This window comes from Streptomyces sp. NPDC003720 (assembly GCF_042875075.1).
GTDB lineage: Bacteria > Actinomycetota > Actinomycetes > Streptomycetales > Streptomycetaceae > Streptomyces.
This window is the reverse complement of the sequence record NZ_JBIANZ010000005.1, coordinates 1-454,966: the sequence shown is the minus strand read 5'-3', so window position 1 is coordinate 454,966 and position 454,966 is coordinate 1. Positions and strand designations below refer to the sequence as shown.

380 protein-coding genes, 4 tRNA genes, 13 pseudogenes and 1 riboswitch are annotated in these 454,966 nt (G+C 72.9%); of the genes and pseudogenes, 164 read left to right on the top strand and 233 right to left on the bottom strand.

The window, feature by feature from the left end; translation table 11 throughout:
* The first annotated feature begins 116 nt into the window (after positions 1-116).
* The gene (locus tag ACFYU0_RS16620) at positions 117-761 is read left to right on the top strand and encodes a peptide deformylase (RefSeq protein WP_389301612.1); all 645 of its coding nucleotides are present in this window, start codon (positions 117-119) and stop codon (positions 759-761) included.
* Between the two features lie 17 nt (positions 762-778).
* Here the strand turns inward: ACFYU0_RS16620 and ACFYU0_RS16615 are convergent, their stop codons facing one another.
* The gene (locus tag ACFYU0_RS16615) at positions 779-2,209 is read right to left on the bottom strand and encodes an NAD(P)/FAD-dependent oxidoreductase (protein ID WP_351667861.1); all 1,431 of its coding nucleotides are present in this window, start codon (positions 2,207-2,209) and stop codon (positions 779-781) included.
* 151 nt (positions 2,210-2,360) lie between these two features.
* Between ACFYU0_RS16615 and trxA the strand changes: the two genes are divergently transcribed.
* On the top strand, positions 2,361-2,735 hold the full coding sequence (gene trxA, locus ACFYU0_RS16610; RefSeq protein WP_351667863.1) for a thioredoxin: 375 nt from the start codon (positions 2,361-2,363) through the stop codon (positions 2,733-2,735).
* 79 nt (positions 2,736-2,814) lie between these two features.
* On the opposite strand, the gene ACFYU0_RS16605 is transcribed toward trxA, so the two are convergent.
* On the bottom strand, positions 2,815-3,861 hold the full coding sequence (locus tag ACFYU0_RS16605) for a LacI family DNA-binding transcriptional regulator (RefSeq protein ID WP_389301607.1): 1,047 nt from the start codon (positions 3,859-3,861) through the stop codon (positions 2,815-2,817).
* 199 nt (positions 3,862-4,060) lie between these two features.
* On the opposite strand from ACFYU0_RS16605, the gene ACFYU0_RS16600 reads away from it, so the two are divergent.
* Positions 4,061-4,723: a TetR/AcrR family transcriptional regulator C-terminal domain-containing protein gene (locus ACFYU0_RS16600; RefSeq protein WP_351667867.1), complete on the top strand. Its 663-nt coding sequence runs from the start codon at positions 4,061-4,063 to the stop codon at positions 4,721-4,723.
* A gap of 24 nt (positions 4,724-4,747) precedes the next feature.
* The gene (locus ACFYU0_RS16595) at positions 4,748-5,887 is read left to right on the top strand and encodes an FAD-dependent oxidoreductase (RefSeq protein WP_389301604.1); all 1,140 of its coding nucleotides are present in this window, start codon (positions 4,748-4,750) and stop codon (positions 5,885-5,887) included.
* Positions 5,888-5,925: 38 nt separating this feature from the next.
* On the opposite strand, the gene ACFYU0_RS16590 is transcribed toward ACFYU0_RS16595, so the two are convergent.
* On the bottom strand, positions 5,926-6,606 hold the full coding sequence (locus tag ACFYU0_RS16590; protein WP_351667871.1) for a helix-turn-helix domain-containing protein: 681 nt from the start codon (positions 6,604-6,606) through the stop codon (positions 5,926-5,928).
* A 105-nt stretch (positions 6,607-6,711) separates the two neighbouring features.
* On the opposite strand from ACFYU0_RS16590, the gene ACFYU0_RS16585 reads away from it, so the two are divergent.
* From ACFYU0_RS16585 to ACFYU0_RS16565, 5 genes are all read left to right on the top strand, one after another.
* Positions 6,712-7,275 carry an NAD(P)H-dependent oxidoreductase gene (locus ACFYU0_RS16585; protein ID WP_351667873.1) on the top strand — a complete coding sequence of 188 codons (564 nt, stop codon included), beginning with the start codon at positions 6,712-6,714 and terminating at the stop codon, positions 7,273-7,275.
* A gap of 179 nt (positions 7,276-7,454) precedes the next feature.
* Positions 7,455-8,438: an alpha/beta hydrolase gene (locus tag ACFYU0_RS16580; RefSeq protein ID WP_351667875.1), complete on the top strand. Its 984-nt coding sequence runs from the start codon at positions 7,455-7,457 to the stop codon at positions 8,436-8,438.
* A 136-nt stretch (positions 8,439-8,574) separates the two neighbouring features.
* Positions 8,575-9,996, top strand: coding sequence for an amidase (locus ACFYU0_RS16575; RefSeq protein WP_351667877.1), 1,422 nt, complete (start codon positions 8,575-8,577; stop codon positions 9,994-9,996).
* Between the two features lie 91 nt (positions 9,997-10,087).
* The gene (locus tag ACFYU0_RS16570) at positions 10,088-10,306 is read left to right on the top strand and encodes a hypothetical protein (protein ID WP_351667879.1); all 219 of its coding nucleotides are present in this window, start codon (positions 10,088-10,090) and stop codon (positions 10,304-10,306) included.
* Between the two features lie 133 nt (positions 10,307-10,439).
* Positions 10,440-11,927 carry an SPFH domain-containing protein gene (locus ACFYU0_RS16565; protein ID WP_389301598.1) on the top strand — a complete coding sequence of 496 codons (1,488 nt, stop codon included), beginning with the start codon at positions 10,440-10,442 and terminating at the stop codon, positions 11,925-11,927.
* An 81-nt stretch (positions 11,928-12,008) separates the two neighbouring features.
* On the opposite strand, the gene ACFYU0_RS16560 is transcribed toward ACFYU0_RS16565, so the two are convergent.
* A complete protein-coding gene (locus tag ACFYU0_RS16560; protein ID WP_351667883.1) occupies positions 12,009-12,437 on the bottom strand; it encodes a hypothetical protein in 429 nt (142 codons plus the stop codon).
* Positions 12,434-13,129, bottom strand: coding sequence for a helix-turn-helix transcriptional regulator (locus ACFYU0_RS16555; protein WP_389301595.1), 696 nt, complete (start codon positions 13,127-13,129; stop codon positions 12,434-12,436). Before ACFYU0_RS16555 ends, ACFYU0_RS16560 begins: the two co-directional genes overlap by 4 nt.
* 97 nt (positions 13,130-13,226) lie before the next feature.
* Between ACFYU0_RS16555 and ACFYU0_RS16550 the strand changes: the two genes are divergently transcribed.
* Both ACFYU0_RS16550 and ACFYU0_RS16545 read left to right on the top strand, forming a co-directional pair.
* The gene (locus tag ACFYU0_RS16550) at positions 13,227-13,640 is read left to right on the top strand and encodes a hypothetical protein (RefSeq protein WP_351667887.1); all 414 of its coding nucleotides are present in this window, start codon (positions 13,227-13,229) and stop codon (positions 13,638-13,640) included.
* A gap of 146 nt (positions 13,641-13,786) precedes the next feature.
* Positions 13,787-14,233, top strand: a complete 447-nt coding sequence (locus ACFYU0_RS16545; protein ID WP_389301591.1) for a type II toxin-antitoxin system PemK/MazF family toxin — start codon at positions 13,787-13,789, stop codon at positions 14,231-14,233.
* Between the two features lie 97 nt (positions 14,234-14,330).
* Here ACFYU0_RS16545 and ACFYU0_RS16540 read toward each other — a convergent pair whose 3' ends face one another.
* Positions 14,331-15,179 (bottom strand): TIGR02452 family protein, encoded by an 849-nt coding sequence (locus tag ACFYU0_RS16540; RefSeq protein ID WP_389301588.1) that lies wholly within the window; start codon positions 15,177-15,179, stop codon positions 14,331-14,333.
* Positions 15,180-15,454: 275 nt separating this feature from the next.
* Here ACFYU0_RS16540 and egtA point away from each other — a divergent pair, with 275 nt between their 5' ends.
* From egtA to egtD, 4 genes are read left to right on the top strand one after another with little or no spacing between them, the layout of a single operon-like run.
* Positions 15,455-16,771 (top strand): ergothioneine biosynthesis glutamate--cysteine ligase EgtA, encoded by a 1,317-nt coding sequence (gene egtA / locus ACFYU0_RS16535; protein ID WP_351667891.1) that lies wholly within the window; start codon positions 15,455-15,457, stop codon positions 16,769-16,771.
* The gene (gene egtB, locus ACFYU0_RS16530) at positions 16,768-18,105 is read left to right on the top strand and encodes an ergothioneine biosynthesis protein EgtB (RefSeq protein ID WP_389301585.1); all 1,338 of its coding nucleotides are present in this window, start codon (positions 16,768-16,770) and stop codon (positions 18,103-18,105) included. Before egtA ends, egtB begins: the two co-directional genes overlap by 4 nt.
* Positions 18,105-18,884 (top strand): ergothioneine biosynthesis protein EgtC, encoded by a 780-nt coding sequence (egtC, locus tag ACFYU0_RS16525; protein WP_389301582.1) that lies wholly within the window; start codon positions 18,105-18,107, stop codon positions 18,882-18,884. The genes egtB and egtC overlap by 1 nt, the downstream gene beginning before the upstream one ends.
* On the top strand, positions 18,881-19,843 hold the full coding sequence (gene egtD / locus ACFYU0_RS16520; RefSeq protein ID WP_389301579.1) for an L-histidine N(alpha)-methyltransferase: 963 nt from the start codon (positions 18,881-18,883) through the stop codon (positions 19,841-19,843). Before egtC ends, egtD begins: the two co-directional genes overlap by 4 nt.
* Before the next feature lies 1 nt (position 19,844).
* On the opposite strand, the gene ACFYU0_RS16515 is transcribed toward egtD, so the two are convergent.
* The gene (locus tag ACFYU0_RS16515) at positions 19,845-21,098 is read right to left on the bottom strand and encodes an extracellular solute-binding protein (protein ID WP_351667899.1); all 1,254 of its coding nucleotides are present in this window, start codon (positions 21,096-21,098) and stop codon (positions 19,845-19,847) included.
* 262 nt (positions 21,099-21,360) lie between these two features.
* On the opposite strand from ACFYU0_RS16515, the gene ACFYU0_RS16510 reads away from it, so the two are divergent.
* Entirely contained in the window at positions 21,361-21,579 is a 219-nt protein-coding gene (locus ACFYU0_RS16510) for a dodecin (protein WP_351667901.1), read from the top strand.
* Between the two features lie 33 nt (positions 21,580-21,612).
* On the opposite strand, the gene ACFYU0_RS16505 is transcribed toward ACFYU0_RS16510, so the two are convergent.
* Positions 21,613-22,104 carry a hypothetical protein gene (locus tag ACFYU0_RS16505; protein WP_351667903.1) on the bottom strand — a complete coding sequence of 164 codons (492 nt, stop codon included), beginning with the start codon at positions 22,102-22,104 and terminating at the stop codon, positions 21,613-21,615.
* Between the two features lie 60 nt (positions 22,105-22,164).
* On the opposite strand from ACFYU0_RS16505, the gene ACFYU0_RS16500 reads away from it, so the two are divergent.
* Both ACFYU0_RS16500 and ACFYU0_RS16495 read left to right on the top strand, forming a co-directional pair.
* Positions 22,165-22,560 carry a (2Fe-2S) ferredoxin domain-containing protein gene (locus tag ACFYU0_RS16500; protein WP_389301574.1) on the top strand — a complete coding sequence of 132 codons (396 nt, stop codon included), beginning with the start codon at positions 22,165-22,167 and terminating at the stop codon, positions 22,558-22,560.
* 45 nt (positions 22,561-22,605) lie between these two features.
* Positions 22,606-23,610: an MsnO8 family LLM class oxidoreductase gene (locus ACFYU0_RS16495; RefSeq protein WP_389301571.1), complete on the top strand. Its 1,005-nt coding sequence runs from the start codon at positions 22,606-22,608 to the stop codon at positions 23,608-23,610.
* A gap of 4 nt (positions 23,611-23,614) precedes the next feature.
* Here the strand turns inward: ACFYU0_RS16495 and ACFYU0_RS16490 are convergent, their stop codons facing one another.
* On the bottom strand, positions 23,615-26,092 hold the full coding sequence (locus tag ACFYU0_RS16490; RefSeq protein WP_351667909.1) for an ATP-dependent Clp protease ATP-binding subunit: 2,478 nt from the start codon (positions 26,090-26,092) through the stop codon (positions 23,615-23,617).
* A 147-nt stretch (positions 26,093-26,239) separates the two neighbouring features.
* Between ACFYU0_RS16490 and ACFYU0_RS16485 the strand changes: the two genes are divergently transcribed.
* Positions 26,240-26,428 (top strand): antitoxin, encoded by a 189-nt coding sequence (locus ACFYU0_RS16485; RefSeq protein ID WP_351667911.1) that lies wholly within the window; start codon positions 26,240-26,242, stop codon positions 26,426-26,428.
* 27 nt (positions 26,429-26,455) lie between these two features.
* A pseudogene (locus ACFYU0_RS16480) lies at positions 26,456-28,800 on the top strand (ATP-binding cassette domain-containing protein).
* A 45-nt stretch (positions 28,801-28,845) separates the two neighbouring features.
* Here ACFYU0_RS16480 and ACFYU0_RS16475 read toward each other — a convergent pair.
* The 7 genes and pseudogenes from ACFYU0_RS16475 to ACFYU0_RS16445 all read right to left on the bottom strand — a co-directional run bounded on the left by ACFYU0_RS16475 (position 28,846) and on the right by ACFYU0_RS16445 (position 35,285).
* Positions 28,846-29,439, bottom strand: a complete 594-nt coding sequence (locus ACFYU0_RS16475; RefSeq protein WP_389301567.1) for a hypothetical protein — start codon at positions 29,437-29,439, stop codon at positions 28,846-28,848.
* Between the two features lie 29 nt (positions 29,440-29,468).
* A complete protein-coding gene (locus ACFYU0_RS16470) occupies positions 29,469-30,032 on the bottom strand; it encodes a hypothetical protein (RefSeq protein WP_389301929.1) in 564 nt (187 codons plus the stop codon).
* Between the two features lie 120 nt (positions 30,033-30,152).
* Positions 30,153-30,908 (bottom strand): annotated as a pseudogene (locus ACFYU0_RS16465) (lysophospholipid acyltransferase family protein); the annotation flags it as partial.
* Positions 30,908-31,678, bottom strand: a complete 771-nt coding sequence (locus ACFYU0_RS16460; RefSeq protein WP_389301565.1) for a GNAT family N-acetyltransferase — start codon at positions 31,676-31,678, stop codon at positions 30,908-30,910. The pseudogene ACFYU0_RS16465 and the gene ACFYU0_RS16460, both read right to left, overlap by 1 nt.
* Positions 31,679-31,916: 238 nt before the next feature.
* The gene (locus ACFYU0_RS16455) at positions 31,917-32,666 is read right to left on the bottom strand and encodes a succinate dehydrogenase/fumarate reductase iron-sulfur subunit (protein ID WP_351667923.1); all 750 of its coding nucleotides are present in this window, start codon (positions 32,664-32,666) and stop codon (positions 31,917-31,919) included.
* Positions 32,663-34,612: a fumarate reductase/succinate dehydrogenase flavoprotein subunit gene (locus ACFYU0_RS16450; protein WP_389301561.1), complete on the bottom strand. Its 1,950-nt coding sequence runs from the start codon at positions 34,610-34,612 to the stop codon at positions 32,663-32,665. The genes ACFYU0_RS16455 and ACFYU0_RS16450 overlap by 4 nt, the downstream gene beginning before the upstream one ends.
* A gap of 1 nt (position 34,613) precedes the next feature.
* Entirely contained in the window at positions 34,614-35,285 is a 672-nt protein-coding gene (locus ACFYU0_RS16445; protein WP_351668131.1) for a succinate dehydrogenase, read from the bottom strand.
* 121 nt (positions 35,286-35,406) lie between these two features.
* Between ACFYU0_RS16445 and ACFYU0_RS16440 the strand changes: the two genes are divergently transcribed.
* Positions 35,407-36,291 carry a LysR substrate-binding domain-containing protein gene (locus ACFYU0_RS16440; RefSeq protein WP_351667927.1) on the top strand — a complete coding sequence of 295 codons (885 nt, stop codon included), beginning with the start codon at positions 35,407-35,409 and terminating at the stop codon, positions 36,289-36,291.
* Between the two features lie 30 nt (positions 36,292-36,321).
* On the opposite strand, the gene ACFYU0_RS16435 is transcribed toward ACFYU0_RS16440, so the two are convergent.
* Complete coding sequence (locus tag ACFYU0_RS16435) at positions 36,322-40,164, bottom strand: CHAT domain-containing protein (protein WP_389301556.1); 3,843 nt, start codon at positions 40,162-40,164, stop codon at positions 36,322-36,324.
* 119 nt (positions 40,165-40,283) lie between these two features.
* On the opposite strand from ACFYU0_RS16435, the gene ACFYU0_RS16430 reads away from it, so the two are divergent.
* Both ACFYU0_RS16430 and ACFYU0_RS16425 read left to right on the top strand, forming a co-directional pair.
* Positions 40,284-40,679 (top strand): hypothetical protein, encoded by a 396-nt coding sequence (locus ACFYU0_RS16430; protein ID WP_351667931.1) that lies wholly within the window; start codon positions 40,284-40,286, stop codon positions 40,677-40,679.
* A complete protein-coding gene (locus ACFYU0_RS16425) occupies positions 40,676-41,593 on the top strand; it encodes a hypothetical protein (RefSeq protein WP_389301553.1) in 918 nt (305 codons plus the stop codon). Before ACFYU0_RS16430 ends, ACFYU0_RS16425 begins: the two co-directional genes overlap by 4 nt.
* A 130-nt stretch (positions 41,594-41,723) precedes the next feature.
* Here ACFYU0_RS16425 and ACFYU0_RS16420 read toward each other — a convergent pair whose 3' ends face one another.
* The 4 genes from ACFYU0_RS16420 to ACFYU0_RS16405 form a co-directional block, all read right to left on the bottom strand.
* Entirely contained in the window at positions 41,724-42,872 is a 1,149-nt protein-coding gene (locus tag ACFYU0_RS16420; RefSeq protein ID WP_389301550.1) for a tetratricopeptide repeat protein, read from the bottom strand.
* A 90-nt stretch (positions 42,873-42,962) separates the two neighbouring features.
* Positions 42,963-45,107: a putative bifunctional diguanylate cyclase/phosphodiesterase gene (locus ACFYU0_RS16415; RefSeq protein WP_389301548.1), complete on the bottom strand. Its 2,145-nt coding sequence runs from the start codon at positions 45,105-45,107 to the stop codon at positions 42,963-42,965.
* Entirely contained in the window at positions 45,104-45,916 is an 813-nt protein-coding gene (locus ACFYU0_RS16410; protein WP_389301545.1) for an SAM-dependent methyltransferase, read from the bottom strand. The genes ACFYU0_RS16415 and ACFYU0_RS16410 overlap by 4 nt, the downstream gene beginning before the upstream one ends.
* A gap of 279 nt (positions 45,917-46,195) precedes the next feature.
* The gene (locus tag ACFYU0_RS16405) at positions 46,196-47,158 is read right to left on the bottom strand and encodes an SCO0930 family lipoprotein (protein WP_351667941.1); all 963 of its coding nucleotides are present in this window, start codon (positions 47,156-47,158) and stop codon (positions 46,196-46,198) included.
* A 765-nt stretch (positions 47,159-47,923) separates the two neighbouring features.
* On the opposite strand from ACFYU0_RS16405, the gene ACFYU0_RS16400 reads away from it, so the two are divergent.
* Positions 47,924-48,052 (top strand): hypothetical protein, encoded by a 129-nt coding sequence (locus ACFYU0_RS16400; protein ID WP_351667943.1) that lies wholly within the window; start codon positions 47,924-47,926, stop codon positions 48,050-48,052.
* Positions 48,053-48,082: 30 nt separating this feature from the next.
* The gene (locus ACFYU0_RS16395) at positions 48,083-48,847 is read left to right on the top strand and encodes a hypothetical protein (protein WP_389301540.1); all 765 of its coding nucleotides are present in this window, start codon (positions 48,083-48,085) and stop codon (positions 48,845-48,847) included.
* Positions 48,848-48,961: 114 nt separating this feature from the next.
* Here ACFYU0_RS16395 and ACFYU0_RS16390 read toward each other — a convergent pair whose 3' ends face one another.
* Positions 48,962-49,729, bottom strand: a complete 768-nt coding sequence (locus ACFYU0_RS16390) for a hypothetical protein (RefSeq protein ID WP_389301537.1) — start codon at positions 49,727-49,729, stop codon at positions 48,962-48,964.
* Positions 49,730-50,061: 332 nt separating this feature from the next.
* Between ACFYU0_RS16390 and ACFYU0_RS16385 the strand changes: the two genes are divergently transcribed.
* Positions 50,062-50,745, top strand: coding sequence for a class F sortase (locus tag ACFYU0_RS16385; RefSeq protein WP_389301534.1), 684 nt, complete (start codon positions 50,062-50,064; stop codon positions 50,743-50,745).
* A gap of 27 nt (positions 50,746-50,772) precedes the next feature.
* Here ACFYU0_RS16385 and ACFYU0_RS16380 read toward each other — a convergent pair whose 3' ends face one another.
* A complete protein-coding gene (locus ACFYU0_RS16380) occupies positions 50,773-51,606 on the bottom strand; it encodes a polysaccharide deacetylase family protein (RefSeq protein ID WP_351667948.1) in 834 nt (277 codons plus the stop codon).
* Positions 51,607-51,710: 104 nt separating this feature from the next.
* Complete coding sequence (gene lysX, locus ACFYU0_RS16375; RefSeq protein WP_389301531.1) at positions 51,711-55,001, bottom strand: bifunctional lysylphosphatidylglycerol synthetase/lysine--tRNA ligase LysX; 3,291 nt, start codon at positions 54,999-55,001, stop codon at positions 51,711-51,713.
* 131 nt (positions 55,002-55,132) lie between these two features.
* Between lysX and ACFYU0_RS16370 the strand changes: the two genes are divergently transcribed.
* On the top strand, positions 55,133-55,603 hold the full coding sequence (locus ACFYU0_RS16370; RefSeq protein WP_199212949.1) for a universal stress protein: 471 nt from the start codon (positions 55,133-55,135) through the stop codon (positions 55,601-55,603).
* A 296-nt stretch (positions 55,604-55,899) separates the two neighbouring features.
* The gene (locus ACFYU0_RS16365; RefSeq protein ID WP_389301528.1) at positions 55,900-57,324 is read left to right on the top strand and encodes an amino acid permease; all 1,425 of its coding nucleotides are present in this window, start codon (positions 55,900-55,902) and stop codon (positions 57,322-57,324) included.
* Here the strand turns inward: ACFYU0_RS16365 and ACFYU0_RS16360 are convergent, their stop codons facing one another.
* The gene (locus tag ACFYU0_RS16360; protein ID WP_389301525.1) at positions 57,325-58,476 is read right to left on the bottom strand and encodes a CapA family protein; all 1,152 of its coding nucleotides are present in this window, start codon (positions 58,474-58,476) and stop codon (positions 57,325-57,327) included. It lies immediately after the preceding gene.
* 237 nt (positions 58,477-58,713) lie between these two features.
* Between ACFYU0_RS16360 and ACFYU0_RS16355 the strand changes: the two genes are divergently transcribed.
* From ACFYU0_RS16355 to ACFYU0_RS16345, 3 genes are all read left to right on the top strand, one after another.
* The gene (locus ACFYU0_RS16355) at positions 58,714-59,262 is read left to right on the top strand and encodes a sigma-70 family RNA polymerase sigma factor (RefSeq protein WP_351667956.1); all 549 of its coding nucleotides are present in this window, start codon (positions 58,714-58,716) and stop codon (positions 59,260-59,262) included.
* 155 nt (positions 59,263-59,417) lie between these two features.
* Positions 59,418-59,939, top strand: coding sequence for a hypothetical protein (locus tag ACFYU0_RS16350; protein ID WP_351667957.1), 522 nt, complete (start codon positions 59,418-59,420; stop codon positions 59,937-59,939).
* Between the two features lie 205 nt (positions 59,940-60,144).
* Positions 60,145-60,801: a zf-HC2 domain-containing protein gene (locus ACFYU0_RS16345; protein WP_351667959.1), complete on the top strand. Its 657-nt coding sequence runs from the start codon at positions 60,145-60,147 to the stop codon at positions 60,799-60,801.
* An 85-nt stretch (positions 60,802-60,886) separates the two neighbouring features.
* On the opposite strand, the gene ACFYU0_RS16340 is transcribed toward ACFYU0_RS16345, so the two are convergent.
* Together ACFYU0_RS16340 and ACFYU0_RS16335 are read right to left on the bottom strand one after the other, a co-directional pair.
* Positions 60,887-61,750, bottom strand: coding sequence for an Fpg/Nei family DNA glycosylase (locus ACFYU0_RS16340; RefSeq protein ID WP_389301519.1), 864 nt, complete (start codon positions 61,748-61,750; stop codon positions 60,887-60,889).
* Positions 61,751-61,790: 40 nt separating this feature from the next.
* Positions 61,791-63,902 (bottom strand): SpoIIE family protein phosphatase, encoded by a 2,112-nt coding sequence (locus ACFYU0_RS16335; protein WP_351667963.1) that lies wholly within the window; start codon positions 63,900-63,902, stop codon positions 61,791-61,793.
* A gap of 168 nt (positions 63,903-64,070) precedes the next feature.
* Here ACFYU0_RS16335 and ACFYU0_RS16330 point away from each other — a divergent pair, with 168 nt between their 5' ends.
* Positions 64,071-65,492 (top strand): lipase maturation factor family protein, encoded by a 1,422-nt coding sequence (locus ACFYU0_RS16330; RefSeq protein ID WP_389301516.1) that lies wholly within the window; start codon positions 64,071-64,073, stop codon positions 65,490-65,492.
* A gap of 37 nt (positions 65,493-65,529) precedes the next feature.
* Here ACFYU0_RS16330 and ACFYU0_RS16325 read toward each other — a convergent pair whose 3' ends face one another.
* From ACFYU0_RS16325 to ACFYU0_RS16300, 6 genes are read right to left on the bottom strand one after another with little or no spacing between them, the layout of a single operon-like run.
* Positions 65,530-68,547, bottom strand: a complete 3,018-nt coding sequence (locus tag ACFYU0_RS16325; RefSeq protein WP_389301513.1) for an alpha-mannosidase — start codon at positions 68,545-68,547, stop codon at positions 65,530-65,532.
* Between the two features lie 45 nt (positions 68,548-68,592).
* Entirely contained in the window at positions 68,593-70,647 is a 2,055-nt protein-coding gene (locus ACFYU0_RS16320) for an endo-beta-N-acetylglucosaminidase (protein ID WP_389301510.1), read from the bottom strand.
* Positions 70,644-71,900 (bottom strand): glycosyl hydrolase, encoded by a 1,257-nt coding sequence (locus ACFYU0_RS16315; RefSeq protein ID WP_389301507.1) that lies wholly within the window; start codon positions 71,898-71,900, stop codon positions 70,644-70,646. Before ACFYU0_RS16315 ends, ACFYU0_RS16320 begins: the two co-directional genes overlap by 4 nt.
* 50 nt (positions 71,901-71,950) lie before the next feature.
* The gene (locus ACFYU0_RS16310; RefSeq protein WP_389301504.1) at positions 71,951-72,865 is read right to left on the bottom strand and encodes a carbohydrate ABC transporter permease; all 915 of its coding nucleotides are present in this window, start codon (positions 72,863-72,865) and stop codon (positions 71,951-71,953) included.
* On the bottom strand, positions 72,862-73,758 hold the full coding sequence (locus ACFYU0_RS16305; RefSeq protein WP_351667975.1) for a sugar ABC transporter permease: 897 nt from the start codon (positions 73,756-73,758) through the stop codon (positions 72,862-72,864). The genes ACFYU0_RS16310 and ACFYU0_RS16305 overlap by 4 nt, the downstream gene beginning before the upstream one ends.
* Positions 73,759-73,763: 5 nt before the next feature.
* The gene (locus tag ACFYU0_RS16300; RefSeq protein WP_351667977.1) at positions 73,764-75,053 is read right to left on the bottom strand and encodes an extracellular solute-binding protein; all 1,290 of its coding nucleotides are present in this window, start codon (positions 75,051-75,053) and stop codon (positions 73,764-73,766) included.
* A 274-nt stretch (positions 75,054-75,327) separates the two neighbouring features.
* Between ACFYU0_RS16300 and ACFYU0_RS16295 the strand changes: the two genes are divergently transcribed.
* Together ACFYU0_RS16295 and ACFYU0_RS16290 are read left to right on the top strand one after the other, a co-directional pair.
* Positions 75,328-76,338 (top strand): LacI family DNA-binding transcriptional regulator, encoded by a 1,011-nt coding sequence (locus ACFYU0_RS16295; protein ID WP_389301500.1) that lies wholly within the window; start codon positions 75,328-75,330, stop codon positions 76,336-76,338.
* A 179-nt stretch (positions 76,339-76,517) separates the two neighbouring features.
* Complete coding sequence (locus tag ACFYU0_RS16290) at positions 76,518-77,879, top strand: amidase family protein (RefSeq protein WP_351667981.1); 1,362 nt, start codon at positions 76,518-76,520, stop codon at positions 77,877-77,879.
* 99 nt (positions 77,880-77,978) lie between these two features.
* Here ACFYU0_RS16290 and ACFYU0_RS16285 read toward each other — a convergent pair whose 3' ends face one another.
* From ACFYU0_RS16285 to ACFYU0_RS16255, 7 genes are all read right to left on the bottom strand, one after another.
* On the bottom strand, positions 77,979-78,152 hold the full coding sequence (locus tag ACFYU0_RS16285; protein WP_351667983.1) for a hypothetical protein: 174 nt from the start codon (positions 78,150-78,152) through the stop codon (positions 77,979-77,981).
* Positions 78,153-78,524: 372 nt separating this feature from the next.
* Positions 78,525-80,054 (bottom strand): SDR family NAD(P)-dependent oxidoreductase, encoded by a 1,530-nt coding sequence (locus tag ACFYU0_RS16280; protein ID WP_389301496.1) that lies wholly within the window; start codon positions 80,052-80,054, stop codon positions 78,525-78,527.
* Between the two features lie 248 nt (positions 80,055-80,302).
* Positions 80,303-81,646 carry a wax ester/triacylglycerol synthase family O-acyltransferase gene (locus tag ACFYU0_RS16275; protein WP_389301493.1) on the bottom strand — a complete coding sequence of 448 codons (1,344 nt, stop codon included), beginning with the start codon at positions 81,644-81,646 and terminating at the stop codon, positions 80,303-80,305.
* Between the two features lie 157 nt (positions 81,647-81,803).
* Positions 81,804-84,125 (bottom strand): GH92 family glycosyl hydrolase, encoded by a 2,322-nt coding sequence (locus ACFYU0_RS16270; RefSeq protein WP_389301491.1) that lies wholly within the window; start codon positions 84,123-84,125, stop codon positions 81,804-81,806.
* Positions 84,126-84,251: 126 nt separating this feature from the next.
* Positions 84,252-85,472 (bottom strand): glucose-1-phosphate adenylyltransferase, encoded by a 1,221-nt coding sequence (gene glgC, locus ACFYU0_RS16265; RefSeq protein WP_351667991.1) that lies wholly within the window; start codon positions 85,470-85,472, stop codon positions 84,252-84,254.
* A 51-nt stretch (positions 85,473-85,523) separates the two neighbouring features.
* Positions 85,524-86,675: a glycogen synthase gene (gene glgA / locus ACFYU0_RS16260; protein ID WP_389301487.1), complete on the bottom strand. Its 1,152-nt coding sequence runs from the start codon at positions 86,673-86,675 to the stop codon at positions 85,524-85,526.
* A 41-nt stretch (positions 86,676-86,716) separates the two neighbouring features.
* The gene (locus tag ACFYU0_RS16255) at positions 86,717-87,466 is read right to left on the bottom strand and encodes a (2Fe-2S)-binding protein (protein WP_389301926.1); all 750 of its coding nucleotides are present in this window, start codon (positions 87,464-87,466) and stop codon (positions 86,717-86,719) included.
* Positions 87,467-87,696: 230 nt separating this feature from the next.
* Here ACFYU0_RS16255 and ACFYU0_RS16250 point away from each other — a divergent pair, with 230 nt between their 5' ends.
* Positions 87,697-88,806, top strand: coding sequence for a DMT family transporter (locus ACFYU0_RS16250; protein ID WP_389301484.1), 1,110 nt, complete (start codon positions 87,697-87,699; stop codon positions 88,804-88,806).
* Here ACFYU0_RS16250 and ACFYU0_RS16245 read toward each other — a convergent pair.
* Positions 88,796-90,091, bottom strand: coding sequence for a transglycosylase family protein (locus ACFYU0_RS16245; RefSeq protein WP_389301482.1), 1,296 nt, complete (start codon positions 90,089-90,091; stop codon positions 88,796-88,798). The two genes, ACFYU0_RS16250 and ACFYU0_RS16245, sit on opposite strands and share 11 nt — an antisense overlap.
* 272 nt (positions 90,092-90,363) lie before the next feature.
* Here ACFYU0_RS16245 and gndA point away from each other — a divergent pair, with 272 nt between their 5' ends.
* Complete coding sequence (gndA, locus tag ACFYU0_RS16240; RefSeq protein ID WP_389301479.1) at positions 90,364-91,803, top strand: NADP-dependent phosphogluconate dehydrogenase; 1,440 nt, start codon at positions 90,364-90,366, stop codon at positions 91,801-91,803.
* Between the two features lie 553 nt (positions 91,804-92,356).
* On the opposite strand, the pseudogene ACFYU0_RS16235 reads toward gndA, so the two are convergent.
* The 14 genes and pseudogenes from ACFYU0_RS16235 to ACFYU0_RS16170 all read right to left on the bottom strand — a co-directional run bounded on the left by ACFYU0_RS16235 (position 92,357) and on the right by ACFYU0_RS16170 (position 103,891).
* Positions 92,357-92,994 (bottom strand): annotated as a pseudogene (locus ACFYU0_RS16235) (aspartate/glutamate racemase family protein).
* 7 nt (positions 92,995-93,001) lie between these two features.
* Positions 93,002-93,346, bottom strand: coding sequence for a GNAT family N-acetyltransferase (locus ACFYU0_RS16230; RefSeq protein ID WP_351668005.1), 345 nt, complete (start codon positions 93,344-93,346; stop codon positions 93,002-93,004).
* Between the two features lie 31 nt (positions 93,347-93,377).
* Complete coding sequence (panD, locus tag ACFYU0_RS16225; RefSeq protein ID WP_351668007.1) at positions 93,378-93,797, bottom strand: aspartate 1-decarboxylase; 420 nt, start codon at positions 93,795-93,797, stop codon at positions 93,378-93,380.
* 297 nt (positions 93,798-94,094) lie between these two features.
* Positions 94,095-94,637 (bottom strand): DUF1360 domain-containing protein, encoded by a 543-nt coding sequence (locus tag ACFYU0_RS16220; RefSeq protein WP_389301475.1) that lies wholly within the window; start codon positions 94,635-94,637, stop codon positions 94,095-94,097.
* Entirely contained in the window at positions 94,621-95,595 is a 975-nt protein-coding gene (locus ACFYU0_RS16215; protein ID WP_389301472.1) for a Rieske 2Fe-2S domain-containing protein, read from the bottom strand. Before ACFYU0_RS16215 ends, ACFYU0_RS16220 begins: the two co-directional genes overlap by 17 nt.
* 74 nt (positions 95,596-95,669) lie before the next feature.
* Positions 95,670-95,777 (bottom strand): annotated as a pseudogene (locus ACFYU0_RS16210) (hemerythrin domain-containing protein); the annotation flags it as partial.
* A 354-nt stretch (positions 95,778-96,131) separates the two neighbouring features.
* Complete coding sequence (locus ACFYU0_RS16205; protein ID WP_389301469.1) at positions 96,132-96,545, bottom strand: hypothetical protein; 414 nt, start codon at positions 96,543-96,545, stop codon at positions 96,132-96,134.
* Positions 96,546-96,591: 46 nt separating this feature from the next.
* Positions 96,592-96,972, bottom strand: coding sequence for a protease inhibitor I42 family protein (locus ACFYU0_RS16200; protein ID WP_389301467.1), 381 nt, complete (start codon positions 96,970-96,972; stop codon positions 96,592-96,594).
* Between the two features lie 106 nt (positions 96,973-97,078).
* Complete coding sequence (locus ACFYU0_RS16195; RefSeq protein WP_389301464.1) at positions 97,079-98,662, bottom strand: peptidoglycan-binding protein; 1,584 nt, start codon at positions 98,660-98,662, stop codon at positions 97,079-97,081.
* An 11-nt stretch (positions 98,663-98,673) separates the two neighbouring features.
* Positions 98,674-99,045 carry a hypothetical protein gene (locus ACFYU0_RS16190; protein ID WP_389301461.1) on the bottom strand — a complete coding sequence of 124 codons (372 nt, stop codon included), beginning with the start codon at positions 99,043-99,045 and terminating at the stop codon, positions 98,674-98,676.
* A gap of 108 nt (positions 99,046-99,153) precedes the next feature.
* Entirely contained in the window at positions 99,154-99,396 is a 243-nt protein-coding gene (locus ACFYU0_RS16185; protein WP_351668021.1) for a DUF5302 domain-containing protein, read from the bottom strand.
* A 102-nt stretch (positions 99,397-99,498) separates the two neighbouring features.
* Positions 99,499-100,911: a DEAD/DEAH box helicase gene (locus tag ACFYU0_RS16180; RefSeq protein ID WP_389301457.1), complete on the bottom strand. Its 1,413-nt coding sequence runs from the start codon at positions 100,909-100,911 to the stop codon at positions 99,499-99,501.
* Positions 100,912-101,139: 228 nt separating this feature from the next.
* Positions 101,140-102,615, bottom strand: a complete 1,476-nt coding sequence (locus ACFYU0_RS16175) for a PHB depolymerase family esterase (protein ID WP_389301454.1) — start codon at positions 102,613-102,615, stop codon at positions 101,140-101,142.
* A gap of 265 nt (positions 102,616-102,880) precedes the next feature.
* Positions 102,881-103,891: a VWA domain-containing protein gene (locus tag ACFYU0_RS16170; protein ID WP_389301923.1), complete on the bottom strand. Its 1,011-nt coding sequence runs from the start codon at positions 103,889-103,891 to the stop codon at positions 102,881-102,883.
* Positions 103,892-103,966: 75 nt separating this feature from the next.
* Here ACFYU0_RS16170 and ACFYU0_RS16165 point away from each other — a divergent pair, with 75 nt between their 5' ends.
* Positions 103,967-104,677: a LysR substrate-binding domain-containing protein gene (locus ACFYU0_RS16165; protein WP_389301451.1), complete on the top strand. Its 711-nt coding sequence runs from the start codon at positions 103,967-103,969 to the stop codon at positions 104,675-104,677.
* A gap of 42 nt (positions 104,678-104,719) precedes the next feature.
* Here ACFYU0_RS16165 and ACFYU0_RS16160 read toward each other — a convergent pair whose 3' ends face one another.
* From ACFYU0_RS16160 to ACFYU0_RS16150, 3 genes are all read right to left on the bottom strand, one after another.
* Positions 104,720-106,240, bottom strand: coding sequence for a catalase (locus ACFYU0_RS16160; RefSeq protein ID WP_389301448.1), 1,521 nt, complete (start codon positions 106,238-106,240; stop codon positions 104,720-104,722).
* Between the two features lie 440 nt (positions 106,241-106,680).
* A complete protein-coding gene (locus ACFYU0_RS16155; RefSeq protein WP_351668043.1) occupies positions 106,681-108,066 on the bottom strand; it encodes an APC family permease in 1,386 nt (461 codons plus the stop codon).
* Positions 108,063-108,980, bottom strand: a complete 918-nt coding sequence (locus ACFYU0_RS16150; protein WP_389301444.1) for a carbon-nitrogen hydrolase family protein — start codon at positions 108,978-108,980, stop codon at positions 108,063-108,065. The genes ACFYU0_RS16155 and ACFYU0_RS16150 overlap by 4 nt, the downstream gene beginning before the upstream one ends.
* A 123-nt stretch (positions 108,981-109,103) precedes the next feature.
* Between ACFYU0_RS16150 and ACFYU0_RS16145 the strand changes: the two genes are divergently transcribed.
* Positions 109,104-109,715 carry a TetR/AcrR family transcriptional regulator gene (locus ACFYU0_RS16145; RefSeq protein WP_351668047.1) on the top strand — a complete coding sequence of 204 codons (612 nt, stop codon included), beginning with the start codon at positions 109,104-109,106 and terminating at the stop codon, positions 109,713-109,715.
* Positions 109,716-109,814: 99 nt separating this feature from the next.
* On the opposite strand, the gene ACFYU0_RS16140 is transcribed toward ACFYU0_RS16145, so the two are convergent.
* The 3 genes from ACFYU0_RS16140 to ssuE form a co-directional block, all read right to left on the bottom strand.
* Positions 109,815-110,006: an antitoxin gene (locus tag ACFYU0_RS16140; RefSeq protein WP_351668049.1), complete on the bottom strand. Its 192-nt coding sequence runs from the start codon at positions 110,004-110,006 to the stop codon at positions 109,815-109,817.
* A 223-nt stretch (positions 110,007-110,229) separates the two neighbouring features.
* Positions 110,230-111,390, bottom strand: coding sequence for an LLM class flavin-dependent oxidoreductase (locus tag ACFYU0_RS16135; protein WP_389301440.1), 1,161 nt, complete (start codon positions 111,388-111,390; stop codon positions 110,230-110,232).
* A 53-nt stretch (positions 111,391-111,443) separates the two neighbouring features.
* Positions 111,444-112,001 carry an NADPH-dependent FMN reductase gene (gene ssuE / locus ACFYU0_RS16130; RefSeq protein ID WP_389301437.1) on the bottom strand — a complete coding sequence of 186 codons (558 nt, stop codon included), beginning with the start codon at positions 111,999-112,001 and terminating at the stop codon, positions 111,444-111,446.
* Positions 112,002-112,606: 605 nt separating this feature from the next.
* Here ssuE and ACFYU0_RS16125 point away from each other — a divergent pair.
* The 4 genes and pseudogenes from ACFYU0_RS16125 to ACFYU0_RS16110 all read left to right on the top strand — a co-directional run.
* A complete protein-coding gene (locus ACFYU0_RS16125) occupies positions 112,607-113,839 on the top strand; it encodes an acyl-CoA dehydrogenase family protein (protein WP_389301434.1) in 1,233 nt (410 codons plus the stop codon).
* 404 nt (positions 113,840-114,243) lie between these two features.
* Positions 114,244-115,350 (top strand): aliphatic sulfonate ABC transporter substrate-binding protein, encoded by a 1,107-nt coding sequence (locus tag ACFYU0_RS16120; protein ID WP_389301431.1) that lies wholly within the window; start codon positions 114,244-114,246, stop codon positions 115,348-115,350.
* A 275-nt stretch (positions 115,351-115,625) separates the two neighbouring features.
* Positions 115,626-115,826: a hypothetical protein gene (locus ACFYU0_RS16115; protein ID WP_389301428.1), complete on the top strand. Its 201-nt coding sequence runs from the start codon at positions 115,626-115,628 to the stop codon at positions 115,824-115,826.
* A 48-nt stretch (positions 115,827-115,874) separates the two neighbouring features.
* Positions 115,875-116,231 (top strand): annotated as a pseudogene (locus ACFYU0_RS16110) (GNAT family N-acetyltransferase); the annotation flags it as partial.
* Positions 116,232-116,300: 69 nt separating this feature from the next.
* Here the strand turns inward: ACFYU0_RS16110 and ACFYU0_RS16105 are convergent.
* Positions 116,301-116,723 (bottom strand): arsenate reductase ArsC, encoded by a 423-nt coding sequence (locus ACFYU0_RS16105; protein WP_389301427.1) that lies wholly within the window; start codon positions 116,721-116,723, stop codon positions 116,301-116,303.
* A 126-nt stretch (positions 116,724-116,849) separates the two neighbouring features.
* Between ACFYU0_RS16105 and ACFYU0_RS16100 the strand changes: the two genes are divergently transcribed.
* The gene (locus ACFYU0_RS16100; RefSeq protein WP_389301425.1) at positions 116,850-117,158 is read left to right on the top strand and encodes an ArsR/SmtB family transcription factor; all 309 of its coding nucleotides are present in this window, start codon (positions 116,850-116,852) and stop codon (positions 117,156-117,158) included.
* Positions 117,155-118,252 carry an ACR3 family arsenite efflux transporter gene (arsB, locus tag ACFYU0_RS16095; RefSeq protein WP_389301422.1) on the top strand — a complete coding sequence of 366 codons (1,098 nt, stop codon included), beginning with the start codon at positions 117,155-117,157 and terminating at the stop codon, positions 118,250-118,252. Before ACFYU0_RS16100 ends, arsB begins: the two co-directional genes overlap by 4 nt.
* A 66-nt stretch (positions 118,253-118,318) precedes the next feature.
* On the opposite strand, the gene ACFYU0_RS16090 is transcribed toward arsB, so the two are convergent.
* A complete protein-coding gene (locus ACFYU0_RS16090; RefSeq protein ID WP_389301421.1) occupies positions 118,319-118,690 on the bottom strand; it encodes an ArsR/SmtB family transcription factor in 372 nt (123 codons plus the stop codon).
* A gap of 243 nt (positions 118,691-118,933) precedes the next feature.
* Between ACFYU0_RS16090 and ACFYU0_RS16085 the strand changes: the two genes are divergently transcribed.
* From ACFYU0_RS16085 to ACFYU0_RS16065, 5 genes are all read left to right on the top strand, one after another.
* On the top strand, positions 118,934-120,319 hold the full coding sequence (locus ACFYU0_RS16085; RefSeq protein WP_389301419.1) for an NAD(P)-binding domain-containing protein: 1,386 nt from the start codon (positions 118,934-118,936) through the stop codon (positions 120,317-120,319).
* A gap of 232 nt (positions 120,320-120,551) precedes the next feature.
* Complete coding sequence (locus ACFYU0_RS16080; RefSeq protein ID WP_389301416.1) at positions 120,552-121,910, top strand: rhodanese-like domain-containing protein; 1,359 nt, start codon at positions 120,552-120,554, stop codon at positions 121,908-121,910.
* Positions 121,911-121,955: 45 nt separating this feature from the next.
* The gene (locus ACFYU0_RS16075; protein ID WP_389301413.1) at positions 121,956-122,321 is read left to right on the top strand and encodes a rhodanese-like domain-containing protein; all 366 of its coding nucleotides are present in this window, start codon (positions 121,956-121,958) and stop codon (positions 122,319-122,321) included.
* Positions 122,318-123,061 carry a sulfite exporter TauE/SafE family protein gene (locus ACFYU0_RS16070; RefSeq protein WP_389301410.1) on the top strand — a complete coding sequence of 248 codons (744 nt, stop codon included), beginning with the start codon at positions 122,318-122,320 and terminating at the stop codon, positions 123,059-123,061. Before ACFYU0_RS16075 ends, ACFYU0_RS16070 begins: the two co-directional genes overlap by 4 nt.
* Before the next feature lie 97 nt (positions 123,062-123,158).
* On the top strand, positions 123,159-123,734 hold the full coding sequence (locus tag ACFYU0_RS16065; protein WP_389301407.1) for a rhodanese-like domain-containing protein: 576 nt from the start codon (positions 123,159-123,161) through the stop codon (positions 123,732-123,734).
* Positions 123,735-123,862: 128 nt separating this feature from the next.
* On the opposite strand, the gene ACFYU0_RS16060 is transcribed toward ACFYU0_RS16065, so the two are convergent.
* The 3 genes from ACFYU0_RS16060 to ACFYU0_RS16050 form a co-directional block, all read right to left on the bottom strand.
* Positions 123,863-126,508, bottom strand: coding sequence for a glycosyl hydrolase (locus ACFYU0_RS16060; protein WP_389301406.1), 2,646 nt, complete (start codon positions 126,506-126,508; stop codon positions 123,863-123,865).
* Positions 126,509-126,651: 143 nt separating this feature from the next.
* A complete protein-coding gene (locus ACFYU0_RS16055) occupies positions 126,652-127,485 on the bottom strand; it encodes a sterol desaturase family protein (RefSeq protein WP_351668081.1) in 834 nt (277 codons plus the stop codon).
* 1 nt (position 127,486) lies between these two features.
* Positions 127,487-128,200, bottom strand: coding sequence for a GntR family transcriptional regulator (locus ACFYU0_RS16050; protein WP_351668083.1), 714 nt, complete (start codon positions 128,198-128,200; stop codon positions 127,487-127,489).
* 169 nt (positions 128,201-128,369) lie between these two features.
* Between ACFYU0_RS16050 and ACFYU0_RS16045 the strand changes: the two genes are divergently transcribed.
* The 3 genes from ACFYU0_RS16045 to ACFYU0_RS16035 all read left to right on the top strand — a co-directional run bounded on the left by ACFYU0_RS16045 (position 128,370) and on the right by ACFYU0_RS16035 (position 130,896).
* Positions 128,370-128,927, top strand: coding sequence for a DUF2243 domain-containing protein (locus ACFYU0_RS16045; RefSeq protein ID WP_351668085.1), 558 nt, complete (start codon positions 128,370-128,372; stop codon positions 128,925-128,927).
* Positions 128,928-128,935: 8 nt separating this feature from the next.
* A complete protein-coding gene (locus tag ACFYU0_RS16040; protein WP_389301920.1) occupies positions 128,936-129,766 on the top strand; it encodes a cytochrome c oxidase assembly protein in 831 nt (276 codons plus the stop codon).
* 62 nt (positions 129,767-129,828) lie between these two features.
* Entirely contained in the window at positions 129,829-130,896 is a 1,068-nt protein-coding gene (locus ACFYU0_RS16035) for a MerR family transcriptional regulator (RefSeq protein ID WP_351668089.1), read from the top strand.
* A 363-nt stretch (positions 130,897-131,259) separates the two neighbouring features.
* On the opposite strand, the gene ACFYU0_RS16030 is transcribed toward ACFYU0_RS16035, so the two are convergent.
* The 15 genes from ACFYU0_RS16030 to ACFYU0_RS15960 all read right to left on the bottom strand — a co-directional run bounded on the left by ACFYU0_RS16030 (position 131,260) and on the right by ACFYU0_RS15960 (position 151,293).
* Positions 131,260-132,864: a glycoside hydrolase family 13 protein gene (locus tag ACFYU0_RS16030; RefSeq protein WP_389301401.1), complete on the bottom strand. Its 1,605-nt coding sequence runs from the start codon at positions 132,862-132,864 to the stop codon at positions 131,260-131,262.
* 120 nt (positions 132,865-132,984) lie between these two features.
* Positions 132,985-133,860, bottom strand: a complete 876-nt coding sequence (locus ACFYU0_RS16025) for a carbohydrate ABC transporter permease (RefSeq protein ID WP_389301398.1) — start codon at positions 133,858-133,860, stop codon at positions 132,985-132,987.
* Positions 133,861-133,874: 14 nt separating this feature from the next.
* Complete coding sequence (locus tag ACFYU0_RS16020; protein WP_351668095.1) at positions 133,875-134,834, bottom strand: sugar ABC transporter permease; 960 nt, start codon at positions 134,832-134,834, stop codon at positions 133,875-133,877.
* 125 nt (positions 134,835-134,959) lie between these two features.
* Complete coding sequence (locus ACFYU0_RS16015; protein WP_389301395.1) at positions 134,960-136,375, bottom strand: extracellular solute-binding protein; 1,416 nt, start codon at positions 136,373-136,375, stop codon at positions 134,960-134,962.
* Between the two features lie 371 nt (positions 136,376-136,746).
* A complete protein-coding gene (locus ACFYU0_RS16010) occupies positions 136,747-137,757 on the bottom strand; it encodes a LacI family DNA-binding transcriptional regulator (RefSeq protein WP_351668099.1) in 1,011 nt (336 codons plus the stop codon).
* Positions 137,758-137,860: 103 nt separating this feature from the next.
* A complete protein-coding gene (locus ACFYU0_RS16005; protein ID WP_389301393.1) occupies positions 137,861-138,433 on the bottom strand; it encodes a DUF6817 domain-containing protein in 573 nt (190 codons plus the stop codon).
* Positions 138,434-138,451: 18 nt separating this feature from the next.
* A complete protein-coding gene (locus ACFYU0_RS16000; protein ID WP_389301390.1) occupies positions 138,452-139,636 on the bottom strand; it encodes a sensor histidine kinase in 1,185 nt (394 codons plus the stop codon).
* A complete protein-coding gene (locus ACFYU0_RS15995) occupies positions 139,633-141,396 on the bottom strand; it encodes a cation acetate symporter (protein ID WP_389301387.1) in 1,764 nt (587 codons plus the stop codon). The genes ACFYU0_RS16000 and ACFYU0_RS15995 overlap by 4 nt, the downstream gene beginning before the upstream one ends.
* A complete protein-coding gene (locus tag ACFYU0_RS15990; protein WP_389301384.1) occupies positions 141,393-141,764 on the bottom strand; it encodes a hypothetical protein in 372 nt (123 codons plus the stop codon). The genes ACFYU0_RS15995 and ACFYU0_RS15990 overlap by 4 nt, the downstream gene beginning before the upstream one ends.
* Positions 141,765-141,902: 138 nt before the next feature.
* Entirely contained in the window at positions 141,903-142,754 is an 852-nt protein-coding gene (locus tag ACFYU0_RS15985) for a LytTR family DNA-binding domain-containing protein (protein ID WP_351668107.1), read from the bottom strand.
* Positions 142,755-142,881: 127 nt separating this feature from the next.
* Positions 142,882-145,254, bottom strand: coding sequence for a glycoside hydrolase family 65 protein (locus ACFYU0_RS15980; RefSeq protein WP_389301917.1), 2,373 nt, complete (start codon positions 145,252-145,254; stop codon positions 142,882-142,884).
* Between the two features lie 35 nt (positions 145,255-145,289).
* A complete protein-coding gene (locus ACFYU0_RS15975; protein ID WP_389301382.1) occupies positions 145,290-147,674 on the bottom strand; it encodes a xanthine dehydrogenase family protein molybdopterin-binding subunit in 2,385 nt (794 codons plus the stop codon).
* A 34-nt stretch (positions 147,675-147,708) separates the two neighbouring features.
* Entirely contained in the window at positions 147,709-148,704 is a 996-nt protein-coding gene (locus ACFYU0_RS15970; RefSeq protein WP_351668111.1) for a xanthine dehydrogenase family protein subunit M, read from the bottom strand.
* Positions 148,701-149,240, bottom strand: a complete 540-nt coding sequence (locus tag ACFYU0_RS15965) for a 2Fe-2S iron-sulfur cluster-binding protein (RefSeq protein ID WP_351668113.1) — start codon at positions 149,238-149,240, stop codon at positions 148,701-148,703. Before ACFYU0_RS15965 ends, ACFYU0_RS15970 begins: the two co-directional genes overlap by 4 nt.
* 175 nt (positions 149,241-149,415) lie before the next feature.
* Positions 149,416-151,293, bottom strand: a complete 1,878-nt coding sequence (locus ACFYU0_RS15960) for an ABC transporter ATP-binding protein (protein ID WP_351668137.1) — start codon at positions 151,291-151,293, stop codon at positions 149,416-149,418.
* Positions 151,294-151,479: 186 nt separating this feature from the next.
* Between ACFYU0_RS15960 and ACFYU0_RS15955 the strand changes: the two genes are divergently transcribed.
* From ACFYU0_RS15955 to ACFYU0_RS15940, 4 genes are all read left to right on the top strand, one after another.
* Complete coding sequence (locus tag ACFYU0_RS15955; RefSeq protein WP_389301379.1) at positions 151,480-152,475, top strand: YbhN family protein; 996 nt, start codon at positions 151,480-151,482, stop codon at positions 152,473-152,475.
* 56 nt (positions 152,476-152,531) lie between these two features.
* A complete protein-coding gene (locus ACFYU0_RS15950) occupies positions 152,532-153,296 on the top strand; it encodes a crotonase/enoyl-CoA hydratase family protein (protein WP_389301376.1) in 765 nt (254 codons plus the stop codon).
* A 465-nt stretch (positions 153,297-153,761) separates the two neighbouring features.
* Positions 153,762-154,847, top strand: coding sequence for a mechanosensitive ion channel family protein (locus tag ACFYU0_RS15945; protein WP_389301373.1), 1,086 nt, complete (start codon positions 153,762-153,764; stop codon positions 154,845-154,847).
* A 37-nt stretch (positions 154,848-154,884) separates the two neighbouring features.
* Positions 154,885-155,298, top strand: a complete 414-nt coding sequence (locus ACFYU0_RS15940; protein WP_351668121.1) for a DUF4186 domain-containing protein — start codon at positions 154,885-154,887, stop codon at positions 155,296-155,298.
* On the opposite strand, the gene ACFYU0_RS15935 is transcribed toward ACFYU0_RS15940, so the two are convergent.
* Positions 155,299-156,855, bottom strand: a complete 1,557-nt coding sequence (locus ACFYU0_RS15935; RefSeq protein ID WP_389301370.1) for a M1 family metallopeptidase — start codon at positions 156,853-156,855, stop codon at positions 155,299-155,301.
* 234 nt (positions 156,856-157,089) lie between these two features.
* Between ACFYU0_RS15935 and ACFYU0_RS15930 the strand changes: the two genes are divergently transcribed.
* The 3 genes from ACFYU0_RS15930 to ACFYU0_RS15920 all read left to right on the top strand — a co-directional run bounded on the left by ACFYU0_RS15930 (position 157,090) and on the right by ACFYU0_RS15920 (position 161,634).
* A complete protein-coding gene (locus ACFYU0_RS15930) occupies positions 157,090-159,309 on the top strand; it encodes an NADP-dependent isocitrate dehydrogenase (protein ID WP_351668125.1) in 2,220 nt (739 codons plus the stop codon).
* Positions 159,310-159,511: 202 nt separating this feature from the next.
* On the top strand, positions 159,512-160,303 hold the full coding sequence (locus ACFYU0_RS15925; protein WP_389301366.1) for an N-formylglutamate amidohydrolase: 792 nt from the start codon (positions 159,512-159,514) through the stop codon (positions 160,301-160,303).
* Between the two features lie 89 nt (positions 160,304-160,392).
* On the top strand, positions 160,393-161,634 hold the full coding sequence (locus tag ACFYU0_RS15920; RefSeq protein WP_389301363.1) for a cytochrome P450: 1,242 nt from the start codon (positions 160,393-160,395) through the stop codon (positions 161,632-161,634).
* 200 nt (positions 161,635-161,834) lie between these two features.
* Here the strand turns inward: ACFYU0_RS15920 and ACFYU0_RS15915 are convergent, their stop codons facing one another.
* The 3 genes from ACFYU0_RS15915 to ACFYU0_RS15905 are packed head-to-tail and all read right to left on the bottom strand — an operon-like array spanning position 161,835 to position 164,391.
* The gene (locus tag ACFYU0_RS15915; RefSeq protein ID WP_351668408.1) at positions 161,835-162,335 is read right to left on the bottom strand and encodes a hypothetical protein; all 501 of its coding nucleotides are present in this window, start codon (positions 162,333-162,335) and stop codon (positions 161,835-161,837) included.
* Complete coding sequence (locus ACFYU0_RS15910; protein WP_351668407.1) at positions 162,332-162,970, bottom strand: sigma-70 family RNA polymerase sigma factor; 639 nt, start codon at positions 162,968-162,970, stop codon at positions 162,332-162,334. Before ACFYU0_RS15910 ends, ACFYU0_RS15915 begins: the two co-directional genes overlap by 4 nt.
* Complete coding sequence (locus tag ACFYU0_RS15905; RefSeq protein ID WP_389301359.1) at positions 162,967-164,391, bottom strand: S8/S53 family peptidase; 1,425 nt, start codon at positions 164,389-164,391, stop codon at positions 162,967-162,969. The genes ACFYU0_RS15910 and ACFYU0_RS15905 overlap by 4 nt, the downstream gene beginning before the upstream one ends.
* Positions 164,392-164,536: 145 nt before the next feature.
* Here ACFYU0_RS15905 and ACFYU0_RS15900 point away from each other — a divergent pair, with 145 nt between their 5' ends.
* Positions 164,537-167,149, top strand: a complete 2,613-nt coding sequence (locus ACFYU0_RS15900; RefSeq protein WP_389301358.1) for a CHAT domain-containing protein — start codon at positions 164,537-164,539, stop codon at positions 167,147-167,149.
* A gap of 310 nt (positions 167,150-167,459) precedes the next feature.
* Here ACFYU0_RS15900 and ACFYU0_RS15895 read toward each other — a convergent pair whose 3' ends face one another.
* The 3 genes from ACFYU0_RS15895 to ACFYU0_RS15885 all read right to left on the bottom strand — a co-directional run bounded on the left by ACFYU0_RS15895 (position 167,460) and on the right by ACFYU0_RS15885 (position 170,596).
* Positions 167,460-169,244 carry a LuxR C-terminal-related transcriptional regulator gene (locus ACFYU0_RS15895; protein ID WP_389301357.1) on the bottom strand — a complete coding sequence of 595 codons (1,785 nt, stop codon included), beginning with the start codon at positions 169,242-169,244 and terminating at the stop codon, positions 167,460-167,462.
* Positions 169,245-169,470: 226 nt separating this feature from the next.
* Positions 169,471-170,268, bottom strand: coding sequence for a glutathione S-transferase C-terminal domain-containing protein (locus ACFYU0_RS15890; protein WP_389301354.1), 798 nt, complete (start codon positions 170,266-170,268; stop codon positions 169,471-169,473).
* A 184-nt stretch (positions 170,269-170,452) separates the two neighbouring features.
* Entirely contained in the window at positions 170,453-170,596 is a 144-nt protein-coding gene (locus ACFYU0_RS15885) for a hypothetical protein (protein ID WP_389301352.1), read from the bottom strand.
* Between the two features lie 182 nt (positions 170,597-170,778).
* Between ACFYU0_RS15885 and ACFYU0_RS15880 the strand changes: the two genes are divergently transcribed.
* Complete coding sequence (locus ACFYU0_RS15880) at positions 170,779-171,639, top strand: hypothetical protein (protein ID WP_389301350.1); 861 nt, start codon at positions 170,779-170,781, stop codon at positions 171,637-171,639.
* 440 nt (positions 171,640-172,079) lie between these two features.
* Here the strand turns inward: ACFYU0_RS15880 and ACFYU0_RS15875 are convergent.
* A tRNA-Pro gene (locus tag ACFYU0_RS15875) sits at positions 172,080-172,153 on the bottom strand.
* Between the two features lie 199 nt (positions 172,154-172,352).
* On the opposite strand from ACFYU0_RS15875, the gene ACFYU0_RS15870 reads away from it, so the two are divergent.
* The 3 genes from ACFYU0_RS15870 (at position 172,353) to ACFYU0_RS15860 (ending at position 175,050) form a co-directional block, all read left to right on the top strand.
* Positions 172,353-172,697, top strand: coding sequence for a cupin domain-containing protein (locus ACFYU0_RS15870; RefSeq protein ID WP_351668400.1), 345 nt, complete (start codon positions 172,353-172,355; stop codon positions 172,695-172,697).
* A gap of 104 nt (positions 172,698-172,801) precedes the next feature.
* Entirely contained in the window at positions 172,802-173,974 is a 1,173-nt protein-coding gene (locus tag ACFYU0_RS15865; RefSeq protein WP_389301346.1) for a Gfo/Idh/MocA family protein, read from the top strand.
* A gap of 71 nt (positions 173,975-174,045) precedes the next feature.
* A complete protein-coding gene (locus ACFYU0_RS15860; protein ID WP_389301343.1) occupies positions 174,046-175,050 on the top strand; it encodes a Gfo/Idh/MocA family oxidoreductase in 1,005 nt (334 codons plus the stop codon).
* A gap of 43 nt (positions 175,051-175,093) precedes the next feature.
* On the opposite strand, the gene ACFYU0_RS15855 is transcribed toward ACFYU0_RS15860, so the two are convergent.
* The 4 genes from ACFYU0_RS15855 to ACFYU0_RS15840 form a co-directional block, all read right to left on the bottom strand.
* Positions 175,094-175,342 carry a hypothetical protein gene (locus ACFYU0_RS15855; protein WP_351668420.1) on the bottom strand — a complete coding sequence of 83 codons (249 nt, stop codon included), beginning with the start codon at positions 175,340-175,342 and terminating at the stop codon, positions 175,094-175,096.
* A gap of 83 nt (positions 175,343-175,425) precedes the next feature.
* Entirely contained in the window at positions 175,426-176,337 is a 912-nt protein-coding gene (locus ACFYU0_RS15850; RefSeq protein WP_389301340.1) for an ATP-binding cassette domain-containing protein, read from the bottom strand.
* 6 nt (positions 176,338-176,343) lie between these two features.
* A complete protein-coding gene (locus ACFYU0_RS15845; RefSeq protein ID WP_389301337.1) occupies positions 176,344-177,420 on the bottom strand; it encodes an ABC transporter permease in 1,077 nt (358 codons plus the stop codon).
* Entirely contained in the window at positions 177,420-178,439 is a 1,020-nt protein-coding gene (locus ACFYU0_RS15840; protein ID WP_389301334.1) for a sugar ABC transporter substrate-binding protein, read from the bottom strand. Before ACFYU0_RS15840 ends, ACFYU0_RS15845 begins: the two co-directional genes overlap by 1 nt.
* Before the next feature lie 299 nt (positions 178,440-178,738).
* On the opposite strand from ACFYU0_RS15840, the gene ACFYU0_RS15835 reads away from it, so the two are divergent.
* The 4 genes from ACFYU0_RS15835 (at position 178,739) to ACFYU0_RS15820 (ending at position 183,484) form a co-directional block, all read left to right on the top strand.
* Positions 178,739-180,049, top strand: coding sequence for an ABC transporter substrate-binding protein (locus tag ACFYU0_RS15835; RefSeq protein ID WP_351668391.1), 1,311 nt, complete (start codon positions 178,739-178,741; stop codon positions 180,047-180,049).
* 8 nt (positions 180,050-180,057) lie between these two features.
* The gene (locus tag ACFYU0_RS15830) at positions 180,058-181,038 is read left to right on the top strand and encodes a sugar ABC transporter permease (RefSeq protein WP_351668390.1); all 981 of its coding nucleotides are present in this window, start codon (positions 180,058-180,060) and stop codon (positions 181,036-181,038) included.
* The gene (locus ACFYU0_RS15825) at positions 181,035-181,922 is read left to right on the top strand and encodes a carbohydrate ABC transporter permease (protein WP_351668389.1); all 888 of its coding nucleotides are present in this window, start codon (positions 181,035-181,037) and stop codon (positions 181,920-181,922) included. The genes ACFYU0_RS15830 and ACFYU0_RS15825 overlap by 4 nt, the downstream gene beginning before the upstream one ends.
* Positions 181,923-182,086: 164 nt before the next feature.
* Positions 182,087-183,484 (top strand): amino acid permease, encoded by a 1,398-nt coding sequence (locus tag ACFYU0_RS15820; RefSeq protein ID WP_389301329.1) that lies wholly within the window; start codon positions 182,087-182,089, stop codon positions 183,482-183,484.
* Positions 183,485-183,572: 88 nt separating this feature from the next.
* On the opposite strand, the gene ACFYU0_RS15815 is transcribed toward ACFYU0_RS15820, so the two are convergent.
* Positions 183,573-183,646, bottom strand: a tRNA-Pro gene (locus ACFYU0_RS15815).
* 104 nt (positions 183,647-183,750) lie between these two features.
* On the opposite strand from ACFYU0_RS15815, the gene ACFYU0_RS15810 reads away from it, so the two are divergent.
* Both ACFYU0_RS15810 and cobF read left to right on the top strand, forming a co-directional pair.
* Complete coding sequence (locus ACFYU0_RS15810; RefSeq protein ID WP_389301326.1) at positions 183,751-184,260, top strand: DUF309 domain-containing protein; 510 nt, start codon at positions 183,751-183,753, stop codon at positions 184,258-184,260.
* A 66-nt stretch (positions 184,261-184,326) separates the two neighbouring features.
* Positions 184,327-185,100 carry a precorrin-6A synthase (deacetylating) gene (gene cobF, locus ACFYU0_RS15805; RefSeq protein ID WP_351668383.1) on the top strand — a complete coding sequence of 258 codons (774 nt, stop codon included), beginning with the start codon at positions 184,327-184,329 and terminating at the stop codon, positions 185,098-185,100.
* Here cobF and ACFYU0_RS15800 read toward each other — a convergent pair.
* Positions 185,057-185,833: a cobalt-precorrin-6A reductase gene (locus tag ACFYU0_RS15800; protein WP_389301323.1), complete on the bottom strand. Its 777-nt coding sequence runs from the start codon at positions 185,831-185,833 to the stop codon at positions 185,057-185,059. The two genes, cobF and ACFYU0_RS15800, sit on opposite strands and share 44 nt — an antisense overlap.
* A 61-nt stretch (positions 185,834-185,894) precedes the next feature.
* On the opposite strand from ACFYU0_RS15800, the gene ACFYU0_RS15795 reads away from it, so the two are divergent.
* Complete coding sequence (locus tag ACFYU0_RS15795; RefSeq protein ID WP_351668379.1) at positions 185,895-186,680, top strand: TIGR01458 family HAD-type hydrolase; 786 nt, start codon at positions 185,895-185,897, stop codon at positions 186,678-186,680.
* Here ACFYU0_RS15795 and ACFYU0_RS15790 read toward each other — a convergent pair.
* The 3 genes from ACFYU0_RS15790 to ACFYU0_RS15780 form a co-directional block, all read right to left on the bottom strand.
* A complete protein-coding gene (locus tag ACFYU0_RS15790; RefSeq protein ID WP_351668377.1) occupies positions 186,666-187,436 on the bottom strand; it encodes a sulfite exporter TauE/SafE family protein in 771 nt (256 codons plus the stop codon). The two genes, ACFYU0_RS15795 and ACFYU0_RS15790, sit on opposite strands and share 15 nt — an antisense overlap.
* Positions 187,437-187,544: 108 nt before the next feature.
* Positions 187,545-189,056: a long-chain fatty acid--CoA ligase gene (locus ACFYU0_RS15785; RefSeq protein WP_389301320.1), complete on the bottom strand. Its 1,512-nt coding sequence runs from the start codon at positions 189,054-189,056 to the stop codon at positions 187,545-187,547.
* 80 nt (positions 189,057-189,136) lie between these two features.
* Positions 189,137-190,324: a thiolase family protein gene (locus tag ACFYU0_RS15780; RefSeq protein WP_351668373.1), complete on the bottom strand. Its 1,188-nt coding sequence runs from the start codon at positions 190,322-190,324 to the stop codon at positions 189,137-189,139.
* A 159-nt stretch (positions 190,325-190,483) separates the two neighbouring features.
* On the opposite strand from ACFYU0_RS15780, the gene ACFYU0_RS15775 reads away from it, so the two are divergent.
* The 5 genes from ACFYU0_RS15775 to ACFYU0_RS15755 all read left to right on the top strand — a co-directional run bounded on the left by ACFYU0_RS15775 (position 190,484) and on the right by ACFYU0_RS15755 (position 193,859).
* On the top strand, positions 190,484-191,281 hold the full coding sequence (locus tag ACFYU0_RS15775) for an alpha/beta fold hydrolase (protein WP_389301316.1): 798 nt from the start codon (positions 190,484-190,486) through the stop codon (positions 191,279-191,281).
* Between the two features lie 143 nt (positions 191,282-191,424).
* On the top strand, positions 191,425-191,910 hold the full coding sequence (locus tag ACFYU0_RS15770; protein ID WP_351668369.1) for a DNA starvation/stationary phase protection protein: 486 nt from the start codon (positions 191,425-191,427) through the stop codon (positions 191,908-191,910).
* Between the two features lie 82 nt (positions 191,911-191,992).
* Complete coding sequence (locus ACFYU0_RS15765; RefSeq protein ID WP_389301314.1) at positions 191,993-192,337, top strand: DUF3140 domain-containing protein; 345 nt, start codon at positions 191,993-191,995, stop codon at positions 192,335-192,337.
* 8 nt (positions 192,338-192,345) lie between these two features.
* Positions 192,346-192,993 carry an endonuclease gene (locus ACFYU0_RS15760; RefSeq protein ID WP_389301312.1) on the top strand — a complete coding sequence of 216 codons (648 nt, stop codon included), beginning with the start codon at positions 192,346-192,348 and terminating at the stop codon, positions 192,991-192,993.
* Positions 192,994-193,058: 65 nt separating this feature from the next.
* A complete protein-coding gene (locus ACFYU0_RS15755) occupies positions 193,059-193,859 on the top strand; it encodes an SAM-dependent methyltransferase (protein ID WP_389301310.1) in 801 nt (266 codons plus the stop codon).
* A gap of 1 nt (position 193,860) precedes the next feature.
* On the opposite strand, the gene ACFYU0_RS15750 is transcribed toward ACFYU0_RS15755, so the two are convergent.
* Positions 193,861-194,730: a Cof-type HAD-IIB family hydrolase gene (locus tag ACFYU0_RS15750; RefSeq protein WP_351668361.1), complete on the bottom strand. Its 870-nt coding sequence runs from the start codon at positions 194,728-194,730 to the stop codon at positions 193,861-193,863.
* A gap of 161 nt (positions 194,731-194,891) precedes the next feature.
* Here ACFYU0_RS15750 and ACFYU0_RS15745 point away from each other — a divergent pair, with 161 nt between their 5' ends.
* The 6 genes from ACFYU0_RS15745 to ACFYU0_RS15720 all read left to right on the top strand — a co-directional run bounded on the left by ACFYU0_RS15745 (position 194,892) and on the right by ACFYU0_RS15720 (position 201,746).
* Entirely contained in the window at positions 194,892-195,701 is an 810-nt protein-coding gene (locus tag ACFYU0_RS15745) for an SAM-dependent methyltransferase (protein WP_389301308.1), read from the top strand.
* 75 nt (positions 195,702-195,776) lie between these two features.
* Entirely contained in the window at positions 195,777-197,180 is a 1,404-nt protein-coding gene (locus ACFYU0_RS15740; protein ID WP_389301305.1) for a glutamine synthetase family protein, read from the top strand.
* Positions 197,181-197,182: 2 nt separating this feature from the next.
* Entirely contained in the window at positions 197,183-198,358 is a 1,176-nt protein-coding gene (locus tag ACFYU0_RS15735; protein ID WP_389301302.1) for an amidohydrolase family protein, read from the top strand.
* Positions 198,359-198,374: 16 nt separating this feature from the next.
* Positions 198,375-198,902 (top strand): NUDIX hydrolase family protein, encoded by a 528-nt coding sequence (locus ACFYU0_RS15730; RefSeq protein WP_351668418.1) that lies wholly within the window; start codon positions 198,375-198,377, stop codon positions 198,900-198,902.
* 245 nt (positions 198,903-199,147) lie between these two features.
* Positions 199,148-200,482 carry a GAF domain-containing SpoIIE family protein phosphatase gene (locus ACFYU0_RS15725; RefSeq protein ID WP_351668353.1) on the top strand — a complete coding sequence of 445 codons (1,335 nt, stop codon included), beginning with the start codon at positions 199,148-199,150 and terminating at the stop codon, positions 200,480-200,482.
* A 91-nt stretch (positions 200,483-200,573) separates the two neighbouring features.
* Positions 200,574-201,746, top strand: a complete 1,173-nt coding sequence (locus ACFYU0_RS15720) for an MASE1 domain-containing protein (protein ID WP_389301298.1) — start codon at positions 200,574-200,576, stop codon at positions 201,744-201,746.
* A gap of 29 nt (positions 201,747-201,775) precedes the next feature.
* On the opposite strand, the gene ACFYU0_RS15715 is transcribed toward ACFYU0_RS15720, so the two are convergent.
* The 15 genes from ACFYU0_RS15715 to ACFYU0_RS15645 all read right to left on the bottom strand — a co-directional run bounded on the left by ACFYU0_RS15715 (position 201,776) and on the right by ACFYU0_RS15645 (position 215,515).
* A tRNA-Pro gene (locus ACFYU0_RS15715) sits at positions 201,776-201,852 on the bottom strand.
* Positions 201,853-201,993: 141 nt separating this feature from the next.
* Positions 201,994-203,292 carry an MFS transporter gene (locus tag ACFYU0_RS15710; protein ID WP_389301295.1) on the bottom strand — a complete coding sequence of 433 codons (1,299 nt, stop codon included), beginning with the start codon at positions 203,290-203,292 and terminating at the stop codon, positions 201,994-201,996.
* Between the two features lie 106 nt (positions 203,293-203,398).
* The gene (locus ACFYU0_RS15705; protein ID WP_351668347.1) at positions 203,399-203,758 is read right to left on the bottom strand and encodes an MmcQ/YjbR family DNA-binding protein; all 360 of its coding nucleotides are present in this window, start codon (positions 203,756-203,758) and stop codon (positions 203,399-203,401) included.
* 30 nt (positions 203,759-203,788) lie between these two features.
* Positions 203,789-204,319 carry a GNAT family N-acetyltransferase gene (locus tag ACFYU0_RS15700; RefSeq protein ID WP_389301292.1) on the bottom strand — a complete coding sequence of 177 codons (531 nt, stop codon included), beginning with the start codon at positions 204,317-204,319 and terminating at the stop codon, positions 203,789-203,791.
* Positions 204,316-204,888, bottom strand: a complete 573-nt coding sequence (locus ACFYU0_RS15695) for a helix-turn-helix domain-containing protein (RefSeq protein ID WP_389301289.1) — start codon at positions 204,886-204,888, stop codon at positions 204,316-204,318. The genes ACFYU0_RS15700 and ACFYU0_RS15695 overlap by 4 nt, the downstream gene beginning before the upstream one ends.
* Positions 204,889-204,923: 35 nt before the next feature.
* Positions 204,924-205,835, bottom strand: a complete 912-nt coding sequence (locus ACFYU0_RS15690) for a LysR family transcriptional regulator (protein WP_351668341.1) — start codon at positions 205,833-205,835, stop codon at positions 204,924-204,926.
* Positions 205,836-205,866: 31 nt separating this feature from the next.
* Positions 205,867-207,060 (bottom strand): glycine C-acetyltransferase, encoded by a 1,194-nt coding sequence (locus tag ACFYU0_RS15685; RefSeq protein ID WP_389301286.1) that lies wholly within the window; start codon positions 207,058-207,060, stop codon positions 205,867-205,869.
* Positions 207,061-207,096: 36 nt separating this feature from the next.
* Positions 207,097-208,125, bottom strand: a complete 1,029-nt coding sequence (gene tdh, locus ACFYU0_RS15680) for an L-threonine 3-dehydrogenase (RefSeq protein ID WP_389301283.1) — start codon at positions 208,123-208,125, stop codon at positions 207,097-207,099.
* 200 nt (positions 208,126-208,325) lie between these two features.
* The gene (locus ACFYU0_RS15675) at positions 208,326-208,901 is read right to left on the bottom strand and encodes a GAF domain-containing protein (RefSeq protein ID WP_389301280.1); all 576 of its coding nucleotides are present in this window, start codon (positions 208,899-208,901) and stop codon (positions 208,326-208,328) included.
* A 61-nt stretch (positions 208,902-208,962) separates the two neighbouring features.
* Entirely contained in the window at positions 208,963-209,562 is a 600-nt protein-coding gene (locus ACFYU0_RS15670) for an ATP/GTP-binding protein (RefSeq protein WP_351668333.1), read from the bottom strand.
* Entirely contained in the window at positions 209,540-209,911 is a 372-nt protein-coding gene (locus tag ACFYU0_RS15665; RefSeq protein ID WP_351668331.1) for a DUF742 domain-containing protein, read from the bottom strand. Before ACFYU0_RS15665 ends, ACFYU0_RS15670 begins: the two co-directional genes overlap by 23 nt.
* Positions 209,912-209,913: 2 nt before the next feature.
* Positions 209,914-210,348 carry a roadblock/LC7 domain-containing protein gene (locus ACFYU0_RS15660; RefSeq protein WP_351668329.1) on the bottom strand — a complete coding sequence of 145 codons (435 nt, stop codon included), beginning with the start codon at positions 210,346-210,348 and terminating at the stop codon, positions 209,914-209,916.
* Positions 210,349-210,446: 98 nt separating this feature from the next.
* The gene (locus ACFYU0_RS15655) at positions 210,447-212,423 is read right to left on the bottom strand and encodes a sensor histidine kinase (protein ID WP_389301276.1); all 1,977 of its coding nucleotides are present in this window, start codon (positions 212,421-212,423) and stop codon (positions 210,447-210,449) included.
* Between the two features lie 382 nt (positions 212,424-212,805).
* Positions 212,806-214,242: a polysaccharide pyruvyl transferase family protein gene (locus tag ACFYU0_RS15650; protein WP_389301273.1), complete on the bottom strand. Its 1,437-nt coding sequence runs from the start codon at positions 214,240-214,242 to the stop codon at positions 212,806-212,808.
* A gap of 79 nt (positions 214,243-214,321) precedes the next feature.
* The gene (locus ACFYU0_RS15645) at positions 214,322-215,515 is read right to left on the bottom strand and encodes an MBL fold metallo-hydrolase (RefSeq protein WP_351668323.1); all 1,194 of its coding nucleotides are present in this window, start codon (positions 215,513-215,515) and stop codon (positions 214,322-214,324) included.
* Between the two features lie 182 nt (positions 215,516-215,697).
* Here ACFYU0_RS15645 and ACFYU0_RS15640 point away from each other — a divergent pair, with 182 nt between their 5' ends.
* Both ACFYU0_RS15640 and ACFYU0_RS15635 read left to right on the top strand, forming a co-directional pair.
* On the top strand, positions 215,698-216,879 hold the full coding sequence (locus ACFYU0_RS15640) for a Glu/Leu/Phe/Val dehydrogenase dimerization domain-containing protein (protein ID WP_389301271.1): 1,182 nt from the start codon (positions 215,698-215,700) through the stop codon (positions 216,877-216,879).
* 64 nt (positions 216,880-216,943) lie between these two features.
* Positions 216,944-217,534 (top strand): TetR/AcrR family transcriptional regulator, encoded by a 591-nt coding sequence (locus tag ACFYU0_RS15635; protein WP_351668319.1) that lies wholly within the window; start codon positions 216,944-216,946, stop codon positions 217,532-217,534.
* Positions 217,535-217,687: 153 nt separating this feature from the next.
* Here the strand turns inward: ACFYU0_RS15635 and ACFYU0_RS15630 are convergent, their stop codons facing one another.
* The 3 genes from ACFYU0_RS15630 to ACFYU0_RS15620 all read right to left on the bottom strand — a co-directional run bounded on the left by ACFYU0_RS15630 (position 217,688) and on the right by ACFYU0_RS15620 (position 222,232).
* On the bottom strand, positions 217,688-218,473 hold the full coding sequence (locus tag ACFYU0_RS15630) for an SGNH/GDSL hydrolase family protein (protein ID WP_351668416.1): 786 nt from the start codon (positions 218,471-218,473) through the stop codon (positions 217,688-217,690).
* 253 nt (positions 218,474-218,726) lie between these two features.
* Positions 218,727-219,671, bottom strand: a complete 945-nt coding sequence (locus ACFYU0_RS15625; RefSeq protein ID WP_389301269.1) for a peptidoglycan DD-metalloendopeptidase family protein — start codon at positions 219,669-219,671, stop codon at positions 218,727-218,729.
* A 4-nt stretch (positions 219,672-219,675) separates the two neighbouring features.
* Positions 219,676-219,872, bottom strand: a riboswitch (cyclic di-AMP (ydaO/yuaA leader).
* A gap of 269 nt (positions 219,873-220,141) precedes the next feature.
* Positions 220,142-222,232, bottom strand: a complete 2,091-nt coding sequence (locus ACFYU0_RS15620) for an alpha-galactosidase (protein WP_389301266.1) — start codon at positions 222,230-222,232, stop codon at positions 220,142-220,144.
* 172 nt (positions 222,233-222,404) lie between these two features.
* On the opposite strand from ACFYU0_RS15620, the gene ACFYU0_RS15615 reads away from it, so the two are divergent.
* Positions 222,405-223,202, top strand: a complete 798-nt coding sequence (locus ACFYU0_RS15615; RefSeq protein WP_389301263.1) for a tyrosine-protein phosphatase — start codon at positions 222,405-222,407, stop codon at positions 223,200-223,202.
* A 6-nt stretch (positions 223,203-223,208) separates the two neighbouring features.
* On the opposite strand, the gene ACFYU0_RS15610 is transcribed toward ACFYU0_RS15615, so the two are convergent.
* From ACFYU0_RS15610 to ACFYU0_RS15515, 20 genes are all read right to left on the bottom strand, one after another.
* Entirely contained in the window at positions 223,209-223,331 is a 123-nt protein-coding gene (locus ACFYU0_RS15610; RefSeq protein WP_351668311.1) for a DUF6126 family protein, read from the bottom strand.
* The gene (locus tag ACFYU0_RS15605; RefSeq protein WP_351668309.1) at positions 223,328-223,954 is read right to left on the bottom strand and encodes an XRE family transcriptional regulator; all 627 of its coding nucleotides are present in this window, start codon (positions 223,952-223,954) and stop codon (positions 223,328-223,330) included. Before ACFYU0_RS15605 ends, ACFYU0_RS15610 begins: the two co-directional genes overlap by 4 nt.
* Positions 223,955-224,028: 74 nt before the next feature.
* A complete protein-coding gene (locus tag ACFYU0_RS15600; protein WP_389301260.1) occupies positions 224,029-225,414 on the bottom strand; it encodes an aspartate aminotransferase family protein in 1,386 nt (461 codons plus the stop codon).
* Positions 225,411-227,318: a 1-deoxy-D-xylulose-5-phosphate synthase gene (gene dxs / locus ACFYU0_RS15595; RefSeq protein WP_389301258.1), complete on the bottom strand. Its 1,908-nt coding sequence runs from the start codon at positions 227,316-227,318 to the stop codon at positions 225,411-225,413. The genes ACFYU0_RS15600 and dxs overlap by 4 nt, the downstream gene beginning before the upstream one ends.
* A gap of 35 nt (positions 227,319-227,353) precedes the next feature.
* Positions 227,354-228,487, bottom strand: coding sequence for a flavodoxin-dependent (E)-4-hydroxy-3-methylbut-2-enyl-diphosphate synthase (gene ispG / locus ACFYU0_RS15590; protein WP_389301255.1), 1,134 nt, complete (start codon positions 228,485-228,487; stop codon positions 227,354-227,356).
* 4 nt (positions 228,488-228,491) lie between these two features.
* Positions 228,492-229,514, bottom strand: coding sequence for an adenosyl-hopene transferase HpnH (hpnH, locus tag ACFYU0_RS15585; RefSeq protein ID WP_351668301.1), 1,023 nt, complete (start codon positions 229,512-229,514; stop codon positions 228,492-228,494).
* A gap of 5 nt (positions 229,515-229,519) precedes the next feature.
* Positions 229,520-230,161 (bottom strand): 1-hydroxy-2-methyl-2-butenyl 4-diphosphate reductase, encoded by a 642-nt coding sequence (locus ACFYU0_RS15580; RefSeq protein WP_389301251.1) that lies wholly within the window; start codon positions 230,159-230,161, stop codon positions 229,520-229,522.
* Between the two features lies 1 nt (position 230,162).
* Positions 230,163-232,214 carry a squalene--hopene cyclase gene (gene shc / locus ACFYU0_RS15575; protein ID WP_389301249.1) on the bottom strand — a complete coding sequence of 684 codons (2,052 nt, stop codon included), beginning with the start codon at positions 232,212-232,214 and terminating at the stop codon, positions 230,163-230,165.
* Between the two features lie 114 nt (positions 232,215-232,328).
* Positions 232,329-233,462 carry a polyprenyl synthetase family protein gene (locus ACFYU0_RS15570; protein WP_351668295.1) on the bottom strand — a complete coding sequence of 378 codons (1,134 nt, stop codon included), beginning with the start codon at positions 233,460-233,462 and terminating at the stop codon, positions 232,329-232,331.
* Positions 233,462-234,898 (bottom strand): hydroxysqualene dehydroxylase HpnE, encoded by a 1,437-nt coding sequence (gene hpnE / locus ACFYU0_RS15565; RefSeq protein WP_351668293.1) that lies wholly within the window; start codon positions 234,896-234,898, stop codon positions 233,462-233,464. The genes ACFYU0_RS15570 and hpnE overlap by 1 nt, the downstream gene beginning before the upstream one ends.
* Positions 234,895-235,035, bottom strand: a complete 141-nt coding sequence (locus tag ACFYU0_RS15560) for a DUF6380 family protein (RefSeq protein ID WP_351668291.1) — start codon at positions 235,033-235,035, stop codon at positions 234,895-234,897. The genes hpnE and ACFYU0_RS15560 overlap by 4 nt, the downstream gene beginning before the upstream one ends.
* A complete protein-coding gene (hpnD, locus tag ACFYU0_RS15555) occupies positions 235,035-235,985 on the bottom strand; it encodes a presqualene diphosphate synthase HpnD (protein WP_351668288.1) in 951 nt (316 codons plus the stop codon). Before hpnD ends, ACFYU0_RS15560 begins: the two co-directional genes overlap by 1 nt.
* Positions 235,982-236,878 carry a squalene synthase HpnC gene (gene hpnC / locus ACFYU0_RS15550; RefSeq protein WP_389301242.1) on the bottom strand — a complete coding sequence of 299 codons (897 nt, stop codon included), beginning with the start codon at positions 236,876-236,878 and terminating at the stop codon, positions 235,982-235,984. Before hpnC ends, hpnD begins: the two co-directional genes overlap by 4 nt.
* Before the next feature lie 358 nt (positions 236,879-237,236).
* A complete protein-coding gene (locus ACFYU0_RS15545) occupies positions 237,237-238,037 on the bottom strand; it encodes an ABC transporter ATP-binding protein (RefSeq protein ID WP_389301240.1) in 801 nt (266 codons plus the stop codon).
* Entirely contained in the window at positions 238,030-238,959 is a 930-nt protein-coding gene (locus tag ACFYU0_RS15540) for an ABC transporter permease (RefSeq protein ID WP_351668282.1), read from the bottom strand. The genes ACFYU0_RS15545 and ACFYU0_RS15540 overlap by 8 nt, the downstream gene beginning before the upstream one ends.
* 95 nt (positions 238,960-239,054) lie before the next feature.
* Complete coding sequence (locus tag ACFYU0_RS15535) at positions 239,055-239,927, bottom strand: glycosyltransferase (RefSeq protein ID WP_351668280.1); 873 nt, start codon at positions 239,925-239,927, stop codon at positions 239,055-239,057.
* 5 nt (positions 239,928-239,932) lie between these two features.
* On the bottom strand, positions 239,933-240,712 hold the full coding sequence (locus tag ACFYU0_RS15530; RefSeq protein ID WP_351668278.1) for a CDP-alcohol phosphatidyltransferase family protein: 780 nt from the start codon (positions 240,710-240,712) through the stop codon (positions 239,933-239,935).
* A complete protein-coding gene (locus ACFYU0_RS15525; protein ID WP_351668276.1) occupies positions 240,690-241,751 on the bottom strand; it encodes an iron-containing alcohol dehydrogenase family protein in 1,062 nt (353 codons plus the stop codon). Before ACFYU0_RS15525 ends, ACFYU0_RS15530 begins: the two co-directional genes overlap by 23 nt.
* Positions 241,739-242,491 (bottom strand): sugar phosphate nucleotidyltransferase, encoded by a 753-nt coding sequence (locus tag ACFYU0_RS15520; RefSeq protein ID WP_389301235.1) that lies wholly within the window; start codon positions 242,489-242,491, stop codon positions 241,739-241,741. Before ACFYU0_RS15520 ends, ACFYU0_RS15525 begins: the two co-directional genes overlap by 13 nt.
* On the bottom strand, positions 242,488-244,275 hold the full coding sequence (locus tag ACFYU0_RS15515; protein WP_389301232.1) for a DUF5941 domain-containing protein: 1,788 nt from the start codon (positions 244,273-244,275) through the stop codon (positions 242,488-242,490). Before ACFYU0_RS15515 ends, ACFYU0_RS15520 begins: the two co-directional genes overlap by 4 nt.
* A gap of 278 nt (positions 244,276-244,553) precedes the next feature.
* Here ACFYU0_RS15515 and galE point away from each other — a divergent pair, with 278 nt between their 5' ends.
* The 3 genes from galE to idi all read left to right on the top strand — a co-directional run bounded on the left by galE (position 244,554) and on the right by idi (position 247,416).
* Positions 244,554-245,525, top strand: a complete 972-nt coding sequence (gene galE / locus ACFYU0_RS15510; protein WP_351668270.1) for a UDP-glucose 4-epimerase GalE — start codon at positions 244,554-244,556, stop codon at positions 245,523-245,525.
* Between the two features lie 157 nt (positions 245,526-245,682).
* Positions 245,683-246,624, top strand: a complete 942-nt coding sequence (locus ACFYU0_RS15505) for a cation diffusion facilitator family transporter (protein WP_351668268.1) — start codon at positions 245,683-245,685, stop codon at positions 246,622-246,624.
* 198 nt (positions 246,625-246,822) lie between these two features.
* Complete coding sequence (idi, locus tag ACFYU0_RS15500; RefSeq protein ID WP_351668267.1) at positions 246,823-247,416, top strand: isopentenyl-diphosphate Delta-isomerase; 594 nt, start codon at positions 246,823-246,825, stop codon at positions 247,414-247,416.
* A gap of 3 nt (positions 247,417-247,419) precedes the next feature.
* Here the strand turns inward: idi and ACFYU0_RS15495 are convergent, their stop codons facing one another.
* On the bottom strand, positions 247,420-247,917 hold the full coding sequence (locus ACFYU0_RS15495; protein WP_351668414.1) for an ATP-binding protein: 498 nt from the start codon (positions 247,915-247,917) through the stop codon (positions 247,420-247,422).
* 288 nt (positions 247,918-248,205) lie between these two features.
* Here ACFYU0_RS15495 and ACFYU0_RS15490 point away from each other — a divergent pair, with 288 nt between their 5' ends.
* Complete coding sequence (locus ACFYU0_RS15490; protein ID WP_389301228.1) at positions 248,206-248,955, top strand: enoyl-CoA hydratase/isomerase family protein; 750 nt, start codon at positions 248,206-248,208, stop codon at positions 248,953-248,955.
* Here ACFYU0_RS15490 and ACFYU0_RS15485 read toward each other — a convergent pair.
* Both ACFYU0_RS15485 and ACFYU0_RS15480 read right to left on the bottom strand, forming a co-directional pair.
* The gene (locus tag ACFYU0_RS15485; protein WP_351668264.1) at positions 248,942-249,577 is read right to left on the bottom strand and encodes a DJ-1/PfpI family protein; all 636 of its coding nucleotides are present in this window, start codon (positions 249,575-249,577) and stop codon (positions 248,942-248,944) included. The two genes, ACFYU0_RS15490 and ACFYU0_RS15485, sit on opposite strands and share 14 nt — an antisense overlap.
* Positions 249,578-249,588: 11 nt before the next feature.
* Positions 249,589-250,549 (bottom strand): annotated as a pseudogene (locus ACFYU0_RS15480) (GlxA family transcriptional regulator).
* Between the two features lie 150 nt (positions 250,550-250,699).
* Between ACFYU0_RS15480 and ACFYU0_RS15475 the strand changes: the two are divergent.
* Both ACFYU0_RS15475 and ACFYU0_RS15470 read left to right on the top strand, forming a co-directional pair.
* The gene (locus ACFYU0_RS15475) at positions 250,700-250,831 is read left to right on the top strand and encodes an LPFR motif small protein (protein ID WP_351668260.1); all 132 of its coding nucleotides are present in this window, start codon (positions 250,700-250,702) and stop codon (positions 250,829-250,831) included.
* Between the two features lie 102 nt (positions 250,832-250,933).
* Complete coding sequence (locus tag ACFYU0_RS15470; protein WP_389301226.1) at positions 250,934-253,354, top strand: Tex family protein; 2,421 nt, start codon at positions 250,934-250,936, stop codon at positions 253,352-253,354.
* 46 nt (positions 253,355-253,400) lie between these two features.
* Here the strand turns inward: ACFYU0_RS15470 and ACFYU0_RS15465 are convergent, their stop codons facing one another.
* Together ACFYU0_RS15465 and ACFYU0_RS15460 are read right to left on the bottom strand one after the other, a co-directional pair.
* A complete protein-coding gene (locus ACFYU0_RS15465; RefSeq protein WP_389301223.1) occupies positions 253,401-255,041 on the bottom strand; it encodes an ABC-F family ATP-binding cassette domain-containing protein in 1,641 nt (546 codons plus the stop codon).
* Between the two features lie 61 nt (positions 255,042-255,102).
* Entirely contained in the window at positions 255,103-256,128 is a 1,026-nt protein-coding gene (locus ACFYU0_RS15460) for an oxidoreductase (RefSeq protein WP_389301220.1), read from the bottom strand.
* A gap of 90 nt (positions 256,129-256,218) precedes the next feature.
* Here ACFYU0_RS15460 and ACFYU0_RS15455 point away from each other — a divergent pair, with 90 nt between their 5' ends.
* Entirely contained in the window at positions 256,219-257,130 is a 912-nt protein-coding gene (locus tag ACFYU0_RS15455) for an FAD-dependent oxidoreductase (protein ID WP_389301912.1), read from the top strand.
* A 65-nt stretch (positions 257,131-257,195) separates the two neighbouring features.
* Positions 257,196-257,555 (top strand): annotated as a pseudogene (locus ACFYU0_RS15450) (thioesterase family protein); the annotation flags it as partial.
* A 61-nt stretch (positions 257,556-257,616) separates the two neighbouring features.
* Here ACFYU0_RS15450 and ACFYU0_RS15445 read toward each other — a convergent pair.
* The gene (locus ACFYU0_RS15445) at positions 257,617-259,566 is read right to left on the bottom strand and encodes a Xaa-Pro dipeptidyl-peptidase (RefSeq protein WP_389301217.1); all 1,950 of its coding nucleotides are present in this window, start codon (positions 259,564-259,566) and stop codon (positions 257,617-257,619) included.
* A 172-nt stretch (positions 259,567-259,738) separates the two neighbouring features.
* Here ACFYU0_RS15445 and ACFYU0_RS15440 point away from each other — a divergent pair, with 172 nt between their 5' ends.
* The gene (locus tag ACFYU0_RS15440; RefSeq protein WP_389301215.1) at positions 259,739-261,232 is read left to right on the top strand and encodes a M1 family metallopeptidase; all 1,494 of its coding nucleotides are present in this window, start codon (positions 259,739-259,741) and stop codon (positions 261,230-261,232) included.
* A 12-nt stretch (positions 261,233-261,244) separates the two neighbouring features.
* Here the strand turns inward: ACFYU0_RS15440 and ACFYU0_RS15435 are convergent, their stop codons facing one another.
* Positions 261,245-262,189 carry a PfkB family carbohydrate kinase gene (locus tag ACFYU0_RS15435; RefSeq protein WP_389301213.1) on the bottom strand — a complete coding sequence of 315 codons (945 nt, stop codon included), beginning with the start codon at positions 262,187-262,189 and terminating at the stop codon, positions 261,245-261,247.
* A gap of 133 nt (positions 262,190-262,322) precedes the next feature.
* Positions 262,323-263,789, bottom strand: coding sequence for an amino acid permease (locus tag ACFYU0_RS15430; protein ID WP_389301211.1), 1,467 nt, complete (start codon positions 263,787-263,789; stop codon positions 262,323-262,325).
* A gap of 210 nt (positions 263,790-263,999) precedes the next feature.
* On the opposite strand from ACFYU0_RS15430, the gene ACFYU0_RS15425 reads away from it, so the two are divergent.
* Positions 264,000-264,710 (top strand): MerR family transcriptional regulator, encoded by a 711-nt coding sequence (locus ACFYU0_RS15425; protein WP_389301209.1) that lies wholly within the window; start codon positions 264,000-264,002, stop codon positions 264,708-264,710.
* Here ACFYU0_RS15425 and ACFYU0_RS15420 read toward each other — a convergent pair.
* The 3 genes from ACFYU0_RS15420 to ACFYU0_RS15410 form a co-directional block, all read right to left on the bottom strand.
* Positions 264,705-266,885, bottom strand: coding sequence for a 3-hydroxyacyl-CoA dehydrogenase NAD-binding domain-containing protein (locus ACFYU0_RS15420; RefSeq protein ID WP_389301206.1), 2,181 nt, complete (start codon positions 266,883-266,885; stop codon positions 264,705-264,707). The genes ACFYU0_RS15425 and ACFYU0_RS15420 overlap by 6 nt on opposite strands.
* Before the next feature lie 42 nt (positions 266,886-266,927).
* Positions 266,928-268,142 carry an acetyl-CoA C-acetyltransferase gene (locus ACFYU0_RS15415; protein ID WP_389301203.1) on the bottom strand — a complete coding sequence of 405 codons (1,215 nt, stop codon included), beginning with the start codon at positions 268,140-268,142 and terminating at the stop codon, positions 266,928-266,930.
* Between the two features lie 83 nt (positions 268,143-268,225).
* Complete coding sequence (locus ACFYU0_RS15410; protein ID WP_351668236.1) at positions 268,226-269,377, bottom strand: CaiB/BaiF CoA-transferase family protein; 1,152 nt, start codon at positions 269,375-269,377, stop codon at positions 268,226-268,228.
* A 205-nt stretch (positions 269,378-269,582) separates the two neighbouring features.
* On the opposite strand from ACFYU0_RS15410, the gene ACFYU0_RS15405 reads away from it, so the two are divergent.
* On the top strand, positions 269,583-270,761 hold the full coding sequence (locus ACFYU0_RS15405) for a saccharopine dehydrogenase family protein (RefSeq protein ID WP_389301200.1): 1,179 nt from the start codon (positions 269,583-269,585) through the stop codon (positions 270,759-270,761).
* Positions 270,762-270,799: 38 nt separating this feature from the next.
* Here the strand turns inward: ACFYU0_RS15405 and mmpA are convergent, their stop codons facing one another.
* Positions 270,800-270,946, bottom strand: coding sequence for a morphogenic membrane protein MmpA (mmpA, locus tag ACFYU0_RS15400; RefSeq protein ID WP_389301198.1), 147 nt, complete (start codon positions 270,944-270,946; stop codon positions 270,800-270,802).
* 48 nt (positions 270,947-270,994) lie between these two features.
* A complete protein-coding gene (locus ACFYU0_RS15395) occupies positions 270,995-271,696 on the bottom strand; it encodes an endonuclease V (protein ID WP_389301196.1) in 702 nt (233 codons plus the stop codon).
* A gap of 60 nt (positions 271,697-271,756) precedes the next feature.
* Here ACFYU0_RS15395 and ACFYU0_RS15390 point away from each other — a divergent pair, with 60 nt between their 5' ends.
* Positions 271,757-272,053, top strand: coding sequence for a YciI family protein (locus tag ACFYU0_RS15390; protein WP_351668228.1), 297 nt, complete (start codon positions 271,757-271,759; stop codon positions 272,051-272,053).
* A gap of 10 nt (positions 272,054-272,063) precedes the next feature.
* Here ACFYU0_RS15390 and ACFYU0_RS15385 read toward each other — a convergent pair whose 3' ends face one another.
* Together ACFYU0_RS15385 and ACFYU0_RS15380 are read right to left on the bottom strand one after the other, a co-directional pair.
* Positions 272,064-272,402 (bottom strand): plasmid stabilization protein, encoded by a 339-nt coding sequence (locus ACFYU0_RS15385; protein ID WP_351668226.1) that lies wholly within the window; start codon positions 272,400-272,402, stop codon positions 272,064-272,066.
* Positions 272,403-272,472: 70 nt separating this feature from the next.
* On the bottom strand, positions 272,473-273,570 hold the full coding sequence (locus tag ACFYU0_RS15380) for a WD40/YVTN/BNR-like repeat-containing protein (RefSeq protein WP_389301193.1): 1,098 nt from the start codon (positions 273,568-273,570) through the stop codon (positions 272,473-272,475).
* A 215-nt stretch (positions 273,571-273,785) separates the two neighbouring features.
* Here ACFYU0_RS15380 and ACFYU0_RS15375 point away from each other — a divergent pair, with 215 nt between their 5' ends.
* From ACFYU0_RS15375 to ACFYU0_RS15360, 4 genes are all read left to right on the top strand, one after another.
* Positions 273,786-274,199 (top strand): SsgA family sporulation/cell division regulator, encoded by a 414-nt coding sequence (locus ACFYU0_RS15375; RefSeq protein ID WP_351668222.1) that lies wholly within the window; start codon positions 273,786-273,788, stop codon positions 274,197-274,199.
* A gap of 290 nt (positions 274,200-274,489) precedes the next feature.
* Complete coding sequence (locus ACFYU0_RS15370; protein WP_389301191.1) at positions 274,490-276,169, top strand: ABC-F family ATP-binding cassette domain-containing protein; 1,680 nt, start codon at positions 274,490-274,492, stop codon at positions 276,167-276,169.
* Between the two features lie 92 nt (positions 276,170-276,261).
* On the top strand, positions 276,262-277,038 hold the full coding sequence (ddaH, locus tag ACFYU0_RS15365; protein ID WP_351668218.1) for a dimethylargininase: 777 nt from the start codon (positions 276,262-276,264) through the stop codon (positions 277,036-277,038).
* A gap of 231 nt (positions 277,039-277,269) precedes the next feature.
* Entirely contained in the window at positions 277,270-278,244 is a 975-nt protein-coding gene (locus tag ACFYU0_RS15360) for an acyl-ACP desaturase (protein WP_351668216.1), read from the top strand.
* Between the two features lie 19 nt (positions 278,245-278,263).
* On the opposite strand, the gene ACFYU0_RS15355 is transcribed toward ACFYU0_RS15360, so the two are convergent.
* Positions 278,264-278,509 carry a WhiB family transcriptional regulator gene (locus tag ACFYU0_RS15355; RefSeq protein WP_351668214.1) on the bottom strand — a complete coding sequence of 82 codons (246 nt, stop codon included), beginning with the start codon at positions 278,507-278,509 and terminating at the stop codon, positions 278,264-278,266.
* Between the two features lie 315 nt (positions 278,510-278,824).
* On the opposite strand from ACFYU0_RS15355, the gene ACFYU0_RS15350 reads away from it, so the two are divergent.
* Positions 278,825-279,616 carry a VOC family protein gene (locus tag ACFYU0_RS15350; protein WP_389301186.1) on the top strand — a complete coding sequence of 264 codons (792 nt, stop codon included), beginning with the start codon at positions 278,825-278,827 and terminating at the stop codon, positions 279,614-279,616.
* A 63-nt stretch (positions 279,617-279,679) separates the two neighbouring features.
* On the opposite strand, the gene ACFYU0_RS15345 is transcribed toward ACFYU0_RS15350, so the two are convergent.
* Both ACFYU0_RS15345 and ligD read right to left on the bottom strand, forming a co-directional pair.
* Positions 279,680-280,726, bottom strand: a complete 1,047-nt coding sequence (locus ACFYU0_RS15345) for a LacI family DNA-binding transcriptional regulator (protein WP_351668210.1) — start codon at positions 280,724-280,726, stop codon at positions 279,680-279,682.
* Positions 280,727-280,835: 109 nt separating this feature from the next.
* On the bottom strand, positions 280,836-281,855 hold the full coding sequence (ligD, locus tag ACFYU0_RS15340) for a non-homologous end-joining DNA ligase (protein WP_351668208.1): 1,020 nt from the start codon (positions 281,853-281,855) through the stop codon (positions 280,836-280,838).
* A 74-nt stretch (positions 281,856-281,929) separates the two neighbouring features.
* On the opposite strand from ligD, the gene ACFYU0_RS15335 reads away from it, so the two are divergent.
* A complete protein-coding gene (locus tag ACFYU0_RS15335) occupies positions 281,930-283,009 on the top strand; it encodes an ATP-dependent DNA ligase (protein ID WP_389301181.1) in 1,080 nt (359 codons plus the stop codon).
* A gap of 13 nt (positions 283,010-283,022) precedes the next feature.
* Here the strand turns inward: ACFYU0_RS15335 and ACFYU0_RS15330 are convergent, their stop codons facing one another.
* Positions 283,023-284,213: a zinc-dependent alcohol dehydrogenase gene (locus ACFYU0_RS15330; RefSeq protein ID WP_351668204.1), complete on the bottom strand. Its 1,191-nt coding sequence runs from the start codon at positions 284,211-284,213 to the stop codon at positions 283,023-283,025.
* Positions 284,214-284,457: 244 nt separating this feature from the next.
* Between ACFYU0_RS15330 and ACFYU0_RS15325 the strand changes: the two genes are divergently transcribed.
* Complete coding sequence (locus ACFYU0_RS15325; RefSeq protein WP_389301909.1) at positions 284,458-285,456, top strand: DUF3048 domain-containing protein; 999 nt, start codon at positions 284,458-284,460, stop codon at positions 285,454-285,456.
* Positions 285,457-285,465: 9 nt separating this feature from the next.
* Here ACFYU0_RS15325 and ACFYU0_RS15320 read toward each other — a convergent pair whose 3' ends face one another.
* Positions 285,466-285,933, bottom strand: coding sequence for a MarR family transcriptional regulator (locus ACFYU0_RS15320; RefSeq protein WP_351668202.1), 468 nt, complete (start codon positions 285,931-285,933; stop codon positions 285,466-285,468).
* Between the two features lie 183 nt (positions 285,934-286,116).
* Here ACFYU0_RS15320 and ACFYU0_RS15315 point away from each other — a divergent pair, with 183 nt between their 5' ends.
* Genes ACFYU0_RS15315 through pcaD form a run of 6 tightly spaced genes read left to right on the top strand, consistent with a single transcriptional unit; the run spans position 286,117 to position 291,428 of the window.
* Entirely contained in the window at positions 286,117-286,872 is a 756-nt protein-coding gene (locus tag ACFYU0_RS15315; RefSeq protein WP_389301176.1) for a CoA transferase subunit A, read from the top strand.
* The gene (locus tag ACFYU0_RS15310; RefSeq protein ID WP_351668198.1) at positions 286,872-287,516 is read left to right on the top strand and encodes a CoA transferase subunit B; all 645 of its coding nucleotides are present in this window, start codon (positions 286,872-286,874) and stop codon (positions 287,514-287,516) included. The genes ACFYU0_RS15315 and ACFYU0_RS15310 overlap by 1 nt, the downstream gene beginning before the upstream one ends.
* 54 nt (positions 287,517-287,570) lie before the next feature.
* Positions 287,571-288,344: a protocatechuate 3,4-dioxygenase subunit beta gene (pcaH, locus tag ACFYU0_RS15305; RefSeq protein WP_351668196.1), complete on the top strand. Its 774-nt coding sequence runs from the start codon at positions 287,571-287,573 to the stop codon at positions 288,342-288,344.
* Between the two features lie 8 nt (positions 288,345-288,352).
* Entirely contained in the window at positions 288,353-288,955 is a 603-nt protein-coding gene (gene pcaG / locus ACFYU0_RS15300; protein ID WP_389301171.1) for a protocatechuate 3,4-dioxygenase subunit alpha, read from the top strand.
* Entirely contained in the window at positions 288,952-290,310 is a 1,359-nt protein-coding gene (gene pcaB / locus ACFYU0_RS15295) for a 3-carboxy-cis,cis-muconate cycloisomerase (protein WP_389301168.1), read from the top strand. Before pcaG ends, pcaB begins: the two co-directional genes overlap by 4 nt.
* Positions 290,307-291,428 carry a 3-oxoadipate enol-lactonase gene (pcaD, locus tag ACFYU0_RS15290; protein ID WP_389301166.1) on the top strand — a complete coding sequence of 374 codons (1,122 nt, stop codon included), beginning with the start codon at positions 290,307-290,309 and terminating at the stop codon, positions 291,426-291,428. The genes pcaB and pcaD overlap by 4 nt, the downstream gene beginning before the upstream one ends.
* A 102-nt stretch (positions 291,429-291,530) precedes the next feature.
* Here pcaD and ACFYU0_RS15285 read toward each other — a convergent pair whose 3' ends face one another.
* On the bottom strand, positions 291,531-294,209 hold the full coding sequence (locus ACFYU0_RS15285; protein WP_389301165.1) for an ATP-binding protein: 2,679 nt from the start codon (positions 294,207-294,209) through the stop codon (positions 291,531-291,533).
* A 181-nt stretch (positions 294,210-294,390) separates the two neighbouring features.
* Between ACFYU0_RS15285 and ACFYU0_RS15280 the strand changes: the two genes are divergently transcribed.
* The 3 genes from ACFYU0_RS15280 (at position 294,391) to ACFYU0_RS15270 (ending at position 298,018) form a co-directional block, all read left to right on the top strand.
* Entirely contained in the window at positions 294,391-295,707 is a 1,317-nt protein-coding gene (locus ACFYU0_RS15280; protein ID WP_389301162.1) for an MFS transporter, read from the top strand.
* Positions 295,708-295,710: 3 nt separating this feature from the next.
* Complete coding sequence (locus ACFYU0_RS15275) at positions 295,711-296,862, top strand: anhydro-N-acetylmuramic acid kinase (RefSeq protein ID WP_389301159.1); 1,152 nt, start codon at positions 295,711-295,713, stop codon at positions 296,860-296,862.
* A 118-nt stretch (positions 296,863-296,980) separates the two neighbouring features.
* The gene (locus tag ACFYU0_RS15270) at positions 296,981-298,018 is read left to right on the top strand and encodes a DUF2510 domain-containing protein (RefSeq protein WP_389301158.1); all 1,038 of its coding nucleotides are present in this window, start codon (positions 296,981-296,983) and stop codon (positions 298,016-298,018) included.
* A 118-nt stretch (positions 298,019-298,136) separates the two neighbouring features.
* Here ACFYU0_RS15270 and ACFYU0_RS15265 read toward each other — a convergent pair whose 3' ends face one another.
* Positions 298,137-298,781: a TetR/AcrR family transcriptional regulator C-terminal ligand-binding domain-containing protein gene (locus ACFYU0_RS15265; protein ID WP_351668180.1), complete on the bottom strand. Its 645-nt coding sequence runs from the start codon at positions 298,779-298,781 to the stop codon at positions 298,137-298,139.
* 201 nt (positions 298,782-298,982) lie between these two features.
* Here ACFYU0_RS15265 and ACFYU0_RS15260 point away from each other — a divergent pair, with 201 nt between their 5' ends.
* Both ACFYU0_RS15260 and ACFYU0_RS15255 read left to right on the top strand, forming a co-directional pair.
* Positions 298,983-299,783 (top strand): phosphatase PAP2 family protein, encoded by an 801-nt coding sequence (locus ACFYU0_RS15260; RefSeq protein ID WP_351668178.1) that lies wholly within the window; start codon positions 298,983-298,985, stop codon positions 299,781-299,783.
* The gene (locus ACFYU0_RS15255; protein ID WP_389301154.1) at positions 299,780-300,736 is read left to right on the top strand and encodes a hypothetical protein; all 957 of its coding nucleotides are present in this window, start codon (positions 299,780-299,782) and stop codon (positions 300,734-300,736) included. Before ACFYU0_RS15260 ends, ACFYU0_RS15255 begins: the two co-directional genes overlap by 4 nt.
* A gap of 90 nt (positions 300,737-300,826) precedes the next feature.
* Here ACFYU0_RS15255 and ACFYU0_RS15250 read toward each other — a convergent pair whose 3' ends face one another.
* From ACFYU0_RS15250 to ACFYU0_RS15235, 4 genes are all read right to left on the bottom strand, one after another.
* Positions 300,827-301,675, bottom strand: a complete 849-nt coding sequence (locus ACFYU0_RS15250) for a phospholipid scramblase-related protein (protein ID WP_351668174.1) — start codon at positions 301,673-301,675, stop codon at positions 300,827-300,829.
* A gap of 66 nt (positions 301,676-301,741) precedes the next feature.
* Complete coding sequence (locus ACFYU0_RS15245) at positions 301,742-303,790, bottom strand: phosphocholine-specific phospholipase C (protein WP_389301153.1); 2,049 nt, start codon at positions 303,788-303,790, stop codon at positions 301,742-301,744.
* A gap of 210 nt (positions 303,791-304,000) precedes the next feature.
* Positions 304,001-306,145, bottom strand: coding sequence for a discoidin domain-containing protein (locus ACFYU0_RS15240; protein ID WP_389301150.1), 2,145 nt, complete (start codon positions 306,143-306,145; stop codon positions 304,001-304,003).
* 356 nt (positions 306,146-306,501) lie between these two features.
* Positions 306,502-307,173: a hypothetical protein gene (locus tag ACFYU0_RS15235; protein ID WP_351668169.1), complete on the bottom strand. Its 672-nt coding sequence runs from the start codon at positions 307,171-307,173 to the stop codon at positions 306,502-306,504.
* Positions 307,174-307,416: 243 nt separating this feature from the next.
* On the opposite strand from ACFYU0_RS15235, the gene ACFYU0_RS15230 reads away from it, so the two are divergent.
* Complete coding sequence (locus tag ACFYU0_RS15230; protein WP_351668168.1) at positions 307,417-308,073, top strand: helix-turn-helix transcriptional regulator; 657 nt, start codon at positions 307,417-307,419, stop codon at positions 308,071-308,073.
* A gap of 350 nt (positions 308,074-308,423) precedes the next feature.
* Complete coding sequence (locus ACFYU0_RS15225; protein ID WP_351668166.1) at positions 308,424-308,651, top strand: hypothetical protein; 228 nt, start codon at positions 308,424-308,426, stop codon at positions 308,649-308,651.
* Between the two features lie 25 nt (positions 308,652-308,676).
* On the opposite strand, the gene ACFYU0_RS15220 is transcribed toward ACFYU0_RS15225, so the two are convergent.
* Together ACFYU0_RS15220 and ACFYU0_RS15215 are read right to left on the bottom strand one after the other, a co-directional pair.
* Entirely contained in the window at positions 308,677-309,354 is a 678-nt protein-coding gene (locus ACFYU0_RS15220) for a 4'-phosphopantetheinyl transferase (protein WP_389301146.1), read from the bottom strand.
* Positions 309,302-310,207, bottom strand: coding sequence for a metallophosphoesterase (locus ACFYU0_RS15215; RefSeq protein ID WP_351668161.1), 906 nt, complete (start codon positions 310,205-310,207; stop codon positions 309,302-309,304). The genes ACFYU0_RS15220 and ACFYU0_RS15215 overlap by 53 nt, the downstream gene beginning before the upstream one ends.
* A gap of 266 nt (positions 310,208-310,473) precedes the next feature.
* Between ACFYU0_RS15215 and ACFYU0_RS15210 the strand changes: the two genes are divergently transcribed.
* The gene (locus ACFYU0_RS15210) at positions 310,474-311,601 is read left to right on the top strand and encodes an ATP-grasp domain-containing protein (RefSeq protein ID WP_351668159.1); all 1,128 of its coding nucleotides are present in this window, start codon (positions 310,474-310,476) and stop codon (positions 311,599-311,601) included.
* A gap of 135 nt (positions 311,602-311,736) precedes the next feature.
* The gene (locus tag ACFYU0_RS15205; RefSeq protein ID WP_351668157.1) at positions 311,737-313,422 is read left to right on the top strand and encodes a carbohydrate binding domain-containing protein; all 1,686 of its coding nucleotides are present in this window, start codon (positions 311,737-311,739) and stop codon (positions 313,420-313,422) included.
* 279 nt (positions 313,423-313,701) lie between these two features.
* Here the strand turns inward: ACFYU0_RS15205 and ACFYU0_RS15200 are convergent, their stop codons facing one another.
* Entirely contained in the window at positions 313,702-315,039 is a 1,338-nt protein-coding gene (locus ACFYU0_RS15200; RefSeq protein WP_389301141.1) for a 6-phospho-beta-glucosidase, read from the bottom strand.
* Between the two features lie 310 nt (positions 315,040-315,349).
* On the opposite strand from ACFYU0_RS15200, the gene ACFYU0_RS15195 reads away from it, so the two are divergent.
* Positions 315,350-316,753 (top strand): glycoside hydrolase family 16 protein, encoded by a 1,404-nt coding sequence (locus ACFYU0_RS15195; protein WP_389301138.1) that lies wholly within the window; start codon positions 315,350-315,352, stop codon positions 316,751-316,753.
* A 58-nt stretch (positions 316,754-316,811) separates the two neighbouring features.
* Here ACFYU0_RS15195 and ACFYU0_RS15190 read toward each other — a convergent pair whose 3' ends face one another.
* On the bottom strand, positions 316,812-317,540 hold the full coding sequence (locus ACFYU0_RS15190; RefSeq protein WP_389301135.1) for a type 1 glutamine amidotransferase: 729 nt from the start codon (positions 317,538-317,540) through the stop codon (positions 316,812-316,814).
* Between the two features lie 96 nt (positions 317,541-317,636).
* Complete coding sequence (locus ACFYU0_RS15185; protein WP_389301132.1) at positions 317,637-318,542, bottom strand: helix-turn-helix domain-containing protein; 906 nt, start codon at positions 318,540-318,542, stop codon at positions 317,637-317,639.
* A gap of 146 nt (positions 318,543-318,688) precedes the next feature.
* Here ACFYU0_RS15185 and tkt point away from each other — a divergent pair, with 146 nt between their 5' ends.
* From tkt to ACFYU0_RS15150, 7 genes are all read left to right on the top strand, one after another.
* Positions 318,689-320,764: a transketolase gene (tkt, locus tag ACFYU0_RS15180; protein WP_389301129.1), complete on the top strand. Its 2,076-nt coding sequence runs from the start codon at positions 318,689-318,691 to the stop codon at positions 320,762-320,764.
* Between the two features lie 28 nt (positions 320,765-320,792).
* Positions 320,793-321,926 (top strand): transaldolase, encoded by a 1,134-nt coding sequence (tal, locus tag ACFYU0_RS15175; RefSeq protein WP_389301126.1) that lies wholly within the window; start codon positions 320,793-320,795, stop codon positions 321,924-321,926.
* On the top strand, positions 321,926-323,521 hold the full coding sequence (zwf, locus tag ACFYU0_RS15170; protein ID WP_389301124.1) for a glucose-6-phosphate dehydrogenase: 1,596 nt from the start codon (positions 321,926-321,928) through the stop codon (positions 323,519-323,521). Before tal ends, zwf begins: the two co-directional genes overlap by 1 nt.
* Positions 323,518-324,444, top strand: coding sequence for a glucose-6-phosphate dehydrogenase assembly protein OpcA (gene opcA, locus ACFYU0_RS15165; protein WP_351668143.1), 927 nt, complete (start codon positions 323,518-323,520; stop codon positions 324,442-324,444). The genes zwf and opcA overlap by 4 nt, the downstream gene beginning before the upstream one ends.
* Before the next feature lies 1 nt (position 324,445).
* On the top strand, positions 324,446-326,095 hold the full coding sequence (pgi, locus tag ACFYU0_RS15160; RefSeq protein WP_389301121.1) for a glucose-6-phosphate isomerase: 1,650 nt from the start codon (positions 324,446-324,448) through the stop codon (positions 326,093-326,095).
* 7 nt (positions 326,096-326,102) lie between these two features.
* The gene (gene gnd / locus ACFYU0_RS15155) at positions 326,103-326,987 is read left to right on the top strand and encodes a phosphogluconate dehydrogenase (NAD(+)-dependent, decarboxylating) (protein ID WP_389301119.1); all 885 of its coding nucleotides are present in this window, start codon (positions 326,103-326,105) and stop codon (positions 326,985-326,987) included.
* A gap of 249 nt (positions 326,988-327,236) precedes the next feature.
* Entirely contained in the window at positions 327,237-327,902 is a 666-nt protein-coding gene (locus ACFYU0_RS15150) for a TetR/AcrR family transcriptional regulator (protein ID WP_389301116.1), read from the top strand.
* A 318-nt stretch (positions 327,903-328,220) separates the two neighbouring features.
* Here the strand turns inward: ACFYU0_RS15150 and ACFYU0_RS15145 are convergent, their stop codons facing one another.
* Complete coding sequence (locus ACFYU0_RS15145; RefSeq protein ID WP_351668878.1) at positions 328,221-328,817, bottom strand: TetR/AcrR family transcriptional regulator; 597 nt, start codon at positions 328,815-328,817, stop codon at positions 328,221-328,223.
* A gap of 129 nt (positions 328,818-328,946) precedes the next feature.
* Here ACFYU0_RS15145 and ACFYU0_RS15140 point away from each other — a divergent pair, with 129 nt between their 5' ends.
* Positions 328,947-329,837, top strand: coding sequence for an NAD(P)-dependent oxidoreductase (locus ACFYU0_RS15140; protein WP_389301114.1), 891 nt, complete (start codon positions 328,947-328,949; stop codon positions 329,835-329,837).
* Position 329,838: 1 nt separating this feature from the next.
* Here ACFYU0_RS15140 and ACFYU0_RS15135 read toward each other — a convergent pair whose 3' ends face one another.
* Positions 329,839-330,279, bottom strand: a complete 441-nt coding sequence (locus ACFYU0_RS15135) for a PPOX class F420-dependent oxidoreductase (protein WP_351668882.1) — start codon at positions 330,277-330,279, stop codon at positions 329,839-329,841.
* 236 nt (positions 330,280-330,515) lie between these two features.
* Between ACFYU0_RS15135 and ACFYU0_RS15130 the strand changes: the two genes are divergently transcribed.
* The 4 genes from ACFYU0_RS15130 to ACFYU0_RS15115 all read left to right on the top strand — a co-directional run bounded on the left by ACFYU0_RS15130 (position 330,516) and on the right by ACFYU0_RS15115 (position 334,099).
* The gene (locus tag ACFYU0_RS15130) at positions 330,516-331,739 is read left to right on the top strand and encodes a serine hydrolase domain-containing protein (RefSeq protein WP_389301112.1); all 1,224 of its coding nucleotides are present in this window, start codon (positions 330,516-330,518) and stop codon (positions 331,737-331,739) included.
* A 23-nt stretch (positions 331,740-331,762) separates the two neighbouring features.
* Entirely contained in the window at positions 331,763-332,368 is a 606-nt protein-coding gene (locus tag ACFYU0_RS15125) for a hypothetical protein (RefSeq protein WP_389301110.1), read from the top strand.
* 149 nt (positions 332,369-332,517) lie between these two features.
* The gene (locus ACFYU0_RS15120; RefSeq protein WP_389301108.1) at positions 332,518-333,168 is read left to right on the top strand and encodes an RNA polymerase sigma factor; all 651 of its coding nucleotides are present in this window, start codon (positions 332,518-332,520) and stop codon (positions 333,166-333,168) included.
* On the top strand, positions 333,161-334,099 hold the full coding sequence (locus tag ACFYU0_RS15115; protein WP_389301106.1) for a CU044_5270 family protein: 939 nt from the start codon (positions 333,161-333,163) through the stop codon (positions 334,097-334,099). Before ACFYU0_RS15120 ends, ACFYU0_RS15115 begins: the two co-directional genes overlap by 8 nt.
* A 79-nt stretch (positions 334,100-334,178) precedes the next feature.
* Here the strand turns inward: ACFYU0_RS15115 and ribA are convergent, their stop codons facing one another.
* Entirely contained in the window at positions 334,179-334,838 is a 660-nt protein-coding gene (ribA, locus tag ACFYU0_RS15110) for a GTP cyclohydrolase II (RefSeq protein ID WP_351668892.1), read from the bottom strand.
* 37 nt (positions 334,839-334,875) lie between these two features.
* On the opposite strand from ribA, the gene ACFYU0_RS15105 reads away from it, so the two are divergent.
* Positions 334,876-335,652 carry a creatininase family protein gene (locus ACFYU0_RS15105; RefSeq protein ID WP_351668894.1) on the top strand — a complete coding sequence of 259 codons (777 nt, stop codon included), beginning with the start codon at positions 334,876-334,878 and terminating at the stop codon, positions 335,650-335,652.
* Positions 335,653-335,705: 53 nt separating this feature from the next.
* Here ACFYU0_RS15105 and ACFYU0_RS15100 read toward each other — a convergent pair.
* From ACFYU0_RS15100 to ACFYU0_RS15080, 5 genes and pseudogenes are all read right to left on the bottom strand, one after another.
* Positions 335,706-336,770, bottom strand: a pseudogene (locus tag ACFYU0_RS15100) (YbhN family protein); the annotation flags it as partial.
* Positions 336,767-337,804: a class I SAM-dependent methyltransferase gene (locus tag ACFYU0_RS15095; protein ID WP_389301103.1), complete on the bottom strand. Its 1,038-nt coding sequence runs from the start codon at positions 337,802-337,804 to the stop codon at positions 336,767-336,769. The gene ACFYU0_RS15095 and the pseudogene ACFYU0_RS15100, both read right to left, overlap by 4 nt.
* Complete coding sequence (locus tag ACFYU0_RS15090) at positions 337,801-339,018, bottom strand: glycosyltransferase family 4 protein (RefSeq protein ID WP_389301906.1); 1,218 nt, start codon at positions 339,016-339,018, stop codon at positions 337,801-337,803. Before ACFYU0_RS15090 ends, ACFYU0_RS15095 begins: the two co-directional genes overlap by 4 nt.
* Before the next feature lie 32 nt (positions 339,019-339,050).
* Positions 339,051-339,449 (bottom strand): 6-carboxytetrahydropterin synthase, encoded by a 399-nt coding sequence (locus tag ACFYU0_RS15085; protein ID WP_351668898.1) that lies wholly within the window; start codon positions 339,447-339,449, stop codon positions 339,051-339,053.
* Positions 339,450-339,551: 102 nt separating this feature from the next.
* Positions 339,552-340,577 (bottom strand): dehydrogenase, encoded by a 1,026-nt coding sequence (locus ACFYU0_RS15080; protein WP_389301101.1) that lies wholly within the window; start codon positions 340,575-340,577, stop codon positions 339,552-339,554.
* A gap of 107 nt (positions 340,578-340,684) precedes the next feature.
* Here ACFYU0_RS15080 and ACFYU0_RS15075 point away from each other — a divergent pair, with 107 nt between their 5' ends.
* Positions 340,685-341,500, top strand: coding sequence for a CDP-alcohol phosphatidyltransferase family protein (locus ACFYU0_RS15075; RefSeq protein WP_389301098.1), 816 nt, complete (start codon positions 340,685-340,687; stop codon positions 341,498-341,500).
* A 43-nt stretch (positions 341,501-341,543) separates the two neighbouring features.
* On the opposite strand, the gene ACFYU0_RS15070 is transcribed toward ACFYU0_RS15075, so the two are convergent.
* Complete coding sequence (locus tag ACFYU0_RS15070; protein WP_351668904.1) at positions 341,544-342,227, bottom strand: ABC transporter ATP-binding protein; 684 nt, start codon at positions 342,225-342,227, stop codon at positions 341,544-341,546.
* Positions 342,224-343,312 (bottom strand): ABC transporter permease, encoded by a 1,089-nt coding sequence (locus ACFYU0_RS15065; RefSeq protein WP_389301096.1) that lies wholly within the window; start codon positions 343,310-343,312, stop codon positions 342,224-342,226. Before ACFYU0_RS15065 ends, ACFYU0_RS15070 begins: the two co-directional genes overlap by 4 nt.
* 182 nt (positions 343,313-343,494) lie before the next feature.
* Here ACFYU0_RS15065 and ACFYU0_RS15060 point away from each other — a divergent pair, with 182 nt between their 5' ends.
* Both ACFYU0_RS15060 and ACFYU0_RS15055 read left to right on the top strand, forming a co-directional pair.
* A complete protein-coding gene (locus ACFYU0_RS15060) occupies positions 343,495-344,760 on the top strand; it encodes a sensor histidine kinase (RefSeq protein WP_389301094.1) in 1,266 nt (421 codons plus the stop codon).
* Between the two features lie 68 nt (positions 344,761-344,828).
* Complete coding sequence (locus ACFYU0_RS15055) at positions 344,829-345,467, top strand: response regulator (protein ID WP_389301903.1); 639 nt, start codon at positions 344,829-344,831, stop codon at positions 345,465-345,467.
* 11 nt (positions 345,468-345,478) lie between these two features.
* Here the strand turns inward: ACFYU0_RS15055 and ACFYU0_RS15050 are convergent, their stop codons facing one another.
* From ACFYU0_RS15050 to ACFYU0_RS15015, 8 genes are all read right to left on the bottom strand, one after another.
* Positions 345,479-346,207 carry a YcnI family protein gene (locus tag ACFYU0_RS15050; RefSeq protein WP_389301900.1) on the bottom strand — a complete coding sequence of 243 codons (729 nt, stop codon included), beginning with the start codon at positions 346,205-346,207 and terminating at the stop codon, positions 345,479-345,481.
* 67 nt (positions 346,208-346,274) lie between these two features.
* Complete coding sequence (locus ACFYU0_RS15045) at positions 346,275-346,883, bottom strand: hypothetical protein (RefSeq protein ID WP_389301092.1); 609 nt, start codon at positions 346,881-346,883, stop codon at positions 346,275-346,277.
* A gap of 1,049 nt (positions 346,884-347,932) precedes the next feature.
* Entirely contained in the window at positions 347,933-350,026 is a 2,094-nt protein-coding gene (locus ACFYU0_RS15040) for an Hsp70 family protein (RefSeq protein ID WP_389301090.1), read from the bottom strand.
* The gene (locus ACFYU0_RS15035; protein WP_389301087.1) at positions 350,023-350,664 is read right to left on the bottom strand and encodes a hypothetical protein; all 642 of its coding nucleotides are present in this window, start codon (positions 350,662-350,664) and stop codon (positions 350,023-350,025) included. Before ACFYU0_RS15035 ends, ACFYU0_RS15040 begins: the two co-directional genes overlap by 4 nt.
* A 55-nt stretch (positions 350,665-350,719) precedes the next feature.
* Positions 350,720-352,447 (bottom strand): hypothetical protein, encoded by a 1,728-nt coding sequence (locus ACFYU0_RS15030; RefSeq protein ID WP_389301084.1) that lies wholly within the window; start codon positions 352,445-352,447, stop codon positions 350,720-350,722.
* Between the two features lie 176 nt (positions 352,448-352,623).
* Positions 352,624-353,046 carry a hypothetical protein gene (locus ACFYU0_RS15025; RefSeq protein WP_389301082.1) on the bottom strand — a complete coding sequence of 141 codons (423 nt, stop codon included), beginning with the start codon at positions 353,044-353,046 and terminating at the stop codon, positions 352,624-352,626.
* Between the two features lie 85 nt (positions 353,047-353,131).
* Entirely contained in the window at positions 353,132-353,449 is a 318-nt protein-coding gene (locus tag ACFYU0_RS15020; RefSeq protein ID WP_389301079.1) for a hypothetical protein, read from the bottom strand.
* 151 nt (positions 353,450-353,600) lie between these two features.
* Positions 353,601-354,152: a hypothetical protein gene (locus ACFYU0_RS15015; protein WP_389301076.1), complete on the bottom strand. Its 552-nt coding sequence runs from the start codon at positions 354,150-354,152 to the stop codon at positions 353,601-353,603.
* A 216-nt stretch (positions 354,153-354,368) separates the two neighbouring features.
* Here ACFYU0_RS15015 and ACFYU0_RS15010 point away from each other — a divergent pair, with 216 nt between their 5' ends.
* The 4 genes from ACFYU0_RS15010 to ACFYU0_RS14995 all read left to right on the top strand — a co-directional run bounded on the left by ACFYU0_RS15010 (position 354,369) and on the right by ACFYU0_RS14995 (position 366,098).
* Positions 354,369-356,504, top strand: coding sequence for an N-6 DNA methylase (locus ACFYU0_RS15010; protein ID WP_389301897.1), 2,136 nt, complete (start codon positions 354,369-354,371; stop codon positions 356,502-356,504).
* Positions 356,505-356,700: 196 nt separating this feature from the next.
* The gene (locus ACFYU0_RS15005) at positions 356,701-357,984 is read left to right on the top strand and encodes a serine/threonine-protein kinase (RefSeq protein ID WP_389301074.1); all 1,284 of its coding nucleotides are present in this window, start codon (positions 356,701-356,703) and stop codon (positions 357,982-357,984) included.
* 121 nt (positions 357,985-358,105) lie between these two features.
* Positions 358,106-361,009: a DEAD/DEAH box helicase gene (locus ACFYU0_RS15000; protein WP_389301072.1), complete on the top strand. Its 2,904-nt coding sequence runs from the start codon at positions 358,106-358,108 to the stop codon at positions 361,007-361,009.
* Positions 361,010-361,034: 25 nt separating this feature from the next.
* Positions 361,035-366,098: a class I SAM-dependent DNA methyltransferase gene (locus tag ACFYU0_RS14995; protein ID WP_389301069.1), complete on the top strand. Its 5,064-nt coding sequence runs from the start codon at positions 361,035-361,037 to the stop codon at positions 366,096-366,098.
* Positions 366,099-366,199: 101 nt separating this feature from the next.
* On the opposite strand, the gene ACFYU0_RS14990 is transcribed toward ACFYU0_RS14995, so the two are convergent.
* Both ACFYU0_RS14990 and ACFYU0_RS14985 read right to left on the bottom strand, forming a co-directional pair.
* Complete coding sequence (locus tag ACFYU0_RS14990) at positions 366,200-366,403, bottom strand: DUF397 domain-containing protein (protein ID WP_389301067.1); 204 nt, start codon at positions 366,401-366,403, stop codon at positions 366,200-366,202.
* Positions 366,400-367,218, bottom strand: a complete 819-nt coding sequence (locus ACFYU0_RS14985; RefSeq protein ID WP_389301065.1) for a Scr1 family TA system antitoxin-like transcriptional regulator — start codon at positions 367,216-367,218, stop codon at positions 366,400-366,402. The genes ACFYU0_RS14990 and ACFYU0_RS14985 overlap by 4 nt, the downstream gene beginning before the upstream one ends.
* Positions 367,219-367,570: 352 nt before the next feature.
* Between ACFYU0_RS14985 and ACFYU0_RS14980 the strand changes: the two genes are divergently transcribed.
* From ACFYU0_RS14980 to ACFYU0_RS14970, 3 genes are all read left to right on the top strand, one after another.
* The gene (locus tag ACFYU0_RS14980; RefSeq protein WP_389301062.1) at positions 367,571-369,157 is read left to right on the top strand and encodes a CBS domain-containing protein; all 1,587 of its coding nucleotides are present in this window, start codon (positions 367,571-367,573) and stop codon (positions 369,155-369,157) included.
* Between the two features lie 327 nt (positions 369,158-369,484).
* Complete coding sequence (locus tag ACFYU0_RS14975; protein WP_389301058.1) at positions 369,485-370,621, top strand: hypothetical protein; 1,137 nt, start codon at positions 369,485-369,487, stop codon at positions 370,619-370,621.
* A gap of 121 nt (positions 370,622-370,742) precedes the next feature.
* Positions 370,743-371,201 carry an ATP-binding protein gene (locus ACFYU0_RS14970; protein ID WP_389301055.1) on the top strand — a complete coding sequence of 153 codons (459 nt, stop codon included), beginning with the start codon at positions 370,743-370,745 and terminating at the stop codon, positions 371,199-371,201.
* Positions 371,202-371,243: 42 nt separating this feature from the next.
* On the opposite strand, the gene ACFYU0_RS14965 is transcribed toward ACFYU0_RS14970, so the two are convergent.
* Both ACFYU0_RS14965 and ACFYU0_RS14960 read right to left on the bottom strand, forming a co-directional pair.
* Positions 371,244-371,738: a hypothetical protein gene (locus tag ACFYU0_RS14965; RefSeq protein ID WP_389301053.1), complete on the bottom strand. Its 495-nt coding sequence runs from the start codon at positions 371,736-371,738 to the stop codon at positions 371,244-371,246.
* Between the two features lie 26 nt (positions 371,739-371,764).
* Complete coding sequence (locus tag ACFYU0_RS14960) at positions 371,765-376,453, bottom strand: DUF6531 domain-containing protein (protein WP_389301051.1); 4,689 nt, start codon at positions 376,451-376,453, stop codon at positions 371,765-371,767.
* Positions 376,454-377,155: 702 nt separating this feature from the next.
* On the opposite strand from ACFYU0_RS14960, the gene ACFYU0_RS14955 reads away from it, so the two are divergent.
* Together ACFYU0_RS14955 and ACFYU0_RS14950 are read left to right on the top strand one after the other, a co-directional pair.
* A complete protein-coding gene (locus ACFYU0_RS14955) occupies positions 377,156-384,067 on the top strand; it encodes a DEAD/DEAH box helicase (RefSeq protein ID WP_389301049.1) in 6,912 nt (2,303 codons plus the stop codon).
* A complete protein-coding gene (locus ACFYU0_RS14950) occupies positions 384,064-386,340 on the top strand; it encodes a UvrD-helicase domain-containing protein (protein ID WP_389301046.1) in 2,277 nt (758 codons plus the stop codon). The genes ACFYU0_RS14955 and ACFYU0_RS14950 overlap by 4 nt, the downstream gene beginning before the upstream one ends.
* A 33-nt stretch (positions 386,341-386,373) precedes the next feature.
* Here ACFYU0_RS14950 and ACFYU0_RS14945 read toward each other — a convergent pair whose 3' ends face one another.
* Positions 386,374-387,318, bottom strand: coding sequence for a serine/threonine-protein kinase (locus tag ACFYU0_RS14945; RefSeq protein ID WP_389301044.1), 945 nt, complete (start codon positions 387,316-387,318; stop codon positions 386,374-386,376).
* Positions 387,319-388,163: 845 nt separating this feature from the next.
* On the opposite strand from ACFYU0_RS14945, the gene ACFYU0_RS14940 reads away from it, so the two are divergent.
* Complete coding sequence (locus tag ACFYU0_RS14940) at positions 388,164-389,078, top strand: YceI family protein (RefSeq protein WP_389301041.1); 915 nt, start codon at positions 388,164-388,166, stop codon at positions 389,076-389,078.
* A gap of 1,094 nt (positions 389,079-390,172) precedes the next feature.
* On the opposite strand, the gene ACFYU0_RS14935 is transcribed toward ACFYU0_RS14940, so the two are convergent.
* Both ACFYU0_RS14935 and ACFYU0_RS14930 read right to left on the bottom strand, forming a co-directional pair.
* Positions 390,173-390,298 carry a hypothetical protein gene (locus ACFYU0_RS14935; RefSeq protein ID WP_351668917.1) on the bottom strand — a complete coding sequence of 42 codons (126 nt, stop codon included), beginning with the start codon at positions 390,296-390,298 and terminating at the stop codon, positions 390,173-390,175.
* Positions 390,299-390,353: 55 nt separating this feature from the next.
* Positions 390,354-393,662: an RHS repeat-associated core domain-containing protein gene (locus ACFYU0_RS14930; RefSeq protein ID WP_389301038.1), complete on the bottom strand. Its 3,309-nt coding sequence runs from the start codon at positions 393,660-393,662 to the stop codon at positions 390,354-390,356.
* A gap of 965 nt (positions 393,663-394,627) precedes the next feature.
* Here ACFYU0_RS14930 and ACFYU0_RS14925 point away from each other — a divergent pair.
* Positions 394,628-394,843 (top strand): hypothetical protein, encoded by a 216-nt coding sequence (locus tag ACFYU0_RS14925; protein WP_389301036.1) that lies wholly within the window; start codon positions 394,628-394,630, stop codon positions 394,841-394,843.
* A gap of 101 nt (positions 394,844-394,944) precedes the next feature.
* Here ACFYU0_RS14925 and ACFYU0_RS14920 read toward each other — a convergent pair whose 3' ends face one another.
* The 13 genes from ACFYU0_RS14920 to ACFYU0_RS14860 all read right to left on the bottom strand — a co-directional run bounded on the left by ACFYU0_RS14920 (position 394,945) and on the right by ACFYU0_RS14860 (position 408,620).
* Entirely contained in the window at positions 394,945-395,790 is an 846-nt protein-coding gene (locus tag ACFYU0_RS14920; RefSeq protein ID WP_389301033.1) for a hypothetical protein, read from the bottom strand.
* A gap of 21 nt (positions 395,791-395,811) precedes the next feature.
* Positions 395,812-396,009 (bottom strand): hypothetical protein, encoded by a 198-nt coding sequence (locus ACFYU0_RS14915; protein ID WP_389301030.1) that lies wholly within the window; start codon positions 396,007-396,009, stop codon positions 395,812-395,814.
* 58 nt (positions 396,010-396,067) lie between these two features.
* A complete protein-coding gene (locus tag ACFYU0_RS14910; RefSeq protein WP_389301027.1) occupies positions 396,068-396,211 on the bottom strand; it encodes a hypothetical protein in 144 nt (47 codons plus the stop codon).
* 41 nt (positions 396,212-396,252) lie between these two features.
* A complete protein-coding gene (locus tag ACFYU0_RS14905; RefSeq protein ID WP_389301024.1) occupies positions 396,253-396,594 on the bottom strand; it encodes a hypothetical protein in 342 nt (113 codons plus the stop codon).
* 146 nt (positions 396,595-396,740) lie between these two features.
* On the bottom strand, positions 396,741-397,277 hold the full coding sequence (locus ACFYU0_RS14900; RefSeq protein ID WP_389301021.1) for a hypothetical protein: 537 nt from the start codon (positions 397,275-397,277) through the stop codon (positions 396,741-396,743).
* On the bottom strand, positions 397,274-399,526 hold the full coding sequence (locus ACFYU0_RS14895) for a hypothetical protein (RefSeq protein ID WP_389301019.1): 2,253 nt from the start codon (positions 399,524-399,526) through the stop codon (positions 397,274-397,276). Before ACFYU0_RS14895 ends, ACFYU0_RS14900 begins: the two co-directional genes overlap by 4 nt.
* Before the next feature lie 67 nt (positions 399,527-399,593).
* Positions 399,594-400,148 (bottom strand): hypothetical protein, encoded by a 555-nt coding sequence (locus ACFYU0_RS14890; RefSeq protein WP_389301016.1) that lies wholly within the window; start codon positions 400,146-400,148, stop codon positions 399,594-399,596.
* Between the two features lie 247 nt (positions 400,149-400,395).
* Positions 400,396-401,640: an Ig-like domain-containing protein gene (locus ACFYU0_RS14885; RefSeq protein WP_389301014.1), complete on the bottom strand. Its 1,245-nt coding sequence runs from the start codon at positions 401,638-401,640 to the stop codon at positions 400,396-400,398.
* A gap of 277 nt (positions 401,641-401,917) precedes the next feature.
* Positions 401,918-403,795, bottom strand: a complete 1,878-nt coding sequence (locus ACFYU0_RS14880) for a discoidin domain-containing protein (protein WP_389301011.1) — start codon at positions 403,793-403,795, stop codon at positions 401,918-401,920.
* Positions 403,796-404,048: 253 nt separating this feature from the next.
* Complete coding sequence (locus ACFYU0_RS14875; protein ID WP_389301008.1) at positions 404,049-405,446, bottom strand: GH1 family beta-glucosidase; 1,398 nt, start codon at positions 405,444-405,446, stop codon at positions 404,049-404,051.
* Positions 405,443-406,318 (bottom strand): carbohydrate ABC transporter permease, encoded by an 876-nt coding sequence (locus tag ACFYU0_RS14870; RefSeq protein WP_351668927.1) that lies wholly within the window; start codon positions 406,316-406,318, stop codon positions 405,443-405,445. The genes ACFYU0_RS14875 and ACFYU0_RS14870 overlap by 4 nt, the downstream gene beginning before the upstream one ends.
* The gene (locus ACFYU0_RS14865) at positions 406,311-407,297 is read right to left on the bottom strand and encodes a sugar ABC transporter permease (RefSeq protein WP_351668928.1); all 987 of its coding nucleotides are present in this window, start codon (positions 407,295-407,297) and stop codon (positions 406,311-406,313) included. The genes ACFYU0_RS14870 and ACFYU0_RS14865 overlap by 8 nt, the downstream gene beginning before the upstream one ends.
* Positions 407,298-407,303: 6 nt before the next feature.
* Positions 407,304-408,620 (bottom strand): ABC transporter substrate-binding protein, encoded by a 1,317-nt coding sequence (locus ACFYU0_RS14860; RefSeq protein WP_389301005.1) that lies wholly within the window; start codon positions 408,618-408,620, stop codon positions 407,304-407,306.
* A 195-nt stretch (positions 408,621-408,815) separates the two neighbouring features.
* Here ACFYU0_RS14860 and ACFYU0_RS14855 point away from each other — a divergent pair, with 195 nt between their 5' ends.
* A complete protein-coding gene (locus ACFYU0_RS14855; protein WP_389301002.1) occupies positions 408,816-410,105 on the top strand; it encodes an ROK family protein in 1,290 nt (429 codons plus the stop codon).
* A 97-nt stretch (positions 410,106-410,202) separates the two neighbouring features.
* On the opposite strand, the gene ACFYU0_RS14850 is transcribed toward ACFYU0_RS14855, so the two are convergent.
* The 6 genes and pseudogenes from ACFYU0_RS14850 to ACFYU0_RS14825 all read right to left on the bottom strand — a co-directional run bounded on the left by ACFYU0_RS14850 (position 410,203) and on the right by ACFYU0_RS14825 (position 417,688).
* Positions 410,203-411,036, bottom strand: a complete 834-nt coding sequence (locus tag ACFYU0_RS14850; protein ID WP_351668931.1) for a class II glutamine amidotransferase — start codon at positions 411,034-411,036, stop codon at positions 410,203-410,205.
* Positions 411,037-411,593: 557 nt separating this feature from the next.
* Positions 411,594-413,651: an elongation factor G gene (gene fusA, locus ACFYU0_RS14845; protein WP_389300998.1), complete on the bottom strand. Its 2,058-nt coding sequence runs from the start codon at positions 413,649-413,651 to the stop codon at positions 411,594-411,596.
* A gap of 614 nt (positions 413,652-414,265) precedes the next feature.
* Positions 414,266-415,090: pseudogene (locus ACFYU0_RS14840) on the bottom strand (SAM-dependent methyltransferase); the annotation flags it as partial.
* A 143-nt stretch (positions 415,091-415,233) separates the two neighbouring features.
* The gene (locus ACFYU0_RS14835) at positions 415,234-416,025 is read right to left on the bottom strand and encodes an ABC transporter permease (protein WP_389300995.1); all 792 of its coding nucleotides are present in this window, start codon (positions 416,023-416,025) and stop codon (positions 415,234-415,236) included.
* Entirely contained in the window at positions 416,022-416,984 is a 963-nt protein-coding gene (locus ACFYU0_RS14830; protein WP_389300993.1) for an ATP-binding cassette domain-containing protein, read from the bottom strand. The genes ACFYU0_RS14835 and ACFYU0_RS14830 overlap by 4 nt, the downstream gene beginning before the upstream one ends.
* Positions 416,985-417,016: 32 nt before the next feature.
* The gene (locus tag ACFYU0_RS14825) at positions 417,017-417,688 is read right to left on the bottom strand and encodes a DUF4097 family beta strand repeat-containing protein (protein WP_389300990.1); all 672 of its coding nucleotides are present in this window, start codon (positions 417,686-417,688) and stop codon (positions 417,017-417,019) included.
* Positions 417,689-417,935: 247 nt separating this feature from the next.
* On the opposite strand from ACFYU0_RS14825, the gene ACFYU0_RS14820 reads away from it, so the two are divergent.
* Complete coding sequence (locus ACFYU0_RS14820; RefSeq protein ID WP_389300988.1) at positions 417,936-418,685, top strand: helix-turn-helix domain-containing protein; 750 nt, start codon at positions 417,936-417,938, stop codon at positions 418,683-418,685.
* 75 nt (positions 418,686-418,760) lie between these two features.
* Here the strand turns inward: ACFYU0_RS14820 and ACFYU0_RS14815 are convergent, their stop codons facing one another.
* The 8 genes and pseudogenes from ACFYU0_RS14815 to ACFYU0_RS14780 all read right to left on the bottom strand — a co-directional run bounded on the left by ACFYU0_RS14815 (position 418,761) and on the right by ACFYU0_RS14780 (position 425,581).
* Positions 418,761-419,366 carry a class I SAM-dependent methyltransferase gene (locus ACFYU0_RS14815; protein ID WP_389300986.1) on the bottom strand — a complete coding sequence of 202 codons (606 nt, stop codon included), beginning with the start codon at positions 419,364-419,366 and terminating at the stop codon, positions 418,761-418,763.
* A gap of 138 nt (positions 419,367-419,504) precedes the next feature.
* Positions 419,505-419,589 (bottom strand) — tRNA-Leu (locus ACFYU0_RS14810).
* A gap of 175 nt (positions 419,590-419,764) precedes the next feature.
* Entirely contained in the window at positions 419,765-421,306 is a 1,542-nt protein-coding gene (locus tag ACFYU0_RS14805) for an aldehyde dehydrogenase family protein (RefSeq protein WP_389300983.1), read from the bottom strand.
* Positions 421,307-421,557: 251 nt separating this feature from the next.
* Positions 421,558-422,159: pseudogene (locus tag ACFYU0_RS14800) on the bottom strand (succinate--CoA ligase subunit alpha); the annotation flags it as partial.
* A 78-nt stretch (positions 422,160-422,237) separates the two neighbouring features.
* A complete protein-coding gene (locus tag ACFYU0_RS14795) occupies positions 422,238-422,915 on the bottom strand; it encodes a GntR family transcriptional regulator (protein ID WP_389301893.1) in 678 nt (225 codons plus the stop codon).
* Positions 422,916-423,060: 145 nt separating this feature from the next.
* Entirely contained in the window at positions 423,061-424,008 is a 948-nt protein-coding gene (locus ACFYU0_RS14790) for a beta-ketoacyl-ACP synthase III (protein WP_351668941.1), read from the bottom strand.
* A 138-nt stretch (positions 424,009-424,146) separates the two neighbouring features.
* The gene (locus tag ACFYU0_RS14785) at positions 424,147-424,275 is read right to left on the bottom strand and encodes a hypothetical protein (protein ID WP_351668942.1); all 129 of its coding nucleotides are present in this window, start codon (positions 424,273-424,275) and stop codon (positions 424,147-424,149) included.
* Positions 424,250-425,581, bottom strand: coding sequence for an OFA family MFS transporter (locus ACFYU0_RS14780; RefSeq protein ID WP_389300979.1), 1,332 nt, complete (start codon positions 425,579-425,581; stop codon positions 424,250-424,252). The genes ACFYU0_RS14785 and ACFYU0_RS14780 overlap by 26 nt, the downstream gene beginning before the upstream one ends.
* Before the next feature lie 121 nt (positions 425,582-425,702).
* Here ACFYU0_RS14780 and ACFYU0_RS14775 point away from each other — a divergent pair.
* From ACFYU0_RS14775 to fdhD, 3 genes and pseudogenes are all read left to right on the top strand, one after another.
* Positions 425,703-425,825 (top strand): annotated as a pseudogene (locus ACFYU0_RS14775) (oxidoreductase); the annotation flags it as partial.
* Positions 425,826-425,830: 5 nt separating this feature from the next.
* Positions 425,831-426,211, top strand: a pseudogene (locus ACFYU0_RS14770) (4Fe-4S dicluster domain-containing protein); the annotation flags it as partial.
* Positions 426,212-426,218: 7 nt separating this feature from the next.
* The gene (gene fdhD / locus ACFYU0_RS14765; RefSeq protein WP_351668944.1) at positions 426,219-427,067 is read left to right on the top strand and encodes a formate dehydrogenase accessory sulfurtransferase FdhD; all 849 of its coding nucleotides are present in this window, start codon (positions 426,219-426,221) and stop codon (positions 427,065-427,067) included.
* A gap of 114 nt (positions 427,068-427,181) precedes the next feature.
* On the opposite strand, the gene ACFYU0_RS14760 is transcribed toward fdhD, so the two are convergent.
* Positions 427,182-427,709 (bottom strand): isochorismatase family protein, encoded by a 528-nt coding sequence (locus tag ACFYU0_RS14760; protein WP_389300975.1) that lies wholly within the window; start codon positions 427,707-427,709, stop codon positions 427,182-427,184.
* 19 nt (positions 427,710-427,728) lie between these two features.
* Positions 427,729-428,166: a MarR family winged helix-turn-helix transcriptional regulator gene (locus ACFYU0_RS14755; protein ID WP_351668946.1), complete on the bottom strand. Its 438-nt coding sequence runs from the start codon at positions 428,164-428,166 to the stop codon at positions 427,729-427,731.
* A gap of 124 nt (positions 428,167-428,290) precedes the next feature.
* Here ACFYU0_RS14755 and ACFYU0_RS14750 point away from each other — a divergent pair, with 124 nt between their 5' ends.
* Entirely contained in the window at positions 428,291-429,208 is a 918-nt protein-coding gene (locus ACFYU0_RS14750; protein WP_389300972.1) for a zinc-binding alcohol dehydrogenase family protein, read from the top strand.
* Positions 429,209-429,374: 166 nt separating this feature from the next.
* Here ACFYU0_RS14750 and ACFYU0_RS14745 read toward each other — a convergent pair whose 3' ends face one another.
* A complete protein-coding gene (locus ACFYU0_RS14745) occupies positions 429,375-430,406 on the bottom strand; it encodes a bile acid:sodium symporter family protein (protein ID WP_389300970.1) in 1,032 nt (343 codons plus the stop codon).
* A 140-nt stretch (positions 430,407-430,546) separates the two neighbouring features.
* Here ACFYU0_RS14745 and ACFYU0_RS14740 point away from each other — a divergent pair, with 140 nt between their 5' ends.
* The 3 genes from ACFYU0_RS14740 to ACFYU0_RS14730 all read left to right on the top strand — a co-directional run bounded on the left by ACFYU0_RS14740 (position 430,547) and on the right by ACFYU0_RS14730 (position 434,530).
* Positions 430,547-431,425: a LysR substrate-binding domain-containing protein gene (locus ACFYU0_RS14740; RefSeq protein ID WP_389300968.1), complete on the top strand. Its 879-nt coding sequence runs from the start codon at positions 430,547-430,549 to the stop codon at positions 431,423-431,425.
* Between the two features lie 314 nt (positions 431,426-431,739).
* Entirely contained in the window at positions 431,740-433,566 is a 1,827-nt protein-coding gene (locus ACFYU0_RS14735; protein WP_351668951.1) for an AMP-binding protein, read from the top strand.
* A 127-nt stretch (positions 433,567-433,693) separates the two neighbouring features.
* Positions 433,694-434,530, top strand: coding sequence for an aldo/keto reductase (locus ACFYU0_RS14730; RefSeq protein ID WP_389300965.1), 837 nt, complete (start codon positions 433,694-433,696; stop codon positions 434,528-434,530).
* A gap of 72 nt (positions 434,531-434,602) precedes the next feature.
* On the opposite strand, the gene ACFYU0_RS14725 is transcribed toward ACFYU0_RS14730, so the two are convergent.
* Positions 434,603-435,214 carry a hypothetical protein gene (locus ACFYU0_RS14725; RefSeq protein ID WP_389300962.1) on the bottom strand — a complete coding sequence of 204 codons (612 nt, stop codon included), beginning with the start codon at positions 435,212-435,214 and terminating at the stop codon, positions 434,603-434,605.
* A 187-nt stretch (positions 435,215-435,401) separates the two neighbouring features.
* Here ACFYU0_RS14725 and ACFYU0_RS14720 point away from each other — a divergent pair, with 187 nt between their 5' ends.
* A complete protein-coding gene (locus tag ACFYU0_RS14720) occupies positions 435,402-436,118 on the top strand; it encodes a glycoside hydrolase family 75 protein (protein ID WP_389300960.1) in 717 nt (238 codons plus the stop codon).
* Positions 436,119-436,233: 115 nt separating this feature from the next.
* On the opposite strand, the gene ACFYU0_RS14715 is transcribed toward ACFYU0_RS14720, so the two are convergent.
* The 3 genes from ACFYU0_RS14715 to ACFYU0_RS14705 form a co-directional block, all read right to left on the bottom strand.
* Entirely contained in the window at positions 436,234-437,130 is an 897-nt protein-coding gene (locus tag ACFYU0_RS14715) for a class I SAM-dependent methyltransferase (protein WP_389300957.1), read from the bottom strand.
* 146 nt (positions 437,131-437,276) lie between these two features.
* Positions 437,277-439,061 carry a glycoside hydrolase family 6 protein gene (locus tag ACFYU0_RS14710; RefSeq protein ID WP_389300954.1) on the bottom strand — a complete coding sequence of 595 codons (1,785 nt, stop codon included), beginning with the start codon at positions 439,059-439,061 and terminating at the stop codon, positions 437,277-437,279.
* 29 nt (positions 439,062-439,090) lie between these two features.
* The gene (locus ACFYU0_RS14705; protein ID WP_389300953.1) at positions 439,091-440,581 is read right to left on the bottom strand and encodes a cellulase family glycosylhydrolase; all 1,491 of its coding nucleotides are present in this window, start codon (positions 440,579-440,581) and stop codon (positions 439,091-439,093) included.
* A 264-nt stretch (positions 440,582-440,845) separates the two neighbouring features.
* Here ACFYU0_RS14705 and ACFYU0_RS14700 point away from each other — a divergent pair, with 264 nt between their 5' ends.
* From ACFYU0_RS14700 to ACFYU0_RS14690, 3 genes and pseudogenes are all read left to right on the top strand, one after another.
* Positions 440,846-443,761, top strand: coding sequence for a glycoside hydrolase family 48 protein (locus ACFYU0_RS14700; RefSeq protein ID WP_389300949.1), 2,916 nt, complete (start codon positions 440,846-440,848; stop codon positions 443,759-443,761).
* 141 nt (positions 443,762-443,902) lie between these two features.
* Positions 443,903-444,136: pseudogene (locus tag ACFYU0_RS14695) on the top strand (hypothetical protein); the annotation flags it as partial.
* Positions 444,137-444,278: 142 nt separating this feature from the next.
* Positions 444,279-445,013 carry a ferritin-like domain-containing protein gene (locus tag ACFYU0_RS14690; protein ID WP_389300946.1) on the top strand — a complete coding sequence of 245 codons (735 nt, stop codon included), beginning with the start codon at positions 444,279-444,281 and terminating at the stop codon, positions 445,011-445,013.
* Between the two features lie 17 nt (positions 445,014-445,030).
* Here the strand turns inward: ACFYU0_RS14690 and ACFYU0_RS14685 are convergent, their stop codons facing one another.
* Positions 445,031-445,780, bottom strand: coding sequence for a class I SAM-dependent methyltransferase (locus tag ACFYU0_RS14685; RefSeq protein ID WP_389300943.1), 750 nt, complete (start codon positions 445,778-445,780; stop codon positions 445,031-445,033).
* A 3-nt stretch (positions 445,781-445,783) separates the two neighbouring features.
* Positions 445,784-446,089 (bottom strand): 4a-hydroxytetrahydrobiopterin dehydratase, encoded by a 306-nt coding sequence (locus tag ACFYU0_RS14680; RefSeq protein ID WP_389300941.1) that lies wholly within the window; start codon positions 446,087-446,089, stop codon positions 445,784-445,786.
* A 200-nt stretch (positions 446,090-446,289) separates the two neighbouring features.
* On the opposite strand from ACFYU0_RS14680, the gene ACFYU0_RS14675 reads away from it, so the two are divergent.
* Positions 446,290-447,123, top strand: a complete 834-nt coding sequence (locus tag ACFYU0_RS14675; RefSeq protein ID WP_389300939.1) for a helix-turn-helix domain-containing protein — start codon at positions 446,290-446,292, stop codon at positions 447,121-447,123.
* Between the two features lie 97 nt (positions 447,124-447,220).
* On the top strand, positions 447,221-448,084 hold the full coding sequence (locus tag ACFYU0_RS14670; RefSeq protein WP_389300937.1) for a helix-turn-helix domain-containing protein: 864 nt from the start codon (positions 447,221-447,223) through the stop codon (positions 448,082-448,084).
* A gap of 22 nt (positions 448,085-448,106) precedes the next feature.
* Here the strand turns inward: ACFYU0_RS14670 and dnaK are convergent, their stop codons facing one another.
* From dnaK to ACFYU0_RS14650, 4 genes are all read right to left on the bottom strand, one after another.
* Positions 448,107-449,996: a molecular chaperone DnaK gene (gene dnaK, locus ACFYU0_RS14665; RefSeq protein ID WP_351668977.1), complete on the bottom strand. Its 1,890-nt coding sequence runs from the start codon at positions 449,994-449,996 to the stop codon at positions 448,107-448,109.
* Between the two features lie 176 nt (positions 449,997-450,172).
* Positions 450,173-450,598 (bottom strand): OsmC family peroxiredoxin, encoded by a 426-nt coding sequence (locus tag ACFYU0_RS14660; RefSeq protein ID WP_199212717.1) that lies wholly within the window; start codon positions 450,596-450,598, stop codon positions 450,173-450,175.
* Positions 450,599-450,687: 89 nt separating this feature from the next.
* Positions 450,688-452,826 carry a phage holin family protein gene (locus tag ACFYU0_RS14655; RefSeq protein WP_389300933.1) on the bottom strand — a complete coding sequence of 713 codons (2,139 nt, stop codon included), beginning with the start codon at positions 452,824-452,826 and terminating at the stop codon, positions 450,688-450,690.
* Positions 452,827-452,946: 120 nt separating this feature from the next.
* The gene (locus tag ACFYU0_RS14650; protein ID WP_389300930.1) at positions 452,947-453,378 is read right to left on the bottom strand and encodes a hypothetical protein; all 432 of its coding nucleotides are present in this window, start codon (positions 453,376-453,378) and stop codon (positions 452,947-452,949) included.
* 85 nt (positions 453,379-453,463) lie between these two features.
* Here ACFYU0_RS14650 and ACFYU0_RS14645 point away from each other — a divergent pair, with 85 nt between their 5' ends.
* Both ACFYU0_RS14645 and ACFYU0_RS14640 read left to right on the top strand, forming a co-directional pair.
* Positions 453,464-454,237 carry an MBL fold metallo-hydrolase gene (locus tag ACFYU0_RS14645; RefSeq protein ID WP_351669087.1) on the top strand — a complete coding sequence of 258 codons (774 nt, stop codon included), beginning with the start codon at positions 453,464-453,466 and terminating at the stop codon, positions 454,235-454,237.
* Entirely contained in the window at positions 454,234-454,878 is a 645-nt protein-coding gene (locus ACFYU0_RS14640) for a DedA family protein (RefSeq protein ID WP_389300928.1), read from the top strand. Before ACFYU0_RS14645 ends, ACFYU0_RS14640 begins: the two co-directional genes overlap by 4 nt.
* Positions 454,879-454,966: the final 88 nt, after the last annotated feature.

The following is a 454,966-nucleotide window of genomic DNA, read 5'->3' as shown; positions in this document are numbered from 1 at the left end:
GACTTCGCGGACACGGCCTAGGAGGGCGGCCCGCGACGACGCCGGGCGGCGGCACGAAGCGGACAGGGTCGGCGATCGCGGCCGGCGCCGGTACGGCGACGTGGCATTCTGACGCGATGGCACCTTCCAGTGATCAGGCACCGCTCGCCGAGCGGGTCGAGGAACTCCTCGCCGCCGGCGGCCCCTTGCCCATCGTCGCGGCCGGCCGGCCGGTCCTCAGGCGCGGCACCGAGGTCTACGACGGCCAGCTCGGCCCCGCCCTGCTGGCCCGGTTCGTCGAGGCGATGCGGCTGACCATGCACGCGGCGCCCGGCGTGGGCCTGGCCGCCCCGCAGGTCGGGATTCCGCTGCGGATCGCGGTCGTCGAGGACCCCGCGCCGGTGCCGGAGGAGGTGGCGCGGATCCGGGGCCGGGTGCCGCAGCCGTTCCGCGTCCTGGTCAACCCGTCGTACGAACCGGTGGGCGATGCCCGTGCCGCGTTCTTCGAGGGCTGCCTGAGCGTGCCGGGCTGGCAGGCCGTGGTGGCCCGGCACGCCGAGGTGCGGCTGCGCGGCGAGGACGAGCACGGCTCCGCGCTGGACGAGGTGTTCACCGGGTGGCCCGCCCGGATCGTCCAGCACGAGACGGACCACCTCGACGGCGTCCTCTACCTCGACCGGGCGCAGCCGCGCTCGCTGTCCACGAACGAGGCGGTGGCGGCCCTGTGGGCGCAGCCGGCACCGCGGGCGGCGGCCGAGGCGCTCGGCTTCGAACTGCCGTAACCCGCCCCGCCCGCCGTTCAGTTGTCCCGGTAGGCCTCCAGCAGCCGCAGCCACACCTCGCTCAGCGTCGGGTACGACGGGACGGCGTGCCAGAGCCGGCCGACCGGGACCCGGCCGGCGACCGCGACGGTCGCGGAGTGGATGAGCTCGCCGACGCCGGGGCCGACGAAGGTGACCCCGCGCAGGATCTCCTCCTCCAGATCGACGACCATGCGGGCGCGGCCCTTGTAGCCGTCGCCGTACAGGCCGGCGCCGGCCACCGAGGAGAACTCGACGTCGACGGCGCGGACGCGGTGGCCCGCCTGCTCGGCCTCGGCCAGCGAGAGCCCGACGGCGGCGGCCTCCGGGTCGGTGAAGACGACCTGGGGCACGGCGTGGTGGTCGGCGGTGGCCGCGTGCGCGCCCCAGGGCTCGTCCGGCGGCTCCGTGCCCGTGGCCCGCGCGGCGATCGCGGCGCCCGCGATCCGGGCCTGGTACTTGCCCTGGTGGGTCAGCAGCGCACGGTGGTTGACGTCGCCGACCGCGTACAGCCAGTCGGTGCCGGTGACCCGGAGGCTGTCGTCCACGTCGAGCCAGGAGCCGGGTTCCAGGCCTACGGTGTCCAGGCCGATGTCCTCGGTCCGCGGGGCGCGCCCGGTGGCGAAGAGGATCTCGTCCGCCTCGATGCGGTCCCCGGCGCCGGTGACGGCCACCACGGTGCCGTTCTCGCGGGAGACGGACTCGACCGAGGCACCGGTCCGCACGTCCACGCCCGCCCCGGCGAGCGCGTCGGCGACCAGTTCCCCGGCGAACGGCTCCATCCGGCTCAGCAGGCCCTTGCCCCGCACCAGCAGGGTGACCCGGGAGCCGAGGGCCTGCCAGGCGGTGGCCATCTCGGTGGCGACGACCCCGCCGCCGACGACGATCAGCCGGTCCGGAGCCGCCTTGGCGCTGGTGGCCTCGCGGCTGGTCCACGGCTTGACCTCGGCCAGGCCCGGCAGGCCGGGCAGCCGGGCGCTGGTGCCGGTGCAGACGGCGACGGCGTGCCGGGCGGTGAGCGTGGTGACGGTGCCGTCGGGGCCCGTCACCGTGACCGTGCGGGGGCCGGCCAGCCGGCCCCGGCCGCGGTACAGGTCGGCGCCGGTGCCCTCCAGCCAGCGGATCTGTCCGTCGTCCTGCCAGTGCGAGGTGTAGTCGTCCCGCCGGGCGAGGACCGCGGGGGTGTCGAGTGGGCCCTGGACCGCCTGCTCCAGGCCGGGCAGGCGTCGCGCGTCCGCCTGGGCGATGACCGGCCTGAGCAGCGCCTTGCTGGGCATGCACGCCCAGTAGGAGCATTCGCCGCCGACCAGCTCGCTCTCCACGACCGCGGTGGTGAGGCCGGCCGCGCGGGTGCGGTCGGCGACGTTCTCCCCCACGGGCCCGGCCCCGAGCACCACGACGTCGTACGCGATGGATTCCGTTTCCGTCATGGGGTCAGTCTGGTGGGTGGTTGGCACCAGGGCCACACGGGTAGGCGCGCGGGACAGCCGCGGGTCCGCCCGGAACACTCGTGGAATAGGCGGCCGCGCCGGCGTGTTTCCGCCGACGGCACACCCCACACCAGGAAGAGGGAACCAGGCCATGAGCAGCACTGTGGAGCTGACCAAGGAGAACTTCGACCAGACCGTCACCGAGAACGAGTTCGTCCTCATCGACTTCTGGGCGTCCTGGTGCGGGCCGTGCCGTCAGTTCGCACCGGTGTACGAGAAGGCCGCCGAGGAGAACCCGGACCTGGTCTTCGGCAAGGTCGACACCGAGGCGCAGCCCGAGCTGGCGCAGGCCTTCGGCATCCAGTCGATCCCGACGCTGATGATCGTCCGGGACCAGGTCGCCGTCTTCGCCCAGCCGGGCGCCCTGCCGGAGGCCGCCCTCACGGACGTCATCGGGCAGGCCCGCAAGCTGGACATGGACGAGGTCCGCAAGAGCATCGCGGCCCAGGAGCAGCAGGGCGAGTAGTCCCGGCTCCAGGTCCTGCTGCGGCCCGTGGCGCGTCTCGCGCCGCGGGCCGCACGCGTGTGCGAGGGGTGCGGCGGGGTCAGCCGGACTCGCGGGGGACCAGGCTCGCGCCGAGCACCCTGCGCACCTCGGGCTCGCCGCCGGGTTCGCGGACCGCGCGGTCGACGAGTTCCGCCAGCTCCCGGCCGGAGGGCAGCTCGACGCGGACGGTGCTGAGCCGCGGACGCAGCAGCCGGCCGAGCATCAGGTCGTCGGCGCCGACCACGGCCACGTCCTCGGGAATGCGGACGCCCTCGTCCTGGAGGGCGCGCATCAGCAGCATCGCGTACTCGTCGTTGTAGGCGAACACCGCGTCGAGACCCGACTCGCGCCACCCTGCGGCCAGCCGGGCGGCCGCCTGCTCCGTGTAGGCGAGCGGCAGCGCGGTCACGGTCGCGTCCGTGCCGCGCAGCGCCTGGCGGACGCCGGCGAGCCGGGGCCGGGAGAACATCTCCAGGCCGGGTTCCTCGGGGACGATCACCCCGATCCGGCGGCGCCCGCGCGCGTGCAGACGGACGCCGGCGCAATGGCCGACGGCCTCGTGGTCCATGAGCAGGGCGTGGGCGCCCTCGACCCGCTCGGGGCCGAGGGTCACCACGGCCCGGGCGCCGGAACGCCTGAGCACGGCGACGCCCCGCGGGCCGAGCCCCACGCCGGGCACCAGGACGGCGACGGGACGCAACTCGGCCCAGGCGCGGGCCGCTTCGTCGCCCTGGAGGCCGACGGTGCCGTACTGGACGACGGTGTAGTCGAGGCGGCCGAGGGCGGTCTGGAGTTCGGCGAGGAAACGGCTGTAGAGGGGGCCGGCCGGGATCGCCGGGGCGGGCATGAGCACCATGCGGCTGTGTCCGGCCCGCAGGCTGCGGGCGGCCGCGTGGGGTACGTAGCCCAGTTCCCGGGCGGCCTCGTGGACGCGGCGGCGCGTCGGCTCGCTGATCCGTACGGCACTGGTGTTGTTGAGGACGTAGGAGACGGTCGCGCGCGAGACGCCCGCCAGCCGGGCCACGTCGGCACTCGTCGGAACGGAGTGCGGCGCGGGCGCCGCGGACGGCGGCGTGTTCGGTATCTGCACCATGACAGACCGCATCTTGGCAGAGGGGCGGGGGCGGGGTGCGGGCGGGGGAACGTCGTTCATTCTTCGACCAGTTGGCGGGACGGCGGGCACGCCGGGGCGGGCGCGTCGGGGCGGGCGCGTCGGCGGCCCGGCGAAGGCGGAGCGGCGAGCAAGCGACGAACACGTTCGCTACGAACTTGTTCGCAACGAACATGTTCGTTAGCCTGGCGGCATGACTGGAACCCCCCGCTCCCGCCGTGAACGCCCCGCCAAACCGGCGCTCAGCCGGGAGGGCATCGTCGCGGCCGCGCTCGCGGTCCTGCGGGCCGAAGGGCTGCGCAAGGTGACCATGCGGCGGCTGGCCCAGGAGCTCGACACCGGACCCGCCTCGCTGTACGTCTACGTCCGCAACACCGACGAGCTGCACGCGGCCGTCCTCGACGAGCTGCTCGGCACCGTCGGTCCCGCCCCGGCCGGGGGCGACTGGCGGGAGCGGCTGGAGCGGGTGCTCACCGACTGCACTCTGATGCTCCTGGACCATCCGGACCTGGCCCGCTCGGCGCTGACCGCACGGCCGAGCGGCCCGCACTACCTGAACCTGATCGAGACGCTGCTCGCCCTGCTCGCCGAGGGCGGGGTCCCGCGCGACCGGGCCGCCTGGGGCGTGGACCTGCTCCTGCAGCACGCCACCGCGACCGCCGCCGAGCACGCCGGGGAGAAGTCCCCAGGCGACTGGCAGGCACTGGACAGCGCGCTGCGCGGGGCGTCGGAGGAGACCCATCCGCACATCGCCGCCTCCGCCGGGGAGCTGCTGTCCGGCGCCCCGCGGGCCCGTATGTCCTGGGCCTTCCGGGCGCTGATCGACGGCATCGAGCGCACCGCCGTACCCGACTGACACCCCGCTCCCGAGGAGACCTCCATGACCACCGCCCACCACCCCGTCACCGTCGTCGGCGCCGGACTCGGCGGCCTCGCGCTCGCCCGGGTGCTGCACGTGCACGGCGTCGAGGCGGCCGTCCTCGACGCGGACGCCTCACCGGCCGCGCGCACGCAGGGCGGCATGCTCGACATCCACGACGACTCCGGACAGGAGGCGCTGCGCGCGGCCGGGCTGCACGACGCCTTCATGGCCCGGGTGCACCCCGGCGGCCAGGCGCTGCGCGTCCTCGACCAGGAGGGCACCGTCCACCTGGAGGAGTCCGACGACGGCACCGGCGCACGCCCCGAGATCGACCGCGGCGAGCTGCGCGACCTGCTGCTGGCCTCCCTGCCGGCCGGTACCGTCCGCTGGGGCGCGAAGGTGACCGGCGCCCGCCCGCTCGGCGACGGCCGGCACGAGGTGGCGCTCGCGGACGGCGGCACGTTCACCACCGGTCTGCTGGTCGGCGCGGACGGCGCCTGGTCCCGCGTCCGCCCCCTGCTGTCCCCCGCCCGGCCCGCGTACACCGGGGTGTCGTTCGTCGAGGCGGACCTGCTGGACGCCGACGCCCGGCATCCCGGGGCCGCCGCGGTGGTCGGCGGCGGCATGCTGTTCGCGCTGGGCGCGGGCCGGGGCTTCCTCGGGCACCGCGAGAGCGACGGCAGCCTGCACGTATACGCGGCCGTCGAGGCGCCGGAGGACTGGCTCGACGGGATCGACTTCGGCGACACCGAGGCGGCGAAGACGGCGGTGCTGAAGGAGTTCGGCGGCTGGCACGAGAGCCTGCGCGCACTGGTGGCGGAGGCGGACGGGGCGCTGGTGCCACGGCGGATCCACGCCCTGCCGGCCGGTCACCGCTGGGCCCGGACGCCCGGGGTCACCCTGCTCGGGGACGCGGCGCACCTGATGTCGCCGTTCGCCGGCGAGGGCGCCAACCTCGCGCTGCTCGACGGCGCCGAGCTGGGCCTCGCCGTAGCCGCGCACCCCGGGGACACCGAGGCCGCGCTCGCCGCCTACGAGGAGCGGATGTTCCCGCGGGCCGCGGCGTCGGCGGCGGAGTCGGCGCGCGGCGGCGCGGCGCTGTTCCGGGCCGACGCGCCGCACGGGCTGCTGCGGATGTTCGCCGGCCACGACGCCTGATCCCGCCCCGGCCGGGAGTGCCCGGCCGGGACCGCGCGTCAGGCGGGCCGCTCCGTGCCCGTCACCCGGGCCACGAGGTCGAGCCAGCCGGCCTCCAGCCGCTCCATCGGCATCCCGCACTGCCGGGTCAGATGGTGGATCTGGGCGGGGTCGAGGTAGGCCAGCAGCGTCAGGCAGAGCAGATCGCAGTCGGCGCCCGGCACGAGCTGCCGCAGCAGCATCGTGACGTGCGTGCGCAGCGCCTGGACGGCGGGGTGGGAGAAACGGCGGCACGGTTCCGGCTGGGCGGCGAGCTGGAGGTCGAGCTGCTCCGCCGAGCGGTAGAGGACCGCCACGCCGAACGCCCGCAGCCGGTCGAGGGGCGGTGCGCCGGGGCCGAGCGGCGGGGGCCCGGACAGGAAATCGCCCTGGAGCTGCCGGCCCGAGTGGTCGAGCAGGGCCGTCAGCAGCCCGGTGCGGTCGCCGAAGCGGCGGAACACCGTGCCCTTGCCCACCTGGGCCGCGGCCGCCACGGCCTCCATCGTCACCCCGGCCACCCCGTGCTCGGCGATCAGCCGGGCGGCCGCCTCCAGCAGCCGGGCCCGGTTGCGGGCGGCGTCGGCGCGCAGGCAGGGCTCGCCGGGACCCGGCTCGACCTCAAGCAGTTGAGGCGTGTCGTAGGGCTCCTGGGGCTGCGGGAAGGGGGGCAGGGCGGCGGACATGAAGACAGCGTAAAGCATCGGGAACAAAACTGGACCGCGGTCCGGTTAGCCTGATAGAAAAGCTAAGCGGACCTCGGTCCGGATCCTAACGGCGATGTCTCAGCCCCCTTTGGAGTAACCCCCATGTCTGTTCGCATCCTCGCCCTCGTCGGCAGCCTCCGCGCCGGTTCGCACAACCGCCAGCTCGCCGAGGCGGCCGTCAAGCTCGCCCCCGAGGGCGCCGAGGTCGTGCTCTACGAGGGCCTGGCCGAGGTCCCCTTCTACAACGAGGACATCGACGTCGAGGGCGACGTCCCGGCGCCCGCCGCCGCGCTGCGCGAGGCCGCCGGCGCAGCCGACGCCTTCCTCTTCTTCTCCCCCGAGTACAACGGCACCATCCCGGCCGTCCTGAAGAACGCCATCGACTGGCTGTCCCGCCCGTACGGCGCCGGCGCCTTCATCGGCAAGCCCGTCGCCGTGGTCGGCACCGCCTTCGGCCAGTACGGCGGCGTGTGGGCGCAGGACGACACCCGCAAGGCCGTGGGCATCGCCGGCGGCAAGGTGATCGAGGACATCAAGCTGTCCATCCCCGGCTCCGTGACCCGCTTCGCCGAGACCCACCCGGTCGACGACGCCGAGGTCGCCGCGCAGCTCACCGAGGTCGTCGCCCGCCTGCACGGCAACGTGGGCGAGGTCGCGGCCGCCTGAGCCGGACGCACCCGCGAAGGGGCCGGAACCGCCGGGTTCCGGCCCCTTCGGCATGCCCGGACGCCCCGGGAGGGGGACCCGCCGTCCGGTGGACATCCAGGACTCGAAACAGGCGCACGGGTCATACGTGTCGCAGGGGCGCGCAGCACGCGTCCCGCAGAGTCAGGTGAGGAGAAGTCATGCCCCCGCGCCACTCCCCGTCCCCGCCGCCGTTCGATCCGGAGCTGGCCGCCGTGCTGGAGCCGGCCGGCGACGCGGTCCCGCCCGGCCTCACACCGGACGAGATCCCCACGGCCCGGCGGGGCGCGAGCAAGGAGCTGGCCGAGCTGTTCGACGTCACGATGGACGGCGCCTTCGAGGTGGAGGAGCGGCCGGTGCCGGGTCCCGGCGGCGCGCCGGACGTCTCGCTGCTCATCTGCCGCCCCGCCGCCGCCCCGGCCGGCCCGCTGCCGGTGATCTACCACGTGCACGGCGGCGGCATGATCCTCGGTCACAACCGGGCCGGGGTGGAGGCCCCGCTGAACTGGGCGCGGGAACTGGGCGCCGTCGTCGTCTCGGTCGAGTACCGCCTCGCGCCCGAGAACCCGCACCCGGCGCCGGTCGAGGACGTGTACGCGGGCCTGCTCTGGACGGCCGGGCACGCCAAGGAGATCGGCGGCGACCCGGACCGGATCGTGATCGCCGGGGCCAGCGCGGGCGGCGGGCTGACCGCCGCGCTCGCCCTGCTGCTGCGCGACCGCCGGGGCCCGGCCGTCATCGGCCAGCTCCTGATGTACCCGATGCTCGACGACCGCAACGACACCGTCTCCAGCCACCAGATGGCGGGCGTCGGCGTCTGGGACCGCACCGCCAACGACACCGCCTGGACGGCGCTGCTCGGCGACCGCCGCGGTGGCCCCGACGTCTCCCCCTACGCCGCACCCGCCCGCGCGGCGGACCTGTCCGGCCTGCCCCCGGCCTTCCTCGACGTCGGCTCCGCCGAGACCTTCCGCGACGAGGTCGTCGACTACGCCTCCCGCATCTGGGCCTGCGGCGGCGTGGCCGAACTCCACGTCTGGCCCGGCGGCTTCCACGGCTTCGACGGAGTCGCCCCGCGGGCTTCCCTGTCCCGGGCGGCGCGGGCGGCCCGGCTCGCGTGGCTGCGCAGACTGCTGGCCGGATGAGGACGCGCACGCCGTGCGCGTCCCGCGCACCCGGACTTGACCGGATGTCACCTGTGCGAAAGCTGTACGACCGCCCCCATGCCGAGGTTACCGTTCGGTAGACATCGTGCCCGGAGGCTCCCGGAGGTGCCCCGCAATGACGCCCGACCGTGCCGCAGGACTCGTGGAGTCGGCCCGCGCGCTCGCCGCCGGGGAGGTGACCTCACGTGCGCTGGTGGAACTGGCCCTGGCCCGGATCGAGGCCACCCAGCCGACCCTGAACGCCTTCCGGGTGGTGCGCGCCGAGGCCGCGCTCGCCGAAGCGGAAGCCGCCGACCGGGAGTTGGCGGCCGGAGTACGCCGCCCGCTGCTCGGGGTGCCGGTGGCGGTCAAGGACGACATGGACGTGGCGGGCGAGCCGACGGCGTTCGGCTGCCGGGGCACGTTCCCGCCGGCTGCGGCGGACGGGGAGGCGGTACGGCGGCTGCGGGCGGCCGGGGCGGTGATCGTCGGCAAGACCAACACCTGTGAGCTGGGGCAGTGGCCGTTCACCGAGGGGCCCGCCTTCGGGGAGACCCGCAACCCGTGGCACACCGGCCACACTCCGGGCGGCTCCTCAGGCGGTTCGGCGGCCGCGGTCGCCGCCGGACTGGTCCCGGCCGCGCTCGGCTCGGACGGCGCGGGATCGGTGCGGATCCCGGCCTCCTGGACCCATCTGATCGGGATCAAGCCACAGCGCGGGCGGATCTCGACCTGGCCGCGCGCCGAGGCCTTCCACGGCATCACGGTGAACGGCACGCTGGCCCGCACGGTCGCCGACGCGGCCCTGCTGCTGGACGCGGCCGGCGGCAACCATCCCCGGGACCCGCACCGGCCGCCGGCGCTCACGGTGTCCGAGGCGGTCGGCCGCGACCCCGGCCGGCTGCGCGTCGCCCTGTCGCTGAAGCCGCCGTTCACCGCCGTGCCCGCGCGGCTGCGCCCCGACGTCCGGGCCCGGGTCCTCGAACTCGCCGACCGGCTGGCCGGCTTGGGGCACACCGTGGAGGAGGCCGACCCGCCCTACGGGCAGATCGGGCTGGCCTTCGTACCGCGGGCCACCGCCGGTATCGCCGACTACGTCCGCGAGGCTCCCGACCTGGCGCTGCTCGATCCGCGCACCCGGGGCGCGGCCCGGCTGGGCAGGCTGCTCGGCGGGGCCCCGCTGCGGGCCGCACGGCGCGCGGAGGCGGTCCTGCACCGGCGGATCGGCGCCTTCTTCGACGCGTACGACGTACTGCTCGCCCCGACGACGGCCGCTCCCCCGCCCGCGATCGGCGCACTGTCCGGCCTCGGCGGGCTGGCCACCGACCGCGCCATGATCGCCGCCTGTCCGTACGCCTGGCCGTGGAACGTCCTCGGCTGGCCGGGGGTCAACGTGCCCGCCGGGTTCGTGGGCGACGGCCTGCCCGTGGGCGCCCAATTGCTCGGGCCCGCCGCCAGCGAGCCGCTGCTGGTGTCCCTGGCCGCCCAGCTGGAGTCGGAGCTGCGCTGGCACGAGCGGTGGCCGCCGGTGCCGGAGCCGGACGCGCGGGTGGCCTGACCGATCGGCGAGCGCGGGCGGACGGGCCCCGGACTTCCCGGAGCCCGAACTTCCAGGCGGCGGGCGCCCGTTCCGCCCGTACTCTGTGGCCATGGACGATGCGTCGATGGTCGGGCTCATGGGACGGGTGACGGGGACGATCGGGCCCGGTCTGGTCGGCGAGGTGATCGTCCGGGTGCGCGGCGGCGCCGAGCACTTCCTCGCGTACGCCGCCGACGGCACGGGCCGCATGGAGCGCGGCACGGTGGTGATGGTGGTGGAGTACCTGCCGCCGAGGACGGTGTACGTCACCGCCGCGTACGACAGTTGAGCGTAGCGCGCCCCAGGTGAGGGGCTTGTGCGTCAAGATTGCGACAAGGATGCCCCGATGCCTTCTCGGTGCGTCGCGACGGGCGCACACTCCCTTCGTTCGGTGCCGAAAGGGCACCATGCAAAGGGGGCGAATGCCGATGGTCGTCGGCGTCGTTGCGGGAGCGGTCGTCGTTGCCGTTCTCGTGCTGATCGGTCTGTTCAAGATGATGTGGCGGGTCGCCGAGCCGAACGAGGCGCTCATCATCTCCGGGTCCAAGCACCGTACCGAGGGACTCGAGGAGGGCATGGGATTCCGCATCGTCACGGGGCGGGGCACGCTGGTGCTGCCCGGTGTGCAGGCGGTGCGCAAGCTCTCCCTGGACCTGAACGAGACCGAGTTGCAGGTGGACTGCGTGACCCACCAGGGCATCCCGCTGAAGGTGCGGGGCGTGGTCATCTTCAAGGTGGGCGACGACTTCGTGTCGATCGCGAACGCCGCCCGCCGTTTCCTGGACCAGCAGCGGCTGATGTCGGAGCGGGTGCACAACGTCTTCGCCGGTCATCTGCGGTCCATCGTGGGCGGGTTGACGGTCGAGGACATGATCCGCGACCGGGAGAAGCTGACCGGGCAGACCCGGGCGGCGTGCGGTACGGAGATGGAGAAGCTGGGTCTGATCGTCGACTCGCTGCAGATCCACGAGATCGAGGACCCGACCGGGTACATCCAGAACCTGGCCATGCCGCACGCGGCGGCCGTGCAGCGGGACGCGCGCATCGCGCAGGCCGAGGCGAACCGGCTGGCCACCGAGGCGGAGCAGCAGTCGTTCGCGCGGATGGCGGAGGCCACCCGGGACAGCGAGATCCTGCAGGCCGGCTACCAGGCCGAGCGGGACAAGGCGGGGGCGAAGGCCCAGCAGGCCGGACCGCTCGCCGCGGCCGCCGCCCGGCAGGAGGTCGTCGTCCAGGAGACCCGGGTCGCCGAGCTCGAGGCGCACCGGCGTGAGCAGCAGCTCCAGGCGGACGTCCGCAAGCCGGCCGACGCCCGGGCCTACGAGAAGCGGACGCTGGCCGAGGCCGAGCGCGACGCCCGGATCTCGGCGGCCCAGGCCAAGGCGAAGGAGACGGAACTCGCGGCGGCCGCCGAGGCCACCCGGGTCAAGGCGGCCGCGGGCGCCGAGGCCGAGGCCACCAAGACCCGGGGCGCGGCCTCCGCCGCGGCCACCCGGGCCACCGGTGAGGCGGAGGCCGCCGCCGCTCAGGCCAGGGGTCTGGCGGACGCGGAGGCGACCAAGGCGAAGGGCCTCGCCGAGGCGGAGGCCATCAAGGCGCGGGCCGCCGCCCTGGCCGAGAACCAGGAGGCCGTCGTCGCGCAGCAGCTCGCGGAGAACTGGCCGGAGATCGTCCAGGCGGGCGCGTCCGCGTTCGGCAACGTGGACAACATGGTGCTGCTCAACGGCGCCGACGGCATGGCCGAGCTGTTCGCCAAGGCGCTCACCATGGGCGGCACCGGACTCGGCCTGGCCCGCCAGCTGCTCTCGTCGATGAACCACAACGGGACCGGCGCGCCGGGCGCTTCACCGTCGCTCAACGGGGCGGTGCCGCCCGCACCGCAGAAGGTGCCGGTGGAGCAGGAGGGTTAGCGGTCCGCTCCGGAGCCGCCGGACGGCCGGGGTCCCCAGCGGGGGCCCCGGCCGCCGCGCGTCGGCCCCCGTCGCCGGCCGTCATCCGCGCAGCAGCGCGATGCCCAGCGCGAACAGCGTCGCGACCTTCGCCAGTTCCAGCGCCACGTACCAGAGGTGGCCGCGGGAGCGGGGCAGGTCCTCGCCCGCGAGCACCCGGTCGGACCTGCGGTTCAGGCGCGGCCGTACGACGGCGAGCTGGGCGGCGAGCAGCACGGCGACGGCCGCGGTCAGCCCCACGGTCCCGGCCGCCGCGCCGCCCACGGCGACGGCGACGGCCACCACGACGGCGAGAGCGGTCTCGACGGCGTTCAGGGCCCGGAAGACGAGCCGGCCTATGCCCAGGCCGATGGGTATGGTCACGCCCGGTGCGCGGAACTTCAGCGGCGCCTCCAGGAAGGAGATCGCCAGCACCATTCCGAGCCAGACGAAGACCACCGCGCTCGCGGTGGCGGCCGACGCGCTGTTCATCGGGGGGCTGCCTCTTTCTGCTCTGCGGCGGCCGTCCCGCCCAGGTGGGCGAGGCAGGAGTCGGGTTCGGCGAAGGGTTCCAGGCCGGTCGCGGTCAGCGGCGCGCCGAGCCCGGCCAACGCGCCCCGCATCAGGCCGAGATGGAGCGGGCACACCAACCGGCCGTACTCCTCGGCGAGTTCCAGGAAGGGGCAGTGCCGCAACCGGATCCGGGCCGGCGGCCCGTCCGGTCCGGGCGTTCCCTCCGCGGTCGGGGCGAAGCCCAGGTCGTCCAGCAGGCCGACGAGCCGGGCCGCCGAGCGCGCGGCGGTCGGCCGCTCGAAGGGCGGCGGCGGCTCCACCAGGGACCGGCCCCAGGCGCGGCCGGTATCCTCCGCCTCCGCGCGCGCCTCGGCGGGATCGGCGGACGCCCAGCGGCTGAGCAGCATCCGGGCCAGCAGCGGGTAGCCGCGCACGCCGCCGCGGTCCATGCCGGGCCGCACGCGGTAGGCGGCACGGGGCCGGCCGGGCCCGGAGGACGCCTCGGTGCCGCTCTCCACCAGCCCGTCGGCCACCAGCGCGTCCAGGTGGAAACGCACGGTGTTGGGGTGGACGCCCATCCGCTCGGCGACCGCTGCCACCCCGAGCGGCGCGGGGGCGGCCCGCAGCACGTCCAGCACCTCCCGGCGGCGCGGGCTCTGCCGTGCGGTCATGGCCGTTCACCCACTTCCACCTGCGTGTATTTTTCACAAGACCTACGTGGAGTAATTGTAGGATGGGCTGCGGAGAGCGATAGAGCGAGGGGTGCGCATGACGCCGTCGTCCGAGAGCGGGACCGGCTGGGACGCGGGTCCGGACCCGCGCGTCCTGTGCGACGCCGGCGCCCTGGCCGCCGATCCGCCGGTTCCGTCGGGGGTGCTGTGGAAGCTGGCCGAGGGCGGACGCCAGCTCGACGCCAACGTCGTACGGCTGGCCCCGGGCTCGCGCGTCGACACGCACACCGAGCCGAACCTGGACGTGCTGGTCCTGGTCGTCTCGGGGGACGGCGTGCTCGGCAAAGGCGCCCGGGACGAGCCGGAGCCGCTCACCGAGGGCGCCCTGCTGTGGCTGCCGCACGGCTCCACGCGCAGCATCACCGCCGGCGCCTCGGGCCTCGCCTGCCTGACCGTGCACCGCCGCCGGCCCGGCATGCAGATCCAGTCGCGCGGCGGCGCGCCCGTGTGACGGGCGGGAGGCGGCCGGCCATGTCCTCCGCCGCGGCCCGGGCGCGGAACAGGCCCGTCGCGCAACGCCGTTCGCCGCGACCCGCCGTCCGCCCCGCGCTGACCCGCGCTCCCGACGTGCCCACGTCAGGCCCTAGGGTGCTCTCCGTGAGCACGCCTACCGATGAGAACGTCCCGGGCCGCTTCGGCCCCCATGCCACCACCGAGGCCGACCCGCGCGGGGCCGGCCGGGTGCGCACCGAGTACTCCCCCGCCCACGACGGCGACCCCGACCCGGGTGAGATCGTGTGGACCTGGGTGCCGTTCGAGGAGAACGACGGCCGCGGCAAGGACCGGCCGGTGCTGGTGGTCGCCCGGGAGGCGGCGGGCACCTTCCTCGCCGTCCAGTTGTCCAGCAAGCGGCACGACGGGGACCGCGAGTGGGTGGCCATCGGCAGCGGCCCCTGGGACCGGTCGGGCCGCGACTCGTGGGTGGACGTGGACCGCGTGCTGAGGCTGCACGAGGACGGCATGCGCCGGGAGGCATGCGCGCTGGACCGGATGCGCTTCGATCTGGTCCGGCAGCGGCTGCACGAACGGTACGGCTGGACCTGACGGCCGCCGGCCGGCGGCCTCGCGGCCCCGGCCCGCGCCGCGACCGCCCCCGGCCGGTGGCCCTGCGGTTCCCGGTCGGCGACCGGCCGGACGGCCCCTAGCCGGTGACCGGGCGCGCGCGCTCGGAGGACTCGGCGAAACGTCGGGCGAAGGCCTCCCGGACGGCCGCCCCCGGCGTGCGGTCCAGGATGCCGAACACCACGTGCTCGAACCTCCGCGCGAACCGCCCACCGGGCCCGAGCAGCGCCCGGAAGGCCTCGGCGACCTGCGCCGGGTCGTTCTGGAACACGCCGCAGCCCCAGGCGCCCAGCACCAGCCGCCGGTAGCCCTGGGCGGCGGCGGTCTCCAGGACCCGCTCGGCCCGCCGGGCGAGGGTGGCCGGGAGTTCAGCGGCCCGCCCGGGGGCGGTACGCCGCACGACACCCGCGTTGGGAGCGGCCGCCGTGAGGAAGCCCGCGAGGTACGGCCGCTCCAGCAGCGCGCCCCGGTCGTCGCGGAACACCGGCACGGCCGGGGAGTGAATCACCCGATCGGTGTAGAACGGGTCACGGTGCGCGCGGTGGTGGTCGTAGAAGGCGCGGGCCTCCAGTAGGCAGGTGTACAGCGCCGAGGCGCGGCACAGGGCTTCCTCCTGGGCCTGGGCGCCGTTCAGGTAGCCGCCGCCGGGATTGCGGGCCGAGGCGAAGTTCAGGACGGCGACCGGCGCGCCGGCCAGCCGGCGGGCGGCCTCGGTGCTGCTCTCCCCCGTGACCTCCAGGACGGGCTCCGTGTCCAGGACCGCGGGCACCGGTACCGGTACCGGTTCGGGTCCGTACAGCCGGGTGCCCGCCCGGGCGGCCTCGACGGCGGCCGCCAGCGGTACCTCCCGGCCGTCGGGCGCGCGGTACGAACCCGCCGCCACGATGCGTTCGGTCTCCGCGGCCACACCGCGCAGGCGCGCGCTCATGGCGCCACCCCCGTGGGCGCCACGAGCGCGGCCGGCGCTCTCTCCCCCGTCGTGCTCATGCACGCATCCTGGGTGATGCTGGGATGCGGTGCAACGGAGTTTCCCGGGGGCCGGAACGGCCGGGGAACCCGGAAAGGAACGGAGGTTACCGATCCGGAACGTCCCGATGGGCACCCTTGTGCGAATCGACTCAAGGGTCTTGGGTGGACGGGTGCCTGTCCGTGCCCGGCGTGGGCCGGACCGGTGGCATGGTGGAATCTCAGGAGGATCCCGACATGTCCGACTCGAAGAGCGATTGCGGCGACTGTACGGAGCGCCGCGACGCCGTCACCGAAGCCGAGGTGGAAGCCCTGGTCAGGGGCATCTGCTTCAAGACCGGACCGCCCCGCACCCTCGGGGTCGAAGTGGAATGGCTCGTACACGAGCTGCGGCGGCCGCAGCTCCCGGTCCCACCCGAACGACTCGAAGCGGCGTACGCCACCCTGCGGAGCGTGCCGCTGCGTTCGCCGCTCACCATCGAGCCCGGCGGCCAGCTGGAGCTGAGTTCTCCGCCCGCCGCCTCCCTGATGGAGTGCGTGGACACCGTCTCCGCCGACCTGGAGGCCGTGCGCGCCGTCCTCGCGCAGGACGGACTCGGACTCCTCGGCGTGGGCCACGACCCCTGGCGCGCACCCCGCCGGTTCCTGCGCGAACCGCGCTACGACGCCATGGAGGCCTGTCTCGACCGCACCGGCACGGCCGGCCGGCACATGATGTGCGCCTCGGCCTCCGTCCAGGTGTGCGTGGACGCCGGGCACGACGACCCGGGCGTCCTCGGTCTCGGACAGCGCTGGTGGCTGGCCCACCAGCTCGGCGCGGTCCTGGTGGCCGCGTTCGCCAACTCCCCCCTGGTCGGCCGGCGGCCCACCGGCTGGCGGTCCACCCGTCAGCTGCACTGGACGGAGATCGGCGCGGGCCGCGCGGGCGCTCCCCCGCCCGACGCGGAACCGAGGGGCGCCTGGGCCCGGCACGTGCTGGACTCCCCGGTGATGTGCGTCCGCCGCGACAGCGGCCCGTGGGACGTGCCCGACGGCCTCACCTTCCGCGAGTGGACCCGCTCGCGGGACCGCCGGCCGCCCACCCGGGCGGATCTCGACTACCACCTGACCACCCTGTTCCCGCCGGTCCGGCCGCGCGGCCACCTGGAGCTGCGCATGATCGACGCGCAGCCGGGCGACGACGGCTGGATCGTGCCGCTCGCGGTGACCGCGGCTCTGTTCGACGACCCGGAGGCCGCCGAGAGCGCGCACCAGGCGGTCAAACCGCTGGCCGAGCGGGCCATGAACCTGCCGGCCCCGCACAATCCGCTGTGGATCGACGCGGCCCGGCACGGGCTCACCGATCCGGAGCTGTGCGACGCCGCCGTCGCCTGTTTCTCGGCGGCGCTCCTGGCCCTGCCCCGGATGGGCGCCGCGCCCGCGGTCGTCGACGCCGTCGCCGCGTATCTGGACCGCTACGTCGCGCGGGGCCGCTGCCCGGCCGACGACCTGCTCGACCGTCTGCGCGGCGCCGGCCGCCGCGCGGCCGACGGGAGGAAGGACATCCGCACATGACCGCCCCCGAGACCGAGACCACGGCCGCCGAGGCGGACACCGAGGCGCTGCGCGAGCGCGCGGTCGCCTCGCTCACCGCCGCCCGCGCCCGCACCGAGCTGCTGACCGACTGCGTCGAGGAACCGGACCTCACCGCCCAGCACTCCCCGCTGATGTCGCCCCTGGTGTGGGACCTCGCCCACATCGGCAACCAGGAGGAGCTGTGGCTGCTGCGGGCGGTCGGCGGCCGGGAGGCGCTGCGGCCCGAGATCGACGGCCTGTACGACGCCTTCGAGCACTCGCGCGCCGAACGCCCCTCGCTGCCGCTGCTGCCGCCCGCCGAGGCCCGCGGATACGCGTCCGACGTACGCGGTCGCGCCCTGGACCTGCTGGGGGCCGCGGACTTCCACGGCAGCCGGCTGACCGAGGCCGGCTTCGCCTTCGGCATGATCGCGCAGCACGAACAGCAGCACGACGAGACCATGCTGATCACCCATCAGCTCCGCACCGGTCCTCCGGTCCTGACCGCGCCCGATCCCGGACCGGCCCCGCTGTTCACCGGTCCGGCCGAAGTCCTGGTGCCCGGCGGCCCGTTCACCATGGGCACCTCCGCCGAGCCCTGGGCGCTGGACAACGAGCGCCCCGCGCACCCGGTGGACGTGGCGCCCTTCTGGATCGACACGACCCCGGTGACGAACGCGGCGTACCAGGCGTTCATCGAGGACGGCGGCTACCGCACCGAGCGCTGGTGGACCCCGGAGGGCTGGGCGCACATCCGGCAGCACGGCGTCACCGCTCCGCTGTTCTGGCGGCGCGACGGCGGCCAGTGGCTGCGGCGGCGCTTCGGCGTCACCGAGGCGGTGCCGGCCGACGAGCCCGTGCTGCACGTGTGCTGGTACGAGGCGGACGCCTACGCCCGCTGGGCCGGGCGCCGGCTGCCGACCGAGGCGGAATGGGAGAAGGCCGCCCGCTTCGACCCGGCCACCGGCCGCTCCCGGCGCTACCCGTGGGGCGACGCCGACCCGGCCCCCGAGCACGCCAACCTGGGCCAGCGCCATCTCCGGCCGGCCCCCGCCGGCAGCTATCCGGACGGCGAGTCCCCGCTCGGCGTACGGCAGTTGATCGGCGACGTGTGGGAGTGGACGTCGAGCGACTTCCTGCCCTACCCGGGGTTCACCGCGTTCCCGTACAAGGAGTACTCGGAGGTGTTCTTCGGCGCCGAGTACAAGGTGCTGCGCGGCGGCTCGTTCGCCGTGGACCAGGTGGCCTGCCGGGGCACGTTCCGCAACTGGGACTACCCGATCCGGCGGCAGATCTTCTCCGGGTTCCGGACCGCGCGTACGGAGGCCGTCTGATGTGCCGGCACCTGGCCTACCTCGGGCCGGAACAGCCGCTCGGCCGGCTCCTGACGGAGCCCGCGCACAGCCTGTACCGGCAGTCGTGGGAGCCCCGCCGGCAGCGGTACGGCACCGTCAACGCCGACGGTTTCGGGGTGGGCTGGTACGCCCCGGACGATCCCGCGCCGGCCCGCTACCGGCGGGCCGGGCCGATCTGGGCCGACCTGTCCTTCGCCGACCTGGCCCGGGTGGTGCGCTCCGGCGCGGTGCTCGCCGCCGTGCGCGACGCCACCCTCGCGGGCGCGGACGCCGAGGCCGCGGCCGCGCCGTTCGCCGCCGGACGCTGGCTGTTCAGCCACAACGGCGCGATTGCCGGCTGGCCCGACTCGGCGGCGCCCCTGGTCTCCGGACTGCCGCCGGTCGAACTGCTGTCGCTGCAGGCGCGCACCGACTCGGCGTTCGTCTGGGCGCTGGTGCTGCACCGGCTGCGCTCCGGCGACGAGCCCGCCGAGGCCCTCGGCGGCACCGTCCGCCGGTTCGCCGCGGCGGCCCCCGCGTCCCGCCTCAATCTGCTGCTCACCGACGGCGAGACCATCGCCGCCACCGCCTGGGGCGACAGGCTCTGGTACCGCACGGAACCCGGCCGGGGGACGGTCGTCGCGTCGGAGCCCTACGACGACGACCCGCTCTGGCAGGAGGTCCCCGACCGCACCGTGCTCACCGCGAACCGCGCCGGCGTGCTCCTCGCCCCACTCGAGGATCCGGCGCCGGCAACCCAGAAGGAGCCCTGCCGTTGAGTCCCCTGCACGTCACCCGCACACTCCCCGAGGACGCGACCGGCGCCGCGCTGCGCGCCGACGTCCGGCACGGCCTCACCGCCACCCCCAAGACGCTGCCGCCGAAGTGGTTCTACGACGCCCTGGGCAGCGAGCTGTTCGAGCGGATCACCGGTCTGCCCGAGTACTACCCCACGCGTGCCGAGCGCGCGATCCTCGTCGCCCGCAGCGGTGAGATCGCCGCGGCGAGCGGCGCCCGGACCCTGATCGAACTGGGTTCCGGGTCCTCGGAGAAGACCCGGCACCTCATCGACGCGCTCACCTCGCTGGAGGCGTACGTCCCGGTCGACGTCAGCGAGAGCGCCCTCGCCCAGGCCGGGCGGGCGCTCGTCGCGGAGCTGCCCGGACTCGACGTGCACGCGCTGATCGCCGACTTCACCGCCCCGCTGGAACTGCCCGCGACGCCCGGACCCCGGCTCGTGGCCTTCCTCGGGGGCACCATCGGCAACCTGCTGCCCGCCGAACGGGCTGAGTTCCTCGCCCTCGTGCGCTCCCAGCTCGCCCCGGGCGACGGCCTGCTGCTCGGCACGGACCTGGTCAAGGACGAGCGGGTGCTGGTCCGGGCGTACGACGACGCGGCCGGGGTGACGGCCGCGTTCAACAAGAACGTCCTGGCCGTCGTCAACCGTGAACTGGGCGCGGACTTCGATCCGGACGCCTTCGAGCACGTGGCCGTGTGGGACCCGGATCAGGAGTGGATCGAGATGCGGCTGCGCTCGCGCGCCGCGCAGACCGTCAAGGTGCCCGCCCTCGACCTGGCCGTGGACTTCGCGGCGGGCGAGGAGATGCGCACCGAGGTGTCGGCGAAGTTCCGCCGGGCCGGCATCGGCGCCGAACTGGCGGCCGCCGGTCTCGAGCTGACCCACTGGTGGACGGATGCCGAGGACCGGTTCGCGCTGTCGCTGAGCGTGGTGCGGTAGGTCAGCCCAGACTGGTGGCCAGGGCCTCGGTGATCTCGCGGTCGGCCCGGCGGGCCTCGCTCGCCGGGTCGGCGCCGCCGAGCACCCGGGTCATGTACCCCTTGATCGGGTTGTCGGCCTCGACCGCGGCCCACTGCGGGGTGTTGGGGGTCGCCCGGCCGTGCGCGGCGCCCGCCGCCATGGCGGCGACCCCCTCCTCGCCGGCCACCGCGTCCGCCAGGGTGGTCTTGTTGGGGACGTAGTTCATGGTGCGTGCGAGTTCGGTGTCCCACTTGGCGCCGGTGAGCGCGCCGACGACGGCGGTGGCGGCGAACTGGTCGCCGGTGTTGCGCGGTACGACGAGGTCGGAGCCGCCGGTGAAGACGACACCAGGCCGGGCGGCGGTCCGGCCGGGCACCGGGAAGAAGCCGAGCTTGCCCTTCAGGCCGGGGTTCTGCCGCACGATCGACTGCGCGAGCCCCGGCACCCCGATGATCTGGGCGACCTTGCCGCCCGCGAACACCCCGGCCTGGGGCGGGTGTTCCTCGTCGGCGTCCACGGGCCCGTCGCCGAGTGCCTGGAGCCGGCGGTAGAAGTCCATGCCGCGCAGCGCGGCGGGGGTGTCCAGGGTGCCCCGCCAGTCGTAGTCCTTCTTCTCGGCGAGTTCGCCGCCCTCGTCCCAGATGAAGCCGGAGAGGGTGTACCAGTCCTGTCCGGCGAGGTAGATGCCCTGGTTCCCGGCCGCGTCGAGCTTCCGGGTGGCGGCGAGCCATTCGTCGCGGGTCTTCGGCGGGGCCGTGACGCCGGCCCGCTCGAAGAGGTCCTTGCGGTAGATGACCACCCGGTTGGCCGCGTACCAGGGCACGCCGTACTGGTTGTTGCCGTCCTTTCCGGGTTCGGCGAGGCCGGGCAGCCAGTGCTCCTTGCCCCAGTCGCGCATCGACTCCAGGGTCAGGTCGGTCAGCCGGCCGTCCTCGACGTAGAGCGGGACCTGGGTGTTGCCCACCTCGATGACGTCGGGGCCGTCCTTCCCGTCGCCCCTGAGCGCCTTGCGGACCTTCTCCACGATGCCGGTCCACTCCTGGATGCGGATGTCGAGCCGCAGGTCGTCGTGGGTGCGTTCGAAGTCCTCGGTGAAGCGCCGGAGGAAGTCCTCGGAGGCGCTGTCCTTCATCAGCCACACGGTGACGGTCTGCCGGTCGTGTCCGGGCAGGACGCCGCAGGCGCTGACGAGGGAGCCGGTGACGCAGAGGAGGGCGAGCAGACGACGTCTCACGGGGGGTCCTGTTCTGTCTGGCCGGGGGCGGTTGCGGACAGGGGAGGGGGCCCGACGTGGGGGACGAACGCACGCGTTCGCACGGGTGTGCTGGATTTTGGTATGGACCAATGCGTAGGTCAAGCGCCCCCGGTCGTCCGGTGGCGACGCCTCGCGCGCCGGGCGGGGATACGGCACGGTGGAGTACGGCGTGGCACACCGGCCGCGCCGGACGTGAGGCACGCCGCCGCGCGGCTCCTCACGGCGGAGAGGAGCCCCCCGTATGTCGAACCACACCTACCGGGTCACCGAGATCGTCGGCACCTCGCACGAGGGCCTCGACCAGGCCATCCGCAACGCCATCTCGCGCGCCGACCAGACCCTGCGCAACCTCGACTGGTTCGAGGTGACCCAGGTCCGCGGCCAGATCGAGAACGGGCAGGTCGAGCACTACCAGGTGGGCCTGAAGGTGGGCTTCCGCATCGAGGACACCGCCGAGTAGCCGGCCGGTCCCCCGGACGCCCCGCGCGGCCCCTCAGGTACGGCCCTCGCGCTCCTGGGCGTCCTCCAGCGCCGCCGACCGGTCGGCCCAGCGGGCCCGCACGACGGTGAACCCGGCGCGCTCGGCGTCGTCGCAGACCAGCTCGTCGTCGTCGACGAGGACCCGGACCGTACGGTCCCGGGCGAGCCGGCGCAGGATCTCCAGCTTGGTGAACCGGGCGGGCCTGCGGTCGGTGTCGCCGCGCATGTGCACGCGGCCCTCGGGGAGTCCGTGGGCCGCGAGCCAGGCCAGGGTGTCGCGCCGGCACCGCTCGGGCCGTCCGGTGAGGTACACGATCTCGCACTCGCGGGCCGTCTCCAGCGCGAGCGTCACTCCCTCGGCGAGCGGCGGGTCCGCGGGCGCGGCGCCGAAGAAGCCGTTCCAGTCGCGCGGGCGGTTCTCCAGGAAGTGCTGGCGGTGGGCGGTGTCGGCCAGGGTGTTGTCGAGGTCGAACACGGCGACGGGGCGCGCGCTGCTGTCTGTCACCCGGTCACCTTAGCCACCCCGGCGTCAACTGCCGTGGACCGAGGGCCGCATGCTTCTCCCATGCCGTCCGCGCCCCGCCTCCCCTCCCGTCCCTTCACTGTCGTCGTCTGCCGGGGCTGCTGCTGCGGCGATCCGGTCAAGCAGCCGGGCACCGATCCGGGCGGCCAGCTCGACCGGTTGCGGGCGGCCGCCGCCGAGGGCGGCTTCGAGGTGCGCACGAGCGACTGCCTCGGGCCGTGCGACCAGGCGAACGTGCTGGTCGTGCGGCCGTCCACGGAGGGCCGGCGGGCCGGCGGCAGACCGGTGTGGATCGGCTTCGCCCTGGACGACGACTGCACGGCCGAGGTCGCCCAGTGGGCCCGGGCGGGCGGTCCCGGCGCGGCCGAGCCCCCGCTGACCCTGGAGTTGCAGACGATCCGCGCGCCACGCGGCGCGCGGTCCCGGTCGGGGCGGTGAGCGCCGGACCGGGAATCCTGGCGTCCCGGCGGTGTTGAACCCTGCGTGAGCGCAGTGATCGCCCGGACCCGGTTCTCCGTCCTCGACCGCTCCCGTACCCGCGCGGGACGTCCGCCCGCCGAGGCGCTGCGGGACACCGTCGCGCTGGCGCGGGAGGCGGAGGCGCTCGGCTACCACCGCTTCTGGGTCTCGGAGCACCACGGCGTGCCAGGGGTCGCGGGCTCCGCGCCGACCGTGCTCGCCGCCGCGGTGGCCGCCGCGACGCGCACCGTCCGGGTCGGCACCGGCGGGGTGATGCTGCCCAACCACCGGCCCCTGGTCGTGGCCGAGCAGTTCGGCGTGCTGGAGTCGCTGTTCCCGGGCCGGATCGACATGGGGCTCGGCCGGTCCGTCGGCTTCACGGACGGCGTCCGCCGGGCGCTCGGCCGGGACAAGGACGCCGCCGGGGACTTCGCGGCCCAGCTCGACGAGCTCCTCGGCTGGTTCGCCGGGACCTCGCCCACCGGGGTGCGCGCCCGCCCGGCCGAGGGCCTGAAGGTGCCGCCGTTCGTGCTGGCCATGGGCGAGGGCGCCCGGATCGCGGCCCGCGCCGGGCTGCCGATGGTCATCGGGGACCTGCGGCGGCGCGAGCCGATGATGCGCGGTATCGACGAGTACCGCTCGCTGTTCCGCCCCTCGCCCTGGGCGTCCGAGCCGTACGTGGTGATCTCCGGGACCGTCGCGGTCGCCGGGACCGCCGAGGAGGCGCGGCGGCTCCTCGTCCCGGAGGCGTGGTCCGCGGCCTACTCGCGGACCCACGGCACCTTCCCGCCGCTGGCCCCGGCCGAGGAGACCGAGGGGCGCGCGATGACCGCGAAGGAACGGGACCGCTACGAGTCCGCGCTCGCCGGGCACCTGGCCGGCACCGCCGACCAGGTCGCCGCCGAGCTGGAGACCGTGCTGAAGGAGACAGGCGCCGCCGAGGTCCTCGTCACCACCAGCACATACGACCGTGCCGCGCTGCTGGACTCCTACCGGCGGCTCGCCGCCCTGTTCGCGCCCGGCCGCTGAGGGTTCAGTCCTCCGCCGCCGCAGGCCGTTGCGCGCGGATCTCCACCGAGCCGTCGGCCGCGTCCACCACCGCCCGGTCGCCCGCGTTCAGCCCGCCGGAGAGCAGCAGGTCGGCGAGGCGGTCGTCCACCTCGCGCTGGATGGTGCGGCGCAGCGGGCGGGCGCCGAAGTCCGGCTGGTACCCGAGGTTCGCCAGCAGCTCCGCGGCCGCGTCGGTGACCTCCATGGTGACGCCCTGGGCGTGCAGCCGGCGCCGAGTGTGCTCCAGCAGCAGGTCCACGACCTGGCGCAGCTCGGTGCGGTCCAGGCCGCGGAAGACGATGATCTCGTCGATGCGGTTGAGGAACTCGGGCCGGAAGTGCTGCTGGAGCACCGGCATGACGGCCTCACGGACCTTCGCGTAGTCCTCGGTGCCGGCGGACAGGATGCGGTCGGCGCCGATGTTCGACGTCATGATGACCACGGTGTTCTTGAAGTCGACGGTGCGGCCCTGGGAGTCGGTGAGCCGGCCGTCGTCCAGGAGCTGCAGCAGGGTGTTGAAGACGTCGGGGTGCGCCTTCTCCACCTCGTCCAGCAGCAGCACGGCGTACGGCTGCCTGCGCACGGCCTCGGTGAGCTGGCCGGCCTCCTCGTGGCCGACGTATCCGGGCGGGGCGCCGACCAGCCGGGAGACCGTGTGCCGCTCCTGGAACTCGCTCATGTCGAGGCGGATCATGCGGCCCTCGTCGCCGAACAGGGCCGCGGCGAGGGCGCGGGCCAGCTCGGTCTTGCCGACGCCGGTCGGGCCGAGGAAGAGGAAGCTGCCGACGGGCCGGTCGGGGTCGCTCATGCCGGCCCGGGCCCGCCGTACCGCGCGGGCGACCGCGGTGATCGCCTCGTCCTGGCCGACGACCCGCTCGTGCAGGTGCTCCTCCAGCTTCATCAGCCGCTCCCGCTCCTCCTCGGTGAGCTGGGCGACCGGGATGCCGGTGGTGCGTGAGACGACCTGGGCGATGTCCTCCGCGGTGACCTTCGGGGCCTGTTCCGCCGCCTTGTCGGCGCCGGCCAGCTCGGCCTCCGTCTCCTTGATCCGGTCCCGCAGGTCCCTGGCCCGCTCGTACTCCTCGTCGGCGACGGCCTGGTCCTTCTCCCGGTTCAGGGCCGCGAGCCGGTCCTCGGCCTCCCGGGTGTCGGCGAGCGGGGTCCTCGCGCGCAGCCGGACCCGGGCTGAGGCCTGGTCCATGAGGTCGATGGCCTTGTCGGGCAGGAAGCGGGAGGTGATGTACCGGTCGGACAGCTCGGCCGCGGCGACCACCGCCTCGTCGGTGATGCGCACCTGGTGGTGCGCCTCGTAGCGGTCGCGCAGCCCGCGCAGGATCTCGATGGTGTCGTCGACGCTCGGCTCGCCGACCAGGATGGGCGCGAAACGGCGTTCCAGCGCCGCGTCCTTCTCGATGTGCCTGCGGTACTCGTCCACGGTGGTGGCGCCGATCAGGTGCAACTCCCCGCGTGCCAGGGCCGGTTTCAGCATGTTGCCGGCGTCCATGGCGCCCTCGCCTCCGCCGCCGGCCCCGACGACGGTGTGCAGCTCGTCCAGGAACAGCACCAGCTCGTCGCCGTGTTGACGGACCTCGTCGAGGAGCTTCTTCAGCCGTTCCTCGAACTCGCCCCGGTACTTGGTGCCGGCCACCATGCCGGCCAGGTCCAGCGAGACCAGCCGCTTGCCGGCGAGGGTCTTCGGCACGTCACCGGCGACGATGCGCTGCGCGATGCCCTCGACCACCGCGGTCTTGCCGACGCCGGGGTCGCCGATCAGGACCGGGTTGTTCTTGCTGCGCCGGGAGAGCACCTCGATGGTCTGCTCGACCTCCTCGTCCCGTCCGATCACCGGGTCGAGGCGGCCGTCGCGGGCGTCCTCGGTGAGGTCGCGGCCGTATTCGTCGACGGTGGGCGTGCTGCTCGGCTCCTTGCGCTCGGCCGCGTTCTCGGCGGGCACCCGGGCGGGTTCCCAGCCGCCCTCGCCGAGGACCTGCCCGGCCGCCGACTCCGGGTTGGCGGCGAGGGCGCGCAGCAGGTGCTCGGGCCCGATGTAGGAGGCGCCCTCGGAGCGGGAGATGCGGTAGGCGTCGAGCAGGGCGCGTTTGGCGGCCGGGGTGAGGGTGGCGGGCTCGCTCTTCACGTCCGCGGCGGGGGCGGCGAGCCGCTCGCGGATGCGGTCGGGGTCGGCGCCGGCGGCGGTGAGCAGCCGCCTGGTGGAGTCGTGCTCGGTGGCGGCGGCCAGCAGATGACGGGCGTCGAGTTCGTCGCTGCCCTCGGCGGCGGCGATGTCCCTGGCCGACGCCACCAGGTCGCGCGCCCGCTCGGACAGCAGGCTGCCGATGTCGACGCGCTGCGGCCGGCGGGCGGACGCGGCCGGTCCGCCGGTCCCGCCGAAGAAGCGGGACATCAGTTCGTCGAACTCCTCGAACGGACTGCGTCCGAAACCGAAACCGGGGGTGCTCATGGGCGGCCCTTTCTGCGACGGGCAGACATATGCCCCCAAAATCGCATATATGCTTCGAGTACGCACGGCACGGAGAGGCCCCGAGATGCGGCGTCGGGCCGGTCCGGTCAGGCTTGGGGGGAAGCCTCGACGACAAGGAGCGCTGACATGTCCTTCATGGACAAGATCAAGGGGATGCTCAAGGGCCACGAGGACATGGCCAACAAGGGCGTCGACAAGGGTGGCGACTACATCGACCAGCGGACCGGCAACAAGTACCAGTCCCAGGTCGACACCGGCCAGGACAAGCTGCGGGACGAGTTCGGCAAGCCGCAGGACAGGCCGCCGCAGACCTGACGAACGGGGCGGACTAACATCGCCCCGATGCACAGCCCCCATGATCCCTTCGTCCGCGTCCGCGGTGCCCGCGAGCACAATCTCAAGGGTGTCGACGTGGACATCCCCCGGGACGTGCTGGCCGTGTTCACCGGCGTGTCCGGCTCGGGCAAGTCGTCCCTGGCGTTCGGCACCGTCTATGCCGAGGCGCAGCGGCGCTACTTCGAGTCGGTCGCGCCGTACGCACGGCGGCTGATCCACCAGGTCGGGGCGCCCCGGGTCGCCGAGATCACCGGGCTGCCGCCGGCGGTCTCGCTGCAGCAGCGCCGCTCGGCCCCGTCCTCGCGCTCGTCCGTGGGGACGGTCACCAACCTGTCCAACTCCCTGCGCATGCTGTTCTCACGCGCCGGGAAGTACCCGCCCGGCGCCGAGCGGCTCGACTCCGACGCCTTCTCGCCGAACACGGCGGCGGGCGCCTGCCCGGAGTGCCACGGCCTCGGCCGGGTGCACCGGACCACCGAGGAACTACTGGTCCCCGACCCCTCGCTGTCCGTCCGCGAGGGCGCGATCGCCGCCTGGCCGGGCGCCTGGCAGGGCAAGAACCTGCGCGACATCCTCGACGCCCTCGGCTACGACGTCGACCGGCCCTGGCGTGAGCTGCCCGCCGCCGACCGGGAGTGGATCCTCTTCACCGACGAGCAGCCGGTCGTCACCGTCCACCCGGTGCGGGACGCGGACCGGATCCAGCGTCCGTACCAGGGCACGTACAGCAGTGCCCGCCGGTACGTCATGAAGACGTTCTCCGACACCGGGTCCGCGACCCTGCGGGCCAAGGCGGAGCGGTTCCTGGCCAGTGCCCCCTGCCCGGCGTGCGGGGGCAGCAGGCTGCGGCCCGAGGCGCTGGCGGTGACCTTCGCCGGCCGCACCATCGCCGAACTGGCGGCCCTGCCGCTGGCCGACCTCGCCGGGCTGCCGCACGACGGCGCCGAGAGCGCCCGCGTGCTCACCGAGGACCTGGACGCACGGATCGCGCCGGTCGTCGAGCTGGGCCTCGGCTACCTCAGCCTGGACCGGGCCACGCCCACCCTGTCCGCGGGCGAGCTGCAGCGGCTCCGGCTGGCCACCCAGCTCCGCTCGGGTCTGTTCGGGGTGGTGTACGTGCTGGACGAGCCCTCGGCCGGGCTGCACCCGGCGGACACCGAGGCGCTGATCACGGTGCTGGAGCGGCTCAAGGCGGCCGGGAACTCGGTCTTCGTGGTGGAGCACCACCTGGAGGTGGTACGGCGCGCCGACTGGCTCGTCGACGTCGGCCCCGGCGCGGGCGAGCACGGCGGGCGGGTGCTGTACAGCGGCCCGGTGGCGGGCCTCGCCTCGGTGGCCGGCTCGGCGACGGCCCGCCATCTGTTCGCCGGAGAGCCGGGTCCGGCGCGCACCGTCCGCGAGCCGCGCGGCTGGCTGACGCTGGGTCCGGTGACCCGGCACAACCTGCGCGGGGTGACGGCCGCCTTCCCGCTCGGCGCGTTCACCGCCGTCACCGGCGTCTCCGGTTCGGGGAAGACCACGCTCGTCGGCGAGTTCACGGAGGAGGCGGACGCCGTGGGCAGGCTGGTCCGGGTGGACCAGAAGCCGATCGGGCGCACCCCGCGCTCCAACCTGGCCACGTACACCGGTCTGTTCGACGTCGTGCGCAAGGTGTTCGCCGCAACCGAGGAGGCGCGGGCCCGCGGGTACGGGGTGGGCCGGTTCTCGTTCAACGTGGCCGGGGGGCGCTGCGAGACCTGCCAGGGCGAGGGGTTCGTCAGCGTCGAGCTGCTGTTCCTGCCGAGCACGTACGCGCCCTGCCCGGACTGCGCGGGCGCGCGCTACAACCCGGAGACGCTCCGGGTGGAGTACCGGGGGCGGAACATCGCCGAGGTGCTGGACCTGACGGTGGAGAGCGGGCGGATTTCTTCGCGGACGTCCCGGCCGCCGCCCGCAGTCTCGGCACGCTGCTCGACGTGGGCCTCGGCTATCTGCGCCTGGGGCAGCCGGCCACGGAGCTGTCCGGCGGGGAGGCCCAGCGGATCAAGCTGGCGAGCGAGCTGCAGCGCGGCCGCCGCGCCCACACGCTGTACCTGCTGGACGAGCCGACGACCGGGCTGCACCCGGCAGACGCCGAGGTGCTGATGGGCCGGCTGCACGGGCTCGTGGACGCCGGACACACGGTGGTCGTGGTCGAGCACGACATGACGGTCGTCGCGGGCGCCGACTGGGTGGTCGACATGGGGCCGGGCGGCGGCGACCGGGGCGGGCGCGTCGTGGCGGCCGGCACCCCGGCCGAGGTGGCCCGGGCCGAGGGCAGTGCGACGGCGGCCCATCTGGCCCGGGCGCTGAGCGGGGACGCCGGCCGCTGAGCAGCGGGGCGCGGGCGCCGCTGCCCGGCGGCCGGCCGCCGGACGTCAGGTGCTGAGCAGCCGGTTGAAGAAGGAGCGGTAGCGGCGCAACGCCCCGCGCAGTTCCTCGGTGTCCACCCGTTCGCCCTGGCTCCACTGCCCTTCCAGGTCCTTCTTGTGCTGGTCGAAGGTGGTGGCGAGGGTCCGCATGACGTCCGCGACCAGGGCGTCGGCGTCGTGCACGGCCTCCCTGGGGTCGTCGACGAACTTTCCCTGGATGGTCTGCCAGCGGTCGCGGAAGCCCTGCTCCTCGCCGTCGGTCAGCAGTTGCGGGCTCTCGTCGTCGGACGCGCCGGGGGCGCGGGCGGCCTCGGCGGCCGCGCCGGCCCCGCGGGCGGCGGCCGTGTCGCCGGAGGGCTCGGCCGTGGCCCCGGCCGCCTCGGACCCGCCCGGCGCGGGGGCGCCGGTGTCGTGGTCCGCGGCCCCGGTGTCGCCGCCCGTGGGCTCCGTCCCGGTCCGCGTCGTGCCCTCACCCGGGTAGATCGGGGCTCGCGAGGCGGTCGCCCCGCGCTCGTCCTCGGTGGGGGTCCCGGCCGGCTGGGCCAGATCACCGGTGGACAGGCCGCCCGTCGTGCGGCGCGTTTCCTCGTTGCTGTGCACGGTGTTCCTCCATACGGATGGTGCGGGCGTCAGGTCCGGGCGTGGGCCCGGCCGCCGCCGTCGGAGAGCAGCTCGTCGAACAGGGCGCGGTAGTGCACCATGGCACTCCGCAGTTGCTCGGTCGTCGCCTGGCGCTGCGTGCTGAGGGACTCCACCTCGTGCGCGGCGCGGTAGTGCTCGAGGGTGCGGCCGTGCTCCACCGAGAGGTCCCTCGTCTGCTGCTCGAAACCCTCGGTCGGATATCCCCGCTCACGCATCAGCGACGTCACCAGGCGGTCCGCGTCGTGCACCGCGTCCTGCGGCCGGTCCACGAACTCCTGCTGGACGTCGTTCCACTCCCGCGAGTAGCGGTCGCGCGAGACCGGGGGCAGCGGCCTGATCTCCAGGGAGTCGTGGCGCCGCTCGCGGTCCCTGAGTTCCCGTTCGGCGGTGCGCCGGCTGCCGGATCCCTCGACCGTGCGTTCATACTCCGGGCCGAAGCGCTTGCGGAGGCGGTCGCGCCTCATCCGCGACACCGCCATGGCGATCAGTGCGATCAGTGCGAGCACCACGACGATCGGGATGATGATCGCCAGCAGCGTTCCCGTGGACATGGCCAGAAGCGTTCCCGTGTACATGGACACACGCTCCTCGGAAGTAGTGGTGTACGCGTCCCGGGTTCCCTTTAGCCGGAAATGTACCCATTCTGTGTTACTCCCAGCCGGCCACTCCCCGGCCGCCCGGGCGAGCGTCCGCCGGTCGTGGTGGCGGCCGGCCGGGATGAGCGGGCGCACCTCCACCTCGGCCACCAGGCCACGCGCGGAGGCGACCCGCCACAGCGAGGCGAACAGCGTGTCGTCGCCGACGAACGCGGCCGCCGTGGCCGCCCCTTCACCGGCGCCGCGATAGCTCAGGCGCACCGGCTGCACGGGCGCCCGGGCGTCGAGCGCGGCCTGGAAGACGGCCCGGCGGAAGTGCCCCCGGGCGCGCCCGCACCAGGTGCTGCCCTCCGGGAACACCGCGACGGCGGCGCCGCCTCGCAGTGCCGTGCCGATCCGGGCGACGGTCTCCGGCAGGGCGCGCAGCCGGTCCCGCTCGATGAACAGGGTCCCGCCCCGCGCGGCGAGCCTGCCCGCCACGGGCCAGCGCCGGATCTCGGACTTGGCGAGCATCCGGGCCGGACGCACCGCCGCGAGCAGCGGGACGTCCAGCCAGGAGACGTGGTTGGCGACCAGGAGGACGCCGCCCTCGGCGGGCGCGGCGCCGGTGAGCCGGATCCGGACGCCCGCGGCCCGTACGACCGCCCGGCACCAGCGCCTGACCCAGCCGGCCGGGAGCCGGCCGCCGAGCGGGCACAGCGCGATGCCCGCCAGCACCAGGGCGGTGACCGCGGCCAGCCGCAGCACGGCCCGGGGCACGGCCACGGAGGGTCCGGCCGGTTCCAGGCACGCGGCCGGGGTGCAGGGCGCGGTGGGCAGCCAGGCGCTCATCAGGCCGGCACGAGGGAGAGGAAGTGCCGCAGGTAGCGCGGGTTCACCCGGCGCATCGACAGCAGCACGTACAGGTCGGCGACCCCGAAGTCCGGGTCGTGCGCGGGCTCCCCGCACACCCAGGCGCCGAGCCGCAGGTAGCCGCGCAGCAGGGCGGGCAGTTCACCGCGACCGGCCGGCGCCGCGGCGGACGGCGCCCACGGCAGCAGCGGACGCACCCGGTACTCCTCGGGCGCCAGGTGCTTGGCGCGCACCCGCTCCCAGGTGGCGGCGGCCTGGGCGCCGCCGTCGGCGAGCGGTACGGAGCAGCAGCCCGCCAGCCACTCGTGGCCCCGGTCGGTCATGTACCGGGCTATCCCGGCCCAGATGAGGCCGATGACCGTGCCGTCGCGGTGGGCGGGGTGCACACAGGAGCGGCCGACCTCCACCAGCCCGGGCTTCAGACCGTCGAGCGCGGTCAGGTCGAACTCGCCCTCGGAGTAGAGCCGTCCGGCGACCGCGGCCCGTTCCGGCGGCAGCAGCCGGTAGGTGCCGACGACCTGGCCGGTGACCGTGTCGTGGACGAGCAGGTGGTCGCAGTACGCGTCGAACGGGTCGACGTCGAGGCCCGGTTGCGGGGTGGTCAGCAGGGCGCCGAGCTCCCCGGCGAACACGTCGTGCCGCAGCCGCTGGGCGGCGCGGACGTCGTCCTCGTCGCGGGCGAGGGTGACGGTGTAGCGGGCGGGGGCCGCGGGCTGTGAAGGACGGTCGAGCGTGGTGACGCCGGTCATGGCTCACTCCCTGGTCACGGGCCGGGGTCGGCAGCAGGGCAGTCCGGCGCTTCCGGGCTGCCGCTCCTGTTCTTCCGATGCCGGTTGGCGTGCGTGTGACCGGTGGCGGGAGCGCGGGTGTGGGGTTGCTGAACGGCGCGGGAGGGCGCGGGGCCGGAAAACCAGACGGGGCCGGGATGAGCACCGTCCCCGGCCCCGCCCGTCCGCCCCTGTGCGGCGAACGTCCCTGCGGTCCCCGCTACCGCTTGGCCGCCTTGCGGGTGGCGCGCAGCCACTCCTTGTTCATGCCGGTGATGGACATCAGCGGGATGCCCTTGGGGCAGGCCGTCGCGCACTCACCGGTCAGCGTGCAGCCGCCGAAGCCCTCGGCGTCCATCTGCGCCACCATGTCCAGCACCCGGGTCTCCCGCTCGGGCGCGCCCTGCGGCAGGACGCCCAGGTGATTGACCTTGGCGGAGGTGAACAGCATCGCCGCGCCGTTGGGGCACGCGGCCACGCAGGCCCCGCAGCCGATGCACTCCGCGTGCTCGAAGGCGAGGTCGGCGTCCGGCTTGGGCACCGGGGTGGCGTGGGCCTCCGGCGCCGAGCCCGTCGGGACCGTGACGTAGCCGCCGGCCTGGATGATCCGGTCGAACGCGGACCGGTCGACGACCAGGTCCTTGACGACCGGGAAGGCCGAGGCCCGCCAGGGCTCGACGTCGATCACGTCGCCGTCCTCGAAGGACCGCATGTGCAACTGGCAGGTGGTGGTGCGCTCCGGGCCGTGCGCGTCGCCGTTGATGACGAGCGAGCACGCGCCGCAGATGCCCTCGCGGCAGTCGTGGTCGAAGGCGACCGGGTCCTCGCCCTTGAGGATGAGCTCCTCGTTGAGGGTGTCGAGCATCTCCAGGAAGGACATGTCCGGGGAGATGCCGTCCACCTCGTACGTGGACATCGCGCCGTCGGCGTCGGCGTTCTTCTGCCGCCAGACGCGCAGGGTGAGCTTCATGCGTAGCTCCGCTGGGTGGGGTGGACGTACTCGAAGACCAGGTCTTCCTTGTGCAGGACGGGAGCCGAGCCGGTGCCCGTGAACTCCCAGGCGGCCGCGTAGCCGAACTCGTCGTCCCGGCGGGCCGCCTCGCCGTCGGGGGTCTGCGACTCCTCGCGGAAGTGGCCGCCGCAGGACTCGGCGCGGTGCAGCGCGTCGAGGCACATCAGCTCGGCGAGCTCCAGGTAGTCGACGATCCGGTTGGCCTTCTCCAGCGACTGGTTGAACTCCTCGCCGGAGCCGGGCACCTTGATGCGCCGCCAGAACTCGTCGCGGATCTGCGGGATGCGCTCCAGGGCCTTGCGCAGACCGGAGTCGGTGCGCGCCATGCCGCAGAACTCCCACATCAGTTCGCCGAGTTCGCGGTGGAAGGAGTCGGGGGTGCGGTCGCCGTCGACGGCCAGGAGCAGGTTGAGCCGGTCCTCCGTCTCGGCCAGCACCTCCAGCACGGCGGGGTGGTCGCCGGTCACCGGGTCCTGGTGGGGGTTGCGCGCCAGGTAGTCGTTGATGGTGGCCGGGAGCACGAAGTAGCCGTCGGCCAGGCCCTGCATCAGCGCGGAGGCGCCGAGCCGGTTCGCGCCGTGGTCGGAGAAGTTGGCCTCGCCGACGGCGAACAGGCCGGGGACGGTGGTCTGCAGGTCGTAGTCGACCCACAGGCCACCCATCGTGTAGTGCACGGCCGGGTAGATGCGCATCGGCACCTCGTACGGATCCTCGTCGGTGATCCGCTGGTACATGTCGAAGAGGTTGCCGTACTTGGCCTCGACGGCCTTGCGGCCCATCCGCCGGATCGCGTCCGCGAAGTCCAGGTAGACACCCTGTCCTCCGGGGCCCACTCCCCTGCCCTCGTCGCAGACGTTCTTCGCGGCGCGGGAGGCGATGTCGCGCGGGACCAGGTTGCCGAAGGACGGGTAGATGCGCTCCAGGTAGTAGTCGCGCTCGTCCTCGGGAATCCGGTTCGGGGGACGGTCGTCGCCCTTGGCCTTCGGCACCCAGATCCGGCCGTCGTTGCGCAGCGACTCGCTCATCAGCGTCAGCTTGGACTGGTGGTCGCCGGTGCGCGGGATGCAGGTGGGGTGGATCTGGGTGAAGCAGGGGTTGGCGAAGTGGGCGCCGCGCCGGTGGGCCCGCCAGATCGCGGTGGCGTTGGAGTTCATGGCGTTCGTCGACAGGTAGAAGACGTTGCCGTAGCCGCCGCTCGCCAGGACGACGGCGTCCGCGAAGTACGTGGAGATCTCCCCGGTGATCAGGTCCCGGGCGACGATGCCCCGGGCCCGTCCGTCGACGACGACCAGGTCGAGCATCTCGGTGCGCGGGTGCATCTCCACGTTGCCGGCGGCGATCTGCCGGGACAGCGCCTGGTAGGCGCCCAGCAGCAGTTGCTGGCCCGTCTGGCCGCGGGCGTAGAAGGTCCGGGACACCTGGACGCCGCCGAACGAGCGGGTGTCCAGCAGGCCGCCGTACTCGCGGGCGAACGGCACGCCCTGGGCCACGCACTGGTCGATGATCTCGACGGAGACCTGGGCGAGGCGGTGCACGTTGGACTCGCGGGCCCGGAAGTCGCCACCCTTGACGGTGTCGTAGAACAGGCGGTGGACCGAGTCGCCGTCGTTGCGGTAGTTCTTCGCCGCGTTGATGCCTCCCTGCGCGGCGATGGAGTGGGCGCGGCGCGGGGAGTCCTGGTAGCAGAACTGGACGACGTGGTAGCCCTGTTCGGCGAGCGTGGCGCCCGCGGAGCCGCCGGCGAGGCCGGTGCCCACGACGATGACCGTGTGCTTGCGCCGGTTGGCGGGGTTGACCAGCCTGGCCTCGAAGCGGCGCTTGTCCCAGCGCTCGTGGATCGGGCCGGCGGGCGCCTTGGTGTCGACGGCCGGTTCGCCTGTCGTGTAGTTCAGGTAGTCGGTCATGTCAGCTCACCACTCCGGTCATGACACCCACGGGTACGGCGATGAAGCCGGCCGTGAGCAGCAGCGCGAGGACGTTCGCGAGGGTCTTCAGGGCGCGGTCGCGGGAGCGGCTGCCGACGCCGAGGGTCTGGGCCGCGCTCCAGAAGCCGTGCCGGACGTGCAGGCCGAGCGCGAGCATCGCGACGATGTAGACGATGTTGCCGTACCAGGTGGAGAAGGTGTCCACGACGTTCTGGTACGGGTGCCCCTGCTGGAAGCCGCCGGAGTGCACGGTGCCGGTGGTCAGGTCCAGCAGGTGCCAGACGATGAACAGGCCGAGGATGATCCCGCCCCAGCGCATCGTGCGGGTGGCGTAGCTCGCCCGCGGCCTGCTGTGCACGTACTTCACGGGCCGCGCCCCGATGTCCCGGCGGCTGAGCTGGTAGGCGGAGGTGGCGTGGGCGGCGACGGCGACGACCAGGACGATCCGGATCAGCCAGAGCGTCCACTCGTAGTGCATGAAGGGTTCGCCGACGGTGCGCAGCCAGTGGGCGTAGTGGTTGAACTCGCCCGCCCCGAAGAAGATCTTCAGGTTCCCGATCATGTGCGCGACCAGGTAGAGCAGCATGACCAGGCCGCTGACGGCCATGACCGTCTTCTTGCCGACCGTGCTGTCCCACATCGTGCGCGCCATGGACGGCCGTCGGTCCGTCCGCGTTGCCAGAGCCATGTTGAGAAACGCTAGGGCCGGAGGGCCCGATCGGTCCAAGACATGGTCCGCCTTGATTCCATAGGCGACGGCTATCCTGGAGTCCATGCAGTTCCAGCAGCTCCAGTACTTCGTGGCCGTCGCCGAGACCCGGCACTTCACCCGGGCCGCCGAACTGGTGCACGTGGCCCAGCCCTCGCTGTCCCAGCAGATCAAGGCGCTGGAGCGTGAGCTGGGCGCGGACCTGTTCGTGCGCGCCCGGGGCAACATCGCGCTGACCGACGCCGGCGAGGCGCTGCTGCCGCTGGCCCGGCGGATCCTCGCCGACGCGGACACGGCCCGGCACGAGGTGCAGGAGCTGGTGCAGCTGCGCCGGGGGCGGGTGCGGCTGGGCGCTACGCCCAGCGTGTGCACCGGGCTGCTGCCGGACGTGCTGCGCGCCTTCCACGACCGGTATCCCGGGATTCAGCTCCTGATCGAGGAGGGCGGCTCCCACGACCTGGTGCGGCAGCTCGCCCGAGGCGCCCTCGACCTCGCCCTGGTGGTGCTGCCGCTGCCCACGCCGTCGCCCGCCCTGACCACGGTGGAGCTGCTGCGGGAGGACCTGGTGGTGGTCTCCTCGCCGGACGCGCGGGCGCCCGGCCGGGGCGGGCGGGTCGTGGACATCGCCGGCCTGGAGGGCGAGCGTCTGGTGATGTTCCGGCACGGGTACGACCTGCGGGAGCTGACCGTCGCGGCGTGCCGCTCCGCCGGGTTCGAGCCGGAGTTCGCCGTGGAGGGCGGCGAGATGGACGCGGTGCTGGGATTCGTACGGGCCGGGCTGGGGGTGGCGGTGGTGCCGCGGATGGTCGCCACCCGGGCCGGACAGGGGCTGCGGGTCACCCCGCTGGCGCGTCCGGGGCTGCACCGGACCATCGCGCTGGCCCACCGCAGCGACGTGGCCCCGCCCCGGGCGGCTCGGGAGCTCCAGCGGATGCTGCTGGAGCGGTGAGGCCTCCCCCGGCACCCGTCCCCCGCGCGCTCAGGCGCCGGAGTGCAGATAGGCCGCCCAGCGGGTCGGGGTGGCCGGGTAGGCGTCGCGGACGGTGAGCTGCGCCCGGTTGAGCGCGGCGGCCGAGGCCGCGGTGTCCGGCGGGGTGCTGCCGTCCGCGGTGAGGGCGGCGTACAGCTCCCGGGCCATCCGGGGGGTGTCCGGGGCGTGCCACAGGGTGCCGATGACGCCCCGGAACCCGGCCAGCTGGAAGGCCGCCGCCAGATGCATCGGCTCGTCGGGCAGCCGGGGGTGCGCCTGGGCCGTGCTGCAGGCGGAGAGGACGGCCAGCGCGCCGTGCTCCAGTGGGGTGCCCTGGATCTGGTCGGCCGTGAGGGTCCCGTGACCGAGGTGCAGGCCGCCGCCGCGCAGCAGGCCGAGGGATGAGTCGTTGTCCCCGTGGCACGCGAAGTGGACCAGGGTGTGCTCGTGCAGCGCTGCGGTCACGGTCCTCAGGTCGGCCTCCGCGCCGAGCAGCAGCCGCGCGCCGGGAAGCGCGGCGAGGACGATGCGGGCCTCCCGCTCGGCCTGGGGCAGCGGCGGGCCGTGCCGGCTGTTCGGCACGGCGACGACGAGGGAGCTCGGTCCCGGTCCGCCGGGCGGTGTGCCGGGCGCGCGCCGCAGGGAGTGGGCCAGCGCCCCCAGGGTGGGGGTGTAGGAGGGGATCACCTGGTCGATGACGGTGGGCCGGGCGCCGGGCGCGCGGTCCCGGGCGCGGGCCTCGGCCTCGGCGCCCGTGCGCGGGTGGCGGCCCGCCGCGTGCAGCGGGAGCCGCACCACCGGTCCCACCGGGCACCACCAGAGCCGCGGCTTCGGGCGACCCGGTACGGCGGTGTCCAGCAGGTCCAGGACGGGCGAGGTCACCTCGTCCCACAACCAGCCCAGGACGTCGTGCAGTTCGCGCTGCGCGGCCTCGCGGCGGTCGGGCCCGGCGGCCGGGTCCACCGCGTCCCGCAGGGCCGTCGTCAGCGCGGCGGCGTGCGCGTGCGCCGCCGTGTCGGTCAGGCCCGGCAGCGCGATGTGCCGCACCGGGTCCGCGGGGTCGGCGGGGACGAGCAGGGCGTCCCCCCTCGCGCGGTGGGCCAGGACGAGCACGACGGTGGCTCCGGCGGTGGCGGCGCGCAGGGCGGCCAGTGACCGCCGGCCGGTCAGCTCGGCGAACCGCGGGTCCGCGGCCAGGACCTCGACGATGCGCTCGCGTTCGGCGGCGAGTCTGCGGGTCTGCGCCGCGTAGCCGGGGCGGGGGTCCCAGCTGCGGGTCGCGTCCGTGGTGGTGCGGCCGAAGCGGTGCTGGGTGACCGCGTTCAGGTCGATCCTGCCGACGTTCGCGAAGAAGTCGGCCTTGGCGAGGCTCCGGTCGATCTCCACGAGGCGCGCGGCGGCCTTCGCGTCGATCCTGCGCAGTTCGGCCCGGTGCCGCCAGGAGGTGATCGCCTGCCCGTAGAGGATCGCCCGGCCGTTCTCCAGCAGTTCGACCGCGTGTCCGGGGCGGCCGGCCTCGATGGCAGCGATCGCGGCCTGCACGGCCAGTTCGGGCGCCCGGCCGGCGATGCCCTTGCGGACCGGTCCGGCGTAGGCGCGCCGGGCCAGGCCCGGGACCTCGGCGAGTGCGGCTTCCAGTACGCGCAGGGCGTGCTCGGGGTCGCCCGTGGCCCGGGCGAGACGAGCGCACTGCTCCCGGGCCTCGAACAGCAGAGTGGTCGACAGCCGCGCGTCCGCCACCACCGCGTCCCAGGCGGCGAGTGCTTCGGCGCGCAGCTCGGCGTCCGGCCGCACCTCCGCCTCCGCCTCCGCCTCCGTCAGGTCGTACAGGGCGGTCGCGGCGCGGGCGAACAGGATGAGGCGCTCGCTGTGGAACCAGTCGTCGGCCGGGGTGCGGGCCGCGGCGTCCCGGGCCAGGCCGACGGCGTCCTCCAGGGTCGCCCGCTCGCCCGTCTCCCGGTACCGCATGTGCAGCACCTGGCCGATGGAGCTGGTGAAGCGGGGCAGGTCGGGGTGGTCCGCGGGGAGCCGGGACAGGCCGTCCCGGTAAAGCCGTTCGGCCTCGGTCAGCCGGGCGACCCCGCGCTCCCCGCGGCTGCGCCCGAGCATGTGGTGATCGGCCAGGTTCAGCAGCAGCTCGTGTTTGCGCGGGTGGTCCTCGGCCAGCGCGTCGGCGGCCTCGCGCGCGAAGGCGAGTGCCTCGTCGGTCAGTTCCGCGTCCTCCTCGTAGGCGCCCAGCTCACGCAGGGCACTCGCCAGGTTGGACATGCGGAACGGCCGGAAGGAGTCCGTGACCGGGGTCAGGGACAGCGCCCGCCTGCGCAGTGCCACCGACTCCGTCAGGAGGGTGCCGTCCGCCAGCACGTTCGCCGCCCGGACGAACAGCTTCGCCAGCCGCTCCAGCAGGAGGGGCGTGTCCGACTGGTCGGGCTGGAGCGCGGATCGCGCCCGCCGGGCGTGCGCCAGCGCCTCCTCGACGAGCCGTTCGTCGGGCTCGGGTGACGCTTCGGCGGCGAGGTAGAGGGTGGTCTCGGCGAGCACGGTCAGCGCCCGCCCGGCGAGCCGGTGCTCCGGCGGCAGGGCGTCGGCCGCCCGGACGGCCCACATGCGCGCCTGGACGGGTGACGCCTCGTGGCCGCCCTCCAGCCAGACGTGCATCTCGGTCTGCGCGGCCAGCAGCAGGGCCGCGGCCCGGTCCACGTCATGGCCCGGCACCGCCGCGACCAGGGCGAGCGCCGCCGTCCGCCGCTGGGGCCACGGGGCGTCCGCGTCCTCGGCGGTGCCCCACCAGGCACGGTGGCGCTGCTCGGTCTCGGGTGCGTACGCCACCGGAGGCTCGTTCAGGACTGCGGCGACCGCGCGCGTGCCGAGCCGGGGTACCGCCTTCGACTCCAACCGCGCGAGCCACTCGCGGTGTTCCGGGCCCCGGCGGTCGTCCGGGTGGGTGGCCCGCACCAGGTCGCGGGCCGCCGTCAGCGCCTCGGTGAGGGTCTGCGGCGAGCCGGTCGCCTCGTACCACCGGGTCAGCGTGGTCACCAGGTGGCGCGCGGGGTGCAGTTGCACGGGGGTGCGCTGCCCGGCCGCCTCGACGGCCCGGCGCAGGTCGCCCACGGCACGCTCGAGCCCGGAGGGGTCGGTGTCGGGGTCGTACCGGAAGGCCGCGCAACGGGCCTTCAGCACCAGCCGGCCGGCGAGATGCGGATCGTGTCTCGCGTGATGCCGGGCGGTGGCCTCGGCGGCCATGCCGGCGGCCAGCTCGGCCTCGGCCGGCCAGCTGGGGTGGGCGCCGAGTTCGCCGGCGAGCAGGAACAGGTGGGCGTGGTCGGTGAGCAGCGCGGCGCACTCACGCGCCGACGCGCCCTTCTCCTCGAGCCAGCGCCGCTGGAGGTCCCGGGCGGTGTGGAAGGCGGAGTATTCGTGCTGCTCCTCGAACCTGGCCATGAGGAACAGGAGTTGGTCGATGCGGGCCGGGCCGAGCGTGCCCCGCTCCGCCTCTTCGCCGTCCGGCGTCCTTCCGGGCCCGCGCCGCGGCCATCGCCGGCCACGGCGCCGCGCACCCGGCTTTCGCATGCTCTCGCGCAGCGCGTCGGGCAGCGGGGGGAGCCCCTCCGGTTCGTGCTCCAGCATGCCGGCCAGCAGGAGCGCGGCGCGGTACTCCAACAGACCGTGTACGCCCGGCAGATGGAGGTAGCGGAACCAGCGCAGCAGGGCCAGGCGGCCGGTGTCCGCCGGGTCCGCGCCGGGCGGCGGGGGAATCTCGGCGGGAGGCAGCGGCGGCAGGTCCCGGCCGTCGCCGGTGCGCAGGTACAGCTCCAGACCGTCCACCACCTCACCCCCCGGTACACCGGCCAACGAGCCTCCTCCCCCGAGGGTTCCCCGCCGTCGCGTGTCCACCACGGTCGGTGACGGGTACGTTGAACCCCGCCGGCCACGGAAACGGCCGTGGCGCGGGGGAGTTCGAGGAGCCGTCGATGGACGAGATCGCGGAGCGGCTGGCGCGGCTGTGCGTACAGGCGGGGGACGGCGGGCTGCGCGAGCGGGCCGAACGCTACGGGGTGGGCGGCGCGCTGACCCGGCTGGGCGAGGCCGCCCGGTCCGGCAGCCGCACACCCGAGGTCGCGGAGGATCTGGACGCCCTGGACGACGCCTTCGCCCGGCACGGCATCGACGGGCTCACGGTGGGGCCGCGTGCCCTGCCGCCGCTGCGGGGCGGACGCGCCCACCCCGTGGTGACCGTCTGGGGCTGCCCGGCCGGGGCGGCCTGCTCGCGGCTGGAACCGCAGGAGCGCCGCGACGGGGCGCGCACCCCGCCGCCCTCGTGCGGGCTGACCGGCGTCCCCCTGGTCTCCCGGAAGACCCGGCTGTGATCACGGTCCTCGCCGAGCTGGGCAAGCAGGTGGCGGGCCGCTGGGCGGCGCTGCTCGTGCTGCCGGGCGCCTTCTACGTGTCCACCGCGGCCGTCGCGGTGCTGCTCGGCCACGGGCACGCGCTCGACCCCGGGGTGCTGACCGTCTGGCTGGACTCGGTCGCCGCCGCTCCGGCCAGCGGCCGCTTCGGTACGGTGCTGATCGGCGCCGCGGGCTTCACCGCCGCGTCGGCCGCAGCGGGACTGGCCGCCTCGGCGGCCGCGCAGCTCGTCGAGCGGGTGTGGTGGGCGTCCGGCGAGGAGCCGCCGCTGCGGGCCCTGGCCGCCTCGCGCGGACGGCGCTGGCGGCTGGCCGAGGAGCGGGTGACCGCCGCGCTGCGGGAGTTCACGGCGTCCGGCGGCACTCCGCGCACGGCGCGGGCCCTGCGGGCGGCGATCGCCCGCCGCGACGCGATCTGCCCGGAACCCTCGTCCCGGCCGACCTGGATGGGGGATCGCCTGTACGCCGTGGACGAGCGGGTGCACGACTCGTACCACCTGGATCTGACGGCCGCCTGGCCGCGGCTGTGGCTGCTGGTTCCGGGCGAGGCGCGAGCCGAACTCGCCGAGGCCCGGGCCGGGGTCGGCGCGAGCGCGCGCCTCATGGGATGGGGGCTGCTGTACCTGCCGCTCGCCTTGGTGTGGTGGCCCGCCGCCGTGCTCGCCGCGGGGGTGCTGGTCGCCGCCCGCCACCGGGCCCGGCTCGCCGTCGCGGTGCAGGCCGACCTCGTGGAGGCGACGGTCGACCTCTACGGCCGCGAACTGGTGCTGCGGCTGGGGATCGACTGCCCGGGCCGGCTCGGCCCCGAGGAGGGCGGCGCGGCGACCACCCTGCTGCGCAAGGACCGCACGGACCTGTCGCGCTTCGACGGGTGAGGCGCCGGGTCACCGGTCCGCCCGGCCGGTGACCCGCGCCGCTCGGCGTGGCGGACGGCGTGCGGCCCCGCCGGCGCACCGGTACGGGAAGCGGCCTCCGGTCGCCTGGTACGGGCCCGCGCCGGCGCCCTCACGCCTGGGCCGGCGACGGTGGCGGAACGGCGTCCAGTCCGATGCTCGTGGACACGGTGACGTGCGGCGCCGAGGTCAGGCGTACCGAGAAGCCGCCCCGGGAGCCGAGGCGGCCCCGGCGGCCGGCCGGCTCGGGCGCCGGGTGGTGCGGGGTCGACCGCATCACCCGGTCGTGCCGGGCGCGGTCGCGCGCGGACATCAGCCTGCGGTCGACCGTCAGCGACGGCGGCAGGCTCAGCCGGGGCCACCGGGAGTGGTGCACGAGGACCCGCACCCTCAGCCGCCCCTCCCCCAGTTCCCGGTCCGCCTCGGACAGGTGCTCGCCCAGCGCGCCCAGCGCGTCGGCGACCTGGTCCGCCGCGGTCCGCAGGTCCTCGGCGGGGTCGTACGGTTCGAGGAGGTCCCTCGGGGCGACCACGGCGCACCGGATGCCCAGGTCGTCGTCGCGCAGCTCACGCCCGGCGCCGAGGTCCGTGCGGGCGGTCCCGTGCAGGCTGAGCGTCATTTCGGCGCCGTAGCGGCTCGCGGTCATCGCCACCGGGAACAGAGCCGTGTAGCGCAGCAGCCGGGCGCAGCCGATGAGCACCCGGCCGACCGGCCACATCGCGGACGCGCCCAGGACCCGGACGACCTCGTCGTGCCGGCCGAGCCGGCGCAGGACGTCGGCGTAGTCCCGCCGGATCGACAGTGCCGTGTCGTCCTCGGGGCCGAAGGTGTACTCGCAGGCCTCCACGAACGCCGGGTACTCGTCGGCCGCCGCGGCCAGGTCGCCCTTCCTCACCAGCACGCTGAGGAAGTTGTTCGCGGCGTTGAGGGTCAGCGGGTGCGCGGGCCCGAACTGGGCGGCGCGCTCCGCGTGCACCTGGTCGAATAGGTTCAGCGCCTCGTCCCAGCGGCACAGGTCCCGCATCACCAGGGCGAAGTTGTTCAGGCAGGTCAGGGTGATCAGGTGCGAGGGGCCGAAGCGCCGGGCGAAGCAGTCCCAGGCCAGCGCGTACTGCTCCACCGCCTCGAGCAGCTCCCCGGACTCGTGCAACGCCCCCGCCAGATCGTGCCGGGCCGTCGTGGTCTCCAGTGCCCGCAGCCCCTGGCTCGCCTCCAACGCGGCCACGTACTCCCGCAGTTCGGCCACCGAGCGATCCGCCATCCGGTCCTCCGTCCTCGGGCACGGTGAACGACGCGACGGCGGGCGCCGACGCGGCCCGCCCGTCGTATGCGTACCCCGGCGGAGCCGCCGTCAGCCGGTCGCGTCCACGAGCGCCAGTTCGTGCAGCCTCTCCGGCGGGCCCGGCCGGGCGTAGTACCAGCCCTGGGCCGTGTCGCAGCCGAGTATGCGCAGTTGCTCGGCCTGGGCCCCGGTCTCCACGCCCTCGACGGTGACCGCGAGGTCGAGGCTGTGGGCCAGGGAGACGATGCCCTCCACGATCTTCAGGTCGACCGGGTCGGCCGGGAACTGCTGCATGCCCCGGGTGAAGGAGCGGTCCAGTTTCAGGACGCTCACCGGCAGCCGGCGCAGGTTGGCGAGGTTGGAGTAGCCGGTGCCGAAGTCGTCCAGGGCGATGTCGACGCCCATCTCGGCGAGCCGGCGCAGCGGTTTGAGCAGGGCGTCGTCGGCGCCGATCAGGGCCGACTCGGTGACCTCCAGGCAGAGGGCGTCCGGGGTGACGCCCGCCCGTTCGAGGATGTCCACCGTGTCCTGGACCAGGCCGGGATGGCCGAGCTGGCACGGGGAGAGGTTGACGTTGATGCGCAGCGGGCTCGCGGCGTCCTGGCCGGCGTACCGTTCGCGCCATTCGCGGGCCTGGCGGATGGACTGCTCCAGCACCCAGCGGCCGAGCGGCACGATCAGGCCGGTGTGCTCGGCGAGCGGGATGAACCGGTCGGGGCCGAGCACGCCGTGCTGCGGGTGCAGCCAGCGCACCAGGGCCTCGGCGCCGCGGACGCTGCCGTCGCCGAGGTGGACCAGCGGCTGGTACTCGATGAAGAACTCGCCGCGCTCCAGGGCCGTCGGCAGGGCGGTGGTGAGGCCGTGCCGGGTGATGGCGCGGGCGTCCGCCTCCGGGTCGGCCAGTTCGGAACGGTTGCCGCCCGCCGACTTGGCCCGGTACATGGTGATGTCCGCGCTGCGCAGCACCTCCGCCGCGGTGCGCTCGCCGGCCGGGCCCTCCACGATGCCGAGGCTGCCGCGCACCAGCAGGTCGCGGCCGTCGATGCTGATGGGGGTGACCAGGGCGCTCATGATGCGCTCGGCGAGTTCGTCGACCTCGCGCTGGGTGTCGGTGCCGGTGGTCAGCGCCACGAACTCGTCGCCGCCGAGCCGGGCGACCATCTCGCCGGGCGCGGTGGCGCAGGACTGCAGCCGGTCGGCGACCTCCACCAGCAGCCGGTCTCCGGCCGCGTGGCCGAGGCTGTCGTTGATGGTCTTGAAGCCGTCCAGGTCGAGGTAGCACAGGCCGAAGCGCTGACCTTCGCCGGCGCCGAGGGCCTTCTCCAGGCGCTCGAAGAACAGCGTGCGGTTGGGCAGTCCGGTGAGGGCGTCGTGCGTGGCCTCGTAGCGCAGCCGGAGGTTGAGCAGGCGGCGCTCGGTGGTGTCCTCCATGAGGGCGAGCTGGTACTGCGGATTGCCGTCGGCGTCCCGGAGCAGGGAGACCGTCAGGTTGGTCCACAGGGCAGTTCCGTCGGGGCGGTTGAAGGCCTTCTCGACGTGGTAGTGCTCGCGTTCGCCGCGGACCAGCTCCTCGTAGAGCTTCCAGGTCTGCGGCGCGTCCTCCGGATGGGTCCACTCCAGCACCCGGCGGCCGCGCAGGCCCGGCTCGGTGAGGCCGAACATGCGCAGCAGCGCCTTGTTGACCTGCAGGATGTTGCCGTCCAGGTCGGCGATGCTGATGCCTATGGCCGCGCCCTCGAACACGGCTCGGAACCGGGCCTCGCTGGCGTGCAGCGCCTGGGCCACCACGCCCTGGGCCCGCAGCGCGGCCTGGGCGATGGCCTCCTGCTCGGCGAGGGTGCGCTCGCGCAGCGCCTGCGCGTATCCGGCGGCCATCGCGTGCTGCAACCGGGAGGAGCGGGCGCGCAGTTCGTCCTGCGGGCTGTCGTCGCCGCAGTAGAGCACCAGGTAGGCGTCGACGCAGTCCAGGGTGCGGGCGAGCGTCTCGGGGTCGGTGCAGTGCGCCTCGACCAGCGCGGCGCCGACCGCCTTCGCCTCGTCGGCGGCGAAACCGCGGGTGTGCAGCAGGTCCCGCAGCCGGCCCGCGAGGGGCAGGAGGAGCTGCTCGAACTCCGCGCGGGTCAGCGAGGTGGAGGTGACCGGGAAGACCGCCCTGCTCCAGATCGTCGCGAACCGGCGCAGTCTGTCCTCCGGTCCGTCCGGCTCCGCGCTCACGCCTTGCGCCCCACGCCGGCGTACCCGGAGAAGGCGTACGGATCCTCGTCCTCCGGCGCCGACTCCGGCCGCCAGCGCGGCATCTGCACCACTCCGGGTTCCACCATGTCGTACCCCTCGAAGAACCGCGCGATGTCGTCGGGCGAGCGCATGATCAGCGGGTTGCGGATGTCCTTGTACACGTCCACCGTGCCCTCGGCCCGCTCCGCCGTCAGCGGAATCCCCTCGTAGGAGGCATGGGTGAGGATCAGCAGGCTGCCGGGCGCGAGCGCGTCGCGCAGCTCGGCCACCGCACCGTAGGGGTCGTCCGCGTCTTCCACGAAGTGAAGTATCGCAACGAGAAGCAGGGCCACTGGCCGATTCAGGTCGATGAGGCGGCTCAGTTGGGGGCTCGCAAGGATCTCCTGCGGCTTGCGCAGGTCGGCGGCGATCACGTCCGTGCCGTCGTCGCCCTGGAGCACGGCCTGGCTGTGCGCCACCGCGACCGGGTCGTGGTCGACGTACATCACCCGTGCGTCCGGCGCCGCCGACCTGGCCACCTCGTGCACGTTGCCGTACGTCGGGATGCCGGAGCCGATGTCGAGGAACTGGGTGATGCCCTCGCCCGCCGCGAAGCGCACCGCGCGGCGCATGAACGCCCGGTTGGCCTGCATGATCTTCGGCAGCCCCGGCATGAACTCCATCGCCCTGCGGGCCGCTTCCCGGTCGACCTCGAAGTTGTGCGATCCGCCCAGGTAGAAGTCGTACATACGCGAAACGCTCGGCACCGAGATGTCGATGCTCCGGGGTGCCCAGGCGGGACGCTCCATGTATCTCTCCCAGGGATGGCTGACGGGGAAGGCGATCCGGTGTTCGAGCAGAGGCTACTGATCGCCCGCCAACGGAGCGACCCGAACCGGAAATTGACCATCCGTTCCCGGTCACTGCCTGCGGCAAGTGCCCGAACGACCCCGCTGTGTCACGACGCTCCGGCCGACTCCGGAATTCGCACAGCACACGAACGGTCCGCCCCCTCCGTGCGGTGCGGAGGGGGCGGACCTTCGGTCACGCGCCGGTGGGCGGGGCGATCGACCCTGGGGAGGTGATCCTTACTTGCCCGGCGCGCCGACCGGCTTGCCGTCGGGCGAGACGGCGTACCACGTGCCGCCCACGCCCTGACCGTTGGTGTCTCCGGGAGCCTTGTCGCCGGAGAAGGTGTAGATGGGCCAGCAGTTGACCGACATCTGCTTGACGCCGTCGGGCCGGGTGAAGGGCATGAGCCCCTTCTTCTTCACGCCCTCGGTGTCGTCGGCGTTCACCGGGCCGACGGCCGGCCACTTCTCCAGGCAGGCGCCGGTGCAGTTGGAGACGGACTTCGGCCAGGCCTGGTCCTTCAGGAAGCGGTAGACCGTCATGCCGTTCTTGTCCACGACGATGTCGCCCAGTTTGGGGTCCTTGTGCACGGACAGCCCGGGCAGGTCGGTCACCTTGGCCTTCTTGCCGTTGGGGGCGAGTGCGAACCACTTGCCGCCGACGCCCTGGCCGTTGACGTCGCCGGAGTTGACGTCCTTGGCGTAGCGGTAGGCGGGCCAGCCACCCACGGTGAGCTGCTTGCTGCCGTCGGCCCGGGTGACCTCGCCGAGCAGCGCCTTGTCGATGCCGGCGCCGGCGGTGGCGTCGTCCGCTGGCACCGGCGGCCAGGTGGTGGCGCAGTCGCCGGAGCAGTTCGACTTGGGCGGGTTGGCCGTGTCCTTGTCGAACCGGTAAAGGGTGAGACCGGAGCCGTCCGTCAGCACGTTGCCCAGGTCGGGGTTGGCGGCCACGGTCAGCTTGCCTGCGGGGGCCGCCGGACTCGGGGAGGCGGAGCTCTGGTTGCCGTCGGCGCCGTACCCGTTGCCGGCGCCCGTGCCCGTACCGGCCGGGCTTCCGTAGTCGCCGGCCGCCGCCGTGGCGCCCACGTTCTGGGCCGCCGACGCGGGGGTCGTGGTGTTGTCCTGACCGCACGCCGTCGTCAGTGCCAGCACCGAAGCGGCCGTAGCCACCAGTGAGGCGGTCCGCCAGGAGGTCCTCATCGTCAACTCCCATATTTCGCCTGGATGTCGCAGCGCTCTGCTGCGCCGCCGCACGGCCATGGGTACGCGGCGCGGGGGCGGGAGCGTTCAATCCGGGCGCGAATTTCTTTCCGCCCGCTGTGACACGGCCGCCGGAAGAGCGGAGACAAAGCCGTTCGAACAGGCCGGTCGACGCCTTTCGTCCCGTCAAACCATTCATGGCGTTTTGTCATCCCTTCGGATCAATCCACGGGCACCGCAGACTACGGCCCCGCTCCGCGCCTCATGATCTTCGTCGTGCAAGGACCCGAAGCGACCCGATGCGCGCCCGTCACACGGGTGTTGGCCCTGGTGGCACTGACCTGGACCCTGGTGGGCTGCCCGGTGGGGACCGCGACGGCCGACGCCTGTGCGTACGCCTCGACGGGCCCGGACGGCACGGTGGCGGTGGCCGTGGCGGGCGGCGGCCCGTGGCCCCCCTTCCCGCCGTGTCCGGAACCGAAGCCCCCGTGTCCGCCGACCCCCGCCCCGACGCCCACACCCACACCCACACCCACCCCGACGCCGACCCCCACCCCGACGCCGACCCCGCCGCCGAAGCCCACGCCCGAGCCGACGCCGACACCGGTGCCCGACCCCCCGCCGAAGCCACGGCCACCCGTCAGGCCCGCCCCGGCGGCGCCCGCGCCCCGGCCCAGGGCCAGGCCCACTCCCCCGCCCGCCCCGCCGCCGGCGCCGAAGCCCGCCCCGTCCGCCGAGCCCGCCCCGCGGCCCTCCGCGACCCCGGTGAGCTACCCGGCGTACCGCCCGCGGCCGGTGCACCACACGGCCCCCGCCCGGACCTCACCGGTCACCTACGTCCTGCTCATCACCGTGCCCGCGATCGTCGCCGTCGCGGCGCTGCGCCCGCGCTGACGCGCCGGCCGCTCACCTCTGGAGGCACCGTTGTCGGATTGGCTTGTTCTCGTCCTCGCCATGCTGGGGGCCTGTGCCGTCGTGGTCGTCATCACCCTCGTACGGCACAGAAGGGCGCCCGAGGACGAGGACCCCAGCGAGACCCCGGACGTCATCGAGTACATGACGATGTGGATCGGCGTGGTGTACGCCATCGTCCTGGGCCTGGCCATCGCGGGCGTGTGGGAGGCGCGCAGCGCCGCCCAGGACCACGTGCAGGCGGAGGCCCAGGCGCTGCACGAGATCTCCGAGCGGGTCCGGGTCTACCCGCCCGAGGTCCGCGACCGCATCCGGAACGACGTCGACGCGTACGCCCGCTACGTGGTGACCACCGAGTGGCGGTCGATGACCGAGCGCGGCGAGGTCACCGGGCGCGGCGGCGAGCTGCTGGCTCGGGTCCGCCACGGCCTGACCGACTACCGGCCGGGGAACGACTACGAGGCGCAGGCGTACCAGCCGGCGCTGGACCAGATGGCGGCGGCCGACCAGGCGCGCAACGCGCGCGCCGACTCGACCGGCCCGACCATGCCGCCCGTGGTCTGGTGGGGGCTGCTCAGCGGGGCGGTGATCACCATCGGCATGGTCTTCGCCCTGCAGATCCGGCGCACCGCGCGGGAGCTGGTGCTGGCCGGGCTGTTCTCCGCGACCATCGCCTTCATGCTGTTCCTGATCTGGGACTTCGACGCGCCCTACAGCCGGGGCATCGCGGCCACCGCCGAGCCGTTCCTCACCCTGATCCCGGGCGCCGGGAACTAGCTCCTCCGCGCGGAGCGGGCCGCCGACCGACTTCGCCCCGGTCCCGTGACGGGACCGGGGCGAGGCGGTGGTCGTCCGGGGGCCGGGCTCCGGCGGGGCGGGAGCCGAGGCCGGTCAGACGCGCTTGCCGGGACGGCGGCGCAGCCAGAGCGTGCCGCCCCCGAACACGGTGGCGGCGGCCACCAGTCCGCCGCCGATGGCGATGTCGGTCGGCGTGGCGCCGGTGGAGACGCCGCCGCCGAGTCCCGCCCGGACGCCCCCGGAGGGCCAGTTGGGCCTGTTGCCGTTGAGGCCGCCCGCGTTGTTGAGGTCGCCGCGGCAGTTCCGGTCGTCGAAGGGCCTGTTGCCGTTGTTGGGCAGCCTGCCCGGGTTGTTGAGCTCGCCGCGGCAGTTCCCGTTGAAGGGCCCGTTGCCGTTGTTGTCGCCCCTGCCGTTTCCGTTGTTGAAGTCGCCTCGGCCGTTGCCGTTGTTGAAATCGCCCCGGCCGTTGCCGATGTGGCCGTTGACGTGGCCACTGAAGTTGCCGTTGAAGTTGCCGTTCAGGTTGCCGTTGAAGTTCCCGTTGCCGGGGAAGTTGCCGTTCCCCGGGAAGTTCCCGTTGCCGGGGAAGTTTCCGTGCTCGGGGAAGTTCCCGTTGCCGAAGAAGTTCCCGTTGCCGGGGAAGTTGCCGTTGCCGAAGAAGTTGCCGTTCCCCGGGAGGACGCCGTTGAAGTTTCCGTTTCCGGTTCCGGGGACCACCACCGCCCCGGTGTTCCCGGTTCCGGTGCCGTCCGACGGGCCGCCCCCGGCGCCCATGCCGTCCGCGACGGCCACGGGGGCGGTGGCGAGCCCGAGTACGGCGACCGCAGCGCACGCGGCCCCCAGGGCACGTTTGTTTCGCATGTGATCCTCCGCGGGAGGCACCCCGGGTCCGGTTCCCGGGCGATCGGCGAGAAAGCACCTCCCGACAAGACCCTCAGCCGCCCGGAACACGCCCGCACATCGAGAATGGTCCGTTCTGGTGAGCGGACACGCCGAATAAAAACCACACAATCAGATATTCACGCAGGTCACGGCCCATCAGAAAAATCCTTTCCGCTGCAACTCGGATGGCGCACCGACAGGGCTCCGGACCACCCGTTCGCCCGTCGTCCCGTCGCCCGCCCCTCGCGCGGGACTTAGCGTTTTCCCATGCGCGGAGACGTGGTGACCGCCGCGTCGAGAGGGGATGGCGAATGTCTGCGTCCGAGCTGGCCGAGCTGGCCGAAGAGGAGGAGCGGCGGCGCAAGCGCGCCCCCTGGGGCGTGATAGCGCTGGTTCTGCTGACCGGTCTGGCGCTCATCCGCAACGGCTCGGGTGAGTTCGACGTCGGACCGCCGCAGCCCGCGTCGGCGGCGGCCGCGGACAGCCGTGCCACGCCGGAGCAGGACCCGGCGGCGGTGCCGGCCCCCGTCACGCCGCTGGCGTTCTCCCCGGTCGAGCAGGTCCGGATCCCGGCGATCCACGTGGACGCACCCGTCCAGCCCGTGGGCCTGGACACCCAGGGCTGGGTCGGCGCCCCGCCGCCGGACGACCCCAACCTGGCGGGCTGGTTCACCGGGGCCGTGTCCCCCGGGGAGAAGGGCACCGCGGTGATCGTCGGGCACGTCGACAACCAGCAGGGCCCCGCCGTATTCTACGGACTCGGGGCCCTGAAGAAGGGCAACCGGATCGAGGTCCGGCGCCAGGACGGGAAGACCCCCGTGTTCGAGATCTACGGCGTGGAGGTCTTCGCGAAGAGCAGCTTCCCCGGCAGCCGGGTGTACGGCTCGAAGGGCGCCCCGGAGCTGCGGGTGATCACCTGCGGCGGCGGTTTCACCAAGCAGCACGGCTACGACGGCAACGTCGTCGTCTTCGCCCGCCTGGTCGCGGTCGAGTGAACCGCCGCCGGGCGGGCGGACGCCGCCTCAGGTGACGCGCCGGGGCGGCACGGTGAGGTGGTAGCCGGAGTCGAGGAGATGGGGCAGGTACTCGCGGATCGCCTTGACGCTCTGCGAACGGTCGCCCCCGGCGTCGTGGGAGAGCACCACGACGCCGGGGGCGGCGCCCTCCTCCACCCGGTCGACGATGGTTGCGGTGCCGGGCGTCTCCCAGTCGGTGGTGTCGACCGTCCAGGCCATCGGCTCCATCCCCAGGTCGGAGCCGATCTGGAAGGCGGCCCGGTTCCAGGCGCCGTAGGGTGCGCGGAACCACTGGGGGCGCTCGCCGTAGCTGTCCTCGATGACGTCGCTGGTCCGCGCCATCTCGGAGCGGATCTCCTTGCGGTTGAGGCTGGTCAGCAAGGGGTGCGTCCAGGTGTGGTTGCCGACGACGTGCCCCTCGTCGGCCATCCGGGCCAGCAGCTCCCGGTTGTCCACGACGCACTCCCCGCAGACGAAGAACATCGCCCGTACGTCGTACTTGGCCAGGGTGTCCAGGATGTGCGGGGTGTAGGCCGGGTTGGGGCCGTCGTCGAACGTCAGCATCATCTGCCGGCCACGTCCGGAGATGCGCAGGATGGGCTCGTGCCGGACCTTGGGTTTGCGGGGCGCGGCGCGCGGCGGGCCGTACCCGGTGAGCGGCTGGAGCCGGAAGGCCGAGGACTTGAGCTGCTGGCGGGCCTGCGGTCCGGCGACGGGGGCGGCGGTGCGGGCCGGCTCCTCGCCGCCGGCCAGGACGATTCCCGCGGTGCCCGCGGCGCCCAGCGCGGCGGTCCCGGCGAGCAGCATGCGGCGCCGTGTGAACAACTGATCCTTCTGCATGACTCATCAGTCGCCCGGCACCCCGCCGCCGCACCACAACGGCACCGGTGCGGCGGCGGTAATGCACCCGTACGGCGCAACGCCGGACGCCGCGCCGACGATCCTCAGGAGGGCCGCCGGCCGCGGCGCACCAGGGGGAACGGCAGGGTCTCGCGGATCGTGAGGCCGGTGAGGAACATGACGAGCCGGTCGACGCCGATGCCGAGGCCTCCGGTGGGCGGCATCGCGTACTCGAGGGCGTCCAGGAAGTCCTCGTCGAGTTCCATCGCCTCGGGGTCGCCGCCGGCGGCGAGCAGGGACTGCGCGGTGAGCCGGCGGCGCTGTTCGACCGGGTCGGTCAGCTCGGAGTAGGCGGTGCCCAGTTCGGTGCCGAAGGCCACCAGGTCCCAGCGTTCGGCGAGCCGGGGATCGGTGCGGTGCTGCCGGGTGAGCGGGGAGACCTCGGTCGGGAAGTCCTTGTAGAAGGTGGGCAGCAGGGTGCGTTCCTCGACGAGCCGCTCGTACATCTCCAGGACGACGTCCCCCGGCCCGTCGTCGGCGGTGTACGGCACTCCGGCGCGGTCGCACAGCCGGTGCAGCCGCAGGAGTTCGGTGCCGGGGCCGATCTCCTCGTCCAGCGCCTCGGAGAGCGCGCCGTACACCGTCCGGACCGGCCAGTCCCCGGAGATGTCGTACTCCCGGCCGTCCCGGTGCGCGACCGGGGCGCCGAAGGCGGCGGTCGCGGCGCCCTGGACCAGTTCCCGGGTCAGGTCGAGCATCACGTCGTAGTCGGCGTGCGCCTGATAGGCCTCCAGCATCGTGAACTCGGGGTTGTGCTTGTAGGAGACGCCCTCGTTGCGGAAGGTGCGGCCCAGTTCGAAGACCTTCTCCACACCGCCCACGCACAGCCGCTTCAGGTACAGCTCGGGGGCGATGCGCAGGTACAGGTCGAGGTCGTAGGCGTTGATGTGGGTGGTGAAGGGGCGGGCGTTGGCGCCGCCGTGGATCTGCTGCAGCATCGGCGTCTCGACCTCGAGGTAGCCGCGGTCCAGCAGGCCCTGGCGCAAGCCCTGTACGGCGGCGGAGCGGGCGCGCACCACCCGGCGGGAGTCGGGGCTGGTGAGCAGGTCGAGGTGCCGTCGGCGGACCCTGGCCTCGGGGTCGGTGAGGCCGTGGCGTTTGTCGGGCAGCGGGTGCAGACACTTCCCGGTGAGCTGCCAGGAGCGCACGAAGACGGTGGGCTCGCCCTTGTCGCTGCGTTCCGCGTGCCCGGTGGCGGTGATGTGGTCGCCGATGTCGGTGTCGGCCCGGAAGCGGCCGAGGGCGGGCCCGCAGCGGTCGCGGGTGAGGGCGAGTTGGTGGTCCCCGGACCAGTCGCGCAGCACCGCGAAGAGGATGCCGCCGAAGTCGCGGACCAGCATGACGCGGCCGGCGACCGTCACGTCCTGCCCTTGCGGGACGTCGGCGAGGGCGTGCGTGGGCCGGGGCGTGCCGACCGGGTACGGGTCGGTGCCGGTGGCGCGCAGCCGGTCGAGGGTCCGGTGCCGGACGCGGACCTGGTCGGGCAGGCCCGCGTCCGGGGCGGCGGCTGCGGTCTCGTCCCCTCCGGCGAGGCCGAGCGCCGTGGTGGACGGCGGCCCCTCGGTGGTGGCGGGCCGCCGTCCCGGCATCGAGTGCCCCTTTCGGCGGAGTTTGCGCAAGGACGGCACGGAGACGAATCCTTCGGCGATGCCGGAGGCGAGGCCGATGCGGGCGAGGGAGGCGGCGTCGCCGTAGCAGATGAAGCGGGGGTACCACTGCGGGTGGTACTTGGCGTTGGAGCGGTACAGCGCCTCCAGTTGCCACCACCGGGAGAAGAACAGCAGCAGCCGGCGCCAGAGCCGCAGGACCGGTCCGGCGCCGATGCGGGCGCCCTCCTCGAAGACGGACCGGAAGACGGCGAAGTTGAGGGAGATGCGGTGCACTCCCAGTTTGGGGGCGGCCGCGCAGAGTTCGGTGACCATGAACTCCATCACTCCGTTGGGCGCCGCGCGGTCACGGCGCATCAGGTCCAGGGAGACGCCGTCGCGGCCCCAGGGCACGAAGGAGAGCAGCGCCAGGAGCCGGCCGTCGTCGCCGAGGGCCTCCACCAGCAGGCAGTCGCCGTCGGCGGCGTCGCCGAGCCGGTCCAGGGCCATGGAGAAGCCGCGCTCGGTCTCGGTGTCCCGCCAGGCGTCGGCCTTCGCGACGATCTCCTCGGTCTCCCGCTCGGTGAGCTGGGCGTGGCGGCGGACCCGGCAGGTGGCGCCGGTGCGGCGGACGCGGTGCACGGCCTGCCGGGTGACGCGCATGTCCCGGCCGTCCAGGTCGAACCCGGGGACGTGCAGGATCGCCTCGTCGCCGAGCTGGAGGGCGCCGAGCCCGGCCCGGGCGTAGGCGCGGGCGCCGTCCTCGGAGGCGCCCATCACGGCGGGCGCCCAGGCGTGCCGGCGGGCCACGTCCAGCCAGGCGGCGATGGCGTGCGGCCAGGCCTCGGGGTCGCCGACCGGGTCGCCGCTGGCCAGGCACACGCCCACCTCGACGCGGTAGGTGACGGCGGCCTTGCCGCTGGCGGAGAAGACGACGGCCTTGTCGCGGCGGGTGGCGAAGTAGCCGAGCGAGTCCCGGTCGCCGTAGGCCTTCAGCAGCGCCCGGAGACGGTCCTCCTCGTCGCCGTGCAGGGCCGCCTCCAGGCGCTGCGAACGGAACAGCGTGGCCGCCGCGTTCAGCAGGGCGAGCGCGCCGAGCAGACCGAGCACGAAGGTGACGCGGCGCGGCGGGCGGCCGTCGTAGGCGCTGTTGGAGACCAGCCCGCCGCACACCCGGTCCGCGGCCCAGGCCAGGTGCTGGCCCTGCGGAAGGGTGCCGGGGAACAGCGAGACCAGGCCCCAGCCGAGCAGGATCGCCACCGCGAGGCCGCCCAGCAGCACGCCCAGCGCCCGCCACACGGCGCCGCGGCGGGAGGCGGCGCAGAACTCCCCCCGGGCCGCCACCAGCACGAGCAGCAGCAGGGCGCACAGCACCAGGGACGGCAGCGACTGGCGGTACAGGCCGAGGGCCAGACCGAGGGCGTCGCTGAGCACCAGCAGGCCCAGATAGACGACGACCAGCCACCAGGCGACCTTCTTGCGGGCGGCGGTGGCGCCGGCCAGCAGGAACAGGAAGACGGCGTAGGCGAGGTTGGCGCTGATCGGGACCAGGAGCAGGTCGAGAGTCCGCACGACCGGGCGCAGGACGCGGCGCAGCGGGGCGACGAACGCGAGCAGGGCGCACAGCAGGCCGAGCGCGGCGAAGAAGGCCGCGAAGACCTCGGGCACCCGCCCGAGGTGCCGGCCGGCGGGCGGGCGGCCCGGCTCCCCGGCAGCCCTCCGTGCGGCCGGCCCGGCGGTGGCAGTCATGGTTCCGACTGTAGGAAGACCCCGGTCGGGCCGCCCGTCGAGCGAGCGTCCGGAGCGCGGGCCGCGGGGCGCCGGCCGGCCCCCTGAGCCCGTGCTTCGGCCGGAGGGGGTGCTTCCGATAGCCTCGGGCCGTGACGGAACAGCACGAACAGCACGCGCACCAGTTCGAGCGGGGTACCGACGGGCCGAAGGTCATCGTGGTCGGGGTGGACGGCTCCGACTCCTCGCTGCGCGCCGCCGCGTACGCGGGCGGTCTGGCCCGCCGGCAGCGCGCGCTGCTGGCCGTCGTGTACGTGCAGCCGGTGCTCGCGGCCGGGGCCGCGCTCGGGGCGCCCGTCGCGGAGACGACCGACGAGATCGCCGAGGACCTGGTCGCCTACATCCGGGAGGCGGCCGAGCGGGTCCGGGGGATATTCGACATCCGGTGGGAGTTCCACACCTTCCGCGGCGACCCCTACAACGGCCTGGTGAAGGCCGCCGACGAACTCAAGGCCGACGCGGTGGTGGTGGGCGCCTCGGAGCAGGCCGGGCACCGCATCATCGGCTCGGTGGCGGTGCGGCTGGTGAAGGCCGGACGCTGGCCGGTCACGGTCGTCCCGTAGCGGGTCCCCGCCACGCCGGCGGCCCCGGGGCGGCCGGTGAGCGTCGCCGGGCCCCGGAAGGCGGTCGGGGCGGCCGGTGACGGACCGGCCGGCCGGGTGCGGGCGGGCGCGGTCGTCCGGGGTGCGCTCCGGGCGGCGAGCTCGGGGCCGTCGAGGCCGCGGGCGGGCGGCGCCGCGAATCGGAGCCCGGCCCGCACCGGGCTGGACCGCGCGTGCGTGGCGTCTTCCGTAAGGAGCGCCGCTGAGCCATCATGATCGGCCGTCAGCCGTTTGCCGTCGGCGAAGAGGTGGAACGTATGGCCAAGCTCCGAATGGGCGAAGGAATTCTCCGCCGCAAACCCATCGAGCACATCGAGGAGACCGAGGTCGGCGAGGGCGGCGGGCTCGAGCGGTCGCTCGGCCTGTGGCAGCTCACCGCCATCGGAGTGGGCGGCATCATCGGCGCCGGCATCTTCACGCTGGCCGGAACGGTGGCCAACGAGACGGCCGGGCCCGCGGTCCTGGTGTCGTTCCTCATCGCCGGTGTCGCGAGCGCCTGCGCCGCCCTGTCGTACGCCGAGTTCGCGGGGATGATCCCCAAGGCGGGTTCGGCGTACACCTACGGGTACGCGGTGCTCGGCGAGTTCGCCGGCTGGTTCATCGGCTGGGACCTGCTGCTGGAGTACACGGCCATCGTGGCGGTGGTCGCCATCGGCATCTCCGGCTACTTCAGCTTCCTGGTCGAGCAGATGGGCGCCGATCTGCCCTCCTGGATGCTGGGCGCGCCGGGGACCGGCAGCGGGCACCGGGTGGACCTGTTCGCCGCCGTGCTGTGTCTGCTGATCGCGTGGCTGCTCACCCTGGGCATCCGCAGCGCGGCCCGGTTCGAGACCTTCGTCGTGGCGCTGAAGGTGCTGGTGGTGCTGCTGGTGATCGGGGTGGGCGTGTTCCACATCACCACGGCGAACTACCATCCGTTCTTCCCGTTCGGCATCAGCGGTGCCTTCACGGGAGCGGCGACCGTGTTCTTCGCGGTGTTCGGCTACGACGCCATGTCGACCGCCGCCGAGGAGTCCAAGGACGCGCAGCGGCACATGCCGAAGGCGATCATCTACTCGCTGGCGATCTCGATGGTGCTCTACGTCGCGGCCTGCCTGGTGCTGACCGGCATGCAGAACTACAAGGACATCGACCCGGAGAGCGGGTTCTCCACGGCGTTCAAGTCGGTCGGGCTGAGCGGGCTGGCCGACGTGATCGCGGTGGGCGCGATCATCGGCATCCTCACCGTGATGTTCACGTTCATGCTGGGCGTGACCCGCGTGTGGTTCTCGATGTCCCGGGACGGGCTGCTGCCGCGGTGGTTCGCCAAGACGCACCCGACCCGGCACGTGCCGACCCGGGTGACCTGGATCGTCGGAGCGGCGTCGGCGCTCATCGCCGGGTTCGTCCCCATCGGCGAGGCGGCCGAGCTGACCAACATCGGCATCCTGCTGGCGTTCGTGGTGGTGTGCACGGCGGTGATCGTGCTGCGCTACCGGCGGCCGGACCTGCCGCGCGGCTTCCGCACGCCGTGGATGCCGTTCCTGCCGGCGCTCGGAGTGCTCTTCTCCATCTGGCTGATCACGTTCCTGCAGTGGCAGACCTGGGTGCGGTTCGCCGTCTGGTTCCTGATCGGCTGCGTGATCTACTTCGGCTACTCCTACCGGCGTTCGGCGCTCGCCGGACGCCGGCCCACCGACTGATCAGTCCGCCATGACCAGGCCGTCCGCGGCGGCTCCGCGGCTGAGGACCACGTCCCGGACGCGGTCGCGCACCCCCTCCAGCTCGGCGCCGCCGGCGATGGCCCGGTTGAGGTCGACCACCCGGCCGGCGTCGACGTCGTACATCTGCGGGACGAACTCGGCCTTGGTGACCCGCCAGCGGTCGCCGGGGACGGCGGGCGGAGCGAAGGTGAAGCGGCCGGTGGTGGACTCGTTGCCGCGCGGGTCCCGCACACCCCGGTCGTTGAACATCTCCCCGGCGACCTGGTCGCCGAGGCCGTAGACGACCCAGGTGCCGTTGACCTTCTGGTAGGCCTGCGGGACGTGGGCGTGGGTGCCGAGGAGCAGGTCGATGTCCCGGCGGCCGTCGGTCGTCGAGGCCGTCAGGGCCTTCGCAAGATCGAGCTGGGTCCGGTCGGGGGCGTCCTGCCACTCGGTGCCCCAGTGCACGGAGACGACGACCAGGTCGGCGCCCGCCACCCGGGCGGCGCGGGCGTCGGAGACGATCCGGTCGGCGTCGAGCGGGTTGACGGCCCAGGGCTGCCCGGACGGGAGCGGACGGCGGCCGGCGCCGTAGGTGTACGACAGGTGCGCGATCCTGGCGAGTCCCGCCCGGTACAGGGTGACCGAGCGGGACTCCGCCTCGGTGCGGGCGGTCCCGGTGTGCTTCAGGCCGGCCCGGTCCAGGGCGTCCAGGGTGCGCCCGACACCGGCGGCGCCGTCGTCCAGGGCGTGCTCGGAGGCGGTGGCGCAGCCGTCGTAGCCGGTCGCGGCGAGGCCGGCGGCGAGCTGCGCCGGGGACATGGCGCCGGTGTCCGCGGCGCCGCCGCCGTCGCCGGTGACGGTCTCCAGGTGGCACAGCGCCAGATCGGCGCCGTGCACGAGGGGTTCCACGCCGGAGAGCATCGGGCGGTAGTCGTGGCCGTGGCCGCCGGCGTCGTAGGCCGCCCGTTCGGCGACGGAGCGGTCCGGGAGCACGCCGCCGGAGGCGACGAGCGTGACCGGGCGGACGACCGGCGGCGCCGGGCGGCCCGCCGCCGCGACGGGCTCCCGCCGCTCCTGGTTCAGGCAGGCGGCCCCGGCGGCGAGCAGGGCGGTCAGCGCCAGCGCCACCTGATGCCTGCGTGCGATCATCGGTTCACCCCTGCGTCGTCGTCTCTGCGGTCCTGCTCACCGACAAGGCTTTGTCGGCATATGGGTATGAATCCGGCTCCCGGCGCAAACGGACGGGGCGCCGGAATTAGGCCATCCGGTCCCCCGCGCCGGTGCGCGCGGCGCTCGGGCGACCGCTCACCGACGCGATCGGACCGTCCGTCGCAGAGCGGCGCGCGCCCCCTGTCCCGCGGCGGCGCCCTGCGCTGCCATACCGCCATGACGGCCGCAACCTCACTTCCCCACCGGACGACGACCGCCGAGCACGAGCTGGCCGCGCTCCAGCGCGAGCACGGCGGCCCCCTCTTCGCACTGCTGCTGAGGCTGAGCGACGGCGACCGGCAGCGCGCCGAGGACCTGGTGCAGGAGACCCTGGTACGCGCCTGGCAACACCCGGAGGCCCTGCGCGCGGCCGACTTCGACTCGGTACGGCCCTGGCTGCTGACCGTCGCCCGCCGGCTGGCGATCGACGCGCGGCGGGCCCGCCAGGCGCGGCCGCCGGAGGTCGGCGACGAGGTGCCGGAGAACGCGCGGGTGACCGCCGACCACGCCGAGCGGGCCGCCGCGGCGCTGGACGTCCGGGAGGCTGTGAAGACACTCACGCCGGCCCACCGTGACGTGCTGGTACTCGTGTACTTCCGCGGGGCCAGTGTGGCGGAGGCCGCGCGGATCCTGGGCATTCCACCCGGTACCGTGAAGTCCCGCGCCTACTACGCGCTGCGCGCCCTGCGCGGGGTCCTTCCGGGTTACGCGGCCGACCTGCGGTGAAACCGGCGGCCGGGTCAAACCTCGGTAAAGCGCCTTGCTGAGAACCCCGTTGGGGCAATCAGCTGTCCTCATCCGTGTTTCCGGACGGGGGCCGGGCCCATGGCGGGCCCGGAGGTTTCGGGCGAGGCGCACGCACCGGAGGAAGGCAGGAAGGGATGCCGTACAGAGGTCACGAGAGCACCGACGGCAGCGACGGCGTCGGCGGTGAACTGGCCGTCCCGATGGCCTGGTTGTACGCCGAGTACATCGCCGACGAGCTGCTGCGCACCGGCGATCTGATGCCGCCGACGTCCTTCGAGTTCCGGGCCGGGCGGGACGCCCTGGCGCTGACCGTCTTCCTCTCCGACACCGACGGCGAGCTGTCCGGCATCCGGGTGATCTCGCAGCTGGAGAACTGGCTGTCGCTGACGGCGTACGACCAGCAGTGGCAGGAGTGGGTGGGCCTGCGGATGGCCGAGCTGGCCGCCGAGGAGTCCGCGGCCGCCGCGCCCTCGCCCGACCTGGCGCTGGCCGCCGAGGCCTGGCGCTGGCTGGAGGAGACCGAGCTGCTCGCTCCCGACCTGGACGCGGTGCCGGGCGGCGCGGCGGTGTCCGGCGAGGACGACGGGCCCAAGGTGTGGACCGCCGCCTGGCGGCTCGGACTGCCCCTCGGACATCTGGCCATCCACCTGTTCTGAGACCCGCCCGGGACCCGGGGACCGCCCTGACCTGCCCGCCGGCGAGTTCCTGAGGTTTTCTGGAAATCGCACCAATCCGCGGGGCGGGCCGCTCCGAATCTCTTGGTCACGATTCGGTGTGCGCCTTGAGTGATTCGGTTGTCGGGTGCGTACGGATGGGAGCACGGAGTAACCCCACCCGCACCCATCGGCACGAGGATTCGGCATGAGGTCCCTGGAAAGGCATCGCGACGTCGGCGCGTACGCGCTCGGCGTGCTGGACGAGGCGGAGGCCTTCCGCTTCGAGGACCACCTCATGGAGTGCCCCCGGTGCGCGGCACAGGTGACCGAGTTCGGTCCCGCCGCACGGCAGTTGATGCTGTACCGCCGGGCCACGCCGCGCTTCGTGCACCCCGTGGCCCAGCCCGGCCCCCGGCTGCTGGACCGGCTCCTGGGCGAACTGGCGCTGCGGCACCGCGCCCGGCGCCGGCGGTTCCTGTACGGTCTGGCGGCCTCGGTCGTGCTGGCCGTGGCCGGGCCGGGGGTCGTACTGCACTCCGCGCACGGGGCTCCGGCCGCCCGGGTGACCGCGGCGACCGATCCGGGCACCGGGGTGTGGGCGCAGGTGACCACGGAGGACGGAGACCTGGGCAGCCGGATGCGGCTGGACGTGAAGGACGGCTCGGGGCCGCACTCCTGCCGGCTCGTGGTCGTCGGCCGCGACGGCTCGGAGCAGACGGTCTCCGGCTGGACGGTGGGCGCCCACGAGAGCGGGACGACCACGACCATGGCCGGCTCCTCGATGCGTCCGGACCAGATCGCCCGCTACGACGTGCGCACCGCGGACGGACACCCGCTGGTGTCGCTCACGCCCCGCAAGTGAGCCGTCCCGGCCACGCCCGGACCGCCCCCGCGCCACGCCCGGGCCGTCCGCGCGGCGAGCGGACGCCGTCGGGCAGCGGGCCACCTCATTTCAGCAGCCGGGAGAGTCTCCGGTCGGCCAGCGGCTTGCCGCCGGTCTGGCAGGTGGGGCAGTACTGGAGCGAGGAGTCGCTGAAGGCCACCTCCCGGATGGTGTCGCCGCAGACCGGACAGGGTTCGCCGGTGCGGCCGTGCACCCGCAGGCCGCTCTTCTTCTCCGCCTTCAGCCGTCCGGCGGCGAGGCCGCGCGAACGCTCGACCGCCTCGGTCAGGGTGCCGCGCAGAGCCTCGTGGAGCCGCCCGGTCTCCTCCGGGGTCAGGGACCCGGCGAGCTTGAACGGGGACATCTTCGCGGCGTGCAGGATCTCGTCGCTGTAGGCGTTGCCGACGCCCGCGATCAGGGACTGGTCGCGCAGCGCGCCCTTGAGCCGCCGTCTCTCGCCCTTGAGCAGGGCGGCGAGGCGCTCCGCGTCGAAGTCCGCCGCGAGCGGGTCGGGGCCGAGCCGGGCGATGCCCGGCACCTCGTCCGGGTCGCGGACCACGTACACCGCGAGCCGCTTCTGGGTGCCGGCCTCGGTGAGGTCGAAGCCCTCGCCCGTCTCCAGCGCCACGCGCAGCGCCAGCGGGCCCTTGCCGGGCCGGGGCGGGCCGTCGGGCAGCCGGTCCCGCCACTGCAGCCAGCCCGCGCGGGCCAGATGGGTCACCAGGTGCGGCCCGTCGCCCGTCGCCAGGTCGAGGAACTTGCCGTGCCGCCGCACGGCGGTGACCTCGCTGCCCTCGATCGCGGTGACCGGGGGGTCGTACGTCTTCAGGACGCTGACGGCGACCGGGAGCACCCGGACCACCCGTCGGCCGACCAGGTGCTCGGTGAGGAAGTCCTTCAGCGCTTCTACCTCGGGCAGTTCCGGCATGGTTCCAGAGTGCCATCCGGCGCCGGCAACGCCCCGCCGGTCACGCGGCCGGCCGTCCCGGCACCTGGAACTCGCTCCACACCGCCTTGCCGCCGCCGCGCGCCTCGACACCCCACGCGTCGGTGAGCCGGTCGACGAGGAGCAGCCCGCGGCCGGAGACGCCGTCCTCCCCCGCGTCCCGGCGCCGCGGCAGGGCGCTGGAGGAGTCCTCGACCTCGACCCGCAGCCGCCGGTCGCGGCCCTCCAGGACCCGCAGGGTGACGATCGCGGCGCCCTCGGTGTGCATCAGGGCGTTGGTGATCAGTTCGTCGGCGACGAGTTCGATCTCGTCGGCCCGCTCCCCCGCGCCCCAGCCGCGGACGGCGGCGCGGATCAGGTGCCGGGCCTGGGTGAGCGCCTCGGGGTCGCCGGGCGCCACGTGCTGCTGGAACCGGCCGCCGGACCGCGGGGCCTCCAGGGCGCGCCGGCGCAGCAAGAGCAGGGCCACGTCGTCGTCACCGCCGCGCTCCTCGGCCGCCGCTATGAGCCGGTTGGCCAGCGCGCGCACGTCCTCGGGGGACTCGGCGATGAGGTCCGTCAGGGCGCGCACACCGTCGTCGAGATCGGTGCCGGGCTGCTCGACGAGGCCGTCGGTGCACAGCAGGAGCGTGTCGCCGGGGTCGAGTTCGAGGGTGGAGACGGGGTACTCCAGCCGGCCGAACTCGGCGGACAGCCCGAGCGGCAGACCGCCCTCGACCGGGACGCGGCGGCAGCTGCCGTCGGCGTGGCGGACGAGGGGGTCGATGTGCCCGGCGCGGACCACCTGGACGACCCCGGTGGACAGGTCGGCCTCGGCGTACAGGCAGGTCGCGAAGCGGTCGGTGTCGAGTTCGCGCAGGAAGACGGAGGCGCGGGCCATGACGGTGGCCGGGGTGTGGCCCTCGGCGGCGTAGGCGCGCAGCACGATCCGGAGCTGGCCCATCACGGCGGCCGCGTGGGTGTCGTGGCCCTGGACGTCGCCGATGACCGCGCCGACCCGGCCTCCTCCGGAGCGGCTGCCCCCGGGCAGCGGGATCAGGTCGTACCAGTCGCCGCCGATGTCCCGGCCGAGGGTGCCGCCGACGGCGGCGGCACGGTAGCGGACGGCGACGTCGGCGCCGGGCACGCTCGGGATGGTGCGGGGCAGCATGGCCTGCTGCAGACCCTGGGCGAGGTCCTTCTCCTGTTCGTAGAGCATGGCCCGCTGCAGGCTCTGGGCGATGCTGCTGCCGAGGGCGACGAGTACGTTGCGCTCCTCGGGGGAGAAGCCGCGCCGGTCGTCGTAGAGCAGGCCCATCGCGCCGATCGGGCGGGCCTGGGCGATCAGCGGCAGATAGGCGGCGGAGGTGATCCGCAGGCCGGTGATGCGCGGCCACAGCAGCGGGAAGCGCTCGGCGAACTCCTCCGGTGACTCGATGAAGCACGGGCTGAGCGTCCGCACCGCCTCGCTCATCGGGTACTGCTCGTCTATGCGGGTGATCCGGGTGCCGGGTACGAAGCTGCCCGCGGGGCCCTCGGCGACCAGCCGGATGCGGCCCGCCTCGACCAGCCCGAGGACCAGGCTCCGGGAGCCGAGCAGGGTCAGCCCGTGGGTGTCGGTGACGACGTCGATGACGTCCTGCACGGTGCGGGCGTGGGCGAGGGCGGCGGTGGCGATCTGGACGACGTTGGTCTGCTCGCGCCGCGCGGCGTCCAGGGCGGCCGCGTCCTGGCGGTTCGCCCGTTCGCTGAGTTCCTCGGTGGCGTCCCGGACGATCCCGATGATCCGGCGCGGGCGGCCGGTCTCGTCCCGCCGTATGTAGCCCTGGGTGTGGGTCCACCGCATGCTGCCGTCGCCGCGGCGGAGGCGGAAGTACGCGCCGTAGTTCTCCCGGCCGTCCTTGATGGCCAGGGCCACCAGTGCGTCCAGGCGGTGCGCCTCGGCGGGGGGCACCCGCGAGGAGAGGGTCTCGGGGCGGCCGTCGTACTCGTCGGGGCGCAGGTCGAAGATCTCGTGCGCCTGGGCGTCCATGCTGAACAGACCGGTGTCCAGGTCCCAGTCGAAGCTGCCCATGTTATTGAGCGCCAGGATCGGGTCCGGGTGGGCGGGCCAGTCCTCCGGGAGAGACAGGGCGCTCGCTCCCCGATCAGCCATGCGCCCACCTTGCCAGCATTCGCCCGATTCTTCGAGTGGGAGTCGGCCGGTCCGCCCCGCCCGCCCGTGTTACGCAGGCGAAGGCGTGCGGTACACGGTGTGACGGGCCCCTCCCGCGCCACTGGGCACCTTCGTCGCGGTGGCCACGACCCTGGCAGGAGCGCAGTTGTGGACTGGTTCACCGCACCCGACTACTGGCTGAGCAGGCTGGTCCTGCAGCGGGCCCTGGCCGGCGTGTACCTGGTCGCGTTCCTGGTGGCCGCCCTGCAGTTCCGGGCCCTGCTGGGTGAGCGCGGCATGCTGCCGATCCCCCGCTTCACCGCGCGGGTGCCGTTCCGGCGGGCGCCCAGCCTGTTCCATCTGCACTACTCGGACCGCTTCTTCGCGGCCGTCGCCTGGGCGGGCTGCGCGGTGTCGGCGGCGCTGCTCGCCGGGGTGGACTCCGCCCTGCCGCTGTGGGGCGGCATCCTGCTGTGGCTGGTGCCCTGGGCGCTGTACCTGTCGGTCGTCAACGTGGGCCAGACCTGGTACTCCTTCGGCTGGGAGTCGCTGCTGCTGGAGACCGGCTTCCTCGCGGCCTTCCTCGGCAACGACGAGGTCGCGCCGCCCGTGGTCGTGCTGTTCCTGCTGCGCTGGATCCTGTTCCGGGTCGAGTTCGGGGCCGGGCTCATCAAGCTCCGGGGCGACGCGTGCTGGCGCAAGCTGACCTGTCTCGACTACCACCACGAGACCCAGCCGATGCCGGGCCCGCTGAGCTGGTTCTTCCACCATCTGCCGAAACCGCTGCACCGGGTGGAGGTGGCCGCCAACCACCTCACCCAGCTCGCGGTGCCCTTCCTGCTCTTCACCCCGCAGCCGGTCGCCTCGGCCGCCGCCGCGCTGATGATCGTCACCCAGCTCTGGCTGGTGCTGTCCGGGAACTTCTCCTGGCTGAACTGGATCACCATCGTGCTGGCGCTGTCCGCGCTGCGGCTGCCGGCCACGGTGCCGGCCGTGCCCCCGGCCCCGCTCTGGTACGAGGTCGTGGTCCTGGCCGTCGCCGCGCTGCTGCTGTTCCTCAGCTACCACCCGGTGGTGAACATGGTCTCCCGGCGCCAGGTCATGAACCGGTCCTTCGACCCGCTGCACCTGGTGAACACCTACGGAGCGTTCGGCAGCGTCAGCCGGGTCCGGTACGAGGTGGTCATCGAGGGCACGCTGGACGACGCGCCGCGGGCGGACTCCGAGTGGCTGGAGTACGAGTTCCGGGGCAAGCCCGGCGATCCGCGGCACTGGCCGCGCCTCTACGCGCCCTACCACCTGCGCCTCGACTGGCTGATGTGGTTCGCCGCGCTGTCCCCGGGCTACGCCGGCGACTGGTTCGGCCGGCTGGTGGAACGGCTGCTGGAGAACGACCGCGACACCCTGCGGCTGCTGCGCCGCTCCCCCTTCCCCCGGGACGACCCGCCCCGGTTCGTCCGGGCCCGCCTCTTCCGCTACCGCTACACCACCTGGCGGGAACTGCGGGCGACCGGGGCCTGCTGGGAGCGGACGTTCGTCCGGGAGTACCTGCCGCCGACACGGCTCGCCGGGGCGGCCCGGAGGCCGTGACCGCCGCCCGGCGAGCCGCGGTGCGCCAGGTACGGGGTCAGCGCCTGCTCAGCCGCAGCGTCATCAGCTCGAACGGCCGCAGCCGCACGGTGATCCGGTCGCCGTCCCGGTCCGGGGCGGGAGTCCCGGACGGCCGTTCCAGGAGGTCCGTCGCCGTGACGCCGGTGACCTCGAAACCGGCCGTCAGGGTGGCCCGGGCGCGGCCTCCGTGGGCCTCGTGGAAGCGGACCACGACATCGCCGCTGCCGTCGTCGGCCAGTTTCACGGCCGTGACGACGACCGCGTCGTCGTCCACCGTGACCAGCGGGGCGACCTCGTGGGCGCCGTCGACGCGCCGCTCCGGCAGGTTGATCCGCCAGCCCTCGCGGACCGCGTCCGCGATCCCGGCGCCGGGGACCAGGGCGTGCCGGAAGCGGTGGACGCCCTGGTCGGTCTCGGGGTCGGGAAAGCGCGGGGCCCGCAGGAGGGAGGCGCGGACCGTGGTCGTCGTACCGCGGTCGCCGTCGGTGCGGACCGTGCGGGTCACGTCGTGGCCGTACGTCGAGTCGTTCACCAGCGCCACGCCCCATCCGGGTTCCTCCAGGTGGACGAAGCGGTGGTTGCAGGCCTCGAACTTGGCCGCCTCCCACGAGGTGTTGGTGTGGGTGGGCCGGTGGACGTGCCCGAACTGGGTCTCGGACGCGTACCGTTCGGCGTGCAGGTCGAGCGGGAAGGCCAGCTTCAGGAACTTCTCCGTCTCGTGCCAGTCGACCTCGGTGTCGATCAGCAGCCGCCGCTCCCCCGGCGCCAGCGACAGCACCTGGGTGACCCGGGAGGCCCCGAAGGACCGTACGATCCGCACCGAGGCGCCGTCCTCGTCCGCCGTCACCGAGTCGGCGTCCGTGAGGTCCGTGACCGTGTTCCGGTAGAACTCGTCGACGTCCCAGGCGTCCCACATGTTCGGGAAGTCGGGGTGCAGTTGGAGCAGGTTCGCCGCGCGGCCGGGGGCGACGGTCTCGCGGTCGGCGGCGATGTCGTACGCCGAGACGACCAGGCCGCGGGCGTCGATCCCGATCCGCAGCAGGCCGTTGTCCAGCACGTGGCCGCCGTCCGGGCGCGGCGCGAGCGTGGTCGCGCCCTCCGTCCGTGCGGCCGCCGCCCCCGCGGCCGGGACGCCGGCGCGGGCGTGCGGGGCGGCGTTGAACACCAGCGCCGTGGCGCCCTCGCCCGCCAGCGCGCGCTGCGCGGCCTCGATGACGCCGGTCAGCTCGGCGGCGACCCGCCGGTACGTCGCCCGGGCCTCGCGGTGCACCCAGGCGATGGAGGAGCCGGGGAGGATGTCGTGGAACTGGTGCAGCAGGACGGTCTTCCAGATCCGGTCCAGTTCCTCGTACGGGTAGCGGAACCCGGTGCGGACCGCCGCCGTCGCCGCCCACAGTTCGGCCTCGCGCAGCAGGTGCTCGCTGCGGCGGTTGCCCTGCTTGGTCATGGCCTGGCTGGTGAGGGTGGCGCGGTGCAGTTCGAGGTAGAGCTCGCCGACCCAGACCGGCGCTTCGGGATACTCGGCCTCGGCCTTCTCGAAGAACGCCCGGGGCGTCTCCCAGACGACGGTCGCGGAGCCCTCCAGCTCGCGCAGCCGGGCCGCCTTGGCGACCATCTCGCGGGTGGTGCCGCCGCCTCCGTCGCCCCAGCCGGTGGGCGCCAGGGAGTGCCGGGCCCTGCCCTTCTCCTTGAAGTTCCGGGCCGCGTGGGCGATCTCGCCGCCCCGCATCGAGCAGTTGTAGGTGTCGACGGGCGGGAAGTGGGTGAAGATCCGTGTGCCGTCGATGCCCTCCCAGTGGAAGGTGTGGTGCGGGAACGTGTTCGTCCGCGACCAGGAGATCTTCTGGGTCAGCAGCCACTTGGACCCAGCCGCCCGGATGATCTGCGGGAGCCCGGCGGCGAAGCCGAAGGTGTCGGGCAGCCAGGCCTCCTCGTTCTCGATGCCGAACTCGTCGAGGAAGAACCGCTTGCCGTGCACGAACTGCCTCGCCATCGCCTCCGATCCGGGCATGTTGGTGTCCGATTCGACCCACATCCCGCCGGCCGGCACGAACCTGCCCTCCGCCACGGCCTTGCGCACCCGCGCCCACACCTCGGGCCGGTGCTCCTTCACCCACGCCCACTGCTGCGCCTGGGACATGGCGAAGACGAAGTCCGGCTCGTCCTCGATCAGCGCGGTCATGTTGGCGGTCGTACGGGCCACCTTGCGCACGGTCTCCCGCAGCGGCCACAGCCACGCCGAGTCGATGTGCGCGTGCCCGACGGCGCTGATCCGGTGCGCGGAGGGCACCGCCGGGGCGGCCAGCACGCCGGCGAGCCGGGCCCGCGCGCGCTCCGCGGTGCCGTTCACGTCCTGGAGGTCGACGAGGTCCAGGGCCCCGTCGACGGCGCGCAGGATGTCGTGCCGCCGGGCGGAGTCCGCCGGCAGCTCGGCCATCAGCTCGCCCAGCACCTCCAGGTCCAGCACCAGCCGCCACACGGTCTCGTCGAACACGGCGAGGTCCATGCGGGCGAGCGTGTACTGCGGCTCGTGCCCGGCGGTGTCCTTGTCGCCGAGCCGGGTGGGCCGGAAGGGGTGGTAGTCGAGGATGACCGGGTTGGAGGCGGCCTCGATGTGCAGGCGCACCTCCTCCCCGCCCTCGGCGGGGGCGCCGATCCGCACCCACTGGTTGCGCGGGTTGAGGCCCTTCACCGGCGTGCCGTCGGGCCGGTAGACCAGGCCCTCGCACTGGAAGCCGGGCATGTTCTCGTCGAAGCCGAGGTCGAGCAGGGCCTCCACGGTCCGGCCCGCCCAGGCCTCGGGGACGGTCCCGGTCACCCGGAACCAGCTCGTGCCCCAGGGCGCGCCCCACCGGGCGCCCACCTCGATCGGCTCGGGCTCGGCCGCCAGCCCCTCCGCGACCGGCACGGGCTCGCCGGGCGCGTGCCAGACGGCCACCCGCAGCGGCACGGACTCGGGGTACACGGCGGGACGGAGGCGCTCGTCGAGGACGCGCCGGAGACGGGCTTCGACCAGGCTGCGGTCGTCATGCATGCGGAGTGCTCCCTGCTGGGTTCCGGGTGCGGGACACGGGGCGGGCTACCAGGAGTGGGTGACGGTGACGGGGGCCGAGGCGCCGTACAGCTCCCCCACCGCCCGCAGTTCGAGTCGTGCGGCGCGCTCTCCCCGCTCGGGTCGCAGGCCGGTGACGAAGAACGCGCGCTGGCAGGTGCCGCCGAGGAAGCGGCGGGTGCCGTCGGGCAGCAGACGGTGCAGTTCGTAGTGGCGGACCGGGACCCGGCGGGGCGCGGCGTTCCAGGCGAGGCGCAGGTCGCCGCCGGTGGCGGCGGTGATCCGCAGGCCGGTGGGGGCGGCGGGAACCGAGGCGGTGCGGCGCACCGCGACGCGGCCGAGCCGCCAGCGCACGGGGCCGCCGCCGGGCGCGCTCAGGCGCACCCCGAGGGCGTGCGCCGTGCCGGAGAGCCCGGTGAGGGGCACGGTCGAGGTCCGCCAGGCGCCGGCCGCGTCGGCCGGGTGGGCGGGGCCGGCCGGGTCGGGCCGGTGCGCGGGACCGAGGGGCAGGTAGGTGTACGGCGGTGGCGCACCGGCGCCGTCCGGCTCCGCGGTGGCGACGGCCAGCTCGACGTTCACCTCTCCAGCGTCGGCCCGGTGCGTCAGTTCGACAACCGTGCCGGCGGTGATCGGCAGCCGGGTCGCGTACAGGTCGAGGACCGCCGGTTCGTCGAGGCCGCCCGCCACCAGCACGCTGCTGCCGCCCCGCCAGGCGTCGCCGAAGTCGAGGGAGACGTCCGGGCGCCGTCCCCGCGTCCGCACCACCCACCGCCGCGACGGCAGCCGGTCCTGCAGTCCGAGGTGGTTCCAGGGCGCGTCCGAGGTGACGGCGCCCCCGTCGTACCAGCGCAGCCCGTGCCCGGTGTTGAACACGCTGGCGAACGGCACGGAGGTCACCGTCGACCGGTCCGCCACCGACACGGCGGGCGCCCGCCAGGGGTCTGTGCCGTCGGGCCGCGCGGGGTCCGGTGACCGCCCGGTCCAGAACCGGTCGTCCGCCGCGTGGAAGTCCTCGGGGGTCCGCCGGTCGGCGGGCAGGTGGTTGCGGGTCCACTCGGGCCGGTAGAAGCCGATCGAGGTGATGTGCGCCTTCGTCGTCGGCACGATCGCGTCCCAGTCCACCGGCGAGCCGGACCCGTTCGACTCGACGTCGACGCCGGCCCACAACTCGCAGGGATCACGCTCCAGTTGACGGGCCCGGGTGGCCGAGGCGGCCAGCGGGCCGGCGCTCCACCGGAAGTCGACGAACATGTCGTCGGCGCTCTGGAAGAAGGCCTGGTTCCGGTCGTTCAGGGCGCCCTGCCAGCTCACCGTGCCGTCCACGGTCATCGCGTCGTACCAGGTCACCCGCTGCCCCTTGGCCGCCGCGAGCGCCTTCAGCTCGGTCACGAAGTCCAGCATCGCGGTGCCGAGGGCGGTGTTCCCGCCGCCCGTCTCGGCGTTCAGGAACCAGCCGTCGAAGCCGTACGCGGCCGCCACGGCGACGAGTTGCGCGGCGAGCGGATGGCGTCCCGAGGCGTCCTTCTGGACCAGGTCGCGGGTCCAGCGGAGCTGCCCGCCGTAGGCGGTGGGCGGCAGGAAGACGTTGCCGAGGACGGGCACGCCGTGCCGGTGGGCGGCGTCCACGACCGGCGCGTTCGGAGCCAGGATCAGCCCCTCGCCCGCCGAGCCGCCCCAGAACACCAGTTCGTCGAGATAGGCCCAGTGGGTGAGGGCGTAGTAGTCGGCGGTGGGCGACCCCTGCGAGGGGTTGGCGGCGGTGGGCCCGAAGGAGACCAGGGCCTGGACGCGGGCCTGGCCCGAGCGGGCGGTGGTGTTGGCCGGGGTGGGCGTGAAGCGGGCGGCGAGCGGCACGGACGCCGCGTTGAAGGCGAGGTCGGGGTCGCCGTCGGCGCGCCAGGACTTCAGGCTGCGCCAGATGACGCCGCTGTCCGGGCTCCCGTCGGGCAGGGAGTCCGGGTACCAGTAGGAGGCGTACGGCGCGGTGGCGGCCCTGGTTCCCGGGGCGGCCGGGGCGGGGGCGGCCGGGAGCAGGGCCGCGGCGGCGCCGGCGATCAGGACGGTGCGCCTGGTGGGCTTCACGAGCGAGGGCCTCCTGGTGGGGTGGGGAGTACCTGGTCGGGAGTGACGACTTCGGTGATGCCGCGGGCGGCGAGGTGTTCCTTGTCGTCGGCGCGGGCGTCGAGGACGGTGGTGGGGCGGGCTCCGTCGGCGACGAGCCGGAAGAAGGCGTCGAAGACGGGGCCGCCGGGGGCGCACCGGGAGCGGCGGCCGGGGTCGGCGGGGACGACGAGGGCCGTGGTGCGCGCCGCCGGTTCGGTGCGGGGCGCGCGGGCGGCGTCGGCCAGCACGCGGGCGATGTCCTTGGGCTTGCGGTCGTTGGTGAACAGGCCCAGCCCGTATTCGAGTTCGGGGAAGTCGGCGAGGTCGCGGGAGACGTCGTAGGAGCACCACCAGGTGATGCCCCACAGGTCCGGGCAGTCCAGCGCGCCGGCCACGGTGGCCTCGGCGAAGGCGGCGGCGTGCTCGGCGGGCACCAGGGGCGCCGGCGCCCCGACCTCCTGCAGCCAGACCGGCCGGTGCGGCTCCTCGGCCCAGGCCTTGCTCAGCTCGACCAGGTAGGCGGCGTGGTGCTCGGCGGGCACGGAGGTGCGGCCGTGGCGCTGCGCGGTGCCGTTGAACACCCAGGAGTGGACGGCGGTGACGGCGCCGAGCCGGGCCGAGTGCCCTGGTGTGAAGGGCTGGTCGTCCTGGTACCAGGCGGCGTCGTACGAGGCGTGCAGATGGAGCCGGCCGGGCGCGCCCTCGGCACAGGCGGCGAGCAGCGTGCCGAGCCACCGCTCGGCCTCCTCCGCCGTGATCCGGTCGGGGTCGGGGTGGGGTCCGGCGGCGAACTGGTTGACCTCGTTGCCGACGGTCATGCCGATGAAGTTGGGCCGGCCGGCCAGGGCGGCGGCGAGGGTGCGCAGGTACTCGGCCTGGCCGCCGACCACGTCCGGGTCGGTGAAGAGGTTGCGCCGGTGCCAGGTGCGGGTCCAGGCGGGCAGGAAGTCGAAGCTGCTCAGGTGGCCCTGGAGGCCGTCCACGTTGACGTCCAGGCCGCGCTCGGCGGCCGCGTCGGCGAGTGCCACCAGCTGCGCCACGGCGCGGGGGCGGATCAGGGTGCGGTTGGGCTGGAAGTAGGGCCAGAGCGGGAAGACGCGGATGTGGTCGAGGCCGAGGGCCGCGATCGCGTCCAGGTCGGCGCGCACGGCGTCCAGGTCGAAGTCGAGCCAGTGGTGGAACCAGCCTTCGCTCGGGGTGTAGTTGACGCCGAGGCGCACGGCAGGGGGCATACGGTGTCCTTGCGGTGAGTACGGGGGCCGGCGGGCCCGCGGCGGTGCGGTCAGCCCTTGACGGCGCCCTCGCCGACCCCGCGGAAGAAGTACCGCTGGAGGCAGGCGAAGAGGGCGATGAGCGGGGCCACGGCGATGACGGTGCCCGCGGCGACCAGCCGTTCGTCGTTCGCGAAGGTGCCGTGCAGGTAGTTGAGGCCGATGGTCAGGGTGAACCTGTCGGGGTCGCTGAGCACGACGAGCGGCCACAGGAAGTCGTCCCAGGCGCCCATGAAGGCGAAGATCGCGACGACGGCGACGGTGCCCTTCACCGCCGGCAGCGCGATACGCCAGAACCGCTGCCAGACGTCGGCGCCGTCGACGTAGGCGGCCTCCTCGATCTCGTACGGCAGGTTGCGGAAGGCGTTGCGCATCAGCAGGACGTTCAGCGCCGCGACCGAACCGGGCAGGACGACGCCGATGAGCGTGTTGTTCAGGCCGAGTTCCCGCATGGTGGTGAACTGGGCGATGATGATGCCCTCCACGGGCACCAGCATGGCCAGCACGAAGACCAGGGTCGCCGCCCTGCGGCCGCGGTAGCGCAGGCGGGCCAGGGCGTAGCCGGCGAGGGCCGAACCGGCGCAGTTGGTCACGACGCTCGCGGCGGCCACCTTCAGCGAGTTGAGGGCGTAGTCCCAGACGGGGATGGTGTCCGCGACCCGCGCGTAGTTGTGCAGGGTGGGATGCGCGGGCAGGAACTCGGGCGGTGAGCCGAAGATGTCCTCGGTGGGGCCCTTGAGGGACGTGGAGAGCTGCCACAGGAAGGGCCCGGTGGTGAGGGCGAGGACGGCGAGCAGCAGCGCGTAGCGCAGGACCAGTTCAGCGGGCCGGATCCGGCGGCCGTGCTCGTCGGTGATCCGGGGCGCGCGGGCGGCGGGCGGCGCGGCCGGCAGGTCCGTGTGCGCCGTCTTCTCCAGGACGCTCATGTCTCCTCCTTCCGGTCGGCGCGCAGCACGAGGAGCATCAGTGCGACGGTGACGGCGAACACCACGACGGAGAGGGCGGAGGCGTAGCCGACCCGGCCGGTCAGTCCGGTGCCGGTGCGCTGGACGAGCATGACGAGGGTGGTGTCCTCGCCCGCCGGGCCGCCGCTGGGTCCGGCCATCAGGTACACCTCGGAGAACACCTTGAACGCGGCGACCGAGGAGAGCGCGGCGACCAGCACCATGGTGGACCGCACGGCCGGCACCGTGACGCTGAGGAAGCGACGGACCGGTCCCGCGCCGTCCACGGCGGCGGCCTCGTGCAGTTCGCGCGGGACGTTCGCGAGCGCCGCCAGATAAATGATCATGTAGTAGCCGAGGCCCTTCCACACCGTCACCGCCATGGCGCTGAGCAGGAGCAGCCACTGGTCGCTGAGGAAGCCGACGCGCCCGACGCCGACCGCCTCCAGCAGGGAGTTGACGAGGCCGCGCTCGTCCAGCAGCCACACCCAGATCAGGCCGACGACCACGATGGAGGCGACCACCGGCGTGTAGAAGGCGGACCGGAAGAAGGTGATGCCGGGGATGTCACGCCGCACCAGCAGCGCGAGCAGCAGCGGCAGGACCACCAGCGCGGGCACGACGCCGGCGATGTACAGGAAGCTGTTGCGCAGCCCGGTCCAGAACATGTCGTCGTGGAGGAGTTCGCGGAAGTTGGCGAGACCCACGAAGCGCCCCGGGATCAGGGTGCGGCGGTCGGTGAAGGAGTTCACGACGGTCGACACGAACGGGTAGAGCACGAACGCGCCGGCGACCAGCAGCCCGGGGGCGGCGAACAGCCAAGGACTGCTGGGAAGTTGCCGCCGTATCCGGGACGTGGGGGTGGGGGTGGCCATACTGCTCAGCCCTGCTGCTTCAGGAGCCGGTCGCAGGCCCTGACAGCGTTGTCGAGGGCCGCGGCGGGGCTCTCCTTGCCCTGGAGCGCCTTGGCGACCTCGTTGCGCAGCGCGGTCTTCATCTGCTCGCTGAACAGCACCGGGGTGTAGTTGACGGCGGTCTTCAGCGACTTGGCGGCCGCGACCCGCACCCGGGTCTCGTCGGTGCCGTCCTGCTCGGTGAAGTACGGGTCGTCGAGGGAGCCGGCGGTGCTGGGGAAGATGGCGACCTTCTTGGCGAAGGACATCTGGTTGCGCGCGTCGGTGACGAAGTGCGCGAAGGCGACCGCGGCCGGGGTGTGCTTCGTACGGGAGTTGACCATCACGCCCATCACGTACATGTTGGCGTGCCCGGTGCTGGTGATCTGGTCGGTGATCCCGATGTTCCGGTAGAGGCCGGGCGCCTGCTTCTTGAAGTTGCCGAGGTCGAGGGCGCTGCCGGGGTTCATGGCGACGGCCTGGGTGAGGAACTTGCGGCCCGAGGACTCCGGGGTGGCGGTGAGCGCCTGCGGGTCGAGCGCCTTGGCGTCGTAGAGCCGCTTGTACTCGGTGAGGAGTTCGACCCCCTTGGCGTCGTCGAAGGCGAAGCCGGTCCCCTCCTTGTTCATCAGCGGCACGCCGTACCGGCCGAAGTCCTCGATCGTGGGCACGTTGGCGAGTGTGGCGACCTTGCCGCCGGTCCTGTCGGCGATCCGCCGGGCGTCGCTGAAGAGGTCGCCGTACGTCTTCGGCGGTGCGCTGGGGTCGAGTCCGGCCTTCCGGAACAGGGCCTTGTTGTAGAAGAGCGGTCCGGTGTTCAGGTACCAGGGGAAGGCGTACGTTCCGCCGAGGCCCGGCACCCGGTGGCCGGCCCAGGCCCCGGGCAGGTACTCGGACCTGTACCTGCCCGCCGACTTGTCGAGGTCGAGGGCGAGACCGGCCTTGGCGAGCGGGGCGACCAGGTCCGGGGAGACGTTGACGACGTCGGGCAGGGTGCCGCCGGCGGCGTCGGCGCTGATCTTGTCGGCGTAGCCCTCGGCGGGCTGGTCGATCCACTTCACGTGGGCGCCGGGGTGCTGCTTCTCGAAGTCCGCGATCAGGCCCTCGAAGTACGGCTTGAAGTTGGCGCGCAGGTTCCAGGTCTGGAAGGTGATGTCGCCCTCCACCTTGCCCGAGGCGTCGGTCGAGCCGCCTCCGTCCCCGCCCGGGCCGCACGCGCTCAGCGGCAGGAGGAGGGCGACGGCGGCGGCGGCGAAGGTGCTGCGGGAGATGCGCACGGCGGCTGGGCTCCTTTGCAGGGGGGATGTGGCAGAAGGTGCCGGGCCAGACTGTGCACAGCGTCAGTGGGACGCGTCAATGGATTCGACCTCGCTAAAGTCATTAGTGGCTCAAATCCCCTGTTCAGCGCGGCGCTTACGCTCTATTGCCGCCGATCGCTAATGCGCTTTAGGGTAAGTGGACTCAAGCGCATTAGCAGTTGGCCGGTTCCGGGCCCGCACGGGAAGGGGCACAGTGTTGCCGGAGAGGCGATCACCCGCGCGCCGGCCGACGATGAAGGACATCGCGCGCCGCGCCGGAGTCTCCGAGAGCGCCGTCTCGTTCGCCCTCAACGGCCGCCCCGGGGTCTCGGAGGCCACCCGCGCCCGGGTCCGCCGGGTGGCCGAGCAACTGGCCTGGCGTCCCAGCACCGCGGCCCGCGCCCTGTCCGGCGAGGGGGCGGCCACGGTCGGTTTCGTGCTGGCCCGGCCCGCGGACACGCTCGGCGTCGACTCCTTCTTCCTGCATCTCGTCTCCGGCATCCAGGAGGTGCTGGCCGAGCGCCACCTGGGTCTGCTCTTCCAGGTGGCCGCGGACACGGCCGACGAGTGCGCGGTGTACCGGCGCTGGTGGGCGGAGCACCGGGTGGACGGCGTCCTGGTGGTCGACCCGCGCGCCGAGGACCCGCGTCCGGGTCTCCTGGACGAACTCGGCCTGCCCGCCGTGGTCATCGGCGGCGCTCCCGACGTGCGGCACCCCGGCCTGTCCACGGTCTGGGCGGACGACGCGGGCGCGATGGCGTCGGTGGTGGAGGAGCTGGCGGCGCTGGGGCACCGCCGGATCGTGCACATCGCGGGGCTGCCCGGCCTGGCGCACACCCGGCGCCGGATCGCGACCCTGCGCGCGGAGGCGGAGCGCCGCGGCCTCACCGGGGTCCGCTCGCTGACCACCGACTACTCCGACGCGGAGGGCGCGGCGGTGACCCGCCGGGTCCTCGGCGGATCGCCGCCCCCGACCGCGCTGATCTACGACAACGACGTGATGGCGGTGGCGGGTCTGGCCGCGGCGGCCGAGCTGGGCTTCCGCGTCCCGCGGGACGTGTCGGTGGTGTCGTGGGAGGACTCGGCCCTGTGCCGCATGGTGACACCGCGGCTGTCCGCCCTGTCCCGCGACAGCGCCGAGTTCGGCCGGACCGCGGCGCGGGAGCTGATGGCGCTGCTGGACGGCGAGCCGGCACGGTCGGTGGGGGTGCCGGTGCCCCGGCTCACCGGCCGCGGCAGTACGGGGGCGGCTGCCCCGGCCTGAGCCGCCGGGAACTGCGCGCTCCGGGCACGGGCCGGGGCGGTGGCACCCACGACACGTCGGTGGAGCGTGCCGCCGGCCGCGACCGGCGACCGGTTCCTCCCTCTCGACGCGCCGCGCCCGAACGTGCACAGTTCTCCCTGCGCGCTTGATTTATACCGACGAGTAGCCAGGGAGTGCCCGTGACCAGCTGGGCCGGCCGGACCGCCGCCGACATCGCCGCGGCCGTACGCGAGAAGGACGTCACGCCACGGCAGGTGGTGGCGGAGCACCTCGCCCGGATCGAGCGCCTCGACGGCCGGATCGGGGCCTTCCGCACCGTGCGGGCCGAGGCGGCGCTCGCGGAGGCGGACGAGGTGGCGGCGCGGGCCGACCTGGCCGGACTGCCGCTCGCGGGGGTGCCGGTGGCGGTCAAGGACAACCTGGCGGTGCGCGGCGAGTCGCACCGCAACGGCTCCGCCGCCACGCCGGACGAACCGGCCGCCGAGGACCATGTGACGGTGGCCCGGCTGCGGGCGGCCGGCGCCGTGGTCGTGGGCCTGACGAACGTGCCCGAGCTGTGCGTCTTCGGCACCACGGAGGGCGTCCACGGCACCGCCCGCAACCCCTGGGACCTCTCCCGTACGGCGGGCGGCTCCTCCGGTGGCAGCGCGGCGGCGGTGGCCGCGGGCCTGGTGCCGCTGGCGCTCGGCAACGACGGCATGGGCTCGCTGCGCATCCCGGCGGCCAACTGCGGGCTGGTCACGCTGAAGCCGGGGCACGGGGTGGTGCCGGCCGGGATCGGCAACGGCGACTGGTTCGGCATGTCGGAGAACGGGCCGCTGGCCACCACGGTCGGGGATCTGCGGCTGATGCTCTCGGTGCTCGCGGACACCGGTTTCCCGGGACGCGCGGAGCGCAAGCCGCTCCGCGTCGCCGTCGCGCTGCGCAGCCCGCTCGCCGGGGTGAGCGTCAGCAGGCCGTACACGACCGCGGTCCGGGAGGCGGCCGGGGCGCTGGCGGGGGCCGGGCACCGGCTCCGGCGCGCGGAGCCGCCGTATCCGCTCTCCCTCGGCGTGACCTCGCTGCGGCACTGGACGGCGGGCACGGCGGTGGACGCGGAGGGTCTGGACCCGGCGCTGCTGGCCCGGCGGACCCGGGTGCACGCGGCGGTGGGCCGCCGCTTCGTCCGGTCGGTCCGCTCCGGGGACCAGCGGGAACGCCTGCGCGCCCGGCTCACCCCGTTCCTCACCGAGCACGACGTGCTGCTGACCCCGGCCCTCGCCCGCCGCTCCCCCGAGGCGGCACCCTGGCACGAGCGCGGCTGGCTGCGCAACATCCTGGCGAACACCGCCTACTCGCCCTTCACCCCGCCGTGGAACCTGACCGGCTGGCCGGCGATGTCGGTCCCCTTCGGCGTCCTGCCCTCGGGCGCGCCCTGCGCCGTTCAGCTCGTGGCGCTGCCGGGCCGGGAGGCGGATCTGCTGGCGCTGGCGCAGGAGCTGGAGACACTGCGCCCGTGGTCCCGGACCGCGCCGCTGCCGGACCCGGCGGACGGGGCCTGAGGCGGTCGCGCGAGGAGCCGGCCGGCGGCCGGCTCCTCGGATCGGTATGGGCGTGTGCCTGTCACGCCCGTACCCGTGACGACCTGATCGGCCCGGCGGTCAGTCCACGCTGGGCAGGATGTGGGGTTCGGCGAGGTCCTCCTCGTACCCGGCGAGGCGGATGGGCGCGGACCGGGCCCACACGTCGAGGCTGCCGAGTTCTCCGTGCCGCCGGCCGGCGCGCTCGCCGCGTTCCGTGGGGCGTTCGTCGAGATTCGTCTTCTCCGGTGTCACCGCGCACTCCTTATGTGTCGGGCTCACCCTCGGGGCATACCGCACAGCTGCGCTCCGGCACTCGTGCCCGCTCGGGTCTGGATGGAAGGCCAGTTCGGACGCGGTGGCGCCGGTACGGACGATGGGTGTGGGTGGGACCCGGTACTGCTGTCCGCGTCCTCCAGATTAACCAAATGAGCGGACAGCCGCTCGATAGGGAGTGCAAACAAGGTGTAACTATCGGGAGTCGTCCGACCCCCCAATGCCTCTCAATATGCGGCTATCTGCCACAAAGCGCATCACTCGTCGACCCAAACGAATCACCCACTCGGCTCATCAGGCGAACACGCCTTCGAATCCGAGTGGGCTTCTTCGGTCACCGGGGCCTCGGACTCACCACTTGCCGGGCGCGTAGTCCTTCATGAAGACGCCGTACAGGTCCTCGCCCGCCTCGCCGCGCACGATCGGGTCGTATACACGGGCCGCGCCGTCGACCAGGTCGAGGGGCGCGTGGAAGCCCTCCTCGGCCAGCCGCAGCTTCTCGAAGTGCGGACGCTCGTCGGTGATCCAGCCGGTGTCGACGGCGGTCATGAGGATGCCGTCCGTGTCGAACATCTCCTGGGCGCTGGTCCGCGTCACCATGTTCATGGCCGCCTTCGCGGCGTTGGTGTTCGGGTGTCCGGCGCCCTTGTAGCCGCGGCTGAAGACGCCCTCCATCGCGGAGACGTTCACCACGTAGGCACGCCCGCGGCCGGCCCGTCGCGCGGCCTCCGCCATGGCCGGGCGCAGCTTGCTGATGAGGATGAACGGCGCCGTGTAGTTGCAGAGCTGGGTCTCGAGCAGCTCCACCGGGGAGATCTGCTCGATGGTCTGCACCCAGGTGTTGGAGTCGACCACGTCCGGGACGAGGCCGCCCGCGTCGATGGCCGTGCCGTCGAGGTGCCGTGCGACGCTGGCGTTGCCCGCGACGAGGGCGAGGTCCGCGACCTTCTGCGCGTCCAGGCCGCTGGTGCCGACGGGCAGCGCGGCTATCCCGTCGACGGCGCCGGAGTTGAAGGCTCCGATGACGTGGTGGGAGGGCAGTTCACCGGCGGGCAGCGGCGCGCTCTCGCCGTCCACCAGGGCGGCGTACGCGGAGGGCAGCCGGCGCACGGTCTGCGTGGCGTTGTTGATCAGGATGTCGAGCGGGCCGGCCTCGGCGACCTGCTCGGCCAGGGCCACTGCCTGCGCCGGGTCGCGCAGGTCGATGCCGACGACCTCCAGCCGGTGCAGCCAGTCCGCCGAGTCCTCCATCGCCTTGAAGCGGCGGATGGCGTCCTTGGGGAAGCGGGTGGTGACGGTCGTGTGCGCGCCGTCCCGCAGCAGCCGGAGCGCGATGTACATGCCGATCTTGGCACGGCCGCCGGTGAGCAGGGCGCGCTTGCCGGTGAGGTCGGCGCGGGCGTCCCGCTTGGCCCGGTTCTCGTCGGCGCACTTCTGGCAGAGCTGGTGGTAGAAGTAGTCGACCTCGACGTACCGCTGCTTGCAGACGTAGCAGGAGCGGGGGCGCTGGAGGATGCCGGCGATCCGGCCCTCGCCGGTCTTGGACGAGGGCAGGATGCCCTCGGTCTCGTCGTCGATGCGCTCGGCGGACCCCGTGGCGGTGGCCTCGGTGACGGCACGGTCGTGCGCGGTCTTGGCGGCGCGGCGCTCCTGGCGGCGGCGCTGCTTGACCGTACGGTAGATGTGCGAGGTGGCGCGGCGCACCGCGATCGCGTCGGGGTGGTCGACGTCGAGCCGGTCGAGCTCATCGAGCACGCTCAGGCAGACGGCGAGCCGCTCGGGGTCGATACCGGGTCCGTGGACCACCTCTTCCACGGTTGCGTCCGTGGGGACGGCCATGGCTGCCTCCATGGGCACGGAACCGTCCTCTGTCACCGTCATCGCGCTGCCGCTTCCCTGATCACCCGCGCAGCGCTCCGACTCGCGCCCGCTTTCGAACGGGGAATTTTACGTAGCGGTGCACCCTTCGGCCAAACCGCTCCCCCGGACCCGGCCCCCGCCCACCGCCCCACCGCGCTGAGCTGCGGCGACGTCCATCGCCCGCCCGGTCGGCGGCCGGCCCGGGCACGGCTCCGCCCCGGTCCGCCGGGCAGGCGGGCCGGGCCGGGGCGGGGCCGCAGGGCCGGTCCTCAGGCGTCGCAGACGGTGAGCAGGTCCCGCACCTCCTCCGACACCGCGCGGGCGAACACGTCCAGGTCGGGCACGGCCCGGGCGTCCGCGACCAGGCCGTAGTGCACATGACCCCGGTACGTGGAGATCGCGACCGCCAGCGACTGCCCCGGCGCGAGCGGGGCCAGCGGATACACCTCCGTCAGCTCGTGACCGCCCAGCCGCAGCCCGAGCCCCGGCAGCGGCACGCTCGTGACCAGGATGTCGAACCAGAGCCGCGCGGCCTGGCCGACCAGCGGTCCGGCGAGCCGGTGGCCGAGGGCCGGTACGTGGTCGGCGAGCAGCGCGACCGCGCCGGCGCCCCGGTTCGGCCCCGCGTCCTTGTTGCGGACCATCGCCGTGCGGACGGCGTCGAGCCGGCGCAGCGGATCGGGGTCGTCCACCGGAAGCCGTATCAGGTACCCGGAGAGCCGGTTGCCCTGTGGGTGCGCGGTGCGCGGACGGCGCCGGGAGACCGGGATGAGGGCGCGCGGCGCCACGTTCCCGGTGTCCTCGCCGCGCGCGTCCAGCCAGCGGCGCAGCGCTCCGGCGACGACGGCGATGAGCACGTCGTTGACGGTGCCGCCGGCGCTCTTGCGGACCCGGTGCACGTCGTCGATGTCGAGGACCACCCCGGCCGTGCGGCGGGTGCCGCTGGGCTCGGACGTCAGCGCGGACGAGGGGCGCATGCCGAGGGTGGACCGGGCGAGCGAGGCGCCGATGTCCAGGGCCCGGCCCACGTCGGACAGCGCGTCCCGGACCAGGCCGGGCATCATGCCGGGCAGCCGGCGCACGTCGGACAGGACGTAGGAGAGCGGGCCGCGCGGCGGCTCGACGGGGCGCGGGGCGCGCTCGGGCAGGTCGACCGGGTCGAGCACGCCGGCGGCCAGCTTCAGCGCGCGCAGCCCGTCGGCGAGGGCGTGGTGGAACTTGAACAGCACGGCGAAGGAGACGCCGTCCTCGCCGGGCAGCACGTGCGCCTCCCACGGCGGGCGGTCGCGCTCCAGCGGCCGTTCCATCAGCCGGCCCGCGACCGCGTGGAAGTCGGCGGTCGGCGCGTGCAGGCGTACGTGGTCCAGCGGGTCGAAGTCCGGGACGGGTTCGCGGGTGGCGCCGCCGAACGCGAGCGGCTGCCAGGTGTCCCGGATGCGCATGCGCAGGCCCGGCACGGCGGCGGCGCGGGCGGCCAGCAGGTCGGCGGCGTGCGCGCCCGCGGTGGGCGAGTGCGCGCCGAACACGCCGAGCGCGCCCAGGTGCATCGGGTGCCGTTCGGACTCGATGTTCCAGAAGGCGAGGTCGAGGGGAGCGAGCGGGTCGGAGGTCAAGGCTTGCCTCGCACGTCGACGACGGGGGTGAACCAGAAGTCAATCCCCGAGAGGCGATTACGGTCAAGTACGATCGTGCTACGGACAGTTAACGGCGTATTACGTCCTGCCCCTGTGAGAAGGGCGGGACTCCCGAGACGTCCGAGGTCGGCCGAGGTCATCGCAGGACGGGGGGAGCGGCCGAGGACGCCGTACCCCACTCCGACGGGCGCGGGCCGACCGTGAACGCGAGCGTGCGCAGGGAGCGCAGCGCGGCCGTGCGCAGATACGTCCGCGCGTGCGGCGCCCCGTCCGTGCGGACGCCCTGGATGTAGCGCGCGGCGGCCGAGGTGCCGGGGGCGGTGACGGTGAGCCGGCCGCCGGGCCAGTAGCGGCGGTCCAGTGCGAGGTCGACCCGGTCGAACACCGGGGTGGACAGGCCCCAGGTGTCGTAACCGGGCTGGATCGGGAAGAGCCCGATGGAGGACAGCACGTTCCAGGCGGACATGGTGCCGAGGTCGTCGTTGCCGGTCATGCCGGTGGGCCCGTCGGTGAACAGGGTCAGCGCCGCGTGCACCACGTCCGTGGTCTTCCACGGCTGGCCGGTGGCCAGGTACGTGTAGGGGGCGATGAGGTCGGGCTCGTTCATCGGGTTGTACTTGTCGGCGTTGTAGTACGCGTACGCGTCGCCGTGCACCCACACCTCGCGGGCGGTGCGGCCGGGGTCGGCCAGCAGCCGGTCGTAGGCGAAGAAGGCGTCCAGGCGGTCGTTGGCCGCCCGCTCGCCGCCGATCAGTCGGACCACGCCGGGCAGGTCGTGCGGGACCAGCCACTGGTACTGCCAGGCCGTGCCCTCGTGGAAGCCGGGGGCGCGGGCCGGGTCGGGCGTGCCGGTGAAGGCGCCGGAGGCGTCGCGGGGGCGGAAGAAGCCGGTCGCCGGGTCGAAGACGGTCCGGTAGTTCCGGGCGCGGGCGGCGTAGCGGTCGGCGTCAGCGCGGTGTCCGAGGCCGCGGGCCATCTGGGCGAGCACGGCGTCGGCGAGGGCGTACTCCAGGGTGACGGAGGCGCCGTGGTGGTAGTCGGAGTCGCCCATCTTGGCGAGCGGGCGGTTCCAGACGTAGGGCGCGAACCCCTGGGCGATGTACTCGGCGTTGGCCTCCCGGCCGATGCCCGGGTAGCCGGCCGGCGGCACGCCGTCGGCGTTCTTCCTGAGCGCCCGGTAGGCCCGCTCCTCGAAACCCTTGAGCAGGCCCATCTGGTACGCGGTGGTCAGGAACGGGGTGACCGGGTCGCCGCTCATGACGTTCGTCTCGACCGGCCCGTAGCCCCACTTGGGCAGCCAGCCGCCGTCCTCGTCGACCTGCACCACCGACCGGGCCATGTCCCGGGCCTCGCGGGGCGCGAGCAGGGCGAGGAGCTGGGCCTGCGTGCGGTAGGTGTCCCACAGGGACCAGTTCTGGTAGTAGGTGAAGCCCCGCGCTCGGTGGACGCGGCGGTCCCAGCCGAGGTAGCGGCCGTCGGCGTCGCCGCCGACGTTCGGCGCGAGGAACGAGCGGTACAGCGAGGAGTAGAAGGTGCGGCGCAGGGTGGGGGCGCCGCCCCGCACGCGAACGGTGCCGAGCCGCCGCTCCCACTCCTCGCGGGCCAGCCGCCGCACGGCGTCGAAGGACCGGCCGCCCTCTGCCCGCAGATTGGCCGCGGCTCCGGCGGCGTCGACGTAGGACAGGGCGGTGGTCGCCTCGACGGTGCGGTCCCGCGCCGTGTCGAAGGTGACGTAGGCGCCGCCGCCGCCGGTGCGCGCGCCGTCGGTGACCTTCGGCCCGTCCCAGGTGCCGTGCGCGGTGAACGGACGGCTGAAGCGGGTGATGGTGTGGACGGTGTAGGGGCCGGTGTCCCGGCAGAACCCGTGGCCGGTGATCTCCGTGCGCACGGTGCGGTCGTCGAGGATCTCGACCTTGCTGCCGCCCGGCCGGTGCAGCGCCTGGGCGGCGTTCAGCAGGACGTTGGCCCGGCCGGTGGCGGGGAAGGTGTAGCGCTGCACGCCGGTGCGCGCGGTCGCGGTGAGTTCGGCGCGGATGCCGGAGTCGAGGCCGACGCGGTAGTAGCCGGGGCTCGCCTCCTCGTCGGCGTGCCGGAACCCCGCGGCGTACTTGGCGTAGTCCGTCTGCGTGACGGCGCCGGTGGTGGGCAGCACGGGCAGGTCGCCGCCGATCCGGCAGCCGACGCCGGACAGGTGGACCAGTGAGAAGCCGCGGACGCGGTTCTGCGTGTAGTCGTAGCCGGTGTTGTGCCCGGTGTCCGGGGAGAGCTGCACCATGCCGAAGGGCACGGCCGCGCCGGGGAAGGTGTTGCCCTCGTCCTGGGTCCCGATGAAGGGGTTGACCAGGTCGGTGAGGTGGCCGTCGGTCCGCTCGGCGGCGCGTGCGGCGGGGGTGGCGATCAGCGCGGACGCTGCCATCACCCCGGCCAGGCACAGCCGTGTGCGCCGGGTCCCTCTCATGTCGGATGACCTCCGATGGTTCGACATCGTTGCCTGCATCGTGGCGGGCGAACGAGGCGAACCCGGGCATTCCGGGAGGGTGACGCTGAACGCGTCGCGCGAACAAGTGTTCTGACGGGGTGTCGGTCAGTCGACCCGCTGCCCCTTGCCCAGGGCGATCACGCCGCCCTTGGAGACGGTGTACAACTCGGCGTCCCGCTCGGGATTGACCCCGATCGTCGCGCCGGGCGGGACCTCGACGTTCTTGTCGAGGACGGCGCCGCGCACCACCGCGCCCCGGCCGATGCGCACGTTGTCGTGCAGCACCGAGCCCTGGACGACCGCTCCCGGGTCGACGCGCACCCCCGGCGACAGCACGGAGCGGGTGACCTGGCCGCGGATCAGGCAGCCGGCGCTGATGATGGACTCGCTCGCGATGCCGCCCGCGTTGAAGCGCGCCGGGGAGAGCTGGCCCGAGTGGGTGTAGATGGGCCACTGCCGGTTGTACAGGTTGAAGGCGGGGCGCTCGGCTATCAGGTCCATGTGCGCCTCGTAGTAGGCGTCGAGGGTTCCGACGTCCCGCCAGTAGCCCTGGTCCCGGGTGGTCTCGCCGGGTACGTGGTTCTCGCTGAAGTCGTAGAGCTGCGCCTCGCCGCGGGCGGTGAGCTGGGGCAGGATCGAGCCGCCCATGTCGTGCACGGACTGGCTGTCCTCGGCGTCCCGTTGCAGCGCCTCGATGAGGGCCTTGGTGGTGAAGACGTAGTTGCCCATGGAGGCGAACACGCACTCGGGGTCGTCCGCGAGGCCGGGAGGATCGGCCGGCTTCTCCAGGAAGCGCTCCACCGTGCGGCCGTCCGAGCCCGGTCTGATCACCCCGAAGGAGGAGGACTCGGAGCGCGGCACCCGGATGCCGGCCACCGTCACGCCCGCGCCGCCCTCGATGTGCTGGCGGAGCATCTGCCGCGGGTCCATCCGGTAGACGTGGTCGGCGCCGAACACGGCGACGTACTCGGGCTGTTCGTCGTACACGAGGTTCAGCGACTGCAGGATCGCGTCGGCGCTGCCCAGGTACCAGCGCGGGCCGAGCCGCTGCTGGGCGGGGACCGGCGTGACGTAGTTGCCGAGCAGGCTGGACATCCGCCAGGTGGTGGTGATGTGCCGGTCCAGCGAGTGCGACTTGTACTGCGTCAGCACGCAGATGCGCAGCACGTCGGCGTTGACGAGGTTGGACAGGACGAAGTCGACGAGCCGGTAGGTCCCGCCGAAGGTGACCGCCGGTTTGGCGCGGTCGGCGGTGAGCGGCATCAGCCGTTTGCCCTCCCCGCCCGCCAGCACGATACCTAGTACCGAAGGCCCACCACGACGCATGACGGCTCCCCTCACCCCTGGTTCCACCATGGATGCCCCGAGCGGGCCGGACTAAGCCTGCTTGAGGATCTCCTCGTAGAGTCCGGCGGTCCGCCGGGCCACCGCGTCCCACCCGAACTCGCCCACCGCGCGCAGCCGTCCGGCCTCGCCCATGCGCCCCGCGGCCTCCGGGTCGCCGAGCACGGTGTCCAGCGCCCGGGCGAGGTTCGCCTCGAAGTCGTCGTCCACGTCGACCAGCAGGCCGGTGCGGCCGTCGTCCACGACCTCCGGGATGCCGCCGACCCGGGAGGCCACCACCGGCGTTCCGCAGGCCATCGCCTCCAGGTTGACGATGCCGAGCGGTTCGTACACCGAGGGGCAGACGAACACGGCGGCCCGGGTGAGGAGCTGGATGACCTCGGGGCGCGGCAGCATCTGCGGGATCCAGAGCACGCCCGCCCGGACCCGGCTCAGCTCCTCGTACAGGTCGCGGAACTCGCGGTCGATCTCCGGGGTGTCGGGCGCGCCCGCGCACAGCACCACCTGGGTGCCGGGGTCGATGTTCCGTACCGCGCGCAGCAGATGGGGCACGCCCTTCTGGCGGGTGATCCGGCCGACGAACAGGACGTACGGGCGGGTGGGGTCGACGCCGTGCCGGAGCAGGGCGTCGATGCCGTGGTCCGGGCGGTACAGGGCGGTGTCGATGCCGTTGTGCACGATGTGCACCCGGGCCGGGTCGAGCGCCGGGTAGCAGGCGAGGATGTCCTCGCGCATGGCCCCGGAGACGGCGATCACCGCGTCGGCGGCCTCCAGCGCGGTGCGCTCCGTCCAGCTCGACAGGGCGTAACCGCCGCCCAGTTGCTCGGCCTTCCAGGGACGCAGGGGCTCCAGCGAGTGGGCGGTGACCACGTGCGGGACGCCGTACTGGAGCTTGGCGAGGTGCCCGGCGAGATTGGCGTACCAGGTGTGGGAGTGGACGAGTTCGCGGCCCTCCAGGGCGGCGGCGATGGAGAGGTCCACGGAGAAGGTGCGCAGCGCGTCGTTGGCGCCGTCGAGCGCGGACCAGGGGCGGTGCCGTACGACGCCCACGCCCCGGCCCTCGCCCCAGCAGTGCACCTCGAGGTCGACCAGCGCGGACAGCTCACGGGCCAGGAACTCCACATGGACGCCCGCGCCGCCGTACACGTCCGGGGGGTACTCCCGGGTCAGCAGTCCCACTCGCACCCGTCAACCCCCTGGCCTCGTCCGTACGGTGCCCTTCATGGTCACCCAGATACGGCGCGCGGGGAAGAGCCCGGCGGCAGGCTGAAGCAGCAGTCGCCGCAGACCCCGCCGCCGGGCACCCGGTAGTACAGGCAGCAGCTGCGGCGGCGGAAGGCCGTCGCCGTCCGGGTGCCGGTGCCGCGCAGCAGCGGGTGGGCGAAGAGCTCGCCGGTGAGGGCGCGGGCCCGCTCCGCCACGTCGGCGCGGCCGTGGGCGCGGGCCCAGCGGTCCAGTTCCCGGGCCGCGCCGGCCAGCGCCGAGCCGGCGTTGCCGCGCAGCAGCCCGGCCGCGATCCCCCAACGGGCCCTCAGGGCCTCCCCTAGGGGTTCCAGATGGCCGTGCAGCACGGTGTCCGCGAGCGCGGCGGCGTCCCCGGGCAGCGGGCGCACCTCGGTCAGCCACAGGTCGTCGGGGGCGGTGGCGACGGGGTCCCAGCGCAGGTGCCGCGGGTCCAGGCCGGGCAGCCTGCCGTACAGCGCGGCACAGGCCAGGGCCACGGACCACAGCCGGGCGGCGAGGCCCTGCTGGCCGATGGAGGCGGAGACCCGCGGCTCAGGGGCGCGCAGCCGGGCGGCGACGGTCTCGACCCGGAGCGCCAGCGCGTCGCGCCGAGCCCCGGGAGCCCGCGCCGCGTACGTCTCCGCGAGGGTCGCGAGGCCTGCCGGCACCGGTCCCGTCGAGTCCGCGTGGGTGCGCAGGACGAAGAAGCCGCCCAGCGGGCGGAGGGCGGCGAGATCGGCGTCGAGGTCCACGGACAGCACTACTACCAGTCCCCCGCGCCGTCGCGGAGCCCGGGTCCGGTCCCCGTTCACACCCGTCCTGGGGATGATCGGGGCGGTGGTGTACTCCATCGGCAGTAGGACCCATTGCGTGCTCAGGTACGACGACGGGGACGGGCCCGGGCGGGCAGAGTGTTCGCCATGACCGCCGACCGTACGCCGCGCCGGGCCCAGGGGGCCCGCCCCGCGCGAAGGAGCCGCAGATGAGCGCCCTCGCGCTGTCCGTGCTGCTGTCGTTCGTCTCCGCCGTCGCCTACGCGGGCGGGGCCATCGTGCAGGAGCAGGTCGCGGTCTCGTGCCCCGACGGCTCGTACGTGCCGCTGCGCCGGGCCGGCTGGTGGGCGGCGCTGGCGCTGAACGGCCTCGGGGGCCTGCTGCACGTCGTGGCGCTGGCCTGCGGCCCGCTCAGCCTGGTGCAGCCGCTGGGCGCGCTGACCATCGTCTTCGCCCTGCCCATGGCGGCGCTGTTCGTCGGCCGCAGGGCCGGGGCGGCCGCCTGGCGCGGCGCGGTCATGGCGACGGTGGGCCTCGCGGGCCTGCTGTCCCTGGTCGGTTCGGCCGACGCGCAGTCCCTCGCCTCCGCCCAGCGGGTGGCCGTCGCCCTGGTCACCGGCGGGGCGGTCGCTGCGCTGGCGTGCGCGGGCCTGGCCGTGCACCGGCACCCCGCCGTGCGCAGCGTGGTGCTCGCGGCCGCCTCCGGGACGGCGTTCGGCATGTCGTCGGTGTTCACCAAGACCGTCGCGGTCGACTGGAGCGACGGGATCGTCCTCGGCGATCTGCCGTCCCTTGCGGTGATCGGGGCGTTCGCGACCGCCGGCGTCGTGCTCTCCCAGGCCTCCTACCGGGGCGGCGGGCTCGCCGCGCCGCTGGCCACGGCGACCGTGGTGAATCCGGTGCTGGCCGCCGCGGTCGGCATCCTGATGTTCGGTGAGACGTTCCGCCACGGCGGCGCCGGCACCGTGCTGGCGCTCGGCTGCGCGGTGGTGGCCGCGGGCGGCCTGATCCTGCTCACCACGGAGCGGCTGGAGCACACCCCGGCCGCGGCCGGCGCCGGGCCGGCGGGAACGGACCCGGACGAGGAGCCTGCGCGGCAGCCGGCTCCGGCACCGGAGGACCCGGCTCTCGTGGACCACGCTCCCGTGGACCACGCTCACGCGGTCCCGGCGCAGGGCGACTTGACGCCGGCGGCGCTGGCGGACGTACGGGTGCCCGAGGGCCCCGCCTTCGACGACACGCCGTACGTCCCGCTGTGCGCGAGCATCTACGCCCCGCTGCCGGTCCTGAACGCCTACCGCCCGCGGGTCAGATCCTGACCCCGCCGGCCCGGAGAAAGGCGATCGGGTCGATGTCGGAGCCGAAGCCGGGCCCGGTCCGCACCTCGAAGTGCAGATGCGGGCCCGTGACGTTCCCGGTGGATCCCGACCGGCCGATGCGCTGCCCGGTGGCGACGCTCTGCCCGGCCCGCACGGAGATCGCCGACAGATGGGCGTACTGGGTGTAGTGCCCGCCCGCGTGCCGGATGACCACCTGGTAGCCGTAGGAGCCGCCCCAGCCCGCGGAGACCACCTGCCCGGCCCCCGCCGCCTCGACGCTGGTGCCGGTCGGCACCAGGAAGTCGACGCCGGTGTGATAGCCCTTGGACCAGTGCGACCCGGCCACGTGGTAGCCGGTGCCGATGCCGGCGTGCACCGGGGCGACGAGCGCGTGCCCCCCGGCCGGAGCGTGGTGCCGCGAGGTCTTGTGCTCCGTGTGCCGGGAGCCGGCCGGTTGCTCCCGTTGCCCGCCGGGCTTCTTCTCCGCGGGTCTCTTCCTCGAAGGCTCCTTCTTCTTCGAGGACTTCTCCTCGGACTTCTCCGGTGGCCGCGGCTTCGACCTGGACTCCGGCGTGGGTGCGGTGCCGGTGTGCGGCCGTGTACCGGACGCCGGTGAGGCGGCGCCCCGCAGGCCGAGCCGCTGGCCCGGCAGGATCAGGTCGGGGTCGGAGCCGATGACGGCGCGGTTGCCCTCGTAGAGCTGCCGCCAGCCGCCCCGGACGTGCTGCTCGTCCGCGATGCCGGACAGGGTGTCGCCGCGCACCACCGTGTACATCTCGGCCCGGCCCGCGCGGGACTGCGGCGTCGTCTGCGGCTTCACGTCCCGGACGTCCCGCGTGTCCCGGGCCGGCCCGGACTTCGCCGGGCGGCTCGCGGCGCCGTCCGTGTGCACCCCGGGGGCCGCTCCGCCCTCGTGCAGCCCGGCCCGCACCGAGCACGCCGGCCAGGCGCCGGGCCCCTGGCCGTCGAGGACGTGTTCGGCGACGGCGATCTGCTGGTCCCGGGTGGCGAGGTCGGCGCGCGGCGCGTACCGGGCCCCGCCGTAGGCCTCCCAGGTGGACTGGGTGAACTGCAGCCCGCCGTAGTAGCCGTTGCCGGTGTTGACGTGCCAGTTCCCGCTGGACTCGCAGGCGGCGACCTTGTTCCAGGTGGCCGCGTCGGCCGCGTCCGCGGTACCCGCGGCGACCAGCGGGATCGCGAGTCCGGCACCGCCCGCCGTGACGGTGAGCGAGGCGCGGTTGATCCTGTTCGGCTGGTACCGGCGATGCCGGCCGCGTACGGCCATGTCCGAAATCCCCTCGGCATGCGTCAGGAGCGGCAAAAGTAAGCGCCGCGAACAGGCCATGACAAGACGGGAAATCGGCCTCCTGTCCGCCTCAAGTGGCCGGGAACGGACCCTCCTTGGACGACATCGCCGGCCACGGTGAGCCGACCGCGGCGTTCCGCGCGTAAACAAGCGTGGCGGGTCGGATGTGCGCTCGCCGTAGCGGCACGTCAGGATGGGCGAGGGTCCGCACGACGGAGCCGTAGTCACGAGGCAGCTAGGGAGCAGGCGGTATGAGCACTTCAGCGCAGATCGGCGTCACCGGGCTCGCGGTCATGGGCCGCAATCTCGCCCGGAACTTCGCGCGCAACGGCTACACGGTCGCCGTGCACAACCGTACGGCGTCGCGGACGCACGCGCTGGTGGAGGAGTTCGGGGACGAGGGCGACTTCGTCGCGGCCGAGACCGCGAAGGAGTTCGTGGCGGCTCTGGAGCGCCCGCGCCGGCTGGTCGTGATGGTCAAGGCCGGCGAGCCGACGGACGCGGTGATCGAGGAGTTCGCGCCGCTGCTGGAACCCGGTGACATGATCATCGACGGTGGCAACGCGCACTTCGCGGACACCCGCCGCCGCGAGAAGGCGCTGCGCGAGCAGGGCATCCACTTCGTGGGCATGGGCGTCTCGGGTGGCGAGGAGGGCGCGCTGAACGGGCCGAGCATCATGCCGGGCGGCCCGAGGGAGTCCTACGACTCCCTCGGCCCGATGCTGGAGAAGATCTCCGCGAAGGCGAAGGACGGGTCGCCCTGTGTCACGCACGTCGGCCCCGACGGCGCCGGCCACTTCGTGAAGATGGTGCACAACGGCATCGAGTACGCCGACATGCAGCTCATCGGCGAGGCCTACCAGCTCCTGCGCGACGTCGCCGGATACTCCCCCGCTCAGATCGCGGAGATCTTCCGCACCTGGAACACCGGGCGGCTGGACTCCTACCTGATCGAGATCACGGCCGAGGTGCTGTCCCACGTGGACGAGGCCACCGGCAAGCCGTTCGTGGACGTGGTCGTGGACCAGGCCGAGCAGAAGGGCACCGGCCGCTGGACCGTGCAGATCGCCCTCGATCTCGGCGTGCCGGTGTCGGGCATCGCCGAGGCGGTGTTCGCCCGGTCCCTGTCCGGCCACGCGGCGCTGCGCGAGGCGTCCCAGGGCCTGGCCGGGCCGAAGCCCTCGCCGCTCGGCGAGGCGGAGGCCGCCGCCTTCGCGGACCGGGTGGAGCAGGCGCTGTACGCGTCCAAGATCGTGTCGTACACGCAGGGCTTCCACGAGATCGCGGCGGGCAGCGAGGAGTACGACTGGGACATCGACCTCGGCGCGGTCTCGGCGATCTGGCGCGGCGGCTGCATCATCCGCGCGGCCTTCCTGGACCGCATCCGCGCCGCGTACGACGCCCGCCCCGACCTGCCGAGCCTGCTGTCGGACGAGACCTTCGCGCAGGAGATCGCCGCGGCGCAGGACGACTGGCGCGAGGTGATCATCGCGGCCACCCGGCAGGGCGTGCCGACGCCCGGCTTCGCGGCGGCGCTGGCCTACTACGACGCGCTGCGCGCCGAGCGCCTGCCGGCGGCCCTGACGCAGGGGCAACGGGACTTCTTCGGGGCGCACACCTACCGGCGGGTCGACCGGGACGGCTCGTTCCACACGCTGTGGGGCGGGGACCGGTCGGAGGTCGGGGCGTAGCGTTCACGCCCGTCGCGAGGAGGGGGACGGCGGTGCCGCCGTTCCCCTCCTCGCGTCTTCGGGTTCAGGCGGTGAGGGGCGGGCCGGGCTCCGGGTCGGGGGTGGGCTCCGGACCCGGCGGGATCGGGGACGGCGAGGGCTCCGGCGGGCCGGGGGCCGGGGGCGCCGGCGGCGGCGTGGGCTCGGGTCCGGGACCCGGCGGTGTCGGTTCGGGCCCGGGCGCGGGGGGCGGGACCGGACTCGGGTAGGGATCCGGCGGGGTGGGACCCGGTCCCGGGGTCGGGCCGGGCGGTACGGGGTCGGGGTGCGGGCTCGTCATGGCTGGCCTCCGGCGGTCGCTGTACGTCGTCGCCTCTGGACTACTCCCCCGCCTACCCGAGCGCCGCTCGGCCACTCACCCGACGGCGGCACGGGCTACGCCCGGGTGGGGGCGGTGGATCGGGCCCAGCGGTCCCGCACCACGGCTCCCACAGCCGCAGTCCGGCGGAAGCCGCGCGCTCAGTGGACCCGCAGCGCAGCCGGCGACGACCACAGCCCCGGCGGAGCCCCGTGCTCAGCCGCCCCGTGCCGCCGCCGCGGCGGCGGACAGGCCCGGCCTGGGGCTGGACAGCACCGGGACCGGTGTCGAGGTCAGATCCTGGGCCGGGGCCATGGAGGCCTGGGCGAGGACGATCACGTCGGTGGCGGTGGCCGCGTCGGCGGCGGCCGCGATCCGCCGCAGGTACGCCTCGGTGGCTCCTGCCGTGAAACTGTCCCAGGCGCCGTCGACCAGCACGGTGCGGACGGAGACGGGGGCGCCGGCCCGGCGGCCTCCTCCTCGACGAGCTCCGCGGTGGGGCCGAGGGTGCTGCGCAGGGCGGCGAGGACGGTGACGCGCGGTCCCGCTGCCACGGCGGCGGCCGCCATGGGCCGGTCGACCCGCAGCACCGGGACACCGGCCGCGGCCGACCGGGCCTCCGCGACGGCGCCGATGGTGGAACAGGTGCACAGCACCGCCCGCGCCCCGGCGTCCACGGCGCGGCCGAGGGCGCGGTTCACGTCGTCGCCCACCGCCTCGGGTCCGTCCCGCCGGGCCCGCTCCAGCAGCCCCTCGTCGACGAAGTGCCGCAGCTCCAGGCCCGGGTGGTGGGCGTCCCGCAGGGCGTCGAAGACCGGGACGTGCACGGGTGAGGTGTGCAGAAGCGCGAGCACGCCGGGCTCAGAAGCGCCCAGGGTGGGCCCGCAGCCAGTCCTTCGCGGCGGCGAGCAGTTCCGGGTCGGCCGGCGGGGCGGTCTCGGGGTGGCGCTCGGCCCACTTCACGACGTACGGGCACAGCGGGGCGACGGGGACGCCCTCGCGTTCGGCGACGGCGTACAGCTCGCGGGCCAGCGAGCCCGCGATGCCCTTGCCCTCGTGGGCCGGTTCGACGATGGTGTGCACGGGGACCAGGGCGCGCGCCGGCGACTCGAGGACGAAGTACTCGATGTGACCGACGACTTCACCGTCACCGACGGCCTCGAGCCGGCCCTCGGCGCGGTCGTCGCGGATCTCGATGTCACTCATGGGTACGCACGCTCCTGGTCGTCGTCCCCGGTCAGGCCGGGACGGCCTGCGGGCTGCGCTGCTGGTCCGAGCCGGGCACCGGCGCGGACGGGTCGGCGCCGAGTTCGACGATCCGGTTGTCGCCGTCCACGTGCACCACCCGCGGCTTCAGTTCCCGCGCCTCGGCGTCGGTCACCTGAGCGTAGCTGATGATGATCACCAGGTCCCCGGGGTGCACGAGGTGGGCGGCCGCCCCGTTGATCCCGACGACCCCGGACCCGCGCTCCCCCTCGATGACGTAGGTCTCCAGGCGGGCCCCGTTGGTGATGTCCACGATGTGCACGAGCTCACCGGGCAGCAGATCGGCGGCGTCCAGCAGATCCGCGTCGATGGTCACGGATCCGACGTAGTGCAGGTCGGCCTGGGTGACGGTGGCGCGGTGGATCTTGGACTTGAACATGGTGCGCAGCATGTCGGACTCCCGGAAGACGGCTCCCTGCCTGCTGTGTGCAGGTCAAGGGCGGCCTTCACTGTACATCGGCGTGCCGGTCCTCCCCAGACTCACGGCTCTCCCACGCGACCCACCTCGGCCACGTCGATCGTCGGCGAGGCGGAGGCCGCCATGCGGATCCGGACGCTGGATGTGTCTCCCGTGATCGACGAACACGGCTACGCCCTGGGCGTGCTCGCTCTCACACCCTGGCCGTCGTACCGCTCCGGCGGCGGCCGCCGCGCGGCGACTCCGCCCCGGAGCGCGCGTGGGGAGAGGTCACTCACCGGTGGTCCTGTCCACCAGGGCGCTGTACGTCAGCTGCAGCGCGTCCGCGCCGGCCAAGGCGGCGAGCGCACCCATGGCGGTGCGGGTGGCGCGCGGCCAGAGCAGCTGTCCGGCGGTGAGGGACGAGACGACCCATACACTCATGCAGAACGGACAGGTGACCAGCTCGCCGATCGTGTCCTTGCCATCCTCGTTCCGTGCCTCCTCATGCAGCTCCGCCGGCCCCTGCGAACCGTGGAACGTGGTGAAGGGGGCCCTCAGCGGACTCGTCACCGACGCCTTGCTCAGCAGCCGGCTGAGCCGGAAGGTCGCCACGGCGGTCAGCGCCACGTCCCAGGGCACGGGCCGGTCCGGCAGCGGGCGCCCGCGAATCCTCACCGCTGTCGTCCAGGCGGCGGTGTACGCGCCGAAGGCCGCCATGGCCGCTGTGTAACCACGCAGCGGGCGCTCCTGCCCCGCCGAGTACGCGCGCTCGGTGCGTCGCAGCCCTCGCCTCAGACGTTCCACGAAACGGCCGTCAGGCGCTGTGCCCATGATCCCCGCCTCTTTCCGTCCCCATCGCCGCCTCGGCCGCCTCGTGGCCGGCCGGCCCGGGCGTCGTCGGGCCCTGTCGGCGCAGGCCGACCTCCACGTACCCGTCGACGACGCGGGTGTCGAAGGCGGGCTGGGGGGCGGTGGCGGGTCCCCGGACGTTCCAGCCGTCCGAGAGCCGGAAGACACTCCCGTGCCAGGGGCACCGGACACACCCGTCGGCGACGCTGCCTTCGGACAGCGGCCCCGCCAGATGACTGCACCGCTCGGCCAACGCGTGGAAGCTCCCGTCCGGTTCGCGCACCACCAGCACCGGCACGTCGTCCACGGTCCGCCGCGCGGGCCGGCCTACGGGGAACTCCTCGACGGCGCCGATCCGATGCCAGCCCGCACCGACGACGTGCGGCACCTCCTCGGCGTGATTGGCGCCGGAAGCCTGCCGGTACGCCATGTGACCGCCCAGCATCCCTCCCAGACCGACAGCGGTCAGCCCGAGGAAACCCGTCGCCCGCCCCGCTCCGGCCCGCCCGGTGACACGGCACACGAGCGAGGCGCCGTACAGGGCCACGGCCGCCGCGTTGGCCACGGCGTGCGCGAGCCCGACCCGCCTCTGCTCACTGTGCAGCTCGGCCCAGTCGACGGCGCCCGCCAGCGCGGCGGGTCCGGCCGCCGCCAGTCCGACGCTCACGAGGAGGGCGGCCTCCCGGGAGCGGCCGGGGCGCAGGTCGAGCACCGCTGCGGACATCCAGCTCCCGATCGGTACCTGCACCATCAAGGGGTGCACGGGATGGCCGAGCCACCTGCCATGCAGTGCGTCCCTGGCGCGGCCGAGCGGCAGGGCCCGTACTCCTCTGGTCAGCGCGTCGATCACCGCGTCCGCCCTGGAGTCACGCTCCAAGGCGTCCAGCAGCCGCAGCATCCGGTTCTGGCCCATACGGCGACCACCTGGCTTCTCGCTCATGGGCGGAGGGTCCCCCCACCGGTGACGGACAAACAGCGGTTCCAGTGCCCTCCGCCAGGTCGCGGTGCCGGGCAATCCTCGGCGAGCCGGTCCTCAGCCACCTTCCCGCCGCCCGACAGCGCGCGGCGGGCGAAAGGGTGGACGACCTTCTCCTCCGCGGTCTCGTGCACGGCCGGCAGACGCCGATCGCGAAGCCGGCGGTCCAGCAAAAGGCCGTGCCGCTCCAGCGGATGGAACGCCATGGGGCACTCTCCTCGTGGAAGGGTCGCGCGGGCGGAGCACCCGCGCTCACCGTTGGAGTCGGCCGAGCCGGCAGGACAGGACCCATGGTCCGCCGGGCGGAGGGAACGCACCGTGCACCACGCCCGGTCGGCGGGCATTTGTGCCCCTTCTGCACCGTCGTCTTCGGTGCGTCGAGCAGGCCGTGACGTCGGCGGGCTCCACTTGGCCCGCGAGCAGGAGTACGACCTGATCGTCCTCGACATCATGCTCCCCGGCATGAACGGCTACCGGGTTCGCCCGTCCCTGAGGCCGGTTCACGCGCTCCCGCCGCGCGCCCGGGTCAGCTGCCTCAGCTCGATGACGGTCGCGACGGCGCGCAGCCAGGTGGCCGCGGTGTCGTCGGCGGCGAGCCCGCCCATGAGCTCGGCGCCGGCCCGCAGCCATTCCCGCACGAGGTCGGCCGCCTCCCGGCGGGGCAGGGGCTCGGGCAGCTCCGCCGCGCGGGCGAGTCCGCCGGCGCGCACGGTGTCGGCGAGGAAGGCGACCGAGCGCGGCTCGGTGCCCAGGCGGTCGAGGACGACGGCCGCGGCCGCGGCGCCGTCCCCGAACAGGGCGGTGCGCCGGGCGCCGGCTCCGGCGGTGAGGCCGTAACGCAGCAGGACGGTGATGTCGAGTCGGGCCAGCTCGTCGTCCGTGCGGTCCGGCGGGTGCGGGGCGTCGTCGTTCATGGCTTGGCCTCGGGTGTCTCGTCTCATCTGCCTGGTCCGCCGCCGCTCAGCCGACGGTGACGGTGTAGGTGATGCGCTCGGGGGCCTGGGACGGGGTGGCCGTCCCCGTGGCCGGGGTGGCGGAGGGTCCGGTGGTGGCGGGGGGCCGGGTGGCGGTGTTGCCCTGGCAGGTGGAGAACGTGCAGTGCAGCAGCGTGAATCGGGTGGTGCCCTTGCCCTTCGCCTCGAAGGTGAAGGTGAGCCGGCCCCCGGCGCCGTCCACCGGCTCGTCGCCGGAGTCCGACGCGTAGTGGCGGCCGCGGCCGACCAGCACCGAGCTGTCGGGCTCGGGGCCGACCAGGTACCAGTACTCGCGGGTGGAGGCGTTCTGGCCGACGGTGATCGTGAAGCGCTCGCCCGGCTCGGCGGTGATGCTGGTGTCCTTCACCGGGTGGCTCGTCGTGCCCGTGGGCCCGTCGTCAGGGTCGCCGGCGCCCGAGCCGCATCCCGTGGCGAGAGCGAGGAGCGCGGCCGCCGCGATCGCGGCGCGGCCCCTACCGGGGAAGATAGACGCTGTACGTGTTGGGGAGATCACTGTTGGAAGCCTTGCCCATGTGGCCGTTGATGAAGTCGTCCTCGCTGACCCAGGTGGTCGAGCCCCAAGGGTTGTACACCTGGAGCATGTCCCCCTCCTGGGCGATGATGGTCATGGCGTGGGCGCCCTCCGTGCCCGAGACGTCGACCGGGACCGGGCGCCCCTGCGCCACCGAGTTCTCGACCTCGGTGAGGACCGCCCTGCGGTCGGCGGGGCTGTTCAGGTCCTGGCGCTCGTAGTCGCTGCCGGTGGCGCTGCCGACGGCCGTGTCGTTGATCCGCTCCTGCCCCTCGGGGCCCATGCCGCCCCAGTTCTCGCCGCCGTCGCCCTCGGTGTGCAGCCGGTGCTGTTCGGCCACCAGGCGCTGCCTGAAGGCGTCGGGGTCGTCCTGCTGCCCGTCGGGGCCGCCGGTGAGACCGAGCGCGTAGACGGGGTCGACCATGGCGCGGGACGTGACGGTGGACGAGGCCACGCAGGTGCCCTCGGAGCCGTCGCCGCCCTGGATCCACCGCTGGCCGTCGAAGGTGACGTAGTCCTTGTTGTTGTTCGAGCCGTCCGGCGCCAGGCCTTCGTCGTCCATGCTGTCCGCAGCGGTGACCACGGGGGTGAGGTGCCGGCGAAGCCAGTCGGGGTCCTTGCCGTGGATCTTGTTCTGGAACTCCTGGATCTCGGCGACGCTGTGGCCGGCGGCCAGGGCCTTCATCAGGTAGGCCCGCTCCTGCGGGCTGTCCGACTTCGCCAGCATCCGCTCCATGGCCGTCTCGTCGTCGAGGCTCAGCAGGTCCATGCGCGCCGACGCGCGCGCCAGGTCGCCGGCCGTGAGGATCTCGTTCAGCTCGGCGTCGGCGCCCGCGACCCCGGTGTCGGCGAGCATCAGCTTGTCGACGGCGGTGAGTTCGCTGGTCTCCATCTTTCCGGCCCGTGCCTCGGCGGCCCACTTGTTCAGGTCGCGGGCCGCGACACGGGTGGCCTCCTGCGCCTCGGAGACGGCGTCGTGCATCAGGCCGACCGCGGAGGACCCGAAGTGGGCGGCGTTCTTGCGGTCCCACTCCTCCTCGTCGTTCTCGTGCAGGTCGTCGAAGAAGCCGTCCCGGCCGCCGAGCGTCTTCTTCTGCTCCAGCAGCTGTCCGCGGCCCTGTTCGTCCTTGCGCTGGGCGGCGCCGATCGCGTCGGCCAGCGTCAGCAGCACCGTCGCGCAGCCCTGGAACGCCTCGCCCATCCGGGTAGCGGACCGCCCGGCGGCGTTCACCGCCTTGGAGGCCAGGACGCTCGTGTCGCCGACCCACACCTGCGGAAGGCCCTTGCGGCCCACCCGGTCGACCTGGTCGAAGACGCCGCCGACGTGGCCGACCTGGCCGCGGTAGAGATCTGCCAAACCCTCCAGCACGGCCTGGTCGCCGCCCGGCCGGGGCACCGAGAGGGCGTCGTCGATCAGGTCGAGGAGGTCGTTCTTGCTTCCGGCGCCGAGCATCTTCTCGGACAGCCCGGCGAGCCAGGAGAGCCGGAGGGAAGGGGAGTCGAGGGGGGAGGAGAAGAACGACACCGGCCCCGCCCTCAGTAGCCCGAAAGGGCCGAGCTGCGCACGCCCCGCGCCGATGTGCCGGTGAGGCCGCTCGCGCCGCCCGCGGGGACGCTGTCCGCGTGCTTCCTCACCAGGCCGTCGGTGCCGTGGTAGGTCCTCTGGGCCAACTCCACCTTGCCGCCGAGTTCGTGCAGCGCGGAGGCCAGGGTCCTGGCCTCCGCCTCCCAGGCCTTGACGAACGCGTTGAGCGCCGACGCGGCGTCGCCGCCGCCGGCCTCGCCGTACGAGTACGTCGTACGGGACCTGACGGCGGCGCTGACGGCGTCCATGTCCGTTCCGGCGTCGTCGAGTTGCCGGGCCTGCCCGGTCATGCCCGCCTTGACCTGGTAGCCGTCCGAGCCCACCGTGCCTCCCCCGTGTGCGTGCGATCGTGCAGCGGGCAGGCTAACACCCCTTGTACGTACGGGTGTCACACGTGTCTTCGAGCGGGCGGGACCGGCGGACGGTCCGGCTCAGCCGCCGCTCTTGCGCCGGAACGACCGCTGGCTCGCGGCCGGGCCGTGCGCCGCTCGCACCTTCGACGCGTTGCGGTTGCCGGCGCCGTCGGCGGCGTCCGCCTGCGCACCGCGCTTGCGTGCCAGGGCTTCGCGGAACTTGCGCTTGAGGTCGTAGTTCCCGTCGCCGTCGGGCGCCAGCGGGGACGGCTCCGGCGCGTCCGGCTCCGAACCTTCCGTCGATACGGGCTCTGCGGTCATGGTGACCTCCTGGGTTCGGGGACGGACGAGCACAGCTTGTCATGCCGGGGCGCGGTACGGGGCGCCGGCGGCACCGGCCCGCCCACCGTCGGGCAGCGCCCCTCAGCCGCCGCGGCGTACGCGGGCGGCCTTGCGGGCCTCGGCGAGCTTGCGGGCCTCGCCCGCCTTCCTGGACCTGCCGTCGCCGCCGCGGGAGCCGCCCTTGCTGGTGCCGAGGCCGCGGAAGGGAGCGTTGGTGTTCTTGGGCCGGGGGGCGGCGGGCCCGCCGTCGAGCGGGATCCCCGAGGGCGCCCTGGCTCCGGTGATCCGGCTCAGCTCGGCCTCGCCCGAGCGCACCTTGGTGACGGCCGCCTCGATGCCGGCCTCGGCCATCACGCGGCTCGTCTCGCGGCGCAGGGCCGCCGGCACGAGCGTGACCACGCTGCCGGACTCACCGGCGCGGGCGGTGCGGCCCGCCCGGTGCACGTAGTCCTTGGGGTCGGTGGGCGGGTCGACGTTGACCACGAGATCGAGGTCGTCGACGTGCAGGCCGCGCGCCGCGACGTTGGTCGCCACCAGAGCGGTGATCTGGCCGTTCTTGAACTGGGCCAGGGTCCGGGTGCGCTGCGGCTGGGACTTGCCGCTGTGCAGGGCACCGGCGGGCACGCCGCTGGCCCGCAGGTGCCGGGTGAGCTGGTCGACGGCGTGCTTGGTGTCGAGGAACAGCAGTACGCGGCCGTCGCGGGCGGCGATCTCCGTGGTGACGGCGTAGCGGTCGGGTCCGTGGACGACCAGCAGGTGGTGCGCCATCGTCGTGACGGTGCCCGCGGACGGGTCGACCGAGTGGACGACGGGGTCGTGGAGGTAGCCGCGGACGAGTTGGTCGACGTCGCGGTCCAGGGTGGCGGAGAACAGCATGCGCTGGCCGTCGGGGCGCACCTGGCCGAGGAGCTCGACGACCTGCGGCAGGAATCCGAGGTCGCACATCTGGTCGGCCTCGTCGAGCACGGTGATCCGCACCCGTCCCAGGCGGCAGGCGTTGCGCTCGATCAGGTCGTGCAGGCGTCCGGGGGTGGCGACGACCACCTCGGCTCCCTGGCGCAGCTCGGCGATCTGCCGGCCGATCGACATGCCGCCGACGACCGCCGCCATCCGCAGCCGCAGCGCCTCGGCGTAGGGCGCCAGTGCCTGGGTGACCTGCTGGGCCAGCTCCCGGGTCGGCACGAGGATCAGGGCGAGTGGCTGCTTCGGTTCGGCGCGCCGCCCGGCCGTGCGGGTCAGCAGCGGCAGGCCGAAGGCGAGCGTCTTGCCCGATCCGGTGCGCCCGCGTCCCAGGACGTCGCGCCCCTTCAGGGCGTCGGGCAGGGTGGCGGCCTGGATCGGGAAGGGTTCGCGCACCCCGGATTCGCTCAGCGTCCGCAGCACCTCCACCGGCAGTCGCAGACCGGCGAAGGAGACGGCCGGGGGCGGCGGGGTCGCGGGCTCGGGCTGGGCGGGGCCGCCGGGAGCCGTGCCGGAGTCGTCGGGGTGCTTCATGAAGAGCCTTCCGCAGGGGAACGTGCCGAGGAAGGCCCGGCAGGACGGAACAGCTCCCGCACGAGCGGAACCGAACAGGCAGAATCGCCCACCGCGACGACCACGCAAACGCATGACACTAACACGGCGCACGGCGTCGCTGCGTGCCGACCGGGTCAGGCGTGCGGCGGTGACTCCACCCGGAGGGGAAGCCACCGCCGCGGGACGCCGGCCCGTGCGGTCCGTGCGTCAGGACGGGCAGCCCGAGTCGGCGATCACGTAGTAGCCGGCCGAGGTCTCCTTCAGGGTGTGGGTGACGGCGACGTTGTAGAGGCCCATGTTCTGGTTGGAGCCGTTGGCGTAGACGTAGCCGAGGCTCTGGTGGGCGCGGCCCGCCGCGACCTGGTTGTAGTTGTTGTCCCGGAAGCACTGCGGCTGGTACCCGGTGGTCGTGGCCGTGACAGCCGACGAACGCGCGCCGGCCGCGCCGCCGGAGTCCGTGGCGGCGACGGTGTAGGTGTACTTCGTACCGGAGCCCAGCCCCGTGTCGGTGTACGACGTGCCGGTGGCCGAACCGGCCTTGGCGCCGTCGCGGTACACGGTGTACGACGCCGCGCCGCTCACCGCGGACCAGGTCAGCGACGCGGTCGTGTCGGTGGTGCCGGTGACGGTGAGCCCGGCGGGCGCCGGGAGGCCGCCGGTTCCTCCTCCGCCCGCGCCGTCCAGGCCCCAGAACTTCGCGGTCCAGTACGACGAGCAGATGTAGTCGAGGTAGTAGGTCCCGGTGCTGCCGCACTGGTCGGCGCCGGTGCCCGGGTTGACCGCGAGGCCATGCGCCATGCCGGACACGGAGAAGGTCTCCACGGCCGGCTTGCCGCTCGGGTCGTCGTACACGGCCTGGGTGGTGCCGCCGGTCAGGGTGGTGGTGGAGGACGGGGTCCGGCTGATGCCCCAGACGTCGGTCCACTGGTCGCGTTCCTCGGTGGCGTTGGCCGGGTTCACGGTGGTGTCGGCGGTGCCCTGCCAGATCGCGACGCGCGGCCAGGGCCCGCTCCAGCCGCCCGACGCGCCGCGGACGGCGTCGCCCCACTGCTTAGGGGTTTTGCTGACCGCGCTGTTCTGGCAGGTCAGCGCGCTGGACAGGTCGGTCGCGCAGCCCGCCGGGAGGCCCGAGTCGATCGAGCCGCCCGCGAACACATCGGGATAGTCGGCGAGCATCACCGAGGTCATCGCGCCGCCGGCCGACAGCCCGGTGACGTAGACCCGGCTGGGGTCGCTGCCGTAGTGGGCCCTGGCGTTGTCCACCATCTGCCTGATCGACAGCGCCTCGCCCTGGCCCCGGGTGTAGTCGGAGGACTGGAACCAGTTGAAGCAGGAGTTGGCGTTGTTGGAGCTGGTGGTCTGCGGGAAGACGACCGCGAAGCCGTACAGGTCCGCGTACTTGGGCCAGCCGGAGTGGCTGTAGTAGTCGCTCGCGCTCTGGGTGCAGCCGTGCAGGGCCACGACCAGCGGCGCGCCGGACGGCAGGTTGTCGGGGGCGTACTGGAACATCTGCAGATTGCCGGGGTTCGAGCCGAAGCCCGTGACCTGCTGCAGGCTCGCGGCCTGCGCCGGGGCCGGGGCGAGCCCGAGGACCACGGCGATCAGGGACAGGACCAGCACCGCCGCGGAGGCGGGGCGCGGCCACGAGCGGCGCGGCAGCGGATGGGGGGAAGTGGGGTTCATCGTGCCACCTGGGTGATCGCGACGGGTGGGGAGGCCGGGGGCGGCCGCGCTCCTGGTTCGAGTACGGTACGTGGCCTGGGGGTTGCGGGGACGTTACGTCCGGCCCGCGGGAGCCCGTAATGGAGAGGCGCCCCACCTCGCGGCGGCCGGACCTGTGGGTTCCTACCGTTGCGGGGTGCGCGGAACCCGGTAGCGGGTACGCGCCGCCGGACTTCGACAACGAAGTTCCCCTGCCGGAAAGGGCCTTGTCGCCGGGCCGGCGGGGTCAGCGGCGGCGGCGCGGGGCGGAGAGCGCGGCGGTGAAGTCGTCCAGGGCGTCGAGGCTGTGGGCGCTGACGACCGCGTCGCAGTAGGGCAGTGCGGCGGCCATGCCGGCCACCAGCGGGCGGTAACGCGGGCTCGCGGTGCGGGGGTTGACCCAGATCACGCGGTAGGCGACGCGGGACAGGCGGGCCATGTGGGTGGCGAGGTCGGCGGGCCTGCCGGTGTCCCAGCCGTCGGAGACGATGGCGACCACGGCGCCGCGCGCCGTACCGCGCCGGCCGAACCGCTCGTTGAACTCCGCCAGGCACTCCCCTATCCGGGTGCCCCCGGACCAGTCCGGGGCCGTCCGTCCGGCCCGCGCCAGGGCGTCGTGCGGCCCGGTCCGGCGCAGGACGGGCGTGAGGCGGGTGAGCCGGGTGGCGAAGGTGAAGACCTCGGCGTGGCCGGCGCGGGCGGCGCAGAAGAGGAGCTGGAGCATCGCGCGGGCGTAGGGCTCCATCGAGCCGGAGATGTCGCAGAGCACGACGAGGTCGCGCGGGCGGGTGCGGGGCACGAAGCGGCGCAGCCGCAGTGGTTGTCCGCCGATGCGCCGGCTGTCGGAGAGGGTGCGGCGCACGTCGACGCGCGTGCCGTGGTGCGCGGTGCGGTGCCGTCGGGACGGCCGCTCCGGGGTGTGGAGCCGTAGGGTGCGCATCACCTCGGCGAGCAGCGCCAGTTCCGCCGCGGACAGGTCCGCGAAGTCGCGGCTCGCGAGCCGGTCGAGCGGACTCGCGGCGACGGGGACGGCGGCCTCGCGCGCCGGCGCCCCGGTGTCCCGGCCCCGCCCGTCCGCGAAGGCTCTCGGGACGCCCGGCACGCGGCCGACGCCGGACACGCGGCGGGGATCGGCGTCCGGGAGCGGCCGGGCCGGGTCTCCGGCCTGCCCGCGGCGCGCTTCGGGGCCGGCCGTGCCGCCGCCGAAGACCGCCCGGAAGACCGCGTCGAACAATTCGATCTGCTCGGGTCCCGACACCAAGGTGGCGAGCGCGCAGTGCCGTAGCTCGCGCGTCGTCGCCGGCGCCAGCAGGGTGAGCGCCCGGGCGAAGCGGTGCGGGCGGCGCGGGGCGCGCCCGACGAGCTGCGGGTCGTCGCGACGAGCACGCTGGCCGAGTTCGTCCTCCCGTCGCTCATGGAGGCCTTCGCCTGCCGCGCGGGGCCCAGGGCCGAGACCTCGTTCGGGGTGGCCGCGGACGGCGGGATCCGGGTGCTGGTGGAGAACCGGCTGGCCGACGTCGCGCTCGGCCCGTGCCTCGACGACGACGGCCGGGGCGAACTGGTCAGCGAGCCGCTGTTCCGCACCCGGCTCGTCGTGGTGACCAGCGCCGGGTCGCCGCGGCCGCCCGGTCCGCCGTCGCGGTGGTCGTGGCTGGTCGACGCCTCGGGCACCGATCCGGACGCGGACTCCGGGCGGCTGCTGCGCCGGCTCGGTGTGGCGGAGGGCCACGTGCGGGTGTTCCCCAACCAGACCGCGACCCTGGCGGCCGCCGCCGAGGGCGCGGGGGTGGCCCCGGCGCTGGCCCATCTGGTGTCGCCCCGCGTACGGCGTGACGAGCTGCGCCTGCTGGAGACGCCCGCCACGCCGTCGGACGCCACCTGGCACGTCACCGCGCCGCGGCCGGGACTCCGTTCCCCGGCCGCGGACGCGTTCCTGCACTTCCTGCACACGCCCGCGGCGGCCCGCATCATGCGCGCGCCCGGCGCGGGCGTCCCGCCCTCCCGGTTCCGGCCCCCGGTGCACATCACGCTCTGGGGCGCGTGAGCTCCCCCCGCGGCAGCGGCGCGGCCGGACCGGGCGGGCGGTTCACGCCTTGTGCTGCATGGAGCTGCGCGCCGGGTTGCCCTGTTCGGCGGCCTTGGGGTCCTTCTCGCCGGCCTTGGCCCGGACGCCGTCGGCGATGCGCTTGCCGATGGCCTCGTCGATGTTCGACCAGTACTCGAAGGCCCGTTCCAGGACGGGTTCGGTCACCCCGTTGAGCAGGTGCCCGACGACGTTGTCGACGAGACGGTCGCGGGCGGCGTCGTCCATGACCTCGCGCACCAGGGTGCCCGGCTGCCCCCAGTCGTCGTCCTCGGGGTGGGAGACGTAGGCGGAGCGGGTGATCTCGCCGTCGGCCGTCCAGCTCGGCGGGGACCCGTAGCGCTCGGTGTCGGCCGCGGGGCCGCCCTTGGAGTTCGGGGCGTACACCGGGTCGGTCGTGTTCCGGTACGCCATCGCCCCGTCCTTGGAGTAGGTGTGGACGTCGACGACGGGCGCGTTCACGGGGAGCTGCTGGTAGTTGCCGCCGATGCGGTGGCGGTGGGCGTCCGCGTAGGAGAACAGCCGGGCCAGCAGCATGCGGTCCGGGCTCGGCCCGATGCCGGGGACGAAGTTGTTCGGCTGGAACGCCGCCTGCTCGATCTGGGCGTGGTTGTCGGTGGGGTTGCGGTCGAGCGTCATACGGCCGACCGGGATGAGCGGGTAGTCGCCGTGCGGCCACACCTTGGTCAGGTCGAACGGGTTGAAGCGGTAGTGCGCGGCTTCCTCGTATGGCATGACCTGCACGTACAGCGTCCAGCTCGGGAAGTCGCCGTCCCGGATGTGCTCGAAGAGGTCTCGGGTGTGGTAGTCGGTGTCGGCCGCGGCCATCTGGTCGGCCTCGTGCTGGGTGAAGAACTCGATGCCCTGGTCGGTCTTGAAGTGGTACTTCACCCAGAACCGCTCGCCGGCGGCGTTGATCCACATGTAGGTGTGGGAGGTGTAGCCGTTCATGTGGCGCCAGGTCCGCGGGATGCCGCGGTCCCCCATCAGCCAGGTGACCTGGTGGGCGGACTCCGGGGAGAGGGTCCAGAAGTCCCACTGCATGTCGTGGTCGCGCAGGTTGTTGTCGGCGCGGCGCTTCTGGGACCGGATGAAGTGCTGGAACTTCATCGGGTCCTTCACGAAGAACACCGGGGTGTTGTTCCCGACCATGTCGTAGTTGCCTTCGCTGGTGTAGAACTTCACCGCGAAGCCGCGCGGGTCGCGCCATGTGTCCGGGCTGCCGCGCTCCCCGGCGACGGTCGAGAAGCGGACGACCAGGTCGGTGCGGGCGCCGGGCTGGAAAAGGGCCGCCTTGGTGTACGCGCTGACGTCGTCGGTCACCTCGAAGTGACCGAACGCGCCGCTTCCCTTGGCGTGCGGCTGGCGCTCGGGAATCCGCTCCCGGTTGAACTGCGCCATCTGCTCGATCAGGTAGGCGTCCTGCAGGAGGATCGGCCCCCCTGGGCCCACGGTCAGAGAGTGTTCGTCGCTTTCCACCGGCGCGCCGGAGTCGGTCGTGGTGGCGGGTCGGATCTCCGTCATTGCTCTGCCTTCCGTAGTGCGTCAGCAGCGACGCCGGGACCCTCGGGGCCGGCGTCCTACGAGCACGCCATGGCCGCCGCCGCGTCTCAGGCCGCGCGGACGCGACGCAGCGCCCACCGGCACTCGTGTCCCACAGGCCGCGTGACCCGGAGCGGCCCGGGTAAACACCGTCGTCCCGACACCGGCGGCGAATGACCGGAATGGTCCAACCGGATCACACGGCGGGCGACGCCGGGGTGCCCGCCGCCCCGGTGCGGTCACCCGCGGGCCCGGCCGCCGCTCCCCCTACGGGCGGCCGTCCGGCCGGCCCCGTCCGTTCCAGCGGCGCCACGCGGCCGCCGCGGTCCCCGCGCCACGCGGCCTCCACGGTCCCCGCAGAGGTCGTCACCGCCGACTCGGGGCTTCCGACGCCGGCGGCGGCCGGGAGCCCCGAGCGTGGCTCACGCCGTCGGGAGGAGGGGGCCGGAGGCCTCCGGCTCGGTGGGGCCGGCTTCCTCGTCGGACCCGAGCCGCATCTCGGGGGCGGGGCGGCGGAAGCCCTTGGTGATCACCGCGAGCCAGAGGACACCGATGACCAGCCAGCCGAGGCCGAGCCTGACGGCGGTGCCGCCGAGCTGGGTGATCAGGTAGACGTCGACCGCGGCACCGGCGGCCGGCAGCAGGAGGTACCGCACGGCCGAGTGCCGGGTCCCGGAGCGCCACTGCCGCACGGCGTAGGCGATCACGCAGACGTTGACCAGGGTGAAGCCGAGGAACGCGCCGAAGTTGATGAAGGAGGTGGCGTCGGCGAGCGAGAGGTTCATGGCCAGCAGGCCGACGGCGCCGATGATCAGCACGTTGACGACCGGGGTGAGCAGCTTGCCGTGCAGGCGTCCGAACACCCGGCGCGGCAGGGCGCCGTCGCGGCCCATGACGAACATCAGGCGGCTGGTGCTGGCCTGGATGGCGACGCAGGAGGCGAACCCGCCCAGCATGCCGACGATGTTGGCGACGTCCGCGAACGTCTTCCCGCCGACGGTGGTGGACAGCAGATACCCGGCGGAGTCCTGGTCGGGGAAGGAGCCGCCCGGGTGGGCCCACTGCATCAGGAAGGAGATCACGACGAAGACGGTGCCGCCGGTCAGCACGGTGAGGACGATGCTGCGCGGGATGGTGCGCCGCGGGTCGCGCACCTCCTCGCTGAGGGTGCTCACCGCGTCGAAGCCGAGGAAGGCGTAGGCGGCGACGGCCGCGGCGGCGGTGACGGCGGAGAAGCTGGTGGCGTGGTTCCAGAAGGCGTGGCCGGCCGAGGCGGTGCCGCCGTGGCCGAGGCCGTAGTGGACGCAGAGCGCCGCGAGCACGACCAGGACGGCGGTGACGCCGAGCAGCAGTACCCGGTTGATCCGGTCGGCGACCTTGAGGCCGACGACGTTGATGACGGTGGCGAGCGCGACGTTGATGACCAGCCAGGCCCACTCCGGCACGGCCGGGAACTGGGCGTGCAGGTAGATGGCCTGGATGAGCCAGGCGACCATCGGCAGGAAGAGGTAGTCGAGCAGCAGGGCCCATCCGGCCAGGAAGCCGACGCGGGAGTCGAGCTCCTTGCGGGCGTAGGTGTACACGGAGCCGGAGCTGGGGTGGACCTTGGCCATCTTGGCGTAGCTGAGGCCGGTCAGCAGCATGGCGCCGGTGGCGATCACGTAGGCGGTGGGCGCGGCGCCCTCGCTGGTGGCGGCGATGACGCCGAAGATCGACATGACGACGGCGGGGGCCATGTAGGCGACGCCGAAGGCGACCACGGACAGGAGTCCGAGGTCTCCTCGCATGCGGGTGGGCTGGTCTGTCACGGGTTTCTCTCTTCCCCGAGGGTACGACGGGTCTCGGTGCGGGCGCCGGTGTCGCCGGCCCAGGCGGCGGGGTCGATGCGGCCCTGGTAGAGCGGCAGGGCGAGGGGCTGGTCGTCGGGACGGAACTGCTGCCAGGGCCGGTTGAGCGCGGCGGTGCCGAGCTGGCGGACGTTGGCGACCTCGTCCAGGTCGATTACGTCGGTGAGGGTGGTGTCGCTGTCGGCCGCGGCCTCGGAGCGCACGGTGCCCTGCGGGTCCACGAGCAGGCTGCGGCCGGTGCCGGCGGGCGCGGCGCAGTTGACGCTGGCGACGAAGACCTGGTTGACGATGGCGTTGGCGCGGGCCAGCACGGTCTCCTGGGCCCGGTCGCTGCCGGAGGTCAGGACGAAGTTCAGCACCAGTTCGGCGCCCATCCAGGCCAGGTGGCGGGTGGTCTCGGGGAACCAGGCGTCGTAGCAGATCGACAGTCCCACCCGTCCGACGCCGTCGAGGTCGAAGACGGTGAACTCGGCGCCGGGGACGACGGTCTCGTAGGGCCGCCACGGGAAGATCTTGCGGTAGGCCGCGACCCGCTCACCGCGCGGGGAGTACACCGGCGCCGTGTTGTGGACGCGTCCGTCGGCGCCGCGTTCGTAGACGCTGCCGGGGGCGAGCCAGACGCCGAGGTCGCCGGCGAGTTCCGCGAGGGCGCGGTCGCGCGGGCCGTCCAGGGGTTCGGCGAGGGCCTCGGGCAGCTCGGCGGGGGTGAGCGTGGCGCCGGCGGCGGGGGCGCCGAGATGCAGCTCGGGATATACGACCAGGGGTGCGGCGGGAAGCCCCGCCGTGCGCCTGCGCACGTCGGCGGCCAGGCCGTCCAGGTCGTCGGCGGCGCGCTGGGCTGCCTGGGCCAGCACTAGGGGGAGAGGACGGGACATGGGTCACCAGGTCTGACTCGGGGGAATTAGTTAAACGAAATTTAGTTAACGAATCAGAGGAGGTCAATGGATTGCCACAGGTGAGATACGAACGGCGTTCGACGGTGTGCGAGCATGTCGACCATGGCCCGACCCAGGAACCAGGCGGAACGCCGCGCCCAGCTGATCGAAGCGACCGCCAGGACCGTGGTGGAGCTCGGGGCCACGGCCACCAAGCTGCGCGACGTCGCCCGGGCCGCCGGCGTCACTCCGGCGTCGGTGCTCTACTACTACGCCGACATCCAGGAACTGTTCGCCGCCGTCTTCGAGCGCAGTGCCGCGACGTACTTCGTCACCCGCGAGGAGGCCATCGCGGCGGCGGACGGCCCGGTGTCACGGTTGCGCGCCTGCATCCGCTCCGGCGTGCCCTGGCCCGGGGAGGGCGAGGAGAGCACCCGGCTGCTCTTCGAGCTGTTCCCGGTGGCCCTGCGCAACGAGGGCGCCGCCGACCGGCAGCGCACCTTCGCGCACCAGCAGGCGGAGTTGTACCGCCAGGTGCTCGAACTTGGGCGGGCGAAGGGCGACTTCACACTGGCCGGCGACGCCTGGGCCCTGGGGCGGTCGTTCGTGGCGCTGGAGGACGGCTACGCGATGGACCTGCTGGTCGGCGACGCCACCGCCCAGGACATCGAGGACCGCCTGCTCGACCACGCCCGCGTCGTCACGGGCAACCCGGCCTTCGCCCGGCGCGACTGACCGGACGCCGTCCAGGCCCGCCGGGATCGGCGCTTCGCCCCCGGAACACGACCGGGCCCCGGCGATCGACGCCGGGGCCCGATTCCGGGTGCCGCGGGTTCAGCGGTCCGTCACCTCGCCGCCGTAGGAACGGTGCACGGCGTCGGCGGCCTTGTCGGTCTGCGCGTCGTACTTGTCGCCCGTACGCTCGTCGACCAGCCGCTCGGCACTGTCCACACCCTTGTCGGCCTGGTCCGGGTGGCCCTTCGCCATCTCCTTGGCCTTGTCCGCCATGTCTCCCAGCTTGCCCATGAGGTACCTCCCGGCGATACGTGTGTCGTACCCGGCTCGGAGTACCCGCGGCGCCGGGTTCGATGCGTGCCGGTTCCCACGCAGGCGCGGTCAGTGGTGCGCGGAAGAGTTCGGCGGGACGCGCGGCCCCGCGCCAAGGCGTCGTCCGCCGGCCGGCGAGTGCGCCGGGCGTCGGGGCCTTCCTGGTACGAGGCTGCCGAGCCGTGCGGTCGCGGTCGTGGGGTCAGCGCGGGGTGCCGGAGCCCGCGAAGGGGACCTGGGCGGCGGGTGTTGCCTCCGGGGCGTGGAACGGGTGGGTCCACAGGCCCTGGGCCCGCAGCCTCGGCAGGACGCCCTCGCCGAACCAGTACGCCTCCTCCAGGTGCGGGTAGCCGGAGAGGACGAACTCCTCGATGCCCAGGGCGTGGTACTCCTTGATCCGCTCGGCCACCTCGGCGTGGCTGCCGACCAGCGCCGTGCCCGCGCCGCCGCGCACCAGGCCGATGCCGGCCCACAGGTTGGGGTGGATCTCCAGGGACTCGCGGCTGCCGCCGTGCAGGGCGAGCATCCGCCGCTGCCCCTCGGACTCGCTGCGCGCGAGCCCGGCCTGCACCGCCCGCACCGTCTCCGGGTCGAAGCCGTCGAGGAGCCGGTGCGCCTCCGCCCACGCCTGTTCGGAGGTGTCGCGGGTGATGACGTGCAGCCGGACGCCGAAGCGGAGGGCGCGGCCCTGGCCGGCCGCGAGCCTGCTGATCCGGGCGGTCTTCTCGGCGACCTGGGCCGGCGGCTCGCCCCAGGTGAGGTAGACGTCGGCGTACCGCGCCGCGATCTCGGCGGCGACGGGCGACGAGCCGCCGAAGTACACCTCGGGGACGGGGTCGGGCAGCCGGGTGAGCCGGGCGTCCACGACCCGCAGGTGCTCGCCGTCCAGGTCGACGGTGCCGCCCTTCCACAACCCCCGTACGACGTGCAGGAATTCGCCGGTACGGCGATACCGCGCGTCCTTGTCGAGGAAGTCGCCGTACGCGCGCTGCTCCTGGCTCTCCCCGCCGGTGACCACGTTGAGCAGCAGCCGGCCGCCGCTCTGCCGCTGGAAGGTGGACGCCATCTGCGCGGCGAGCGTCGGCGACACGAAGCCCGGTCGGAAGGCGACCAGGAACTTCAGCCGCTCGGTGTGCCGGCTGACCATGGCGGTGGTCAGCCAGGCGTCCTCGCACCAGGCGCCGGTGGGGGTCAGCGCACCGGTGAAGCCGAGGTCCTCCGCCGCGCGGGCGATCTGGCTCAGGTAGGCCACCGTGGGCGGCCGGTCCTGGCCCGAGACGGTGGCCGGGGTGCCGTGGCCGCCGCCGACGACATGACGGCTGTCGCCGTTGGTGGGCAGGAACCAGTGGAAGGTCAGGGTCACCGGGGCTCACCTCCCCCGCTCGGCGCCGGCGGTCGTGGTCGTGCTCGGGGCGCTCATCCGGCGGCCGCCAGCAGGGCCGTACGGCTGCCGAGGGCGACGGAGAACTGGTCGACGACCTGGGCGAGGGCCTCTGCGGTGCCCGGCGCGACGGTCAGGGTGCCGTCGTCGCCCACCGCGATGTCCTTGTCCAACGTGAACCAGCCCGGGACGATGTGCGCGGCGCCCATGGAGCTGAGCACCGGGCGCAGGGCGTAGTCGATGGCCAGGACGTGCGCGGTGGTTCCGCCGGTCGCCAGCGGGAGGACGGTCTTGCCGGCCAGGCCGTACTGCGGCAGCAGGTCCAGCAGCGACTTCAGCAGCCCGGAGTAGGCCGCCTTGTAGACGGGGGTGCCGATGACCACTCCGTCGGCGCGTTCGAAGAGCGCGGCCGCCTCGCGGATCGCCGGGTGCTGGAAGTCGGCGCCGAGGAGGGCCTGGGCGGGGATGGTGCGGACGTCCAGCGGGATCACCTGGTGTCCCTGGGCCGTGAGCCGCGCGTCCAGGTGGCGCAGCAGCCGGGCGGTGCGGGAGGTGGCGGAGGGACTTCCGGAGACGGACAGGACGGTGGCCATGGCGGACCTCTTTCGGAGGGTGGGGACGGCTGATCTTGTCGAGGGCGTCGGCGAGCGCCGACCAGTCCGTGTCCTGCTTGACGGTGGCCGCGGCGGCGGCAGCGCGCGTCCGGTGTGTCCCGCAGGACCGTCAGTACGCGGATCAGCGCGTGCGAGCGCGCGTCAGCGTGGCGGTGCGACGGTGCCACGAGGCGAGGAGCTCGGCCCGCGACGGGGTGAGCGAGGGAGGGAAGGGCCGGTCAGACGGCCCACTGCCGCTTCAGGCGCAACACGCCGCGGACCACACCCGACCGAAGTCGATGTGGTCACGGGTGACCAGACGCTGCTCGGCATTCATGCGCCCAATTGAGCAGTACATCTCGCGCCCCGTCAACCAGGGCCCGGATGGCGGACGGGTGTTGAGCCGCCGGTGCACAGTGCGTGCGGCGGACCACGCAGCGCCGCGAAAACGCGTTCCCTATAAATCCTATCGATTTACTAGGGAAGCATTGACGTTCCGCCGGCGGGGTGCGCAGGATGATGCTGCCGGTACCTGGCGGCACGGGCGGCCGGACGAGCCAACAGCCGTGCGGGACCCTGCCGTTGACCTTGAGGAGACCTCCACCATGGGCGTTGCCCCAGCGCCGTCCGGCCCCGTTGCGGACTCCGGCCCGGACGGGCCCGGCCCGGCGCACTGGCTGCGCGTGGCCCGCGAGTCGGCGGACGACCTGGCCACGGACGCGGCGGTCCGGGAGCAGGCGGGCAAACCCCCGCTCGACGAGGTGTCCCGGTTGCGCGAGGCGGGACTCCTGACGCTCCTCGTGCCGGCGGAGTCGGGAGGGGGCGGCGCGGACTGGACCACGGCCTACGCCGTGGTCCGGGAGATCGCCGCGGCCGACGGCGCGATCGGCCAACTGCTCGGCGGCCACTACTTCCTGTCGTGGAGCGCCCGGCTGCTCACCGGTCCCTCGCGTACCGCCGCCCTCGCGCGCCGGTGCGCCGGGGAGCAGTGGTGCTGGGGTGGCGGCCTGGCCCGCCAGGACCCGCCTCTGACGCTGACCAGGGCGCGCGGCGGCGGCCATGTGCTCGACGGACGGCAGGACTACGCCACCGGAGTCCTGGTGGCCGACCGCCTCGCCGTGCGCGCCGTGCGCGCCGACACCGGCGAACCGCTCGCCGTCGTCGTCGATCCCGCCCACCACGGCGTCGGCACCGGCGGGGAAGCCGACGCCTTCGGCCAGCGTCTCGCGGCAGGGGGGAGCGTGGAGTTCGACTCCGTGCCGGTCGCCGCCGACGACGTACTCGGCTCGCTGTCCGCGGACGAGGACATCCTGTCGCCCCCGACCGCCCTGGCCTCCCCGGTCGGGCGCCTCCTGTCCGTCCAGCTCCGTCTCGGCATGGCGGAGGGAGTGCTCGCCGAGGCCCGGGAGTACAGCAGGGCCGGTCGATCGCCCGGGCACTCCGCCCGACCGGCCGGCTCCGCGCAGGACCCGCAGGTGCTGGCCGCCTACGGGGAACTCGCCGTCCTCACCCGCTCGGCGTCCGCCCTCGCCGGCCAGGCGCTGGAGGCCGTGCACGGCGGGCTGGCCCGCGGCGCGGACCTCACCTACGACGAGTACGCGGACATCTCCGTCCTCGTGGCCATGGCCGAGGCCGCCTCGTCCCGGGCCGCGCAGGAGTCCACGGCCCGCGCCCTGGACATCGTCGGCGTCCGCTCCGCGTCCTCGCGGCTGGGCTTCGACCGCTTCTGGCGCAACGCCCGTACGCACACGCTGTACGAGCCCGTCGCTCCCCGACTGCGCGACGTGGGGGACTACTTCCTCAACGGCGCGCACCCGCCGTTCGTCCTGCCCGCCTGACCGACGGCGTCCAAAATGCGAACACCCCCTTGGGGTGAGCGCCGCCTTCTGTCACGATCCCTAGCAGCCAGGTAGGAAAACTAGGGAAGGCGGGGGTGCAGTCATGGTGTCGTCCCACCGCGCACTCCTGTCGCCGCCCCCGCTGACCTCGCGTCGGCACATCGACTTCGGCCGCACGTCCAGCGCCATCTGTCGGCCTGCCTGAGCCGTCCGCGCACCCCGCCGGCTCCGGTGGAAGCGCCGCTCACTCCTGACGCCACTCCCGGTCCCCTCACCGCTCCGGGTCGGCGTCCCCCGCTGCCGTGGACCGGTCAGCGGAGCACATGTGCCCACCGGCGTCCGCGCGGCCTCGCCGCGCGATCTCCGGTACCTCCTTGTCGATCCCTCCCCGAGAGGACACCCCCGTGTCTGCCGCAAGACCGCTCACCACCCTGCGCACCGTCGCCGTCATCACGGCGCTCCCCGTCCTGCTGACCGCCTGCGGGTACGGTTCCGAGTCGACCGACGACGGGAAGAAGAACGCGGTCGCGGCGGGCGCCGAGAAGCTCTCCGCCGACGAGGTGAAGATCGGCTACTTCCCCAACCTCACGCACGCGACCGCTCTCGTGGGCGTGCAGGAGGGTCTGTTCCAGAAGGAGCTGGGCGGCACCACGATCAAGACGTCCACCTTCAACGCCGGCCCCTCCGAGATCGAGGCGCTCAACGCCGGGTCCATCGACATCGGCTGGATCGGCCCCTCCCCCGCCATCAACGGCTACACCAAGTCCAAGGGCAAGAACCTGCGGATCGTGGGCGGTTCGGCCTCCGGCGGGGTGAAGCTGGTGGTGAACCCCAAGAAGATCAAGTCCTTGAAGGACGTCGAGGGCAAGCGGATCGCCACGCCCCAGCTCGGCAACACCCAGGACGTCGCGTTCCTCAACTGGGCCGCGGAGCAGGGCTGGAAGGTCGACGCGCAGAGCGGCAAGGGCGACGTCTCGGTCGTCCGCACCGACAACAAGGTGACCCCGGACGCGTTCAAGTCCGGTTCCGTCGACGGCGCCTGGGTGCCCGAGCCGACCGCGTCCAAGCTGGTCGCCGAGGGCGGAAAGGTACTGCTCGACGAGGCCTCCCTGTGGCCCGGCAAGCAGTTCGTGATCACGAACATCATCGTGTCGCAGAAGTTCCTGAAGGAGCACCCGGACGTCGTCGAGGCCGTGCTGCGCGGCTCGGTGAAGACGAACGAGTGGATCGACGCCAACCCGGACAAGGCCAAGGCGTCGGCGAACGAGGCCCTGGCCGACCTGTCCGGCAAGGCGCTGCCCGCCGACGTCATCGACCCGGCGTGGAAGTCCATCACCTTCCTCGACGACCCGCTGGCCTCCACCCTCGGCACCGAGGCGAAGCACGCGGTGACGGCCGGCCTGCTCGACCAGCCCGACCTGAAGGGCATCTACGACCTCAAGCCGCTCAACAAGGTCCTCAAGGCCGAGGGCAAGGACACCGTCGACGCGGCCGGCCTCGGCACCGAGTAGGCCCTGCCGACCGCGGCGGGCCCACCTGCTCGCACCTGCTCGCACCTGGTCGTGGAAAGCGGGCCGGCCGTCCCCCGTCCGCCACGGACGCGGATGGCCGGCCCGCTTTCCGGCGCGCGAACACCTCACTCGCACCTCACCGGACCTCCGCGAGCCCCCGCCACGTCCGCGCGGGGGCCGGCCCCCGGCACGCAAGCCGTCGGCGATCCTGAAGCGGAGTGTTTCCACGGAGGCGAGGGAAGGAGTCAGAGCGGGAGGGAGGACAGGAGACAGCCGTGACCGCCCTCGCGATCTTCCTCCTCATCATCGGGACGCTCCTGGTCCTGATCGGGGCGCTTCTGCTCCTGGTCGGGACGTTTCTCATCGCTGTCGGGGTGGCCTTGATCCTCATCGGGGCGACCCTGATCGCCGTAGGCGCGTTCTTGCTCATCCGGAGACTGTTCGGCCGCGATCGAACACGATCTCACCTCTGGTGACGGCAGCGGCGCCAGGTCGGCCGGCGAACCCGCATCGGCACTTGGAAGTGGCTGTCGACCGACGCGTTCTGGGCCATGGGGCGCACCCGGGAGAAGGTCGAGGAGCCGATGCGCGGCTCACTGAACTTCGCCGTCCTCGACGCCGCCGGCGAGCAGGTGACCTACGCCCGGGTGATCACCAACCGTGCCACGTTCGCGTGGCTGTGCGACGTCTACGTCGCCCGCCCCCACCGCGGCAAGGGCCTTGGCACCTGGCTCGCCGGCGCGGTCCGCGACCATCTGGCCCCCTACCGGCTCAAGCGCGTCCTGCTCTCCACGCTGGACGCGCACGAGATCTACGCCAAGGCGGGGTTCGCCCCTGTCCCGCACCCCGAGAACTTCATGATCCTGGAGGGCGGCCGTTGAAAGGAGCGGTCGGCACCGGGTCCGGCACCGCCCGCCGGGCCGTTCCTGCCCGGTGCGTGCTCAGGAGCATCAGTCCTGCTTCGCGGCGGCGTCGATCTCGGCGATCAGGGCCTCGACGCGGGTCTTGATCTCGTCGCGGATCGGGCGCACGGCCTCGACGCCCTTGCCGGCCGGGTCCTCCAGGGCCCAGTCGAGGTACCTCTTGCCGGGGAAGACGGGGCAGGCGTCGCCGCAGCCCATGGTGATGACGTAGTCGGACGCCTGGACGGCCTCGGAGGTGAGAACCTTCGGCGTGGCGGCCGAGATGTCGACGCCGACTTCCTTCATGGCCTCCACCGCGGCCAGGTTGACCTGGTCGCCGGGGACGGAACCGGCGGAGCGGACGTCGATCCCGTCGCCCGCGAGGTGGGAGAGGAATCCGGCGGCCATCTGGGAGCGGCCTGCGTTGTGGACGCAGACGAACAGCACGGAGGCGAGCGGGCTGGAGGACATCGGTTCTTCCTTCACGGCTGACCGAGCGGGGCCACTTCGGGCGGTGCGCCAGTGGACGTCGGGATACAGCTCCTTGAGATCAGCCTGAACTGGTATCAGTCCAGGCTGATGTGACAGTATCAGCCCATGCTGACGTCAGTCGACGCTGATCTGCTCCGGGTGCTGGCCGACCCGCTCAGGCTCCGGATCGTCACCCTGCTCGCCCGGGAGACGCTCTGCACCACGCACCTGGTCGAGGAGACCGGAGCCAAACAGACCAACCTCTCCAACCATATGAAGGTGCTGCGTGAGGCCGGGGTCGTCGATACGGAGCCCTGCGGCCGGTACACGTACTACAAGCTGCGCCCGGACGTCATCGCCCACCTCGCCGGGCGGTTCGCAGAGCTGGCCGAGTCCGCCCGGAACGCCGCCGACAACAAGAGGGCCTGCCCGTGACCCGCACCGAAGCACTCGCGACCACTGAGGAGACCTCGATCGTCGCGAAGCTCTCGACGCTCGACCGCTTTCTCGCCGTCTGGATCCTGCTCGCCATGGGCGTCGGCCTCGGCCTCGGCCGGGTCGTCCCCGGACTGAACGATGCTCTGGCCAAGGTGGAGATCGGGGGCGTCTCGCTGCCGATCTCCATCGGCCTGCTGGTCATGATGTATCCGGTGCTGGCCAAAGTCCGCTACGACAGGCTCGATGCGGTCACCGGGGACAAGAAGCTGATGGTGTCCTCGCTGGTCGTCAATTGGCTCGTCGGACCCGCGGTGATGTTCGCCCTCGCCTGGATCTTCCTGCCGGATCTGCCTGAGTACCGCACCGGCCTGATCATCGTCGGTCTCGCACGGTGCATCGCCATGGTCGTCATCTGGAATGACCTCGCCTGCGGCGACCGTGAAGCCGCCGCCGTCCTGGTGGCCCTCAACTCGGTGTTCCAGGTTCTGGCGTTCGGCCTGCTGGGCTGGTTCTACCTTGATCTGCTGCCCGGTTGGCTCGGCCTGGGCGACGGCCGGCACCTGAACATTCCCATGTGGAAGATCGCGCTGAACGTCGTCATCTTCCTCGGCGTTCCACTGCTCGCCGGGTTCCTCACCCGCCGCATCGGCGAGAGGAAGCTCGGCCGCGAGCGGTACGAGACCGGCTTCCTGCCGAGGATCGGCCCATGGGCGCTCTACGGCCTGCTGTTCACGATCGTCGTCCTCTTCTCCCTGCAGGGGAGGACGATCACCTCCCAGCCGCTGGACGTGGCCCGCATCGCGCTGCCGCTGCTGGCCTACTTCGCGATCATGTGGTTCGGCGTGTTCGCCCTGGGCAAGGCCATCGGCCTCGCCTACGACCGCACCGCCACCCTCGCCTTCACCGCCGCCGGCAACAACTTCGAGCTGGCCATCGCGGTGGCCATCGCCACCTTCGGCGTCACTTCCGGTCAGGCCCTGTCAGGCGTCGTCGGCCCGCTGATCGAGGTTCCGGTCTTGGTCGCCCTGGTCTATGTCTCCCTCGCCTGGCGAAGGAAGTTCACCGCCCGTGCTCAGGCTCCCGTGGCCTAGACGTGCCGCGAACCCCGCCCCGTACTGCAGGGCGGGGTTCGCTTTTTCCCGTAGGCCTCTGTGTGATCAGGCGGCTGCGGGGAGGACCAGGAGCTGGCCCATCGCGGCCAGGACGGACGGTTCGACTCGGTAGTACACCCAGGTGCCGCGCCGTTCGGAGCTGAGCAGACCCGCCTCCTTCAGCTTCTTCAGGTGGTGCGAGACGGTCGGCTGGGAGACTCCGACGTCGGAGATGTCGCAGACGCACGCCTCGCCGCCCTCGTGCGAGGCGACCGCGGAGAACAGCCGCAGGCGGACCGGGTCACCGAGCGCCTTGAACATGCGGGCAGCCGTCTCGGCCTCCTCGGCGGTCATGGGCCTCTCGGTGAGCGGCGGGCAGCACGGTGCCACACCCCGCCCTTCGGGCTCGAGCAGCGGCAGCGGCTTCGCATTCGACATGCGTCTATGTTGACACACGTCGAACCAGGCGGGCCATGGTCGGCGCCGGCGGCCGCCTTCCACTGGAGTGACATGTCCGCCGCCGCGTCGCCGCGAGGACGGGCCGGCCACCGCTTATCGCCGCCCCCTTGGCCTCTCTCGCGGCTCTCAATTCGATGAATGTCTATGTTGACGCCTGTCGATACAGGTGTCACGCTTGCGATGCAGGCCATCGACAAACATCGAAACACGCAAGGAGTCGCCGTGAACGCGCCCACCACCGAGTTGCCCGTCGTCGTGATCGGAGCCGGGCCGGTCGGCCTGGCCGCCGCCGCCCACCTGGCCGAGCGCGGCCTCGCATCAGTGGTCCTGGAAGCCGGACAGACCGCCGGCGCCGGAGTGCGGGATTGGGCGCACGTGCGGCTGTTCTCCACGTGGGGCGAAGTGGTCGACCCCGCCGCCGAAAAGCTCCTCGCCCCCACCGGCTGGAGCAAGCCGGACGCGGGCGCCTACCCGTCCGGCGGGGACTGGGCCGACCTCTACCTGAAGCCCCTCGCGGACGCGCTCGGCGACACGGTCCGCACCGGCGCCCGGGTGACCGGCGTCTCGCGCACTGGCCGTGACCGGATCGTCGACGCCGACCGCGAGGCGCAGCCCTTCGTCGTCCACGTGGAGCACGCCGACGGCCGGGAGGAGCGCCTGTACGCCCGGGCGGTCATCGACGCATCCGGCACCTGGGCCACCCCCGGGCCCGCCGGCGGCAGCGGCCTTCCGGCCCTCGGCGAGCGGGCGGCAGCCGAGAGGATCGCCTACCGCGTCCCCGATCTGAAGGACCCGGCTGGGCGGGCCCGGTACACCGGCAAGCGCACCGCCGTCATCGGCTCCGGAGCCTCCGCGTTCACCGCGCTGGCTTACCTCGCCGACCTGGCCAAGTCTGACGATGGTGCGGGCACGAAGGCTGTGTGGATTCTGCGTCGAGGCATCTCCGGCTCGACCTTCGGCGGCGGCACCGCCGACCAGCTTCCGGCCCGCGGCGCGCTCGGCCTGGCGGCCAAGGCGGCAGTGGACGACGGGCACGCGGACGCGGTCACGGGCTTCCGCACCGAGGTGATCGAGCGCGACGGCGACGGCCGCGTGGTCCTGGTCGCCGAGGACGGCCGTCGCCTGGAGCCGGTCGACGAGGTGATCGTGCTGACCGGCTTCCGCCCCGACCTGTCGTTCCTGTCGGAGATCCGCCTCGGCCTGGACGAACGCCTCCAGGCCCCGACCGCACTCGCTCCGCTGATCGACCCCAACCAGCACTCCTGCGGCACCGTCCACCCGCACGGCCACCGGGAACTGACCCACCCCGAGCAGGGCGTCTACCTCGTCGGCATGAAGTCCTACGGCCGAGCCCCGACGTTCCTCGCCATGACCGGCTATGAGCAGGTCCGCTCGGTCGCGGCCGCCATCGCCGGCGACATCGAGTCCGCCGACCGTGTCGAACTCGCCCTCCCGGAGACCGGGGTGTGCGGCGGAGCGGGTCTCTTCGACGCCCCCGAAGCAGACCAGACCGGCGGCGGATGCTGCGCCCCGGCAACGCAGCCGATCCGCATCGGCGCCAACGTCCCTGCCGGGGAGGGGGCAGCGGGCGGCTGCTGCGGCTCCTGATCGATCCCAGCACTCGCCACCGGAGGGGCCGCGACCGGATCGGGGGATCGGTCGCGGCCCCGGTGCTGCGACCGAGGTCGGCCCCCTCAGGCACCCCCTCAACGCACCACCCCCTCCCCTTCTCCCCTCCCCTCCCCTCCCTTCCGCACAGCTCCAGGGATACCCCCCGGGGTACCCGTGTTACGGTGGCATACATACCCGGGGGGGTAATCTCCGTGGAAGGGGCATCTCCGTGTTCTTCATCGACACCATCGAGCTCGAGGGGCTGGGCAACCGCCATTACCTGGCCGGCGGCCGTGACACAGCCGTGGCGGTGGATCCGCCGCGCGACTTCGATCAGGTCCTGGCGGCCGCCGCCCGGCGTGGCGTGCGGATCTCGCACGTGGTGGAGACCCACATCCACAACGACTACGTCACCGGCGGCCTTGAGCTGGCCCGGGTCACGGGAGCCGCCTATCTGGTGCCGGCCGGGGCGGACGTGTCGTTCGCCCGGGTGCCGGTGGCCGACGGTCACACGGTGGCCGTGGACAGCGGTCTCGAGCTGCGGGCCGTAGCCACGCCCGGCCACACCCCGCACCACACCTCCTACGTGCTGCGGGAGAACGGCGTACCGGTGGCCGCGTTCACCGGCGGATCGCTGCTGATCGGCACGGTGGGCCGCCCCGACCTCGTCGAGCCCCGCCTCACCGAGCGGCTGGCGCGCGCCCAGCACGCCTCCGCCCACCGTCTCGCGGCCGAGCTGCCCGACGAGACCCGGGTGCTGCCGACGCACGGCTTCGGCAGCTTCTGTTCCTCGGCGCAGGCGGAGGGGGACGCGACGACGATCGGCAAGGAGAAGGCCGCCAACGCGGCGCTCACCCAGGACGTGGACTCCTTCGTCGCGGACCTGCTCGCCGGTCTCGAGGACGTCCCCGCCTACTACGCGCACATGGGTCCGGCCAACGCCGCCGGTCCGGCCCCGGTCGACCTCACTCCCCCGGCCGTCGCGGACGCGGACGAGATCGCCGCGCGGCTCGCGGCCGGCGAGTGGGTGGTGGACCTGCGCAACCGGGTCGCGTTCGCGCGGGGCCATGTCGCCGGTTCGTTCAACTTCGAGGCGGACGGCAAGATCGCCACGTACCTGGCCTGGATGATCCCGTGGGGGAAGCCGGTCACGCTGCTCGCGGAGTCCCCCGAGCAACTGGCCGCCGCGCAGCGGGAGCTGGTCCGGGTGGGCATCGACCGGCCGGCCGCCGCCGCGACCGGGACGCCGGAGCAGTGGGTGCCCGAGGGCGGCCGGCCGGCCTCCTTCGCCCGCTCCACCTTCGCCGGCCTGGCCGAGCGCGGCACGGACGGCGTGGTCGTGCTGGACGTGCGACGCGACTCCGAGCGGGCCACCGGACACATCGAGGGGTCGGTGCACATCCCGGTCCACGAGCTGCACAAGCGGCTCGCCGAGGTACCAGCGGGCACCGTCTGGGTGCACTGCGCCGGCGGGATGCGGGCCGCCATCGCCGCCTCGCTGCTCGACGCCTCCGGACGGGACGTCGTGGCCGTGGACGACGGCTTCGACGCGGCCGCCCCCGCCGGACTGACCGTGGTCGCCGGCTGACCGGCCCTGGCACCCACCCCATCCGACTTTCCGAGAGGTTGTGTGATGTTCCTCTTCCGTAGCGGCGACCACCGCGTCACCGTGGACGAGGCCCACCGGCGCACCCAGGGCCCCGAGGCCCCGGCCGTCCTGCTGGACGTGCGCGAGCGGGACGAGTGGAACGCCGGGCACGCGCCCGGCGCGGTCCTCGCGCCCCTGTCCCGGCTGACCGCCGGGGCGGCGCTGCCGGCCGTCGCCCGGCAGCGGCCCCTGGTGGTGATCTGCCGCAGCGGGCACCGCTCACGGCGGGCCACCGAGCTGCTCGCCCAAGGGGGCGCCGAGGCGGTGGACGTCAAGGGCGGCATGAAGGCGTGGGCCGCCGCCGGGCATCCGGTCGTCGACGAACGCGGGAACCACGGCTCGATAGCATGACCGCTCTGCTCCTCGCGCTCGTCGCCGGCGCCGTCGTCGGCCTGGCCCTCGGCGGCCTCGGCGGTGGCGGCAGCGTCCTCGCCGTGCCCGCCCTGATCTACCTGCTCGGCCTCACCCCGGCGGAGGCCACCACGGCCGCCCTGGTCATCGTCACCCTGACCTCGGTCACCGCCCTCGCCGGACACGCCCGGGACGGCAACGTCGCCTGGCGCACCGGGCTGCTCTTCGCGGCGGCGGGCATCGTGCCCGCGATGCTCGCCGGGGCCGCCGCAGGGCACCTCCCCCAGGCCGGGCTGACGGCGGCCTTCGCCGTCGTCGCGGCGCTCGCGGCGCTGCGCATGCTGCGTCCCGCCCGGACCGAGACGTCCGGCGCGGTGAGGCCCGGGAAGGCCGGCGCCGCCGGCGCCGGGCTCGGCGCGGTGACCGGGTTCCTCGGCGTGGGCGGCGGCTTCCTCGCCGTGCCGGCCCTGGTCGGTGTGCTGAGCCTGCCCATGCGCCGGGCCGTCGGCACCAGCCTGCTGGTCATCACGATCAACTCGCTGGCGGCGCTCGGCGCCCGGGCCGGCAGCGGGACGCACCTGGACTGGGCGGTCGTCGCCCCGTTCACCGCGGCGGCGATCCTCGGCGCCTGGGACGGCAAACGGCTCTCGAAGAAGATCAAGGGCCAGGCGCTGCAGCGGGTGTTCGCCTGCGTGCTGCTCGCGGTGGCCGCCCTCATGCTCCTCGACGCGCTCGTCTGACCACGGCGGCCCGGCCCGCACCGGCCCGCCTCACGACTCCAGCGGTACGGCCCCCGTCCGGGGCGCCTCCCCACACACAAGAAGGAAGAGATCCACGATGGCCACCCCCGTCACCCTCGACCCCCAGCAGGCCCGCTCCCGGCTGCACGAACTCACCGTCATCGACGTCCGCACCCCCGGCGAGTACGCGGGCGGCCACATTCCCGGCGCCCTCAACATCCCGCTCGACCAGCTCGGCCGGGCGGTGCCGGAGATCCGGGCCGCCGCCGAGCGCGGCGAGGTCCTCGTCGTCTGCGCCTCGGGCGCCCGTTCCGAGAACGCCTGCCGGACGCTCGCCGAGAGCGGCGTCCACACCGCCACCCTCGCCGGCGGCACCGGCGCCTGGGCCGCCCAGGGCAACGACCTCGACCGTCCCGAGGGCGGCGCGCGGGCGACCTGGGGCATGGAGCGGCAGGTCCGCCTCACCGCGGGCTCCGTGGTCCTGCTCGGTCTGGCGCTGGGCGAGTTCGTGCACCCGGCCTTCCGGCTGCTGAGCGCGGGCATCGCCGGCGGACTGGTGTTCTCGGCGGTGACCAACACCTGCGGCATGGCCGCCATGCTCGCCAAGCTCCCGCACAACCGGCCCCGTCAGGCCGACCTGGAGGCGACGCTGACCCGTCTGCGCGGCAACTGAACCGGAGGCCGCGACGGGCGCGACACCGCGTCCCGCGGACGCCGGTGGACGGTCGGGCGCGGCGTGCCGCGCACGGCGGAGGGGTGACCCCGGGATCCGGGATCACCCCTCACGCGTGCGGGGCGGCGTCAGCCGAGGTCGCGCACCCTGATGGCGTGGATGCCGCGGCCGTGGGTGGCCGCGTACAGGGTGCCCCCGTCGGGGCTGAGCTTGAGCTGCAGCACGGCGACGGCCGGGAGGGAGCCGACGCGCTGCCACTTCGTGTGGCCCGGGGCGCGGTAGACGACGCCCAGGTCGGTGGCGAGGGCGAGCCCGCCGTTCGAGGTCACCACGGCGGAGTCGGCCGGCACGTCGGGCAGGTTCGCCGAGACGTCCTTCCAGGTGGCGCCGCCGTCGGCGGACTCGAACACATGACCCTTGCCGGCGCCGGGGCCCTCGGTCCAGTGCCGCGAGAAGCCGTTGACCGCGAGGAAGACGTGGTCGGCGTTCTTCGGGTCGACGGCGAAGCCGCTGAGGTAGCGGTTGGGCACCGTCCCGTCGGCGCCGGTGGCCGGCAGGGCGATGTCGTGCCAGCCGGTCCCGTCCGCGTTGCCGACGGCGATGCCGCGGGCGAACCCGTCCTCGTTGCAGGGCCCGCACCAGGCCGCGTACACCTTGCCGCCCGAGGCGGCGACGGCGGTCGCGGTGCGGCCGGCGCCGAGGTCGTACACGCTCCGCCACTCGGAGCCGCTGCGGATGGCGTAGCCGTGGTCCTGCACCCAGATGTGCCGGCCGCCGGCGATCCAGGTCGCGCTGTTCCTCATGTCGGCCGCGAGCGGGGCGATGAAGCGGGCCTCGCCGGTGATGTTGTCGGCCGGGGCGACGTTGTACGAGGTCGCCTTAGCGGGGTCGGTCATCCAGGAGCCGTCGTTCACGGCGCAGTTCTGGGTGACCTGGACGGCGAGGTAGACGTACTCCTCGGCGATGTCGCAGCCGTTGGCCGGGTCGGTGAGGGTGTCGCCGCCGTCGCCGCCGAAGTCGGAGCCCATCACCTTGTCGTCGCTGCGCAGGATCGACTGGCCGTTGTCCTGCAGACCGCCGGTGACGGCCACCCCGTGGTGGCCCGGGTCCCTGCCGACGCCCACCGAGTAGTACTGGAGGGTGTCGATGGTGCCGTCGTTGAGCGAGGTCCAGTCCGTGGCGTGGCCGGCGGAGTCCTGGGAGCCGCGCACCGGGCGGCGGTAGGCGCCGCCGTCGTTGCCGACGTAGACGAAACTCCTGCCGTGGTAGCGGCCGATCGCGACGCCGTGCTGGTCGGAGTGCGTGGTCTGGCTGCAGCTTCCGGTCTGCCGGGCGGGATCGATGCTCCAGCAGGGGAAGTTGAAGTTCCAGTACGGGCCCACGGTGGACCAGGTGGCGCCGCCGTCCCTGGTCTCGTAGACCTCTTCGAGGCCGGCGTAGACGTGCTTGGGGTCGGCCGGGTCGACGGTGAGGAACTGGTTGTACCAGGCCTGCACGCCCGGCATGTACCCGGCCGTGGTCAGCGCGGAGCCGTCGGCCGCCAGCTGCTTGTAGTCGGCGATCTTCGTCCAGGGCCCGAAGGGCGAGGCGGCGCTGTAGATGCCCTGCAGGCCGCTGTCGGGGTTCGTCGCCATCTGCTCGGGCGACTGGTCGATCGCGTAGTAGCGGGAGCCGTCGGCGGAGCGGGCGAAGGTGACCGTGCCGACGTTGTCGGCGTCGGTCGGCAGCTCGCCGAAGCCGCTGGTGATCCGCTGCCAGCCGCCGGCGGCCCTGGTGTAGAAGCCGTTGTAGTCGTCTCCGCTGCGCCAGCCGACCGCGAGGATCACCTTGGCGGGGTCCTTGGGGTCGACGGCGATGTCGTTGGTGATGTTCTTGTACGCGGCGTCCGCGTCCGTCGCCTTCGAACCGCCCGGCAGGTAGTCGGGGTTGGGCGCGAACTCCAGCTTCCAGGAGCCGTGCAGGTTCTTGGTGGAGTGGCTCCACACGCCCTCGCTGGTCGCCGCCCACACCTTGCCGCCGGCGAAGCGCAGTTGGCGGACGGTGGTGCTCTCCAGCTCGTCGCCGCCGACCCGGCTGCGGGTGGTGAAGGAGCCGTGGTGCGGGTCGGACAGCACGTACACGCCGCTGCCCAGGTAGGCGTCCGCGTTGGTGTTGGCCTCGCCGGTGCCGAGCCACAGCCGTCCGGCGCCGTCGACAGCGAGCGCTCCGGTGGACTGCGAGGGCAGCCGGTCGCTGATGGACCGCCAGTGCCCGCCGCCGGTCCGCGAGCGCCAGACCCCTCCGCCGGCGCTGCCCGCGTAGACGTAGCCGTCGTCGTCCGCGGCCATGGCGGCCATCCGCCCGGTGACGTCGCCGGAGCCGCCGCTGGAGTTGGAGTCGATGTCGCGGTAGCGCGGGTCGTCGGAGTCGTAGGTCAGCCCCGTGACGTGCCGCCAGTTCCCCTTCGTCCGCTTCAGGCCGGTCAGGCCGCGCCAGGCGGCGCCGTAGGCGCCCGGGGCGACCACGCCGGGCGCGGTGCGTGCCTCGGCGTACTGGTCGGCGCCCTCGGCTATCTCGTCGGCCTCGTTGCCGTCGTCCCCGTCCTCCGCCTTCGCCCGGGGGCCGGCGGCCCCGATGGCGTGCTCGCGCTGGGCGGCGAGCCGGTCGAGGGCGCGGACTCCGAAGGGACTTGCGTGGCGGCCGGGCGCGGCGGTCGCGGGTATCGCGACGAGCCCGGCGGTTGCCGTGACGGCACAGATCGTGAGCCATCGTCTGCTGCGGGTTGGTGCTGGCACCGGATCCTCCCGAACGGGTGTCGTACAGCCGTCGCAGGAGACCCGATCACGCGCGGGCGAGGGGGTCCGGCACTTGGCCAACTCTTTGTCCGGAACCTGTCAGTTGATGGGTACGCGCCGGGCCGCGGCGGCAGGTGCGTGGATCACCCCTCGGCCCTGGGCGACCAGCCGGGCGGCCCGAACAGATATCCCGCGCGCTGGCGCCAGTTCCGGGCCGCGCGGACGTCGCGCCAGGCGGCCGTGTACTCGTGGAAGGCGACCCGCACCGGGTTGTAGGTGCCGATGTTCTTCGTGAGGCCGTACACCGCGCGGGCGCCCTCCGGTTCGAAGGTCCCGAAGAGCCGGTCCCAGACGATGAGGACGCCGCCGTAGTTGCGGTCCAGGTACTCGTTGTTCGACCCGTGGTGGACGCGGTGGTGGGAGGGCGTGTTGAAGACGAGTTCCACCGGACGCCACAGCCTGTCGACCCGTTCGGTGTGCAGGAAGAACTGGTAGACGAGGCTGAAGGCCTGCTGCAGCAGGATCATCCACGGCGGGATGCCGAGCAGCGCCAGCGGCAGCCAGAACGGCAGGCCGGTCATCGGCGTCCAGCTCTGGCGCAGGGCGGTCGAGAGGTTGAAGCGGACGCTGGAGTGGTGGACCACGTGGCTCGCCCACAGCACCCTGACCCGGTGGTGGGCACGGTGGAAGGCGTAGTACGCCAGGTCGTCCGCGAAGAACAGCAGCAGCCACGTCCACGCCGAGGACGGGGAGAGCCGCCAGGGAGCGACGGTGAAGAGGGCCGCGTACACCACGACCGTCACCGCCTTCCACGGCACCGCGACGACCTGGCTGCCGGCGCCCATCGACATACTGGTCACCGTGTCGCGCAGCTCGTACCCGCGCTCCTCGTCGTCTGGCAGAAAGCGGTAGGACAACGCCTCCACCACGACCAGGAGCACGAACGCCGGGATGGCGTAGACCACGGCAGGGATCATGTCAGCGCTCCGCCTTCCGGGGCGTCGTCGGGACACTTCGGGACAGCAGCTCACGCGCCAGGCGCTCGGCCGCCTCCGCCTCGCGCGCCTCGATGTGGGCGGCGAGCCGGAGCCGGGCCGCCGCGTCGAGGAGTTCCGCCGTCCGCAGGTCGCCGGGCACGTCGGCGACCGGAAGCGTGCCTCCGACGAGGCTGTTGAAGGCCAGCAGGTAGGCGACGTTCCCGGAACCCTCCACGACGAGCCGCCACCACGCGATGTCGGCCTCGTCCAGCTCGGCCGGATCGGGTCCGCTGCGCGCGTACCGCTCAGCGGCCTCGACGATCTCGCGGGCGGCCTTCCCGGAGCACCGGATCGCGCACAGGCGGGCCGCGTCGGCGCCGACGCACGCCCGCATCTCCAGGGCGTCCCGCGCGAGGTCCTCGACCGAGGGCCCCGCGTCGGCCGCCGCGATGCCCAGGGCCAGGTCGAGGCCCGCGGAGCGCCGCCAGTCCTGGACGAGTGTGCGCCCGCCGTGACTGACCCGCACGAGCCGCGCCTGCTGGAGGCGTTTGACGGCCTCACGGACGGCGTGCCGGTTCACGCCGAATTCGGAAGCCAGCTCGCGTTCGGCCATGAGCGCCGAGCCGGGCGGCAGTCCGCCGTCGAGGATCCTGTCGCGCAGGACGGCGAAGAGCTGGTCGGAGACCGCCTCACGCCGTATGCCGTGCCGTGTCATGGCGAGCAGCGTGGACCGGCCGCGGCCACTGGTCAACTGGTTGGACCAGTTTTTCCGGGGTCTTCGGCGATTGACCGAAAGCGCACCGCGCCGCGTGATTGTGGCGTGCCGTTCGGGAAACCACGCCCCAGGACCAGACCGGCACCGCCGACCGAACGGAGACCAGGTGATGGCCACCATGCCAGGCACAGCCCCGCCGCGCACAGCCGAGCCCAGCAGTCTGCGCCTGCCGGGGACCGTCCTCGGCGTGGGGCTGGGCGGGTTCGTCGACGGCATCCTCCTGCACCAGCTCCTGCAGTGGCACCACATGCTCACCAGCACCAACCACGACCGCATCGGGGTGAAGTACTACGACCCCCACACGGTCTCGGGCCTGCGGATGAACACGGTGTGGGACGGCGTCTTCCACGCGGTGTGCTGGGTGGCCGTGCTCCTGGGCCTGGCCCTGCTGTACTCGCGCGTCACGCACAACCGGCGGGCCGTGTGGACCTCACGGGTCCTGTGGGGCTGGATCCTCTTCGGCTGGGGCCTGTTCAACCTGGTCGAGGGCCTCCTCGACCACCAGATCCTGGGGATCCACCACGTCCACGGGGGTCCCCACCAGGCGTGGTGGGACGCCGGTTTCCTGGTGCTCGGCGCTGTTCTCATGCTCGCCGGTCACCTGATCCAGCGCGGCGGAACGCCTCACGACCCGGCGGCGCCCCGCGACGCCAAGGACCACGCCTGATGGGCGACATGCACCACCACGGCGGTGCCGGCGGTATGCCCGCGGCCGTGCCGACGGCGCTGATCCTGGCGGTCCTGCTGGCCGCGGCCGGCTGCCATCTGCTCGCGGTGCGCCGCGTCCGGCGCCGCAACCCCGCACGCGGCTGGAGCCGTTGGCGGTCGGCGTCGTTCCTGGGCGGGCTGTGCCTGCTGGCGATCGCCCTGCTTCCGCCGTTGTCGTCCGCCGCGCACGCCGACTTCCGTGGGCACATGGCGCAGCACATGCTCGTCGGCATGTACGCGCCGACCGCGCTGGTGCTGGCGGCGCCGGTGACACTCCTGCTGCGAGCGCTGCCGGCCGCCCGGGCCCGCACGCTCTCGGCGCTGCTGCACAGCGGCCCGGTCCGGGTGCTGACCCGTCCGGCGGTGGCGCTCGCCCTGAGCACCGGCAGCCTCGCGGTGCTCTACTTCACGCCGGTCTATAACGCCGCCATGGGCCACCCCCTGGGGCACTGGCTGATGCTGGCGCACTTCCTGGCGTCGGGATGCCTGTTCGCCCACGCCGTCGCCGGCCCCGACCCCGCGCCCGCCCGTCCCGGAGTCCGGGCCCGGCTGGTGTACCTGGGCGTCGCGATCGCCGCGCACGCCCTGATCGCCCAGGCGATGTACGGCGGGTTCTACGTCGACATCCGCGCCCCCGTCGAACAGGTCCGGCAGGGCGCGGAGATCATGTACTACGGCGGCGACATCGCCGAACTCCTGCTGGCCGGTGCGCTGATGGCGACCTGGCGGCCCGAGCGCCGCCCGGGGACCGTCCCGCGGCCGGGAGGTCTCGGAGCGACCGCGACGGCGGGAGACTGATCCAGGCCGGGTTTGACCCTCGACCTGGTCGAGGGCTCAGGGTTCCGGGTGTGGAGAGCGAGATGCGCAGTATCGGGGAGACGGCCCGCGCCAGCGGACTGGGCGTGAGCGCCCTGCGGTTCTACGACCGGGCGGGCGTGCTGGTCCCGGTCCGGGTGGACCCGGTGAGCGGGTACCGCTGGTACGGCGAGGAGCAGCTGGCGGAGGCCCGGGTGCTGGCGCGCCTGCGCCGGGCCGGTATGCCGCTGGCGGACATCCGGCTGGTGCTGGCCGCGTGGTCCGGAACCGACACCGCCCTGGCCCGCACCCTGCTGGCGGCCCATCTGCGCCGGCTGGAGGCCGGACTGTCCGATGCGCGCGCCGAGTTCTCCGCACTCCGAGCCCTACTCGACCAGAGGGAGAACCCCATGTCCCCGCGCGACACCGCCCCCGTCAGCCTGTCCGTCCCGGCCCCCGCACTCGCCGCCGCCCTGGACGCGGTGCGCTTCGCGGTCGGCACCGACCCCGAACTTCCCATGCTCGGCGGCGTCCTGTTCGACGTCGACGGAGACGGCGTGCACACCGTGGCCACCGACCGCTACCGGATGGCCGTCTCCCGGACGGCGGCCACCGGGCACGCCGGCCCGCGCGTCCAGGCCGTCGTGCCCGCCCCGCTCGCCGACGCCATGCGCGCCCTGCTCGGCGGCGAGGGGCCCGTCCGGCTGGAGCTGGACGGCGACCGGGTGAGGCTGGAGGCCGGCGACCGTCAGGTGGCCGGGCAGTGCCTCGACCACGACTTCCCCGACTACCGCCGCCTCGTCCACCTGCCGGCGGGCCGCCGCGTCCTCGTGGACACGTCCGTCCTGCGCGAGGCGCTCGAGACGGGCCCGGTCCACGAACAGGAAGGCTCAGCAGCCGACTTGAGCGTGCTCGAAGTGACGGACGACGACACGGTGACCGTCCGCGAGGAGGCCGGGGCCGGCCAGGACGTCATCGCGGTCAACCGCGAGTTCCTCCTCCAGGCCCTCACCGCCGCCGCCCACGAACGCCTCGTCCTGGAGTCCACGTCCCCGACGGCCCCGCTCGCGATCCGCCGCCCGGACGACGAGCACACCTTCTCCCTGCTGATGCCGGTGCGGCTGGACGACTGACGCGAGCGGGAAGCGGTGAGGGGAAGGCGGCGCCTGCCTAGCATGTGCATGTCGGACGCCCTGCAGGGTCACGCCCGGCGAGCCGGGAGGAAGCCGATGCGTCGACCACGCGAGCTGCCGCCCCACCGGGTGGTGATCCGCCGTGCCGGCTGACGGGCGCGGGCGGACCGCCGGGTGGGCGAAGGCGCTGGCCGGCTTCGTGCTCCTGGTGCTTTTCCCCCTGGTCGCCTGGTTGTTCGTTTCCTTCCGCGGGTCGGGCGCGTTCCCCTGGTGAGGTGGGCGGGCGCGGGGCCGGCGGTGCGGTTCGGGGCCTGGAGGACACCGTGTGACACGGTGCCGCCCCGCCCCCGTCGACAGCGGCCCTCAGGTGCGCAGCCACACGGCCGTGTCCCGCGGCAGCCGGCCCGCGCCGTCGAGCGGGCCGCTGGCCAGCAGCAGGGTCTCGTGCGGCGGGAGTTCGGCCGCACGCTCGGAGAGGTTGACGACGCAGACCAGGCCGTGCGCCCGGGTGAAGGCGAGGATGCCGTCGCCGGCGGGCAGCCAGGTGAGGGGGCCGTCCCCGAAGCCCGGGACGGACCGGCGCAGGAGGAGGGCGGCACGGTACAGGGCGAGCATCGAGTCCGGGTCGGCCGTCTGCCGGTCGACGGCGTAGCGGTCCCAGCCCTCGGGCTGCGGGAGCCAGGGTTCGGCTCCGGCGCCGAACCCGCACCACCGCGCGTCGCCCTCCCACGGCAGCGGGATGCGGCAGCCGTCCCGTCCCGGGTCGGCGCCTCCCGAGCGGAAGTGCATGGGGTCCTGGATGCTCTCCACCGGGACCTCGGCCTCGGGCAGCCCCAGCTCCTCCCCCTGGTAGAGATAGACGGAGCCGGGCAGGGCCAGGGTCAGCAGGGCGGCGGCGCGGGCCCGCCGGGTGCCCAGTTCGAGGTCGGTCGGGGTGCCGAAGGCCTTCGCGGCGAAGTCGAAGGAGGTGTCGGCGCGCCCGTAGCGGGTGACGGTTCGTGTGACGTCGTGGTTGCAGAGCACCCAGGTGGCCGGGGCCCCGACGGGGGCGTGCTCGGCGAGGGTGTCGTCGATGGCGCTCCGCAGCCGGTCCGGCTCCCAGGGGCAGGCCAGGAAGTTGAAGTTGAAGGCGGTGTGGAGTTCGTCGGGCCGCAGATAGCGGGCGAAGCGCTCCGCGTCCGGCAGCCAGACCTCGCCGACGAACACCGCCCCGTACTCGTCGGCGATCGACCGCCAGGAGCGGTACACGTCGTGCAGCTCGTCCTGGTCGATGTACGGGTGGGGGTCCACGCCCTCCTCGAAGTCGGCGAGCGCGGGGTCCTTGACCAGCAGGGCGGCGGAGTCGATGCGTACGCCGGCGACACCGCGTTCGAACCAGAACCGCAGGATCTCCTCGTGCTCCCGGCGGACCGCGGGATGCGCCCAGTTGAGGTCGGGCTGCTCCGGGGTGAAGAGGTGCAGGTACCAGTCGCCGTCGGGCACCCGGGTCCAGGTGGGTCCGGAGAACTGTGACGGCCAGTCGTTGGGCGGCAGTTCACCGCTCCCGCCGCGCCCGGGCCGGAAGTGGAACAGCTCGCGCTCGGGGCTGCCGGGCCCGGCCGCCATCGCGGCACGGAACCAGGGGTGCTGGTCGGACACGTGGTTGGGGACGATGTCGACGATGACCCGGATGCCCAGTTCGGCGGCCTCCGCGATGAGCTTCTCGGCTTCGGCCAGGGTGCCGAACGCGGGGTCGATGGTGCGGTAGTCGGAGACGTCGTAGCCGCCGTCCACCAGCGGGGAGGCGTACCAGGGGGTGAACCAGACGGCGTCGACGCCCAGCCGTGCGAGGTGGGGCAGTCTCGCCCGGACTCCCGCGAGGTCCCCGGTGCCGTCGCCGTCGCCGTCGGCGAAGCTGCGCGGGTACACCTGGTAGATGACGGCGTCGCGCCACCAGTCGTCGGTGCGGGGCGAGTGAGGGGCTGCCAACTGACGTTCCTTTCGGGCAGGGTGGATCTTCGCCGTCGGCCCGGATGCTGCGGGGCGTCGGACGGGCCGGCGGCGAAGGCTGGGGTGGGAGGGGCGGCCGGGAGGATGCGGGCGGTGCGGTCAGCCCTTGAGGCCGCCGGCGGTGAGGCCGCTCATGATGTTCCGCTGGAAGACCAGGAAGATCAGCAGGGTCGGCAGCGAGGCGATCGTCAGGGCGGCGATCAGGATGTTCACGGGGACCCCGGTGGAGAGCGAGTAGATCCCCACGTTGAGGGTCTGCTTGGACGGGTCGGGCAGGGTGAGCATCGGCCAGAGGAAGTCCTTCCAGACGCCGACGATCGCGAAGATCGACACCACGCCGAGGATCGGCCGGGAGACGGGCAGCACGATCGACCACAGGATCCGCGTCGGGGAGGCGCCGTCCATGGCGGCCGCGTCGAGGAGTTCCCTCGGGACGGAGTCGAAGAACCGCTTCAGCAGGAAGATGTTGAAGGCGTTGGTGACCGAGGGGAGCCAGATCGCCCAGGGCGAGTCGAGCAGGTTGCGGTGCACGAGCGGCACGTCGAGAACGGTCAGGTACTGGGGTACGACGAGCACCGTGGCCGGGATCATGAGCGTCGCCAGCATCATGCCGAGGATCGCCTTGCCGAGGACCGGGCGGAGCTTGGACAGGGAGTAGGCGGCGGCCACGTCCAGGACGAGCTGGCAGGCCAGCGCGCCGAACGCGTAGAACGTCGTGTTGAGCAGCAGCCGGGCAAGGTCCATGACGTCCCAGGCGCGGGTGTAGTTGCCCGGGGTGAAGGACCTCGGCACCAGGGTCGGCGGGGTCCGGATCACCTCCTGCGGGTCCTTCACCCCGCTGGAGGCCAGCCAGTAGAGCGGCCCGAGGAACACCAGGACGAAGGCCGCGACGACCAGGACGAAGACGGTCCAGTAGAGGAACCTGCCCCGCGGTCGCGCGAGTTGGGAGGGTGAGATGAGTGTGCGTGTGGACATGCCGGTCTCCCCGTCTACTCGTCGCGGGCGCGGCTGAGCCGTACGTACGCCGCCGAGAAACCGGCGAGGAGTACGAGCAGGAGCAGACCGAGCGCCGCCGCGGCACCGTAGTCGTTGAAGTTGAAGGCGTACTGGTAGATGAGGTAGACGACCGTGGTGGTCGAACCCTCGGGGCCGGCGCCGCCGGTGAGCAGGAACGGCTCGACGAACACCTGCATGGTCGCGATGACCTGCATCAGCAGCATCAGCGAAAGGATCAGCCGGGTCTGCGGGATCGTGACGTGCCAGACCTTGCGCAGCAGGCCGGCGCCGTCGAGTTCGGCCGCCTCGTACAGCTCGCCGGGGATGCCCTGCAGCGCGGCCAGGTAGATCAGGGTCGCGCCGCCCATGTTCATCCAGGTCGAGGCGACGACCACGGACAGCATCGACAGGCCGGGGTCCTGCAGCCACTGCTGCTCGGGGAGGTGCAAAAACCGCAGCAGCTCGTTCAGCAGGCCGTATCCGGGGTCGTACAGGTACTTGAAGAGCAGTACCGAGGCGACCGGCGGGAGCATGACGGGCAGGTAGACGAGGAGCCGGAGGAAGCCCTGGCCGTGCCGGAACTCGTTGATGACGATCGCGGTGACGAAGGGCACCGCGAAGCCGAGGACCAGCGCCAGCAGGGTGAACAGCAGGGTGTTGCGCCAGGCCTGCCAGAAGGCGGGGTCGTGGTAGACGGTTTCTAGGTTGTCCAGGCCCACCCAGTGGGTCCCGCCGTTGCCGGTCCTCTGGAACGCGAGGGCGAACTCCCTGATCATCGGGTACCAGGAGAACACCGCGAAACAGATCACCGCGCCGATGAGGAAGCCGTGGGCGGTGAGGTTGCGCCGCAGGCCGCGGGCGAACCGGCCGCCGGGCGGTGGCGGGCCCGCCGGGCTCGGGGGTGCCGGGCGGGCGGGGTCCGCCGTGCTCGGGGTCAGACTGGGGGCCGCCATCGTCGCTCCTTGGTGCTCGACTGCCGGGTTGCTGGGGCGCACACGCGGCGAGGGCCGCGGGGTGGCGCCGCCGACGCGGGCTCCCGGCGGGGGCGGCCGGTGGGCCCGCTCCCGCCGGGGGCCGGTCACTGGTTGGCGAGGACCTGGTTGACCTGGGACTCGGCCGCGGAGAGCAGCTTGTCGACATCGGCGTCCTTGTTGGTGAGGATGCCGGACATGACGTTGTCGAGGACCTTGTAGATCTCCTGCGCCTTCGGCGGTTCGGCCTTGCCGGGCACCGGGTTGTCCATGAACGTCCTGAAGTTGGCGACCGGCATGGTGGCGTTCGCCAGCCGGGCGGCGTCGTCCTTCTTTTTCGACTCCCCCAGCCAGAAGTTGGGCTGCGGGACGCCGACCGGGAGCTTGTCGGCCTTGGTGCGGGCCCAGTCGAACTGGCCCTTGCCGACGGTCAGGTTCTTGAAGTTGAGCCAGGCGATCGCGGCCTTGATCTTGTCGCCCGAGATACCGCTCTTGATCATGTAGTTGTTGCCGCCGGCCAGGGTGTTCTTCTCGCCCGGGATCGGGCCCATGCCGAAGTTCTCGTACTCCGCGCCGAGTTGCTGGACCATGTACGCGATGTCGTCGGGGGCGGCGAGGAACATGCCGAGCTTGTCGCTCGCAATCTGCTTCTGCAGGTCGCCCCACTTGAGCAGCTGGGTCTTGCCCATGCTGTCGTCGTCCCAGCGCATGGCGTGCAGGTTGCGCGCCACCTGTCGGCCGATGTCGTTGTTGAACGCGGCCTTCTTGCCGCTCGCGTCCACGATGTCGCCGCCGAGGCTGTACACCTGGGCGGTGAAGTGCCAGCCGCCGGTGTTGGCCGCGCTGTAGTCGCCGTAGCCGGCGATGCCGTCACCGAGGGCGGCGATCTTCCTGGCCGCGCTGCGGACCTCGTCCCAGGTGCGCGGCGGGGAGTCGGGGTTCAGGCCGGCCTGCCGGAAGAGCTTGCGGTTGATGAGCAGGCCCATGGTGTAGTTGCTGGTCGGCAGGCCGTAGAGCTTGCCGTCGTGCTTGAGCGAGCCGAGCACGTTCGGGTCGATGTCCTTCAGCAGCGGGACCGTCCTGTCGTTGACGTACGCGGTGATGTCGGCGGCGCCGTCGTTGTCGAGCACCTGCGGCAGGTCGGTGAAGTAGGTGTAGAAGACGTCGGGCTGGGACTTGGCCTTCAGCATGGCGGTGAAGCGGGGCGGTTCCAGGCACTGGCCCGGGGTGGAGCGGCCCTCGATGGTCACGTTGGGGTACTTCTTGTTGAACTCGGCGACGTCCTGCTTCCACTCCCTGAGTTCGGCCGCCTTGGCCGCGGGGGGCATGCAGTCGATGGTGATCGTCACCTTGGTTTTGGGGTCCAGGGGGGCGGCCGGGTCGGAGGAGCCACCTCCTTCGGAACCACCGGCGCCGTTGTCGCTCGCGCTGGTGCCGCAGGCGGCGAGCGCGGTCAGGGTGAGCGCGGAGACGAGGGCGACCGCGCCGGAGCGACGGGTACGGCGGAACCGGGCACTTCTCATGGGTGGTCCCCTTCGGGCATGAACGGTGAGGTCGCCCCACCGTCGGGGCGACTCGGTGCGTTGTGGGGCGCCGCACACTCAACCACCATCAACAAGTGGCAGCAATATCTCGCGCCAATTTCGCAATTGTTTGACAGCGCCGGAGTCCACTCGCAGTGGAACCGCCACCGTCCACAGTCGGCGCGCGGACCCAACAGCCGTCTGTCGATGGCGAGGCAGCCGCGGTCCGCCCCGGGAGACGTCCGGAGCGGACCGCGACGCCCTCATCGCGAGGGCAGGAACTTGTGGATCAGGGCATACGAGAACACCGGCGCCGGGGACCGCGGGGCGGTGTCCCGGCGCCGGTGCCGGCCCGAGTGGGAGGAGAGGGATCAGCTCGCGGGCGGGGGCGCGGTGGAGCCGCGCAGCACCAGTTCCGGCTCGAAGAGCAGCTCGCCGGGGTGCGAACGGCTGCCCTGGAGCTGGGCGCACAGCAGTTCCACCGCCGCCCGGCCCATCGCCTCGATGGGCTGACGGACCGTCGACAGCGGCGGCTCGGTGCAGTTCATGAAGGCGGAGTCGTCGTACCCGACCACCGAGACGTCCCCGGGGACGGTGAGTCCCCGCCTGCGCACGGCCCGGATGGCGCCGAGCGCCAGCGGGTCGCTGGCGCAGACGACGCCGGTCACGCCGCGCTCCAGGAGCCGGGCGGCCGCGGCCTGCCCGCCCTCCAGCGAGAACATCGACCGCGCGACGAACTCCTCCGGCAGTTCCCCGCCCGCGCGGCGGGCCACCACCCGGGCGGCCTCCAGCTTGCGGCGCGAGGGAACATGGTCGCTCGGGCCGAGCACCAGCCCGATCCGCTCGTGCCCCAGCGAGGCGAGATGGCGCCAGGCCTGCTCGACGGCGACGGCGTCGTCGCAGGCGACGCAGGGGAAGTCCAGGCCCTCGATGGAGGCGTTGACGAGGACCACCGGGATGTCCCGCTCGGCGAGCTGCCGGTAGTGGTCGTGCGGCGCGTCGGCCTGGGCGAACAGCCCGCCGGCGAAGACCACGCCGGACACCTGCTGCTGCAGCAGGAGGTCCACGTAGTCGGCCTCGGAGACGCCGCCCTTGGTCTGCGTGCACAGCACCGGGGTCAGCCCCTGCTGGGCCAGCGCCGCGCCGATGACCTCGGCGAACGCCGGGAATATCGGGTTCTGCAGCTCCGGCAGGACGAGTCCGACGAGACGGGCGCGCTCGCCGCGGAGCTGCGTGGGCCGCTCGTAGCCGAGGACGTCGAGAGCGGTGAGCACCGACTGCCGGGTCGACTCCGAGACTCCGGGCTTGCCGTTGAGGACACGACTGACCGTCGCCTCGCTGACCCCCACTTTCTTGGCCACCTGAGCAAGTCGTCGCGTCATGTACGCAAGCCTAGCGCAATTTCCGCAAATGAATTGCGGTGATTGCCGCGGGTTTTGGGACGCGGGGTCCCGGGCCCGGGTACCGCGGCGCCGCGGGTGCGCGTCAGGGGGCGGGCTCGGCGAGGACGGCGCGGCAGTCGAGCCATGCCTCGGTGCTCAGCAGCGCCCGGAGCCGGGTGAAGAGCGCGAGCAGATCGGGCCCCCACCGCTCGCGGAAGGCGGGGTCGAGCCGGGCGAGGTCGAGTTCGTTCGCGGCCGACAGTTCGGCGAAGTCCCGGCGCGAGCGCGCCCCGGGCACGTGGGTCACGCCGGTGAAGCGGTCGTGGAAGGGGGCGTCGGTCCGGGCGAGGTCCGGATAGGTGGCCTCGCGGTCGCAGGAGGCGTACAGGTAGACGATCGACTCGGCCTCGGCGCCGATCACCGCGGCGAGTTCGGCCCGGCGGGTCACCGGCAGCAGGGCGCCGGGAAAGCCGTCGGTGCCGTAGAAGGCGTGGCAGAGTCCCGCGAGCCGGAGCGCCGGGCGGGCCTGCCACAGCGCGAGCCGGTCGTGGACGCGGCGCAGGTGTGCGAGGAGGGTGCCGCCGGGGTGGGCCATGTCCTGCGCGCCGCACTCGCGGAGCAGGGCCAGCGCCCGGTCCGCGGCGTCGGGAGGTGTGCCGGTGTCCGGTTCGATCACTTGCGGCGTCCTTTCACGTCAGCGGGCCGAGCCCGGGTGGAACTTGGGGAGCCGGACGGTGATCTTCGTGCCGGCGCCGAGGCCGGTCTCGATGACGAGGCCGTGGTCGTCGCCGTAGACCTGGCGCAGCCGCATGTCCACGTTGCTCAGGCCTATACCGGCGGACGGGCCGCCCCGGCCGCGCAGCAGGTCGCGCAGGCGCTGCGGGTCCATGCCGACGCCGTCGTCCTCGATGACGACCCGGGCCTCGGTGCCCTCGTCCTCGGCGGTGATGGTGATCCGGCCTCGGTCCACGGACTCCTCGAGACCGTGTTTGAGCGCGTTCTCCACGAGGGGCTGCAGGCAGAGGAACGGCAGGGTGACGGGCAGGACCTCGGGGGCGATTCGCAGGGTCACCTCCAGGCGTCTGCCGAACCGGGCGCGGGCGAGTTCGAGGTACTGCTCGATCGAGCGCAGTTCCTCGGCGAGCGTGGTGAAGTCGCCGTTCCGGCGGAACGAGTAGCGCGTGAAGTCCGCGAACTCCAGCAGCAGTTCGCGGGCGCGCTCGGGGTCGGTGCGGACGAACGAGGCGATGGAGGCCAGGGAGTTGTAGATGAAGTGCGGGGAGATCTGGGCGCGCAGGGCCTTGATCTCGGCCTCGATCACGCTGGAGCGCGCCCGGTCCAGGTCGACGAGTTCGAGCTGGACCGAGACCCAGCGGGCCACCTCCTCGGCGGCCCGGACGACCACGGCGGACTCGTGGCCGGCGAAGGCGGCCAGGGCGCCGGCGGGCCGGCCGTCGACCGTCAGCGGGACCATCACTCCCCAGCGGACGGGGCAGCGGGCGTCGGGGCAGGTCAGCGTGAACGTCCGGGTGCGCGTGGCGTGGGCGAGGTGGGCCGCGGCCGCGGCCCGGTGGTGGTCGCCGGCGCCGTCCCAGGCGAGTACGGCCTCCTCGTCGGCGAGGGCGAGGGCGACCGTGCCGAGCAGCGGCCGCAGCCGGCGGGCCGCCTTGCGGGCGGTGTCCGGGGTGAGGCCGGCGCGCAGGGGCGGTGCGGCGAGCGAGGCGGTGTGCAGGGTGTGGAAGGTGGCACGCTCCACGGGGGTGCCGACGCCGGCCTGGTTCTCCTGCTGCCGGCGGGCCGCGGCGTGACCGAGGGCGGCGCCCAGGGCGAACAGCCCGAGGGCGGCCACGGCGAGGACGACGGTGCCGAGCGCGGTCACGGACGGCGCCCCCGCGACCGCCGCGGACCGGCGCCCGGGGCGCCGACCGGGGCGCTCGGCGGCTCGGGCAGGTGGAGCCTGGCCATCGTGGCCGCCGCGGTCGCCGGGACGCGGTGCCGGGTGGCCAGGGAGATCAGCACCATGGCCGCGAAGCCCACGGGGACCGACCAGACGGCCGGCCAGGCCAGCAGGGTGTGCAGGGGGCCGGACCTCGCCCCGCCGGCGATGGTCACGGTCACCGCGGTGAGGGCGGATCCGCCGCCGAGGAGGAGCCCCGCGACCGCGCCGGGCGGGGTGAGGCCGCGCCACCAGATGCCGAGGAGCAACAGCGGGCAGAACGAGGAAGCGGACACGGCGAAGGCGAGGCCGACCGCGTCGGCCACCGGGAGGTCGGTGACGACGGCGCCGGCGGCGGTGGGCACCGCGATGGCGGGCAGGGTAGCGAGCCGGAAGTTGCGGATGCCGAGGGTCGGCAGCACGTCCTGGGCGAGCACCCCGGCGACGGACATGGTGAGTCCGGACACGGTGGACAGGAACGCCGCGCAGGCGCCGCCCGCGACCAGGGCGCCGAGCAGGTCGCCGCCGAGCCCGCCGATCAGCCGCTGCGGCAGGACGAGCACCGCCGCGTCGGTGTCGCCGGTCAGCAGCAGGTCGGGCGCGTAGAGCCGGCCGAGCACGCCGTAGAGCGGGACCAGCAGGTAGAAGGCGCCGAGCAGGCCGAGGACGACGACGGTGGTGCGGCGGGCGGCCCGGCCGTCGGGGTTGGTGTAGAAGCGGACGACGACGTGCGGCAGTCCCATGGTGCCGAGGAAGGTGGCGAGGATCAGCCCGTAGGTGGCGTACAAGCCGTGCTGTTCGCGGCCGGCCGACAGCGGCTGCGCCCAGCCGGAGGGGGCGGTGCCGGGACCGCCGTCGCCGGGCAGCGGCACGGGGGCGCCGGCCGGGAAGGTCAGGGCGGTGCCGGGGGCGACGCGGTGGGTGCCCGCGCCGAGGGTGAGCGGTCCGCCGTCGAGGGGGCGTCCGTCGACGGTTCCGCTGACGGTGACGCGCACCGGTTCCTGGACGGTGAGGGTCAGCGGCCGGTCGCAGGCGACGCGTGTGGAGCGCTGGAAGACGGGCCGCTCGTCCCAGGCGGGGGCCGGGGCCCGGTCGGCGCGCCAGGCGATGAGCAGGAACACGGCCGGCACCAGCAGGGCGGTGAGCTTCAGCCAGTACTGGAACGCCTGGACGAAGGTGATGCTGCGCATGCCGCCCGCGGCCACCGCCACGGTGACCACGGCGGCCACGACCAGGCCGCCGAACCAGCCGGGCGCGCCGGTGAGCAGCCGCAGGATCAGCCCGGCGCCGCGCAGTTGGGGCAGCAGGTAGAGCCAGCCGACGCCGACGACGAGCACGCCGGCGATCCGCCGCACGGCGCGGGACTCCAGGCGTGCCTCGGCGAAGTCCGGCAGGGTGTAGGCGCCGGAGCGGCGCAGCGGGGCGGCGACGAAGGCGAGCAGCACCAGGAAGCCGGCGGTGTAGCCGATGGGGAACCAGAGCATGTCGGCGCCCTGGGCGAGGACGAGTCCGGCGACGCCGAGGAAGGAGGCGGCGGACAGGTACTCGCCGCTGACGGCGAAGGCGTTGAGCCGCGGCGGGACGCTGCGCGAGGCGACGTAGAAGTCGGAGGTGGTGCGCGAGATGCGCAGGCCCAGCGCGCCGACGAGCACCGTGGCGAGTACCACGGCCGACACTCCGGCGATTCCGTACGTCTGGTTCAACGCCCGGTCACGCCGCCCTCGTTGCGCTCCGCACGGCGTACGTACCAGGCTCCCGTGCACAGCAGGACGGGGTACGGCGCCACGCCCAGCAGCAGCCAGACCGCGAGCGGCACGTCGTGCCCGGCGCCGCCGGCGAGGAGGACCCGCAGGAGGACCGGGAGCAGTCCCAGGGAGAGGGCGAGCAGGGCCGTCGCGGCGAGGGCGGCGCGCAGCTGACGGCGCATCAGGTTCCGTACGGGGGCGTCGTCGTCCGGGGCGGCGGGGCGGCCGCCGGGCGGGATCGCGGCACGGGGCGGGGGGAGGCCGGCGCGGTCGGTGCGGGGCCGTCCGGTGACCACCTCTCTGCGAGGGACGGATTCGGCACCCATCACGCACTCCCCGACGCCGCGGTGATCACCTTGTTGCGGCGAGTGTACGCAGCGCCGGGGCGGTCAGGTAGGTACCGGACGAGGATCGCCACAGGGCCGCCACGGCCGCTTCGCCGGCGCCCGGGACGCCGGGCGGCGTCACCGTCGTCCGCGTACCGCGCCCTGGGCCCGGGCGGCCAGCAGGTCCCGCAGTTCCCGGGCGTTGCGGCGGCTCACGGCGAGGACGCGGTCGCCGATCCGGACGGTCAGGTTGCCGCCGTCCAGGCGGAGTTCCTCGATGCGGCCGAGGGCCACCAGGCGGCTGCGGTGGATGCGGACGAACCCGCGCGAGCGCCACTGCTCCTCCAGGGTGGTGAGCGGGACGCGCACCAGGTGGCTGCCGTGCGGGGTGTGCAGGCGGGCGTAGTCGCCCTGTGCCTCGACGTAGGTGATGTCGGCGACGGGGACGAACCGGGTCACCCCGCCGAGTTCCACGGGGACCTGGTCGCCGGGGGCGCCGGCCGGGGCGGGGCCGTCCGCCGGGAGCCGGGGCGGCCGGGGGCCCTGCCCGGCCCGGGTCAGTTCGGCGACGCGCCGTACCGCCTCCGCGAAGCGCTCCTTGCGCAGCGGCTTGAGCAGGTAGTCCACCGCCTTGAGGTCGAACGCCCGCAGCGCGAAGTCCTCGTGGGCGGTGACGAAGACGATCAGCGGCGGGTTCGGGTGGCCGGCGAGCAGTCCGGCGAGCTCCAGGCCGCTCAGACCCGGCATGTTGATGTCGAGGAAGACGACGTCGAAGGCGTCCGGGGCGCCGGGCCCGGCCGCGAAGGCCCGCTCCAGCAGGCGCACCGCCCCCGCCGCGTCCAGGGCGGGCACGACGCTGCCGATCCGCTCGTCCTCGCCGAGCAGGTAGAGCAGTTCCTCCAGCGCGGGTTCCTCGTCGTCCACCGCGAGCGCGCGCAGCGGCTCCTGTCCGTCGCCGGCTCGTGGCCCGGGCCGCCCGGCCGCGCCCATGTCCCGCATCTCCTCGTCCCCTGCCCTCTCGTGCCGTCCCGTCCCGTCCCGCGGGGCCCGGGCCCCAGGGCATCCTGGCCCCTCGGAGCCGCGGCCGTCGAGAAGCCGGCGGCGTCGCGTGCGCCGGTCATTCCGGCAGCCGCATGCGCACCCTCTCCCCCGGCCCGACCCGGACCACCCGGTCCTGCAGCCGGAAGTCGATGGGCGGCCGGCCGGACGCGGACGGCACCGTGGCCTCCAGCAGGCCCGCGCGCAGGCGCAGCCGGACGCCCCAGTGGCCCTGGTAGCGCAGGGAGAAGCCGTAGGAGGAGAGTTCCGGCAGCGGCACCGGGTCGAGCCAGAGGGCGCCGTCGCGGGTCTCCAGGCCGGTGAGGCAGCGCTGCACGAGGTCGAGGGTGCCGGCCATGGCGCCCAGGTGGATGCCCTCGCCGGTGGTGCCGCCCTGGACGTCGGCGATGTCGCCGCGCAGGGCCTCCTGGACGAAGCCCCAGGCGTCGGCGCGGCGGGCGCGGGCCAGGATCCAGCCGTGCACGAGGCCGCTCAGGGTGGAGCCGTGGGAGGTGCGGTGCAGGTAGTGGTCGACCGTCGCGGCCCAGATGTCCTCGTCCAGGCGGTGCCCCAGCCGCCGGAACAGGGACTGCAGTTCGGTGGGCGAGAACAGGTAGCCGAGCATCAGCACGTCGGCCTGCTTCGACGCCCGGTAGCGGTTGACGGTGTCGCCCTCCGCCTCCAGGATCCGGTCGAGGCGCCGGATGTCGCCGTACCGTACCCGGTAGGCCTCCCAGTCCAGTTCGGCGAGATCGCCGTAGCCCTCGAACTGGCTGATCACGCCGTCGTGGTAGGGCACGTGGAGGGTGCGGGAGACCTCCTCCCAGCGGGCCAGTTCGTCCTGTTCCAGGCCGATGCCCTCGGCCAGTTCGAGGCGGCGCGGCTCGGGCAGGCCGCGCAGCAGGCCCAGGGCGCGCAGCAGCACCCAGGCCGCGGTGACGTTCGTGTACGCGTTGTCGTCCAGGCCGGGCGCGGCGGCGTCGGGGTAGGCGTCGTGGTACTCGTCGGGGCCGACCACGCCCAGGATGCGGTGCCGGCCGAGGTGTTCGTCGTAGGTGGCCGAGTCGGCCCAGAAGCGGGCGATCTGGAGCAGCATCTCGGCGCCCTCGGTGTGCAGGAAGTCGGTGTCGCCGGTGGCCTCGCAGTACTGCCAGACGTTGTAGGCGACGGCCGAGCCGACGTGCCGCTGCAGCCGGGAGTGGTCCGGCAGCCAGCGCCCCGAGCGGGGGTTGAGGTGCAGCTCCTGGGTCTCCTCCCGGCCGTCGCTGCCGCTCTGCCACGGGTACAGGGCGCCGCGCCGGCCGGCCTCGTGGGCCGCGTGGACGGCCGCGTCGAGGCGGCGGTGGCGGTAGTGGAGCAGCGCCCGGGAGACCTCGGGCAGGTGGAGGTTCAGGTACGGCAGCACGAACAGCTCGTCCCAGAACACGTGCCCCCGGTACGCCTCGCCGTGCAGTCCGCGGGCGGGGACGCCCACGTCGAGGTCGGCGGTGTGCGGGGAGAGGCACTGCAGCACGTGGAAGAGGTGCAGGCGCAGGATGCTGCCCGGCTCGCCGGGGACGTCGAGTTCCGCGCGCCGCCAGAGCTGTTCCCAGGCCGTGGCGTGCGAGGAGAGCAGCTCGTCGAAGGCGGGCGCGTTCTCGGCCCGGTCGACGGCGGCCCACAGCGGGTCGCTGATGGCGGGGTCGTGCGAGGTGTGCAGGGCGACGCACTTGTCGACGGTGACCGTGCGGCCGGGCGCGAGGGCCAGGCGCAGCCGCCGTACGGCCCGGGTCGGCTCGTGCGCGTCGGTCGCCGGGGCGTCGGCGGTCAGCCGGCAGGCGAGTCCGACGGCGATGTCCGAGGTGCGGGTGCGGCAGCGCAGCCACATCGCGCCCGACTCGGCGCTGCCGGTCTCGATCCGGGTGAGGTGGCGGCCGTCGAGGTCGCGGTAGCGGGCCACCCCGGAGTTGGTGACGCCGCCGTCGAGCGCGGCCTCGACGTCGAGTTCGCCGGTCCAGTCCTCGGCGGTGACGTCCGTGCGCAGGGCGGCGAGGTGCGGGTCGCCCATGTGGACCAGGCGGAGCTGGCGCACGAGGAGCGTGCCGCCGCCGTCCAGCCGGTACCTGGTGCGGCGCTCCAGCACGCCGGGGTCCAGGTGCAGGATCTGCCGATGCTCGGCGACCGGGGTGGTGTCGGGGCCGAGCCAGTCGTGGCCGTCCGGGCGGATGCGCAGCGGCAGCCAGTCGGGGAGGTTGACCATGTCCTCGTTGTCGACCCGGCGGCCGGCGACGTCGGAGGCGAGCCGGTTGTAGATGCCGGCCGCGTAGGTCCCGGGGTAGTGCACGGCGTCCGCGGCGCACTCGGGCAGCGCGCCGCGGGTGGCGAAGCAGCCGTTGCCCAGGGTGCACAGGGACTCCCGCAGGCGTTCCTCCGCGGGGTCGTACCCGTCGTACTCCCACAGCAGTCCCGGCACCTCGGTCCCCCTTCCGGTGTCCTTCGCCGTGGCGGTCACCGTTCGGACAGCAGGCCGGCGAGGATCCGGTCCGGGGTGAGGGGCAGTTCGCGGAACCGGATCCCGGTGGCGTGGTGGACGGCGTTGCCGAGGGCGGCGGCGGTGCCGACGATGCCGATCTCGCCGATGCCCTTGCTGCCCATGGGGTTGAGGTGCGGGTCGTCCTCCTCGATCCAGTCGGCCTCGATGTGCGGGACGTCGGCGTGGGCGGGCACGTGGTACGAGGCGAGGTCGGCCTCGGTGAAGTCGCCGAACGCGGCGTCCATGGTGCTGCCCTCGGTCAGTGCCATGCCCAGGCCCATGATCATGCCGCCGACGAACTGCGAGCGCGCGGTGCGGGCGTTGAGGATCCGCCCGGCGGCGAAGACGCCGAGCATCCTGCGGGCCCGCACCTCGCCGGTGACGGTGTCGACGGCGACCTCGGCGAAGTGGGCGCCGAAGGCGTGCCGGGCGTACGGGCAGTCGGCGTCCGCCCGGCCGGCGGTGTCGGAACGGACCAGGAGGCCGTCGGCGGGCAGCGGGCCCGTGTGTTCGGCGAGCCGGGTCGCCAGACCGGCGCACGCCTCGTGCACGGCCCAGCCCCAGGACGCGGTGCCGGAGGAGTCGCCGGCCAGCGACGCCGGGGGCAGGTCGCTGCGGCCCACCTCGGTGCGCACCCGGTCCAGGGGCGCGCCGAGGGCGTCGGCGGCGACCTGGGCGAGGACGGTGCGCGCGCCGGTGCCGATGTCGGCCGCGTTCACCCTGATGACGAAGGTGCCGTCGGGCAGGGCCTGGGCGGTGGCGGTCGACGGCCGGATCATGACCGGGTAGGTCGCCGCGGCCACTCCGGTGCCGATGAGCAGTGCGCCCTCGGTCCGGGAGCGCGGGCGCGGGTCGCGCCGGTCCCAGCCGAAGCGGCGGGCCCCCTCGCGCAGGCACTCGGCGAGGTGCCGGCTGCTGAACGGCTTGCCGCTGCCGGGTTCCCTCTCCGGCTCGTTGCGGATCCGCAGCTCGACAGGGTCCGCGCCGAGGGCCCCGGCGAGTTCGTCGACCGCCGACTCCAGGGCGTACATGCCGGGGGCCTCGCCGGGGGCGCGCATCCAGGACGGGCTGGGGACGTCCAGCGGCACCACCCGGTGGGAGCTGAGCAGGTGCGGGGCGGTGTACATGACGCGGGACGGCACCGCGGCCTGCTCCACGAACTCCCTGACGTGCGAGGTGTGCGTGGTGACCTCGTGCAGCACCGCGGTGAGGTGTCCGTCGGCGGTGGCGCCGAGGCGCAGCCGGTGCAGGGTGGGGGCCCGGTGGCCGACGACGGTGGGCATGTACCGGCGGGGGTAGGCCACCGTGACCGGCCGGCCGATGTGCCGTGCGGCCATGGCGGCGAGGACGACGTCGGGGCGCGGGGTGCCCTTGGAGCCGAAGCCGCCGCCGACGTGCTCGGCCACCACGGTGACGTGCTCCTCGGGCAGGTCGAAGAGACCGGCGAGCACGGACTGGACGGTCGTGCTGCCCTGGCTGGAGGTGTACACGGTCAGCCGGTCGCCGTCCCAGTGCGCGGTGCTCGCGTGCGGTTCCATGGGGTGGTTGTGCAGGGGCGGCACCCGGTACTCGGTGTCCAGGCGGACGTCGGCGGCGGCGAAGGCGCCGTACGGGTCGCCGTGTTCGAGGCGGCCCGGCTGAGCGCCCCCTTCGGGCTCGTAGGCGTCCGGGTGGTCGGGGCGGAGCACGACGTCGTGATGCTCGGCGGCGTAGTGGACGCGGACGGCCCGGGCGGCGGCACGGGCCGCCTCGAGGGTCTCGGCGACGGCCAGGCCGACGCACCAGCCCCGGTGCGGCACGTGCCGGTTCTGCAGGACGGCGAGCGTCGCGTCGTCCGTCTCGCCGAGGCGCGGGGCGTCGCCGGGGGTCAGCACGGCGAGGACGCCTGGCAGCGCAAGGGCGGCCGCGGTGTCCACGCCGGTGACCCGGCCCCGGGCCACGGCGGCGGGCACGGGCCAGGCGTAGGCGCGGCCGGGCACCGGGTACTCGGCGGCGTACCGGGCGTTCCCGGTGACCTTCTCGCGCCCTTCCCGCCGCCCCGCGGGCGCCCCGAGGGCGGTGCCGGTGCGCGGGGTGGGGTGGGGGTCCCGGTCCAGGGCGCCGGTCCGGGGCTGCCGCTCCCCGCCTGCCTCGGCCGGGTCGGCGGAGGCGGTGCGGGTGAGGGGGTCGTCGTGCGGCAGGCCCGTCCCGGACAGCGCGTCGTCCCTGGCCGCGCCGGCGGCGGCCATCGGGTCGTGGTGCGGCAGACCGGTGCCGGACAGCGGGTCGTCCCGGGGCAGCCCGGTGGCGGCCATCGGGTCGTCGTGCGGCAGTCCGGTCCCGGGCAGCGGGCCGCCGTGCTCCAGTGGGTCGTGCGCCATCGGGTTCTCCTGGGGTCGGCCGGGTCCGAGGGGGTCAGGCCGTCGCGGGGGCGGGGGCCAGGCGGTTCAGGACGTCCAGTGCGAGGTTGCGGGCGAGGGGCACCTTGTAGGCGTTGTCGCGCAACGGCTCGGCGCGCTCCAGTTCCAGGGCGACGGCGCCCTCGAAGGCCTCGGGGGTCGCGGCCGCGCCCAGCAGGGCCGTCTCCGCGTGGTGGGCCCGCCAGGGCCGGTGGGCGAGGCCGCCGAAGGCGAGGCCCACTTGGTCCACGACGCCGTCCGCGACGCGCAGGACGACGGCCACGGAGGCCAGGGCGAAGGCGTACGAGGCCCGGTCGCGGGCCTTGCGGTAGGCGGAGGGCGCCCCGGCCCGGGCGGCCGGGAGCAGCACGCCGGTGATCAGCTCACCGGGTCGGATCTCGGTGTCCCGCTCCGGGCGCATTCCGGGCAGCCGGTGGAAGTCGGCCACCGGGATGCTGCGTCCGCCCTCGGCGCCGTACAGCTCGACCCGGGCGTCGAGGGCGGCGAGGGCGACGGCCATGTCGGAGGGGTGGGTGGCGATGCAGTGCGGGGAGTGGCCGAGCACGGCGTGGTCGCGGTGGACGCCGTCGCGGGCGCCGCAGCCGCTGCCGGGCTCGCGCTTGTTGCAGGGCTTGTCCAGGTCCTGGAAGTACGGGCAGCGGGTGCGCTGGAGCAGGTTGCCGCCGGTGGTGGCGGCGTTGCGGAGCTGGCCGGAGGCGCCCGCGAGGAGGGCCTGGGAGAGCACCGGGTAGCGGTCGCGGACGAGCGGGTGGGCGGCGAGGTCGCTGTTGCGGACGGTGGCGCCGACGCGCAGCGCGCCGTCCGGCAGTTCCTCCACCGCGTCCAGCGGCAGCCGGCCCACGTCGATGAGGACGCCGGGGGTCTCCACGCCGAGCTTCATCAGGTCGACGAGGTTGGTGCCGCCGGCGAGGTAGCGGGCGCCGGGGTGCGCCGCGTGGGCCTCGACGGCCTCCTGGACGCCGGTGGGCCTGAGGTATTCGAAGCCTTTCACCCGATCACGTCCTCCACCGCTTCGACGATGCGCGGATAGGCGCCGCACCTGCACAGGTTGCCGCTGAGCCGCTCGCGGATCTCGGTCCGGTCCAGCGGCACGGGCCGGCCGGAGGGCTCGGCCGGGTCGGTGACGTGGGAGGGGTGGCCGGCGGCGGCCTCGGCGAGCATGCCCACGGCGGAGCAGATCTGCCCGGGGGTGCAGTAGCCGCACTGGAAGGCGTCGCGTTCGAGGAAGGCCCGCTGCAGGGGGTGCGGTTCCTCCCCGTCGCCGCCGAGGCCTTCGACGGTGGTGACCTCGCTGCCGTCGAGGGTGACGGCGAGCAGCAGGCAGCCGTTGACGCGGCGCCCGTCGACCAGGACGGTGCAGGCGCCGCACTGACCGTGGTCGCACCCCTTCTTGGAGCCGGTGAGCCCGAGGTCCTCGCGGAGCAGGTCCAGCAGGACCCGCCGGTGGTCGACGAGCAGGGTGTGGGGTTTGCCGTTCACCCGCAGGGTGATCTCCGAGTGCGGGTCGGGCCGGTTTTCACTGGTCATGGCAAGGAGGGCCTTCCGGACGGGCCGTGGTGTCCGTGCACACCGCGTATCCAGGCTGCGACGCCTCACACGTCCCGGCCACTCCAGCGCCCCCGCGGACCCCGGCGGCGGTCCGGCCGGGACCGGGGCCGGCCGCCGCGACGCACGGCCGGCCGGCCGGCCGTGGGGAACGCCCTCAGACGGCCGGCACCTCGCCGTCCCGCCGGGCGAACTGGGTGCGGTGCAGTTCCGCGTACCGCCCGTCGACGGCGAGCAGTTCCTCGTGCGTGCCCCGTTCCACGATCCGGCCGGCCTCCACGACCAGGATCTGGTCGGCGGCCCGCACCGTGGACAGCCGGTGCGCGATCACCACGGCGGTACGGCCCTCCAGGGCCTCGGTGAGGGCCTCCTGCACGGCCGCCTCGGAGGTGTTGTCCAGGTGGGCGGTGGCCTCGTCGAGGATGACCACGCGCTGGCGGGCCAGCAGCAGCCGGGCGATGGTCATGCGCTGGCGTTCGCCGCCGGAGAGCCGGTAGCCGCGCTCGCCGACGACCGTGTCGAGACCGTCCGGCAGGGAGCGCACCACCTCGGCGAGCCGGGCGCGGCCGAGCGCGTCCCACAGTTCCTCGTCCGGGGCGTCCGGCCGGGCGAGCAGCAGGTTGGCGCGGACGGTGTCGTGGAAGAGGTGGCCGTCCTGGGTGACCATGCCGAGGGTGGCCCGCAGCGAGGCGGCGCTCAGGTCGCGCACGTCGGCCCCGCCGATCCGCACCGCACCGGAGTCGACGTCGTAGAGGCGCGGCAGCAGCTGCGCGATGGTGGACTTGCCGGCGCCCGAGGAGCCGACCAGGGCGACGGTCTGACCGGGTTCGGCGCGGAAGGAGACGCCGTGCAGGACCTCGGTGCCGCCGCGGGTGTCCAGGGCGGCGACCTCCTCGAGCGAGGCGAGGGAGACCTGGTCGGCGGACGGGTAGGCGAAGCGGACGTCGTCGAACTCGACCGCGACCGGCCCGTCCGGCACCTCGGCCGCGTCCGGCTTCTCCTCGATGAGCGGCTTCAGGTCGAGCACCTCGAAGACCCGCTCGAAGCTGACCAGGGCGGACATCACCTCGACGCGGGCCCCGGCGAGCGAGGTGAGCGGGGCGTAGAGCCGGGTGAGCAGCAGGGCGAGGGAGACGACGGCGCCGGCCTCCAGGGTGCCGTGCAGCGCGAACCAGCCGCCGAGGCCGTAGACGAGGGCCAGGGCGAGGGCGGAGACCAGGGTGAGGCTGGTGATGAACACCGACTGGGCGGTGGCCGTGCGCACCCCGATGTCGCGCACCCGGCGGGCGCGGGCCGCGAACTCCGCCGACTCCTCCTCCGGGCGGCCGAACAGCTTGACCAGGGTGGCGCCGGGCGCGGAGAAGCGCTCGGTCATCCGGGTGCCCATGGCCGCGTTGAGGGCCGCGGCCTCCCGCTGCATCCGGGCCATGCGGCTGCCCATGCGGCGGGCGGGCAGCACGAACACCGGCAGCAGCACCAGCGCGAGCAGGGTGATCTGCCAGGACAGGGTGAGCATCACCGCGAGCGTGAGCAGCAGGGTGACGAGGTTGGTCACCACGCCCGAGAGGGTGTTGGCGAACGCCCGCTGGGCGCCGATGACGTCGTTGTTGAGACGGCTGACCAGCGCTCCCGTACGGGTGCGGGTGAAGAACGCGACCGGCATGCGCTGCACATGATCGAACACAGCCGTGCGCAGGTCGAGGATGAGTCCCTCCCCGAGCGTCGACGACAGGCGCCGGCCGAGGACGCCCAGCCCCGCCTCAGCGAGCGCGACCAGCGCGATCAGCAGGGAGAGCCGTACGACGGCCCCGGAGTCGTGGCCCGCCACGATCGCGTCGACGACATGGCCGGCGAGCACGGGGGTGGCCACGGCCAGCAGTGCCGTCACCACCCCGAGCAGGACGAAGCGGACGATGCCCGCGCGGTGCGGGCGGGCGAACGCGGCGATACGGCGCAGCGTGGCGCGGGCGAAGGGGCGGCGGTCGGCCTGTGCGTTCATGACGCTGTGCAGCTGCGTCCAGGCGGTGGTCTCCATGCTCATGGAAGAGAACGTAGAACCTCAAGCGTCGTTGAGGTCAACGTCCGCGCCTCGTCGTCCGCACCGACTGCCCCGCGACCTGAGGGTTCCGTGCCTCCTCCCGCCCATCCGCTGCCCGTCCGTAAGCCGCCGTCCGCGCCCGCGCCACCCGCCGTTGACGCGGCGCGGAGAACCTCTTCCGGTGTGACAGCGCTTCGATTCCCCGACGTCCCCCGGGGCCGCTTCCCCCGGCGCTTCCCGGTCCGGCACGCCCTGTGCGCGGTGCCGCTCGTGCTGGTCGCCGTGGCCGCGGTGCGGCACCGCTCGGTGCTCGCCGAGGGCTTCGGCCAGTTGCGCACCGCCTCCTGGCCGTGGCTCCTGGCGGCGGCCGCCGCGACCTGCCTGACCTGGGTGGCGGCCGCGTGCACCCGGCAGGGCGCGGTGGTGCAGCCGCTGCCGAAGAAGCGGCTGCTGGTGACCCAGTTCGCGGCGGGCGCGGCCAACCACCTGCTGCCGACGGGGCTCGGCGCGAGCGCGGTGAACCTGCGCTTCATGACGGTGTGCGGGGTGCCGCCGGCCCGCTCCTCGGCTGCGCTGGCCCTGTACCTGCTGGCGGAGAGCGTGGGCCGGCTGGGCCTGCTGGCCGCGCTGCTGGTCGCCTTCCCCGACGCGCTGCGGCCGGGCACGCTGCTGCCCGCGGGCTCCGGGCCGCCGCTGCTGTCCGGCGGCTCCGCGCTGGTACCGGCCGTCGCGGGCACGCTGGTGCTGCTCGCGGCCGCGCTGGCCTTCGTGGGGCGGCTGCGCCCGGCCGTGTGCGCCTTCCTGCGGGACGCGCTGGGTGAGGCGCGGTCGGTGCACACGCGGCCGGCCCGGGCGCTGGCCCTGTGGGGCGGCTCGCTGGCGTTCCCGGCCTGTCAGGCGGCCGGTCTCGCCGCGGTGGGCCGGGCGCTGGACCTGCCGGTGCCGCCGGCGCACATGGCGCTGGCGTATCTCGCGGCGACGGTCGCGGTGGCGCTGGTGCCGACGCCGGGCGGGATCGGCTCGGTGGAGGCGGCGCTGATCGTGGCGCTGGTCGCGGCGGGCGGCCCGGCGGCGGTGGCCACGGCGGTGGTGCTGGCCTACCGCGTCATCACCGTGTGGCTGCCGCTGGTGCCGGGGGCGGTGACGTTGGGGGCGCTGGTGCGGCTGAAGGTCATCTGAGGCAGAGTGGCCCTTCGAACCGCCGCCCCCGCCGTCCCCCGAAGAGGAGCACCACCGTGCCGGTCCGCGTGGAGCGCAGGGAGCACGTCACCACGGTCGTCCTGTCCCGTCCCGAGGCGCGCAACGCGGTCGACGGGCCGACGGCCGCCGCGCTCGCCGACGCCTTCCGGGCCTTCGAGGCCGACGACGACGCCCGGGTGGCGGTGCTGTGGGGCGAGGGGGGCACGTTCTGCGCGGGCGCCGACCTGAAGGCGGTCGGCACGGAGCGGGGCAACCGGGTCGCGGAGAACGGTGACGGTCCGATGGGGCCGACCCGGATGCGGCTGTCGAAGCCGGTGATCGCGGCCGTCGCGGGGCACGCCGTCGCGGGCGGCCTCGAACTGGCGCTGTGGTGCGATCTGCGGGTCGCCGAGGAGGACGCCGTCTTCGGGGTGTTCTGCCGCCGCTGGGGCGTCCCGCTGATCGACGGCGGGACGGTACGGCTGCCCCGGCTGATCGGCACCAGCAGGGCCATGGACATGATCCTGACCGGCCGCCCGGTCCCGGCCCGCGAGGCCCACGACATCGGCCTCGCCAACCGTGTGGTGCCCACGGGCCGCGCCCGGGCCGAGGCCGAGGAACTCGCGGCGGCCATCGCCCGGTTCCCGCAGGCGTGTCTGCGCGGGGACCGGGCCTCGGCGCTGGACCAGGACGGGCTGGCCGAGGAGACGGCGATGCGCGGTGAACTCCGCCACGGCGTCGCCGTGCTGGCCGAGGGCCTCGAGGGCGCGGCGCGGTTCGCGGGCGGCGCGGGGCGGCACGGGTCCTTCACGGAGCTCTGAGGGCTCCGGGGCCGGGGCCGGCGGGACCGGCCGGCCCGGTGGCCCCGGGCACGGCAGGGTGCGGCACCGCGGGGTCCGGCTCGACGCGTCCGGCGGGTGGCGGCCGGATCGCCCCCCCCGGTGAACAACTGCGCGTCGCAGAGATCTGACATCGACGGCACGGCGCGGACGACACCCCGACAGTGACCGCCGACCTTGTGGCTGATCCTCGACCACCGCCCCGGGGAGGGCCGTTGCCCCGCGCACCGCGTCCGCGATCAAGCCGAACTCCCCGAGGGCATCGTCTGATCCGCGCCCTCCCGGTGCCGACCGGGCCGCCGGATACGGCAGGATGAACGATCGCGCCGCCCGCCGACGACATCGGCGGCCGGCGCGATCGCACATGTACGGACATCGAGCAGGTGGCAACGTGACGAGACTTCACTCCAGGCTCCGCACCGCATCTTCGCGCCCCGGAGGTGACCGGTGAACCGTGCGCTGACCATGCACGACCTGGTCCTCGCCGGCATCGCCGCGGCCGCGGGGCTGCTGCTGGCCTTCCTGTCCCGCACGGTGCTGCGCTGGCTGGCCAAGCACGCGAAGCGGACCCGCTGGAGCGGTGACGACGTCATCGTGGACGCGCTGCGCTCCGTCGTGCCGTGGGCGGCGATCGCGGGCGGCGCGGCGGCGGCCGCCGCGGTGCTGCCGCTCACCCGGACCGTCCGGCACCACACCGACCAGTTCCTGGAGGTGTGGTTGATCCTCGTGGTGACGGTGTCCGCGGCCCGGGTGATCGCGGGCCTGGTCCAGTCGGTGACCCAGTCCCGCTCGGGCGTGGCCGGTTCGGCCACCATCTTCGTGAACATCACCCGGGTGCTGGTGCTGGCGATCGGCTTCCTGGTGGTGCTGCAGACGCTCGGCGTGTCCATCGCGCCCCTGCTCACCGCCTTGGGCGTCGGCGGCCTGGCCGTCGCGCTGGCCCTGCAGGACACCCTCGCCAACCTCTTCGCGGGCATCCACATCCTCGCCTCCAAGACCGTGCAGCCGGGCGACTACATCCGGCTCAGCAGCGGCGAGGAGGGCTATGTGGTGGACATCAACTGGCGCCAGACGACGGTCCGTCAGCTCTCCAACAACCTGGTCGTCATCCCCAACGGCCAGCTCGCGAAGACCAACATGACCAACTACACGCGTCCCGAGCAGCAGTTGACGATCCTGGTGCAGGTGGGCGTGAGCTATGACAGCGACCTGGACCACGTCGAGCGCGTCACCCACGAGGTGATCGCCGAGACGATGACCGGGGTCGCCGGCGCCGTTCCGGACCACGAGCCCGCGATCCGCTTCCACACCTTCGGCGACTCGCGCATCGGCTTCACGGTGATCCTGGGCGTGGGCGAGTTCAGCGACCAGTACCGCATCAAGCACGAGTTCATCAAGAGCCTGCACCGCCGCTACCGCGCGGAGGGCATCCGCATCCCGTCCCCGGTCAGGACGGTGGCCCTGCAGCAGGGCGCGGTGGTGATACCGCAGCAGCGCAGCGTTGAGGAGCCGGCGCCGGCCGTCTCCGAGTAGGCCCCGGGGGCGGCGGTCGGCATATCCTCGAAGGGCCATGACCTCTCCGCCGCCGGACCCGGCCGCCCGCTCCCTCGACGAACGGCTCGACGCGATCGCGCGCGAGCCGTTCCGGGCGAGGTTCCACCTGCGCGGCCGGGAGCTGGCCATCGCCGGCGAGAAGGGACCGGCGACCATCCGGTGGCACGCCTTCGACCTGGTCGCCGAGCGGCTGGCCCCGGCGCGGCCGCGCAAGGACGGGCGGCAGACGCCGTACCGGGGGCATCCGGTGTTCGTCGCCCAGCACGCCACCGCGACGTGCTGCCGGAACTGCCTCCAGCGCCGGCACGGGATTCCCCGCGGGCGGGAGCTGAGCCGCGCCGAGCAGGTGTACGTCGTGGACGTGATCTGCCGGTGGATCGAGCGCGAGGTGGCGGGCGGCGCCGGGCCGGGCGCCGCCCGCCACGGCTGATCAGAGCGTGGCCGAGTTCTCGTGCCAGTGGCCGCCGCGCCTGCTGTGCGGGGCCGCGAAGGACGAGGCGACCGGGTTCACCGTCCAGTCGGGGTGGCCGGGCATCCGCGGGGTCTTCGTCCCGTAGAGCCAGTCGCGCAGGAAGCCGGACTGGTCCTGCCCGGAGACCTCGGAGGCGACGTCGATGTAGTCGGCGGTGCTCGCCGAGCAGTCGCGGAAGCGCTCCAGGAAGGCGCGCTCGACGGCGGTGAACACCTGCTCGCCGACGAGCTGCCGGAATGCGTACAGCACGAGGACGCCGCCCAGGTAGCGCTGGCTGTCGAAGAGGTTGGTCTCGTTCGGGGCGGCCACCGGGCCGGAGTCGTGGCGCCACTGGTCGCCGCGCGCGTAGGTGTCCTTCATCCGGGCTTCCATGGTGGTCAGGCCGAGGGAGTCGGCCCAGCCGCGCTCGTAGCGGTAGAGCAGCCCGTAGAAGTCCGCGTGGCCCTCGTTCAGCCACAGGTCGGCCCAGGTGGCGGGGCTGACCAGGTTGCCGAACCAGGAGTGGACCAGCTCGTGCATCATGTGCGAGCCGATGCTCCGCTCCGGCTGGAGCAAAAAGTTCGGCTTGTACAGGGTGAGGGTCTGCGTCTCCAGGCCGGTGAAGTCGAAGGCCGCGGGGTCGTCGGAGTTGCACGGCAGCAGGCCGTACGTCTCGAACGGGTAGGCGCCCAGCCGGTCCTCCAGCCAGGTCACCAGGCCGGGGGTGAGGGCGAGCGCCGGTTCCAGGGCTGCGGCGCGGGCGGCGGGCACGACATCGCGCAGCGGCAGGCCATGCGGGCCCTGGCGGTCCTTGACCACGTAGTCGCCGACGGTGATCTGCACCAGCTCGGTGGCCATCGGGGAGGCCGAGCGGTACGAGTACGCCGTGCGGTCGCCGCTGAGCGTCTCGGTGCCGGTGAGCAGCCCGTTCGCCACCGCGCGCAGGCCGTTCGGGACCGTGAGGCGGAAGGTGAAGTGCGCCTTGTCCGAGGGGTGGTCGTTGCACGGGAAGACGGTGTGCGCGGAGTTCGGCTGCGGGCAGGTCGCGAAGCCGTCGGGGGTGGGCACCCAGGCGGTGTGGGCGAGGGCGCGGCGCGGGTCGGCGGAGTAGGCCACGGTCACGGTGGCCGACGCGCCCGGCCGCAGGGTCCTGGCGGGCGTGACGCGCAGCTTCTCGTCGGCCTGCGCGAAGGAGGCGGCGGCGCCGTCGACGGACACGCTCCGGATGTCGAGGCCGAGGGCGTCCAGCGAGAAGCGGCTGAGCGGGCGGTCGGCGCGTATGCGCACGGTGGCCGTGGCGTCGACCGTCCTGGCGGTGGCGTCGTAGGCCAGGTCCAGGTGGTAGGACGTGGCGCGGTAGCCCTTGTTGCCGAGGGTGGGGAACACGGGGTCGTCGAGGGTCTCGGGGCCGGGGGCGGCCGCCGTGCGGGCCGCCCCGTGCGCCGTCGCGCCGGGGCCGGAGGGGCGGGCCTGGGCCGGGGAGCCCGTCGTCAGCGCCGCGGCCGTGCCGATCAGGGCGGCCGCGGGGGCCGTCACTCGGGTGCGATATCTCATGGTCCGCTTTCGTTCGGGCGGCCGGGTGGTCGGTTCCGGCCGCCGGTCGGAGGCGATCACGCGTGGTCAGCGGTGATCGCTTGTCATGACCACATGAAGGCGGGATCGGTTGCACCCGGGCGGCACGAATTTCCGGCCGGGACCCCTGTCGAGCCGGACCCGGTCACGAGATATCTTGATGTCGAGCAATGTTGCAGACGTGGAGCGGAGCACCCGGTGACTGACTCGACCATCATCTACACCTACACAGACGAGGCCCCGGCCCTCGCGACGCACTCGTTCCTGCCGGTGATCCAGGCGTACGCCTCGCAGGCCGGTGTGCCCGTGGAGACCCGCGACATCTCGCTGGCCGGGCGCATCATCGCCGTCTTCCCGGAGTACCTGAACGAGGACCAGCGCATCCCCGACGCGCTGAGCGAGCTGGGCGAGCTGGCCAAGACGCCCGCCGCCAACATCATCAAGCTGCCGAACATCTCGGCGTCCATCCCGCAGCTCAAGGCCGCCGTCGCCGAGCTGCAGGGCAAGGGCTACGCGCTGCCGGACTACCCGGACGACCCCAAGTCGGACGAGGAGCGCGAGATCCGCGCCCGGTACGACAAGATCAAGGGCTCGGCGGTGAACCCGGTCCTGCGCGAGGGCAACTCCGACCGACGCGCCCCCGCCTCCGTGAAGAACTACGCCAAGACCCACCCGCACCGCATGGGCGCCTGGAGCTCCGACTCCAAGACCAACGTGGCGACGATGGGCGTGGACGACTTCCGCTCCACGGAGAAGTCCGTGGTGATCTCCGAGGCCGGCGCCCTGCGCATCGAGCTCAAGGGCGACGACGGCTCGACCACCGTGCTGCGCGAGTCGGTGCCGGTCCTCGCGGGCGAGGTCGTCGACGCCTCCGTGATGCGCGTCGGCGCGCTGCGCGAGTTCCTGACCGCGCAGGTCGCCCGGGCCAAGGAGGAGGGCGTCCTGTTCTCCGTGCACCTGAAGGCCACGATGATGAAGGTCTCCGACCCGATCGTCTTCGGCCACGTGGTGCGCGCCTTCTTCCCGAAGACGTTCGCGAAGTACGGCGAGACCTTCGCCGCCGCCGGCCTGACCCCGAACGACGGCCTGGGCGGCATCCTCAAGGGCATCGAGTCGCTGCCCGAGGGCGCCGAGATCAAGGCCTCCTTCGACGCCGAGCTGGCCGAGGGCCCGGCGCTGGCCATGGTCGACTCCGACAAGGGCATCACCAACCTGCACGTGCCGTCCGACGTCATCGTCGACGCCTCGATGCCGGCCATGATCCGCACCTCCGGTCACATGTGGGGCCCGGACGGCCAGGAGGCCGACACCCTCGCGGTGCTGCCGGACTCCTCGTACGCCGGCGTCTACCAGGCCGTGATCGAGGACTGCCGCGCCAACGGCGCCTACGACCCGTCGACCATGGGCTCGGTCCCGAACGTCGGTCTGATGGCGCAGAAGGCCGAGGAGTACGGCAGCCACGACAAGACCTTCGAGATCCCGGTCACCGGCACCGTCCGCCTGGTCGACCAGGCCGGTGACGTCGTGATCGAGCAGGCGGTCTCCGCCGGCGACATCTTCCGCGCCTGCCAGACCAAGGACGCGCCGATCAAGGACTGGGTGAAGCTGGCCGTCACCCGCGCCCGCGCCACCGGCGACCCGGCCGTCTTCTGGCTGGACGCCACCCGCGCCCACGACGCCAACCTGATCGCCAAGGTCGAGCAGTACCTGCCGGAGCACGACACCGAGGGCCTGGACATCCGGATCCTGTCGCCGGTCGAGGCCACCAAGCTGTCGGTGGAGCGCATCCGCCGCGGCGAGAACACCATCTCGGTCACCGGCAACGTGCTGCGCGACTACCTGACCGACCTGTTCCCGATCCTGGAGCTGGGCACCAGCGCCAAGATGCTGTCGGTCGTCCCGCTGATGGCGGGCGGCGGCCTGTTCGAGACCGGCGCCGGCGGCTCCGCGCCGAAGCACGTGCAGCAGCTCGTCAAGGAGAACTACCTGCGCTGGGACTCCCTGGGCGAGTTCTTCGCCCTGGTGCCGTCCCTGGAGCAGTACGCGGCGGCCACCGGCAACACCCGCGCCAAGGTCCTCGCCGACACCCTCGACCGCGCCACGGCGACCTTCCTCAACGAGGACAAGTCCCCGACCCGTCGCCTCGGCGGCATCGACAACCGCGGCAGCCACTTCTACCTGTCCCTGTACTGGGCGCAGGAGCTGGCCGGCCAGAGCGACGACGCCGACCTGGCGAAGGCGTTCGCCCCGCTCGCCGAGACCCTCGCGGCCGACGAGCAGAAGATCGTCGACGAGCTGATCGCCGTGCAGGGCAAGCCGGCCGACATCGGCGGCTACTTCCAGCCGGAGAAGGCCAAGGCGGACGCGGTCATGCGCCCGTCGGCCACCTGGAACTCGGCTCTCGCGTCGCTGAGCTGACGCGCGCGGCGCTCCAGCCGCACCGTCGAGTGATCCTCCGCCCCGGCCGGTCCCCCCGGCCGGGGCGGAGGCGTGCCGGGAGCCGGTGCGCCGGCGCGTCCGTCCCGGTCCGCCGCCCGGCGGGAGCCGGTGCGGAGGGCGTTGTCAGTGCCGTGTGGCACCTTGATCACACACCGTCCGGCCGACGCCCATGGAGCAGCCCGTGCCCCCGTACGCCCCCTCGTTCGAACTCCTGCCCGGCGCCGCCGAGTCGCCCGTGCTGCTGCACGTGCCGCACTCGTCGCGGGCGATACCGGCCGACGTCCGTGAGGGGATCGTGCTGGACGACGCGGCGCTGGAGCGGGAACTGGACCACATCACCGACGCGCACACCGCGCGGATCGCGGAGCGGGCGGCGGCCCTCGCCGGGGTCACCCCCTGGCGGTTCGTCAACCGGCTGTCCCGGCTGGTCGTGGACCCCGAGCGGTTCCCGGACGAGCGGGAGGAGATGCTCGCCGTGGGCATGGGGGCCGTGTACACCGCGACCACGCACCGCGGAGTGCTGCGCTCCGCGGACACCGACCCCGGACCGCTGGTCGAGCGGTACTTCCGGCCGTACGCGCGCGCGATGACCGAGGCGGTCGCCGGACGGCTGGCCGCGACCGGGCGCGCGATCGTGATCGACGTGCACTCCTATCCGCGCGAGGCCCTGCCGTACGAGCTGCACGGGGCCGGTCCGCGGCCGCCCGTGTGCCTGGGCACGGACGCCTTCCACACGCCGTCCCGGCTGCGCGAGGCGGCGCTGCGGGCGTTCGCCGGGTGCGGGGAGACGGGGCTGGACAGCCCGTTCAGCGGGACCTACGTGCCGCTGGAGTACTACGGGCGCGAGGCGCGGGTGAGCGCGCTGATGGTGGAGATCCGCCGGGACACCTACATGACCGAGCCCGGCGGCCCCGCCGGACCGGGTGTCGAGGACCTGGCCGGGGCGCTGGCCGCGCTCGTGGACGCCGTCTAGCCGCGCGGCCGGCCCCGGCGCGGGCGCGGGCCCTCCGGCTGGAGCACTCCCGCAGGACACCGGGCGGGGCGCGTACGAAGGTGGTGGGCATGACGGAGGAGATCACGCTCACCGGCCCGGCCGCACCGCCCGAGCGGGACTGGCCGCCGCCCGTGCGGGACTGGCTGCCGCTCGACCTGGACGGGACGGACTTCGACCCGGTCCTCGCCGGGCTCATGCGCGAGGGCCCGCTGACCCGCGTCCGGCTGCCGTTCGGCGAGGGGTGGGCGTGGCTCGCCACCCGCTACGAGGACGTGAAGCTGATCACCAACGATCCGCGCTTCGGCCGCGCCGAGGTGACCCGCCGTCAGGTCACCCGGCTCGCCCCGGACTTCTCGCCCCGCCCGGGCTCGCTGGCCTGGGCCGACCAGCCCGAGCACAACCGGCTGCGCAGGCCGGTCGCCGGCGCCTTCACGGTGAGCGCCATGAAGCGGCTGCGGCCCCGCGCGCAGCGGATCCTGGACGGGCTGGTGGACGGCGTCGTACGGGACGGGCCGCCCGCGGACCTGGTCGAGCGGGTGCTGGAGCCGTTCCCGATCACGGTCGTCAGCGAGGTCATGGGCGTGCCGCCCGCCGACCGTGAGCAGGTGCACGCCTGGACCCGGCAGATCATCTCCACCTCCGGCGGCGCCGAGGCCGCCCAGGCCGCGAAGACCGGCCTGTACGGCTGGATCACCACGGCCGTCCGGTCCCGCGCGCACAGCACGGACGAGGACGTCTACGCGCTGCTCGGCGCCGCCGTGTCCCGGGGCGAGATCAGCGAGGAGGAGGCCGTCGGTCTCGCCGGGCCGCTGCAGATCGGCGGCGAGGCGGTCACCCACAACTGCGGCCAGATGCTGTTCCTGATGCTGACCCGCCCGGAGCTGATGGAGCGCGTCCGCAGCCGCCCCGACGCGCGCGGCCCGGTCCTGGACGAACTGCTGCGCCACATCCCGCACCGCAGCACGGTCGGGCTCGCCCGGATCGCCCTGGAGGACGTCGAGGTCGCCGGCCACCGGATCGCGGCGGGTGAACCGGTCTACGTGTCCTACCTCGCCGCCAACCGCGATCCGGCCGTCTTCCCCGACCCCGACCGCATCGACCCGGACCGGCACCCCAACCCGCACCTGGCCTTCGGCAACGGCCCGCACTACTGCACCGGCGCCGTCCTCGCCCGGCTCCAGACCGAGCTGCTCGTCGACACCCTCCTGGACCGGCTGCCCGCCCTGCGCCTCGCCGTCCCGCCGGACGAGGTCCGGTGGCGGCACAAGACGATGATCCGCGGCCCGCGCACCCTGCCCGTCACATGGTGACCGGCGTGCGCGGGCCGCACACGGCCTAGGGTCTGTCTGACGATTCGCGTCGTCGCCCGAAGGGCGGCCGCGCGGCGTCAGGTGCGTGCTCTCGGCGGGCCGGCTCCAGGGCCGCGTACTGGACGTACTCGGGTCTGGGGCCGGTGCGGCGAGAGTGCGTGCATGGCGTCGCGCGGCAGGCGGGAATCGTCAGACAGGCCCTAGGCCCGCAGCCACTCCGTGACGACGACCTGGCCGCCGGTGCGCAGCCGCAGGGCGAACGGGCCGGCCGGCGGGGTGTCGCTGGTGAAGCGGCCGAGGGTGTCGACCGCGACGGGGCGGGCCGCCAGGGGGCCGCCCAGGACCTCGACGCGGGCCGGGCCCGGGGGCAGCACCTGGCCGATCAGTCCCTCGCCGGTGACCTCGACGTCCACGGTCAGGCCGCCCGCTCGGAAGGTCAGCATCCGCGGCGCGTCCGGCATTCCCCTGACGGGCAGCGCGTCCACCAGCGAGTCGAAGGTCAGCTCGGCGATGTCGCCGTCCAGGTCGTGCAGCGCGTAGGCGCCCAGGGCGATCTGGCGCAGCTCGGCCGGGACCGGGTCCAGCGCGGCGGCCGCCCGGCGCAGTTCCTCCTCCAGCAGGTCCCCGTCGATCCCGGTGTCGTCGAACCCGGCGTCGTCGAAGCCCTCCTCGGGGAAGGCGTCGTCGTGGGCGCCGCTCATGCCGCCTCCCGTGCGTCCATCCGGGCCCGCAGCCGGCGCAGACAGCGCTGGCGCAGCGGGCCGATGCTGCCGACCGCGATGCCGAGCGCGGCCGAGACCTCCAGATAGCTCGGCGGCGGCGAGGCCATCAGCACCCGCAGCAACTGCCGGCACCGCTCGCCGAGCGCCTCGAACTCCTGCCAGAGCCGGCGGATCCGCTCCGCCTGCGCGGCCTCCTCCTCGGAGTCGATCAGCGACTGCTCCGGGGTCCGTTCCTCGCTGGCCCGGTCCAGCACCTGCGGATCGTCCGTCAGGGTCAGCCGGGCCAGCCCCTTGAGCACCTTCAGGCACTCGTTGCGGGCGGTGCTGGCGAGCCAGGAGCCCGCCTTGTCCGGTTCCCGGAGGCGGTGGAGGTGCTGGGCGAAGCGGAACCACACGGTCTGGTAGACCTCGTGCGCGTCGGCGTCGGAGAGCCGGTGCGCGCGCACCACCGACCACACCAGCGGACTCAGTCCCTCCACCAGCGCCTTCCAGGCCCCCGCGTCGCCGTCGACCGCGGACCGGACCAGCGCGCCGACCTCTGTTCGGTCCACGGCTCCACCCCTCGTGTACGGCACGTCATCGTACGCCGTGGAGGTGAGCGTTCCGGCCCTCATACCGGCCGGACCGGGATCGCGACGGGGGTCGGCCGCCAGGTGGACGGCCGGAGCACCGGTACGTGCGCCCCGCGCACCTCGGCGGACTCGGTGACGGTCGCGAGCAGTCGGGCGCGGGCCGCGCGGGGGTCGCGCTCCTTGTGCGCCGTCATGTGGGCGGCGACGAGCCCGGCGACGACCGGGGTGGCGAAGGAGGTGCCGCTCCACTGCGCGAGGCCTTCGAACATCACCTGCTCGGGTTTGCCGGCGCCGCTCTCGCCCGCCTCGCTCAGCACGCCGGTGTGCCGCGGGTACTGGCAGGTGCAGACGTACCCGCAGTCGTACCGGCAGGCGTCGTAGGTGGAGTGCTGGTAGACGTACGGCACGGGTGCGCGGAAGCCGGTGAGGGCGCTGGTGAGGCGCTCGCCGGGGGCGTAGACCCGCACCCAGGGGCCGTGGTTGCTGAAGCAGGCGCCCGACTCGCCGTCACCGCGCAGCGCGCCGACCGACAGCACGCAGTCCTCGTACTCCGGCAGCGCGGCGTAGGCGGCCGGCCAGAACGGGTTGTCGCTGGCGTTGTTGCCCGCGGCGGCGACCAGCAGGGTGCCCTGCTCGCGCAGTTCGCGCATGAAGGCGTCGAGGCCGAGCAGGCCGTCGGCGCGGCCGTTGGACGTGCCGGCCGAGAGGCTGATGATGTCGGGCCAGCCGCCCTGGTCGACGGCCTCGAAGAGTCTGGCGCCGAACTCCGACTCCAGGACGGCGCCCGCGTCGGCGAGCGTGCCGCGCACGGTGACGTCGGTGTTGGGGGCGACGGCCGCGACGATCCCGGCGATGAACGTGCCGTGCCCGACGTACTGCCGCAGCACACCGTCCGGACCGGTCTCGCTGACCTGCGGGTCGCCGGTGGTGTGGGCGAGCAGCGGATAGGAGCCGTGGTCGTGCACGAGGCCGGTGTCGACGACGAGGACGCCGACGGCGGTGTCCGGGTCGTACGGGGCGTCCACCGGGCCGGGGTTGGGCCGCGCGCCGCGCGGCGCGGGGACGGGTTCGTCCCCGGGGCAGGCGTTGACCGCGATGTGCACGACGTGGTTGCGGCTGACCAGGCGGCGGCCCTGACGGCCCTCGGCCTCGCGCAGGGCGCCCAGGGCGTGCGGGACGACGTCCTCGCCGAGGGTGGGGTCGCCGACCCGGATCCGGGTGACGCCGGTGCGGTTGGCCGCCGGGCCGGTCCGGCGCACATGGTCCGGGACCAGGCCGCGCGTCTCGGTGAAGTGGCCGCGCACGGTGTCCTCGACCAGCCGGGCCTCCTCGCCGTCGCGGGCGAGGACGACGCCCTTCTCGTAGAGGAACTCCGCGGCGTCGTCCGGCCCCATGGCCAGCGCGGTGCCGGGCATCGCGCGCTGGATGTGGTCGAACTGCTCGTGGAATCGCCGAGGTGCCATGGTGAGTCCTCCCCCTGAGACGGTGTCCGACAGTCAGAGTCGCCCGCCGGCCGGTTGATACAGCTTGACGCAGCCGGCCGGCGCGCGAGTACGGCCCCGAGTGGCGACGGCGAACCCGTGGGGCGGGTTTGCGCAGGCCACTACCATGCGAGGGGTGACAGCGGGAAGCGACTCGGTCCTCGAACTGCTGCCCATGGTGTTCGCCGATCCGGGCGAGGCACGGGCGCGGGCGGAGCACGTGCTGCGGACCGGCCCGCCGCCGCTGAACGCCAGCGTCGCGCACCAGGTGCTCGGCATCTGGCAGCGGGACTTCGGCGACCTCCGGGTCGCCATCGGCCATCTGCGCCGGGCCCGGGACCTGGCCGCGCGCGCCGAGTCGGCGGAGCGGGAGGCGGACGTGCTCGCGACCCTGGGGGTCGCATTGGTGCACGCGGGGCGCACCCGGCAAGGGCTCGCGGCGTTCGAGCGGGGAGTCGCGCGGGGCGGCGGACACACCAGGGCGCGGGTGCGGTACCGGCGGGCCTACGTGTGGTGGGTGCTGGGGCACCACCGGGAGGCGCTGGAGGACGTACGGCGGGCGCTTCCGGCCCTGCGGCAGGCCCGCGACGGGATCTGGACCGCGCGGGCGCTGACCCTGCGGGCCACGGTGCATCTGGCGCTGGGGGCGGTGGACCGGGCGGTCGCCGACTTCACGGCGGCGGAGCGGCTGTGGGACACCACCGGCCAGGAGCACGACAAGGCGGACGCGGTGGAGAGCCGGGGCCTCGCCGCGTTCCGCTCCGGGGACATCCCGGCCGCGCTGCGGCTGCTGGACGAGGCCGAGGAGCGGTACGCCAAGCTCGGCACGCCCACCTTCATGCTGTCCGTGCGGCGCTGCGAGGTGCTGATGGCCGCCGGGCTCGCCCCCGAGTCGCTGGCCGAGGCGGACACCGCGATCGCGCTGCTGGACCGGATCGGCGGTCAGTCCACCCGCAAGGCGGAACTGCTGCTGGCCGCCGCGCGCGCGGCCCGCTCGGCCGGGAAGGCGGACGTCGCGACCGACCGTGCGGCCCACGCGGTACGGCTGTTCGCCAGGCAGCGGCGGACCTGGTGGGAGACGCACGCCCGGCTGGTGCTCACCGAGGCGCGGGCGGCGGCGGGGCCCGGGTCGGGCCGGCTGGTGGCGGACGCGGCGCGGGTCGCCGAGCGGCTGGCCGCCTTCGGGTCGCCGGCGGCGCCGGAGGCCTCGCTGCTCGCCGGGCGGATCGCGCTGGCGCTGGGCCGGACGGCCGACGCGGAGCGGCATCTGGCGGCCGCCGCGCGCAGCCGGTACTCCGGTCCGCCGCCGGCCAGGGTGACGGGCTGGGTGGCGCAGGCGCTGCGCGCCCGGGCGGCCGGTTCCGGACGGGGTGTGCTGCAGGCGTGCCGGCGGGGCCTGGCCGTGCTCGACGACCACCGGATGACGCTCGGCGCCTCCGAGCTGCGCGCCCGTGCCACCGCGCAGGGGGCGGAACTGGCCGCGCTGGCCCAGGAGGTGAGCCTGGCGCACGGCGGCCCGCGGCGGCTGCTGGAGTGGAGCGAGCGCTGGCGGGCGACCGTGCTGGCCGCGCCGCCCGCCCGGCCGCCCGCCGATCCGGCGCTGCTCGGCGGCATCACCGCCTACCGGGAGATAGCGGCCCGCGCGGAGGAGGCGCGGATGGAGGGCCGCCCGGTGCCCACGCTGGAGCGCGAACAGCGGCGGCTGGAACGGGAGATCCGCTCCCGCACCCACCACATGCGCGGCGACGCGCCCGGCGCCGGCGGCCGCTTCGACACGGCCCGGCTGCTGGACCGGCTCGGGGACGCGCGGCTGGTCGAACTCGCCGTGGTGGACGGCCGGGTGCACATCCTGCTCTGCGGGCGGGGCCGGGTCCGGCGGTTCGCGGGCGGGGTGCTCGCGGAGGCGGTCGCCGAGGCCGAGCACGTGCAGGCGGGGCTGCGCCGGCTCGCCCATCCGGGCGGTGAGGCGCGGCTGCCGCTGGTGGAGGCGGCGGGCCGGCGCCTGGAGGAACTGCTGCTGGGCGGTGCCGCGGCGCACCTGGGCTCCGGCCCGGTGGTGATCGTGCCGCCGGGCGCGCTGCACCGGGTGCCGTGGGCGCTGCTGCCCGCGCTGCGGGAGCGGGTGCTCAGCGTGTCGCCGTCGGCGGGCAGTTGGCTGCGGGCCCGGGAGACAGCGCCGCCGCGCGGCGGCCGGCATGTGCTGGTCCGCGGCCCGGGCCTGGCCACCGGCGGCGCTGAGGTGCCCGAGCTGGCCGGCCGGTACGGCGCGGCGACGGTGCTCGAGGGGTCGTCGGCCGAGGTGCCCCGGGTGCTGGAGCATCTGGACGGCGCGGCCCTCGCGCATATCGCCGCGCACGGTACGTTCCGTGCGGACAGTCCGCTGTTCTCCGCGCTGCGGATGGCCGACGGCCCGCTGATCGTCCACGACTTCGAGCGCCTGGCCCGCAGCCCCTACCGGATCATCCTCTCCAGCTGCGACACCGCCCGGCTCGCCTCGGTCGGCGCGGACGAACTGCTCGGGCTGGTCACCGCGTTGCTGCCGCTGGGCACGGCCGGGGTGGTGGCGAGCAGCGCGCCGGTCAACGACGCTGCGGTGGTGCCGCTGATGCTCGCCCTGCACAAGGGCCTCGACGCGGGACTGTCCCTGGCCGAGTCCCTCCGCGACGCCCGCGCCGCCCTGCCGGGCGACGCGGTCCACCAGGCGACGGGGTGGGCGTTCGCGGCCTTCGGGGCGGCATGACCCGGGGCGCTGGGAGTTCGAAAAGGGTGCCGTGAACGATTCACCGACCGGAGCGGGGCGCTAGGTCGTGTCCGCAAAGTCGCGTCGTTCGCCCGCAGGGCGGGCGTCGCGGCGTCCGGTGCGTGCTCTGGGGGTCCCCCCGGCCGAAGGCTGGGGGAGTGCCGGCCGGATGCCCTCGTACTGGGTGTACTCGGGCTTTCGGCCGGTGCGGCGAGAGTGCGTGCCGGGCGTCGCGACGCAGACGCGACTTTGCGGACACGGCCTAGGGCCGCGATGCGGCGCGGTGCGCACGCCCCGCGAGCCCACGCGGTCAGGCGGGCTCGGCCGTCGGCAGGTCGGCGAGTCCCGGCAGCGCGCCGCGGTCGCTGGCGCCGAGGCGGGCGTAGGCGCCGTACAGGTGGTTGCCGACGGTCCGGACGGAGAGGGTCAGCCGCTCGGCGATCTGCCGGTTGCTGAGGCCGGAGGCCGCGAGCGCGACGATCTGCCGCTGCCGGGCGGTGAGGTCGCCGAGGACGAGTGCGCCGAGCGCCGGGGTGCGGGCGCCCTGGCAGCGGCGGGCCAGTGCGAGTGCCCGGGTGCGGGAGAGCCGGGCGGCGCGCGGGTCGCGGTGGGCCGGTACGGCCTGGGCGTGCGCCTCGGCCGCGAACAGCAGGAAGCCGCGTTCCGCCAGCGCCCCGGCGGCCCGGTCCAGGGCGGGGCCGTCGCCGCGGGCGAGCGCGTCGGCGTGCCGGGCGAACACGCCGTCGCCCGGCAGCCGCCCGGCCACCCGCTCCGGCGCCCCCAGCCGCACGGCGTCGTAGAGCGCCAGCACCTCGTCCCCGGCGATGCGGTCCAGGGCGCTCCCGAGGTCGCCCCGTGCCGCCGCGGCCCACACCCCCGTCCCCCTGCCGTCGCCGAACTGGCACACCGCTAAGTCGAGTTCGGCACGGCACCCGGCGTCCTCCGGTTCCGCGCGCAGGCCCTCGCGGGCCCAGGCGGCCGCCTCGCGCAGCTCTCCGCGCAGCCGGGCGTACCGGGCGCGTACGGCGGCGTACCCGCCCGGTACCGGCAGCCCCTCGGCCAGCAGCCAGTCCCCGACCGGCGTCGGCACGGCCCGTACGTCGTGTCGCGCCAGCCGGCGCTCCAGAGCACCGCGTTCCGCCGTGAGAGCCGGACCGCACCGGTCCGGGGTGCGGGCCAGCCGGCGGGCCCGCAGCGGGCCCGCGGTGGCGCGCAGGACCGGACCGTGCAGAGGATGCGCGAGGGAGACCGAGCCGTGCGCGTCGACGTCTATCAGCCCTTCCTGCTCCAGGCGTTCGAGCACGTCCAGGTCGAGGCCGTCCAGGGCGAGCGGCAGGGGCTCGGCGAAGGCGAGCCGGTGCAGTGTCTCGCGCTCGTCGGCGTCGGGCCGGTCGAGGACGGCCGCCAGGCGCTCGCGGACGCTCGCGGTGACCGGGACCGGCCCCCGCCACGCCCGTCCGCCGCCGCCCGGTACGGCGCTGAGGACGCCGGAGTCGTGCAGCGCCCCCAACAGGTCGCGCAGCAGCCTCAGATCGCCCTGGCACAGCCGGTGCAGCCGGCCCGTGGTGAGCGGCTCGAGCCCGGCCGTCGCGAGGATCCGGTCGGTGTCCTCGCGGGGCAGCGGCGGCAACGGCAGGCGCGGCAGCAGCTCTCCCGTCCACAGCCGGGAGACGGCGGCGGGCGCGGGCGCGCCGTCGGTGGCGGTCACCGCCAGCCGGGTGCCGCCGTGCACGGCGAGCTGGTGCACGAGCGCGGCGGAGGCCTCGTCCAGCAGATGGGCGTCGTCCACCACGAGGAGACGCACCCCGGACAGGAGCCGCACCGCGCGGTGCAGTGAGACGGTGTCGGGCAGCAGGTGCGCGAAGGCCGCGAAGCGCAGGTCCCGGGTATCGGGGGTTCCGGTCACCCGGGCGCAGTCGAGACCCCGTACCGCCTCCCTGACCAGCCGGGTCTTGCCGCGCCCGGCCGGCCCGGTCACCACGATGCCCGGCCGGCCGGCCGCCAGCGCCCGGCGGACCAGGTCCAGTTCGTCCTCCCGTCCGGTGAACGGCCAGGGCAGTTCCAGCGTCTTCGCGTCCTGTTCGTGAGTCGTCACACCAACAGGAGCGGGCCTACTCAGTTCTGATACAGGGCGACTTGAGTACCCCCCGGCTCAGGCGCCCGGCCACCGGGTACGGCACGCTGGCGGTCCAGGCCACAGTCGGGCACGGGGGGAGCGGTCGGGGGACGTCGCCTTCGGGGGAGGGAGACGTCCTCCGGCCTCGCCGTCACATCGCCGGCGGGGCCCGCCCCATGGCGCGACCGGCCCGGAAGTCCCGCTCCTACCGCAGCCGTACGGCCGGGGAAGCGGTCCGGTCGAGGTGCGCGGCGAAGGCCGGGTGGGCGGTCAGCCGCCGGGCGTGACCCCACAGCACCGGGTGGCCGGCGACGCGGCGCACGGCGGAGGCGTCGAGGCGGCGGCTGTGCACGGTGGCCAACTGGACCAGCGACGCCCACAGTTCGACGTCCGCGGCGGTCAGCCGTCCGGCGACGAGGAACTCCTCCCCCGCCAGGTACCGCTCCAGCCGGCCCAGTGTGTCCAGCAGACGACGCAGCGCGGCGGCCCGTTCGGCCGGATCGGCGTCGGCCTGCCCGGCGCGGCGCGCCGCCCGCCGGATGCCCTCGGCGCAGAGCCGCTCCACGGCCTCGATCTCGCTCTCGGCCCCGCACGGGTACAGCGAGGCACGGCCGTTCGGCCGAAGACGGTCCAGGTCGCGGAGGATCTCCGGGGCGTGTGTGCTGACGATGCGCCCGGACCAGTCGTCGCTGAGCACCGGCGCGAGGGCGGGCCCGGTGTAGTGGTGCGCGCTCGCCTCGTACAGCGGGCGCAGTGCCGAGTGGCCGCCGTCGGGCTGGTCGGGCGCCGCGGGCAGCAGGGTCACCGGACAGCTGCCGTCGAGCCCGAGCAGGCGGTGGCCGACGGCGAGGCGCAGCCCGTCGGGGGACGCGGTCGACAAATGGAGCCGGTAGCGGTGGGGCACGGCGTAGTGGCCGCTGCGCGCGTCCCGGCCGATCCGGCCCCGGAAGGCGGCGGCGGGACGGCGGAGCGACGGGACGGTGGTGAGCGGAGCGATGGACATGCGTCTCCCCTGGTGCGGGCGCGCGTGGGCGGGCGCGGCGGATACGGCACGGGTGCGGCGAGGGGGCGGGCGGACCGGCTCGCGTTCAGCGGCCGGCGCGCCGGCGTCGGCGAACGGCGGCCGGTGTACGACCGTCGGTGCGCAGCGACCGGCGGGGGGGCGGCGGGAGGCCGGCCGGCGGCCGTCAGCTCAGCGCCGCCGGCTCCCGGCGGTGCGGGCCGATGGCGCTGCAGACGCGCAGCAGGTCGATGTGCAGGCGGGAGGTCAGCAGAAGCGCGCGAGGCGGCGTGCGGCCCGCTTGGCCGGCCACCGTCTCGAGGCGCGCCATGATTCCCTACCTGTCCGCTGGGATTCCTTTCCCTGGAGTGTCGGCCGGGTGCGCCACGGCGTCAAGGGACCGTCCACACGGCGGACCGGCACGGGGTCACTCGAACGCCGCACTGCGCTCGTCGGCCGGCCGGGCCGGTGCTGATGTGGAGGGACGTACCGCGCTCTGAGGAGGCCGCCGCGATGCACCGTCCGTCCCGCCCCGCACGTGTTCTCGCCTCGGCGCTGGCGACGGGGACCCTGCTGGTCACCTCCGCCTGCGCGGGCGACACCGGGACCCCGGAGGCCGCGCCCGCCACCCCGGCGGCGAAGCGGTCCCCGTCGTCCCCGTCCGTGTCCTCCCTGTCCCCGTCCTCCCCCTCGCCGACCACCCCGTCCGCGTCGGCGTCGCGGGCGCTGACCACGAACGGGGCGAAGGCCGCGCTGATCACCGAGGCCGACCTCGAGGACGGGTGGACGCAGGTGAACAACGCGTCGAGCTGGCGCGACAAGCTGCTGGCCGGCAAGGTCGACGTCGCCTCGTTCCTGAACGGCAGGACCAGCTCCCAGGACTGCCAGAAGCTGCTGGACAGCCTGTACTCGGACACCCTGCTGGGCCGGCCGGTGGGGGCGTCGGCGCTCACCGGCTTCACCCAGGGCGACGCCCGGCTGCTGTACCAGGTGGGCGACTACGGCAAGGGATCGCTGGAGAAGTCCCTGGACTGGATGAAGAGCCTCCCCGACACCTGCGACCAGTTCACCGTGACCGGCACGGACGGCGGCAAGCGGACCGTGCAGGTCGTGAGCAGTCCGCTGCCCGCCGCGGGGGACGGCAGGCAGGGCCTCACCCTGACGGTGCAGGGCACCTCGAACGCGGAGCCCGTCACGCTCAAGCTGGACGTGGCCGCCGTGCGGGTCGGGTCCTCGGGGATCCTCGTCACCAACGGCGGCCCGTCCGGCGTCGATCACGGCAGCACGGAGACGGCGGTCCAGCAGGGCGCCCAGCGGCTGCAGCAGGTGCTCGCCGGCAAGACCCCCTCCCCGACCCCGAGCACGCTGGACTGACGTCCCGTGCGCCGCCCGGCGCGGTTGCCGCGCCCCGGCCACGGTGATCCACTCGAATCAGCGGGTCCGGCCGTACGGAGCAACCCGCCCGACATCCGACGAGGCACCGCGCATGACGCGGCCCGTCGGTTCGCGGGAGAAGCCGGGCCGCTCGCCGACGGTCGTCCGCCGTGCGGCCGGGACGTGGGGCGGCGTGCTGGGAAGGAACGCGGTAATGCCCTCTGCAGCCACGATCAACCGACCCACCCCGATACCTCCCGCAGCCCGCGCCACCTGCCCGTCGACGCCAACCCGGGCGCCGCGTACGACCGGACCGTCCGGGACGGACACGCGCGGAAGTACCGGCGTTAGGGTCAGTCTGGGCGGCGGGTCTTCGCGGACATGCGGAAGGGGCCGTGTCGGATCACTCCGACACGGCCCCTGACCTGCGTGCTCACAAGTCGGGACGACAGGATTTGAACCTGCGACCCCTTGACCCCCAGTCAAGTGCGCTACCAAGCTGCGCCACGTCCCGTTGTCCCACGCGGCCCTGCCGCGTGATCACGCAGGTCAACCCTACCGCACCGGGGCGGGTGCCCTCACCGCCCGGGTCCGGCCCGGGGGCCGCCGGGGTGGTGCCGGCCGGGGCGCGCGACGAAGTGTCCTCCCGCCGGGCCGGATGCCGCACACACTGTCCACGGCCGGGCGGCGGCGCCGCTGGTTAGGGTCGCCGCATGACGCACAGCCTCGCTCTCCACGTCCCCGACGCCGAACTCGAACCCGAGCCGCTCGACCCGGAGCAGATCGTCTCCGGGAACCCGGAGGTGACGGGCAAGGTGGTGTGGGAGTCGGCGGACGGCCGGCGGATCCGCGGGGTCTGGCAGATCACGCCCGGCGTGGTCACCGACACCGAGGCGGACGAGCTGTTCGTGGTGGTCAGCGGGTCCGCGACGATCGAGGTCGAGGACGGTCCCACGCTCCGGGTGGGGCCCGGCGACATGGCCGTACTGCGCGCGGGCGACCGTACGACGTGGACCGTGCACGAGACGCTGCGCAAGGCCTACGCCATCGATCTGTGAGCGGGGGCCGGGCGGCCGCGCCCGCATTGACACGCCCGCCATGTCCGCACAAAGGTGGCCGAGGCAGGGGTTGAACCGGTCCGGGCATGAGCAGAGGTGCTGGCATGGTGGATGCGCTCGGTGTCGCCGTCGTCGGTTTCGGCTGGATGGGCCGGGTGCACACCCGGGCGTACGCCCGTGTCGGGCACCACTATCCGCGGCTGCCGCTGCGCCCCGAGCTGCTGACGGTCGCCGAGGAGGCGCCGGGCCTGGCCGAGGAGGCCGCCGGGCGCTACGGGTTCGCCCGCGCCACCCGTGACTGGCGCGAGGTGGCCGCCGACCCGCGGGTGCGGGCGGTGAGCGTCACCGTGCCGAACTTCCTGCACCGGGAGATCGGGGTGGCGATGGCCGAGGCCGGCAAGCACCTGTGGATCGAGAAGCCGGTGGGCCTGACCGGCGCGGACGCCCGTGCCGTCGCCGACGCGGTCGCCGGGGCCGGCGTCCAGGGCGCGGTCGGCTTCAACTACCGCAACGCGCCCGCCGTGGAGGCCGCCCGCGACCTGATCGCCGACGGCGGGATCGGCGCGGTCACCCATGCCCGCATCCGTCTGTTCAGCGACTACGCCGCCCACCCGGACGGCGCCCTCACCTGGCGCTACGAGCGTGCGCGCGGCGGCAGCGGAGTGCTCGGCGACCTGGCCTCGCACGGCGCGGACCTGGCCCGCTTCCTGGTCGGCGACATCACCTCCCTCAGCGCCGACACGGCCGTCTTCGTGCCCGAACGGGCCCGTCCGACGGGCGCCACCGCCGGCCACGAGCGGGCCCACGGCGGCGAGCCGGGGCCGGTCGAGAACGAGGACTACGTCGGCTGTCTGCTGCGGTTCGCCTCCGGCGCCCGCGGGGTGCTGGAGGCCTGCCGGGTCTCGGTCGGCGAGCAGAACGGCTACGGCTTCGAGGTGCACGGCACGCGGGGCGCGGTCTTCTGGGACTTCCGCAGGATGAACGAGCTGGCGGTGAGCCGCGGCACGACGTACCAGGACCAGCCGGTGAGCACGGTGTACGTCGGGCCGGACGCCGGTGAGTTCGCCGCGTTCCAGCCGGGCGCGGCCAACGCGATGGGCTACGACGATCTGAAGGTCATCGAGGCGTACCGCTTCCTGCGCTCCGTCGCCGAGGGCCGGCCGTACGGCGCCACCCTCGCGGACGCGGTGCGCGCGGCCGCGGTGCTGGACGCCATGGCGCTGTCGGCCGGGAGCCGGACGTGGGTCGACCTGCCGCCCGGGCCGGTGGTCGGCTGAGCCCGGACCGCACCGGGGCGGCCTCGACCGGCGCGCCCCTCGCCCCACCGCACCCAAGGAGCTGCCCTCACATGCGCATCGGAATCCTCGGCCTCGGCCGCATCGGCGCCTTCCACGCCGAGACCCTCGCGGGGCTGGACGCCGTCGAATCGCTCGTCGTCGCCGACCCGTTCGCCGACGCGGCGAGAGCCGCCGCCGAGCGGTTCGGCGCCCGGATCGCGGACTCACCGCAGTCGCTGCTCGCGGCGGGCGTGGACGGTCTGGTCGTCGCGGCGGCGACGGACGCCCATCCGGCGCTGATCCGGGCCGGGGTCGAGGCCGGCGTCCCGGTGTTCTGCGAGAAGCCGGTCGCCCGCACCATGGCGGAGGGTCTGGAGGTGCTCGACGCCGTCCGGGGCGGCGGGGTGCCGGTGCAGATCGGCTTCAACCGCCGGTTCGACGCGGGTTTCTCGGCCGCCCGGGCCGCGGTGCGCGGGGGCGAGCTGGGCAAGCTGCACTCGGTCCGCTGCACGACGCTGGACCCCGCGCCGCCGCCCGCCGCGTACATCGCCGCCTCCGGCGGCATCTTCCGCGACTGCGCCGTCCACGACTTCGACGTCGTCCGCTGGGTGACCGGCCGCGAGGTCACCGAGGTGTACGCGGCCGGCGGCAACCGGGGCGCCGGGCACATCAGGGAGGCGGGCGACGCGGACACCACCAGCGCGGTCCTCACCCTGGACGACGGCACTCTCGCGATGGTCTCCAACTCCCGCCACAACGGACGTGGTTACGACGTCCGCATGGAGCTGCTCGGCTTCGAGGACTCCCTCGCGGTCGGCCTGGAGGACAAGCTGCCGCTGCGGTCGGCCGAGCCCGGGGCGGTCTTCCCGTCCGGGGTCCCGCACGACTTCTTCATGGACCGCTTCGCCGCCGCCTACCGCGCCGAACTCGCCGCCTTCACCGAGGTGGTGGCGGGCGCCCGCCCCTCCCCCTGCACGGTCGAGGACGCGCTGGAGGCGGGCTGGATCGCCGAGGCGTGCACCCTGTCCCTCCGCGAGCACCGGCCCGTGACGGTCGAGGAGGTGCGGGCGGGCTGACCGCGCCGTGTCCGCTCGGGCCGGTCACTGAGCCGCCCGCGGCTCAGAGGCAGTACCTGACCAGCCATTCGTCGGGGTCGTAGGCGTCGCGTGCCGGGTCCCTGGGCACGGCGGGCCGCGTCTCCACCGTGTCCTCGGGCCGGACCCGCTGCGGCAGCGTGCCGAACCGGGCACGGCGCGCGGTCGCGGCGCCGTCCGGCGCCGGCTTCCCGTCGCCGGTCCGGCGCTCGCGGCCCGCGTTCGGCTCGTTCGTCCCGTCAGGCGTGTCCGGCTGGTGCGCCTCGTTCGTCAACTCGGCCTCCCCGTAGGCTCGTACCGACCCGTACACCCCTATGGACGCACGCCCCCGGTCGTCCGGTTGCGTGCGCGGCGCCGTCAGCCGGTCTCCTCCGGCACGCCGGCCGCCGGTGCGGTGAGGTCCTCGGCCTCCGGCAGCCCGTCGACGTCCACCCCGCGCACCTGGGCCAGTTCGTGCTTGAGCGCGGCGAGTTCGGCACCGCCCGCCATGTGGTTGGTCAGCTCCTCGAGGGTGATCCCGGCGCGTTCGGCGCTGAGTTCGAGGGTGCCGAGGCGCAGCACGCTGAAGTGGTCGCCGACCATGTAGGCGTGGTGCGGGTTGTGGGTGATGAAGACGACGCCGAGGCCGCGGTCGCGGGCGGCGGCGATGTACTTCAGGACCACGCCCGACTGCTTGACGCCGAGGGCCGCCGTCGGCTCGTCCAGGATCAGCACACGGGCGCCGAAGTGGACGGCACGGGCGATGGCCACACACTGCCGCTGGCCGCCGGAGAGGGTGCCGATGGGCTGCTCCAGGTCGTCCAGGACGATGCCCATGTTGCGCAGTTCCCGGTCGCAGGTCGCCTTCATGCCGGCGATGTCCAGGCGCCGGACGGGCCAGGGCCCCCTGGTCCGCTCGGAGCCGAGGAAGAAGTTCCGCCACACCGGCATGAGGGGGACGGTGGCGAGGTCCTGGTAGACGGCGGCGATGCCGCGGTCGAGAGCCTCGCGCGGGGTGCCGAAGCGCACCGGCCTGCCGTCCACCAGGAACTCGCCCTCGGTGTGCCGGTGCAGACCGGAGATGATCTTGATGAGGGTGGACTTCCCGGCGCCGTTGTCCCCGAGGACGCAGGTCACCCGGCCCTGGTGGATCTCGAGGTCGACGCCGTGCAGGGCGCGGACGTTGCCGTAGGACTTGCCCGCGCCGCGCAGCTCGACGACCGGGCCGTCCGCGGCGGGCGCGGCGTCCCGCTGGGACGTGCCGTCGGTTCCGGTTCCGTTCGTGGTCATCGAAGGTCACCTCCGGGTGGCCGTGCGCCGGACCCACAGATTGATCAGGACGGCGCCGAGCAGCATCACGCCGAGGAAGGCCTTGAACCAGTCGGGGTTCCAGCCGGCGAAGACGATGCCCTGGTTCACCATGCCGAACATGAAGGCGCCGAAGACGGGGCCGACGGCCGAGCCGTGGCCGCCGGTGAGCAGACAGCCGCCGATGACCGCGGCCGAAATGTAGATCAGCTCCTGGCCGACGCCCTCGCCGGACTGCACGGTGTTGAAGGAGAACAGGTCGTGCATGCCCGTGAACCAGGCGCCGAGACCGACCAGCATGAACAGGGTGATCTTGGTGAAGGTGACCGGGACGCCGACGGCCCGGGCGCTCTCCTGGCTGCCGCCGACGGCGAAGACCCAGTTGCCGTACTTGGTGCGCAGCAGCACCCAGGTGGCGAGGGCCGCGAAGGCGAGCCAGTAGAAGACGGTGATCTTCACCTGGACGCCGCCGATACCGACGGAGGAGGCGAAGATCCGCCTGGCCTGTGCGAAGCCGTCCATGTCGCTGATGTCGTCGGTGGCCACGTTGCCGGTGACCAGTTTGGTGACGGCGAGGTTGACGCCCTGCAGGATCAGGAAGGTGCCGAGGGTGACCAGGAAGCTCGGCAGCCCCGTCCTGATCACCATCCAGCCGTTGAAGGCCCCGACGCCCAGCGACAGGGCGAGGGCCAGGACGACGCCGGTCCACACGTTCACCGTGAGCTGGTAGCTGAGCATGCTCGCGGTGAGCGCGGAGGTGATCACCGCGACGCCGGAGGACAGGTCGAACTCGCCGCCGATCATCAGCAGGGCCACCGGCAGGGCCATGATGCCGATCGTCGAGGACTGGTAGAGGACCGTGGCCAACGAACCGCCCTGGCGGAGCGAGGGCGCCGCGGCCAGGAAGAAGACCAGTACGGCCAGGGCGCCCAGGAAGACGCCCACCTCCGGCCGGGCCAGCAGCCGCAGCGGCAGCGGACGCCGTGCGGTGCGGCCGTCGGCGGCCCCGGGGCCCGGCGCCGGGGGTGCGCCCGGCGCCGGGCCGGCGGGCCGGGTCACGCTCATCAGCGGGTGCCCTTCGCGGCGAACTCGGCGATCCTGTCGACGTTGGACTTGTCGACGAACGCCGGTCCGGTCAGCACCGGCTGCTCACCGCCGCCGCTGTAGTTGCCGTTGTTCTTGTAGAGCCACAGGGAGTCGATCGCCAAGTAGCCCTGGAGATAAGGCTGCTGGTCGACGGCGAACTGGACGGTGCCCTTCTTGACGGCGCCGGTCAGGGATTTGTTCAGGTCGAAGGTGGCGATCCGCGCCTTGCTGCCCGCGTCGTCCACCGACTGCACGGCGGTCAGCGCGAAGGGGGCGCCGAGCGTGACCACGTAGTCGATGGCCTTGTCCTGCTTCAGCTTGGCCGTGATCGTCGACTTCACGGACGGCATGTCGGCGCCGTTCACGTACAGCGTCTCGGTGGTGCCGGTGAACGTCTTCTTCACGCCGTCGCAGCGCTGGGTGAGGCCGACGTTGCCCTGCTCCTGGATCACGCACACGGCCTTCTTGGCCCCGACCTCGTTCAGCTTCTTGCCGAACGCCTCGCCGGCGACCGTCTCGTCCTGCCCGAAGAACTGCAGCAGGCCGAGCCTCTTCCAGTCGCTGAGGCCCGAGTTCAGGCCCACCACGGGTATGCCGGCCGCCTTGGCCCTGCCGATGGCGTCCTTCATGGCGTCCGGCTTCGCCAGGGTGACGGCGATGCCGTCGACTTTCTGGTCGACGGCGTTCTGGACGAGCCCGGCCTGCTGGCCGGCGTCGGGGTCGTGGGAGTAGACCAGTTTGATGTTGTCCTTGGCGGCGGCCGCCTCGGCGCCCTTGCGGACGATGTCCCAGAAGGTGTCGCCGGCCGACTGGTGGGTGACCAGGGCGACGGTCATCCGGGGGGTGTTCGCCTTGCCCGCGGCGGGGTTCGCGCCGTCCTCCTCGGCCTTCTTCCCCCCGGAGCCGCTGGAGCAGCCGGCGAGGACGAGGGCTGTCGCGGCCACCGCGGCCACGACGAGGGCCGGGCGGCGGGAGCGGAAGTGAGCAGAGCGGTCCATCGTGCGTGCACCTCACTGTGCTACGGGGAAGGGACGCTGTTGCGTTGGCACGCGATCCAACCCCCGGCGAGGCCGCCTGTCAATCCTTTGTCAAGACATCATTTCAAAAAGCCGTTCGCCGGCGATTACGTTTCGGGCAAGTAACCGGCCGACGTGAGCGGAACCTATTGACGCTCGGCGCACGTGGGGCTGTTATTACGCCCACGCTGTTCGGTCGAGTTGATTTCTGAGCGGTTTCGAGGACCTTTCGGTGATCGACTCATCCCCTTGGCCGGACCCCGCAATCCTCAGGAGCCGCCATGCGCCTCTCCACCCCCGGTCTTCCCCTCCCCGCGCCCAGCCGCCGTGCGCTGCTCCGCGGAGCGGGCGGTGCCGCACTCCTCGGTGCGGGCATACCCCTGCTGTCCGCCTGCGGCGGCAGCGGTTCCGCCGCCGACCCGAAGACCGTCACCCTCGGCTCCAACGCCTCCGACGCCGTGCCGAAGAAGGCCTTCGCGGAGATCTACGCGACGTTCAAGAAGCAGTCGGGCATCACGGTCGACGTGAACACGAAGGACCACAACACCTTCCAGGAGCAGATCAACTCCTACCTCCAGGGCACCCCGGACGACGTGTTCAACTGGTTCGCCGGCTACCGCATGCAGTTCTTCGCGGCGAAGAAGCTGGCGACGCCGATCGACGACGTGTGGGCGAAGATCGAGGGCAACTTCCCCGAGGCCATGAAGAAGCTCAGCAAGGGCGAGGACGGCAAGTACTACTTCGTGCCGCTGTACACCTATCCCTGGGCGCTCTTCTACCGCAGAAGCGTCTTCCAGCAGCATGGTTACGAAGTCCCCACCACCTGGGACCAGTTGGTGGCCCTGTGCAAGCGGATGAAGAAGGACGGCCTGGTCCCGATCGCCTTCGGCGACAAGGACGCCTGGCCGGCGATGGGCACCTTCGACCAGATCAACTTCCGGCTCAACGGCTACGACTTCCACGTCGAGCTGATGGCCGGCAAGGCCTCATGGACCGACCCGAAGGTGAAGTCCGTCTTCGACCACTGGAGCGAGCTGCTCCCCTACCACCAGGACGGCGCCATGGGCCGCACCTGGCAGGACGCCGCGCAGACCCTGGTGGCCAGGAAGGCGGGCATGTACCTCCTCGGCTCGTTCGTCGGGCAGCAGTTCACGGACAAGGCCGACCTGGACGACCTCGACTTCTTCGCCTTCCCGGAGATGAACCCCGCCTTCGGCCAGGACACGGTCGAGGCCCCGACCGACGGCTTCATGGTCAGCAGGGCCCCGAAGAACCACGCGGGCGTGGTGAAGCTGCTGCAGTACCTCGGCACCCCGGAGGCCGAGGCGGTCTACCTCAAGGCCGACTCCAGCGTGGTCGCCGCCTCCGGCAAGGCGGACACCTCCTCGTACACCGCGCTGCAGAAGAAGGCGTACACGATGATCAGCGGCGCCAAGAGCCTCACCCAGTTCATGGACCGCGACAGCCGGCCCGACTTCACCTCCACGGTGATGCAGCCCGCGCTGCAGAAGTTCATCCAGAACCCCAAGGGCGTGGACGGCCTGCTGTCGTCGATCGAGCGCCAGAAGAAGACCATCTTCGCGTCCTCGTGAGCGCCCCGATGACGACCGACACGACGACGAAGACGCCGGAGGCGGCCGCCGTGCCGCCTCCGGGCGCCGCACCCGGTGCGACGCGGGCCGCACGAGGCCACCGGCGCCTGCTGACCCGCCGCGACCGGATCACGCTCGCCTTCATGGCGGGCGTCCCCACGGTCCTGCACGTGGCCCTGGTCTGGGTCACCGCGCTCGCCTCGATCCTCCTCGCCTTCACCACCTGGGACGGCATCGGCTTCGACTCGATCCAGTGGGTGGGACTGGAGAACTTCAAGCAACTCTTCAGCGACAACCCGCAGTTCTGGCCCGCCGTCCAGCACAACGTCATCTGGTTCGCGGCCCTGATCCTCCTCCCGACCCCGTTCGGGCTGTTCCTGGCGGTGCAGCTGGACAAGCGGATCCGGTTCAGCCGGGTCTACCAGACGGCGTTCTTCCTGCCGGTGGTCATCTCGATGGCGTGCATCGGCTTCGTCTGGCAGCTCGTCTACAACCCCGACACCGGCCTGATCAACAGCATCGTCGGGGCCAACGAACCCGGCCACTACATCGACTGGATCGGCGACCCCGACCTCAACCTGTGGGCGGTGCTCGTCGCCGCGTCCTGGCGGCACACCGGCTACATGATGATCCTGTACCTGGCCGGCCTGAAGAGCGTCGACCCGTCCCTGCGGGAGGCGTCCGCGCTGGACGGCGCGGGCGAGTGGCAGTCGTTCCGGCACGTCGTCTTCCCGACCCTGCGCCCGACCAACACGGTCGTCCTGGTCGTCACCATCATCGAGGCCCTGCGCGCCTTCGACCTGGTCTTCGTCTTCAACAAGGGCGCGCAGGGCACCGAGTTGCTGTCGATCCTGGTCACGAACAACATCATCGGCGAGTCCAGCCGCATCGGTTACGGCTCCGCCATCGCGGTGGTCCTGCTGGTGATCTCCCTCGCGGTGATCATCCCGTACCTGGTGGCCACCTTCCGGAAGGAGCGGCGATCGTGAGCGCCCCCACCGCCGCACTCAGGCGGCGCGCCCCCCTGCGCCCGGCCCGGGTCCTGCTGCACGTCTTCCTCTCGGCCACCGCCCTGGCGTGGCTGGCGCCCCTGCTGTGGGCGGTCTTCTCCGCGCTCCGGCCCTACGGCGAGACCAGCGCCAAGGGGTACGTGTCCTGGCCGGACAAGCTCAGCCTGGACAACTTCACCCACGCGTACCAGCAGTCGGACATGACGCACTACTTCGTCAACACGCTGCTCATCGCGGTGCCGGCGGTGCTGCTGACGCTGTTCCTGTCCTCGTGCGTCGCCTTCTACGTCGCCCGGTTCGACTTCCGGGTGAACCTGGCGCTGCTGCTGGTCTTCACGGCGGGCAACCTGCTCCCCCAGCAGGTCATCATCACGCCGCTGTACCGCATGTACCTGCTCACCGATCTGCCCGGCATCACCGAGAGCGGCAAGCTGTACGACTCCGCGCTCGGCCTCGTCCTCATCCACGTGGCGTTCCAGTCCGGGTTCTGCGCGTTCGTGCTGAGCAACTACATGCGCTCGCTGCCGCACGAGCTGACCGAGGCCGCGCTGGTCGACGGCGCCTCGGTGTGGCGGCTGTACTGGCAGATCACGCTGCCGCTGTGCAAGCCGGCGATGGCGGCCCTGGCGACCCTGCTGTCGATCTGGATCTACAACGACTTCTTCTGGGCCCTGGTGCTGATCTCCACCGGTGAGAACATGCCGATCACCTCGGCCCTGAACAACCTGTCCGGCCAGTACTTCACCGACCCCAACCTGGTCGCCGCCGGCGCCCTGCTGACCGCGATCCCCACCCTGATCGTCTACTTCGCGCTGCAGCGCCAGTTCGTCAGCGGCCTGACCCTGGGCTCCAACAAGGGCTGACGGACGTCTGGCGGTCCGAGCAGCTCGTACGCGCAGTTTCTTCTTCATCGAACGGGTCCTACGGGACAAAAAGCGGCGATTTTGCATCAGGTCCGGGCATCCCCGACCATGGGCTGGTCCCGGCGATCCCGGGAACACCCGTTCGATGAGAGGCACACCCACCCATGCACGTCTCCGGGACCGCCCAGCGGCCGGCTCCGGCGCCCCCGGGAACCCACCCCGTTCCCGCCGAGGACCCGAACGGCGACACCGGACGGCACGCCCGCCGCTTCGGGCTGCCCGTCGCCACCGCCCTGGTCATGGGCAACATCATCGGCGGGGGCATCTTCCTGCTTCCCGCCTCCGTCGCCCCCTACGGCACCGTCAGCCTCGTCGCCTTCGCCGTCCTGACGGTGGGCGCCGTCGCGCTCGCCCTGGTCTTCGGCCGGCTCGCCGAACGCGACCCGCGCACCGGCGGCCCCTACGTCTACGCCCGCGAGGCCTTCGGCGACTTCGCCGGCTTCCTCGCCGCCTGGGCGTACTGGATCACCACCTGGGTCTCGAACGCCGCGCTCGCCGTGGCCGCCGTCGGCTACCTCGACGTGCTGATCCCGGTGGCCGGCCACCGCTGGAGCGCGTGTCTGGCCGCCCTGGCGCTGCAGTGGCTGCCCGCACTCGCCAACTTCGCCGGCACCCGCTACGTGGGCGCCGTACAACTCGTCTCCACCGTGCTGAAGTTCGTCCCGCTGCTGCTCGTCGCGGTGGGCGGGTTGTTCTTCTTCGACCCGGCGAAGCTCGGGCCGTTCAACGCCACCGGGGGCGGCGCCATCGGCGCGGTGTCCGCGTGCGCCGCCCTGCTGCTCTTCTCCTACCTCGGGGTGGAGTCCGCCGCCGTCAGCGCGGGCGAGGTCAGGGACGCCCGCCGCAACGTGGGGCGCGCCACCGTCATCGGCACCGCCGGCGCCGCCCTCGTGTACCTGCTGGGCACCCTGTCGGTCTTCGGCACGGTCGGGCACGGCCGGCTGGTGACGTCCACCGCGCCGTTCTCCGACGCCGTGAACGCCATGTTCGGCGGGAGCTGGGGCGGCTGGGCCGTGGCCCTCGCCGCCCTGGTCTCGATGACCGGCTGCCTCAACGGCTGGACGCTGCTGAGCGCCCAGACCCCGTACGCCGCCGCGCGGGACGGACTGTTCCCCGCCGCCTTCGCGCGCCGCCGCCGCGGCGTGCCGACCGTCGGCGTCGGCGTCACCGTGGTCCTCGCCTCGCTGCTCACCGTCTACAACTACACGGCGGGCTCCGCGAAGGTCTTCGACATGCTGGTGCTCGTCACCACCTTCACCGCGACCGTGCCGTACCTGCTGGCCACCGCGGCCCAGGTGTTCCACCTGGTGTCGGGCCGGCGCGAGTCGGTCGACCGGGCGCGGCTGGTCCGGGACGCCGTCGTCACCGCGGTGGCGGCCGCCTTCTCGATGTGGCTCGTCGCGGGCGCCGGCTACGCGGCGGTCTACCAGGGCGTGCTGTTCCTGTTCGCGGGGATCGTCGTCTACGCCGTGATGGCGGCCCGGCGGCAGCGGACGGCCTGAACGGAGCGCGGGGGCCCATGACCCCGGATATGGCGAAGGGGCCGGCCGAGACTGCTCTCGAACGACCCCTGACCCGCTGTTCGGCGAGTCGGGACGACAGGATTTGAACCTGCGACCCCTTGACCCCCAGTCAAGTGCGCTACCAAGCTGCGCCACGTCCCGGTGCGCTCACTCGCGGTGACCCGCGTGATCGCGCGAACAGCACTTTACCCCACGCGCGGGGGTGCGCCGAAGGCCCGGGGGCCGGGACCGCGACAATGGACCGTATGACAGACGCGGACACGACGGCGGGCGGCCGGGACCGGGACGCAGGAGGACGGGCGCGCAACGCCCGGCCCCGGGACGGACTGGGGCGGCCGCTGCCGTACGGGGCCGACGGCGTCGAACGGCAGCCCGAGGGGATCGTGCGGACCGCGCCGGAGACGGTCGCCGAGGCGCAGGCGCTGCTGGACGCCGGCCGGCCCTTCCACGCCCACGAGGTGTTCGAGGACGCCTGGAAGTCGGGCCCCGAGGACGAGCGCACCCTGTGGCGCGGTCTCGCCCAGCTCGCCGTGGGGCTCACGCACGCGGCACGGGGCAACGCCACCGGCGGGGCCCGGCTGCTGCGGCGCGGTGCGGGCGCGGTGGAGGACTGGGAGGTCACCCGGGGCGAGGACCGGCCCTACGGGATCGACCTGGCCCGGCTCGCCGGGTGGGCACGGGAGCTGGCCGGGCGGGTGGAGGGGGCGGCGGCGCCCGTCGACGCGGCGGCCGAGGCGCCTCGGCTGGTGTCCTGACCGCCTCCCCGCGGGGGCCGCGGAGGCGGTGGGATCACGGTCGGCGGCATGCGGCAGACTCTGGGCGTGCGAAAGATTCATGTCATCGGTATCGGAGCGGGCGACCCCGACCAGCTGACCCTCCAGGCGGTGAAGGCGCTGCGGGGCACGGACGTGTTCTTCCTGCTCGACAAGGGCGAGGTGAAGAGCGACCTCACCCGGCTGCGCCGGGACATGCTCGACGAGCACCTGCCGGAGGGCGGCTACCGGGTGGTGACGGCCCGGGACCCGGAGCGGGACCGCACGGCGGGCGGGACCGCGTACTCCCCCGCCGTGGAGGACTGGCGCGTCGCGCGCGCCGGCATCTACGAACGGCTGATCACCGAGGAACTGGACGAGGACGGCACCGGCGCGTTCCTGGTGTGGGGCGACCCGTCGCTGTACGACAGCACGCTCGGCATCCTCCAGGAGGTGCTGGACCGGGGCACGGTGGAGTTCGAGTACGACGTGGTGCCCGGCATCAGCAGCGTCTCCTCCCTGGTGGCCCGGCACCGCACGGGGCTGAACCGGGTGGCCCGGCCGGTGCAGATCACCACCGGGCGGCGGCTGGCCGAGGGGTTCCCCGAGGGGGTGGACGACGTCGTGGTGATGCTGGACGCGCACCAGGCCTTCCGGCGGTACGCGGAGCAGGACATCGACATCTACTGGGGCGCGTACCTGGGCACCCCGGACGAGATCCTCGTCTCCGGCCCGCTCGCCGAGGCCGGGCCCCGCATCGAGCGGGCGCGGGCCGAGGCCCGGGAGCGCAAGGGCTGGATCATGGACACGTATCTGCTGCGCCGGAACCCCGGGGAGAGCTGAGACCCAGCCGCCGCAGCACGCCGGCCACGTCGGGCACCACCGTGACGCCGGCCGGCGATTCGGGGCGGCGTACGACGACCACGGGCAGCCCGAGGTCCCGTGCGGCCGTGAGCTTCGCGGCCGTCGCGTCGCCGCCGCTGTCCTTGGTGACCAGGACGTCGATCGCGTGGTCGCGCAGGAGGCGCGTCTCGTCGGTCACGGTGAACGGGCCGCGGGCGAGGACCACCCGGGTGTCCGGGGGCAGCGGCGGCTCGGGCGGATCGACCGACCGGACCACGAAGCTCAGGTCCGCCAGGTGCCGGAAGGCGGCGAGCCCCAGACGGCCGGTGCTGAGGAACACCCGCCGGCCGAGGCCGGGCAGCGCCTCGGCGGCGGCGTCGAGCGAGTCGACGGGGTGCCAGTCGTCACCGGGGCCCGGCTGCCAGCCGGGGCGGCGCAGCACCAGGGCGCGGACTCCGGTGGCCGCCGCCGCGCGGGCCGCGTTGGCCGTGATCGACTCGGCGAACGGGTGGGTGGCGTCGACCAGGACGTCCACCCGGTGTGCGCGCAGCCAGTCGGCGAGGCCCTCCGGCCCGCCGAAACCGCCGGTCCGCACCTCGCCCGGCACCGGGGCGGGGCGGGCTACCCGGCCGGCCAGCGAGGTGGTGACCCGGACGCCGGGGCGTGCGGCGAGGTCCGAGGCGAGGCGGCGGGCCTCGGTGGTGCCGCCGAGGATCAGGACGTGCGGGGACATGGGGGTGAGCGTACCGACGTCGTTCGGCCCGGCCCCGCGCGTGGCGGGCTACGGTCGGGCCATGGAATCCGTGCGTGCCGTCCTGATCGACATCGACGGTGTCCTCACCGTCTCCTGGAAGCCGCTGCCGGGTGCGGTGGAGGCGCTGGCGCGGATCCGGGGGGCCGGTCTCGGCGTGGTCCTGGTGACCAACACGACGTCCCGTTCCCGTGCGTCGGTCGCGCGGACGCTGTCGGGGGCCGGCTTCGAGGTGGACGTGGCGGACGTGCTGACCGCGCCCGCCGCCACGGCCGTCCATCTCGCCGAGCACCACCCGGGCGCCCGCTGCGCCCTCCTCAACAGCGGGGACGTGGGCGCGGACCTGGGTGACGTCGTCGTGGCCGACGACGACCGCGTGGACGTCGTCGTCGTGGGCGGTGCGGGGCCGGAGTTCGGCTACGAGGCGCTGAACCGGGCGTTCGGCCAGTTGCAGCGCGGCGCGCGGCTGGTCGCCATGCACCGCAACCTGTACTGGCGGACCGACTCCGGGCTGCAACTGGACTCGGGCGCCTTCCTGCTCGGGCTCGAGCGGGCGGCGGGGGTCGAGGCGCAGGTCACGGGCAAGCCGTCGCAGGCGTTCTTCGAGGCCGCGCTGTCCCGGCTCGGCGTGGGCGCGGAGCAGGCGCTGATGGTGGGCGACGACATCGAGTCGGACGTCCTCGCGGCGCAGCGGGCCGGGCTCACCGGGGTCCTGGTGCGGACCGGGAAGTACCGGCCGGAGACGCACGAGAGCGCGAGCGGCGCGCCCGACCGCGTCGTGGACTCCTTCGCGGACGTCCCGGCGCTGCTGGGCCTAGCGCAGCAGTAGCTGCACACCGCCGACGACCGTCGCGGCGATCACCAGTTGTTCGAAGAGCCGCTGGTTGATCTTGTGCACAGCCCATGTGCCGATCAGCGCGCCGGGGACGACGAACACCACGAGCGCGGCGTCGAGGAGCAGTGAGCGGCCGTCGATCAGACCGAGTCCGGCGCTGAAGGGGACCTTGGACACGTTCACGATCAGGAAGAAGAAGGCCGACGTGCCGAGGAAGCCGAGTTTGCGGAAGCCCGCGGAAAGGAGATACATCGACATCACCGGGCCGCCCGCGTTCGCGACCATGGTGGTGAAGCCGCCGAGGACGCCGTAGGAACGCGCCTTCATCCGGCCCGCCCGGGTGGTGACCGCGTCCGGCTCGTCCTCCGTCCCGGACCGCCGCCGCCACGCCGTGACGCCGGCCATCAGCAGCAGGATCGCGCCGATCGAGGTCCGTACGACCCCGTCGTCGGCCCACAGCAGGAACAGGGTGCCGGCCACCACGCCGGCCGCGACGGCCGGGAACAGCCGCCACAGCGTGGGCCAGTGGGCGTGCCGCCGGTAGGTGAGCACGGCGAGCACGTCACCGGCGATCAGGACCGGCAGCAGCACTCCGGTGGAGGCGCGGGCGGGCAGGACGGCGGCAAAGACCGCGAGGCTGACCGTGTTGGCCCCGCTGACGGCGGTCTTGGAGAAGCCGACCAGCAGGGCCGCGAGGGCGAGGGCGGTGAACCCCCAGCCGGATATGTGCCAGAGCGTCATCGTGTTCATACGGCGACCGATGCTATGTGCACACGACCGGCGGCGGCCGATCGATATCGCCGGGCGGCCTCCACGCCCGGCGGACCGGGCGCCCGCCGGACGCGGGCCCGGCCGGTCTCAGCGGCCGGCGTACCGGGTCCGCAGCTCCCGCTTGAGCACCTTCATGCTCGGCCCGAGCGGCAGGGCGTCGCAGAACTCCACGCGGCGCGGGTACTTGTGCCGGCCGAGGTGCTCCTTGGACCACTCGGTGATCTCGGCGGCGTCGGACGCGGCGCCCTCGGCCAGTACGACGACGGCGCACACCTCCTCGCCGTGCAGCTCGTCGGGCAGACCGATGACGGCGACCTGGGCGACGCCGGGGTGGCGCATCAGGACCTCCTCGACCTCCCGCGGGTACACGTTGTAGCCGCCGCGGATGATGACGTCCTTCTTGCGGTCCACGATCCGCAGGAAGCCCTCGTCGTCCTTGGTGCCGAGGTCGCCGGTCCGGAACCAGCCGTCGACCAGCGCCTCGGCGGTGGCCTCGGGGCGGCCGAGGTAGCCGGAGAAGACGTTGTGGCCGCGGACGACCACCTCGCCCAGCTCGCCCGGCGGCAGCAGCTCGATCCGTTCCTCCACCTCGGCCTGGGCGATCTCCACGTCGACGCCCCACAGCGGGTGGCCGATGGTGCCCGCCCTGGTGCCGAACACCGGCTGGTTGACGGTGGCCGTGGGCGAGGTCTCCGACAGCCCGTACCCCTCGTAGACCCGGGCGCCGAACGCGGCCTCGAACCGCTCCAGCACGGCGACCGGCAGCGACGCACCGCCGGAGACGCACACCCGCAGTCCGGGCAGGGCGTCGGCGCCGCCGGCCGCCGCGGCGAGCGCGACGAACATGGTGGGCACCCCGTGGAAGGTGTTCACGCCCTCCTTCACCATCAGCTCGATGGCGCGGGCCGCGTCGAAGCGGGGCAGCAGCACCAGCGTCGCGCCGGCGCGCCAGGTGGAGTTGAGCGACACGGTCTGGCCGAAGGCGTGGAACAGCGGCAGCGCGCCGAGCGCCACGTCGTCGGGCCGGATGTCGTTGGCGTCGAAGGCGTTGACGGTCGCGTTCATCACCAGGTTGAAGTGGCTGAGCACGGCGCCCTTGGGCACGCCGGTCGTGCCGCTGGTGTAGAAGATCACCGCCGGGTCGTCGGCGGCGCGGGAGACGTACGAGTGCAGGGGCTCGGCGCCGGCCGCGAGGGCGTCCAGTTCGCCGCCCAGCTCGACCACCCGGACACCGAGGGCCTGTGCGGCGGCCCGCCCGGTCGCCGCCTGTGCCGGGTGCACCAGGAGCAGTGTGGCCCCGCTGTCCTTCAGGACGTGTTCGACCTCCGGCGGCGACAGCAGCAGGTGCACCGGGACGACGACCGCGCCGGCCGCGGCGATCGCGTAGTAGGCGACCGGGAACTCGGCCGTGTTGGGCGCCATCAGGGCGACCCGGTCCCCCGGCCGGACGCCGAGCCCGGCGAGCGCGCCCGCCTGGGCCCGGGCCCGCCGCCACACCTGCTCGAAGGACAGCCGGAGGTCTCCTTCGACGAGAGCCGTACGGTGGGGGCGGCGCCGGGCGTTCTCGGCGAGGATGGCGGCGACGGACAGGGTTGCCATGCCAGTGGTGCTCCGTTCTTGCTGCGGCTCTTGCTTCCGATCCCCTTGTCGGGGACCCCGTTGCCCCCGTCGAAGCGCTGCTAGCGCCTCTCGACCAGCACGGCGCTGCCCTGGCCGACGCCCACGCACATGGTCGCGAGCCCTCGGTCGGCGCCGGTGCGGCGCATCCGGTGCAGCAGGGTGGTGAGGATGCGGGCGCCGGAGCAGCCGAGCGGGTGGCCGAGCGCGATCGCCCCGCCGGTGGGGTTCACCAGGCCGGGGTCGATGCCCAGTTCGTCGACGCAGGCGAGGGCCTGGGCGGCGAACGCCTCGTTGAACTCTGCCTCGCCCAGGTCGCCGATCGTCCAGCCGGCCCGGGCCAGCGCCTTGCGGGTGGCGGGGACGGGGCCGATGCCCATCACATCGGGGTGGACGCCCGCCGAGGCGCCGGCGACGTAGCGGCCGAGGGACTCGAGGCCCAGCTCGTTCAGGGCCTCCTCGCTGACCAGCAGCAGTCCGGCCGCTCCGTCGTTCATCGGGGAGGCGTTGCCCGCGGTGACCGTGCCGCCCGCGCGGAACACCGGCTTGAGGCGGCCGAGTTTCTCCAGCGAGGTGTCCTCGCGTACGCACTCGTCCTGGTCGACGGTGACGCCGTCGGGGCGCTCCACGGGCAGGATCTCGTCGTCGAAGTGGCCGTTCTTCCGTGCGGCGGCGGCCAGTTGGTGGCTGCGCAGGGCGAACTCGTCCTGACGGGCACGGGAGACGCCGTACCGCTCGGCCACCTCCTCGGCCGTCTCGCCCATGGCCAGCAGGCCGTGCAGGTCCTTCATGGCGGGGTTGACCAGGCGCCAGCCCAGCCTGGTGTCGTGGGTCTCGATGCGGTGCGGCAGGGCCTCGTCGGGGCGGGGCAGCACAAAGGGGGCGCGGCTCATGGACTCGGAGCCGCCAGCGAGCACGATGTCGGCCTCGCCGGCGGCGATGGTGCGGGCGGCGGCGGTGACCGCTTCGAGGCCGGAGGCGCACAGCCGGTTGACGGTGGCGCCGGGCACGGTCTCGGGCAGGCCCGCGAGCAGGGCGGCCATCCGGGCGACGTTGCGGTTGTCCTCGCCCGCCTGGTTGGCGGCGCCCCAGTAGACGTCGTCGATGCGGGCCGGGTCCAGTGCGGGGACGTCGGCCACCAGACGGCGGATCACGGTGGCCGCGAGGTCGTCGGGCCGCACGGTGGAGAGGGCTCCGCGCAGCTTGCCGATGGGGGTGCGGCGGGCGGCCGCGAAGTGGACGGGGCGCACGGCTGGGACTCCTGACCGACGGCGTGGTGATCGGCACGGACCTGTCGGTCCGTTCGGCAGCACCCTTAATTAGCACTGCTAGTTTTGGACTATAGCCCGACCACCCGGCCACTGGGAAGATCCTCCCGTGTGACCCGCGCCCGACCGGCTGGAGGAGACATGACCGAGATCCGCGAGCACGACCTCGACGGCGTCGCCGTGACCGAGTGGCCGCACCCCGAGCCGCGGTACCTGGCCGTCGTGGTGCACGGGTACGGGGAGCACGTCCGCCGGTACGACGGACTGGCGGGCGTCCTGACCGGGCACGGGGCGGCCGTGTACGGCCCGGACCACGCCGGCCACGGGCGGTCGGCCGGCGAGCGGGTGGTGGTCGAGGACTTCGAGGACGTGGTCCGGGACGTGCACCGGGTGGCCGGTCTGGCCCGTGCCGCGCATCCCGGACTGCCGCTCGTCATGGTCGGCCACTCCATGGGCGGCCTGATCGCCGCCCGGTACGCCCAGCGGTACGGCTCCGGACTGAGCGCGCTGGTGCTGTCCGGGCCGGTGATCGGCGCCTGGGAGCTGCCCGGCCGGCTGCTCGCCCTGGACGAGATCCCGGACACCCCGATCAGCCCCGCCGCGCTCACCCGCGACCCGGCGGTGGGCGCCGCGTACGCCGCCGACCCGCTGGTGTGGCACGGCCCGATGAAGCGGCCGACGCTGGAGGCGTTCACCCGCACCCTGAAGGCCGTCGACGAGGGCGGGGACGTCGGGCCGCTGCCGCTGCTCTGGCTGCACGGGGACGACGACCGGCTGGTGCCGCTGCCGGGCAGCAGGATCGGCGTGGAGCGGCTCAGCGGCGGACGGCTGACCGAACGGGTCTTCGCCGGCGCCCGGCACGAGGTGTTCAACGAGACGAACCGGGCGGAGGTCTTCGCCGAACTCGTCCGCTTCCTGGACCAGGTACTCCCCCGCTGATCAGGCACGTTTGCCCCGGCACCCGCCGGGCACCCGCACCGTCGGACGTGACGCAACGAAGCCGGATGTCACGGCGTCAAGCCGGACCGACCAGACGAACCGGCACGTCACGCATGAGGACGACAGAAGGGGAGAACCGCGCCATGACCGTGGTGAAGAGCACGCTGTCCGACGAGGCGCTCAAGATCACCGGTGCCGCCCTGCAAGACACCCTCGTGGACCTCCTGGGTCTGTCGCTGATCGGCAAGCAGGCCCACTGGAACATCGTCGGGCCGCGGTTCCGCTCGATCCACCTCCAGCTCGACGAGGTGGTCGACACGGCCCGGGCCCACTCCGACACGGTCGCGGAGCGCGCCGCCGCTCTCGGCCTGCCGCCGGACGGGCGTCCGGAGACCGTCGCCGCGGGCCTCGCCCTGCCCAGGACCAGGGAGGGCTGGCTGCGCGACACCGAGGTGGTCGAGCTGATGGTGTCGGCCCTGGAGTCGGTGATCGGCCGGCTGCGGGAACGCATCGCCGCGACCGACGAGCCGGACCCGGTCAGCCAGGACCTGCTGATCGCCATCACGGCCGACCTGGAGAAGCAGCGCTGGATGTTCGAGGCGGAGAACTGGCCCCGCGACGGGAAGTGACCCGGGCCCGGCCCGACGCACGACGCACGACGGCCGGCCCGCCCCCGGTGAGCCGGCCCCCGCACACGGAAAGGGGAAATCCATGGCGGACGCACTCGAGATGGACGCGCTGTGGGAGGACTTCCACCGCGTGGTGAACATGACCTCGGCGGAACTCGCCTCCTGGCTCCGGGTCCGGGACGCCGACGAGGAGGTGGAGCCGCTGCCCGACCAGGCGGGCTCGCCCACCGGGCAGCACGTTCTCGCCATCCTGCAGAAGCGGCGCACCGATCTGACCGACGACGACGTCCGGGTGATGCACAGGGTCGTCGACACCGTCGGTGAACTGGTGGACGTGGAGAACGAGCCCGAGCCGGAGCGGACGCCGGAGGACACCCGCCGCCGGCACCGGCTGATGACGCTGGGGCACGACCCCCTCAAGCCGTAGGACGCGCCGTGCACCGCGACGAGCGGGTCGTGCGCGAGCTGGTGGCCGCGTGCGGGCGGACGTACGCCGAGGAGGCGGACATCCGGCTGAAGGACACCCCTCAGCCGCTGTACCGGCTGCTCGTGCTCTCCCTCCTGCTGAGCGCGCGGATCCGGGCCTCCGTCGCGGTGGCCGCGGCCCGCGCGCTGCACGAGGACCGCCTCGACAGCCCCCGGCGTATGGCCGGGGCGGACTGGCGGCGGCGGGTGGACGCGCTGGGCCGGGGCGGCTACCGGCGCTACGACGAGCGCACCGCCACGCAGCTAGGCGAAGGCGCGGAGCTGCTGACCGACCGCTGGGGCGGTGACCTGCGCCGGCTGCACGAGGAGGCGGACGGCGACACCGGCGAACTCAAGCGGCTCCTCCAGGAGGAGCCGGGCATCGGGCCGGCCGGCGCCGACATCTTCCTGCGCGAGGCCCAGCGGGTGTGGCCGGACGTCGCGCCGTACTTCGACGCCAAGGCGCTGTCGGGAGCCGGCCGGCTCGGCCTGCCGGAGGACGCCGGCCGGCTGGCACGGCTCGCCGGGGACACCGAACCGGCCGTGCTGGCCGCCGCGTTGGTGCGGGCGGCCCTCGACCGGCAGGTGGCCGAAGACTGTCTGCGCCGCGCCTCATGATCGTGCCAGACTGCTCCCGGTCCCCCCGCTGACCCAGGGGGGCCGGTCGAGCGGAGGAGCAGCACGTGACGGGGACCGAGCCGGCCGCCCAGGCCATCGACACCACCCGGCCGCACCCGGCCCGGGTCTACGACTGGTTCCTCGGCGGCAAGGACAACTACTCCGTGGACGAACAGCTCGGCCGGCGGATCGCGGCGATCGACGGCGGCGCCCCGCGCGCGGCACTCGCCAACCGGGCCTTCATGCGCCGCGCCACCCGGGCGCTGGCCGGGGACCTGGGCGTCCGCCAGTTCCTGGACGTCGGCACCGGCATACCCACCGAGCCCAACCTGCACCAGATCGCCCAGTCGGCCGCGCCGGACGCCCGGGTCGTCTACGTGGACAACGACCCCATCGTCCTGGCCCACGCCCAGGCGCTGCTGCGCGGCACCCCGCAGGGCGTGACCGAGTACCTCCAGGCCGACGCCCGCGATCCGGACGGCATCCTCGAACGGGCCTCCCGCGTACTGGACTTCGGCAGGCCCGTCGCCCTCTCCCTGATCGCCCTGCTGCACTTCGTCGCCGACGAGGACGGCGCCCACGACCTGGTCCGCACGCTGGTCGGCGCGCTGGCCCCGGGCAGTTGCCTGGTGCTGTCGACGATGACGGCCGACTTCGAGCCGGAGAGCGTCCGGCGGGGCGTCGCCGCGTACGCGGCGGGCGGGGTGACCCTGGTGGCCCGCTCGCGGGCCGAGGTCGGCGTGTTCTTCGAGGGCCTCGAACTGCTCCCGCCCGGGATCGTGCCGGTCGACCGGTGGCGCCCCGAGGACGCGCCGGGCGACACCGCACCGGTCTCGCTGTACGGCGCGGTCGGGGTCAAGCGCTGACTCAGGCCCGCTGCAGCGGTATCCCGATCACCTCGGAGATGGTCCGCAGCACCCCGTTGTCGTTGTTGGCCGGGGCGAGCAGCCGCGCCCTGCGGACGACCTCCGGGTGGGCGTTGGCCATCGCGAAGGACCACTCGGCGGCGTCCAGCATCTCCAGGTCGTTGAGGTAGTCCCCGAACACCATCGTCTGCGCCGGGGTGATGCCGAGGGCGCGCTGCAGGCCGCGCAGGGCGGCGCCCTTGTTGGCGGTGCGGTTCATGACGTCGACCCAGTGCTCGCCGGAGACGACGACCTGGTGGGTGGCGGCGAACGCCTCCAGGGCCGGGGCGGTGCTGTGCTCGGCCGGGCCGAAGTCGAACAGCGCGACCTTGATCACCTCGTCCTCGACGGCGGTGACGTCCTCGACCACGCGGTGCTCGACGTAGTACTTGCGCACCTCGGCGAGGAACGCCTCGTCGGACCGCTCGACGTACGCCGACCGCTTGCCGCAGACGACGGCGCCCACGTCGACCCCGTCCGCGGCGAGCCGCCGTACCGTGCGGGCGACGTCCGCCGCGACGGACGGCTCCAGCGGGTCGGAGCTGAGCTCCACGCCGTCGCGGACGACGTACGTGCCGTTCTCCGCGATGAACACCATCCCCTCGGCGACGTCCGCGAACTCCCGGGCCAGCGTGGCGTACTGGCGGCCGCTCGCCGGGCTGAACAGCACACCTCGGCGGCGCAGTTCGGCGAGCATCGGCCACAGGCCGTCGGGGACGCGCTTGGCGTCGTCCAGCAGCGTGCCGTCCATGTCGGTGACGACGAGCCGGATGTCGGCGGGGCCGGTGACGGGTGCGGGGACGTCGGCGAGGGACGCGGGCGTGGCGTGCATGTCCTGCTTCCGGATCGGGGAGGGGTACCGGGTCCAGTGTTGCTCATGCGCCGCGGGACACCGGAGGGTGCCCGTCCGGTCACCGTCCGGCGTTCCCGGGACAGCGCGATCAAGGAGCGGCACAATGGCGGCGGGCAACCGCATGTGAGAGGGGCGGATACGTGAGCGAGGGGCACTCCCCCACCGCCGGACCGACGAGGCTGAACACCTCCGTGGCGCACAACGCGCGGGTCTGGAACTACTGGATCGGCGGCAAGGACAACTACGAGGTCGACCAGCGGGTCGGCGAGCACGTCGCCGGGATGTTCCCGGTGATCCGGGCGGTGGCCCGGGCCGACCGCGACTTCCTCGGCCGGGCGGTGCGGCACCTGGCCGCCGAGCGCGGGGTGCGCCAGTTCCTCGACGTCGGCACGGGCCTGCCGACGGTGGACAACACCCACGAGATCGCGCAGCGCGTCGCGCCGGACTCCCGCATCGTGTACGTCGACAACGACCCGATCGTCCTGGTGCACGCCCGGTCGCTGCTCACCAGCTCCCCCGAGGGCGTCACCGACTACATCGACGCCGATGTGCACGATCCCGAGGCCATCGTGCGGGGCGCGGCCGCGACCCTGGACATGGACCGGCCCATCGCGGTCATGATGCTGGGCATCCTCAACTTCGTCCTGGACGTGGACGAGGCCCGGGACATCGTGCGGCGCATCATGGCGGCGGTGCCCTCCGGCAGCTACCTGGTGCTCACCCACCCCACCTACGACGCCGAGGTCGGCGGCGAGGGCAACATCGCCGCGATGGAGTTCTGGAACGCCAACGCCACCCCGCCGATCGTCGCGCGCGACCGCGCCGGGATCGCCGCCTTCCTCGACGGCCTGGAGCTGATCGAGCCGGGCCTGGTGCCGTGCTCGCAGTGGCGCGCCGAACCCGACGCCGCCGCGGTACCGCAGTTCGGCGCGGTGGCCGTGAAACCCTGAGCGGACCCGCGGACCGGAGCCGAGCCCGGCCCCGCCGCCCCGGCCGGCCGGGGCCGAGCCCGTCGAGGAGGACGTATGACCACCCTTGCCGACCCGGTGCCCGGCGGCCGGCCCGGCGACCTGGAGCGGGTCGCCGCGCTCACCTCCGAACTGACCGCGCGGGGTGTGCACGGCATCGTCCTCGCGTACGTGGACACCGCGGGCGTCACCCGGGTGAAGACGATCCCGACGGCCCGGCTGGAGGCGGCCGCGGCCTGGGGGATCGGCATGTCGCCGGTCTTCGACACGTTCCTGGCCGACGACTCGATCGTCACCACCGACGTCCTCGGCTCCCCCGACGGCGACCTGCGGCTCTACCCCGACCTCGACCGGCTGGTGGTGCTGGCCGGCCAGCCGGGCTGGGCCTGGGCGCCCGTGGACCGGATCACCCAGGAGGGCGAGCCCCACCCCGGCTGCTCCCGCACCTTCCTGCGCCGGACCGTCGCGCGCGCCGCCGAGGACCACGGCCTCGCCTTCCGGGCGGCCGTCGAGGTCGAGTGGGCCTTCGGGCTCGACGACGCGCCCGAGGCGGAGTTCGTCCCGGCGGTGGCCGGCCCGGCGTACGGCGCCGTCCGGCAGGTCGGGCTGAGCGACTGCACCGCCGACCTGTACGCGGCGCTCGCGGCCCAGGGCGTGGACGTCGACCAGATCCACCCCGAGTACGCGGCCGGGCAGTTCGAGGTCTCGGTGGGCGCGCTGGACCCGGTGGCCGCCGCCGACCGCAGCGTCCTGGTGCGCCAGACGATCCGGGCGGTGGCGCGGCGGCACGGCCTGCGGGTGTCCTTCTCGCCCGCCGTCCTGGCCGAGGGCGTCGGCAACGGCGGCCATCTGCACCTGTCCTGCTGGCGCGACGGGGTGAACCTGCACGCCGGCGGCGAAGGCCGGTACGGCATGACGGCCGGGGCGGAGTCCTTCGCGGCCGGCGTGCTCGCGCACCTGCCCGCGCTGACGGCGGTGACCGCGCCCAGCCCGGCCAGCTACCTGCGGCTCAGACCCTCCCAGTGGGCGGGGGTCTTCGCCGCGTGGGGCCGGGAGACGCGCGAGGCCGCGCTGCGGATGGTCACCGGCACGACCGGCCGCCGGGACCGGGAGGCGAACATGGAGGTCAAGCCGGTCGATCTGGCCGCCAACCCGTATCTCGCGTTCGGCTGCGTGATCGCCGCCGGGCTGGACGGCCTGACGGAGTCCAGGACGCTGCCGGAGGAGATCACCGGCGACCCGGCACGGTACGGGCCGGACGAGGCGGCGGCCCTCGGGGTACGGCGGCTGCCGGTGTCGCTGCCGGAGGCCGTGGAGGAGTTCCGGGCCGACGGGGTGCTGCGGGCCGCGCTGGGCCCGGTCCTGGCGGACGCGGTGACCGCCGTACGGCTCGGGGAGGCGGCCGCGGTGGACGGCCTGGACGACGCGGGCGTCGCGGCGGCCTACCGCTGGAGGTACTGACCGTGGCCGCGTCCGGGCCGGTCCACGAGGCCCTCGCCGCCCTGCCGCTGGTGGACCACCACTGCCACGGCGCCGTCACGGCGGACCTCGCGCCCGCCGGGTTCGAGTCGCTGCTCACCGAGGGCGACGTCCGGCCCGGCGCCTCCGCCTTCGACACCCCGGCCGGCGTGGCGGTGCGCCGCCACTGCGCGCCCCTGCTGGACCTGCCCCGGCACGCGGCCCCCGACGAGTACCTGGCCCGGCGCCGCGAGCTGGGCTGGCGCGAGGTCAACCGCCGCTTCCTGACCGCCGCGGGGGCCGAGGCGTTCTGCGTCGACACCGGCTACACGCCGCACCCCCTCACCTCCCCCGCCGAACTGGCCGAGGCCGCCGGCGCCACCGCGTACGAGGTGGTACGGCTCGAACGGGTCGCCGAGGAGGTGGCGGCCGGCGGCGTCCCGGCCGCCGGTTACGCCGGCGCCTTCCGGTCGGCCGCCGAGGAGGCCGTACGCCGGCCCGCGGTGATCGCCGTGAAGTCGGTGGCCGCCTACCGCACCGGCTTCGCCCTCGCCCCGGAGCGTCCCGCGGACGGCGAGGTGACCCGGGCGGCCGGACGGTGGCTCGCGCGCGGCGGGCGCCTCGACGACCCGGTCCTCGTACGGCACCTGCTGTGGACCGCGGCCGACCTGGGCCTGCCGCTGCAGCTGCACACCGGCTTCGGCGACGCGGACCTGCGACTGCACCACGCCGATCCCGTCCTGCTCACCGACTGGCTGCGGCTGACCGCCGGGGCGGTCCCGGTGCTGCTGCTGCACTGCTGGCCGTATCACCGCCAGGCGTCCTACCTGTCGGCGGTGTTCGAGCAGGTGTACCTGGACGTCGGCCTCGCCCTGCACCACACCGGCCCGGCCCGCTGCCGGGCGGTGCTGGAGGAGGCGCTGGAGATCACCCCGTTCCGCAAGATGCTGTACAGCTCCGACGCCTTCGGGGTGGCCGAGTTCCACCACCTGGGCGCCCTGTCCTTCCGGCACGCGCTGGGCGCACTGCTCCAGGACCGGGTGGACGCCGACGAGCTGAGCCTGCCCGACGCCCTGCGCATCGCGGCCTGGACGGGCCGCGACAACGCCCGCCGACTGTACGCACTGCCCCCGAACGAACCGGCACGCGACCGCAGCGTGCGCCCCACCCGGAAAGTATGATCAAGCAATGTCTGACATGACCGAAACCACGCCCGGCTGGCTCACCTCGGACGAGCTGGAGATGGCCAGGGCCCGGATGCCGATCCTCTACGTCGAGGCCGTACCCGTGCGCGTGGACGACAGCGGCGAGGTCACGAGCATCGGACTGCTGCTGCGCATCGGCCCGGACGGAACGGTGAGCCGCACCCTGGTGTCCGGCCGTGTCCTGCACCACGAGCGGGTGCGGGACGCCCTGCTGCGCCATCTGGAGAAGGACCTCGGCCCGGTCGCACTGCCCAGGGTGCCGGCCTCCCTGCAGCCGTTCACGGTCGCGGAGTACTTCCCGACGGCCGGCATCACGCCGTACCACGACCCGCGCCAGCACGCCGTGTCGCTGGCGTACGTGGTGCCGGTGACCGGCGACTGCCGCCCCCGGCAGGACGCCCTCGACCTGGTCTGGTTCAGCCCGCAGGAGGCCGCGTCGGCGGCTTTGCAGGGCGAGATGCCGGGCGGGCACGGCGTGCTGCTGAAGCAGGCCCTCGCCCACGTGGGGCTGGTGTCCTGACGCCGTCGGCGGATGCCGCGTCCGGCCGCGGCACCCGGGCCCGCGCCCGCTGAGGCGCGAGGCCGCCGGTGCCGCGGCTGAGGCGCGCGGCCTCGGGATGCCACAATCGAAGGACGACACAGCCGCCACGGGGGATCGTGTCAGGAGGCCGGCATGCACCGCTGCGCCCAGGGGCTGTCCGAACCGGTCCGCCGTGACCGCCGGGCGCGCGCCGGGACGGGACACCGGACGACCGGGCGCGCGTGATGGCCGGGAACCGGGAGAGCCGGCACCCGAGGCATCCGACCCTGCCCGACCTGCACTCGCGCCTGCGGTCGGAGCTGGGCCGGATCGACGAGCAGCTGCGCGGGCTGCTGTCCACCATGGACCGGCTGCAGGGCCTGCTGGACGCGGTGGTGGCCATCAGCCGCGAGGTGGAACTGCCCGCCGTGCTGCACCGCATCGTGACCACCGCCATGGAGCTGGTCGGCGTCCGCTACGGGGCCCTGGGCGTCCTCAACAGGTCCGGTGAGGGCCTGGAGCAGTTCATCACCGAGGGTCTGTCCGAGCCGGAGCGCCGCGCTCTGCGGGACTCCGGCCTGCCGCGCGGCCTGGGCGTGCTCGGCCATCTGATCCGCTACCCCGAGCCGCTGCGGGTGGACGACATCCCCGCCCACCCGTCCTCGGTCGGCTTCCCGTCCGGCCACCCGCCCATGCGGACGCTGCTGGGCGTCGCCATCAGCGTCCGCGGCGAGATCTACGGCGACCTGTACCTCTCCGAGCGGCTCGACGGGCGGCCCTTCGACAAGCACGACGAGAACGTCGTCGTCGCCCTGGCCAGCGCCGCCGGCATCGCGATCGAGAACGTCCGCCTCTTCGAACGGATCCGCATCAACGCCGAGCAGTTCCAGCGGCTGCTGCTGCCCTCCCTCCCCGATCTGCGGCCCTTCACGGCCGCCGCCATCTACCGGCCCGCCGCGGAGCCCAGTCAGCTCGGCGGGGACTGGTACGACGCCGTCCAGCTGCCGGACGGCGTCGTGGCCGTGGTCATCGGCGACGTGGTCGGGCACGACCTGCACGCGGCGGCCGCCATGGCCTCCACCCGCAACATGCTGCGCGCCCTGCTGTTCGACCACCGCAATCCGCCCGGGGCGGTCCTCAACCAGCTCGACCGGACCCTGGAGGCGATCACCGACAACCCGGTCACGACCACCACGCTGGCCCGCATCGAACCGGAGGGCACCGGCTGGCGGCTGCGCTGGAGCACCGCCGGCCACGTCCCGCCGCTGCTGATCGCCCCGGAGCACCGGGCGGAACTGCTGTTCTCCGAGCCCGGGCTGCCGCTCGGCGTGGACACCGGGCAGCCCCGCCCCGAGCACTCCCGTCTGCTGCCTCCGGCCGCCACGGTGGTCTTCTTCACGGACGGCCTCGTCGAGCATCCCGACCGTGCCATCGACGAGAGCCTGCGCGACCTGGCCGACCTCGCCGCCGCGCACAGCGCGTTGCCGCTGCCGGAGTTCGTCCAGGCGCTGGCGGACCACCACCCCAGCGACGGCCACGACGACATGGCCATCCTCGCGCTGCGCACCCCGCCCTCCTGACCAGCGGCTCCGCCGCTCACCGGGCTGCCGGGCGGATCGCGCGGATCGGACGGATGATGGCTTCGAGGCGATGGTGAGCGGAGGTCGCCCGATGACTGTGGCGTGGCGGGAACGGCTCCGGCGCGGTGGCACGGCCGCCCTGGAGATCTGTGTCCTCGCCGCGCTCTACTACGGCTCGGCCCGGCTCGGCCTGCTCCAGCAACTGGTGCGCGGCCAGGTCACCCCCGTGTGGCCGCCGAGCGGGATCGCGGTGGCTGCGCTGCTGATGCGCGGCCCGCGGGTCTGGCCCGGCATCACGCTCGGCGCGTTCCTGGTCAACATCACGCTGGGACCGTCGGTCCCGGCCGTGCTGGCCATCATGGCCGGGAACACCCTCGCTCCGCTGTGCTCCTACGCGCTGCTGCGCCGCACGGGCTTCCGCGAGGAGCTGGACCGGCTGCGGGACGCGCTGGTGCTGATCTTCCTGGGGGCGTTCACCGGGATGCTGGTCAGCTCGACGACGGGCAGCGCGGCCCTGGTGCTCTCCGGTGCGGTGAGCCCCGACCGGTTCTGGCCGACCTGGATGGTGTGGTGGACCGGCGACGCGACGGGCGTCCTGGTGGTCACGCCGGTCCTGCTGGTCCTGCGCAGGGCGCGCCGGCCGAGGATCGGTCAGCCGGCCCGGTGGGGGGAGGGGCTGCTGCTGGCGGGGGCCGCGATCGCCGTCGGGTTCCTGGAGGCCAGTCCCACGCCGCTGCTGTTCCTCGCCTTCCCGCTGCTGTTCTGGGCGGCCTTCCGCTTCCAGCTGACCGGGGCCGCCCCCTGCGCGCTGGTCGTGTCGACCTTCGCGATCATCGCGGCGGCGCGGAGAACGGGTCCGTTCGCCGGGCACGACCTGGTCAGCAACATGATCACTCTGCAGGCGTTCAACGGTTCCGCCGCCCTGACCGCGCTGCTGCTCGCCGCGTTCCTCGGCGAGCGCGCCCAGTCCCAGCGGGAGATCGAACAGGCCTGCGTACAACTGGCCGAGATGGTCTCCAAGATCACCGCCGGCGACCACCATCCCCTGCTGACCCGGGGGCCGGCCGCGACGCCCGGCATGGACGCCGGGAAGTCCGACGGAGACGTGTCGCCGGGCGGTGGGGAGGGCCGGAGCGCCGACGGGCACGCGGCGGTCGACGGGGAGACCGGGACGGCCGAGGGGGACGCCGGTGAAGGGGCCGGTGCGGGCGAGCCGCGGGCGGAAGAGCCCCGGACACGGCAACGGCCGTCCCCTCATCCCTGAGAAGACGGCCTCCGACCAACACGAGAAGCTGGTCGGGACGACAGGATTTGAACCTGCGACCCCTTGACCCCCAGTCAAGTGCGCTACCAAGCTGCGCCACGTCCCGGTGCCGTTTGACCTGGGGTTTCCCCGGTCGAAACGCGCAGGGAAACAATACCGCACTCGGGTCGGTGGTCGCGCATCCATTACCGGCGGCCGCGGGCGGCGCCCCCGTCGGAAGGGGCCGCGGGGCGACCGTCGGGGCGGCTCAGTGCGGGGTCCCGGCCTCGGCCCGGGTGAGGCCGCGTATCGCCGGGACGGCGAGCAGCGCCGCGGCCACCAGCAGGCTCACCCCGGCCGCGACCAGCAGGACCCGGCCGGCGCCCAGGGCGGCGGCCGCCGGCCCCGCGAGAGCCTGGCCGACGGGCATCATCGCGAGGGAGCCGGCCACGTCGTAGGCGTGGATGCGGTTGAGGACGTCGCCTGGCACCTGGGTCTGCACGGTGGTCGCCCACATCACGCCCCAGAAGGACAGCCCGGCCCCGGCCACCGCCGCGCCCACCGCCATGGCCGGCACGCCGAGGCCGGCGCCGACGGCGGCCGGGAAGCCGAAGAAGGCGAACAGGGCGAGCGACCCGGCGCGCAGCATGCGACGCGGCCGCAGCCGGAGGGCCAGCAGGCCGCCGGCGACGGTGCCCGCGCCGAGGGCCGAGTTGATCAGACCGTAGGCGCGCGGGCCGTGCCCCTGCACGACCTCGGCGGCCACCAGCGGGACGGTCGGACCCCAGGTGGCGATCATGTACACGCCCCAGATGACGATCACGCCCCACAGCCAGGTGCGGGACCGGAACTCCCGCCAGCCCTCGGCCAGATCGGCCACGAAGGCGCGCGGGCCGGGCCCGGCGGCGCGGGCGCCCCCAGGCAGCGGGGGCAGCCGCAGCAGCAGGAGGCACAGGGCGCTGACGGCGTAGGTGGCGGCGTGCGCGACGAAGACGCCGCCGGGCGAGGCGAAGCCGACCAGGAGGCCGGCGGCGGCCGGTCCGGCGAGCTGGGCCACCGACTCGGCGACGCGGATCGCGCCGTTCGCCCCCTGGACGTCGGGGGCGAGGCGGGGCACGGTGCTGGCCACACCCGGCTGGAAGACGGCCGCGGCCACCCCGCCCACGATCCCGATGGCGCAGATCTGCCACAGGACCACGTGCCCGGAGAAGAACAGGACGGCGGCGAGGGACTGGGTGACGAGCCGGACCAGGTCGGCGCCGATCATCAGCCGCCGGGTGCTGAACCGGTCGGCCATCACCCCGCCGAAGACGACGAGCCCCGCGAAGGCGGCGGACGCGGAGGCCATGGCGAGACCGACCGCGCCGGCGCCGTACCCCTGGCGCAGCAGGCCGGCGGCGAGAGCGACGGGCAGCATGGTGTCGCCGAGCCGGGCGACGGCCCGGGCCACGAAGAACAGCGCGAAGTCCCGCGACCAGACGGCGGGTCCCTCGGCGCCGGACCGGCGTCCCCGCCCCGTCCGTCCCGTGCTCGCGACGTCGTCGTGCCGTGCCCGCGTACCGGTCATCCCGCGTACTCCCCTCCCGGTGGTCCCCCGCCGCCCCGCCTCGTGCGCCGCGCGGGATCATGCCACGCCGCCGCGGTGCCCGCCGAGCCGTTTTCGGGTGCCCGTCTCAGGGGGCGCCGGACGCGCCCAACCCGGGGTGGGCGTCGAGGAGTCGGGGCGGGGCGGCCTGGCGCCAGGAGTCGGCGAGGATGTCGCGCAGCTCCGCCTCGTCGTCCAGCGCCGCGAGTCTCGCCCGCACCCAGGCGAACTGGGCCTCGTGGCCGGCGATCCAGAACTTCTCAGGTTCGGCCAGCACCAGTTCGTCGCGCTCCTCCTTGGGGCAGCGCACGGCGATGGACGTCTCGTCCTCGGGGAGGGTCGCGAACATCTTCCCGGCCACCCGGAAGGTGGGCATGTTCCAGGCGGTCTTCTCCGTGGTGTCCGGCAGGGACAGGGCGATCCGTCGTACGTCTTCTGCGTCCGGCATGTCAGGAACGCTAGCCCCCGCCACTGACAGTCATCGGGCGGCCGGCCCGACCCGCTTGTAGTAGAGGGTGGTCGGGCGCAGTTCGCCGGACGGGCTCGCCGCGTAGTCGGGGATGGCGCCGGCCCGGGTCCAGCCGGCCGAGCGGTACAGGTGCTCGGCGGGGCTGCCGGTCTCGGTGTCGAGGTGCAGCAGGGTGATGCCGGCGGAGACGGCCGCCTGCTCGGCGGTGGCGAGAAGCCTGCGGCCGAGGCCCTGTCCGCGCGCCGAGCGGTGCACCATCAGCTTGACGAGTTCGGCGCGGTGGCGGCTGTTGGGCTTGTCGGGCAGGGCCAGGCCGACGGTGCCCGCCACCCGGTCGGCGCCGTCCACGGCCACCCACACCGCCAGCCGTCCGGCCGCCACCGCCTCGGCCCGCTCCCGCCACCAGCCGGCCGCCTCGGCCGGCCCGAGCGGGGCGAGGAACCCGACGGACGCTCCCCCGGCCACGGTGTCGGCCAGCAGGCCGGCCAGCTCCTGGCATCGCTCGCGCACCTGGGCGCCGTTCCAGCGCAGCACCGTCATGGCCGCACCACCGCGAGCGCGTACCGCGCGGCGCCGGGTCCGGGGCAGCGGAACCGCGTCGGGCCGAAGACCCGCATCCGCAGGCAGTCCCCGGTGCCGAGGGTGTGCACATCGCCCTCGACGGTCACCTCCAGCGCGCCGTCGAGGACCCACAGGTGCTGTTCGAGGCCCGGCACCGGCGGGCGGTCGTAGGCGATGTCCGCGCCCGGGGCCAGGGTGCCCTCGACCAGTTCCCCGCGCAGGCCGGCGTGCGGCGGGGAGACGGACCGCCGTACGAAGCCGGCCGCCGGGTCCTGCCAGACCTGCTGGTCGGCCGCCCGGACCAGCGGGGCCGGCTCCGCCTCGACCTCGCTGAGCAGCTGGGACATGGTGCGTCCGTAGACGTGGCAGAGGCGGTTGAGCAGGGAGGCGGTGGCGCTGATCTCGGCGCGTTCGGCGCGGGACAGGGTGGACCTGCTCACCCCGCTGCGTTCGGCCAGCTCGCCCAGGGACCAGCCGTGCCCGGCGCGGAGTTCGGCCAGCCGGGAGCCGATCCGGGCGTCCATGGGGTCCGGCGCTTGGGTTCTCATATCCGGGACGCTATCCCGGATATGAGACGGGCGCGTTACGGAAGGCTCACGCCCGCCGCCCGCCCCAGGGCGTCCAGCACCGGGCGGATCAGCGGATGCTCCTCGGCGCCCCGGCGGACCGCGGCGAAGACGCGGCGGGTGGGGGCCACCCCGTCCACCGGGCGGACGACGACACCCGCGAGGTCCATGCCGCGCAGCGCGGAGCGGGGCACGAGGGCCACTCCCGCGTCGGCCGAGGCGAGGGCGACCACGGCGCGGAAGTCGTCCGAGGAGTGCTCCAGCCGGGGCAGGAATCCGGCGCTCTCGCAGGCCAGGACGACCACGTCGTGGCAGGGGTTGCCGGGGTACGGGCCGATCCACGGGTCCTTGGCCAGTTCGGCGAGGGGGACCTCGTCGGCGTCGGCGAGTCGGTGGCCGACGGGGACGACGGCGTCGAAGGGCTCGGCGTACAGCGCCATGTGGGTCAGCCGGGGGTCGTCGGCGGCCGGGGCGCCCCGGTACTCCACGGCGACGGCCACGTCCACCTGCCGGTCCAGCACCATCGGCAGGCTGGCGTCGCCCTCGGCGTCCTGGACCCGGATCCTTATGCCGGGCGCCGAGCAGGCCAGCCGGGCCACGGCGGGCGCCACCACCTCGGCGATGCCGGTGGCGAAGGCGGCCACGGTGACCGTGCCGGCCTCGCCCGAGCCGTACGCGGCCAGTTCCGCCTCGGCCCGCTCGAGCTGGGCGAGGACGGCGTTGGTGTGGCTGAGCAGGATCTCGCCGGCCGGGGTGAGCCGTACGCCCTTGGCGCCCCGCTCCACCAGCCGGTGGCCGGTCTCCTGCTCCAGCGCGGTCAGCTGCTGGGAGACGGCTGAGGGGGTGAGGTACAGCGCGGCGGCCGCCGCCGTCACCGTGCGGTGGTCGGCCACCGCACGGAGGATGTGGAGCCGCCGCGCTTCGATCATGGGGTCCATTATCGCCCCATGTCCGCGCTGGTCAGGCAGCCAGCTCGGCGCGGGCCGCGACGAACGCGTCGACCGCCCGGTTCACGTCCTCGGTGGAGTGCCCGGCGGACAGCTGGACGCGGATGCGGGCCTGGCCCTGCGGCACGACCGGGTAGGAGAAGCCGATCACGTACACCCCCCGCTCCAGCAGGAGTTCGGCCATCCGGGCGGCCTCGGCGGCGTCGCCGATCATGACGGGCGCGATGGCGTGGTCGCCGGGGAGGACGTCGAAGCCCTCCTCGGTCATCCGGCGCCTGAAGAGGGTGGTGTTCTCGGCGAGCCGGACGCGCAGGTCGTCGGCGGACTCCAGCAGGTCGAGGACCTTCAGGGAGGCGGCGGCGATCACCGGGGCCAGGGTGTTGGAGAACAGGTACGGACGCGAGCGCTGGCGCAGCAGGGCGACGATCTCGGCGCGGGCCGCGACATAGCCGCCGGACGCGCCGCCGAGCGCCTTGCCGAGGGTGCCGGTGATGATGTCCACGCGGTCCATGACGCCGTGCAGCTCGGGGGTGCCGCGGCCGGAGGGGCCGACGAAGCCGACGGCGTGCGAGTCGTCGACCATGACCATCGCGTCGTAGCGGTCGGCGAGGTCGCAGATCTCCGCGAGGGGCGCGAGGTAGCCGTCCATGGAGAAGACGCCGTCGGTGACGATCAGCTTGCGCCGGGCGTCGCCGGCGGCCTTGAGCTGCGTCTCCAGGTCGGCCAGGTCGCGGTTGGCGTAGCGGAACCGCTTGGCCTTGCTCAGGCGGATGCCGTCGATGATGGAGGCGTGGTTGAGGGCGTCGGAGATCACCGCGTCCTGCTCGCCCAGCAGGGTCTCGAAGACACCGCCGTTGGCGTCGAAGCAGGAGGAGTACAGGATCGTGTCCTCCTGGCCGAGGAAGGCCGAGAGGCGGGCCTCCAGCTGCTTGTGCACCTCCTGGGTGCCGCAGATGAAGCGGACCGAGGCCATGCCGTAGCCCCAGCGGTCGAGCGCCTCGTGGGCGGCGGCGACCACCTCGGGGTGGTCGGCGAGGCCGAGGTAGTTGTTGGCGCAGAAGTTGAGGACCTCGCCGGGGCGGCCGCCGGCGCTGACGTTGACGGTCGCGGACTGCGGGGTGTCGATGACCCGCTCCGGCTTGTGCAGACCGGCGGCGCGGATCTCGTCGAGGGTGGCGCGCAGGTCGTCGCGCACGGAGTCGAACATGGGAAAGCTCCTGAAGGTGCTTGCGGGAGAGGGGTTCTACGCGGTCCAGTCGAGGATGACCTTGCCGCCGGTGCCGCCGGCGGCGTCGGCGAAGGCGGCCTCGAAGTCGCGGTAGCCGTAGCGGCCGGTGATCACGGGGGCGAGGTCGAGGCCGCCCTCCAGCAGGACGGACATCGCGTACCAGGTCTCGAACATCTCGCGGCCGTAGATGCCCTTGATGGTGATCATCGAGGTGACGACGCGGGCCCAGTCGACGGGGAACTCCTCGGCGGGCAGGCCGAGCATGGCGATCCGGCCGCCGTGCGTCATGTTGGCGATCATGTCCCGCATGGCCTCGGGGCGGCCGGACATCTCCAGGCCGATGTCGAAGCCCTCCCGCAGCCCGAGCTCCCGCTGCCCGTCCGCGATGGTGGTGCCGGCGACGTTCAGGGCGAGGCTCACGCCGATCTTGCGGGCCAGCTCCAGGCGCTCCTCGCTGACGTCGGTGATGACGACGTTGCGGGCGCCGGCGTGCCGGGCCACCGCGGCGGCCATCAGGCCGATCGGGCCGGCTCCGGTGATCAGGACGTCCTCGCCGACCAGCGGGAACGACAGCGCGGTGTGCACGGCGTTGCCGAACGGGTCGAAGATCGCGGCGACGTCGAGGTCCACGGGGACGCGGTGCACCCAGACGTTGGACGCCGGCAGCGCGACGTACTCGGCGAACGCGCCGTCCCGGCCGACGCCGAGGCCGACGGTGGCGCGGCACAGGTGGCGGCGCCCGGCGAGGCAGTTGCGGCACTTGCCGCACACCAGGTGGCCCTCGCCGCTGACCCGGTCGCCGACCCGGATGTCGCTGACGTCCCGGCCGGTCTCCACGACCTGCCCGACGAACTCGTGACCCAGCACGAGCGGCGTGCTGATCGCCTGCTGCGCCCAGCCGTCCCAGGCCCGGATGTGCAGGTCGGTGCCGCAGATACCGGTCCGCATGACCTTGATCAGCACGTCACCGGGTCCGATGGCGGGCTCCGGGACGTCCGTCAGCCAGAGCCCGGGCTCCGCCTTCTCCTTGACCAGCGCCTTCAACGCTACGGCTCCTGTGGGTGAGGCCCGGCCGCGCGGGCATGCCGAAGAGGCCCGCACCGGGTCAGAGGGGTGGAATCACCCCGCAATCTGCCCTACGCGCGCGCCGGGGTCCATCGATCTTTTCTTAACCGCCGCCTCAGCTTTCCTTCACGCCCCCGCGCGCGGTCCGCGCCGCGCGCCCGGTCCGGCGGGGTCCGCGCTCAGAGCGGCAGCCCGTCCCGGGCCGATCCCTCCATGTGCGCGGCGAGTTCCGCGGCGAGCGACTTGATCGTCTCCAGGCCGCTCCGGCCCCAGACCCGCGGGCCCACGTCGGCGGCGCACACGGTGCCGAGGGCCATGCCGGAGCTGTCGAGGAGCGGGGCGCCGAGGTAGGAGCGGATGCCGTACTCGTCGACCACGGGGTTGCCCGCGAAGCGCGGGTAGTCGCGGACGTCCTCCAGGACCAGGGCCTTGCGCCGGACCACCACATGGGGGCAGAAGCCGTGGTCGCGCGGCAGGACGCGGCCGACCTCGGGCCTGCTGCCGTCCGCCCGGACCACGGGCGCGGTCGCCGGGGTGCGCAGGCCGGCGAAGAACTGGCGGTCCTCGCCGACGAAGTTGACCATGGCGTACGGCGCGCCGGTGAGCCGGGCGAGATGGTCCGCGAAGGCGTCGAGGGCGGGTTCGGGCCGCTCCCCCAGGCCGAGCCCGCGGAGTCTGGAGGCGCGGGCCGGGGCCTCCTTGTCCTCGGGCGTGAGCAGCAGACCCCGGACCGGCCGGGGCGGCTCGTAGCTCATGACCGGACTCCGGCGCTGTGGACGTACCTCATGGGGCGGCTCCGTTGGCGGGGTGGCTGGATCACATGTGGGCGCCGTGGCTCGGCGCGGGCGCCGGTGCGTGGGCGATGAGGTGGCGTACGAGGGTGAGCAGGGTCTGCACGCCGGAGCTGGAGATGCGGGCGTCGCAGGGGACGACGGGGATGCCGGGATCGAGGTCGAGGGCGGCGCGCACCTCTTCCGGGTCGTAGCGGTAGCCGCCGTCGAACTCGTTGACGGCGACGATGAACGCGAGGCCGCGCTCCTCGAAGAAGTCCACCGCCGCGAAGCACTCCTGCAGGCGGCGGGTGTCGGCGAGGATGACCGCGCCGAGCGCCCCTTCCGACAGCTCGTCCCACATGAACCAGAACCGCTCCTGCCCCGGCGTGCCGAACAGGTACAGCACGTGCCGCGGGTCGAGGGTGATCCGGCCGAAGTCCATGGCGACCGTCGTCTCGACCTTGTTCTCGATGCCGTCGAGGTTGTCGGTGGCGGCGCCGACGGTGGTGAGCAGCTCCTCGGTGCTGAGCGGGGCGATCTCGCTGACCGCTCCCACGAAGGTCGTCTTGCCGACCCCGAACCCGCCCGCCACCAGGATCTTGAGCGCGGTGGGGAACGGGTCAGAGCTGTCGTCGTAGTCCATCGAGCACTGCCTCCAGCAGAGACCGGTCAGTGGGTGTGTGGTGGAAGGCGGGGGGCTTGGTGGTCAGCGCCCCGCAGTCGACGAGGTCGGACAGCAGCACCTTGGTGACCACCGCGGGCAGTCTCAGGTGCGCGGCGACCTCCGCCACCGGCACGGGCGCGCGGCACACCTCGAGCGCCTGGGCGTGCTCGGGGCCGAGGTAGCCGAGCGGGGTGACGCCGGTGGACATCACCTGCGACATCAGGTCGAGGGCGATGCTGGGTTCGGTGCGGCCGTTGCTGACCGTGAACGGGCGCACCAGCCGTCCGGCGGCGTCGTCGAGCCACGGCCCGTCGCCGGCTGCGGCCACCCTCAAGGCCTCGTCGCCGTGGATTCGGCGGTGTACTGACGGGGCGCGGTCACCAGGTAGGGACGCACGCTCTTGACCAGCATCGCCATCTCGTACCCCAGCACGGCGGCGTCGGCCTCGCGGCCGGCCAGCACCGCGAGGCAGGTGCCGGAGCCGGCCGTGGTGACGAACAGCAGCGTCGAGTCGAGTTCGACGACGACCTGACGGACGTCGCCGCCGTCGCCGAACCGGATTCCCGCGCTGCGGCCGAGGGAGTACAGGCCGGAGGCCAGGGCCGCCATGTGGTCGGCGCTGTCGGGATCGAGGCCGTGCACGGACTTCACCAGTCCGTCGCAGGACAGGAGCACCGCGCTGGAGGTGTGCGGTACGCGCTGCACGAGGCCGCTCAGCAGCCAGTCGAGGTCGGATGCCTGGGCGGTCGGCGCATCGCTCGCCATGGTGGATCGACTCCTTGGGGTACGAAGACCAGCGGGAGCGCTGGATGTGGGGGTGCTGGGGGCGGGGTGGACGGGGCCGGTGGGTCCGCAGCGGGGGGTCATCCGGCCGGCGTGCTCCCGTCGGCGCGGCCGTCGTCGGCGGCGGGCGCGTACGCGTGCTGCCGCGCGGCGGGCCGCGGTTCCGGCTCCGGGTGCTCCTGCGCACCGGCCGCCTCGGCCAGTCCTATGCCGCGCTGGAAGGCGGCCATCAGCCCGGGGTCGTGGCCCGCGACGGTGTCGCCGTCCTGACGCGGGACCGGGCCGCCGCGCAACTGCGGGACGATGTGCTCCTGGGCGCGCCGGCGCGGCAGCCGGGGCTTGCCCATGGTGCCGCGTACGGCCGTGCCGCCGCGCGGGACGGGCAGGACGCCGGCGTGGGACTCGACCGCCGGCCGGTGCTCGGCCCCGATGCCCGGGGCGGCCTCGGCGGGGTTGGCCCGCTTCTCGCGCGCGGACCGCACGGGCAGCGGGGCCGGTGCCGCCTCGCCCGGCGCCGGTCCGCTCCGTCCCGTTCCGCTCGGAGCGGTGGCGTCGCCCGTCCCCTGCGTGCGCGTACCGCTGTTCCGCCCGGCCGGGACCGGCATCTCGCCGTCGCGCCGGGACCCGTTCTGCGCGTGCCGCCGCCTGCCGTCGGCGGGGGCCGGCAGCGCCGCGGCGGAACCAGCGCCGCCCGTGCCGACCTCGGTCCGCCCGGCGTCCGGCACCCCGGAACCGCCTGCGTGGGACGGCACGGCGTACGGGGTCTGGCCCGACGGCGCCGGCGACGGGCCGTGCGCCGCCGGGCCCTCCTGCCGGGACATCGCCGTGCCGGCGGCGGCCGGTACGGCCGGCGCCGTGCCCAGCAGCGCCTGGGGCACCACGAGTACGGCCTGCACACCGCCGTAGATGTTGGTCTGCAGGCGCACCGAGATGCCGTGCCTCCGGGCGAGCTGGGAGACGACGTAGAGGCCGATGCGGCCGTCGGCCAGCAGGCTGGCCACGTTGACCTGGTCGGGGTCGGCGAGCAGGGCGTTCATCCTGTCCTGCTCGCCGACGGGCATGCCGAGCCCGCGGTCCTCGACCTCCACGGCGAGTCCGGAGGTGACGAGGCTGGCGCGGAGCAGCACCTGGGTGTGCGGGGCGGAGAAGACGGTCGCGTTCTCCACGAGTTCGGCGAGCAGGTGGATGACGTCGGCCACGGCGTGCCCGCGCAGTTCGCCGTCGACGGGCGGGACCAGTCTGACCCGGGAGTACTGCTCGACCTCGGCGATGGCGGAGCGCAGCACCTCGGTCATGTCCACCGGGTTGCTCCACTGCCGCCGGGAGACGGCGCCGCCGAGCACGGCGAGGTTCTCGGCGTGCCGCCGGATCCGGGTGGCGAGGTGGTCGACGTGGAACAGGCCCTTGAGCAGGTCGGGGTCCTCGATCTCGTTCTCGAGGTCGTCGAGGATCGAGATCTCCCGGTGCACCAGGGACTGGAGCCGGCGGGCCAGGTTGACGAAGACCTCGAGCTTCTGCTCGCTGCCCGCCTGGCTGGAGAGCTGGGCGGCCTGCACGACGGCGGTGACGGCGCCGTCGTGCGCCCGGGCCAGGTCGGCGGCGAGGAGGTCGAAGTCGTCGGCGTCCGCGGGCGGCCGGCGGCCCGGCCCTCGCCCGGCCGGGGTCTCGCCCTGCCGCAACGCCTCGACGAGGGCGTGCAGTTCGGCCTCGCCACGGGCGGCGCCCCGGCGCAGTGCCTGGACCCGGTCGGCGACCGAGCGGGCGGCGCGGTCGGCGGCCACGGCGGCGATGAGGACGCCCGCGACGGTCACCGCGACCGCTCCGGCGAGCACGGCCCACAGGGTGGGGCCGGGGCGCGTGCCGGTGGAGCGCACGCTGAACAGGACGGCCGCGGTGGCGCTGAGGGCGACGGCTACGGGCGGAAGCACGGCGAGCCGCATGAGCTGGGGCCGTATGTGCGTCTCGGGCAGTGCGGGAGCGGGTCGGGCGACCGGCCTCCCGTGGCGGCCGCCCTCACGGCGGTCGGCACGGGCGGCCGGTGCACGGAGATGAGACATCTGCGTCCTCGTACTGGTCCGTCGGCCTGGTTCGCCCCAGGCCCTGCGTCGTGCGACGGACACTCACAGTAGTTGCCTGCGCATCACGTGCGGTGGGCAGTTGCCAAAGTCCCCCGGGCAGCGTCCCGCTCTGGTATGAGGCGTCGCACGACAGACCGATATCCGTGTGGGACTCCGGCGACAGATCCGCGCGCACTCGATCCACCCTGGTCAGAAGCGGTCGGAAAAAAGCAGCGGGGGCCGGTAGCACTGGTGTGCGTACCGGCCCCCGGCCGTTCGGAGCGCCCCGTCCGGCCTCCCCCGGCCCGGGTGCCCACGGGGCGGCGGCGCCGGCGCCCGGGCGGAGCCTCCGTCACCTTCCGTCACCCGCGGCGGGCCTGGGTCACTTCGGCGCGAGCCGCTTGACCAGGCGCCGCGCCGTGGTGGGCAGACGCCTCTTCGCCTGGGCCTCGAGCGCCCGGAGCCGCTTCTCGCTGGACTCGCGCTGCGCGGTGAGGGCCGCCTCGAGCTTCTTGATGTGGGCGGCCTGGGCGGAGGCCTTCTTCTCGGCCCTGGCGGCCTGCCGGGCGATCGCCTTGTTCTGCTCCCGGAGCAGCGTGATGCGGAAGAGCAGATCGTCCACGCTCTCCGCCTCTGAACGCCGGAACGGCTGGGGGAAATCCGCCGCCCGGACCTTCCGGTCGTATTCCTCGCCGGCGTCCCCGTGCTCGTAGGCGTTCCGCAGCCCGTTCCTCGTCATGAAGTCCAGCAGCCGCTGGAACCCCTCGGCGTAATGCGCGTCGAAGGCCGTGTAGTCGGTCTCGGCGTAGAGGCCCGCGACGTCGACGTCGGCGTCCAGCTCGGTGATGACCCGGTGCGGGATGTGGTGGTACCGGGACAGCTCGAGCGTCCGTGAGTCGTGGGCGAGGACGAACGCCGGGGTACCGGCGACCAGGGCGGCGATGTTGCCGTGGATACGCGTTCCGAGGGCGAAGTCGTAGCGGCTGAGGGCGTCCATCCAGCTGTGCGGCTCCAGCGGGACGCACACGTCGGCCGTGCGTATCAGCGGGTGCGAGCTGAGGTCGGGCATCGGCACGGACTGCCGGGCGGCGACCGCGGTGTCCCCCCAGTACAGCGTCTGGAGGTCGCGTCCCTCCTGAGCGAAGTAGGTGAGGCCGGGGTGCTGCTCCAGGACGGACTCGTTGACGGCCGAGGCGAGTTCGGCGTTCGCGAGCCGCAGCGCGGTGGACAGCGCGATCCGGGCCCCCTCGGGCAGCTCCTGTCCGCCCGGGTGCCCCATCCGGAAGCCGGGGCCGCGGAAGTAGACCGAGGGGCATCCGATGACGTCGACGTCGCGGAAGCCGAGTTCGCCGAGGTAGCGCTGGGTGAACTCGCCCCGGACGCCGATGGACGCCGAACGGTCCAGCACCGCCCCGACGAACCGCTTGACGGCCTCGTCGACGGGCTTCAGGAACGCGGTGTCGTAGTCGAGTTTGGCCTGCGCGCCGACTCCGAAGACGACGACGGGCACCTTCAGCCTGCCGATGAGGTTCGCCAGGATGTGCAGGTGCGGAACGAACTTCGATTTGAAGGCATTGGCCATCGGCAGGACGAAGACATCGCACTCGTCGTTGATGCGGTCCGCGTCCGCGACGGTCAGTTCGGCGAAGTGCGTGGTGTCGACCCGGATTTCCGCGCCCGGCACGGACATGTGCCGGTAAGCGGAATTGGTGTACATCAGATTGCCGACGTTGCCCCGAATGCTGTTGCGCACCAAAGTGCTCTCGATCGTGGGCACGTTGAACGGGTCGTTCCCCGCCTGCATGAGAATGCGCTTCACAGGCCGAGATCGTAACCGCGCACCACGCTTTACGGAATCCTTGCGCGTCCTTTTCCTCGTCGTGGCAGAGGTGGTCGCGTCACCGCTCGCCGGCCAGGTCGGCCTCGGTGCGGGCGAACTCCACGGCCGCCGGGCGTTCCTGGGGCCTGCGCCGCAGGTGGGCGACGGGCGCCGAGGCGGATCGCCACCAGGCGTCGGCGGGGAGCTTCCCGGCGGGTTCGAAGGGCTCGCCGGGCCGGGGCAGGGCGAGCGCCTGGCCGGCCTCCTCGGCGGCCTCCTTGGTCCACTCGCCGGGCTCGGCCCAGGGGTGGGGGGCGAGGTTGAAGGTGCCCCAGTGGATCGGGAGCAGCACGCCGTGCGGGGCGCCGCCCTGGAGGTCGAGGTGGGCGCGCAGGCCTTCCTCGGGAGTCATGTGGATGTCGGGCCAGAACTCGCTGTACGCGCCGAGCTGGACCATCGTCACGTCGAACGGGCCGTGGGCGGCGCCGATCTCCCGGAAGCCGTCGAAGTAGCCGGTGTCACCGCTGTGGTAGACGCGGTGCTCCTCGCCGGCGACGGACCAGGACGCCCACAGGGTGTGCTGGGTGTTGCGCAGACCGCGGCCGCAGAAGTGGCGGGCCGGGGTGGCGGTCAGAGTGAGGCCGCCGACCCGGGTGGACTCGTGCCAGTCGAGTTCGCGCAGCCGGTCCGCCGAGACGCCCCAGTGCTCCAGGTGCGCGCCGACGCCCAGCGGCACGGCGAACACGGTGTCCGTGCCTGCCAGCGCCTTGATCGTGGGCATGTCCAGGTGGTCGTAGTGGTCGTGCGAGACGACCACCACGTCGACCGGGCCGAGCGCGGCCAGCGGCAACGGCACCGGGTGCAGCCGCCTGGGCCCGGCGAAGGGGAACGGGGAGCAGCGCTCGCCCCAGACGGGGTCGAACAGGACGCGGTGCCCGTCGATCTCCACGAGCACGCTGGAGTGGCCCATCCAGGTCACGCGCAGCCCTGTCGTGGGCGGCTGGGCGAGGTCGGCGTAGGTGGTGGCGTGCACCGGCACGGTGCCGGCCGGGGAGCGCAGGGGCCGGGTGTCCTTGTCCAGGAACACCTTGGCGAGGTCGAGCGTGGAGCCGGAGGGCCGGGTGCGGGCGGTGCCGCCCGGGTTCTGGAAGACGCCGTCCGCGAAGTGCGGGGAACGGCGGATCCGGGCGAGGCGCTCACCGCGCGGCTGCGCGCCGAAGGCCTCGGGCCGCAGCGCGCTGAGCCCGGAGCTCCTGGAACGCCAACCGGTCACGGATACCTCCACTGAAGTCGCTGAGGTCCTCCATTATGGTCGGCCCCTCCGACAGTGCGGCGCCGCCCGCTCCTCCGTCCCGCCCCGCCGGGCGTGCGCGGCGGCCCGCCCGGCGCTTTGACAGCGGCCCGCCCGCTGCGGATACTGACCGGCTGTTCAGTAACCGTCCTCCGGGAGCCCCCATGACCGCCGCCCCCCTCATGTCGCTCGTGTGGACCGACCACGTCACCGGGCGGCGGGGTTTCCTGGTCGTCGACCGGCTGGTGCGGGGCGTGGCCAGCGGCGGGCTGCGGATGCGCGCCGGCTGCACGCTGGAGGAGGTCACCGGGCTCGCGCGCGGCATGACGATGAAGGAGGCCCTGCACTACGACCCGGCGGCCCGCTACGTCCCCCTGGGCGGCGCCAAGGGCGGCATCGACTGCGATCCGCGGGACCCGGCGGCCTACGGGCTGCTCGTGCGCTACCTGCGCGCGATGCGGCCGTACATCGAGAGCTGCTGGACCACCGGCGAGGACCTGGGCCTCAGCCAGGACCTGGTGGACCGGGCCGCCGCCGAGGCGGGTCTGGTCTCCACCGTCCAGGCCGTGTTCCCGCTGCTGGACGACGAGCCGGCGGCCCGCGCGCGGCTCGCGGACGCCTTCGCGGTGCGGGTGGACGGCATCGGCCTGGACGAACTGGCGGGCGGCTGCGGGGTCGCCGAGTCGGTGCTGGCGGCCCTGGACCGGGACTCGGTGCCGTACCGGGGCACCCGGGTGGCCGTGCAGGGGCTGGGCACGATGGGCGGGGCCACGGCGCGGTTCCTCGCACGCGCGGGACTGACGGTGGTGGCGGTGGCCGACGTCAAGGGCACCGTCGCCAACCCGGACGGCCTGGACGTGGAGGCGCTGATCGCCGCACGGGACGCCTACGGCACGCTCGACCGCTCCGCGCTGCGTCCGGCCGACCGCGAGCTGCCCGGCGACGCCTGGCTGGCGGCGGACGCGGAGGTCCTGGTGCCGGCCGCGGTCTCCTACGCGGTCGACGCCGCCGGGCAGGAGCGGATCACCGCCCGCTGGGTCGCCGAGGCCGCCAACATGCCCGTACTGCCGGAGGCGGAGCGGCTGCTGGCCGCGCGCGGGGTGACGGTGCTGCCGGACGTGGTGGTCAACTCGGCCACCAACGCCTGGTGGTGGTGGACGCTGTTCGGCGACGTCGGCCCGGACGCCGACGAGGCGTTCGCCCACATCCGCCGCTCGATGCGCGCGCTGACCGGGACGGTGCTGGACCGCGCGCGGGCCGACGGGACGACTCCCCGCGCCGCCGCCCACGCCCTGGTGTCGGACCGGCTGCCGGTGATCGCCGGGCGTTACGGCTGGTACCGCTGACCCCGGCGGGTCGCGGCCGTCGGCGGCGTGGGGCGCTGTCCGGCCGACGGGCTAGTGTGACCGCGTGGCGAGAGTGCGGTTGAGCGTGGCCGAGCGGCGGGAGGAGATGCTGCGGGCCGCCATCGGGCAGATCGAGGCGCGGGGCGTGGCGGCGGTCAGGATCGCCGACGTGGCCTCGGCGCTCGGGGTGAGCAACGCGCTGGTGCTGTACCACTTCTCGACGAAGGAGAAGCTGGTCGCCGCCGCCTTCGCCTACGCGGCCGAGGACGATCTGGCGCGTCTGCGGGCGCTGCTGGCCCGCCGGACCTCCGCGCTGCGCCGGCTGCGCGCCGCCGTGCGCTGGTACGCGCCCACGGGCCAGGCCAAGGGCTGGCGGCTGTGGATCGAGGGCTGGGCGGTGTCGCTGCGCGAGCCGGCCCTGCGGGCGGTCACCCGGGACCTCGACCAGCGGTGGAAGGCGGCGATCGCCGAGGTCATCGTGGAGGGCGTGGCGGCGGGCGAGTTCACCTGCCCCGACCCGGCGGGCACCGCCCTGCGGCTCACCGCCCTGCTCGACGGCCTCGCAGTGCAGCTCACGTCCTACCCGGGCTCGGTGCCACGCGCCCGCGCCCAGGAGTGGGTGAACGACGCCCTGGTCCGGGAACTGGGCCTCTAGCGGGCGGAGTCGACCGGCGCGAGCGCGGCGCCGGCCCGTACGGGAACGCCGGGATCGCCGGTCCGGGACGCGGGCCGGTCCGGCGGGCGCGCGCGGCCGCGCCTCGTTCCGCCGGGGTCGCGGTACGGGGCGCGGCCGTGCCGTGCGCCGGGGTCAGGCGACCGCCGCGATGCGCATCTTGATGTCGTCCGGCGACAGCGCGCCCTTCGCCGTGACGTGGTCCCCGGAGGACTCGCCGCGCAGCCGGCGGCCGATCCACGGCACCAGGTACTCGCGGGCCCAGTGGACGTCGTCCCGGCGGATCTCCAGGGTGCCCCTGGGCGGGAGCGGCGGCCAGACCTGCTCCGGGTCGGCCGGGATCTCCAGGCCGAGGGCCTGCCCGGCGCGCAGCGCCACGCGCGTGTGCCCCTCGGGCGAGAGGTGCAGGCGGTCGCTGTCCCAGGCCCTGCGGTCCTGGACGGACTTCAGGGACCACAGGTCGAGCACCGGGCAGCCGTACCGGTCGGCGATGGCGCGGACATGCCCGTTGTAGGTGGCGATCTTGCCGCGCAGGTGCTTGAGCACCGGCACGCCCCGGGTGTCGAAGCCGGTCGTCACCATCACCGTGCCCGCGGCGGCCGCGAGGGCGGCGATGGCCCGCTCGAAGCGCTCGGCCACCTCGTCGGGGTCGGTGCCGGGCCGGATGATGTCGTTGCCGCCCGCGCAGAAGGAGACGAGGTCGGGGGCGAGTTGGACGGCCTTCGGGAGCTGGTGCTCGACGATCTGGTCGAGCAGTTTCCCGCGGACCGCGAGGTTGGTGTACTGGAAGTCGCCCTCGGGCCGCCGGTCGGCGAGCAGGACCGCGAAGCGGTCGGCCCAGCCCACGAACGCCCCGTCGGGCCCGGGGTCGCCGACGCCCTCGGTGAAGCTGTCCCCCACCGCTACGTACGACCCGATCACTGCACTGTTGTCACTCTTCGAATCGTCTGCCACGTCGGACCATGATTCACCTTCGGATGTGACCTACGCGACCGTAGGCAGGGGTTGACGATCGGTGAGATGAGACACCCTTAAAGAGTTTGCCAACCCAGGAATACGGCGGGTACGGGGCCGGTCCGGACGTACCGAAGGCCGGACCCGGGGATCGGGGGTCCGGCCTTCGGAGGCTGTCCGGCAGGTGGCCGCCGGGAGCGTGTCGCTGAGCGCGGGTGGCTCAGAGGGCGACGCCGTGCGAGCGGAGGTAGCCGACGGGGTCCACGTCCGAGCCGTAGTCCGGCGTGGTGCGGATCTCGAAGTGCAGGTGCGGGCCGGTCACGTTGCCGGTGGCGCCGGACAGGCCGATCTGCCGGCCCGGGGTCACCGTCTGGCCGGCCGACACCGAGAGCTGGGAGAGGTGGGCGTACTGGGCGTAGTAGCCGTCGTTCAGCTTGATGACGACCTGGTTGCCGTACGCGCCGCCCCAGCCGGCGGAGACGACGGTGCCCGCGCCGACGGCCTTGAGGGAGGTGCCGGTGGGGACGACGAAGTCGACGCCGGTGTGGTAGCCGCTGGACCACATGCTGCCGGCGACGTGGTAGGCGGTGCCGACGGTGGGGACGGCGACCGGGAGGGTGTAGCCGGTGGCGGGGGCGGCTTCGGCGGCCTTGGTGACCTGGGCCACCGGAGACGCCTGGAGGACGGGGGCGGCCGGGGCGGTCATCGCCGGGGACTCGGCCCGGGCGCCCGAAGGCTGCGCGGACCGCGCGGGGGCGGGGGCCTCGGTGCGGGTCGGGGCGGCGGCCTTCTTGCCGAGCGACAGCTTCAGACCGGGGTGGATCAGCGCCGGGTTCTCGCCGACGGCCTGCCGGTTGTCGGCGTAGAGCCGGTGCCAGCCACCGCTCACATGCTGCTCGCCGGCGATCCCGGCCAGGCAGTCGCCGGGCTTCACCGTGTAGGTGTGCACGCCGGGGGCCTGCTGGGTGGCCGCCGCGGCCTTTCCGGCCGCCGTCTTCCCGGCGGACTGCACGGTCTTTCCGGGGGTGGACTGAGCGGTGGCGGCGTGCGCTCCGGTGGCGCCCAGCAGGGGCAGGGCCAGTGCGGCGCCGCCGGTTCCGGCGGCGGCGATGGAGCGGGTGAAACGCCGAGACTTGGGACGGCGGTGCTTACCCTTCGCGGGCATGACGCATTCCTCTCCGGCGCCTGCGGGGTGAGCTGTCGGGTTCGGGCTGGAGCTGCCCGGCCGCGCGGTGCGCGGCTTCACCCCGAGCCTGTCGCGGAGACCGGGACAGGCGAGTCGTACCTGGTGGGTCCCCCGCTCCTGCCGTGCACGGGTCATGTGTGCGGGACTCCGGGCGGCGGCAGGATTCGGCGTTCCGTCCGGATTGGTGGCGAACGTAAGCGAGCGGGACGCGCGGAAACAAGCGGCCGATTCCCGGCGTTCACGCCCCAGAAGATCCAAAAGGGAAATTCGCGGTCACCGTGCGTGAATTCCCGTCCGCTCCGCCGATCGAATTCCCGGTTTCCGTCCAGGAATTAGGTGAACATGACGAACAGCGGACGGTCACGGTTATGACGCTCCTCACGCACCGCTCCCCAGCGGCCATTACTCCGGGCCGAGTTGCGACGAAGGCGTCAATTCGGGCAGAGGAATCATATGCGGCGCAGTCGGACTACTACCGCATCCAGGTCACCGCGCAGTCCGGTCGGCAGTCCATGGTGCAGCAGCACCGCACCGCGGTGCACTTCGCCCGTTTCGCAGCATTCGTACGATGCCGTGGGGTCGAGTCCGCGCAGCCGTACGCGCGGCACCGGCTCCCCGTAGCTCTGCGCCTGGAGGCACGCCAGGACCACCGTCTCGTCCCCGAGCACGTACTGGACGGCGCTCAGGCCGCCCGTCGGGGGCCGCAGCCGGTACAGCTCGCCGCGCTGGACGAGCGGCCTGATCTCCTTGTAGAGGGCCACCCACTCCCGGGCCTCGGCCAGCTCCTCCTCGGACCACGCGGTGAGGTCGCCGCCTATCCCGAGGACGCCCGCCATGGCGCTGACGAAACGGAAGCGCAGGGAGCTGGTCCTGCCGTTGAGCTGGTTGTTCGGGCTGTCGGTGACCCAGGCGGCCATCACGCGCGCGGGATGGATCTGACTGAAGCCGTGCTGGATGGCGAGCCGGTCCAGCGGGTCGGTGTTGTCGGAGGTCCACACCTGGTCGGTGCGGCTCAGCACACCGAGGTCGATCCGGCCGCCGCCGCCCGAGCAGGACTCGAAGGCGACGTGGGGGTGGGCGGCGCGCAGCCGGTCCAGCAGGGCGTACAGCGCGCGGACGTGGTCGACCCACAGACGCTGCGGATACGGCTCGCCCGGCCAGCCGGCGTCGGTGAAGCAGCGGTTGAAGTCCCACTTCACGTAGTCGATCGGCGCGCCGGACAGCAGGGCGTCCAGACGCTCCCACAGGTACTCCTGGACGTCCTCGCGGGCGAGGTTGAGGACGAGCTGGTTGCGCAGTTCCGTCCGCCTGCGGCCCCGCTGGTGCTGCACCCAGTCGGGGTGGGCGCGGTACAGGTCGCTGTCCGGGTTGACCATCTCGGGCTCGACCCAGACGCCGAACCGCATGCCGAGGCCGTGCACCTGGTCGGCCAGGGGCTTGAGGCCGTGCGGGAACCGGTCGGGGTTGGGGGTCCAGTCGCCGAGTCCGGCCCGGTCGCTGGTGCGGGCGCCGAACCAGCCGTCGTCGACGACGAACAGTTCGACGCCGATGCCGGCCGCCCGCCGGGCGAGCGCGGCCTGCTGCTCCTCGGAGATGTCGAAGAACGTCGCCTCCCAGGAGTTGAACAGCACCGGCCGGTCCCGGTCGGCGTCCGGGATCACGTGTGCGCGCTGGTAGGCGTGCCAGGTCCGGCTGGCCCCGCCGAATCCGCCGTCGCTCCACAGGCCCGCGAAGACGGGGGTGGTGTACGACTCCCCCGGTTCCAGGAGCAGCAGGCCGGAGTCGTCGTGGCCGGCCCCGCCGGTGATCTGCACGCGTGCGTCGGGGAGTTGGGCGACGGCGATCCGCCAGGAGCCGGACCAGCCGAGCGCGCAGCCGTAGACCTCCCCGCGTTCCTCGGTGGCGTCGGTGTCGAGGGCGACCCAGGGCAGGTGCTGGTGGCCGGTGTGGCCGCGGCGGCTGCCGATGACCTTCTCGCCGTGGGTGAGCGGAGCGCGGGTGAGCAGGGACTCGGCGGCCCAGCGGCCGTGGAGCTGGGACAGCCGCCAGCCGTCGCGGTCGGGCAGGGTCCAGGCGGCGGCGTCGGCGCGCAGCAGTTCCACCCGCGTCTGCCCGCCGTTGTCGAGGGTGACCCGGCGCTCCACCACGTCGCCGCGCATCCGGTAGTGCAGGGTGACCGCCAGTCCGTCGTCGTCGAAGCGCAGCCGCAGCTCCGCGCCGTCTCCCGCCTCGTCCCGCTCGCACTCGTACGACACGAAGCGCCATTCGGTGCCGCGCCGCTCGCCGGTGCGGACGCTGAGCGCGGGGCGGACGAAGCGGGGGCCGCCCTCGACGGGGTACTCCTCGCGGCCGTCGAGCGGGGACTCGAAGGGCCGGTAGCCGGGCAGCGGGCTCAGGGCCAGGGCCTCGGCGTCGGGGAGCGTGATGCGGGGCCCCCAGTGGAGGTGGATCAGCTCGTGCGCCTCGGTCAGGTGCAGGGCATAGCTGCTGGTGGGCCCCGACAGGAGCCAGGTGCGTCCGTTCTCGGCGATGTCCACCATCGAGACCTCACAGGTGTCAACAGATCCGCTCAGGTGCGCACATCATCGGGGCCCGTGCGCGCCCCTGGCAACGCCTGTGGACAACTCGTTGCCCGAGGTGATCGATGTCGTATCGTCGTCGGAGCGCCCGCCGGCGAGCCGAGCCGACGGGTTCCGACCGGGAGGAGCCCCCGTGACGCAGCAGGTCCCGTCGACCGAGCCGGAGCTGGCCGGAGTGCGCAATTTCCGTGACGTGGGCGGACTGCCGACCGAGGACGGCCGGCGGGTGCGGCAGGGGGTCCTGTTCCGTAGCGGTCACCTCGCGCACGCGACGGAGGAGGACGCGGCGTTCCTCGCCTCCCTGGGCCTGCACACGGTGTTCGACTTCCGCAACGCGGCCGACCAGAAGCTGGAGGGCCCGGACGTCGCCCTCCCGGGCGTGCGGAACGTGAACCTGCCGCTGAGCGACCCGGCGGACGGCGCCGAGTTCTGGAAGATGGTCCGGGACGGCGACCTCGACCAGCTGCGCGACATCCTCGCGGACGGCAGGGCCGCCGCCCGGATGGTCGCCTCCTACCGGACGATCGTCACCGAGCGCACCGCCGAGCACTCCCGGGTGCTGCACTCGCTCGCCGAGGACAGCGTCCCCGCGCTGATGCACTGCGCCGCGGGCAAGGACCGGGCGGGCATCTCCATAGCGGTGACCCTGCTCGCGGTGGGCGTGGAGCGCGACGCGGTCGTCGCCGACTACCTCGAGTCCAACGCCAAGCACCGCCGCTACAAGGTGCGACGCAACGGCAGCCCCGACTCCGCGTACACCCCCGAGGTGATGGAGCTGCTCAGCCCGCTCTTCGACGCGCGCGCGGAGTATCTGCAGGCGGCGTTCGGGAGCATCGAGGAGACCTGGGGCGGCTTCGACGCGTACTTCGAGCAGGGGCTCGCACTCACCTCGGCCACCCGTGAGCGGCTGCGGGAGCGCCTGCTCGACTGACGTCCGTCAGCTCTTGGCGCCCACCGCGAACAGCAGGTAGAGGAACGCGGCGAACAGGTGGCCCACGGCGATGTAGATGATCAGCCGGATCCACAGGGAGCGGGGGAACTTGGTCTCGTAGTCGCTCATGGCAGCTCTCCGGTCAGCGGGCCCAGGCACAGTGCGGCCGTGGGGCTCTGCAGCAGGGTGTGGACGAACAGCAGTTCCACGCCGTCCTGGTCCTCGGCGGCCAGGCGGTGCGGGGTGAGGGAGTCGAAGTGCGCGCTGTCGCCGGGGCCGAGCAGATGCGCGGTGTCCCCGAGGCGCAGCCGCAGCCGCCCCTTGAGCACGTGCAGCCATTCCTCGCCGGGATGGACGCGCACGATGTCGCCCTGCGCGCCGTACGGCACCCGGACGCGCAACGCCTGCATACCCCGGCCGGACGCGCCGGCCTGGAAGTAGGTCCAGCCGCCCGCCCGGGTGGGCTCCATGTCGGCGGCGCGCACGATGGCGTCCCGGTCGGCGACCCGCTCGCCCAGCAGTTCGGAGACGGTCGTACCGTAGGTACGGGCGAGCGCGAGCAGCATCGGCAGCGACGGCTGGCGCCCGCCGGTCTCCAGCCGGGAGAGGTGGGCGGGCGAGAGCCCGGCGGTGCGGGCCGCCGCCTCCAGGGTGAGGCCGGCGCGCCGGCGCAGGTCCCGGAGCTGCGGCGCCACGGCGGGCAGCAGGTCGTCGCCCTCGCCCGCCGGTGGCGAGGCTTCTGAGGCGTTCATGCCTCCATTGAGCCCCAGGTTTGCCTCTGCGGCAAATTTCTTGCCTCAGAGACAAACCCGTCCTCCGGCCGGCTCTACCGGTTGCCCACCGCCTGCTTGATCAGCGTCTTCCCGAAGTCCCACATCAGTCCGCCGCCGTTGTGCGCATCGTCCATGACGGCGGTGAAGGCGGCGACGAACCGGTCCACGTCGGCCTCGTCGATGATCAGCGGCGGGATGAGCTTGATCACCTCCAGGTGGTCGCCGGACACCTGCGTGAGGATGTGGTGGCGCTGCAGCAGCGGGACGACGACCATCTGCGCGAACAGGCCCTTGCGGGCGGCCTGCAGCATGGTCCAGCGGCCGCGCAGCTTCAGCGAGGAGGGCCGCCCGAACTCGATGCCGATCATCAGGCCCCGGCCGCGCACGTCCGCGAGCAGCTCGTACCGGTCGATCAGCGCGGTGAGCCGCGACTTCAGCAGCTCGCCGGTGGTCCGCACCCCGGCCACGATCTGCTCGTTCTCCATGACCGACAGCACGGCGAGCCCGGCGGCCATGGCCTGGGCGTTGGAGCCGAAGCTGGCCGAGTGGACCAGCACGCGGTCCATGGACGAGTAGACCTTCTTGAAGATCCACTCCTTGCCCAGGGTGGCGCCGACCGGCACGTAGCCGCCGGACAGCGCCTTGGCCACGCACACCAGGTCCGGCTCCACGCCCTCCTCGTGCTGGTAGGCGTAGAAGTCGCCGGTGCGGCCGAGGCCGGTCTGCACCTCGTCGGCGATCAGCAGCGCCTTGTGCCGGTGCAGCAGGTCCTGGGCGGCGCGCAGATAGCCGGGCGGCGCCTCGTGCACCCCCTTGCCCTGGACGGGCTCGACGATCAGGGCGGCCACGTCGCCCTTCTTCAGCTCCCTGGCGAGGGCGTCGAGGTCGCCGAGGGGTACGGCGGTGTCGGGGAGCAGCGGGGCGAACCCGTCGCGGAAGCCGTCCTCGCCGTTGACCGACAGGGAGCCGGTCGTCAGGCCGTGGAAGGCGTGGTCGCAGTACAGCACCCTCGGCCTGCCGGTGGCGTACCGGGCGAACTTCAGGGCGGTCTCCACCGCCTCCGTGCCGCTGTTGCCGAAGAACACCCGGTCCAGGTGCGGGCTGTGGGCGAGCAGCCGCTCCGCGAGCAGGCCCGGCAGCGGCTGGCAGTCGAAGCGGGTGAGGTCGGCGAGGCCGAGGTCCAGGACCTCGTGCAGCGCCTTGCGGACGACCGGGTGGTGGCGGCCGAGGCCCATCACCCCGAAGCCGGCGAGCATGTCCAGGTAGTCGGTGCCGTCCGCGTCGAAGAAGTGGGCGCCTTCGGCCCGTTCGTAGACCCGGTCGAAGCCGATGGTGTGCAGCATGCGCGGGAGCTGCGGGTTGAGGTGCTTGGCGTGCAGCTCGTAGCGTTCGGCTCCGCGCTCGGCGAGGAGGGCGCCGAGGTCGAACTCCGTGCTCATTCACTCTCCTTGGCTGTGCCGTCGACGGCCTTCACGGCCCTGACGGCCAGGCTCGCGCTGATCCGCCCGGCGATCTCGACGGGGGTGAGGCCGATGTCGGCCAGTACCTCGCCGCGCTTGGCGTGCGCGAGGAACTGGTCCGGGATGCCGAACCGGCGTACCGGCACGTCCACGTCCGCGTCGCCGAGGGCGAGGGCCACGGCCGAACCGACGCCTGCCGCACGGCTGTTGTCCTCCACGACGGCGACCAGGCGGTGTCCGGCGGCCAGGTCCGGCAGGGCGGGGTCGACGGGCTTGACCCAGCGGGGGTCCACCACCGTGCAGCCGATGCCCCGGGCCGCGAGCAGCTCGGCGGCCTGGAGGCACACCGGCGCCATCACGCCGACGGCCACCAGCAGCACCTCGGGGTGTTCGCCGCGGTGCAGGACGTCCATCCCGCCCACCCGGCCGACCGCCGGGATGTCAGGGCCGGCCGACTCCTTGGGGAAGCGCACCAGGGTGGGCGCGTCGTCCACGGCGACGGCCTCCCGCAGCTGGGCGCGCAGTTGCCCGGCGTCGCGCGGGGCCGCGATCCGCAGCCCGGGCACGACCTGGAGGACGGACATGTCCCACATGCCGTTGTGGGACGCCCCGTCCACCCCGGTGACGCCGGCCCGGTCCAGCACGAAGGTGACCCCGCAGCGGTGCAGGGCGACGTCCATCAGCAACTGGTCGAAGGCGCGGTTGAGGAAGGTGGCGTAGACGGCGACGACCGGGTGGAGTCCGCCGGTCGCGAGCCCGGCGGCCGAGACCGCCGCGTGCTGCTCGGCGATGCCGACGTCCCACACCCGGTCGGGGAACCGCTCGGCGAAGCGGCCGAGGCCCACCGGGTGCAGCATGGCCGCGGTGATCGCGACGACGTCCGCGCGCTCCTCGCCGATCCGGACGATCTCGTCGCCGAACACCGAGGTCCAGGAGGGGCCGCCGGCCGGCGCGAGGGGCTCGCAGGTGAGCGGGTCCATCACGCCGACGGTGTGGAAGCGGTCCTCCTCGTGGGCGAGGGCGGGTTCGTAGCCGCGGCCCTTCTCCGTGAGGCAGTGGACCACGACGGGCCCGTGGAAGCGTTTCGCGCGGCGCAGCGCGGACTCGACGGCCCCGATGTCGTGCCCGTCGATCGGGCCGACGTACTTCAGCCCCAGGTCCTCGAACATCCCCTGCGGGGCGAAGGCGTCCTTGAAGCCCTTCTTCGCGCCGTGCAGGGACTCGTAGATCGTGCCGCCCACCACCGGGGTGCGCAGCAGCACCTCCTTGCCCCAGGCGAGGGCCTTCTCGTACCCGTCGGTGGTGCGCAGGGTGGCCAGGTGGTTGGCGAGGCCGCCGATGGTCGGGGCGTAGGAGCGCTCGTTGTCGTTGACGACGATGATCAGCGGCCGGTCCCTGGCGGCCGCGATGTTGTTCAGCGCCTCCCAGGCCATCCCGCCGGTCAGCGCGCCGTCGCCGATGACCGCGACGACGTGCCCCTCCTCCCCCAGTACCTGGTTGGCCTTGGCGAGGCCGTCCGCCCAGCCGAGCGCGGTGGAGGCGTGGCTGTTCTCGATGACGTCGTGCTCGGACTCCTCCCGGGAGGGGTAGCCGGACAGGCCGCCCTTGCCGCGCAGTTTGGAGAAGTCCTGACGTCCCGTCAGGAGTTTGTGCACATAGCTCTGGTGTCCGGTGTCCCACAGGATGCGGTCGACCGGCGACTCGAAGACCCGGTGGAGCGCGATGGACAGTTCCACCACGCCCAGGTTGGGCCCGAGGTGACCGCCGGTTCTCGACACCGCGTGCACCAGGAACTCGCGTATCTCGTCGGACAGTTCGCCGAGTTCCGCCTCGGACAGCGCCTTCAGGTCGCGTGGTTGCCGGATGGTCTCCAGGATCGTCACGCTGGGCCCCCTCTCGGTCCGTGCCGTGCCTTGCCTCAACTCACGTCGTCCGCGGCGCCCGCCCCCTCGGCGAGCTTCATGGCCTCTTCGATCAGGGTCTCCACGATCTTCGACTCCGGGACGGTCTTGACGACCTCGCCCCTGACGAAGATCTGGCCCTTTCCGTTGCCCGAGGCAACTCCGAGGTCTGCTTCACGGGCTTCGCCCGGACCGTTGACCACGCACCCCATCACCGCGACCCGGAGCGGCACTTCCATGCCGTCCAGGCCCGCGGTGACCTCCTCCGCCAGTTTGTAGACGTCGACCTGCGCTCGCCCGCAGGACGGGCAGGAGACGATCTCCAGCCCCCGCTGCCGCAGTCCCAGGGACTCCAGGATCCGGATGCCTACCTTGACCTCCTCCACCGGAGGCGCGGACAGCGAGACGCGGATGGTGTCGCCGATGCCCTGGGAGAGCAGGGCGCCGAACGCGACGGCCGACTTGATCGTCCCCTGGAACGCCGGGCCCGCCTCGGTGACGCCGAGGTGCAGCGGGTAGTCGCACTGGGCGGCGAGCCGCCTGTAGGCCTCGATCATCACGACCGGGTCGTTGTGCTTGACCGAGATCTTGATGTCGCGGAAGCCGTGCTCCTCGAAGAGGGACGCCTCCCACAGGGCCGACTCGACCAGCGCCTCCGGGGTGGCCCTGCCGTACTTCTGCAGCAGCCGGCGGTCCAGGGAGCCCGCGTTGACACCGATCCGGATCGGCGTGCCGTGGTCCTTCGCGGCCCGCGCGATCTCCTTCACCTTGTCGTCGAACTGCTTGATGTTCCCCGGGTTCACCCGCACCGCCGCGCAACCCGCCTCGATGGCCGCGAAGACGTACTTCGGCTGGAAGTGGATGTCCGCGATCACCGGGATCCGCGACTTCCTCGCGATGACGGGCAGAGCGTCCGCGTCGTCCTGCGTGGGGCAGGCGACCCGGACGATCTGGCAGCCGGACGCGGTGAGTTCCGCGATCTGCTGCAGGGTGGCGCCGATGTCCGAGGTGCGGGTCGTGGTCATCGACTGCACCGAGACCGGGGCCCCGCCCCCGACCGCCACCGGCCCGACGTGGATCCGCCGCGACACACGGCGCGGCGCCACCGGCCGGGCCGGCACCTCGGGGACGCCCAGGGGGACGGCGGTCACGGGGTCACTCCCGGTTTCCGGAGACGGTCTCGCGCATGGCCCGCAGCGACTCCTTCAGGGAGCCCATGGTGGCGAGGACGGCGGTGGGCTCGTACCCGCAGTGCGCCATGCAGTTGGCGCAGCGCGGGTCCTTGCCGCGGCCGTACTTGTCCCAGTCGGTCTCCTCGATGAGTTCCCGGTACGTCGGGACGTAGCCGTCGCTCATCAGGTAGCAGGGGCGCTGCCAGCCGAAGAGCGAGTAGTTCGGGATCGCCCAGGCGGTGCACGGGAAGTCGACCTTGCCCTCCAGGAAGTCCAGGAAGAGCGGGGAGTGGTTGAGCCGCCACTTGCGCCGGTTGCCGCCCGCGAAGGACTTCCTGAACAGCTCGCGGGTCTGCTCCACACCCAGGAAGTGCTCCTGGTCGGGCGCCTTCTCGTAGGCGTAGGCGGGCGAGATCATCATCTCGTCCACCTCCAGGTCGTCATTGAGGAAGTTGAGCACCTCGATGATCGTCTGCGGGGTGTCGGTGTTGAAGAAGGTGGAGTTGGTGGTCACCCGGAAGCCGCGCCGCTTGGCCTCCTTGATGGCCTCCACCGCCTCGTCGAACACGCCCTCCTTCGCGACCGACTCGTCGTGCCGCTCGCGCAGCCCGTCGATGTGCACCGTGAAGGCGAAGTAGGGCGACGGCGTGAACTTGTCCATCTTCTTGCGCATCAGCAGCGCGTTGGTGCAGAGGAAGACGTACTTCCGCCTCGCCACGAGCTGGCGCACGATCTCGTCGATCTGCGGGTGCATCAGCGGTTCCCCGCCGGCGATGGACACCATCGGCGCGCCCGACTCCAGCACCGCGCCCACGGCCTGGGCGACCGGCATGCGCTGCTTGAGCACACCGGCCGGGTGCTGGATCTTGCCGCAGCCCTCGCACTTGAGGTTGCAGGCGAAGAGCGGTTCCAGCTCGACGATCAGCGGAAACTTGTCCCGCCTGCGGAGTTTCTGTTCGGCCAGGTATGTAGCGACCTTGATGGACTGACGCAACGGCATGGCCATCTGGCTCACCTCCGGGGGAGCGACAAAGAACGGTGCCATTCATAAAAAGCGGGCAGGACCGAACGCAGGACACGGAAGGCTGATATTCCACCGCGTACCGTGCCGATACGGACGAGTTCATGTTCAGGAGCGTCCACGACCACCCGTACGGCCGCAACCGGGCGCTCGCCCGCGCGCACGGCGCTCAGCAGCGTGGCGGCCGACTCCATGTCGACCGCGATCGCGCCGGTCGCGCGCAGCGCGGACCGCTCCGGGCCGCGCACGACGTGGTCGGAGCCGATGAGCGCTCCGGTGTGGACGGTGCGCCCGGGCAGGACGCGCGCGAGCTCCTTGACGAGCGGTTCGGTGTCCACGCACGGGACGGTCCCGCGCGGGTCCCGGGTCTCCTCGGCGACGACCAGGTCGCCGGGGTGCATACCGGGGGCGAGTCCGGCGCAGAAGCCGGTGGCCAGGACGGCCGCGGCGGTGAGCGCCGGCTCGGACAGGTGCCGGGTGACGGACCGTTCCGCCGCCCGGGGCCCCATACCCGTCCGGACGAAGGTGACCGGCCCGCCCGCCCCGCCGCGTTCGCCGGTGCGCAGGGCGAGGTGCTCGATGCCGAGCGCGCAGGCGATCAGCAGCGGGGGCGGGGCGGGCCGGGTGCTCACCTCAGCTCACCGTGGCCTCGGGCAGCGGCTTCGTGCCGTCGGAGGCGGACCTCCTGGCCCGGGCGAGCGGCGGCCGCTCGAACGGGTCGCCGTGCAGGTAGCGGCCGAGCGCGGTGAGCGGGAACACCTGGCGGTACAGGTGGTAGTTGATGGAGAAGTCCCAGGGGAAGCCGGTGCCGGTGAAGTACGGCTCGTCCCAGGAGCCGTCCTCGCGCTGGGTCGCCGCCAGCCACTGGACGCCGCGCCGCACGGCCTCCGAGTCCCGCTCGCCGGCCGCGAGCAGCGCCATCAGCGCCCAGCCGGTCTGCGAGGCGGTGGAGGCGCCGCGGCCGCTCCACTCCTTGACGTGCTTGTAGGAGCGCAGGTCCTCGCCCCAGCCGCCGTCGTCGTTCTGCACCTTCTCCAGCCAGGCCACCGCCCGCCGGATCGCCGGGTGGGAGCCGGGCAGGCCGGCCGCGGTGAGCGCGGGCACCACGGAACCGGTGCCGTAGAGGTAGTTGACGCCCCAGCGTCCGAACCACGAGCCGTCCGGCTCCTGTTCGGCGAGCAGCCAGTCGATGCCGCGCCGGGTGCGGGGATCGTGGGCCAGTCCCTCGGCGGCGAGCATCTCGACGACGTGCGCGGTGACGTCGGCGGACGGCGGGTCGATGACCTCGCCGAAGTCGCAGAAGGGCAGCCGGTTCGGGAACGGGCTGGTGTTGTCGACGTCGAAGGCGCCCCACGCGCCGTTCTTCGACTGCATCCCCAGGTTCCAGCGCACCGCGCGCCCGATGGCGTGGTCCACGCGCTCGGGGTCGTGGTGCCGGACCCGGCGCAGCGCGAGGGCGACCTCCGCGGTGTCGTCGATGTCCGGGTAGTTGTCGTTGTGGAATTCGAACGCCCAGCCACCGGGCGGGAGTTGGGGCCGCTTCACGGCCCAGTCGCCGGGCCGGACGATCTCCTCGCCGAGCATCCAGTCGGCCGCCCTGACCAGTTGCGGATGGTCGATCGGCAGGCCCGCGTCGACGAGCGCGATGGTGGCGAGGCAGGTGTCCCACACCGGGGACTGGCAGGCCTCGATCATCCGCGCGCCGTCCTCGCGCCACACGGCGAAGCGGTCCAGCGAGGCGAGGCCCTCGCGCATCACCGGGTGCTGGAGGTCGTAGCCGAGCAGGCGAAGGGCGATGACCGAGTACACGGCCGGGGGCTGGATGCCGCCCCAGCAGCCGTCGTTCTCCTGCCGCTCGATGATCCAGCGGGCGGCGGAGTTCATCGCGGCCCTGCGCAGCCGGCGCGGGACCACCTTGCGCAGCCGGTGCAGCGCCTTGTCCAGACGCTGGAAGGCGCCGTCCCAACTCGCCACCGGCGCCAGGGGCTTCACCGGGTTGGGGTCGGCCGGGTCGGTGTGCAGCTCGTCCAGCGGAAAGGGGGCCGGGCGGACGGGGCGCTTCGCCGAGACGATGGTCAGCGGCACGATGGTCTGCCGGGCCCAGCACCCGAAGTCGTAGATGTTGAGCGGCATCCACTGGGGGAAGTAGATGAGCTCCGGCGGGAGTTCGGGCAGGTCCTCCCACTTCCACCAGCCGAACAGGGCGAGCCAGATCCGGGTGAAGACCCGGGAGGCGGCGATGCCGCCGTGCTCGCGGACCCAGGCCGACGCCTTCGCCATGTGCGGGGCGTCGGGCGCGTCGCCGGCCAGGCGCAGCGCGACGTACGCCTCGATGGTGGTGGACAGTTCGCCGGGGCCGCCGTAGAAGGTGGCCCAGGTGCCGTCCGGGCGCTGCTCGCCGCGGATGAACAGGGCGGCGGCCCGGACCGTCTCCTCGTCCAGGATGCCCAGGAACTGACGGAGCAGCAGGTCCTCGGCGTCCATCGTGACGTTCGTCTCGAGGTCGCCCTTCCACCATCCCTGGGCGTCCTGGCGGGCGAGCAGGAAGTCGGTGGCGCGGCGCGCGGCGCGTTCGGCGGCTTCTTGTACCCCGGCCGCCTCGGGGGTGCTGATGTCTGTTTCGCTGGCCGCGGCAGCGCGGGGCGGCATGGTCGCTCCGGTGCTTCCGTCGGTCGTCGCTGTCATGGCTTCCCCTTCGTGCAGTCGTGCGAGTCGTGCTGCTGTGGGTCCGCCGTCGGCCGGTGCCGTCATCCGCGACACCGGCCGGCGACTACGCGAGGGTTATTCGACCGATAGTGATCATCTCTTCCGTACGACGACGAAGTCGGCGAGCGCGGTGAAGGCGGCCCGCACCCGGTCGGGCATGTGGACGGCGTCGAGGGCCTCGACGGCGATCGTGTGCTGCCGGCGCGCCTCCCCGGCCGTCCACTCGCGGCCGCCGGCCTCCTCGATGAGGGCGGCCCGCGCCGCGAACTCCTCCTCGGAGAAGTTCTCGAAGTCGCTGCTCTTGGCGTCGGCGGCGAGGATCTCGCCGAGCCGCTCGGAGGCGTCGCCGCCCGCGGCGAGCGCGGCCACCACCGGCAGGGACTTCTTGCGCTGGCGCAGGTCGCTCCAGGTCTGCTTGCCGGTGGCCTCCGGGTCGCCCCAGATGCCGAGGAGGTCGTCGACGGCCTGGAAGGCGAGGCCGAGGTGGTAGCCGTAGCGCTCCAGCGCGTCGGCGGTGGCGTCGTCCGCGCCGCCGAGGACCGCGCCGATCGAGGAGGCGCAGGCGAGCAGGGCGCCGGTCTTGTTGCCCTCCATCTCCAGGCACTCCTCGACGCTGACACGGTCGCGGTGCTCGTAGGAGATGTCCTGGGCCTGACCGTCGATCAGGGCGCGGGTGGCGGTGGTCAGCCGGCGGGTGGCGCGGCCCGCCTCGACGGTGCCGAGCTCCAGCAGGACCTCGTTGCCGAGCGCGAACAGGGCGTCGCCGACCAGGATGGCCTGGGCGGGGCCGTGCACCTTCCAGACGGTGTCGCGGTGCCGGCGCTGCTCGTCGCCGTCCATGAGGTCGTCGTGCAGCAGCGAGAAGTTGTGGACGAGTTCGACGGCGACCGCACCGGGGACGCCCGCCTCGGGGGCGGCGCCGGTGACCTCGGCGGACAGCACGGCGAGTGCGGGGCGGACGGCCTTGCCGCCGTCCCCGTCGGCCGGGTTGCCCGCGGCGTCGATCCAGCCGAAGTGGTAGGCGGCGACGGTGTCCATGGGCGGCGCCAGGCGGTCGACGGCGGCGCGCAGGACCGGGGTGGCCAGGGTGCGGCCGCGCTCCAGCAGCGCGGTCACGTCCACCGCGGTCCTCGGGTCGGCCGTCGAGGCGGGGGGCACAGTGGGCACAGTCTCTCCTGTTGTTGCGGTACCGCGGGTGCGGGGGCCCGCCACGTGGTGCTCGGTCATCAGGCCGCCTCCTCGAACGCGAAGAGGCGGGCAGGGCGGGGCCGGCCCAGGGCGCTCAGCGCGGCGTCGGCCGCGCTCACGCCGCTTCGGACCGCGCCCTCCATGGTCGCGGGCCACCCGGTGGCGGTCCACGCTCCGGCCAGGTAGAGGCCGGGGGCCTTGGTGCGGGCGCCGGGCCGCAGCCGGCCGGTGCCGGGGGTGGGGGCGAACGTCGCCGTGCGCTCCCGGGTCACGAAGAAGTCCTTCACCACGGCGTCGCGCGTGCCGGGGATCAGCCGCTCCAGCTCGGGCAGGTAGCGCTCGCGGAGCACGGCGACCGGTTCGTCGATGTCGTCCCGCGCGGCCGACTGGGACACGGCGAGGTACTGGCCCTCGCGCAGCCCGGAGGCCTCGGTGCGGTCGAACACCCACTGCACGGGGGTGCCCAGGGCGGCGAGGAAGGGCCGGGCGAGCACCGGGCGGTCGTAGACGACGTGCACGTTGAGGATGGGCGCGGTGCCGATCTCCAGCAGCCGTCCGGGGGCGTCGAGGGCGCCGGGGGGCAGCAGGTCGTGCGTCTCGCGCTGGGGCACGGCGAGGACGACGGCGTCGGCGCGGAGCGTCTCGCCGGGAACCTGAACGCTCCAGCCCCCGTTCTCGTTGTGGAGGACGGAGGTGACGCGTGTACGGACTTCGGTACGGACGCCCGCGGAGTCGAGCGCCTTGCGGGCCAGCCGGTCGTGCAGTTCGCCCAGTGGGACGCCGGCCCAGCCGATGTCGGCCGCGCCCGGTTCGGACAGCAGACCGGTCTTGAACACCATCGCGGCGAGTGCCAGTGAGGCGTCGCCCGCGGCCGCGTTGAGGGTGGCGACCCCGACCAGGTCCCACAGGGCCTCGACGGCGCGCGCCGACTGGCCGTGCGCGGCCAGCCAGCTGCCGAAGTCCTGGGCGTCCAGGGCCGGATCGGCCAGGTCGAGCCCCTTGAGCGCGAGCGCGGCGCGTCCGACGGCGGCGCGCTCGGCGAGCGAGAGGTGCGGGTAGACGGCCAGGCTGCGTCCCAGGTGGAGGGGGACGGGCAGCGGGTCGCGCCGCAGCCGGCCGAGGCGTCTGCCCTCGGGCTTGGCGACGTCGACGACCGGCACGTCCAGGCGGTTCTGCAGCGGCGCCAGCGCCGTGCCCTCGATCCGGTCGAGGAACCAGCGGTAGGCGGTGCAACAGCGCAGGTACACGTGCTGGCCGTTGTCGACGGTCAACTCGCCGCGCTGGAAGGAGAAGGCCAGCCCGCCCAGCCTGGGTCTGCCTTCGACGAGGGTGACGTCGACGCCCGCGTCGGCGAGCGCGAGCGCCGCGGTGACGCCGGCGAGACCGCCGCCGACGACGACGGCGGTGCGCCGCGCCGGGGCCTCGGGGGCCCGGGCGCCGGCGTGCGCCTGTGCGGTGCGGGAGCCGTCGCTCATCTGGCGTCCTTCCGTGCGCGTCGACCGTGCTGGATGAACGGTGCACGGTCGGCCGTCGCAGTCAGGGACGCCACGCCGCGGCGCGGGGTTGCCCGTCGCGCCGGATCGTCGGAGCCGGACGGTTCCCGGGTGCCCATCAGACGCGCCTCCTGACGGTCCGCCGGGAGACGTGCCGGGTGTCGAGGCCGGACAGCCCGCGCACGGCGACGTAGGCCTTCTCGCGTCCGGGCAGCGAGACACGGCCGCGCAGCACGGCCTCGGGGTCGCGCTCGATGCGGTCCAGCAGCCGTCGGTAGATGCCCGCCATGGCGGCCACGCAGGCGCCGCTGCGCCGGTCGAGCATGGGGAGCAGCCGGTAGCCCTCGGCGAACAGGGCGCGGGCCCGCCGCACTTCGAAGTGCACGAGGCCGGCGAAGTCGGAGCCCTGCGGTGGAGTGGGCCCGTCGAATCCGGCCGAGCAGCCGAACTTGGCGAGGTCGTCGGCGGGCAGGTAGGTGCGCCCGCCCTGGGCGTCCTCGCGGACGTCCCGGAGGATGTTGGTGAGCTGGAGCGCGAGCCCGAGCGTGTCGGCGTACTCGGGGGCGCGCTCGGCGCCGCGCGCGCCCGGCTCGGTGCCGAAGACGCCGAGCGAGAGGCGGCCGATGGCGCCGGCCACGCAGCGGCAGTAGACCTTCAGGTCGTCCCAGGTCTCGTAGGTCTCGCCGCGTACATCCATCTGGACGCCGTCGATCAGCTCGTCGAGGCCGCCGAGCGGGATCGGGAACGCGCGCGCGGCATGGGCGAGGGCCACCGCCACCGGGTCGGTGTGGTCCTCGGCGACCTCGCCGGCGCGGATCCGGGTGAGCAGTGCCCGGGTGTCCTCGAGCCGCGCGACCTTCACCTCGCCCGGCAGGTCGCCGTCGCCGATGTCGTCGACGCGCCGGGAGAACGCGTAGAGCGCGGACATGGCGCGCCGCTTGGGCGTCGGCAGCAGCCGGATGCCGTAGGCGAAGTTGCGGGCCTGCTGCCCGGTGACGGCCTCGCAGTAGCCGTAGGCGGCGAGTACCGGTGCGGACACGTGCGGCACAGACTCCACGGTCCGGATCACCCCTCTCCTCGCAGAGTCGCGCCCGCCTCACGCAGCAACTGGACCTTGCCGGGCTTGGGCGGGCCGGGAAGTACGTCGTATTCGGCGGCGGCGATCGCCCGGACCGCCGCCCTTCCCCCCGCCACGAACCCCGCGAGCAGCAGCTTCAACCTGCCGTGGACGCTACCCACCAGGGGGGCGCCTTCATTCAGCAGATCGCGGGCGCGTTGTGCTTCGTATGCAACCAGGGCGCGCACCGAAGCGCTCGCGGTTTTCGCGGCGAGGTCGGTTTCCCGGACGTGGAAACGCTTCATGTCCTGGGCCGGCAGGTAGACACGGTCCCGGCCGAGGTCCTCCGCCACGTCCTGGAGGTGCTCGACGATCTGCAGCGCGGTGCAGATCATGTCGGACAGCCGGATCCGCTCGGGGGTCGCGGTGCCGGTGACGGCGAGGACGAGGCGGCCGACGGGGTTCGCGGACAGTTCGCAGTAGGCGAGGAGGTCGTCGTAGGTCTCGTAGCGCCGCACGAGCTGGTCCTGGCGGTTGGCGGCGATCAGGCCGAGGAACGGCTCGGGGGTCAGGGAGCGGCGGCGTGCCGTGGGCTGCAGGCGGCGCAGCAGCGGGTGGTTCGGGGTGCCGTCGAAGACCCGGCGCAGGTCGGCCTCGAAGGCGTCCAGGAGGACCAGCCGGTCCCCGGCCTCGCCGGGCGGCACGCCGAGGGCGCGGGCGTCGGCGCCGCCGGGGGCGAGGTCGCCGTCGCCGATGTCGTCCACCAGGCGGGCGAAGCCGTAGACCGCCATGAGGTCGTCGCGCCAGGCACGGGGCAGGAAGAAGGGGGCCACGGGGAAGTTCTCGCTCGCGGCCTTGTCCAGGGTGACGCGCTCCAGGTCCGGCGCCGTGCGGGTTCCCGTCACCACGGGCTGCCCGGGGCGTGGACGGCACATGCTGCGCTGAGCTGGGGAGTTTCCGTAGCCATTGCCGTCACATCTCCCGTTCTACACTGCCGATCCGATACACACTATTTCGGACACGCCGCCTGGCCCTCCGCTGGGCGGCCCGGCGGAGGGTGTCGCGCATTATGGCCCCACTTGCCGCTTTCCGGGACCGGTACAGCTTACGTTGTACAACGCAGCTTGGACCGGCGGGGTGTCCCGCGCATCACAACAACACACCGATCGCTGTCAAGATTCCGGTGTCACGCGGGAGTTGACGCTTCCTTTGCAGACGCGGGGCCCCGTCGGAAGAGTTCCGCGGGGCCCTGGCCGAAAGGGGTCACTTACCGGCGAACTTCTCGTACTCCTTCAAGACCTCTTCGGTGGGCCCGTCCATGCGCAGCTCGCCGCGCTCCAGCCACAGGACGCGGTTGCAGGTGTCGCGGATGGACTTGTTGTTGTGGCTGACCAGGAAGACCGTGCCGGCCTCCTTGCGCAGCTCCCTGATCCGCGCCTCCGAGCGCTTCTGGAACTTGCGGTCGCCGGTGGCCAGCGCCTCGTCGATCATGAGGACGTCGTGGTCCTTGGCGGCGGCGATGGAGAAGCGCAGCCGGGCCGCCATGCCGGAGGAGTAGGTCCGCATCGGCAGGGTGATGAAGTCGCCCTTCTCGTTGATCCCGGAGAAGTCGACGATGTCCTGGTAGCGCTCCTTGACCTGCTCGCGGGACATGCCCATCGCGAGCCCGCCGAGGATGACGTTGCGCTCGCCGGTGAGGTCGTTCATCAGGGCGGCGTTGACGCCGAGCAGGGAGGGCTGGCCGTCGGTGTAGACCTTGCCGCTCTCGGCGGGGAGCAGTCCGGCGATGGCGCGCAGCAGCGTGGACTTGCCGGATCCGTTGGATCCGATGAGGCCGATCGCCTCGCCGCGGCGGGCGACGAAGGAGACGCCGCGCACCGCGTGCACCTTGCGCACGCCGCGGGCCCCGTCGTCGGAACCGCGCCTGAGTATGCGGCTGAGGGCGGCGGTGGCGCTGCCCTTGCCGGTCCTGGCGCCGTTGACCCGGTAGACGATGTGCAGCTCGTCCGCGATGACGGTCGGGCGCGGGTCCGGGGTGGTGTCCTCGGGGTTGGTCTCAGCCACGGCCGTACCTCTCCTCCGCCTTCCAGAAGTACACGAAGCCGCCCGCGAAGACGACCACGGCCCAGAACAGGGCGATGGCCCACACGTGGGGCGGCAGGTTCGAGGAGCCGTACCCGTCGATCAGCGCGAAGCGCATCAGGTCCATGTAGACCGCGGCCGGGTTGACCTGCAGCAGCCGGACCACCCACTCGGAGCGGCCCTCCATCATCTTGCTGATGGAGAACATGACACCGGAGGCGTACATCCAGGTGCGCAGGACGAACGGCATCAGCTGGGCGAGGTCCGGGGTCTTGGCGCCGAGGCGGGCGACGATCAGCGCGAGACCGGTGTTGAAGAGGAACTGCAGCACCAGCACCGGGACGATCAGCAGCCAGGACAGGCTCGGGTAGCTGCCGAAGCCGATCGCCACGATGAACATCACGATCATCGAGAACAGCAGCTGCTGGAGCTGCTGGAGAGAGAAGGACACCGGCAGCGAGGCGCGCGGGAAGTGCAGGGCGCGCACCAGGCCGAGGTTGCCGGAGATCGCGCGGACGCCGGTCATGACCGAGCTCTGCGTGAAGGTGAACACGAACACGCCCGTGACCAGGAACGGGATGTAGACGTCCTGGGACATGCCGCGGCTCGCGTGCAGGATGACGCCGAAGATGAAGTAGTAGACCGCCGCGTTCAGCAGCGGGGTCGCCACCTGCCAGAGCTGGCCCAGCTTGGCCTGGCTGTACTGCGCGGTCAGCTTCGCCTGGGAGAAGGCGAGGATGAAGTGGCGGCGCCCCCACAGCTGGCGGACGTACTCGGCGAGCGAGGGCCGGGCGCCGCTCACGGCGAGTCCGTACTTGCCGGCGAGCTCGGCCGCCGTCAGCCCCTCGTCGGGCGACGGGGCCGCGGTCACCGCGACTCCGGCGTCATGCGTTGTCTCACTCACGGGTGGAAGCTTTCGTCTTCGAGTACGTCTTGCACGGTTGCGTCTTCAAGGGCGGCGGACCCGCCCGCCGGGGCGGGTCCGTACGGTCGAGCTTGTCAGATCACCGGGGGCCGGCCCAGTCGGGTCAGCCGCCACACCGTACGCCAGCGCATCGGGCGACGGGGTCCGCAGGGGCTGCTCCACCCCTCCTTGAAGCCGCCGAACCAGGCCTTCAGGGCCGGTCCCGAGGGCCGGCGCGCCAGCGTGAGCAGCAGCCAGACCCCGAGGTACACCGGCACCAGGAGGGCGGGGAGGTTGCGGCGGGCCAGCCAGACCCGGTTGCGGGCGACCATGCGGTGGTACACCGCGTGCCGCGAGGGCGCGGTCGTCGGGTGGTAGAGCACCATGTCGGACCGGTAGTCGATCATCCAGCCGGCGTCGAGGGCCCGCCAGGCCAGGTCGGTCTCCTCGTGGGCGTAGAAGAACTCGTCCGGGAGGACGCCGGCGTCGGCGAAGACCCGGGTGCGCACGGCGTTGGCGCCGCCGAGGAAGGTGGTGACCCGGGAGGAGCGCATCGGGTCGGAGGCGCGCAGCCGGGGCACGTGCCGGCGCTGGGTCTCGCCGGTGTCGGGGTCGGCGATGCGGAAGCTGATGATGCCGAGCTCCGGGTCGGCCGCGAAGGCCTCGCGGCACAGCTCGGCCGTGTCGTGGCGGGCCAGCAGGCCGTCGTCGTCCAGGAACAGCAGTACGTCGACATCGCGGCCGGCCGGCCCGAAGGCCGCTATGCCGACGTTGCGGCCGCCGGGGATGCCCAGGTTCTCGGGCAGCTCCACGGTCCGGACGCCCTCGGGGACGTCCGGGACGGGCGAGCCGTTGCCGACGACGACCACCTCGACGGGGTCGCCGTCCTGCTTGGCGACGGAGTCGAGCAGGGCCCGCAGCTCCTCGGGCCGGTTGCCCATCGTGATGATGACCGCGCCGACCTTCATGGCACTCACCTCAGCCTGCTGGACGCCAGGATGGACACCAGGTGCAGCACGGTCTGGAGCATGGCGATGCCCGCGAGGACGGCGGTGCCGAGCCGGGTGAAGAACAGGTCGCCGTGGATCTGGTCGGCGATCGCCAGGACCAGGATCAGCAGCGCGGCCTCGATGCCGAGGATCAGCCGGTGGAACTTGAGCGCGGCGGCGGCCCGGCGGGCCAGCGCCATGCCGGAGGAGCGCGGCTCGGCCGCCGACTCCTGGACCGGCGGCTTGCCGGCCTGGTGCCGGGCGACGCCGACCAGGTCGGTCTCGGCCTTGATCAGGATGGCGCCCAGCGCGGCGAGCGTGCCGAGGAAGGCCCACAGCCAGTCGATCCGGCCGCCGCCCCACAGGTCGGCGGCGCGCAGGCCGAGGCCCACCAGGACGGCCGCGTCGGTGAGGTAGGCGCCGACCCGGTCCAGGTAGACCCCGCTCAGCGAGTACTGCTGCTTCCAGCGGGCGACCTCGCCGTCGACGCAGTCCAGCAGCAGGTAGAGCTGGGTGGCGACGACGCCGAGCACGGCGCCCGTGATCCCCGGCACCAGCAGCGCCGGGGCCGCGAGCACCCCGCAGAGGGTCATCAGGTACGTGAGCTGGTTGGGCGTGACCCGGGTGTTCACCAGGTAGCGGTCGACGCGCAGGGACACCTCTCGCATGTAGAGGCGTCCTCCCCAGTGCTCACCGCTGCGCCGGTCCTTCACCCCGACGGGGTGGACGACCGGACGGAGTTCAGCTACCGATGGCCTTGACATAGTCGGCGTAGGTGTCCTTGATCTGGTTCGTCTTGAGGTCGAGGTGTTCGAGGATCGTGTAGCGGCCGGGCCTGGTCTCCGGAGCGAACTCCACGGCGCGGACGAACTCGTCCACCGAGAAGCCGATCTCCTCCGGCAGCACCGGAAGCCCGTGCCGGCGCAGGACGCGGGCCATGTACGCGGCCTCCTCGTGCGCTCCGCGCAGGTGCATCGCGAAGGCGGCGCCGATGCCGCACTGCTCGCCGTGGGCGGCCGCCCGCTTCGGGTAGAGCAGGTCGAGGGCGTGGTTGATCTCGTGGCAGGCCCCGGAGGAGGGGCGGGAGTCGCCGGAGACGGACATGGCGATGCCGGTGAGGACGAGGGCCTCGGCCAGCACCTGCAGGAAGCCGTCGTCGCCGACGCCGCCGGGGTGCCGGAGCACCGACTCGCCGGCCTGCCGGGCCATGGCGGCGGCGAGACCGTCGATCTTCTCGCCGTTGACCCGGTTGGCCAGCTCCCAGTCCGCGACCGCGGAGATGTTGGAGATGGCGTCGCCGATGCCGGAGCGCACGAAGCGGACGGGCGCCTCACGGATCACGTTGAGGTCGATCACGACCGCGATCGGGTTCGGCACGCCGTACGAGCCGCGGCCCGCGTCGTTGTCGAGGGTCGCGACCGGCGAGCACAGCCCGTCGTGCGCGAGGTTGGTGGCGACGGCGACCAGCGGCAGCCCGACGCGCGCGGCGGCGAACTTGGCGCAGTCGATGATCTTCCCGCCGCCGAGCCCGACGACGGCGTCGTAGCGGCCGGCCTTTATGTCGCTCGCCAGCCGGACCGCGTCGTCGATGGTGCCGCCGCCGACCTCGTACCAGGTGGCGCCGGGCAGCGTCGGGGCGAGGCGCTCGCGCAGCCGGGCGCCCGAGCCGTTGCTGACGGCGACGGCGAGCCGGCCGGACTGCGAGATGCGCTCGTCGGCGAGCACCCCGGCCAGGTCGTCGAGGGCACCCGGGCGGATGTCGACGACGACCGGCGAGGGGATCAGCCGGGTCAGTACTGGCACGCGATCTCCCGTCCGCGGGCGAGGTCGTCGTGGTTGTCGATCTCCACCCAGGCCACGTCGCCGATCGGCGCGACGTCGATCCGGAAGCCGCGGTTCACCAGCTCCTGGTAGCCGTGCTCGTAGAACTGCTGGGGGTCGGTCTCGAAGACCGTCTTCAGCGCGTCGGCCAGCTCGGGGGCCGCGTCGCCCTCGATCAGGGTGACGCCGATGTACTCACCGGTGGCCTCGGCGGGGTCCATCAGCTTGGTGATCTTCCGGACGCCCTTGGCGGGGTCCACGACGACCTTCATCTCCTCGTCCGCGAGGGACTTCACGGTGTCCAGCGCGAGGATGATCCGCTTGCCCTCGCCACGGGCCGCGAGCAGCGTCCGCTCCACCGAGACCGGGTGCACGGTGTCGCCGTTGGCGAGGATCACGCCGTCCTTCAGGGCGTCCCGGCCGCACCACAGGGAGTAGGCGTTGTTCCACTCCTCGGCCTTGTCGTTGTCGATGAGGGTGAGCTTGAGGCCGTACTTCGCCTCGAGGGCCGCCTTGCGCTCGTACACGGCCTCCTTGCGGTAGCCGACGATGATCGCGACCTCGGTCAGGCCGATCTCGGCGAAGTTGCCGAGGGTGAGGTCCAGGACCGTCGGCTCGCCCTCTATGCCCGCGGGGCCCACCGGCACCAGAGCCTTGGGAAGGCTGTCGGTGTAGGGGCGCAGACGCCGTCCGGCGCCGGCCGCCAGCACGAGGCCGATCATGCGGGTTCTCCTTCGTCGTGTACGGCGGGCGCCCCAGCGGACACCCAGAAGCGGATGCTCTCGACGAGCACCAGCACGGCGACGGCCACGGCGAGGACCGTGAGCGCGGCCTTGAACTGCGAGGCGGTGAGCAACGCGGCGAGGACGGTGACGAGCAGCGTCCGGCCCTCCTGCCCCCCGATGGCGCGCACCAGCCAGGCCGGGGGCGCTCCGGCGTTGCCGCGGATGCGGTACACCGTGTCGTAGTGATGGTAGGCGACGGCGGCCACCAGCCCGAAAGCCGCGGGAAGGGCTCCGTTCACGTCCGCGTGGGCCGCCAGCACCAGCACGGTGCCGTACTCGGCGAAGCGGAACAGCGGCGGCACCAGCCAGTCGAGGGCGCCCTTGAGCGGGCGGTGCAGGGCCTGGCCGGCGGTGACGGCGTAGACGGCGGCGCCGGCGACGGGCGCCCAGGTCACGCCGGAGAAGAGGGAGACGGCGAGCACCGCGGTGCCGGCCAGGGCGACCAGCAGCGGGGCGCCGAGGCGGACCCGGGTGGCACGTGCCACGGACCCGGCGAGCGGGCCGTTGTCGGCGAGGTCGGCCAGCGCCTGGGCCGCCCGGTCGGTGCGCCGGGCCCTGCGGGTCACCGAGCGCAGCACGCGGCCGGCCGTGGTGTACGTCGCGGCGAAGGCGCAGCCGGCGAGCAGGACGTAGAAGGTGATGCGCGGGGTGGTGAACGCGGTGAGGACGGCGATCATCGCCCAGCGCTCGCCGATCGGCAGGACGATCATCCGGCGCACCCAGACCGTCCAGCCGACGCTGTCCAGCTTGTCGGAGAGGGCGGCGGTGGGGCTGGTGTTGGCGGTGGCGTCGTGGTTGGCCTCGTTGAAGGAGAAGTCCACGACGTGCCGGCAGGTCTGGAGGATCATCGCGCCGAGCGCCAGGGCCCAGACGTCGTCGCCGCCGCGGGCCGCGCCGAGGGCGAGGCCGGCGTAGTAGGCGTACTCCTTGGCGCGGTCGAAGGTGGCGTCGAGCCAGGCGCCGAGCGTGGAGTACTTCAGGGCGTAGCGGGCGAGCTGGCCGTCGGTGCAGTCCAGCACGAACGAGGCGATCAGCAGGACGCCGGCCGCCACGAAGCCGGCCCGGGTGCCGGTCGCCGCGCAGCCCGCGGCTATCAGCGCGGTGAGCAGCGAGGCGGTGGTGACCTGGTTGGGGGTCAGGCCCCGGCGGGCGCACCAGCGGGCGATGTAGCGCGAGTACGGGCTGATGAAGAAGGTGGTGAAGAAGCCGTCGCGGGACTTCACGGCCGACTTGAGGCGTACGGTCTCGTCGTCCACGGCGGCGACGGCCTGCCGTGCCTCGTTGCGGGCCTGCGGGTCGGCCGGGACGGCGGCGACCAGGCTGCCCAGCTCGGGGTGGTGCACACCGGCGTCGTCGGCGTCGAGCGCGGTGACGACGCGGTCGGCGAGGGAGTCCAGCGCGACCGCGGTGCCGCCGCCCGTGGAGGCCTCGCGGGTCAGCGCCCGGCTGAGCGCCTGGCGGGCCTCCGGCTGCGCGGTGACGGCCCCGGGCACGGCCGCGAGCGGGAAGCGCGGGTCGGTGAGGCCGAGGCGCAGGGCGTGCGGGTGGCCGACGAAGCGGGCGTCGACCAGGGCCACGCGCGTCCCGGCCGGTACCGCGGCGAGCAGGGTCCCCGTCTCGGCGGCGTCGGCGGCCACGCGCACGTCGAAGCCGAGGGACCGCAGATCGTTCTCGAGTGACGATCCGGGGACCGGCTGACCGGTGACGATGGCGGTCGACAACCGAAACTCACTCCCTGGGTGCCGGCGCGGGAGGCGCCGGGCTTCTGCGTGGTGGGGCGCCCTGCCTGCGGCACCCGGGCGGCATGTCGGCAGAGGCTATCGGATGGGCGGAAGGCCGTGTTCACCGGCCGTTCACGACCCGGCCCACGGAGGCTGCCCGCTCCTTTGCCGCGATCATCATCGGTGATGCGGGGCCCGCCCCACAAACCATGCGGCGCAGACCCGGGCATCCTCCGCCATCGCGGACACCGGCCCGGTTCGGCATAGGGTGGACGACCATGACCTGGCTGATCACCGGCGGAGCCGGATACATCGGGGCGCATGTGGCACGGGCCATGACCGGCGCCGGCGAGAGCGTCGTGGCGCTGGACGACCTGTCGGCGGCCGTGCCCGCGCGGCTCCCGGCGGGCGTCCCGCTGGTCGAGGGCTCGACGCTGGACGGGGACCTGCTCAAGCGGGTCTTCGCGGAGCACGGCGTGACGGGTGTGGTGCATCTCGCGGCCCGCAAGCAGGTCGCCGAGTCCGTGGCGCAGCCCACCCGCTACTACCGGGAGAACGTGGGCGGCCTGGCCACGCTGCTGGACGCGGTCGCCGAGGCGGGGATCGGCCGGCTGCTGTTCTCCTCGTCGGCGGCCGTGTACGGCAACCCGGACGTGGACCTGATCACCGAGGACACCCCCTGCGCCCCGGTGAACCCCTACGGCGAGACCAAGCTGGCCGGCGAGTGGCTGGTGCGGGCGGCCGGGCAGGCGCACGGGATCTCCACGGCGTGCCTGCGCTACTTCAACGTGGCGGGGGCGGCCGCGCCGGAACTCGCGGACACCGGTGTGTTCAACATCGTGCCGATGGTCTTCGACCGGCTCACCAGGGACGAGGCCCCGCGGATCTTCGGGGACGACTATCCGACGCCGGACGGCACCTGCGTGCGTGACTACATTCACGTCGCCGACCTCGCCGAGGCCCATCTGGCGGCGGCCCGGCGGCTCGCCGGGGGCGACCACGCCGGCGACCTGACGCTGAACATCGGCCGCGGCGAGGGCGTCTCCGTGCGGGAGATGGTCACGGTCATCGGGGAGGTCACCGGCGACCGGCGGCCCGCGCTGGTGGAGGGGCGCCGGCCCGGGGACGCGCCGCGCGCGGTCGCCTCGGCCGAGCGGGCCGCCGAGGCGCTCGGCTGGCGGGCCCGGCGCGGGGTGCGGGAGATGATCGAGTCGGCCTGGGAGGGCTGGCGGCTGCGCCACGGCGGCTGAGCCGGAGCCGGTGGCGCAGCGGCGGTCCACTGCCTGACCTGCCGGTTGTTTGCGCAGGTCAGAGCAGATGACAACGGTGTTCAGTGCCGCGTTGCCCGGTACCACCCGCCCGTAGTTGACTGTGGCCACGCGCGCAACACGGAAGGGTGGTCCTCTCATGGGGGCAGGGCACGACCACGGGCACGCGCACAGCCATGCGCCGCCCACGGGCACCGCCGCGGCCGCCTACCGCGGCCGGCTGCGGGTGGCCCTGGGCATCACGCTCACGATCATGGTGGTGGAGATCGCCGGCGGTCTCCTCGCGGACTCGCTGGCCCTGATCGCGGACGCGGCCCACATGGCGACCGACGCGCTGGGCCTCGGCATGGCGCTGCTCGCCATCCACTTCGCCAACCGCCCGCCGAGCACCAACCGCACCTTCGGCCTGGCCCGCGCCGAGATCCTGGCCGCCCTGGCCAACTGCCTGCTGCTGCTCGGCGTCGGCGGCTACGTGCTCTACGAGGCGATCCAGCGCTTCCTCACGCCCGCGGACACCGCGGGCGGCCTGATGATCGTGTTCGGCCTGTTCGGCCTGCTCGCGAACTCGATCTCGCTCCTGCTGCTGATGCGCGGGCAGAAGGACAGCCTGAACGTGCGCGGCGCCTTCCTGGAGGTGGCCGCGGACGCGCTGGGCTCGGTGGCGGTGCTGATCTCGGCGGCCGTGATCCTGACCACGGGCTGGCAAGCGGCCGACCCGATCGCCTCGCTGGTCATCGGGCTGATGATCGTGCCGCGCACGGTGAAGCTGCTGCGGGAGACGCTGGACGTGCTGCTGGAAGCGGCGCCGAAGGACGTCGACATGGCCGAGGTCCGGTCGCACATCCTGGCGCTGGACGGCGTGGAGGACGTGCACGATCTGCACGCCTGGACGATCACCTCCGGCATGCCGGTGCTGTCCGCGCACGTGGTGGTGAGCTCGGAGGTGCTGAACGCCATCGGCCACGAGAAGATGCTGCACGAGCTCCAGGGCTGCCTCGGCCACCACTTCGACGTGGAGCACTGCACCTTCCAGCTCGAGCCGGGCGGGCACGCGGAGCACGAGGCGCGGCTGTGCCTCTGACCGCGGGCTCCCGGACACCGTAGGCACCTCTGTTCGGGCCCGGCGGACGGTTCCCGGCGGAGGGCGCCGGGCACGATGAACCACCGGGGTCCCACTCCGGCACCGCCCCGCGCGGGACATGCGGACGTGCGGGGAAGTGCCGGGAGTGCCGGATTCGTACGGCAGACTTGGGGTGCAAGACCGAGGCGAAGGATGGGTATGCCGATCACACCTGCCACCGAGACGTACAGCTCGTCGAACGGCACCGCAGAGGCGATTTTGCTGGAACTGGTCGACGAGAAGGGCGTGACGATCGGCACGGCGGAGAAGCTCGCCGCCCACCAGCCGCCCGGGCAGCTGCACCGCGCGTTCTCGGTGTTCCTCTTCGACGAGCAGGGCCGGCTGCTGCTCCAGCAGCGGGCGCTCGGCAAGTACCACTCCCCCGGTGTGTGGTCCAACACCTGCTGCGGCCACCCGTACCCCGGTGAGGCGCCGTTCACCGCGGCGGCCCGGCGGACCCACGAGGAGCTGGGGGTCTCGCCGTCGCTGCTGGCGGAGGCGGGCACCGTCCGCTACAACCACCCGGACCCGGCCTCGGGCCTGGTCGAGCAGGAGTTCAACCACCTGTTCGTGGGCATGGTGCAGGCGCCGCTGGCGCCGGATCCCGAGGAGGTCGGCTCGACGGTCTTCGTGACGGCGGCCGAGCTGGCCGAGCGGCACGCCCGGGACCCGTTCTCGGCGTGGTTCATGACGGTGCTGGACGCGGCCCGTCCGGCGATCAGGGAACTGACGGGCCAGTCCGCGGGCTGGTAGGCGCTACGCCGGCGCCGCCGGCTTGAGCGGCAGGGCGGCCCAGATCACTTTGCCGCCGCTCGCGGTGTGCTCCACGTCGACCGCCCCGCCCGCCTCCCGGGCCACCTCACGCACCAGCAGCAGCCCCCGGCCGCCGGTCTGGCCGTGGTCGGCCTCCAGGGCGGTGGGCCGGTAGGGGTGGTTGTCCTCCACCGACACCCGGACCCACTCGGCGCCGACGGCCACCTCCACGGCGAGCATCGGCGACAGGAGTGCCGCGTGCCGGACCGCGTTCGTGACCAGCTCGGAGACGATCAGCAGCAGGCCGTACACCGTGTCGTCGCCGACCGGTACGCCCTGCCGCAGCAGCAGGTCCCGCACGGCGTGCCGGGCCTGCGGGACGGAAGCGTCCACGGCGGCCGCGGTGAACCGCCAGACTCCCTCGTACGGCAGTGGGCCGGGCGGCCGCTCGGCGCCTGCCGCCGGGCGCGGGCCCCCGTCCCCACGCCCCTGGTCGTCCATCGCCCGGTCGCCACCCTCGCGCTCGATTGTCACCACACGTCGAGTGTTGGTAACGATGCGCTCCGCACTCGAGGACTGAACAGAAGTCAGCTGTTATCGAACGGTTCTGACCGCCTGCGTATGACACCGGCAGGCGCGGGACTGTTCCTGTCGCTCCCCTGCAAGGTTCACGAACTATTCGGGTTGTACGGGTTTGGCGTGCGCCGTCCGCCGCGGCGCACGCGGCGGACGCCCGCCCACGCGCCCGCCCGGCCGGGCGTCCCGGCGGGACGGATAGCATCCGGGCCCATGGAGCCCCAGCTGTCGCACCAGGTCACCGACTCGGTCGCCACCGTCGTGATCCGCCACCCGGCCAAGCGCAACGCCATGACCGCCGCCATGTGGCGGGCCCTGCCACCGCTGCTGGCGGAGCTGGCGGCCGATCCCGGCGTGCGGGCCCTGGTGCTGACCGGCGAGGGCGGGACCTTCTGCGCCGGCGCCGACATCTCCACGCTCCAGGGGTCGCCACTGGAGGCGCAGGGCCTCGCCGTGGCGGCCGAGGAGGCCCTCGCCGCCTTCCCGCTGCCGACCATCGCCGCGATCCGCGGCCACTGCGTGGGCGGCGGGTCCCAGCTCGCGGCCGCCTGCGATCTGCGGCTGGCGGAGGAGGGCGCCCTGTTCGGGGTGACCCCGGCGCGGCTCGGGATCGTCTATCCGTCGTCGTCCACCCGGCGGCTGGTGTCGCTGGTGGGCCCGGCCACCGCCAAGTACCTGCTGTTCACCGCCGAGTTGATGGACGCCGGGCGGGCGCTGCGCACCGGGCTGGTGGACGAGGTGCTGCCCGAGGGCGAACTGGACAAGCGGGTCGCCGAACTGACGCGGGTCCTTGCCTCGCGGTCCCGGCTCACCCAGGCCGCCGCCAAGGAGTTCGCCGACGGACGCACCGACCGGGACGCCCACTGGGCGGAGCAGGCGCGGCGCAGCGGCGACACCGCCGAGGGCGTTGCCGCCTTCCTGGAGCGCAGGCAGCCGCGCTTCACCTGGACTACCGCAGGATGAACCGGCTCCCCGCGCGCAGTCGTTCCACCAGGTGCGCCGGGGCCTTGTGCGGTGATCCGGCGTCGTAGGGCGGCCGCGGGTCGTACTCGGTGGCCAGCTGCACCGCCTGGGCGTGTTCGTCGCCCGCGATCCGGCCGAGCAGGGCGAGGCCCATGTCGATCCCGGCGGAGACGCCGGCGGCGGTGACGTACTTGCCGTCGAACACCACCCGTTCCCGCGCCGGCGCGGCCCCGAACCGCTCGAACTGGTCCAGGGCCAGCCAGTGCGAGGTGGCGCGGCGGCCTTCGAGCAGGCCGGCGGCGGCCAGCAGCAGGGAGCCGGTGCACACCGAGGCCGTCCAGGTGCTGGTGGCGTCGGCGGCGCGCAGCCAGTCCAGCAGCGGCCCGTGTTCCATCAGCGCGCTCTGGCCGGGACCGCCGGGCACGAGCACGACGTCGGGGGCGGGCACCTCGTCCAGGGACCGGTCGGCGACGACCGCGAGCGCGCCGGTGTCGGTGCGGACCGGGCCGGGGCGCTCGGCGACGAACACCGTCTCGGCGCCGGGGGCGCGGGAGAGGACCTCGTACGGCCCGACGGCGTCGAGGGCGGTGAACCGGTCGTAGACGACGACGGCGATCTGCATGGGATGTCCTCTCAGTTGGCGGTGACGGGGCGGAACCGGCGCCGGTACTCGGCCGGGGCCGTGCCGAGCGCCCGGACGAACGCGCGCCGCATGGCCTCGGGGGTGCCGTAGCCGCTGGCGCGGGAGATCTCCTCGACGCCGTCGCCGGTGTCCTCCAGGAGCCGGCGGGCGTGTTCGAGGCGGACCCGGTCGACGTAGCGGCCGGGGGTGGTGCCGGTCTCCTCCCGGAAGGCGCGGGCGAAGTGGCGCGGCGAGAGCCGGGCGCGGGCGGCGAGCGACTCCACGGTCAGGTCGCCTGCGGGGTGCTCGGTGATCCAGCGCTGGACCTCGCGCAGCGGGTCGCGGCGCGCGGTCTGGGCGGCGAGCTGGGCGCTGAACTGCGCCTGGTTGCCCGGCCGGCGCAGGAAGACCACCAGATGCCGGGCCACGCTCAGCGCGACCTCCCGGTCGAGGTCCTCCTCCACCAGGGCGAGGGCCAGGTCGATGCCCGACGTCACGCCCGCGGAGGTGGCGACGTTCCCGTCCCGTACGTAGATGGGCTCGGGGTCCACCGCCACGGCCGGGTGGTCGCGGGCGAGCTTGTCGCAATAGGCCCAGTGGGTGGTGGCCCGGCGGCCGTCGAGCAGGCCGGCGGCCGCGAGCAGGATCGCGCCGGTGCAGACGGAGACGAGCCGCCGCGCGCGGGGGCCGTGCGCGCGCAGCCAGTCGGTCAGCCGCGGATCGGGGGCCCCGGGTGCCCTGCCCGCCGGGGACCAGCAGGGTGTCCGGGTCCGGCATCGCGGTGAGCGCCCCGTCGGGTACGAGGGCCAGCCCGCTGGAGGTGCGCACGGGGCCGCCGTCCAGGGAGGCGGTGCGGACGCGGTAGGTGCCCGGAGTGTGCTGCTCGGCCCCGGTGAACACCTCCAGGGGGCCGGTGACGTCGAGGCTCTGCACGCCGTCGAACAGGACGAGGAGAACGGTGCGCTGCGGCATGCCTCGATTCTTCGCCGGTGACGTCATGGCCGCAATGACGTGTTTCCCACCTTTCCTGCCATCCGGCGCGGCCCGCCGGGCATGACCGGCGGCGGCGGAGGTACCCGGGCCGCTCCCGGGCAGGGCGTCCGGGAGTGAGGAGGAATTCTCGTGTTCCGTGCCATCGCAGACGTGCTGCGGCAGATCGGCGGGGCCATCGCGACGGTGGTCACGCTGCCCTTCCGGGCTCTGGCCCGGCTGTTCGGCGGCGCCTCGTCCTCCGCCCGCGGCAGCGGGGCCTGACGTCCCGACCGGCGGCCCGCCGCGTGTCGCCCTGATCCCCGGTTGTCGGCTCCACCTGCCACAATTGCCGCGCAACCTCAGTGGAGAAGGCGGTACGGGATCGTGACGACACCCCTCGTAGGGTCCATCGAAAGCAGGATCGCCGAGGAACTCGGCGTACGGGAGCGGCAGGTGAAGGCCGCGGTCGAACTGCTCGACGGCGGTTCGACGGTGCCCTTCATCGCCCGCTACCGCAAGGAAGCGACCGAGATGCTCGACGACGCGCAGCTGCGCACGCTCGAGGAGCGGCTGCGCTACCTGCGGGAGCTGGAGGAGCGTCGGACGGCGATCCTGGAGTCGGTGCGCGAGCAGGGCAAGCTCACCGAGGAGCTGGAGGCGCGGATCCGCGGCGCCGAGACCAAGGCGCGGCTGGAGGACGTCTACCTCCCCTTCAAGCCCAAGCGGCGCACCAAGGCGCAGATCGCGCGCGAGGCGGGCCTGGAGCCGCTCGCCGAGGGGCTGCTGGCCGACCCGACGGTCGACCCGCAGGCGGCCGCCGCCGCGTTCGTCGACGCGGACAAGGGCGTCGCCGACGCGCAGGCGGCGCTGGACGGCGCGCGGGCCATCCTGACCGAGCGGTTCTCGGAGGACGCCGACCTGATCGGCGAGCTGCGCGAGCGGATGTGGGTACGCGGGCGGCTGGCCGCCAAGGTGCGCGAGGGCAAGGAGGAGGCGGGCGCCAAGTTCGCCGACTACTTCGACTTCGCCGAGCCGTTCACCGAACTGCCCTCGCACCGCGTGCTCGCCATGCTGCGCGGCGAGAAGGAGGAGGTCCTCGACCTCGTCCTGGAACCCGAGGAGCCCACCGAGGGGCCGTCCTCGTACGAGGGAATCATCGCGCACCGCTTCGGCATCGCCGACCGCGGCCGCCCCGCCGACAAGTGGCTGAAGGACACGGTCCGCTGGGCCTGGCGCACCCGCGTCCTGGTCCATCTGGGCATCGACCTGCGGCTGCGGCTGCGGACGGCCGCCGAGGACGAGGCGGTGAACGTCTTCGCCGCGAACCTGCGCGACCTGCTGCTGGCCGCGCCGGCCGGCACGCGCGCGACGCTGGGCCTGGACCCCGGCTTCCGCACGGGCGTGAAGGTCGCCGTGGTGGACGCGACCGGCAAGGTCGTCGCCACGGACGTGATCCACCCGCACGTCCCGGCCAACAAGTGGGACGAGGCGATCGCCAAGCTGGCGCGGCTCGCCGAGCGGCACGCGGTCGACCTGATCGCCATCGGCAACGGCACGGCGTCCCGGGAGACCGACAAGCTGGCCGCCGAACTGATCGCGAAGCACCCGGAGCTGAAGCTCACCAAGGTGATGGTGTCCGAGGCGGGCGCGTCCGTGTACTCGGCCTCCGCGTACGCCTCGCAGGAGCTGCCCGACATGGACGTGTCGCTGCGCGGCGCGGTCTCCATCGCGCGCCGGCTGCAGGACCCGCTGGCGGAGCTGGTGAAGATCGACCCGAAGTCGATCGGAGTCGGCCAGTACCAGCACGACCTGTCCGAGGTGAAGCTGTCCCGTTCGCTGGACGCGGTGGTCGAGGACTGTGTGAACGGCGTCGGCGTGGACGTCAACACGGCGTCCGTGCCGCTGCTCGCCCGGGTGTCGGGCGTCTCAGCCGGGCTCGCCGAGAACATCGTGGCGCACCGCGACCAGAACGGCCCGTTCCGCTCCCGCGCGGAACTGAAGAAGGTGCCGCGGCTCGGCCCCAAGGCGTACGAGCAGTGCGCGGGCTTCCTGCGCATCCGCGGCGGCGACGACCCGCTGGACTTCTCCAGCGTGCACCCGGAGTCGTACCCGGTGGTGCGGCGCATGGTGAAGGCGTCGGGGCAGGACGTCGCGTCCCTCATCGGCGACACGGGCGCGCTGCGCTCGCTGCGGCCGGCGGACTTCGTGGACGACACCTTCGGTCTGCCGACCGTCACGGACATCCTCAGGGAGCTGGAGAAGCCGGGCCGCGACCCGCGTCCGGCCTTCCGGACGGCCACCTTCAAGGAGGGCGTGGAGAAGATCTCCGACCTGGCCTCCGGGATGATCCTGGAGGGCGTGGTGACGAACGTGGCCGCCTTCGGCGCGTTCGTGGACATCGGCGTCCACCAGGACGGTCTGGTGCACGTCTCGGCGATGTCGAAGACGTTCGTGAAGGACCCGCGGGACGTGGCGAAGCCGGGTGACATCGTCAAGGTGAAGGTCCTGGACGTGGACATCCCGCGCAAGCGGATCGCGCTCACCCTGCGGCTGGACGACGAGGCCGCGCCACAGGGCCAGGGCCAGGGCGGCGGTCGTCAGCAGCGCGGCGGCGCCCGCCCGCCCCAGCAGCGCCAGGGCGGCCAGGGCCAGCGCCAGGGCGGCCAGGGCGGTCAGGGCGGTCAGGGCCAGCGGCAGGGCCGCGGTGGCGGCGACCGGGGCGGCCGCCAGGCGCCGGCCCCGGCCAACAGCGCGATGGCCGACGCACTGCGCCGCGCGGGCCTGCTGGACCCGAAGAAGCGCTGACGGAAGGGGCCGGAGCCGATCGGCTCCGGCCCCTCTCGGCACGCTCCTAGCGTTCGGTCACCTTGCCGTCGGCCACTTCCAGCCGACGGTTCACCCGGACCGCGTCGAGCATCCTGCGGTCGTGCGTGACCAGGAGCAGCGTGCCCTCGTAGGCGTCGAGTGCCGACTCGAGCTGCTCGATGGCGGGCAGGTCGAGGTGGTTCGTCGGCTCGTCGAGGACGAGGAGGTTGACGCCCCGGCCCTGGAGCAGCGCCAGGGCGGCGCGGGTGCGCTCGCCCGGGGAGAGGGTCGCGGCCGGACGCAGCACGTGGCCGGCCTTCAGGCCGAACTTGGCGAGCAGGGTGCGGACCTCGCCGGGCTCGGTGTCGGGGACGGCCGCGCAGAAGGCGTCGAGCAGCGCCTCGGGGCCGTGGAAGAGACCGCGGGCCTGGTCCACCTCGCCGACCAGGACGCCCGAGCCGAGGGCCGCGTGCCCGGAGTGCGGCGGGACCCGGCCCAGAAGCGCCGCGAGCAGCGTGGACTTGCCCGCGCCGTTGGCTCCGGTGACCGCGATCCGGTCCGCCCAGTCGATCTGGAGCGACACGGGTCCGAGGGTGAAGCCGCCGCGCCGGACCTCGGCGTCGCGCAGGGTCGCCACGACCGCCCCGGACCGCGGGGCGGCCGCGATCTCCATCCGCAGCTCCCACTCCTTGCGCGGTTCCTCGACGACCTCCAGGCGCTCGATCATGCGCTGGGTCTGCCGGGCCTTTGCGGCCTGCTTCTCGCTGGCCTCGCTGCGGAACTTGCGGCCGATCTTGTCGTTGTCGCCGCCGGCCTTGCGCCGGGCGTTCTTCACGCCCTTGTCCATCCAGGAGCGCTGCATCTGCGCGCGGTCCTGGAGCGCGCCCCGCTTGTCGGCGTACTCCTCGTACTCCTCGCGGGCGTGCCGGCGGGCGACGTCGCGCTCCTCCAGGTAGGCCTCGTAGCCGCCGCCGTAGAGGTTGATCCGCCCCTGCGCCAGGTCCAGTTCGAGGACCTTGGTGACGGTGCGGGCGAGGAACTCGCGGTCATGGCTGACGACCACGGTGCCCGCGCGCAGGCCGGTGACGAAGCGCTCCAGGCGTTCCAGGCCGTCCAGGTCCAGGTCGTTGGTCGGCTCGTCCAGGAGGAAGACGTCGTAGCGGGAGAGGAGGAGGGAGGCGAGACCGGCGCGGGCCGCCTGGCCGCCGGACAGCGACGTCATCGGCTGGTCGAGGCCGACGGCGAGGCCGAGCGAGTCGGCCACCTCCGCGGCGCGCTCCTCCAGGTCGGCGCCGCCGAGGTCGAGCCAGCGCTCCAGGCTCGCCGCGTAGGCGTCGTCGGCGCCGGGTGCGCCGTCGACCAGCGCCTGGGTGGCCTCGTCCATCGTCCGCTGTGCCTCGGCGACGCCGGTGCGGCGGGCCAGGAACTCGCCGACGGTCTCCCCCGGCCTGCGCTCCGGCTCCTGCGGCAGATGGCCGACGGTCGCGGTCGGCGGGGAGAGCCGCAGTTCGCCCTGCTCGGGCGGGATCAGGCCGGCGAGCAGGCGCAGCAGCGTGGACTTGCCGGCGCCGTTGACACCGACGAGACCGATCACGTCGCCGGGTGCGACGACGAGGTCGAGCCCGGCGAAGAGGGAGCGGTCGCCGTGCCCGGCGGCGAGGTTCTTGGCGACGAGGGTGGCAGTCATCAGAGCGCCGATCCTAATGTCCCGGGCGGCCCGCTCTCCGCGCGGTTCCCCGCCGTGGGCCTCAGCCGCTGACCGGCCGCACCAGTACGCTCCCCGCGGTCCGGGCCACCACGAACGACTCCCCCCTGACCGCCTCGGGGTCCAGCGGGACGCGGTGCCGCCCGGGTTCCAGGACGCCGTCGAAGACGTCCCGGACGTGGGTGCGGCGCAGCCGGTCGAGGCGGTACGCCGTCACCCGGACCCGGCAGGCGGAGGTCACCTCGATCTCGGCCGCACCGCCGGCGGCGGTCAGGGAGGCGATCCGGCGCGGCAGCGGGCCGCGGTGCAGGGCCTGCTCGATCTGGGCGACGAGCAGCGGGACGATCGGGGCCAGGCCGTCCACCCGGGCGACCGCCACCCCGGCACGCTCGAACGCGTCCATGACGGAGGTTCGCCGCGCCTCGCCCACGGCACGGCCGAAGGCGACCGCGCCGTAGCCGCGCAGTTCCTCGGCGGGCACGCCGGCGGCGTCCTGGGTGATGTCGGCGCCGATGCCGATGGCGCGCAGCGCGGCGGCCAGCCGGGCGAGCACGGCGACGCGCGCGCCGATCAGCAGCACCCGGCGGCGGGCCGCGGACGGGCCGACGGTGTCCTGGACCAGGGCGGCGAGTGCGGCCCGGTACTCGGCGCCGCGGAACCGGAACGGCCCCGTCCCGTGGTACCCGTTGCGTTCCAGGTCGGCGTGTTCACCGGTCTGCCAGGCGAAGTCCCGCCAGACGTAGTCCTCGCCGTCCCGCTCGATGACCGCGGTCACCGCGCCACAGGCCAGGTCGGCGCACTCGGGGCAGCCGTAGAGCACGAACCGGCCGCCGGGCAGCGGGGGTTCGGTCTCCCGCAGCAGGCCGCGCACCTGCTCGGTGAAGATGGCCGGGGGGACGTCGGAGGCGAGCGGGGAGACGGCGTCCAGGTCGGAGAGCAGGAACAGCAGGGGACGGCCGTCGACGACGAAGTCCACGAAGTCGCGGTGGAGCTCGTAGCCACCGTCGGCGAGGACACCGCCGGCGCGGGTCGCCGGTGCCAGGCCGAAGGTCGCGTATGCGGCAGACATGCTGTGAGTATTCCCACACGGGGAGGGGTGTGAGCGCTGCGTGGCGCCTTCGCTTAGCGTCGGGGTGTGAAGCGCGAGTCGAGTGACGAAGTGATCGTGGTCGGCGGCGGGGTCGCCGGGCTGACGACCGCCGTGGTGCTGGCCGAGTCCGGGCGGCCGGTGCGCGTGTGGGCCCGCGAGCCCGCCGAACGCACGACCTCGGCGGTGGCCGGCGGACTGTGGTGGCCGTACCGGATCGAACCCGAACCGCTGGTCGGCGCCTGGGCGCTGGAGTCGCTCGCCGTGTACGAGGAGCTGGCGGCCCGTCCCGGCGAGACGGGCGTACGCCTGGTCGAGGGCGTACACGCGGGGACGCGGCTGGACGGGCTGGGTGCCTGGGCGGGCCGGGTGCCCGGGCTGCGGGCGGTGCCCGAGGGGCTGGCGGCGCGGCTGCCGGTGATCGACATGCCGGCCCATCTGGCCTGGCTGCGGGAGCGGTTGGCGAAGGCGGGCGGCACGGTCGAGGAGCGGGAGGTCACCGACCTGGCGGCCGTGCCCGCCGGTGCGGTGGTCAACTGCACCGGTCTGGGCTCCCGTTCGCTGGTGCCGGACCCTGCGGTGCGCCCGGTGCGCGGGCAGCTCGTGGTGGTGGAGAACCCGGGGGTCACCACCTGGTACACCTCCGTCGACCACTCCTCCGCCGCCTCGGTCTACTTCATCCCGCAGCCCGGTGTGCTGCTGCTCGGCGGCACGGCGGAGGAGGGCGACTGGTCGCTGGAGCCGGATCCCGCGACCGCCGGGGCGATCGTCGCCCGGTGCGCGGAGATCCGCCCGGAGATCGCCGGTGCGCGGATCCTGGCGCACCGGGTGGGTCTGCGGCCCGCCCGGGACGCGGTACGTCTGGAACGGCGGTCGCTGCCGGACGGACGGCCGCTGGTGCACAACTACGGCCACGGCGGGGCGGGGATCACGGTGGCCTGGGGGTGCGCCCGCGAGGCGGCGGGGCTGGTGGCGGCGGGCTAGGGCCCTTCCCCAAGGCCCCCGCGGCCCGGCGCGCGCCGCTCCGCGTCCCGCGTCCGGCCGGCGCCCCGTCCATCGACGTCCGCCGCACGCCTCCGCCGCGCAGGGGCCGCACGCAGGCCTGGATCTCCTCCCCCGTCGGTCTGGTCGCCGGGGAGCCCAGCACCCCGCTCGCCTCGTACGTCGCGCTCGTGGACACCGCCAACGGCATCGCCGTCCAGCAGGACCCCGAGCACTGGATGTTCCCCAACCTGGACCTGACGATCCATCTCCACCGCGCGCCCCGAGGGCCCTGGACCGGCCTGGACACCACCGTCACGTTCGGTCCGTCCGGGCAGGGCCTGACCAGCAGCGTGCTGCACGACGTCGACGGGCCGGTGGGCCACGCCGAGCAGATCCTCACCGTCCGTCCCCAGCCCGCCGGCTGACCCGGCAGGCGGCCGGGCCCGCGGGGGGCCCGGCCGCCGGGGGGTCAGGGCGCCGGGGGGGTCAGGGCGCGGGGATGTGCGCGGTCAGGTCCGGTGTGCCGACGCCGGTCAGCCGCCGAGGGGCGGGCGCCGCGGCCGTGGCGCCCGCGGTGGCGTCGGCGAACGCCGCCGTGCCTCCGGTCAGCGGGAGCCGGGCCGACGTGCGGGACAGGTCGAGGGTGAGGGACGGCCGGGTGGACGGCGGGTCGATGAGGTCCTTGTCCGTGCCGGCGATGATCAGCGCCAGCCGGTGGCCGCGGGGGACGACGTGGTCGGTGGCCGCCAGGTCCAGGGTCATCGTGACGGCCTTGCCCGGGGTGAGCGGGACGCCCTTGCCGAGCGAGGCGTGGTGGCCGAGGTCGGCCCAGCCCCGGCTGAACACCGTGTAGTCGGTCCGGACCGTCCTGGCCGCGGTCTTCCGGAAGCAGGCGCTGTCCCCGGGTGTGCTCGCGCCCCAGCAGGTGCGGTCGGTGAGCGTGGTGATGCCCTCGGCCGCGTCGGCGTAGTCGCGGACGGTGTCCGGGCCGAGGTCCACCAGGACGGCGGACAGGTGGGCCGAGGCGGTGGTCGGGGTGGCGGTGACGGTCACCCGGGAGGAGCCGGACAGGCGCAGGTCGCGGGTGAGCGGTGCGGTGAGGAAGCCGGCCTTCTCGGGGGTCGGTGTGGTGAGCCGGGCGGCCCAGTCGGTCTCGCTCAGCGCGGGGTCGTCGGTGAAGGTCTCGGTGCCGGCGGCCCGGCGCAGGCCCAGGGTGCCGACGCCCGCGTGCGCGCCGGGGGCCGGGCGCAGGGTGGTGGTCCGGGTGCCGTGCGGCGGCCAGGACCTGGAGGTGACCCACTGGTCGGGGTGGCGTTCGACGTCGGCCATCGGCTCGCGGTCGACGCCGTTGTCGTAGCCGAGGAGCTCGTGGTCGAACCAGCGGTGCAGGGTGTCGACCCAGGCGCCGCGCCGGTAGTCGAAGGGGTCGACGTGCCCGGTCTGGGAGAGCCAGATCTTGCGCTCGACGCCGTGCTTCGCCAGCGCGTCCCACCACTGGCCGAAGTGCTTGGTGCGCACGTTGAGGTCCTGCATGCCGTGCGCGAGGAACACGCTCGCGCGGACCCGGGCCGCGTCCTTCACGTAGTCGCGTTCGGTCCACAGCGGGGTCCAGTCGCCGCTCGGCGGGCTGCCGTCGGCGAGCTTCTTCCGGACGGGCGCGCAGGCCGCGTGCGCGGCGTCGCTCTCGACGTAGCCGGCCAGTTCGTCGGGGCCGCCGTCGTACAGCGGGGCGCCCTGGGCGAAGTAGTAGTCGTACCAGGAGGAGATGGCGCTGATCGGGACGATCGTCCGCAGGCCGCGTACGCCGGTGGCGGCGACTCCGTTGGCGATGGTGCCGTCCCAGCTCTTGCCGATCATGCCGGTTCTGCCGTTGGTCCAGCTCGCCCTGACGGTCGTGGAGCCGGTGCGGGTCGTGTAGGCCCTGGCCCGGCCGTTCAGCCAGTCGATCACGGCCTTGGCGGACTGGATCTCGGAGCGGCCGCCGACGTCGACGCAGCCGTCGGAGCGGTTGGTGCCGGTCAGGTCGACGCCGACGAAGGCGTAGCCCCTGGGCACGAAGTAGTTGTCGTAGAACAGCGGCATCTGGACGACGCGGCCCTGCGCGTCGTACGTCTTGAGCTGGCTCTCGTTGCCGCGTCCGCAGCAGGAGTAGTACGGGCTGGCGTCCATGATGACCGGCACCTTGCGGCCCAGGCGGGCCGGTTCGGAGGGCCGGACGATGTCGGCGGCCACCCGGTCGGTCCGTCCGTCGCGGTCCGCGTCGAGGCCGGTGTCCACCCACACGGCCTCGCGGACGGCGTGTGCGTAGGAGTAGACGGGCCGGCTCTCGCGCGGCGCGGCGTGGGCGCCGGACGGGGTGAGGAGGGCGGCCGTCAGGGCTGCGACGGCAGCGGTCGCGAGCGTTCTCCAGGTCGTGAAGCGCGTGCGTGTCGGCATGGGCGGACGGTACCCCCGTCAACTCCCGTGCAGAAGAGGGCTTTACGGCAGCCGGGTGGCGTATTGCGGCCGAATGGCGATCGTGTGACGGCAGGTGCCATGGACAGGCCGGGGGCCACAGCGACTGAATAGGCTCCGAACAGACTTCCTGTCCCCAAGACTTGGAGCTGACGTGCACCGCAGAATCCTCGCGCCGGGCGCACTGGCGGCGGCCTCCCTCCTGCTGGCGATCCCGGCATCGGCCGCGAACCACGCCCCGGGCGCGCCGGGCATCGGCGACCCCTACTACCCGAACTACGGCAACGGCGGCTACGACGTCTCGCACTACGACCTGCGGCTGCGGTACCAGCCGGGGACGGACGAGCTGCGGGGCACCGCGACCGTCCTGGCGCGGACCACGCAGGACCTGTCCAGCTTCGACCTGGACTTCCTGCTGGACGTGAGCGAGGTACGGGTCAACGGCAGCAGGGCGGCCTTCACCAGGTCGGGCGAGCACGAACTCGTCGTCACGCCGGCGAAGCCGCTGGCGAAGGGCGCACCGCTCACCGTCGTGGTCCGCTACAACGGGGTGCCGTCGGCGAAGAGCGCCTACGGGTTCACCACGTGGCACCGCACCCCGGACGGCGCGGTGGCCGCCGACGAGCCGGAGGCGGCCTGGTGGTGGTTCCCGAGCAACGACCACCCCAGCGACAAGGCCACCTACGACGTGTCGGTGGCCGTGCCCGACGGCACGCAGGCCATCTCCAACGGCACGCTGCAGTCGACCGTCTCGAAGCTCGGCTGGACCACCTACAACTGGCGGCAGAACAAGCCGCAGGCGACCTATCTGGCCACGCTCGCCCTCGGGAGGTTCGACATCACCACCGGCACCTCCGACGGCGGGGTGCCGGTCCTCAACGCCTACAGCAAGGACCTCGGCGACAACGACGGCGCCGCGCGCGCGAGCGTGGAGCGCACCGGTGAGCTCGTGGACTGGCTGAGCGGCTATTTCGGGCCGTACCCGTTCTCCTCGGCCGGCGGCTACGTGCCCAACACCACTACCGGGTACGCGCTGGAGACGCAGACCCGGGTCTACTACAGCCCGAAGCAGTTCGCGGGCGGCTCCAACACCTCGGTGGTCGTGCACGAGCTGGCGCACCAGTGGTACGGCGACGACGTGTCGCTGAAGGGCTGGAAGGACATCTGGATCAACGAGGGCTTCGCCCGCTACGCCCAGTGGCTGTGGTCGGAGCACGAGGGCGAGGGCACCACGCGGGAACTCGCCGACTACGTGTACGCCTCCCACCCGGCCGACGACGCCTTCTGGACGGTCGCGCCCGGTGACCCGGGCCCGGACCACCAGTTCGACGCCGCCGTCTACGACCGGGGCGCGCTCGCCATCCAGGCGCTGCGCGAGGAGATCGGCGACGACGCGTTCTTCGCCGTGCTGAAGGGCTGGCCGAAGGAGCACGCGTACGGCAACGCGTCGGTGGCGGACTTCCAGAAGTACGCCGAGCGGGTGTCGGGCAGGCCGCTGGCCGCGCTGTTCGACACCTGGCTGTTCCAGCCGTCGAAGCCGGCCGCGCCCGCGGCCCGCGCGGCGTCGCTCGCCGGAGCGGGCGCGGACGTGACGCGGCCCCGGTCGTGGAAGCGGATCGAGGCGACGAACGACGTGCACGGGCACTGACGCCCGCACGGCTCACGCCGTGACGGCGGCCATCCGCTCGACGAGGGCGTCGAGGCGCATCGGTTCGGCGCGGGTGGCCGGGACGGTGCAGGCGTGGGCGCCTGCGACCGCCCCGTACCGGGCGCAGCGCAGGGGCGGCTCGCCGGCGAGCCGGCCGTAGAGGAACGCGGCCGCGAAGGCGTCGCCCGCGCCGTTGGAGTCGACCACCGGCGCGGGCGGGGCCACCGCCGGGATACGGGTCAGCTCGCCGTCGGCCAGCAGATACGCGCCCTCGGCCCCGGCGGTGGCGACGACGACCTCGGCCCGGCCCCGCTCGGCGATGCGCCGTACGGTCCGCTCGGGGTCGGCCAGCGCGGCCGCGGACAGGAAGACGACGTCCGCCGCGAGCGCGAACGGCTCGTGGTAGGGGTTCTCGCCGTCCCAGTCGTGCAGGTCGGTGGACAGGGGCACGCCGGTCTCGGCCAGCACGGGCAGGGACTGGGCGCAGGGCTGGGTGATGGTGACGTGGACGTGCCGGCTCGCCGTGGCGAGCGCGCGCAGCGTGTCCTCGGGGAAGCGGTCGCCGGGGTGGGCGCGGCTGGTGTCGTACAGGGACAGCCGCCGGCCGTCCGGGCCGACGAGGTTGACCGCCCGCTTGGTCCCGGCGGGGCCGGGCAGCGCGGTGAGCCCGATGCCGCGCTCCCGGTGCAGGGCGCGCACGAGGTCGCCCTCCGGATCGTCGCCGATCAGGTCCAGGTGGTGGGTGCGCAGGCCCAGGGCGTCCAGTCCCAGGGCCATGAAGTCGCCGGTCTGGCCGGCCCGGGTGCGGATGCCGGAGTCGATCCCGTAGCTGTCGGCGTACGGCAGCGGCAGCTCCGGGACGTACACGATCGTGTCCACCCCGGCCCCGCCCAGCACGAGCACGTCGATCGCGCCGGCCGCTCCGGCGGCTGAGGCCGCTTCGGTCTGCGAGGTCATCCCCCACCCTCCCCGTGGTCGTGCACCGTCGGACCGCAGCCTATGCGGGGCACGTGCACGGGGACACCGGGTTCGATCACTTCCCCGGCGGGACCGCTCGGTACGGGCCGAGCGGTCCCGCCGGGGCCGGCCGCTACTTCGCCGGCCCGGACAGTTCCCGCTCCGCGTCGCGGGTCACGCGGCGGCGGACGCCGAACCAGCCGGCGACCAGGAGGACGGCGATCAGGGGGATCAGCAGAAGGGTCTTGCGGCCGACCTCGGGGTCGTTCCACATCATGCCGAGGCAGGCCAGCAGGAAGGCGATCGTGGCGATCTCGGCGACCGGGCTGAACTTGAGCTGGAAGTGCGGCCGGGTGACCAGGCCCGCGCGGGCGCGGCGGACGAAGATCAGGTGGCAGACCATGATGATCACCCAGGTGCTGATGATGCCGAGGGAGGCGACGTTCAGCACGATCTCGAAGGCCTGGCTGGGCACCAGGTAGTTCAGGCCGACGCCGAGCACGCAGACCGCGCAGGTGAGCAGGATGCCGCCGTAGGGCACCTGGCTGCGGTTCATGCGGGCGGTGAACTTCGGCGCCGAGCCGGCCGTGGCCATCGAGCGCAGGATGCGGCCGGTGGAGTACAGGCCGGAGTTGAGCGAGGACATGGCGGCGGTCAGCACGACCAGGTTCATCACGTCGCCGGCCGCGGGGACGCCGATCTTCGACAGCACGGTGACGAACGGGCTCTGGTCGGCGGAGTACACCGAGCCGGGCAGCAGCAGGGCGAGCAGCACGACGGAGCCGACGTAGAACAGGGCGACGCGCCACATGATCGAGTTCACCGCGCGCGGGACGACCTTCTCCGGCTCGGCGGTCTCGCCGGCGGCGACGCCGACCAGCTCGAGGGCGGCGTACGCGAAGATCACGCCCTGCATGACCAGGACGACCGGCATCAGGCCCTGCGGCATGATGCCGCCGTGGTCGGTGATGACGCTCAGGCCCGGCTTCTCGCCGCCGACCTCGTGCTGGGTGGCGAGCAGGAAGATGCCGACGAACATGAAGCTCACCAGGGTCGCGACCTTGATGATCGCGAACCAGAACTCCATCTCGCCGAAGATCTTCACCGAGATCAGGTTCACCGCCAGCACCACCGCGAGGGCGATCAGCGCCAGCACCCACTGCGGGATGGCCGTGAACAGGCTCCAGTAGTGGGTGTACAGCGCGATCGCGGTGATGTCGGCGATGCCGGTGGTCGACCAGTTCAGGAAGTACATCCAGCCGGCGACGTAGGCGCCCTTCTCGCCGAGGAACTCGCGCGCGTAGCTCACGAAGGAGCCGGAGGACGGGCGGTACAGGACCAGCTCGCCGAGGGCCCGGACGACGAAGAAGGCGAAGACGCCGCAGACCAGGTAGGCCAGGGCGAGTGCCGGGCCGGCGGTGTGCAGGCGGCCGCCGGCGCCCAGGAAGAGTCCGGTGCCGATGGCTCCGCCGATGGCGATCATGTTGACGTGGCGGGCCTTGAGGTCCTTGCTGTAACCGGCGTCGCCCGCGTCCGCGGGGATCCGGTCCGCCTGGGGGCGGGCGGTGGCCTGTGCCGATTCCACGGCTTCCTTGCTCACGGGTGGTTCCACTTCCTGGTGCGCCCGGGCCTCGTGGGTCCGGGGTTCGTGCAGGTCCTGGCCCGCACCACCCTTGTGTCGCGGTACAGACCAAGGCAGCAGCTTCCCAGGGAGGTCACCCTCCATGCGATGGCCCATGTCACACCGGGGCACTTCTCACATGGTCGGCACATGTTTCACACCATTGGTGAGACAGCGATACTGCTGCACATGACGACGGACGCCACGACGGGGGACGCGGAGCCGGCCCTCACCATCGACGAGCTGGCCGCGCGGGCGGGCGTCACGGTCCGCACCGTCCGCTTCTACGGCAGCCGGGGGCTGCTCCCGCCGCCGGAGATCGGCCCGCGGCGGGTGGGGCACTACGGCCCCGGGCACGTGGCGCGGCTGGCCCTGATCGAGGAGCTCCAGCAGCAGGGCATGACCCTGGCGGCGATCGAGCGGTACCTGCGCCGGCTGCCGCCCGACCTGAGCCCGCACGACCTGGCCATCCACCGGGCGGTGGTCGCGTCCTGGGCGCCGGAGGCCGCGGAGCGGGTGTCCCGCCGGGAGCTGGAGCGGCGGGCGGGGCGGCCGCTCACGTCCGGGGACCTGGAGCGGCTCGCCGCGATGGACGTCCTGCGCCAGGAGGACGAGGACGCCTACCGGGTCGACGCCGGGCTGTTCCGGCTCGGTCTGCGGCTGCTGGACGTGCCGCTGTCGCAGGAGGCGATCCTCGCGGCGCGCAAGGTGCTCGTCGAGCACTCGCGCGCCGCGGCCCGCGAGCTGGCCCAGCTCTTCCGCGGCGAGGTGGCGGAGCGCGACGCCCGGGACGTGCAGTCCCTGTCGGAGCACATGCACCCGCTGGTGGTGCAGGCGCTGCTGTCGACGTTCCAGCGCTCGCTGCGGGAAGAGCTGAGCGAGTGGCTCACCGGGTCATGAGCGGGAGTCGGCGAACCGCTCCCCCTTCTCGGCCTTGGCCACCAGCAGCGCGGGCGGGGTGAACCGCTCGCCGTAGCGCTCGGCGAGCTCACGCGCGCGTGCCACGAAGCCGGGCAGGCCGCCCTCGTAGCCGTTGATGTACTGGAGCACACCGCCGGTCCAGCCCGGGAAGCCGATGCCGAGGATCGAGCCGATGTTGGCGTCGGCGACCGACGTCAGCACGCCCTCCTCCAGGAGCCGCACGGTGTCGAGCGCCTCGGCGAAGAGCATCCGCTCCTGCATGTCCCGGAACGGGATCTCGTGCCCGGCCTTCGTGAAGTGCTCGCGCAGGCCCGGCCAGAGCCCGGCCCGCCTGCCGTCCTCCGTGTAGTCGTAGAAGCCGGCGCCGCCGCTGCGCCCGGTGCGGCCGAACTCGTCGACCAGGCGGTCGATGACGGCCTCCGCCGGGTGCGCGGTCCAGGTGCCGCCCGCCTCCTCGACGGCCTTCCTCGACTCGTTGCGGATCTTGCGCGGGAGGGTGAGGGTCAGCTCGTCCATGAGGGAGAGCACCTTGGCCGGGTAGCCGGCCTGGGCGGCGGCCTGTTCCACGGAGGCGGGCTCGACGCCCTCGCCGACCATGGCGACGCCCTCGTTGATGAAGTGGCCGATGACCCGGGAGGTGAAGAAGCCGCGCGAGTCGTTGACGACGATCGGCGTCTTGTTGATCTGCCGGACCAGGTCGAAGGCCCGGGCGAGGGCCTCGTCGCCGGTGCGCTCGCCCTTGATGATCTCGACCAGCGGCATCTTGTCGACGGGCGAGAAGAAGTGCAGCCCGATGAAGTCGCCCTGGCGCTCCACGCCCTCGGCCAGCGCGGTGATGGGCAGGGTGGAGGTGTTCGAGCACAGCAGCGCGTCGGGCGCGACGACGGACTCGATCTCCTGGAAGACCTTGTGCTTGAGCGAGGTGTCCTCGAAGACGGCCTCAATGACCGCGTCGCAGCCCGCGAGGTCGGCCGCCTCGGCGGTCGGCGTGATCCGGGCGAGCAGCGCGTCGGCCTTCTCCTGGCTGGTGCGGCCCCTGGCGACGGCCTTGGCGCACAGCTTCTCGGAGTAGCCCTTGCCCTTGAGGGCCGCCTCCAGGGAGACGTCCTTGAGGACGACCTCCAGCCCCGCGCGGGCGCAGGAGTAGGCGATCCCGGCGCCCATCATCCCGGCGCCCAGGACGGCGACCCTGCGGACCGTGCGGGGCTCGACGCCCTTGGGGCGGTTGGCGCCGGAGTTGACGGCCTGGAGGTCGAAGAAGAACGCCTGGATCATGTTCTTCGAGGTCTGCCCGGCGGCCAGCTCCACGAAGTAGCGGGCCTCGATGACCTGGGCGGTCTCGAAGTCGACCTGGGAACCCTCGACGGCCGCCGCGAGGATGTTGCGCGGGGCCGGGTAGGGGGCGCCGTTGGTCTGCTTGCGCAGGGTGGCCGGGAAGGCGGGCAGGTTGGCGGCGAACTTCGGGTTGGCGGGCGTGCCGCCCGGGATCCGGTAGCCGGGCCGGTCCCAGGGCTGCCGCGACTCGGGGTTGGCGTCGATGAAGGCGCGGGCCTTGGCGAGCAGTTCCTCGGGGGTGGCGGCGACCTCGTGGACCAGGCCGTTCTCCTGGGCGCGGCGCGCGTTGTACTGCTGCCCCTGCAGGAGCACCTTGAGCAGCGCGTCGGCGATGCCCAGCAGCCGTACGGTGCGTACGACGCCGCCTCCGCCGGGGAGCAGGCCGAGGGTGACCTCGGGGCAGCCGATCTTCGTGCCGGAGGTGTCCAGGGCGACGCGGTGGTGGCAGGCGAGGGCGAGTTCGAAGCCGCCGCCGAGGGCCGCGCCGTTGATGGCGGCGACCACCGGCTTGCCGAGGGTCTCGATGCGGCGCAGGTTCCGCTTGATGGCGAGGCCGCCGTCGAACAGGTCCTGCGCGGTCTCCGGGGTGACCCGGATCAGGTCGCGCAGGTCGCCGCCCGCGAAGAAGGTCTTCTTGGCGGAGGTGAGGACGACGCCGCGGATGGAGTCCTTCTCGGCCTCCAGGCGGTCGGTGATCGCGGCGAGGGAGTCGCGGAACGCCTGGTTCATGGTGTTCGCGGACTGGTTCGGGTCGTCGAGGACGAGGGTGACGACACCGGTGTCGTCCTGCTCCCAGCGGATGGTCGTGCTCTCGGTCATGGCAGTCGTCTTTCGTTGAGGTCTCGTGATTCCGCGGGGAGTTCAGACGCGCTCGACGATGGTGGCGATGCCCATGCCACCGCCCACGCACAGGGTGGCCAGGCCGTAGCGCTTGTCCTGGCGCTCCAGCTCGTCGATGAGCGAGCCGAGGATCATGGCGCCGGTCGCGCCGAGCGGGTGGCCCAGCGCGATGGCGCCGCCGTTGACGTTGACCTTGTCCAGGGACAGGCCCATGTCCCTCACGAAGCGCAGCACGACCGCGGCGAACGCCTCGTTGATCTCGACCAGGTCGATGTCGTCGATGGTCAGCCCGGCCTTGGCGAGCGCCTTGCGGGCGGCCGGGGCGGGACCGGTGAGCATGATGGTGGGCTCGGAGCCGGAGACGGCGGCGGAGACGATCCGCGCCCGCGGGGTGAGGCCGTGCCGCTCGCCGACCTCCCTGGAGCCGATCGCGACCAGCGAGGCGCCGTCGACGATGCCGGAGGAGTTGCCCGCGTGGTGGACGTGGTCGATCTTCTCCACCCAGTGGTACTTCTGCAGGGCGACGGCGTCGAAGCCGCCCAGGTCGCCGATGTCCGCGAACGACGGCTTGAGTCCGGCAAGCGAGTCGGCGGTGGTGCCGGGGCGCATGTGCTCGTCGTGGTCGAGGACGACCAGGCCGCTGCGGTCCTTCACGGGGACGACGGAGCGGTCGAAGCGGCCCTCCTTCCAGGCGGTGGCGGCGCGCTCCTGGGACAGGGCGGCGTACTCGTCGACGTCCCGGCGGGAGAAGCCCTCGATGGTGGCGATGAGGTCGGCGCCGATGCCCTGCGGCACGAAGTTGACGGACAGGTTGGTCATCGGGTCGTTGAACCAGGCGCCGCCGTCCGAGGCCATCGGCACCCGGGACATGGACTCCACGCCGCCGGCGAGGACCAGGTCCTCCCAGCCGGAGCGGATCTTGGCCGCGGCGAGGTTGACGGCCTCGAGGCCGGAGGCACAGAAGCGGTTCTCCTGGAGGCCCGCGACGGTGTCCGGCAGCCCGGCGGCGATCGCCGCGATCCTGGCGATGTCGGAGCCCTGGTCGCCGACGGGCCCGACGACGCCGAGCACGATGTCGTCGATCGCAGCCGGGTCGAGGCCCGGGAAGCGGTCGCGGATCTCGTGGATGAGGCCGACGACCAGGTCGATGGGCTTCGTGCCGTGCAGGGCGCCGGTCGCCTTGCCGCGGCCGCGCGGGGTGCGGATCGCGTCGTACACGTACGCTTCGGTGCTCACTGATGTGCCTTTCGGGAGGGTGGGCCGAGCGGGACTCGGTCGCCGAGGGCGGGGTGGGTCGTCGGGTGGCCCGGTGGCCGGGGTCAGGCGCCGTCCGGGTCGAGGTCGTCGTTCACGAGGTCAGGTATGCCCCAGTCCCGCGCCACCGTCCCGGCGCCGGCGCCGGGCAGGGCCGGGCCGGTGCGGACGCCGGTGGGGGTCGCGGAGAAGCGCGGGGCGGGGGCCGGCTGGGTGATGCCGCCGTGGTCGGTGAAGGTGCCGCGGGCGGCCAGGTGCGGATGGTGCGGGGCCTCGCGCAGGGACAGCACCGGGGCCACGCAGGCGTCCGAGCCCTCGAAGCGGGCCGTCCACTCGTCCCGGGTGCGGGACTTGAAGCGGGCGGCGACCTGTTCGCGCAGCTCGCCCCAGCGGCTCCAGTCGTCGTGCGCCGGGGCCAGGTGGTCCAGGTCCAGCAGGTGCAGGAACTCCGCGTAGAACCGGGTCTCCAGGGCGCCCACCGCCATGTGACCGCCGTCGGCGGTCTCGTAGGTGCCGTAGTACGGGCAGCCGCCGTCCAGCAGGTTGGCGCCGCGCCGGTCCTGCCAGCCGCCGGCGGACAGCATGCCGTGGATCATCGCCGACAGGTGCGCGGCACCGTCCACGATGGCGGCGTCCACCACCTGGCCGGTGCCGGTGGCGCGCGCGTGGTGCAGGGCGGCCAGGACGCCCACGACCAGGTAGAGGGAGCCGCCCGCGTAGTCTCCGAGGAGGTTGGCGGGGACGGCGGGGGGCTCGCCGGGGCGGCCGATCATGCCGAGGGTGCCGGTGAGGGCGATGTACGTGACGTCGTGGCCGGCGCGGTCGGCGAGGGGGCCGTCCTGGCCCCAGCCGGTCATGCGGCCGTAGACCAGCCGGGGGTTGCGGGCGTGGCACGCGGCGGGGCCGACGCCGAGCCGCTCGGCGACCCCGGGGCGGTAGCCCTCGACGAGGACGTCGGCGCGCTCGACGAGATCGAGCACGCGCGCGGCGCCGTCCGGGGCCTTGAGGTCGACGACGACCGAGCGCTTGTTGCGGTTGGTCACGTCGTGCGCGGGGTCGATGCCGAGGCCGGGGCCGCCCGGCCGGTCCACCCGGACCACGTCGGCGCCGAGGTCGGCGAGGAGCATGGCGGCGAACGGGCCGGGCCCGATGCCGGCCAGTTCGACCACGCGCACACCCGAGAGCGGACCGTGGCCCGGCGTTCCTGCCGTCGTCATGCCGTCCTGCCCCCAAGCCCATGTGACACAACTGATGTAACACCGAGGATGCTAAGAACACGTTCCACTCGGCACAAGACCTGAACGAGCAAGCGCTTAGCCAAGTGCCCGGCGCCGGCATTCCCGGGCTGGTCGTCCGGCTCCGCACCATTCACGCTAGCCTCAGCCACCGACGGCGGCGCGGGCTGCGGAGGCAAGGGGTGACATGAGCAGGCTAAAGAGGACGGATCGTCCCTACGACCTGGTGCTTTTCGGGGCCACCGGCTTCGTCGGCACGCTCACCGCGGAGTACCTCGCGGCACATGCCCCCGAGGATCTGCGCTGGGCGGTCGCGGGCCGGGACGAACTCGCGCTGGAGCGGCTGCGGGCGCGGCTGCCCGGCGGTTCGGGCGTCGGGACGCTCCGCGCGGACGTCCGGGATCCGGCCTCCGTGCGCGCCCTCGCCGGGCACGCGCGCGTGGTGGCCACGACCGTGGGCCCGTACCTGGAGTACGGCGAGGAGCTGGTCGCCGCCTGCGCGGACGCCGGGACCGACTATCTGGACCTCACCGGCGAACCCGAGTTCGTCGACCTGATGTACGTCCGGCACGACGCACGCGCGCGGGAGACCGGCGCCCGGCTGGTGCACGCCTGCGGTTTCGACTCCGTGCCGCACGACCTGGGGGTGCACTTCACGGTGCGGCAGCTGCCCGAGGGCGTGCCGCTGACGGTGGACGGGTTCGTGACGGCCGACGCCACCTTCTCCGGGGGCACCCTGGCCTCCGCGCTGAACCAGTTCGCGCGCGGCGGGCGGATGGCGGCCGCGGCCCGGGAACGCCGGCGGCACGAGCCCCGGCTGCTGGGGCGGCGGGTGTCGGCGCCGGCGGGCGCCCCGCGGTTCGCCCCGGAGGTGGGCGCGTGGGCGCTGCCGCTGCCGACCATCGACCCGCAGATCGTGCGCCGCTCGGCGAAGGCGCTGGAGCGGTACGGCCCGGACTTCCGCTACCGGCACTACGCGGCGGTCCGGCGCCTGCCGATGGCCGCCGGCGGGGCCGCCGCCGTCGGCGCGCTCGCCGCGGCCGCCCAGTTGCCGCCCGCCCGGCGCTGGCTCTCGGACCGGCTCAGGCCCGGCGACGGGCCGAGCGCCGAGAAGCGGGCGCGGAGCTGGTTCCGGGTGCGCTTCGTCGGTGAGGGCGGTGGACGGCGGGTGTTCACCGAGGTCTCCGGCGGCGACCCTGGCTACGACGAGACGGCGAAGATGTTCGCCGAGTCGGCGCTCTGCCTGGCCTTCGACGACCTGCCGCCGACGGCGGGGCAGGTCACCACGGCGGTGGCGATGGGCGACGCGCTCACCGGGCGGCTGCGCGAAGCCGGCATCCGGTTCCGCGTCGCGGCGAGCCGCTGACCGACTGCCGCCAGGGGCCGCCGCACCGAGCCGCGGCCCTAGAGGGGCCACCGCACCAGGGTGCAGACCATCCCGCAGATCCAGCCGAGCCCGGCGAGCACCGCGAGCACGAGAGCGGCGTTCACCGCCCGCTCGACGGGCCGGTCCGGATCTGCGAGGGGCTTGTGCGCACGGTGCGTCGTCATGCCCCCACCCTGCCGCCCGGCCCGGACCCCGCACATCCGTGCGGCTACTCAGTCCCGGTACTCAGCGACCGCTTCCCTCAGCGCCTTTCTGCACAGGGCGTCCGCGCGGCGGGTCGACTCCGGCAGGCGGTAGCGGGGGGTCAGCGCCAGCGTGTGGGCCAGGGCGTTGTCCAGGGTGGTGCGGTGGCCGACGGACACGAACACCGGTTTGACGTGCGACCGGGTGCGCAGGGCGCGGCCCACCTCCTCGGCGCCGTCGAGGAGCGGGGCGGAGCTGCCGCGGTGGGGACCGGGGTCCTGGTGGGCGAAGGTGAACGGGTTCTTGGCGACGCCGATCGTCGGCAGGCCGGTGAGTACGCCGAGATGGGCGGCGAGGCCGAAACGACGCGGGTGGGCGAGGCCGTAGCCGTCGCACACCACCAGGCCGGGCGGACAGGGCAGGGCGTCGAGGGCGGCGCGTACGGTCGGGATCTCGCGGAAGGCCAGCAGCCCGGGTACGTACGGGAAGGAGACGCGGCCGACGGCGGTGCTCTCGGCGACGACCTCCAGGGTGGCCGCGTCCAGCACGACGGCCGCCGCGGCGACGAGGTCGCGCTCGTCGTCGTAGGCGACGTCGACGCCCGTCACCCGCCCCGATCCGGGCGGCGGCCCGGGCTCGTCGAGCACCACCCTCGCGCGCAGCTCGTCCTGTACGGCGCGGGCCTCGTCGTCGGTCACCGGCCAGTTCGCGGGTACGCCTGCGGTCCTCATGGTGAGCAGGACTGTACGACCCCGGGACGGCCCGGCGGGCGCCGGGGTAGGCTCGCGATCATGTTCGTACTGGAGCTGACGTACACCGCCCCGCTCGAGGACGTGGACGCCGCGCTGCCGGCGCACCGGGCCTGGCTCGACGAGCAGTACGGCAAGGGGTGCTTCCTGGCCTCCGGGCGCAAGGAACCCCGCGACGGCGGAGTGATCCTCGCCGTCGCGGAGAACCGCGCCCGCATCGAGGAGGTCGCCGCGGGCGACCCGTTCGTCGCCGCCGGGGTGTGCGAGTACCGCATCACGGAGTTCCGCGCCACGAAGACGGCTCCGGAGCTGGACCGCCACCGGCAGACGGCGGACTGACCGGAGCCGGTCAGCCCTTCTTGCGGTCCAGCGCGCGCCGCAGCTCGTCCTTGTTCATGTTCGAGCGGCCCTCGATGCCGCGCTGCCTGGCCTCGTTGTAGAGCTGGTCGCGGGTCGGTCCCTGGGGCCCGGTCCGGTTGCCGGACCGCTGACCGCCGCGCTTACCGGACGACATGTCCTGCGTCGAGCTGCGGCTGGCGGTCTTGGACTCGCCGGAGCGGGCGCGCTCCTTGTTCACGGTCCGGGCGGCGATCTCCTTCGCGCGCCCGGCGCTCTCACCCCGGTCCTGCGCGCTCTCCTTGATGTGCTCGTACTGGCGTTCGCGCTTGGGGCTGGAACCGGCTGGCATGATCGCTCCCTTCCTCTCCTCGCCTGTCTTCGGCGACGGGGGACGAGTACCCGGGTTCCGCACGCCTACGTCAGCGTTCCAGCCGGGCCACCCGGCCCTTCTCACCGGCTGCCCAGCAGCTCAGGTCGGGTGCGCAGGCCACGGTGTCGTACGAACCGGTGTCGACCGTGCGCCAGGTGCGGCCCCCGTCGGTGGTCAGGTCGGTGCCGGTCGGGCCGACGGCCAGCGCGGCGGCACGGCTGTGCGGGAGCCAGGCGACGCCGGAGCGGTAGGCGGGCGGCGGCGCGGTGACGGGGCGCCAGGTGCGGCCGCCGTCGGCGGTCACCGCGGCGGCCCGCGGCGAGGACTGGTCGGGGCGGTAGTCGCCGCCGACGGCGAGACCGTGCGCGCGGTCGCGGAAGGCGAGCCCGAAGACGCCCCTGGCGGGGTCGCCCGCCGGCACCGGCGTGTCGGCGGCCGTCCAGGTCAGCCCGCGGTCGGCGGAGTGCAGCACGCGCGCGCGGGCGGCGCCGCCGGTGGCCAGCCAGACGTCCTTCGGCCCCGCCGTGACCAGGCACTGGCCGCTCGCGGCGAAGCCGGCCTCGCCGTCCAGGGCGGCCGGCATGCCGGCGGAGGGCAGCACACGCCAGGTGCGGCCGCCGTCGCCGGTGGACAGGATGCGGAACCGGCCGTCCACCGGGTCGCTCATCGCGAGGCCGTGACGGTGGTCGAAGAAGGCGAGGCAGTCGTAGAAGGCCTTCGGGTCGGGGTTGCGGAAGGACTCGGTCCACGTCGTGCCGCCGTCGTCGGTGCGGTAGACGCGCGAGTCCTCGCCCTCGCCGATGGCCAGCGCCACCGCGCGCCGCCCGTCGAACGCCTCGACGTCCCGGAACTGCAGGTCGGCGGCGCCCGGCGGGGAGACGTTCCGCCAGTTCGCCCCGCCGTCGGTGGTGCGCAGCACGGTGCCGCCGGTCCCGGCCAGCCAGGCGGTCCGGCGGTCGACGGCGGCCAGGCCCCGGAAGCGGACCTGCGGGGCGCCGCTGTCCTTCGCCGCCCAGTGCGCACCGCCCCGGGCCGGCGCGGCCGCCCCGGCGGCGGCCGGTACCGCCGAGGCGGCCAGCGCCGCCGCGCACGCCACCCCCGCCGCCAGCAGCCGTTGCGTCCGTCCCCCGCGTCGCGTGCTCCCCATGCGCCTCATGGCGGGCGAAGCTAGCGGACCGTCACGGCACCGTCCAGGGGGCCCGGCGCCCCCAGCGGCCCCGGCGGCATCCCGGGGCCCGAAGCATGAAGGCGGTGACCGAGGTCACTCGTGTCCCGTGTGCACGGACTGGCCGAATCCGTCGTCTCCTCCAGTGCCGGGTGCCACACCGGGAGTACGTCCAGCCGTCACGAGGGAGCAAGGCGTTGTCCACCATGATCGAGCAGCCCGTAGAGGCCCGCCTCGTCGCCGCCGCACCGCGCATGCCCAGCATCCCCGCCACGTTGCGGTACGACCGGCGCGATCCGTTCGCCGTCCGGATGACCTTCCCCGCCCCGGCCACCCTGGAGGGTGTCGACGTCTGCTGGACCTTCTCCCGGGAACTCCTCGCGGCGGGCCTCGAGGGCGCGGAGGGCCACGGGGACGTACGCGTCCGGCCGTACGGCTACGACCGCACCGTGCTGGAGTTCCACGCCCCCGAGGGCACGGCGGTCGTGCACGTGCGCTCGGGCGAGATACGGCGGTTCCTGGAGGCGACCGCCGGCCTCGTGCCGGTCGGCCTGGAGCACCTCCAGCTCGACCTCGACCACGACCTCGCCGTCCTGATGCGGGACGCCTGACCGGGCGCGCGGCGCGCCCGCGCCAAATCGCGTTGACAGCCCCCAGCCCCCCTCGTACGTTGTACGTGGTCCTGTTGCCGTCGATTGGAGAAGGACGTTGCTCGTCTGAGGTCCTGAGACACCGCGCTCACACCGGTGAGGTGTGCGTGGCGTTCGACCTCGGCGTCCGAGCCGTCCTCCGGCACAGGCCCTCATTCATGGGCACTCCTGCTGCCCAGGCCTTCGGTTTCCGCCTCGCGGTGTCTCGACACGCGTCCGCACAGACCGCACCCAGCAACCGCGAGGCCTTCATGTCAATGTCCCTCACCTGCACGTCCCTGTCCTTCGCCTGGCCGGACGGCACCCCCGTCTTCGACGGCCTCGACGCCGCCTTCGGCCCCGGCAGAACGGGACTGGTCGGCGTCAACGGATCGGGGAAGTCCACCCTGTTGAAACTGCTCGCCGGCGAACTGACCCCGACCGACGGCACCGTCAAGGTGACTGGCGAGGTCGGCCACCTGCCGCAGAACGTCACGCTCGACACCACGCTCCGCGTCGACGAGGTCCTGGGCATCGCCGCACAGCGGGCCGCCCTGCACGCCATCGAGGCGGGTGACGTCGCCGAGGAGCACTTCGAGACGGTCGGCGACGACTGGGACGTCGAGGAACGCGCCCTGGTCACCCTCGGCGAGCTCGGCCTCGGCGACATCGGCCTGGACCGCACCGTCGGCGAGGTGTCCGGCGGCGAGTCGGTGCTGCTGCGACTGGCCGCGCTGCTGCTGCGCCGCCCGGACGTCCTGCTGCTGGACGAGCCCACCAACAACCTGGACCTGTACGCGCGCCGCCGGCTGTACGCGGCCGTCGCCGCCTGGCCGGGCGTGCTGGTGGTCGTCAGCCACGACCGCGAACTGCTGGACCTGGTCGACCAGATCGCCGATCTGCGCGCCGGGGAGATCGTCCGGTACGGCGGCAACTTCTCGGCCTACGAGGAGGCCCTCGCCGTCGAGCAGGAGGCGGCCGAGCGGATGGTGCGGGTCGCCGAGTCGGACGTGCGCAAACAGAAGCGCGAACTGGCCGACGCCCAGGTCAAACTGGCCCGGCGCAAGCGGTACGGGCAGAAGATGTTCGAGAACAAGCGCGAACCGAAGATCGTCATGGGCGCGCGCAGACGCGCCGCGCAGGAGTCCGCGGGCAAGCACCGCATCATGCACGAGGAACGGCTCGCCGACGCCAAGGAGCGGCTGGACGAAGCGGTCGAGGCGGTGCGGGACGACGACGAGATCCGCGTCGAACTGCCCTACACGGCCGTGCCGCCCGGCCGCCAGGTGCTCACCCTGGAGAACCTGGAGACGGCCTACGGGTCGCGTGTCGAAGGCATCCTCGATCTGCGCGGACCGGAGCGGATCGCGCTCGTCGGGCGCAACGGCGCGGGCAAGACGACGCTGCTGCGGACCATCGCCGGGGAGTTGCCCGCGGTGGCCGGGGAGGCGCTGACGCACGTTCCGCTGCGGTTTCTGCCGCAGCGCCTGGACGTGCTCGACGACGAGGCGACCGTCGCCGAGAACGTGGCCCGGTTCGCGCCGGGCGCCACCAACAACAGGGTCCGGGCGCGTCTCGCCCGCTTCCTGTTCCGTGGCGCGCGGGCCGACCAGAGGGCGGGCACGCTCTCCGGCGGCGAACGCTTCCGGGCGGCCCTGGCCGCGCTGATGCTGGCCGAGCCGGCGCCCCAGCTGCTCCTGCTGGACGAGCCGACCAACAACCTCGACATGGCGAGCGTCCGGCAGCTCACCTCGGCCCTGGAGTCGTACCAGGGCGCGCTGCTCGTCGCCAGCCACGACCTGCCGTTCCTGGAGTCGGTCGGCATCACCCGCTGGCTGCTGATGGAAGGAGGGAAGCTGAGGGAGACCACGCCCGAGGAGATCGCGAACCCGGGCCGGCCGGTGCCGCCGGGGGTCTCAGGAGGGGAACAGCCTGCTAACGAGGCGGAGTGAGGGTTTTGTCCTGCCCATGGCGGCCTGCATGATGGCGGTCCGGCCCCGCGTCCCGGGCGCCGGACCGCACCGCCGATCAGGAAAGGCCCGTCGTGCCCAGCAAGAAGGCCCTCGTCCGCCGTCCCAGCCCGCTGCTCGCCGAGGGGCTGGTCACGCACATCGAGCGGGCCGAGGCCGACGTGGAGCTCGCCGTCGAGCAGTGGGAGGCCTACGTCGAGGCGCTCGGCGCGCACGGCTGGGAGACGATCGAGGTCGACCCGGCCGACGACTGCCCCGACTCGGTGTTCGTCGAGGACACCGTCGTCATGTACCGGAACGTGGCGCTGATCACCCGGCCCGGCGCCGAGTCGCGGCGCGCGGAGACCGCGGGGGTCGAGGAGGCGGTGGCCCGGCTCGGCTGCTCGGTGAACTGGATCTGGGAGCCCGGCACGCTGGACGGCGGCGACGTCCTCAAGGTCGGCGACACGATCTACGTCGGCCGGGGCGGGCGCACCAACGCGGCCGGGGTGCAGCAGCTCCGCGCCGCGTTCGAACCGCTGGGCGCGCGCGTGGTGGCCGTTCCGGTGAGCAAGGTGCTGCACCTGAAGTCCGCGGTCACCGCGCTGCCGGACGGGACGGTCGTCGGGCACATCCCGATGGTGGACCGGCCGTCGCTGTTCCCCGGGTTCCTCTCGGTGCCGGAGGAGTCCGGCGCGCACGTGGTGCTGCTCGGCGGCCACAAGCTGCTCATGGCGGCGAGCGCCCCGAAGACGGCGGAGCTGCTGACCGATCTCGGCCACGAGGTGGTCACCGTCGACATCTCCGAGTTCGAGAAGCTGGAGGGATGTGTGACGTGCCTCTCGGTGCGGCTGCGCGGACTGTACGCCTGACGGAGTGTCGCCTCGCCTCGGACAGCCCCGGGACCTGCGGGTCCCGGGGCTGTCCGGCACACCGGTGAACTCCCCGCCCCAGGGCGCCTGATCAGCGGTCTTTACGGTGACCTTAACCTACGGCTTCGTAACCTACGGATTCGTAGCCTACGATCACGTAGGTTCCCCGGCACCGCTCGCCGGACCGTCCCCTTCACTCCCCCTTCTGCTCGGCGTCCCCCTGGAGTTCCCGTGACGATCACTTCCCCTCACCTCGGCAGCCCGTCCGCCTGGACCGACGCACGCCTGCTGTACGCGCTGGAGGAAGTGGTCGAGAAGGAGCTGAACCGGCACCTGAAGGTCGCCAAGGACTGGATGCCGCACGAGTACGTGCCCTGGAGCGACGGCCGCAACTTCCCCGGCCTGTTCGAGGACGGCGAGGCCTGGGGCAAGGAGCAGTCCGGGGTGACGGAGATCGGCCGGATCGCCCTCGTCGTCAACCTGCTCACCGAGGACAACCTGCCGAGCTACCACCACGAGATCGCCTCGCTGTTCGGCCGCGACGGCGCGTGGGGCACCTGGGTGCACCGCTGGACGGCCGAGGAGGGCCGGCACGGCATCGTGATGCGCGACTACCTGCTCACCTCGCGCGCGGTGGACCCGGACCAGCTGGAGCGGTTCCGCATGTCCCACATGAGCGAGGGCTTCGAGTCCGACAACCGGCACTCCATGCTGCACTCGATCGCGTACGTCGCCTTCCAGGAGCTGGCCACCCGGATCTCGCACCGCAACACCGGCCACCAGTCCGGCGACCCGGTCTGCGACCGCATGCTGGCCCGCATCGCGACCGACGAGAACCTGCACATGGTCTTCTACCGCAACCTGCTGAAGTCCGCCTTCGAACTCGCCCCCGACCTCACCATGCAGGCCGTCCGGGACGTCGTCGTCAACTTCCGCATGCCCGGGCACGGCATCCCCGGCTTCGAGCGGGCCGCGGCGCAGATGGCCATCGGCGAGGTCTACAACCTGCGCATCCACCACGACGACGTGCTGCAGCCCGTGCTGCGCTTCCTGAAGATCATGGAGATCGACGGCCTCGGCCCGGAGGGCCTGCGGGCCCAGGAGGAGCTGGGTCTGTTCCTGGGCGGCCTGGACGCCGAGGCCGCCAAGTTCGATGAGCGGCTGGCGGCGCGCAAGGCCCGCATGGCGGCGCGGGCGGCGGGCTGACGGAGCCGTCCGCGGGGTGTCAGCCGGAGGTGCGCCTCAGCGCGAGGCGCTCCTTCTCGGACAGGCCGCCCCACACGCCGAAGCGTTCGTCGTTGCTCAGCGCGTAGTCGAGACAGGCGGGGCGCATCTCGCACATGCCGCAGATGCGCTTCGCCTCGCGGACCGAGCTGCCGGGCTCGGGGAAGAAGAAGTCGGCCCCGGTCTGCGCGCACAGGGCCTGGGCCTGCCAGGCGGTGTCGGCCGGGGTGATCGTGTCGATGTGCATGGCCAGGATCGTGCCGTGCGCCGAAAAACGTTCGATCAACGCCGCGTCAACGCCGCGCGGGCACCCCGCCGGCATCGCGGCCGGCGCCCTGCCGCGAGGCGTGAACCGTCCCGATGATGCGCCGCGCGGCACGGCCGTGCACGGCGGCGCGCGGCGCCGGCGTCGAATCCGGCGGAGCCGGCCTCGGGCGGCGCCGGTCGCACAAGGGCCCGGCGCGCCGCGGCGCCTCGGCGGCGGTTGACGGCGGGCGGTGCCAGACTCGGCAGTGCAGAGGACGGGACCCGGTTCGCGGTCCCCCTGTCGAGGAGGGCGAAGATGCTCACCACCCGTTTCGTCAACGGCGCTCCGAACTGGGTCGATCTCGGCACCCCGGACCTGGACGGCGCCCTCTCCTTCTACGGCGGTCTCTTCGGCTGGCAGTTCCGGTCGGCTGGGCCGGACGCCGGCGGTTACGGCTTCTTCCAGCTCGACGGCAGGACCGTGGCCGGCGGCAGGCGGATCGGCCCTGAGCAGGGCCCGCCGGCGTGGACGGTGTACTTCCGGAGCGAGGACGCGCAGGCCACCGCCAGGGCAGCCGAACAGGCGCACGGCGGTGTGCTGTTCCCGCCCGTCGACGTGCTGGGCCAGGGGCACATGGCGGTCCTCGCCGACCAGGCGCGGGTGCCGTTCGGCATCTGGCAGCCGGGGCGGACGAAGGGCGTCGACGTGGCGAGCGAGCCGGGCGCGCTGTGCTGGGTCGAGCTGTACACGGCGGACATCGCGGCCGCCGCCGCCTTCTACCACAAGGTCCTCGGCCTGGAGACCTCCGGCGTGCCCTTCCCCGGCGGGACGTACACCGGCGTCAACGCCGCCGGGGCCGGGGAGGACGCGATGTTCGGCGGGATGGTGCCGCTGGCCGACGCCTCGGCCGAGGCGGAGGCCGGTCCGTACTGGCTGCCGTACTTCGAGGTCGAGGACACCGACGCCGTGGCCGAGGAGGCGCGGCGGCTGGGCGGCTCGGTGCGCATGCCGGCGACCACCGTCGAGGGCGTCGGCCGCATGGCCAAGCTGGCCGACCCGTACGGAGCCCGCTTCGCGGTGATCAGAAGCGGCTCGTCCCAGGGCTGAACGCGGGCCGGGTGCGGCGCGGCGTCCTAGGGCCTGTCTGACATGGGAATGGTCGGACAGGCCCTAGGCGGACGCGCGGCGGATCAGCGTGGTCGGCAGGACCACGCCGGCCGCCGGCGGATCCGCCGGCTCCCCCGCGCCGGCCCGGCCGGCGGGGCCGGCGAGCAGCAGCCGGGCCATCAGCCGGCCCATCTCCTCTATGTCCTGACGGACCGTGGTCAGCGGCGGGTCGCACTCCTCGGCGACGGGCAGCACGTCGTCGAAGCCGATCACGGCCACGTCCTCGGGCACCCGCAGGCCCCGCTCGCGCAGCACGCGCAGCGCGCCGAGCGCGGTGAGGTCGTTGGCCGCGAACACGGCGTCCACGTCCGGGCAGCGGTCGAGCAGTTCCCGCATGGCCTGTTCGCCGCCGCCCGGGGTGAAGTCGCTCTCCACCACGAGCCGGGGGTCGGCGTCGCCCATGACGTCCCGGTAGCCGTCCAGCCGGTCCACCGCCGAGGTCTGGTCCAGCGCGCCGGTGATGTGCGCGATCCGGGTCCGGCCGAGGCCCGCGAGATGGCGCACGGCCGCGCGGGCGCCGCCCCGGTTGTCGCTGTCGACGTACACCGGCCCGGGCGCTCCCTCGCCGTCGCTCCAGTCGGGCCGGCCGCCGAACACGGTGGGCACGCCCGCGTTGCGGATCAGGGCCGGCAGCGGGTCGTCGAGGTGCAGGGAGAAGACGAGCGCGCCGTCGACGTGGCCCCCGGCGAGGTAGCGGGCCACGCGCGCGTGGTCGGCGCGGCCCTCGGTGAGCAGCAGGACGAGCTGGTTGTCGTGGGCCGTCAGTTCCTTGCTGATGCCGCGCAGTTGCAGGGCGAAGAAGGGGTCGGCGAACACCCGGGCCTCGGGCTCGGCGATGACGACGGCGATGGCGTCGTGCCGCTTGGTGACCAGGCTGCGCGCGGCCTGGTTGGGCACGTACCCGAGTTCCTCGACCGCCCGCCGGACCCGCTCGACGAGCGGCTCCCGGACGCCGTCCCCGCCGTTGACCACCCGTGACACGGTGGCCCGGGACACCCCGGCCCGCGCGGCCACGGCCTCCAGCGTGGGACGCGACACTGCCTCGGTCACTTCGGGACTCCTCATCGGCGGCTGACGATCAGGATAGCCGCGCTCCGGCTGGTCGGACGGGCCGGTGCGGGGCCGGGCCGGGACTCGTCCGCGCCCGGCTTCCCGTCCTTCAGGAGGCCTGCTCCCGGCGGGCCCGGCTCGGCTGGACCCGCTTGGGCTCGCCCGGCATCTTCGGGTACTCCGGCGGGTACGGCAGGTCGCCCAGGCCGTGGTCGTGCTCGTCGCGGCGGGCCAGCTCCAGCAGGGCCTCGAGGGAGTAGGCGTGGTCGTCCATCCCGGCGTGCACGTCGCCGAGTTCCGCGAAACGCGCCGGCATGGTGGCGAGGTCGAAGTCGCGGGGCTGGGCCTCGCCGACCTCCTCCCAGCGCAGCGGCGCGGAGACGGGGGCGTGCGGGCGGGGCCGTACGGAGTAGGCGGAGGCGATGGTGCGGTCGCGTGCGGTCTGGTTGTAGTCGATGAAGATGCGCTCGCCGCGCTCCTCCTTCCACCACTTGATGGTCACCCGGTCCGGCATCCGGCGCTCCATCTCCCGGCCCACCGCGATGGCGGCGCGGCGGACCTGGGTGAAGGTCCAGCGCGGTTCGATGGGGACGAAGACGTGCAGGCCGCGGCCGCCGGAGGTCTTGGGCCAGCCGCGCAGGCCGCCGTACTCGTCGAGCAGGGCGCGCAGTTCGTGGGCGGCGCGGACGGCGTCGGCGTAGTCGGTGCCGGGCTGCGGGTCGAGGTCGATGCGCAGCTCGTCGGGGTGGTCGACGTCGCCGCGGCGCACCGGCCAGGGGTGGAAGGTGAGCGTGCCGTACTGGGCGGCCCACACCACGGCGGCCTCCTCGGTGGGGCACATCTCGTCGGCGCTGCGGCCGCTGGGAAAGGTGATGTGGGCGGTCGGGATCCAGTCGGGCATGCCCTTGGGGGCGCGTTTCTGGTAGAACCACTCGCCGCCGACGCCGTCCGGGTAGCGCTCCAGGGTGGTGGGGCGGTCGCGCAGGGCGCGCAGGATGCCGGGGCCGACGGCGGCGTAGTACCGCGCGAGGTCCAGCTTGGTGAAGCCGCGCTCGGGAAAGAACACCTTGTCCGGGCTGGACAGCCGTACGGTCCGGCCGGCCACCTCCAGTTCCACCGCATCACCCATGCGCCCACGGTAGGCGCACCCCGCACAGCGCGCATACCGGGCGGAGCATTGCGTATGCGGGCAGAATCGGACACATGGATCTTCCGGTGATGCCGCCCGTCAAGCCGATGCTCGCCAAGCCGGTGGCGAGGATCCCGCCGGGCATGCACTACGAGGCGAAGTGGGACGGGTTCCGGGCGATCGTGTTCCGCGACGGCGACGAGGTCGAGCTGGGCAGCCGCACCGGCAAGCCGCTGACGCGGTACTTCCCGGAGCTGGTGGCGGCGCTGAAGGAGCGGGTGCCCGGGCGGTGCGTGCTGGACGGGGAGATCGTGATCGCGCGGGAGGGCCGGCTGGACTTCGACGCGCTGACCGAGCGGATCCATCCGGCGGACTCGCGGGTGCGGACGCTGGCGGAGCGGACGCCGGCCTCGTTCGTGGCGTTCGACCTGCTGGCCCTGGACGACCGGTCGCTGCTGGACGTGCCGCTCACCGAGCGACGGGCGCTGCTGGAGGGGGCGCTGGCCGGCGTGGCGGCGCCGGTCCACCTGGCGCCCGCGACGACCGATGCCGAGGTGGCCGGGCGGTGGTTCGAGCAGTACGAGGGCGCCGGCCTCGACGGGATCGTCGCCAAGCCGCTCGGACTGCGCTATCTGCAGGACGAGCGGGCCATGTACAAGATCAAGCACGAACGGACGGCGGACGTGGTGGTGGCCGGCTACCGCTTCCACAAGAGCGGGCCGGTGGTGGGCTCGCTGCTGCTCGGCCTGTACGACGACCGGGGCGCGCTGCAGCACGTGGGCGTGTCCGCCGCCTTCCCCATGAAGCGGCGCGCCGAACTGGTCGAGGAGCTGGAGCCGTTGCGGATGACCGACGTGAGCGGGCATCCGTGGGCGGCCTGGGGGGAGGAGGCGGCGCACGAGACGGCCCGGCTGCCGGGGGCGCCGAGCCGCTGGTCGGGCAAGAAGGACCTGTCCTGGGTGCCGCTGCGGCCGGAGCGGGTCGCCGAGGTGGCCTACGACCACATGGAGAACGGCGCCCGCTTCCGGCACACGGCGCGGTTCCGGCGCTGGCGCCCGGACCGCACCCCGGAGAGCTGCACCTACGCCCAGCTCGAGGAGCCGGTGCGCTACGACCTGGCGGAGATCCTGGGCACCGGGGGCGGCGCCCCCTAGGGCCTGTCTGACCCTACGGCTGCATGAGGATCTTGATGGCGCCGTCCTGCTTGTGCTGGAACATCTCGTAGGCGTGCGGGGCTTCGGACAGCGGCACCCGGTGGGTGGCGAAGTCGTCGACGCCGAGCGGGTCCTCGTCCGTCAGGTAGGGCATGATCTGGTCGCTCCAACGCCGCACGTTGGCCTGGCCCATGCGCATCTGGATCTGCTTGTCGAACATGGTGAGCATCGGCATCGGGTCGGCCATGCCGCCGTACACGCCGCTGAGTGAGATGGTGCCGCCGCGCCGGACCAGTTCGATGGCCATGTACAGGGCGGAGAGCCGGTCGACGCTGAAGCGTTCGGCGATGGGCGCGCTGAGCTTGCGCGGCATCACGGCGGCGGCCGTCTGGACGAGCTTCGCGGCCGCGCCGCCGTGGGCCTCGGTGCCGACGGCGTCGATCACGGCGTCCGGGCCCCGGCCGCCGGTCTCGTCGCGGATCGCCTCGATGAGTTCCTTCTCGTGGTCGAAGGCCCTGAGGTCGTACGTCCGGGTGCCGCGCCGCTTGGCCCGGGCCAGCCGCTCCGGCACCAGGTCGATGCCGAAGACCTGCTCGGCGCCCCGGGCCATCGCGATGCGGCAGGCCATGTCGCCGATGGGACCGAGCCCGAGCACGGCGACGGAGCCGCCCGGCGGGACGGAGGCGTACTCGACCGCCTGCCAGGCGGTGGGCAGCACGTCGGAGAGGTACACGAACCGGTCGTCCGGCGGGCCCTCGGGCACCTTCATCGGCCCGAACTGGGCCTGCGGGACGCGCAGGTACTCGGCCTGCGCGCCGGGCACCGCGCCGTACAGCCGGGTGTAGCCGAACAGGGGGGCGCCCATGTGCTCGCCGGTGACCTGGGTGGTCTCGCACTGGGTCGGCAGCCCGGTGAGACACATCCAGCAGTTGCCGCAGGCGATCTGGAAGGGCACCACGACCCGGTCGCCCACCGAGAGGTCGGGCACGGCCGCCCCCACCTCCTCGACGATGCCCATCGGTTCGTGTCCGAGGATGTCACCCGGCGTCATGAACGGGGTGAGCACCTCGTACAGATGCAGGTCCGAACCGCACAGACCACTGGACGTGATGCGGATGATCGCGTCGGTGGGCTCCTCGATCCGCGGGTCGGGCACGTCCTCCACCCGCACGTCCCGCCTGCCCTGCCAGGTGACTGCCTTCATGGGGTAGCGCTCCCTTGCTCGCGTGCGCGCCGGTTCGCCCCGGCGCGTCCGGTTTGGGGTGGACGCCGGGTACCCGCGCGGGACCGTGTGAATCACCCGCTCCGCTTCTCCCGCCGCCCGCCGGGGTTGCGCCAGGGGCCCGTTCGGCCCAGCGCACGCGCGCGGAACCGGCCGACCGGGTATGGCCCGAACTGTGCCCGCGGGCACACAATCGAGCCATACGAACGGGGAGACGACGGTGGGAATGCGACAGGGGGCGCGCACGCGCCGTGCCCCGCTGACGGCGGCACTGATCGCCGTCACGGCGGCGGCATCGCTCACGGCGGGCTGCACCCGGCACCAGCCGGCCGACGACGCCCGCGCCCCGGCGCGGACCCCTACGCCGAGCGCCTCCCCCACGCCCGCCCGCACACCCGCGCCGGTCGCCGGATCACCGCTCACCGTGAAGATCGACAACGTGTCCGCCGCGCGCCCGCAGACCGGGCTCGGCGCGGCCGACGTGGTGTACGCGGAGCAGGTCGAGGGCGGTCTGAGCCGGCTGATGGCGGTGTACGCCACCCGGCTGCCCAAGTCGGTCGGGCCGGTGCGCAGCGCCCGCGAGTCCGACCTGGAACTGCTGCGCCAGTTCCACGAGCCGACGCTGGCCTACTCGGGCGCCCAGCGCAAACTGCTGCCGCTGATCGGTCGGGCGCCGCTGCGCGCCGAGTCGCCGGACGACGCGGCCGGCGCGTACTACCGGGGCGCCGGCCGGGCCGCGCCGCACAACCTCTATCTGCGCCCCGCCCGGCTGCTGTCCTCCGCGCCGGGCCGCGCCGCCCTGACCACGGGGTTCCGGTACGGTCCCGCGCCCTCCGGCGGCTCGCCCACCACCACGCATACCGTGCGCTACCCGGCGGCCCGCTTCACCTTCACCTGGTCCGAGGGCCGGGGCGGCTGGCTGGTCGCGATGGACGGCGCGCCCGCGACGACGACGGACGGCGGCCGCCCGGCGCCGCCGACCGTGGTCGTCCAGTACGTGCGGATCCGCTCCTCGAAGTACCACGACGTGCTCGGCAACCACACGCCGTACACCGAGACGGTCGGCTCGGGCAGAGCCGAGGTGCTGCGGGACGGGCGGTCCTTCGAGGCGCGGTGGTCCCGGCGGGCCGCGGCGGACGGCACGCGGTTCACGACGGCGGACGGCGGCCGGATGAACTTCGCCGCCGGGCAGGTGTGGGTGGTGTTCGCCGCCGCCTCCGGCTGACCGGTGGCGTCAGCCCTGCTGGAGGGCCGGCGGCTCCGCCGGGTTGCGCAGCTCCTCGGTGGCGTCCGCGACCCGGCGGATCAGGTCGAAGAACACGGTCCGCTCCTCGGCGGTCAGCGGGGCGAGGAAGACCTGGTTCATCCGGGCGGTGCGCACGGTCAGCCTGCGGTGGGTGCGCAGTCCGTCGTCGGTGAGGCGGAGCAGGAAGCGGCGGCCGTCCTGCGGGTCGCGCACCTTGTCCAGCAGCCCGCGGCGGCCGAGCCGGCTGATGACCTCGGCGATGGTCGACCGGTCCAGGCCCACCCGCTCCCCCACCGTCCGCTGGTCGAGACCCGGCTCGGCGACGAGCGCGTTCAGGACCGCGAACTGGGGCGAGGTGATCTCCTCCGAGACCATCGTGTTCCACAGCAGGTAGTGCGCCTGCTGGAGCCGCCGGGCCAGGTGTCCGGGATGGGTGGTGAGGTCCACCGCGGCCATGTGCGCTCCCTGATCAAGAATCGTAGGTGCACTGAACAATACCCTTGGATGTCCCCGCTGTCTGCGGGTGAGCCGTGCGGTTCTGCCAGCTCTTGACGGTTCACGCGACCGGTGGCAGCGTGAGCGGCATCTCGTCGAAATACTCAGTGCGCTGACTAATTGCGCGGAGATGGGGCTTCACGGATGGACAAGGTGGTCGCCACGGCCGCCGAGGCGGTGGCCGACGTGCCGGACGGCGCGTCCCTCGCGGTCGGCGGCTTCGGGCTGAGCGGTGTGCCGAACGTACTGATCCAGGCGCTGTACGAGCGCGGCACGACCGGCCTGGGCGTCGTGTCGAACAACTGCGGGGCGATGGACTCCGGCCTCGCGGTGCTGCTGGCGGCCGGCCGGATCGCCCGGGTGACCGGCTCCTACATCGGCGCCAACAAGGAGTTCGCCCGCCAGTACCTGGCCGGTGAGCTGGAGGTCGAACTGATCCCGCAGGGCACCCTCGCCGAGCGGCTGCGCGCGGGCGGCGTCGGCATCCCCGCGTTCTACACCCCGGCGGGCGTGGGCACCCAGGTCGCCGACGGCGGGCTGCCCTGGCGGTACGACGGCTCGGGCGGGGTCGCGCTCGCCTCGCCGCCGAAGGAGGTGCGGGAGTTCGACGGCGTGGAGTACGTGCTGGAGCGCGGCATCCGCACCGACTTCGCGCTGGTGCGCGCCGCGCGGGGCGACCGGCACGGCAACCTCGTCTTCAACAGGTCCGCCCGGAACTTCAACCCCCTGGCCGCGATGGCCGGGCGGGTGACCGTCGCCGAGGTGGAGGAACTGGTGGAGCCCGGGGAGATCGACCCGGACGCGGTGCACGTGCCCGGCGTCTTCGTGCGGCGCGTGCTGCCGCTGACCCCCGAGCAGGCGGCGGACAAGATGATCGAGCGGCGGACGGTGAGCTCCTGATGGCCTGGACACGCGAGGAGATGGCCGCCCGCGCGGCCCGCGAACTCAGGGACGGCCAGTACGTCAACCTCGGCATCGGCCTGCCGACGCTGATCCCCAACCATCTGCCGCCCGGCGTCGAGGTGGTGCTGGAGTCGGAGAACGGCATCCTCGGCACGGGACCGTACCCGGCCGACGACGAGGTCGACCCGGACCTGATCAACGCGGGCAAGGAGACCGTGACGGTGCTGCCGGGCGCCTCCTTCTTCGACTCGGCGCTGTCGTTCGCGATGATCCGCGGCGGTCACATCGACGTGGCCGTGCTCGGCGCGATGCAGGTGTCCGCGGGTGGCGACCTCGCCAACTGGGCGGTCCCGGGCAAGCTGGTCACCGGCATCGGCGGCGCCATGGACCTGGTGCACGGCGCCCGGACGGTCGTCGTCGTCATGACGCACACCGCCAAAGACGGGTCCCCGAAGATCCTCAAGCAGTGCACGCTGCCGCTCACGGGCAAGGCCTGTGTGAACCGGATCATCACCGACCTGGGTGTCCTGGACGTCACCGAGGAGGGGCTGACCCTCGTGGAGACCGCGCCCGGCGTGAGCGTCGACGATGTGGCCGCCCGCACCGACGCCGAGCTGACCGTCGCGCAGAGCCTGCTGTGAAGGCCGTCGACACCACTTCCGTCCTCGATCGCCAAGAAAACGCCAGGAATCACGATGACTCTCACCCAGCAGGACATCGACCAGGAGATCGCGGCCGAGCACGCCGCGTACGAGAAGCGGGTCGCCGACGGCGCCCCCGTCGAGCACCATCCGCGCCGGGACTACGCGCCCTACCGCTCGTCGGTGCTCCGCCACCCCGCACAGCCGCTGGTCGCCATCGACACGGCGCAGGACCCCGAGCTGGTGGAACTGCGCTCCCCCGCCTTCGGGGAGCGCGACATCACCGCGGTCGACAACGACCTCACCCGGCATCACCGGGGCGAGCCGGTCGGCGAGCGCATCACCGTCTCCGGCCGGCTGCTGGACCGTCACGGGCGGCCGGTGCGCGGCCAGCTCGTGGAGATCTGGCAGGCCAACTCGGCCGGACGGTACGCCCATCAGCGTGAGCAGCACGACGCCCCGCTCGACCCCAACTTCACGGGCTTCGGCCGCACCCTCACCGACGCCGAGGGCCGGTACCACTTCACCACCGTCCAGCCCGGCCCGTACCCGTGGCGCAACCACCTCAACGCCTGGCGTCCGGCGCACATCCACTTCTCGGTGTTCGGCGCGGCGTTCACGCAGCGACTGGTGACGCAGATGTACTTCCCGAACGACCCGCTCTTCCCGTACGACCCGATCCTGCAGTCCGTGACGGACGACGCGGCGCGGCAGCGGCTGATCGCCACCTACGACCACGGCCTGTCGGTGCCCGAGTTCTCCCTCGGCTACCACTGGGACATCGTGCTGGACGGCCCCGCCGCCACCTGGATCGAGGAAGGACGCTGACCGCAGCGATGACGCAGACCGACACCGGCAGCCCGGAGAACGTGCTGCCCACCCCGTCCCACACGGTCGGCCCGTTCTACGGGTACGCGCTGCCCTTCCGCGGCGGCGAGGACATCGCCCCGCTCGGGCACCCCGACACCGTCACCGTGCACGGCCACGTCCTCGACGGCGAGGGGAAGCCGGTGCCCGACGCGCTGGTCGAGCTGTGGGGGCCGCGCCCCGACGGCACCGTCCCGCGGGTGGACGGCTCCATGCGGCGGGACCCGGCGACCGGCGGCCACCTGGGGCGCAACGGCGTGGAGTTCACCGGCTGGGGGCGCATCCAGACCGACGCGGACGGCCACTGGTACGCGCGGACGCTGCGGCCGGGCGCGCGCGGGGGCAGTGCCCCGTACCTGAGCGTGTGCGTGTTCGCGCGCGGCCTGCTCGTCCACCTGTTCACCCGGATCTACCTGCCGGGCGACGAGGCGGCGCTGGCCGCCGATCCGCTGCTCGCCCGGGTGGGCGACCGGCGCGGCACGCTGATCGCCGGGGACGAGGGCGCCGGGACCTACCGCTTCGACATCCGCCTCCAGGGCGAGGGCGAGACGGTCTTCCTGGAGTTCCGGTGACTTCCCCGGCCGCCGGACGCCCGGCGCCGCCGCAGGACGGTGACACCGGTCTGCTCGCACCCGGGTGGGCCGGCACGGCGGCCGCCGCCGCGACCGGCGACACCGCCTATCTGCGCGCCCTGCTCGACGCCGAGGCGGCCCTCACCCGCGCCCTGGCCGCGCTCGGTCTCGCCCCGGCGGCGGCCGCCGCCGCGGTGACGCAGGCGGCCGGCTCCGGCCGCTTCGACGTCCGCTCGCTCGCCGAACGGGCCCGCGGCGGGGGCAACCCGGTCATCCCGCTGGTCGCCGACCTGACGAAGGCGGCGGGCGAGGAGCACGGCCCGTACGTGCACCGGGGCGCCACCAGCCAGGACATCATGGACACGGCGACGATGCTGGTCGCCGCGCGCACCCTGGACCCGGTCCTCGACGACCTCGGCCGGACCGAGCGTGCGCTGGCCCGCCTCGCCGCGGACCACCGGGACACGCCGATGCCCGGACGGACCCTCACCCAGCACGCGGTGCCCACCACGTTCGGGCTGAAGGCGGCCGGCTGGCGCTCGCTGGTGCTGGACGCCCGCGACCGCGTGCGCCGGGTACGGGACGCGCTCCCCGTCCAGCTCGGGGGCGCCGCCGGAACCCTGGCGGCGTTCCGCGCCTACGGCGCCGGCGACCCGCACCAGCTCATCCGAGCCTACGCCCGCGAACTCGGCCTGGCCGCGCCGCCGTTGCCCTGGCACACGCTGCGCACGCCGGTCGCCGACCTGGCCGGCTGCCTGGCCTTCACGGCGGGGGCGCTGGGCAAACTCGCCGTGGACGTGCTGACGTCGTCGCGCACGGAGACCGGCGAGGTGAGCGAGGGCAGCGGGGGCGGCTCGTCGGCCATGCCGCACAAGGCGAACCCGGTGCGCTCGACGCTCGTCGCGGCCGCCGCCCGGCGCGCCCCGCAGCTCGCGGCCACCCTGTACGGCTCGCTCGCCGCCGAGGACGAACGGCCGGCCGGCGCCTGGCACGCCGAGTGGGAGCCGCTGCGCGACCTGCTCCGGCTGGTGGGCGGCGCCGCCGCGGACGCGGCGGGGCTGGCCGAGGAGCTGCGGGTGCACCCCGCGGCGATGCGCCGGAACCTCCACATCACCCGGGGGCTGATCGTCTCCGAACGGCTCTCCGCCGCGCTGGCGCCCGTGCTCGGCCGGGCCCCGGCCAAGGAGCTGCTCACCGAACTGGCCCGCCGCGCCCACGACGAGGACCGCCCGCTTCGTGAACTACTCGCCGAAGTACCCGAGTTGAAGGAGGTCGACCTGGACGACCTCACCGACCCCGCCCGCTACACCGGCTTCGCCGGTGCCCTCACCGACCAGGCCCTGGAGCGTCGTTGACCCTGCACCTCCTCAACCACCTCGACGAAGGACCCGCGTCCGCTCCCCCGCTGCTGCTCGGGCCGTCGCTCGGCACCTCGTACGCGCTGTGGGACGCGGTCGCGCCCGAGTTGTCCACCGGCCACCGGGTGGTCCGCTGGGACCTGCCCGGCCACGGCGGTTCGGCGGCGGACCTGATCGGGCCGGGCGCCACCGTCGGCGACCTCGCCGCCCTCGTGCTGTCGCTCGCCGACGCGCTCGGCATCGAACGGTTCGCCTACGCGGGAGTGTCGATCGGCGGGGCGGTCGGCCTGCAGTTGGCCGCGCACCATCCGGAACGGCTCACCTCGCTCGCGGTCGTCTGCTCCTCCGCGCACTTCGGCGGCGCCGCCCCCTGGCGGGAGCGGGCCGAACGGGTGCGCCGGGAAGGCCTCGAGTGGCTGGTGGAGAGCGCCGACGCGCGCTGGTTCACGCCCGGCTTCACCGTGCCCCGGCTGGTGCGGGACCACCGGGAGGCCGACCCCGGGGGCTACGCGGCCTGCTGCGACGCGCTGGCCGCCTTCGACCTGCGCGACCGGCTCGCCGGGATCACCGTGCCGACGCTGCTCGTCGCGGGCCGGGAGGACCCCGCGACGCCTCCGGCGCATCTGCGGGAGATCGCGGACGCGGTGCCCGGCGCCACGCTCCTCGAACTGCCCGGCGCCTCGCACCTGGCGCCCGCGCAGGTCCCGCGGGCCGTCGTCGCCGCCCTGCGCACCCAGCTCGACGGGACTCCGGCGAGCGGGATGGCGGTGCGCCGCGAGGTGCTGGGCGATGCGCACGTGGACCGGGCGCAGGCCCGGCAGACCCCGTTCACCGCGCGGTTCCAGGACTTCATCTCCCGCTACGCCTGGGGCGAGATCTGGACCGATCCGACGCTGTCCCGGCGCGAGCGCAGCATGATCACGCTGACCGCGCTGGTCGCCCACGGCCACTACGACGAGCTGGCCATGCACGTCCGGGCGGCCCGGCGCAACGGGCTGACACCGGACGAGATCGGCGCGGTACTGCTGCAGACCGCCGTGTACTGCGGGGTCCCGGCGGCCAACTCGGCCTTCGCCACGGCCCAGCGAGTGCTGTCCGAGGAGGAGACGCCCTGACGGCCCCGGGCCGGTGCGGGTGTTACGGGTACAGGTACAGGGAGGCAACGCCCTGCCGCTCCCGCGCCGGCGCCGGCCGGCAAACCCCTGACGCACCGCGTCTCAGCGCAGCCCGCGCGCCGTCTCCAGCATCTCCCGGGCCTGTGCCGCCAGGCCGTCCGCTCCGCAGGAACGGGCCAGGGTGAGGCCGCGTTCGAGTTCCGCGACCGAACGGGTCGCGATGCCGTACTCGACCCGGGCCGCCGCGTGCTCGTACTGGCAGGGCGAGGCCTCCAGGTAGGCGACGGCCCGGGCGGCGAGGCGCACCGCGCGCTGGCCGGTCTCCAGGGCGGCCGACAACCGCAGGGCCTCGCCGATGGCGGTGTCGGTGCCGAACCGCTCGGCCTGCCGGCGGGCGTCCGCGGCGAGCCGGGCGGCGCGCGCCGGGTCCTGCACGGCCAGGGCCCTGGCGAGGTCGAGGGACCAGGGGGCGAGGACCGGGTTGTGGCCGCCGCGGGAGGCGGCGGTCTTCTCCGCGGCCTCCAGTTCGTTGACGCCGTCCTCGGTGCGGCCGACGGCGAGCAGCAGCCGGCCGCGCACGGAGCGGATGTCGGGCAGCACGATGGTGGACGGATAGGGCGGGGCGAAGCCGTACCGCCCGGCGATCGACCAGGCCTCCTCGACGTCGCCCCGGGCCAGCAGGGTGTCGACCAGCCCGCAGGTCGCGGACCAGTACAGCGGCAGGCCGCGGCCGACGCGCTCGGCGAGCACCAGCGCCTCGCGCAGCGCGGTCTCGGCGTCGCGCAGCCGGCCCTGCCTGCGGTAGGCGAGCCCCAGGAACGCGTTGGCCAAGGAGAGGTGGCCGCCACGCCAGCCGGCGCCGGTGTAGGCGCGCAGGGCCTCGGCGAAGAGGCTCTCGGCGCGGTCGAGCCGGTCGGCGTAGGCGTACGCGCTGCCGAGCATCATCAGCAGCTCGATGCCCCACTCGCCGTCGGTCCAGCCGAGCCCGGGCGCCAGGCGGCCGTTGACCAGGGCACGGTCGCAGGACTGGACGACCTCCTCGGCGCTCTCGCCGTGGGTCATGGCGTCGAAGCCGCGCAGGATCAGCAGGGCGCGTTCTGAGTTGTCGCGGCCGGTGCAGGTGGCGGCCAGTTCGGCCAGGCGCCGGGACCGTTCCTGGGAGACGGTCTCGCCGTGGATGCCCTCCCACATGAACTGCACGGCCTGCAGCCGCATCCGCACCGGGGACGCCGGGTGCCGGGCGGCCTCGGCCTCCACGGTGCGGACGGCGTCCTCCAGCTCGTCGTTGTGCAGCAGCGCCTGGGAGAGCCGGACGACGGCGTCGACCCGCTGCCCTTCGTCCAGACCGGGCATGGCGAGGGCGCTGCGCAGGTGCTCGACGGTGACGGCGGGCGCGGTCAGCAGGGTGGCCCGGCCCAGTTCGTAGAGCACGTGGGCGTGGGCCTCGGGGCGCGGCGGCTCGCGCAGGGCGCGTTCGAGACAGCGACGGGCCGCGTCCGGCGCGCCGACGGCCAGGTGCTCGCGGGCCGCCTCGCGGAGCTGTTCGACGAGTTCCTCGTCGTCGTCCGGGTGCACCTTCAGCAGGTGCCGGGAGGCCTCGGCCGCGCCGTGTCCGGTCTCGGTGAGGATCTGCGCGGCGACCCCGTGCATCGCGGTGCACACGCCGGCCGGGATGGAGTCGTACACGGCGGAGGCGATCAGCGGGTGGACGAACTCCAGCTCGCCGTCGCCGGAGTCGGCGCCGGCCACGAGGTCGGGCGCAGTGAGGATACGGGCGTTGCCCAGCAGTTCGGCGCAGCCGTGGGCGACTTCGGGGCTCATGCCGGCGAGCCGGGCGACGAGGTCGACGGAGATGCCGGTGCCGAGGATGGCGGCCGCCCAGGCGAACCGGGTGGCCTCGATGCCGAGCCCCTTGAGCCGGTCGACGAGGCCGCCGCCGCGGGCCGAGCGGTTCAGGGCGCGCAGTTCGCCGGCCCGGCCCTCGACCGGCTGGACCTCGCTGTCCCGCACCTTGGCCAGGAGTTCGACGGTGTCGTAGGGGTTGCCGCCGGTGACGGCCCAGACCTCGCGGCAGAACGGGTCGTCGGCGTGCCGCCCGACGGTGGCGCGGGTGATGCCGGCGGTGGCGTCCGGGGTGAGGGCGCTGAGGTTGACGGGGCGGGCCGCGGCGGCGACCGCGTCGAGGTGCCGGGCGCCCTCGCCGGTCACCCCGCCGGGGCGGCGGGCGACCACGACCAGCACGGACAGGTCGTCGAGGCGTTCGGCGAAGCCGGAGAGCCAGCGCAGGGTCTCCTGGTCGGCCCAGTGCGCGTCGTCGACGAGCAGGACCAGCGGCCACTCGCGGCGGGCGAGCCGGCGTACGGCCGCGACGAGTCCGTCGCACACGTACTGCGGGTCGGCGGTGCCCTCGTGGGGATCCACTATGCCGAGGGCGGGGCCGGCTATGTCGTACCAGTCGCCCAGGTAGTCCCGGGCCTCTCCGGGCAGCAGGGAGACCAGCGCGGGCTGCAGCAACTGCCGTACCACGTTGAACGGGACCGACCTGAGCGTCTCGCCGCCCCGGGCGGACCACACGGTGCAGCCGCGGCGTTCGGCCATCCGGCGGGTCTCGTTCAGCAGCGCGGTCTTGCCGAGGCCGGCCTCGCCCCGGAGGACGAGCAGGCTGCCCGCGGACGACCGGTCGGCGCACAGGGCGTCGAGCGCCTGTGTGACCGTGGCGATCTCCGTGTCCCGCTCCCACAGGGGAGCCGAGCCGGTCGCCGGCGGCCGTCCCTCCGTCATCCCGTTACCTCCCCGGGTCGCCCGAATGACGTACAGACCCCGAGCGTAGCCGTCCGGTGGGATGTGTGGTGACCGGTCGGCGCACGTGTTGCCCCGCCGGGTGAGGAAAGTCGCGGCCGGGCGACGCGCACCCGGCCCGACCAGCCGGTGTTCAGCGGACGGACCGTCAACAGGACTGTGCATGAAGCAGCTTTCCGAAGTACCCGGTGATCACGGGGCGCCGGGGACGCCCGACCCCGCGGCGCCCCGGAGGCGGGTGGTGCGGGCGGTGGCGGCGGGATCGGTGGGCAACCTCGTGGAGTGGTACGAGTTCGGTGTCTACGGCGCCCTCGCCACGGTGCTCGCCGAGCGGTTCTTCACCCCGGCAGGCGGGAGCGCGGCCGAGGGGCTGGTGCGGACGTACGCCTCCTTCGCGCTGGCGTTCTTCTTCCGCCCGCTCGGCGCCGCGCTGTTCGGCCGGCTGGGCGACCGGCTGGGGCGGCGGCCGGTGCTGATCGCGGTGATCACGCTGATGACGGCCGCCACGACGCTGATCGGCGTGCTGCCCACGTACGCCACGGCGGGCGCCCTGGCGCCCTGGCTGCTGACCTTCCTGAGGGCCGTTCAGGGCCTGTCGGCGGGCGGCGAGTTCGGCGGGGCCGTGGCCGTGCTGACGGAGCACGCCCCGCCGGGCCGGCGTGGCCTGTACGGCGCGTGGCAGTCGTTCACCGTGGCGCTGGGCCTGCTGGCCGGGACGTCGGTCGCGGCGGCCACGGCCTCGGTGCTCACCGGGGCCCAGCTCGCCGACTGGGGCTGGCGGTTGCCGTTCCTGCTGTCACTGCCGCTGGGACTGCTCGCGCTGTGGCTGCGGACCGGCCTCGAGGAGACGCCGGAGTTCCGGGCGCGGGGCCGCGCGCCGGCCGTGGCGGACGGCGGCCGGGCGGTGGCGGGGACGGTGCTGCTGGGCGCCGGCCGGATCATGGGCTGGGCGGCGGCCGGATACACGTTCCTCGTCGTCCTGCCCTCGTACCTCCAGTCCGCGCTGCACACGGACGTCCGGCAGGCGCTGGTGGCCACCGTGCCGGCGGTCGCCGGGTTCGCCGCCGCGATCCTCCCGGCGGGCCTGCTGAGCGACCGGATCGGGCGGCGGCCGGTGATGCTGACCGGGGCGGTGCTGGTCGTCGTCATCGCGGTGCCCCTGTTCGACCTGCTGCAGGACCCCGGCGCCGCCGGCCCGGTGCGAGGCGCCGCCGTGGCGGCCGCCGGCGCGGTGGTGGGCCTGATGGCCGGGCCGGGACCCGCCCTGCTGGCCGAGCAGTTCCCGGCCCGGGTGCGCTGGACCGGTCTGGGGCTCGCCCACTCCCTGTCCAACGCGGTGTTCTCCGGCTGCGCGGGGCTGATCATCACGGAGGCGGTGCGGCGCACCGGGAATCCGGACGTGCCCGCCTACTACGCGGCGGCGGCCTGCGCGCTCAGCGTGCCGGCGCTGCTGTGGCGGCCCTCGGGAAAGGCGGGTTGAGCGGTGCGGGTGATCGGGCTGATGTCGGGGACGTCGTACGACGCCGTGGACGCGGCGGCGGCGGATCTGCGCCTGGACGGCGACACGCTGGTGCTGGAGCCGCTGGGCATGGTGAGCACGCCGTACGAGGGTGATCTGCGCGCCGCGCTCGCGGCGGCGCTGCCGCCGGCCGCCGTCCCGCTCGCCGAGGTGTGCCGGCTGGACACCCGGATCGGGCAGGCGTTCGCCGCGGCGGCCGTCCGTGCCGACCGTGAACTGTGCGGCGGCCGCGGCGAGCTGGTGGCCTCGCACGGGCAGACCGTCCACCACTGGGTGGAGGAGGGCCGCGTGCACGGCACGCTCCAGCTCGGGCAGCCCGCGTGGATCGCCGAGGCGACCGGGCTGCCCGTCGCCGCCGACTTCCGCGCCCGGGACGTGGCGGCGGGCGGCCAGGGCGCGCCCCTGGTGAGCCTGGTCGATGTGTTGTGGCTGCGGGGCAGGCCGGGCAGACCGGTGGCGCTGAACATCGGCGGTATCGCCAACCTGACCGCGCCCGACGGCACGGCGTTCGACACCGGGCCGGGCTGCGCGCTGCTGGACGCGGCGGCCCGGCACTTCAGCGGCGGGCGGCTGGCCTGCGACACCGACGGCGCGCTGGCCGCGCGGGGGCGGCCGGACGGGGCGCTGCTGAACCGGCTGCTGGCGGAGCCGTACTACGCGCTCGAACCGCCCAAGACGACCGGCAAGGAGCTGTTCCACGCCGGGTACCTCCGGGCGGCCGGGGTGCACGCGCTGGCCGCCGAGGACGCGCTGGCCACGCTCACGTGGCTGACGGCGCGGACGGTCGCGGACGCGGTGCGCCGCGTCGGGGCGGGCGAGGTGGTGGCCTCGGGCGGGGGCACCCGCAACCCGGTGCTCATGTCGGCGTTGCGGGACCGGCTCCCCGGCGTGGCGGTGCGTGGCTCCGACGAGCTGGGCCTGCCCGCGCCGGCGAAGGAGGCGTACGCCTTCGCCGTGCTCGGTTTCCTCACCGCGCACGGCCTGGCCGGCACCGATCCGCGCAGCACCGGCGCCCGTCACCCGAGCGTGCTCGGCTCGCTGACACCAGGACGGGACGGCCTGCGGCTGCCGCCGCCGGCGGGACGCGGACCGGTGCGTCTGGTGGTGGCCGGGTGACGGCGGCCGGGCCGCCGCCGGGCACGGCCGAGGAAATCTCCGGAGAAATGTCCCGGTGCGCGAAGTTGGCGGCGGATGCTCTCATCCCGCTTTCACCGACGCCTCATACGGTGGGGGCATGACGCAGGTGACTCCTCCCGGGTGGTACCCCGACCCCGGGCAGACGAATGACGGTCCGCCCACCGAGCGCTGGTGGGACGGCAAGGCCTGGACGGACCAGACCCGCCCCGCCGGTACGGCCGCCGTGTGGGGTCCCCCGGCGCAGCAGCCGGCCGGCGGCGCGCAGCCGGTTTCCCCGGCGTACCAGCCGTACGGGGCGCAGCCGGGGTATCCGGCGTACTCGGCGTATCCGGCCCAGCCCCCGGCCGCGCCCCGGCGCGGGCTGCGCACGGGCATAGCCGTGGGGGCCGCGGCAGCGGTCCTGGTGTGCATCGGGGTCGGGGTGAACGCCCTCGCCAAGGGCGACGGCGGCGGTGGCTCCGAGCGCGCGGGCTCGCAACAGGGGCAGGAGGGACGGGGCGGCGGCCCCGGCGGTTTCGGCGGCGACGGCGGGCAGGGCGGCCCGGGCGGTGACGGCGGGCCGGGCGAGTCGCCCGCGCCCCGGGGTTCCGGGGCGCCGAAGGTCCAGGGCGGCGGCACGGTGCCGGATCCGGCGAACGGCATCAGCCTGCCGGTGCCGAAGGGCTGGACCGGGGAGTCGATCGGGGTCGGCGCCCAGGTGACCTCCGGCGACTCCTACAAGTGCCCCGGCAACAGCGCCCAGACCTGCACCGCGGGCGGCGCCTACACCGCTCCCGCGCTCGCCCTGAAGACGAAGGGCGACACCGCCGAGGAGGTCGCCAAGGCGGACATCGCGGCCAACGCCAAGCAGTCCTACGGCGGCACCACCTACGGCAGCATCACCTCGCACGAGGTGCTGTCGGCCAAGGCGGTGACGGTGGCCGGGCAGAAGGGCTACGCGGTGCGCTGGAAGGCGGTCACCAGCAAGGGCGCCGACGGCTACGTCGAGTCCGTGGCCTTCCCCTCGCCCAACGACGCCAAGCGGATGGTCGTGGTGCGCTTCGGCGTGGACGTCGGCCAGGACGTGTCGGTCATCGACGAGATCCTCAAGGGCATCGAGGTCTCGTCGGGCGGCGGGAGCGGCCAGGACGTCTGAGGACGTCCTCGTCAAGCAGTCGGCCGGGTGGAGCGCCCCTCCGCTCAAGGGGAACCCCACCCGGCCGGGGGGTGTGCGCCGCCCCCGTCCCCACGGTGCGGCGCCGGCAGGTCACCGTTCAGTCATCCCGTGAACGGCGGCCTGGGTCTGGTGTCAGTCCGAGCGCGGGCAGCACGGTGGCCTCCACGAAGCGGACGAGGTAGTCGGCGTCGGCGTACTGGCCGCTGAGCACCGGCCGGACGCGCATGACGCCGAACATCATGGCCGGGACGTACTCCAGCGCGGGCTGGTCCGCGGGCACCTCGCCGCGCTCCACGCCCCGCGCCAGCATCTCCCGCAGCTCGGCGATCTCGGGCAGGACCAGGGCCTCGCGCAGCGCCTGCGCCAGCTCGTGGTCGCCGGTGACCGCGTGGCCGAGCGCCTGCATCAGCCGGGTGTCCTTGTTGGACCAGTCGCCCGCGGCCCGCGCGGCCAGGCGCAGGTCCTCGGCGAGCGAACCGGTGTCGATGCCGGCGAAGCGCACCTTGCGGTTGGCCCGCAGCGCGGCCGCGACGAACTGGGGCTTGGTCTTCCACTGCCGGTAGAGCGTGGACTTGCTGCACCGGGTGCTGTGGGCCACACCCTCCATGGTCACGGAGTCGTAGCCGCACTCGCGGATCTGCTCCAGCACGGCGTCGAAGAACTCCCGCTCACGCTCGGGCGTGATCTTGGAGCGGCGCGAGGCGGCGACCGTGTCCGGTCCGTCTTCGGCCTGCGACGTCATGCGTGCCTCTCCTCACTCTGTTCCGGGACGTGCCCGGGGATTCCAGTGTGTCGCACCTCAATCGATACGCCAGTGTACCGGTACTCCAGCGTATCGGTACACTGGCGTATCGGTACGGAGACGTATCGATGAGTTCCGGGCCCGGAAACGCGGTCCGGCCCGCACCACCACCCGCACGAACGCCAGGGAAGGGGCCGGGGGATGAATGCCCGAACCGAGCCTGCCGCGGCGGAGCCGGACGCGACAGCGACCGCGCGCCCGCCGCTCCCGCGCGAGCTCCTGCTCGTCGCGGGACTCTTCCTCGTCTACAAGCTCGGACGGCGGCTGGCCGTCGGCCACACCGCGGACGCCTTCCACAACGCCCATCGCGTCTGGGGCCTCGAACGGTCGCTGAACCTGCCCGACGAGACCTCCGTGCAGTCCGCGCTGCTGCACGGCGACCTCCTCGTCCGCCTGGCGAACACCTACTACGCGACCGTCCACTTCCCGGCCACCCTGGCCTTCCTGGTCTGGCTGTACGTCAGGCGGCCCGCCCACTACGTCTGGGCGCGGCGGGTGCTGGCGGCGGTGACCGCGGCCGCCCTGGTGCTGCCGTTCACCTTCCCGCTGGCCCCGCCGCGGATGCTGGCCGGCACCGGCCTGCTGGACACCGCCCGCGTCTACGGGCCCTCGGTGTACGGACCGCCCGCCGGCGACCACCTGTCGAACCAGTTCGCCGCGATGCCCTCGCTGCACTTCGGCTGGGCGCTGATGGTGGCGGTGGGCCTGATAGCGGCCACCCGCTCGCGCCTGCGCTGGCTGTGGCTGCTGCATCCGCTGGTCACCCTGCTGGTGATCGTGGGCACGGCCAACCACTACTGGGTCGACGCGCTGGCGGCGGCCGCCATGCTCGGCGCCGCGCTCGCGCTCGTGCGCGCGCCGCGGCACACGTCCGGTGCCGCCGGCGGCGCCCCGAAGCTGCCCGCCCAGCGGGGGCCGGTCCTGGCGGGAGCCGCCCGATGAGCGCCGCCACCCTCCTCGCCCTCGCCCTGTCCCTGGTCTCCGCCGTCGCCTACGCGGCGGCCGCCGTGGCCCAGGAACGCCTCGCCTCGCGCAGCCTCGGCACCGGGCTGGTGCGGCTGCTCGGCGCCGGCGCGTGGTGGTCGGCGGTCGGCCTGAACGCCGGCGCCGCGCTGCTGCACGTGGTCGCCCTCAAGTACGGGCCGCTGACGGTCGTCCAGCCGCTCGGGGCGCTCACCCTGGTCGCGGCCGTGCCGCTCGGGGCGCGGGCCGCCGGGCGGCGGGTGAGCGCGGTGGAGTGGCGCGGTACGGCACTCACGCTGCTGGGGCTCGCGGCGGTGCTGGTCACGGCCTCCGGACCGGCGCCCGCACGGATACTGAGCCTGCCCGAGGCGCTGGTGGTCGCCGGCGCCTCGGCAGCGCTGATCGGCCTGCTGTCCCGGCCCGGCGCCCGGCCGGGCCTGCGGCACGCCACCGCCTCGGGCTTCGCCTCGGGCGTCGCCTCGGCCCTCACCCAGACGGTGACGGTGGCGGCCACGGACCACTCGGGTTCCGGCCCGGGCGCCGAGGTGATCGTGGTCGCCGTCCTCGTCGCCGCGTTCTCCACCGGCGGGCTGCTGCTGTCCCAGACGGCCTACCGCGGCGGCCTCGGCGGGCCGCTGGCCATGGTCACCCTCTCCAACCCGCTGGCCGCCGCGGTCATCGGGCTGACCCTGCTCGGCCAGGGGCTGCGCGGAGGGGCCGGCGGGGTGCTGCTGGCGCTGGCCGGGGCCGGCCTCGCCGTGCGGGGCGTGCTCCTGCTGACCCGGGCGGCGCCCGCGCCCGGCGGACCCGGCGGGCACGACGAGGAGCACCCGGTCGCGGCGGTCCTGGCCCTCGAGCCGGGCACGGCTGCGGCGGAACCGGCGCTGGTGCCCCGCCAGCCGGAGCAGCCCGGGCATCTCACCGCGCACTGAACGACGTACGGCCGCGGCCGGCGCCCGCGGATCCTCCGCGCGTGCCGGCCGCGGCCGTACGTCCCTCGGGCCGTGGTCCGGCCGGGCCGGTCAGCCCCAGCCCCGCGAGTCCTGCTTGAGGGCGGTGTCGACGGTCAGCGCCGTCGCCACGACCAGGCTCAGCAGCGGCTCGGGCAGCTGGTAGTGGATCTGCAGGACGTAGTTGTCCGCGGTCGTGAACAGCGTCTTGGCGAGGCCCTCCCAGGTCTTCGTGATCCGGGCGACCTCGTTGTCCGCGTGGTCGACGATGGCGAAGTTCCAGGCCCGCCAGTTCTCCGCCTTGATCGCGCCGACCTGCCGGCCGTTCGCGTTCATCGCGAAGTTGATCTTCCCGATCATGTTCTTCTGGACGATCTCGCCGACCGGCGAGCCGTCCGGGCGGGTCACGATGACCCGGGACTTGAAGAACTTCGCGGGCCGGGTCAGCACGAGCTGCGGCTGACCGTGGGCGTCGCGGATCTCCAGCTTGTGCGTCATGAACTGGTCGAGGCTGGAGACGAAGCGCAGGATCTTCTTCAGCGCGCTCTGACCGACCTCCGTGACCGCGCCGATCTCACGGCCGCTCTGGTCCATGACCTTGTACTCGTTGGTCAGCTCGATCAGCTTGGCCTTCTGGTTCACCACCAGGACCGGCTCGGTGAAGAGAGTGCCGCCGCCGGGACCACCGGCCGCGACGCCCGCCTGCTTCTGCACCTGGCGCTGCACCTTGGCGTCACCGGACTGCTGCTGCGGGATGTGGGCGGCCGGCTGCTGGGGAGCGACCGGCGGAGCCTGACCGGCGCCCTGCTGCGCCGGGTTGGTGTGCTCGGTCCACTGGGCGCCGTCCCAGTAGCGCAGCGTCTGGGCCGCCCCGTGCGGATCGGGGTACCAGCCTGCAGGAGTGTTCGATTGCGTGGTCACCGGGGCACACTACCCTGGTGTGACCGGTACCTGACCAGTCCGCCCGGAGCGGTGTTCATCGCCCGTTCACTCCGTGATGATGGCCGGGTCGCTGACCCCGGGCCGCCCGTTCTCCACGTGGCCGGCGAAGCCGCGGAGGAACGCCGGGTCCGCGTCCGCGGTGACCGTGAGGTCGTACCAGCGCCGGCTGGCAGCGAGCCGCACGGTCCGCCGCACGGTGGCCCCGGCCCGCACCGTCACCGCGACCGGGTCGCCGCCGTAGCCGTTGACGAGCTTCAGCCGCGCCGTGCCCGAGCCCTGGTTGGTGAAGGCGAGTTCCACGTCGTCGCCGGTGTGCCGGGCCGTGACCTCCGGTCCGGCGGTGGCGTTGCGGCCCCTGAACACGCGCAGGAAGCCGTTCGGACCGTGCACGGCGAGGTCGTAGGAGCCGCCCGAGTAGGCCGAGTTCCAGGTGTCGGAGAGGGTCTTGCCCGCCTCGGTGGTGTACGTCCAGGGGCCGTCGCCGCGGTTGCCCGAGGTGACGAGGAACGCGGCTCCCGCGTGCGCGCCGGAGGCGAAGGCGAGGGTGAACCTGCCCGACGCCGGGTCCGCCGAACCGTCCACCGCCGGTGCGTACTTCAGCGGCCGGGTGGGGCGGCTGCCGCGCTCCTGCCGGGGCAGCGCGGGCACGGCGGGCGGGGTGGGCACGTAGTCCGGGTGGCGGGCGTGGTCCGGCGGCCGGTAGCCGGCCGTGGAGGGCAGCGCCACCGGCGCGGTGTCCTTGCGGGAGAAGTCGAAGGCCGAGGTCAGGTCCCCGCACACGGCCCGGCGCCAGGGCGAGATGTTCGGCTCCTGGACGCCGAAGCGGTTCTCGATGAACCGGATGATCGAGGTGTGGTCGAGGGTCTCGGAGCAGACGTAGCCGCCCTTGCTCCACGGGGAGACCACCAGCATCGGCACCCGCTGGCCGAGTCCGTAGGGGCCGGCGGCGTGGCCGGCGTCGCCCTTGAACAGGTCGGGCGCGGGGTCCACGGTCGACCGGCCCCGGTCGGCGGAGGCCGGCGGGAAGGGCGGGATCACGTGGTCGAAGAAGCCGTCGTTCTCGTCGTAGGTGATGAACAGCGCCGTCCTCGCCCACACCTCCGGGTCGGAGGTCAGCGCGTCCAGCACCTGGGAGACGTACCAGGCGCCGTAGTTCGCGGGCCAGTTGGGGTGCTCGGTGAAGGCCTCTGGGGCGACGATCCAGGAGACCTGCGGCAGCTTCCCGGAGGTGACGTCGGCGCGGAGCCGGTCGAAGAAGCCCTCGCCCTTGCGGGCGTCGGTGCCGGTGCGGGCCTTCTCGTACAGCGGGCTGCCGGGCTCGGCGTTGCGGTACTGGTCGAAGTAGAGCAGCGAGTTGTCGCCGTAGTTGCCGCGGTAGGCGTCGTCGATCCAGCCCCAGCCGCCGTGCGCGTCGAGTCCGTCGCCGACGTCCTGGTAGATCCGCCAGGAGACCCCGGCCTTCTCCAGGCGCTCGGGGTACGTGGTCCAGCCGTAGCCCGCCTCGTCGTTGCCGAGGACCGGGCCGCCGCCCTTGCCGTCGTTGCCCGTGTACCCCGTCCACATGTAGTAGCGGTTGGGGTCGGTGGAACCGATGAACGAGCAGTGGTAGGCGTCGCAGACGGTGAAGGCGTCGGCCAGCGCGTAGTGGAAGGGGATGTCGTCGCGCGTCAGGTACGCCATCGTCGTCGGTGACTTGGCGGGCACCCACATGTCGTACCGGCCGCCGGCGAACGCGGTGTGGCCGTCGTTCCAGCCGTGCGGGAGGTCCTGGATGAACGCGAGGCCCAGGTCGTCGGCGTCCGGGTGGAAGGGGAGGATGTCCTTCGTGCCGTCGGACTGCTTCCAGACGGACCTGCCGTTCTGGGTGACCGGGCGGGGGTCGCCGAAGCCCCGGACCCCCCTCAGCTTGCCGAAGTAGTGGTCGAACGAGCGGTTCTCCTGCATCAGCACGACGATGTGCTCGACGTCCTTGACCGAACCCGTGCGGTGGTGGGCGGGCAGCGCGGCCGCCCGCTGGATGCTGCCGGACAGCGCGGTGAACGCCGTCGTGGCGCCCGCGAGTTGGAGGAAGCGGCGCCGGTTGACCTCGGACATGGGTGGGGGCCCTCTCATCCTGACGTGGGTGCTGCTGCCGTCAGATGACGGAATCTGCGCGAAGTGAGTGTTCCAAGAGCAGCAAACGTCAGGGAAGTATCTGGTGGCACCCATGTGAAACCCGGCGGTCCGGTGGGGGCCTCCGGCCGCGGTGGGCGGCCGGAGGCCCCGGGGACCGTGCCGGAGGGGCTGCCGGGCCCCTGGCGGGGGTCAGCCCGCCAGGTACGCCTCCACCTCGCTGAACTGCCCGGCGGGCCAGCCCGTGTTGGCGCTGACGGCGAGCCGGAGGTAGCGCAGGTTCGTGCCGCCCGGCAGGGAGACGGTGACGGTGTTGCCCGTCGCCGGGTCGAAGCGGTAGCCCTGCGCGCCGACGACCGTGGAGTAGGCCGAGCCGTCGGCGCTGCCGAGCACCGTGACGGTCTGGGTGCGGGCGCCCCAGGCGGCGGACGGGGGCAGCTTCAGCACCACACGGCGCACCGCGTAGGAGGAGCCGAGGTCGACCGTCAGGGCCTGCGGGAAGGCGTTGTTGGCCGATTCCCAGTAGGTGCCCGCGTCCCCGTCGACCGCCTTGCCGGGCGTGTAGACGTCCTGCGAGCCGGTCGCGGTGGCCGGGCGCCCCTTGGCGAGGTTGCGGCCGGGGTCGGGGGCGGGGTTGCCCTGGCCGGGCTGGGGCCAGGTGGAGCAGTCCGCCCAGGTGCTCGACCAGCCGGAGTTGCCGCCGCCGTCGGTGAGGGTGAAGGCGCCGGAGTTCGCCGGGTAGGGGCAGTTGTAGACGCCGGCGGACCCGACCTGGGTGGCGGTGACGTCGCGGAAGACGGCGGCGCCCGGTGTCTCGGCCTGGACCACGACCGTGCCGGTGTTCCGCACGGTCGCGCCGGTCACGTCGACGCCCCGCACCGGACGGCCCTGGCCGCCGCCGGAGACGAACTCGAAGGCGCTGTACGGGCTGTCGGTGATCGTGGTGTCGGTGATGTTCACCTTCGCGTCGATCGCGCTGTCGTAGGAGTCGACCCGCAGCGCGCCCATCGGGTGGTTCCAGTTGGGGTTCAGCGCTCCGGTGCGCACCAGCGTGTTGCCGTCGACCGTGATGGTGCCGGCCAGCGGGGAGAAGGGGTCGAGGAACTTCTGGTTGGAGATCGCGATGCCGCTGCCCAGGGCGTTGGTGTCGGAGACCAGGTTGCCGCGCACCGTGATGTCGGTGCCGCCGTAGACGGCGATCCCGTTGGCGAGGTTGGGCTGCGAGATCGTGTTGTTCTCGAAGCTGGAGTCGGTGTCCGGGGCGTACAGCGACCACATGGCGAGCGCGTCGTCGCCCTGGTTGCGCAGGAAGTTGTTGCGGACCCGGACGCCCCTGGCGCTGCCGTTGAGGTTGAGGCCGTCGGCGGTGGTGTCGAGGACGCGGTTGTCCTCCACCACCAGGTTGTCGTTGTCGCCGGTCAGCCACAGCCCGACCTTGAGGTGCTGCAGCCACATGCCAGAAACGGACGAGCCCGGGCCGAGGGAGCCGTTGACGAAGTTGTCCGGGTTGGAGTCGACGCGCTCGGTGACCTCGCCGAGGACCGCGAAGTCCTTGATGTGGACCGCGCCCGAGGAGCTGGTCTGGTCGATGAAGCGGGACGTGTGCACGACCGAGTGCCAGCTGCCCGCGCCCTGCAGGGTGACGTTCTGCACCCCGTTGAGCGAGGAGGTGAGCCGGTAGTCCCCCGGCGGGATCCACACCACCCCGCCCCGGGCCGCCGCGATGGCGTCGCGGAAGGCCTGGGTGGAGTCGCCGCTCCCGCTGGGGTCGGCGCCCTTGGAGACCACGGACACCGAGCCGGCGGGCTGGGGCGCGGCGGCCGCGACCTGCTCGAAGTCGGCGACGTCCACGGTCACCTGGGTGCCGGCCGCCTCGAAGGCGATCCTGTCCCCGGCCTGGACGTCCCGGCCCAGCAGCATGCGGGCGTTGTCGTAGAAGTGGTGGGTCTTGGAACCCGCGATCCAGCCGGTGTCGATGTACGAGTACTTGGCGGTGACCGGCAGTGTCCGGGTGAGCCTGGTGCCGTTGACGTAGACGTTCAGCGCGCCCGACTGCCCGTCCGGGACGCTGTAGGCGACGTTCACCGCGTTGGCGGCGCGCGGCACGGTGAACTCCACGCGCTGCCCGGCGGCGAGCCGTACGGCCTGCCGGCCGGAGGCCTCCGAGGCGAGGGTGCCCTGGGTGTGGTCCGGGCCGATCTTCGTGCCGGTGGTACTCGCCGACTCCGCCTCGACGGAGGTGAAGGGGAGCGTGGCGCCGGAGGCGGCGTGCGCGGCGGGCGCCAGGGCGACGAGCGTGCCGGCGGCGAGGGCGACGACCGCCCCGATTGCTGGCATGCGCCTGACATGTGCGGCAGTGGTGCGGTGCATGTGCCGGTCCCTTCGTGGTGGGGGTCGGGGGACAGCAGGAAGGTGCGCCTGCGGGGCGCCGCACACTCAAGCACCGACGACATTCGCACACAAGATGTCGCGCGGAATCTGTAATTTTTCGACAGTCGATCGGATACGAGAAACAGCAGGGTGACGCGGGTGCGAGCAGGTCGACTTTCCCCGTACGAGGTCGTAACAAGAGCGCAAGCCACGCAAAAGATTTGCGTGGCTTGCGTGCGAGGTGCCTCGCGCTCGGCGGGGTCGAGGAGGCGGGGGCTTCCCGGCCCGGTCCCGTCGGCGACCTGAACGCCGACGGAACCGGGTCAGTCCAGGGGGGCCGGAACGACCGTCAGATGTGTGCCGGCGCCGTGCGCACGGCGCTGACGGCGGGCCGCGGCGGCCGGGCGCTGGGCGTCGCGCAGCACCATCGTCAGCCGGGTACAGCCGATCTCCTCGAGGGTGCGCGGCGTCTCGTCGACGATCCGGCACTCGGTGGGACCCCGGCGCGGGTCGGGGTGGTGCAGCAGGCGCACGGCGCCGTCGAGCCGGGTCGCGGCCTCGCCGACGGCGCGGATCCAGTGCGGCAGACCCTGCCGGTAGGCGGCCTCCATGATCGGGTCCTGCCCGATGTCCCGCCGGATGGCCTGGAGTTCGTGGTCGTGGCCCGAGCGGTCCATCGCGGACCTCAGATGAGCCAGCATCGGCAGGCACCAGCCCTGCTCGTGCTCACCGAGGATGCCGCCGGCGTCGGGGTGGAAGAGCACGAAGCGCAGGAAGTTGTCCCCGGGCATGGCGGTCGGATGGGGGCGCACACCGGCGAACAGGTTCCCGAAGGCGCCGTTGGCCAGGAGGACGTTCCAGCGGTGGTCGACGACCAGGGACGGGAAGGGGACGGCCTCCACCAGCGCGGCGTAGTCCTGGAGGTACGCCTGGACATCGCAGCCGTCGGGGACGGGCCGCGGCGCCGGCCACTGCCCTCCTGCCTGATGTGCCATCGGGAGGTCACCCCTCTTGCCCGTGCCGGCCTTCGCGCGGCGACTGCGATCCTGCTGCCCGGACAAGAGCCGTGTCAACTATCGTGGCATTTAGCGCCGGTTGACGGCTGGAATTCGCCACAGTTGTGGCGAGACCTGGATGCGGGTTCGAAGCACCCGCTACTCTCCGGGAAGTTCACGACACCCGCTTGCGATGAGCACGGAACGTACCTGAGGCCTTCGAGAGACGTAGGAGTTCTGTCGGTGACGGATGGCTACGAGGATCCGGGCGCCATCGAGACCGCACAGCTGTCGGCCGTCGCCGCCCGCGTCACCGCGCTCGCCGACCGGCTCGGCGTGCCGCACACCGAGGTCTTCGACGTGGGGCGGCTCTCCGTCGCGTGCGGTGTTCCGGAGCCGGTGGTCAAGGCACTGCTCAGCGGCCGCCCGGCGGGCGAACCCGACGTCCAGGCTCGCTTCCTGCAGCGGCTGGACCTGTTGCGCCGCACCCGGCTCAAGCCGAACGGCCGCAAGTACACCCAGCAGGAGATCGCGGACGGCGCGGGCATGTCCCGGCAGCAGGCGGGCGCCCTGATCAACGGCGACCGGCGGCCCACCATGGAGCACTGCGACGCGCTCCAGCGGTTCTTCCGGGTGCACGCGGGCTTCCTCACCGCGGAGGACGCCGAGGCGCTGGCGGGCGCCCTGCAGCGCACCGAGCAGGAGCTGCTGCAGAAGCTCGCCGACCGGGAACGGGCCGCCGCCGAGCCGGCGGCGGACCCGCTGGAACGGCTGCTGCAGGACCACGGGGTACGCGGGATCGCCTGGCGGGCCGCGCAACTGCCCACCGACCAGCACCGGGACAAGGTCGCCGAGTGGCTCGACATGCTGCTGGAGAGCGTGCAGCGGCCCGAGGCGTAGCCGTCCCGCGTCGGTCCGGGGCCCCGCACGGACGCGGGCGACCCGTCGGGTCCGTACGCCGTCCGCCGGGTCGGCACGCCGGTCCCGTACGCCGTCCGCCCCGCCCGTACGCCGGACCCGTACGCCAGCATCGCGCCCGTACGCCGGTCCCGTACGCCGTCACCCGCGACCCGGCCGGCCGCCAAGTTCCCTGTCCGCGGGGGCGTCGCGTCCGCTGAGTGGGCGAACCCCGGCCTGCTCACGCGGCGTTGTCAGTGGGGGGCGGCAAGCTGGAGTCGTGCGCCGTACGACACGGCGCACGGCGCCGCAGCGCGCGTGATCCGTGACGCCGAACCGGGGAGAGCCGACCGATGACCACCGCCGTACTGACCGACCGTGAGCGCACCGCCGTCCAGGCCTATCTGCGGCTGCTGCACACCGTGCGCGCGGCCTTCGACGGGCCGCCGGACGGGCCCCGGCCCGTCCTGGTGCCGCCCGCCGTGCTCGCCGAGGCGGACGGGGCGCTGGCGCGGGCCGGCCTCGCGGGCAACGAGGAGGAGTTCTTCGGGCTGCTGTCCCACTGGTGCCCGCAGGAGTGAGGCCGGTCCCGGGTGGCCGTCCCGCTCAGTGCGGGACGGCCACCGCCGACAGCACGAGGCCGTCCCGGACGAGCCAGCTCCCCTCGAAGGCGTCCACGCGGACGCCGCCGACCAGTGGTCCGGGGACGAGCAGCCGGGCGTGGAAGCGGCCGCGCGCGCTCTCGCCGGGCGCGTGGGTGAGTTCGATGTCGGCCTCGGAGAAGTCGAGCCAGGCGCGGGCGAGGGGGAACCACGCCTTGTAGACGGACTCCTTGGCGCTGAACAGCAGCCGGTCCCAGTGCACGGCGGGCCGGCCGGCGGACAGCGCGCGGTGCCGGTTCCGCTCGGCGGGGAGCGCGATGGTGTCGAAGACGCCGTCCGGCAGCGGTGCGTGCGGCTCGGCGTCGATGCCGAGCGACGCCAGGTCGGCGGCGCGCACGAGCGCGGCGGCGCGGTAGCCGTCGCAGTGGGTCATGCTGCCGGCCAGCCCGTCCGGCCACACGGGGGCGCCGCGCTCGCCGGTCAGGACGGGCTGCGGCGGCACCCCGAGCTTCTCCATGGCCCGCCGGGCGCAGACCCGCGCCGCCGTGAACTCCCGGCGGCGCTTGCTCACCGCCCGCGCGACGAGCGGGCGCTCCTGCGGGTACAGCAGGGTCTCGTCGGTGTCCTGGTCACCGTGCGACTCCGCGGCCACCACCGACTCCGGGAGCAGCTCCTCGATCACCGGGTCCGACCTCCATCGGCAGTATGCGGCGCGGCTGCCCCGGGGGCTCCGGGCGCTTGCGCCATTCGCGGGGGTATCCCACGGACACCTCTTCGAAGCGGACCCCTTCGTGCCAGGTGGTCCGCGGGATGTGCAGGTGGCCGTAGACCATCGTCTCGACCCGGAACCGGCGGTGCCAGTCGGCGGTGAGGGTGGTGCCGCACCACATGGCGAACTCCGGGTACCACAGCACGTCCGTCGGGTGCCGGTCGAGCGGGTAGTGCCCGGCCAGGACGGTCGGCAGGTCCTCGGGCAGCTCGGCGAGCCTGCGCTCGGTCTCGGCGACGCGGGCGCGGCACCAGTCCTCGCGGGTCGGGTACGGGTCGGGGTGCAGCAGGTACTCGTCGTTGCAGACGACGCCGGTGCTGTGCGCGTAGGCCAGGCCGTCGGTCTTGGTGGCGCAGCCGTCCGGCAGGAAGGAGTAGTCGTACAGCAGGAACAGCGGGGCGACGGCGACCGGGCCGCCGGGGCCGCGCCACACCGGGTACGGGTCCTCGGGCGTGAGCACGCCCAGTTCCCGGCACACGGCGACGAGGTGCTCGTAGCGGGCGACGCCGCGCAGGGTGACGGCGTCCTTCGGGTGGGTCCACAGTTCGTGGTTGCCCGGCGCCCACAGGACCTTGGCGAAGCGGTCCGCGAGGGTGGCCAGCGCCCAGCGGACGTCCTCGACGGTCTCGGCGACGTCACCGGCCACGATGAGCCAGTCGTCGTCCGTGGTGGGGCGCATCCGCTCCACGAGCGCGCGGTTCTCCGGATACGAGATGTGCAGGTCGCTGATGGCCAGCAGCTGTCCGGCCCCGGCCGTCGACTCCACCCCGTGCCCCTTCCGATCATGCCGTGGGCACCACCAGAACACATCCACGGGGCACGGGCAAGGGGATCTTCGGCCAGCGCCCGTCCGCGCGGGCCGGGGAATCCGTAACCTGCGCGTTGCACGCGCGAGCGTTTGAAAGCCGTATGATCGCCCCGACATCGACGCCCCTAACTCCCCCTTCGACAGGGCCGTTTGGTGTCCCTTCCTCCCTCCTGCCCGGGCACGGGCCGCTGCGTCCTGCCCGGAAACCCCGAAAGGCGGCCTGCATGGCCTCTCGCGTACGCGTCTGGCTCAACCGCACGTACGCGGAGAACGTCTTCTTCATGGACCAGCTGCGGAGGAATCCCAGCGACCGGGCGGTCGAGATCCACGCCACGCACGGTGACGCCGACTCCCCCGTGCTGGCCGCCGCCGACACCGCCGAGCTGGAGCCGGCCGGCCTGTCGCCGGCCGCGTACGTGGAGTACGCCCTCGACCAGTGCGTCCGGCGCGGGATCGACGTGTTCGTGCCCCGGCTGCACCAGGCGGCGATCGTGGCGCACCGCGCGGAGTTCCGGGCGGCCGGAACCGCGCTGCTGGCGCCGACGCCCGAGGCGGTGGCCGTGTTCGAGGACAAGGCGACCGCCTACGAGGCCGCGCGTGCGGTCGGCGTGCCGGTGCCGCCCTGGTGGCGGGTGCGCACGGCGGACGAACTCGTCGCCGCCGTGGAGGAGCTGGAGGCGGCGGGAGAGCGGGCCTGCTTCAAGCCGGCGTCCGGGGCGGGCGGGGTCGGTTTCCGGATGATCACGCGCGCGCCCTTCTCGCTCACGCAGCTGAGCGGGTTCCCCGGGCCGTACGTCCAGCTCGACCTGGTGGTCGAGGCGCTGCGGCAGGCCGAGGAGCCGGTGGACTGGCTGGTGATGCCGCGGCTGGAGCAGCCGGAGGTGTCGGTGGACTGCCTGACCGGGCCGGACAACCGGGTCCGGCTGGCGGTGGGCCGCACCAAGAACGGCCGCCGCCGGGGCTTCACGCTGCGCGAGCGGTGGCTGGGGCCGGCCCGGATGCTCGCGGAGGGCTTCGGGCTGCACTACCTGTCCAACATCCAGTTCCGGATGCACGGGGACCGCCCGGTGCTGATGGACGTCAACACCCGGCCGGCCGGCGGGCTGCACCAGCTCTCGCTCTGCGGGGTCAACGCGCCGTGGGCGGCCGTGCGGTTGGCGCTGGGCGACGACCCCGGCGTGATCGAGCCCCCGTTCCTGGGCCAGGACTACACGGTGGTGTCGGCGCCGCGCACGCTGCGGCCGGTGTCCGTGCCCCAGCAGCGGACCCCGGAGACTCCGCTCCCCGCGGTCCCGGCGCCCGCCGACGGAGCCGCCCGGGAGGCCGGCGCCCCCGCCGCCGCGCCCGCGTGACGCACTCCTCGGCACCGGTCCGGACCAATCCGCACCCGTCCTATTGACACCGCGATTGGTCCATACCAACTTGTTCAGCGCACCTTCCGCATTCCCCTGCACTCCCGAACACCCCCATCCCCACAGGGAGATCGCGTGCGCCACACACTCGGGCGTCCCAGACGCCGGCTCCTCGCCCTGCTCGGCTCCGCCGCCCTGGCCCTCGGCGGGGCCGTCGCCCTTCCGGGCACCGCACAGGCGGCCAACGTCCTCACCAACCCCGGCTTCGAGTCGGGCGGCCTGTCCCCCTGGACCTGTACCGGCAACCTCGGCTCGGTCGTCTCCTCCCCCGTGCACAGCGGCGCCAAGGCGCTGCAGGGGGCGGTGAGTTCGAGCGACAACGCGCAGTGCAGCCAGACGGTCGCGGTCAAGCCGAACACCGCGTACACCCTCAGCGGCTGGGTCCGGGGTTCGTACGTGTATCTCGGCGTCGACGGCGGCGCCTCCACGTGGACCACCTCCCCGTCCGCGTACAGCCAGCTCAGCGTCTCCTTCACCACCGGCGCCTCGCAGACCAGCGCCACCATCTACGTGCACGGCTGGTACGCGCAGGGCTCGTACTACGCCGACGACGTCCAGCTCGACGGCCCGGGCGGCACCGGCGGCGGGGACACCCAGGCGCCGACCGCGCCGGGCGGGCTCACCTCGACCGGCAAGTCCTCCTCGAGCGTGTCGCTGAAGTGGAACGCCGCCTCGGACAACGTGGGCGTGACGGCGTACGACGTCTACGCCGGATCGAGCCAGGTGCTCAGCGTCTCCGGAACCTCCGCCACGGTGGCCGGGCTGTCCCCGAGCACGTCGTACACCTTCACCGTGAAGGCGCGGGACGCGGCCGGGAACGTCTCGCCGGCCTCCAACTCGGTGTCGGTCACGACGGACGCAGGGACCGGCGGCGGCACCGGCTTCAAGCAGGCGGCCCCCTATCTGTACGAGGGCTGGGGCGACCCGCCGAACCCGGCCACGGTGATGAGCGCGACCGGGGTCAAGTGGTTCACCATGGCGTTCGTGCTGGACTCGGGCGGCTGCAACCCGGCCTGGGACGGCAGCCGGGCGCTGACCGGCGGCGTCGACCAGACCGCCATCAACCAGATCCGCTCGGCGGGCGGTGACATCGTCCCGTCGTTCGGCGGCTGGCAGGGCAGCAAGCTCGGCGCCAACTGCTCGTCGGCGAGCGCGCTCGCGGGGGCGCTGCAGAAGGTGATCGACGCCTACTCGCTGAAGGCGATCGACATGGACATCGAGAACACGGACGAGTTCGAGAACGAGGCCGTGCAGGCGCGGATCCTCACCGCGCTGAAGACGGTCAAGGCGAACAACCCCGGTCTGAAGACCATCGTCACCTTCGGCACCTCCACCACCGGCCCGACCTACTACGGCAACCGGCTCATCGAGCAGGCGCAGTCGCTGGGCGCCAACATCGACGTCTTCACGATCATGCCGTTCGACTTCGGCGGCGGCTCCGACATGTACGGCAACACCGTGAACGCGGCCGACGGGCTGAAGAACAAGCTCAAGTCGACGTTCGGCTGGGACGACGCGACCGCGTACTCGCACATCGGCATCTCCGGCATGAACGGCCTGTCGGACCAGCAGGAGAACACCACCCCGGCGATCTGGACCCAGATTCGCGACTGGGCCAACTCCCACCACATCGCGCGGCTCGCCTACTGGGCGGTCAACCGCGACCGGCCCTGCCCGGGCGGCGGCGTGGTGAGCAACTGCTCCGGCATCAGCCAGAGCAACTGGCAGTTCACCTCCATCACGGCCGGCTTCACCGGCTGAGCACGGCCCCCTGCACGGCCACTTCCCCCGGCTCCAGAGCCGGGGGACTTTCTTTCGTCCGGGGGTGTATCAGGGGGCGGTCCCGCGACTCTCCATAGCAGGAACAAGGGGGACACGGGGGAAGCACGGGGGAGGTCCCGACGGGGGAAGCACGGGGCCTGAACGGGGGTTCGGACCGGCCGGCCGCGGTCACGGGGAGCGGCCGGCCGGCCCGGAGAACCTTCGGCCGGCGTCTCCACGCCGGGTCCGCGGGGCGGGTCCGGTGGCCGGCCGCCGGCGCTACGCCAAGTACCCGAGCCCCGGGTGAACCGCCGTGTACCCCTCCACCAGGCGCCGGGCCACCTGGACCGAGTCGACCAGCGGATGCAGCGCGAAGGCCTTCACGGCCGTGGCGCGCGACCCCGACCCGGCGGCGGCGAGCACCTCGCGCTCGACCGCCTTGACCGCGCAGACCAGCCCGGTGGCATGGCCGGGCAGCGGGGCGGCCGCGACCGGATGGGCGCCGTTGGCGTCGACCAGGCAGGGCACCTCGACGACGGCGTCGTCGTCCAGGACGGACAGGGTGCCCCGGTTGCGGACGTTCAGGATCAGCGTGGTGCGCTCGTCCCGGGCGACGGCCCGCATCAGGGCGAGGGCCACCTTCTCGTAGCCGCCCGACAGGTCCTCCGCCTCGCGCTCACCCGCGCCCGCCGTCTCCCGGTTCTCCGCCATGTAGGTCGCCTCGCGTTCGGCGCGGGTCCGCTCCCAGGCGCCGAGGGCGGAGGCGTCCGTGCGGCGGGCCTCGTCGTAGAAGCGCGCCTGCTGCTCGCGCAGGAAGGCGCCGCGGGTCTGCTCCGCCTCCTGGTAGGCGCGCACGGCCTCGCGGTTGAAGTAGTAGTAGTGCAGGTACTCGTTGGGGATCGCGCCCAGCGACTGCAGCCAGTCGGCGCCGAAGAGCCTGCCCTCCTCGAAGGAGCCGATCAGTCCCGGGTCCGCGAGCAGGCGCGGCAGTTCGTCGCGGCCCTCCACGCGCAGTCCGCGCAGCCAGCCGAGGTGGTTGAGGCCGACGTAGTCGATCCAGGCGTCCTCGGGCCGCACCCCGAGCACCCGGGCCACCCGGCGGCCGAGGCCGACCGGCGAGTCGCAGATGCCGATCACGCGGTCGCCGAGGTGGCGGGACATGGCCTCGGTGACCAGCCCCGCCGGGTTGGTGAAGTTGATGACCCAGGCCTCGGGGGCCAGCCGGGCCACCCGCCGCGCGATGTCGACGGCGACCGGGACGGTCCGCAGGCCGTAGGCGATGCCGCCCGCGCCGACCGTCTCCTGGCCGAGGACCCCCTCGGCCAGGGCCACCCGCTCGTCGTCCGCCCGCCCCTGGAGCCCGCCGACTCGGATAGCGGAGAAGACGAAGTCGGCGCCGCGCAGGGCCTCGTCGAGGTCGGTGGTGGTGGTCACGCGCGGGGCGTCGGCGACGTCCGCCGCCTGCTCGGCCAGCACCCGGGCGACCGCGTGCAGCCGCCTGTCGTCCACATCGTGCAGCACGACCTCGGTGACCCGGCCCGCACCGCGGTCGGCCAGCAGCGCCCCGTACACCAGCGGGACCCGGAAGCCGCCGCCGCCCAGAATCGTCAGTCTCACGCCTGCACCTTCGCACATCGGCGCGGGCGAAGGGACGGCCCCCGTGTCGCGGGCCGGGACCGGCCGAACGTGCGGGCCGGTGCGCCGTGCCCGCCGCCGGGCCCCGCCACGGCGGCGCGGTCTGCTCCGGTACGGGTGGCTTCATGGGGTGAACTCCCGCGCCTGCAAAGGACTTTCTCTGCTTTAACTCTTGACGACCGGGGGCGTGGGGAGCACATTTGGCGACGCCCTGAGAGCGCTCTCAACACAGAGTGGGAGCGCTTCCAAGGTCTCCCCGCACACCACATCCGTACCCGAGAGGCTCTCCCCCATGAGCGATTCCTCCGGCAGGTCCAGACCTCGGCTGTTCCGCCGCACGCTGGTCGCGGTCGCCGCGACCGTCGGTCTGGCCACGGCGGTCGCGACGGCCGCCACCGCCCCGGCGAGCGCGTCCGCCCCCACCCCGCCGTCCGGCTGGACCCAGGTGTTCCTCGACGACTTCAACGGCTCGGCCGGCTCCGGCGTCAACACCTCCAACTGGCAGTACGACACCGGGACCTCGTACCCCGGCGGCGCCGCCAACTGGGGCACCGGCGAGGTCGAGACGATGACGTCCAGCACCAGCAACGTGGCGCTGGACGGCAGCGGCAACCTGCTCATCACCCCGCGCCGGGACGCCTCCGGCCACTGGACCTCGGGCCGCATCGAGACCACGCGCACCGACTTCCAGCCCCCGGCGGGCGGCAAGCTGCGGGTGCAGGCCCGCATCCAGATGCCCGACGTCACCGGCGCCGCCGCCAAGGGCTACTGGCCGGCATTCTGGATGCTCGGCTCGCCGTTCCGCGGCAACTACCAGAACTGGCCCGCCGTAGGCGAGCTGGACATCATGGAGAACGTCCAGGGCCTGAACACCGACTGGTCGACGATGCACTGCGGCACCAATCCGGGCGGCCCCTGCAACGAGACCTCCGGCATCGGCAACTCCACGTCCTGCACCGGCAGCACCTGTCAGGCCGGCTTCCACACCTACGCGATGGAGTGGGACCGCTCGACCAGCCCCGAGGAGATCCGCTTCTACCTCGACGGCGTCAACTTCCACACCGTGAAGGCCAACCAGGTCGACGCGACCACCTGGGCCAACGCCACCAACCACGGCTACTTCGTCATCCTCAACGTGGCGATGGGCGGCGGCTTCCCGGGCGCCTTCGGCGGCGGACCCGACAGCGGCACCGAGCCGAACCACCCGATGACCGTGGACTACGTGCAGGTCCTGCAGTCCTCCGGCGGCGGTGGCGGCGGCACCACTCCCCCGCCCTCCGGCAACCGGGACGCCTACAGCGCCATCCAGGCCGAGTCCTACGACAGCCAGTCCGGCGTGATCCCCGAGTCCACCACCGACTCCGGCGGCGGACAGGACATCGGCTCCCTGGCGAACGGCGACTGGGCGCTGTACAAGGGCGTCAACTTCGGCTCCACGGCGGCCAGGCAGTTCTACGCCCGGGTGGCGAGCGGGGCCGCGTCCGGAGTGAGCGGACTGGTGGAGGTGCGGCTGGACAGCCGGAGCAGCGCCCCGATCGGCAGCTTCGCGCTGGCCAACACCGGGGGCTGGCAGTCGTGGCGTACCGTCCCGGCGAACATCGGCGGGGTGACCGGCACGCACGACGTCTATCTGACCTTCACCAGCGGCCAGCCGGCCGACTTCGTGAACGTCAACTGGTTCGACTTCGGTCACTGACGAGGCGACCCCACGTCCCGGGCCCGTGACCGCTCGACGGTGACGGGCCCGGGCGCCGTCAGCCGGCCGCCGGCGCGGGGCGCTGACGCACCAGCCGCGCGAACCTCAACGCGACCTCGCGCCACACCGGGGCCGCGGCGGAATCGGCCCACCGGGCCGCCCGGAGCAGTTCGTCCCGGTCGACGCCGTACCGGGACAGGCGCTCCCGCGGCCAGCGCGCGATCTGCTCGGGGTCGGCCTCGGGGTGGAACTGCACGCCCCACGCCGAGCGGCCGAGCCGGAAGGCCTGGTGGGGGCAGCGCTCGCTGCGGGCCAGGGGGCGCGCCTCGGCCGGCAGCCGCACGATCGCGTCCACGTGGTTCTCGACCGCGGCGGGGCGCTCGGGCAGCCCGGCGAACAGCGGGTCCCCGGCCGCCGGCGGGAGCAGGGTCAGCACCGTGCTGCCGAACTCGGGCTCGCCGTGCTCCCCCTTCACCTCGCCGCCCGCCACCTGCGCCAGCATCTGTCCGCCGAGGCAGATCCCGAAGACCGGCACGTCGCGTTCCAGCGCCTGGCCCATCAGGGTCCGGGTCCGCGGCAGCCACGGGGCCCGGGTGTCGTCGTCGGGCAGGTAGCCGCCGCCGAGCACGATCAGCGCCTCGTGCTCCAGCCGGTCCGGCAGTTCCTGCCCGGTGTCCGCGCGGACCACGTCCAGGTCGACGCCGCCCTCGGCCAGCCAGCCGGCCCACCGGCCGGGCCCGCCGTTCGGACCGTTCTGCACCACCAGTGCCGTGGCCCGGCTCCTCATGTGCTCACCCTGCCTCCCGTGCGGCTCCCCCGCGCATCCTAGGCGGGCGCGTCCGGGCGCCGCCGCGTCGGACCCCCGGCACGAGCGGGGTCCGGGTCAGTGCAGTTCGGCCCGGAACGCGACCGGTGTGAAGCCGGTGTGGAGCTGGAAGAACTTGGAGAAGTTGGCCGCGTCGGGGAAGCCGACGGCGGCTCCGACGCGGCCGATGGGCAGGTCCGTGTGGGCGAGCAGGCGCTTGGCCTCCAGCACCACCCGCTTGTCGATGAACCCCTTCGGCGTCTCGCCGGTGGCCGCGCGGACCGCGCGGACGAGCGTGCGGCGGGAGTAACCGAGCGCGTCCGCGTAGGCGCTGACGCTGTGCTGGGTGGCGAAGCCCTTCTCGACCGCGTCGCGGAAGAGCGTGAAGGTGCTGTCCGCCGGACGTCTGGCCGCCTCGGCCGAACTGGCCGCGAGATGGGCGAGGCGCAGCAGGAACGCCGTGAGGTTGTGCCGCAGGACGGCCGTGTGCAGGCTGAGCGGCAGGGTCTCGGTGTCCTCGTACTCGCGGCGGAGCTGTTCGAGGGCCGCCCGCAGCGCGGAGAGCTGTTCCGGTCCGGGGCGCAGCAGCGGCGGCAGGTCGTAGCGGTACAGGCCGGTGGCCTCGACGGTGGCACGGGGCAGGAAGCCGGGCTGCATGGTCAGGACGGTTCCGCGGTACTCGCTGCCCTGGGCGAAGCGGTGGACCTGCCCGGGGCGGATCCACAGCAGGTCCCCGGCCTCGGCCCGGTACTCGGCGAAGTCGACCATGTGCCGCACGGGGCCGTCGGTGAAGAGCATGACCACGTGGAAGTCGATGCGGTGGACGCGGTGCAGGGGGGCGTCGGCGTGCCAGGTGCGGTCGCCCCCCATGGGGCCCACCTGCATGCCGACGCCCCCGACGGCCAGGTCGGCCGGGAAGGGGAAGGTCCTGATCGCGTCGCCGCCCATGCCATCGCCCCCGGCTCGGGGTCTTTCGTCCGTCATGTACTCCGTATGCCGTTCCGCTCGCGCGATCACTGTCCCAGATTCACCACAGGCTGACACACCCCGACCTTTCCTCGAAAAAGTCAGACTTTTAGATTTGAACGCGTACGGCCAGCACTTACCCGCGAAGCGAGGACTTCTTGAAGATGAGCACGCAGACACCCGCAGGCTTCGAGTGGACCGACCTCGACCGGCGCGCCGTGGACACCGCCCGCCTTCTCGCTGCGGATGCGGTGCAGAAGGTCGGCAACGGACACCCGGGCACCGCGATGAGCCTGGCCCCTGTCGCGTACACGATCTTTCAAAAGGTGATGCGTCATGACCCTGCCGACCCGGAGTGGACCGGCCGTGACCGCTTCGTCCTGTCCCCCGGCCACACCTCGCTGACCCTGTACACGCAGCTCTTCCTCGCCGGGTACGAGCTGGAGCTGGACGACCTGAAGGCGTTCCGCACGCACGGCTCCAAGACGCCCGGCCACCCGGAGTACGGCCACACCGCCGGCGTGGAGACCACGACCGGCCCGCTCGGCCAGGGCGTGGCCAACGCGGTGGGCATGGCGATGGCCGCCCGATACGAGCGCGGTCTGTTCGACCCGGACGCCCCGCAGGGCGAGTCCCCCTTCGACCACACGGTCTGGGCGATCGTCTCCGACGGCGACCTGGAGGAGGGCGTCTCCGCCGAGGCCTCCTCGCTCGCGGGCCACCAGAAGCTCGGCAACCTCGTCTTCGTCTACGACGACAACCACATCTCCATCGAGGGCGACACCGCCACCGCCTTCTCCGAGGACGTGCTGAAGCGGTACGAGGCCTACGGCTGGCACACCCAGCGCGTCGCGCCCACTGCGGACGGCGACGTCGACGTCTCCGCGCTGCACGCGGCGCTGGAGGCCGCGCGGGCCGAGACCGGTCGGCCCTCCATCATCGCCCTGCGCACGGTCATCGCCTGGCCGGCCCCGAACGCGCGGAACACCGAGGCCTCCCACGGCTCCGCGCTGGGCGAGGACGAGATCGCCGCCACCAAGCGGCTCCTCGGCTTCGACCCGGAGCGCACCTTCGAGGTCGCGGACGAGGTCCTGGACCACTCCCGGCGGGCCCTCGACCGGGGCGCCGAGGCGCACGCGGCCTGGGACAAGCGGATCGCCGAGTGGCGGACCGCGCATCCCGAGCGGGCCCGGCTCTTCGACCGGGTCAGCAAGGGCGAGCTGCCCGAGGGCTGGCAGGACGCCCTGCCGGTGTTCGAGGAGGGCAAGTCCGTCGCCACCCGCGCCGCCTCCGGCAAGGTGCTGCAGGCCCTGGGCCCGGTGCTGCCCGAGCTGTGGGGCGGTTCCGCCGACCTCGCCGGGTCGAACAACACCACCATCGACAAGAGCAGCTCCTTCCTGCCCGCCGGCAACCCGCTGCCCGAGGCCGACCCGTACGGCCGTACGGTCCACTTCGGCATCCGCGAGTTCTCGATGGCCGCGGAGATGAACGGCATCGCCCTGCACGGCAACACCCGCGTCTACGGCGGCACCTTCCTGGTGTTCTCCGACTACATGCGCAACGCCGTGCGGATGTCGGCGCTGATGCAGCTCCCGGTGACCTACATCTGGACGCACGACTCCATCGGCCTCGGCGAGGACGGCCCGACCCACCAGCCGGTCGAGCACCTGGCCTCGCTGCGCGCGATCCCGGGCCTGAACGTCGTCCGCCCGGCGGACGCCAACGAGACCGCGATCGCCTGGGCCGAGATCCTGAAGAGGCACGCCACCGCCCCTGCCCCGCACGGCCTCGCTCTCACCCGACAGGGCGTGCCCGCCTACGCGCCGAACGAGGACGCGGCCAAGGGCGGCTACGTGCTGCGCGAGTCGTCGACCGAGACCCCGGAGGTGATCATCATCGCGACCGGTTCCGAGGTGCAGCTCGCCGTCGCCGCGCGGGACCTGCTGGAGGCCGAGGGGGTCGGCACCCGGGTGGTGTCCATGCCGTCCGTGGAGTGGTTCGAGGAGCAGCCGCGCGCCTACCGGGAGCGGGTGCTGCCGCCGGCCGTGAAGGCCCGGGTCGCCGTGGAGGCCGGCATCGGCCTGACCTGGCACCGCTTCGTGGGCGACGCAGGTCGGATTGTCTCCCTCGAACACTTCGGCGCCTCCGCCGACGCGGCCACACTGTTCGCCGAGTTCGGCTTCACCCCCGAGAACGTCGCCGCCGCTGCCCGCGACTCGCTGGCCGCCACGCACGCCTGATACCGACGCGATAGGAAAGAAGATCACTGTGACCGAAGCAATCGCCACCCCGGGAGCCCTCAAGCGCCTCGCCGACGAGGGGGTGTCGGTCTGGCTGGACGACCTGTCGCGCAGCCGCATCACCTCGGGCGGCCTGGCCTCTCTCGTGGACGGCGGCGGCGTCGTCGGCGTCACCACCAACCCCTCGATCTTCCAGGCGGCCATAGGCTCCGGCGAGGGTTACGAGGAGCAGCTCACCGAGCTCGCGGTGCGGGGCGTGACGGTCGACGAGGCCGTGCGGATGATGACGACCGCCGACGTGCGCGCGGCCGCCGACGTCCTGCGGGACGTGTACACCCTCTCCGACGGCCGCGACGGCCGGGTCTCCATCGAGGTCGACCCGCGGCTCGCCCACCGCACCGAGGCCACGGTCGCCGAGGCCAAGCAGCTCGCCTGGCTGGTCGACCGCCCCAACGTGATGATCAAGATCCCGGCCACCCGGGCGGGCCTGCCGGCGATCACCGAGGTCATCGGCCTCGGCATCAGCGTCAACGTGACGCTGATCTTCTCGCTGGAGCGCTACCGCGAGGTCATGGACGCCTACCTGGCGGGCCTGGAGAACGCCAGGGAGCGCGGCCTGGACCTGTCGAAGATCCACTCGGTGGCGTCCTTCTTCGTCTCCCGCGTGGACAGCGAGATCGACAAGCGGCTGACCGCGCTGGGCACCGACGAGGCCCTCGCCCTCAAGGGCCGGGCGGCCCTCGCCAACGCGCGCCTGGCCTACGAGGCCTACGAGCAGGTCTTCGGCTCCGGGCGCTGGCAGGCGCTCGCCGGCGACCGGGCCAACAAGCAGCGTCCGCTGTGGGCCTCCACCGGCGTGAAGGACCCCGCCTACAAGGACACTCTGTACGTGGACGAGCTGGTCGCCCCCGGCACCGTCAACACCATGCCGGAGGCCACCCTGAAGGCCACCGCCGACCACGGCGAGATCACCGGCGACACGGTGACCGGCGGCTACGAGCAGGCCCGCGCGGACCTCGCGTCCGTCGAGCGGCTCGGCGTCTCCTACGACGAGGTCGTCCAGCAGCTCGAGGACGAGGGTGTCGCCAAGTTCGAGACGGCCTGGCAGGAGCTGCTGGACGCCGTCACCGAGTCGTTGAGGAACAAGGGAGTTGAGGCGTGATGACGACCGACGCCCAGCAGCCGGAGAAGCCGGCCGCGACCGGGGACGTGCGCGTCCCGGTCGGCCCGGCAGCCGACTGGGTGAACCCGCTGCGGGACGCCGACGACCGCCGGCTGCCCCGCATCGCGGGCCCCTCCGGTCTGGTCATCTTCGGCGTGACCGGTGACCTGTCCCGCAAGAAGCTGATGCCGGCCGTCTACGACCTGGCCAACCGCGGCCTGCTGCCGCCCGGCTTCTCCCTCGTCGGCTTCGCCCGCCGGGACTGGGAGGACCAGGACTTCGCGCAGGTCGTGCACGACGCGGTGCGCGAGCACTCGCGCACCCCGTTCCGGGAGGAGGTCTGGCAGCAGCTCTCCGAGGGCATGCGGTTCATCCCCGGCGACTTCGACGACGACACCGCGTTCAAGCAGCTCAAGGACGCCGTCGAGGAACTGGACGCCTCCCGGGGCACCGGCGGCAACTTCGCGTTCTACCTCTCGGTGCCGCCGAAGTTCTTCCCCAAGGTCGTGCAGCAGCTCAAGAAGCACGGCCTGGCCTCCCCGCCGCAGGGCGCCTGGCGGCGCGCGGTCATCGAGAAGCCGTTCGGCCACGACATCGCCAGCGCCCGCGACCTGAACGCGATCCTGCACGACGTGTTCGACCCGGACCAGGTGTTCCGGATCGACCACTACCTCGGCAAGGAGACCGTCCAGAACATCCTGGCGCTGCGCTTCGCCAACCAGATGTACGAGCCGATCTGGAACCGCAGTTACGTCGACCACGTGCAGATCACGATGGCCGAGGACATCGGCATCGGCGGCCGCGCCGGCTACTACGACGGCATCGGCGCCGCCCGTGACGTCATCCAGAACCACCTCCTGCAGCTCATGGCCCTCACCGCCATGGAGGAGCCCATCGCGTTCGACGCGGAGGCGCTGCTCACCGAGAAGCTGAAGGTGCTGAAGTCGGTGCGGCTGCCGGAGGACCTCGGCCGGCACACCGTGCGCGGCCAGTACGCGGCCGGCTGGCAGGGCGGCGAGAAGGTCGTCGGCTACCTCCAGGAGGAGGGCATCGACCCCAAGTCGAAGACCGACACCTTCGCCGCGATCAAGCTGGGCATCGACAACCGCCGCTGGGCGGGCGTCCCCTTCTACCTGCGCACCGGCAAGCGCCTCGGCCGCCGGGTCACCGAGATCGCGGTGGTCTTCCAGCGGGCCCCGCACTCCCCCTTCGACTCCACCGCCACCGAGGAACTGGGCCAGAACGCCATCGTGATCCGCGTCCAGCCGGACGAGGGCATGACGGTGCGGTTCGGGTCCAAGGTCCCGGGCACCTCGATGGAGATCCGGGACGTGTCCATGGACTTCGCCTACGGCGAGTCGTTCACGGAGTCCAGCCCGGAGGCGTACGAGCGGCTCATCCTTGACGTGCTGCTCGGCGACGCCAACCTGTTCCCCCGTCACCAGGAAGTGGAAGAGTCCTGGAAGATCCTCGACCCGATCGAGGAGTACTGGTCCCGGCACGGCAGGCCGGCCCAGTACCCGGCGGGTACCTGGGGGCCGGAAGAGGCAAACGAGATGCTCGCACGAGACGGACGGAGCTGGCGCAGGCCATGAAGATCGACCTGACCGACACCACGGCAAGCAAGATCAACAAGGCGCTGGTCCGGGGCCGCCGGGCCATCGGCACCCCGGCCGTGGGCATGGTCCTGACGATGGTCATCGTCACGGACGAGGAGAACGCCTACGACTCGCTCCGGGCCGCCGAGGAGGCCTCGCACGAGCACCCCTCGCGGACCCTGGTCGTCATCAAGCGCCACGCCCGCACCCTGCGCGACCGCACCGCCTCCCGGCTGGACGCCGAGGTCCGGGTCGGCTCCGAGGCCGGCACCGGCGAGACGGTGGTGCTGCGCACCTACGGCGAGGTGTCCGACCACGCCGACTCGGTGGTCCTGCCGCTGCTGCTGCCCGACGCCCCGGTCGTCGTGTGGTGGCCGGTGGACGCGCCCGACACCCCCGCCAAGGACCCGCTGGGCGCACTGGCCCAGCGCCGGATCACCGACCTGTACGCCGTCGAGCGCCCGCTGGAGGTCCTGGAGACCCGGGTCCGCAGCTACGCGCCCGGCGACACCGACCTCGCCTGGACCCGGCTCACGCCGTGGCGCTCGATGCTGGCGGCCGCGCTCGACCAGGCCCGGGTGAAGGTGACCTCCGCCGCCGTCGAGGCCGAGCGGGAGAACCCCAGCGCCGAACTCCTCTCGCGCTGGCTCGAGGCCCGGCTGAACGTGCCGGTGGACCGCGTGGTCACGGCGGGGCCGGTGGTCACCGCCGTCCGGCTCGGCACCGACAACGGCGAGATCGTCATCGACCGCCCCGAGGGGCCCCTGGCGACGCTGACCCTGCCGGGGCAGCCGCCGCGCACCCTCGCCCTCAAGGTCCGTCCGACCTCCGAACTCATCGCCGAGGAGCTGCGCCGCCTCGACGCCGACGAGATGTACGCCGTCGCCCTCAGCGGCGAGGCGACCAAGGAGCACGCCTGACATGTCCGACGCCCCGTCAGACCTTCCCGAGCTCACCCGCCGCCCCGAGTGGACGGCCCTCGAGGACCACCGGGCCGCGGGACGGCCGTCCCTGCGCGAGCTGTTCGCGGCGGACCCCGGCCGCGCCGAGCGCTACGTGGTCCGGGTCGGCGACCTGCACATCGACTACAGCAAGCACCTGATCACCGACGAGACCCTGGCCCTGCTGCAGGAACTCGCCGCCGCCACCGGCGTGTTCGAGCTGCGCGACGCCATGTTCCGCGGTGAGAGGATCAACATCACCGAGGACCGGGCGGTGCTGCACACCGCGCTGCGGGCCGCCCCGGACGCGGTGATCGAGGTCGACGGCGAGAACGTCGTGCCCCGGGTGCACGCCGTGCTGGACAAGATGGCGGGCTTCGCCGAGCGGGTCCGGTCCGGTGAGTGGACCGGCCACACCGGCAGGCGGATCCGCAACGTCGTCAACATCGGCATCGGCGGCTCCGACCTCGGGCCCGCCATGGCCTACGAGGCGCTGCGCGCCTACACGGCACGGGAGTTGACCTTCCGTTTCGTCTCCAACGTGGACGGCGCCGACCTGCACGAGGCGATCCGCGACCTGGACCCGGCGGAGACGCTGTTCATCGTCGCGTCCAAGACGTTCACCACGATCGAGACGATCACCAACGCGACCTCGGCCCGGTCCTGGCTGCTCGACGCCCTCGGCGACGAGAAGGCCGTCGCCCGGCACTTCGTCGCCCTGTCGACCAACGCCGAGAAGGTCACCGGGTTCGGCATCGACCCGGACAACATGTTCGAGTTCTGGGACTGGGTCGGCGGACGGTACTCGTACGACTCGGCGATCGGCCTGTCGCTGATGATCGCGATCGGCCCGGACCGGTTCCGCGAGATGCTCGACGGATTCCGTACCGTCGACGAGCACTTCCGCACCGCGCCCGCCGAGACCAACGTCCCGCTGCTGATGGGCCTGCTGGGCATCTGGTACGGCAACTTCCACGACGCGCAGACCCACGCGGTGCTGCCCTACAGCCACTACCTGTCGAAGTTCACCGCCTATCTCCAGCAGCTCGACATGGAGTCCAACGGCAAGTCGGTGCAGCACGACGGGAGCCCGGTGCGGTGGCAGACCGGACCGGTCGTCTGGGGCACGCCCGGCACCAACGGGCAGCACGCCTACTACCAGTTGATCCACCAGGGCACCAAGCTGATCCCGGCGGACTTCATCGGCTTCGCCCGCCCCGTCGACGAGCTGAGCGGTGAACTGGAAGCCCAGCACGACCTGCTGATGGCGAACTTCTTCGCCCAGACCCAGGCGCTCGCCTTCGGCAAGACCGCCGACGAGGTCCGCGCCGAGGGCGTGCCCGAGGAGCAGGTGCCGCACCGCACGTTCCACGGCGACCACCCGACCACGACGATCCTCGCCCCCGAGCTGACCCCGTCCGTGCTCGGCCAGCTCGTCGCCCTCTACGAGCACAAGGTCTTCGTGCAGGGCGCGGTGTGGAACATCGACTCCTTCGACCAGTGGGGCGTGGAGCTGGGCAAGGTCCTCGCCAAGCGCATCGAGCCCGCCCTGACCGAGGGCGCCGAGGTGCCCGGTCTGGACCCGTCCACCACGGCCCTCGTCGCCGCCTACCGTTCTCTCAGGAAGTGATCAGATCATGCAGCTCGGTCTCATCGGTCTCGGCAAGATGGGCGGCAACATGCGCGAGCGGATCCGCCGCGCCGGCCACACCGTCATCGGCTACGACCGCAACCCCGAAGTCTCCGACGTCAAGAGCCTCGAAGAGCTGGTCGAGAAGCTGGACGCGCCGCGCACCGTCTGGGTGATGGTCCCGGCCGGCACCGCCACCCAGGGCGTCGTCGACGAGCTGAAGGACCTGCTGTCCGAGGGCGACACGGTGGTCGACGGCGGCAACTCCCGCTGGACGGACGACGAGAAGCACGCGGCCGAACTGGGCGTGAAGGGCATCGGCTTCGTCGACGCCGGCGTCTCCGGCGGCGTCTGGGGCCTGCAGAACGGCTACGCGCTGATGGTCGGCGGCGACAAGGAGCACGTGGAGCGGCTCCGGCCGATCTTCGAGGCGCTCAAGCCGGAGGGCCCCTACGGCTACGTCCACGCGGGCCGGGTCGGCGCCGGGCACTTCTCCAAGATGGTCCACAACGGCATCGAGTACGCCATGATGCAGGCGTACGCCGAGGGCTGGGAGCTGCTGGAGAAGATCAAGTCGGTGGACAACGTCCGCGAGGTGTTCCGCTCCTGGCAGGAGGGCACCGTCATCCGCTCCTGGCTGCTGGACCTGGCGGTCAACGCCCTGGACGAGGACCAGCACCTGGACAACCTGCGCGGCTACGCGGAGGACTCCGGGGAGGGACGCTGGACCGTCGAGGCCGCCATCGACAACGCGGTGCCGCTGCCCGCCATCACCGCCTCGCTGTTCGCGCGGTTCGCCTCCCGGCAGGACGACTCCCCGCAGATGAAGATGATCGCCGCGCTGCGCAACCAGTTCGGCGGCCACGCCGTGGAGTCGGCGAAGAAGGACTGACCGCGACGGCGCCGGCGGCGCCGTCCCCGGTACCCGGCCCGGGTCGTCTCCGACGGCCCGGGCCGCGCCGTGGTCAGCGCGCGGCGCGCTGCGCGGCCGGCGGCCACGGGGACCTCCTGGCGCGCTCAGCGATGTACGAACCAGTACGTCAGCCGTGTCAGCAGCCATCGCCTTCGGAAAGACCCGTACAGCCCGCGCCACCCCTGCTTCTACAATCACCGGCACTGGCCCTACGCCCGAAGGAACCCGATGACCAGCGTCGACGAACCGGTACGACCCGGCGGGCGGACCCGGGACGCCGCCCGCACCCAGGCCGAGATCCTCGACGTGGCGACACAGGAGTTCGCCCGGGCCGGCTACGACGGCGCGCGGGTGGACGAGATCGCGGCCCGCACCCGCACCACGAAGCGGATGATCTACTACTACTTCGGCGGCAAGGAACAGCTCTTCACGGCCGTGCTGGAGCGGGCCTACGGCGAGATCCGCGAGGCCGAACAGCAGCTGGACGTCGAACATCTGGACCCGGTCGCGGCGATCCGGCGGCTGGCCGAGGTCACCTTCGACCACCACGAGCAGCACCCGGACTTCATCCGCCTGGTCAGCATCGAGAACATCCACGGCGCCGAGCACATCGCCGCCTCCGCGAAGCTCGGGCGGATCGGCTCCCCCACGCTCGGGGTGATCCGCCGGATCCTGGCCGCCGGGCAGGAGTCGGGGCTGTTCACGGCCGACGTGGACGCCGTCGACCTGCACGCGATGATCAGCTCGTTCTGCTTCTTCCGGGTCGCCAACCGGCACACCTTCGGCGCGCTGTTCGGCCGCGACCTCGTCGACCCGGCGCAGCGCGAGCACTACCGCGCCATGCTCGGCGACATGGTGATCGCCTACCTGACGGCGGAGCGGGCCGCGGACTGAGCCGCGCACCGAGCGGTCACGGGCGCCCGTCGCTCACGGCGGCCGCGGTCGCGCGCCGGCTCTAGACAGCGGGGACACGCGGGCGCAGCATCCCGCCCACCCCGGCCGCACTCTCCGCCCGCGCGACCCGTACGGTCCCGTCGGCCCTGCTGGGCGAACGAGCGACGCGCGGGAAGCCGCACCAGGAGACGGTGTCGGCCCGAGCCCTTCCCGGCCACGGCTCCGGACGCCGAGGGGTGCCGCGGCCCGAGGCCGCGGTTTCACGAGACCGGGCGGCGGCGACCGCATGCCGCCGCGCGACAGCAGGGGCCCCGGGCCTCACCGGGCGCGGCGCGTCGCCGCGTCGAGGAGGGGGCCGAGTTCGCGGACCGCCGTGTCCAGCGGACGGACGTCCCGCTCGGCCCGGGCCATGAGGATCGCGCCCTCCAGGGTGCTGATCATCAGGGTGGCGAGGGAGTCCGCGCGGGCCTCCGGAACCCCCATCCCGGTCAGCGCCTCGGCGACCGGACCGCGCCAGGCCGCGAAGGCGCCCGCCGCCGCCTCACGGGTGGAGCCGCCCGACGCGGCGCGGTCCACGGTCGCGGCGGCGACCGGGCAGCCGGCGCCGAACCCGTCCACCCGGTACTCGTCCGTCCACTGCGCGGCCATCGCCGCGAACAGCCCGCTGGGCGTCGGCTCGTCCAGGCCCGCGACGAAACGGGCGACGCGCTTGCCCGCGTACCGGCCGGCCCACGTCACGGCCTCGTTGACCAGTTGCTCCTTGCCGCCGGGGAAGTAGTGCTGGAGCGAGCCGCGCGGCGCCCCGGCCAGGGCGGCGACGTCCCGCATGCCGGTGGCGGCGACCCCGTCCCGCCGGATCAGCTGCGCCGCGCTGAACACCATCCGCTCGCGCGGTCCGTACCGCGACTCCGCCATGACGGACCTCCGTTCACCCCTCTCCCCGCACTCTATGACCGGTGTCATAACGCCCGCTACTATGACGACGGTCATAACGGTCGGCCCGGAGGTCCCGCGTGCGGAACTCCCCGGAGCGAGGAGCGCCCCATGGACGTCGTCACCGTCGGTTTCATCGGCCTCGGCGTGATGGGGCAGCCCATGGCGCTGCGGCTGGCGGCCTCCGGCACGCCGCTCGTCGTGTGGAACCGCACGCCGGAGCGGGCCGAGCCCCTGCGGGCGGCGGGCGCCGGGGTCGCGGCGGACGCCGCCGAGGTGTTCGCGCGGGCCGAGGCGGTCCTGCTGATGCTCGCCGACGAGGCCGCGGTCGACACCGTCCTCGGCCGCGGCGCCCCCGGCTTCGGCGCGCGCGTGGCCGGGCGCGTCGTCGTCCACATGGGCACGACCTCCCCCGAGTACTCCCACGCCCTGGAGGCCGACGTCCGGTCGGCCGGCGGCCGGTACGTCGAGGCGCCCGTCTCGGGGTCCCGCGTCCCGGCGGAGCAGGGCCGGCTGGTCGCCATGCTGGCGGGCGAGGAGGGCGCCGTGGACGTGGTACGGCCGTTGCTGGCGCCGCTGTGCCAGGAGACGTTCGTGTGCGGCGCGGCGCCGAACGCGCTGCTGATGAAGCTGTCGGTCAACCTCTTCCTGATCACTCTGGTGACCGGGCTGACCGAGGCGTTCCACTTCGCCGAGCGGCAGGGGCTCGACCGGGGGCTGTTCCTGGACGTCCTGGACGCGGGCCCCATGGCCAGCGGGGTGTCGCGGATGAAGGCGCCCAAGCTACGCGAGCGGGACTTCGCGGTGCAGGCGGCCGCCCTGGACGTACTGAAGAACAACCGGCTCATCGCGGAGGCGGCCCGGAAGGCGCACCTGTCCTCGCCGCTGCTGGACGCCTGTCACGCCCTGTTCGAGGAGACGGTGTCCCTGGGGCACGGCGGCGAGGACATGGTGGCGGTGCTGCGGGCGATCGAGGCACGGACCGCCGCGACGACGCCGTAGCTCAGCGCTTCGGGATGCCGTACGCCCGCTCGACGCGCAGCCGCAGCACCAGCCGGCGGTCGCGGACCATGGCGGCCCGGTAGTCGTCCCAGTCCGGGTGCTCGCCGGCGACGTCCCGGTAGAGCCGGACGAGTTCCTCCACCGTCTCGTCGTGCGGGTCCCGGGCGACCGGCGAGAGATCGGCGGTGCCCTCGGCGACCGCGTAGGCCCAGCGGTCGGCGGTGGTGACGTGGTACGAGGCGCGGGGGTCCCGGCGCAGGTTGCGGGTCTTGGCGCGGTCGTCCGTGAGGGAGACCCGGATGACCCGCTCGTCCGGGTAGTAGACGTGGGTGACGTTGGACAGCTGGGGCCGGCCGTCCTTCTTGATGGTCACCAGCACCCCGCCGTTCCCCTCACCGAGCAGCTTCAGCAGTGCGTCGTCCTGCGTGGCGTCCTGAGTCATACCCGGATCAACTCGGCGGGGCGGGCCGCGCATTCCCGCCGGGGCGCGGCGTCGCGGACGGAGGGCGCGGCACAGGGGACGGCGCTGCCGTTGCTCGCCGGGGCGGGGCGTCATGTCGATCACACACGCCGCGAACGGGGTCCGTCCCGGCGTTCCTGCGCGACGATGAGACCGTGCGGCCGTCGCGGCGGGACGGCGGCGGCGCCGCGCGGGTACGACGCGACCGGAGGAGAGCGATGGCAGAGCTGCGGCAGGAAGTCGATCCGGGTGAGGCCGGGCTGGACCCGAAGGCGCTCGACCGCCTGGACCTGCACTTCGCCCGCCTCGTCGACGAGGGGCGGCTGCCCGGCTACCTGGTCTCCGTGGCCCGCGGCGGCCGCGTCGCCCACCTCACCGCCTACGGTCACCGGGACCGCGCGGCGGAGCTGCCGGTCGGGACGGACACCCTGTGGCGGATCTACTCCATGACCAAGCCCGTCACCGCCGTCGCGGTGCTGCTGCTGGTGGAGGAGGGCCGGCTCTCCCTCGACGACCCGCTCGAACGGCACCTGCCCGCGTTCGCCGCGCCGCGGGTGTACGAGAGCGGCTCGGGCGCCGGCCTGCGCACCCGCCCGGCCCGCGGCCCGATCCTGATCCGGCATCTGCTCACCCACACGGCGGGCCTGACCTTCGGCTTCTACTACAAGCACCCCGTCGACGCCCTGTACCGCGAGGCGGGCCTGGAGTACTCGGTGCCGCCGGGCAAGGACCTCGCCGAGACCGTCGAGGTGTACGCGCGCATGCCGCTGCAGTTCGAGCCGGGCACGCGGTGGAACTACTCCGTCGCCTCCAATGTGCTGGGCCGGGTGATCGAGGTGGTCTCCGGGCAGCCGCTGGACGCGTTCCTCGCCGAGCGGATCCTCCGCCCGCTCGGCATGACGGACACCGGATTCCACATCACCGGCGAACAGGCCGACCGGCTGGCCGAGTTGTACGGCGAGACGGAGGACGGCGGCATCGCACCGGTCCCGGGACTGCCGGTACGGGGCCGGCCGCTGTTCCTCTCCGGCAGCGGCGGCCTGGTCGCGTCCGCCGGGGACTTCCACCGGTTCATGGAGATGCTGCGCCGGGGCGGTGAACTGGACGGCGCCCGCCTGCTGTCCCCCGAGTCGGTCGCCCTGATGACCCGCAACCAACTGCCCGGCGGCGCCCGACTCGACTCCTTCGGCACCCCCGTCCACCAGGAGCGCTCCAACGCCGGCCTCGGCTTCGGCTTCAACGTCTCCGTCGTCGTCGACCCGGCCCGCACCCTCGCCCCGACGAGCCCGGGCACCTACGGCTGGACCGGCGTCGCCACCACCGCCTTCTGGATCGCCCCGGCCCACGACCTGACCGTCCAGTTCATGACGCAGGTCCGCCCGAAAACCCTGAAGGTCTTCCCGGACCTGCGCCGCCTGGTGCACGAATCCCTCACTGTCTGACCCCCCGGCTACCGTCCTGGGCCATGGGGATCACCACCGCATGGAGCATCAGCGCCCACGACGACGCCTTCATCGTGGAGCTGGCGCCTCGCCTGCTCCCCCTGATCGACGCGGAGCGGGGCGAACCGCTCGCGCGGGAGCGGTGGGAGCGGTGGAAGCGCTCGCCGGCCGGGGGCACGTCCCCCGAACCCTCCGCCGACCTCCTGGACTTGGTCTGCGGCGGCACCCACGTGCAGAAGATGTACGACGGGCTGTCGAGCGACGACCCCTTCTCCATGCTGGACGACGTCTGGGGCCAGGACGGGGTCGAGGACCGGCTGTTCATCTCCGTGCAGAGCAAGGACTGGGCGGTCGGGTCGTTCCTCCACGCCGTCGGACCCGCACGGGCGGCGCTGCTGCCGGGCTGGTGCGGCAACCTGCTCCTCACCTCGGGCGAAGTGCGCGCCACACTGCCGCGCGTGGAACGCGCCCTGATGTTCGGTCCGCAGGAGCGCGCGGCCGCCCGGCGGCGGGACTGGCTCGGCTACGGCCCCGGCGAGGAGTCCGTGCTGGACGGACCGCTTCGTATGTGGCGTCTCGCCGCGCGGACCGGGATGGGCCTGTGCGGTGTCTCCTGCGTCATCTGCTGACCGGGGACTCACACCTGCTCACCTGACACTCACAGGCATGTGACGTACGTCACTCCGCGGTCTGGAACTCGTAGCCGCGCAACGGCGAACAGCAGGTGACCACACGACTCCGAGACCTGAGGACGCGATATGAATCGCAGAGGTGGAACGTGACCCTGCTGCCCGCCCGAGGGGCCGCGTTCGACCCGGCGACGGACGCGGGCGGCGCCTCCGACGGCTCGGTCATCGAGCGGTCCTGGGAGACGCCCGACGCGTTCGCCGTGATCTTCGACCGCCACGCCGACGACATCCACCGCTACATCGCGCGGCGCCTGGGCACCGACACCGCCGACGACCTGATGGCGGAGACCTTCGTGATCGCCTTCCAGCGCCGGCGCCGTTACGACGTGTCCCATCCGCACGCCCGGCCCTGGCTGTACGGGATCGCCACCAACCTGATCGGCCGCCACCGCCGGGACGAAGGCCGCCGGCTGCGGGCGCTGTCCCGTATGGCGTCGCTGCCGGAGGGCCGGGAGGAGCAGGCCGGGCCGGAGGACGCGGTCACGGACGGTGTCGGCACCGCGGAGGCGTACGGCACGCTGGCCGGCGCCCTCGCCGAACTGCCCGCCCGTTACCGGGACGTGCTGCTGGTCGTCGCCTGGGGGGAGCTCGACTACGCGGAGGCCGCGCAGGCGCTGGGCCTGCCCGTCGGCACGGTGCGCTCCCGCCTGCACCGGGCCCGCACCAGGCTGCGCCGGGCGCTGGGCGGCCCGGAGGCGACCACCTCGACCGCACCTGAGAAGAGGACCGATCATGGATGAACTGACGACGGTGCGCGCGTGGGACGCCGAGCGGCCTGGGCCGTCCGACGAGGCCCGCACCGCCGCCCGGGCCCGCCTGGAAGCCGCCATGGCACGGGAGTCGGACGGAGCCGTGCCCCGAGCGGGCCGGCTGAGCCGGCGGATCGTGCTCCGCACCGCGTTCGCCGGACTGACGGCGGTGGCCGCGGGCGGCGCGATCGTCGTACTGAGCGACGGAGACGACCACGCGCCGCGGCTGGAGGCGGTCAGCGCGGCGGACGTGCTGCGCAGGGCCGCCGACAGATCACGCGCCGCGGGCGGCGACCTGCCCGTGCCGCGCGACGACCAGTACTTCTACACCCGCACCTACACCATCCGGGTGCCGGTGAAGGGCGGGCCCCCCAGGACGTGGACCGACGAGAGCTGGATGTCGGTGGACGGGTCGAAGCCGTCCCTGCGCCAGGAGAACGGGAAGATCCACCACGACCCTCCGCTCGGCAAGCACGAGATGAGGTGGCCTCCGACCGTCTACTCCGAACTGCAGAAGATGCCGACGGACCCCGACAAGCTGCTGGCCCAGTTCGGGGGCAATGAGAAGGCGCCCGGCACCGATGTGATGGCCTTCTTCGAGGGCTGCATGCTGCTGAAGGGGCCGAACGTCCTGCCCCCCGGCCTGCAGGCCGGCGCCTTCGAGGCGCTGTCGAAGCTCCCCCACATCCGGCTCGACTACCACGATTCCGACGTCGACGGCCGCGAGGCCGTCGGAGTCTCGTACCCGAAGGCGTCGTTCACCTTCCTGTTCGACCGCAGGACGTACGACTACCTGGGCCTGCGCACCGTGGGGAGTTCACCGAAGAAGATCAACGGAGAGTGGAAGCAGGTCGGCTACTACTACGAGACCAGGACCCTGAAGGACATCCAGGTGGTCGACCGCATCGGACAGCACGGCTGACCGGCGGGAGTCGCGCCCGGCCGGGGGCGAGCGGGCGGGGGCGTCGCCGGCCGCCCGCCCCCGCCCGTGTCCCGCCCGCTCAGGAACCGTGGGCGACCGCGTCCAGGTGGGGCAGGACGTGGTCGAGGCGCTCACGCTTGGTGCGCAGGTAGGTGATGTTGCTCTCGCACGGCTCGATCAGCAGCGGCACCTGCTCGGCGACCTGGATGCCGTGCCGTACCAGCGCCTCCCGCTTGCGCGGATTGTTGGACATCAGCCGGACCGAGCGCACCCCGAGGTCGTGCAGGATCCCGGCGGCGACGCCGTAGTCGCGGGCGTCGACGGGCAGGCCGAGCGCCAGGTTCGCCTCGACCGTGTCCAGGCCCTCCGCCTGCAGGGCCATCGCGCGCAGCTTGGCCAACAGGCCGATGCCCCGGCCCTCGTGTCCCCTCAGGTAGACGACGATGCCGCTGCCCTCGGCGGCCACCGCGCGCAGCGCCGAGGCCAGTTGGTCGCCGCACTCGCAGTGCCGGGAGCCGAACGCGTCCCCGGTCAGGCACTCCGAGTGCAGCCGGGTCAGCACGTTCTCGGTCCCGATCTCCCCGTACACGAGCGCGACCTGTTCATCGCCGCGGTCGTGGTCCAGGTAGCCGATCGCCTGGAACTGCCCGTACACGGTGGGCAGGGGCGCGCTGACGACGCGTTCCGCGCCCGAGCGCCGCGAGGACTTCTCGCCGAGGACACCGAGGTTTTCTGTCATGATCTGATTCCTAAGCAGAGACGAAGGGCCGGGAAAGATGAGTGGTTCGGGCGCGCGTACGGCCGGCTTCGGGGTGGTACCGGCGGACACTACGGAAGACGTACGGATGCGGGGGGCGGGCGTTTCAACACAGGTCGCCGTCCTTCCCGTCGGCAGCTTCGAACAGCATGGCCCCTTCCTTCCGCTGGCGACCGACACGCTCGTCGCCTGTGCCGTGGCCCGGGAGATCGCCGGCGCGTATCCGGTGCACCTCCTTCCGCCCGTGACGATCGGCTGTTCGCACGAGCACGCGGACTGGCCGGGGACCGTCAGCATCTCCTCGGTGACCCTGCACGCGGTGGTCCGGGACATCGCGGACTCGCTGCGCCGCTCGGGAGTCGAGGCGCTGGTCGTGGTGAACGGTCACGGCGGCAACTACGTGCTGGGCAACGTCGTTCAGGAGGCCTCCGCGCGCGGGGAGCGGATGGCGCTGTTCCCGGCCGCCGAGGACTGGGAGGCGGCGCGGCAGCGGTCCGGGGTGCTCACCTCCCTGCTCACCGACATGCACGCGGGCGAGATCGAGACCTCCATTCTGCTCCACGCTCACCCCGAATTCGTCCGCCCTGGTTACGAGTCCGCCGATTTCACCGCCGACGACCGCCGTCATCTCCTCACCGTGGGAATGTCCGCCTACACCGACTCGGGCGTCATCGGCCGCCCTTCGCTGGGTTCCGCGGAAAAGGGCAAGGAGCTGCTGGCCGGCCTGGTGGACTCGTTCGGCGCGCTCTTCGACCTGCTCACCTCGGACTCCGGCCCGGCGGCGGCACGGGGGTAGCCGCGCAGTCCGGCGTACCAGCGGGCGACGAGCACGGCCGCACCGGGCAGGCTCGCGACGAAGCTCAGCACCCCGTACACCACGGCGACGGCCACCCCGCTGCTCGCGCCGAGCCCGGCCGCGCCGAACGCCCAGGCGGTGACGCCCTCGCGGGGGCCGAAACCGCCGACGTTCAGCGGGAGCCCCATCGCGACCAGGGCGAGCACCGCGATCGGCAGCAGCACCGGCACGGACGCGGCCGATCCGGCGATCCGGGCCGCCACGACGAACATCGCGACGTGTCCGGCCAGCACGACGACGGAGGACAGCGCGACCCCGGGTCCGGCCTCACGCGACAGCAGGCCCCGGCGGGCCTCGCCGAGCGCGGAGCGCAGCGCGCCGCCACGGCGGGAGGGCGCGCGGTTCATGCGGACGGCGAGCCAGACGGCGAGGGCGCCCGCCGCGGCCAGCGCCACCGGCCCGGCGACGCCGCGTACCTGGTCCCGGACCGGCGACGGCAGGACCACCAGCACGACCGCGCCGAACGCGGCCAGCGCGACCTGCCCGGCGACCCGCTCGAGCACGACCGCCTTCACCCCGCGCCGGATGTCACCGGCGCTCTGCCCGTGCCGGACCGCGCGGTGCACGTCGCCCAGCACCCCGCCCGGCAGGGCCGCGTTGAGGAACAGCGCCCGGTAGTAGTCGGCCACCGCGGGCCCGAACGGCAGCCGGATGCGCAGCCCCCGGGCCACCAACTGCCAGCGCCACGCGCTGAACACGGTGGTGACCGCCCCGATGCCCAGGGCGAGCAGCAGCGACGCCGAGTCGATCCGCCGCAGCCCGTCGAGGAGGACACCCGTGCCGAGCCGCCACAGCAGCCCGGCGACGATGGCCGTGCCGGCGACCGTGCCGAAGTGGGTGCGCACGGCACGGGAGTTCAGCCTGCCGAACAGGCGGTGGCCGGCGCCGCGCCGGGCGCTCCCGGGCGCGGACGGCTCCGGCCCCGGGCCCACCGCGTGAGCCGTGGCGCCGCCCCGCACCGACCGGATCCGCGCATGCGGGATCACCCGCTCCAGGCGGGGCTTCGCCGCCCTCCCCGGGCGCGGCCGCGCGCCGGTCTCCACCGCCTGTCCGTTCATGACGAGGTCCCGCCCGCCGGCTCGGGCAGCGCCAGCAGATCGGTGTGGTGGACCACGGCCCGCAGCTCACCGGCCTCGCACGCGGCCAGCCGCTCGCGCAGATAGCGCTCGGCGCGCTCGGACAGCTCGGGCCGCTGCTCGACGGCCGCGCCCACCCAGCCCCGCAGCCACTGCGCGGTCAGCGCCGCCTCCTCGGGGCCGAGCCGCCAGGGGCTCGGGTGCAGCCGTACGGCCGCCCCTTGCGCGGCGAACGCCTCGCGGGCCACGGTGACCGCGTCCGGTCCGAGCAGCCCGTCACGCCGCTGGTGGGCGTTGAACGCCTCGGCGATCTCGGCGTCCAGCGGGTCCGGCGGGGTGAGTTCGACCCGGCCCGCGACGGACAGCGTGAGCAGGGCCGGGCAGCCGGCGCCGGCGCAGGCGGCGGCGAGGGTGTCGACCTGCTCGCGGGTGAGGACGTCCAGCAGCGCGGAGGCGGTGACCAGAGCGGCCCCGTTCAGCGCGTCCGGGGTGAGCCGGGCGACGTCGCCGCGCCGGGTCTCGACCGTGACCGGGCTGCCGTCGGCGGCGGCGCGCGGGGAGCCCACGGCGGCGAAGTGCAGCAGGTACGGGTCGCGGTCGTGCAGGACCCAGTGCTGGGCGCCGTCCAGCCGCGGGGCGAGCCAGCGGCCCATCGAGCCGGTGCCGCAGCCCAGGTCGTGCACGGCCGACCCGCCCGCCCCGCTCGGCCGTTCGGCCAGCCGGGTCCGCAGCGGGTCCAGCAGCTCCGCGGCCCGCGCCGCGGCGTCGGCCGGTTCCCGCAGCCGCAGCCACTCGGGGGCGTACCGCGGCGGCTCCTGCGGCTCACCGTCCCGCAGCCGTACGGTGGCCCGCTCGCCGGGGCCGGTGACGGGGCCGGCGCCGGCGATCACACCGGCCGGGTCGCTCTCGCCTGCACCGGTGCCCATCGCGGCCTCCTCACCTTCCGGTACGAACTCGGCTTCGCCGGGCGCCGGTTGGGCCGGGATACCGCCGGTCGCCGTCCGTGTGTCCGTCATGCCGCCCTCCTCGGCGCCTCGGGGAGCCTGCCGAGCACACCGGCCAGGCTGCGGGCGGTGGTCGCCCAGCCGTCCAGCGCCGCGCGGCGGCCGCGCGCGGCGGCCTTGAGCCGGCGACGCACGTCGGGTTCGCCGAACCAGCCGCGCAGTTCGGCGGCGAGCGCCGCCGGGTCCTCCGGCGGGACGAGGATGCCGGGGACGCCGCCGTCGGGCGCGCGGCCGACCGCCTCGGACACCCCGCCGACGTCGGTCGCCAGCACCGGGATCCCGCGCGCGAGCGCCTCGGTGACGGCCATGCCGTAGGTCTCCGCGTACGAGGTGAGGACCATCAGGTCCGCCGACGCGTACGCCGCGTCGAGTTCGGCGCCGCCCCGCGGCCCGGCGAGCAGCAGCCGTTCCTCCAGGCCGCGTTCGCGGATCAGGCCGCGCAACCGGTCGACGTACTCGGGGTCCTGGGTGAGCCCGCCGACGCACACGCAGCTCCACGGCAGGTCGGTCACCGCGGCCAGCGCCTCCACCAGCCGGTGCTGGCCCTTGCGCGGGGTGACGGCGGCGACGCAGAGCAGCCGGGAGACGCCGTCGGTGCCCGGGGCGAGGGGGGCGATGTCGGCGCCGGGGGCGGCGACGTGCACCCGCTGCGGGGCGAGTCCGTGGTGGGAGACGATCCGGCGGACGGCCCAGTCGCTGGTGGCGATCACCGCGCCGGCCGCCCGCAGCACGGCCCGCTCGCGGGCGTCCAGGGCGGCGGCCACGGCCGGGTCCAGGCCGGTCTCGTCGCCGAGCGGCAGGTGCACCAGCACCGCGAGGCGCAGCCGCTCCGCCTCGGGGACCACGATCTCCGGCACTCCGCAGGCGACCAGGCCGTCGAGCAGGACGACGGTGTCATCGGGGAGTTCCCGCAGGGTGCGGGCGAGCACGTCGCGGTCGGCGCGGCCGGGGCGCGGCCAACTGCCGGGCACGGCGTGCCGTACGGCCTGCCAGCCGAAGCCCGGCAGGTCCAGGCAGACCCGGCGGTCGTAGGCGTTGCCGCCGCTCGGCGCGGCCGGGTCGTCGACGCCGCCCGGCATGACGAAGTGCACGGTGCGCAGGGACATGGGGATGATCCCGACGTTCTCGAGAGCGATGGGCTGCGCGGGCACATAGGCGAGCCGCGCCTTGTGCGCGCTCCCCACGGCCGTCCCGGTGGCCTCCAGGGCCGGCCCGGTGGCTTTCATGGTCGTGCCGGTGGCTTTCACGGTCGTCTCCGTCACAGGGCACGCTCGTAACTCGCCCAGGCGATGTGCGACTCGTGCAGGGTGACGGTGAGGCCCGCCAGGCCCCGGGCCCCCTCGCCGAGGGCGCCCTTGTCGACGCGGTCGGCGAGCCGGTCCGCGATGACCTTGGCCAGGAACTCGGTGGACGTGTTGATCCCGGCGAACTCCGGCTCGTTGTCGAGGTTCCGGTAGTTCAGCTCGGCCACGACGGCGCCGAGTTCCTGGGTGGCGAGGCCGATGTCGACGACGATGTTGTCCTCGTCCAGCTGTTCGCGGCGGAACGTGGCGTCCACCAGGAACGTGGCGCCGTGCAGGCGCTGTGCGGGCCCGAACACCTCGCCGCGGAAGCTGTGGGCGATCATGATGTGATCGCGGACGGTGATGCTGAACAACGGACGACCCTCCAGGTGCGGCGCGTCTGATGCCCCCGGCGGTCACCTGCCGGGGGATTGCCGTGTAGTACGGCTGCTCGCTTCCCCGTGTTCAGCCTCCTCTCACTCTTTTCTCAGGTCAGACCGCTGCCGGCCGGAACGGTCCGGCCCGGCGCCGGGGTAGGCGATGCGGTGGCACAGGGCCGGGATCTCGCCGGAGGCGAGCCTGGGCATCAGCTCCGGCAGCTCCTCGAAGGCGCTCTCGCCGGTGATGAGGGCGTCGAGAGCGGGGTCGGCGAGCAGGTCGAGGGCGAGCGCCAGCCGTTCGGCGTAGCCGCGTCCGGCGCGGGCGGCCGGGGAGACGGTGCCGACCTGGCTGCTGCGCACGGTGAGCCGGCGGGAGTGGAAGGCCTCGCCGAGCGGCAGGGCGACCCGCCGGTCGCCGTACCAGCTCAGTTCGACGACCGTGCCCTCGGGGGCGAGGAGTTCCAGGGAGCGGCTGAGGCCCTGTTCGGTGGCGCTGGCGTGCACCACGAGGTCGCAGTCGCCGAGGGCCGCCTCGGGCGTGGCGAAGTCGGCGCCGAGCGCCTCGGCGGTCTCGGCGCGGGCCGGGTCGGCGTCGACGAGCTGCAGCCGTACGCCGGGGAAGCGGGCGAGCAGCGCGGCGACCGAGCAGCCGACCATGCCGCCGCCGACCACCACGATCCGGTCGCCGATCAGGGGCGCCGCGTCCCACAGGGCGTTCACCGCGGTCTCCACGGTCCCGGCGAGCACGGCCCGCTCGGCGGGCACCCGGTCCGGCACCACGGTCACGGCGTTCACCGGAACGACGTAACGGGACTGATGCGGGTACAGGCAGAAGACCGTGCGGCCGATCAGCTCGCGGGGGCCCTCCTCGACGACGCCCACGTTCAGGTAGCCGTACTTCACCGGCGCGGGGAAGTCGCCCTCCTGGAACGGCGCCCGCATGACGGCGTGTTGGGAGTCCGGCACCCCGCCGCGGAAGACCAGCGTCTCCGTGCCGCGGCTCACTCCGGAGTACAGCGCGCGGACCAGGACCTCGTCCTCGCCCGGCTCCGTGAGGGTGACGTCGCGCAGCTCACCGGCGCCCGGGGAGCTCAGCCAGAACGCGCGGGCCGACCGGTTCATCGGCATCCTCCTGAACGATCGGGAAGTTGTTCACGTACCGAGATGTGCACAGGCCGCGCACAGTACGCGGCGTTGATCGACTCTGTCACTCGGCCGGAGGATGTGCGGTGGCCCTGAACAACACGTATGACGCGAGGCTCCAGCAGGAGACCGCTGTCGGAGCGGGCGTACAGCTCCTGCTGCTCGCCCTGCTCGGTTCGGCGATCGGCATGGGGCCGGCCGGCTGGCTGACCGGGCTGGTCTTCGCGTTCGCCACCTGGGCGGTCCTCTCCCGCGCCCTGCACCGCTCCCGGCTCAGCTCCTTCGGCCCGGCCAACCGGGTGACCCTGGGCCGGGCCACCCTGGTCGGCGCGGTGACGGCGCTGGTCGCGGACTCCTTCGAGAGCGCGCCGCCGGTGACCCTGCTGGTCGGCCTGACCGCCGTGGCGCTGCTGCTGGACGGCGTCGACGGCAAGGTGGCCCGCCGCACGGGGACTTCGTCCGCGCTCGGCGCCCGGTTCGACATGGAGGTCGACGCGTTCCTGATCCTGGTGCTGAGCGTGTACGTGGCGACGCAGCAGGGCCCCTGGGTACTGCTGATCGGCGGCATGCGGTACGCGTTCGTCGCGGCGGCCCGCGTGGCCCCCTGGCTGAACGCCCCGCTGCCGCCGTCCTTCGCCCGCAAGACGGTCGCCGCGCTCCAGGGCATCTGCCTGCTGCTGGCCGGCGCCGAGTTGCTGCCGCACCCGGCGAACCTGGCGATCGTGGTGCTGTCGCTGGGCTCGCTGGTGTGGTCGTTCGGCCGGGACGTGCTGTGGCTGTGGCGCGAAGCCCGTATGGACGGCGGGCGGACGGCCGCTGAGGCCGCGGTTGCCGGGACGGCGGCCGGCGAGGGGACGCTCGGCGAGCCGCTGGTGCGGAAGCTGGAGCTGGCGGCGCGCTGAGGCGCCGGGGACACCGTCACGCCTCCGCCGTCCCGCCGCACCGTCAGCCGGTGGGTGCGGGACGGCGGAGGCGTCCGTCGTGGACTTCGGCGATCCGGTCGGCGGTGGTCAGATGGGTGCGGTCGTGGGTGACCAGGACGGTGGCGGTGGCCCGCTGGTGGGTGAGCCGGGTGATCATCTCGATGACGGCGGCGCCGCGTTCGTGGTCGAGGGCGCTGGTGGGTTCGTCGACCAGCAAGACGGTGGGGTCGTTCATCAGGGCGCGGGCGATGTTGACGCGCTGGCGCTGCCCGCCGGAGAGCTGGTGCGGCCGGCGGTGGGCCTGGTCCGCGAGGCCCACGGCGTCGAGGAGTTCGAGGGCGCGGCCGCGGGCCCGGCCGGGGCCGCGGCCGTCGATCCGGGCCATGACCTGGAGCTGTTCGGCGGCGGTGAGGGAGGGCAGCAGGTTGGGCTGCTGGAACACGATGCCGATCCGGTGGCGGCGCAGTTCGGTGAGCTCGCCCCGGCTCAGGCCGGTGGTGGCGGTGCCGTCGACGGTGACGGTGCCGGCGTCGGGGGTGATCAGGGTGGCGGCGACGGCCAGCAGGCTGGACTTGCCGGAACCGGAGGGGCCGACGACGGCGGTGACACTGCCCTTGGGGACCTGGAGCGTGACCCGGTCCAGGGCGGTCAGCCGGGTCTCGCCGTCGGCGTAGGTGAGGGTGACGTCGGTCAGTTCGAGGCTCATCGGGCGCTCCCCAGGGCGGTCAGCGGGTCCACGGAGGTGATGCGGCGGATGGACAGGGCGGCGCCGAGGGCGCCGAGCAGGACCATGACCGCGGCGGGCAGCAGCACGGTGCCGGGGCTGAGCAGGAACGGCACGTCCGACCCGGCCACGAGGGCGCCGACGGCGGCGGCGATTCCGGTGCCCGCCAGGGTGCCGCCGACGAGCACGACGAGGGCCTGGCCGAGGGCGTCCCCCAGCAGGCTCGCGGTGGAGGCCCCGAGCGCCTTGAGGACGGCGACGTCGCCGCTGCGCTGGATGGTCCACACGGTGAAGAAGGCGCCGATGACCAGGGCCGAGATGGCGAACAGGAATCCGCGCATGAGCTGCAGGGAGCCGTTCTCCGAGGTGTAGGAGCCGATCGCGGCGAGCGAGTCCTCGACGGAGACCGTCCTGGTGCCGGCCCGCCGGTCGGTGGCCGTGAGGTCGGCTCCCGCGGTGGTGCGCAGGGCGATGACGGTGGCGGTGGGGCCGTCGGCCGTGTCCGCGGGCGGCGCGGTCCGCCGCCAGGTGTTCAGGCTGGTCCAGACGACCGGGGTGTGGCTGAAGGAGGCGTCGCCCCGCACCGCGGCGACGGTCAGCCGGTGCCCGGCCAGGGTGAGGGAGCCGCCGGGCGCGAGGCCGAGGTCGTCGGCGGCCGTGGTGGACAGCACCGCCGACCGGTCGTCGATCCGTCCGCCGTCCGGGGCGAGCGGGGAGCCGGGCTCGACACCGAAGACGGAGAGCGCGGTGCTCCGCCGCCCGGCGGTGGCCCTGGTGGTGGTGATCCCCAGAGGTTCGGCACGCTCGACGCCTGGCGCCCCGGCCCACTGCCGCCACTGCTGCGCGGTGACGGTGGAGTCGGCGTAGGACGGCCCCTGCCCGCCGGCGGGGGCCTGGAAGGCGATCCGGTCCACCGGCAGCCCGGTGATCGCGGAGACGTTCTGCCTGCCGAGCCCGGCGGTCAGCCCGGACAGCAGCCCGACCAGCAGGGTGATCAGCACGATGACGGTCCCCATCAGGGCGAAGCGCCCCTTGGCGAACCTCAGGTCTCTCCAGGCGACGAACACGGGTGACCCGTCCTCTCGACGTCGTAAGCGGTGGTCGCATCGGTACGACCCCACCGTCGCCGAGGCCCCCCGCCCAGGGCTTCTGGCAAGGGACCGCACTTCACCGGCCGGAAGGACGGCGTCCGGGTTGTAACTTTCGATGGAGGCCTCCCGAGGGTCCCCCTCCGTAGCCTGGACGCACTGTGAACTCCTCTCCCCCCGCCCCCACCCCGGTCCCGACCAGCAGGATCCTTGCCTGGTGCCTGCATCTGCTGATCGCCGGCCTGCTCGCGCTGGCCGCCGGGCGGGCCCTGACCGGGGGCGGGCCGCACCCCTGGGCGACCGTCGCCGCCGCCGTCGCCTGCGGCCTGGTGTACGCGGCCGGTCCGCTGCTGCCGGGCGTACGCGGGTCACGCCGGTCGGCGACGGTATGGCTGGCCTGTCTGGGCGCCGTCTGGCTGGCGCTGCTGGCCCTGTCCGCCGACGGCGTCTGGCTGGCCTTCCCGCTGTACTTCCTGCACCTCCACCTGCTGCCGCGCCGTCCCGCTCTGGCCGCGGTCGTGGCGACCGCGCTCGCGGCGATCACCGCTTTCGCCGCCCACCAGCACGCCTTCAGCGTCGCCATGGCCATCGGCCCGGCGCTGGGCGCCGCCGTGGCCGTCGCGGTGGTGTGGGGCTACCAGGCCCTGTACCGGGAGAGCGAGCAGCGCCGCAGGCTGATCGAGGAACTGACCGCCACCCGCGCCGACCTGGCCCGGGCCCAGCACACCGCCGGAGTGCTCGCCGAACGCGAGCGCCTGGCCCGCGAGATCCACGACACCCTCGCCCAGGGCCTGTCCAGCATCCAGCTCCTGCTGCGCGCCGCCGAACGCGCCCTGCCCGGGCGGCCCGACGCCGCCGCGCGCCATGTGGACCAGGCCCGTCAGGCGGCCGTGGACAACCTCGCCGAGGCCCGCCGCTTCGTCGCCGCCCTCACCCCGCCGGCCCTGGAGGGCACCACACTGGCCGGCGCGCTGGAGCGCCTGTGCGCCACGACCTCCGCCCGCCACCCCCTCACCGTCCGCTTCCACGTGGCCGGCACCCCGGTCCCCCTGCCCACCGCGCACGAGGTCGCCCTCCTGCGGATCACCCAGTCCGCGCTCGGCAACACCGTCCGCCACGCCGGGGCCACCACCGCGGACGTCACCCTCACCCACCTCGACGACCACGTCGCCGTGGACATCACCGACGACGGCACCGGCTTCGACCCCGCCCTGCCGCCACCCCCCGGCCCGGACGACGGCGGCTTCGGCCTCGCCGCGATGCACGCCCGCATGGCCGCCCTGGGCGGCACCCTCACCGTCCACTCCTCCCCCGGCCACGGCACATCCGTGTCCGCCCGGCTCCCCCTGACCCCACCCGCACAAACGCCCGAGGCCGGCGACCCCGAGCGGCCGGACCTTCCCGAGCATCCCGAGGCCCACCCATGACCGACAAACCCAGCCCGGCCGTACCCGGCGACGCCAACGCCGCCGCGCCCGGCGACCTCACCCCCTCCATGTCCGGCGGCGGCCCCATTCGCCTGCTGCTGGCCGACGACCACCCGGTGGTACGGGCGGGTCTTCGCGCCGTGCTGGAGACCGAGCCCGGCATCGTCGTGATGGCCGAGGCGGCCACCGCGGAGGCCGCGGTCACCCGCGCCGCCGAGGGCGACATCGACGTCGTCCTGATGGACCTGCAGTTCGGCGCGGGCATGGGCGGCGCCGAGGCCACCGCCCGCATCACCGCGCGCACCGGCGCACCGCGGGTCCTGATCGTGACCACCTACGACTCCGACGCGGACACGCTGCCCGCCATCGAGGCGGGCGCCACCGGCTACCTCCTCAAGGACGCCCACCCCGAGGAACTCGCGGCGGCGGTACGCACGGCCGCCGCCGGCCGGACCGCGCTGGCCCCGACCGTCGCGGACCGCCTGATGAACCGCCTGCGCAGCCCCGCCGTCGCCCTGACCCGGCGCGAGACGGAGGTCCTGACCCTGGTCGCGCAGGGTCTCTCCAACCAGGCGGTCGCCCGACGGCTCCACCTCACCGAGGGCACCGTCAAGTCCCACCTGGCCCGCACCTACACCAAACTCGGCGTCGACTCCCGCACGGCCGCCGTGGCCACGGCGACGGACCTGGGCCTGATCCGCCGCTGACCCGTGGCCGGCTAGGCGTCCGCCTTCGAGGACCGCCCCCGCACGAGGGCGAAGACGGCCGCAGCCAGCCCCAGCACCCCTACGACGAGTCCCCCGACACCGAGCCCCCGGGCGGTACCGTCGCTCCCGTCGGTCGCCGCCGTCCTCACGGTGTCGGAATCACCGCCCTTCGCCGCCGCAGGAGCGGGAGCCTCTTCTCCCCCCTCCGTCAGCTTGAGCGTGGGCGCCGGATTCTCGGCCTCCTCACCACCACTGGGCGCCTCGATCCACCGAACGACCTTGCCGTCGGAGTAGGTCTGCAACGTCTTGAACGTCAACTGACCCGTATTGTCCGGCAGTTCCCCGAAGGCGACGTCGAAGTCCTCGTACTCCCCCGCCCCGATCTTCCCGCCGGTCCAGGTGATCTGGGAGACGGCCTCGGTGATGGTGCCGTCATCGGTCTTCACCGGCGTCTTCAGCTTGGTGGTGGTCACCTTGGGGGTCCAGCCATCCTGCGGATGGACCATGACGCCGAGGACCGGGTGGTCGGTCGGCAGGAAGACCTGCACCTTGCTGGTGGAGGCGGCGTCCTCCTCATTGGGCACCCGGAAGGTCAGCACACCGTCGGTGGCTCCCTTCTCGTAGCTCTCCGGGTGGACAGTGACGTGCGCGGAAGCGGCGCCGGCGGCCGCGAGGACTGCGGTGGCGGTCAGAGCGGTGACGGCCGCGGCTCGACGCAGGACGACACGCGTCGCGGACATGTTCATGGACATGGGTGAGACGGACATGGCTGAGTGGATCTCCGTACGAGTGATGTGTGCCGGATGGTCAGACCGAGTACGAGATCGCAGAGGGAGGCCCCCGCCGGTGCACCGCATGCCGCAGCAGCAGGGTCAGGCGGAGCGCGTCGGGCCCGGCCGGGCCGCGCGCGGCAGGTCCGTGCGGAACGGGCGGCGAAACACCCCGCCACCACGCGACCAGCCCCGGCACCAGCCCGGCCGCCCGCCGCAGCAGCGACCACAGGGCGGCCTCGCCCCGCCGCAGCCACCAGGCGGCCAGGAGGGCGGCGAGAAGGTGGGCGGCCGTGGCGGAATCGGCCGTGGAGTGGGTGTGCGCCGCCGTCATGGTGTGACCGTGCATGGACGCCATGTGCATGGCTTCCGTACGCCCGCCGGAGCCGTTGACCCGGTGAGCCGCGCCGAAGCTGAAGTGCAGCCCGGCCTGGGTGACCAGCATGGCCGCCCCGATCCCGACCAGCGACCGCTCCCGCCCACCGAGCGCCCAGCCGACGGCGAACACACTCAGAAAGACACCCGCGTCGGCCCACAGCGGAGGCATGTCCCCCACGGCCAGCCCGTGCCCGGCGGCGGCCAGCAGCACGCACACCGCGGCGAACACGGCGGCACGCAGACTCCTGACGGCCGCCGACGCGCTCATGGTGAGCGATCCTCCCATGGAAGGGGGATACGGCCGGTGACGACGCCCGGTTCACCGTCACCACGAAGAAGCGGTGGTACCCGGGCGGTGCGGGAGGCGGCGGTGGCGTACTCCCACCCCGCGTCCTCATACAGCCGCCGCTTGGCCTCTTCCTCGTCGGCGAGGGTGACGGTGAACCCCATCGCCTCTTACCGACCCGTCGTCGTGCCGTCCGTGTTGCGGCGGAAGGACAGTCCCATGCGCCTCTCCTTCGGCTCCTGACGGGGAAGTCCCGTCACACCGTCTAACGAGGCGTCTTCGCTGCGCGTGCCCGGCCCGGCAGACACCACCTGATCGTGTGAGGGCACGCGGTTCCGACGGCCGGGCCACACGACGGAAGTTCAGCCCCGGCTCCTGGCTCCCGGCTCCCGGCTCCCGGCTCCTGGCTCCTGGCTCCTGGCTCCCGATTACAGATTACCGATTACGGATTACCGCCGAACGCGCGAAGGCGCCCATCAAGGCACGTCCACCGATCTACGGTGATGCCATGACGTCGAAGCCGCTTCCTCGCCTCACTCCGACCGGCACCTGCTGGTGCGGCTGCGCCAAGCCGGTCGGAGCCGGTTCGTTCTTCGCCCCCGGTCACGACAAAGTGGCGGAGGCCGCGCTGCTGGCGGTCGAGTACGGTTCGTCCGTAGCCCAGTTGCTGCACGGACACGGATACGGCCCAGGTCACTCGGTGAGCGCCCGAGCCGTATCCGAGGGCGTGTGGCAGACATGCCCTTCGTGCAGCTACACGGGCGCGCCTGCCAGCATCGCGAACCACCTCAAGAAGAGCCACCCTGGGAGGTGAGGTTGCCGACCAGGTCGTAGCGGTACTTCCAGGAGTCGGTGAGCCAGACTTGGCCTCGCTCGCGTGGGAGGGTCGGCCCGCGCCGTCGTAGGTGCCTTGTTTCACCCGGCCGCGCAGTGCCGCAGCGAAGCAGTCCCGTCGGACGCTACCGACGGCTGCCGCCTGCCGAAGTCCTCGGCAGGCGGCGTCGGGATTCACACCGCGGCAGGTACGTTCCTCAGCGGCGACGCCCAGCGGCCAGAACGGAGTTCGGCCTGCGTGGGTTGAACACCCAAAGACCCTGGGAGTGCGTGGCGCCCAGCACCCGGCCGGAATCCAGGAGCCAGGGGTTGGCCTTCTGGAAGGGCGCGAAGTTGTCGTTGGAGACGATCACTCCGCCGATCTCGTCCGCGATGCTGATGACGAGGGCGTCGCCCCGGCCCTCCGTTCCCGCCGGAGGCTGCACCACCGTACCGGCGGCTATCGCCTGTTCCACCAGCGGGCGTTCCTCGTCCGCGACATCGTGCCGGAGAGTGGCGTCGATGACGACGTGGATGTCCCGGTCGGCGTTCTTGAATCGGAGGGACTTGATGGCTGCCTGCAGCGCCTGGAAGCTGGGGCGCCCGCCGGCGGCACGTGGCGGACGACCGTTCCACGCGAGGTTGGACCCGTCCACCACCAGGGCCGCCGCCGGCTGTTTGCGAGCAGCCGCCGACTGGGCCATTGACGCAGGCGTGGGCCGGACCGCCGTCCCCGTGGCCGCACCGCCGGCTCGGTCCTCGGCCTCCGCGGCCGGCGCGGGCTGGGGATGGGTCGGGCGGGGAGCCTCGCGGCCCGTGGTGCGCAGCGAGAGGAGTTCCCGCAGTTCCTTCTCGATCTCCGGAGGGACGGTGCTGTCGCCGAAGACCCTGACCTCGCCGTCGAGGAGCACCTCCCCGGTCTTCTGCAGGGTGGCCCGCACCGACAGCAGTCCTTCCTTGCTGTAGGTGTACTCCAGGTCGAACACGGCGTCCTCGGCCTGGGACCGCCGTGGGAAGTCCAGGGGCAGTTCGGTGAGCTTGACGTTGTCCGGGTGGTCGACGGGCCGGTCCGGGTCGCCTTCCCACACCTCGACGGTCAGTTTGGACACGCCGTCCCGCGACGGCTGGTAGCTCTTGACCCGCTGCTGCGGGAGGCGCTGGTTGCGGTCGATCAGTGCGCTGAACTCACGCTTGCCGTACTGGTCCTGAGTGATGGTGCCGAGCGCGTGCGTGTTCACGACGCGGATGATGCTCTTCAGCTCTCCGTCCATGGCGGCAGCACAGATGGCGGCCCCCTCGGCGACGGCGGTCATCGGGTGGCACAGGTCCGCGCCGACGAGTTCGCAGTCCAGTGCTTCGGCCACGGCGTCCCGCACGGCCGGGATCTGGCTGCTTCCGCCGATCATGAGCACGGCCTTCAGTTCGCTCGGGTCGATCCGCGCCTGGTCGAGGCATTCCTCCACCGGGTCGAGCGCACGGCTGATCAGGTCCTGGATCGCGGCGGAGAACTCGTCCTGGCCGATTTCCACGGCGGCCCCGTCCGGGGTGGTGATACGCACGTACTCCTGGGAGGACAGCAAAATCTTGTTGCGCTCGATGTCGAGGGCGAACTGCCGCTGCTCGGACTCCGACCACTTCCTGCGCGCGGGTGCCCGGTCGAGCACCATGCGGCGCAGCCGCGTGTCGATCTCCAGTCCGCCGAGCTGGTTGACGCCGCGGCTGGCCTTCTCGTCGAAGAATCCGCCCTCGTGCAGGAGCAGGGTGGCGTCCATGGTCCCGCCGCCCCAGTCGAAGACGAGGAACTCGCCGTCCTCCTCCATGGTGTGCGCGTAGGCGATGGCGGCGGCCGTCGGTTCGTTGAGCAGTGTCCTGACGGTGATACCCGCCGCCCGCGCGGCTTCCCGGGTGCGGAAGCGCGCCGCTCCCGTCGCGTTGGCGGGCACGGTGATCACGGCTTCACGGATCTCCGTCGCGGCTTCCTCCTCGGCGGCCGCGGCCATGGACCGGAACACTCCGGCGGCCGCGGTGGTGGCGGCGAAGCGTCGTCCGCCGACCGTCACGAGCGGTTCCTCGCGCAGCAGTCGCTTGCACGCCTCGACCGCCTTCTCGGACCTCAGTTTGGCTTCCCAGCCGAACAGGGCTCCGGTGCGCAGGGAACTGGTGCCCACCACGGACGGGTAGAGCTTCTCGAAGCCCGGCCGCTCCCAGTCCGCGTCGAGCCCCCCTCCACCGAGTTCCAGGATCTCGACGTACTCGCCGTTCCACTGGGCGGCCACCGAGTTGGTGGTGCCGAAGTCGATGCCGGTCGTCACTCTTCCTCCCCCACTGCGGGTCGGGAGACCCGCCGCAGGTGACCGGCCAGGATGACCTTGCCGGTCACTTCGTCCACGTACGCCGGGCGCAGCACCTCGAACGCCTCGCCCTCGCCCTCGGTCACGACGAACCGGTCGCTCTCCTCCGGTTCGGTCATCCTGGTGATGCGCAGTTCCCGCAGGTGCTCCCGCAGGGCTCCGCCGAGCAGTTCGCCGCCGTCCGCCTTCCGTCCCCAGACGAGCGCGTCGATCTCCGCGAGCCGTCCGGCGAACTGCGCGCGGGTGCGGAACTCGTCGAGGACCGCCTTGCGCACGGCCACGTTCAGGGCGGTCGACGGCGTGGTTGCCCCGACGTTCGCGTCCGCGAGGGCCGCGGGCACCCGCTCGACGACTCCCTGGATGATGCTCTTGGCGTCGATGGGCTCGGGCGCGGTGCGCTGCTCCACGACGGGGGACGACTCGGCCGTCTCGCGGCGTTTCTCCCTGCGGCGCGCCCGCCCGCCGGGCTTGTGCGGCGGGGGCTTCTGCCCCGTGCCCTGTTGTACCTGTCCGCAGTGGGGACAGAGGCGGTGCAACCGCTGGTTCTTGGGCGGCTTCTTCACGGCGCTGCGCTGCGCCCTGATCCTCCGGGGTGCCATGACCTGGTTCTGCCTCGCTCACCATCGTGCGTCGTCAGGGGGAAAGCGCCGTCAGTCAGCGGGTGGGCCGGTGACGGTCGAGATGCGGTGCGCTGCTGCGGAAGTCGTCGAGCAGTTCGACGGCCGCCGAGGCCCGGATGGATTCGAGGTCCGCACCGCTCGTCGGGCCGGTCCGGCGCGCGAGGGGTTCGAGTGGCGGCACCGGTCGCCTGGGCACGGCGTCGGGCCACTCGTAGCGGGCCGGGTCGAGCGGCACCTGGAAGAAGACGTCGAAGCCGGACTCGTGGCGCGCGGCCTCATGGATGCGGTCCTCGGCCCGGTTCAGCCGGGCCTGGGCCGCGTGGTCTCCGTCCCGCTCGTACTCGCGGAAGAGGTTCCTGCAGTGGCGGTCCCAGCCTTCCGCCCCGTGGTCCAGTCCGAGTTCGAGGAACGGGTTCGTCACCGGTTCCCGTTTGTTCCTGGTAGTCGCCCTCCAGGCGCGGACACGCGCGAGGTTGCGTTCCGCGACGGGGTCGCCGTGCTGCGCCGCCTGCTCCGCGTACGTCTCCGCGAGAGCCAGCTGCTCCCTCGCGCCGCGGTCGTCGGCGGTCCCCGCCGAGACGACTGCGGCGGCGTAGGCGGCGATGGTGTACGCCTCGTCCATGATGCGGGAGGGCAGCGCGGCGCCGCTCTTCCGGTCCCGGAACGACTCGGCCTGGCGGAGTGCCTCCTCCGGATCGCCGGACTTCAGCAGGTCGTAGGCCCGGTTGAGGGCGACCAGGGCGTAGAAGTCGCTGCGCCGCGGGTCGACGGGCGTGGTCGGCCGCCACAGCGCGGCCATCAGCTTCCACAGTCCCCGGTCGCGGATGGTGTCGCCGTCCCACTGCCCGACGAGCGCCCCGGACCTGAGGTTCCGCAACTGGATCTGCTGGGCACGTGGCAGGGCCGCGTCGAGAGCGTCGAGGGAGGACAGCTGGACGTCGATGACGACGTCGTACAGTAGGTCCCACACGTCCTCGGGCTCCCGCCGGGTGATCGTCTCGCCGGCCAGGAAGGCCCGGCGACGCCGCAGCGTCTCCCATCCGAGCCGCTCGGCCTGTCGCAGGCTGATCGAGCCGGGGTCGAGACGTGCCCGTAGGTACACCGCTTCCTGCTCGTCGCGAGCCGTCCACGGTGTGTCCTCGGGCAGCAGGCCACCGTGGTCCACGAGGTCGTCGAGGACCGACAGGGGTGCCCAGGGGAGCACTTGGGAAAGGAACGCGTTGGGCACGGGTATGGCGCCGCGGGTGGCGGCGGTGGCGAACAGGGAGAAGGCGGGGCCGCCCGAGACCGCGCGCGACCTTCCACCGGACAGTTCCTGACCGGGTGTGCTCGAGCACAGGATGCGGCAGCGCTCCAGCCCCGCCTCGTTCAGCCACCGCACCCCGGCCGCCCACAGGGCGCGCAGGTGGTGGAGTACGGCATCCGGTTCCAGGCCGGCCAGTCCCGCCCGTACCGTCGGCAACAGCGTTTCCCGGTCCGGTGCCCCCTCCAGCGCCTCCGCCAGGACAGCGCGCTGGTCCTCGGTCAGCGAGGGAGCCTGCGCGATGTCCTTCAGCACGTGCAGCACCGTGTCGACGGCTTCGCCGCCGTCGACACCGACCCAGCGCCATTTGCGCTGGACGAATCCGCTCGCGCCTGCCGCTCCGCCGTCGCGTCGGCGTTCGCGCGCGCGGGCCAGACGCTCCTTCTCGGCGGCTATGGCCGCACGGCGAGCGGCGACCGGGTCGATCATGTCGTACACGCCGACAGAGTAGCTGTGCACACGACCATTACATAGCCTTTACACGTATCGTATTTTCGCAGGTTGACGAGGTGTCTCGGCATCCGCGCGCAGCGGAGTCGCGGGCGCCGGAGCGGTCCGGCCGCCGGCCCTCTTCGCCTCGGGGCGCCGGTCGGTCGCGAGGTACTCCCCCGCGGGCAACCGCCGGGTGCCGCCCGTCAAGGCGCGGTGTCGGCCTTGGCGGTGTCGTTGACGTTGTTCAGACAGGCCTTCATGAAGAGGTCCCGATGGACGGTGCCGCCGTTGGGCTCCTGCGAGACCTGGGAGTACTCCTGCGAGCAGGTGCTGTCGCTCGAGGTGTAGGTCGTGTCGCCGTCGTCGGTGTACACGCCACCGGAGATGACGCCGGCCGCATAGACGCCGAGCAGGGTGGAGCGGCCGAAGACGGGCTTGTCCACGGTCTTGGTGACGACCTTGGGCGGGCGGGTTTCGGCCTGCCGGGCACGGTGGTCGGCCGCGGCCGCCCGGCGGCGGGCGGCGGTCAGCGCGGAGTGGCTGCCGACGTGGTCCACGACGGCCGCGGTGACCGACAGGGCGGTCAACCCGCAGGCGGCGATGGCGATGACGTTGGCTCGGTTCACGGGTGTCCTTCGGGCGTGGGTCGAAGAGGAGGTGAGGCAGGAGGCGGCGGGCGGAGCGGGTCGCCCGCCGGCGTCCGGCGCGTGGTCACGCGCCGGGGCGGGTCTGCGCGTAGACCGTGAGGAACAGCTCCAGATCGGCGCGCTCGTCGGGGGACGCCCGACCGGAGGCGAGACGCGCCCGGACCTCACGGCGGGCGACGTCCAGGTGACCGCTGCGCTGCAGATGGCGCCACAGTAGGCGGAACGTCTGCTGGTGGTCGTAGAGGGTGGTCTCGTAGGACGCGGTGGTGATGTGGCGGGCCTGGACGAGCAGGGCCCGGAAGTGGTCCCGGTCGTCGCGCGCCGGCAGCCGCGCCAGGTGGCGGTGGTACACGGTCAGTTCGGGCTCGTCCGTCTCGGTCAAGCGGTTCTCCCCCAGGTGGATCCGGGAAATCGGGTCGGGCGGGAGCCGCCCGGGCAGGGGCGGTCGGACGCGACCGCGGCGGCGGTCGGCGAGTGGCGCTGGACGCGCTCCTCGCCTTCCCCCCGGACGTGGTCCCGCGTCTGCGCGCCTGTCAGCCGGCGTTCGTGTCCTTCCACTTGCCGCTGAAGATGTCCTTGCTGATCTCGCAGGAGGCGATGTTGTAGCCGCCCGACGCGGTGGACCGCGAGATGACCTTGCCGTTGACCTTCAGCCGGCAGGTGACGTGTCCGCCGCCCTGGAGCTGCGCGGTGATCGCGTAGTACTGAGGATTACGGAGCGCCTTGATCACTCTCATGGGCACCTTGCCCTGGGCGTTGGACCCGGCCGGGCCGTACTGGACGTCGGCGCCGCTGGTGCCGGTGACCTCGTAGGTGACGGTCTGCGGCTTCTTCCTGTGGGCCTCGGACTGCGGAGCAGCCGACTTGGCGCCGTGGTGACCGTGCGACGGCGCGGCGGCCGGACCGTGGGCGGAGGGTGCGCTGCCGGACTTGCCGCCACCGGCCGCGGAGATCACGCCGCCGAGGATCACGACGGCGACGATGCCGAGGCAGCCGGCACCGGCGCAGCCCTTGGCCTTGCTCTTCTTCTTCGGCGGTTCCGGGACCTGCGGGTAGGGCGGCTGGGCCCAAGGAGGCGTGGACATGAGTGGGTCCCCCCATGCGGTGCGACGAGAAACAGACAGACGTGAGCCAAGAAGGCGAATGCCGAGAGCACGGAATCCGCGGCCTGATGCACGCTTCCAACCGGAAGCAACATCAGAGAAGCACATGCCTGAAAGCATCGTCAAACAAGTTGACAGATTTGACGACTGCTATAGGTTGTTGCCGTGTCCACCACCCAGAGGCCCAGGACGACCGCCATGCCCCAGCCATCCGCTCAGGTGACGGCCGCCGAGATCTCCCGCATCGCGGGGGTCACGCGCGCCACCGTCAGCAACTGGCGCCGTCGGCACGACGACTTCCCCGCGCCCTCGGGCGGTACGGAGGCCAGCCCGCTGTACGACCTCCAGGCCGTGCGCGACTGGCTGGCCTCACGCGGTCACACCTCCGCGGCCACCCCGTCGGACGAGCTGCGGACGGCCCTCCGCCTGCACGCGCGGGCCGCCGGTGTCGGCACGTCGGACCTGCTGCTCCTCGTCCTCGCGGCGGCCGGCCGCACGGCCGACGAACTGACCGCCGCCGCCCGGCTGCCGGACGCGGACCTCGCCGCTCGCGCCGAGCACGACGCGGCGGGCGTAGCCGACGCCGTACCCGGCTCGGACACCGTCCGCTTCGAGGCGGCCGACGCGGAGGTCCTGCGTGCGCTGTACGCGTGCGTACAGGAGGAGGGCGGCCAGGCCACCCTGCGTGTGCTCGCGGAGCGGGAGCTGGAGGAGAGCGCGGCGAGCGGGGCCTACCGGACACCGACCGCGCTCGCGGACCTGCTAGCGCGCCTGATCCCCGGCCACCCCGAGCGTGTCCTGGACCCGGCCTGCGGCAGCGGCTCCCTGCTCGCGGCCGCCGCCCGTCGCGGCGCGCGCGAGCTGTACGGCCAGGACGTGCTGCCCGTGCAGGCGCAGCGGAGCGCGGTGGGCCTGATGCTGACGGCGCCGGACGCGAAGGTCACCGTGCGCGCCGGCGACAGCCTCCGCGCGGACGCCTTTCCCGACCTCCTCGCGGACGCGGTGCTGAGCAACCCGCCGTACGGGGTCCGGGACTGGGGCCACGACGAGCTGGCGTACGACCCCCGCTGGGCGTACGGCGTCCCGGCCCGCGCCGAGTCCGAGCTGGCCTGGACACAGCACGCCCTCGCCCACCTGACCCCCGGCGGCTGCGCTGCCCTGCTCCTGCCGCCCGCCACGGCGGCCCGTGCGTCCGGGCGCCGCGTACGGGCGGAGCTTGTACGCAGCGGCGCGCTGCGCGCGGTGATCGGACTGCCGGTCGGCGCGGCGGTTCCGCTGCACATCGGGCTCCAGATCTGGGTCCTGCAGCGGCCCGAACCGGGAGGCCAGGAGCGCAGGTCGGTGCTTTTCGTCGACGCGGCGCACGCGGAGACGGAAGCAGCGGGCGGCAGGGCGGCGGGCCCGCGCACGCGCGGCGGGAGCCGCGCCTCCGCCCTGGACTGGCACCGGATCACGGCACAGGTCCTCGGCGCGTGGGAGGCGTTCGACAGCGACCCGGACGCGTTCGAAGGCGAGCCCGGGATCTCGGGAGCGGTCGGCGTGGTCGACCTCCTGGACGACGTGGTGGACCTGGCCCCGGCACGCCTCGTCCGCGCCTCGCGGGCCGAGGTCGACCCGGACCGGTTGTCCGCCGAGGTGGAGGCGACCCGCCGGAACCTCGTGCAGGCCGCACGGTCCCTCGGCGCGGCGGCGGGGTACGAGGACTGGAGCCCGGCCGGAGCCTCGGCCCGGCAGTGGCGTACGGCCACGGCTTCGGACCTCACCCGCGGTGGCGCACTGACGCTGCTGCGGACGGCCCCGGAGGGCGCACGGGGACGCGCGGAGCCCGGCGACGAAGGCTCGGCGGACCGCCCCGTCCTCACCCACGCCGACATCGCGGGCGGGTCGGGCCCGACCGGAGACCCGGCGGAGCTGCGCACGGACACGGCTCCTGTCATCGCCCCGGGAGACGTGCTGGTACGGGCGGCCGCGAGCGGGGGCGGGCCCATGGCCCGGGTGGCGGGAGAGGCGGAGGCCGGCGCACTGCTCGGCCCCCACCTGCACCTCTTCCGTCCGGACCAGGCACGACTTGACCCCTGGTTCCTCGCCGGGTTCCTGGGCGCGGAGGACAACATCGCGGGCGCGTCGACCGGCAGTACGGTGCTCACGGTCACCCCCGGCCGGCTGCGCGTGCCGCTGCTGCCGCTGGAGGAGCAGCGACGGTACGGGGAGGCCTTCCGGCGCGTGCACGAGCTACTGGCGGAAGCGCGGCGGGCCACGCGGCTGGCGGAGGAGACCGTGACGCTGCTGTCCGGGGGCCTGACCGGCGGGCAGCTGCTGCCGTCCCGCGAGTAAGGGGGCACGGCAGCGCACCCGCGAGGGGGCGGCTCCGCACCCTGAGGACAGACCCTCACAGGTTCTTCACCGCGCGGGGTTGATATCTCCGTCCCGCATTCCTTGTACCTGACACCGGTCGTATCCACTACCGTGTCTTCACGCGCGCATCGTGGCTGATCAGGTGCTCGCCGAGAGACCGAATTCGAGGACATACGTGCAGATCACGCCCCTGAACCCCGAGGACCCCGGCTCGCTGGGCGACTTCGAGCTCCTCGGCCGTATCGGCCAGGGCGGCATGGGACAGGTCTTCCTCGGGGAGTCGCCCGGGGGTGAGCCCGCCGCGGTGAAGGTGATCAAGCCAGCAGTCGTGGACTCCCAGTCCCGCCTGCGGTTCGCCCAGGAGATCGAGGTCCTCAAGACCATCTGGGGTCCGCGCATCGCGGCGTTCCTGGGCGCCGACGCGGAGGCGGAGCGGCCCTGGCTGGCCACCGAGTACGTGGACGGCCCGGATCTCGCCCGTCACGTGGAGGCGCAGGGACCGCTGCCGTCCGTCCTCACGGCGGCGCTCGGCGCCGTCCTCGCCGAGGCGCTGTCCGCCGTGCACACGCAGGACCTGCTGCACCGGGACCTCAAACCGGCGAACGTCCTCCTCGGCCCCAACGGCCCGAAGATCATCGACTTCGGCCTGGCCGCCTTCACCGAGTCGCAGGTGTCGCTCACCGCACCCCACCAGGTGGTCGGAACCCCGGTCTGCATGGCCCCGGAGCAGGCGGCCGGCGAGAAGCCGCTGACGCCCGCCGTGGACGTCTACGCGCTCGGCGCGGTGCTGCTGTTCGCCGTGACCGGCCACTACCCGCACCAGGCGGCGACGCCGTACATGGTCTTCCACCTGGTCACCGACCCCGAGTCGGCCCCGGACCTCGCCGACGCGCCCGCCGACCTGGTGCCGCTGCTGAAGGACATGCTGGCCCATCGTGCGCAGGACCGTCCCTCGCTGGCCGAGGTGGTGCAGCGGTGCCGTGCGGTGATCGAGGCGTACGGCCTGAAAATCGCCCAGGCCCGGCGCCGGCTCACCGCCCACACCGCCCGGCAGCACGGCCCGGCGGCGCCGCCGTCCGGGCCCGCCCCCCGGACGGCGCCGCCGCCCACCGTGCCCTTCGAGAACCCTCCCGCGACGACCGCCCCGGCGGCCCCGGCGGCCCCGGCGGAGCCGACGTCCTCCGCCGACGTGGAGGAACCGACTCCCACGCTCCCGGCGGAGCCCGTGCCGCACGAGCCGACACCATCCCCGGTACCCGACGCCCCAGGCCACGGCGCCCCGCCGGACGACTCCCACGGGAAGCGGCCGCCGGCACCGGGGCGTCCCACGGGGCCGCCCCGGCACCGCCCGGAACCGGCGCGCACCCTGCGCCACTCCGTCCAGGCCCGCAGGACGGCGGAGCGCATCCGGGCCGCCTACGCGGCGGGAGCGGCCTTCGCACCGAGCCGGACCCCCTGACCGTGACACAGGCGTACGGCCTCCCCCGACCGGTGCCCGCACCGGCCGCACGGCGACACCGCCGCCGAGCCGGACGCGGTTCCACCCAGCCTTACGACATGACGACCCAGGAGGCACCCGAGTGACCGCCGACCTCACCACGGCCACCACGGCCCCCGCGGCGAGCGACCAGGACGCCCAGTTCCCGCCGGGTGCCCAGATCCTCGTGCGCGACGAGGTGTGGCTGGTGCGCAACGCGACGCGGACCGAGCACGACGGTGCCCGGATCGAGGCCGTGGGCGCCTCGGACTTCGTACGCGACCAGGAGGCGGTGTTCTTCACCGGGCTCGACCGGATCGAACTGCTCGACCCGCGCCGGACGCGCCTGGTGCGGGACGACTCGCCGAACTTCCGCCGCTCGCGGCTGTTCCTGGAGGCGGTGCTGCGCAAGACACCGCTGCCGCAGGCGGAGCGCGGCCTGGCCCTCGCGGACTCCTTCCTCCTGGACTCGCTCCCCTACCAGCAGCGCCCCGCGCAACTCGCCCTGTCGGGCCGCAACCTGCGCCCCCGCATGCTCATCGCGGACGTCGTGGGTCTCGGCAAGACCCTGGAGATCGGCCTCACGCTCGCCGAGCTGATCCGCCGCGGCCGCGGCGAGCGCATCCTCGTCGTCACGCCGCAGCACGTGCTGGAGCAGTTCCAGCACGAGCTGTGGACGCGGTTCGCGATCCCGCTGGTGCGTCTGGACTCGGTGGGCATCGAGCGGATCCAGCGGGAGATCCCGGCCGGCCGGAACCCGTTCACGTACTTCAAGCGCGTCATCGTCTCCATCGACACCCTGAAGAACACCGACCAGTACAAGCACCACCTGGAGCGGATCACCTGGGACGCGGTCGTCATCGACGAGTCGCACAACCTCATCAACAAGGGCTCCCTGCGCAACCAGCTCGCCCGCACGCTGGCGCCGCACACGGACGCCCTGCTGCTGGCCTCCGCGACCCCGCACAACGGTGACGCCCGCTCCTTCGCCGAGCTGATCTCCCTGCTCGACCCGGCGGCGATCCGCGACCCCGAGCACTACCGCGCCGGGGACATCAAGCACCTGTTCATCCGCCGCACCAAGGTCAGCCCCGAGGTGCGCGAGCAGATGAAGGGCCAGTGGGCGGACCGCGGTCCCTCCCGCTCGATCCGGATCACGGCCACCCCCGCCGAGGAGCGGATCTTCGAGGAGCTGGCCGCGGTGTGGCTGCCGTCCGACGGCTCGAAGTCGGTCAGTGACGTGCCCCTGTTCCCGTACACGCTGCTGAAGTCCTTCCTCTCCTCGCACGCAGCGCTGAAGGCCACGGTCAACACGCGCATCAAGACGCTGGAGAAGAAGAACGCCCCGGAGTCGACGGCCGCCGAACGCGCGGCCCTGCACCGGCTCCAGGAGCTGGCGGCGGGCATGACGGAGACGGACTCGGGCAAGTTCCGGGCGCTGCTGGAGCAGCTCCGCGAGATCGGGGTCGGTCCGAAGTCGGACACCCGGGTGGTGGTCTTCTCCGAGCGCGTGCAGACCCTGGAGTGGCTGGCGCGGACCGTGCCGCAGGCCCTCGGTTTCAAGGGGAAGGCCGCCGAGGAGGCGGCTCGGGTGATGCACGGCGGTCTGTCGGACGAGCAGCAGATGCAGTGCGTGGAGGACTTCGGCCTCGCGGACACGCCGGTGCGCATCCTGTTCACCGGCGACGTCGCCTCCGAGGGCGTCAACCTGCACCGCCAGTGCCACCAGCTCGTCCACTACGACGTGCCCTGGTCGCTCATCCGCATCGAGCAGCGCAACGGCCGCATCGACCGCTACGGGCAGGCGCACCAGCCGCAGTTCCGGGCCCTGATCCTCACCAGCTCCGTCGACGGCGCCAAGGACGACACCCTCGTCGCCGAGCGCCTGCTGGAGCGCGAGGCGCAGGCCCACCGGTCCCTGGGCACGGCGGAGGCGGTCTCCGGCCTCTACCGGGCGGAGGCCGAGGAGAAGTCCCTCATCCAGGACCTGCTGCGGGGCCGCACCGTGGACGAGTCCCTGGACACCGACCGCGCCGCCGACACCGGCGACGACGACGCCGTGGACGACTTCCTCGCGGACTTCTTCGGCCCCGTCAACGAGGAACCGGAAGGGGACGGCGCCGCGAACGACGCGGGCGACGGCACCGGATCGGTGCCCAGGGCGCACGTACCCCGGCTGTTCGCCTCCGCCCGCGAGTTCCTGGACGAGGCGCTGCGCGAGGTCTACCCGGACGCCCACGACCGGCTGGACCTGTCCGTCGACCCCGAGACCGGCCTGCTCTCCTTCGTCCCGCCCTCCGACCTGGTCCACCGCCTCAAGGCGCTGCCCCCGGACTACGTGCGCGAGCAGGGCCTGCGCGACCGTCTGAAGGTCACCTTCAACCGGCGGCTCGCCGACAGCAGCCTCACCCGCGCCCGCGCCTCGGCGACGTCGAGCTGGCCCGACATCTCCCTGCTGACCGACCTGCACCCGGTCATGGAGTGGCTCACGGACAAGGTCCTGGTCCGCCTGGACCGCCAGGAGGCACCGGTGCTGACGGCCGACGTGGCGCGGCCCACGTACCTCGTCCAGGGCATCTACTCCAACGCGCTCGGCCGCCCGACCGTCGTCAAGTGGATGGCGGTCACCGCGGACGGCGAGGTCGACGACGACATGGTGTCGGTCCTGCGCGGCGCGAAGGTCGGCCCGACGATGGCCAACCCGGGCCTCGCCCACGACACGACCGGCCTGGCCGAGGCGATCCCCGGCATCCTGGACACCGCGGAGGCGTTCCTGGAGCAGCGCCGCGAGGCGTGGGACGAACCGCTGCGGGCCCCCATCGAGGAGTACAAGACCCGCCTGGGCGCATGGGAGCAGCCGACACTGACGAGCGGCGGCGCCTCCGGGCCCACGGGCACGGTCACGGGCACCCGCGAACGCCTCGCCTCCCTCGCGGACTCCCTCCTCACCACCGGCCGCCCGATGCTGCGCCTGCTCGCCGTCCTCGCCCCGGCCCACGCCGCCTGACCGATCTCGCAGAGGTTCTTCGAAGATGACGTACGACAGCCTGGTCAACCGCGGCGACTACTTCTCCGCGCACTACCTCGCCGAGGTCCTCCCCAAGGATCTCAAGTCCGGCCTGCTCACCGAGTGGAAGCAGCACGAGGAGGACGCGGCCGGCGCCGAACGCCCCGAGGGCGCGCTGCCGGTCACCCCGCGCGCGGGCCTGCGGGCGCTGCGCCGCCCCTACTTCGCGGCCCGCTCCTACTTCACGCTGGACGAGGAGCGCGCGGCGACCGGCGACGACGCCGTCACGTACGACGCCCCCGAGTGGTGCGAGCGCGTGCACGCGCTGAACGCGGAGGTGCTGCACGCGCTCGGCTTCGACGCCAAGCCGGGCACGATCACCGTCGTGCGCGCCGACCAGTCGTACGAGGTGACCGTCGCGCACGCGGAGAAGGACCTCGTCGCGCTGGACTGCGGCTGGTCGGCCGAGCCGGACGACGCGCTGGACCCGGACGGCGCGGGACGGCTCCTGGAGGAGCTGCGCCTCGACGGCCAGCACACGATCAGCACCGGCTCCAAGCTGGCGTCCTTCCTGTTCGCCTGCGAGGACGCCCCGCGGTACGTCCTGCTGCTGGTCGGCGGTGTCGTCGTGCTCGCCGACCGGGCCGCGTGGGGCGAGGGCCGCTACCTGGCGGTGTCGCTGGACATGGCGCTGGAGCGCAACGACACCAAGGTGGGCGGCGAACTCGACACGGTGGCCGCGCTGTTCGGCGCGGACTCGCTGCGCACGCCGGAGGAGGGCGGCGAGAACCCCCTCGCCTCGCTTCTCGACAAGTCGACGAAGCACGCGGTGGGCGTTTCGAGTGAGCTGCGGGACGGCCTGCGGCTGAGCGTCGAGCTCATCGCCAACGAGGTGCTGGACCGGCTACGCGAGGCCGGCGTCCGCCCGGAGCAGGTGAAGGAACTCCCGGAGCTGGGGCGCCAGTTGACCCGCGAGTCGCTGCGCTACCTGTACCGCATCCTGTTCCTGCTGTACGCCGAGGCCCGTCCCGAGCTGGGCATCCTGCCCTCGGACTACCCCGAGTACCAGCTGGGCTACGGCCTCGGCCGCCTCGGCGAGCTGATCGCCGAGCGCGACCTGGTGGACGAGAAGTCCCGCAAGGGCTTCTACCTGTACGAGTCGCTGGACCTGCTCTTCCGCAAGGTCCAGGAGGGCTACCGCCCGCGCCGCACGCACGGGGTGGACGCGGAGTCGGCGGAGGCCGTGACCGCGAAGACGTCCGAGGATCTGGGCCTGCGCTTCGAGCCGCTGCACTCCAAGCTGTTCGAGCGGGACGCGATCCGGCTGATCGGGCGGGACGCCGTACCCGACCCCCGTGTCGACACGGAGTCCGAGGCCGGTACCGAGGGCGGGGAGCGGTTCGTCGACACCCGCCTGCGCAACGAGACGCTGTACCGGGTGCTGCGCCTGCTGATGCTGACGCGCGGCAAGAGGCGCGAGCGCGGCGGCTTCATCTCGTACGCCCAGCTCGGCATCAACCAGCTCGGCGCGGTATACGAGGGCCTGATGTCCTACTCGGGCTTCGTGGCGGGCGAGGAGCTGTACGAGGTCGCGAAGAACGGCGACCCGAAGGACGGCTCCTGGCTGATCCCGGCGACCAAGGCCGACGAGTACCCCGACGAGGTGTTCGTCCGGCACAAGGACGAGGACACGGGCGTGGAGGAGCGGGTGCGGTACGCGCCGGGCGCGTTCGTGTACCGCCTGTCGGGGCGCGACCGCCAGACCTCGGCTTCGTACTACACGCCGGAATCCCTGACCCGCGTGACGGTCCAGCTCGCGTTGCAGCACCGCCTGGACCAGGACGACACGGTGACCGAGGCGCGGGAGCTGCTGGACTGGAAGATCTGCGAGCCGGCGCTCGGCTCGGGCGCGTTCCTCAACGAGGCGATCAACCAGGTCGCGGCGGAGTACCTGCGGCGCCGCCAGGACGAGCTGGGCGTCGCCATCGACACCGAGAAGTACGCGGTCGAGCTGCAGAAGGCCAAGGCGTACATCGCGCTGCACAACTCCTACGGCGTGGACCTCAACGACACGGCGGTGGAGCTGGCGGAGGTGTCGCTGTGGCTGAACACGATGCATCCGGGGATGGAGGCGCCGTGGTTCGGGTTGCACCTGCGGCGCGGCAACTCGCTGATCGGTGGGCGGCGAGAGGTGTACTCCGCCGAGCGCCTGAAGAAGGGCGGCTGGCTGGGTACGACTCCGGAGCGGTTCCCGCTGTCGGAGGCGCTGGCGGGGGCGTCGCTGCCTGAGGGCGCGGTGCACCACTTCTTGCTTCCGGCGAAGGAGTGGGGCGCGGTGGCGGCCGAGAAGGAGGCCAAGGCGCTGGCTCCGGCGGAGTCGAAAGCGCTCGCGGCCTGGCGGAAGGCGATCACCAAGTCTCCGAGTGCGACGCAGACCAAGCGGTTGCAGGGGCTGGCTCGGCGGGCGGAGTACCTGTGGGGGCTGGTCGTGCGCCGGCTGGAGATCTCCGAGCGGGAGATCTCGCGGCGGATTGATGTGTGGGGGGCGGAGGACGGCTGGCTGCGGTCGCCTGAGGTCGCGGTGCCGAGGGAAGAGGTCAAGGAGGACCTGGAGGCGGTCGACACGCCTTACTGGCGCCTGAAGACGCTGATGGACGCGTGGTGCGCGCTGTGGTTCTGGCCGGTGCAGGAGGCTGCGCTGCTGGATGGTACGCATGAGGCGTATGTGCGGGCGGCGGAGGTTGCGTCGCAGTCGGGCGAGTGGGTCGTGTCGACGGCTCTGGCTCCGGCTCCCGTGCCGGGTCAGGCGGGCGCGCCCGCACGGGAGACGTACGAGTCGGAGGATCTGTTCGGCGAGGTCAAGGTCGTCGAGGTCAAGTCGAAGGGCACGCGGGGCGGCAGCCGCAAGGAGCAGATCCGTGGTGAGCGACGCCCGGTGATCGCGCTAGCCTCACTGGACGACTGGCTGGACTTCGCCGAGTCGCTGTTGGGCACGCAGGACGTGGCTGCGGACTCGCTGGTGGCCCAGTTCGACACGCTGGACGAACTGGAGCGATACGAGGACGAGTTGCCCGAGTGGATGGGCATGGAGCGGTTCTACTCGCTTGAGTCGCGGTATCCGTGGGCGGGGGTGGCTCGGGATGTGGCTGAGCGGCAGGGATTCTTTCACTGGGAGTTGGAGTTCGGGCAGGTCTTCGCTACTGCAGGCGGGTTCGACTTGCAGGTGGGGAATCCGCCTTGGGTGCGGCCAACTTGGCAGGAGGACGGTGTCCTTGCCGAGATGGAACCATGGTTCATGTTGACCGAGAAGTCCACCGTCGCTGAAAAGCGCCTACGCAAGAATGAGGTGTTCGACACCGTCGGTTCGCTCTTCTTTCTGGAAGAGCTGGCCTCGAACGTCGGCACGGTTTCCAGCTTGCGCAGCGCGACGACTTACCCGCTGTTGAGTGGAACCCAGCCTGATCTCTACCGGGCCTTCATGTGCCGCACTTGGCTGAACAGTTCCCTTGCAGGCATGTCGGGGCTAATCCATCCGGACAGTCATTTCGGCGGGACACGAGAAGGAGCATTTCGTGCAGCAACCTATCGACACCTCCGGTTCCACGCACACTTCTGGAACCAGCTCCGCATCTTCCCCGAAATCAAGGAGACCCGCCAGTTCTCAGTAAACGTCTATGGCCAGAGCTCTAGAATTTGTTTCCCTCATGTGAGCTGGCTCTTCAGCGCGGACACGCTTACAGGTTCCATTTCTCACCCGGGATCCGGTGACCTTCCTGGCATCAAGCGAAACGGCGAGTGGGAACTGAGACCCCACCGAGCGCGCATTGTCCAAGTAGACATCACGAGACTTTCGGAGTGGCAACGTCTCTCCGGCGAGACCGACACCCCTGTTGATCAAGTAGCGCTACTCTACCCGGTAACGGATGCGGAGGAAGATGCGGTCGCCGCGCTCTCTGCCGCAGGCTTCCGCCTCAGCTCGCACAACCCGCACATCGGCCAGGGATATCACGAGACCATGTCGAAGAAAGACGGGATAATTCGCTGGGCTGAAGGTGCCCCGAACCAGCTCTCCGATACCATCTTGCAGGGTCCTCACTTCGGCATCGCCACCCCGATCGAAAAGCAGCCGAATCATCCACTGCGAAATCACAACGACTACTGCGACTATCACCTCCCGTCCCTTGCACCTCACATCGTTCCGCGCACCAACTATGTACGTGCTTCCGACCTGACGGCGTTTCGAGACGCCCAAGACGACTGGGGGGGGCGGAGCTACACAGAGTACTTCCGTCTGGCATGGCGCAGAATGATCGCTTTCGACGGCGAGCGCAGCCTCTTCGCTGCCCTTATCCCACCAGGCCCTACCCACGTCAACACCGTGCAGTCCATGGCCCTTGCCGACAACCGCCTGACCACCCTGAACGCAGGATTCTGGGCGGCGCTACCCTTGGATTACCTCTTGCGCATCACGGGCCGCGCAGACCTGACTCCAGCCGGCGCCAAAGTCATGCCAGCGCCCACAGCCGATCACCCACTGGCGGACCCGCTCCTGCTTCGCACTCTCCGCCTCAACGCCTTGACAAATTCCTACGCACCTCTCTGGGAGGAGCTCTTCCACCCCACCTGGCCAACCTATGAGGACTGGGCCAATCCAGGATGGCGCAACCTCAAGCCACTCGCGACGCACCTCCAGACAGTCTGGGAGTACGGCACCCCCCTCCGCACGGAGTACGAGCGTCGCGCCGCCCTCGTCGAACTCGACGCTCTTGTCTCAGTTTGGCTCGGCATCAGCGCAGATCAGCTGGTAACCATCTACAGGTCCCGCTTCTATATTCTCGCCCAGCGCGAATCCGAGATGTACTTCGACACGAATGGCCGCAAGATCGCGGCAAGCCACCACACGTACGGGCACGGCCAAACCAAGCAGGATTACCTCGACCTCCTCGCCCACCTGGAGAACCCGGAGACCACCCCGCCCCCCGAGGGCTACACCGCTCCGTTCTATAAGGCCGACCGCGAAGCCGAGATGCGCGCCGCACACGCCCACTTCCAAGCACGCCTGGACAAGGAGATCGCCGCAGGTCGCTGAACTCCGCTGAGGAGCCGCGAAGTCTGAGAGCCGTGCCTCACATGACGGCGGTCGGCGCTTCCATGAGGGATGCGCCGACCGCCGCGGGCAGCCGTACAAACTCACATCGCTTCAAGCAACGCAGACCACGCCGCCGAACCGACCCTCAACACAGACCCAGCCTGCCCCGCCTGCTTCGAGTCCCGCACGTGAACGGCACCGCAAGCGACAGCGACCTCCACGCACTCGCCACCCTCGCCACTGCTGTAGGTGCTCTTGTGCCAGACCAGTTCACCGTTCGTCTGCGCTTCGTTCACGGCGTTCATTGCTCTCCCAGTAGCTTCTCGACGAGTTGCAACGACTCGCGGGGCGTCAGCGCCTGCGCCCGGAGGATGCCGTACTGCTCCTCGTACTCACGCACCGAACCTCGCTCGTGGAGGAGACGGCTTTCCTTCTGCACCTCCACGTAGGCGATCCTCTGGCCTTTGACCGTTTCGATCAAGGTGAACGGTCCGGCCAGTGCGGCATGTTCAAGGACCTCTGTCGGCATGACCTGGATCTCGACGTTCCGGCTCTGCCCACGAAGGTAGATCTGTTCCAACTGCCCATGCCAGACGCTCCATCCGCCGATCGGTCGCCGCAGCACCGTCTCCTCGATCACGAAACTGATCGTCGGCAATGGCCTGCGGTCGAAGATCTCCTGCCGGGCAAGACGAGCCGCCACCCGCTCGGAGATGACCGTCTCGTCCAAGAGGGGGCGCCGCGCGTCGAACACCGCCCGCGCATACTCCTCCGTCTGCAACAACCCCGGCACAGCCTGGTTGGCGTACACATGCAGCTCGACCGCCTCCGCCTCCAGCTTCGCCGCGTCCCGGAAGAACGCCGGGTACCGAGCCCGCGCCACCTCCTCCTTCATCACCGTCAGCAGCCCGCCAGCCTCCAGCACCGCATCCGCCCGGTCGATGAACTCCGGTCTAGGGATGCGCCGCCCCAGCTCCACCGACGTGACCATGTCCTCGCCGTACCCGAGCTGCGCACCCAACTCCGCCCGCGTCAGACCCCGGCTCGTCCTCAGCAGCCGCAACTGCTGCCCGAAGCACCGGAGGATGCCCGCCTCGCTCTCACCACCATGAGCAGTCACCGGAGACCTCTCACCTCACCCCGTACACAGCGCCCGCACCGCATCCCGCCGCAAGCACCACACCCACCGTCACCTACGGCGCACTGTAGGGATACGCCGCGCACCTGTCCCGCCGCTCGCAGCCAAGTCCCCCGTACCGCGTACGAGCGTCCGTCCCCCATGTACAGCGCCCCCTTGTACGCCCTCCCCCGCGTGACGCACCACGGCACCGGTCGCCCGACGACACGCTAAGGTTCCGCCTCAAGGGGAGGGCAGAGCGGCCGTTGTACCGCTCGCCGAATCAAAGACGGCGGAGGGGTGCCCGCACCCCTCAGCTCAGCCGGCCGCGTGAAAAGCCTGGGGAGAACGCGCCATGACAGACGCTCCAATGCACGCTGCCGGCACCCACACGGACGAAGCCGACCGAAAGGTCGTCGAGCAGGAGCAGGACGAGATCAAAGACTTCGTCATGGGGCTGAGCGCTGACAACATCAAGCGGGCAACTGGTTCACCAAGCTCGCCGGTGAAGAGACGAGGGAACATGACCGAACCGCACCAGAGCCTGGGCGGCGAGGAGCCGTCCCGGGCCAGCTACCTGCTCGATGGCCGCCGGGTCCAGATCTCCGACTTGCTGCGGCATGGGCTGCTCAAGGAGGGGGATACCCTGACCTTCAATCGGCCGCAGATCGGCGCCAGTTACGAGGCCACGGTCACCGCCAAGGGCTGGCTCCGCCTCGAGAACGGCGAAGAAGCGCGCTCCCCCTCCCGGGCCGCTTACATAGCCGCAGGCGGGGGCGCCTTCGCCGGCTGGCACGCCTGGGTGCTGAGTGACGGCCGTTCTCTCTCCCGGCTACGGCAGCAACTGTTGGACATGTCGGCCTCTGAGGTCAACGCCCACGGCAGGGAGCACTCGACGCCCAGACTGTTCCTGTCGCCCGCCGAGCGGCACGACCGACTCAAGGCGGCCGCGGAACTGGCGGAGGCGGGCCAGCCGCAGTCGATGTCCGTGCAGGAACTGCTGAGCTGGTGGGGGGCGACAGGACGCGGCGCGGTCAACGACCATATCGAGGCGGAACTCGCCAACCACGGCATGGTCACCTCACCGGGCTTCGACAAGGTGCCGCTCACCACGACCGTGCGACTGGTGAAAGAGGCCGCTGAAGAGGAGAAGGACGTCGACTCAGCCCCGGAGTCCCCCTTCAGGATGCTGACCGGCCTGCCCGCGGATGCCGCGTCGCCGGAGACAGGGCTGACCGTGGGCACGCTTCCCTCGGCGCTCGGGGACGCCGTGGTGAGCGTGAAGCCGACCGCCACCTTCGAGGAGGCGATCACGCTGATGACCCTCTATGACTTCTCGCAGCTTCCCGTACTCACCAGCCCTCATAACCTGCGTGGTGCGGTCTCCTGGAAGTCCATTGCGAGGGCCTGGCACGCCGACCCAGACGCACCGTTCTCCCACGCCGTAGTGGAGCCCCACGTCGTCCGCTACGACCATGACCTGATAGACGTCCTTCCCATGCTGGCCGAGTCGGACTTCGTACTCGTGAAGGACCAGCAGAACAAGATCGCCGGTATCGTCACAGCGGCCGATGTCGCCCAGGCCTACGGAGACCTCGCTAGCCACTTCCTGATAATCGGCGAGATGGACCGCAGGCTGCGGCAGATCATCGCGGGAACCTTCACGCTTGAGGAGGTCAGCGCCCTATGCGATCCGGATGAAGAACGTGTCACCTCCTTCGGTGATCTCACGGTGGGCGACTACCAGCGCGTACTCGAAAATCCTGAGCGCTGGGAGCAGTTGGGCTGGCGTCTCCACCGGAAGACGTTCATCGACTGGCTGGAGGAGGTCCGGAAGATCCGCAACAACGTCATGCACTTCAACAGCAGCGACCCGCTGCCAAAGGCAGACGTGGACAAAATTCGTAATCTCAACAAGCTCCTGCGTGATTACGGGGAGTAGCTGTAGTCGGCGTTCATGGCTCCCGGCATCCTCTCGAAGAGCCCCAGCGACTCGCATGGAGTCAGAACCGGAGCACGCAGCTCACGCCCAGATTCCCCCATGCCACGTACGAGCGTTTGCCCGCCCCCGGTACAGCACCCCCTGCACACCCTCACCCGCGTAACGCACCACGGCACCGCTCGCCGACCGACACGCTAGGGTTGCGCCCCAACGGGATTAATGGGAACGGGCGTTGTACCGCTCGCCGAATCAATGCGCGGAGACGGCAGCAGGGGTGCCCGCACCCACAGGCCAGCCGACCGCGAAACAGTCTGGGGGGAACGCGCCATGACAGACGCTCCGACGCACGCTGCCGACACCGACACGGACGAAGCCGACGACGCTGCCGACCGGAAGATCGTCGAGCAGGAGCAGGACGAGATCAGGGGCTTTGTCAAGGGTCTGAGCGCGGACGACATCAAGTCGGGCAACTGGTTCACCAAGCTCGCCGCCCACGCCATGAACTCGTACACCCAGAAGGTCGACTGGCAGTACTTCCAGGACCGGTACGCGGGCGTGCCCGCGGATGCCATCGTGGATCAGCGGATCAAGATGGCGGCCCGGTACGCCGCGCTCGAAGGCGGGCTCTCCGCCGGGGCCTACACGGCGACCGTCGCCGCCACCATCGGGAGCCTCGGCGGTGCTTCACCGGCGACCGTCCCCGCTGCCGTGGCGACCATGATGGTCGACGTCGCGTTCACCACCCAGCTCCAACTCCGCCTGGCCTACGACATCTCCGTCCTCTACCGGATCCCGCTCGACGTGCACGACCCCGAGGACCTGTGGAAGCTCATCCGCGTGGCCTTCACGATCAAGAGCGGGGAAGCGGCCCGTGAGGGTGTCGCCAAGGCGGTCCCGGCCCTCGTGCGGCCGTTGGTCAAGCGCTTCTACTCAGGATCGGCGATCACCGCCGGGAAGGCGCTCCCCGTCGTCGGGAAGCACCTCCTGCAGCGCAACGTCATCAAGATCGGCATCCCACTCGTCGGCGTCCCCCTCGCCGTCCTGCTGAACCGCTACACCACGCTCCTCGCCGGCCGGCACGCGCGGGCCGTGTTCCGGAACGAGGCGCGGGTGATCGAGATCGCCGGGGGAATCTGCGAGCGCAGTCGCCACCCGCAGTTGCTGCTGTGGGTCGCGTGGCTCGTGCTCAGGACGAACGCGAAGGCCAAGATCGCGGACGACGAGGCGCTGCTGATGCGGCATCTCGTGCGGCTGGTCCGGGAGCGGCACGAGGTGGTCGACGAGAGGCTGGCGAGCGTCGTCGACATCGACCCCGCCGAGGTGTGGAAGCGCGTGGACGCCGAGCCGGGTGATCTCGGTGACGTCCTCGACGCGGCGGAGCGCGTGGCCACCGTGGACGGTGACGTCAACTCCCGTGAGAAGGCCATCCTCGCGGAGCTTCGGGAGCGGTGCCACCGCGGCTGACGCCGTCGTGCGGCACCGCCCGCACGCCACTCCCCCGGTGCGGCCCAACGCCGTGTACAGCGCACGGCCGTACAGGCGTCGCTCCTGGTGACACGCCCGATACGGCCGCGACGCTGGCCGCATGCACACGACGCTCTTCCCTCTCCCCGGCCCCACGGGGACGAACGAGTTCGCGATGGCGTTCACGTCCACCCCGCGGGGCGCCCGCCTGGCCCGGCGGTTCGTCTCGCACTGCCTGGACGCCTGGGGCCACCCCTACGACAGCGAGGTCAACGAAGCGCTGACGCTGATCACCGCCGAGTTGAGCGCGAACGCCGTACGGCACGGCCGGGTTCCGGGGCGGGACTTCCACGTGCGGCTGACCACCGAGGTCGGGGGTGAACTCCGCCTGGAGGTCTCGGACACCCGCGCCGAACGCCGGCCCGTCGTCACGGCCGCCGGGGACCTTGACGCCGAGTCCGGCCGCGGCCTCCTCCTCGTCACCGCTCTGGCCGACGACTGGGGCGTCACCGACCGCCGCCACGGCCCCGGCAAGACCGTGTGGGCGTCCGTGAGAACAACCCAGACCCCTGCCGGGTGAGCACGTCGGACGGTCTGCACCGTCCTGAAGGTCGCGCCGTGGTCAGCCGCGCTCTTCGTACCGGTAGTTGTAGTAGTCCTTACCGCCCACCAGTACCGACGTGACGTACCTCGGCAGGCCGTGGGCGTCCCGTTCCACCTCCTGGGAGGTCTGCCGGGTGAAGCCCAGCGAGACCCCCGGGATCACCGGGTACTCGGGCTCCGAGGTGTCGACCGTCCAGCCCCGCTCGGTGGCGCGCCGGAAGAGGTCCGCGGCCGGGGTGGTGAACACCTCGTCCCCTTCGAGCAGGACGCGCGTGCTGGACGTGCGGCCCTCGCCGGGCCACCACAGCTCGACCGCGGTGACCTGGGTTCCGCCCTCGGCCAGGGCCTGTACGCCGACGTGGTCGAGGGTCCAGGACGCCTTCGCGGAGTTCCGGCTCGGGCGCCGCAGCACGCGGGGCTCGCCCCAGCCGGACGCCGCGGCGACCGCCTCGTCGAGCGTCATGCCCAGCAGGATCGGCGCGACTCCGCGCGGCGGGTCGAGTACCAGATCCATTGCCTACCCCTCGCTCCTCCACGACGTCATTTCAGGAGGTCGTAGTTTATCGTCCAGCCCTTCTTCTCCAGCATGGCCTGGAACTTCCTGTTGTTCTTCAGGCTGTCGACCATGTCCTTGATGTGGGTGTCGTACTTGTCGCCGTACAGCTCGCGGATCTCGTCGATGTCCATCTTCATGGCCTGGTCCCAGCGCCCGGCGTCGATCAGCGCCCGCTGCTTCGCACGCCATTCGTCGCTCTCCTTGCTGGAGCCCGTGCTGGACAGCTCCCGATGGTCCTCGGCGTCCATGCGGATCGCGGGGCCCATTCCGGCGCCGCCGCCGTTCTTGCTGGTGCGGAACCCGGGCATGTCCAGATGGGAGTAGGACGCCTTCGCCGGGATGTGGTTGATCTCCTGGTCGACGGGGTTGATCCGCTCCTTCTTTTCGTTCAGGAGGTTCGCGGGCTTCATGCCGCTGTACCAGCCGCCGTTCTCGGTGCACCCCTTGGCGATCAGGCCCTCGGGGTCCATCCGGGTGTGCGGGTTCGTGACGTACGCGACCGGATTGGGCGCCGGTCCCAGGCCGAGCGGGTCGGGGCTCGTGTATCGCGCCGTGTCGGGGTCGTAGTGGCGCTGGTAGTTGTAGTGGAAGCCGGTCTCCGGGTCGTCGTACTGGCCGGGCAGGCGCAGCGGAGTGTATGCCTCCGCGTCCCTGTTCCAGCCCGTGGCGCCCCAGACCGTTGACCGGCCGCGCCAGGTGATCGCACCCTGCTCGTCGACGAGTTCGCTGGGCGCGCCCACCAAGTCCGTGACGATCGCGAAGAAGCGCGCGTCGACCTCGGCCTGGGGCTCCTGTTCGGGTTCGATGCGGCGTTCGAGCTGCGTCAGGGGGCGGTGGCCCTCGTAGTCCCATGTGGTGGTGACGTGGTGGGCCGTGTCCGTCTGCTCCGCCAGGCGGGTGCCGTCCCAGGTGAAGTGAACGGACTGCACGACGGTGTGCCCGTCGCCGGCGAGGCGGTGCTTGGCCGTGCGCCGTCCCAGCGGGTCGTAGGAGTACGTCCACCGGGTGCCGTCAGGGGTGACGCAGGCGATGAGACGGTTCTCCTCGTCCCAGGTGTAGCGCCAGGTGTCCGGCTTCTTCGACAGTCGCGTCTTCTGGCGCAGAGTGGTGCGGCCCGCGGCGTCGTATTCGTAGCGGATCCGTCCGGCGGTCACGACCCGGGTGCCCTCGTAGACGCGCTCACCCCGACCGTCCGGGCGCCCAGCGTGGTCGGGCCACTCGGCACTGATCTCGTTCCCGGCGCCGTCGTACGCATAGGACTCCGACCAGTTCTCGGCCGTGACGCGCAAGGGGCGTCCGACCGGATCGAGGTCGAAGTGCTTCCTGATGCCGCGCAGTTCGTCGGTGATCCGGTCCAGGCAGCCGTCGGAGCGGTAGCCGTAGGCACGGGCGCGCAGGGGCCGGCCGCCCGCGGACAGGTGTTGCGAGGTGAGCCGGCCCATGTCGTCCCACCCGGAAGTGAGGGTGACCGGTGCCTCGGCGGGTCCGAACCGGCGGGTCAGCTCCTTGCCCCACGCGTCGTGGGTGAAGGTCAGGGCGTGGCCGGAGCTGAGCAGTTCCGTGCGGTTGCCCACCGTGTCGTAGGCGAGCCGCGTCACCGCGCCGGTGGGGGTGGTGCGCGTGACGCGCCTTCCCGCGGCGTCGTAGGCGAACCGGGTGGTGCGCCCGTCCACGGTCTCGGCGACGACCCTGCCGACCACGTCGCGTTCCAGGGTCAGCGTGGATGCAGGTGCGGTCAGAGAGCTGACGCGGCCGGCGGCGTCGTACGTGTAGACGGTGCGTCGGCCCGCCACGTCCTTGGCGACGACTCGGCTCATGGCGTCGTACTCGTTGGACACCCGGGCGCCGAGGGGTGTCGTGCGCGAGACGGGCCGGCCCATCGGATCATGGTCGTAGGTGACCGTGCGCCCGTCGAAGTCGGACTCCGATGTCAGGTTGCCGTTCGCGTCGTAGGTGTAGTTCCAGCTCAGTCCTTGCGGGTTGAGGACTTCCGTCAGGCGCAGTTCGGTGTCGTACGCGAAGGAGTACCGGGCACCGTCCGCTCCGGTGCGGGCGGCGAGCCGGTCGAAGTGGGTGTACTCGAAGTAGGTGACGGCGCCGGTGGGGCCGGTGTGCGACGTGCAGTTGCCCTCCGCGTCCCAGGTCCAGCGCTCCTCGGTGCCGTCCGGTGCCACACGCTGGGCCAGCCACCCGTGGGGAAGCCACCGCAGCAGGGTGGTCGCGCCGCCGGGGGCGGTGGCGCGGACCGGCCTGCCGAAGGGGTCGCGCTCCACCGACGCGGTGTGGCCGAGGGCGTCGGTGCGGGAGAGTACGAGGCCGGCTTCGTCGTGGGTGAGGTGCTCCGTCGCGCCGGTCGGATCGGTCAGGGTGAGCAGCGCGCCCCGCGCGTCGTAGGTGAAGTGGGTCTCGGTGCCGTCCGGCGCCGTGATCCTCGTGCGGTTTCCGCGCACGTCGTAGGCCTGGTGCCAAGTAGTTCCGTCGGCCTCGGTGATCTCTTCCGGGAGGTTGAGCGCGTTGTAGCGGGTCGTCGACGCGGTGCCGTCGGGGAAACCGATCCGGGTCAGGTTTCCGCGCTCGTCCCAGGTGAAGCGGGCCGTGTTGCCGAGCTGGTCGGTGCGCTCCAGCAGGTTGTCGTAGCGGTCCCACAGGAAGTGGACGGTGTGACCGAGGGGATCGGTCTCGGAGACGGTCTGGCCGAGTGCGTTGAGCCGGGTGACGATGACCGCGCCGGTCGAGTCGGTGAACCGGGTGACGCGTTCGGCGGTGTCGTAGGAGAAGCGCGAGGACAGCGCCCCGTCAGGACCGATCGTCTCCACGACCCGGCCCTCCGCGTCGTAGACGTATGCGTAGGTGTGGTCGTTGCGGTCGGTCCACGACGTCACCCGGTGCTCGTCGTCGTAGGTGAGCCGCAGCGGTACGGTGTCGGAGAAGGACGTGACCTCGCTCAGGTCGCCGTCGTCGTAGCCGAAGGACGCGACTCTGACCGGTCCGTCAGCGGTGCGCAGTTCCAGGGCTGCGACCCGGCCGCTCGCCCGGTCGCAGGTGACGCGCACGTCGTAACCGCCGGCGTGCAGGACGGCACTGGGCAGGCCCTCGTCGTCGCGGACGATCTGCACGGTGTTGCCGTTGCGGTCCTCGATCTCGCTGAGCCAGTACAGGCCACCGGAGGTGTAGGGGCTGCCGACGAACCGGTGTGTGTGACCGGAGTACGGGTCCGTGGTGGCGTAGGTGACCTCACCCAGCGCGTTTCGGTCGACGTGAGTGAGCGGAACGCGCTCGCCCTCGACCGGCTCGACGGAATCGTCCGGGGAGGCGGGCACCCGCGGGTAGACGAGGAGCGAGCCGTCCTCCCGCGCCCAGACCGCGCCGCTGCCCGTCAGTTCCAGGCGTTCGTCGAGCGTCGAGGCCCAGCTCGGCCCGAAGCAGTGGCCGTAGCCGTAGCCGGACACATGGGTGCGCCGCAGGATCAGAGGCAGGATTCCGGGCAGGGCGAGGTCCGTCTGGGACATCACCATCTCGCCGCTGGCCACGTCGACCGGGTCGGTCTTGCAGCGTCGCCGGGTCAGGGCGACGGCCCTCGCGCGCGCGTTGGCCAGTGCGTCCTTGAGGGACCCGGGAAGGCGCTTGCCCGTGCCGTCCAGACGGGTGCGTCCGCCTCGGCCGTCACCGCCGCCCTTCCTGCCGCCGTCGATGGCGTCGAGTCTGCCGCCGATGTCGAGGTCCCTGCCCTTGTGCAGGCGTGAGGTGGCTTTCACCCGGTCCGGGACGGTCTCCGTGACGTGCTTGGAGATCTTCTTGAGGGCCTTCTCCGAGCCCTTGATCGCGCCGTGCAGCACACTGTCGAAGACCTGGGTGAAGGGGTCACGACCCTTGCTCCGGCCGAACGCTCCCTTCACCCGTCCCAGTGGGGAGGAGGCCGCGGTGTGCATGTCGCTTCCGTGCCGGGAGACCTTGCCGGCGCCATCCTCGAACTCGACATGGTCGATCTTGGTGGTCTTTCCGCCACCGGACGAACCTGAGCCACCGGCCGAGGCGAGCTGCATCCCGCCGTGTTTGCCTCCCCCGTGCCCGCCGCCACCTCCGTCCGCGGGCGGCATGGAGAAGGCTCCCTCGGCCAGGTCCAGGACCATGTCCTCGACCATCGCCTCCAGCTTGGCGTTGACAGGCTCGGTGACCTTCGCGATCACCTCGTCGACGATCCGGTCCACGGCCTCGTCGAGGATGCGTTTGACCACCTGGCGCATCGCCGCGATCTCGGCCGCACCCAGGACCGCCGACAGGCCGCCGGTCACCCAGGCGAGGCCGATCGACAGGCCCACCGACCCGGCCATGACGGCCAGTTCGGCCTCGGCTTTCGTCTTCATCCAGAAGATGATCTCTGCGAGCACGTCACAGGCGTCCGCGAACAGACGGGCGAGCTCGGGCAGTTTCTCCAGGTGGCCCGCCTTGACCTGGTTCCAGTGCTTCTCCATCGCGTCGACGGCCCAGCCCTCGGAGGAGGACAGGACACGGGAGAACGCTCTGTGCGCGTCGGCCCCGTGACCCTCGAACTTCTCCGCGAAGTCACGCATGGCGTCCGCCATGTCGCGGTAGTCGTCCTCATCGACGTTGGGGAAGTTGATTCCGATGAAGTCGAGAACTTCGTCCAGCCAGTTGGGCAGTGTGTAGCCCATCCCCCGTTGTCCTCCTCGCGCACCGGAGCCGTCACTTCGGCGCATTGATCGGATGATCAGCCTAATCAGCGTCAGGGAGGAATGAACTATCGGGATCGGCCACACACTGACGGCCGGGCGCACCTGACGGTGCGATCGCGACAGATCGTCTGTTCTGGCAGGCAGGACATGTGCCGGAGACAGCGCCGCGTCCAGCTCCGACCACGCGGGCAGCCTCAGGTGTGCCGGCACTATGCCACTGGCCCGCCCGACCTGCTCCACACCGCGGGTCCGCTCACACCGGGCGCTGCCCTCGCCGCCGTTCGAAGCCCGTGTACGAACGGCACGGTGGGCACAGCGGTGCCGGCGAACGGCTTCCCTCCCGACCGGCCACCCCTACGACAGCGGCGTCAACGAACCGCTGACCCTGAGCGCCTCCGAGCTGTGCGCCAACGCCGTACGCCACGGGCGGGTTCACGGCCGGCCCTTTCGGCGCCCACCTCCGTCGACCGAAGAGGACAGGTCCCTCGCGCGCGAAGTCCACCACGACCTTTTGCGGCTTTCGCGCCACTCGCACCGTCGTGGAGGTCCGGGATTCGACCAGGTGGGCGCCGATGTCCGAGGTGGGCGTTATTTTTGACGGAGATCGTCACGGTGCCGGCGCCGGCTGTCACAGGGGTGCCTGTCGGCGGTCCCGGATACCGCCTTGCCCGAAAGGTCCTCGTGAAGCCCACCCTGGCCTCCGCGCAGCTCCGCGGCAGTCTGACGCAGTACCTCACGACGACGTACGCACTGGCCGACGAGGACACGCGGCTCGCGCTGGAGCGGTTCCTCGGGGATCCCGAGACGGGCATCTTCCGGGGGCCGTACCTGCGGATCAGGACGCCGTTCCACCCTGCCGACGACGGGTGGCGGTCGGCGCTGGAGTGGCAGCCGTCGTTCAGGCCGTGGCGGCACCAGGCGAAGGCGTGGGAGCGGCTGAGCACGTACCAGGGGGCGGCCGAGCCGACCCTGGTGACCACCGGCACCGGCTCCGGCAAGACCGAGTCGTTCCTGATCCCCGTGCTCGACCACTGCCGGCGGCAGAAGGCACTGGGCCGGCGCGGGGTGAAGGCCGTGCTGCTCTACCCGATGAACGCGCTCGCCACCGACCAGGCGGGCCGTATCGGCGACTACCTGGCGCAGCCGGAGCTGGCGCAGGTGACGGCCGGTCTCTACATCGGCGACAAGCCGGACACGGACTTCCGGCGGGTGATGACGCGGCGCGAGGAGATGCGCCAGTCGCCGCCCGACGTGCTGATCACCAACTACAAGATGCTGGACCTGCTGCTGCAGCGGGCCGAGGACCGGCCGCTGTGGGAGGGCGCGGACCCGGCGTACGTGGTGCTGGACGAGTTCCACACCTACGACGGCGCGCAGGGCACCGACGTGGCGATGCTGCTGCGTCGGCTGGCGTCGGCCGTGGGCGCTTCGAAGCCGGAGCGGCCGCTGGGGTCGATATGCCCGGTGGCGACCTCCGCGACCCTTGGCGAAGGCGGGGGCGACACCGGGGGCATCCTCACCGTCGCCGAGCAGGTGTTCGGCGTGCCGTTCGGGCCGGACTCGGTGATCGGCGAGGAGCGGCTGAGCGCCGACGACTTCGTCGGGGACATCGACTACGAACTGCCCGAACCGCCCGGCCCCAAGGAGGTCATCGAGGTCTCCGGCGGCCCGGGCGTCGAGTCCGACCCTGACCGGCTCGACCTCGACGGGCTCGCCGCGCGGCTGCTGGGGCGGCGCGGCATGGACGCCTTCCAGATCGGACGGCTGCTGAAGAAGCACGACTTCACCCACGGCGTGCTCGCGCTGCTGAACGGCGAGCCGCTCGACGAGTGGGGGCTGCGCGACCGCATGGCCCGCTTCGGGTACGCGTGGGCGCGCACCGCCCGGGAGAACCCGCGGCTCGCGCTGGAGGCGCTCTCGCGGTTCGTGGCGCTGCTGTCGTCGGCGCGGGACCCGGAGTCCGACGAGCGCCGGCCGCGTCCGCTGCTGCACATCGAGGCGCACCTGTGGGTCCGGCCGGTGGGGCGGGTGCTCAGCGGGGTGAGCGGCCGTCCGGAGTTCCGCTGGTACGAGGACGAGCGGGCCGTCGCGCGGCGCTCCGCGCTCACCGCGGCGTCGGCGTCCGAGGAGTCGGCCGAGGGTGACGAATGGCCGGCGGTGGACTCGCGGCGGCCCGAGGCGCTGCCCGGTTCGGACACCGTGCAGCGGCCGGCGCAGGCCCATCTTCCCGCCATCTACTGCCGTGTGTGCGGGCGTTCGGGCTGGGCGGCGCTGTCCCCGGAGGCCGATCCGCAGAAGCTGGAGACAAGTCCGCCGAAGATCTGGTCGGCGTCCGTCGGACGGGACAAGCGGCGGCTGCGGTATTTCATCTCGGCGACGGCCGCCGAGGCGCGGGACGCCCTCGCGGCGCTCACCGGCGACGCGCCGAAACAGGCCGGCGGCGCCGATCCGCTCTCCGTGGTGGTGCTGGACGGGGCGCAGAGCACCTATCGCATGCCCGTCGCCGGAGACGGGGAGGGCTTGCAGGACGCCTGGTTCGCGCGGGCGATCCTCGAAAAGAAGACCGCCGACCAGGCCGCCAAGGACGACACCTGCCCGGCGTGCAACACCGACAACGGCATCCGGTTCCTCGGCACCGCGCTCGCCGCGCTGGCCTCCGCCACCGTCACCCAGCTGTTCACCGGCGGCCACGAGATCGCGCTGGCGCCGGAGGAGCGCAAGACGCTGCTGTTCAACGACTCCACCCAGGACGCGGCACATCGCGCCGGATACGTGGCCAACGCGTCGTACAAGTTCTCGCTGCGCTCGCTGCTCGCGCACCAACTGGACGACTCCGGTGTGCCGGTGCCGCTCAACGACCTCATCGGCGACGTCCTGGACTCCGTGGACGACCCGCAGACGCTCGCCGCGGTCGTCCCGCCGGACCTGCACGACGAACCGGGCGTGGACCGGCTGCTGTCCGGGCGCGGCACCGGGGACGCGCGGACCTGGAAGCTCATCGGGGAGCGGCTCGCGTTCGCGACCGTCATGGAGTTCGGGCTGCGCTCCCGGCTCGGCCGCACCCTGGAGCTGACCCGGACCACGGCCGCGGAGGTGGTGGTCGCCGACCCCGACCGGATCGTCGCGCTCGCCCGCGACCTGCACCTCACCCTGCCGGGGCAGCTCGGCCTGGACGGCGGCCTGCCCACGCCCGAGCGGTACATGGCGTACGTGCGCGGGCTGCTGGAGCGGCTGCGGCTGCGCGGCGGCGTGCGGCACCGGTGGCTGGACACCTGGATCAGGGAAGCGGGCGTCAACCAGTACCTGATCTCCGGGCAGCGGCCGGAGGGGATGCCGGCCTTCCCCGAGGGGTACGTGGCGCCGCCGAGGTTCCTCCTCGACGGGCCCAGGGAGAAGACCAAGTTCGACACCGTCACCGGCCGGGGCACCTGGTACCAGGACTGGACGCGGCGCTGCCTCGGCCTGGACACCGCGCAGGCGACCGAGTACCTGCGCCGGCTGCTCCCCGTCCTCGCCGACGAGGGCGTGCTGTCGGTGCGCACCGCCAAGGACCGCACGACCCGCGTCTACGGGCTGCAGCCGGGCCACATCCAGGTGCGGCTGCTGGCGGACGAGCTGGTGAACAAGGCGTTCGTGTCGTGCGAGGAGTGCGGCTGGCAGCAGGTGGTGCCGCCCGAGCGGCGCACCCGCTGGTACGGGCACCCCTGCCCGCGCTGGCGCTGCACCGGCATCCTCACCCCGCCGCAGCACACCCTGTCGTCGAGCGGGGCGGGGAGCGGCGGCTTCGGCGGCAGCCTGGAGCGCGACTACCGGGCCGACTACTACCGCCGCCTTTACCTGACCGGCGGCACCTACCGGGTCGTGACGGCCGAGCACACCGGCATGCTGACCCGGCCGGAACGGGAGCGCGTGGAGCGGACGTTCCGGCAGGGCACCCACTACACCGACCCCAACGTGCTGTCGTGCACGCCCACCCTGGAACTGGGCATCGACATCGGCGACCTGTCGGCCGTCCTGCTCGGCTCGCTGCCGGGCGGTCCGGCGAACTACGTGCAGCGTGCCGGGCGCGCCGGGCGCAGGACCGGCAACGCCCTGGTGGTCGCGTTCGGGGGACGCCGGGCCCGCGACCGGTACTACCTGGACGACCCGACCGAGATGATCGCCGGCGACATCGTGCCGCCGGGCTGCTACCTGTCGGCCGTCGAGATCCTGCGCCGCCAGTACACGGCGCATCTGCTGGACCGGGCGGCGCGCGGCGAACTCACCACCTCGGACGGCGAGCCGCTCATGCCGGTGCCGCGCCTGTCGTCGGCGCTGTTCGGCACCACCGGCTGGTGCCAGGACCTGTCCGACGCGGCACTCACCCACGGGGCCCGGCTGGTGGAGGAGTTCCTGGCGCTGTTCCCGCAGGCGCCCGGCGGCCCCGACGACGACCGGGGGGTGTCCGCGCACGCCGCGGACGAGTTGCGCGGCTACGCCACCGGCGGCATCGCGCGCGCCCTGCAGGAGGCCGAGGAGGAGTGGACGGCGCGCCGCGAGGAGCTGCGCCGCCGTATCGCCGCCATCGACGCCGCGATGGACGGTCTGCTCGCCGAGGACCGCGAACAGGGCGCCGAGCGGCGCGAACTGCTCGCGGAGCGGCGCGCCACCGGTGAGCTGCTGCGCGAGCTGAGCCAGGCGAGCGCGCACGGCGCCCTCGTCGAACTGGGCCTGCTGCCCAACTACAGCCTCACCGACACGACGACCTCGCTGGAGGCCACGCTCTACTGGAAGGAGGCGCCCGGGGACGAGGACGCGGAGACCCCGGACGGCGACGACGAGCGCCGGGACTGGGTGTACCGCAGCGAGGTGCGCGACTACGAGCGGTCCCGCAAGCTGTCCCTGACCGAACTCGCGCCCGGCAACAGCTTCTACGTCAACGGGTACCGGCACGTCGTGCGCGCCCTCGACATCGGCAGCCCGGAGCGGCGCGCCTGGGCGGTGTGGCGCCTGTGCCCGGCGTGCGGGTACGCGCGCACCCACGGCGATCCCAAGAACGACACCTCGCCGTGCCCGCGGTGCGGTTCGCGGGAGATAGCCGACGCAGGCTGTGTCCACCACGTGCTCCGGCCCCGGCGGGTGATGTCCCGGGACAAGCGGGACGACGCCCGGGTCCGGGACGACCGCGACGAGCGGGAGCGGAAGCGGTACGCGGTGCTCACCACCGTCGACATCGACCCGGCGCACCTGACGGCCGGATCGTGGCGGCACGAGACCGCGGTCTTCGGCGCGGACTTCACCCGCAAGGCCGTCGTCCGCACGCTGAACCTCGGCGTCGACCGGCAGGACGGCAGCAGCACCGTCCCGCTGGCCGGGGACGACGTGCGCCTGAACCCGTTCTACGTGTGCACCAGTTGCGGTGGTGCGACTGCCGACGGGCGGCCGGTCGTCGACCAGTCGCAGCACGCGCTCACCGCGTCCCTCGCCCGCTCCACCCGCGCCAGCGCCCACCACCAGCTGTGGTGTCCGCGCCGGCGGCTGCGCGGCGGCGGGGAGGAGCAGGGTGCCGGGCTGGACGTGCCGCTTCTGCTGGCGCACGAGCTGACGACGGAGGCCGTCCGCATCCTGTTGCCCGCGTCCGTGGCGCGGGCCAAGGAGCGGCTGGCCTCGTTCACCGCCGCGCTTTTCGCGGGCATAGCGGCCCGCTACGGCGGCGATCCCGACCACATCGACATCACCGCCGCGTCCATGCCCGACGGCGAGGACCGCGACTGGCCGCGCCGGTTCCTCGTGGTGTACGACCGGCTGCCCGGCGGCACCGGATACCTGCACCGCCTGGCGACCTCCGACGGCTTCCGCGAGGTCCTGCTGAAGGCCCGGGAGGTGATCGAGAACTGCGGCTGCCTGGAGAAGGGGCTCGACGGCTGCCACCGCTGCCTGCTGCGCCGGGTGCCGCCGGCCGACTACGACAAGGTCAGCCGCAACGAGGTCCGGCAGATGCTGGACGAGCTGCTGGGTGCGGACGGTGAGCGCTGGCGGACCTCGCCCGTCGCCACCACGCAGCACATCCCGATGCACCGGCAGGCCGAGAGCGATCTCGAAGTACTGTTCATAGACACGCTGCGGGAGTGGGCCGGGCTGCCCGAGAGCCGTGCCAGCGGCGACGCCTACATCACCCCGGCCGGCACGCACGCGCTGGACCTGCGGCTCACCGCGACCGACGGCTCCACGCTGAGCTGGCGGGTGTCCCAGCAGCGCGTCCTCGACGGCACCCGGCCCGACGTCCTCTTCGAACGGGTCGACGCGCCGGGTCCGCGCGTGGCGGTCTACCTGGACGGCTACGAGTTCCACGCCGGCCGGGAGCACAACCGGGTCGGCGACGACGCCGACAAGCGCACGCGGCTGCGGGCGGAAGGTCTCAGGGTCTTCCAGCTCACCTACGGCGACGTCAAGGAGTGGCAGCGCCGCGTGCGGGACACCGGCCACGCGGGCGCCGGCCCGGCCGACCCGGTGTGGGAGCCGTACGGCGACCAGGCCCGCGGCATGGCCCGCGCGTACTACGCCAAGGTGTGGGGCGGGCTTCCCGGTGAGCTCGCGGAGACGGTGTGGGTCAATCCGGCCGTGCAGCTCGTGGAGTACCTGCGCCGGCCGGACGCCAGGCGCTGGCAGTGGCGCGCGGAGGCCGCCCTCGCGGGTTTCAGGGGCGCCGGTGCCGACCCCGTCGCGCTGCCGGCCGACGTGCTCGCCGAGCAGATCACGACGGCGCTGCGCGGCGGAACACCCGCGGGGCCGCGCGGCCCGGTGCAGCTCTTCAAGGCCACCGACCGCTCGGGGCTGCCGCTGGTGTTCGCCGCGGACGGCCGGGCCAAGCCCCCCGCGTGGACCGGCATCGTCCTCCTCGACGACGCGCCCGGCGTCCACGCCGAGGAGGACGCGCACAAGCGGCGCTGGCGGGCCTGGCTGTACTGGTCCAACCTGCTGCAGTTCCTGGACGCCGGCGGCGGTGACGCCGTCCAGCTCACGACCGGCCGCCTGGAGGGGTTCCCCGTCGAGACGCTGGCGGTCACGGGCGGCAGCGGCGTCCTGGAGAGCGTGCGCGTAAGCCTGGCCACCACGGCGACCGCCGGCGGCGCGCCCGCGCCGGCCGCGACCACCGTCCCGTCGCCCAAGGCCCCCGCCGCGGCCGAGGCCGCTCCGGCGGGCGTCGCGGCGCCCGCCCGGGACACGGCGTGGGACCGGGTCGTCGAGTACCTCGACCCGGACGAGCCCGGCCTGCTCGCGCTCGCCGAGGCCCTCGCCGCCCAGGGCGCCCCGGTTCCCGAGGACGGCTACGAACTCGACGAGAACGGCTGGCTGGCCGAGCTGGCCTGGCCCGGCGCACGCGTCGGCGTCGTCCTCGCCCCGCGCCCACCGGAGGGCGAGGACGAGGATCCGGAGGCCGTCGACCGCGACCGTGCGTTCGCCGCGGCCGGCTGGGAGGTGCGGCCCGCCGCCGACTGGACCGTGGACGACCTCCTGCGCCGCCTCGACGGCGCACAACCATCCGGCGACCGCGAAGGTCGTAATCAGCCAGACGGCACCACCACGGACACCGGGGAGAACGAACAGCCGTGACCGGCAAGAACGCGACGCTGCGCCTGCTCGACAAGGCGGACCGGGAGATCCTGAAGCTTCCCCGCCCGGTCAAGGGAGCGATCTACGACTTCCAGCACAAGTTCAAGACCAACCCCGACTCCGCGGGCCTGCGGCTCAAGCAGTTGCAGGGCCACGACAAGCTGTACTCGGCGCGCGTCAACGACGAGTACCGGGCGCTGCTGCTGCGCCTGGCCGACGACGACTGGCTGATCGTCTCGGTCAAGCACCGCAAGGACGTGTACGCGCACCTGGATCGGCTCACCTACTCGGTCAACCGGGTCACCGGCGGCATCGAGTACGTGGACCTCCAGGTCGTGCAGCAGGAGGTGCTCAGTCCCGCGGCCCCGCGGACCGCCGCACCCGCCGAGCCCGCGGTACCCGCCGAACCCGCGCCTCCCACCGAGCCGGCCGCGCCCGCACCGCTCTTCGCTAAGTGGTCGGAACAGCAGCTCACCGACCTGGGTGTGGCCCCGTCCCTGATCCCGGTGGTCGCCGCGCTGACCACGGAGGACCAGCTCCTCGGGCTCGTCGAGTACGCGCCGCAGCTGACCGGCGAGGTGCTGCTGGCGCTGTACGACGGCAAGGAGTACGACGACGTCCTGGAGCAGGTCACCGCTCCCGTCGCGGCCCCGGAGCCCGTGGACGTCGAGGACTTCCAGGCTGCCGTGGAACGTCCCGCCACCATCGTCACCACGACCGACGACGCGTTGCGCGAGGCACTGGAGGGCGAGGACTTCGGGCGCTGGAAGGTGTTCCTGCACCCCACCCAGGCCAGGCTGGTCACGCGGGACTACAGCGGTCCGGCGCGTGTGGGCGGAGGGCCCGGCACCGGGAAGACCATTGTGGCGCTGCACCGGGTCAAGCACCTGGTGGAGCGGCTACCGGCCGGCCGGAACAAGCCGGTGCTGCTGACCACGTACAACAAGAACCTCGCGGCGGACCTGCGGTCTCGGCTGCTCGCCCTGGGCGGTGAGGCGCTGCTCTCGCGCGTCGAGATCAGCCATGTCGACCAGCTCGCGCTGCGGACCGTGCGGGAGGCGGAGCCCGGCAACCGCAAGCGGATCGTCGACGAGGCGCAGGCGGTCCGCGAATGGCGCTCGCTCCTGGACGAGCTCGGTCAGGACGGCTGGGACGCGGAGTTCCTGAACGACGAGTGGACGCAGGTGATCCTCGGCCAGGCCGTCACCTCCCGCACGGACTACTTCCGTGCCCGCCGTGCCGGACGCGGACGCACCGTAAGCCGTGCCGAGCGCGCGGAGATCTGGCAGCTCACCGAGCGGTTCACCCAGCGCCTGGACCGGCTCGGAGTGCAGACGTGGGACCAGGTCGCGGAGCGCGCGGCGCAACTCGAGGTGGAACGCGCCCGGCGCATCCAGGCCATCGACCGGCGGCGTGAGGAGGCGGGCGGCCTCGACAACATCCACGTCGCCGACGGCTCGGGAGGCTGGCTGCGCTACCGGTACCGGCACATCGTGGTCGACGAGGCCCAGGACCTGAGGCCTGCGCACTGGAAGATGCTGCGCGCGATGACCGCTCCGGACCGCAACGACCTCTTCCTGGTCGGCGACACCCACCAGCGCATCTACAAGAACCAGGTGACCCTCGGCAGCCTCGGCATCAACATCCGCGGCCGGTCGTCGAAGCTGTCGCTGAGCTACCGCACCACCCGGCAGATCCTGCGCTCCGCACTGAACGTGCTCGGCGACGAGACGTACGACGACCTCGACGGCAGCACGGAGACACTGGCCGGGTACCGTTCGGTCCTCAGCGGCGCCCTCCCGGACCTGCACCGGCTGAGCGACTGGCAGGACGAGCGCGAGGCGATCACCGCGCTGATCGAGTCCTGGGGCCAGGTGCCGCACGAGCGGATCGCCATCGCCGTACCGACCAACCAGATGGCGAGCGAAGCCGCGTACACACTGGCCCAGCACGGTATCCGCGCCTTGGAGATCGGCCCGGACGGGCCCCGTGGCGACAGCGGCGTCCACATCGGCACGATGTTCCGCTTCAAGGGGCTCGAGTACCAGCGCATGATCATCGCGGGTGTGGCCGACGGGCTGGTGCCGCGTGCGAGCGTCCAGCAGCGGCGCACCACGGACCCGGCGCGGTACCGGACGGAGATGCAGCGCGCTCGGTCCCTGCTCTTCGTGGCGGCCACGCGCGCCCGGGACAGCCTGGACATCTTCTGGCACGGAGAGCCCAGCCCGTTCCTCGCGGAGCTGATCAGGGTCCGGCCGCCGGTCGCGGCGTGACCGGCGCGATGATTGTGCCGGGACTCGTTTCGGCTAACGCGGCATGATCGGCCCTTGGGGCACCAGGAACGGCCGCCGGGGATCCTCCGGCGGCATCCTCCTGGTCGCCAGCGCGGGATCGGGTACCGGCAGGTGCGCGGCGAGGGCCGTGTAGACCTCCGCCGCACCACCGGGACGATCCTCGCACCGCTTGGCCAGCAGTGCGTGCAGCAGGTCCTGCAGCGCGGCCGGGGCCTCGACACCGCGGTCGGCCAGGCGGGGAGGAGGCGCGGTGAGGTGCTGGGTCACCAGCTCGGCGGGGACCCTGCCGTAGAAGGGCGGCCGGCCGGTGAGCATGTAGTGCAGCAGACACCCCACCGCGTACAGATCGCTGCTGTCGTTCAAGGGGCTGTCGCCGGCCAGCAGTTCCGGCGAGGCGTAGGACACGTTGCCGAGTGTCTCGCCCGTCATGGTGAGCCGCGGGTCGGTGTCGGACAGGACCTTCACGAGTCCGAAGTCGAGAATCTTCACCAGACCGCTGGTGGACACCATGACGTTCTGGGGCTTGAGGTCGCGGTGCACCAGGCCGGCGGCGTGCGCGGCGGAGAGACCGGAACACAGTTGCGCGGCCACGGAGACCGCGGCCGGCACGGTCAGGCGCCCGTCGTCGGAGCCGTCGACGACGTTGTCGAGCGTCGTCCCGTCGACGAGTTGCATCACCAGGCAGCAGACGTCCTCGGTGACGGCCGCGTCGTACACGGTGGTGATGTTGGCGTGATCCAGCCGAGCGGCGGCTTTGGCTTCCCTCTCGAAGCGTGCCAGGGCGGTGGGGCGCCAGTCCGGCAGGGCCAGGAGATCCGCGGCGACGGTCTTCACCGCGACAGGACGCTCCAGATACACGTCCGTCCCCTGCCAGACGTGCCCCATCGCACCTCTGCCCAGGACCCCGTCCAACCGGTACCTGCCGCGCAGAACCCTGCCCGCAGCGAACTGCTCCACGTCCACGTCCCTCGGTGAGCCCAGCGGTGTTCCAGTGCACGAACCGGCAGGCCGGAGGCTCCCCTCTCAGCGGTCCGCGTGCGAGAAGTCAACCAGCCTCCGACCCGGGTGAGAAAACCGGTCCGTTCCCTTCCCCGCGTCCGAGCAAGCGGGAGGAGCAGGATTCCTCCACACTTCCGTCAGCCTTTTGCACATCCGGAATGTCGACGCGGCACATGGCAGGGGCGTCCCGGGCGGCGCCTGCCTTCAGACAACACGGGGCGCGCAACGGTTGCGGAGAGGCGGGTGGACGTTATCGATTCCGTACCGGGGCGTGCCCATGCCGTGCCCCGGTGCCTGGGGGTCGCTTCCCGCCTGCCCTCGCGTACGCGGCCCGCCGGGCATACGCCCTGTCGACGGCTGCCTGGTGGAGACCAAGCACGTGCAGGGCCCGAACTGCACCAAGCGCAGCGGCTCCTACGCTGGCCCGCCGGTTCGCCCGGCGGCCCGGCGCGCCGTCGGGGCGGACGGCCGCGGCGCGTGTGGCCCTCGTGACGGATCCGCGAGGCACCCGTGAACAAGGGCGTCGTTCGAGGTGTCCTTCGCCACAGCACTGATGCAAAGTAACGGCAGTCGGCCACGCCCGCGCAGCCCGTGATCACGGCGTTCCACGGCGATTCAGCACGGCACACACCCTCGGTCCGGCTCACCGACGGCGACAACCCGCCCCAACCGTCCTCCTATGATCGTTGAACAGTTGACATCATCGCGCCTGCAACCAGCTTCAGGCGTGCATGGGCAACCGCGGAACACGACGCAGGTACGGGGTCCCGCGGTGGCGAAACGTGCGAGGAAAGGTGAACAGCATGGCCCTCGGACTGCTCCGGCGTCGGCGTTCCCGCGACGCTTCCGGCACGGCGCCGGGCCTGGCGGTGCCCCTGCCGGCCGGCGCGGGCGCGTACGGCTGCGAGGTCGTCGATCCCCTGGGGCAGCCGATGCCCGGCGCCGAAGTCACGGTGACCGCGCTGGACAGCCACCGCGTCGTCGCGCGCGGCACCACGGACCCGTACGGCCTGTTCACGGCGGCACTGCCACCCGGCGCCTACAGCGTGATGACCTCGGCGGAAGGCCTCACCCCGGCCCGCAGCAACGTCGACATAGCCGCCGGCGCCGTGCTCCCCCCGGCCCGCGTCGCGCTCCTTCCGGCCCGTCAGCTGGAACTCCCCCCGGCCGGCACCTGGTTGTTCGATCCGCCGCACACCGCGATCCGGTTCATCGCCAAGCACGTCGGAATGGCCCACGTCCACGGCCGCTTCACCCGCTTCACCGGCGGCATCCGCGTCACCCCGGACGTGACCGACTCCCAGGTCTCGGTGCGCATCGACGCATCCAGCATCGCCACGGGCAACAAGACCCGCGACAAACACCTGCGTTCGGCCGACTTCCTGGACGTCGAGCGCTACCCGTACATCGACTTCACCAGCAACCGCTTCGTCTACCGCGGCGGCTCCCGCTGGACCCTGAACGGCACGCTCACCATGCACGGCACCAGCCGTTCGGTGGGCCTGGACACGACGTACCTCGGCACGGTGAACGGCGGCTACGAACAGGAGCTGCGCTGCGCGGCCCTGGCGAAGGCGGAGCTGCACCGCGAGGACTTCACCCTCAACTGGCGCTCCATGCTGGCCCGCGGCATCGCGGTCGTCGGCCCGACCGTACAACTCGAACTGGACGTACAGGCGATGTACCGCAACGCCGAGACGCCCACGCCGCCGGAGTAGGGAATGCGCGGGCCGATCGGGGGTGTCCGAACACCCTGACACCTCAGGGCCGACCGCCAATTCGGCGAACGCCACGGACTGGCCCCGGCCGGGACTTCCAAACCCCAATGCGGAGTCCGATCACGAGTTGCTCCTCGTTATCGCTCCGGTCGACAACTGGGCGTCACCGACGGCCACTAGCCCGGCAGATTGGTGTGAGCGGCCGTGAAGGTGTCGCAAGCCTCAGCCGGTCGGCGAGGTGGAAAGTCGAGGCGCGCGCCGGGGCGCATCGAAGGCTATGAAGGATTCTCGTCGGGAGGGAACGGATGGCGGAGCGCGCGGGACTCGCCCCAGCCGGGCACGGCAGCCAGCGCCCGTCGAGCGTCATGCCCGACAGGATCGGCGCGCCGCCCGGCGCTACCTGCCGCGTCGCCGTCGCCGGTCCCGGGTGTAGAGGCCCAGCGCGACGAGCCCGAAAAGGACCCACAGGCCGACGGCCAGATAGGGGGACCAGGAAGGCCCGTCAGGCCGGTTGTCGGCCAGTAGGAGAAGTCTGTGCACGCCGATGCCTCCTGCTTCTTATCATTCGACCGCGACAAGGCCTGTGGCTGCGAGAAATTCCACGATCATGGGCAAGATTCCTGGCCACCAGGGGTGAGCCCGCCGCTGCCGCTGGAGTCACCGTTCGCCATACAGACCGGGCTACAGGACTGGTGTACACCGATCGATGAGCAGTGGGCGGAGACCTGAGAAGGCTCCGCCCACTGCTCATCCCTCACCTTCTACTTCCTCCTGCGAGCCTGTACGACTCCGAAGACGATGAAAGCCACAATGGCGATCCCGAACAGGAGCCAGAGAGGAACACCGTCAAGGCCCTTGTAGGCCAGTGACGTTTCAGCGGAACGCCGCACGAGAGCTCCTTCGTCGGAGACATAGGCACCCCCCTTGTCGACGGTGTCCATCACCTGAGAGGTGTGAAGGCAGGGGTTCGCCTCTCCTGGCCTGAGGGGTCGGGCCGTGGCGCACCACGGCCTCGGAAGCAGCCACTCGCAACGTCGACCTATTCTGGTCGTCACAGCGGCTCTCTTCACGTCCCAGGCGTTGGCGCGCCATTGTCATTTACTGCGTAGGCGCACGACGACCACCGCCAGAAGCAGCACGACGATCACCACGAGAAGCCATGTCGGAAGGGCCCCCGCCAGCGCGCCGCGAGCCATTTCCACAGAGTTCACGCTGTTCATCCGATCTCCTACGGTCCCGTCCGGGACGGCTCGGCGAGCCGTCCCGGATATCGGCTCACAAGGCCTTCAAGCCGGCCTTGGTGAGATCCTTCAAGTCCTTCGCGTCGCTCAGCCAGTTCAACGCCTCTCCCGCGTTCTGGTCGACGTAGTCACCGACTGCCTCCACCGCCACGTTCTGGGCGCACCCCTCGCCGAATGCGGCCAGAGCTCCCACACCCGTCTCCGTCACGCCGGTGGCAAGGCCGATGAGCGCCGATTGGGCACCGCCCTTGACGCACTCCATCCCGTACTTGCCCCAGTCGAGGAGCCCAGAGGGGTCGATGCGGTTGACGGGGTCGCCCTCGGCGTAGAGGTAGGGGTTCTGCTCCTGGCCGGAGGGGTCGGGCTGGGTGAAGCGGCCGACGTTGGCGTCGTAGTAGCGGGCCTGGAGGTGGTACAGGCCGGTGGGGTCCTGGTAGTTGCCGGCGAACCGGTAGGGCTGGGCGACCGGTTCGGAGGATTGGGCGAGGATGCGCACACCGCGGGGGCTGTAGGTGTAGGTGTCGACCTTGTTGCCGTCGACGTCCACCAGACCGATCACCGAACCGATGGCGTCGGTGAGGTAGTAGTACGTCTTGCCCCCGGTGGTCATGGAGTTCAGGGTGCCCCCGGGTTCACGGTTGAAGCCCATGTCCACACCGGCGGTCGACTTGGCGGACAGGCCCAGCGGGCCGTTGTGGAAGTAGGTGTCACCGAGGCGGATGCGCTCGCTCTGGTCGGTGGAGCCGTACTGCCCGCTGTACGCCTTGCCGTTCACCGTGATCGACGACATCTGGGAGTAGTCGGTCCAGGTCTCGCCGGTACGGGTGTAGTCGTCGGTGGAGGCGCCGGCGGTCTCGTTGCCGATGGCGTCGTAGGACCAACTGCCGCTGGTGCTGGACTTGGCGGTGAGCTCCTGGGCGTCGTTGTAGGTGTAGGTGGTGCCGCGCGGGCAGCCTTGATCGGTGCCCTGGGAGGTGAGATTGCCGGCCAGGTCGTAGCAGTACTGCCAGGAGTCGGCGATCGTGCCGTTCTTCTCCTCCTTGGCGTAGGAGAAGCGGCCCGCGCCGTCGTAGGAGTAGGTGCGCTTCAGCCCGCTGACGTTGTCCGTGCTGGTGCGGATCTTGCTGCCGTCGGTGGCGGCGTTCGTGCCGTAGCCGTAGGTGTAGCCGAGGTCGACCAGGGTGCCCTGGTCGGAGGTCACCTTGATGGACTTCGGGCGGCTGGAGTCGTCGACGTCGACCTTCTGCACCGTACCGCCGGGGTACGTGGTGGAAGTGCGGACGTCGTTGTTGTTGTACCCGTACTTGGTCACCGCGCCCTGCGGGTCCTTCAGCTCGGTGAGCTTGTTGACCTCGTTCCAGGTGTAGTCGATCGTGCCTGCCGGGTCCTGGTAGTAGTCCACGTTGCCGGCCGCCGTGTAGGCGATGAGGGTCTGGGAGCCGTCCTGGAGGTGGCGGACCGTCTCGCGCTGCAGCGGGTCGAACTCGTACTTCACCGTCCCCGTGCCGTCCGAACGCTGGGTCAGGTTGCCGTCGCCGTCGTACCAGTAGCGGACCGTGTCGTTGGTGGAGGAGACGGTCTTGATCCGGTCGAGGTTGTCGTAGACGTACACGCTCTTGATGCCGCGCGCGTCGGTCATCGTCTCGGTGCGGCCGAGGGCGTCGTAGGTGTAGGTCGTCTTGTCCAGCGGAGCCGGGGGCTTGGCCCAGTCGAGGTTGCCCTTGGCGTCGTAGTGGAAGTCGGTGGTGACGGTCTTGGTCGACGTCATCTTCGTCTTCTGCGCGCAGCGCTGACCCTCGAAGCCGCCGCAGGTCGGAGTGGCGGGGTTGTAGTCGTAGGAGACGCTGCCGCCGCCGGTGCCGGTCTGGGCGACCGAGGTGGTGTTGCCGGCCGTGTCGTAGCTGAAGCTCGTCTTCTCGCCGTCGGCGTTCGTGGAGTCCTTCGGTACGTCGCCGCCGGCGATGGTCTGCCAGGAGTTGACCGTCTTGCCGCCGGTCGGCATGGCGACGGTCTCGAGGTTGTTGCGGGAGTTGAAGCCGTAGTCGGTGACCTTGCCCGGGGTGGTGCCCGAGCCCATCGCGTCCGTGGCGGTGTCGATGTTGTGGTTGGCGTCGAACTTCGTCGACCGCTTGTGGCCCAGGGCGTCGGTCACGTCGGTGACCTGGCCGTCGCCGTCGTGCTCGTACTTCGTGGCGTGGAGCTCCGGGTCCTTGGCGGTGGTCGTGCCGGCGGCCGTCGGGGAGGTGGCGCTGTAGGTGTACGTCCAGGTGGGCCCGGTGTGGCCGTTGCTGTCGAAGCCGGTTCCGCGCAGCATGCTGGTGACGCGGTTGGCGTCGTCGTAGGTGAAGACCGTCACGCGGCCCTCACCGGTGCTTATCTTGCTGACGCGGCCGGAGGAGTCGTACCAGAACAGGGTGGTCTTGCCCTCGGCGTCCGTGGTGTGGTCGATGTTGCCGGCGGCGTCGAGGCCGTATCCGGTGCTGCGGCCGGTGTTGTCCTTGGCCTGCCACAGCGTGTCGTTGACCTTGGTCACGTCGATCCAGCGACCCGAGCGGGTCTCGGTGAGCTTGAAGCCGCCGTCGCTGTGCTGGGTGACGGTGATCGTGCCGTGGTTGCGGTCGGTGACCTTCGTCAGCGTCCCTGACGCGTCGTAGGTCTCCTTCGAGCCCGACTTCCACTTCGTCAGCGTGTAGGTGCCGTCGGAGTTCTTCTTCAGGTCCTCCGAGTAGCCCTTCGGGGTGGTGAAGGAGCCGTCGCTGTTCTTGGTGAAGCGGACGGTGGCGCCGGAGGCGTCGTACAGGATCACCTCATTGCTGAAGAAGGACAGGTAGCGCTCGTACTGCTGCCACCAGCGCTGCGAGACGCGGCCGTAGGGGGCGTCCAGCGAGTTGTACGTCCGTGCCAGTCGCAGGCGCTGTCCGACGCCGGCGATGTCGAAGTCCGTCGCCGTCAGCATCAGGTTGCCGGTGGAGTAGTCGATCTTCGCGTTCAGGGAGTCGGTGATGGCGAAGCTGGTGGAGCGGTGCCAGGGCACGTCGCCCTGGCCTTCCGGCACGAAGACCATCAGCGACGCCTCCGAGGCGACACCGGCGTGCTTCTTGCGGCTCGAAGCGGGGTCCTTGGCGTGGGCGCGCTGCTCGCGCAGCCACGAGTCGTACGCGGCACCGGTCGGTTTCTCCGTCGGCTCCGACTTCACCGGCCGGTTCGGGCCGACCTTCACCGGCGGCATCGTGAAGTCGGGGCTGCTCTTGCCCCACTTCGACACCGGTTTCCCGTCGGCGGCGCTGGCGGTCGAGGCCGGCAGTACGGCCGCCGCCAGGGCCGCCACCGTCACCGCCGCCACCGCGGCGGCCGATCCTGATCTCTTCCGGGCATGACGAAGAGACGTGCCGAGGGCACGTGTGCGCATGGCTTTCCCCCACAAGAAGACAAGCGCCGACAGCCCCAACGGCCACCGGGCTCGCACAAGTTGTCAGGTAAACCAGGCAAAGATCGACACGGTTCCCATCGATTCCCTTCACATGCGGGCAGGAATCAGCCTCTCCGGTTCAGCGAAGGAAACAGGGTGAACCACGCAGAACCTCATCACGCCGACGCCCTGCGGAGGCCGACAGTACATTCGGCTTCAGACACCAATGGCCGAAAGGGACACCCCCCGCGCACGTGACGCCGAGCAGACCACATCCACACAGTGAACCGTTCGCCAGGAGCGGGCAGGACACGCGACGAGGAGCTCCATTGGGCCTTGCTGGCCCCGACCGCACAGCCGCGCCCGAAGGCGGCCAGCCGTCCGGCGGACCGTCCAGGCCTGTACGCCCCTGATGATGTCGCGCCTTGACCAGCAATCGGTCCGGCCGGCGTCACGCGATCAGCGGTGGCGCCAGAGCCGGTGGAGCTGGAAGACGTCCATGCGCCAGTGCATCTCGAGGGATGCGTCCGTACGCGCTCACGGCCCAGACTGTGGCGGATGTGCCGGTAGAGACTCGGCGACATCGCGTCGGCGCGGCGCGGCCTGGTGCCCGCGGGTCCTGGCACTCCCCTACGCCAGACGACCTTCCTCACGCGCATCAGGGGACCGCGACTTCCGCGAACGCCAGTCGCTTGCTGATCAGTTGATAACCAAGTAAGGTTTTAGGCGTTCGGCAAGTCCTGTTGATTCAGGCACTCCATTGGCGTTCTCGCCTCACGCGATCTGATCGCGGCCAGTCGACTGCAGAGCTTCGGCCTGCCCCAAGTCACTGGGAAGCTCTCGCATCGGCGAGTCATGCCCGCGTCCGGCGAGCATGCTGATGAGTCAATGGAGGAAGATTGTCGACCAACTCTGCCCCGCAGGTGCCCAACCGCTCGGTGTACAGCATCACCATCGTCATCCTCGTCTCCCTGGTGGCTTCCCTGGGTGCCGCCCTTCTCATGATGGCTCTGGGTGACACCCCTCGCGGCATCCTCGGGAGCAGCAGCCTGGTCTTCATCAGCGTCTTCGGCGCCGGGATGAAGGTGCTGGACCACACCAAGCAGAACGCATGACCCGCCCGGGGGCGGCCTCCACCGGGCCGCCCCCGCCGTCAATGCCCGCGAGTCGGACCATCTGTCCTCGTGGATGACCTCGTGCGGATCTCGTTTACCCCTCAGTACAACTCGATACCGACAGCGTCCGCACTAGCACCGTCGGACCAGTGGCAGTCCGTCGCATCCCGATCGAGTGTGCGCACCAGTGCCGCGACCGCCGCCTCTCGGTCGGGCACGGGGATGTCGGTGAGGCGCAGCGTGATGCTCTGCGTCATTTCGTCCGTGCGTCGCACAATGCCGGCCAGGGACTGGTCGTAGCCCTTCCAGCAGGTGAACTCGACCTTCGAGTATCTATCGTCGGCCAAGGCGGCGGTCAGGGCTGCGCCGTCGCCCATCAGCGGCTCACGGTTTCCGGCCGACGTCTCGCGAGCCCCGAAGAGGACATTGGTCAGCGGGTGCACGGCGGAGAGCCCGGCGTCCTCCAGATGCGTGAGGAGCTGATGGGCACGCGCGCTGTCCAGTTTCGGCACGTGCCAAGTGAAGAAGCCCGCAGCCCTGGACGGGGCCGCAGCCGGGACGTGGTCCGGGAACTCCTCCTGCATAATGTGCCTGGTCCGTTCGTCGGGCACGACGGGGACCGTGTAGTTGTTGGTCCGGATGTGGTCCAGGAATTCCTGCGGCAAGGCAGCGTGGTGACGACGCACGTAGTGCGTGAGATCGACGGGCCAGAGCCATGTGCCGTCCGTCATCAGGGATCCGGAGCCGACGATCCACTCTTCGCCGGTGAGGGCGTCGCGCTCGGCGCCCATCGTGGTGTAGATCTCCAAGGCCGATTCCAGGTAGGCGAGGACACGATCCTCGTCCCAGGGTCCACTGTTCTGCACGACGTCTCTCAGCGACGGCGAATCGTCTGCCGTGGTGGCCCGACCGCCGATCTCCCGGTAGAAGCCCGCTCGCTTGATCATTTTCACTCCTGTGAGCCCGCCCTAGTGGCCCATGGGCAGGTAGGTGCGCCAGTAGCCATTGTTGCCAGTGGTGGTCTGGTTGAGACCGAGCTGGGGAGACGTTCCCACCTTGCTCGTGGGTGCCGTCACCGGCACACCGAGCTCGTTGGCGACGGCCTGCGCGAGGGGCAGCTCGGGCGGTCTTGCGTCGGCGCCGGAGTAGCAGGAGATGAGGCGCACCGGTTCACCGTGGTGGTTGAGGGTGCTGCGGATCGCGCCGACTTGTTCGCGGCGGCCGTCACGTCTTCCAGGAGCTGCCTCCTGACACTCCGCCGATGCGCGGAGTGCCGTTCGACAGGTGCTCTGCACCGTCGCAGGCCCACAGTTCTCGGGCCTCCAGCCGCAAGGTGTCGGCGGCGAGCGCGGCTATTTTCTGGATCACCGCCCGGTCCGATGTCTTCTGGTACGTGACGTCGACCTCTACTACGGCCCTGCCCTGGTCCGAAGAGCAGTCGGCGAAGAGGGAGGTGTGTCCCCTTTGTGGAATCCCTCGGCCTGGCCGAGCGTGATTCGGGTGGCGCCTGCCGCACTCGCGTCGCGGGCGACGTCCTTCATGGTGTAGTCCGCTTTGGCGTAAAGGCTGTGTTCGATCCGCACGGACTTGCCGCCGCCGTACACCTTGCAAGTACCGGGCGCCTTCCTGGTGTACGGATGCTCCGGGTTGAGGACAATGGCGTGCCACTGCGTAAACGGCTCGCCCTTTTCCGGCAGCAGGGCCGCGACATCTGCTCCGGGAAGGGCGTCGTCGCAGACGCGCGTCGGCACCGCGACGTCGGGCTTCTCGGACGGTCATACCTCCCATGCCACCATCCCGGCCACGCCGAGCACTCCCACGACGGCCAGAGCTGTCCGGAAGCCGAACAGGCGGCCCCGCTTTCCCGGACCTCCCGCCCGGCCGCCGCAGTCGCCGTTCAAGAGGCCCGCTTGCAGACTTGCTGCTTCTTCAGCGAAGCCGTGTATCCCTGAATCAGCTCCTTCATCGAAGACTCATTCGGGCGGGCGGGCTTCAGTACCTTGACGAGGGTGCTGACGTCCTCCTGGACATGGGCACCGGTGCACTTGATCAGCGACACGGCGGCGTGATCGGCGTACGCGATCGAGTTGCCCTCCGCGGACTTCTGCTCCTGGACCGCGAGTCGGCTCCGCAAAATGTGCCGCGCCGAGTCACCGGCGTCGATGCGTTCTCCGCTCACTTGCAGCACCGTGGCGTCGTCGACCTTGACACCGCACAGCGCGGAGCCGTCGTCGAGACTTCCACGACGCTCCACGGTGAGCCGCTCACCCGACTCGGGCAGGAGCCGTGCAAGCGCATGGGTCGGGACCGATACCCCGCAGAGGGTCTTCGGAACGGCGAACCCCTGCTCGGGCGCCTCCGAATCACAGCCGACCACCGTGACCGCGGCGATGAGGAGCAGGCCGCCGAGCGGGACATGCGATGAGAATCTCAATGCTTGCTACTCTCCGATTTCCACTGTGCGCCGTCGGAGTGGCTGTGACCGGCCGAAGTGCGCGCTGCTCTCCTGAGATCGTCGGCGGTGTCGGGGTCGATGGTGTTGTTGTTCAGCAGAGCGTGATCGACGGCGGACCGGGCGGAATCCAGAGCTGCTTCTCGTCCGTTGGTGTACTCCGCGCCGGCTTCCGCCTCCGCTTCGCTCGAGGTGTCCTGCTCGATGCTCTTCATGATGGATTCCTGGATGTCCTCCGAGGCCCATTCGAGAGGAGCACCGGCAATGGGGACGCGCTCACCGACCTTTTCCAGACCCATGCCCAGGATGCGGTTCACCCACTTCTGCTTCTCGGCCGCAGCCTCGTTGAAATCCGTGTCGGAAGCAGTGTGGTACTCGTAGATCGCATGAGCCCGGGCGTCGCTCATGATGCCGGCGATCGCGGAACCGGGGGCGACCGCGGCGCCCACGCGCCCGTCCAGCGACGCTGTCGAGTGGGTGGGGTCGTTGATGACGTGGTCCACGACATCGGTCGTGTACGTCTGCTGTGCGGTGGTGATGGCGGAATAGGCGTCGGGGTCCTGACCCACCTCGCCCAGGAAGCGGGCGACGTTGTTCGCGTCGAGGTCGGCCGAGGCGCCGAACGACGGGAAGAGATCGCTGCTGGGGTCCTCGTCGTACATGGCTCGCTGGAAGTCACCCATGTACTCGGCGGTGATGTCGCCGAGGCTTCCGCGCAGGCCGTACAGCGGACCGGTCTCCTCTCCGTCCAGATCCCCGTTCTCGTTGTGCCGGATGAGTTCCGGGTCGCCTCCGAACTTGTTGACGATGTCGCTGACCAGATGCGCTTGCGCCTCGGTGTGCTGAACTGCAGCGGCAGAGGCGTCGCTGTCGTACGGCCGACCGGTGGTCGCCGCCTCCAGTGCGTGGCCGAGGGCCTCAGGACCGAAGGTCAGGGCCGCCTTGGACTTGTCCTCGTCGGCCAGGACGTTCGTCGCGTTCGTATCGACCGTCCACTCGAAATCCTTGTCGGTGAAGAGATCGAGGTACGAGGTGAAGCCGGGGTCGCCGCCCTTCTTCACCGTCCCGTCTTCGTTGTACGCAGTCGGCGTTCCGGTGAAGAACTTCTCCGCGGCCTCCGGACTGTGGCCCAGCGATTCCAGGACACTGTTCAGCGGGTCGTTACCCGAGCCCAGCTTCCCGGAGGGATTGAATCCGTACGTGTCCGGGCTGCCCGCAGGCTTGGTGGACAGGAAGAAGTACGGGTCCTTCTTGTGGAGCTGGGTGATGTGCTCCGCGATGGGGTTGATGAAGCGGGAGTCGTAGTTGCCGTAGCGCAGCAGGCCGCCGAGGACTTGGTAGCCGTACGGCTTGTTCCACTGGCCGCGTTCCCAGGCGATCTGCTGGGTGCCCAGGCGCCGGAACTGCGCGCCCCAGTCGCCGGACAGATGCTGCTTGTGGTCGGGGTCCGTGGCGTTGGCGAGCGTGTACCCCATGACTTTCTGCAGGTCCTGTACCGCGTCGAGCCGGGTCTTGCTCGCGTCGCCGCCGGTGCCGTCGATCGACATCGCGGCGTAGAACTGAAGCGTCTTCTCCGGTCCACCGAGTCCCTCGTAGAACTCGGTGGCGAACTCGCCGTCCTTCTCAGCGGAGTTGAAGCGCAGGAGTTCGTTGAGTTCGCGCAGCTCCGCGTCGGACATCTTGTCGCCCTTGCGGGCCAGTTCGACGGCGCGCTCGACCTCGGCGTCGTTGAGGGACTCGTACTTGCTGTGGCCCGCGTTGTAGGGGTCGTTGCCGTGGCTCTTGGTCAGGGCGCGGGCGATCGAGGCATCGATCTCGGCGGCGTGGGCGAGGATCCGATTGATCCGGTCCTCCAGCTCTTGCCGCTGGTCGAGTTGGTTTTGCGTGCGCTCGTCGGTGTCCCCGCGCACGTGCGGGAAGTAGCAGCGGACCCTGCCGCCGCCGATGTCCTCCACACGGATGCCCAATTTCGCGGCATCATCATGGACAGCGCTCTTCATCTGCTTCTGCAGCGACTCGAGCTCGGTGTGCCCGTCCTCGAGGACCCGGTAGATGCTGTTGGCCTCGGTGTGCAGGTCGAAGATCTCCTTGGCCGTCTTGGCCACGAACCCCCTCGTCACCGTGGCGTTCACGCCGGCCCACCGCGCGGAGTCCGATTTGGCTTGCATGCCTTTACGCGCGTTCTCCGCCGACTTCTGCAGGCCTTCGACGGCCTTCTTCCAGTCGGACACCGCACTCGCGAGCTTGCCGAGGTCGACCTCGACCAGGTCGGTGAAGGTGAGAGCCATCAGCGGTCCCTTACTTGAAGTACTCGTCGAGCTGCGACACGGACGTGGCGGAGCCGTCACTGCCACGCAGAACCGCACCGATCTTGGCGTCGTCCTCCGAGTGCCGTTTCTTGGTGTAGTCCAGGTGCTCGGAGATGTGCGCACACGCCTGCAGGACTGCCTTGACCTGCGAGGACCACATCTCGATGGTCGCCTCCAGGGCACCACCGGTTTGGAACCCGTGCGACTTCAAGGTGGCGGCGGCCTGGGCCGTCGAGCCGTTGCCGGTCCCGGCGATGTCGGCCTGACTCTTCACGTCGTCGTAAAGGATGTCGGCCTCATGGCCCACGGCGCCCAAATCGTCCTGGTGGACCACCAGGTCTCCGGCGCCTCCGCCGCCCTCGTCCGGCGGCACGTGGTTGAGTCGCGTGTGGGTCTGCCCCCGCCCGGCCGCCTGGGCCTTCAACTGCTCCCACTCGTCCCATGCCATGCCGGGATCCCCTTCCCCCTTGCGGACGATCCAGTGCCCGATCAAATTAGCAACCCGGCCGAGGCAGGTGTGCGTCAGGCCCGCAGTGCCTCGCATGCCGGCTGTGAAGATTTCAGGCAGACGCGGCCGCACTCGGGCGCATCGTCACCCCTTCTCTTCCGCACGCCGGGCGATGGCATCTTCCATCGGCCCACGCATCAAGATCACGGCGAAGCTCAGCACATCCTGCCGCACCGGGGCACACGCTCTGACCGCCCTGGAACAGCCAGGCGGCGGCCGACTCGGTGTCGGCCGCCGCCTGGCGGAGAAGACGCCCCTCAGGGGCGTCGAATCGGGTCCAGCGTCAGTTGGTCGCGCTTCCCGCGGTCCACTCGCTCCACGGCACGTTCCAGTCGCTGAGGCCGTTGTCCGGGGACAGCTTGGACTTGTCGTCGGAGTTCTTGACGATCACGACGTCACCGATCAGCGAGTGGTCGAAGAACCAGGCGGCGGGCTTCGTGGCGTCGCCGCCGCCCTTGACGTCCTTCAGGCCCACGCAGCCGTGGCTGGTGTTGACCTTGCCGAAGACCGAGTCGGCGCCCCAGTAGTTGCCGTGGATGAACGTGCCCGAGTCGGACAGGCGCATGGCGTGCGGTACGGCGGCGATGTTGTACGAGGGCTTGCCGTCCTTCTCCGTGAGGTTGACGCTCGCGGCGTTCATACGGATGTGCCGGAACTTCTCGGAGATGACCATCTGGCCGTTGTACGTCGGGTGCTCGGCGCTGCCGGACGAGATCGGGATGGTCTTGATCTTCTTGCCGTCCCGCACGACGGTCATCTTCTTGGTCTTGGCGTCGACCGTGCTGACCTGGCTCCGGCCGATCTTGAACGTGACCGTCTTCTGGACGCCGCCGAGGTTCATGTCGACGGTGACGGTCGAGCCGGGCTTCCAGTAGCTCTCGGGGCGGAAGTCCAGACGGCCGTCGTTGAGCCAGTGGCCGACGACCTGCTGGCCGCTGCTGGAGCTGACCCGGATCTCCGACTGCACGGCGGCCTTGTCGGTGATCGCCTTGTCGAAGGTGAAGGACACCGGCATGCCCACGCCGACGGTCGAGCCGTTCTGGGGAGAGAGGTGCCCGATGAAGTCGTTGCCCGGGGAGACCGTGGCGATCGTGGCGTTCTCGGTGGCGGCGCGGCCCTGAGCGTCCTGGGCCTCCGCCGCGACCTGGTACCTCGTGGCCGGCTTCAGCGCGCCGTCCTGCTGCCAGGACGTGCCGTCCGCGGACAGGGCGCCGGGGATCTCGGCGCCGGTCGCCACGGCGGTCATGGTGACCTTCGTGAGCTTGCCGTCACTGACGGTGACCTTCACGGGATCGTTGACCCCGACGTGGTGGGCGCCCTGCCCGGGCGTGATCTTTATGCGGGCGTCGGAGACGTCCTGGGTGGCGGTCGGAGCCGCCGAGGGCGCGGTCGCCCCCGGGGTCGCGGAAGCGTCCGGAGCGGCCGGGGTCGCCGGAGCCGCCGGGGCCTGGGTCTGCTGCTGGTCACCGGCGCCGTTGCCGCCGGTGGCGGCGTGGCTGGTGCCGCCCAGAGCCGTCACTGCGAGCACACCGCCGAGTACGCCGGCCGCAGCCACCAGCCTGGTGCGTCGTGTTCGTACCGGGGTCAAACTCTTCTCCCATGCCGTTGATCTCGGATTGCGGGACTGGTTGCCCAAGGGTCACAACCGTCCTTCGATCCACTTATACACATTCGCCCGCTCTTAACGGGCAAATTGTGCTGAAGGCCACCCATCGCCGGAGGGGGTCACAGCGCCCCGTGACCACCGGTCCGAGGCGGCGGCCGGTGAGCCGCCCGGCCGGCGCCGTCCCGGGGTGTGGCCGGTGTCACCCCTTCTGCTCCACCCGCACCCAGTCCACCTCGGCCTGCACTCCCCCGCCCGCGATCCGGTCCACGCTGGACTGCGGGAGGCCCCAGTAGGGGGTGGTCACCTTGTTCCAGCCGGCCGGGTACGCGCCGCCCAGGGCGAGGTTGAGGATGACGTACTGGTTGTGGTCGTAGACCCACTGGCCGCGGGTCGACTCCAGCTTGTTGCGGGTCGTCTCCTGGACCAGGCGGTCGTCGACGTAGAAGCGCATGGCCGTCGGGGTCCATTCGACGGCGTAGGTGTGCCACTGGTCCGCCGTGCCGCCGCCGGCGTACGTCTGGCGCGCGCCGATGTTGCCGTCCGCCGAGTAGCCGGGGCCGTGCAGGGCCGAGCTGGTCCAGTCGCCGTAGCCGATGTTCTCCATGATGTCGGTCTCGCCGGAGGCCGGCCAGGAGACGGACGGGTTGTCGACGTCGCTGCCGAGCAGCCAGAAGGCGGGCCAGAAGCCGTCGCCGACCGGGAGCCTCATACGCGCGCTGACCTTGCCGTAGGTGAAGTCGAAGTGGGTGTTGGTGTCGATGCGTCCCGAGGTGAAGTCGTAGGTGCCGCCGCCCGCCTTCGTGCAGCCCTTGCAGTACCTGGCCTTCAGGATCAGGCTGCCGTCGCGGGTCTGGATGTTGTCCGCGGAGTCGACGTAGGCCTGGGACTCCCCGTTCACCGGGCCCATCTCCGTGCCGGTGCGGACGACGCGCCACTTGGAGCGGTCCAGTGCGGCGCCCGTGAAGTCGTCGAAGAAGGTGGTGCGGTAGCCGCCCGGCTGGTCGGCCGGGAGTGCCGGGTACGCGGCCGACGCGGAGCCACCGGTGCCCCAGACCTGGAACTCGTAGAGGGAGTAGCCGAACTGGGCCGTCGCGGGGGCCGGGTTGTAGAAGGAGCGGCGCTCCTTGCCGAGCATGCGGACGTAGCGGCCGGTGACCGGGGACGGCAGCTTCACCGTGTCGTGCAGGCCCGTCGCCTCGGACGGCGACTTCACGTTCGCGCGGCGGGCGGCGACGTCCGCGGCCGACGGCTCGTAGACCGTGCGCCAGGTGCGGTTGTCGTCCGAGACCTGGAGGAGGTAGTCGACCGCGTACGCGGACTCCCAGTACAGGTCCACCGTGTCGATCGTCGACCGTGCGCCGAGGTCGACCGACACCCAGCGGTCCGCGTTCCAGTCGCTGGACCAGCGGGTGCTGTCGGACTTCAGGTCGGCGGGCCAGCCGCCGTCCGTGACGAACGCCGGTGAGTTGCCCGCGTGCTGGTAGTAGTCGGAGTAGGCCGGGTGGTTCAGGGCCAGGTTGGTGCGGGTCGTCGAGGCGGGGGCCGGTTCGCCGCCGTAGACCTTGAAGTTCCAGAGGGAGTAGCCCCAGGGCGTGGCGCGTTGCAGGCCGCGCAGGCGGACGTAGCGGCCGGTGACCTCCTGCGGGTAGGTGTGGGCGGTGACGGAGCCTCCCGTGCCGTCGGTCTCCGTGTAGAAGGGCGTCCAGTCGGTGCCGTTCCCGGAGACCTCCAGGACGTAGCGCTTGCCGTAGGCGGCCTCCCAGTCCAGGACGACGCGGTCGACGCGGACGGTGGCGCCGAGGTCCACGCGGATCCAGGCGTCGTCGGCGAAGTCGCTGGACCAGCGGGTGGCGCCGTTGCCGTCGAAGGCCAGTCCGGGGGCGGTGCCGGCGTTCTCGCTGCCGGAGGCGGTGACGGCGGCCGGGTTCAGGGCGTACGCGGCGGCCGCGCGGTCGGTGTCCCAGGCGACGGCGGCCGGGGCGGCGTGCGCGGGGGCGGCCAGGAGCGGGCCGGAGGTCAGCAGGGCCGCGGTGGACAGGGCGGCGGCGAGCAGGGTGCGCGGGATTCGGGATGGCATGCGGCTCTCCTCAGTGGGGGTGGGGAAGGATCCGGCGGTGCGCGTATATGGCAGGGGCATGACAGTTCAGTGGAATGTGCGACGCGGGGTGCGACGCGCGGTGTGCGACGCGTCATGCGGACCGGTGGGCGCGGGTTCCCGCACCGCGCCCACCGGTCGTCCGGGCCGGACTCAGACGGCCCGGCGTATCAACGGGCCCTGAGTCGGCCCGGCGTAGGGAGGGCCCTGAGTCGGCCCGGTGTGTCGAGCGGCCTCAGGCGGCTCGGCGGGACTGGCCGCGGTGGACGCGGACGATGTCCGCGTACCGGTGGCCGCTGCCCTTGATCGTGCGGATCTGGGTGTCGTAGTCGACGTGGACCAGGCCGAAGCGCTTGTCGTAGCCGTACGCCCACTCGAAGTTGTCCAGCAGCGACCAGGCGAAGTAGCCGGCCAGCGGGGCGCCCTTGCGGGCGGCGGAGGCACAGGCGGCGAGGTGCCGCTCCAGGTACTCCTGGCGCTCCGGGTCGTCCACGGTGCCGTCGGGGCGGACCACGTCCGGGTAGGCCGAGCCGTTCTCGGTGACGTAGATCTTGCGGGCGCCGTACTCCTCGGTGAGGCGCAGCAGCAGGGATTCGATGCCGCTCGCGTCGATCTCCCAGTCCATCCCGGTGCGCGGGACGTCGGGCCGGCGGACCGAACGGGCGTGGGGCGCGGGGCCGTCGGGGTCGTCGGCGACGTAGGCCGGGAAGTAGTAGTTCAGGCCCAGCCAGTCCAGCGGGGCCGCGATCGTCTCCAAGTCGCCCGGCTGTTGCGGGAGTTCCACGCCGTACGTCTCGAGCATGTCGGCGGGGAATCCGCGGCCGTGCACCGGGTCGAGCCACCAGCGGTTGACGTGGCCGTCGTGGCGGCGGGCGGCCGCCACGTCCTCGGGGCGGTCGGTGGCGGGGAATACGGTGGAGAGGTTGTTGACGATGCCGATCCGGGCGTCGGGGACGGCGGCGCGGAGCGCCTGGGTGGCGAGGCCGTGGCCGAGGAGCAGGTGGTACGAGGCGCGGACGGCCGCGGTCAGGTCGGTCCAGCCGGGGGCCATGGTGCCTTCGAGGTGTCCGATCCAGGCCGAGCAGGAGGGCTCGTTGAGGGTGGCCCAGAGCTTGACGCGATCGCCGAGGCGTTCGGCGACGGTCGAGGCGTAGTCGACGAACGCCGACGCGGTGGCGCGTTCCGGCCAGCCGCCGCGGTCCTGGAGCGCCTGGGGCAGGTCCCAGTGGTAGAGGGTGACGGCCGGGGTGATGGCCGCTTCCAGCAGGGCGTCCACCAACTGGTCGTAGAAGGCGAGCCCCTTGGCGTTCACGGCGCCCGTGCCGCCGGGGATCACCCGTGGCCAGGCGATGGACAACCGGTAGGCGTTGGTGCCGAGTCGGCGCATCAGGGCGATGTCCTCGCGCCAGCGGTGGTAGTGGTCGCACGCGACGTCGCCGTTGTCGTCGTTCGCGATCTTCCCGGGAGTGTGCGAGAAGGTGTCCCAGATGGAGGGTGCACGGCCGTCCTCGTCGACGGCCCCCTCGATCTGGTAGGCCGCTGTGGCCGTGCCCCACAGGAAGTCGTGCGGGAGTGCGGCGAGGTCGATGCGGTCGGACACGGGAGCCCCTTCGTGATACGGGAGGGTGGTCATTTGACGGCGCCCGCCGTCAGACCGGTGACGAGATAGCGCTGCAGGAGAAGGAAGCCGGCCACCACGGGCACGCTGACGACCAGCGAGGCGGCCATGATCTGGTTCCAGTAGACGTCGTTGAGGGTGGAGTAGCCCTGGAGGCCGACGGCCAGGGTGCGGGTGGCGTCGTTGGTCATGACGGACGCGAAGAGGACCTCTCCCCACGCGGTCATGAACGCGTAGACGGCGACCGCGACGATGCCGGGGACGGCGGCCGGCACCACGATCCTGAACAGCGCCTTCAGCGGGCCGCAGCCGTCGACCAGCGCGGCCTCGTCCAGGTCGCGCGGCACCGAGTCGAAGTACCCGATCAGCATCCAGATGGAGAACGGCAGGGAGAAGGTGAGGTACGTCAGGATCAGGCCGCCGCGGGAGCCGAACAGGGCGATGCCGGTGGCGTTGCCGATGTTGACGTAGATCAGGAACAGCGGGAGCAGGAAGAGGATGCCGGGGAACATCTGCGTCGACAGGACGGTGACCGTGAAGACGCGTTTGCCGCGGAACTCGTAGCGGCTGACCGCGTACGCCGCGAAGACCGCGATGACCACCGAGCAGATCGTGGCCGCGCCCGCCACGATCAGGGAGTTCACGAAGTACTTCGCGAGCGGGACCGTGGACCAGATGTCGATGTAGGGCCGGATGGTGAGCCCGCTGGGCAGCCAGCGGAACTTCCCGGTGACGTCGGCGAGCGGCTTCAGCGAGCTGGAGACCATCACGTACACCGGCACCAGGACGAAGCCGGTCAGCAGGGTGAGGAAGATCCGCCGCGTCCACAGGAAGGAACGGGGCGGCGCCATCGGCGACTTGGGCGCCGCGGTGCCGGGGCTAGACATCGGCGGTCCTCCGTCCGCGTGCGGTGAACAGCAGGTAGACGCCGGTCACGACCAGCAGGAAGAGCAGCAGCAGGACCGACATCGCGGCGCCGGTGCCGAAGTTCCAGGTCACGAACGAGGCCTGGTAGATGTGGACGGAGATCAGGTCGGCGGCCTCCGGGGCGGCCTTGCCGAACAGCACGTACGGCGTGTTGAAGTCGTTGAACGTCCACAGGAACAGCACCAGGACCAGCACCTGGTTGACCGGTCGCAGCGACGGCAGGGTGATGCGGCGGATCTGCTGCCACACCCCGGCGCCGTCGAGCGCGGCCGCCTCGTACAGCTCCTTGGGGATGTTCTGCAGGCCGGCCATCACGATGAGGAAGGCGAACGGCCAGCCCTTCCAGACCGAGACGGTCAGCAGGGCGTAGAAGCTGTTGTCGCCGATGAGCCAGAACGACGGCTTGTCGGTGAGGTGGAGCTGGTCGTGCAGCACGTGGTTCACCAGGCCGTTGTCGTGCTGGAACATGAACACCCAGGTGATGACGGCCGCGTAGACGGGCAGCGCGTACGGCACCAGGAACAGGGCGCGCAGCAGTCCGCGGCCGCGGAAGGTGTCCTGCATGAAGACGGCGGCGGCGGTGCCGATCAGCCAGCACAGGCCGACCGAGAGCAGGGTGAAGCCGACGGTCACGAAGAACGAGTGCAGCAGCGCCTCGCCGACCGGGGCGTCGAAGTCGACCGACACCTTGTAGTTGCCGAGGCCGGACCACGGGGCGCTGCCCCAGTCGCGGATGTAGAACTGGGTGAGTTCCTTGAAGCTCATCACCGTGCCGATGACCATCGGCACCAGGTGGACCAGGAGTTCGAGCAGCAGGGCGGGCAGGAGCAGCAGGTACGGCAGTCCGATGCGGCGGATCCGCCCGGTGCGGCGGCGGGGTTCGCGCGCCGCACCGGGGGACGTTCGACGCACCGGCTCCTTGAGAGCGGTGGAGGTCATGTCGGGTCAGGCCGCCGGCATCTGCTGCTGGGCCTTCTCCAGCTTCGCCTTGACGGACTCGGTGGTCACCGCGCGGCCGGCGGCGGCGTCGGCGAACAGGTCCTTGACGGCCGTGCCGACCGCCGTCTCGAACTGCGACTCCGAGGCGACCTGCGGCAGCGCGGCCGCGCTGGTGGCGAGGGTGCTCTTGAGCACCGCGTTGGACGGCGAGTTGAACGCCGCGTCGGCCTGGGCCCCCTTCACCGGCGGGATGGAGGTGTAGGCCTTGTTGAGGATCTTCTGCTCGGCGTCGCTGGTCATGAACTTCACGAACTTCGTGGCGCCGTCGAGGTTGTGGCTGTTCTTGAACACGGCGATGTTGATGCCGGCGACCATGGAGTTGGTCTGCGCGCCGGTGCCGGGGGTGCCGGACCGGACGGGGACCGGGGCGATGCCGTAGGCGTCCTCGCTCATGCCCTGCGACTTGAGGTTGGAGGCTGCGGACTGCCACAGCAGCATGGCCTGCTTGCCCTTGGCGAAGTCGCTGACGGACTGGTTCTGCGCGTACTCGGCGTCACCGGTCGGGATGACCTTGTCCTTGGCCATCAGGTCGACGTACTGCTTGACCGCCTCGACCACCTTGGGGTTGGTGAAGTCGGGCTTGCCGTCGGCGGTGAAGAAGTCCGCGCCGTGCTGCTTGGCGAAGACGAAGACGTGGTGGATGTTCTCCGAGACGTTGGCGCCCTCGGCGCCGAGCGGCGACTTGCCCTTCGCCTTGATCTTCTTGCCGTCGGCGACCAGTTCGTCCCAGGTGGCCGGGGGCTTGGAGATGCCGGCGTCGGCGAAGATCTGCTTGTTGTAGTAGAGGGCGTACGCCATCGAGTACAGCGGCACCGCGGCCGGGTCCTTGCCCTGGACGCCGGTCGAGCCGAGCGCGGAGTCGACGAAGCGGTCCTTTCCGCCGATCTTGTCGAAGTTCTTCGCGTCCCACGGCAGCAGCGCGCCCGTCGCCTGCAGGGAGGCGCTCCAGGTGTTGCCGATGTTCAGCACGTCCGGGCCCTGGCCGGAGGTGGTGGCGGTGAGGATCCGGTTGAGCAGGTCGGACCAGGGCACGACCTCCAGCTTCACCTTGATGCCGGTCTGCTTCTGGAACTTGTCGAGTTCGGGCTGCAGGACCTTCTTGTCGACCGCGATGCTGGCGCCCTGGTTGGAGGCCCAGTAAGTGAGCGTCTTCGGCGAGTCGTTGGACCCGCCGCCGCTCGACGAACCCCCTCCGCAGGCCGTAGCCGCGAGGGCGAGAGACATGGTGACGGCGCCTACGGCCGCGGCTCGGATGCTGCGCATGGCTCCTGGTGTCCCTTTCCGGGAGTCGATACCCCTCGGGGCTGATCGCGAAGGCCGACACCCCGTTCGGCTTCCGAAGCCCCTCATGGCTTAATTTAGGATGTGAGTTAAACCTCAAGAGAAACGCTCGTCAAGAGATCCGGCAGCGGTATCCGGTCCGGCGGGCGGCGATTGGGCGCGGATCAGGGAGGTCGGGTGGCAGGGCTGGGCGGCCGTACGGTGCGTGACCTGCGGCGGGAGAGCCGGGGCGCCGTTCTGCAACGGTTGTATTTCGATGGGCCGATGAGCCGGCGGGCGCTGGTCCCGGCGACCGGACTGAGTTCGGGCTCCGTCAGCAACGTCGTGGCCGAACTGCTGGCCGACGGCCTGGTCGAGGAGGCGGGCAGCGTCGGCTCCGACGCGGGGCGGCCGCGCCGGCTGCTGCGGATACGCCCGGACAGCGGATGCCTCGTCGGCGTCGACGTCGGCGAGACCCGGGTACGGGTGGAGCTGTTCGACCTGGCCCTGCGCGAACTGGCGCGGACGGACAGGCCGTTGGGGTCGCGCGGCTACGACGTCGACGCGGTCGTCGGCCATGTCCACGAGGGCGTCGCCGAGGTGCTCGCCACGGGCGGGCCGGCCGCCGGTGATCTGCTGGGCGTGGGCATCGGCGTGCCCGGCATCGTCGAGGAGGCGGAGGGCGCGGTCGTCCACGGGCAGACGGTCGGCTGGGACGCCGTCCCGCTGGAGCGCCTTCTCCGGCGTCACGGCGCCGGTCAAGTCCCGTCTGAGGCACCGTACTTCATCGACAACGGCGCGAAGACCCTCGGGCAGGCCGAGATGTGGTTCGGCGCCGGGCGCGGGGCCCGTAACGCGGTGGTGGTGCTGTTCGGCTCGGGCGTCGGCGCGTGCGTCGTCACGGAGGAGGCGGCCCAGGGACGGGCCGTGGAGTGGGGGCATCTGACGGTACGGGTCGGCGGGCGCCGGTGCCGGTGCGGCGCCCGGGGCTGCCTGGAGGCGTACGCGGGCGCGGAGGCGCTGGTGGCACGGTGGCGGGAGGCGGGCGGACGCCCCTCGGCCGGCGCGGACGAGGAGACGGCGCTGACCGAACTGCTCGCCGCGGCCCGGCCCACCGACGGCCGCGCGCCTGACCCGGTGGCGGCGGCCGTGCTCGCCGAGACCGCCGAGTACCTGGGCGCGGGCCTGTCCGACCTGATCAACCTGTTCCAGCCCGAGCGGCTGCTGATCGGCGGCTGGGCCGGGCTGCAACTGGGCGGCGCGTTCCTGGACCAGGTCCGCGAGCACGCTCTCGCGCGGGCGCTGCGCTTCCCGGCGGGCCGGGTCCGCATCGAACTGGGGCTGCTCGGCCCGGACGCGGTCACCGTGGGCGCCGCGGTGCTGCCGCTGGCCGCGTTCTTCGCGCGGGGCGGCGGGCGGCCGAGGCCCGCCGGCCGGCCGATGTCGTCACCGGCTTGGCGGGTGGCGCTGGACGGGCGGCTGGTGTGAGCGGGTGAGTGGCGGGCGTCCGCGGGCGCGGGCGTGAGTGTGAATGCGCAGGGCCCGCGTGGCCGCAGGCGCACGTGACGGGTGTGGGGGGCTGTTGTCAGGGGATCGCGGGCTGGAACTCGTGGAGGCGGTCCTGGCCCGGCTGGACGACGCCGTAGGTGTTCGCCGGTACCTCGTTCCAGGCACCCGGCAGATCGCCCAGGGGCTCCGACACCACCAGGCGGGTCTCGTCGGAGACGCCGCGCAGGAAGTCGGTGTCCGGGTGCAGCGCCCGCAGGTCCTCCAGCCTGCTGCTGTAGTAGAGCGACCTGGGTGTGCCGGCGCTGGCGTACCTGAAGGCCAGGAGCTGTTGCCCGTCGGCGACCGCGATCGTCATCTGCAGCGGCGGCGCCAGATCGTGTTCCCGGGCGAGCTGTTCCACGAAGCCGGCCATGCGGGCGACACCACCGGCCGGGTCGTCGGCCAGCCCGAACGTGAGCGCCAGGTAGAACATCACCTCGGAGTCCGTGGTGCCCTCGATCGACGAGAAGAGGGCCGGGTCGACGGCGAGGAGGAGGTCCCGCCGCAGTGCCGGGAATCCGGCGATGGCGCCGTTGTGCATCCAGATCCACCGGTCGTGGCGGAACGGATGGCAGTTGGTCTGCTGGACGGCCGTGCCGGTGGAGGCCCGGACGTGGGCGAAGAACAGCGGGGCGCGGACGTGCCCCGCGATCTCGCGCAGGTTCCGGTTGCTCCAGGCCGGGCCCACGTCGTGGAACACGGCGGGCGTACGCGCGTGCTCCTCGTACCAGCCGATGCCGAAGCCGTCGCCGTTGGTCGTCTCGACGCCCATCTTGGCGTGCAGGCTCTGGTCGATCAGCGAGTGCGCCGGGCGGTACAGGACCTCTTCGAGGATCAGGGGCGTTCCCGAGTAGGCAAGCCAGCGGCACATGGCTCACGCCCTCCGTACGGGGTCGCGGCCATGACGCGTCATGGCTCGGGCCCGCCCTCGTGACGTATCCCGTGTCGCGCGTCGTGCTGCAGCTCGTGTCGTACCTGGTGTCGTGCCTCGGGTCGTGTCCTCGGTCATCCTCGTCTCACGCCTTCCCTTCCGGGCAGCCGGGCCAGGGGTGTCCGTCGTCCACCTCATCCGGCCCGGCGGGCGGCCGCATCGCCCGGCAAGGGTGATTTCCGTTCCGCGGCTCCCTGAACAGGCCGTCTTCCGCGCCGTCGGAGTCGTGCGGGCCGCACGGCTCCCGGGAGGGGGGCGGCCGTACGACCGCCTGACGTGGGCGGGCCCCACGACCCCCGGACGCGGACGAGCCGCGCGACGCCCGGACATGGGCGGGCCGCACCACGCCTTGCGTTCAGACGAGGTGCGGCCCGCTTGCGGTGCCCGTACGGTCCGCTTGTGGTGCCCTTACGGTCCGCTTGTGGTGCCCGTACGGTCCGCTTGTGGTGCCCGTACGGTCCGCCTACGGCTCCGGCATCGGACCGTCCTGGCACCCCCTATCGGACCAGGGTCTTCGCCGGCGCCGGCGCGTAACCCGCCGCCCGCGTGGTGAAGGTGCCCCGCCCCTGGGTGCGGCTGCGCAGCCGGGTCGCGTAGCCGAACAGCTCGGCCAGCGGCACGGTAGCCGTCAGCACCGCCGCGCCGGCCCGCGTCCGGGAGCCGGTGACCCGGCCGCGCCGGGCGGCGAGGTCGCCCAGGACGCCGCCCACCGCGTCCTCCGGCACGGTGACCGTGACCTCGGCGACCGGCTCCAGCAGGGCCATCGCGCAGATGCCCAGCGCCGCGCGCAGGCCCAGCCGGCCGGCGGTGCGGAACGCCATGTCGGAGGAGTCCTTCACATGGGTGGAGCCGTCGGTCAGCGTGACCCGCAGCCCCGTCACCGGGTGACCGCCGAGCGGCCCCTCGGTCAGGGCGTCCCGGCAGCCCGCCTCCACCGCGCGCACGTACTCCTGCGGCACCCGCCCGCCGACCACGACGGACCGGAACTCGAAGCCGGTGGCGCCGGTTTCGGTGCCGAGGGGCTCGACGTCCAGGACGACATGGGCGAACTGGCCCGCGCCGCCGTCCTGTTTGACGTGCCGGTGGACATGACCGCTCACACCGCGCACGACGGTCTCCCGGTGCGCGACCCTGGGACGGCCCACCGTGACCTCGGGTCCGCCCTCACGCCGGATCTTCTCCACCGCGACCTCCAGGTGCAGCTCCCCCATCCCGGACAGCACCGTCTGCCCGGTCTCGGCGTCGGTGCGCACCACCAGCGAGGGGTCCTCCTCCGCCAGCCGCGCCAGCGCCGTCGCCAGCTTCCCGGTGTCCGTGGCGCGCCGCGCCTCCACGGCCACGGACACCACGGGCTCGGCGGCCGCGGGCGGCTCCAGCAGCAGCGGGGCGCCGGGATCGCACAGGGTCGAGCCGGGCCGCGCCGACTTCAGGCCCGCCAGCGCGACGATGTCACCGGCGACCGCCCGGTCCAGCTGGACGTGCCGGTCCGCCATGACCCGGAGGATCCGCGCCACTCGCTCGGTACGGCCGGTGCCCGGGTCGCGCACGGTGTCTCCCTTCTCGATGGCGCCCGAGTAGACGCGTGCGTAGGTGAGGCGGCCGGTGCCGCCCGCGTTCACCTTGAACGCGAGGGCGGCGAACGGCGCTTCGGGGTCGGCGGGCCGCCGCTGCTCGGCGCCTTCGTGCACACCGCGTACGGCGGGCACGTCCAGCGGCGACGGCAGATAGTCCACCACCGCGTCCAGCAGCGGTTCTATGCCCCGGTTGCGGTAGGCGGAGCCGCACAGGACGACCACGCCGTCGCCGGTGCGGGTGAGGTCGCGCAGCGCGGCGGAGATGGTCGCGGCGGAGAGCGTCTCGAGGTCGCAGAACTCCTCGAGTGCGGCCGGGTGCAGCTCCGCGACCGCCTCCTCCAGCGCCCGGCGCCGGCGCAGCGCCTCCTCGCGCAGCGCCTCCGGCACCGGCCCCTCCGTCGCCGTACCCCCGCCGTCGGTCCACACCAGGGAGCGCATCCGCACCAGGTCCACGACACCGGTGAAGCCGTCCTCGGCGCCGATCGGCAACTGGACGACCAGCGGGGCCGGATGCAGCCGCTCCCGGATCGAACCGACGGCACGGTCGAGGTCGGCGCCCGCGCGGTCCAGCTTGTTGACGAAGGCGATCCTCGGGACGCCGTGCCGGTCGGCCTGTCGCCACACGGACTCGCTCTGCGGCTCGACCCCGGCGACGGCGTCGAACACCGCGATCGCCCCGTCCAGGACGCGCAGCGAACGCTCGACCTCGTCGGCGAAGTCGACGTGGCCCGGGGTGTCGATGAGATTGACGCGGTGCCCGTTCCAGGCACAGCTCACGGCGGCGGCGAAGATGGTGATGCCACGGTCGCGTTCCTGCGGGTCGAAGTCGGTGACGGTGGTGCCGTCGTGCACCTCGCCACGCTTGTGCGTGGCGCCCGTCGCATAGAGGATGCGCTCGGTGACGGTGGTCTTCCCGGCGTCGACGTGGGCGAGGATGCCCAAGTTTCGGACGACGGCGAGGGTACTGAGGTTGGTGCGCACGGCCCGTGGCCTTTCTGCGGATCAGGAAAGGGGCAGCGCGATTTCCCGGACGAGGAGACACGGGTAACCCTGAAACGGCCTGTGCGGCCGAAGAGTTGTCGAACAGGGTCAGCGGATCGTCGCGGGCATGCGGTGCCGGCCGCGCAGCGGGCACCGGACGGACGAGGACACCAGGATCACCTCGGACCGCGACGGGGGAACGACGACGGCGGTACGGTCACGCACGGCCGGGCTCCCCTCGGTGATCACGGTTCGGTGGACGCACTGGCGCGCCGCCTGTGTGTGAGTGCGGCGCGCGGTGCATGCCGAGTCTAGGAAAGAGACGGGGCGGCGAGTAGCGAATATTCGGCGCGGTGCGGCGGTCGCGGTCAGGGCGCAGGCGACGCCGGACGGGGCACGGCGACGGCCTCGCCGGGCTACCCGGCCGGTGCGGCTCCGAGCGGCGGCCGGGCCGGTTCGCGACCACGGCCGCCGGTCTCGAACCGTGTCGGCGTCACGGCACCTCGTACCGGACGAGTGCCTTGGCGAACGGCTCGCCGCTGCGTTGGGACGACCGCCGGCAGCCTGGCCTCCGGCCGCCCGAGGCCCCCGCAGTCAAACCTGCCGCACCTAAGCGGACTTCCGTGCCAGCCGGCCGCGATGAGCCGCTCCCAGACGGTGATCTCCTGTCCTCCGCCACCATGCCGCGGCCCGTCAGCGTCGTCGGGTCGCCACAGCGGCGCCGGCACGATGCCGGGGTCGAGGATCTCCAAGCCGTCCAGCAGCGATGCGATCTCCTCGTCGGTGCGCCACCGGCCGCGTCCGAAGGTCTGGTGGAGGATTCCCTCGGCCTCCGCGGTCTCGGGGTTGTCGCCGGAGCGGAAGTGGCTGAGGAAGAAGTAGCTGCCCTGGGGCACCTGGTCGCGCCAGTAGCGGACGATGCCGGCCGGGTCCTCCTCGTCGTTCACGTGGTGCAGGACGGCGCTGAGGATGACGGCGACGGGACGTTCGAAGTCGATCAGCTCCAACGTCGCAGGGTGGGCACGGACTTCCTCGGGCCTGCGCACATCGCCCGCGACGACCCGGGTCCGGTCGTTCTCCGCCAGCAGTGTGCGTCCGTGGACCAGCACTTGGGGGTCGATGTCGACGTACACGACCCGGGACTCCGGAGCGTGCCGTTGCGCGATCTGGTGGACGTTGTCGGCGGTCGGCAGACCACTGCCGAGGTCGATGAACTGCCGCACGTCGGTCGTCGTCACGATCTCCGCGACCGCCCGGACGAGGGCCGCCCGGTTGGCGAAGGCGATCGCCACCGAGCCGGGGAGATCGCGCTTGAACACGTCACCGATCTCCCGGTCCACGGCGTAGTTGTCCGTGCCGCCGAGCAGGTAGTCGTAGACGCGGGCGATGCTCGGCCTCGTGCGGTCGATGGAGCGGCCTTCATCCGTCATGGCGGCCATCCTCCCCGCTCCGCCGGGTCGTGTGTGCGAAAGAGCGGAAGTGTCGGGGGCGCGAACGAACGGGGCGGCGCACTCCGGCAGTTGCCGGGGTACGCCGCCCGGCGGTGGGACGGGTCGCGGGGTGCCCCGCGTGGTCATGGCGGTCACCTGGGGTCGTGGTTGAACCTCTTGGTGGACCACAGGTAGCCGAGGACGGCGAGGGCGAGGCACCAGGCGATGGCCAGCCAGCCGTTGTTGCCGATCTCGGTGCCGAGGAGGAGGCCGCGCAGGGTCTCGATGGCGGGGGTGAACGGCTGGTAGCGGGCGACCGGCTGGAACCAGCCGGGCATGGCGTCGATGGGGACGAAGGTGCTGGAGAGCAGGGGCAGCAGGATCAGGGGCATGGCGTTGTTGCCGGCGGCCTCGGCGTTCGGGCTGACCAGGCCCATGCCGACGGCGATCCAGGTGAGCGCGGTGGAGAAGAGCACGAGCAGTCCGAACGCCGCGAGCCATTCCCACACGGATGCGTCGGTGGAGCGGAAGCCGATGGCGACGGCGACGGCGCCGACGAGGACGACGCTGATGACCGACTGCAGGACGCTGCCGATGACATGGCCGACGATGACCGAGCCGCGGTGGATCGCCATGGTGCGGAAGCGGGCGATGATGCCCTCGGTCATGTCGTTGCAGACGGAGACCGCGGTGCCGACCACGGTGCTGCCGATGGTCATCAGCAGCAGGCCGGGGACGACGAAGGCGACGTAGGCGGAGCGGTCCGGTCTGCCGCCGCCGATCCCGGCGCTCATCGTGTCGCCGAAGATGTAGACGAACAGGAGCAGCAGCATGATCGGCGTGAGCAGGAGGTTGAGGGTGAGGGAGGGGTAGCGCCGGGCGTGCAGGAGGTTGCGGCGCAGCATGGTGGAGGAGTCGCGCAGGGCGAGGGCGAGGGTGCTCATCGGGCGTTCTCCTTGGACTGGTTCGGGATGCCGGCGCCCCCGGTGAGGGCGAAGAAGACGTCGTCGAGGTCGGGGGTGTGCACGGTCAGTTCGTCGGCCTCGATGCCGGCGGAGTCCAACCGATCGAGGATGGTGCGCAGTTCGCGCTGGCTGCCGTCGCTGGGGATGTGCAGGGCGAGGGCCTGGTCGTCCCGGGCGACCTCGCGCAGGGCGTTGGCGGCGCTCTGGTAGGCGGCGGGGTCGGTGAAGCGGAGCCGGACGTGACCGCCGGGGACGATGCGCTTGAGTTCGTCGGCGGTGCCCTCGGCGGCGATCCTCCCGCCGTGCAGGACGGCGATGCGGTCGGCGAGTTCGTCGGCCTCCTCCAGGTACTGGGTGGTGAGGAAGACGGTGACGCCGCCGGTGACGAGTTCGCGGATGATCTGCCACATGTTGTGCCGGGAGCGCGGGTCGAGGCCGGTGGTCGGCTCGTCGAGGAAGATGATGCGGGGGCTGCCGACCAGCGTCATGGCGATGTCCAGGCGGCGCTTCATGCCGCCCGAGTAGGTGGAGGCGGGCTTCTTCGCGGCGTCCAAGAGGTCGAAGCGCTCGAGCAGTTCGGCGGTCACCCGGCGCCCCTCGCGCCGGGTGAGGTGGTTCAGGTCCGCCATGAGGAGCATGTTCTCCTCGCCGGTGATCAGGCCGTCGACGGCGGAGAACTGCCCGGTGACCCCGATCGCGGCGCGCACGGCCTGCCCTTGGGCGCGGAGGTCGTGACCGCCGACGTGGACGGGCCCGCTGTCGGGGTCGGGTGAGACGAGGGTGGAGAGGATGTTGACGGCCGTGGTCTTGCCGGCGCCGTTCGGGCCGAGCAGCGAGAAGATCGTCCCCTGCGGTACGGCCAGGTCGACGCCGTCCAGGACGGTCTTGTCGCCGTAGGACTTGCGCAGCCCGTTCGCCGCGATGGCCAGGTCGGTCATGAGAGGTTCCCCCTTGTGTGCTGTCTGCGGGTTCAGAGGCTGCGGGCGGTGATGTCGCCGTAGGCGGTGGTGGCGTGGATCGTCAGGCCGGCGGCGGCGCCGTCGGCGTTCCGCAGCGCGTTGGCGATCCGGCCGTAGCCGGTGCCGGCGTCCAGGGCGGCGGAGACTCCGCGGGAGGCGCCGACGGTGATCCCGCCGTGCTGGGTGCGCAGGGTGACCTCGCCGCGCTGGGCCTCGGCGACGCTGATGTCGCCCTTCTGGGTGCTGATCTCGGCGGATCCGCCCAGGCGGCCGACCGTGACGTCGCCGGCCTGGAGGACGAGGCGGGCGGCGGCGGTCTCGTCGAGCTTGACCGAGCCCTGCGCGCCCTCGAAGTCCACGTCGCCGAGGCGTCCGACGCCCCGGAGTTCGGCGAGGGCCGCCTTGGCCTCGACCCGGGAGCCGGCGGGCAACTGGACGGTCACCTCGACCGATCCGGACGAGCCGAGGATCCGGTGCTTCGCCGCCGGGGCCTCGATCCGCAGGACGCCCTCGGCGAAGGCGACCTCGATCTGCTCCGCCATCTTCACGTCTCGTCCCTTGGAGGCGTCGGCGGGCAGCACCTCGACCGTGGTGTCGGTGCGGTCGGCGGCGATGAAGCGGATCTGTCCCGCGGGGATGTCCAGGAGGGCGGAGACCGGCGCGGGGGTGTCGAACTTCTGCATGGTGTGCTCCCTTGTCTGCGTCGAGCCGGGTCTGTGCGGCCCGCTGTTTCCGACATAGGAAAAGCTACGTTGCGTTCACGAGTGCGGCAACATGCTTGTTGCGTTGCACAAGAGTTAGTGCAGGTGGAAGGCCATATTTCGTTGCAACGGTCGATGACCTAACGCAACACACCTGCGACCCTTCGTTGCAATGAAGTAGGAGTGAACGCTATAGTGGGCGCCACCGCGCCACATGAAGGAGACCGCGATGCCGGGAGGCCGACTCACCCAGCAGGAACGTCAGCAGATCTCACTGGGACTGGCCGACGGCCTCGCCTACGCGGAGATCGCCAGACGTCTCGACCGTCCGACCTCGACCGTCACCCGCGAGGTGATGCGCAACGGCGGCCCCACCGCCTACCGCGCCGACCTCGCCCACCGCGCGACCGAACACCGAGCCCACCGCCGCAGGCAGACCACACGCGCCACGACGGCCGCCCCGCAGGCCCACGGCCGCGACGCCGAGGCGGTGCGGGAGTACGAGGAGGCGTTCACCACCCTCCTGATGCGGCAGGGCCTACCGAAGATGATGTCCCGGGTGCTGACCTGCCTCTACACCGATGACACGGGCAGCCTCACCGCCTCGGAGCTCGCCCGGCACCTCCAGGTCAGCCCGGCGTCGATCTCCAAGGCCATCGCGCAGCTCGAGAGCCAGGGCCTGATCCGCCGTGAGCGCGACGAAGGCCGCCGCGAGCGCTACATAGTCGACAACGACGTCTGGTACCAGGGAATGATCGCCGCCGCCCGGTCCAACACCGAGCTCGCCGAGACCGCACGGCGGGGCGTCGCCCTCCTCGGCCCCGACACCCCGGCCGCCACTCGGCTGGAGAACATCGCCCGCTTCGTCGACTTCGTCGGCGAAAGCCTCGCCCGCGCCGCGGAACAGGCCCGCGACATCCTCTACGCCCAGCCCGGGACACCCGAGGCGGGCACCGCCGGGCCGGAGGCGGATCAGTGAGCGGCCGACGCGAATTGCTGAGCGGATGACGGGCGCCGCGTAAGCACGCGGAGCGAGGGCCGCGACGGCGGAGGTCTACCGGCGGTGGACGCTGACGGCGTAGCCGCCGCCGTCGTAGGGGTCCGCGTCCCAGGTGGCGAAGCGGTCGACGAGGGTGAGGCCGGCCGTGGCGCAGCAGTCGTCGTACTCCGGCAGCGTGATGCCGGGCGGCACGGGCAGGTGGGCCTCGTCCAGGCCGAAGCCGGCGACCAACAGACCCCCGGGGCGCAGGGCCGCGGTCAGGCGCTCGACCGCCGCGGCCTCGGTGCCGGCCGTGAGGAACGGGAACACGTTGCCCGCGGCGACCACGAGATCGAAGTCCGCCTCGATGCCGAGGAGGCCGGGCTCGAACCGGGTCAGGTCGGCCTGGAACCAGGGCAGTTCCGGCGCCTGCTCCCGCGCCACCGCCAGCATCGAGGCGTCGAGATCGACGCCGACGCAGTCGTACCCGAGTTCCGCGAGCCGGATCATGACACGTCCGGTGCCGCACCCGGCGTCCAGCACGCGCGCTCCGGCGGGCACGAGGGCGGCGCAGAACCGGGCCTCACCGTGCACGTCCGTCCCGCTGCGGGCCAGCGCCGCGAACCGGGCGGCGTAGTCCTGTCCGGACGTGCCCCCGGTCAGCTCGTTCCAGCGACTCATGCGGCCAACGATACGGGGCCGTGCGCCGCCCGAAGACGCGCCAAGCCCGCTCCGCGAGCATCGCCGGCGGACCTGGGAACGCGACGAGGGCCCCGACCCGGCAGGTCGTGGCCCTCTTGTCCGTGTTCCCACGGTGAGTGTCCGAGGGGGGACTTGAACCCCCACGCCCGATAAAGGGCACTAGCACCTCAAGCTAGCGCGTCTGCCATTCCGCCACCCGGACAAGGTGTCTGCCGCCTGACCGGGGGTGTTCCCCGCGGCGACATGGACAACAATACCAAGACTCGGGAGTGCGTTTCACCTGCGTATCCGGGTGGTGGGCGGCGGGCGGGGAGTCTTGCGGGTCCCGCCCGCCGGGGCGTACGGAAGGTGACCGTACGGGTACGCGGGGCGGTGGGTCAGGGCATGAGCTGGTACTCCGGGAAGTTGCCGGGCGGACGCTCACCCGCGGGTCCCCGGGTGACGGCGCGGACCAGGAGTTCGCCGCCGACGAAGGCGCCGCGCCAGGAGGCGCCGAAGCCGCCGAAGAGTTCGTCGCGGTCGCCGCGGGAGCGGGGTGTGCCGTGGCCGGTCTTGAAGGCGCGGATCTGCGGGGCCAGTCGGTCGAAGGTGGCCCGGTCGTCCGTGGCGAGGGTGGCGACGAGGGCGCCGTTGGACGCGTTCATCGCGGCCAGCAGTTCCGCCTCGGTGTCGACCAGGACGATCGTGTCGACCGGACCGAAGGGTTCCGCGTGGTGGAGCGGGGAGGAGCGGGGCGGGTTGAGCAGGGTGACCGGGTGGACGTAGGCCGAGGTGTCCTGGCCGGGGAGGAAGCGGGCGTCGGCCTCCTTGCCGCGGTACAGGGGGACGGCGCCCCGGTCGACCGCCTCCGCGACCTGGTCGCGCAGCTCCTTCGCCTTGGCCGCGTTGATCAGCGGGCCGAAGTCGAGGTCCGGGCAGGGGTCGGTCGCCCGCTCGACCGCGAGGGGGTGGCCGACCCGCACCGTGCGGACGGCCGGCAGGTAGGCCGCGAGGAAGGCGTCGAAGGAGTCGCGCTGGACCACGAAGCGCGGGTAGGCCGTACAGCGCTGTTTGCCGTAGTCGAAGAGTTTCGGGACGACGGCCGTGAGCGCGTCCCAGTCCGAGAAGTTCCAGATGCCCCAGGTGTTCAGGCCCTCCTGTTCGAGGATGTGCCGTTTGCCGAGGTCGGCGACGGCCGTGGCGACGGCGGCGCCGGTGTCGCGGCCGCCGACGAAGGAGACGCAACCGATCTCCGGGGCCCGGACCAGGGCCTGGGACAGCTCGCCCCCGCTGCCGCTGACCAGGGTGACGGGGACCCCCTCGCGGGCGGCGAGGGCGCAGGCCAGGGTGAGGCAGGCGACGCCGCCGTCGGTCGGGGTCTTGGCGATGACGGCGTTGCCCGCGAGCGCCTGGACGAGCAGGGCGTGCACGAGGACGCTCATCGGGTAGTTCCAGCTCGCGATGTTGGAGACGGGGCCGTCCAGCGGGGCGCGGCCGGCGAGCATCGGCTCGATGCCGTCGACGTACCAGCGGACCCCGTCGATGGCGCGGTCCACGTCCGCCCGGGCGAGCCGCCAGGGCTTGCCGATCTCCCAGACAAGGAGGAGGGCGAGGAGTTCGCGGTGCTCGGTGAGGGCGTCGAGGGTGGCCGCGACGCGCGCCCGGCGTTCGGCCAGCGGGGTGTGCCGCCAGGCGCGGTGCTGGTCCAGGGAGGCGGCCACGGCCTGGCGGGCGGTGGCCCGGTCCAGCCGGGGCGGGCCGGCGATGGGGCTGCCGTCGACCGGGCTGGTGGCGGGCAGCGCCCTGCCGTCGGCGCGCCAGGCGGCGTTCCAGAGGTTGAGGACGCGGTCGTCCCGGAAGGCCTCGGGGGCGGCGGCGAGGCAGCGCTGCCAGGCCTCGGTCCAGGACGTGCCGTTCTTGAGGGTGAGGATGGGTGCCATCGGTTTGCTCCGCTTCCGGTGCACGGTCGGGGGCGGGAGGTGCATGGCTGGTTCGTCGGCGGAAGGTGCATGGCTTGCTTCGTCGGCGGGAGGTGCGTGGCCGGTCCGGCCGCACGGCTGGCGCCGTCGTGCGGGCGGACGTCGTACGGCGCCCGGGGGCGGCCGGTGGACGGCGTGCGGCCGGGCGCAGCATGGAAGTTACCGCCGCGGCAACATGTGCGACAGTGACCGCGTCCGCACTATGAGTGACCTCACGTGCCGTCGCGCAGCAGCGCGAGCGTGAGCCGGGCCGTCCCGGCCTGGGTGCCGCCCACGCGGACGCCGGCCGCCTCCAGCGCCGCCTTCTTGGCCTGGGCCGTGCCGGCCGAGCCGGAGACGATGGCGCCCGCGTGGCCCATGGTGCGGCCCTCGGGGGCGGTGAATCCGGCGATATAAGCGACGACGGGCTTGGTGACGTGGTCGCGGACGTAGGCGGCCGCGCGTTCCTTCGCGTCGCCGCCGATCTCCCCGATGAGCAGCACGAGTTCGGTGTCGGGGTCGTCCTGGAAGGCGGCCGGCCAGTCGATGTGGCCGGTGCCGGTGACGGGGTCGCCGCCGATGCCGACGCAGGTGGAGAAGCCGGTGTCGCGCAGTTCGTGCGTGAGTTGGTAGGTGAGGGTCCCCGACTTGGAGACCAGGCCGATGGGGCCGGGTTCGGTGATGTCGGCGGGGATGATGCCCGCACTGGACTGGCCGCGGGTGATCAGGCCGGGGCAGTTGGGGCCGATGACGCGGGTGCCGTGCCGTGCGGCGTACGCGGTGAAGGCGACGGTGTCGTGTCGTGGACCGGGATGCCCTCGGTGATGACGACGGCGGGCGGGAGGCGCCCTCGGGGGCGGCCCCCGACGCCGGAAGCCGTACAGCGCGGCTTACGGCGTCGAGTCCGCTCCGGTCAGGCGGTGTCGCGCTCGTGGTAGGAGCGGCGGGTGTGTTCGGTGTGCTCCCGCATCAGTTCGGCGGCGCGGGGCGCGTCCTGGGCGGTGATGGCGGTGATCAGCTCGCGGTGCTCGATCCAGGACCGGCTGCCGCGCCGGCGGGCCACCGGGGTGTAGTACCAGCGCACCCTGCGGTCGACCTGGGCGGCGAGTTCGGCGAGGACCGCGTTGCCGGCCAGGTCCATGATCTTGGCGTGGAAGGCGGCGTTCAGGGCGACCGCGCGGTCCACGTCGTCGTCGGCGACCGCCCGCTCGCCCTGGGCGCACAGCTCCTCCAGGGCGTCGGTGCCCGGCCGGCCGGCGTTCAGGGCGGCGAGGCGGGCCGCCTCCGCCTCCAGGAGCGTACGGACCGTCAGGAGCTGGTCGGCCTCCTCCTCGGTCGGCTCGTGCACGAACGCGCCCTGGGCGGGGCGCAGGTCGACCCAGCCCTCGGTGTTCAGCCGTTGCAGCGCCTCGCGCACCGGCTGGCGGGAGACGCCCAGGTGCCCGGCGAGTTCGCTCTCCACCAGGTGCTGGCCGGGCCGCAGGGCGCGGGTGGTGATGAGTTCGAGCAGGGCCTCGTAGACGCGGTCGCGCAGCGGCCCGGGCCGTTCGAGCTTGGGTACGGCTCCCTGCGGCAGTCCGGTCGACAACATCACGGTCCCCCTCCTCGGCGGGCCGGCGCCCGGCCGTGTGCCAACGGAGCCAGTTTCAATTGTCTATCGTCTACGGTCTACCGCACGCAAAACGCACCAGGGGCAGGGAAAGCCGGACGCGTCACACACGGGTGCGCGCCGCACGTCACGGGCAGCGGACGACCTGTCCCGCGTACGACAGGTTGCCGCCGAAGCCGAACAGCAGGGCCGCGTCCCCGCTGCGGACCGCGCCCTGTTCGAGCAGCTTGGACAGCGCGAGCGGGATGCTGGCCGCCGAGGTGTTGCCGGACTCGGTGACGTCGCGCGCGACGACGGCGTTCACGGCGCCCAGCTTCCGCGCGAGGGGCTCGATGATGCGCAGGTTGGCCTGGTGCAGGACGACCGCGGCGAGGTCGGCGGGGTCCAGTCCGGCCCGCTCGCAGGCGCGCCGGGCGATGGGCGGGAGCTGGGTGGTGGCCCAGCGGTAGACGCTCTGGCCCTCCTGCGCGAACCGGGGCGGGGTGCCCTCGATGCGCACGGCGTTGCCCATCTCCGGCACCGACCCCCACAGCACCGGCCCGATGCCGGGCTGCTGACCGGGCGCGCAGGCCTCGACCACGGCGGCCCCGGCCCCGTCGCCGACCAGGACGCAGGTGCTGCGGTCGCTCCAGTCGGTGACCTCGGACATCTTGTCGGCGCCGATGACCAGCGCCCGGGTCGCGGCGCCCGCCCGTACCGTGTGGTCGGCGGTGGCGAGCGCGTGGGTGAACCCGGCGCAGACGACGTTGACGTCCATCGCGGCCGGGCGCGGGATGCCGAGCCGGGCGGCCACGCGGGCGGCGGTGTTCGGGGAGCGGTCGATGGCGGTGGAGGTGGCCACCAGCACCAGGTCGATGTCACCGGGCGTGAGCCCGGCGGCGGCGAGCGCCTTGGCGGCGGCGTGCGCGGCGAGTTCGTCGACCGGCTCGTCGGGGCCCGCGATGTGCCGGGTCCGGATGCCCACCCGGCCGCGGATCCACTCGTCGCTGGTGTCGACCATGCCCGCCAGGTCGTCGTTGGTGAGCACTCTGGCGGGCTGGTAGTGGCCGATGGCCGCGATGCGCGAGCCGTGCATTTGGGGGATCCCCTCGTTGCCGTGGGTAGCGGGATCCATCAGTCTGGCCAGTGACTCGCGAGTACGGCGGCAGGCGAGGGCACAGGAATCGGGCATCCGAGTTGTCGGCTTCCGTCACACGCTCGGACGCCCGACCATTCACCCCGTGAACAACTGCGTGGCCTTGCGGACCAGCTCGTACAGTCCGTAGGCGAGCGGCGCCCCCACCCACAGCCAGGCGAGCAGGATCAGGCCGGACCGGCTAGGCGGGCTGCTGTCGCTGGGCATCTGCTGCCTCCCTCGGGGCGGGCACGTGGTGGCGTACGTGCACGGGACGGACGAGTTCGTTGGCGACGAAACCGACGACGAGCAGGCCGATCATGATGCCGAAGGACAGCCCGTACAGCGCCGGTCCGTGCTTCCCGGCCTCCTCCTGCCGGTCCGCGACCCAGTTGACGATCAGCGGTCCGAGCACGCCGGCCGTGGACCAGGCGGTGAGCAGCCGGCCGTGGATGGCGCCGACCTGGTAGGCGCCGAAGAGGTCCTTCAGATAGGCGGGGACGGTCGCGAAGCCGCCGCCGTAGAAGGAGAGGATCACCAGCGCGCAGAGCACGAACAGCGGTTTCGAGGAGTCCCCGAACAGGGCGATCAGCAGGTACATCAGGGCGCCGGCGCCGAGGTAGACGCGGTAGACGTTCTTGCGCCCGATCCGGTCGGAGGCGGAGGACCAGCCGATCCGGCCGGCCATGTTGGCGGCCGACAGCAGCGCGACGAATCCGGCGGCCGCCGAGGCCGACACCGGCGTGGAGCCGCCGGCGAAGAAGTCGGTGATCATCGGCGCGGCCTTCTCCAGGATGCCGATGCCCGCGGTCACGTTCATGCAGAGCACCACCCACAGGCACCAGAACTGCGGGGTGCGCACGGCACCGCGGGCGGAGACCCGCACGCCCTCGGTGGCGGCGGCCGGTCCGTCCCCGGCCGGCTCCTCGGTGCGCGGCACGCGGACGAGCAGCACGCCGAGCGTCATGAAGACGGCGTAGGTCAGTCCGTGCACCAGGAAGGCGAGCGCGATCCCGGAGTGGCCGGTGCCGAAGGACTCCAGCATCTGCGCCGACCAGGGCGAGGCGATCAGCGCGCCGCCGCCGAAGCCCATGATGGCGATGCCGGTGGCCATGCCGGGCCGGTCCGGGAACCACTTGATCAGGGTGGAGACGGGTGAGATGTAGCCGATGCCGAGGCCGATGCCGCCGACGAAGCCGTAGCCCAGGACGATCAGCCAGTACTGCTGGGTCTCGGCGCCGAGCGCGGAGAGCAGGAAGCCGGAGGAGAAGCAGACGAGGGCCACGGTCATCGCCCAGCGCGGCCCGTTGCGCTCGACGAGCGTGCCGCCGAAGGCGGCCGACAGCCCGAGCATCACGATCGCGAGCTGGAAGGGCAGCGCGCTGCGGGTGCCGTCGAGGTGCAGGGCGGACTCGAGCGGCGGCTTGAACACGCTCCAGGCGTAGGCCTGGCCGATGGACAGGTGGACGGACAGGGCGGCGGGCGGGACCAGCCAGCGGCTCCAGCCCGGGGGTGCGACAGGGGGGCTGCTCATGACGCCGAACGGTAGGACCGGTTCCGGAAGTTGAGAAGACGCGCCGTCGACCGTATGCGGTGAACGGTATGCGGAGGGCGTTCAACGGTCGTCGCGCGAACCCTTGCCGGGCTCTCGTCCATTGGCCCGTGGACCGCATCTCGCGGCCATGAGGCGGCACGGAGTACGGGTGCTCGGCCCGCGCGGCGACTTCACCGCGCACCCCGGCGCCACCGACCACCCCGCCGAAGTGGGCCCGGTCGACGTGGCGCGGTCGCCGGGCGGGGCTTCGACGCGCGGATCGCCGTCGAGCACGACGCGCCGCTGACCGACTGGGCCTGCGGGTACTGCGGGAACTGCGGGTACTGCGGGAACTGCGGGAACTGCGGGAACTGCGTCGAGGTGTGCCCGACGGGTGCGCTGTCGTTCAAGTCGGAGTTCGACAGGCGGTCGGCGGGTACCTGGGACGAGTCGAGGCAGACGGAGACGACGACGGTGTGCGCCTACTGCGGAGTGGGCCGCAACCTCACGCTCCATGTGCAGGACAATGAGATCGTCGAGGTCACCTCACCGCACGACAACCCGGTGACCCACGGCAATCTCCGCATCAAGGGCCGTTTCGGCTACCAGCACGTACAGAACCGGGGCTGATCAGGACATGGGACGAGTCACGGAACGCCGCAAGGTCCTCCGCATCCGGGACGGGGCGGTCTCCACCCGGCCGGACACGCTCGTCGCCGAGGAACCGCTGGAGATCCGGCTGAACGGCAGACCCCTCGCGATCACCATGCGCACACCGGGCGACGACTTCGCGCTGGCGGCGGGGTTCCTGGTGAGCGAGGGCGTCCTGGGCACCGCCGCCGACCTGCTGAACATCGTGTACTGCGCGGGGGCGACCGCCGACGGTTCGAACACCTACAACGTGGTCGACGTGAAGACCGCGCCCGGCGTCGCGCTGCCCGACTTCAGCCTGGAGCGGAACGTGTACACGTCCTCCTCGTGCGGCCTCTGCGGGAAGGCCAGCCTGGACGCCGTCCGCACCACCACGCGCTGGCCGATCGCCGACACTCCCCCGGTCCGGGTCACCCCCGAGCTGCTGGCCGGCCTGCCCGACCGGCTGCGGGCGGCCCAGCGGGTGTTCGACCGCACCGGGGGCCTGCACGCGGCGGCCCTGTTCAGCGAGGACGGGGAACTGCTGGACGTGCGGGAGGACGTGGGCCGGCACAACGCGGTGGACAAGCTGGTCGGGCGTGCGCTGCAGAACGGCGACCTGCCGTTGTCCCGCACGATCCTGCTGGTCTCGGGCCGCGCCTCGTTCGAGCTGGCGCAGAAGGCCGTGATGGCGGGCATCCCGGTGCTCGCGGCCGTGTCGGCGCCCTCGTCGCTGGCCGTCGACCTGGCCGCCGAGACGGGCCTGACCCTGGTGGGCTTCCTGCGGGGCGGCTCGATGAACGTGTACGCGGGCGAGGACCGCGTCGCCCTGCCGGCCACGGCCGCGCGGAGCTGACGGATCCCCCGCGGCACGGCGGTGGGGCCCTGCCGGCGGGGAGCGCCCCCTGCGCCGCGGGGGCCCGCTGTTCGGCCGGCCGGAACCGCGCGCGGAACGCGGCTCCGCGAACCGTCAGCCGCGGGTGAGACGCAGGTCCCGCGCGCCGATCACCGTGCCCAGGCGCGGGAAGTCGAGCCGGATCGAGGCCTCGTGCTCGGGGGCGGTGAGCGCGGCCATGGCGTCCTCGACGAAGACCAGGTCGTAGCCGAGGTCGGCGGCGGCGCGGGCGGTGGACTCGACGCCGAGGTTGGTGGCGATGCCGCCGAACACCAGCGTGCGCACGCCCCGCTCGCGCAGCCGCTCGTCGAGGTCGGTGCCGTGGAAGCCGCCGATGGTGCGCTTGACCACCTCCAGGTCGCCGTCCCGGCGCAAGCCCGCCACCAGACCGCTGCCGGGCGGTTGTTCGGCGACCGTGGGGCGTTCTACCCGGATCAGCACGACGAGCGCCCCGGCCGCGCGGAAGGCGGCGGCCAGCTCCTCGGCGGTGGTGAGCACCTCGGTGCCCTTGCGGGGTTCCAGGGGCAGCGCGACGACGCGGTCCATCAGGTCGACCAGGACGAGGGCGGTGCGCCGGGGATCGAGCACGGGAGCTGCGGTCATGACGGAACGTTAACCGCCGTCAGCCGACGGTGCCGGAAATCCGGGTCAACAGGCCCATGAACTGATCGCGTTCAGTCGTCGACAGCGGGGCGAGCAGTTCGTCGTTGGCCTCGCGGGCCGCCTTCTCGCAGCGGACGAGCAGACGGGCGCCGTCCTCGGTGAGGGACACGGCGTTCTTGCGCCGGTCCTTCGGGTCCGGGGCTCGCAGGACGAAACCGGCGGACTGCAGGTCGTTGAGGACGCCGACCAGGTCCTTGGCGTCGAGGCCGACCCCGCGGCCGAGGTCTGCCTGGGCGACGGGCGCCAGGTCGCGGACGGCGGAGAGGACGACGTGGTGCCACATCTTCATGCCCTCGGCCGCCAGGGCGTCGGCGACCAGGGCGCGGCCCCGGGCGGCGGCCCGGCCGAGGACCCAGCTGGGCAGGGCGCGGATGGCGGGGAGGGGTGCTTCGGCCATGACGGCAGCCTAGCCAGAAATCCTTGGACTTCCCAACGACCCCTCAGTACCGTTGGGGCTCCCAACGAGTTCATGGGTGTTCCCAACGACCTGCCGGGGTGCGTCCCGGCGTCTGGAGGCCGCGATGCGCCGCGTCCGCTACGAGTCCGCCGGCGGTCCGCTGTTCGTGGAGGAGGCCGCCGTACCCGAGCCCGGCGCCGGGGAGCTGCTGGTGCGCTGCGAGGCGGTCGGGGTCACGCTGCCCGTCGTCCGCAAGGTGACCGAGGCCGCCGAGCCGATCCCGCTGGGCGGCGAGATCGCCGGCACGGTGGTTGCCGCCGGCGAGGACGTGAGCCGCTTCCGGGCCGGCGACCGGGTGACCGGGCTGTGCTTCGGCCACGGCTACGCCGACTTCGCCCTGCTGCGCGAGGACATGGCCTCCCCGGTGCCCGACGACGCGACCTGCGTCGACGCGGTCGCGCTGGTGCGCGGCGGACTGGTGGCCCGCGGCGCGCTGCACGCCGCCGGTCCCGTGCGCGGCGAGTCGGTGCTCGTCACGGCCGCCGCGAGCGGGGCCGGCCAGCTCGCGGTGCGGCTGGCGCGGGTGCTGGGTGCCCGGCGGGTGGTGGGCGCCGTCTCCGATCCTGCGAAGGCGGACTTCGTCCGCTCGCTCGGCGCCGACGACTGCGTCCGGTACGGCGACGAGCGGTGGGGGGAGCCGTACGACTGCGTGCTGGACGCGGTCGGCGGTGATCTGCTCACCCCCGCTCTCGCCGCGCTCGCCCCGCACGGCCGGCTGGTCGCCTACAGCTCCGGCGGCGGCACGATCCAGGCGTACGACCTGCTGGTCGGCGCCAAGTCGGTGATCGGGTTCCAGATGGCGCTGATCGCCCGCGGCCGGCCGGAGCTGTACGAGCGGTGGCGGCGGGAGCTGTGGCGCCTGTTCTCCGATGGCGCCCTAAGACCCGCCGTGCACGGCGAGTTCGCGCTGGAGGACGCGGCGAAGGCGCACGAGGCCGTCCGGGCACGGGCCAACCTCGGCAAGGTCGTCCTGCGGCCGTAGCGGCGCCGCGAAGGAGCGGCGGTCCCCGAAGGACACCGTGCCGTGGCTGCCGCTGGACCGGGTCGGCGGCCGACCGCCGGCGCCGGATCCGGGTCAGGGAGGCCGCGGAAGCCGCGGCGGCCCGGTGAGGACCCCGGGGAGCGGCCGGCGCCGGACGGGCGGGGGCTCAGCGGGAGCCGGTGCCGACCGCCGTGCGGGACGCGGCGGCGGGCCCGGGCGGCTCGGCGGCCTCCGGGTCGTGGGCGCGCCGCCTGGCGATGACCGCGCACACCATGAGCTGCATCTGGTGGAAGAGCATCAGCGGCAGCACGGCCAGGGAGGCGTGGGCGCCGAACAGGACGCTGGCCATGGGCAGGCCGGAGGCGAGGGACTTCTTCGACCCGGCGAACTGGATCGCGATCCGGTCCGCCCGGCCGAAGCCGAGCGCGCGTGCGCCGTACCAGGTCAGCAGCAGCATCACGGTCAGGAGCACGCCCTCGACGACGAGCAGCGCTCCCAGCCGCACGGCGCTGACCTGGTGCCAGATGCCCTGGGTCATGCCCTCGCTGAAAGCGGTGTAGACGACCAGCAGGATCGAGCCGCGGTCGACCAGGCCGAGGACCTTCTTGTGCCGGGCGACGAAGCCGCCGATCCACCGGCGCAGCACCTGCCCCGCGACGAACGGCACCAGCAGTTGAGCCACGATCTTCACCAGCGAGTCGGCGGAGAACCCGCCGCCGCTGTTGCCCAGCAGGGCGGCCGCCAGCAGCGGGGTCGCGACGATGCCCACCAGGGAGGAGAACGAGCCGGCGCAGATGGCGGCGGGCACATTGCCGCGGGCGATCGAGGTGAACGCGATGGACGACTGGATCGTGGACGGCACCAGCGTCAGGAACAGCAGCCCCTGGTACAGCGGCTGGGTCAGCAGCACCGGGACCAGTCCGCGGGCGGCCAGGCCCAGCACCGGGAAGACCACGAAGGTGCAGGCCAGCACGGTGCCGTGCAGACGCCAGTGACGCAGGCCGTCCAGCGCCTCGCGGGTGGAGAGCCGGGCGCCGTAGAGGAAGAACAGGAAGGCGATCGCCGCCGTGGACGCCCCGGAGGCGACGTCCGCTCCGGTGCCGTGGGCCGGGAGGAGCGCCGCGAGCCCCACCGTGCCGATCAGCAGCACGATGTACGGGTCGATCGGCATCCAGCTCGGCCAGTGCGGGCGTTTCACGGTGCTCCACTCGCTGTTCGTCGGTCACGTCCGGGCCCGGAGGGCCCCCTCCATCGTCCTCCGCGGTGCGCCGATCGGGAATCCGGCATACCACTCTGACTGCCATCGTGTTCCGTGATGAGCACGACTAGACTGCGGGCGTGTACGACCCCACCCACCTGCGCACCTTCCTGGCGGTGGCGCAGACGCTGAGCTTCACCCAGGCCGCCCGGCGCCTCGGACTGCGCCAGTCGACGGTCAGCCAGCACGTGCGGCGGCTGGAGGACGCCACCGGCCGTCAGCTCTTCTCCCGGGACACCCACTCGGTGGAGCTGACCGAGGACGGCGAGGCCATGCTGGGCTTCGCGCGCCGGCTGCTGGAGGTGCACGAGCAGGCGACGGCGTTCTTCACCGGCACCCGGGTGCGCGGCCGGCTGCGCTTCGGCGCCTCGGAGGACTTCGTCCTCACCCGGCTGCCGGAGATCCTCGAGCGCTTCCGCCACCACCATCCCGAGGTCGACCTGGAGCTGACCGTGGAGCTGTCCGGCACGCTGCACGAGCGGCTGGCGGCGGGCAAGCTCGACCTGGTGCTGGCCAAGCGGCGGCCCGAGGACCCGCGCGGCGAGCTGGTGTGGCGCGACGACCTGGTCTGGATCGGCTCCGAGCACCTGCGGCTGGACCCGGACCGGCCGGTCCCGCTCATCGTGTACCCCCCGCCGGGCATCACCCGGGCCCGCGCCCTGGAGGCGCTGGAGGCGCAGGGCCGCGAGTGGCGGATCGCGTGCACCAGCGGCAGTCTCAACGGCCTCGTCGCCGCGGCCCGCGCCGGTCTCGGGGTCATGGCCCACTCCAGGCGTCTGATCCCGCCGGGCCTGTTCCGGCTGCCGGAGCGCCCGGCCCTGCCGGAACTGGGCAAGGTCGACTTCGTCGTCGTGCACGGCAGGCGCCGGGGCGCCGCCGACGCGGCCGCCGACGCGCTGGCCGCGGCCATCCTGGCGGGCGGCGACCGGCTGCACGGGCGGCAGCGCGCCGGGCGCTGATTCCGGCCAGGGGCCCTGGCCGGTCACGACGAGAAGGCCTTGGGACCGCCCTTCACGGCGCTCTGGCCAGGTCGGCAAGCGGTAACCGCGTCGTACAGATTCGGTGGAGATTACGGCTCCGTAAGTTACTGACTCGTCAGTATTGTGTCCGGCCCTTACCCATGTGAGGGTATTTTCCGATCGTCGTCGGGTAAGAAGGCGAGGTTTGCTCGTTTTCCGCGCCCCTCCCGTCCGGCTGACGGGTGGGGTAGCTTTCACGGCGCCGTGCGGAGCGTCGCGGACGTGACCGAAAAGCAAGGACGGGGAGCGAGGGATTGCGCGAGTTCACCACCCCTCCGTTGACGTCGGCGCCGCTGGTGGGCGGACTCGCCGACGCCGTCTTCGAACATGCCCGGACGGACCCCCTGCACGTGGCGCTCGGCCGCAAGGACGAGTCCGGTCAGTGGCGGGACGTGACCTCGGCGGAGTTCCGGGACGAGGTGCTGGCCCTGGCCAAGGGCCTGCTGGCGAGGGGCATCCGGTTCGGCGACCGGGTCGCCATCATGTCCCGCACGCGCTACGAGTGGACCCTCTTCGACTTCGCCCTGTGGACGATCGGCGCGCAGGTGGTCCCCGTCTATCCGACGTCCTCGGCGGAGCAGTGCTTCTGGATGCTGTACGACGCCGAGGTGACGGCGGCGATCGTGGAGCACGAGGACCACGCGATGACCATCGCGACCGTGATCGACCGGCTGCCGCGGCTGCGTGAGCTGTGGCAGCTCGACTCGGGCTGCGTGCAGGAGCTGTACGACTCCGGCGCGTACCTGGACGACGAGGTGGTGGACCGGCACCGCCAGGCGATCACCCCGGAGTCGGTCGCCACGATCATCTACACCTCGGGCACCACCGGCCGCCCCAAGGGCTGTGTGCTGACCCACGGCAACCTGATGTACGAGGCGGACACGGTGATCCGGCGCTGGGAGCCGGTGTTCCACACCAAGAAGGGCGACGAGGCCTCCACCCTGCTGTTCCTGCCGCTCGCGCACGTCTTCGGCCGGATGGTCGAGGTCGCCACCATCCGCGGCGGGGTACGCCTCGGGCACCAGCCGCAGCTCCACGCGGCCGCCCTGCTGCCCGATCTGCAGGCCTTCCGGCCCACGTTCATCCTCGCGGTGCCCTACATCTTCGAGAAGGTGTTCAACTCCGCCCGGCGCAAGGCGGAGAAGGAGGGCCGGGACGGGCCCTTCGAGAAGGCCGTCGACATCGCGGTGAAGTACGCGGACGCCGTCGAGGCCAAGGCGTGGGGCACCGGCCCCGGGCCGTCGGCCGGCCTGCGGATGCAGCACCAGCTCTTCGACAAGCTCGTGTACTCCAAGGTGCGCGCGGCCATGGGCGGCCGCATCCGCAACGCGATGTCCGGCGGCTCCGCGATGGACCGGCGGCTCGGGCTGTTCTTCGCGGGCGCCGGGGTGCAGATCTACGAGGGCTACGGCCTGACCGAGTCCTCGGCGGCCGCCACCGCCAACCCGCCCGAGCGCACCCGCTACGGCACCGTGGGCCAGCCCATCCCGGGCGTCACCGTGCACATCGCCGACGACGGCGAGGTCTGGCTGCACGGCGGCAACGTGTTCCAGGGCTACCTCAACAACCAGAAGGCCACCGACGGGACCCTGCACGACGGCTGGCTCGCCACCGGCGACCTCGGCGCCCTGGACGAGGACGGCTACCTGACGATCACCGGCCGCAAGAAGGAGATCCTGGTGACCTCCGGCGGCAAGAGCGTCTCCCCCGGGGTGCTGGAGGAGCGGGTGCGCGAGCATCCGCTGATCAACCAGTGCATCGTCGTCGGCAACGACCGGCCGTACATCGCCGCCCTGGTCACGCTCGACCAGGAGGCCGTCGAGCACTGGCTGCAGATGCGCGGCAAGCCCCGGCTCAGCCCCGCGCAGCTCGTGCGCGACCCGGACCTGGAGACGGAGGTGCGGCGGGCGGTCGTCGCCGCCAACACCCTGGTCTCGCAGGCGGAGTCGATCCGCACCTTCCGCATATTGGCGCAGCCGTTCACCGAGGAGCACGGCCTGCTGACCCCGTCGCTGAAGCTGAAGCGCAAGGCCATCGAGAAGGCGTACGTGAGCGAGGTCGAGGCGCTCTACCAGGCCTGAGACACCGCGGGCCGGCCGCCTCCGGCGGAAATTCCCGGCGCGGATCGCGCCGTCAGGAATGCGCGGGGGCCTCGTGATCGTTGACGATGGGGTACCACCTGTCGACAACCGAAGGATCAACGAGCTCGTGAGCAGCAAGGTCCCCCCGATCATCCTCAACAACGGCGTCGAGATGCCCCAGCTGGGCTTCGGCGTCTGGCAGGTGCCGGACGACGAGGCCGAGCAGGCCGTCGCCACGGCGCTCGAGGCCGGGTACCGCAGCATCGACACAGCGGCGATCTACGGCAACGAAGAGGGCACCGGCAAGGCCATCGCCGCCTCCGGCCTGCCCCGCGAGGACGTCTTCGTCACCACCAAGCTCTGGAACAGCGACCAGGGGTACGACTCCACGCTGCGCGCGTTCGACGCGTCGCTGGAGAAGCTGGGTCTCGACTACCTGGACCTGTACCTCATCCACTGGCCGCTGCCGTCCCGGGACGCCTACCTCGACACCTACAGGGCGTTCGAGAAGCTGTACGCCGACGGCCGCGTCAAGGCGATCGGCGTCTCCAACTTCCTTCCCCAGCACCTGGACCGGCTCATCGCGGAGACGTCGGTGGTCCCCGCGGTCAACCAGATCGAGCTGCACCCGCACCTGCAGCAGCACCAGGCCCGCGAGCTGCACGCGGAGCAGGGCATCGCCACCGAGGCCTGGTCGCCGCTCGGCCAGGGCAAGGGCCTGCTGGAGGTGCCGGCGATCGTCGCCATCGCGCAGAAGCACGGCCGCACCCCGGCCCAGGTCGTGCTGCGCTGGCACGTCCAGCTCGGCAACGTGGTGATCCCGAAGTCCGTGACGCCGTCGCGGATCAAGGAGAACATCCAGGTGTTCGACTTCAGCCTGGACGACGAGGACCTCGCGGCCATCAGCGCCCTGAACGAGGACCGGCGGCTCGGCCCGGACCCGGCCACGTTCGACGTCGCCTGACCCCGCACGGCGAACGGCCGTCCGCAGCCGCCGTACGGGCGGGGCGGGCGGCCGTTTCCCGAACGCGCGGACTCAGCCGAGGTGCACGTCCGCGTGCACGACCTCGAACTCCTCCAGGCTCACGACCCTCGCCCCCGCCTTCGCCGCGGCCTCGTGGCGGGCCGCGGCCTGGGCGGCCCGGGACGCGGCCATGGACGCGCGGTCGACGAAGAGGGTGCCGACCCGGCCCAGACCGCGCTCGCGGTCGACGAGCAGAGCGGCCCGGGCGAGACCCGGCAGCGTCTCCAGGCGCGGCAGGACGGTCGACCGGAAGGTCTCCTCGAACAGGGCGGCGTCCGCGGGATCGAACTCGACCCGGGACACGCGCAGACCGCCGCCCAAGCGCGGCACCCGCAGCGAACGGTGGACGACCGCCTCCATGTTCTCCACCGCCAGGGTGCCCGCGAACGGCTCCAGCAGCGCCTGCCGGTGCTGCCGCATCACCGTGTCGCTGTTGCCGCGGGCCTGCTCGGAGGCCCACCAGCTCACCGCCAGCAGCTTGCCCAGCTCGTGGTCGGTGAAGACCCCGGCCCCGAGGTAACCGGGGCGCTCCTCGAGCAGTTCGCGCCCCTCGGTGTTCAGGGTCCGGACCGCCGTGTCGATCTTCGCCGGGTCGCCGGTCACGTAGACGGTGCGCACGAACATGACATCTCGCCTCCGCGTGCCCTGTGGCCTGTCGCTTCGACCCGAACCAGTCTTCCGTGTGAGGCAAAGGCCCGCAAAAGCGAACACAACGCCGAGTCTCGTACAGGTGCTTGACGAGGGCATGCGCATACGCCACCTTGTAGGACGCCCGGTAAGGAAACTTTCCTAACAGAAGGGTCCCCCCACAGTGCGCCTGCGTTCACTGACCCTCGTCGCGGCTTCCGGCGCCGCTCTGCTCGCCGCCGGAGTGCTTCCCGCCCACGCCTCCGACCCCGACCCCGTCGACCCCTCCGGCGCCCCGCCGGCCTCCGTCCAGGAGGGCACGGTGAGCGCGGCGGACCTGCTCGCCAAGGTGACGTCCTGTTCCCAGATCTCCAACGGCAAGTACCGCACCGACGAGGAGGCCTCGGCGACGGTCCCCGTGTGCGGCAAGAACGGCGCGGTGTTCTGGAAGGCCGACATGGACATCGACTGCGACGGCCAGCGGACCGCGAACTGCAACGAGGACCGCGACCCCTGGTACCAGGACGACACCGCGTTCCACCAGTCCGACGGCAGGCCCCTGAAGGCCGAGTCCCTGCCGTACGTGGTGGTGCCCAGCTCCAGCACCGTCTGGAACTACACGGGCGCCGGCATCAAGGGCGGCGGAGTGGTCGCCGTGGTCTACGACGGCAAGGTCGAGTACGCCGTCGTCGGGGACACCGGGCCCACCGCCATCATCGGTGAGGCCTCGTACGCCACCGCCAAGGCGCTCGGCATCGACCCCGACCCGGCCACCGGCGGGGTCGACTCCGGCGTGACGTACATCCTGTTCAAGAACTCCAAGGTCTCCCCCATCGAGAGCCACAGCGCGGCCGTCTCTCTCGGGGACCAGCTCGCCAGGCAGTTCCTGCGGGACAACTGAACGTCGGGGCGGATCAGTTGGGCTGCCCCAGCGGACGTACGACGACGGTGCTGACGCCGACGCCGAACTCCGTCACCTGGCGCCGGGTGTTCTCGGCGAGCCCGGTGACCGCCCGCTACACGGGCCGGACCGCGCGGTGCACCGTGTGGGCCGCCAGGAGGAACACGTCGGGCCGGTGGTGCAGACTGCGCTCGTCGGACGGGTCGAGGAGCCGGTCGAGGGTGGCGCGGTCCCCGGCGTCGAGGGCGTCGGCGTGGATCTCCCGGGTCCGGGTCAGCACGGCGACGACGTGGGCGCGGACCCGGTCCGAAACCGGGGCGGGCAGGTCGAGCAGGAAGCTGCGGGTGCCGGTGTGCTTCAGGCCGGCGGCGGCGAGCAGCGCGGGCCAGTCCTCGGTCACGGCGACGGCGCCCGGAAGCTCGGCCCGCATCCGGGCGAACCGGTCCTCCTGCGCTGCGTCGAGACGCGCCTGCAGTCCGGGGCGGCCGAAGCCGATGTCACGGGGCAGGAAGCGGGGGGCCAGCCCGCCCTCCAGGATGGCCAGGGTGCCGCCGGGCGCGAGCCGTTCGGCGAACGCGGCGAGCGCGGCCCGCTGGTCGCCGAGGTGGTGCACACTGCGGCTCGCCCACAGCAGGTCCGCCGGGTACTCCAGTTCCCGCAGCGCGCCGGGCAGCTCACCGGCGAGGGTGCCGAAACGGTCGGCGTAGCCGAGGCGGGCGGCGCGGGCCCGGGCGTGCTCCAGCAACGGCTCGGAGCTGTCGGCGGCGATCACCCGGGCGCCGGGGAAGGTCTCCGCGAAGAGGCCGGAGAGCACCCCGGGCCCGCTGCCGGCGTCGACGACCAGACCGGGTTCGGTCACCTCCTTGCTCAGCCAGGCCAGGGCGTGGGAGTAAGCCGGTGTGGACACCTCGGCCTCCGTCTCCAGCATCGCGGCCATCGCACCCCAGTCGACGTCGCCGCCGTGGTGGTGGCCCTGGTGCGGGTGGTGGTGGTCGTGGTGTTCGTGTGCCATGGGTGCGGCCTCCTGGGCGCTGTCGTCCGGATGCGGACAGCCTGCGCCGGAACGCCGGGCCGGGGCCAGTTTCGTTGCCGGTGCCGCAAAAAGGGACCGCCGGGGGGCGGCCGGTGAGGGCCGCGCCCCGGCGGACGTTCAGCCGGTCAGGGAAGGGGCGGGTAGGCGTTCTGCATGAGCTGCTGGAACTGGGCGGAGAACCAGTGCCCGGCCAGCGGCGCGTTCGGCAGGGCGCCGGAGGGGTTGTTGCCGTTGCGGGCGTTGCCGCCGTACGTCGGGTCGCACATGCGGTCGAAGCCCTTGCCCTCGTCGTTGCTGACGGCGGAGCTGGCGCCGTCGGACTCCCCCGGCGGCTTGACCCAGACGTAGGCGTCGATGCCGGCGGCAGGCGCCGCGGTGGGCCGCTCGCCGAGTCCTGCCCCGCTCTGGTTGCACCAGTTGCCGGCGTGGACGCGCCGGTCGATCCGGCTCCCGTTGACGTAGTCGTCCACGGAGGTCAGCGGGCCGGACTTGGTGGGCCGGGCGGTGCCGCCCCAGCCGTTGCGGGAGGTGTCGATCAGCATGCCGAGGCCGGAGTTGAACCCGGACCCGACCAGTTTGTCCCGCAGCGCCTGCGCGAACGACTGCTCGTCGACGTACTGGTTCCAGTCGACCCACTTCGACTGGCGCACGGTCTGGCCGTTCACCGAGTCGGTGACCTTGAAGTACGGCTCCTTGGTGGCGCTGTAGTTGGCGGTGTTGACGATGAACCCGGCCACGTCGCTCACACTGGCGCCGTTGCTGGTGGCGACCTTGTAGAACTCCTGGACCGTGGGACCGAGGTTGGAGTCCCAGCCGAGCCAGGCGTGGTGGCCGGCGTCGATGTAGTTGTAGACGTTCGCGATGGCGCCCAGCTTGTCGAGGGCGTAGCTGACGCCCTTCTCGTAGTTGCCGTTGGCCTTCATGGTCGCGCAGGCGTCGGTGCTGCCCGCGGTGCCCCCCGCGTTGGTGACCAGGTTGGGCAGCGAGTCGGGCTCGATGACCGTGGTGATCCGCAGGCCCGCGTACTTCGAGTCGGACAGGATGGAGGCGATCGGGTCGATGTACTGGCTCTTGTACTTGTCGAGGTCGTTCGGCCCGAGTTCGCCGTTGGAGGCCAGGGCGGAGCAGTCACGGCCCGGCAGGTCGTAGATGACCAGCTGCACGACGAGGTCACCGGAGCCCTTCTGCTTCAGGGCCGCGTCCAGGTGGGCGCGCAGGCCCATGCCGCCGTTCACCCCGTTGATGGCGGCGATCCGGTCCAGCCAGACGGCGGTGGGCTGGTTGGAGATGCGGCTGCCGCCGGGTTCGGCGGCGGCGAGGGCCGACCACTCGGGGTTCACGTACACCTTGGCCCCGGTGTACGGGTTGTCGACGCGGCCGCCGGTGCCGCCGCCCGTGTCACCGCCGGTGCCGCCGCCCGTGTCACCACCCGTGCCGCCGCCGGTGCCGCCGCCCGTGTCGCCACCGGTGCCGCCGCCGGAGCTGCCGCCGTCGTCGACGTTGCAGGTGACCCCGTCGAGGGTGAAGGTCGCGGGCACGGCGTTGCTGCCGCTGTAGGTGCCCTGGAAGCCGAAGCTGACGGAACCGCCGTTGACCAGCACGCCGTTGTAGCTCTCGTTGGCGGCGGTGACGGCGGCGCCGCTCTGGGTGACCTTCGCGTTCCAGGCGCTGGTGACCTTCTGGTTGCCGGCGTACGACCACTTCACCGACCAGCCCGACTTGGCGGCGCCGTTGTTGGTGACGGTGACGTTGGCGGTGAAGCCGGTGTCCCACTGGTTCTGGATCTGGTAGGCGACGGTGCACGGGACCGAGGTGGCAGCCGCGCCGGCCGGTCCGGCGACGAGCGCCGTCCCGGAGGCGCCGGCGACCAGTGCCAGGGCGGCGAGCAGCGAAATTCTGGTAGGACTCATGAGTGCGGGTTCCTTCTTCCGTGATGCGGTTACGGGTTGAGGGCGCGCAGGTGGTCGCGCAGGCCGGCGCCGTACGCGGTGGGTGTGCCGTCGTAGCCGGAGATCAGGGACGGCCCGGAGGAGCAGTCCCAGGTGTTCCAGGTCCAGCCGAGATAGGACAGGTTCCGGTCGTCGAACCACTTCATGACCTGGTCGGTGAAACCGTGCGAGCAGGTGTTCTCCCCGACCTCACCGGCGATCAGCGGCACCTGGGCTGCGACCGGGGCGAGGGTGGAGTTCCAGCAGCTCTCGCTCGAGCAGGTGTTGAAGTTGTACACGTGGTACGCGGCGGCGAGATTGCCCGCCGGGTCGGTGGGCCGGTACGTCAGCCACTGGCTGAGGTCGTTGGAGTAGGCGAGCCCGCCGGCCATGATGACGTTCTTCGCTCCGGCGCCCCGGATGCTGTCCACCAGGTCCTGCATTCCGGCCACCTCGTAGGAGATGCCGGGGCAGGTGCCGCCGTCCCGCCAGCACTTCCAGGCGTCCGCGGCGCCGGAGGTCGCCCGGTCCGGGTACGGCTCGTTGAACAGGTCGAACACGGCCGCCCTGTCGTCCTTGAAGGTGCTGGCGACGGACGCCCAGAAGGACGGCGCGTACCGCATGTCGGGCATCGGTTTCTGGCAGGTGGCGTGCACGTCGGAGCAGCCCGCCGAGTTGCCGGTGTACTGGCCGTAGGACCAGTGCATCTCGACGATGGGCGTCATGCCGTGCGCCTCGACGCGGGCCACCAGGTCCTTGACCGCGTCGATGTAGTTGGCGCCGCCGTACTCGGGCTTGACGTTGGAGAGACCCAGCCAGCACTCCTCGTTGAGCGGGATGCGGACCGCGTTGGCCTTCCAGTCGGCGATCGCCTCGATCGCCGCGTCGTCCACCGGGCCGTCCCAGATGCCGTAGCCCTGCACGCACATGAACTCGCCGCCGGAGCGGTTCACGCCGAGCAGCCTGCGGGTGCGGCCGGCCGCGTCCACCAGCTTGCCGCCCGAGACGTGCAGGGCGGGCGCGGCGCCGTCGGACGGCGGCGGATCGGTCGGGGGCGGGTCGGTCGGCGGGGGTGTCGTCGGTTCGGAGTCCACGTTGCAGGTGGTGCCGTTGAGCCTGAACGCCGTCGGCACCGCGTTGCCGCCGGACCAGGAGGCGAGGAACCCGGCGCTGACGCTCGCGCCGGAGCCGAGGCCGCCGTTCCAGCTCTCGTTGGCCGCGGTGACGGTGGTGCCGGACTGGGACCACTTGGCGTTCCAGCCCTGGGTGACCTTCTGGCCGGCCGCGAAGTCGAAGGTGAGCTTCCAACCGATCGTCGCGGCCTGGTGGTTCGTGATCCTGACGGAGCCCTGGAAGCCGTCGTCCCACTGGCCGGTGACGGCGTACTCCACCGTGCACGCCGGTGTGGCTCCCTCAGCCGTGACCACCGGGACGAGCACGCCGCCGAGCAGCGCGGTCGCACCGGCGACGGCTAAAAGTACTGAACGCGGGGGGTGTCGCATGAGCGACTCCTTGCAGCTTGGCGCGCCGTGACGGACGCGTCGACTGAATGGAACCGCTCCCACTGGTGCGATGGAAGGTAGCGGCAACCGGGCTGATTGCACAGGGGAGTTGAGGAACTTTTCCGAGAGAGGACCTGTCGAATCATTTCGACTCTTCAAGCACCTTGACCGCTCCCGGGCTCGTCCTCACTATGGGAGCGCTCCCACTGGTTCAAGCCTTGACATCCCCCCTCGAGCCGCAAGCCGCAAGGAGGAACCAGCACCATGGATCCCGGACGCAAGAGCAGAGCCGCGCGGCGATGGTGGACCGCCGCCATCGCGGCGCTCGCCCTGCCGCTCACCACGCTCGCCACCGGCGCCACGGCCGCGCACGCGGCGGGCGTCCAGTGCAGCGTCGACTACAAGACCAACGACTGGGGCTCCGGCTTCACCGCCGACCTCACCCTCACCAACCGCGGCACGTCCGCGATCGACGGATGGACCCTGACCTACGGCTACTCGGGCAACCAGAAGCTGAGCAACGGCTGGAACGGCAGCTGGTCCCAGTCCGGCCAGACGGTCACCGTGAAGAACGCCTCGTACAACGGCACCATCGCCGCCGGGGCCGCGGTGTCCACGGGCGCCCAGTTCACGTACAGCGGGACCAACACGGCGCCCGCCTCCTTCGCGGTCAACGGCACCACGTGCGCCGGCGCGCACCAGCCGCCGGTCGCCGTGCTGACCAGCCCCGCCGCGGGCGCGACGTACTCGCAGGGCGACGCGGTGCCGCTCGCCGCGACCGCCGCGGCGGCCGACGCCGCGACCGTGACCAAGGTGGAGTTCTACGACGACACCACGCTGCTGGGCACGGACACCAGCGCGCCGTACGCGCTCTCGGCCTCTGGTTTGACCGTGGGCAGTCATTCGCTGGTGGCCAAGGCGTACGACAGCCTCGGCGCCTCCGCCGAGTCCACTCCGGTCGGCATCACGGTCGCCTCGGGCCCGGCGGTCGTCGCCTCGCCCACCCAGCTCGGCGTCCAGCAGGGCAAGTCCGGCACCTTCGACGTGAAGCTCTCCACGCAGCCGAGCGCCAATGTGACGGTGGGCGTCGCCCGTACGGCCGGCAACACGGGCCTGTCGGTCACCGGCGGCTCCTCGCTGACCTTCACGCCGTCCAACTGGAACACCGTGCAGAAGGTGACCGTCACCGCCGACTCCTCCGGCACCGGCAGCGCCACCTTCACCGCGTCGGCGACCGGTCACACCAAGGCGACGGTCACGGTGACGGAACTGGCCGCGTCGAAGGCGTACGACGCCCGGTTCCTGGACCTGTACGGGAAGATCACCAACCCCGCGAACGGCTACTTCTCACCCGAGGGCATCCCGTACCACTCGGTGGAGACGCTGATCGTCGAGGCTCCCGACTACGGCCACGAGACCACCTCCGAGGCCTACAGCTACCTGCTGTGGCTGCAGGCGATGTACGGGAAGGTGACCGGCGACTGGTCCAAGTTCAACGGCGCCTGGGAGATCATGGAGAAGTACATGATCCCCACGCACGCCGACCAGCCGACCAGCTCCTCCTACAACGCCTCGAAGCCGGCCACCTACGCGCCCGAACAGGACACCCCGAACGAGTACCCGGCCAAGCTGGACACGGGCGTCTCCGTGGGTTCGGACCCGATCGCCGGTGAGCTGAAGAGCGCGTACGGCACGGACGACGTCTACGGCATGCACTGGATCCAGGACGTCGACAACGTCTACGGCTACGGCGACGAGCCCGGCAAGTGCGAGGCCGGTCCGACGGCCACCGGACCGTCGTACATCAACACCTTCCAGCGCGGCCCGCAGGAGTCCGTCTGGGAGACGGTCCCGCAGCCGACCTGCGACGCCTTCAAGTACGGCGGCGCCAACGGCTATCTGGACCTGTTCACCGGCGACTCCTCCTACGCCAAGCAGTGGAAGTACACGGACGCCCCGGACGCGGACGCGCGCGCGGTGCAGGCCGCCTACTGGGCCGACGTGTGGGCGAAGGCGCAGGGCAAGAGCGGTGACGTCTCCGCGACCGTCGCCAAGGCCGCGAAGATGGGCGACTACCTGCGGTACGCGATGTACGACAAGTACTTCAAGAAGATCGGCAACTGCGTCGGTCCGTCCGCCTGCCCGGCCGGCACCGGCAAGGACGCCTCGCACTACCTGCTGTCCTGGTACTACGCCTGGGGCGGCGCCGCCGACACCAGCGCGGGCTGGGCCTGGCGGATCGGCTCCAGCCATGTGCACGGCGGCTACCAGAACCCGCTCGCCGCGTACGCGCTCAGCAACAACGCCGACCTGAAGCCGAAGTCGGCGACGGGCGCGGCCGACTGGGGCAAGTCGCTCACCCGGCAGCTCGAGTTCTACCAGTGGCTGCAGTCGTCCGAGGGCGCGATCGCGGGCGGCGCGACCAACTCCTGGCAGGGCCGGTACGCCACCCCGCCGGCAGGCACGCCGACGTTCTACGGCATGTACTACGACTGGCAGCCGGTCTACCACGACCCGCCGTCCAACCAGTGGTTCGGCTTCCAGGCCTGGTCGATGGAGCGGGTCGCCGAGTACTACCAGCAGACCGGCGACGCGAAGGCCAAGGCCGTGCTCGACAAGTGGGTCAAGTGGGCGCTGTCCAAGACCACGGTCAACCCGGACGGCACGTACCGCATCCCCTCCACCCTGCAGTGGACCGGCCAGCCCGACACCTGGAACGCGTCGAGCCCCGGCGCCAACAGCGGACTCCACGTGACGGTCGCCGACTACACCGACGACGTCGGCGTGGCGGCCGCGTACGCCAAGACGCTCACGTACTACGCCGCCAAGTCCGGTGACTCCGCCGCGAAGTCGACGGCGAAGGCGCTGCTGGACGGCATGTGGGGCAACTACCAGGACAGCCTCGGCATCGCCGTCCCCGAGACCCGGAGCGACTACAGCCGGTTCAACGACAGCGTGTACGTGCCGAGCGGCTGGAGCGGCAGGATGCCGAACGGCGACGCGGTCAACTCGTCCTCGACGTTCTCCTCGATCCGGTCCTTCTACAAGAACGACCCGGCCTGGTCGAAGATCGAGGCCTACCTCAAGGGCGGCGCCGCGCCCGTCTTCACGTACCACCGTTTCTGGGCCGAGGCGGACGTCGCCCTGGCCATGGGCTCGTACGCGGAGCTGCTCGAATAGGTCCCCGCCGGCGCTCCGCGTGCACGGTCCCGTCACCGGACGACGGGACCACCGGGCCGGGCGGTCCCCACCCGCACCAGGGGGCCGCCCGGCCGTCACGTTCCCCGGTCCTGCACCCCTCCCCGCGAGAGGCCCCCCACCGTGCGCAGAACCCGCATCCTCACGGCCGTACTGGCGCTCGCCGCAGGCCTGCCGGCCGGCACCCGGCAGCAGTCGACGCAGACCTGGACCCCGCTGCTGGACTCGGCCGGCTGGGACGACTGGGGGCACACGGGCGTGGTCAGCCTGGCCTCGGACGCCGCGGACCCGGACAGGGTGGGCGCCCCGGTGACCACGAGGAACGTGGGCTGGAACGGCACGGTGGCGGCGGGCTCGTCGGTGAGCTTCGGCTTCACCGGCGACTGGTCGGGGAACAGCACGAGACCGGCGTCTTTGGGACGGCGATGCAACGTTTCGCCGTCCCCGGACGTCGTCCCTGTCCAGGGCACGACGGTCGCGCCCTGGGGAGGGACACCGGGTGCACGGCAACGAGTTCGCCAAGTGGGCACGGGACTTCGAGGACGAGCGGGGGCGGAGGGCCGCCCTCGGGGATCCGGACTGGGGGCGGGGCGCGGCACTGCCTCCCGCGGTGTGGGCGGGCATCCAGCGCTTCCAGGTCGGGGAGGACGGCGACGGAGTCAACCTCGTGGCGAAGGCGGACCAGGCGGGCGACCCCGACTACGCCCGGGCGGTCCGGCTGTTCGTCGCCGAGGAGCAGAACCACGCCAGGATGCTCGCCCGTCTGCTGGCCGCGGGCGGGATGCCGCTGCTGAGCGGCCACTGGAGCGACACGGTCTTCGTCCGGCTGCGGCGCCTGATGGGCCTGCGCCTCGAACTGCTGGTGCTGATGATCGCCGAGGTGGTGGCCCTGCGGTACTACCGCGCCCTGCGCGACGGCGCCGGGGACCCGCTGACCTCGCAGGTGGCGGGCCGCGTCCTGGCCGACGAGGAGCGCCACGTGCCCTTCCACTGCGCCCGGCTGCACACCTCCTTCGCCGAACTGCCCCGCGCGGCACGCCGCCCGGTGCTGGCCGGGTGGCGGCTGCTGCTCCTCGCGGTCACCGCCGTCGTCGCCACCGACCACGGCCGGGCCCTGCGGCACCTCGGCGTCGGACGCCTGCGCTTCGTCTCCGACGTCATGGCGTTGTCCGGCCCCGTGGTCCGCTCGATCCTCACCCCGCGGCCGGACGCGTGGACGGGCCACGGGGCCTGACGCCCTGCGTCGGAGTTTCAGGCGGTGGGCGGCTTCTGGAAGGCGTGCAGGGGGAAGACCGGGTCCGGGCGGCGGCGGTCCTGGTCCGGGAGACGGGCGAGGCGGGTGGCGAACTCCTCGGTGCGGGGGTCGTCCGGGGGCAGCAGGGTGAACCAGCCGCGCCTGAGGTCGGTGACGGTGCTGCGCGGGCTGCGGCCCTGGCCGCGGCCGGGGAAGGCGGTTCGTCCGGCCGGGACGAGTCCCTCGGCGGCGGCGTACCGGGCGACGGCGTCCGCGGCGTCCTGGGCGGGGCGGCGGGGGCGCGGGGCGAGGACGGCGTCGATGTCGCTGCCCACGTCGTGCGCCGCGGCCTTGTCGACCGTGGTGACGTAGACACCGCCGGATCTGAGGACCCGTGCGCACTCGGCGACGACGGCACGCGCCTCGTCGGGGCCGGACAGCAGGTGCAACAGCCAGACGCCGGTGACCGCGTCGAAGGTGGCGTCGGGGAAGGGCAGGCGGCGGCAGTCGGCCCGCAGGACGGCGCCGGGCAGGCGGTGGGCCGCCCGGCGGGCCATGGCGGCGGAGAGGTCGGCCGCCGTCACCCGCAGCGCGGGCCGGGCGGCGGCCAGGCGCCGGGTGACGAGCCCCGTGCCGCAGGCGATGTCCAGGAGCCGGCCCGGCCGGTCGGGTATCAGGCCGAGGACGGCCCCGGCCGCCGCCTCGGCGCGCGGTTCGCCGCCGCGCGAGGCGTCGTAGGCGTCCGCTTCCTCGTCGTAGTCGAGCACACGTCAGTGTGTTCCGTGGCCGGAGGCGATGTCCTCCACCCTGCGGGCGAGGGCGAAGTCCTTCTCCGTGACGACGCCGCCCGCGCTGTGCGTGTTCACGCTCAGGTGGACGGTGTTGTAGCCGAGGGTGAGGTCGGAGTGGTGGTCGAGCTCGTCCTGGATGCCGGCGACGTGCACGACGAGTGCCGTCGCCGCGAAGTGCGAGCCGAGCCGGTAGGACCGGGTGAGCCGGTCGCCGTCCAGCGACCAGCCGGGCAGCTCGGCCAGCCGGTCCTCGATCTCCTTCTGCGACAGCGGTTCCACGGCCATGTGACGGCTCCCTCCGGGGCGTGCGGGTACGCGTTCAGCCTGCCACGTCCGCCCGCCCGGGCACCCGGTCAGGTTGCGTCGCGCACCCCGTTCGGCCGCGCGGGCACTCCGTTCGGCTCCCTGACCGCTCCGCGGCGGGGCGGGACCGGCTTCGTGCCGGGGCGTGCCGCCGGGCGGGCCGCTCGACTACGGTCGACGGCATGACCATTGTCGCGACCGGCCCTTCCGCCTCCGCCGCCACGAACGCCGACAAGGGCCAGGCAGGCCGGCTGCTGCGCTCCTGGCGGGAGCGGCGCCGGGTGTCCCAGCTCGAGCTGGCGCTGCGCGCCGACTCCTCCGCCCGGCACATCAGTTTCATCGAGACCGGCCGGTCCCGGCCCAGCGAGGAGATGGTGCTGCGGCTGGCGGAGCACCTCGAGGTGCCGGTGCGCGAGCGCAACGCGCTGCTGCTGGCGGCCGGTTACGCGCCGCGCTACCCGGAGACCCCGCTGGACGACCCGGCGCTGGACGCGCTGCGCGACGGCATGGAACGGCTCATACAGGGCTACGAGCCCTACCCGGCGCTGGTGGTGGACGCCGGGTACACGGTGGTCGCCGCCAACCGGGGCATCGCGCTGCTGCTGGAGGGAGTCCCCGAGGAGCTGATGACGCCGGCGCCGAACGCGATGCGGCTCACCCTGCACCCCGAGGGACTCGCGCCGCGCATCCGCAACCTGCGCGAGTGGCGCGGGCACCTGCTCGCGCAGATGGAGCGGCAGATCGCCCTGGACCGCTCGGACCAGCTGCGGGCCCTGTACGAGGAGGTCGCCGGATACCCGGTGCCCGAGGACGCGTCCGGTGACGAACCGGCCGGGCCGGTGGCGTACTTCGCGCTCCCGCTGCGCATCGAGCACGACGGGCGGGTCCTGTCGTTCGTGTCGTCGATCTCCACCTTCAACACGCCCATGGACGTCACGGTCGCCGAACTCGCCATCGAGACCTTCCTGCCCGCCGACCCGGCGACCGCCAAGTACCTTCACACACTGGCCGGTTGACGCCCCTCGCGGCGCCGGGTCCGCTCGACCGCGGGTGCGACCCGGGCGTCGCGTGACACACTGCGCGGGTACTTCGGCGCGTAGGGGAGGACGGGCTGTGAGTGAGCGGCGCGCCGCGCCCACCGTGGGCCAGGTGGTGCTGGGCAAGCGGTTGCAGGAACTGCGGGAGGCGGCCGGGTTCAGCCGTGAGGAGGCCGCCCGGGTGCTCCGGGTCGCGTCGGCGACCGTACGGCGGATGGAGATGGCCGAGGTCGCGCTGAAGATCCCCTACGTGCAGGTGCTGCTGGCCACCTACGGGGCGCCCGGGGAGGAGCAGGCCGCGTTCGTGCGGCTGGCCGAGGAGGCCAACCAGCCCGGCTGGTGGCAGCGGTTCCACGACGTGCTGCCGGACTGGTTCAGCCTGTACGTGAGCCTGGAGGGGGCCGCCCGGATCGTCCGCTCCTACGAGCCGCACTTCGTGCCCGGCCTGCTGCAGACCGAGGCGTACGCGCGCGCCGTGCTGGAGGCCGGGACGATCGGGCAGACCGGGCAGGAGACGATGGAGCGGCACGTGTCGCTGCGCATGGCGCGGCAGCGGCTGCTGGAGCGGGCGGACCCGCCCCACCTCTGGGTGATCATGGACGAGACGGTGCTGCGGCGCCCGGTGAGCGTCGACGCCGCGGTGATGCGCGACCAGCTCGACCGGCTGCTGCAGTACGCCGACCGGGACCGGGTCACCCTGCAGCTCGCCGAGTTCGCGGCCGGCCCGCACCCGGGTACGTACGCGCCGTTCACGCTGTTCCGGTTCGCCGAACCGGAGCTGCCGGACATGGTGTTCACCGAGTACCTGACCGGCGCCCTGTACCTGGATTCCCGCCAGGAGATCTCCACGCACCTGGAGGTCCTGGACCACATGACCGCCCGGGCCTCCTCGGCGCGGCGCACCCGGCAGCTGCTGCGGGAGTACCGCGAGTCCCTGTGACGCCGGGCCCCCGGCCGCCGGCTCAGGCCGCCCCGCCCTTCGTGTCCCGCTCGTCGTCGACGATCTCCGCGTCCACCACGCCGTCCTCGTCCGCGGACGCGCTCCGCTCCCCGGCGGCACCGGCCGCGCCGGCGGAACCGCCCGAATCCGTCGAAGCGGCCGACGCGTTCGCGTACATGGCCTGGCCCATCCGCTGGCTGACCGTGGCGAGCTTCTCGACTCCGGTGCGCAGGGCGGCCGTCTCGGCGTTCTGGCCGAGCAGCGTCTTCAGCTCGGTGACCGCCTCCTCGACCTCGGTGCGGGTCTCCGCTGGGACGCGGTCGGCGTTGTCCTGGAGGAACCGCTCGGTCTGGTAGACGAGTTGCTCGGCCTGGTTGCGGGTCTCGGCGGTCTCGCGGCGCTTGCGGTCCTCCTCCGCGTACTGCTCGGCCTCCCGCATCATGCGGTCGATGTCCTCCTTGGGCAGGGCGGACCCGCCGGTGACGGTCATCTTCTGCTCGCGGCCGGTGGCGAGGTCCTTGGCGGAGACGTGCATGATCCCGTTGGCGTCGATGTCGAAGGCGACCTCGACCTGCGGGACCCCGCGCGGTGCGGGTGGCAGGCCGGTGAGGTCGAAGACGCCCAGCTTCTTGTTGTAGGCGGCGATCTCGCGTTCGCCCTGGTAGACCTGGATGCCGACCGAGGGCTGGTTGTCCGTGGCGGTGGTGAAGATCTCCGAACGGCGGGTGGGAATCGTGGTGTTGCGCTCGATCATCTTCGTCATGATGCCGCCCTTGGTCTCGATGCCGAGGGACAGCGGGGTGACGTCCAGCAGCAGGACGTCCTTGACGTCGCCGCGCAGGACGCCCGCCTGGAGCGCGGCGCCGACCGCGACGACCTCGTCGGGGTTGACGCCCTTGTGCGGGTCCTTGCCGGTGAGTTCCTTCACCAGGCCGGTGACGGCGGGCATCCGGGTGGAGCCGCCGACCAGGATGACGTGGTCGATCGCCGACAACTGCACGCCCGCGTCCGCGACCGCCTGGTGGAAGGGCTTCTTGCAGCGGTCCAGCAGGTCTTCGGTGAGCTCCTGGAACTGGGCGCGCGTCAGCTTTTCCTCCAGGTGCAGCGGGCCCTCGGCGGAGGCGGTGATGTAGGGCAGGTTGATCGACGTCTCCGAGGACGAGGACAGCTCGATCTTGGCCCTCTCCGCGGCCTCCCGCAGCCGCTGCACGGCCATCTTGTCGGCGCCGAGGTCGATGCCGTACTGGCCCTTGAACCGTTTGACGAGGTACTCGACGATCCGCTGGTCCCAGTCGTCGCCGCCGAGATGGGTGTCGCCGTTGGTGGCCTTCACCTCGATCACGCCGTCGCCGATGTCCAGCAGGGACACGTCGAAGGTGCCGCCGCCGAGGTCGAAGACCAGCACGGTCTGCTCCTCGCCGCGGTCCAGGCCGTAGGCGAGGGCGGCGGCCGTCGGCTCGTTGATGATCCGCAGCACCTTCAGGCCGGCGATCTCGCCGGCCTCCTTGGTCGCCTGGCGCTGGGTGTCGTCGAAGTAGGCGGGGACGGTGATCACCGCGTCCGTGACGTCCTCGCCGAGGTAGGCCTCGGCGTCCCGCTTCAGCTTCTGCAGCACCCGCGCGGACAGTTCCTGCGCGCGCAGCCGGCTGCCGTCGATGGCGCCCTGCTCCGGGAAGCGCCAGTGCGCGTCCCCCATGTGCCGCTTCACCGAGCGGGCCGTGCGTTCCACGTTGGTGACGGCCTGCCGCTTGGCCACCTCGCCGACCAGCACCTCGCCGTTCTTGGCGAACGCCACCACCGACGGGGTGGTGCGGGCGCCCTCCGCGTTGGCGACGACGGTCGGCTCGCCGCCCTCCAGGACGGCCACCACCGAGTTCGTCGTCCCGAGATCGATCCCGACCGCACGTGTCATGGTCCGTCCCCTTCCGCCAGTGGTTCCGCCAGGAGGTTCCGCCGGGACGCATCCGCCAGGACGCCTGCCGCCCTCCCAGCACAGAACGCGGGTGCGCGCTTGTCAATGCACGGGTGCCCGGGAAACGCGATGCCGCGCACCCGGTGGGCACGCGGCATCGGCGGGAGGTGCGGGTGTCAGGCCAGCTCGGCCGTCAGGGTGATGGTCGTACCGGTCAGGGCCTGGCTGACCGGGCAGTTCTTCTTGGCGTCCTCGGCCGCCGAGCGGAAGCCGTCCTCGTCCAGGCCCGGCACCTCGCCGCGGACGGTGAGGTGGATGCCGGTGATGCCCTCGCCGGGCTGGAAGGTGACGTCGGCCTTCGTCTCCAGCCGGGTGGGCGGAGTGCCGGCGCCGGCCAGACCGTGCGAGAGGGCCATGGAGAAGCAGCTGGAGTGGGCGGCGGCGATCAGCTCCTCGGGGCTGGTCCTGCCGTTCGCCTGCTCGGCGCGCGACGGCCACGACACCGGCTGCTGGCCGATGCCGGAGGAGTCGAAGGTGACGACGCCGTTGCCCTCGAGCAGGTTGCCTTCCCAGACGGTGTGTGCGGTGCGCGTGGTTGCCACGGCTCTTCCTTTCCATGGGGGTCCGAGTTGTTCGGGTACCGCGTCCCATCCGATCACACTCGGGGGCCCCGCACCCCGTCGACGGGCCCCTAGGCGGCCCGCTCCTCCCCGGGGCGCTCCTCTCCCGTGCGCTCCTCGCCGGGGCGCTCGTCCCCGGTGCGCTCGTCCCCGGCGCGCGTGGGGAGCGGCACCTGCGGGCCGTCCACCTCCAGCAGCCAGCGCCGCAGTACGCGGTGCACGTCCTCGGCGCCGGCCGGCTCCTCACCGTCGGCGGCGGGCGCGGACAGGGTGAGCGGGGAGAGCAGAAAGGGCCGGGACTGGGCGCCGCCGAGGCCGCCGTGCGAGCCGATCTGCTCCTCGAACGCGAGGACTTCGCCGTCGGCGGGGTCGTGGAAGGAGTTGACCATGATGTCGGCGGTGTGCGGGAAGGAGTGGGTGCGGCGCACGGCGTCCGCGGCGCCGGGACCGAAGCCGGCCAGCGGGCCGGGCTCCGCGTCCAGGCGGGCCAGCGGGATCTCGGTGCCGTACGGGCCGAGCACCAGGCCGTCGTGCTCCTCGCTGGCGACCAGCAGGAAGCCGATGCCGGGGTGGTTGGCGAGGGTGGTCAGCAGGCCCGGGTGGCGGGCGTCGATCTCCTCGCGGGTCATGCGGTGGGGGACGTCCGGGAAGGACACCAGGCCCAGGTTCCCGGAGGCCAGTACGACGGGGTCGGTGCCCCGTGCGGGGCGGTGCCCGTCGCCGTCGGCCTCCTCGGGCCGGCCCAGGGCGGCCCGGACCGCGGCGCGGGCCTCGGCGCCGCTGCGGGTCCGCTCGGCGCGGCGCGGCACGGGCAGTCCGCAGCCGGCCCGGACCAGGTCGCCGAGGGTGAGGCCGTAGCGGGAGCGGAACGTCTCGCCCGGGCTCTGGCCGTGGTCGGACAGGACGACGACGCGGTAGGGGCGCGGCGCGTGCTCGGCGGCCTTCTCGATCAGGGCGAGGGACCGGTCGAGGCGCTGCAGCACCTTCTCGGCGTCCCGGCCGCGCGGCCCGGAGTGGTGGGCGACCTCGTCGTAGGCGACGAGGTCGGCGTAGACGGCGGTGCGGCCGGCGAGCATGTCACCGAGCACGGCGGCGACCACGACGTCGCGCTCGACGACGGTGGCGAAGGCGCGCACGAAGGGGTAGAGGCCGCCGCGGCCGACCCGGGGCCGCTGCTTGCGCAGACGGGCCCGGCTGGACTGGACGATCTCGCGGACCACCTCGGCGACGAAGGACAGGGCCGTGCGCACCGCGTTGGCGGGGTCGGAGAAGTAGGCGAAGTAGCCGGCGCGGGAGCGGTTCTCCCGGCCCCGGCGGCGGATGGCGATGGACAGCACCAGGGCCTGTTCGCCCGCGCCGCCGCTGAACAGGTTGCCGCGGCTGGCGCCGTCCAGGGCGAGCAGTCCCCCGTCGCCGGTCCGCCGCACGGCGCGGCGCTGGAGCTCGGCGGCGCTGGTCGGGCGGTTGCACACCATCACCTCGCCGCGGTCCTTCTCGTACCAGCGGAAGGCGGGCACGTCGAAGGTGCTGCCGTGCAGGATGCCGAGCTGGCTGGCGCCGGTCTGGCTGGACCAGTCGGTGCGCCAGGGGGTGAGCCGGTGGGTGGGCCGCATGCCGTCGGCGGTCGCCAGCCAGCCGGCGACGGTCGGCATCAGGCCCCTGCGGACGGCGTCGGTGAGCACGTCGTGGCCGACGCCGTCGAGCTGGACGCAGACCAGGCCGGGGGTGTCCGCGCAGGGCGGCCCGGCTCTTCGGCGCCGGTCGGCGAGGCGCAGCAGGCGGCGGCGGTAGGCGTCGTCGTCGCGTACGGCGAGGGCGGCGCCGGTGGCCGAGGCCACCGCGGACATCACGGCGGCCACCACGACGGCGGTCTCCGGGGCGGCCTCGGGGCGGCCCGAGGGGCTGAGCCACAGGGCGAGCAGCAGCAGCGAGCCGTTGAGGAAGAAGACCAGCAGGCCGAGGACGAGGGCGGGCACGAGCAGCAGCAGCCGGACCAGGAGCGGCCAGACCACGGCCGAGAGCAGTCCGAAGGCCCCGGCGCCGAAGGCGGCGGTGATGGCTATGTGGGTGGCGCTGTCGCCGTCCGCGGACTGGAGCCTGAAGTCGGGCAGCAGACCGGCGAGCACGAGCATGGTGAGCGTCGAGACCGCCCACACCGTGGCGCTCCGTCCGATCTGACTGGCGACCCGCCGCCACCGCACGTCCCGCACGCCCCGCACACCTCACGTCCCGCCCCGCTCGACCTGGCCGGGCCCCGGCTCCCACCTTGTCACACCGGGCCGGGCGCCTCCGGAGGGGGCGCGGCGGCCGTGGGAGCGGCACCGGCGTCGTCAGCGCCCGTCGTAGCCGGCGGTCGGCATCGACAGCCTGCGGTGCACCCGTGCCTTCATCTGCGCGTCGTACGACGGTTCGGCCCGCCCCACCGTCTCCACGCGCACCCCGCGCCGCGCGCACTCGGCGGTGAACTCCTCCACGGAGGAGAGGGCGCGCTCCAGCACGCGCCGGCTGGGGGCGACGAAGACGTCCACCCCGGGCCGCACACCGTCCCACAGTGCGCAATGGTCGAAACGCAGTCCGCCGACGAGAAGTTCCCGCGCGACGACGTAACCGCGCTCCGCCGCCCAGCGGGCGCACATGGCGTGCTGGCTGCGGGAGTCCACCAGGAAGGGGTCGGCCTCCAGTTCCTCCAGAGGCGTCAGGCTCGCGATGGCGGTGACCCGCACCGGCGCGACCCCGCCGGAGGCAACCCGTAGCTGTCCCATGGCGTCCCCCTCACCTCCGGGTTTCGCCAGCGACCCTACTCCTGCCCGTAGGCTTCGGGGGAGTCGCGTGAAGGAGGCGAAGGAGGTGCCGGTGGAGATCACCTGGTGGGGGCACGCCACCTGCACACTCGAGGACGCGAACATACGCGTGATCACCGATCCGCTGTTCGCGACCCGGCTCGCGCACCTGCGCCGCCGCCGGGGTGCGGTGCCGCCCGCCGAGGCCCGCCGCGCGGACCTCGCGCTGGTGTCCCATCTGCACGCCGACCACCTGCATCCGCCGTCGCTGGCCGCGCTCGCCCCGGGCACGCGCCTGCTCGTGCCCCGGGGCGCACCACGGGCGGTACCCGGACTGCGCCGGCTACGGCATCTGCGGATCACCGAGGTGGCGCCCGGGGACGAGGTGGGGGTCGGGGATCTGCGGGTCCGGGTGGTGCCCGCGCGGCACGACGGGCGGCGGCTGCCGGTCGGCCCGCACCGCTCGCCGGCGCTCGGATACGTCGTCACGGGTGAGACGCGCACCTACTTCGCCGGGGACACCGGGCTGTTCGACGACATGGCCGAGCAGGTGGGACCGGTGGACACCGCGCTGCTTCCGGTGGGCGGCTGGGGTCCCTTCCTCGGGCCGGGGCACCTGGACGCGGGGCGGGCGGCGCAGGCGCTGGCCCGGCTGGCGCCCCGCGCCGCGGTGCCGGTGCACTACGGCACGTACTGGCCGATCGGCATGGACGCCGTGCGCCCGCACGAATTCCACGCGCCGGGCGACGAGTTCGTGCGCCTGGCGGCAGCGGCCGCGCCGGACGTGGCGGTGCACAAGCTGGGCCACGGGGAGCGGGTGCGGTTGGAGGTCGCCCGGTGAGATGGCTGGCGGACGCGGTGACGCTGGCCGCCGCCTCGGCGCGGTCCGTGCCGCCGGAGTCCACACAGCAGGCGCTCGGCTATCCCTCGCTGTTCCTGCTCGTGCTGATCGGGGCGCTGGTCCCGGTGGTGCCGACCGGCGCCCTGGTGAGCACGGCGGCGGTGGTGGCGTTCCATCAGACGGCGCCGTTCTCCATGCTGCTGGTGTTCGTCACGGCCTCCCTGGCGGCCTTCCTGGGGGACGCGGCGCTGTACTGGCTGGGGCGGCGCGGGCTGGGGTCGAAGAACGGCTCGCGCTGGCTGGAGGCGATCCGCTCGCGGGCGCCGGAGGAACGCCTCGAACAGGCGCAGGGCAAGCTGGCCGAGCACGGGGTCGCCGTACTCGTGCTGTCCCGGCTCGTGCCCGCGGGGCGGATACCGGTGATGCTGGCCTGCCTGCTGGCCGAGTGGCCGCTGCGGCGGTTCTCCCGGGGCAACCTGCCGGCCTGTCTGGCGTGGGCGCTGACGTACCAGGTGATCGGGATCCTGGGGGGCTCCCTCTTCCCGGAGCCCTGGGAGGGGGTGGCAGCGGCGGTGGCGCTGACCCTGCTGATCGGCGCCGCGCCGAGTGCCGTGAAGCGTCTTCGCGGGAGCGAGCGCTAGGCCGTGTCCGCAAAGTCGCGTCTGCGTCGCGACGCCCGGCACGCACTCTCGCCGCACCGGCCGAAAGCCCGAGTACACCCAGTACGAG

Excerpts from the sequence above, each read along its gene's own strand:
- ACFYU0_RS16365 (WP_389301528.1), top strand. The coding sequence starts at position 55,900 with ATGGCCAAGCTCCGAATGGGCGAAGGAATTCTCCGCCGCAAACCCATC.
- ACFYU0_RS14880 (WP_389301011.1), bottom strand. The coding sequence starts at position 403,795 with ATGCCATCCCGAATCCCGCGCACCCTGCTCGCCGCCGCCCTGTCCACC.
- ACFYU0_RS16280 (WP_389301496.1), bottom strand. The coding sequence starts at position 80,054 with ATGACGGTGACAGAGGACGGTTCCGTGCCCATGGAGGCAGCCATGGCC.
- ACFYU0_RS15505 (WP_351668268.1), top strand. The coding sequence starts at position 245,683 with ATGGGGGCAGGGCACGACCACGGGCACGCGCACAGCCATGCGCCGCCC.
- ACFYU0_RS15530 (WP_351668278.1), bottom strand. The coding sequence starts at position 240,712 with ATGTCAAGGCCATCGGTAGCTGAACTCCGTCCGGTCGTCCACCCCGTC.
- ACFYU0_RS14780 (WP_389300979.1), bottom strand. The coding sequence starts at position 425,581 with ATGAGCAGCCCCCCTGTCGCACCCCCGGGCTGGAGCCGCTGGCTGGTC.
- ACFYU0_RS16385 (WP_389301534.1), top strand. The coding sequence starts at position 50,062 with ATGTCTGCGTCCGAGCTGGCCGAGCTGGCCGAAGAGGAGGAGCGGCGG.
- ACFYU0_RS14875 (WP_389301008.1), bottom strand. The coding sequence starts at position 405,446 with ATGACCACCCTCCCGTATCACGAAGGGGCTCCCGTGTCCGACCGCATC.
- ACFYU0_RS15850 (WP_389301340.1), bottom strand. The coding sequence starts at position 176,337 with ATGACCACGAACGGAACCGGAACCGACGGCACGTCCCAGCGGGACGCC.
- ACFYU0_RS16310 (WP_389301504.1), bottom strand. The coding sequence starts at position 72,865 with ATGAGCGTCCTGGAGAAGACGGCGCACACGGACCTGCCGGCCGCGCCG.
- ACFYU0_RS16045 (WP_351668085.1), top strand. The coding sequence starts at position 128,370 with ATGGCCACCATGCCAGGCACAGCCCCGCCGCGCACAGCCGAGCCCAGC.
- ACFYU0_RS15685 (WP_389301286.1), bottom strand. The coding sequence starts at position 207,060 with ATGTTCGACTCCGTGCGCGACGACCTGCGCGCCACCCTCGACGAGATC.
- ACFYU0_RS14715 (WP_389300957.1), bottom strand. The coding sequence starts at position 437,130 with ATGGCACACGAACACCACGACCACCACCACCCGCACCAGGGCCACCAC.
- ACFYU0_RS15620 (WP_389301266.1), bottom strand. The coding sequence starts at position 222,232 with ATGGTGGACATCGCCGAGAACGGACGCACCTGGCTCCTGTCGGGGCCC.
- ACFYU0_RS16510 (WP_351667901.1), top strand. The coding sequence starts at position 21,361 with ATGTCGAACCACACCTACCGGGTCACCGAGATCGTCGGCACCTCGCAC.
- ACFYU0_RS15885 (WP_389301352.1), bottom strand. The coding sequence starts at position 170,596 with ATGGCGCGCCTCGAGACGGTGGCCGGCCAAGCGGGCCGCACGCCGCCT.
- dnaK (WP_351668977.1), bottom strand. The coding sequence starts at position 449,996 with ATGACACGTGCGGTCGGGATCGATCTCGGGACGACGAACTCGGTGGTG.
- ACFYU0_RS16025 (WP_389301398.1), bottom strand. The coding sequence starts at position 133,860 with ATGTCCACACGCACACTCATCTCACCCTCCCAACTCGCGCGACCGCGG.
- ACFYU0_RS15990 (WP_389301384.1), bottom strand. The coding sequence starts at position 141,764 with ATGGGTGCCGAATCCGTCCCTCGCAGAGAGGTGGTCACCGGACGGCCC.
- ACFYU0_RS15350 (WP_389301186.1), top strand. The coding sequence starts at position 278,825 with ATGCTCACCACCCGTTTCGTCAACGGCGCTCCGAACTGGGTCGATCTC.
- ACFYU0_RS15260 (WP_351668178.1), top strand. The coding sequence starts at position 298,983 with ATGAATGCCCGAACCGAGCCTGCCGCGGCGGAGCCGGACGCGACAGCG.
- ACFYU0_RS15405 (WP_389301200.1), top strand. The coding sequence starts at position 269,583 with ATGAGCAGGCTAAAGAGGACGGATCGTCCCTACGACCTGGTGCTTTTC.
- ACFYU0_RS15425 (WP_389301209.1), top strand. The coding sequence starts at position 264,000 with ATGACGACGGACGCCACGACGGGGGACGCGGAGCCGGCCCTCACCATC.
- ACFYU0_RS15785 (WP_389301320.1), bottom strand. The coding sequence starts at position 189,056 with ATGGCAACCCTGTCCGTCGCCGCCATCCTCGCCGAGAACGCCCGGCGC.
- ACFYU0_RS14705 (WP_389300953.1), bottom strand. The coding sequence starts at position 440,581 with ATGCGACACCCCCCGCGTTCAGTACTTTTAGCCGTCGCCGGTGCGACC.
- ACFYU0_RS16485 (WP_351667911.1), top strand. The coding sequence starts at position 26,240 with ATGTCCTTCATGGACAAGATCAAGGGGATGCTCAAGGGCCACGAGGAC.
- ACFYU0_RS14890 (WP_389301016.1), bottom strand. The coding sequence starts at position 400,148 with ATGCGAGGCACTGCGGGCCTGACGCACACCTGCCTCGGCCGGGTTGCT.
- ACFYU0_RS15385 (WP_351668226.1), bottom strand. The coding sequence starts at position 272,402 with ATGCCAGCCGGTTCCAGCCCCAAGCGCGAACGCCAGTACGAGCACATC.
- ACFYU0_RS16560 (WP_351667883.1), bottom strand. The coding sequence starts at position 12,437 with ATGAACAGCGCGTCGGCCGCCACCGCGAGCGCGGTGGTCTTCGTCTGG.
- ACFYU0_RS15535 (WP_351668280.1), bottom strand. The coding sequence starts at position 239,927 with ATGAAGGTCGGCGCGGTCATCATCACGATGGGCAACCGGCCCGAGGAG.
- ACFYU0_RS15355 (WP_351668214.1), bottom strand. The coding sequence starts at position 278,509 with ATGCACATCGACACGATCACCCCGGCCGACACCGCCTGGCAGGCCCAG.
- ACFYU0_RS15280 (WP_389301162.1), top strand. The coding sequence starts at position 294,391 with ATGAAGCAGCTTTCCGAAGTACCCGGTGATCACGGGGCGCCGGGGACG.
- ACFYU0_RS15835 (WP_351668391.1), top strand. The coding sequence starts at position 178,739 with ATGCGCCTCTCCACCCCCGGTCTTCCCCTCCCCGCGCCCAGCCGCCGT.
- ACFYU0_RS15700 (WP_389301292.1), bottom strand. The coding sequence starts at position 204,319 with ATGACGGTGCTGCGCTGGAACGGCGCCCAGGTGCGCGAGCGATGCCAG.
- ACFYU0_RS15240 (WP_389301150.1), bottom strand. The coding sequence starts at position 306,145 with ATGCCAGCAATCGGGGCGGTCGTCGCCCTCGCCGCCGGCACGCTCGTC.
- ACFYU0_RS16440 (WP_351667927.1), top strand. The coding sequence starts at position 35,407 with ATGCAGTTCCAGCAGCTCCAGTACTTCGTGGCCGTCGCCGAGACCCGG.
- ACFYU0_RS15720 (WP_389301298.1), top strand. The coding sequence starts at position 200,574 with ATGACTGTGGCGTGGCGGGAACGGCTCCGGCGCGGTGGCACGGCCGCC.
- ACFYU0_RS16215 (WP_389301472.1), bottom strand. The coding sequence starts at position 95,595 with ATGAGCGAGAAGCCAGGTGGTCGCCGTATGGGCCAGAACCGGATGCTG.
- ACFYU0_RS15310 (WP_351668198.1), top strand. The coding sequence starts at position 286,872 with ATGGCCTGGACACGCGAGGAGATGGCCGCCCGCGCGGCCCGCGAACTC.
- galE (WP_351668270.1), top strand. The coding sequence starts at position 244,554 with ATGACCTGGCTGATCACCGGCGGAGCCGGATACATCGGGGCGCATGTG.
- ACFYU0_RS16335 (WP_351667963.1), bottom strand. The coding sequence starts at position 63,902 with ATGGCTGATCGGGGAGCGAGCGCCCTGTCTCTCCCGGAGGACTGGCCC.
- hpnE (WP_351668293.1), bottom strand. The coding sequence starts at position 234,898 with ATGAGCGACGGCTCCCGCACCGCACAGGCGCACGCCGGCGCCCGGGCC.
- ACFYU0_RS15185 (WP_389301132.1), bottom strand. The coding sequence starts at position 318,542 with ATGACGGACGAAAGACCCCGAGCCGGGGGCGATGGCATGGGCGGCGAC.
- ACFYU0_RS15285 (WP_389301165.1), bottom strand. The coding sequence starts at position 294,209 with ATGACGGAGGGACGGCCGCCGGCGACCGGCTCGGCTCCCCTGTGGGAG.
- pgi (WP_389301121.1), top strand. The coding sequence starts at position 324,446 with ATGTCCGACGCCCCGTCAGACCTTCCCGAGCTCACCCGCCGCCCCGAG.
- ACFYU0_RS15960 (WP_351668137.1), bottom strand. The coding sequence starts at position 151,293 with ATGGAGACCACCGCCTGGACGCAGCTGCACAGCGTCATGAACGCACAG.
- ACFYU0_RS15195 (WP_389301138.1), top strand. The coding sequence starts at position 315,350 with ATGAGCGATTCCTCCGGCAGGTCCAGACCTCGGCTGTTCCGCCGCACG.
- ACFYU0_RS15330 (WP_351668204.1), bottom strand. The coding sequence starts at position 284,213 with ATGAAGGCAGTCACCTGGCAGGGCAGGCGGGACGTGCGGGTGGAGGAC.
- ACFYU0_RS15035 (WP_389301087.1), bottom strand. The coding sequence starts at position 350,664 with ATGGCACCCCGGAGGATCAGGGCGCAGCGCAGCGCCGTGAAGAAGCCG.
- ACFYU0_RS14935 (WP_351668917.1), bottom strand. The coding sequence starts at position 390,298 with ATGAACAGCGTGAACTCTGTGGAAATGGCTCGCGGCGCGCTGGCGGGG.
- ACFYU0_RS15235 (WP_351668169.1), bottom strand. The coding sequence starts at position 307,173 with ATGGCACATCAGGCAGGAGGGCAGTGGCCGGCGCCGCGGCCCGTCCCC.
- ACFYU0_RS14795 (WP_389301893.1), bottom strand. The coding sequence starts at position 422,915 with ATGTTGTCGACCGGACTGCCGCAGGGAGCCGTACCCAAGCTCGAACGG.
- ACFYU0_RS16570 (WP_351667879.1), top strand. The coding sequence starts at position 10,088 with ATGGACGATGCGTCGATGGTCGGGCTCATGGGACGGGTGACGGGGACG.
- ACFYU0_RS16185 (WP_351668021.1), bottom strand. The coding sequence starts at position 99,396 with ATGACCGCAGAGCCCGTATCGACGGAAGGTTCGGAGCCGGACGCGCCG.
- ACFYU0_RS14760 (WP_389300975.1), bottom strand. The coding sequence starts at position 427,709 with ATGACCGCAGCTCCCGTGCTCGATCCCCGGCGCACCGCCCTCGTCCTG.
- ACFYU0_RS15870 (WP_351668400.1), top strand. The coding sequence starts at position 172,353 with ATGACGCACAGCCTCGCTCTCCACGTCCCCGACGCCGAACTCGAACCC.
- ACFYU0_RS16500 (WP_389301574.1), top strand. The coding sequence starts at position 22,165 with ATGCCGTCCGCGCCCCGCCTCCCCTCCCGTCCCTTCACTGTCGTCGTC.
- ACFYU0_RS15225 (WP_351668166.1), top strand. The coding sequence starts at position 308,424 with ATGACCACCGCCGTACTGACCGACCGTGAGCGCACCGCCGTCCAGGCC.
- ACFYU0_RS15465 (WP_389301223.1), bottom strand. The coding sequence starts at position 255,041 with ATGACTGCCACCCTCGTCGCCAAGAACCTCGCCGCCGGGCACGGCGAC.
- ACFYU0_RS16050 (WP_351668083.1), bottom strand. The coding sequence starts at position 128,200 with ATGACACGGCACGGCATACGGCGTGAGGCGGTCTCCGACCAGCTCTTC.
- glgC (WP_351667991.1), bottom strand. The coding sequence starts at position 85,472 with ATGCGTCGTGGTGGGCCTTCGGTACTAGGTATCGTGCTGGCGGGCGGG.
- ACFYU0_RS15115 (WP_389301106.1), top strand. The coding sequence starts at position 333,161 with ATGGATGAACTGACGACGGTGCGCGCGTGGGACGCCGAGCGGCCTGGG.
- ACFYU0_RS16105 (WP_389301427.1), bottom strand. The coding sequence starts at position 116,723 with ATGTCCTCCAGCCCGCTCGCCTCCGTGCTGTTCGTCTGCGTCCACAAC.
- shc (WP_389301249.1), bottom strand. The coding sequence starts at position 232,214 with ATGACAGCGACGACCGACGGAAGCACCGGAGCGACCATGCCGCCCCGC.
- ACFYU0_RS15695 (WP_389301289.1), bottom strand. The coding sequence starts at position 204,888 with ATGAGAACCCAAGCGCCGGACCCCATGGACGCCCGGATCGGCTCCCGG.
- ACFYU0_RS14960 (WP_389301051.1), bottom strand. The coding sequence starts at position 376,453 with ATGGGCTACACACTGCCCAACTGGCTGGACGAAGTTCTCGACTTCATC.
- ACFYU0_RS16245 (WP_389301482.1), bottom strand. The coding sequence starts at position 90,091 with ATGGCCGTACGCGGCCGGCATCGCCGGTACCAGCCGAACAGGATCAAC.
- ACFYU0_RS16020 (WP_351668095.1), bottom strand. The coding sequence starts at position 134,834 with ATGGCGGCCCCCAGTCTGACCCCGAGCACGGCGGACCCCGCCCGCCCG.
- ACFYU0_RS15095 (WP_389301103.1), bottom strand. The coding sequence starts at position 337,804 with ATGACGGACACACGGACGGCGACCGGCGGTATCCCGGCCCAACCGGCG.
- ACFYU0_RS16340 (WP_389301519.1), bottom strand. The coding sequence starts at position 61,750 with ATGCCGGAACTGCCCGAGGTAGAAGCGCTGAAGGACTTCCTCACCGAG.
- ACFYU0_RS15800 (WP_389301323.1), bottom strand. The coding sequence starts at position 185,833 with ATGTCCCCGCACGTCCTGATCCTCGGCGGCACCACCGAGGCCCGCCGC.
- hpnH (WP_351668301.1), bottom strand. The coding sequence starts at position 229,514 with ATGGCCATGCCGTTGCGTCAGTCCATCAAGGTCGCTACATACCTGGCC.
- ACFYU0_RS14835 (WP_389300995.1), bottom strand. The coding sequence starts at position 416,025 with ATGAGCACCCTCGCCCTCGCCCTGCGCGACTCCTCCACCATGCTGCGC.
- ACFYU0_RS15920 (WP_389301363.1), top strand. The coding sequence starts at position 160,393 with ATGACGGAGGAGATCACGCTCACCGGCCCGGCCGCACCGCCCGAGCGG.
- panD (WP_351668007.1), bottom strand. The coding sequence starts at position 93,797 with ATGCTGCGCACCATGTTCAAGTCCAAGATCCACCGCGCCACCGTCACC.
- ACFYU0_RS14700 (WP_389300949.1), top strand. The coding sequence starts at position 440,846 with ATGGATCCCGGACGCAAGAGCAGAGCCGCGCGGCGATGGTGGACCGCC.
- ACFYU0_RS16315 (WP_389301507.1), bottom strand. The coding sequence starts at position 71,900 with ATGCCCCCTGCCGTGCGCCTCGGCGTCAACTACACCCCGAGCGAAGGC.
- ACFYU0_RS16585 (WP_351667873.1), top strand. The coding sequence starts at position 6,712 with ATGTCTGTTCGCATCCTCGCCCTCGTCGGCAGCCTCCGCGCCGGTTCG.
- ACFYU0_RS15490 (WP_389301228.1), top strand. The coding sequence starts at position 248,206 with ATGGAGCCCCAGCTGTCGCACCAGGTCACCGACTCGGTCGCCACCGTC.
- ssuE (WP_389301437.1), bottom strand. The coding sequence starts at position 112,001 with ATGGCCACCGTCCTGTCCGTCTCCGGAAGTCCCTCCGCCACCTCCCGC.
- ACFYU0_RS15730 (WP_351668418.1), top strand. The coding sequence starts at position 198,375 with ATGACCGAAACCACGCCCGGCTGGCTCACCTCGGACGAGCTGGAGATG.
- ACFYU0_RS15315 (WP_389301176.1), top strand. The coding sequence starts at position 286,117 with ATGGACAAGGTGGTCGCCACGGCCGCCGAGGCGGTGGCCGACGTGCCG.
- ACFYU0_RS16180 (WP_389301457.1), bottom strand. The coding sequence starts at position 100,911 with ATGAAGCACCCCGACGACTCCGGCACGGCTCCCGGCGGCCCCGCCCAG.
- ACFYU0_RS16590 (WP_351667871.1), bottom strand. The coding sequence starts at position 6,606 with ATGCTTTACGCTGTCTTCATGTCCGCCGCCCTGCCCCCCTTCCCGCAG.
- ACFYU0_RS15675 (WP_389301280.1), bottom strand. The coding sequence starts at position 208,901 with ATGAGCTACGAGCCGCCCCGGCCGGTCCGGGGTCTGCTGCTCACGCCC.
- ACFYU0_RS16420 (WP_389301550.1), bottom strand. The coding sequence starts at position 42,872 with ATGGCGGATCGCTCGGTGGCCGAACTGCGGGAGTACGTGGCCGCGTTG.
- ACFYU0_RS15015 (WP_389301076.1), bottom strand. The coding sequence starts at position 354,152 with ATGTCCACGCCTCCTTGGGCCCAGCCGCCCTACCCGCAGGTCCCGGAA.
- ACFYU0_RS15335 (WP_389301181.1), top strand. The coding sequence starts at position 281,930 with ATGGATCTTCCGGTGATGCCGCCCGTCAAGCCGATGCTCGCCAAGCCG.
- ACFYU0_RS16455 (WP_351667923.1), bottom strand. The coding sequence starts at position 32,666 with ATGAAGCTCACCCTGCGCGTCTGGCGGCAGAAGAACGCCGACGCCGAC.
- ACFYU0_RS15395 (WP_389301196.1), bottom strand. The coding sequence starts at position 271,696 with ATGAGGACCGCAGGCGTACCCGCGAACTGGCCGGTGACCGACGACGAG.
- ACFYU0_RS14710 (WP_389300954.1), bottom strand. The coding sequence starts at position 439,061 with ATGAGTCCTACCAGAATTTCGCTGCTCGCCGCCCTGGCACTGGTCGCC.
- ACFYU0_RS14990 (WP_389301067.1), bottom strand. The coding sequence starts at position 366,403 with ATGAACGCCGTGAACGAAGCGCAGACGAACGGTGAACTGGTCTGGCAC.
- ACFYU0_RS16070 (WP_389301410.1), top strand. The coding sequence starts at position 122,318 with ATGACCGCTCTGCTCCTCGCGCTCGTCGCCGGCGCCGTCGTCGGCCTG.
- ACFYU0_RS14920 (WP_389301033.1), bottom strand. The coding sequence starts at position 395,790 with ATGATCAAGCGAGCGGGCTTCTACCGGGAGATCGGCGGTCGGGCCACC.
- ACFYU0_RS16355 (WP_351667956.1), top strand. The coding sequence starts at position 58,714 with ATGACGGCCGCAACCTCACTTCCCCACCGGACGACGACCGCCGAGCAC.
- ACFYU0_RS15050 (WP_389301900.1), bottom strand. The coding sequence starts at position 346,207 with ATGTCCGCGACGCGTGTCGTCCTGCGTCGAGCCGCGGCCGTCACCGCT.
- ACFYU0_RS14830 (WP_389300993.1), bottom strand. The coding sequence starts at position 416,984 with ATGACCGACCTGGCCATCGCGGCGAACGGGCTGCGCAAGTCCTACGGC.
- ACFYU0_RS15940 (WP_351668121.1), top strand. The coding sequence starts at position 154,885 with ATGACCTCTCCGCCGCCGGACCCGGCCGCCCGCTCCCTCGACGAACGG.
- ACFYU0_RS15045 (WP_389301092.1), bottom strand. The coding sequence starts at position 346,883 with ATGAGCGCGTCGGCGGCCGTCAGGAGTCTGCGTGCCGCCGTGTTCGCC.
- ACFYU0_RS16565 (WP_389301598.1), top strand. The coding sequence starts at position 10,440 with ATGCCGATGGTCGTCGGCGTCGTTGCGGGAGCGGTCGTCGTTGCCGTT.
- ACFYU0_RS14940 (WP_389301041.1), top strand. The coding sequence starts at position 388,164 with ATGGCCCTCGGACTGCTCCGGCGTCGGCGTTCCCGCGACGCTTCCGGC.
- ACFYU0_RS16075 (WP_389301413.1), top strand. The coding sequence starts at position 121,956 with ATGTTCCTCTTCCGTAGCGGCGACCACCGCGTCACCGTGGACGAGGCC.
- ACFYU0_RS15830 (WP_351668390.1), top strand. The coding sequence starts at position 180,058 with ATGACGACCGACACGACGACGAAGACGCCGGAGGCGGCCGCCGTGCCG.
- fdhD (WP_351668944.1), top strand. The coding sequence starts at position 426,219 with ATGGGACGAGTCACGGAACGCCGCAAGGTCCTCCGCATCCGGGACGGG.
- ACFYU0_RS16360 (WP_389301525.1), bottom strand. The coding sequence starts at position 58,476 with ATGATCGCACGCAGGCATCAGGTGGCGCTGGCGCTGACCGCCCTGCTC.
- ACFYU0_RS16490 (WP_351667909.1), bottom strand. The coding sequence starts at position 26,092 with ATGAGCACCCCCGGTTTCGGTTTCGGACGCAGTCCGTTCGAGGAGTTC.
- trxA (WP_351667863.1), top strand. The coding sequence starts at position 2,361 with ATGAGCAGCACTGTGGAGCTGACCAAGGAGAACTTCGACCAGACCGTC.
- ACFYU0_RS15410 (WP_351668236.1), bottom strand. The coding sequence starts at position 269,377 with ATGACGACGGCAGGAACGCCGGGCCACGGTCCGCTCTCGGGTGTGCGC.
- ACFYU0_RS15975 (WP_389301382.1), bottom strand. The coding sequence starts at position 147,674 with ATGGCGCACGACCCACTGGAGCACGGCGGCCCGCTGCCCGGGACCGGA.
- ACFYU0_RS15570 (WP_351668295.1), bottom strand. The coding sequence starts at position 233,462 with ATGACCGAGCACCACGTGGCGGGCCCCCGCACCCGCGGTACCGCAACA.
- ACFYU0_RS16160 (WP_389301448.1), bottom strand. The coding sequence starts at position 106,240 with ATGACGGAGATCCGACCCGCCACCACGACCGACTCCGGCGCGCCGGTG.
- ACFYU0_RS16270 (WP_389301491.1), bottom strand. The coding sequence starts at position 84,125 with ATGAGAGGGACCCGGCGCACACGGCTGTGCCTGGCCGGGGTGATGGCA.
- ACFYU0_RS16345 (WP_351667959.1), top strand. The coding sequence starts at position 60,145 with ATGAGGTCCCTGGAAAGGCATCGCGACGTCGGCGCGTACGCGCTCGGC.
- ACFYU0_RS15900 (WP_389301358.1), top strand. The coding sequence starts at position 164,537 with ATGCGAGGGGTGACAGCGGGAAGCGACTCGGTCCTCGAACTGCTGCCC.
- ACFYU0_RS15560 (WP_351668291.1), bottom strand. The coding sequence starts at position 235,035 with ATGGGCACCCGGGAACCGTCCGGCTCCGACGATCCGGCGCGACGGGCA.
- ACFYU0_RS15820 (WP_389301329.1), top strand. The coding sequence starts at position 182,087 with ATGCACGTCTCCGGGACCGCCCAGCGGCCGGCTCCGGCGCCCCCGGGA.
- ACFYU0_RS16550 (WP_351667887.1), top strand. The coding sequence starts at position 13,227 with ATGACGCCGTCGTCCGAGAGCGGGACCGGCTGGGACGCGGGTCCGGAC.
- ACFYU0_RS15485 (WP_351668264.1), bottom strand. The coding sequence starts at position 249,577 with ATGCAGATCGCCGTCGTCGTCTACGACCGGTTCACCGCCCTCGACGCC.
- ACFYU0_RS15610 (WP_351668311.1), bottom strand. The coding sequence starts at position 223,331 with ATGAGCGACTACGAGACCAAGTTCCCCCGCTCCCTGTGGATCCGGCTG.
- ACFYU0_RS16390 (WP_389301537.1), bottom strand. The coding sequence starts at position 49,729 with ATGCGAAACAAACGTGCCCTGGGGGCCGCGTGCGCTGCGGTCGCCGTA.
- ACFYU0_RS15770 (WP_351668369.1), top strand. The coding sequence starts at position 191,425 with ATGACCGTGGTGAAGAGCACGCTGTCCGACGAGGCGCTCAAGATCACC.
- ACFYU0_RS15660 (WP_351668329.1), bottom strand. The coding sequence starts at position 210,348 with ATGGCGAGCGATGCGCCGACCGCCCAGGCATCCGACCTCGACTGGCTG.
- ACFYU0_RS15125 (WP_389301110.1), top strand. The coding sequence starts at position 331,763 with ATGGGGATCACCACCGCATGGAGCATCAGCGCCCACGACGACGCCTTC.
- ribA (WP_351668892.1), bottom strand. The coding sequence starts at position 334,838 with ATGACAGAAAACCTCGGTGTCCTCGGCGAGAAGTCCTCGCGGCGCTCG.
- ACFYU0_RS16305 (WP_351667975.1), bottom strand. The coding sequence starts at position 73,758 with ATGGCCACCCCCACCCCCACGTCCCGGATACGGCGGCAACTTCCCAGC.
- ACFYU0_RS15320 (WP_351668202.1), bottom strand. The coding sequence starts at position 285,933 with ATGGCCGCGGTGGACCTCACCACCCATCCCGGACACCTGGCCCGGCGG.
- egtA (WP_351667891.1), top strand. The coding sequence starts at position 15,455 with ATGTCCGACTCGAAGAGCGATTGCGGCGACTGTACGGAGCGCCGCGAC.
- ACFYU0_RS16230 (WP_351668005.1), bottom strand. The coding sequence starts at position 93,346 with ATGAGTGACATCGAGATCCGCGACGACCGCGCCGAGGGCCGGCTCGAG.
- ACFYU0_RS15600 (WP_389301260.1), bottom strand. The coding sequence starts at position 225,414 with ATGAGCACGGAGTTCGACCTCGGCGCCCTCCTCGCCGAGCGCGGAGCC.
- ACFYU0_RS16620 (WP_389301612.1), top strand. The coding sequence starts at position 117 with ATGGCACCTTCCAGTGATCAGGCACCGCTCGCCGAGCGGGTCGAGGAA.
- ACFYU0_RS16470 (WP_389301929.1), bottom strand. The coding sequence starts at position 30,032 with ATGTCCACGGGAACGCTGCTGGCGATCATCATCCCGATCGTCGTGGTG.
- egtC (WP_389301582.1), top strand. The coding sequence starts at position 18,105 with ATGTGCCGGCACCTGGCCTACCTCGGGCCGGAACAGCCGCTCGGCCGG.
- ACFYU0_RS15655 (WP_389301276.1), bottom strand. The coding sequence starts at position 212,423 with ATGTCTCATCTCCGTGCACCGGCCGCCCGTGCCGACCGCCGTGAGGGC.
- ACFYU0_RS16250 (WP_389301484.1), top strand. The coding sequence starts at position 87,697 with ATGAGCGCCCTCGCGCTGTCCGTGCTGCTGTCGTTCGTCTCCGCCGTC.
- ACFYU0_RS15380 (WP_389301193.1), bottom strand. The coding sequence starts at position 273,570 with ATGGGGAGCACGCGACGCGGGGGACGGACGCAACGGCTGCTGGCGGCG.
- ACFYU0_RS15640 (WP_389301271.1), top strand. The coding sequence starts at position 215,698 with ATGACCGCCGCCCCCCTCATGTCGCTCGTGTGGACCGACCACGTCACC.
- ACFYU0_RS15105 (WP_351668894.1), top strand. The coding sequence starts at position 334,876 with ATGAGTGGTTCGGGCGCGCGTACGGCCGGCTTCGGGGTGGTACCGGCG.
- ACFYU0_RS16555 (WP_389301595.1), bottom strand. The coding sequence starts at position 13,129 with ATGACCGCACGGCAGAGCCCGCGCCGCCGGGAGGTGCTGGACGTGCTG.
- ACFYU0_RS16540 (WP_389301588.1), bottom strand. The coding sequence starts at position 15,179 with ATGAGCGCGCGCCTGCGCGGTGTGGCCGCGGAGACCGAACGCATCGTG.
- ACFYU0_RS16460 (WP_389301565.1), bottom strand. The coding sequence starts at position 31,678 with ATGACCGGCGTCACCACGCTCGACCGTCCTTCACAGCCCGCGGCCCCC.
- gnd (WP_389301119.1), top strand. The coding sequence starts at position 326,103 with ATGCAGCTCGGTCTCATCGGTCTCGGCAAGATGGGCGGCAACATGCGC.
- ACFYU0_RS15210 (WP_351668159.1), top strand. The coding sequence starts at position 310,474 with ATGGCCTCTCGCGTACGCGTCTGGCTCAACCGCACGTACGCGGAGAAC.
- ACFYU0_RS16445 (WP_351668131.1), bottom strand. The coding sequence starts at position 35,285 with ATGGCGCGCACGATGTGGGACAGCACGGTCGGCAAGAAGACGGTCATG.
- ACFYU0_RS15140 (WP_389301114.1), top strand. The coding sequence starts at position 328,947 with ATGGACGTCGTCACCGTCGGTTTCATCGGCCTCGGCGTGATGGGGCAG.
- ACFYU0_RS16055 (WP_351668081.1), bottom strand. The coding sequence starts at position 127,485 with ATGATCCCTGCCGTGGTCTACGCCATCCCGGCGTTCGTGCTCCTGGTC.
- ACFYU0_RS14820 (WP_389300988.1), top strand. The coding sequence starts at position 417,936 with ATGCCGGGAGGCCGACTCACCCAGCAGGAACGTCAGCAGATCTCACTG.
- ACFYU0_RS15130 (WP_389301112.1), top strand. The coding sequence starts at position 330,516 with ATGGCAGAGCTGCGGCAGGAAGTCGATCCGGGTGAGGCCGGGCTGGAC.
- ACFYU0_RS15915 (WP_351668408.1), bottom strand. The coding sequence starts at position 162,335 with ATGAGCGGCGCCCACGACGACGCCTTCCCCGAGGAGGGCTTCGACGAC.
- ACFYU0_RS15705 (WP_351668347.1), bottom strand. The coding sequence starts at position 203,758 with ATGCCGGACGCAGAAGACGTACGACGGATCGCCCTGTCCCTGCCGGAC.
- ACFYU0_RS15810 (WP_389301326.1), top strand. The coding sequence starts at position 183,751 with ATGACAGACGCGGACACGACGGCGGGCGGCCGGGACCGGGACGCAGGA.
- ACFYU0_RS15740 (WP_389301305.1), top strand. The coding sequence starts at position 195,777 with ATGACCACCCTTGCCGACCCGGTGCCCGGCGGCCGGCCCGGCGACCTG.
- ACFYU0_RS15495 (WP_351668414.1), bottom strand. The coding sequence starts at position 247,917 with ATGGACGACCAGGGGCGTGGGGACGGGGGCCCGCGCCCGGCGGCAGGC.
- ACFYU0_RS15775 (WP_389301316.1), top strand. The coding sequence starts at position 190,484 with ATGACCGAGATCCGCGAGCACGACCTCGACGGCGTCGCCGTGACCGAG.
- ACFYU0_RS15845 (WP_389301337.1), bottom strand. The coding sequence starts at position 177,420 with ATGAGCGTGACCCGGCCCGCCGGCCCGGCGCCGGGCGCACCCCCGGCG.
- ACFYU0_RS15270 (WP_389301158.1), top strand. The coding sequence starts at position 296,981 with ATGACGCAGGTGACTCCTCCCGGGTGGTACCCCGACCCCGGGCAGACG.
- ACFYU0_RS14815 (WP_389300986.1), bottom strand. The coding sequence starts at position 419,366 with ATGAGTCGCTGGAACGAGCTGACCGGGGGCACGTCCGGACAGGACTAC.
- ACFYU0_RS15690 (WP_351668341.1), bottom strand. The coding sequence starts at position 205,835 with ATGATCGAAGCGCGGCGGCTCCACATCCTCCGTGCGGTGGCCGACCAC.
- ACFYU0_RS16350 (WP_351667957.1), top strand. The coding sequence starts at position 59,418 with ATGCCGTACAGAGGTCACGAGAGCACCGACGGCAGCGACGGCGTCGGC.
- ACFYU0_RS15905 (WP_389301359.1), bottom strand. The coding sequence starts at position 164,391 with ATGGCACCTCGGCGATTCCACGAGCAGTTCGACCACATCCAGCGCGCG.
- ACFYU0_RS15750 (WP_351668361.1), bottom strand. The coding sequence starts at position 194,730 with ATGCACGCCACGCCCGCGTCCCTCGCCGACGTCCCCGCACCCGTCACC.
- ACFYU0_RS15080 (WP_389301101.1), bottom strand. The coding sequence starts at position 340,577 with ATGAACCGGTCGGCCCGCGCGTTCTGGCTGAGCTCCCCGGGCGCCGGT.
- ACFYU0_RS15625 (WP_389301269.1), bottom strand. The coding sequence starts at position 219,671 with ATGCCCGCGAAGGGTAAGCACCGCCGTCCCAAGTCTCGGCGTTTCACC.
- ACFYU0_RS15325 (WP_389301909.1), top strand. The coding sequence starts at position 284,458 with ATGCGACAGGGGGCGCGCACGCGCCGTGCCCCGCTGACGGCGGCACTG.
- ACFYU0_RS15090 (WP_389301906.1), bottom strand. The coding sequence starts at position 339,018 with ATGAAAGCCACCGGGCCGGCCCTGGAGGCCACCGGGACGGCCGTGGGG.
- ACFYU0_RS16150 (WP_389301444.1), bottom strand. The coding sequence starts at position 108,980 with ATGTCCCGTCCTCTCCCCCTAGTGCTGGCCCAGGCAGCCCAGCGCGCC.
- ACFYU0_RS15670 (WP_351668333.1), bottom strand. The coding sequence starts at position 209,562 with ATGGACTACGACGACAGCTCTGACCCGTTCCCCACCGCGCTCAAGATC.
- ACFYU0_RS15765 (WP_389301314.1), top strand. The coding sequence starts at position 191,993 with ATGGCGGACGCACTCGAGATGGACGCGCTGTGGGAGGACTTCCACCGC.
- ACFYU0_RS14825 (WP_389300990.1), bottom strand. The coding sequence starts at position 417,688 with ATGCAGAAGTTCGACACCCCCGCGCCGGTCTCCGCCCTCCTGGACATC.
- ACFYU0_RS16605 (WP_389301607.1), bottom strand. The coding sequence starts at position 3,861 with ATGCGGTCTGTCATGGTGCAGATACCGAACACGCCGCCGTCCGCGGCG.
- ACFYU0_RS16065 (WP_389301407.1), top strand. The coding sequence starts at position 123,159 with ATGGCCACCCCCGTCACCCTCGACCCCCAGCAGGCCCGCTCCCGGCTG.
- ACFYU0_RS14870 (WP_351668927.1), bottom strand. The coding sequence starts at position 406,318 with ATGTCTAGCCCCGGCACCGCGGCGCCCAAGTCGCCGATGGCGCCGCCC.
- ACFYU0_RS15370 (WP_389301191.1), top strand. The coding sequence starts at position 274,490 with ATGTCAATGTCCCTCACCTGCACGTCCCTGTCCTTCGCCTGGCCGGAC.
- ACFYU0_RS14675 (WP_389300939.1), top strand. The coding sequence starts at position 446,290 with ATGACCATTGTCGCGACCGGCCCTTCCGCCTCCGCCGCCACGAACGCC.
- ACFYU0_RS14970 (WP_389301055.1), top strand. The coding sequence starts at position 370,743 with ATGCACACGACGCTCTTCCCTCTCCCCGGCCCCACGGGGACGAACGAG.
- ACFYU0_RS16015 (WP_389301395.1), bottom strand. The coding sequence starts at position 136,375 with ATGAGAAGTGCCCGGTTCCGCCGTACCCGTCGCTCCGGCGCGGTCGCC.
- ACFYU0_RS14725 (WP_389300962.1), bottom strand. The coding sequence starts at position 435,214 with ATGTTCGTGCGCACCGTCTACGTGACCGGCGACCCGGCGAAGATCGAC.
- ACFYU0_RS15790 (WP_351668377.1), bottom strand. The coding sequence starts at position 187,436 with ATGAACACGATGACGCTCTGGCACATATCCGGCTGGGGGTTCACCGCC.
- ACFYU0_RS14860 (WP_389301005.1), bottom strand. The coding sequence starts at position 408,620 with ATGCGCAGCATCCGAGCCGCGGCCGTAGGCGCCGTCACCATGTCTCTC.
- ACFYU0_RS15010 (WP_389301897.1), top strand. The coding sequence starts at position 354,369 with ATGCCCCAGCCATCCGCTCAGGTGACGGCCGCCGAGATCTCCCGCATC.
- ACFYU0_RS15520 (WP_389301235.1), bottom strand. The coding sequence starts at position 242,491 with ATGATCGGCCTCGTGCTGGCGGCCGGCGCCGGACGGCGTCTGCGCCCC.
- ACFYU0_RS15880 (WP_389301350.1), top strand. The coding sequence starts at position 170,779 with ATGCACCGTCCGTCCCGCCCCGCACGTGTTCTCGCCTCGGCGCTGGCG.
- ACFYU0_RS14785 (WP_351668942.1), bottom strand. The coding sequence starts at position 424,275 with ATGCCCAGCGACAGCAGCCCGCCTAGCCGGTCCGGCCTGATCCTGCTC.
- mmpA (WP_389301198.1), bottom strand. The coding sequence starts at position 270,946 with ATGACGACGCACCGTGCGCACAAGCCCCTCGCAGATCCGGACCGGCCC.
- ACFYU0_RS15055 (WP_389301903.1), top strand. The coding sequence starts at position 344,829 with ATGTCCGGCGGCGGCCCCATTCGCCTGCTGCTGGCCGACGACCACCCG.
- ACFYU0_RS16175 (WP_389301454.1), bottom strand. The coding sequence starts at position 102,615 with ATGAACCCCACTTCCCCCCATCCGCTGCCGCGCCGCTCGTGGCCGCGC.
- ACFYU0_RS16140 (WP_351668049.1), bottom strand. The coding sequence starts at position 110,006 with ATGGGCAAGCTGGGAGACATGGCGGACAAGGCCAAGGAGATGGCGAAG.
- ACFYU0_RS15605 (WP_351668309.1), bottom strand. The coding sequence starts at position 223,954 with ATGAACGCCTCAGAAGCCTCGCCACCGGCGGGCGAGGGCGACGACCTG.
- ACFYU0_RS15135 (WP_351668882.1), bottom strand. The coding sequence starts at position 330,279 with ATGACTCAGGACGCCACGCAGGACGACGCACTGCTGAAGCTGCTCGGT.
- ACFYU0_RS15150 (WP_389301116.1), top strand. The coding sequence starts at position 327,237 with ATGACCAGCGTCGACGAACCGGTACGACCCGGCGGGCGGACCCGGGAC.
- ACFYU0_RS15255 (WP_389301154.1), top strand. The coding sequence starts at position 299,780 with ATGAGCGCCGCCACCCTCCTCGCCCTCGCCCTGTCCCTGGTCTCCGCC.
- ACFYU0_RS15070 (WP_351668904.1), bottom strand. The coding sequence starts at position 342,227 with ATGAGCCTCGAACTGACCGACGTCACCCTCACCTACGCCGACGGCGAG.
- ACFYU0_RS15860 (WP_389301343.1), top strand. The coding sequence starts at position 174,046 with ATGCGCATCGGAATCCTCGGCCTCGGCCGCATCGGCGCCTTCCACGCC.
- ACFYU0_RS15190 (WP_389301135.1), bottom strand. The coding sequence starts at position 317,540 with ATGAGGAGCCGGGCCACGGCACTGGTGGTGCAGAACGGTCCGAACGGC.
- ACFYU0_RS14850 (WP_351668931.1), bottom strand. The coding sequence starts at position 411,036 with ATGTGCCGCTGGCTTGCCTACTCGGGAACGCCCCTGATCCTCGAAGAG.
- ACFYU0_RS15265 (WP_351668180.1), bottom strand. The coding sequence starts at position 298,781 with ATGACGTCGCAGGCCGAAGACGGACCGGACACGGTCGCCGCCTCGCGC.
- ACFYU0_RS15840 (WP_389301334.1), bottom strand. The coding sequence starts at position 178,439 with ATGGACCGCTCTGCTCACTTCCGCTCCCGCCGCCCGGCCCTCGTCGTG.
- ACFYU0_RS16600 (WP_351667867.1), top strand. The coding sequence starts at position 4,061 with ATGACTGGAACCCCCCGCTCCCGCCGTGAACGCCCCGCCAAACCGGCG.
- ACFYU0_RS16205 (WP_389301469.1), bottom strand. The coding sequence starts at position 96,545 with ATGAACGACGACGCCCCGCACCCGCCGGACCGCACGGACGACGAGCTG.
- ACFYU0_RS16100 (WP_389301425.1), top strand. The coding sequence starts at position 116,850 with ATGCTGACGTCAGTCGACGCTGATCTGCTCCGGGTGCTGGCCGACCCG.
- idi (WP_351668267.1), top strand. The coding sequence starts at position 246,823 with ATGCCGATCACACCTGCCACCGAGACGTACAGCTCGTCGAACGGCACC.
- ACFYU0_RS14680 (WP_389300941.1), bottom strand. The coding sequence starts at position 446,089 with ATGGCCGTGGAACCGCTGTCGCAGAAGGAGATCGAGGACCGGCTGGCC.
- ACFYU0_RS15965 (WP_351668113.1), bottom strand. The coding sequence starts at position 149,240 with ATGACCAGTGAAAACCGGCCCGACCCGCACTCGGAGATCACCCTGCGG.
- ACFYU0_RS16040 (WP_389301920.1), top strand. The coding sequence starts at position 128,936 with ATGCACCACCACGGCGGTGCCGGCGGTATGCCCGCGGCCGTGCCGACG.
- ACFYU0_RS16595 (WP_389301604.1), top strand. The coding sequence starts at position 4,748 with ATGACCACCGCCCACCACCCCGTCACCGTCGTCGGCGCCGGACTCGGC.
- ACFYU0_RS14790 (WP_351668941.1), bottom strand. The coding sequence starts at position 424,008 with ATGCACGGCTCGCGCATCGCGGCCATCGGCCACTACCAGCCCGCCAGA.
- ACFYU0_RS15435 (WP_389301213.1), bottom strand. The coding sequence starts at position 262,189 with ATGACCTCGCAGACCGAAGCGGCCTCAGCCGCCGGAGCGGCCGGCGCG.
- lysX (WP_389301531.1), bottom strand. The coding sequence starts at position 55,001 with ATGACTGCCACCGCCGGGCCGGCCGCACGGAGGGCTGCCGGGGAGCCG.
- pcaH (WP_351668196.1), top strand. The coding sequence starts at position 287,571 with ATGACTCTCACCCAGCAGGACATCGACCAGGAGATCGCGGCCGAGCAC.
- ACFYU0_RS14975 (WP_389301058.1), top strand. The coding sequence starts at position 369,485 with ATGACAGACGCTCCGACGCACGCTGCCGACACCGACACGGACGAAGCC.
- ACFYU0_RS14805 (WP_389300983.1), bottom strand. The coding sequence starts at position 421,306 with ATGGCACCCATCCTCACCCTCAAGAACGGCACGTCCTGGACCGAGGCC.
- gndA (WP_389301479.1), top strand. The coding sequence starts at position 90,364 with ATGAGCACTTCAGCGCAGATCGGCGTCACCGGGCTCGCGGTCATGGGC.
- ACFYU0_RS14965 (WP_389301053.1), bottom strand. The coding sequence starts at position 371,738 with ATGGATCTGGTACTCGACCCGCCGCGCGGAGTCGCGCCGATCCTGCTG.
- ligD (WP_351668208.1), bottom strand. The coding sequence starts at position 281,855 with ATGGGTGATGCGGTGGAACTGGAGGTGGCCGGCCGGACCGTACGGCTG.
- ACFYU0_RS15390 (WP_351668228.1), top strand. The coding sequence starts at position 271,757 with ATGTTCGTACTGGAGCTGACGTACACCGCCCCGCTCGAGGACGTGGAC.
- ACFYU0_RS16380 (WP_351667948.1), bottom strand. The coding sequence starts at position 51,606 with ATGCAGAAGGATCAGTTGTTCACACGGCGCCGCATGCTGCTCGCCGGG.
- ACFYU0_RS15890 (WP_389301354.1), bottom strand. The coding sequence starts at position 170,268 with ATGTCCATCGCTCCGCTCACCACCGTCCCGTCGCTCCGCCGTCCCGCC.
- ACFYU0_RS14995 (WP_389301069.1), top strand. The coding sequence starts at position 361,035 with ATGACGTACGACAGCCTGGTCAACCGCGGCGACTACTTCTCCGCGCAC.
- ACFYU0_RS15910 (WP_351668407.1), bottom strand. The coding sequence starts at position 162,970 with ATGAGGGCCGGAACGCTCACCTCCACGGCGTACGATGACGTGCCGTAC.
- ACFYU0_RS14980 (WP_389301062.1), top strand. The coding sequence starts at position 367,571 with ATGACAGACGCTCCAATGCACGCTGCCGGCACCCACACGGACGAAGCC.
- zwf (WP_389301124.1), top strand. The coding sequence starts at position 321,926 with ATGACGACCGACGCCCAGCAGCCGGAGAAGCCGGCCGCGACCGGGGAC.
- ACFYU0_RS15710 (WP_389301295.1), bottom strand. The coding sequence starts at position 203,292 with ATGACCGGTACGCGGGCACGGCACGACGACGTCGCGAGCACGGGACGG.
- ACFYU0_RS16410 (WP_389301545.1), bottom strand. The coding sequence starts at position 45,916 with ATGGAGCGTCCCGCCTGGGCACCCCGGAGCATCGACATCTCGGTGCCG.
- ACFYU0_RS15985 (WP_351668107.1), bottom strand. The coding sequence starts at position 142,754 with ATGGGCGCGGCCGGGCGGCCCGGGCCACGAGCCGGCGACGGACAGGAG.
- ACFYU0_RS15725 (WP_351668353.1), top strand. The coding sequence starts at position 199,148 with ATGGCCGGGAACCGGGAGAGCCGGCACCCGAGGCATCCGACCCTGCCC.
- ACFYU0_RS16010 (WP_351668099.1), bottom strand. The coding sequence starts at position 137,757 with ATGACGCGACGACTTGCTCAGGTGGCCAAGAAAGTGGGGGTCAGCGAG.
- ACFYU0_RS15460 (WP_389301220.1), bottom strand. The coding sequence starts at position 256,128 with ATGTCTGCCGCATACGCGACCTTCGGCCTGGCACCGGCGACCCGCGCC.
- ACFYU0_RS16145 (WP_351668047.1), top strand. The coding sequence starts at position 109,104 with ATGGCCCGACCCAGGAACCAGGCGGAACGCCGCGCCCAGCTGATCGAA.
- ACFYU0_RS16580 (WP_351667875.1), top strand. The coding sequence starts at position 7,455 with ATGCCCCCGCGCCACTCCCCGTCCCCGCCGCCGTTCGATCCGGAGCTG.
- ACFYU0_RS16125 (WP_389301434.1), top strand. The coding sequence starts at position 112,607 with ATGGGCGTTGCCCCAGCGCCGTCCGGCCCCGTTGCGGACTCCGGCCCG.
- pcaG (WP_389301171.1), top strand. The coding sequence starts at position 288,353 with ATGACGCAGACCGACACCGGCAGCCCGGAGAACGTGCTGCCCACCCCG.
- ACFYU0_RS14750 (WP_389300972.1), top strand. The coding sequence starts at position 428,291 with ATGCGCCGCGTCCGCTACGAGTCCGCCGGCGGTCCGCTGTTCGTGGAG.
- ACFYU0_RS16405 (WP_351667941.1), bottom strand. The coding sequence starts at position 47,158 with ATGAGGACCTCCTGGCGGACCGCCTCACTGGTGGCTACGGCCGCTTCG.
- ACFYU0_RS16220 (WP_389301475.1), bottom strand. The coding sequence starts at position 94,637 with ATGGGCACAGCGCCTGACGGCCGTTTCGTGGAACGTCTGAGGCGAGGG.
- ACFYU0_RS15865 (WP_389301346.1), top strand. The coding sequence starts at position 172,802 with ATGGTGGATGCGCTCGGTGTCGCCGTCGTCGGTTTCGGCTGGATGGGC.
- ACFYU0_RS14650 (WP_389300930.1), bottom strand. The coding sequence starts at position 453,378 with ATGGGACAGCTACGGGTTGCCTCCGGCGGGGTCGCGCCGGTGCGGGTC.
- ACFYU0_RS16325 (WP_389301513.1), bottom strand. The coding sequence starts at position 68,547 with ATGCATGACGACCGCAGCCTGGTCGAAGCCCGTCTCCGGCGCGTCCTC.
- opcA (WP_351668143.1), top strand. The coding sequence starts at position 323,518 with ATGAAGATCGACCTGACCGACACCACGGCAAGCAAGATCAACAAGGCG.
- ACFYU0_RS14865 (WP_351668928.1), bottom strand. The coding sequence starts at position 407,297 with ATGACCTCCACCGCTCTCAAGGAGCCGGTGCGTCGAACGTCCCCCGGT.
- ACFYU0_RS16295 (WP_389301500.1), top strand. The coding sequence starts at position 75,328 with ATGAAGGACATCGCGCGCCGCGCCGGAGTCTCCGAGAGCGCCGTCTCG.
- tkt (WP_389301129.1), top strand. The coding sequence starts at position 318,689 with ATGAGCACGCAGACACCCGCAGGCTTCGAGTGGACCGACCTCGACCGG.
- ACFYU0_RS15145 (WP_351668878.1), bottom strand. The coding sequence starts at position 328,817 with ATGGCGGAGTCGCGGTACGGACCGCGCGAGCGGATGGTGTTCAGCGCG.
- ACFYU0_RS15420 (WP_389301206.1), bottom strand. The coding sequence starts at position 266,885 with ATGACCGAGAGCACGACCATCCGCTGGGAGCAGGACGACACCGGTGTC.
- ACFYU0_RS16575 (WP_351667877.1), top strand. The coding sequence starts at position 8,575 with ATGACGCCCGACCGTGCCGCAGGACTCGTGGAGTCGGCCCGCGCGCTC.
- ACFYU0_RS16450 (WP_389301561.1), bottom strand. The coding sequence starts at position 34,612 with ATGACCGACTACCTGAACTACACGACAGGCGAACCGGCCGTCGACACC.
- ACFYU0_RS15795 (WP_351668379.1), top strand. The coding sequence starts at position 185,895 with ATGGAATCCGTGCGTGCCGTCCTGATCGACATCGACGGTGTCCTCACC.
- ACFYU0_RS16615 (WP_351667861.1), bottom strand. The coding sequence starts at position 2,209 with ATGACGGAAACGGAATCCATCGCGTACGACGTCGTGGTGCTCGGGGCC.
- ACFYU0_RS15445 (WP_389301217.1), bottom strand. The coding sequence starts at position 259,566 with ATGCCGACACGCACGCGCTTCACGACCTGGAGAACGCTCGCGACCGCT.
- ACFYU0_RS16430 (WP_351667931.1), top strand. The coding sequence starts at position 40,284 with ATGGACGAGATCGCGGAGCGGCTGGCGCGGCTGTGCGTACAGGCGGGG.
- ACFYU0_RS16090 (WP_389301421.1), bottom strand. The coding sequence starts at position 118,690 with ATGTCGAATGCGAAGCCGCTGCCGCTGCTCGAGCCCGAAGGGCGGGGT.
- ACFYU0_RS14755 (WP_351668946.1), bottom strand. The coding sequence starts at position 428,166 with ATGGCCGAAGCACCCCTCCCCGCCATCCGCGCCCTGCCCAGCTGGGTC.
- egtB (WP_389301585.1), top strand. The coding sequence starts at position 16,768 with ATGACCGCCCCCGAGACCGAGACCACGGCCGCCGAGGCGGACACCGAG.
- ACFYU0_RS16035 (WP_351668089.1), top strand. The coding sequence starts at position 129,829 with ATGCGCAGTATCGGGGAGACGGCCCGCGCCAGCGGACTGGGCGTGAGC.
- ACFYU0_RS15245 (WP_389301153.1), bottom strand. The coding sequence starts at position 303,790 with ATGTCCGAGGTCAACCGGCGCCGCTTCCTCCAACTCGCGGGCGCCACG.